This is a genomic window from Citrobacter sp. RHB36-C18 (assembly GCF_013814485.1).
Taxonomy (GTDB): domain Bacteria; phylum Pseudomonadota; class Gammaproteobacteria; order Enterobacterales; family Enterobacteriaceae; genus Citrobacter; species Citrobacter braakii.
In genome coordinates this window covers 4,318,045-4,779,417 of the sequence record NZ_CP057125.1, presented here as the reverse complement: position 1 = coordinate 4,779,417, position 461,373 = coordinate 4,318,045, and the positions used below count along the sequence as shown (strand labels likewise).

397 protein-coding genes, 17 tRNA genes, 12 rRNA genes, 3 pseudogenes and 2 riboswitches (2 of these 431 cut by a window edge) are annotated in these 461,373 nt (G+C 53.0%); of the genes and pseudogenes, 256 read left to right on the top strand and 173 right to left on the bottom strand.

Annotated features, from left to right (window positions below):
- Both ilvD and ilvA read left to right on the top strand, forming a co-directional pair.
- Nucleotides 1-127: the 3' portion of a dihydroxy-acid dehydratase gene (gene ilvD / locus HVZ52_RS22610; RefSeq protein WP_016157832.1), read on the top strand. Its footprint begins 1,724 nt before the window's first position; only the last 127 of its 1,851 coding nucleotides appear in the window; its start codon lies beyond the left edge, outside the window; it ends in the stop codon at nt 125-127.
- A 5-nt stretch (nt 128-132) separates the two neighbouring features.
- Entirely contained in the window at nt 133-1,677 is a 1,545-nt protein-coding gene (gene ilvA, locus HVZ52_RS22605) for a threonine ammonia-lyase, biosynthetic (protein WP_016157833.1), read from the top strand.
- A 63-nt stretch (nt 1,678-1,740) separates the two neighbouring features.
- Here ilvA and fabV read toward each other — a convergent pair whose 3' ends face one another.
- Both fabV and ilvY read right to left on the bottom strand, forming a co-directional pair.
- Nucleotides 1,741-2,934 (bottom strand): enoyl-ACP reductase FabV, encoded by a 1,194-nt coding sequence (gene fabV, locus HVZ52_RS22600; protein ID WP_016155101.1) that lies wholly within the window; start codon nt 2,932-2,934, stop codon nt 1,741-1,743.
- Nucleotides 2,935-3,109: 175 nt separating this feature from the next.
- Complete coding sequence (gene ilvY, locus HVZ52_RS22595; protein WP_016155102.1) at nt 3,110-4,012, bottom strand: HTH-type transcriptional activator IlvY; 903 nt, start codon at nt 4,010-4,012, stop codon at nt 3,110-3,112.
- Between the two features lie 152 nt (nt 4,013-4,164).
- Here ilvY and ilvC point away from each other — a divergent pair, with 152 nt between their 5' ends.
- Nucleotides 4,165-5,640, top strand: a complete 1,476-nt coding sequence (ilvC, locus tag HVZ52_RS22590) for a ketol-acid reductoisomerase (RefSeq protein WP_003844614.1) — start codon at nt 4,165-4,167, stop codon at nt 5,638-5,640.
- Between the two features lie 53 nt (nt 5,641-5,693).
- Here the strand turns inward: ilvC and ppiC are convergent, their stop codons facing one another.
- Nucleotides 5,694-5,975: a peptidylprolyl isomerase PpiC gene (gene ppiC / locus HVZ52_RS22585; protein WP_016155104.1), complete on the bottom strand. Its 282-nt coding sequence runs from the start codon at nt 5,973-5,975 to the stop codon at nt 5,694-5,696.
- A 145-nt stretch (nt 5,976-6,120) separates the two neighbouring features.
- On the opposite strand from ppiC, the gene rep reads away from it, so the two are divergent.
- Nucleotides 6,121-8,142 (top strand): DNA helicase Rep, encoded by a 2,022-nt coding sequence (gene rep, locus HVZ52_RS22580; protein ID WP_049270478.1) that lies wholly within the window; start codon nt 6,121-6,123, stop codon nt 8,140-8,142.
- Between the two features lie 47 nt (nt 8,143-8,189).
- On the opposite strand, the gene gppA is transcribed toward rep, so the two are convergent.
- Entirely contained in the window at nt 8,190-9,674 is a 1,485-nt protein-coding gene (gppA, locus tag HVZ52_RS22575) for a guanosine-5'-triphosphate,3'-diphosphate diphosphatase (protein WP_016157837.1), read from the bottom strand.
- Nucleotides 9,675-9,682: 8 nt separating this feature from the next.
- Nucleotides 9,683-10,951 (bottom strand): ATP-dependent RNA helicase RhlB, encoded by a 1,269-nt coding sequence (rhlB, locus tag HVZ52_RS22570; RefSeq protein WP_003829013.1) that lies wholly within the window; start codon nt 10,949-10,951, stop codon nt 9,683-9,685.
- A gap of 143 nt (nt 10,952-11,094) precedes the next feature.
- On the opposite strand from rhlB, the gene trxA reads away from it, so the two are divergent.
- From trxA to HVZ52_RS22480, 18 genes are all read left to right on the top strand, one after another.
- On the top strand, nt 11,095-11,424 hold the full coding sequence (trxA, locus tag HVZ52_RS22565) for a thioredoxin TrxA (protein ID WP_001280776.1): 330 nt from the start codon (nt 11,095-11,097) through the stop codon (nt 11,422-11,424).
- A gap of 130 nt (nt 11,425-11,554) precedes the next feature.
- Nucleotides 11,555-11,674, top strand: coding sequence for a rho operon leader peptide (locus HVZ52_RS22560; RefSeq protein WP_049259789.1), 120 nt, complete (start codon nt 11,555-11,557; stop codon nt 11,672-11,674).
- An 87-nt stretch (nt 11,675-11,761) separates the two neighbouring features.
- Nucleotides 11,762-13,021, top strand: a complete 1,260-nt coding sequence (rho, locus tag HVZ52_RS22555; RefSeq protein WP_002437993.1) for a transcription termination factor Rho — start codon at nt 11,762-11,764, stop codon at nt 13,019-13,021.
- A 239-nt stretch (nt 13,022-13,260) separates the two neighbouring features.
- Nucleotides 13,261-14,364 carry a UDP-N-acetylglucosamine--undecaprenyl-phosphate N-acetylglucosaminephosphotransferase gene (wecA, locus tag HVZ52_RS22550; protein ID WP_016155107.1) on the top strand — a complete coding sequence of 368 codons (1,104 nt, stop codon included), beginning with the start codon at nt 13,261-13,263 and terminating at the stop codon, nt 14,362-14,364.
- A 12-nt stretch (nt 14,365-14,376) separates the two neighbouring features.
- The gene (gene wzzE, locus HVZ52_RS22545; protein ID WP_016155108.1) at nt 14,377-15,423 is read left to right on the top strand and encodes an ECA polysaccharide chain length modulation protein; all 1,047 of its coding nucleotides are present in this window, start codon (nt 14,377-14,379) and stop codon (nt 15,421-15,423) included.
- 55 nt (nt 15,424-15,478) lie between these two features.
- Entirely contained in the window at nt 15,479-16,609 is a 1,131-nt protein-coding gene (wecB, locus tag HVZ52_RS22540) for a UDP-N-acetylglucosamine 2-epimerase (non-hydrolyzing) (protein WP_181598712.1), read from the top strand.
- A complete protein-coding gene (gene wecC / locus HVZ52_RS22535) occupies nt 16,606-17,868 on the top strand; it encodes a UDP-N-acetyl-D-mannosamine dehydrogenase (RefSeq protein WP_181221004.1) in 1,263 nt (420 codons plus the stop codon). Before wecB ends, wecC begins: the two co-directional genes overlap by 4 nt.
- Nucleotides 17,865-18,542, top strand: a complete 678-nt coding sequence (rffC, locus tag HVZ52_RS22530) for a dTDP-4-amino-4,6-dideoxy-D-galactose acyltransferase (protein WP_181598711.1) — start codon at nt 17,865-17,867, stop codon at nt 18,540-18,542. The genes wecC and rffC overlap by 4 nt, the downstream gene beginning before the upstream one ends.
- A 4-nt stretch (nt 18,543-18,546) precedes the next feature.
- The gene (gene rffA, locus HVZ52_RS22525) at nt 18,547-19,677 is read left to right on the top strand and encodes a dTDP-4-amino-4,6-dideoxygalactose transaminase (protein ID WP_016155114.1); all 1,131 of its coding nucleotides are present in this window, start codon (nt 18,547-18,549) and stop codon (nt 19,675-19,677) included.
- A gap of 1 nt (nt 19,678) precedes the next feature.
- Nucleotides 19,679-20,929, top strand: coding sequence for a lipid III flippase WzxE (gene wzxE, locus HVZ52_RS22520; RefSeq protein ID WP_019078442.1), 1,251 nt, complete (start codon nt 19,679-19,681; stop codon nt 20,927-20,929).
- Nucleotides 20,926-22,005: a TDP-N-acetylfucosamine:lipid II N-acetylfucosaminyltransferase gene (locus HVZ52_RS22515; protein WP_181598710.1), complete on the top strand. Its 1,080-nt coding sequence runs from the start codon at nt 20,926-20,928 to the stop codon at nt 22,003-22,005. The genes wzxE and HVZ52_RS22515 overlap by 4 nt, the downstream gene beginning before the upstream one ends.
- Complete coding sequence (gene wzyE, locus HVZ52_RS22510) at nt 22,002-23,357, top strand: ECA oligosaccharide polymerase (protein ID WP_016155117.1); 1,356 nt, start codon at nt 22,002-22,004, stop codon at nt 23,355-23,357. Before HVZ52_RS22515 ends, wzyE begins: the two co-directional genes overlap by 4 nt.
- The gene (wecG, locus tag HVZ52_RS22505) at nt 23,357-24,097 is read left to right on the top strand and encodes a lipopolysaccharide N-acetylmannosaminouronosyltransferase (RefSeq protein WP_181598709.1); all 741 of its coding nucleotides are present in this window, start codon (nt 23,357-23,359) and stop codon (nt 24,095-24,097) included. Before wzyE ends, wecG begins: the two co-directional genes overlap by 1 nt.
- A gap of 278 nt (nt 24,098-24,375) precedes the next feature.
- Nucleotides 24,376-25,761, top strand: a complete 1,386-nt coding sequence (locus tag HVZ52_RS22500) for an amino acid permease (RefSeq protein WP_137352353.1) — start codon at nt 24,376-24,378, stop codon at nt 25,759-25,761.
- A 102-nt stretch (nt 25,762-25,863) separates the two neighbouring features.
- A tRNA-Arg gene (locus HVZ52_RS22495) sits at nt 25,864-25,940 on the top strand.
- A 56-nt stretch (nt 25,941-25,996) separates the two neighbouring features.
- Nucleotides 25,997-26,072, top strand: a tRNA-His gene (locus HVZ52_RS22490).
- Between the two features lie 20 nt (nt 26,073-26,092).
- Nucleotides 26,093-26,178 (top strand) — tRNA-Leu (locus tag HVZ52_RS22485).
- Between the two features lie 41 nt (nt 26,179-26,219).
- Nucleotides 26,220-26,296 (top strand) — tRNA-Pro (locus HVZ52_RS22480).
- A gap of 459 nt (nt 26,297-26,755) precedes the next feature.
- On the opposite strand, the gene hemY is transcribed toward HVZ52_RS22480, so the two are convergent.
- Genes hemY through hemC form a run of 4 tightly spaced genes read right to left on the bottom strand, consistent with a single transcriptional unit; the run spans nt 26,756 to nt 30,833 of the window.
- The gene (hemY, locus tag HVZ52_RS22475) at nt 26,756-27,955 is read right to left on the bottom strand and encodes a protoheme IX biogenesis protein HemY (RefSeq protein WP_181599313.1); all 1,200 of its coding nucleotides are present in this window, start codon (nt 27,953-27,955) and stop codon (nt 26,756-26,758) included.
- A 2-nt stretch (nt 27,956-27,957) separates the two neighbouring features.
- Nucleotides 27,958-29,133, bottom strand: coding sequence for a uroporphyrinogen-III C-methyltransferase (gene hemX, locus HVZ52_RS22470; protein ID WP_080860387.1), 1,176 nt, complete (start codon nt 29,131-29,133; stop codon nt 27,958-27,960).
- Between the two features lie 21 nt (nt 29,134-29,154).
- Nucleotides 29,155-29,895 carry a uroporphyrinogen-III synthase gene (gene hemD, locus HVZ52_RS22465; protein WP_075849027.1) on the bottom strand — a complete coding sequence of 247 codons (741 nt, stop codon included), beginning with the start codon at nt 29,893-29,895 and terminating at the stop codon, nt 29,155-29,157.
- Nucleotides 29,892-30,833, bottom strand: a complete 942-nt coding sequence (gene hemC / locus HVZ52_RS22460; RefSeq protein WP_016157846.1) for a hydroxymethylbilane synthase — start codon at nt 30,831-30,833, stop codon at nt 29,892-29,894. Before hemC ends, hemD begins: the two co-directional genes overlap by 4 nt.
- 395 nt (nt 30,834-31,228) lie before the next feature.
- Between hemC and cyaA the strand changes: the two genes are divergently transcribed.
- Nucleotides 31,229-33,775: a class I adenylate cyclase gene (cyaA, locus tag HVZ52_RS22455; RefSeq protein ID WP_019078435.1), complete on the top strand. Its 2,547-nt coding sequence runs from the start codon at nt 31,229-31,231 to the stop codon at nt 33,773-33,775.
- Between the two features lie 40 nt (nt 33,776-33,815).
- Here the strand turns inward: cyaA and cyaY are convergent, their stop codons facing one another.
- A complete protein-coding gene (gene cyaY / locus HVZ52_RS22450; protein WP_003828967.1) occupies nt 33,816-34,136 on the bottom strand; it encodes an iron donor protein CyaY in 321 nt (106 codons plus the stop codon).
- 138 nt (nt 34,137-34,274) lie between these two features.
- On the opposite strand from cyaY, the gene HVZ52_RS22445 reads away from it, so the two are divergent.
- The 8 genes from HVZ52_RS22445 to corA all read left to right on the top strand — a co-directional run bounded on the left by HVZ52_RS22445 (nt 34,275) and on the right by corA (nt 41,348).
- Nucleotides 34,275-34,478 carry a lipoprotein gene (locus HVZ52_RS22445; protein ID WP_003017937.1) on the top strand — a complete coding sequence of 68 codons (204 nt, stop codon included), beginning with the start codon at nt 34,275-34,277 and terminating at the stop codon, nt 34,476-34,478.
- A gap of 48 nt (nt 34,479-34,526) precedes the next feature.
- Nucleotides 34,527-35,351 carry a diaminopimelate epimerase gene (gene dapF / locus HVZ52_RS22440; RefSeq protein WP_016155126.1) on the top strand — a complete coding sequence of 275 codons (825 nt, stop codon included), beginning with the start codon at nt 34,527-34,529 and terminating at the stop codon, nt 35,349-35,351.
- Nucleotides 35,348-36,055 carry a DUF484 domain-containing protein gene (locus HVZ52_RS22435; RefSeq protein ID WP_032932189.1) on the top strand — a complete coding sequence of 236 codons (708 nt, stop codon included), beginning with the start codon at nt 35,348-35,350 and terminating at the stop codon, nt 36,053-36,055. The genes dapF and HVZ52_RS22435 overlap by 4 nt, the downstream gene beginning before the upstream one ends.
- Nucleotides 36,052-36,954 (top strand): tyrosine recombinase XerC, encoded by a 903-nt coding sequence (gene xerC, locus HVZ52_RS22430; RefSeq protein WP_046274891.1) that lies wholly within the window; start codon nt 36,052-36,054, stop codon nt 36,952-36,954. The genes HVZ52_RS22435 and xerC overlap by 4 nt, the downstream gene beginning before the upstream one ends.
- Complete coding sequence (yigB, locus tag HVZ52_RS22425) at nt 36,954-37,670, top strand: 5-amino-6-(5-phospho-D-ribitylamino)uracil phosphatase YigB (RefSeq protein ID WP_016155129.1); 717 nt, start codon at nt 36,954-36,956, stop codon at nt 37,668-37,670. The genes xerC and yigB overlap by 1 nt, the downstream gene beginning before the upstream one ends.
- 88 nt (nt 37,671-37,758) lie before the next feature.
- Nucleotides 37,759-39,921 carry a DNA helicase II gene (gene uvrD / locus HVZ52_RS22420; protein WP_016155130.1) on the top strand — a complete coding sequence of 721 codons (2,163 nt, stop codon included), beginning with the start codon at nt 37,759-37,761 and terminating at the stop codon, nt 39,919-39,921.
- 265 nt (nt 39,922-40,186) lie between these two features.
- Nucleotides 40,187-40,243: a YsgD/CorL family protein gene (gene ysgD / locus HVZ52_RS22980; protein ID WP_212723238.1), complete on the top strand. Its 57-nt coding sequence runs from the start codon at nt 40,187-40,189 to the stop codon at nt 40,241-40,243.
- 154 nt (nt 40,244-40,397) lie between these two features.
- Entirely contained in the window at nt 40,398-41,348 is a 951-nt protein-coding gene (corA, locus tag HVZ52_RS22415) for a magnesium/cobalt transporter CorA (RefSeq protein WP_003017920.1), read from the top strand.
- A gap of 41 nt (nt 41,349-41,389) precedes the next feature.
- On the opposite strand, the gene rarD is transcribed toward corA, so the two are convergent.
- Both rarD and yigI read right to left on the bottom strand, forming a co-directional pair.
- Entirely contained in the window at nt 41,390-42,283 is an 894-nt protein-coding gene (gene rarD / locus HVZ52_RS22410) for an EamA family transporter RarD (RefSeq protein WP_016155131.1), read from the bottom strand.
- Between the two features lie 51 nt (nt 42,284-42,334).
- Nucleotides 42,335-42,802 carry an acyl-CoA thioesterase YigI gene (gene yigI, locus HVZ52_RS22405; protein ID WP_003017917.1) on the bottom strand — a complete coding sequence of 156 codons (468 nt, stop codon included), beginning with the start codon at nt 42,800-42,802 and terminating at the stop codon, nt 42,335-42,337.
- 165 nt (nt 42,803-42,967) lie between these two features.
- Between yigI and pldA the strand changes: the two genes are divergently transcribed.
- The 3 genes from pldA to rhtC all read left to right on the top strand — a co-directional run bounded on the left by pldA (nt 42,968) and on the right by rhtC (nt 46,440).
- Entirely contained in the window at nt 42,968-43,837 is an 870-nt protein-coding gene (gene pldA, locus HVZ52_RS22400) for a phospholipase A (protein ID WP_016157849.1), read from the top strand.
- An 88-nt stretch (nt 43,838-43,925) separates the two neighbouring features.
- Complete coding sequence (gene recQ / locus HVZ52_RS22395; protein ID WP_019078429.1) at nt 43,926-45,755, top strand: ATP-dependent DNA helicase RecQ; 1,830 nt, start codon at nt 43,926-43,928, stop codon at nt 45,753-45,755.
- Nucleotides 45,756-45,819: 64 nt separating this feature from the next.
- Nucleotides 45,820-46,440: a threonine export protein RhtC gene (rhtC, locus tag HVZ52_RS22390; protein ID WP_016155134.1), complete on the top strand. Its 621-nt coding sequence runs from the start codon at nt 45,820-45,822 to the stop codon at nt 46,438-46,440.
- Nucleotides 46,441-46,484: 44 nt separating this feature from the next.
- Here rhtC and rhtB read toward each other — a convergent pair whose 3' ends face one another.
- Nucleotides 46,485-47,105 (bottom strand): homoserine/homoserine lactone efflux protein, encoded by a 621-nt coding sequence (gene rhtB / locus HVZ52_RS22385; protein ID WP_003828938.1) that lies wholly within the window; start codon nt 47,103-47,105, stop codon nt 46,485-46,487.
- Between the two features lie 110 nt (nt 47,106-47,215).
- On the opposite strand from rhtB, the gene pldB reads away from it, so the two are divergent.
- The 3 genes from pldB to HVZ52_RS22370 all read left to right on the top strand — a co-directional run bounded on the left by pldB (nt 47,216) and on the right by HVZ52_RS22370 (nt 50,028).
- On the top strand, nt 47,216-48,232 hold the full coding sequence (pldB, locus tag HVZ52_RS22380) for a lysophospholipase L2 (RefSeq protein WP_142418351.1): 1,017 nt from the start codon (nt 47,216-47,218) through the stop codon (nt 48,230-48,232).
- Nucleotides 48,233-48,247: 15 nt separating this feature from the next.
- Nucleotides 48,248-49,048 (top strand): sugar/pyridoxal phosphate phosphatase YigL, encoded by an 801-nt coding sequence (yigL, locus tag HVZ52_RS22375; RefSeq protein WP_008787091.1) that lies wholly within the window; start codon nt 48,248-48,250, stop codon nt 49,046-49,048.
- An 80-nt stretch (nt 49,049-49,128) separates the two neighbouring features.
- Nucleotides 49,129-50,028 (top strand): carboxylate/amino acid/amine transporter, encoded by a 900-nt coding sequence (locus HVZ52_RS22370; RefSeq protein WP_016157852.1) that lies wholly within the window; start codon nt 49,129-49,131, stop codon nt 50,026-50,028.
- Here HVZ52_RS22370 and metR read toward each other — a convergent pair.
- Entirely contained in the window at nt 49,916-50,869 is a 954-nt protein-coding gene (gene metR / locus HVZ52_RS22365; RefSeq protein ID WP_003017908.1) for an HTH-type transcriptional regulator MetR, read from the bottom strand. The two genes, HVZ52_RS22370 and metR, sit on opposite strands and share 113 nt — an antisense overlap.
- A gap of 234 nt (nt 50,870-51,103) precedes the next feature.
- On the opposite strand from metR, the gene metE reads away from it, so the two are divergent.
- Nucleotides 51,104-53,365: a 5-methyltetrahydropteroyltriglutamate--homocysteine S-methyltransferase gene (metE, locus tag HVZ52_RS22360; RefSeq protein ID WP_131380406.1), complete on the top strand. Its 2,262-nt coding sequence runs from the start codon at nt 51,104-51,106 to the stop codon at nt 53,363-53,365.
- 102 nt (nt 53,366-53,467) lie between these two features.
- Here metE and HVZ52_RS22355 read toward each other — a convergent pair whose 3' ends face one another.
- Entirely contained in the window at nt 53,468-54,274 is an 807-nt protein-coding gene (locus tag HVZ52_RS22355) for a dienelactone hydrolase family protein (protein ID WP_016155137.1), read from the bottom strand.
- A 265-nt stretch (nt 54,275-54,539) separates the two neighbouring features.
- Between HVZ52_RS22355 and udp the strand changes: the two genes are divergently transcribed.
- The 9 genes from udp (at nt 54,540) to tatD (ending at nt 62,481) form a co-directional block, all read left to right on the top strand.
- Nucleotides 54,540-55,301, top strand: a complete 762-nt coding sequence (gene udp, locus HVZ52_RS22350) for a uridine phosphorylase (RefSeq protein WP_006686084.1) — start codon at nt 54,540-54,542, stop codon at nt 55,299-55,301.
- 140 nt (nt 55,302-55,441) lie between these two features.
- Entirely contained in the window at nt 55,442-56,872 is a 1,431-nt protein-coding gene (gene rmuC / locus HVZ52_RS22345; RefSeq protein ID WP_019078423.1) for a DNA recombination protein RmuC, read from the top strand.
- A gap of 94 nt (nt 56,873-56,966) precedes the next feature.
- Nucleotides 56,967-57,722 (top strand): bifunctional demethylmenaquinone methyltransferase/2-methoxy-6-polyprenyl-1,4-benzoquinol methylase UbiE, encoded by a 756-nt coding sequence (gene ubiE / locus HVZ52_RS22340; protein WP_003017897.1) that lies wholly within the window; start codon nt 56,967-56,969, stop codon nt 57,720-57,722.
- 13 nt (nt 57,723-57,735) lie between these two features.
- The gene (gene ubiJ / locus HVZ52_RS22335; protein WP_016155139.1) at nt 57,736-58,341 is read left to right on the top strand and encodes a ubiquinone biosynthesis protein UbiJ; all 606 of its coding nucleotides are present in this window, start codon (nt 57,736-57,738) and stop codon (nt 58,339-58,341) included.
- Complete coding sequence (gene ubiB / locus HVZ52_RS22330) at nt 58,338-59,978, top strand: ubiquinone biosynthesis regulatory protein kinase UbiB (protein WP_016155140.1); 1,641 nt, start codon at nt 58,338-58,340, stop codon at nt 59,976-59,978. Before ubiJ ends, ubiB begins: the two co-directional genes overlap by 4 nt.
- Before the next feature lie 78 nt (nt 59,979-60,056).
- The gene (gene tatA, locus HVZ52_RS22325; RefSeq protein ID WP_003017888.1) at nt 60,057-60,311 is read left to right on the top strand and encodes a Sec-independent protein translocase subunit TatA; all 255 of its coding nucleotides are present in this window, start codon (nt 60,057-60,059) and stop codon (nt 60,309-60,311) included.
- A 3-nt stretch (nt 60,312-60,314) separates the two neighbouring features.
- Entirely contained in the window at nt 60,315-60,863 is a 549-nt protein-coding gene (tatB, locus tag HVZ52_RS22320; RefSeq protein ID WP_016155141.1) for a Sec-independent protein translocase protein TatB, read from the top strand.
- Nucleotides 60,864-60,865: 2 nt separating this feature from the next.
- Nucleotides 60,866-61,657: a Sec-independent protein translocase subunit TatC gene (tatC, locus tag HVZ52_RS22315; RefSeq protein WP_016155142.1), complete on the top strand. Its 792-nt coding sequence runs from the start codon at nt 60,866-60,868 to the stop codon at nt 61,655-61,657.
- 41 nt (nt 61,658-61,698) lie between these two features.
- Nucleotides 61,699-62,481, top strand: coding sequence for a 3'-5' ssDNA/RNA exonuclease TatD (gene tatD, locus HVZ52_RS22310; protein ID WP_047358741.1), 783 nt, complete (start codon nt 61,699-61,701; stop codon nt 62,479-62,481).
- Between the two features lie 5 nt (nt 62,482-62,486).
- On the opposite strand, the gene rfaH is transcribed toward tatD, so the two are convergent.
- Entirely contained in the window at nt 62,487-62,975 is a 489-nt protein-coding gene (gene rfaH, locus HVZ52_RS22305) for a transcription/translation regulatory transformer protein RfaH (RefSeq protein ID WP_016155144.1), read from the bottom strand.
- A gap of 204 nt (nt 62,976-63,179) precedes the next feature.
- Between rfaH and ubiD the strand changes: the two genes are divergently transcribed.
- From ubiD to HVZ52_RS22285, 4 genes are all read left to right on the top strand, one after another.
- Nucleotides 63,180-64,673, top strand: coding sequence for a 4-hydroxy-3-polyprenylbenzoate decarboxylase (ubiD, locus tag HVZ52_RS22300; RefSeq protein WP_016155145.1), 1,494 nt, complete (start codon nt 63,180-63,182; stop codon nt 64,671-64,673).
- A gap of 40 nt (nt 64,674-64,713) precedes the next feature.
- Nucleotides 64,714-65,415: an NAD(P)H-flavin reductase gene (fre, locus tag HVZ52_RS22295; protein ID WP_003828903.1), complete on the top strand. Its 702-nt coding sequence runs from the start codon at nt 64,714-64,716 to the stop codon at nt 65,413-65,415.
- Nucleotides 65,416-65,648: 233 nt separating this feature from the next.
- Complete coding sequence (locus tag HVZ52_RS22290; protein WP_049269825.1) at nt 65,649-66,563, top strand: ROK family protein; 915 nt, start codon at nt 65,649-65,651, stop codon at nt 66,561-66,563.
- A 7-nt stretch (nt 66,564-66,570) separates the two neighbouring features.
- A complete protein-coding gene (locus HVZ52_RS22285) occupies nt 66,571-67,551 on the top strand; it encodes a LacI family DNA-binding transcriptional regulator (RefSeq protein WP_049281628.1) in 981 nt (326 codons plus the stop codon).
- Nucleotides 67,552-67,764: 213 nt separating this feature from the next.
- On the opposite strand, the gene fadA is transcribed toward HVZ52_RS22285, so the two are convergent.
- Both fadA and fadB read right to left on the bottom strand, forming a co-directional pair.
- Complete coding sequence (fadA, locus tag HVZ52_RS22280) at nt 67,765-68,928, bottom strand: acetyl-CoA C-acyltransferase FadA (RefSeq protein ID WP_016155148.1); 1,164 nt, start codon at nt 68,926-68,928, stop codon at nt 67,765-67,767.
- A gap of 9 nt (nt 68,929-68,937) precedes the next feature.
- On the bottom strand, nt 68,938-71,127 hold the full coding sequence (fadB, locus tag HVZ52_RS22275) for a fatty acid oxidation complex subunit alpha FadB (protein ID WP_131347287.1): 2,190 nt from the start codon (nt 71,125-71,127) through the stop codon (nt 68,938-68,940).
- A 189-nt stretch (nt 71,128-71,316) separates the two neighbouring features.
- Here fadB and pepQ point away from each other — a divergent pair, with 189 nt between their 5' ends.
- The 9 genes from pepQ to rrf (HVZ52_RS22230) all read left to right on the top strand — a co-directional run bounded on the left by pepQ (nt 71,317) and on the right by rrf (HVZ52_RS22230) (nt 80,863).
- Nucleotides 71,317-72,648, top strand: a complete 1,332-nt coding sequence (pepQ, locus tag HVZ52_RS22270; protein WP_016155150.1) for a Xaa-Pro dipeptidase — start codon at nt 71,317-71,319, stop codon at nt 72,646-72,648.
- Complete coding sequence (locus HVZ52_RS22265) at nt 72,648-73,262, top strand: IMPACT family protein (RefSeq protein WP_047499555.1); 615 nt, start codon at nt 72,648-72,650, stop codon at nt 73,260-73,262. The genes pepQ and HVZ52_RS22265 overlap by 1 nt, the downstream gene beginning before the upstream one ends.
- 38 nt (nt 73,263-73,300) lie before the next feature.
- Nucleotides 73,301-74,752, top strand: coding sequence for a Trk system potassium transporter TrkH (gene trkH, locus HVZ52_RS22260; protein WP_003017848.1), 1,452 nt, complete (start codon nt 73,301-73,303; stop codon nt 74,750-74,752).
- An 11-nt stretch (nt 74,753-74,763) separates the two neighbouring features.
- Nucleotides 74,764-75,309 (top strand): menaquinone-dependent protoporphyrinogen IX dehydrogenase, encoded by a 546-nt coding sequence (gene hemG / locus HVZ52_RS22255; RefSeq protein ID WP_016157860.1) that lies wholly within the window; start codon nt 74,764-74,766, stop codon nt 75,307-75,309.
- 351 nt (nt 75,310-75,660) lie between these two features.
- A 16S ribosomal RNA gene (locus tag HVZ52_RS22250) occupies nt 75,661-77,202 on the top strand.
- Nucleotides 77,203-77,273: 71 nt separating this feature from the next.
- Nucleotides 77,274-77,350: transfer RNA gene (locus tag HVZ52_RS22245), tRNA-Ile, on the top strand.
- A gap of 108 nt (nt 77,351-77,458) precedes the next feature.
- Nucleotides 77,459-77,534 (top strand) — tRNA-Ala (locus tag HVZ52_RS22240).
- Nucleotides 77,535-77,742: 208 nt separating this feature from the next.
- Nucleotides 77,743-80,649: ribosomal RNA gene (locus HVZ52_RS22235) — 23S ribosomal RNA — on the top strand.
- Between the two features lie 98 nt (nt 80,650-80,747).
- Nucleotides 80,748-80,863, top strand: a 5S ribosomal RNA gene (gene rrf, locus HVZ52_RS22230).
- The 16S, 23S and 5S rRNA genes sit together here with 2 tRNA genes alongside, the layout of an rRNA operon.
- Before the next feature lie 121 nt (nt 80,864-80,984).
- On the opposite strand, the gene mobB is transcribed toward rrf (HVZ52_RS22230), so the two are convergent.
- Together mobB and mobA are read right to left on the bottom strand one after the other, a co-directional pair.
- Nucleotides 80,985-81,503 carry a molybdopterin-guanine dinucleotide biosynthesis protein MobB gene (gene mobB, locus HVZ52_RS22225; protein ID WP_181598708.1) on the bottom strand — a complete coding sequence of 173 codons (519 nt, stop codon included), beginning with the start codon at nt 81,501-81,503 and terminating at the stop codon, nt 80,985-80,987.
- Nucleotides 81,485-82,069, bottom strand: a complete 585-nt coding sequence (gene mobA / locus HVZ52_RS22220) for a molybdenum cofactor guanylyltransferase MobA (protein ID WP_016157861.1) — start codon at nt 82,067-82,069, stop codon at nt 81,485-81,487. Before mobA ends, mobB begins: the two co-directional genes overlap by 19 nt.
- A 69-nt stretch (nt 82,070-82,138) precedes the next feature.
- On the opposite strand from mobA, the gene HVZ52_RS22215 reads away from it, so the two are divergent.
- The 3 genes from HVZ52_RS22215 to dsbA all read left to right on the top strand — a co-directional run bounded on the left by HVZ52_RS22215 (nt 82,139) and on the right by dsbA (nt 84,111).
- Nucleotides 82,139-82,408: a YihD family protein gene (locus HVZ52_RS22215; RefSeq protein ID WP_003028616.1), complete on the top strand. Its 270-nt coding sequence runs from the start codon at nt 82,139-82,141 to the stop codon at nt 82,406-82,408.
- Between the two features lie 76 nt (nt 82,409-82,484).
- Nucleotides 82,485-83,471 carry a serine/threonine protein kinase gene (locus tag HVZ52_RS22210; RefSeq protein WP_181598707.1) on the top strand — a complete coding sequence of 329 codons (987 nt, stop codon included), beginning with the start codon at nt 82,485-82,487 and terminating at the stop codon, nt 83,469-83,471.
- Nucleotides 83,472-83,487: 16 nt separating this feature from the next.
- Nucleotides 83,488-84,111, top strand: a complete 624-nt coding sequence (gene dsbA / locus HVZ52_RS22205; RefSeq protein ID WP_016155156.1) for a thiol:disulfide interchange protein DsbA — start codon at nt 83,488-83,490, stop codon at nt 84,109-84,111.
- A gap of 13 nt (nt 84,112-84,124) precedes the next feature.
- Here the strand turns inward: dsbA and HVZ52_RS22200 are convergent, their stop codons facing one another.
- The gene (locus HVZ52_RS22200; protein WP_249417964.1) at nt 84,125-84,985 is read right to left on the bottom strand and encodes an acyltransferase; all 861 of its coding nucleotides are present in this window, start codon (nt 84,983-84,985) and stop codon (nt 84,125-84,127) included.
- Here HVZ52_RS22200 and HVZ52_RS23110 point away from each other — a divergent pair.
- Together HVZ52_RS23110 and polA are read left to right on the top strand one after the other, a co-directional pair.
- The gene (locus HVZ52_RS23110) at nt 84,879-85,214 is read left to right on the top strand and encodes a hypothetical protein (RefSeq protein ID WP_239006939.1); all 336 of its coding nucleotides are present in this window, start codon (nt 84,879-84,881) and stop codon (nt 85,212-85,214) included. The two genes, HVZ52_RS22200 and HVZ52_RS23110, sit on opposite strands and share 107 nt — an antisense overlap.
- Before the next feature lie 215 nt (nt 85,215-85,429).
- On the top strand, nt 85,430-88,216 hold the full coding sequence (polA, locus tag HVZ52_RS22195; protein WP_181598705.1) for a DNA polymerase I: 2,787 nt from the start codon (nt 85,430-85,432) through the stop codon (nt 88,214-88,216).
- A gap of 333 nt (nt 88,217-88,549) precedes the next feature.
- Here the strand turns inward: polA and yihA are convergent, their stop codons facing one another.
- Nucleotides 88,550-89,182, bottom strand: coding sequence for a ribosome biogenesis GTP-binding protein YihA/YsxC (yihA, locus tag HVZ52_RS22190; RefSeq protein WP_005121851.1), 633 nt, complete (start codon nt 89,180-89,182; stop codon nt 88,550-88,552).
- 209 nt (nt 89,183-89,391) lie between these two features.
- On the opposite strand from yihA, the pseudogene HVZ52_RS22185 reads away from it, so the two are divergent.
- The 3 genes and pseudogenes from HVZ52_RS22185 to hemN all read left to right on the top strand — a co-directional run bounded on the left by HVZ52_RS22185 (nt 89,392) and on the right by hemN (nt 91,817).
- Nucleotides 89,392-89,640: pseudogene (locus HVZ52_RS22185) on the top strand (hypothetical protein).
- Between the two features lie 105 nt (nt 89,641-89,745).
- Nucleotides 89,746-90,255, top strand: coding sequence for a Der GTPase-activating protein YihI (yihI, locus tag HVZ52_RS22180; protein ID WP_019077947.1), 510 nt, complete (start codon nt 89,746-89,748; stop codon nt 90,253-90,255).
- Nucleotides 90,256-90,443: 188 nt separating this feature from the next.
- Nucleotides 90,444-91,817 (top strand): oxygen-independent coproporphyrinogen III oxidase, encoded by a 1,374-nt coding sequence (hemN, locus tag HVZ52_RS22175; RefSeq protein ID WP_016157864.1) that lies wholly within the window; start codon nt 90,444-90,446, stop codon nt 91,815-91,817.
- Nucleotides 91,818-91,904: 87 nt separating this feature from the next.
- On the opposite strand, the gene HVZ52_RS22170 is transcribed toward hemN, so the two are convergent.
- The 4 genes from HVZ52_RS22170 to glnA form a co-directional block, all read right to left on the bottom strand.
- Nucleotides 91,905-92,015: a YshB family small membrane protein gene (locus HVZ52_RS22170; protein WP_003028631.1), complete on the bottom strand. Its 111-nt coding sequence runs from the start codon at nt 92,013-92,015 to the stop codon at nt 91,905-91,907.
- 112 nt (nt 92,016-92,127) lie between these two features.
- Entirely contained in the window at nt 92,128-93,537 is a 1,410-nt protein-coding gene (glnG, locus tag HVZ52_RS22165) for a nitrogen regulation protein NR(I) (RefSeq protein WP_047357802.1), read from the bottom strand.
- Nucleotides 93,538-93,548: 11 nt separating this feature from the next.
- Entirely contained in the window at nt 93,549-94,598 is a 1,050-nt protein-coding gene (gene glnL, locus HVZ52_RS22160; protein WP_016155163.1) for a nitrogen regulation protein NR(II), read from the bottom strand.
- A gap of 203 nt (nt 94,599-94,801) precedes the next feature.
- Complete coding sequence (glnA, locus tag HVZ52_RS22155; RefSeq protein WP_003028638.1) at nt 94,802-96,211, bottom strand: glutamate--ammonia ligase; 1,410 nt, start codon at nt 96,209-96,211, stop codon at nt 94,802-94,804.
- 380 nt (nt 96,212-96,591) lie between these two features.
- Here glnA and typA point away from each other — a divergent pair, with 380 nt between their 5' ends.
- The gene (gene typA / locus HVZ52_RS22150) at nt 96,592-98,415 is read left to right on the top strand and encodes a ribosome-dependent GTPase TypA (protein ID WP_008786988.1); all 1,824 of its coding nucleotides are present in this window, start codon (nt 96,592-96,594) and stop codon (nt 98,413-98,415) included.
- A 66-nt stretch (nt 98,416-98,481) separates the two neighbouring features.
- On the opposite strand, the gene HVZ52_RS22145 is transcribed toward typA, so the two are convergent.
- Nucleotides 98,482-99,270, bottom strand: coding sequence for a DeoR/GlpR family DNA-binding transcription regulator (locus HVZ52_RS22145; protein ID WP_181598704.1), 789 nt, complete (start codon nt 99,268-99,270; stop codon nt 98,482-98,484).
- A 39-nt stretch (nt 99,271-99,309) separates the two neighbouring features.
- Complete coding sequence (locus HVZ52_RS22140) at nt 99,310-100,206, bottom strand: sugar kinase (RefSeq protein ID WP_016157866.1); 897 nt, start codon at nt 100,204-100,206, stop codon at nt 99,310-99,312.
- 172 nt (nt 100,207-100,378) lie between these two features.
- On the opposite strand from HVZ52_RS22140, the gene yihU reads away from it, so the two are divergent.
- The 10 genes from yihU (at nt 100,379) to fabY (ending at nt 110,052) form a co-directional block, all read left to right on the top strand.
- Entirely contained in the window at nt 100,379-101,269 is an 891-nt protein-coding gene (gene yihU, locus HVZ52_RS22135) for a sulfolactaldehyde 3-reductase (protein ID WP_131405483.1), read from the top strand.
- Nucleotides 101,270-101,294: 25 nt separating this feature from the next.
- Nucleotides 101,295-102,182, top strand: coding sequence for an aldolase (locus HVZ52_RS22130; protein WP_181598703.1), 888 nt, complete (start codon nt 101,295-101,297; stop codon nt 102,180-102,182).
- Nucleotides 102,183-102,213: 31 nt separating this feature from the next.
- Nucleotides 102,214-103,224, top strand: a complete 1,011-nt coding sequence (locus tag HVZ52_RS22125) for an alcohol dehydrogenase catalytic domain-containing protein (protein ID WP_016157869.1) — start codon at nt 102,214-102,216, stop codon at nt 103,222-103,224.
- Between the two features lie 69 nt (nt 103,225-103,293).
- Nucleotides 103,294-104,727 (top strand): MFS transporter, encoded by a 1,434-nt coding sequence (locus HVZ52_RS22120; RefSeq protein ID WP_049041375.1) that lies wholly within the window; start codon nt 103,294-103,296, stop codon nt 104,725-104,727.
- A 102-nt stretch (nt 104,728-104,829) separates the two neighbouring features.
- Nucleotides 104,830-106,155: an MFS transporter gene (locus tag HVZ52_RS22115; RefSeq protein WP_016157871.1), complete on the top strand. Its 1,326-nt coding sequence runs from the start codon at nt 104,830-104,832 to the stop codon at nt 106,153-106,155.
- A 30-nt stretch (nt 106,156-106,185) separates the two neighbouring features.
- Nucleotides 106,186-107,076, top strand: coding sequence for an aldose 1-epimerase (locus HVZ52_RS22110; RefSeq protein ID WP_181546578.1), 891 nt, complete (start codon nt 106,186-106,188; stop codon nt 107,074-107,076).
- A gap of 90 nt (nt 107,077-107,166) precedes the next feature.
- Nucleotides 107,167-107,766, top strand: a complete 600-nt coding sequence (gene yihX / locus HVZ52_RS22105; protein WP_016155174.1) for a glucose-1-phosphatase — start codon at nt 107,167-107,169, stop codon at nt 107,764-107,766.
- The gene (locus tag HVZ52_RS22100; protein WP_019077938.1) at nt 107,760-108,632 is read left to right on the top strand and encodes a virulence factor BrkB family protein; all 873 of its coding nucleotides are present in this window, start codon (nt 107,760-107,762) and stop codon (nt 108,630-108,632) included. The genes yihX and HVZ52_RS22100 overlap by 7 nt, the downstream gene beginning before the upstream one ends.
- On the top strand, nt 108,629-109,066 hold the full coding sequence (gene dtd / locus HVZ52_RS22095) for a D-aminoacyl-tRNA deacylase (RefSeq protein WP_149382140.1): 438 nt from the start codon (nt 108,629-108,631) through the stop codon (nt 109,064-109,066). The genes HVZ52_RS22100 and dtd overlap by 4 nt, the downstream gene beginning before the upstream one ends.
- Nucleotides 109,067-109,110: 44 nt before the next feature.
- The gene (gene fabY, locus HVZ52_RS22090; RefSeq protein ID WP_003825286.1) at nt 109,111-110,052 is read left to right on the top strand and encodes a fatty acid biosynthesis protein FabY; all 942 of its coding nucleotides are present in this window, start codon (nt 109,111-109,113) and stop codon (nt 110,050-110,052) included.
- Nucleotides 110,053-110,057: 5 nt separating this feature from the next.
- Here fabY and HVZ52_RS22085 read toward each other — a convergent pair whose 3' ends face one another.
- From HVZ52_RS22085 to HVZ52_RS22075, 3 genes are all read right to left on the bottom strand, one after another.
- Nucleotides 110,058-110,345 (bottom strand): type II toxin-antitoxin system RelE/ParE family toxin, encoded by a 288-nt coding sequence (locus HVZ52_RS22085; RefSeq protein ID WP_181598702.1) that lies wholly within the window; start codon nt 110,343-110,345, stop codon nt 110,058-110,060.
- On the bottom strand, nt 110,338-110,580 hold the full coding sequence (locus tag HVZ52_RS22080) for a type II toxin-antitoxin system ParD family antitoxin (protein ID WP_016155179.1): 243 nt from the start codon (nt 110,578-110,580) through the stop codon (nt 110,338-110,340). Before HVZ52_RS22080 ends, HVZ52_RS22085 begins: the two co-directional genes overlap by 8 nt.
- Nucleotides 110,581-110,644: 64 nt before the next feature.
- Entirely contained in the window at nt 110,645-111,553 is a 909-nt protein-coding gene (locus HVZ52_RS22075; RefSeq protein WP_181598701.1) for an alpha/beta hydrolase, read from the bottom strand.
- 204 nt (nt 111,554-111,757) lie between these two features.
- Between HVZ52_RS22075 and HVZ52_RS22070 the strand changes: the two genes are divergently transcribed.
- The gene (locus HVZ52_RS22070; RefSeq protein WP_016155181.1) at nt 111,758-112,000 is read left to right on the top strand and encodes a CopG family transcriptional regulator; all 243 of its coding nucleotides are present in this window, start codon (nt 111,758-111,760) and stop codon (nt 111,998-112,000) included.
- A complete protein-coding gene (locus HVZ52_RS22065; RefSeq protein WP_016155182.1) occupies nt 112,000-112,374 on the top strand; it encodes a type II toxin-antitoxin system VapC family toxin in 375 nt (124 codons plus the stop codon). The genes HVZ52_RS22070 and HVZ52_RS22065 overlap by 1 nt, the downstream gene beginning before the upstream one ends.
- A gap of 36 nt (nt 112,375-112,410) precedes the next feature.
- On the opposite strand, the gene fdhE is transcribed toward HVZ52_RS22065, so the two are convergent.
- The 4 genes from fdhE to fdnG are packed head-to-tail and all read right to left on the bottom strand — an operon-like array spanning nt 112,411 to nt 117,934.
- Nucleotides 112,411-113,340, bottom strand: coding sequence for a formate dehydrogenase accessory protein FdhE (gene fdhE / locus HVZ52_RS22060; protein ID WP_003028685.1), 930 nt, complete (start codon nt 113,338-113,340; stop codon nt 112,411-112,413).
- Nucleotides 113,337-113,972 carry a formate dehydrogenase cytochrome b556 subunit gene (fdoI, locus tag HVZ52_RS22055; protein ID WP_003028686.1) on the bottom strand — a complete coding sequence of 212 codons (636 nt, stop codon included), beginning with the start codon at nt 113,970-113,972 and terminating at the stop codon, nt 113,337-113,339. Before fdoI ends, fdhE begins: the two co-directional genes overlap by 4 nt.
- Nucleotides 113,969-114,871 carry a formate dehydrogenase O subunit beta gene (gene fdoH / locus HVZ52_RS22050; protein ID WP_003028691.1) on the bottom strand — a complete coding sequence of 301 codons (903 nt, stop codon included), beginning with the start codon at nt 114,869-114,871 and terminating at the stop codon, nt 113,969-113,971. Before fdoH ends, fdoI begins: the two co-directional genes overlap by 4 nt.
- A gap of 12 nt (nt 114,872-114,883) precedes the next feature.
- A complete protein-coding gene (gene fdnG, locus HVZ52_RS22045) occupies nt 114,884-117,934 on the bottom strand; it encodes a formate dehydrogenase-N subunit alpha (RefSeq protein ID WP_088583081.1) in 3,051 nt (1,016 codons plus the stop codon).
- 194 nt (nt 117,935-118,128) lie between these two features.
- On the opposite strand from fdnG, the gene fdhD reads away from it, so the two are divergent.
- Together fdhD and HVZ52_RS22035 are read left to right on the top strand one after the other, a co-directional pair.
- Nucleotides 118,129-118,965 carry a formate dehydrogenase accessory sulfurtransferase FdhD gene (gene fdhD, locus HVZ52_RS22040; RefSeq protein WP_094761753.1) on the top strand — a complete coding sequence of 279 codons (837 nt, stop codon included), beginning with the start codon at nt 118,129-118,131 and terminating at the stop codon, nt 118,963-118,965.
- 128 nt (nt 118,966-119,093) lie between these two features.
- A complete protein-coding gene (locus HVZ52_RS22035; protein WP_003825262.1) occupies nt 119,094-119,306 on the top strand; it encodes a DUF1471 domain-containing protein in 213 nt (70 codons plus the stop codon).
- 56 nt (nt 119,307-119,362) lie between these two features.
- On the opposite strand, the gene HVZ52_RS22030 is transcribed toward HVZ52_RS22035, so the two are convergent.
- From HVZ52_RS22030 to HVZ52_RS22005, 6 genes are all read right to left on the bottom strand, one after another.
- Entirely contained in the window at nt 119,363-121,108 is a 1,746-nt protein-coding gene (locus HVZ52_RS22030) for a putative frv operon regulatory protein (RefSeq protein WP_181598700.1), read from the bottom strand.
- Nucleotides 121,108-122,178, bottom strand: a complete 1,071-nt coding sequence (locus HVZ52_RS22025) for an aminopeptidase (protein ID WP_181598699.1) — start codon at nt 122,176-122,178, stop codon at nt 121,108-121,110. The genes HVZ52_RS22030 and HVZ52_RS22025 overlap by 1 nt, the downstream gene beginning before the upstream one ends.
- A complete protein-coding gene (locus HVZ52_RS22020) occupies nt 122,168-123,613 on the bottom strand; it encodes a PTS fructose-like transporter subunit IIBC (protein WP_047357775.1) in 1,446 nt (481 codons plus the stop codon). Before HVZ52_RS22020 ends, HVZ52_RS22025 begins: the two co-directional genes overlap by 11 nt.
- A 10-nt stretch (nt 123,614-123,623) precedes the next feature.
- The gene (locus HVZ52_RS22015; protein ID WP_181598698.1) at nt 123,624-124,070 is read right to left on the bottom strand and encodes a PTS fructose transporter subunit IIA; all 447 of its coding nucleotides are present in this window, start codon (nt 124,068-124,070) and stop codon (nt 123,624-123,626) included.
- A 182-nt stretch (nt 124,071-124,252) separates the two neighbouring features.
- Entirely contained in the window at nt 124,253-124,576 is a 324-nt protein-coding gene (locus tag HVZ52_RS22010; protein ID WP_181598697.1) for an AzlD domain-containing protein, read from the bottom strand.
- On the bottom strand, nt 124,576-125,235 hold the full coding sequence (locus HVZ52_RS22005; RefSeq protein WP_016155191.1) for an AzlC family ABC transporter permease: 660 nt from the start codon (nt 125,233-125,235) through the stop codon (nt 124,576-124,578). Before HVZ52_RS22005 ends, HVZ52_RS22010 begins: the two co-directional genes overlap by 1 nt.
- Before the next feature lie 101 nt (nt 125,236-125,336).
- Between HVZ52_RS22005 and HVZ52_RS22000 the strand changes: the two genes are divergently transcribed.
- Together HVZ52_RS22000 and HVZ52_RS21995 are read left to right on the top strand one after the other, a co-directional pair.
- The gene (locus tag HVZ52_RS22000; protein ID WP_016155192.1) at nt 125,337-125,885 is read left to right on the top strand and encodes an XRE family transcriptional regulator; all 549 of its coding nucleotides are present in this window, start codon (nt 125,337-125,339) and stop codon (nt 125,883-125,885) included.
- Between the two features lie 336 nt (nt 125,886-126,221).
- The gene (locus tag HVZ52_RS21995; RefSeq protein ID WP_181598696.1) at nt 126,222-127,622 is read left to right on the top strand and encodes a carbohydrate porin; all 1,401 of its coding nucleotides are present in this window, start codon (nt 126,222-126,224) and stop codon (nt 127,620-127,622) included.
- Nucleotides 127,623-127,913: 291 nt separating this feature from the next.
- Here HVZ52_RS21995 and rhaM read toward each other — a convergent pair whose 3' ends face one another.
- The 5 genes from rhaM to rhaB form a co-directional block, all read right to left on the bottom strand.
- Nucleotides 127,914-128,228 (bottom strand): L-rhamnose mutarotase, encoded by a 315-nt coding sequence (gene rhaM / locus HVZ52_RS21990; protein WP_181598695.1) that lies wholly within the window; start codon nt 128,226-128,228, stop codon nt 127,914-127,916.
- Nucleotides 128,225-129,373: a lactaldehyde reductase gene (gene fucO / locus HVZ52_RS21985; protein ID WP_181598694.1), complete on the bottom strand. Its 1,149-nt coding sequence runs from the start codon at nt 129,371-129,373 to the stop codon at nt 128,225-128,227. Before fucO ends, rhaM begins: the two co-directional genes overlap by 4 nt.
- Before the next feature lie 126 nt (nt 129,374-129,499).
- The gene (rhaD, locus tag HVZ52_RS21980; RefSeq protein ID WP_016155197.1) at nt 129,500-130,327 is read right to left on the bottom strand and encodes a rhamnulose-1-phosphate aldolase; all 828 of its coding nucleotides are present in this window, start codon (nt 130,325-130,327) and stop codon (nt 129,500-129,502) included.
- 142 nt (nt 130,328-130,469) lie between these two features.
- Nucleotides 130,470-131,729, bottom strand: coding sequence for an L-rhamnose isomerase (rhaA, locus tag HVZ52_RS21975; protein ID WP_019077926.1), 1,260 nt, complete (start codon nt 131,727-131,729; stop codon nt 130,470-130,472).
- Nucleotides 131,726-133,195, bottom strand: a complete 1,470-nt coding sequence (rhaB, locus tag HVZ52_RS21970; protein WP_016155199.1) for a rhamnulokinase — start codon at nt 133,193-133,195, stop codon at nt 131,726-131,728. Before rhaB ends, rhaA begins: the two co-directional genes overlap by 4 nt.
- A gap of 300 nt (nt 133,196-133,495) precedes the next feature.
- Between rhaB and rhaS the strand changes: the two genes are divergently transcribed.
- The 8 genes from rhaS to HVZ52_RS21930 all read left to right on the top strand — a co-directional run bounded on the left by rhaS (nt 133,496) and on the right by HVZ52_RS21930 (nt 143,689).
- Complete coding sequence (gene rhaS, locus HVZ52_RS21965; protein WP_016157890.1) at nt 133,496-134,344, top strand: HTH-type transcriptional activator RhaS; 849 nt, start codon at nt 133,496-133,498, stop codon at nt 134,342-134,344.
- A gap of 105 nt (nt 134,345-134,449) precedes the next feature.
- Complete coding sequence (gene rhaR, locus HVZ52_RS21960; protein WP_049282355.1) at nt 134,450-135,298, top strand: HTH-type transcriptional activator RhaR; 849 nt, start codon at nt 134,450-134,452, stop codon at nt 135,296-135,298.
- Between the two features lie 222 nt (nt 135,299-135,520).
- Entirely contained in the window at nt 135,521-135,982 is a 462-nt protein-coding gene (locus tag HVZ52_RS21955) for a hypothetical protein (RefSeq protein ID WP_152607070.1), read from the top strand.
- The gene (locus tag HVZ52_RS21950) at nt 135,912-136,226 is read left to right on the top strand and encodes a PTS fructose transporter subunit IIB (protein ID WP_181598693.1); all 315 of its coding nucleotides are present in this window, start codon (nt 135,912-135,914) and stop codon (nt 136,224-136,226) included. The genes HVZ52_RS21955 and HVZ52_RS21950 overlap by 71 nt, the downstream gene beginning before the upstream one ends.
- Entirely contained in the window at nt 136,219-137,334 is a 1,116-nt protein-coding gene (locus tag HVZ52_RS21945) for a PTS fructose transporter subunit IIC (protein ID WP_047415600.1), read from the top strand. Before HVZ52_RS21950 ends, HVZ52_RS21945 begins: the two co-directional genes overlap by 8 nt.
- Before the next feature lie 87 nt (nt 137,335-137,421).
- A complete protein-coding gene (locus HVZ52_RS21940) occupies nt 137,422-140,013 on the top strand; it encodes a glycoside hydrolase family 38 C-terminal domain-containing protein (RefSeq protein ID WP_181598692.1) in 2,592 nt (863 codons plus the stop codon).
- Between the two features lie 4 nt (nt 140,014-140,017).
- Complete coding sequence (ptsP, locus tag HVZ52_RS21935; RefSeq protein ID WP_181598691.1) at nt 140,018-142,507, top strand: phosphoenolpyruvate--protein phosphotransferase; 2,490 nt, start codon at nt 140,018-140,020, stop codon at nt 142,505-142,507.
- A 3-nt stretch (nt 142,508-142,510) separates the two neighbouring features.
- On the top strand, nt 142,511-143,689 hold the full coding sequence (locus HVZ52_RS21930; RefSeq protein ID WP_181598690.1) for an MFS transporter: 1,179 nt from the start codon (nt 142,511-142,513) through the stop codon (nt 143,687-143,689).
- Between the two features lie 119 nt (nt 143,690-143,808).
- On the opposite strand, the gene rhaT is transcribed toward HVZ52_RS21930, so the two are convergent.
- Both rhaT and HVZ52_RS21920 read right to left on the bottom strand, forming a co-directional pair.
- Complete coding sequence (gene rhaT, locus HVZ52_RS21925) at nt 143,809-144,843, bottom strand: L-rhamnose/proton symporter RhaT (protein WP_016157897.1); 1,035 nt, start codon at nt 144,841-144,843, stop codon at nt 143,809-143,811.
- Nucleotides 144,844-145,044: 201 nt separating this feature from the next.
- Nucleotides 145,045-146,466 carry an L-fucose/L-arabinose isomerase family protein gene (locus HVZ52_RS21920; RefSeq protein WP_137351785.1) on the bottom strand — a complete coding sequence of 474 codons (1,422 nt, stop codon included), beginning with the start codon at nt 146,464-146,466 and terminating at the stop codon, nt 145,045-145,047.
- 255 nt (nt 146,467-146,721) lie between these two features.
- On the opposite strand from HVZ52_RS21920, the gene sodA reads away from it, so the two are divergent.
- Together sodA and kdgT (HVZ52_RS21910) are read left to right on the top strand one after the other, a co-directional pair.
- The gene (gene sodA / locus HVZ52_RS21915) at nt 146,722-147,342 is read left to right on the top strand and encodes a superoxide dismutase [Mn] (protein ID WP_016155203.1); all 621 of its coding nucleotides are present in this window, start codon (nt 146,722-146,724) and stop codon (nt 147,340-147,342) included.
- 235 nt (nt 147,343-147,577) lie between these two features.
- Nucleotides 147,578-148,561: a 2-keto-3-deoxygluconate transporter gene (gene kdgT / locus HVZ52_RS21910; RefSeq protein ID WP_016155204.1), complete on the top strand. Its 984-nt coding sequence runs from the start codon at nt 147,578-147,580 to the stop codon at nt 148,559-148,561.
- A 41-nt stretch (nt 148,562-148,602) separates the two neighbouring features.
- Here the strand turns inward: kdgT (HVZ52_RS21910) and HVZ52_RS21905 are convergent, their stop codons facing one another.
- Entirely contained in the window at nt 148,603-149,499 is an 897-nt protein-coding gene (locus HVZ52_RS21905) for a dihydrodipicolinate synthase family protein (protein WP_016155205.1), read from the bottom strand.
- A gap of 152 nt (nt 149,500-149,651) precedes the next feature.
- Between HVZ52_RS21905 and yiiM the strand changes: the two genes are divergently transcribed.
- The 4 genes from yiiM to HVZ52_RS21885 all read left to right on the top strand — a co-directional run bounded on the left by yiiM (nt 149,652) and on the right by HVZ52_RS21885 (nt 153,592).
- Entirely contained in the window at nt 149,652-150,326 is a 675-nt protein-coding gene (gene yiiM / locus HVZ52_RS21900; RefSeq protein WP_115191155.1) for a 6-hydroxyaminopurine reductase, read from the top strand.
- A 227-nt stretch (nt 150,327-150,553) separates the two neighbouring features.
- Nucleotides 150,554-151,258, top strand: coding sequence for a GntR family transcriptional regulator (locus tag HVZ52_RS21895; protein ID WP_019077919.1), 705 nt, complete (start codon nt 150,554-150,556; stop codon nt 151,256-151,258).
- A gap of 8 nt (nt 151,259-151,266) precedes the next feature.
- Nucleotides 151,267-152,223, top strand: coding sequence for a TIM barrel protein (locus HVZ52_RS21890; protein WP_053388909.1), 957 nt, complete (start codon nt 151,267-151,269; stop codon nt 152,221-152,223).
- A gap of 118 nt (nt 152,224-152,341) precedes the next feature.
- Nucleotides 152,342-153,592 (top strand): MFS transporter, encoded by a 1,251-nt coding sequence (locus HVZ52_RS21885; protein ID WP_094761768.1) that lies wholly within the window; start codon nt 152,342-152,344, stop codon nt 153,590-153,592.
- A 40-nt stretch (nt 153,593-153,632) separates the two neighbouring features.
- Here the strand turns inward: HVZ52_RS21885 and cpxA are convergent, their stop codons facing one another.
- Entirely contained in the window at nt 153,633-155,006 is a 1,374-nt protein-coding gene (gene cpxA, locus HVZ52_RS21880; protein WP_016155210.1) for an envelope stress sensor histidine kinase CpxA, read from the bottom strand.
- Complete coding sequence (gene cpxR / locus HVZ52_RS21875) at nt 155,003-155,701, bottom strand: envelope stress response regulator transcription factor CpxR (protein WP_006686193.1); 699 nt, start codon at nt 155,699-155,701, stop codon at nt 155,003-155,005. Before cpxR ends, cpxA begins: the two co-directional genes overlap by 4 nt.
- A gap of 150 nt (nt 155,702-155,851) precedes the next feature.
- Here cpxR and cpxP point away from each other — a divergent pair, with 150 nt between their 5' ends.
- The 6 genes from cpxP (at nt 155,852) to HVZ52_RS21845 (ending at nt 161,978) form a co-directional block, all read left to right on the top strand.
- Nucleotides 155,852-156,352, top strand: coding sequence for a cell-envelope stress modulator CpxP (cpxP, locus tag HVZ52_RS21870; protein ID WP_016155211.1), 501 nt, complete (start codon nt 155,852-155,854; stop codon nt 156,350-156,352).
- A 147-nt stretch (nt 156,353-156,499) separates the two neighbouring features.
- Nucleotides 156,500-157,402: a CDF family cation-efflux transporter FieF gene (fieF, locus tag HVZ52_RS21865; protein WP_016155246.1), complete on the top strand. Its 903-nt coding sequence runs from the start codon at nt 156,500-156,502 to the stop codon at nt 157,400-157,402.
- A gap of 185 nt (nt 157,403-157,587) precedes the next feature.
- Nucleotides 157,588-158,550, top strand: a complete 963-nt coding sequence (pfkA, locus tag HVZ52_RS21860; RefSeq protein WP_003028778.1) for a 6-phosphofructokinase — start codon at nt 157,588-157,590, stop codon at nt 158,548-158,550.
- Nucleotides 158,551-158,756: 206 nt separating this feature from the next.
- Entirely contained in the window at nt 158,757-159,746 is a 990-nt protein-coding gene (gene sbp, locus HVZ52_RS21855; RefSeq protein WP_181598689.1) for a sulfate/thiosulfate ABC transporter substrate-binding protein Sbp, read from the top strand.
- 104 nt (nt 159,747-159,850) lie between these two features.
- Nucleotides 159,851-160,600 (top strand): CDP-diacylglycerol diphosphatase, encoded by a 750-nt coding sequence (locus HVZ52_RS21850; protein WP_019077918.1) that lies wholly within the window; start codon nt 159,851-159,853, stop codon nt 160,598-160,600.
- Between the two features lie 73 nt (nt 160,601-160,673).
- A complete protein-coding gene (locus HVZ52_RS21845; RefSeq protein ID WP_053388908.1) occupies nt 160,674-161,978 on the top strand; it encodes an SLC13 family permease in 1,305 nt (434 codons plus the stop codon).
- A gap of 82 nt (nt 161,979-162,060) precedes the next feature.
- On the opposite strand, the gene tpiA is transcribed toward HVZ52_RS21845, so the two are convergent.
- Both tpiA and HVZ52_RS21835 read right to left on the bottom strand, forming a co-directional pair.
- Nucleotides 162,061-162,828, bottom strand: coding sequence for a triose-phosphate isomerase (tpiA, locus tag HVZ52_RS21840; protein WP_003028783.1), 768 nt, complete (start codon nt 162,826-162,828; stop codon nt 162,061-162,063).
- Nucleotides 162,829-162,939: 111 nt separating this feature from the next.
- Nucleotides 162,940-163,536, bottom strand: a complete 597-nt coding sequence (locus HVZ52_RS21835; protein WP_049282363.1) for a YiiQ family protein — start codon at nt 163,534-163,536, stop codon at nt 162,940-162,942.
- 100 nt (nt 163,537-163,636) lie between these two features.
- Here HVZ52_RS21835 and HVZ52_RS21830 point away from each other — a divergent pair, with 100 nt between their 5' ends.
- Nucleotides 163,637-164,068 (top strand): DUF805 domain-containing protein, encoded by a 432-nt coding sequence (locus HVZ52_RS21830; protein ID WP_047357763.1) that lies wholly within the window; start codon nt 163,637-163,639, stop codon nt 164,066-164,068.
- Between the two features lie 38 nt (nt 164,069-164,106).
- On the opposite strand, the gene fpr is transcribed toward HVZ52_RS21830, so the two are convergent.
- From fpr to HVZ52_RS21810, 4 genes are all read right to left on the bottom strand, one after another.
- Nucleotides 164,107-164,853 carry a ferredoxin--NADP(+) reductase gene (gene fpr / locus HVZ52_RS21825; protein ID WP_049040560.1) on the bottom strand — a complete coding sequence of 249 codons (747 nt, stop codon included), beginning with the start codon at nt 164,851-164,853 and terminating at the stop codon, nt 164,107-164,109.
- Nucleotides 164,854-164,948: 95 nt separating this feature from the next.
- On the bottom strand, nt 164,949-165,959 hold the full coding sequence (glpX, locus tag HVZ52_RS21820) for a class II fructose-bisphosphatase (RefSeq protein ID WP_016155253.1): 1,011 nt from the start codon (nt 165,957-165,959) through the stop codon (nt 164,949-164,951).
- A 135-nt stretch (nt 165,960-166,094) separates the two neighbouring features.
- Entirely contained in the window at nt 166,095-167,603 is a 1,509-nt protein-coding gene (glpK, locus tag HVZ52_RS21815) for a glycerol kinase GlpK (protein ID WP_016155254.1), read from the bottom strand.
- A 22-nt stretch (nt 167,604-167,625) separates the two neighbouring features.
- Nucleotides 167,626-168,471, bottom strand: coding sequence for an MIP/aquaporin family protein (locus HVZ52_RS21810; protein ID WP_016155255.1), 846 nt, complete (start codon nt 168,469-168,471; stop codon nt 167,626-167,628).
- A gap of 428 nt (nt 168,472-168,899) precedes the next feature.
- Between HVZ52_RS21810 and zapB the strand changes: the two genes are divergently transcribed.
- Entirely contained in the window at nt 168,900-169,145 is a 246-nt protein-coding gene (gene zapB, locus HVZ52_RS21805) for a septal ring assembly protein ZapB (RefSeq protein ID WP_019077914.1), read from the top strand.
- 221 nt (nt 169,146-169,366) lie between these two features.
- On the opposite strand, the gene rraA is transcribed toward zapB, so the two are convergent.
- The 7 genes from rraA to priA all read right to left on the bottom strand — a co-directional run bounded on the left by rraA (nt 169,367) and on the right by priA (nt 177,353).
- Nucleotides 169,367-169,852 carry a ribonuclease E activity regulator RraA gene (rraA, locus tag HVZ52_RS21800; protein ID WP_008787034.1) on the bottom strand — a complete coding sequence of 162 codons (486 nt, stop codon included), beginning with the start codon at nt 169,850-169,852 and terminating at the stop codon, nt 169,367-169,369.
- 92 nt (nt 169,853-169,944) lie between these two features.
- Complete coding sequence (gene menA, locus HVZ52_RS21795) at nt 169,945-170,874, bottom strand: 1,4-dihydroxy-2-naphthoate polyprenyltransferase (RefSeq protein WP_016157915.1); 930 nt, start codon at nt 170,872-170,874, stop codon at nt 169,945-169,947.
- Between the two features lie 67 nt (nt 170,875-170,941).
- Nucleotides 170,942-172,273, bottom strand: coding sequence for an HslU--HslV peptidase ATPase subunit (gene hslU / locus HVZ52_RS21790; RefSeq protein ID WP_003028803.1), 1,332 nt, complete (start codon nt 172,271-172,273; stop codon nt 170,942-170,944).
- A gap of 9 nt (nt 172,274-172,282) precedes the next feature.
- A complete protein-coding gene (gene hslV / locus HVZ52_RS21785; RefSeq protein WP_003028805.1) occupies nt 172,283-172,813 on the bottom strand; it encodes an ATP-dependent protease subunit HslV in 531 nt (176 codons plus the stop codon).
- A gap of 91 nt (nt 172,814-172,904) precedes the next feature.
- Nucleotides 172,905-173,879, bottom strand: coding sequence for a cell division protein FtsN (gene ftsN, locus HVZ52_RS21780; RefSeq protein WP_181598688.1), 975 nt, complete (start codon nt 173,877-173,879; stop codon nt 172,905-172,907).
- 93 nt (nt 173,880-173,972) lie between these two features.
- A complete protein-coding gene (gene cytR / locus HVZ52_RS21775; RefSeq protein WP_016157916.1) occupies nt 173,973-174,998 on the bottom strand; it encodes a DNA-binding transcriptional regulator CytR in 1,026 nt (341 codons plus the stop codon).
- Nucleotides 174,999-175,154: 156 nt separating this feature from the next.
- Nucleotides 175,155-177,353 carry a primosomal protein N' gene (gene priA, locus HVZ52_RS21770; protein ID WP_181598687.1) on the bottom strand — a complete coding sequence of 733 codons (2,199 nt, stop codon included), beginning with the start codon at nt 177,351-177,353 and terminating at the stop codon, nt 175,155-175,157.
- 257 nt (nt 177,354-177,610) lie between these two features.
- Here priA and rpmE point away from each other — a divergent pair, with 257 nt between their 5' ends.
- The 3 genes from rpmE (at nt 177,611) to HVZ52_RS21755 (ending at nt 180,355) form a co-directional block, all read left to right on the top strand.
- Entirely contained in the window at nt 177,611-177,823 is a 213-nt protein-coding gene (gene rpmE / locus HVZ52_RS21765) for a 50S ribosomal protein L31 (RefSeq protein WP_008787040.1), read from the top strand.
- 339 nt (nt 177,824-178,162) lie between these two features.
- Nucleotides 178,163-178,843 carry an oligogalacturonate-specific porin KdgM family protein gene (locus HVZ52_RS21760; RefSeq protein WP_115191123.1) on the top strand — a complete coding sequence of 227 codons (681 nt, stop codon included), beginning with the start codon at nt 178,163-178,165 and terminating at the stop codon, nt 178,841-178,843.
- An 87-nt stretch (nt 178,844-178,930) separates the two neighbouring features.
- A complete protein-coding gene (locus tag HVZ52_RS21755) occupies nt 178,931-180,355 on the top strand; it encodes a glycoside-pentoside-hexuronide (GPH):cation symporter (protein ID WP_053388904.1) in 1,425 nt (474 codons plus the stop codon).
- Between the two features lie 53 nt (nt 180,356-180,408).
- Here HVZ52_RS21755 and metJ read toward each other — a convergent pair whose 3' ends face one another.
- Nucleotides 180,409-180,726: a met regulon transcriptional regulator MetJ gene (metJ, locus tag HVZ52_RS21750; protein WP_003825168.1), complete on the bottom strand. Its 318-nt coding sequence runs from the start codon at nt 180,724-180,726 to the stop codon at nt 180,409-180,411.
- 265 nt (nt 180,727-180,991) lie between these two features.
- Here metJ and metB point away from each other — a divergent pair, with 265 nt between their 5' ends.
- Both metB and metL read left to right on the top strand, forming a co-directional pair.
- Nucleotides 180,992-182,152 (top strand): cystathionine gamma-synthase, encoded by a 1,161-nt coding sequence (metB, locus tag HVZ52_RS21745; protein WP_046276403.1) that lies wholly within the window; start codon nt 180,992-180,994, stop codon nt 182,150-182,152.
- Between the two features lie 2 nt (nt 182,153-182,154).
- Nucleotides 182,155-184,587, top strand: coding sequence for a bifunctional aspartate kinase/homoserine dehydrogenase II (metL, locus tag HVZ52_RS21740; protein ID WP_181598686.1), 2,433 nt, complete (start codon nt 182,155-182,157; stop codon nt 184,585-184,587).
- Here the strand turns inward: metL and HVZ52_RS21735 are convergent, their stop codons facing one another.
- The gene (locus HVZ52_RS21735; RefSeq protein ID WP_181221065.1) at nt 184,588-184,968 is read right to left on the bottom strand and encodes a carboxymuconolactone decarboxylase family protein; all 381 of its coding nucleotides are present in this window, start codon (nt 184,966-184,968) and stop codon (nt 184,588-184,590) included.
- A gap of 88 nt (nt 184,969-185,056) precedes the next feature.
- On the opposite strand from HVZ52_RS21735, the gene HVZ52_RS21730 reads away from it, so the two are divergent.
- From HVZ52_RS21730 to katG, 3 genes are all read left to right on the top strand, one after another.
- The gene (locus HVZ52_RS21730) at nt 185,057-185,965 is read left to right on the top strand and encodes a LysR family transcriptional regulator (protein WP_181598685.1); all 909 of its coding nucleotides are present in this window, start codon (nt 185,057-185,059) and stop codon (nt 185,963-185,965) included.
- A 157-nt stretch (nt 185,966-186,122) separates the two neighbouring features.
- Nucleotides 186,123-187,010 carry a methylenetetrahydrofolate reductase gene (gene metF / locus HVZ52_RS21725; protein ID WP_016155273.1) on the top strand — a complete coding sequence of 296 codons (888 nt, stop codon included), beginning with the start codon at nt 186,123-186,125 and terminating at the stop codon, nt 187,008-187,010.
- A 168-nt stretch (nt 187,011-187,178) separates the two neighbouring features.
- Entirely contained in the window at nt 187,179-189,359 is a 2,181-nt protein-coding gene (gene katG, locus HVZ52_RS21720) for a catalase/peroxidase HPI (protein WP_016155274.1), read from the top strand.
- Between the two features lie 85 nt (nt 189,360-189,444).
- Here katG and HVZ52_RS21715 read toward each other — a convergent pair whose 3' ends face one another.
- The 3 genes from HVZ52_RS21715 to ptsP (HVZ52_RS21705) are packed head-to-tail and all read right to left on the bottom strand — an operon-like array spanning nt 189,445 to nt 193,740.
- A complete protein-coding gene (locus tag HVZ52_RS21715) occupies nt 189,445-190,548 on the bottom strand; it encodes a glycerol dehydrogenase (RefSeq protein WP_016155275.1) in 1,104 nt (367 codons plus the stop codon).
- A 12-nt stretch (nt 190,549-190,560) separates the two neighbouring features.
- Nucleotides 190,561-191,223: a fructose-6-phosphate aldolase gene (fsa, locus tag HVZ52_RS21710; protein WP_016155276.1), complete on the bottom strand. Its 663-nt coding sequence runs from the start codon at nt 191,221-191,223 to the stop codon at nt 190,561-190,563.
- A 15-nt stretch (nt 191,224-191,238) separates the two neighbouring features.
- Nucleotides 191,239-193,740: a phosphoenolpyruvate--protein phosphotransferase gene (gene ptsP, locus HVZ52_RS21705; RefSeq protein WP_181599312.1), complete on the bottom strand. Its 2,502-nt coding sequence runs from the start codon at nt 193,738-193,740 to the stop codon at nt 191,239-191,241.
- 308 nt (nt 193,741-194,048) lie between these two features.
- Between ptsP (HVZ52_RS21705) and HVZ52_RS21700 the strand changes: the two genes are divergently transcribed.
- From HVZ52_RS21700 to HVZ52_RS21680, 5 genes are all read left to right on the top strand, one after another.
- The gene (locus HVZ52_RS21700; protein ID WP_003825153.1) at nt 194,049-195,128 is read left to right on the top strand and encodes a PTS fructose transporter subunit EIIC; all 1,080 of its coding nucleotides are present in this window, start codon (nt 194,049-194,051) and stop codon (nt 195,126-195,128) included.
- Nucleotides 195,129-195,142: 14 nt separating this feature from the next.
- Complete coding sequence (locus HVZ52_RS21695) at nt 195,143-195,463, top strand: PTS fructose-like transporter subunit IIB (RefSeq protein WP_016155279.1); 321 nt, start codon at nt 195,143-195,145, stop codon at nt 195,461-195,463.
- A 101-nt stretch (nt 195,464-195,564) separates the two neighbouring features.
- Nucleotides 195,565-197,862 (top strand): formate C-acetyltransferase, encoded by a 2,298-nt coding sequence (locus tag HVZ52_RS21690; protein ID WP_181598684.1) that lies wholly within the window; start codon nt 195,565-195,567, stop codon nt 197,860-197,862.
- The gene (locus HVZ52_RS21685; RefSeq protein ID WP_016155281.1) at nt 197,828-198,706 is read left to right on the top strand and encodes a [formate-C-acetyltransferase]-activating enzyme; all 879 of its coding nucleotides are present in this window, start codon (nt 197,828-197,830) and stop codon (nt 198,704-198,706) included. The genes HVZ52_RS21690 and HVZ52_RS21685 overlap by 35 nt, the downstream gene beginning before the upstream one ends.
- A 1-nt stretch (nt 198,707) precedes the next feature.
- Nucleotides 198,708-199,064, top strand: coding sequence for a PTS fructose-like transporter subunit IIB (locus HVZ52_RS21680; RefSeq protein ID WP_181598683.1), 357 nt, complete (start codon nt 198,708-198,710; stop codon nt 199,062-199,064).
- Here the strand turns inward: HVZ52_RS21680 and HVZ52_RS21675 are convergent.
- From HVZ52_RS21675 to argE, 4 genes are all read right to left on the bottom strand, one after another.
- Nucleotides 199,051-199,911, bottom strand: coding sequence for an AraC family transcriptional regulator (locus HVZ52_RS21675; RefSeq protein WP_181599311.1), 861 nt, complete (start codon nt 199,909-199,911; stop codon nt 199,051-199,053). The genes HVZ52_RS21680 and HVZ52_RS21675 overlap by 14 nt on opposite strands.
- 86 nt (nt 199,912-199,997) lie before the next feature.
- Nucleotides 199,998-201,731: a phosphoethanolamine transferase CptA gene (locus HVZ52_RS21670; protein ID WP_101700763.1), complete on the bottom strand. Its 1,734-nt coding sequence runs from the start codon at nt 201,729-201,731 to the stop codon at nt 199,998-200,000.
- 209 nt (nt 201,732-201,940) lie between these two features.
- Nucleotides 201,941-204,592, bottom strand: a complete 2,652-nt coding sequence (gene ppc / locus HVZ52_RS21665) for a phosphoenolpyruvate carboxylase (protein ID WP_016157932.1) — start codon at nt 204,590-204,592, stop codon at nt 201,941-201,943.
- A 343-nt stretch (nt 204,593-204,935) separates the two neighbouring features.
- Nucleotides 204,936-206,087 (bottom strand): acetylornithine deacetylase, encoded by a 1,152-nt coding sequence (gene argE, locus HVZ52_RS21660; protein ID WP_016155286.1) that lies wholly within the window; start codon nt 206,085-206,087, stop codon nt 204,936-204,938.
- Nucleotides 206,088-206,242: 155 nt separating this feature from the next.
- Between argE and argC the strand changes: the two genes are divergently transcribed.
- The 3 genes from argC to argH all read left to right on the top strand — a co-directional run bounded on the left by argC (nt 206,243) and on the right by argH (nt 209,521).
- Complete coding sequence (argC, locus tag HVZ52_RS21655) at nt 206,243-207,247, top strand: N-acetyl-gamma-glutamyl-phosphate reductase (protein WP_016155287.1); 1,005 nt, start codon at nt 206,243-206,245, stop codon at nt 207,245-207,247.
- Nucleotides 207,248-207,257: 10 nt separating this feature from the next.
- The gene (gene argB, locus HVZ52_RS21650) at nt 207,258-208,031 is read left to right on the top strand and encodes an acetylglutamate kinase (RefSeq protein WP_016155288.1); all 774 of its coding nucleotides are present in this window, start codon (nt 207,258-207,260) and stop codon (nt 208,029-208,031) included.
- 116 nt (nt 208,032-208,147) lie between these two features.
- A complete protein-coding gene (gene argH, locus HVZ52_RS21645; protein ID WP_181598682.1) occupies nt 208,148-209,521 on the top strand; it encodes an argininosuccinate lyase in 1,374 nt (457 codons plus the stop codon).
- A 55-nt stretch (nt 209,522-209,576) separates the two neighbouring features.
- Here the strand turns inward: argH and HVZ52_RS21640 are convergent, their stop codons facing one another.
- Nucleotides 209,577-212,021, bottom strand: a complete 2,445-nt coding sequence (locus HVZ52_RS21640; protein WP_181598681.1) for a glycosyl hydrolase family 18 protein — start codon at nt 212,019-212,021, stop codon at nt 209,577-209,579.
- Nucleotides 212,022-212,503: 482 nt separating this feature from the next.
- Between HVZ52_RS21640 and oxyR the strand changes: the two genes are divergently transcribed.
- Nucleotides 212,504-213,421: a DNA-binding transcriptional regulator OxyR gene (gene oxyR, locus HVZ52_RS21635; protein ID WP_003028858.1), complete on the top strand. Its 918-nt coding sequence runs from the start codon at nt 212,504-212,506 to the stop codon at nt 213,419-213,421.
- On the opposite strand, the gene sthA is transcribed toward oxyR, so the two are convergent.
- Complete coding sequence (sthA, locus tag HVZ52_RS21630) at nt 213,404-214,804, bottom strand: Si-specific NAD(P)(+) transhydrogenase (RefSeq protein WP_016155291.1); 1,401 nt, start codon at nt 214,802-214,804, stop codon at nt 213,404-213,406. The genes oxyR and sthA overlap by 18 nt on opposite strands.
- A 191-nt stretch (nt 214,805-214,995) precedes the next feature.
- On the opposite strand from sthA, the gene fabR reads away from it, so the two are divergent.
- Nucleotides 214,996-215,631, top strand: coding sequence for an HTH-type transcriptional repressor FabR (gene fabR / locus HVZ52_RS21625; RefSeq protein WP_003028862.1), 636 nt, complete (start codon nt 214,996-214,998; stop codon nt 215,629-215,631).
- 15 nt (nt 215,632-215,646) lie between these two features.
- Nucleotides 215,647-216,006 (top strand): YijD family membrane protein, encoded by a 360-nt coding sequence (locus HVZ52_RS21620; RefSeq protein ID WP_016155292.1) that lies wholly within the window; start codon nt 215,647-215,649, stop codon nt 216,004-216,006.
- A gap of 45 nt (nt 216,007-216,051) precedes the next feature.
- Here the strand turns inward: HVZ52_RS21620 and trmA are convergent, their stop codons facing one another.
- A complete protein-coding gene (gene trmA, locus HVZ52_RS21615) occupies nt 216,052-217,152 on the bottom strand; it encodes a tRNA (uridine(54)-C5)-methyltransferase TrmA (RefSeq protein WP_019077891.1) in 1,101 nt (366 codons plus the stop codon).
- Nucleotides 217,153-217,267: 115 nt separating this feature from the next.
- A riboswitch (cobalamin riboswitch) is annotated at nt 217,268-217,455 on the top strand.
- Between the two features lie 64 nt (nt 217,456-217,519).
- On the opposite strand from trmA, the gene btuB reads away from it, so the two are divergent.
- The 9 genes from btuB to birA all read left to right on the top strand — a co-directional run bounded on the left by btuB (nt 217,520) and on the right by birA (nt 227,948).
- A complete protein-coding gene (gene btuB, locus HVZ52_RS21610) occupies nt 217,520-219,358 on the top strand; it encodes a TonB-dependent vitamin B12 receptor BtuB (RefSeq protein WP_047497611.1) in 1,839 nt (612 codons plus the stop codon).
- On the top strand, nt 219,303-220,154 hold the full coding sequence (gene murI / locus HVZ52_RS21605) for a glutamate racemase (protein WP_016157938.1): 852 nt from the start codon (nt 219,303-219,305) through the stop codon (nt 220,152-220,154). The genes btuB and murI overlap by 56 nt, the downstream gene beginning before the upstream one ends.
- A gap of 352 nt (nt 220,155-220,506) precedes the next feature.
- Nucleotides 220,507-222,048: ribosomal RNA gene (locus HVZ52_RS21600) — 16S ribosomal RNA — on the top strand.
- Between the two features lie 71 nt (nt 222,049-222,119).
- Nucleotides 222,120-222,196 (top strand) — tRNA-Ile (locus HVZ52_RS21595).
- Nucleotides 222,197-222,304: 108 nt separating this feature from the next.
- A tRNA-Ala gene (locus tag HVZ52_RS21590) sits at nt 222,305-222,380 on the top strand.
- A 208-nt stretch (nt 222,381-222,588) separates the two neighbouring features.
- A 23S ribosomal RNA gene (locus tag HVZ52_RS21585) occupies nt 222,589-225,495 on the top strand.
- Between the two features lie 98 nt (nt 225,496-225,593).
- Nucleotides 225,594-225,709: ribosomal RNA gene (gene rrf, locus HVZ52_RS21580) — 5S ribosomal RNA — on the top strand.
- A gap of 251 nt (nt 225,710-225,960) precedes the next feature.
- On the top strand, nt 225,961-226,989 hold the full coding sequence (gene murB, locus HVZ52_RS21575) for a UDP-N-acetylmuramate dehydrogenase (RefSeq protein WP_181598680.1): 1,029 nt from the start codon (nt 225,961-225,963) through the stop codon (nt 226,987-226,989).
- Nucleotides 226,986-227,948 carry a bifunctional biotin--[acetyl-CoA-carboxylase] ligase/biotin operon repressor BirA gene (birA, locus tag HVZ52_RS21570; protein WP_181598679.1) on the top strand — a complete coding sequence of 321 codons (963 nt, stop codon included), beginning with the start codon at nt 226,986-226,988 and terminating at the stop codon, nt 227,946-227,948. Before murB ends, birA begins: the two co-directional genes overlap by 4 nt.
- A gap of 33 nt (nt 227,949-227,981) precedes the next feature.
- On the opposite strand, the gene coaA is transcribed toward birA, so the two are convergent.
- Together coaA and HVZ52_RS23105 are read right to left on the bottom strand one after the other, a co-directional pair.
- Nucleotides 227,982-228,932 (bottom strand): type I pantothenate kinase, encoded by a 951-nt coding sequence (gene coaA, locus HVZ52_RS21565; protein ID WP_003031107.1) that lies wholly within the window; start codon nt 228,930-228,932, stop codon nt 227,982-227,984.
- Nucleotides 228,933-229,233: 301 nt separating this feature from the next.
- Nucleotides 229,234-229,302, bottom strand: a pseudogene (locus HVZ52_RS23105) (hypothetical protein); the annotation flags it as partial.
- Nucleotides 229,303-229,321: 19 nt separating this feature from the next.
- Between HVZ52_RS23105 and HVZ52_RS21560 the strand changes: the two are divergent.
- From HVZ52_RS21560 to rpoC, 13 genes are all read left to right on the top strand, one after another.
- Nucleotides 229,322-229,397, top strand: a tRNA-Thr gene (locus HVZ52_RS21560).
- 8 nt (nt 229,398-229,405) lie between these two features.
- Nucleotides 229,406-229,490, top strand: a tRNA-Tyr gene (locus HVZ52_RS21555).
- A 114-nt stretch (nt 229,491-229,604) separates the two neighbouring features.
- Nucleotides 229,605-229,679 (top strand) — tRNA-Gly (locus tag HVZ52_RS21550).
- 5 nt (nt 229,680-229,684) lie between these two features.
- Nucleotides 229,685-229,760 (top strand) — tRNA-Thr (locus HVZ52_RS21545).
- A 118-nt stretch (nt 229,761-229,878) separates the two neighbouring features.
- The gene (gene tuf, locus HVZ52_RS21540; RefSeq protein WP_003031109.1) at nt 229,879-231,063 is read left to right on the top strand and encodes an elongation factor Tu; all 1,185 of its coding nucleotides are present in this window, start codon (nt 229,879-229,881) and stop codon (nt 231,061-231,063) included.
- A gap of 230 nt (nt 231,064-231,293) precedes the next feature.
- Complete coding sequence (gene secE / locus HVZ52_RS21535; protein ID WP_003033128.1) at nt 231,294-231,677, top strand: preprotein translocase subunit SecE; 384 nt, start codon at nt 231,294-231,296, stop codon at nt 231,675-231,677.
- Between the two features lies 1 nt (nt 231,678).
- On the top strand, nt 231,679-232,224 hold the full coding sequence (gene nusG, locus HVZ52_RS21530) for a transcription termination/antitermination protein NusG (protein WP_003033125.1): 546 nt from the start codon (nt 231,679-231,681) through the stop codon (nt 232,222-232,224).
- Nucleotides 232,225-232,379: 155 nt separating this feature from the next.
- Entirely contained in the window at nt 232,380-232,808 is a 429-nt protein-coding gene (rplK, locus tag HVZ52_RS21525) for a 50S ribosomal protein L11 (protein WP_003033122.1), read from the top strand.
- Nucleotides 232,809-232,811: 3 nt separating this feature from the next.
- The gene (gene rplA / locus HVZ52_RS21520) at nt 232,812-233,519 is read left to right on the top strand and encodes a 50S ribosomal protein L1 (protein ID WP_016155300.1); all 708 of its coding nucleotides are present in this window, start codon (nt 232,812-232,814) and stop codon (nt 233,517-233,519) included.
- A 358-nt stretch (nt 233,520-233,877) separates the two neighbouring features.
- Nucleotides 233,878-234,375: a 50S ribosomal protein L10 gene (gene rplJ / locus HVZ52_RS21515; protein ID WP_005132895.1), complete on the top strand. Its 498-nt coding sequence runs from the start codon at nt 233,878-233,880 to the stop codon at nt 234,373-234,375.
- Nucleotides 234,376-234,441: 66 nt separating this feature from the next.
- Nucleotides 234,442-234,807 carry a 50S ribosomal protein L7/L12 gene (rplL, locus tag HVZ52_RS21510; RefSeq protein WP_000028882.1) on the top strand — a complete coding sequence of 122 codons (366 nt, stop codon included), beginning with the start codon at nt 234,442-234,444 and terminating at the stop codon, nt 234,805-234,807.
- 320 nt (nt 234,808-235,127) lie between these two features.
- Nucleotides 235,128-239,156: a DNA-directed RNA polymerase subunit beta gene (gene rpoB / locus HVZ52_RS21505; RefSeq protein WP_003033111.1), complete on the top strand. Its 4,029-nt coding sequence runs from the start codon at nt 235,128-235,130 to the stop codon at nt 239,154-239,156.
- Between the two features lie 76 nt (nt 239,157-239,232).
- Nucleotides 239,233-243,456 carry a DNA-directed RNA polymerase subunit beta' gene (gene rpoC / locus HVZ52_RS21500; protein WP_181598678.1) on the top strand — a complete coding sequence of 1,408 codons (4,224 nt, stop codon included), beginning with the start codon at nt 239,233-239,235 and terminating at the stop codon, nt 243,454-243,456.
- A 131-nt stretch (nt 243,457-243,587) separates the two neighbouring features.
- Here rpoC and HVZ52_RS21495 read toward each other — a convergent pair whose 3' ends face one another.
- Both HVZ52_RS21495 and HVZ52_RS21490 read right to left on the bottom strand, forming a co-directional pair.
- Nucleotides 243,588-243,905 (bottom strand): PTS lactose/cellobiose transporter subunit IIA, encoded by a 318-nt coding sequence (locus HVZ52_RS21495; RefSeq protein WP_016155302.1) that lies wholly within the window; start codon nt 243,903-243,905, stop codon nt 243,588-243,590.
- Between the two features lie 4 nt (nt 243,906-243,909).
- Nucleotides 243,910-244,215: a PTS sugar transporter subunit IIB gene (locus HVZ52_RS21490; protein ID WP_181598677.1), complete on the bottom strand. Its 306-nt coding sequence runs from the start codon at nt 244,213-244,215 to the stop codon at nt 243,910-243,912.
- Nucleotides 244,216-245,304: 1,089 nt separating this feature from the next.
- Between HVZ52_RS21490 and HVZ52_RS21485 the strand changes: the two genes are divergently transcribed.
- Nucleotides 245,305-245,517, top strand: coding sequence for an RNA chaperone/antiterminator CspA (locus tag HVZ52_RS21485; protein ID WP_016155304.1), 213 nt, complete (start codon nt 245,305-245,307; stop codon nt 245,515-245,517).
- Between the two features lie 120 nt (nt 245,518-245,637).
- Here HVZ52_RS21485 and thiH read toward each other — a convergent pair whose 3' ends face one another.
- The 7 genes from thiH to HVZ52_RS21450 form a co-directional block, all read right to left on the bottom strand.
- Complete coding sequence (gene thiH, locus HVZ52_RS21480) at nt 245,638-246,771, bottom strand: 2-iminoacetate synthase ThiH (RefSeq protein ID WP_016157943.1); 1,134 nt, start codon at nt 246,769-246,771, stop codon at nt 245,638-245,640.
- Complete coding sequence (gene thiG / locus HVZ52_RS21475) at nt 246,768-247,538, bottom strand: thiazole synthase (RefSeq protein WP_016157944.1); 771 nt, start codon at nt 247,536-247,538, stop codon at nt 246,768-246,770. The genes thiH and thiG overlap by 4 nt, the downstream gene beginning before the upstream one ends.
- Nucleotide 247,539: 1 nt before the next feature.
- Entirely contained in the window at nt 247,540-247,740 is a 201-nt protein-coding gene (gene thiS, locus HVZ52_RS21470; RefSeq protein WP_016155307.1) for a sulfur carrier protein ThiS, read from the bottom strand.
- On the bottom strand, nt 247,721-248,479 hold the full coding sequence (locus tag HVZ52_RS21465) for a HesA/MoeB/ThiF family protein (protein WP_103928819.1): 759 nt from the start codon (nt 248,477-248,479) through the stop codon (nt 247,721-247,723). The genes thiS and HVZ52_RS21465 overlap by 20 nt, the downstream gene beginning before the upstream one ends.
- Nucleotides 248,472-249,107 carry a thiamine phosphate synthase gene (gene thiE / locus HVZ52_RS21460; RefSeq protein WP_131347369.1) on the bottom strand — a complete coding sequence of 212 codons (636 nt, stop codon included), beginning with the start codon at nt 249,105-249,107 and terminating at the stop codon, nt 248,472-248,474. The genes HVZ52_RS21465 and thiE overlap by 8 nt, the downstream gene beginning before the upstream one ends.
- Entirely contained in the window at nt 249,107-251,005 is a 1,899-nt protein-coding gene (gene thiC / locus HVZ52_RS21455; RefSeq protein WP_181598676.1) for a phosphomethylpyrimidine synthase ThiC, read from the bottom strand. The genes thiE and thiC overlap by 1 nt, the downstream gene beginning before the upstream one ends.
- 83 nt (nt 251,006-251,088) lie before the next feature.
- Nucleotides 251,089-251,211: riboswitch (TPP riboswitch) on the bottom strand.
- A gap of 49 nt (nt 251,212-251,260) precedes the next feature.
- Complete coding sequence (locus HVZ52_RS21450; protein WP_016155311.1) at nt 251,261-251,749, bottom strand: Rsd/AlgQ family anti-sigma factor; 489 nt, start codon at nt 251,747-251,749, stop codon at nt 251,261-251,263.
- A 96-nt stretch (nt 251,750-251,845) separates the two neighbouring features.
- On the opposite strand from HVZ52_RS21450, the gene nudC reads away from it, so the two are divergent.
- The 6 genes from nudC (at nt 251,846) to HVZ52_RS21420 (ending at nt 256,204) form a co-directional block, all read left to right on the top strand.
- Nucleotides 251,846-252,619, top strand: a complete 774-nt coding sequence (gene nudC, locus HVZ52_RS21445; protein WP_016155312.1) for an NAD(+) diphosphatase — start codon at nt 251,846-251,848, stop codon at nt 252,617-252,619.
- A gap of 43 nt (nt 252,620-252,662) precedes the next feature.
- Nucleotides 252,663-253,727, top strand: a complete 1,065-nt coding sequence (hemE, locus tag HVZ52_RS21440; RefSeq protein ID WP_016155313.1) for a uroporphyrinogen decarboxylase — start codon at nt 252,663-252,665, stop codon at nt 253,725-253,727.
- 9 nt (nt 253,728-253,736) lie between these two features.
- Nucleotides 253,737-254,417, top strand: a complete 681-nt coding sequence (gene nfi / locus HVZ52_RS21435) for a deoxyribonuclease V (protein ID WP_181598675.1) — start codon at nt 253,737-253,739, stop codon at nt 254,415-254,417.
- A gap of 33 nt (nt 254,418-254,450) precedes the next feature.
- A complete protein-coding gene (locus HVZ52_RS21430) occupies nt 254,451-255,041 on the top strand; it encodes a YjaG family protein (protein WP_003842015.1) in 591 nt (196 codons plus the stop codon).
- A 186-nt stretch (nt 255,042-255,227) separates the two neighbouring features.
- Nucleotides 255,228-255,500: a nucleoid-associated protein HU-alpha gene (hupA, locus tag HVZ52_RS21425; protein WP_001044509.1), complete on the top strand. Its 273-nt coding sequence runs from the start codon at nt 255,228-255,230 to the stop codon at nt 255,498-255,500.
- A gap of 11 nt (nt 255,501-255,511) precedes the next feature.
- Nucleotides 255,512-256,204 carry a DUF1481 domain-containing protein gene (locus HVZ52_RS21420; RefSeq protein WP_047359007.1) on the top strand — a complete coding sequence of 231 codons (693 nt, stop codon included), beginning with the start codon at nt 255,512-255,514 and terminating at the stop codon, nt 256,202-256,204.
- Nucleotides 256,205-256,263: 59 nt separating this feature from the next.
- Here HVZ52_RS21420 and zraP read toward each other — a convergent pair whose 3' ends face one another.
- The gene (gene zraP, locus HVZ52_RS21415; protein WP_101701278.1) at nt 256,264-256,704 is read right to left on the bottom strand and encodes a zinc resistance sensor/chaperone ZraP; all 441 of its coding nucleotides are present in this window, start codon (nt 256,702-256,704) and stop codon (nt 256,264-256,266) included.
- Between the two features lie 264 nt (nt 256,705-256,968).
- Between zraP and zraS the strand changes: the two genes are divergently transcribed.
- Both zraS and zraR read left to right on the top strand, forming a co-directional pair.
- Complete coding sequence (gene zraS, locus HVZ52_RS21410; protein ID WP_181598674.1) at nt 256,969-258,354, top strand: two-component system sensor histidine kinase ZraS; 1,386 nt, start codon at nt 256,969-256,971, stop codon at nt 258,352-258,354.
- A gap of 5 nt (nt 258,355-258,359) precedes the next feature.
- A complete protein-coding gene (gene zraR / locus HVZ52_RS21405) occupies nt 258,360-259,685 on the top strand; it encodes a sigma-54-dependent response regulator transcription factor ZraR (RefSeq protein WP_181598673.1) in 1,326 nt (441 codons plus the stop codon).
- Here zraR and purD read toward each other — a convergent pair.
- Together purD and purH are read right to left on the bottom strand one after the other, a co-directional pair.
- Complete coding sequence (purD, locus tag HVZ52_RS21400; RefSeq protein WP_181598672.1) at nt 259,682-260,971, bottom strand: phosphoribosylamine--glycine ligase; 1,290 nt, start codon at nt 260,969-260,971, stop codon at nt 259,682-259,684. The two genes, zraR and purD, sit on opposite strands and share 4 nt — an antisense overlap.
- Nucleotides 260,972-260,986: 15 nt before the next feature.
- Nucleotides 260,987-262,576, bottom strand: coding sequence for a bifunctional phosphoribosylaminoimidazolecarboxamide formyltransferase/IMP cyclohydrolase (purH, locus tag HVZ52_RS21395; protein ID WP_181598671.1), 1,590 nt, complete (start codon nt 262,574-262,576; stop codon nt 260,987-260,989).
- A gap of 619 nt (nt 262,577-263,195) precedes the next feature.
- Between purH and HVZ52_RS21390 the strand changes: the two genes are divergently transcribed.
- The 7 genes from HVZ52_RS21390 (at nt 263,196) to aceK (ending at nt 274,400) form a co-directional block, all read left to right on the top strand.
- Nucleotides 263,196-264,737: ribosomal RNA gene (locus tag HVZ52_RS21390) — 16S ribosomal RNA — on the top strand.
- Nucleotides 264,738-264,971: 234 nt separating this feature from the next.
- Nucleotides 264,972-267,878, top strand: a 23S ribosomal RNA gene (locus tag HVZ52_RS21385).
- Nucleotides 267,879-267,975: 97 nt separating this feature from the next.
- A 5S ribosomal RNA gene (gene rrf / locus HVZ52_RS21380) occupies nt 267,976-268,091 on the top strand.
- 339 nt (nt 268,092-268,430) lie between these two features.
- Complete coding sequence (metA, locus tag HVZ52_RS21375; RefSeq protein WP_016155321.1) at nt 268,431-269,360, top strand: homoserine O-succinyltransferase; 930 nt, start codon at nt 268,431-268,433, stop codon at nt 269,358-269,360.
- Between the two features lie 268 nt (nt 269,361-269,628).
- Nucleotides 269,629-271,230, top strand: a complete 1,602-nt coding sequence (gene aceB / locus HVZ52_RS21370; protein ID WP_016155322.1) for a malate synthase A — start codon at nt 269,629-269,631, stop codon at nt 271,228-271,230.
- A gap of 35 nt (nt 271,231-271,265) precedes the next feature.
- Nucleotides 271,266-272,570 carry an isocitrate lyase gene (gene aceA, locus HVZ52_RS21365; protein WP_016155323.1) on the top strand — a complete coding sequence of 435 codons (1,305 nt, stop codon included), beginning with the start codon at nt 271,266-271,268 and terminating at the stop codon, nt 272,568-272,570.
- Nucleotides 272,571-272,672: 102 nt separating this feature from the next.
- The gene (gene aceK, locus HVZ52_RS21360) at nt 272,673-274,400 is read left to right on the top strand and encodes a bifunctional isocitrate dehydrogenase kinase/phosphatase (protein WP_016155324.1); all 1,728 of its coding nucleotides are present in this window, start codon (nt 272,673-272,675) and stop codon (nt 274,398-274,400) included.
- Between the two features lie 17 nt (nt 274,401-274,417).
- On the opposite strand, the gene iclR is transcribed toward aceK, so the two are convergent.
- Nucleotides 274,418-275,242, bottom strand: a complete 825-nt coding sequence (gene iclR, locus HVZ52_RS21355; RefSeq protein ID WP_047357748.1) for a glyoxylate bypass operon transcriptional repressor IclR — start codon at nt 275,240-275,242, stop codon at nt 274,418-274,420.
- Nucleotides 275,243-275,437: 195 nt separating this feature from the next.
- On the opposite strand from iclR, the gene metH reads away from it, so the two are divergent.
- Entirely contained in the window at nt 275,438-279,121 is a 3,684-nt protein-coding gene (gene metH, locus HVZ52_RS21350) for a methionine synthase (RefSeq protein WP_181598670.1), read from the top strand.
- A 213-nt stretch (nt 279,122-279,334) separates the two neighbouring features.
- Nucleotides 279,335-280,966, top strand: coding sequence for a Na/Pi cotransporter family protein (locus HVZ52_RS21345; RefSeq protein WP_016155327.1), 1,632 nt, complete (start codon nt 279,335-279,337; stop codon nt 280,964-280,966).
- Nucleotides 280,967-281,022: 56 nt separating this feature from the next.
- Here HVZ52_RS21345 and pepE read toward each other — a convergent pair whose 3' ends face one another.
- Nucleotides 281,023-281,712 (bottom strand): dipeptidase PepE, encoded by a 690-nt coding sequence (pepE, locus tag HVZ52_RS21340; RefSeq protein WP_016155430.1) that lies wholly within the window; start codon nt 281,710-281,712, stop codon nt 281,023-281,025.
- Between the two features lie 156 nt (nt 281,713-281,868).
- Nucleotides 281,869-282,288 carry a rhodanese-like domain-containing protein gene (locus tag HVZ52_RS21335; RefSeq protein ID WP_047357746.1) on the bottom strand — a complete coding sequence of 140 codons (420 nt, stop codon included), beginning with the start codon at nt 282,286-282,288 and terminating at the stop codon, nt 281,869-281,871.
- A gap of 84 nt (nt 282,289-282,372) precedes the next feature.
- Here HVZ52_RS21335 and ftrA point away from each other — a divergent pair, with 84 nt between their 5' ends.
- Nucleotides 282,373-283,353 (top strand): transcriptional regulator FtrA, encoded by a 981-nt coding sequence (gene ftrA, locus HVZ52_RS21330; protein WP_137380578.1) that lies wholly within the window; start codon nt 282,373-282,375, stop codon nt 283,351-283,353.
- Nucleotides 283,354-283,421: 68 nt separating this feature from the next.
- Nucleotides 283,422-284,297 (top strand): 23S rRNA pseudouridine(2604) synthase RluF, encoded by an 876-nt coding sequence (gene rluF / locus HVZ52_RS21325; RefSeq protein ID WP_016155331.1) that lies wholly within the window; start codon nt 283,422-283,424, stop codon nt 284,295-284,297.
- Here rluF and HVZ52_RS21320 read toward each other — a convergent pair.
- The 3 genes from HVZ52_RS21320 to lysC all read right to left on the bottom strand — a co-directional run bounded on the left by HVZ52_RS21320 (nt 284,294) and on the right by lysC (nt 287,036).
- Nucleotides 284,294-284,566, bottom strand: coding sequence for a DUF3811 domain-containing protein (locus tag HVZ52_RS21320; RefSeq protein ID WP_003826541.1), 273 nt, complete (start codon nt 284,564-284,566; stop codon nt 284,294-284,296). The genes rluF and HVZ52_RS21320 overlap by 4 nt on opposite strands.
- 101 nt (nt 284,567-284,667) lie before the next feature.
- Nucleotides 284,668-285,594, bottom strand: coding sequence for a ketopantoate/pantoate/pantothenate transporter PanS (panS, locus tag HVZ52_RS21315; RefSeq protein WP_016155433.1), 927 nt, complete (start codon nt 285,592-285,594; stop codon nt 284,668-284,670).
- A gap of 92 nt (nt 285,595-285,686) precedes the next feature.
- The gene (gene lysC / locus HVZ52_RS21310) at nt 285,687-287,036 is read right to left on the bottom strand and encodes a lysine-sensitive aspartokinase 3 (RefSeq protein ID WP_181598669.1); all 1,350 of its coding nucleotides are present in this window, start codon (nt 287,034-287,036) and stop codon (nt 285,687-285,689) included.
- Nucleotides 287,037-287,338: 302 nt separating this feature from the next.
- On the opposite strand from lysC, the gene pgi reads away from it, so the two are divergent.
- The 5 genes from pgi (at nt 287,339) to HVZ52_RS21285 (ending at nt 293,230) form a co-directional block, all read left to right on the top strand.
- Entirely contained in the window at nt 287,339-288,985 is a 1,647-nt protein-coding gene (pgi, locus tag HVZ52_RS21305; RefSeq protein ID WP_016155434.1) for a glucose-6-phosphate isomerase, read from the top strand.
- A gap of 470 nt (nt 288,986-289,455) precedes the next feature.
- A complete protein-coding gene (gene yjbE / locus HVZ52_RS21300) occupies nt 289,456-289,698 on the top strand; it encodes an exopolysaccharide production protein YjbE (RefSeq protein ID WP_003826562.1) in 243 nt (80 codons plus the stop codon).
- Between the two features lie 63 nt (nt 289,699-289,761).
- A complete protein-coding gene (locus HVZ52_RS21295; RefSeq protein ID WP_016155436.1) occupies nt 289,762-290,400 on the top strand; it encodes a YjbF family lipoprotein in 639 nt (212 codons plus the stop codon).
- Nucleotides 290,397-291,134, top strand: coding sequence for a capsule biosynthesis GfcC family protein (locus HVZ52_RS21290; RefSeq protein WP_065554815.1), 738 nt, complete (start codon nt 290,397-290,399; stop codon nt 291,132-291,134). The genes HVZ52_RS21295 and HVZ52_RS21290 overlap by 4 nt, the downstream gene beginning before the upstream one ends.
- Nucleotides 291,134-293,230: a YjbH domain-containing protein gene (locus tag HVZ52_RS21285; RefSeq protein ID WP_181598668.1), complete on the top strand. Its 2,097-nt coding sequence runs from the start codon at nt 291,134-291,136 to the stop codon at nt 293,228-293,230. The genes HVZ52_RS21290 and HVZ52_RS21285 overlap by 1 nt, the downstream gene beginning before the upstream one ends.
- 34 nt (nt 293,231-293,264) lie before the next feature.
- On the opposite strand, the gene HVZ52_RS21280 is transcribed toward HVZ52_RS21285, so the two are convergent.
- On the bottom strand, nt 293,265-293,720 hold the full coding sequence (locus tag HVZ52_RS21280) for an acyltransferase (RefSeq protein WP_161784581.1): 456 nt from the start codon (nt 293,718-293,720) through the stop codon (nt 293,265-293,267).
- Between the two features lie 135 nt (nt 293,721-293,855).
- Here HVZ52_RS21280 and psiE point away from each other — a divergent pair, with 135 nt between their 5' ends.
- Complete coding sequence (gene psiE / locus HVZ52_RS21275; protein WP_003031674.1) at nt 293,856-294,266, top strand: phosphate-starvation-inducible protein PsiE; 411 nt, start codon at nt 293,856-293,858, stop codon at nt 294,264-294,266.
- 45 nt (nt 294,267-294,311) lie between these two features.
- On the opposite strand, the gene HVZ52_RS21270 is transcribed toward psiE, so the two are convergent.
- The 4 genes from HVZ52_RS21270 to malE all read right to left on the bottom strand — a co-directional run bounded on the left by HVZ52_RS21270 (nt 294,312) and on the right by malE (nt 298,476).
- The gene (locus tag HVZ52_RS21270; protein WP_175392775.1) at nt 294,312-294,503 is read right to left on the bottom strand and encodes a hypothetical protein; all 192 of its coding nucleotides are present in this window, start codon (nt 294,501-294,503) and stop codon (nt 294,312-294,314) included.
- 145 nt (nt 294,504-294,648) lie between these two features.
- On the bottom strand, nt 294,649-295,539 hold the full coding sequence (gene malG / locus HVZ52_RS21265) for a maltose ABC transporter permease MalG (RefSeq protein ID WP_016155340.1): 891 nt from the start codon (nt 295,537-295,539) through the stop codon (nt 294,649-294,651).
- Nucleotides 295,540-295,553: 14 nt separating this feature from the next.
- On the bottom strand, nt 295,554-297,098 hold the full coding sequence (gene malF / locus HVZ52_RS21260; RefSeq protein WP_131380484.1) for a maltose ABC transporter permease MalF: 1,545 nt from the start codon (nt 297,096-297,098) through the stop codon (nt 295,554-295,556).
- 187 nt (nt 297,099-297,285) lie between these two features.
- Nucleotides 297,286-298,476 (bottom strand): maltose/maltodextrin ABC transporter substrate-binding protein MalE, encoded by a 1,191-nt coding sequence (gene malE, locus HVZ52_RS21255; protein ID WP_016155342.1) that lies wholly within the window; start codon nt 298,474-298,476, stop codon nt 297,286-297,288.
- 359 nt (nt 298,477-298,835) lie between these two features.
- Here malE and malK point away from each other — a divergent pair, with 359 nt between their 5' ends.
- From malK to ubiA, 5 genes are all read left to right on the top strand, one after another.
- A complete protein-coding gene (gene malK / locus HVZ52_RS21250; protein ID WP_016155343.1) occupies nt 298,836-299,945 on the top strand; it encodes a maltose/maltodextrin ABC transporter ATP-binding protein MalK in 1,110 nt (369 codons plus the stop codon).
- Nucleotides 299,946-300,121: 176 nt separating this feature from the next.
- Nucleotides 300,122-301,480, top strand: a complete 1,359-nt coding sequence (locus HVZ52_RS21245) for a maltoporin (RefSeq protein WP_016155344.1) — start codon at nt 300,122-300,124, stop codon at nt 301,478-301,480.
- 113 nt (nt 301,481-301,593) lie between these two features.
- Nucleotides 301,594-302,541 (top strand): maltose operon protein MalM, encoded by a 948-nt coding sequence (gene malM, locus HVZ52_RS21240; protein WP_181598667.1) that lies wholly within the window; start codon nt 301,594-301,596, stop codon nt 302,539-302,541.
- A gap of 180 nt (nt 302,542-302,721) precedes the next feature.
- Nucleotides 302,722-303,219 carry a chorismate lyase gene (ubiC, locus tag HVZ52_RS21235; protein ID WP_016155346.1) on the top strand — a complete coding sequence of 166 codons (498 nt, stop codon included), beginning with the start codon at nt 302,722-302,724 and terminating at the stop codon, nt 303,217-303,219.
- Nucleotides 303,220-303,232: 13 nt separating this feature from the next.
- Nucleotides 303,233-304,105, top strand: coding sequence for a 4-hydroxybenzoate octaprenyltransferase (gene ubiA / locus HVZ52_RS21230; RefSeq protein WP_181598666.1), 873 nt, complete (start codon nt 303,233-303,235; stop codon nt 304,103-304,105).
- 60 nt (nt 304,106-304,165) lie between these two features.
- Here the strand turns inward: ubiA and plsB are convergent, their stop codons facing one another.
- Nucleotides 304,166-306,586, bottom strand: coding sequence for a glycerol-3-phosphate 1-O-acyltransferase PlsB (gene plsB, locus HVZ52_RS21225; RefSeq protein ID WP_181598665.1), 2,421 nt, complete (start codon nt 306,584-306,586; stop codon nt 304,166-304,168).
- 171 nt (nt 306,587-306,757) lie between these two features.
- Here plsB and HVZ52_RS21220 point away from each other — a divergent pair, with 171 nt between their 5' ends.
- The 4 genes from HVZ52_RS21220 to HVZ52_RS21205 all read left to right on the top strand — a co-directional run bounded on the left by HVZ52_RS21220 (nt 306,758) and on the right by HVZ52_RS21205 (nt 309,643).
- Complete coding sequence (locus HVZ52_RS21220; protein ID WP_003826594.1) at nt 306,758-307,126, top strand: diacylglycerol kinase; 369 nt, start codon at nt 306,758-306,760, stop codon at nt 307,124-307,126.
- 109 nt (nt 307,127-307,235) lie between these two features.
- Nucleotides 307,236-307,844, top strand: coding sequence for a transcriptional repressor LexA (gene lexA, locus HVZ52_RS21215; protein WP_003826596.1), 609 nt, complete (start codon nt 307,236-307,238; stop codon nt 307,842-307,844).
- Nucleotides 307,845-307,978: 134 nt separating this feature from the next.
- The gene (gene dinF / locus HVZ52_RS21210; protein ID WP_181598664.1) at nt 307,979-309,298 is read left to right on the top strand and encodes an MATE family efflux transporter DinF; all 1,320 of its coding nucleotides are present in this window, start codon (nt 307,979-307,981) and stop codon (nt 309,296-309,298) included.
- Between the two features lie 135 nt (nt 309,299-309,433).
- Nucleotides 309,434-309,643 (top strand): CsbD family protein, encoded by a 210-nt coding sequence (locus HVZ52_RS21205; protein WP_019077869.1) that lies wholly within the window; start codon nt 309,434-309,436, stop codon nt 309,641-309,643.
- A 48-nt stretch (nt 309,644-309,691) separates the two neighbouring features.
- On the opposite strand, the gene zur is transcribed toward HVZ52_RS21205, so the two are convergent.
- The gene (gene zur / locus HVZ52_RS21200) at nt 309,692-310,210 is read right to left on the bottom strand and encodes a zinc uptake transcriptional repressor Zur (protein WP_065554812.1); all 519 of its coding nucleotides are present in this window, start codon (nt 310,208-310,210) and stop codon (nt 309,692-309,694) included.
- A 115-nt stretch (nt 310,211-310,325) separates the two neighbouring features.
- Between zur and HVZ52_RS21195 the strand changes: the two genes are divergently transcribed.
- The 3 genes from HVZ52_RS21195 to pspG all read left to right on the top strand — a co-directional run bounded on the left by HVZ52_RS21195 (nt 310,326) and on the right by pspG (nt 312,296).
- Entirely contained in the window at nt 310,326-310,814 is a 489-nt protein-coding gene (locus tag HVZ52_RS21195) for a cupin domain-containing protein (RefSeq protein WP_016155350.1), read from the top strand.
- 107 nt (nt 310,815-310,921) lie between these two features.
- The gene (dusA, locus tag HVZ52_RS21190; protein ID WP_181598663.1) at nt 310,922-311,920 is read left to right on the top strand and encodes a tRNA dihydrouridine(20/20a) synthase DusA; all 999 of its coding nucleotides are present in this window, start codon (nt 310,922-310,924) and stop codon (nt 311,918-311,920) included.
- Nucleotides 311,921-312,053: 133 nt separating this feature from the next.
- A complete protein-coding gene (pspG, locus tag HVZ52_RS21185) occupies nt 312,054-312,296 on the top strand; it encodes an envelope stress response protein PspG (RefSeq protein WP_181598662.1) in 243 nt (80 codons plus the stop codon).
- Nucleotides 312,297-312,528: 232 nt separating this feature from the next.
- Here the strand turns inward: pspG and HVZ52_RS21180 are convergent, their stop codons facing one another.
- Entirely contained in the window at nt 312,529-313,512 is a 984-nt protein-coding gene (locus tag HVZ52_RS21180) for a quinone oxidoreductase (RefSeq protein WP_016155445.1), read from the bottom strand.
- A 64-nt stretch (nt 313,513-313,576) separates the two neighbouring features.
- Between HVZ52_RS21180 and dnaB the strand changes: the two genes are divergently transcribed.
- The 5 genes from dnaB (at nt 313,577) to HVZ52_RS21155 (ending at nt 318,889) form a co-directional block, all read left to right on the top strand.
- Nucleotides 313,577-314,992 carry a replicative DNA helicase gene (gene dnaB / locus HVZ52_RS21175; RefSeq protein WP_003826610.1) on the top strand — a complete coding sequence of 472 codons (1,416 nt, stop codon included), beginning with the start codon at nt 313,577-313,579 and terminating at the stop codon, nt 314,990-314,992.
- A 47-nt stretch (nt 314,993-315,039) separates the two neighbouring features.
- Nucleotides 315,040-316,119 carry an alanine racemase gene (alr, locus tag HVZ52_RS21170; RefSeq protein ID WP_016155354.1) on the top strand — a complete coding sequence of 360 codons (1,080 nt, stop codon included), beginning with the start codon at nt 315,040-315,042 and terminating at the stop codon, nt 316,117-316,119.
- Between the two features lie 129 nt (nt 316,120-316,248).
- Nucleotides 316,249-317,442 carry an aromatic amino acid transaminase gene (gene tyrB, locus HVZ52_RS21165; protein ID WP_181598661.1) on the top strand — a complete coding sequence of 398 codons (1,194 nt, stop codon included), beginning with the start codon at nt 316,249-316,251 and terminating at the stop codon, nt 317,440-317,442.
- A 250-nt stretch (nt 317,443-317,692) separates the two neighbouring features.
- Nucleotides 317,693-318,406 (top strand): acid phosphatase AphA, encoded by a 714-nt coding sequence (gene aphA, locus HVZ52_RS21160; protein WP_181598660.1) that lies wholly within the window; start codon nt 317,693-317,695, stop codon nt 318,404-318,406.
- Between the two features lie 126 nt (nt 318,407-318,532).
- A complete protein-coding gene (locus HVZ52_RS21155; protein WP_016155357.1) occupies nt 318,533-318,889 on the top strand; it encodes an MmcQ/YjbR family DNA-binding protein in 357 nt (118 codons plus the stop codon).
- 94 nt (nt 318,890-318,983) lie between these two features.
- Here HVZ52_RS21155 and uvrA read toward each other — a convergent pair whose 3' ends face one another.
- On the bottom strand, nt 318,984-321,806 hold the full coding sequence (gene uvrA, locus HVZ52_RS21150; protein WP_181598659.1) for an excinuclease ABC subunit UvrA: 2,823 nt from the start codon (nt 321,804-321,806) through the stop codon (nt 318,984-318,986).
- 251 nt (nt 321,807-322,057) lie between these two features.
- Between uvrA and ssb1 the strand changes: the two genes are divergently transcribed.
- Entirely contained in the window at nt 322,058-322,585 is a 528-nt protein-coding gene (gene ssb1 / locus HVZ52_RS21145; RefSeq protein ID WP_016155359.1) for a single-stranded DNA-binding protein SSB1, read from the top strand.
- A gap of 66 nt (nt 322,586-322,651) precedes the next feature.
- Here the strand turns inward: ssb1 and HVZ52_RS21140 are convergent, their stop codons facing one another.
- The gene (locus HVZ52_RS21140; protein WP_016155360.1) at nt 322,652-322,933 is read right to left on the bottom strand and encodes a YjcB family protein; all 282 of its coding nucleotides are present in this window, start codon (nt 322,931-322,933) and stop codon (nt 322,652-322,654) included.
- A gap of 551 nt (nt 322,934-323,484) precedes the next feature.
- Between HVZ52_RS21140 and HVZ52_RS21135 the strand changes: the two genes are divergently transcribed.
- Nucleotides 323,485-325,071 carry an EAL domain-containing protein gene (locus tag HVZ52_RS21135; protein ID WP_181598658.1) on the top strand — a complete coding sequence of 529 codons (1,587 nt, stop codon included), beginning with the start codon at nt 323,485-323,487 and terminating at the stop codon, nt 325,069-325,071.
- 2 nt (nt 325,072-325,073) lie between these two features.
- Here the strand turns inward: HVZ52_RS21135 and soxS are convergent, their stop codons facing one another.
- Nucleotides 325,074-325,397 (bottom strand): superoxide response transcriptional regulator SoxS, encoded by a 324-nt coding sequence (gene soxS, locus HVZ52_RS21130; RefSeq protein WP_016155362.1) that lies wholly within the window; start codon nt 325,395-325,397, stop codon nt 325,074-325,076.
- Nucleotides 325,398-325,483: 86 nt separating this feature from the next.
- On the opposite strand from soxS, the gene soxR reads away from it, so the two are divergent.
- The 3 genes from soxR (at nt 325,484) to HVZ52_RS21115 (ending at nt 329,700) form a co-directional block, all read left to right on the top strand.
- Nucleotides 325,484-325,942 carry a redox-sensitive transcriptional activator SoxR gene (gene soxR, locus HVZ52_RS21125; protein WP_016155363.1) on the top strand — a complete coding sequence of 153 codons (459 nt, stop codon included), beginning with the start codon at nt 325,484-325,486 and terminating at the stop codon, nt 325,940-325,942.
- Nucleotides 325,943-326,546: 604 nt separating this feature from the next.
- Complete coding sequence (ghxP, locus tag HVZ52_RS21120; protein WP_016155449.1) at nt 326,547-327,896, top strand: guanine/hypoxanthine transporter GhxP; 1,350 nt, start codon at nt 326,547-326,549, stop codon at nt 327,894-327,896.
- 157 nt (nt 327,897-328,053) lie between these two features.
- A complete protein-coding gene (locus HVZ52_RS21115) occupies nt 328,054-329,700 on the top strand; it encodes a Na+/H+ antiporter (RefSeq protein ID WP_016155450.1) in 1,647 nt (548 codons plus the stop codon).
- An 84-nt stretch (nt 329,701-329,784) separates the two neighbouring features.
- On the opposite strand, the gene HVZ52_RS21110 is transcribed toward HVZ52_RS21115, so the two are convergent.
- Entirely contained in the window at nt 329,785-330,675 is an 891-nt protein-coding gene (locus HVZ52_RS21110; protein WP_016155366.1) for a LysR family transcriptional regulator, read from the bottom strand.
- Between the two features lie 101 nt (nt 330,676-330,776).
- Here HVZ52_RS21110 and HVZ52_RS21105 point away from each other — a divergent pair, with 101 nt between their 5' ends.
- Together HVZ52_RS21105 and HVZ52_RS21100 are read left to right on the top strand one after the other, a co-directional pair.
- Entirely contained in the window at nt 330,777-331,187 is a 411-nt protein-coding gene (locus HVZ52_RS21105; RefSeq protein WP_016155367.1) for a CidA/LrgA family protein, read from the top strand.
- Nucleotides 331,180-331,869, top strand: a complete 690-nt coding sequence (locus HVZ52_RS21100; RefSeq protein ID WP_016155368.1) for an LrgB family protein — start codon at nt 331,180-331,182, stop codon at nt 331,867-331,869. The genes HVZ52_RS21105 and HVZ52_RS21100 overlap by 8 nt, the downstream gene beginning before the upstream one ends.
- A gap of 42 nt (nt 331,870-331,911) precedes the next feature.
- On the opposite strand, the gene actP is transcribed toward HVZ52_RS21100, so the two are convergent.
- The 3 genes from actP to acs all read right to left on the bottom strand — a co-directional run bounded on the left by actP (nt 331,912) and on the right by acs (nt 336,067).
- Nucleotides 331,912-333,561: a cation/acetate symporter ActP gene (actP, locus tag HVZ52_RS21095; protein ID WP_016155369.1), complete on the bottom strand. Its 1,650-nt coding sequence runs from the start codon at nt 333,559-333,561 to the stop codon at nt 331,912-331,914.
- Nucleotides 333,558-333,872, bottom strand: coding sequence for a DUF485 domain-containing protein (locus HVZ52_RS21090; protein WP_016155370.1), 315 nt, complete (start codon nt 333,870-333,872; stop codon nt 333,558-333,560). The genes actP and HVZ52_RS21090 overlap by 4 nt, the downstream gene beginning before the upstream one ends.
- A gap of 236 nt (nt 333,873-334,108) precedes the next feature.
- On the bottom strand, nt 334,109-336,067 hold the full coding sequence (gene acs / locus HVZ52_RS21085) for an acetate--CoA ligase (protein ID WP_016155371.1): 1,959 nt from the start codon (nt 336,065-336,067) through the stop codon (nt 334,109-334,111).
- Between the two features lie 434 nt (nt 336,068-336,501).
- On the opposite strand from acs, the gene nrfA reads away from it, so the two are divergent.
- The 7 genes and pseudogenes from nrfA to gltP all read left to right on the top strand — a co-directional run bounded on the left by nrfA (nt 336,502) and on the right by gltP (nt 344,665).
- Nucleotides 336,502-337,938 (top strand): ammonia-forming nitrite reductase cytochrome c552 subunit, encoded by a 1,437-nt coding sequence (gene nrfA, locus HVZ52_RS21080; RefSeq protein ID WP_016155372.1) that lies wholly within the window; start codon nt 336,502-336,504, stop codon nt 337,936-337,938.
- Nucleotides 337,939-337,982: 44 nt separating this feature from the next.
- Nucleotides 337,983-338,549 (top strand): cytochrome c nitrite reductase pentaheme subunit, encoded by a 567-nt coding sequence (gene nrfB / locus HVZ52_RS21075; RefSeq protein WP_005132587.1) that lies wholly within the window; start codon nt 337,983-337,985, stop codon nt 338,547-338,549.
- A complete protein-coding gene (nrfC, locus tag HVZ52_RS21070; protein WP_016155373.1) occupies nt 338,546-339,217 on the top strand; it encodes a cytochrome c nitrite reductase Fe-S protein in 672 nt (223 codons plus the stop codon). Before nrfB ends, nrfC begins: the two co-directional genes overlap by 4 nt.
- Nucleotides 339,214-340,170, top strand: coding sequence for a cytochrome c nitrite reductase subunit NrfD (gene nrfD / locus HVZ52_RS21065; protein WP_181598657.1), 957 nt, complete (start codon nt 339,214-339,216; stop codon nt 340,168-340,170). The genes nrfC and nrfD overlap by 4 nt, the downstream gene beginning before the upstream one ends.
- 8 nt (nt 340,171-340,178) lie before the next feature.
- A pseudogene (nrfF, locus tag HVZ52_RS21060) lies at nt 340,179-342,390 on the top strand (heme lyase NrfEFG subunit NrfF).
- Entirely contained in the window at nt 342,387-343,007 is a 621-nt protein-coding gene (gene nrfG / locus HVZ52_RS21050) for a heme lyase NrfEFG subunit NrfG (protein WP_047357723.1), read from the top strand. Before nrfF ends, nrfG begins: the two are co-directional and overlap by 4 nt.
- Before the next feature lie 344 nt (nt 343,008-343,351).
- Entirely contained in the window at nt 343,352-344,665 is a 1,314-nt protein-coding gene (gene gltP, locus HVZ52_RS21045; protein ID WP_016155378.1) for a glutamate/aspartate:proton symporter GltP, read from the top strand.
- 50 nt (nt 344,666-344,715) lie between these two features.
- Here gltP and yjcO read toward each other — a convergent pair whose 3' ends face one another.
- Nucleotides 344,716-345,405: a Sel1 family TPR-like repeat protein YjcO gene (gene yjcO / locus HVZ52_RS21040; protein WP_016155379.1), complete on the bottom strand. Its 690-nt coding sequence runs from the start codon at nt 345,403-345,405 to the stop codon at nt 344,716-344,718.
- Nucleotides 345,406-345,508: 103 nt separating this feature from the next.
- A complete protein-coding gene (gene fdhF, locus HVZ52_RS21035; protein ID WP_153689814.1) occupies nt 345,509-347,656 on the bottom strand; it encodes a formate dehydrogenase subunit alpha in 2,148 nt (715 codons plus the stop codon).
- 288 nt (nt 347,657-347,944) lie between these two features.
- Between fdhF and HVZ52_RS21030 the strand changes: the two genes are divergently transcribed.
- On the top strand, nt 347,945-348,676 hold the full coding sequence (locus HVZ52_RS21030; RefSeq protein ID WP_016155458.1) for a response regulator transcription factor: 732 nt from the start codon (nt 347,945-347,947) through the stop codon (nt 348,674-348,676).
- Between the two features lie 14 nt (nt 348,677-348,690).
- Here HVZ52_RS21030 and HVZ52_RS21025 read toward each other — a convergent pair whose 3' ends face one another.
- From HVZ52_RS21025 to HVZ52_RS21000, 6 genes are all read right to left on the bottom strand, one after another.
- Complete coding sequence (locus HVZ52_RS21025; protein ID WP_181599309.1) at nt 348,691-349,695, bottom strand: carbohydrate kinase family protein; 1,005 nt, start codon at nt 349,693-349,695, stop codon at nt 348,691-348,693.
- Nucleotides 349,692-350,552, bottom strand: coding sequence for a ketose 1,6-bisphosphate aldolase (locus HVZ52_RS21020; protein ID WP_016155383.1), 861 nt, complete (start codon nt 350,550-350,552; stop codon nt 349,692-349,694). The genes HVZ52_RS21025 and HVZ52_RS21020 overlap by 4 nt, the downstream gene beginning before the upstream one ends.
- 14 nt (nt 350,553-350,566) lie before the next feature.
- The gene (locus HVZ52_RS21015) at nt 350,567-351,250 is read right to left on the bottom strand and encodes a D-lyxose/D-mannose family sugar isomerase (RefSeq protein ID WP_169330435.1); all 684 of its coding nucleotides are present in this window, start codon (nt 351,248-351,250) and stop codon (nt 350,567-350,569) included.
- Nucleotides 351,251-351,370: 120 nt separating this feature from the next.
- The gene (locus HVZ52_RS21010; RefSeq protein ID WP_019077849.1) at nt 351,371-352,312 is read right to left on the bottom strand and encodes an ABC transporter substrate-binding protein; all 942 of its coding nucleotides are present in this window, start codon (nt 352,310-352,312) and stop codon (nt 351,371-351,373) included.
- A gap of 29 nt (nt 352,313-352,341) precedes the next feature.
- Nucleotides 352,342-353,337 (bottom strand): hypothetical protein, encoded by a 996-nt coding sequence (locus tag HVZ52_RS21005; RefSeq protein ID WP_016155386.1) that lies wholly within the window; start codon nt 353,335-353,337, stop codon nt 352,342-352,344.
- Nucleotides 353,330-354,853 (bottom strand): sugar ABC transporter ATP-binding protein, encoded by a 1,524-nt coding sequence (locus HVZ52_RS21000; RefSeq protein ID WP_016155468.1) that lies wholly within the window; start codon nt 354,851-354,853, stop codon nt 353,330-353,332. Before HVZ52_RS21000 ends, HVZ52_RS21005 begins: the two co-directional genes overlap by 8 nt.
- 114 nt (nt 354,854-354,967) lie before the next feature.
- Between HVZ52_RS21000 and HVZ52_RS20995 the strand changes: the two genes are divergently transcribed.
- Together HVZ52_RS20995 and yjdP are read left to right on the top strand one after the other, a co-directional pair.
- Entirely contained in the window at nt 354,968-357,232 is a 2,265-nt protein-coding gene (locus HVZ52_RS20995) for a hybrid sensor histidine kinase/response regulator (RefSeq protein ID WP_181598656.1), read from the top strand.
- A gap of 69 nt (nt 357,233-357,301) precedes the next feature.
- Entirely contained in the window at nt 357,302-357,631 is a 330-nt protein-coding gene (gene yjdP / locus HVZ52_RS20990) for a DDRRRQL repeat protein YjdP (RefSeq protein WP_181598655.1), read from the top strand.
- A gap of 69 nt (nt 357,632-357,700) precedes the next feature.
- Here yjdP and phnP read toward each other — a convergent pair whose 3' ends face one another.
- From phnP to HVZ52_RS20910, 16 genes are all read right to left on the bottom strand, one after another.
- Complete coding sequence (gene phnP / locus HVZ52_RS20985; protein ID WP_016155390.1) at nt 357,701-358,459, bottom strand: phosphonate metabolism protein PhnP; 759 nt, start codon at nt 358,457-358,459, stop codon at nt 357,701-357,703.
- A 9-nt stretch (nt 358,460-358,468) separates the two neighbouring features.
- Nucleotides 358,469-358,903, bottom strand: a complete 435-nt coding sequence (phnO, locus tag HVZ52_RS20980) for an aminoalkylphosphonate N-acetyltransferase (RefSeq protein WP_046274567.1) — start codon at nt 358,901-358,903, stop codon at nt 358,469-358,471.
- Entirely contained in the window at nt 358,890-359,444 is a 555-nt protein-coding gene (gene phnN / locus HVZ52_RS20975) for a ribose 1,5-bisphosphokinase (RefSeq protein WP_016155392.1), read from the bottom strand. The genes phnO and phnN overlap by 14 nt, the downstream gene beginning before the upstream one ends.
- A gap of 2 nt (nt 359,445-359,446) precedes the next feature.
- Complete coding sequence (phnM, locus tag HVZ52_RS20970) at nt 359,447-360,583, bottom strand: alpha-D-ribose 1-methylphosphonate 5-triphosphate diphosphatase (protein ID WP_016155393.1); 1,137 nt, start codon at nt 360,581-360,583, stop codon at nt 359,447-359,449.
- Nucleotides 360,580-361,266 carry a phosphonate C-P lyase system protein PhnL gene (gene phnL / locus HVZ52_RS20965; RefSeq protein ID WP_016155474.1) on the bottom strand — a complete coding sequence of 229 codons (687 nt, stop codon included), beginning with the start codon at nt 361,264-361,266 and terminating at the stop codon, nt 360,580-360,582. The genes phnM and phnL overlap by 4 nt, the downstream gene beginning before the upstream one ends.
- A 116-nt stretch (nt 361,267-361,382) precedes the next feature.
- Complete coding sequence (gene phnK, locus HVZ52_RS20960; protein WP_003844769.1) at nt 361,383-362,141, bottom strand: phosphonate C-P lyase system protein PhnK; 759 nt, start codon at nt 362,139-362,141, stop codon at nt 361,383-361,385.
- Nucleotides 362,138-362,929 (bottom strand): alpha-D-ribose 1-methylphosphonate 5-phosphate C-P-lyase PhnJ, encoded by a 792-nt coding sequence (gene phnJ, locus HVZ52_RS20955; protein WP_249417963.1) that lies wholly within the window; start codon nt 362,927-362,929, stop codon nt 362,138-362,140. The genes phnK and phnJ overlap by 4 nt, the downstream gene beginning before the upstream one ends.
- 46 nt (nt 362,930-362,975) lie before the next feature.
- A complete protein-coding gene (locus HVZ52_RS20950) occupies nt 362,976-364,043 on the bottom strand; it encodes a carbon-phosphorus lyase complex subunit PhnI (RefSeq protein ID WP_065554800.1) in 1,068 nt (355 codons plus the stop codon).
- Nucleotides 364,043-364,627, bottom strand: a complete 585-nt coding sequence (gene phnH, locus HVZ52_RS20945; RefSeq protein WP_003031824.1) for a phosphonate C-P lyase system protein PhnH — start codon at nt 364,625-364,627, stop codon at nt 364,043-364,045. The genes HVZ52_RS20950 and phnH overlap by 1 nt, the downstream gene beginning before the upstream one ends.
- Nucleotides 364,624-365,076: a phosphonate C-P lyase system protein PhnG gene (gene phnG / locus HVZ52_RS20940; protein WP_019077841.1), complete on the bottom strand. Its 453-nt coding sequence runs from the start codon at nt 365,074-365,076 to the stop codon at nt 364,624-364,626. The genes phnH and phnG overlap by 4 nt, the downstream gene beginning before the upstream one ends.
- On the bottom strand, nt 365,077-365,802 hold the full coding sequence (gene phnF / locus HVZ52_RS20935; RefSeq protein ID WP_016155477.1) for a phosphonate metabolism transcriptional regulator PhnF: 726 nt from the start codon (nt 365,800-365,802) through the stop codon (nt 365,077-365,079).
- Nucleotides 365,803-365,822: 20 nt separating this feature from the next.
- Complete coding sequence (gene phnE, locus HVZ52_RS20930) at nt 365,823-366,602, bottom strand: phosphonate ABC transporter, permease protein PhnE (RefSeq protein ID WP_016155398.1); 780 nt, start codon at nt 366,600-366,602, stop codon at nt 365,823-365,825.
- Nucleotides 366,603-366,707: 105 nt separating this feature from the next.
- Nucleotides 366,708-367,724: a phosphonate ABC transporter substrate-binding protein gene (gene phnD / locus HVZ52_RS20925; RefSeq protein ID WP_016155399.1), complete on the bottom strand. Its 1,017-nt coding sequence runs from the start codon at nt 367,722-367,724 to the stop codon at nt 366,708-366,710.
- Between the two features lie 80 nt (nt 367,725-367,804).
- Nucleotides 367,805-368,593: a phosphonate ABC transporter ATP-binding protein gene (phnC, locus tag HVZ52_RS20920; RefSeq protein WP_181598653.1), complete on the bottom strand. Its 789-nt coding sequence runs from the start codon at nt 368,591-368,593 to the stop codon at nt 367,805-367,807.
- 132 nt (nt 368,594-368,725) lie between these two features.
- Nucleotides 368,726-369,172 carry a VOC family metalloprotein YjdN gene (gene yjdN / locus HVZ52_RS20915; RefSeq protein WP_016155401.1) on the bottom strand — a complete coding sequence of 149 codons (447 nt, stop codon included), beginning with the start codon at nt 369,170-369,172 and terminating at the stop codon, nt 368,726-368,728.
- Nucleotides 369,173-369,311: 139 nt separating this feature from the next.
- On the bottom strand, nt 369,312-369,647 hold the full coding sequence (locus tag HVZ52_RS20910; RefSeq protein WP_003031835.1) for a zinc ribbon domain-containing protein YjdM: 336 nt from the start codon (nt 369,645-369,647) through the stop codon (nt 369,312-369,314).
- Between the two features lie 539 nt (nt 369,648-370,186).
- Here HVZ52_RS20910 and crfC point away from each other — a divergent pair.
- Together crfC and HVZ52_RS20900 are read left to right on the top strand one after the other, a co-directional pair.
- On the top strand, nt 370,187-372,544 hold the full coding sequence (crfC, locus tag HVZ52_RS20905; protein ID WP_181598652.1) for a clamp-binding protein CrfC: 2,358 nt from the start codon (nt 370,187-370,189) through the stop codon (nt 372,542-372,544).
- Nucleotides 372,541-373,434 (top strand): diguanylate cyclase regulator RdcB family protein, encoded by an 894-nt coding sequence (locus tag HVZ52_RS20900; protein WP_103284309.1) that lies wholly within the window; start codon nt 372,541-372,543, stop codon nt 373,432-373,434. Before crfC ends, HVZ52_RS20900 begins: the two co-directional genes overlap by 4 nt.
- A 30-nt stretch (nt 373,435-373,464) precedes the next feature.
- On the opposite strand, the gene kdgT (HVZ52_RS20895) is transcribed toward HVZ52_RS20900, so the two are convergent.
- On the bottom strand, nt 373,465-374,463 hold the full coding sequence (kdgT, locus tag HVZ52_RS20895; protein ID WP_016155482.1) for a 2-keto-3-deoxygluconate transporter: 999 nt from the start codon (nt 374,461-374,463) through the stop codon (nt 373,465-373,467).
- A gap of 699 nt (nt 374,464-375,162) precedes the next feature.
- On the opposite strand from kdgT (HVZ52_RS20895), the gene proP reads away from it, so the two are divergent.
- A complete protein-coding gene (gene proP / locus HVZ52_RS20890) occupies nt 375,163-376,665 on the top strand; it encodes a glycine betaine/L-proline transporter ProP (RefSeq protein ID WP_016155405.1) in 1,503 nt (500 codons plus the stop codon).
- An 82-nt stretch (nt 376,666-376,747) separates the two neighbouring features.
- The gene (gene pmrR, locus HVZ52_RS20885; protein ID WP_016155406.1) at nt 376,748-376,837 is read left to right on the top strand and encodes an LpxT activity modulator PmrR; all 90 of its coding nucleotides are present in this window, start codon (nt 376,748-376,750) and stop codon (nt 376,835-376,837) included.
- Here pmrR and pmrB read toward each other — a convergent pair.
- From pmrB to melR, 7 genes are all read right to left on the bottom strand, one after another.
- Nucleotides 376,831-377,913, bottom strand: a complete 1,083-nt coding sequence (gene pmrB, locus HVZ52_RS20880) for a two-component system sensor histidine kinase PmrB (protein ID WP_016155484.1) — start codon at nt 377,911-377,913, stop codon at nt 376,831-376,833. The genes pmrR and pmrB overlap by 7 nt on opposite strands.
- Entirely contained in the window at nt 377,914-378,582 is a 669-nt protein-coding gene (gene pmrA, locus HVZ52_RS20875; RefSeq protein WP_047499584.1) for a two-component system response regulator PmrA, read from the bottom strand.
- A 4-nt stretch (nt 378,583-378,586) separates the two neighbouring features.
- A complete protein-coding gene (gene eptA, locus HVZ52_RS20870; protein ID WP_047357714.1) occupies nt 378,587-380,224 on the bottom strand; it encodes a phosphoethanolamine transferase EptA in 1,638 nt (545 codons plus the stop codon).
- Nucleotides 380,225-380,368: 144 nt separating this feature from the next.
- Nucleotides 380,369-381,706 (bottom strand): arginine/agmatine antiporter, encoded by a 1,338-nt coding sequence (adiC, locus tag HVZ52_RS20865; protein WP_016155410.1) that lies wholly within the window; start codon nt 381,704-381,706, stop codon nt 380,369-380,371.
- Between the two features lie 127 nt (nt 381,707-381,833).
- A complete protein-coding gene (locus HVZ52_RS20860; RefSeq protein ID WP_016155411.1) occupies nt 381,834-382,595 on the bottom strand; it encodes an AraC family transcriptional regulator in 762 nt (253 codons plus the stop codon).
- Nucleotides 382,596-382,910: 315 nt separating this feature from the next.
- Entirely contained in the window at nt 382,911-385,178 is a 2,268-nt protein-coding gene (adiA, locus tag HVZ52_RS20855) for an arginine decarboxylase (RefSeq protein ID WP_016155412.1), read from the bottom strand.
- A 277-nt stretch (nt 385,179-385,455) separates the two neighbouring features.
- Nucleotides 385,456-386,388, bottom strand: coding sequence for a transcriptional regulator MelR (melR, locus tag HVZ52_RS20850; RefSeq protein ID WP_047499581.1), 933 nt, complete (start codon nt 386,386-386,388; stop codon nt 385,456-385,458).
- 269 nt (nt 386,389-386,657) lie between these two features.
- Here melR and melA point away from each other — a divergent pair, with 269 nt between their 5' ends.
- From melA to HVZ52_RS20835, 3 genes are all read left to right on the top strand, one after another.
- Nucleotides 386,658-388,013 carry an alpha-galactosidase gene (gene melA, locus HVZ52_RS20845; RefSeq protein WP_181598651.1) on the top strand — a complete coding sequence of 452 codons (1,356 nt, stop codon included), beginning with the start codon at nt 386,658-386,660 and terminating at the stop codon, nt 388,011-388,013.
- Nucleotides 388,014-388,105: 92 nt separating this feature from the next.
- Nucleotides 388,106-389,536 carry a melibiose:sodium transporter MelB gene (gene melB / locus HVZ52_RS20840; protein ID WP_049282259.1) on the top strand — a complete coding sequence of 477 codons (1,431 nt, stop codon included), beginning with the start codon at nt 388,106-388,108 and terminating at the stop codon, nt 389,534-389,536.
- Between the two features lie 2 nt (nt 389,537-389,538).
- Complete coding sequence (locus tag HVZ52_RS20835; RefSeq protein ID WP_181598650.1) at nt 389,539-389,793, top strand: SemiSWEET transporter; 255 nt, start codon at nt 389,539-389,541, stop codon at nt 389,791-389,793.
- A gap of 26 nt (nt 389,794-389,819) precedes the next feature.
- Here the strand turns inward: HVZ52_RS20835 and HVZ52_RS20830 are convergent, their stop codons facing one another.
- The 6 genes from HVZ52_RS20830 to HVZ52_RS20805 all read right to left on the bottom strand — a co-directional run bounded on the left by HVZ52_RS20830 (nt 389,820) and on the right by HVZ52_RS20805 (nt 396,734).
- Complete coding sequence (locus tag HVZ52_RS20830; RefSeq protein ID WP_046275083.1) at nt 389,820-390,437, bottom strand: DUF2238 domain-containing protein; 618 nt, start codon at nt 390,435-390,437, stop codon at nt 389,820-389,822.
- 147 nt (nt 390,438-390,584) lie between these two features.
- Nucleotides 390,585-392,231, bottom strand: a complete 1,647-nt coding sequence (fumA, locus tag HVZ52_RS20825) for a class I fumarate hydratase FumA (RefSeq protein ID WP_016155418.1) — start codon at nt 392,229-392,231, stop codon at nt 390,585-390,587.
- 96 nt (nt 392,232-392,327) lie between these two features.
- Nucleotides 392,328-393,668: an anaerobic C4-dicarboxylate transporter DcuB gene (gene dcuB / locus HVZ52_RS20820; protein ID WP_003031873.1), complete on the bottom strand. Its 1,341-nt coding sequence runs from the start codon at nt 393,666-393,668 to the stop codon at nt 392,328-392,330.
- 118 nt (nt 393,669-393,786) lie between these two features.
- Nucleotides 393,787-394,089, bottom strand: a complete 303-nt coding sequence (locus HVZ52_RS20815; RefSeq protein WP_131341598.1) for a hypothetical protein — start codon at nt 394,087-394,089, stop codon at nt 393,787-393,789.
- Between the two features lie 297 nt (nt 394,090-394,386).
- The gene (gene dcuR, locus HVZ52_RS20810; protein ID WP_016155419.1) at nt 394,387-395,106 is read right to left on the bottom strand and encodes a two-component system response regulator DcuR; all 720 of its coding nucleotides are present in this window, start codon (nt 395,104-395,106) and stop codon (nt 394,387-394,389) included.
- Nucleotides 395,103-396,734: a sensor histidine kinase gene (locus HVZ52_RS20805; protein WP_016155492.1), complete on the bottom strand. Its 1,632-nt coding sequence runs from the start codon at nt 396,732-396,734 to the stop codon at nt 395,103-395,105. The genes dcuR and HVZ52_RS20805 overlap by 4 nt, the downstream gene beginning before the upstream one ends.
- A gap of 597 nt (nt 396,735-397,331) precedes the next feature.
- On the opposite strand from HVZ52_RS20805, the gene HVZ52_RS20800 reads away from it, so the two are divergent.
- The 4 genes from HVZ52_RS20800 (at nt 397,332) to rrf (HVZ52_RS20785) (ending at nt 402,373) form a co-directional block, all read left to right on the top strand.
- A 16S ribosomal RNA gene (locus HVZ52_RS20800) occupies nt 397,332-398,873 on the top strand.
- A gap of 85 nt (nt 398,874-398,958) precedes the next feature.
- Nucleotides 398,959-399,034: transfer RNA gene (locus tag HVZ52_RS20795), tRNA-Glu, on the top strand.
- A gap of 219 nt (nt 399,035-399,253) precedes the next feature.
- A 23S ribosomal RNA gene (locus HVZ52_RS20790) occupies nt 399,254-402,160 on the top strand.
- A 97-nt stretch (nt 402,161-402,257) separates the two neighbouring features.
- Nucleotides 402,258-402,373: ribosomal RNA gene (gene rrf / locus HVZ52_RS20785) — 5S ribosomal RNA — on the top strand.
- 523 nt (nt 402,374-402,896) lie between these two features.
- Here the strand turns inward: rrf (HVZ52_RS20785) and HVZ52_RS20780 are convergent.
- From HVZ52_RS20780 to aspA, 6 genes are all read right to left on the bottom strand, one after another.
- A tRNA-Phe gene (locus tag HVZ52_RS20780) sits at nt 402,897-402,972 on the bottom strand.
- A gap of 308 nt (nt 402,973-403,280) precedes the next feature.
- Nucleotides 403,281-403,856: a transcriptional regulator gene (locus HVZ52_RS20775; RefSeq protein ID WP_016151385.1), complete on the bottom strand. Its 576-nt coding sequence runs from the start codon at nt 403,854-403,856 to the stop codon at nt 403,281-403,283.
- A gap of 36 nt (nt 403,857-403,892) precedes the next feature.
- Nucleotides 403,893-405,602: a protein-disulfide reductase DsbD gene (locus HVZ52_RS20770; protein ID WP_181598649.1), complete on the bottom strand. Its 1,710-nt coding sequence runs from the start codon at nt 405,600-405,602 to the stop codon at nt 403,893-403,895.
- Nucleotides 405,578-405,925: a divalent cation tolerance protein CutA gene (cutA, locus tag HVZ52_RS20765; RefSeq protein ID WP_003025447.1), complete on the bottom strand. Its 348-nt coding sequence runs from the start codon at nt 405,923-405,925 to the stop codon at nt 405,578-405,580. Before cutA ends, HVZ52_RS20770 begins: the two co-directional genes overlap by 25 nt.
- 131 nt (nt 405,926-406,056) lie before the next feature.
- Nucleotides 406,057-407,358 (bottom strand): anaerobic C4-dicarboxylate transporter DcuA, encoded by a 1,302-nt coding sequence (gene dcuA / locus HVZ52_RS20760; protein WP_016151387.1) that lies wholly within the window; start codon nt 407,356-407,358, stop codon nt 406,057-406,059.
- A gap of 115 nt (nt 407,359-407,473) precedes the next feature.
- Nucleotides 407,474-408,910, bottom strand: a complete 1,437-nt coding sequence (gene aspA / locus HVZ52_RS20755; RefSeq protein ID WP_016151388.1) for an aspartate ammonia-lyase — start codon at nt 408,908-408,910, stop codon at nt 407,474-407,476.
- Nucleotides 408,911-409,248: 338 nt separating this feature from the next.
- On the opposite strand from aspA, the gene HVZ52_RS20750 reads away from it, so the two are divergent.
- Nucleotides 409,249-409,725 carry an FxsA family protein gene (locus HVZ52_RS20750; RefSeq protein WP_016151389.1) on the top strand — a complete coding sequence of 159 codons (477 nt, stop codon included), beginning with the start codon at nt 409,249-409,251 and terminating at the stop codon, nt 409,723-409,725.
- A 48-nt stretch (nt 409,726-409,773) separates the two neighbouring features.
- Here the strand turns inward: HVZ52_RS20750 and yjeH are convergent, their stop codons facing one another.
- A complete protein-coding gene (gene yjeH / locus HVZ52_RS20745; protein WP_181598648.1) occupies nt 409,774-411,039 on the bottom strand; it encodes an L-methionine/branched-chain amino acid transporter in 1,266 nt (421 codons plus the stop codon).
- Nucleotides 411,040-411,314: 275 nt separating this feature from the next.
- Between yjeH and HVZ52_RS20740 the strand changes: the two genes are divergently transcribed.
- From HVZ52_RS20740 to HVZ52_RS20730, 3 genes are all read left to right on the top strand, one after another.
- The gene (locus HVZ52_RS20740) at nt 411,315-411,608 is read left to right on the top strand and encodes a co-chaperone GroES (RefSeq protein ID WP_000027827.1); all 294 of its coding nucleotides are present in this window, start codon (nt 411,315-411,317) and stop codon (nt 411,606-411,608) included.
- 43 nt (nt 411,609-411,651) lie between these two features.
- Nucleotides 411,652-413,298 (top strand): chaperonin GroEL, encoded by a 1,647-nt coding sequence (gene groL, locus HVZ52_RS20735; RefSeq protein WP_003025464.1) that lies wholly within the window; start codon nt 411,652-411,654, stop codon nt 413,296-413,298.
- A gap of 252 nt (nt 413,299-413,550) precedes the next feature.
- Nucleotides 413,551-413,904, top strand: a complete 354-nt coding sequence (locus HVZ52_RS20730; RefSeq protein WP_016151391.1) for a DUF4156 domain-containing protein — start codon at nt 413,551-413,553, stop codon at nt 413,902-413,904.
- 86 nt (nt 413,905-413,990) lie between these two features.
- On the opposite strand, the gene yjeJ is transcribed toward HVZ52_RS20730, so the two are convergent.
- Both yjeJ and epmB read right to left on the bottom strand, forming a co-directional pair.
- Nucleotides 413,991-414,854, bottom strand: a complete 864-nt coding sequence (gene yjeJ / locus HVZ52_RS20725; protein ID WP_181598647.1) for a YjeJ family protein — start codon at nt 414,852-414,854, stop codon at nt 413,991-413,993.
- A gap of 183 nt (nt 414,855-415,037) precedes the next feature.
- Nucleotides 415,038-416,066: an EF-P beta-lysylation protein EpmB gene (epmB, locus tag HVZ52_RS20720; protein WP_103766923.1), complete on the bottom strand. Its 1,029-nt coding sequence runs from the start codon at nt 416,064-416,066 to the stop codon at nt 415,038-415,040.
- 41 nt (nt 416,067-416,107) lie between these two features.
- On the opposite strand from epmB, the gene efp reads away from it, so the two are divergent.
- The 3 genes from efp to ecnB all read left to right on the top strand — a co-directional run bounded on the left by efp (nt 416,108) and on the right by ecnB (nt 417,120).
- Nucleotides 416,108-416,674, top strand: coding sequence for an elongation factor P (gene efp / locus HVZ52_RS20715; RefSeq protein WP_003025478.1), 567 nt, complete (start codon nt 416,108-416,110; stop codon nt 416,672-416,674).
- A 57-nt stretch (nt 416,675-416,731) separates the two neighbouring features.
- Nucleotides 416,732-416,866 carry a lipoprotein antitoxin entericidin A gene (gene ecnA, locus HVZ52_RS20710; RefSeq protein WP_016151394.1) on the top strand — a complete coding sequence of 45 codons (135 nt, stop codon included), beginning with the start codon at nt 416,732-416,734 and terminating at the stop codon, nt 416,864-416,866.
- A 107-nt stretch (nt 416,867-416,973) separates the two neighbouring features.
- On the top strand, nt 416,974-417,120 hold the full coding sequence (gene ecnB / locus HVZ52_RS20705) for a lipoprotein toxin entericidin B (RefSeq protein ID WP_016151395.1): 147 nt from the start codon (nt 416,974-416,976) through the stop codon (nt 417,118-417,120).
- A gap of 30 nt (nt 417,121-417,150) precedes the next feature.
- Here ecnB and HVZ52_RS20700 read toward each other — a convergent pair whose 3' ends face one another.
- Nucleotides 417,151-417,750, bottom strand: coding sequence for a LuxR C-terminal-related transcriptional regulator (locus HVZ52_RS20700; RefSeq protein WP_046275848.1), 600 nt, complete (start codon nt 417,748-417,750; stop codon nt 417,151-417,153).
- A gap of 256 nt (nt 417,751-418,006) precedes the next feature.
- On the opposite strand from HVZ52_RS20700, the gene sugE reads away from it, so the two are divergent.
- Nucleotides 418,007-418,324: a quaternary ammonium compound efflux SMR transporter SugE gene (gene sugE, locus HVZ52_RS20695; RefSeq protein WP_046275847.1), complete on the top strand. Its 318-nt coding sequence runs from the start codon at nt 418,007-418,009 to the stop codon at nt 418,322-418,324.
- Here sugE and HVZ52_RS20690 read toward each other — a convergent pair.
- Nucleotides 418,321-418,854: a lipocalin family protein gene (locus HVZ52_RS20690; protein WP_016151398.1), complete on the bottom strand. Its 534-nt coding sequence runs from the start codon at nt 418,852-418,854 to the stop codon at nt 418,321-418,323. The two genes, sugE and HVZ52_RS20690, sit on opposite strands and share 4 nt — an antisense overlap.
- Before the next feature lie 93 nt (nt 418,855-418,947).
- Nucleotides 418,948-420,093, bottom strand: coding sequence for a CMY-2 family class C beta-lactamase (blaCMY, locus tag HVZ52_RS20685; protein WP_181598646.1), 1,146 nt, complete (start codon nt 420,091-420,093; stop codon nt 418,948-418,950).
- Nucleotides 420,094-420,224: 131 nt separating this feature from the next.
- Here blaCMY and ampR point away from each other — a divergent pair, with 131 nt between their 5' ends.
- Complete coding sequence (gene ampR, locus HVZ52_RS20680) at nt 420,225-421,097, top strand: LysR family transcriptional regulator AmpR (RefSeq protein ID WP_016155499.1); 873 nt, start codon at nt 420,225-420,227, stop codon at nt 421,095-421,097.
- Nucleotides 421,098-421,141: 44 nt separating this feature from the next.
- On the opposite strand, the gene frdD is transcribed toward ampR, so the two are convergent.
- The 4 genes from frdD to frdA are packed head-to-tail and all read right to left on the bottom strand — an operon-like array spanning nt 421,142 to nt 424,432.
- Nucleotides 421,142-421,498 (bottom strand): fumarate reductase subunit FrdD, encoded by a 357-nt coding sequence (frdD, locus tag HVZ52_RS20675; protein WP_003025535.1) that lies wholly within the window; start codon nt 421,496-421,498, stop codon nt 421,142-421,144.
- Nucleotides 421,499-421,508: 10 nt separating this feature from the next.
- Nucleotides 421,509-421,904, bottom strand: a complete 396-nt coding sequence (gene frdC / locus HVZ52_RS20670; RefSeq protein ID WP_016151401.1) for a fumarate reductase subunit FrdC — start codon at nt 421,902-421,904, stop codon at nt 421,509-421,511.
- 10 nt (nt 421,905-421,914) lie between these two features.
- Nucleotides 421,915-422,649: a fumarate reductase iron-sulfur protein gene (gene frdB / locus HVZ52_RS20665; RefSeq protein ID WP_006686291.1), complete on the bottom strand. Its 735-nt coding sequence runs from the start codon at nt 422,647-422,649 to the stop codon at nt 421,915-421,917.
- Nucleotides 422,642-424,432 (bottom strand): fumarate reductase (quinol) flavoprotein subunit, encoded by a 1,791-nt coding sequence (gene frdA / locus HVZ52_RS20660; protein WP_016151402.1) that lies wholly within the window; start codon nt 424,430-424,432, stop codon nt 422,642-422,644. The genes frdB and frdA overlap by 8 nt, the downstream gene beginning before the upstream one ends.
- 324 nt (nt 424,433-424,756) lie before the next feature.
- Between frdA and epmA the strand changes: the two genes are divergently transcribed.
- Together epmA and yjeM are read left to right on the top strand one after the other, a co-directional pair.
- A complete protein-coding gene (gene epmA / locus HVZ52_RS20655) occupies nt 424,757-425,734 on the top strand; it encodes an elongation factor P--(R)-beta-lysine ligase (protein ID WP_181598645.1) in 978 nt (325 codons plus the stop codon).
- Between the two features lie 214 nt (nt 425,735-425,948).
- Nucleotides 425,949-427,451, top strand: coding sequence for a glutamate/gamma-aminobutyrate family transporter YjeM (yjeM, locus tag HVZ52_RS20650; RefSeq protein ID WP_181598644.1), 1,503 nt, complete (start codon nt 425,949-425,951; stop codon nt 427,449-427,451).
- Nucleotides 427,452-427,531: 80 nt separating this feature from the next.
- Here the strand turns inward: yjeM and mscM are convergent, their stop codons facing one another.
- From mscM to rsgA, 3 genes are all read right to left on the bottom strand, one after another.
- A complete protein-coding gene (gene mscM / locus HVZ52_RS20645) occupies nt 427,532-430,846 on the bottom strand; it encodes a miniconductance mechanosensitive channel MscM (protein ID WP_016151404.1) in 3,315 nt (1,104 codons plus the stop codon).
- Nucleotides 430,847-430,863: 17 nt separating this feature from the next.
- Nucleotides 430,864-431,832 (bottom strand): archaetidylserine decarboxylase, encoded by a 969-nt coding sequence (asd, locus tag HVZ52_RS20640; RefSeq protein WP_181598643.1) that lies wholly within the window; start codon nt 431,830-431,832, stop codon nt 430,864-430,866.
- A gap of 92 nt (nt 431,833-431,924) precedes the next feature.
- Nucleotides 431,925-432,977, bottom strand: a complete 1,053-nt coding sequence (rsgA, locus tag HVZ52_RS20635; protein WP_019078196.1) for a small ribosomal subunit biogenesis GTPase RsgA — start codon at nt 432,975-432,977, stop codon at nt 431,925-431,927.
- Between the two features lie 105 nt (nt 432,978-433,082).
- On the opposite strand from rsgA, the gene orn reads away from it, so the two are divergent.
- From orn to HVZ52_RS20615, 4 genes are all read left to right on the top strand, one after another.
- Nucleotides 433,083-433,628, top strand: coding sequence for an oligoribonuclease (gene orn, locus HVZ52_RS20630; protein ID WP_016151407.1), 546 nt, complete (start codon nt 433,083-433,085; stop codon nt 433,626-433,628).
- Nucleotides 433,629-433,868: 240 nt separating this feature from the next.
- Nucleotides 433,869-433,944 (top strand) — tRNA-Gly (locus HVZ52_RS20625).
- A 156-nt stretch (nt 433,945-434,100) separates the two neighbouring features.
- A tRNA-Gly gene (locus HVZ52_RS20620) sits at nt 434,101-434,176 on the top strand.
- A gap of 43 nt (nt 434,177-434,219) precedes the next feature.
- Nucleotides 434,220-434,295: transfer RNA gene (locus tag HVZ52_RS20615), tRNA-Gly, on the top strand.
- 269 nt (nt 434,296-434,564) lie between these two features.
- On the opposite strand, the gene queG is transcribed toward HVZ52_RS20615, so the two are convergent.
- A complete protein-coding gene (queG, locus tag HVZ52_RS20610; protein ID WP_137380230.1) occupies nt 434,565-435,704 on the bottom strand; it encodes a tRNA epoxyqueuosine(34) reductase QueG in 1,140 nt (379 codons plus the stop codon).
- Between queG and nnr the strand changes: the two genes are divergently transcribed.
- The 15 genes from nnr (at nt 435,703) to HVZ52_RS20535 (ending at nt 453,422) form a co-directional block, all read left to right on the top strand.
- Entirely contained in the window at nt 435,703-437,250 is a 1,548-nt protein-coding gene (nnr, locus tag HVZ52_RS20605; RefSeq protein WP_094761028.1) for a bifunctional ADP-dependent NAD(P)H-hydrate dehydratase/NAD(P)H-hydrate epimerase, read from the top strand. The two genes, queG and nnr, sit on opposite strands and share 2 nt — an antisense overlap.
- On the top strand, nt 437,222-437,683 hold the full coding sequence (gene tsaE / locus HVZ52_RS20600) for a tRNA (adenosine(37)-N6)-threonylcarbamoyltransferase complex ATPase subunit type 1 TsaE (RefSeq protein ID WP_016151410.1): 462 nt from the start codon (nt 437,222-437,224) through the stop codon (nt 437,681-437,683). The genes nnr and tsaE overlap by 29 nt, the downstream gene beginning before the upstream one ends.
- 16 nt (nt 437,684-437,699) lie before the next feature.
- Nucleotides 437,700-439,031, top strand: coding sequence for an N-acetylmuramoyl-L-alanine amidase AmiB (gene amiB, locus HVZ52_RS20595; protein ID WP_065554875.1), 1,332 nt, complete (start codon nt 437,700-437,702; stop codon nt 439,029-439,031).
- A gap of 9 nt (nt 439,032-439,040) precedes the next feature.
- Nucleotides 439,041-440,903, top strand: a complete 1,863-nt coding sequence (gene mutL / locus HVZ52_RS20590) for a DNA mismatch repair endonuclease MutL (protein WP_095715632.1) — start codon at nt 439,041-439,043, stop codon at nt 440,901-440,903.
- A complete protein-coding gene (miaA, locus tag HVZ52_RS20585; protein ID WP_016151413.1) occupies nt 440,896-441,846 on the top strand; it encodes a tRNA (adenosine(37)-N6)-dimethylallyltransferase MiaA in 951 nt (316 codons plus the stop codon). The genes mutL and miaA overlap by 8 nt, the downstream gene beginning before the upstream one ends.
- An 84-nt stretch (nt 441,847-441,930) precedes the next feature.
- The gene (gene hfq, locus HVZ52_RS20580) at nt 441,931-442,239 is read left to right on the top strand and encodes an RNA chaperone Hfq (protein ID WP_003025584.1); all 309 of its coding nucleotides are present in this window, start codon (nt 441,931-441,933) and stop codon (nt 442,237-442,239) included.
- A gap of 74 nt (nt 442,240-442,313) precedes the next feature.
- Nucleotides 442,314-443,594: a ribosome rescue GTPase HflX gene (gene hflX, locus HVZ52_RS20575; RefSeq protein WP_016151415.1), complete on the top strand. Its 1,281-nt coding sequence runs from the start codon at nt 442,314-442,316 to the stop codon at nt 443,592-443,594.
- 189 nt (nt 443,595-443,783) lie between these two features.
- Nucleotides 443,784-445,037 (top strand): FtsH protease activity modulator HflK, encoded by a 1,254-nt coding sequence (gene hflK, locus HVZ52_RS20570; protein ID WP_016151416.1) that lies wholly within the window; start codon nt 443,784-443,786, stop codon nt 445,035-445,037.
- A 2-nt stretch (nt 445,038-445,039) separates the two neighbouring features.
- The gene (gene hflC, locus HVZ52_RS20565; RefSeq protein ID WP_016155510.1) at nt 445,040-446,044 is read left to right on the top strand and encodes a protease modulator HflC; all 1,005 of its coding nucleotides are present in this window, start codon (nt 445,040-445,042) and stop codon (nt 446,042-446,044) included.
- Nucleotides 446,045-446,126: 82 nt separating this feature from the next.
- Nucleotides 446,127-446,324, top strand: coding sequence for a DUF2065 family protein (locus HVZ52_RS20560; RefSeq protein WP_019078201.1), 198 nt, complete (start codon nt 446,127-446,129; stop codon nt 446,322-446,324).
- A 102-nt stretch (nt 446,325-446,426) separates the two neighbouring features.
- Nucleotides 446,427-447,725 carry an adenylosuccinate synthase gene (gene purA / locus HVZ52_RS20555; protein ID WP_003025606.1) on the top strand — a complete coding sequence of 433 codons (1,299 nt, stop codon included), beginning with the start codon at nt 446,427-446,429 and terminating at the stop codon, nt 447,723-447,725.
- Nucleotides 447,726-447,941: 216 nt separating this feature from the next.
- A complete protein-coding gene (gene nsrR, locus HVZ52_RS20550; protein ID WP_003025609.1) occupies nt 447,942-448,367 on the top strand; it encodes a nitric oxide-sensing transcriptional repressor NsrR in 426 nt (141 codons plus the stop codon).
- Nucleotides 448,368-448,405: 38 nt separating this feature from the next.
- Nucleotides 448,406-450,868: a ribonuclease R gene (gene rnr / locus HVZ52_RS20545; RefSeq protein WP_047500007.1), complete on the top strand. Its 2,463-nt coding sequence runs from the start codon at nt 448,406-448,408 to the stop codon at nt 450,866-450,868.
- Nucleotides 450,869-450,938: 70 nt separating this feature from the next.
- On the top strand, nt 450,939-451,670 hold the full coding sequence (gene rlmB, locus HVZ52_RS20540; protein WP_003830482.1) for a 23S rRNA (guanosine(2251)-2'-O)-methyltransferase RlmB: 732 nt from the start codon (nt 450,939-450,941) through the stop codon (nt 451,668-451,670).
- Between the two features lie 129 nt (nt 451,671-451,799).
- Nucleotides 451,800-453,422, top strand: a complete 1,623-nt coding sequence (locus HVZ52_RS20535; protein WP_181598642.1) for an isovaleryl-CoA dehydrogenase — start codon at nt 451,800-451,802, stop codon at nt 453,420-453,422.
- Nucleotides 453,423-453,507: 85 nt separating this feature from the next.
- Here HVZ52_RS20535 and yjfN read toward each other — a convergent pair whose 3' ends face one another.
- The gene (gene yjfN / locus HVZ52_RS20530; protein ID WP_016155512.1) at nt 453,508-453,783 is read right to left on the bottom strand and encodes a DUF1471 family protease activator YjfN; all 276 of its coding nucleotides are present in this window, start codon (nt 453,781-453,783) and stop codon (nt 453,508-453,510) included.
- Nucleotides 453,784-453,930: 147 nt separating this feature from the next.
- A complete protein-coding gene (gene bsmA, locus HVZ52_RS20525) occupies nt 453,931-454,260 on the bottom strand; it encodes a biofilm peroxide resistance protein BsmA (protein WP_029139740.1) in 330 nt (109 codons plus the stop codon).
- Nucleotides 454,261-454,441: 181 nt separating this feature from the next.
- Here bsmA and yjfP point away from each other — a divergent pair, with 181 nt between their 5' ends.
- Nucleotides 454,442-455,191 carry an esterase gene (yjfP, locus tag HVZ52_RS20520; RefSeq protein ID WP_016151422.1) on the top strand — a complete coding sequence of 250 codons (750 nt, stop codon included), beginning with the start codon at nt 454,442-454,444 and terminating at the stop codon, nt 455,189-455,191.
- Here the strand turns inward: yjfP and ulaR are convergent.
- Entirely contained in the window at nt 455,188-455,943 is a 756-nt protein-coding gene (ulaR, locus tag HVZ52_RS20515; protein WP_016151423.1) for an HTH-type transcriptional regulator UlaR, read from the bottom strand. The two genes, yjfP and ulaR, sit on opposite strands and share 4 nt — an antisense overlap.
- Nucleotides 455,944-456,048: 105 nt before the next feature.
- On the bottom strand, nt 456,049-457,113 hold the full coding sequence (gene ulaG / locus HVZ52_RS20510) for an L-ascorbate 6-phosphate lactonase (RefSeq protein ID WP_016151424.1): 1,065 nt from the start codon (nt 457,111-457,113) through the stop codon (nt 456,049-456,051).
- Between the two features lie 367 nt (nt 457,114-457,480).
- Here ulaG and ulaA point away from each other — a divergent pair, with 367 nt between their 5' ends.
- The 6 genes in view from ulaA to HVZ52_RS20480 are tightly spaced (at most 15 nt apart) and all read left to right on the top strand, a layout consistent with a single transcriptional unit that may run on beyond the window.
- On the top strand, nt 457,481-458,878 hold the full coding sequence (gene ulaA / locus HVZ52_RS20505; RefSeq protein ID WP_016155515.1) for a PTS ascorbate transporter subunit IIC: 1,398 nt from the start codon (nt 457,481-457,483) through the stop codon (nt 458,876-458,878).
- Nucleotides 458,879-458,893: 15 nt separating this feature from the next.
- On the top strand, nt 458,894-459,199 hold the full coding sequence (ulaB, locus tag HVZ52_RS20500; protein WP_016151426.1) for a PTS ascorbate transporter subunit IIB: 306 nt from the start codon (nt 458,894-458,896) through the stop codon (nt 459,197-459,199).
- An 11-nt stretch (nt 459,200-459,210) separates the two neighbouring features.
- Nucleotides 459,211-459,678: a PTS ascorbate transporter subunit IIA gene (gene ulaC, locus HVZ52_RS20495; protein WP_016155516.1), complete on the top strand. Its 468-nt coding sequence runs from the start codon at nt 459,211-459,213 to the stop codon at nt 459,676-459,678.
- 12 nt (nt 459,679-459,690) lie between these two features.
- Nucleotides 459,691-460,341 carry a 3-keto-L-gulonate-6-phosphate decarboxylase UlaD gene (locus HVZ52_RS20490; protein WP_053389338.1) on the top strand — a complete coding sequence of 217 codons (651 nt, stop codon included), beginning with the start codon at nt 459,691-459,693 and terminating at the stop codon, nt 460,339-460,341.
- Between the two features lie 9 nt (nt 460,342-460,350).
- Nucleotides 460,351-461,205 carry an L-ribulose-5-phosphate 3-epimerase gene (locus tag HVZ52_RS20485; RefSeq protein WP_016151429.1) on the top strand — a complete coding sequence of 285 codons (855 nt, stop codon included), beginning with the start codon at nt 460,351-460,353 and terminating at the stop codon, nt 461,203-461,205.
- On the top strand, nt 461,205-461,373 hold the start of the coding sequence (locus tag HVZ52_RS20480; protein ID WP_047358892.1) for an L-ribulose-5-phosphate 4-epimerase. It continues 518 nt past the right edge of the window; the window shows 169 of its 687 coding nt (coding positions 1-169); the start codon lies at nt 461,205-461,207; the stop codon falls past the right edge of the window. Before HVZ52_RS20485 ends, HVZ52_RS20480 begins: the two co-directional genes overlap by 1 nt.

The following is a 461,373-nucleotide window of genomic DNA, read 5'->3' as shown; positions in this document are numbered from 1 at the left end:
TGGTGACAAAGCCTGGACGCCAAAAGATCGTCAGCGTCAGGTCTCCTTTGCGCTGCGCGCTTACGCCAGCCTGGCAACCAGCGCCGACAAAGGTGCGGTGCGCGATAAGTCGAAACTAGGGGGATAATGACCATGGCGGATTCTCAACCCCTCTCCGGCGCTCCAGAAGGCGCCGAGTATCTCAGAGCAGTGCTGCGTGCGCCGGTATACGAAGCGGCGCAGGTCACACCGCTACAAAAAATGGAAAAACTCTCTTCGCGCCTCGATAACGTGATCTTGGTGAAGCGCGAAGACCGTCAACCCGTTCACAGCTTCAAGCTGCGCGGTGCCTATGCCATGATGGCCGGTCTGACCGAAGAGCAAAAAGCGCATGGCGTAATCACCGCATCGGCGGGTAATCATGCTCAGGGTGTAGCTTTCTCTTCTGCGCGATTAGGCGTGAAGGCGCTGATTGTCATGCCTACGGCTACCGCCGATATCAAAGTCGATGCCGTTCGCGGTTTCGGTGGTGAAGTACTGCTACACGGCGCGAATTTTGATGAAGCCAAAGCCAAAGCGATTGAGCTGTCGCAGCAGCAGGGTTTTACCTGGGTTCCTCCGTTCGACCATCCGATGGTGATTGCCGGGCAGGGCACGCTGGCACTGGAGTTATTGCAGCAGGATGCCCACCTTGATCGTGTATTCGTGCCGGTGGGCGGTGGCGGATTAGCGGCAGGCGTGGCGGTGCTGATCAAGCAGTTGATGCCGCAGATCAAAGTGATTGCCGTTGAAGCTGAAGACTCAGCCTGCCTGAAAGCGGCGCTGGATGCCGGTCAACCGGTCGATCTTCCGCGTGTTGGCCTCTTTGCTGAAGGCGTGGCGGTGAAACGTATCGGCGACGAAACCTTCCGTTTGTGCCAGGAGTATCTCGACGACATCATCACTGTCGATAGCGACGCTATCTGTGCGGCAATGAAAGATCTGTTCGAGGATGTGCGCGCGGTGGCGGAACCATCCGGTGCGCTGGCGCTGGCGGGGATGAAAAAGTACATTGCCCAGCACAACATTCGCGGCGAACGTCTGGCGCATATCCTTTCCGGCGCTAACGTTAACTTCCATGGCCTACGTTATGTTTCCGAACGTTGCGAGCTGGGCGAACAGCGCGAAGCGTTGCTGGCCGTAACTATTCCGGAAGAAAAGGGCAGCTTCCTGAAGTTTTGCCAGCTGTTGGGAGGACGCTCGGTTACCGAGTTTAACTACCGATTTGCTGATGCGAAAGACGCCTGTATTTTTGTTGGCGTCCGTCTGAGCCGTGGGCTGGAAGAGCGTAAGGAAATCCTCCAGTTGCTTAACGAGGGCGGCTACAGCGTAGTGGATTTGTCCGACGACGAAATGGCGAAGCTGCACGTGCGCTACATGGTCGGCGGGCGCCCGTCGAAACCCTTGCAGGAGCGGCTGTACAGCTTCGAATTCCCGGAATCTCCGGGGGCGTTGCTCAAATTCCTGCATACCCTGGGGACGCACTGGAATATTTCGTTGTTCCACTATCGTAGTCACGGAACCGATTATGGTCGCGTACTGGCGGCGTTTGAGTTGGGTGAGCACGAGCCTGATTTCGAAACGCGACTGAACGAACTGGGTTATGACTGTCATGATGAAACGCATAACCCGGCGTTCAGGTTCTTCCTGGCGGGTTAGCGGCAGCCATTAAAAAAGGGTTCATGTAAAGACATGAACCCTTTTTGCAACGGTATCAGCAGATTACAGCGTGATGACTTCGAATTCGACTTCGGTGTTTACATCCGCATCGTAATCCACTTCGTCGAGACCAAAACCGAACAGATTCAGGAATTCCTGCTTATATCCTGCATAGTCCGTTTTTTGCGCCAGGTTTTCGGTGGTGATCAGCGGCCACAGATCGCGGCATGCCTGCTGAATGTCTTCACGCAGTTCCCAGTCATCCATACGGATACGCTGGTTGTCATCAAGCGCCACTTTATCGCCGTACAGGCTGGTGGTCATCAGACGGTTGATCTGCTCGATGCAGCCTTCATGAATGCCTTGTTCTTTCATCAGCTTGAAGACCATGGAGATGTACAGCGGCATCACCGGAATAGCAGAAGAAGCCTGCGTGATAACGGATTTCAGTACAGCAACGTTAGCGGAACCGTTCAGCGGAGCCAGTTGATTACGCAGCGCGCCTGCCGCGCGGTCGAGATCTTCTTTTGCTTTGCCCAGCGCGCCGTGCCAGTAGATTGGCCAGGTCAGGTCAGTACCGATGTAGGAGTAGGCAACGGTTTTCACGCCGTCAGCCAGCACGCCTGCTTCGCTCAGCGCGCCCATCCACAGTTCCCAGTCTTCGCCGCCCATAACGGTGACGGTGTTCTGAACTTCTTCTTCGGTTGCCGGCTCAATGCTGGCGGTTATGATCTGATCTTTGTTGGTATCGATCGCTTTAGAGGTATAAACCTCACCGATTGGCTTCAGCGCAGAACGGACGATTTCACCGGTTTTCGGCATTTTACGTACCGGAGATGCCAGTGAGTAAACCACCAGGTCAATCTGACCCAGGTCTTCTTTGATCAGTTTGATAACTTCGTCGCGACACTCGTCGGAGAACGCGTCGCCGTTGATGCTTTTGGAATACAGACCTTCACGTTTTGCTGCCTCATCGAAGGCTGCAGAGTTATACCAGCCCGCGGAACCTGGCTTGGTTTCCGTGCCTGGTTTTTCGAAAAATACGCCGATAGTGGCGGCTCCGCTGCCAAACGCGGCGGAAATTCTGGAAGCAAGGCCGTAACCGGTGGAAGCACCGATGACCAGCACGCGGGAAGGGCCGTTAGCGATTTTCCCGTTTTTCTTCACATAATCGATCTGTTTTTCCACATTGACTTTGCAGCCAGTCGGATGGGTCGTTGTACAGATGAATCCACGAATTTTTGGTTTGATTATCATAATGATGGCTAATTAAGTTTGTATTTTCGCTGTCAAGTGCGCAATGACACCGTCTGTTCTGGCTTGCTAAACGTGATGGTTAACAAGCCCCCCACATCTATTATGGCACGGGACATTATACAGAAAAGGAGTGCCAATACTGAATCTACCACTGATTTTAGGCCTGACGCTGGCGCTACTCGGCGGATTTGCGCTCCAGAACAATCTTCCAGAACGCGTCGATCAGCGGCTCATGCAGCCGTTTTTTCGGCGCGCAAACGCCTAGCTCGAACGGTGTTTTTTCGTCGCTGCGTTCTAAAATCATCACGCGATTACGTACCGGCTCCGGGCTGTTTTCCAGTACCACTTCCGGCAGCAGCGCCACGCCGCAGCCCAGCGCCACCATCGAGACCATCGCTTCGTGCCCCCCGACCGTGGCGTAAATCGATGGGTTGCTGATTTTGTGACGGCGGAACCACAGTTCGATGCGGCGGCGTACCGGCCCCTGGTCGGCCATGATAAACGGCACCGTCGACCAGTCCGGCTTATCGACCGAAACCTGATTCCGTACCGGGCAAGGCAATGCTGGTGCGATCAACACTACCGTTAAATTCTCCAGCATCGAGAATGCTACTGCGCCGGGCAGCGTCTCCGGCTTACCTGCTATTGCCAGATCGGCCTCTCCGGTGACCACTTTGTCCATTGCGTCAGCGGCATCGCCGGTGGTGAGCTTAATTTCAACCGAGGGGTGCTCGGCGCGAAAGCGGTCGAGAATTGGCGGCAGGTGGCTGTAGGCGGCGGTAACCGAGCAGAAGATATGCAGCTCACCCGACAGCGACGGTCCCTGTTGATCGAGGGTGTGGCGCAATTGTTGATACTGCAACAGCGTCTGCTGGGCAAACACTCGCAGCTCTTCGCCTGCTTCGGTCAGCGTGACCGTACGGTTATCGCGCACAAACAGCGCCTGGCCGAGATCTTCTTCCAGCCGTTGGATCTGGCGTGAGAGTGTGGAGGGGCTGACGTGCATTGCCCGCGCACTGCGGCCAAAGTGGCGGCTTTCCGCCAGATGCAGGAACATTTTCAGATCGCGTAAATCCACGGACGAGCCTCCGATTTTCTACGTTGCAGATATTGCAATGTGATGTTGTGAATATATCAATTTCCGCAATAAATTTCCTGTTGTAATGTGGGTTCATTCTCGCTGAAACGCGAACCGAACAATAAGACAGTACAACATCACGAGGTATCACCATGGCTAACTACTTTAATACACTGAACCTGCGCCAGCAGCTGGCGCAGCTGGGCAAATGTCGCTTTATGGGGCGCGACGAATTCGCCGATGGCGCAAGCTACCTTCAGGGTAAAAAAGTGGTCATCGTCGGGTGCGGTGCTCAGGGGCTGAACCAAGGCCTGAACATGCGCGACTCCGGCCTGGATATCTCCTACGCCCTGCGTAAAGAAGCGATTGCTGAGAAGCGCGCTTCCTGGCGCAAAGCGACCGAAAATGGCTTCAAAGTAGGTACTTATGAAGAACTGATCCCGCAGGCGGATCTGGTGGTTAACCTGACCCCGGACAAACAGCACTCCGACGTTGTACGTTCCGTACAGCCGCTGATGAAAGATGGCGCGGCGCTGGGCTACTCCCACGGTTTCAACATCGTCGAAGTGGGCGAGCAGATCCGTAAAGATATCACTGTGGTGATGGTTGCGCCGAAGTGTCCGGGTACCGAAGTGCGTGAAGAGTACAAACGTGGTTTTGGTGTTCCAACCCTGATCGCCGTTCACCCGGAAAACGATCCGAAAGGCGAAGGCATGGCGATTGCCAAAGCATGGGCTGCGGCCACTGGCGGTCACCGTGCAGGCGTGCTGGAATCGTCCTTCGTTGCGGAAGTGAAATCTGACCTGATGGGCGAGCAGACAATTCTGTGCGGTATGCTGCAGGCAGGCTCTCTGCTGTGCTTCGACAAGCTGGTGGAAGAAGGTACTGACCCGGCTTACGCCGAAAAACTGATTCAGTTCGGCTGGGAAACCATCACCGAAGCGCTGAAGCAGGGCGGTATCACCCTGATGATGGATCGTCTGTCTAACCCAGCGAAACTGCGTGCTTATGCGCTGTCCGAACAGCTGAAAGAGATCATGGCGCCATTGTTCCAGAAACACATGGATGACATCATCTCCGGCGAATTCTCTTCAGGCATGATGGCTGACTGGGCCAACGACGATAAGAAACTGCTGACCTGGCGTGAAGAGACCGGCAAAACCGCGTTCGAAACCGCGCCGCAGTTTGAAGGTAAAATTGGCGAGCAGGAGTACTTCGATAAAGGCGTACTGATGATCGCGATGGTGAAAGCGGGCGTTGAACTGGCGTTTGAAACGATGGTGGATTCCGGCATCATCGAAGAGTCCGCCTATTACGAATCGCTGCACGAGCTGCCGCTGATTGCTAACACCATCGCCCGTAAGCGTCTGTATGAAATGAACGTGGTTATCTCTGACACTGCCGAATACGGTAACTACCTGTTCTCTTACGCGTGCGTACCGCTGCTGAAAGAGTTCATGACCACCCTGCAAACCGGAGATCTGGGCAAAGCGATTGCCGAAGGTGCTGTAGACAACGCGCAGCTGCGCGACGTGAACGATGCTATTCGCAGCCATGCTATCGAGAAAGTGGGCCAGAAACTGCGTGGCTATATGACTGATATGAAACGTATTGCTGTAGCTGGCTAAGAGGCTGCCATTCGGCAAAAAAAGCCCGGTGTTTGAACACACCGGGCTTTCTATTAGTTACGGTACAGCACTTTAATGATGTGGTAACCGAACTGAGTGTGCAGTGGGCCGGTTGGCTCCAGCACCGGGCAGGAGAACACCACTTTATCAAACGCCGGAACCATCTGGCCCTGACGGAATTCGCCTAAATCGCCGCCGCGTTTGCCCGACGGGCAGATAGAGTGTTTCTTCGCCAGTTTACCAAAATCGGCGCCATTTTTGATTTGTTCCAGAAGATCGAGAGCCAGTTTCTCTTCTTTAACAAGGATATGCACTGCTGATGCTGTTTTTGCCATGGTTTGTGCTCTGAGTTGAGTGATAAATCAGGGCGCAATAGTAGCATGTAATTCATGGTCTTCGGCGATGGGCTATGACCGATCCCCCTGGCGTCACTTTCTGCTACAATCCACATCCCCGTGTTTACAGATTGAGCAATCCTCTATGCGTTTGAACCCCGGACAACAACAAGCCGTCGAATTCGTCACCGGACCTTGCCTGGTGCTGGCGGGAGCGGGTTCCGGTAAGACGCGTGTTATCACTAACAAAATCGCACATCTGATCCGTGAATGTGGCTATCAGGCACGACATATTGCGGCAGTAACCTTTACCAATAAGGCTGCGCGCGAGATGAAAGAGCGTGTGGCGCAAACGTTGGGTCGTAAAGAAGCGCGCGGGTTGATGATCTCTACTTTCCACACTCTGGGACTGGATGTCATTAAGCGTGAATACGCCGCGCTAGGGATGAAGTCGAACTTCTCGTTATTTGATGATACTGACCAGGTGGCCCTGCTTAAGGAATTAACCGAAGGGCTAATTGAAGACGATAAGCTTATCCTTCAACAGTTGATTTCAACGATCTCTAACTGGAAAAACGATCTGATGACCCCAGCGCAGGCGGCAGCCAGTGCAAAGGGTGAACGCGATCGTATTTTTGCCCACTGCTATGGTCTGTATGACGCGCATATGAAGGCGTGTAACGTCCTCGATTTTGACGATCTGATCCTGCTCCCCACGCTGCTGTTGCAGCGCAATGAAGAGGTGCGCGAGCGCTGGCAGAACAAAATCCGCTACCTGCTGGTGGATGAATATCAGGATACCAACACCAGCCAGTACGAGTTGGTGAAGTTGCTGGTGGGGAAACGCGCGCGCTTTACCGTCGTGGGTGATGACGATCAGTCGATCTACTCCTGGCGCGGTGCACGTCCGCAGAACCTGGTACTGTTAAGCAAAGATTTTCCGGCGCTGCAGGTGGTGAAGCTGGAGCAAAACTATCGTTCATCAGGGCGTATCCTGAAGGCGGCGAACATCCTTATTGCTAACAACCCACACGTCTTTGAAAAACGGCTCTTTTCTGAGCTGGGCTACGGCGCTGAGCTGAAGGTTTTGAGTGCGAATAATGAAGAGCACGAAGCAGAACGCGTGACCGGGGAACTGATTGCCCATCACTTTGTGAACAAGACGCAGTATAAAGACTACGCCATCCTGTATCGCGGTAATCATCAGTCGCGAGTGTTCGAAAAGTTTCTGATGCAAAACCGCATCCCGTACAAAATTTCCGGCGGGACGTCGTTCTTCTCACGTCCGGAGATTAAAGATCTGCTGGCCTATCTGCGCGTGCTCAGCAACCCGGATGATGACAGTGCATTTTTGCGCATCGTAAATACGCCAAAGCGTGAAATCGGTCCGGCCACGCTGCAAAAGTTGGGGGAATGGGCGATGACGCGTAATAAAAGCCTGTTTACCGCCAGCTTTGATATGGGACTTAGCCAGACGCTAACCGGGCGTGGATATGATTCTCTGACCCGCTTTACGCACTGGCTGGGTGAAATTCAACGTCTGGCGGAGCGCGAGCCGGTTGCCGCCGTGCGCGATCTGATCCACGGCATTGATTACGAATCCTGGCTGTATGAAACCTCGCCGAGCCCGAAAGCGGCCGAAATGCGCATGAAAAACGTCAACACGCTGTTCAGCTGGATGACGGAGATGCTGGAAGGTAGTGAGCTGGAAGAGCCAATGACCCTGACTCAGGTCGTTACCCGCTTTACCCTGCGCGACATGATGGAGCGCGGAGAGAGCGAAGAGGAGTTGGATCAGGTGCAGTTGATGACGCTGCATGCTTCAAAAGGACTGGAGTTCCCGTACGTATTTATGGTGGGAATGGAAGAAGGATTTTTGCCGCACCAGAGCAGCATCGATGAAGATAACATCGACGAAGAGCGTCGTCTGGCTTACGTCGGGATTACGCGTGCGCAGAAAGAACTTATCTTCACGCTGTGTAAAGAGCGCCGTCAGTACGGTGAACTGGTACGACCTGAACCGAGCCGTTTCCTGTTGGAACTACCACAAGATGACGTTATCTGGGAACAGGAGCGTAAAGTGGTGAGTGCCGAGGAGCGGATGCAAAAAGGGCAGGCCAGCATTGCTAACATTCGGGCAATGATGGCGAAAGCCAAAGAGAAATAGGTATTTTGTAGGCCGGATAAGCGTAAGCGCTATCCGGCAGCCAGCATCTAATGCACTTCCAGCGGCCAGTGGACATAGCTTTGCCACTGTATTTCCTGATCGATTAACTCTGTACCTAATGGATGATGTTCCAGCCAGCCTTCCGGTAGCGTTAACGTCAGATTCTCATCCTGAGCTTGCAGGGTGATATGTGGCACTAAATCGTCGCGACGGCGAGCGGCGAAAATGATCGCCAGGCGTAGCAAACGGCAAAGGTGCTCTGCGATGCGTGGTGGCACAGCGTTTTGCTGGTGGAGTGAAGAGAGATCGACCGGATTAGTTTGGTTGAGCAACAGCGTGGCTAACAGTTTTTTCTGCGCGGGAGTAAAGCCCGGGAGATCGAGATTACGTACCAGCCAGGCGGCATGCAGCGGCGCCTGCTTATACTCTACGCTCAGTCCTATTTCATGCAACTGACAGGCACTTTGCAGCAGTTCACGACTAATGGCTTCAAGATGCCACTCATCTTTCACCTGTTCGAGTAAATGTACAGCCAATTGCGTGACGCGATTCGCCTGATCGGTGTCGACCATAAATCGACGCTGAATATTACGCAGCGTACGGCTGCGAATGTCCTGATCAACTGGCAAGTGCAGCATGCCGTAGACCAGACCTTCGCGTAGTGCGCCGCCGGCCAGAGTCATGCATTGAATATTCAGTTCGGTGAAAATGGCGATTAGAATGGCCAGTCCGCTGGGAAAAACCAGTGCGCGTTCCAGCGTTAACCCTTCTATTTCCAGCTCTTCCAGACGACCACAATGAATGGCGCGCTGTTTAAGCTGCTGAAGCTTGGCCAACGTAATGCGCTCATCCATGCCTTGCGCCATCATGATTTCCTGTAACGCCTGGACGGTGCCAGAGGCACCAACGCAAACTTTCCAGCCATGAAAACGCAGTTTGTCGGCGACTGGGCGCAGAACTTCGCGAGCCGCTTTCTCTGCTTCGTCAAAGTTTTCCTGTGCCAGATTACGATTGGTGAAATACCTTTCGAGCCAGGTGACGCAGCCCATTGACAGGCTGAACAGAGAGGTGGTTTGCGCGCCGGAGCCGGTAACCAGTTCAGTGCTGGCACCGCCAATATCAACGACAAGACGCTGATCGGCACCGCCGGTGGTGTGGGCAACACCTTGATAAATCAGCCGCGCTTCTTCTTCGCCGCTGATGACCTGGACAGGACAGCCGAGGATCTCTTGCGCTTTGGCGATAAACTCATCGGCGTTTACCGCGATGCGTAATGTTGCCGTGGCGACCACGCGGATTTGCGGCTGAGGGATATCCTGCAGGCGTTCAGCAAACAGGCGCAGGCATTGCCAGCCGCGCTCCATAGCTTCAGCGGAAAGAACGTTGTCGCTGTTGAGGCCAGCGGCCAGACGCACCTTGCGTTTAATACGCGTGAGCGTCTGAATGCTTCCCGCCACCTCGCGTACAACCAGCATATGAAAACTATTCGAGCCTAAATCAATTGCGGCGTACAGCGAAGTGGTTGTGAGCATATCTAACGTTAACCTGAACGACGACGATTACGCGGAGCACCACCGGTACGGCGTGGGCCATTGCCTGTGCGCGGACGCGTTAAGCGTAACGGCTTCGGCAGATCGGTCATCAGCGCATCCGGGTTGTACTTGCTGACCGGGATCGAGTGACCGATATAGGTCTCGATTGCTGGTAAATTCAGCGCGTATTCTTCACAGGCCAGGCTGATAGAGTGACCGCTTGCTCCGGCGCGACCGGTACGACCGATACGGTGAACGTAATCTTCACAGTCATCCGGCAGGTCATAGTTAAATACGTGCGTTACGGCTGGGATATGCAGACCACGCGCGGCGACATCCGTCGCAACGAGAATGTCGAGATCGCCACGGGTGAACTCATCAAGGATACGCAGACGTTTTTTCTGCGCCACGTCACCGGTCAACAGACCGACGCGATGACCGTCAGCGGCAAGGCTACCCCAGATATCTTCACAACGATGCTTGGTGTTAGCAAAGACGATGGCGCGATCTGGCCACTCTTCTTCAATCAGCGTTTGCAGTAAACGCATTTTCTCTTCGTTGGAAGGATAGAAGAGCTCTTCTTTAATACGGTGACCTGTCTTCTGTTCCGGTTCGACTTCAACGTACTCGGCGTTATTCATCTGTTCGAACGCCAGTTCGCGAACGCGGTAAGAGAGGGTTGCAGAAAACAGCATGTTCAGACGTTGGGTGGTTGGCGGCATACGACGGAACAGCCAACGGATATCTTTGATAAAACCCAGATCGTACATACGATCGGCTTCATCCAGCACCACGACCTGAATCGCGCCCAGGTTAATGTGGTTCTGTTTTGCATAGTCGATGAGACGACCGGTCGTGCCGATAAGAATATCGACGCCGCTTTCCAGCACTTTCAGCTGTTTGTCATAACCGTCGCCGCCATAAGCCAGGCCTAATTTCAAACCGGTGGTCTGTGCCAGCGGCTCGGCGTCAGCGTGGATCTGCACGGCTAACTCACGCGTTGGCGCCATAATTAACGCACGCGGTTGGTTCACCTTGCGATCGGCAATCGCGGGATGAGAGAGAAGATAATGAAACGTTGACGTCAGGAACGCCATCGTTTTTCCGGTACCGGTTTGCGCCTGCCCTGCAACATCACGACCTGCCAGCGTTAGCGGCAGCGCGAGGGCCTGAATGGGCGTGCAGTTATGAAAGCCTTTATTTTCAAGGGCTTCTATCACCTTTGGGTGCAGGGCGAAGTCGGAAAACTTCTGTTCTGTTAAATGTGTTTTGCTCATAGTGTGGTAGAATATCAGCTTACTATTGCTTTACGAAAGCGTATCCGGTGAAATAAAGTCAACCTTTAGTTGGTTAATGCTACATCAACACGTCGTTGATTAAGAGTACACCAACGCACCAGGCTTATTCCTGTGGAGTTAATATGAGCGATAAAATTATTCACCTGACTGACGACAGTTTTGACACGGATGTACTCAAAGCGGACGGAGCTATCCTCGTTGATTTCTGGGCAGAGTGGTGCGGTCCGTGCAAAATGATCGCTCCAATTCTGGATGAAATCGCTGACGAATATCAGGGCAAATTGACGGTTGCTAAACTGAACATTGACCAAAACCCAGGCACCGCGCCGAAGTATGGTATCCGTGGCATCCCGACCCTGCTGCTGTTTAAAAACGGCGAAGTTGCGGCGACTAAAGTCGGCGCACTATCCAAAGGTCAGTTGAAAGAATTCCTCGACGCTAATTTAGCGTAAGGAAGTCTCATGATCGGGCGACCATACTTCGAAATGATTCGGATGACTGGACGCCCGACTTGAGTCGTGCTAAGTTAGTGTTGACTTCGTATTAAACATACCTTATTAAGTTTGAATCTAGTTATATCCAATACTTCCCGTTGTTTCTCGCGCGAGAAGTGGACAGATTCCTGGCTTGTCACTCAATCCGTCTTGTCGTTTCAGTTCTGCGTACTTTCCTGTGACCAGACAGCGAACAGACATGAGTTGATGGCCGTAAACAGGCATGGATGACCCTGCCATACCATTCACAACATTAAGTTCGAGATTTACCCCAAGTTTAAGAACTCACACCATTATGAATCTTACCGAATTAAAGAATACGCCGGTTTCTGAGCTGATCACTCTCGGCGAAAATATGGGCCTTGAAAACCTGGCTCGTATGCGCAAGCAGGACATTATTTTTGCCATCCTGAAGCAGCACGCAAAGAGTGGCGAAGATATCTTTGGTGACGGTGTGCTGGAGATATTGCAGGATGGATTTGGTTTCCTCCGCTCTGCAGACAGCTCCTACCTCGCCGGTCCTGATGACATCTACGTTTCTCCCAGCCAAATCCGCCGTTTCAACCTCCGCACTGGTGATACCATCTCTGGTAAGATTCGCCCGCCGAAAGAAGGTGAACGCTACTTTGCGCTGTTGAAAGTTAACGAAGTTAACTACGACAAACCAGAAAACGCCCGTAACAAAATCCTCTTTGAGAACTTAACACCGCTGCACGCAAACTCTCGTCTGCGTATGGAACGTGGTAACGGTTCTACTGAAGACTTAACGGCGCGTGTACTGGATCTGGCATCACCGATCGGTCGTGGCCAACGTGGTCTGATTGTTGCTCCGCCGAAAGCAGGTAAAACCATGCTGCTGCAGAACATCGCGCAGAGCATTGCTTACAACCATCCGGACTGCGTGCTGATGGTGCTGCTGATTGACGAACGTCCGGAAGAAGTTACCGAGATGCAGCGTCTGGTGAAAGGTGAAGTGGTTGCGTCTACCTTTGACGAACCAGCCTCCCGCCACGTTCAGGTTGCGGAAATGGTTATCGAGAAGGCGAAACGTCTGGTTGAACACAAGAAAGACGTTATCATTCTGCTCGATTCCATCACCCGTCTGGCGCGTGCTTACAACACCGTGGTTCCGGCTTCCGGTAAAGTTTTGACCGGTGGTGTTGATGCCAACGCTTTGCATCGTCCGAAGCGTTTCTTCGGTGCGGCGCGTAACGTGGAAGAGGGCGGTAGCCTGACCATCATCGCGACTGCGCTGATCGATACTGGCTCTAAAATGGATGAAGTTATCTACGAAGAGTTTAAAGGTACCGGCAACATGGAACTGCATCTCTCTCGTAAGATTGCTGAAAAACGCGTCTTCCCGGCTATCGACTACAACCGTTCCGGTACCCGTAAAGAAGAGCTGCTCACCACCCAGGAAGAGCTGCAGAAAATGTGGATCCTGCGCAAAATCATCCATCCGATGGGTGAGATTGATGCCATGGAATTCCTCATTAACAAGCTGGCGATGACTAAGACTAACGACGACTTCTTCGACATGATGAAGCGTTCGTAATTCAGGTCTCATCCGAAAACGCCACGTTTTTACGTGGCGTTTTGCTTTTGTGGCTGTAATCTTAACGACACAATAACGATAATACGGTATGAAGTACCAACAAGTAGAAAAAGATTCGTAATCTGTTTCTTGTGGTTGATAATTATACAAAACCATTGGGTATGAAGTCGGGTTTCCCTTCTGAATATAGGTCTTCGTGGTTATACTTCTGCTATTAATATTCTCTGAGAGCATGCATTGTGAATTTACTGACAGTAAGCACTGATCTCATCAGTATTTTCTTATTCACAACACTGTTTCTTTTCTTTGCCCGCAAGGTCGCAAAAAAGATTGGTTTAGTGGATAAACCCAACTTCCGTAAACGGCATCAGGGATTGATTCCGTTGGTTGGAGGGATTTCGGCTTACGCAGGTGTATGTTTTACGTTTGCCATTGCTGACTACTACATCCCGCATGCTTCTCTCTTTCTGGCCTGTGCTGGTGTATTAGTTTTGGTCGGCGCGTTAGACGATCGCTTTGATATCAGTGTAAAAATCCGTGCGATTATCCAGGCCGCGATCGGCATTATTATGATGTCGGTTGGCAAACTCTATCTTCTTAGCCTTGGGTATATTTTTGGCCCCTGGGAGATGGTGCTCGGTCCGTTCGGCTATTTACTCACGCTGTTTGCCGTCTGGGCGGCAATAAACGCCTTCAATATGGTGGATGGGATTGATGGTCTGCTAGGTGGGTTGTCCAGCGTTTCATTTGCGGCGATGGGATTCATTTTGTGGTTTGATGGTCAGACGAGTCTGGCTATCTGGTGTTTTGCCATGATCGCCGCCATTCTGCCTTATATCCTGCTAAATCTGGGCATCCTTGGACGTCGCTATAAAGTTTTTATGGGTGACGCGGGCAGTACACTGATTGGCTTCACCATTATTTGGATCCTGCTGGAGACTACGCAGGGCAAAACTCACCCCATTAGCCCGGTAACTGCACTGTGGATTATTGCCATTCCATTGATGGATATGGTGGCAATCATGTACCGACGTTTGCGAAAAGGCATGAGCCCTTTCTCCGCGGATCGTCAACACATACATCATTTGGTGATGCGGGCAGGGTTTACTTCCCGACAAGCATTTGTTCTGATTACGCTGGCTGCGGCGGTACTGGCGTCTATCGGCGTGTTGGCTGAATATTTTCGCTTAGTCCCTGAATGGGCCATGTTGTTGCTTTTTTTACTGGCCTTTGGCCTCTACGGTTACTGTATCAAGCGTGCCTGGAAGGTAGCGAGATTTATCAAGCGAGTGAAGCGCAGATTGCGAAGAATTCGTGAAGGCAAACCAAACTTAACCAAGTAAATTGAGGATGCGATGAGACAACCATTACCGGGGGAAGACGCCGTGAGCGCTGAAAATGAACTGGATATCCGTGGGTTGTTTCGTACCTTGTGGTCAGGGAAGGTGTGGATCGTCGGTATGGCTCTCGCCTTCGCGATAGCGGCCCTCGCCTATACGTTTTTTGCGCGTCAGGAGTGGAGCGCCACGGCGATTACTGACAGGCCAACGGTCAATATGTTGGGTGGCTTTTACTCTCAACAACAGTTTTTACGCAACCTGGATATTAAGGCCAGTCTTGCGTCCACGGACCAACCGTCAGTAATGGATGAGGCCTATAAAGAATTCATTATGCAGCTTGCCTCCTGGGATACACGCCGAGAATTCTGGCAGCAGACTGATTACTATAAGCAGCGTATGGTCGGTAATAGCAAAGCCGATGCGGCGATGCTGGATGAACTGATCAATAACATTCAGTTTTTGCCTGGCGATGCGCTGCGTAATACCAATGACAGCGTGAAGCTGATTGCCGAGACGGCTCCTGATGCCAACAATTTGCTGCGCCAGTACGTCGCGTTTGCCAGCCAACGCGCGGCACGTCATCTGAATGATGAGTTAAAAGGCGCATGGGCTGCACGCACTGTGCAGATGAAAGCGCAGGTCAAACGTCAGGAAGAAGTGGCAAAATCCATTTTCTCTCGCCGCGTCCACAGCATTGAACAAGCGCTTAAAATTGCTGAGCAGCATAATATTTCGCGTACTTCCACAGATGTTCCAGCTGATGAATTACCGGATTCAGAATTGTTCTTACTCGGACGTCCTATGTTGCAGGCGCGACTTGAGAATCTGCAGTCAATTGGTCCGGATTTCGATCTGGACTATTTCCAGAACAGGGCAATGCTGAACACCCTGAACGTTGGACCAACTTTAGATCCGCGTTTTCAGACCTATCGTTATTTGAGAACGCCGGAAGAGCCGGTAAAACGTGACAGCCCTCGTCGCGCCTTCCTGATGATTATGTGGGGTATCGTTGGGGCTCTGATCGGTGCTGGTGTCGCGTTAACCCGTCGCCGTACGATTTAGCAATGCCGTTGCAGTGAGGGGCTGGGCCCTCACTGCCAATCCGAAGAGAATCGATGTGAAAGTACTGACTGTATTTGGTACGCGACCGGAGGCCATTAAGATGGCTCCTCTGGTTCATGCGCTGGAAAAAGATCCTGATTTTGAGGCGAAAGTTTGCGTTACGGCGCAGCATCGGGAGATGCTCGATCAGGTGTTGAATCTTTTTTCCATTGTACCTGACTACGATCTCAATATTATGCAGCCAGGTCAGGGACTAACAGAAATAACCTGCCGCATCCTGGAAGGGTTAAAGCCTATTTTGGCTGAATTCAAACCCGATGTGGTGTTGGTTCATGGTGATACCACAACCACGATTGCTACCAGTCTGGCCGCGTTCTATCAGCGCATCCCGGTGGGGCATGTCGAGGCTGGTTTACGTACAGGCGATCTCTATTCACCATGGCCGGAAGAGGCTAATCGTACGCTGACCGGGCGTCTGGCAATGTATCATTTTGCCCCAACAGAAAACTCGCGCCAAAATCTGTTACGAGAAGCTATCCCTGATGATCGTATTTTCGTCACGGGTAATACGGTTATTGACGCGTTGATCTGGGTTCGGGATCGCGTACTGGGAAATGAGACGCTGCGTGCGGATCTGGCCGAACGTTATCCTTTCCTGGATGCTGATAAAAAGATGATCCTGGTGACCGGTCATCGTCGGGAAAGCTTCGGTCGCGGTTTTGAGCAAATCTGTCATGCCCTGGCGGAAATAGCCGCGTCTAACCAAAATGTGCAGATTGTCTATCCGGTACACCTGAACCCTAACGTCAGTGAGCCGGTCAATCGCATCCTGGGTCACGTTGAAAATGTGGTGTTGATTGAACCGCAGGACTACCTGCCATTCGTATGGCTGATGAATCACGCCTGGCTGATCCTTACTGATTCCGGCGGGATTCAGGAAGAAGCGCCGTCTCTGGGGAAACCTGTGCTGGTGATGCGTGAAACAACGGAGCGCCCGGAAGCTATTACCGCAGGGACTGTACGCCTGGTAGGTACAGACCCACAGCGGATTGTTGAAGAAGTCACGCGTTTGCTGCATGACGACAATGAATATCAGATCATGAGCCGCGCCCATAATCCGTATGGAGACGGGCTGGCATGTGACCGCATTTTAGAAGCATTAAAAAATAATCGGATATCGCTATGAGTTTTACGACCATTTCTGTCATTGGGCTGGGTTATATCGGACTGCCAACGGCGGCTGCCTTTGCTTCCCGTCAAAAACACGTAATTGGCGTAGATATAAATCAACATGCGGTGGATACCATTAATCGCGGTGAAATTCACATCGTTGAGCCCGATCTGGGTGCGGTGGTGAAAACGGCGGTCGAAAATGGGTTTTTACGTGCGAGCGCGACACCCGTAGATGCTGATGCGTATCTGATTGCGGTGCCTACCCCGTTCAAGGGAGATCATGAACCCGATATGGTCTACGTAGAAGCCGCGGCGAAATCTATTGCGCCAGTTTTGAAAAAAGGCGCATTGGTGATTCTGGAATCCACTTCACCTGTCGGGGCAACTGAACAGATGGCCGCATGGCTTGCAGAAATGCGGGCTGACCTGACTTTCCCGCAGCAGGTCGGTGAACAGGCGGACGTTAACATTGCTTATTGCCCAGAGCGCGTACTGCCGGGTCAGGTAATGGTCGAACTGATTAAAAACGATCGGGTGATTGGAGGAATGACCTCCGTCTGTTCCGCGCGCGCCAGCGAGCTGTACAACATCTTTCTCGAAGGCGAATGTGTGGTAACCAACGCCCGCACCGCAGAAATGTGTAAGCTGACGGAAAATAGCTTTCGCGATGTCAATATCGCCTTCGCCAATGAACTGTCGCTGATTTGCGCCGATCAGGGGATCAACGTCTGGGAACTGATTCGCCTAGCAAACCGGCATCCACGCGTGAATATTTTGCAGCCCGGCCCTGGCGTAGGTGGACACTGTATCGCGGTCGATCCGTGGTTTATCGTGGCGCAGAACCCGCAGCAGGCGAAATTGATCCGTACTGCACGTGAGGTAAACGATGGTAAACCGCATTGGGTGGTCGATCGGGTAAAGGCTGCCGTAGCCGACTGTCTGGCGGATACCAACAAACGGGCTAGCGAAGTGAAAATTGCCTGTTTTGGTCTGGCATTCAAACCCAATATTGACGATTTGCGTGAAAGCCCGGCGATGGGAATTGCGCAGAATATTGCGCAATGGCACAAAGGCGAAATGCTGGTGGTGGAACCGAACATCCATCAACTGCCGAAAAAACTGGATGGTCTTTGCCAACTGGCGACGCTGGACGATGCTCTGGCACGTGCTGATGTGTTGGTCATGTTGGTTGACCATAATGAATTTAAAGCCATCAAAGGCGATGCGGTTCAACAGCAGTACATCGTTGATACCAAAGGGGTCTGGCGGTGAAAATCCGCGCCAGTATTGAGCCGCTTAGCTGGGAAAATACGTTCTTTGGCGTGAATAGCGCCATTGTCCGTTTTGACCAACGCGCGCCGGTTCTAACTGCGGATGCGTTGCTGCCCTGGTCGCGTGTACAAGCAAAAATACTTGCCGCAAATAGCCATGAATTAGATGCTCTGCAGCATTTGGGGTTCTCACTGGTAGAAGGTGAAGTCGATTTTGTACTGCCGGTAACGTGTGCCAGCGGCGACCCCGGTGCGCAGGTCGCGCAAACTACGGATATCCCGGTATTACGCCATCTGGCAGGACAGGCATTTGCGCAAAGTCGTTTTCGCGCCCCGTGGTATGCCGAAGATGCCAGCGCGCGTTTCTACGCACAGTGGATTGAAAACGCGGTGCTGGGGACGTTTGATCATCAATGCCTCATTTTTCGTAAACCGACTGGTGAGATTCGTGGCTATGTCTCGCTGCGTGAACTGAATGCGACCGAGGCGAGAATTGGCCTGCTGGCCGGGCGTGGTGCGGGTGCAGAACTGATGCAGGCCGCGCTTTGTTGGGCACAGGCCCGCGGTAAAACAACATTGCGCGTGGCGACCCAAATGGGTAACACCGCCGCGCTTAAACGTTATATACACAGTGGTGCGAATGTGGAAAGCACCGCGTATTGGTTATACAGGTGACACGATGATTCCATTTAATGCACCGCCGGTGGTGGGAACTGAACTCGATTACATGCAGTCTGCGATGAATAGCGGCAAACTGTGTGGTGACGGTGGCTTTACCCGTCGCTGTCAGCAGTGGCTGGAGCAGCATTTTGGCAGTGAGAAAGTGCTGCTGACGCCTTCCTGCACCGCATCGCTTGAGATGGCGGCATTGCTGCTGGACATCCAGCCTGGCGATGAAGTCATTATGCCGAGCTACACGTTTGTCTCTACGGCCAATGCCTTCGTGTTGCGCGGCGCGAAAATCGTCTTTGTTGATATTCGCCCGGATACCATGAACATTGACGAAACGCTGATTGAAGCGGCGATCACCGATAAAACCCGCGCTATTGTGCCGGTACATTACGCGGGCGTGGCCTGCGAAATGGATACCATCATGGGGCTGGCCACTAAACATAACCTGTATGTGGTGGAAGATGCCGCCCAGGGCGTCATGTCGACCTACAAGGGGCGTGCGCTGGGTACGATTGGTCACATCGGCTGCTTTAGCTTCCATGAGACCAAAAACTATACCGCAGGCGGGGAAGGTGGAGCGACGCTGATTAATGATAAAAAATTAGTCGAGCGCGCAGAGATCATCCGTGAAAAAGGGACTAACCGTAGTCAGTTTTTCCGCGGCCAGGTAGATAAGTATACCTGGCGTGATATCGGTTCCAGCTATTTGATGTCCGATCTGCAGGCGGCTTATCTGTGGGCGCAGTTGGAAGCGGCTGATCGTATTAACCAGCAGCGTCTGGCGCTGTGGCAAAAGTATTACGATGCCCTGGAACCGCTGGCGCGTGCCGGGCGTATTGAGCTGCCTTCGATACCGGAGGGTTGCGTACAGAATGCCCATATGTTTTACATCAAGCTGCGCGATATCGACGATCGCACGGCGTTGATTAACTTCCTGAAAGAAGCTGAAATTATGGCGGTGTTCCACTATATCCCGCTGCATGATTGCCCGGCTGGCGATAAATTCGGCGTGTTTGCCGGTGTTGATCGTTACACCACCAAAGAGAGCGAACGCCTGCTGCGTTTACCGCTGTTCTACAATCTGTCGCCGGTGAACCAGCGAACAGTCATTACGACCTTACTCAACTACTTTGCCTGATATGTCGCTTGCAAAAGCGTCCTTATGGACGGCGGCCAGTACGCTGGTAAAAATTGGCGCAGGTTTGCTGGTTGTGAAGTTGCTGGCGGTGTCGTTTGGCCCGGCAGGCGTGGGGCAGGCGGGTAACTTCCGCCAGATGGTCACCGTGCTTGGCGTGTTGGCGGGGGCCGGCATTTTCAATGGCGTCACGAAATACGTTGCGCAGCATCATGACGATCCGGCCCGGCTCCGTAAGGTGGTCGGTACATCTTCCGCGATGGTGCTGGGATTCTCTACGCTGATGGCGGTGATTTTTTTGCTGGCGGCCGCACCTATCAGTCAGGGATTATTTGGTCATACTCATTATCAGGGGCTGGTTCGACTGGTTGCGCTGGTGCAGATGGGCATTGCCTGGGCGAACCTGCTGCTGGCGCTGATGAAGGGCTTCCGCGATGCGGCGGGTAACGCGCTGTCGTTGATTGTGGGGAGCCTGGTGGGTGTAGCGGCTTATTATGGCTGTTATCGCCTGGGAGGGTATGAAGGCGCCTTGCTGGGCCTGGCGCTGGTACCTGCGCTGGTCGTTATCCCTGCCGCTATAATGCTGATTAAGCGTGGGACTATCCCCCTGCATTACCTGAAACCCTCGTGGGATAACGGTCTGGCAGGGCAGTTAAGCAAGTTTACGCTGATGGCGCTGATTACCTCCGTAACGCTGCCAGTGGCATACGTGATGATGCGAAACCTGTTGGCGGCGCAGTACAGCTGGGATGATGTGGGGATCTGGCAGGGGGTGAGCAGTATCTCCGATGCTTATCTGCAATTCATCACCGCCTCATTCAGCGTTTACTTGCTGCCGACGTTGTCGCGTTTGACTGAAAAGCGCGACATCACACGCGAAGTGATCAAGTCGTTGAAATTCGTGCTGCCGGCGGTTGCTGCCGCAAGCTTTACCGTCTGGCTACTGCGCGATTTTGCTATCTGGCTGCTTTTCTCCGCTAAATTCACCGCCATGCGCGACCTGTTCGCCTGGCAACTGGTCGGTGATGTGCTGAAAGTCGGCGCCTATGTTTTCGGTTATCTGGTGATCGCGAAAGCGTCGCTGCGGTTTTATATCTTGGCAGAAATTAGCCAGTTCATGTTATTGACGGCGTTTGCACATTGGCTGATCCCTGCACATGGTGCGCTGGGCGCGGCACAGGCTTACATGGCAACGTACATTGTCTATTTCTCTCTTTGTTGTGGCGTGTTTTTACTCTGGCGTAGGCGGGTATGACTGTACTGATTCACGTTCTGGGATCGGATATCCCTCACCATAACCAAACCGTGCTGCGGTTTTTCAACGACTCGCTGGCCGCGATGAGCGAGCACGCGCGCACGTTTATGGTTGCAGGTCAGGATGCCGGATTCAGAGAGAACTGCCCGGCGTTATCGCTAAGCTTCTATGGTGGGAAAAAGGCGCTGGCTGAAGCGGTTATCGCGAAAGCAAAAGCGGATCGCCAACAGCGTTTTTTCTTCCACGGTCAGTTCAACACCAGCCTGTGGTTAGCGCTGCTGAGCGGGGGAATTAAACCGGAGCAGTTTTACTGGCATATCTGGGGCGCGGATTTATATGAAGTCTCCAGTGGACTGAAATTTCGCCTGTTTTACCCCATTCGCCGTATGGCGCAGAACCGCGTGGGCTGCGTATTTGCCACGCGGGGTGATTTGAGCTATTTCGCCGAACAGCATCCGCGCGTGCGTGGCGAGTTGCTCTATTTCCCAACGCGGATGGATCCCTCGCTCAATAATATGAGCAACGCGTGTCAGCGCAGCGGCAAGATGACGGTGCTGGTTGGCAACTCTGGCGATCGCAGCAATGAGCATATTGCCGCGCTACGCGCCGTCCATCAGCAGTTCGGCGACACGGTGAATGTGATTGTACCGATGGGGTACCCCGCCAATAATGCGGCTTATATCGACGAGGTTCGTCAGGCCGGCCTGGCATTGTTTAGCGCTGAGAATCTGCAAATTTTAAGTGAAAAGCTGGAATTTGATGCCTATCTGACATTATTACGTCAGTGTGATTTGGGTTACTTTATTTTTGCCCGTCAGCAGGGGATCGGTACCCTGTGTTTACTGATTCAGGCCGGTATCCCGTGCGTGCTCAACCGTGAAAATCCCTTCTGGCAGGATATGGTGGAACAGAATCTCCCGGTGTTATTTACCACTGATGAGCTCAATGAAGGCGTCGTACGCGAAGCGCAGCGCCAGTTGGCATCGGTAGATAAAAATTCAATCACCTTCTTTAGCCCGAATTATCTGCAGCCGTGGCACAACGCGTTGCGTATTGCTTCAGGAGAAACCGTATGAGCCTGATGCAATTTAGCGGTCTGCTGGTGGTATGGCTGCTCTCCACCTTGTTTATCGCCACGCTGACCTGGTTTGAATTCCGCCGCGTGCGTTTTAACTTCAATGTTTTCTTCTCACTGCTGTTTTTGCTGACGTTCTTCTTCGGGTTCCCGTTGACCAGCATACTGGTGTTCCGTTTTGATGTGGCAGTTGCTCCGCCGGAGATCCTGCTGCAGGCCTTGCTGTCAGCCGCCTGTTTCTATGCCGTCTACTACGTGACGTATAAAACACGCCTTCGCAAGCGAGTCGAGGATAAGCCACGCAGGCCGCTATTTACCATCAATCGCGTTGAAGCGCATTTGACCTGGGTTATCCTGATGGCGATTGCATTGGTGAGCGTGGGCGTCTTCTTTATGCACAACGGATTCCTGCTGTTCAGACTGCAATCCTACAGCCAAATTTTTTCCAGTGAAGTCTCTGGCGTCGCTCTGAAGCGTTTCTTCTACTTCTTCATTCCGGCAATGCTGGTGGTCTATTTCCTGCGTCAGGACAGCAAAGCGTGGTTATTCTTCCTGGTGAGTACCGTCGCGTTTGGTTTGCTGACCTATATGATTGTTGGCGGGACGCGCGCCAATATCATCATTGCGTTTGCCATCTTCTTGTTTATCGGCATCATTCGCGGCTGGATTTCGCTGTGGATGCTGGCCGCCGCGGGCGTGCTGGGTATCGTCGGGATGTTCTGGCTGGCGCTGAAGCGTTATGGGATGAACGTTAGCGGCGACGAGGCGTTTTATACTTTCCTGTACCTCACGCGGGACACCTTCTCGCCGTGGGAGAATCTGGCGCTGTTGCTGCAAAATTACCACAATATTGAGTTTCAGGGGCTGGCGCCGATTGTCCGTGACTTCTACGTCTTTATCCCTTCCTGGCTTTGGCCTGGGCGGCCGAGTATTGTCCTCAACTCAGCGAACTACTTTACCTGGGAAGTGTTGAACAACCACTCAGGTCTGGCGATTTCGCCGACGTTAATTGGTTCACTGGTGGTGATGGGCGGGGCACTGTTTATCCCGTTAGGCGCGATTGTCGTTGGACTTATCATCAAATGGTTTGACTGGCTGTATGAGTTAGGCAACCGCGAAACCAATCGCTACAAGGCGGCGATTCTGCACAGTTTCTGTTTTGGCGCTATTTTCAATATGATCGTGTTGGCACGTGAAGGGCTGGATTCGTTTGTCTCGCGAGTGGTCTTTTTCCTCGTGATTTTCGGCGTGTGTCTGCTGGTGGCAAAACTGCTGTTTTGGCTATTCGATAGTGCGGGACTCATCCATAAACGAATCAAATCGCTGCCCCGGACACAGATTGAAGGATCGTAATGACAGATAACACAACTGCGCCACTCTACTCGCTGCGCGGGCTACAATTGATTGGCTGGCGCGATATGCAGCATGCGCTAAATTACCTGTTTGCCGAGGGACATCTCAGGTCAGGAACGCTGGTGGCAATCAACGCTGAGAAGATGCTGACGGCAGAAGATAACCCTGAAGTGCGGGATCTGATCAACGCCGCTGACTTCAAATATGCGGATGGGATTAGTGTGGTGCGCTCAGTGCGCAAAAAATTCCCGCAGGCGCAGGTTTCACGCGTGGCAGGGGCTGATCTTTGGGAAGCGCTTATGGCGCGAGCTGGGCAGGAAGGAACGCCTGTTTTCCTGATTGGTGGCAAGCCTGAAGTTCTGGCGCAAACGGAAGCCAAACTGCGTGCCCAGTGGCGCGTGAACATTGTAGGCAGTCAGGACGGTTATTTTACCCCGGACCAGCGGCAGGCATTGTTTGAACGTATCCACGCCAGCGGTGCGCAGATTGTGACGGTGGCGATGGGCTCGCCGAAACAAGAGATCTTTATGCGTGACTGCCGGAAGACTCACCCTGAAGCGCTGTATATGGGCGTCGGTGGGACCTACGACGTCTTTACCGGTCACGTTAAGCGTGCGCCGCGAATCTGGCAGACTCTGGGGCTGGAGTGGCTGTATCGCTTATTGTCGCAGCCAAGCCGTATCACTCGTCAACTTCGCTTATTACGCTATCTCCGCTGGCACTATACCGGCAACCTCTGACGCCCTCTCTCCTCTGATAAGTAGCGTGATCTGCTAATTACGCTACTTATTCACAACATAATCGCTGCTTTCTCGCACAATCTATTTATTTTTTGAATGCTTTAATTGCCATTTAAGCGATTTTAGGAAACCATTCGCAACAATCATTGCAGTGCCGTGATGTTTTTGACGCCAACCGTTAAGCGGTCGGTGCCGTATGGCCTGTTATGGCATAACAAGATGTACCCATAACGAGAACCGGTAATACCGGACAGTATGCAAACACAACAAGAGGATTTATGGCCGAGAACAAACCTGAGCTACAGCGTGGGCTGGAGGCTCGTCACATCGAATTAATTGCCCTTGGGGGGACAATTGGCGTCGGGCTATTTATGGGGGCCGCTAGTACCCTGAAATGGGCGGGACCTTCGGTTCTGCTGGCATACATCGTCGCCGGGCTGTTCGTCTTTTTCATTATGCGTTCTATGGGGGAGATGTTATTCCTCGAGCCGGTTGCCGGTTCATTTGCTGTTTACGCCCATCGTTACATGAGCCCCTTCTTTGGTTATCTCACCGCCTGGTCATACTGGTTTATGTGGATGGCGGTGGGGATATCAGAGATTACCGCCATCGGGGTGTACGTCCAGTTCTGGTTCCCGGAAATGGCACAATGGATACCCGCACTGATTGCTGTCGGACTGGTTGCGTTGGCAAATCTCGCCGCGGTTCGCCTGTATGGTGAAATTGAGTTCTGGTTTGCCATGATTAAAGTGACCACCATCATTGTGATGATCGTCATTGGATTAGGGGTGATTTTCTTCGGTTTTGGCAATGGCGGTCAGGCGATCGGCTTTGGCAACCTGACCGAGCACGGCGGCTTCTTTGCTGGTGGTTGGAAGGGCTTCCTGACGGCATTGTGTATTGTCGTGGCTTCTTACCAGGGCGTGGAGCTGATCGGCATTACTGCGGGTGAAGCGAAGAATCCGCAGGTCACGCTGCGTAGTGCAGTAGGGAAAGTGCTGTGGCGTATTCTGATTTTCTACGTCGGTGCGATTTTTGTTATCGTCACTATTTTCCCGTGGAATGAGATTGGCAGTAACGGTAGCCCGTTTGTTCTCACCTTTGCCAAGATTGGTATTACCGCCGCGGCAGGGATTATTAACTTTGTGGTCCTGACGGCGGCGCTGTCGGGCTGTAACAGTGGGATGTACAGTTGTGGGCGTATGCTTTACGCGCTGGCAAAGAATCGCCAGCTACCTGCCGCTGCTGGAAAAGTTTCGCGCCAGGGCGTGCCGGTTGCCGGCGTGGCTATTTCTATCGCGATCCTGCTGGTTGGTTCGTGCCTGAACTACATCATTCCCAACCCGCAGCGTGTGTTCGTTTATGTCTATAGCGCCAGCGTGCTGCCGGGGATGGTGCCGTGGTTTGTGATCCTGATAAGCCAGATACGTTTCCGTCAGGCGCATAAAGCGGCGATCGCCAGTCATCCCTTTCGCTCAATTCTGTTCCCGTGGGCGAACTATTTGACGATGGCGTTCCTGATTTGCGTATTAATCGGCATGTACTTTAATGAAGATACCCGAATGTCGCTGTTTGTTGGCATTATCTTCTTACTGGCCGTGACGCTCATTTATAAGGTTTTTGGCTTGAATCGTCATGGCACAGCCCAAAAATTGCAGGAATAAGCGACAAAACGCACAAACCATGACCAAACGATAATTTATTTTAAAAAAGCACTAGACAGCAGACCGAGACCTCCGTAATATCCAGCCCCGCAACGGCGCTAAGCGCCCGTAGCTCAGCTGGATAGAGCGCTGCCCTCCGGAGGCAGAGGTCTCAGGTTCGAATCCTGTCGGGCGCACCATTTAGTAAGGTGCCGGAGCTGCGGTGGTTTTAATACCGCGTAAAAGATTTGCAGTGGTGGCTATAGCTCAGTTGGTAGAGCCCTGGATTGTGATTCCAGTTGTCGTGGGTTCGAATCCCATTAGCCACCCCATTAATTTAAAGTTGTGAAATGCGAAGGTGGCGGAATTGGTAGACGCGCTAGCTTCAGGTGTTAGTGTCCTTAGGATGTGGGGGTTCGAGTCCCCCCCCTCGCACCACGACTTAAAGAATTGAACTAAAAATTCAAAAAGCAGTAAAACGGCGAGTAGCGCAGCTTGGTAGCGCAACTGGTTTGGGACCAGTGGGTCGGAGGTTCGAATCCTCTCTCGCCGACCAATTTTGAACCCCGCTTCGGCGGGGTTTTTTGTTTTCTGATTTTCCCTTCTCAGCCTTTATTTCCCCGAATTTCCTGATTTCTTAAAAAGTCCGGTTCCATTGTTTTTGCAGTGCAATCGTGGCATGCCTTGTGCAATAATATACGGGTAGATGCTCATTCCATCTCTTATGTTCGCCATCTGGCCTCATAAACTCAGGAATGATGCAGAGCCGTTTACGGTGCTTATCGTCCACAGACAGATGTCGCTCTGGCCTCATCAAACACCATGGACATAACGTTGAGTGAAGCACCCATTTATGTTGTCATACAGACCTGTTTAACGCCTGCTCCAAAAGAGCGGGCGTTTTTTTATGCATATACACCTCATCCTTCAAGTCGCCTCGAAGCATCTCGAATGATTTGGTGTATATGAAATAACGGTAGGCCCGGTAAGCGAAACGTCACCGGGCAAGAGGGAATTACTGCGGGGGATTGTTGTTCTGCAGCGTCAACATCAGGCCATCACGACGCATGGTGGCGGCTTCTTCCGGCTGATGCAGTCTGTCCAGCGCGTCAGCAATCCAGGCGTAGTCATAGGCATCTGGACGCTGTTTGAGAGCGGCACGGAAGGCGAACGTGGCTTCCTGCCATTCGCCGTGCTTCATTAGCGACTGGCCCAGCGTGCTCCACAGTAATGGGCGATCGCCGACGGCTTTAATCTGCTGGCGCAACACTTTCTCTATCTGTTCCGGGTTGCTGGTTTTCAGACGCGGGATCGGCAGCACCAGGCGGTCGTCATACTGGCGTTTAAGACCATCAATGATGACCTGCTGTGCCGTATCGTGATCGTCACACTCAATCAGATGTTCAGCCATTGCCACCTGCAGGGCAACCTGGTGACGGGTTTTACGGTTCTGGTTTTTCCACCATGCACGTAGACCCTCGCTGCCCTGATCGGCGCGAACCTGATCCATCAGACCAACCCATGCCTGCTGTTCCAGCATCGCGCGGTGCTCGTCATCACCCACGTGCGCTTTTGCCATGGATGGAATGATATCCAGTAACGAACTCCATGCACCGGTACGAATGTAGGCCTGTTCAGCCAGACGCAGCACTTCCGGATGACGTGGCGTCACTTCCAGCAGTTTATCTACGCTGTGGCGTGCGGCGTGATTTTCATTACGTGCCAGCTGCAGGCGAACGCGAGTGATTTCTACCGGGATCGTATCATTTCCGGCCAGTTCGGCAGCACGCTCAAGGTGTTGGTTGGCACGAGCTTCGTCACCGCGCTGTTGAGCAGCTTCTGCCGCCAGCAGGTAATTCACTACCGGCTGTTCTGCATGATCGGCGTTTTTCGACATCAGCTTTTCAACCTGCTGATAATCGCCTTCTGCCAGCTTGAGCAGCGCCTGCTCGGTCTGCTTACGGGCGCGACGACGCTTCCGACCGACAAACCATCCGCGGGTATGCGCGCCAGTGCGGAAAATTCGGCGCAGCAGCCATTCAATCGCAAACAGGACGACCATTGCGACGATCAGAATGATCACCAGACCCGTCACGCTGGTTTCGATATTGTAATTATCCGTCTGGATCAGTACGTAGCCCTGATGACCGGCAATCATTGGACCGACAACGATCCCGGCGATCAACAGCACAAAGAGCAATAATACTTTTAGCATCATTATTCTCCTTGCGGCGCAGTTGCCGGAGTTTCAGCTGAAGGCGCAGGAGTTGCTGCAACCGGCGCTGTGGCAGGCTGTGCCAGTAAATTACGTACGCGGGTCTGCATGAGCTTGTCGAGAAGCGCCTGGCTCTGCAGCGTTTCCGGTACGTCCATGCTGATGCTTTGTTGGCTCAGTTGGTCTACCTCTTCAAGGAAAGCTTTGGTGGCTGCATCGTCGGTGTCGTAGTAGGCGCGCACCCAGGTGGAGACGTTTTCCAGCGCCTGGCGATATGTTTCCTCCTGATGACGCGGCACGGCCTGTGCGGCCACTAACAGGCGAGAACGGATATTTTCACGTAAGTAAACGTCCTGGTTCGGTGCCAGCAGCGGGACGGCGGTTTCATCGCGACGGCGAACGGTGATAAAGCTGTCCATAAAGTTCTGCCAGCTTTTTTGCAGATTGACGCGCCATTCGCTGATCGAGCTGGAAAGCTCGCTGCTGTCGGAATCCATCGGCGAATCGTCGGTGTCGTTGTCGGCCAGACGCAGGTTATCAATCTGGTTAGAGAGCTGATTCACTTTCAGGATAATGCCGTCATAGTCGACCTGAGTCACCGCAGAGAGGCTCGCGATATCGTCGGTAATCGCGCGACGGGCGGTAATCAGGCTTGGGTCATTCATATCCGCCAGGCTGGCGTCAGCGCTTTTCAGCAGCGCCGCGGCGGTAGTAACGTCCTGATCGCTCCATAATTTGCGACCGGCCAGTTTCACCAGAAAATCAGCCTGCGCCAGCAGCCATGTCCCGGCATCGCTGCCGGAGATAGTGGCGACTTTTTGCTGGACTTCGTCAAGCTGTTTGACCAGCGCGGCCTGCTGGCGAGCGGCTTCATCCAGCTGCGTTGCCTGCTGTTTAATAATGCCTTCCAGCTCAGCTTTTTGGCTTTCTTGCGCTTTTTGCAACGCCGTAAGCTGGTTCGCCAGCGCATCGCTGGTTGCTGTCTGCGTTGTTGCCTGCTGTTTCCCCCAACCGTACAGCCCAACGCCTGCAGCCAGCGCAATAGCAATCGCCACTGCGCTCAGAATCAGCGCCGTGCTGTTCTTACTCTTTTTTTCAGTATTGACTGGCTGTGACGTGGTTTCCACGGCCTCCCTGGTCTCTTCAACCACGGCGGAGGATTTTTCTTGTTCCGTCATTATGGCATCCCATTATGAGAGTTATTGTAATGCGCGTAGTAGCGCATCGTTGTCGGCGTTATCAGCGACCTTAATATCTTGCCAGCCCAGTTCCCGGGCGAGGTGCGCCAGACGCTCACTGACGACCAGCAGCCGACAGCGTAGTAACCAGTGCTCACGATACCACTGCGGAATGAGCGACCAGAGCTGTTGTAGCATCTCTCCGCTGGTGACAACCACCGTGGTCACACCACGAGATTGCCAGCGCATCGCTTCTTCTGCACCATCGTAATATTTTGCACTGCGTTGATAACATTCACAAAAATCGACATCAGCTCCGCGTGCTGTCAGGGTTTCACCTATCAGCTCACGGCCACCATTGCCGCGTAATATAAGCGCGCGTTTTCCCGCAATATTTTGTAATTCAGGTAATTGTAGCAAGACTTCGCTAATTTCCCGATCCAGAGGGTAGTGAATATTGAAACCGCTAACGGTATGCAGCGCCAGCGCCGTTGTGCGACCAATGGCAAAATAACGCGGAAGGGAGGGCCAGCTTTTCCCCAGTTGCTGAAGCTCGGCATCTGCAAAGGTGACGGCGTGCTGCGAGAGGGCGAAGACCAGATCGTTTTCCGTTAGCGCCGACAGCCGGGAAGCAAGCGTTGCCAACTCCCGACCGGGCGAAAACTCGATGAGCGGAAAGCTCCAGGCCACCTGCCCCAGTGTGCGCAGACGGCTCACTAACTCTTCCCCTGCGGGAGACGGGCGGGTGACCAGAATACTCATGCGGGGGCTTCTCCGTTGTAAACTTCAGCCAGAATGGTGCGCGCGCCGTTCTCCAGCAGCTCTTCAGCCAGAGAGATGCCCATCTGTTCAGCTTCCTGCGCGGCGCCGCGACGTTCTCCGCATACCATCTGCGAACCGTCAGGCGCGCCGACCAGCGCCCGCAGCCAAATCTCACCGTTAATGAGTTCTGCATAACTGCCGATAGGGACCTGACATCCCCCTTCCAGGCGGGTATTCATGGCGCGTTCGGCTTTGACGCGCAGCGCCGTCTCTTCATGGTTGAGCGGCGCTAACAGCGCCTGAGTGCGCATATCATCCAGTCGACATTCTATGCCAACTGCGCCTTGCCCGACAGCGGGTAGGGAGACTTCCGGCGGCAGAGCGGTGCGGACTCGCGACTCAAGACCTAAACGTTTTAATCCGGCGACCGCCAGAATAATGGCGTCATAATCGCCGTTATCCAGTTTGCTCAGACGCGTACCTACGTTACCGCGCAGTGAACGGATGACGAGATCCGGGCGACGCTTTGCCAACTGGCACTGGCGACGCAAACTGGATGTCCCGACGATACTGCCTGCCGGGAGTTCATCCAGCGTGTTGTACTTATTTGAGACGAAAGCATCACGCGGATCCTCTCGCTCGCAAATGGTGACCAGTCCAAGACCGTCAGGGAATTCAACCGGCACATCCTTCATGGAATGCACGGCGATATCGGCGCGTTTTTCCAGCAGCGCGACTTCCAGCTCTTTAACAAACAACCCTTTCCCCCCGACTTTCGCCAGCGGGGTATCAAGGATCACATCGCCACGGGTTACCATCGGAACCAGTTCCACGATCAGACCGGGGTGGTTTGCCATTAAGGCGTCTTTGACATAATGTGCCTGCCAGAGCGCAAGGGGGCTTTGGCGTGTGGCAATTCTCAAAACATTGTCTAACATGCTTGTTACCGTCATTATCAATCTTTGACCATCCTAACATCCTTATCAAAGGGATGTCAGCGTTACGCTCAAACGTGAGTGAGAGGAAAAGGCGCTGCATCATCACTGGCAGTGAATAATGACGAGAAACCTCCCGACCGTATGAAGGAATTTACACGTAACGAACGGTGCTACACTTGTATGTAGCGCATCTTTCTTTACGGTCAATGAGCAAGGTGTTAAATTGATCACGTTTTAGACCATTTTTTCGGCTGTACAGCATAAAAAAATATGGGCGAAAAAACAGGTAACGGTTATTTTTGACATACGGTTTATCCGAATTGATGACGATTATTGTGAGCGCTTGTGCCGCAGCAATCGACAACATGACGGATAGCAACATCAGGCGATACGTCTTGTACCTCTATATTGAGACTCTGAAACAGAGACTGGATGCCATAAATCAACTGCGTGTGGATCGCGCGCTTGCTGCCATGGGACCTGCCTTCCAGCAGGTATACAGTCTGCTGCCGACATTATTGCACTACCACCATCCGCTGATGCCGGGTTACCTTGATGGTAACGTTCCCAAAGGCATATGCCTTTACACGCCTGATGAAACCCAACGCCACTACCTGAACGAACTGGAACTGTACCGCGGTATGTCACCGCAGGATCCTCCCAAGGGCGAACTGCCTATCACCGGCGTTTACTCAATGGGCAGCACCTCTTCGGTAGGGCAAAGCTGTTCCTCTGACCTTGATATTTGGGTCTGCCATCAATCCTGGCTGGATAGCGAAGAGCGCCAACTGCTGCAGCGTAAATGTAGCCTGCTGGAAAGCTGGGCCGCCTCGCTGGGCGTGGAAGTCAGCTTCTTCCTGATTGATGAAAACCGTTTCCGCCACAATGAAAGCGGCAGTTTGGGTGGTGAAGACTGTGGCTCGACGCAGCATATCCTGTTGCTTGATGAATTCTATCGCACCGCTGTGCGTCTCGCGGGTAAACGTATTCTGTGGAATATGGTGCCGGGCGACGAAGAAGAGCATTACGACGATTACGTCATGACGCTTTACGCACAGGGGGTGTTAACGCCAAACGAATGGCTGGATCTCGGCGGACTCAGTTCGCTCTCCGCCGAAGAGTACTTTGGCGCCAGCCTCTGGCAGCTGTACAAGAGTATCGACTCCCCGTACAAAGCGGTATTGAAAACGCTGCTGCTGGAAGCTTATTCCTGGGAATACCCCAATCCACGCCTGTTGGCGAAAGATATTAAACAGCGCCTGCACGATGGCGAGATCGTCTCTTTTGGTCTCGACCCTTACTGCATGATGCTGGAGCGCGTTACCGAGTACCTCACGGCGATCGAAGACCCGACTCGTCTGGATTTAGTGCGTCGATGTTTCTACTTAAAAGTGTGTGAGAAACTGAGCCGCGAGCGCGCCTGCGTGGGCTGGCGTCGTGAAGTATTAAGTCAGTTAGTGAAAGAGTGGGGCTGGGATGACGCCCGTCTGACCATGCTGGATAACCGCGCTAACTGGAAGATTGACCAGGTACGCGAAGCGCATAACGAACTGCTCGATGCGATGATGCAGAGCTATCGTAACCTGATCCGTTTTGCCCGCCGAAATAACCTCAGCGTGAGCGCCAGCCCGCAGGATATCGGCGTGCTGACCCGTAAGTTGTATGCCGCGTTTGAAGCATTACCAGGTAAAGTAACGCTGGTGAACCCGCAGATATCTCCGGATCTCTCGGAACCGAATCTGACCTTTATCCATGTGCCGCCGGGCCGTGCCAACCGTTCGGGTTGGTATCTCTATAACCGCGCGCCTAACATGGACTCGATCATCAGCCATCAGCCGCTGGAATATAACCGCTACCTCAATAAACTGGTGGCGTGGGCCTGGTTCAACGGCCTGCTGACCTCGCGTACGCATTTATTTATTAAGGGCAACGGCATTGTTGATTTGCCGAAGCTGCAAGAAATGGTCGCCGACGTGTCGCATCACTTCCCGCTGCGACTGCCAGCGCCAACGCCGAAAGCGCTCTATAGCCCGTGCGAGATTCGCCACCTGGCGATTATTGTTAACCTTGAATATGACCCGACGGCAGCATTTCGCAATCAGGTGGTACATTTTGATTTCCGTAAGCTGGACGTCTTCAGCTTTGGCGAAGAACAAAATTGCCTGGTGGGTAGCGTCGACCTGCTGTACCGCAACTCGTGGAATGAAGTGCGTACGCTGCACTTCAACGGTGAGCAGGCGATGATTGAAGCGTTAAAAACGATTCTGGGCAAAATGCACCAGGATGCCGCGCCGCCGGATAGCGTCGAGGTTTTCTGCTATAGCCAGCATCTGCGCGGTTTAATTCGCACCCGCGTGCAGCAACTGGTGTCTGAGTGCATCGAGTTGCGCCTCTCCAGCACCCGTCAGGAAACCGGACGCTTCAAAGCGCTGCGCGTTTCCGGTCAGACGTGGGGTCTGTTCTTCGAGCGCCTGAACGTCTCGGTACAGAAGCTGGAAAACGCGATTGAATTTTATGGCGCGATTTCACATAACAAACTGCACGGGCTTTCCGTTCAGGTTGAGACCAATCATGTGAAACTCCCGTCAGTGGTTGACGGTTTTGCCAGCGAAGGGATCATTCAGTTCTTTTTCGAAGAAACGGGTGATGAGCAGGGCTTTAATATCTACATTCTGGATGAGAGTAATCGGGCTGAGGTGTATCACCACTGCGAAGGTAGCAAAGAGGAGTTGGTACGCGATGTCAGCCGTTTCTACTCGTCGTCGCACGATCGCTTTACCTACGGCTCCAGCTTCATCAACTTTAACCTGCCGCAGTTCTATCAGATTGTGAAAACCGACGGGCGCGCGCAGGTGATCCCGTTCCGTACCCAGCCGATTAGCGCCGTGCCGCCCGTCAGTCAGGAAAACGACACTCCGCTGTTGCAGCAGTATTTCTCGTGAGCATGATGCCGGATAAGCGAAGCGTATCCGGCAATAAAACTTAACGGAAGCTCACCTCTTCACCCGCCTGCTGTGTCGCCGCCTGTTCTAGCAGATCCCAGAACGTTTCGCCGCTACGATCGCAGATCCACTCGTCGCCTTTCAGGTCAAAGTGGTAGCCGCCCTGTTTGGTTGCCAGCCACACCTGATGCAGCGGCTCCTGACGGTTAATAATAATTTTGCTGCCGTTTTCGAAGCTGATGGTCAGCACGCCGCCGTTGATCTCACAATCGATATCGCTGTCGCCGTCCCAGTCATCCAGACGCTCTTCAATGGTCATCCACAGGGTGTCAGCAAGGCGATGAAATTCACTGTCGTTCATTTTCTTATCCTGTTTTTCGTGATGACGGCAGTATAACCTGAAACAAAACGCGTTGCAGATTACAGGCTAACTCTTGCTTTTACGCCTTCTCCTGCGATGATAGAAAACAGAAAGCATGAACTTTACAGGCAATCGATAATGAAAAACGTGTTAAAGCCACTCGCTGTCATTTTTACTCTGTTCAGCCTGACGGGCTGTGGGCTAAAAGGCCCGCTCTATTTCCCGCCAGCAGATAAAACCGCGCCGCCTCCGACCAAGAGCGTTCAGCCGCAATCACAATCCACCACGCCAGAGAAAAACGATCGTGGGATTAGTGACGGGCCTTCTCAGGTGAATTACTGACGGCAGGAATAGATGTATATTTCTGTACCCGCGTGAACGGAGTGAATGATGCAATTCTCTAAAATGCATGGCCTTGGCAACGATTTTATGGTCGTCGACGCGGTAACGCAGAATGTCTTTTTCTCACCAGAGCTGATCCGCCGCTTGTCCGACAGGCATCTCGGCGTTGGATTTGATCAACTGCTGGTGGTTGAACCTCCGTATGATCCGGAGCTGGATTTCCACTACCGTATTTTTAATGCCGACGGTAGTGAAGTGTCACAGTGTGGCAATGGCGCCCGCTGTTTTGCCCGCTTTGTTCGCCTGAAAGGGCTGACCAATAAGCGTGATATTCGCGTCAGTACCGCTAATGGTCGTATGGTATTAACCGTAACCGACGACGAGCTGGTACGGGTGAATATGGGTGAACCCAATTTTGAACCCGCGCAGGTTCCGTTTCGCGCCAACAAAGCAGAGAAGACCTATATTATGCGCGTGGCTGAACAGACAGTATTGTGCGGCGTGGTTTCAATGGGGAACCCGCACTGCGTAATTCAGGTTGATGATGTTGATACGGCCACGGTAGAAACGTTGGGGCCGGTTCTGGAAAGTCACGAACGCTTTCCTGAACGCGCCAATATCGGATTTATGCAGGTGGTAAAGCGCGAGCACATCCGGCTGCGCGTCTATGAGCGCGGCGCGGGTGAAACGCAGGCCTGCGGCAGCGGTGCGTGCGCCGCTGTTGCGGTTGGTATCCAGCAGGGCCTGCTGGCAGAAGAAGTGAGGGTGGAATTACCGGGCGGTCGACTTGATATCGCCTGGAAAGGTCCGGGTCATCCGCTGTATATGACTGGCCCGGCGGCACATGTCTACGACGGATTTATTCACTTATGAAGCAACCAGGGGAAGAACTACAGGAAACGCTCATGGAGCTGGACGACCGGGCGGTCGTCGATTACCTGCAACGTAATCCTGAGTTTTTTATCCGTAATGCCCAGGCAGTTGAAGCGATGCGTGTTCCGCACCCGGTGCGGGGTACGGTCTCTTTAGTGGAATGGCATATGGCGCGGGCACGTAATCATATCAACGTGCTGGAAGAGAATATGGCGTTGTTGATGGAACAAGCCAACGCCAATGAAAGCCTGTTCTATCGACTGTTAAATCTGCAAGCACGGCTGGTATCGGCCAGCAGTCTTGACGACATGCTGATGCGATTTCATCGCTGGGCGCGTGAGTTAGGGCTGGCTGGGGCGACGGTTCGTCTGTTCCCGGATCGCTGGCGACTTGGTGCGCCATCAAAATTCACTCATCTGGCATTAAGCCGTCAGGCTTTTGAACCGCTGCGTATTCAGCGTCTGGGCCAGTCACTGCACTATCTTGGACCGCTCAATGGCCCGGAACTTCTGGTCATGATGCCCGAGGCGAAAGCGGTAGGCTCGGTGGCGATGTCGATGTTGGGGCAAGATGGATCCCTGGGCGTGATGCTGTTCAGCAGTCGCGACGTTAATCATTACCAGCAGGGGCAAGGTACGCAATTACTGCAGGAAATCTCGCTGATGTTGCCGGAGCTGCTGGAGCGCTGGATTGAACGCGTATGACCGATTCACCCCTTTCTCAGGATGTGGCGCGCTTTTTACGCTATCTGGGCGTTGAGCGCCAGCTTAGCCCGATCACATTGCTGAATTATCAGCGTCAGCTTGATGCCATCATTGCGTTAGCCGGAGAGACCGGTCTGCAAAGCTGGCAACAATGTGACGCTTCGATGGTACGCAGTTTTGCCGTGCGCAGCCGTCGTAAAGGGCTGGGGCCAGCGAGCCTGGCGCTGCGTCTCTCCGCATTGCGCAGTTTCTTTGACTGGCTGGTTAATCAGGGCGAGCTGAAAGCCAATCCCGCAAAAAGTGTTTCCGCGCCGAAAGCACCGCGTCATCTACCTAAAAATATCGATGTCGACGACGTTAATCGTCTGCTGGATATCGACCTCAACGATCCCCTCGCCGTGCGCGACCGGGCAATGTTAGAAGTGATGTACGGCGCAGGGCTGCGTTTGTCTGAACTGGTTGGGCTGGATATTAAACATCTCGATCTCGACACCGGCGAAGTATGGGTGATGGGGAAGGGCAGTAAAGAACGTCGCCTGCCAATTGGCCGCAATGCAGTGGCGTGGATTGAGCACTGGCTGGACCTGCGGGGGCTATTTGGCAGCGATGACGATGCGTTATTCCTGTCAAAACTGGGCAAACGCATTTCTGCGCGTAATGTGCAAAAACGCTTTGCGGAATGGGGGATCAAACAGGGGCTGAACAGCCACGTACATCCCCACAAATTGCGCCACTCTTTTGCGACGCATATGCTGGAGTCGAGCGGCGATCTGCGCGGGGTACAGGAGTTATTGGGGCATGCTAATCTCTCCACTACCCAAATCTATACCCATCTTGATTTTCAACACCTGGCTTCAGTGTACGATGCGGCGCATCCACGCGCCAAACGGGGGAAATAATGCGTTTTTACCGGCCTTTGGGGCGCATTTCTGCGCTCACCTTTGACCTTGATGACACCCTTTACGATAACCGTCCCGTTATCACACGCACCGAGCAGGAAGCGCTCGCGTTTGTACAGAATTACCATCCGGCGTTGAATTCGTTGCAAAATAGCGACCTACAGCGCTTACGTCAGGCCGTTCGCGACGCTGAGCCGGAAATCTACCACGACGTTACCCAATGGCGTCACCGCGCCGTAGAGCGCGCTATGCTGGAGGCGGGATTGTCAGAAGCAGAAGCCAGAATGGGGGCAAATGCGGCGATGATGAATTTCGCCAAATGGCGTAGCCGCATTGACGTCCCGCAGGCGACGCATGACACGCTGAAGGCGCTGGCCCGCAAATGGCCGCTGGTGGCGATCACCAACGGTAACGCACAGCCAGAACTGTTCGGCCTGGGCGATTACTTTGAGTTTGTGCTGCGCGCCGGTCCCGACGGGCGATCAAAACCGTTCAGCGACATGTATGCGCTGGCGGCGGATAAACTGAAAATGCCTGTGGCTGAGATTCTGCATGTGGGCGATGACCTGACGACAGACGTGGCGGGGGCCATCCGTTGCGGTATGCAGGCCTGCTGGATCAAACCGGAAAATGCCGACCTGATGCAAACCGCAGACAGCCGTTTGCTGCCGCATATCGAAATTTCACAGTTGGCATCTCTGACCTCGCTGATATAATCACCAGCAGAACTCTGTATATATACCCAGCTTTTTGGCGGATGGCGCTACGCTTATCCGCCTTACCTACTTTTACGCGGCGGTGCCAATGGACGTTTCTTACCTGCTCGACAGCCTTAATGATAAACAGCGTGAAGCGGTGGCCGCGCCACGCAGCAACATGCTGGTTTTGGCCGGCGCGGGGAGTGGTAAAACTCGCGTGCTGGTGCACCGTATCGCCTGGTTACTGACGGTAGAGAACAACTCGCCATACTCCATTATGGCGGTGACCTTTACCAACAAAGCGGCGGCGGAAATGCGCCACCGTATTGGCCAGATCATGGGAACCAGCCAGGGCGGTATGTGGGTGGGTACATTCCACGGTCTGGCGCACCGCCTGCTGCGCGCGCACCATATGGATGCGAACCTGCCGCAGGATTTCCAGATCCTCGACAGCGAAGACCAGTTGCGTTTGCTCAAGCGTTTGATCAAGGCGATGAATCTTGATGAGAAGCAGTGGCCGCCGCGTCAGGCGATGTGGTTTATCAATAGCCAGAAAGACGAAGGGCTGCGCCCGCACCATCTGCAGAGCTATGGCAACCCGGTTGAGCAAACCTGGCAGAAGGTGTATCAGGCCTATCAGGAAGCGTGTGACCGCGCGGGGCTGGTGGATTTCGCCGAGCTGTTGCTGCGCGCCCATGAACTGTGGCTCAACAAGCCGCATATCCTGCAGCACTACCGCGAACGCTTTACCAATATCCTGGTGGACGAATTCCAGGATACCAACAACATTCAGTACGCCTGGATCCGCCTGCTGGCGGGCGATACCGGCAAAGTGATGATCGTTGGCGATGATGACCAGTCGATCTACGGCTGGCGCGGAGCGCAGGTGGAAAACATCCAGCGCTTCCTCACGGATTTCCCGGGCGCAGAAACTATTCGCCTGGAGCAGAACTACCGCTCGACCAACAACATCCTCAGCGCGGCCAACGCCCTGATTGAAAACAACAACGGGCGTTTGGGTAAAAAGCTGTGGACCGATGGCATCGACGGCGAACCAATCTCACTGTACTGCGCGTTCAACGAACTCGATGAAGCGCGTTTTGTGGTCAATCGTATCAAAACCTGGCAGGACAACGGCGGTGCGCTGGAACAGTGCGCCATTCTTTATCGCAGCAACGCCCAGTCGCGCGTGCTGGAAGAGGCGTTGTTACAAGCCAGCATGCCGTACCGTATCTATGGTGGGATGCGCTTCTTCGAACGCCAGGAAATCAAAGATGCGCTCTCCTACCTGCGCCTGATCGCTAACCGTAATGACGACGCCGCATTTGAACGCGTGGTGAATACGCCAACCCGCGGGATTGGTGATCGTACTTTAGATGTCGTGCGTCAGACCTCCCGTGACCGCCAGCTTACGTTGTGGCAGGCCTGTCGTGAGCTGTTGCAGGAAAAAGCCCTCGCGGGTCGCGCCGCCAGCGCCTTACAGCGTTTTATGGAGCTGATCGATGCGCTGGCGCAGGAGACCGCCGATATGCCGCTGCACGTGCAGACTGACCGGGTGATTAAAGACTCCGGCCTGCGCATGATGTACGAGCAGGAAAAAGGCGAGAAGGGTCAGACGCGTATCGAAAACTTAGACGAACTGGTGACGGCAACGCGCCAGTTCAGCTACAACGAAGAAGACGAAGACTTAATGCCGCTACAGGCGTTCCTGTCTCACGCCGCGCTGGAAGCAGGCGAAGGGCAGGCGGATACCTGGCAGGATGCGGTACAACTGATGACGCTGCACTCGGCGAAAGGTCTGGAGTTCCCCCAGGTATTTATCGTGGGTATGGAAGAAGGCATGTTCCCCAGCCAGATGTCGCTGGACGAAGGTGGGCGCCTCGAAGAAGAGCGCCGCCTGGCTTACGTAGGCGTGACCCGCGCGATGCAAAAGCTGACGCTGACCTACGCCGAAACGCGTCGTCTGTACGGCAAAGAGGTTTACCACCGTCCGTCGCGCTTTATCGGCGAACTGCCGGAAGCGTGCGTTGAAGAGGTTCGCCTGCGCGCCACGGTTAGCCGACCGGTGAGCCATCAGCGGATGGGCACGCCAATGGCGGAAAATGATACCGGCTACAAGCTCGGCCAGCGCGTGCGCCACGCTAAGTTTGGTGAGGGCACCATCGTCAATCTGGAAGGAAGCGGTGAGCACAGTCGTTTGCAGGTCGCGTTCCAGGGGCAAGGGATCAAATGGCTGGTGGCAGCCTACGCCAGACTGGAAACGGTTTGATCGGTTTGGCTTTGCCGGATGGCGACGCTGGCGCGTCTTATCCGGCCTACAGACCGGGTAACATTTTGATTTCCAGGCCGGACGAGGCGAAGCCGCCATCCCGCTATCTGTCGGTTAATATTCTGAAATCATAGATAAATAATTCCCCTCTGCTAACCTTTTTGTATAAGGGGAAATTATTACTTTTTCGCCATCTGTTGCGTGTTGACGTCAAAATTTTGCTGGCGTAACATGCGCGCACGATTACGCTAAGAGGACATTCGCCTTGGACACACCCAGTAGATACTGGCTCATTATCCTGTCATCCAGGATCAACTCCTAAGGCTATCCCTTTTTGCTGATAGCCTTCGCGGTTGTCAGCGACCTTCTGTTTTTTCCCGTCGCGCTGAGTCAGGCTGTTTAATGGTCTGAAACCCAATTTGTTTCTGTGTGCCCTCCGAACTGTCCGATAATTTTTTGCATTGGGAGTCCCGGTCATGCTGAGCGCATTTCAACTGGAAAACAATCGTTTAACTCGCCTTGAGGCAGACGAGATCGAGCACCTGGCCAGTTCGGTTTGGGTCGATTTAGTCGAGCCGGATGACGAAGAACGAAACCGTGTGCAAAAGGACTTGGGCCAGAATCTGGCTACGCGCCCTGAACTGGAAGACATCGAAGCATCTGCGCGTTTTTTTGAAGACGAAGACGGTCTGCACATTCACTCCTTCTTCTTCTATGAAGATGCCGACGATCACGCGGGTAACTCAACCGTCGCATTTACCATTCGCGAAGGTCGCCTGTTTACTCTGCGCGAGCGCGAGCTGCCGGCATTCCGCCTGTACCGCATGCGTGCGCGTAATCAGGCGATGGTGGATGGCAATGCCTACGAGCTGCTGCTCGACCTGTTTGAAACTAAAATTGAACAGTTGGCGGATGAGATCGAAAATATCTACAGCGACCTGGAAAAACTCAGCCGTGTGATCATGGAAGGGCGTCAGGGCGATGAATATGACGAAGCGCTTTCGACGCTGGCGGAACTGGAAGATATTGGCTGGAAGGTCCGCCTGTGTCTGATGGATACCCAGCGCGCACTGAACTTCCTGGTGCGTAAAGCGCGTTTGCCGGGGAGTCAGCTGGAACAGGCGCGCGAGATTCTGCGCGATATCGAGTCCCTGCTGCCGCACAACGAATCACTGTTCCAGAAGGTTAACTTCCTGATGCAGGCGGCGATGGGCTTTATCAATATCGAGCAGAACCGCATCATCAAGATCTTCTCGGTGGTCTCTGTGGTGTTCCTGCCGCCGACGCTGGTGGCTTCCAGCTACGGGATGAACTTTGAGTTCATGCCGGAACTGCACTGGAGCTTCGGTTACCCAGGGGCGATTGTCTTTATGATGCTCGCGGGTCTGGCGCCGTATCTGTACTTTAAGCGCAAGAACTGGCTGTAATGGCTGTGCCGGATGGCGGTTACGCCTTATCCGGCACTTCTTCAGCTCCGACGTACCCGTCGTTGCGTATAAATCGCATCCATCACGAAAACTGCCAGCGCCACCCAGATAAACGCAAACGTGACCATTTTATCCGCTCCCGGAACTTCACCGTAGAAAGTGACGGCCAGCAGGAACATTAGCGTGGGTCCGATATACTGGAAGAAACCCAGCGTGGACAGACGCAGGCGGGTCGCCGCGCCGGTAAAGCACAGCAGCGGAATGGTGGTCACGACACCTGCAGCAATCAGCAGAAGATTGAGTGACATGGGGTTTTGACCCATATGGCTGGTTGGGCTGTCCGCGATGCCAAACAGATAGATAGCCGCAACAGGTAAAAGCCACAGGGTTTCGATCAGCATGCCGGTTTGTGCTTCGACGGCAATCTTCTTGCGTACCAGACCATAGAAAGCAAAGCTGAACGCCAGGCCCAACGCGATGATTGGCAGCGATCCGAAGGTCCACAGCTGTACCAGTACGCCGCAGGCGGCTAACAGTACCGCCAGCCACTGCATGCGACGAAAGCGCTCGCCGAGGAAAAGCATTCCCAGCACAATATTCACCAGCGGGTTAATAAAATAGCCCAGGCTGGCTTCCAGCATATGATGATTATTGACCGCCCAAATGAACAGCAGCCAGTTTCCACCGATGAGCACTGCAGAGAGCGCCAGCAGGAAGATCTTCTTTGGCGTTTGTAGCAGCGTTTTGATGCCCGACCACTGGCGGCTGATGCTCATCAGTACCACCATAAAGAAAAATGACCAGATGACGCGATGCGTCAGGATCTCATCCGCCGGGACATAGTAAATCAGCTTGAAGTAGGCAGGAGCGATACCCCAAATAAAATAAGCAGCAAGAGCGAGTAACACGCCCTGCCGCGTTTGTTTAGCATCCATCGGGAAAACTCATTTCAGAAATGTAACAGCAGTTTACCTTTTTTTGAGCACTTACCCCACCATATAAGTGGCGGTTGCGCTGGCAATATAAAGCTGTTCTTCGTTATGCAGTTCCACGCGCGCAACGGCGACTTTATTCCCCGCCCGCAGCAGGCTACTGGTGGCGGTAAAGCGATTTCCTCTCCCCGGGCGCAGGTAATCAACGCGCAAATCGATTGTCCCCATACGTGACATTCGCTGACGCAGTTCGTCCTCGCTGATCGTCTCATGGCGGGTCAGCGTACTGCCAACGCACACCAGCCCGGCGGCAACGTCCAGCGCCGACGCGATCACGCCGCCATGCAGAATGCTTTGCGCCCAGTTGCCGACCATCATCGGTTGATTATTAAAGGCTAATTGAGCAAATTCTTTCTCATAGCGTTCAAGCTCCAGACCCAGCGCCCGGTTAAACGGCATATGATAGACAAACATTTCACCCACTAACTTCAGCGCTTCCTCAGCAGTAAGTACGGCAGACATACGATCCCTACATCTCAATGGTTAATGAAATGTTGATATTATGCTTATTATTTGTTGTTTTCTACTTTAGGACGGGATAACTAACGAGGAACTCGCTAAGTATGTAGAATACTTGCCAGATAATTATACAATTCATCAATATTTTGGTTCAGGAGAACATTACCGATGCGGGCGATTCTGGGATGGTTACTACCAGCAGTCATGCTGCCGTTGACCGCGTATGCGCAGGAAGCGACAGTGAAAGAGATTCATGATGCACCGGCGGTTCGCGGCAGTATCATCGCCAACATGCTGCAGGAGCATGACAACCCTTTCACGCTTTATCCTTATGAGACCAACTATCTCATCTACACCAATACCAGCGACATGAACAAAGAGGCGATCAGCAGCTATAGCTGGTCCGAAAATGCGCGCAAAGATGAGGTTAAGTTTCAGCTAAGCCTGGCGTTTCCGCTCTGGCGCGGAATATTAGGCCCGAACTCGGTACTCGGCGGTTCCTATACCCAGAAGTCCTGGTGGCAGCTTTCGAACAGTGAAGAGTCTGCGCCGTTTCGCGAAACCAACTATGAACCGCAATTGTTCCTCGGTTTCGCCACCGACTATCGCTTTGCCGGTTGGACGCTCCGCGATGTTGAAATGGGCTATAACCATGACTCCAATGGTCGATCCGACCCCACCTCACGTAGCTGGAACCGCCTTTACACCCGGCTGATGGCTGAAAACGGTAACTGGCTGGTGGAAGTTAAGCCGTGGTACGTTATCGGCAGCACTGACGATAACCCTGATATCACCAAATATATGGGCTACTATCAGTTAAAAATGGGTTATCACCTGGGTGACGCGGTGATCAGTGTGAAAGGCCAGTACAACTGGAATACCGGCTACGGCGGCGCAGAGCTGGGGGCCAGTTATCCCATTACCAAGCATGTGCGTCTTTATACCCAGGTCTACAGCGGCTACGGCGAATCACTGATTGACTACAACTTCAATCAGACCCGTGTTGGCGTGGGTGTAATGCTTAACGATATCTTCTGACAGGTATTGAGAGTATTTTAATCATTGCAGTTTCTCTCTCAGGCGCTGAAAATAGCGCCTGTTTTTATTTCAGGCTAATGGGGTTAATGTGGCGCAGGCGGAAGTGTTGAATCTGGAAATGGGCGCTAAACAGGTTTTGCAGGAAACCTTTGGCTACCAACAGTTTCGCCCTGGTCAGGAAGAAATCATTGATACCGTGATCGCTGGTCGCGACTGCCTGGTCGTTATGCCGACCGGTGGCGGAAAATCCCTGTGCTATCAAATTCCCGCATTATTGCTTAACGGCCTCACCGTTGTTGTTTCTCCGCTGATTTCTCTGATGAAAGATCAGGTCGATCAACTGCTTGCCAACGGCGTGGCGGCCGCGTGTCTGAACTCCACCCAAAGTCGTGAGCAGCAGCTTGAGGTGATGGCAGGCTGTCGTAGCGGGCAGATTCGCTTACTGTACATTGCGCCCGAACGCCTGATGCTGGATAACTTCCTTGAAAATCTGGCGCACTGGAACCCGGTACTGCTGGCAGTTGATGAAGCGCACTGTATTTCGCAGTGGGGGCATGATTTCCGCCCGGAATACGCCGCGCTGGGGCAGTTGCGTCAGCGTTTCCCAACTCTGCCGTTTGTCGCGCTGACCGCGACCGCGGACGAGACAACCCGGCTGGATATTGTGCGTCTGCTGGGGCTCAACGACCCGTTAATTCAGATCAGCAGCTTTGATCGCCCGAATATTCGCTACATGTTGATGGAGAAGTTTAAGCCGCTCGATCAACTGATGCGCTACGTGCAAGAGCAGCGCGGTAAGTCCGGTATTATCTACTGTAACAGTCGCGCTAAAGTAGAAGACACCGCCGCGCGTCTGCAAAGCCGAGGCATTAGCGCCGGGGCTTATCATGCCGGGCTGGAAAACGCTGTACGTGCAGAAGTGCAGGAGAAATTTCAGCGTGATGACCTGCAAATCGTCGTAGCGACCGTGGCGTTTGGCATGGGAATCAACAAACCCAACGTACGCTTCGTGGTGCATTTCGATATTCCGCGCAACATCGAGTCCTATTACCAGGAAACCGGCCGCGCCGGGCGTGACGGCCTGCCTGCGGAAGCAATGCTGTTTTACGATCCGGCTGATATGGCATGGCTGCGCCGTTGCCTCGAAGAGAAACCCGCCGGACAACTGCTGGATATCGAACGGCATAAGCTCAATGCGATGGGGGCGTTTGCCGAGGCGCAAACCTGTCGTCGTCTGGTGCTGTTGAACTATTTTGGCGAGGGGCGTCAGGAGCCGTGTGGTAACTGCGACATCTGTCTCGACCCGCCAAAACAGTACGACGGACTCATGGATGCGCGCAAAGCGCTGTCGACTATCTACCGTGTTAATCAACGCTTTGGTATGGGTTATGTCGTGGAGGTTCTGCGCGGAGCGAATAACCAGCGAATTCGCGAGCTGGCCCATGACAAGCTGCCTGTCTATGGCATTGGTCGTGAGCAAAGCCACGAACATTGGGTAAGCGTTATCCGCCAGCTTATTCATCTTGGGCTGGTGACGCAGAATATTGCTCATCACTCCGCGTTACAGCTAACCGAAGCCGCGCGTCCGGTACTGCGTGGTGATGTTGCGCTACAGCTTGCGGTACCGCGTATTGTGGCGCTGAAACCGCGAGCGATGCAGAAATCCTTCGGTGGCAATTACGATCGCAAACTGTTCGCCAAATTGCGGAAGCTGCGTAAAGCCATTGCTGATGAAGAAAATATCCCGCCGTATGTAGTGTTCAACGATGCCACGCTGATTGAAATGGCTGAGCAGATGCCAGTTTCACCGAGCGAAATGCTGAGCGTTAATGGCGTGGGGATGCGTAAACTTGAGCGTTTTGGCAAAGAGTTTATGGCGCTTATTCGCGCGCACGTTGATGGTGACGACGAAGAGTAGTCAGCCAGGCAAAAAAGTGCCAGGATGGTGACTCACTGAACTATTTCCCCCGCGAGTCATTTTTATGTTAACGCTATTTTTCACCGTTGCGTTGGTGCATATCGTTGCGCTGATGAGCCCTGGTCCCGACTTTTTCTTTGTTTCTCAAACAGCGGTTAGCCGTTCGCGCAAAGAAGCCATGATGGGCGTGCTGGGTATTACCTGTGGCGTCATGGTCTGGGCTGGCGTAGCGCTGCTCGGCCTACATCTGATTATCGAAAAAATGGCCTGGCTGCACACCATTATTATGGTGGGCGGGGGGCTGTATCTGTGCTGGATGGGTTATCAGATGCTACGCGGCGCGTTTAAAAAACAGGATGTTGCGACTCCCACTCCGCAAGTTGAGCTGGCACAGAGCGGACGCAGCTTTTTGAAGGGGCTGCTGACCAACCTGGCGAACCCTAAAGCCATTATCTATTTTGGCTCCGTGTTCTCATTGTTCGTTGGCGATAACGTGGGAACGGGCGCACGCTGGGGGATCTTTGCCCTGATCATCGTGGAAACGCTGGCGTGGTTTACCGTAGTCGCCAGCCTGTTTGCACTGCCGAAAATGCGTCGTGGCTATCAGCGTCTGGCGAAGTGGATTGATGGTTTTGCCGGTGCGCTGTTTGCGGGCTTCGGTATCCACCTGATTATTTCGCGTTAAGTTCCTTCCGGGCCGGATAAGCGCAAGCGCCTCCGGCACCTTCATCAGGCATGCCGTGCCGAGGCTAACAAGGCGCCTATCAGCATAAACAGCGAGCCAAACACTTTGTTTAACGCTTTCATTTGCTTTGGCCCTTTAATCCAGCCAGCAATGCGCGTGGCCAGCGTCGCGTAACCGATCATCACAATGATATCGACCACGATGGTCGTGACGCCAAGCACCACGTACTGCATTAACTGCGGTTCCTGTGGCAGGATAAACTGCGGGAACAGGGCTGCAAGGAAAACGATGCTCTTGGGGTTGGTCAGATTAACAAAGACTGCGCGTTTGAACAGGCGGCTGCGCGATTGCGTATTCGCCATGGTGTTCAGATCGATAGCACCCGCCGCCCGCCATTGCTGAATACCCAGCCAAATCAGATAGGCCGCCCCCGCCCATTTCAGCACCTCAAATGCGATAACCGAACGTGAAAATAGCGTTCCCAGTCCTACACCAACCAGAACGATATGAATGCCAAGTCCTGTCTGCAAACCAGCAATCGACGCGCTGGCACCGCGATAACCGTGACTGATGGCGGTGGTCATGGTGTTGATTGCGCCAGAGCCTGGAGACAAGCTCAAAATAATAGAGGTCAACAGGTAGGCGAACCACCATTCAAAGGTCATGAGAAACTCCCGGATTGTCTATTTTTATGCCACAATACGCTACTGCCGTTAGGTTGTGTCAGCGACGGCGAAAAAAACGATTTTACTTGGTCAGCGAGGCTGGATACCCGATGTTTCAGCAGCAAAAAGACTGGGAAACAAGAGAAAACGCGTTTGCTGCTTTTTCCATGGGGCCACTGACAGATTTCTGGCGTCAGCGGGAAGAAGCGGAATTTACGGGCGTGGATGATATCCCCGTCCATTTTGTGCGTTTTCACGCAGAAAAAAACGATCGCGTCATCGTCGTCTGTCCTGGACGCATTGAAAGCTACGTGAAATACGCTGAACTGGCGTATGACCTGTTTCATTCTGGTTTTGACGTCCTCATTATCGATCACCGTGGCCAGGGGCGTTCCGGGCGTATGCTTTCGGACCCGCATCGCGGTCATGTCGATAACTTTAATGACTATGTCGACGATTTAACCGCCTTCTGGCAGCAGGAAGTGCTACCCGGTCCGTGGAGAAAGCGCTATATACTGGCGCATTCAATGGGCGGTGCGATTGCCACGTTATTCTTGCAGCGCCACCCGAATCAGTGTGATGCCATCGCGCTTTGCGCGCCGATGTTTGGTATTGTGATGCGCTTTCCCGACTGGATGGTACGCCACATTTTGGACTGGGCTGAAGGGCATCCGCGGATCCGCGAAGGTTATGCGATGGGTACCGGGCGCTGGCGGGCGCTGCCATTCGGTATGAATGCGTTAACCCATAGTCGACAGCGCTATCGGCGCAATCTACGCTTCTATGCGGATGAGCCACGGCTGCGCGTTGGCGGCCCCACCTACCACTGGGTACGTGAAGGTATTCTGGCAGGCGAACAGGTTCTGGCTGGAGCAGGAGACGACGCGACGCCGACGCTGCTGATTCAGGCCGAAGAAGAGCGTGTGGTAGATAACCGCATGCACGATCGTTTTTGTGAACTCCGCGCCGCAGCGGGCCATCCCGTAGAAGGGGGGCAGCCGCTGGTCATCAAAGGCGCGTACCATGAGATCCTTTTTGAAAAGGACGCAATGCGCTCAGTCGCGCTTAACGCTATTGTCGAATTTTTCGACGAGCATAACTCATCCAGCGGAACCCGCTTTGCCTAGAGGTTGAATTTTCTTATGTATCAGGTTGTTGCGTCTGATTTAGACGGTACGCTGCTTTCTCCCGACCATACCCTGTCCCCTTATGCCAAAGAGACGCTGAAGTTATTGACCGCTCGTGGCGTTAACTTCGTGTTTGCGACTGGCCGTCATCATGTTGATGTGGGGCAAATTCGCGATAACCTCGGCATTAAAACCTACATGATCACGTCCAACGGCGCGCGGGTGCATGATTCTGACGGGAATCTGGTGTTTTCGCATAACCTGGATCGCGACATTGCCAGCGACCTGTTTGGCGTAGTGAATGCAAACCCGGACATCGTGACCAACGTTTATCGTGATGATGAGTGGTTTATGAACCGCCATCGCCCGGACGAAATGCGCTTCTTCAAAGAAGCAGTGTTTAACTATTCACTGTTTGAACCTGCGCTACTGGAGCCGGAAGGCGTGAGTAAGGTGTTTTTCACCACTGATTCTCACGAAAGGCTGCTGCCGCTGGAACAGGCGATTAACGCCCGCTGGGGCGACCGCGTCAACGTCAGTTTCTCTACGCTTACCTGCCTGGAAGTCATGGCTGGCGGCGTATCGAAAGGCCATGCGCTGGAAGCGGTGGCGAAAGCTATGGGCTATAGCCTGAAAGATTGTATCGCTTTTGGCGACGGGATGAACGACGCGGAAATGCTCTCCATGGCGGGCAAAGGCTGCATTATGGGCAACGCTCACCAGCGCCTGAAGGATCTGCATCCGGAACTGGAAGTCATTGGTCTTAATGCCGACGATGCCGTGCCGCATTATCTGCGTGAGCTGTTTTTGCAGTAATGTTTTTGTTCGTTAGTTGACCAGATGTCAACTTAAAACTTCGCTACAATGGGCGTACCTTTTGTTAAGAGACATCCATTGTGGCGTTACTCATCATTACCACAATTCTGTGGGCCTTTTCCTTTAGCCTGTTTGGCGAGTACCTTGCCGGTCATGTCGATAGCTATTTTGCGGTGCTGGTGCGCGTTGGGCTGGCGGCGCTGGTGTTCCTGCCGTTTTTACGTACCCGTGGGCATAGCGTAAAAACCATCGCGCTGTATATGCTGGTGGGCGCCATGCAGCTTGGCATTATGTATATGCTGAGTTTTCACGCCTATCTGTACCTGACGGTATCAGAACTGCTGCTCTTTACCGTGCTGACGCCGCTCTACATTACGCTGATTTATGACCTGATGAGCGGACGTCGTCTGCGCTGGAGCTACGCCTTCAGTGCGTTGCTGGCGGTGATTGGTGCGGGGATCATTCGTTACGATCAGGTGACCAGCCACTTCTGGACCGGCCTGCTGCTGGTGCAGTTGTCCAATATCAGCTTTGCCATTGGCATGGTGGGCTACAAGCGTCTGATGGAAACGCGGCCAATGCCGCAGCACAACGCCTTTGCCTGGTTTTACATGGGGGCCTTTATGGTGGCGGTCGTTGCCTGGTTCATGCTGGGGAATGCGCAGAAAATGCCTGCAACCACGCTACAGTGGGGAATTCTGGTCTTTCTTGGCGTGGCAGCGTCCGGCATTGGTTACTTTATGTGGAACTACGGCGCGACCCAGGTGGATGCGGGGACGCTGGGCATCATGAACAATATGCATGTGCCGGCCGGGCTGCTGGTTAACCTGGCTATCTGGCATCAACAGCCTCACTGGCCAAGCTTCATTATTGGTGCGGCTGTGATAGTGGCTTCACTGTGGGTACATCGAAAGTGGGTCGTTCCGCACTCCGTACAAACGGCAGGTGATCGCAGGCGTGATTCCGCGCTGAGCGAATAAACGCTTCCGTGACCGGCTGTCGCTGCTCGCCATCGCGCACGGCGGCGTACAGCCGACTCCACAATCCATCACCCAGGGTTTTGGTCACCACCAGGCCCTGGCGTTCAAAACTCTCCACCACCCAGTGCGGTAAAGCTGCAATACCCATTCTGGCTGCAACCATCTGAATCAGCAGCAGGGTGTTATCCACGCTCTTCAGCGACGGACTAACGCCCGCAGGCTGCAAGAAATGCCGCCAGACATCCAGTCGACTCCGTTGCACTGGGTAAATAAGCAGCGTCTCACTGGCTAAATCCTCCGGCGTGATCTGCGTCTTGCTGGCCAGCGGATGGTCCGGCGCCAGTACCAGGCGGACTTCAAAATCGAACATCGGCGAGTAGTGCAGTCCGCTACGCGGCAGAATGTCGGATGTCAGCACCAGATCCAGCTCATCCTGCTGTAGCGCTGGTTGCGGATCGAACGTCACGCCGGATTTAAAGTCCATCTCCACCTGCGGCCAGTTGGCACGAAAATTCTCCAGCGCGGGCGTCAGCCATTGAATACAGCTATGGCATTCAATAGCGATCCGCAGCCGGGTTTGCTGCGGTTCGTTGCAGGCCTGCAGCGCACGACCAATTTGCGGCAACACCTGATTTGCTAACTGCAGCAAAATTTCGCCTTGCGGCGTAAAGCGCAGAGGCTGGCTTTTACGGATAAAAAGTCGAAAGCCAAGGCGCTGTTCCAGATCGCTGAATTGGTGAGAGAGGGCGGATTGGGTCTGATGCAACGTCGCCGCTGCGGCCGCCAGCGAACCACTATTCCGCAACGCCTGGAGCGTTTTCAGGTGTTTAATCTCGATCATGAAAGTCCTTCACTTCGGCATGAACAAATTGCGCTTGAGGAATATACAGTAACTGTCAATTATGGATGTGTAAACATCTGGATGGCTAAAATCCTTCGTCTTTTAAATTTATGGTGCGTTGGCTGCGTTTTTCCACCCCGGTCACTTACTTCAGTAAGCTCCTGGGATGAATAAACTTGCCACCTTCCCTAAATTAAAAATCAATAGGATTTACATATAATTAGAGGAAGAAAAATGACAATACTTAATCACACCCTCGGTTTCCCTCGCGTTGGCCTGCGTCGCGAGCTGAAAAAAGCGCAAGAAAGCTACTGGGCGGGAAATTCTTCCCGTGAAGATTTGCTAACCGTTGGCCGCGAGCTGCGTGCCCGTCACTGGGATCAGCAGAAGCAGGCGGGCGTTGACCTGCTGCCAGTGGGCGATTTTGCCTGGTACGATCACGTGCTGACCACCAGCCTGCTGCTCGGCAACGTTCCGGCTCGTCATCAAAATAAAGACGGCTCGGTCGATATCGATACCTTATTCCGCATTGGCCGTGGCCGCGCACCAACCGGGGAGCCCGCGGCGGCGGCAGAAATGACCAAATGGTTTAACACCAACTATCACTACATGGTGCCAGAGTTCACCAAAGGTCAGCAGTTCAAACTGACCTGGACCCAACTGTTGGATGAAGTGGATGAAGCGTTGGCGCTCGGTCACAAGGTGAAACCTGTGCTGCTGGGACCGGTAACTTACCTGTGGCTGGGGAAAGTGAAGGGCGAACAGTTTGACCGCCTGAGCCTGTTGAACGATATTCTGCCGGTTTACCAGCAGGTGCTGGCTGAGCTGGCGAAACGCGGTATTGAGTGGGTGCAGATTGATGAACCGGCTCTGGTGCTGGAGCTGCCTCAGGTTTGGCTGAACGCCTTCAAACCGGCGTATGACGCGCTGACGGGTCAGGTGAAGCTGCTGCTGACCACCTACTTCGAAGGCGTAACGCCAAACCTGGATACCATTACCGCGCTGCCGGTGCAGGGGCTGCACGTTGACTTCGTGCACGGTAAAGATGATGTGGCCGAGCTGCACAAGCGTCTGCCTGCCGACTGGTTGCTGTCAGCGGGGCTGGTGAACGGTCGCAACGTCTGGCGTGCCGATCTCAGCGAAAAATACGCGCAAATTAAAGATATCGTCGGTAAACGTGACCTGTGGGTAGCTTCTTCCTGCTCCTTGCTGCACAGCCCAATCGATCTCAGCGTGGAAACCCGCCTTGATGCAGAAGTGAAGAGCTGGTTTGCCTTCGCCCTACAAAAATGCGGCGAGCTGGCGCTGCTGCGTGATGCGTTGAACAGCGGTGATACGGCGGCAATTGTGGCGTGGAGCGCACCGATCCAGGCTCGTCGTCACTCTACCCGCGTACACAACGCCGCAGTGGAAAAACGTCTGGCGGCGATCACCGCCCAGGACAGCCAACGTGCCAACGCTTACCCGGTTCGCGCCGAAGCGCAGCGTGCCCGCTTTAATCTGCCGGCATGGCCGACCACCACTATCGGCTCATTCCCGCAAACCACGGAAATTCGCGGCCTGCGTCTGGACTTCAAAAAGGGCAACCTGGATGCAAGTAACTACCGCACCGGTATCGCGGAACATATCAAACAGGCGATTGTTGAACAGGAACGTCTGGGGCTCGACGTGCTGGTGCACGGTGAAGCCGAACGTAACGACATGGTGGAATATTTTGGCGAGCACCTGGACGGTTTCGTCTTTACCCAGAACGGTTGGGTGCAGAGCTATGGCTCTCGCTGCGTGAAGCCGCCGGTGGTTATTGGCGATGTCAGCCGCCCGGAAGCGATCACCGTGGAGTGGGCGAAGTATGCCCAGTCGCTGACCGACAAACCGGTAAAAGGCATGTTGACCGGTCCGGTGACCATTCTCTGCTGGTCATTCCCGCGTGAAGACGTGACGCGTGAAACCATCGCTAAGCAGATTGCGCTGGCGCTGCGTGATGAGGTAGCGGATCTGGAAGCGGCGGGTATTGGCATCATCCAGATTGATGAACCGGCACTGCGCGAAGGTCTGCCACTGCGCCGCAGCGACTGGGCGGCGTATCTGGAGTGGGGCGTGGAAGCCTTCCGCATTAACGCGGCGGTGGCGAAGGATGAAACCCAGATCCACACCCACATGTGTTACTGCGAGTTCAACGACATTATGGACTCCATTGCGGCGCTGGACGCGGACGTGATCACCATTGAGACTTCACGCTCTGATATGGAGTTGCTGGAATCGTTTGAAGAGTTCGACTATCCGAACGAAATCGGGCCGGGCGTATACGATATTCACTCGCCGAACGTCCCGAGCGTGGAGTGGATTGAAGCCCTGCTGAAGAAAGCCGAGCAGCGTATTCCGGCCGAGCGTCTGTGGGTCAACCCGGACTGCGGCCTGAAAACGCGCGGTTGGCCGGAAACCCGCGCCGCGCTGGCGAACATGGTCAAAGCTGCGCAGAACCTGCGTCAGGCGTAATTCAGAGCCGGTGGCCGGGAAGCGCAAGCGCTTACCCGGCTTACAGGAAATAGCAAGAGTTGTAGGCCCGGTAAGGTGTAGTCGCCGCCGGGCAATTAACGTTTATTTCTTCCCGCCGTATTGTGTGAACCACTCCAGCATTCTCAGCCAGCCATCTTTTGCGGACTCTTCGTGATAGCTCGGACGATAATCGGCGTTAAACGCATGTCCGGCATCGGGATAGACCACGATTTCCGCTTTTGCATTGGCGGCGCGCAGCGCCTGACGCATTGTTTCAACGGTATCTTGCGGAATACTGGTGTCCTGGCCGCCATAAAGTCCCAGAACGGGGGCGTTAAGATCGGTTGCGATATCAACAGGATGTTTCGGCGAGTTGAGAGTTTTATCGCCCACCAGTTTGCCATACCACGCTACCGCCGCTTTTAACTGCGGATTATGAGCTGCATACAGCCAGGTGATGCGTCCACCCCAGCAAAATCCGGTGATCATCAACTGGTGGGCATCTCCTCCGTTACGAGAAGCCCAACTGGCGACATGATCCAGATCGGCCAATACCTGAGAGTCAGGCACTTTGGCGACAAGGCTGCTGAGCAACGTAGGGATATCGGCAAAGTCATTGGGATCGCCTTCACGAAAATAGAGCTCTGGTGCGATAGCCAGATACCCTTCCAGAGCCAGACGGCGGCAAACGTCACGAATGTGTTCATGAATGCCAAAAATCTCCTGCACGACAATGACCACAGGCAGCGGGCCATCGGACTGTTTTGGTCGTGCGTGATACGCTGGCATATCATCGCCTTGTGAAGGTATGGACGTTACACCGGCGATAATGGCGTTATCCGGAGTGTGAACCGTGGTAGACGTCGGTGGAGATACAGCAGGTGCAAAGCCAGATTGTCGTGTTGTCATGGTATTCTCCGTACCCTTAAATATTCAGCCAAAAAGCGCATTGTTAACTATAGACACATGCAACGAACCACATTGCCTTAAACGGTCTATCTTTTGTGCAGGGCTTCCTTACATCGCATCATTTATGTGATTCAGGTCACTATTTTATGGTAATGAAATGCAATTGATTTACATCATAGTGATGACTGTCACGAAAATATGTTCATGCCTTCGGTAAAGTGTGTTTTTGCTTCTTCTGACAAAACCGATTCACAGAGGAGTTTTTATGTCTAAGTCTGATGTTTTTCATCTCGGCCTCACTAAGAACGATTTACAAGGGGCTCAGCTCGCTATCGTCCCTGGCGACCCGGAGCGTGTGGAAAAGATCGCCGCGCTGATGGATAAGCCGGTTAAGCTGGCATCTCATCGCGAGTTCACTACCTGGCGTGCTGAGCTGGATGGTAAAGCCGTGATCGTTTGCTCTACCGGTATCGGCGGTCCGTCAACCTCTATTGCCGTAGAAGAACTGGCACAGTTGGGCATTCGTACCTTCCTGCGTATCGGTACGACTGGCGCCATCCAGCCACATATCAACGTAGGAGATGTACTGGTCACCACGGCGTCTGTCCGTCTGGACGGTGCAAGTCTGCACTTCGCGCCAATGGAATTCCCGGCCGTCGCGGACTTCGAGTGCACCACCGCGCTGGTGGAAGCGGCGAAATCTATCGGCGCCACCACCCACGTAGGCGTTACCGCGTCTTCTGATACCTTCTATCCGGGCCAGGAGCGTTATGACACCTTCTCTGGTCGCGTAGTGAGCCGTTTCAAAGGCTCAATGGAAGAGTGGCAGTCTATGGGCGTCATGAACTACGAAATGGAATCTGCTACGCTGCTCACCATGTGCGCAAGCCAGGGTCTGCGTGCCGGTATGGTCGCGGGTGTTATCGTGAACCGTACTCAGCAAGAGATCCCTAATGCGGAAACGATGAAACAAACAGAAAGCCACGCGGTGAAAATCGTGGTGGAAGCTGCGCGTCGTTTACTGTAATTCTCCCGTCTATTCAAAAAGGCCGACGCGTTCGGCCTTTTTATTTTGCGTAGTGCCTCGCAGGAAATTCCTTTTAAACTGGACGTTTATACAGCACAATTCTATTTTGTGCGGGTAAGTCGTTGCTGTAAGGGGGCGTTGTGGATATTTCAATTATGATGAGTGCCGTGCTGGCGTTAGCCGCAGGGCTGCTGGTGGGGTGGCTGGCAACAAAAGCGCATGCCGATCGGATCCGTGCCGACCTCATCGAAGAACGACGCGAACTGGATATTGCGCTAAGCGCCGCCCGCCAGCAGCTCTCACAGGAAGCCCACTGGCGCGATGAGTGCGAATTACTCAATAACGAATTGCGCAGCCTGCACAGCATCAACACCTCTCTGGAAGCCGATCTTCGAGAAGTCACTACCCGTCTGGAAGCGACGCAGCAGCATGCGGAAGATAAAATCCGCCAGATGATCAACAGCGAACAGCGTCTGAGCGAACAGTTTGAAAATCTGGCGAACCGTATTTTCGAGCACAGCAACCGTCGTGTAGATGAGCAAAATCGCCAAAGCCTGAACAGCCTGCTTACACCGCTTCGCGAACAACTGGACGGTTTTCGACGCCAGGTTCAGGATAGCTTTGGTAAAGAGGCGCAAGAACGCCATACTCTGGCGCACGAAATTCGTAATCTGCAGCAACTGAACGCGCAGATGGCGCAGGAAGCGGTAAACCTGACGCGGGCATTAAAAGGCGATAACAAAACGCAGGGCAACTGGGGCGAGGTCGTACTCACGCGGGTGCTTGAGGCTTCCGGTCTGCGCGAAGGCTATGAATACGAAACCCAGGTCAGCATTGAGAACGACGCCCGTTCGCGGATGCAGCCAGATGTCATCGTCCGGTTACCGCAGGGCAAAGATGTGGTGATCGACGCGAAAATGACGCTGGTCGCCTATGAACGCTATTTTAATGCTGAAGATGAATACACCCGCGAGAGCGCGTTGCAGGAGCACATCGCCTCGGTACGAAACCATATCCGTCTGCTGGGGCGCAAAGACTATCAGCAGCTTCCTGGGCTGCGCACACTTGACTATGTGCTGATGTTTATCCCCGTTGAGCCTGCTTTTTTACTGGCGCTCGATAGACAGCCTGAACTGATTACCGAAGCCCTTAAAAATAACATTATGCTGGTTAGCCCTACCACGTTGTTGGTGGCATTGCGCACGATTGCCAACTTGTGGCGCTACGAGCATCAGAGTCGTAATGCGCAACAGATTGCCGATCGGGCCAGCAAACTTTATGACAAGATGCGATTGTTTGTGGATGATATGTCGGCAATTGGCCAAAGCCTGGATAAAGCTCAGGATAACTACCGACAGGCGATGAAAAAACTCTCTTCAGGTCGTGGAAACGTCCTGTCGCAGGCAGAAGCGTTTCGCAGTTTAGGCGTGGAAATTAAGCGCGAGATTAATCCTGAACTGGCTGAACAAGCCACTACGCAGGATGAAGAGTACCGCTTGCGTTCGGTCCCTGAAACGCAGCAGGATGAACCTTACCCTGATGATGAAGCAGTAAACCAGCAATCAAACTAGTCCGTTTGGGGTAGTTGAACCGGGCAGAAGGGTAGGGCAAATTGGCCCAATCTGTTACACTTCTTGAACATTTTTTGGATGAGCAGGCACTGAGATGGTGGATAATTCACAAGAAACGACGCACTTTGGCTTTCAGACCGTCGCTAAAGAGCAGAAAGCTGACATGGTGGCCCACGTTTTTCATTCTGTGGCGTCTAAATATGACGTTATGAATGACTTAATGTCATTTGGCATTCATCGTTTGTGGAAGCGCTTCACCATTGACTGCAGTGGCGTGCGTCGCGGGCAAACCGTTCTCGATTTAGCGGGCGGTACGGGCGATCTAACGGCGAAATTCTCTCGCATGGTAGGCGAAACTGGCAAAGTTGTGCTGGCGGATATCAACGACTCAATGCTCAAAATGGGTCGCGAAAAGCTGCGTAATATCGGCGTCGTGGGTAACGTTGAGTACGTTCAGGCGAATGCGGAAGCATTACCTTTCCCAGACAACACGTTTGACTGCATCACCATCTCTTTCGGTCTGCGCAACGTAACGGATAAAGACAAAGCATTACGATCTATGTATCGCGTGTTGAAGCCGGGCGGACGTCTACTGGTGCTGGAGTTCTCCAAGCCGATTATCGAACCGCTGAGCAAAGCCTACGACGCATACTCTTTCCACGTTTTGCCGCGCATTGGTTCTATGGTGGCAAGCGATGCAGACAGTTATCGCTATTTGGCGGAGTCCATCCGCATGCATCCCGATCAGGACACTTTAAAAGCAATGATGCAAGATGCCGGGTTCGAAAGCGTTGATTACTACAACCTGACGGCAGGTGTCGTTGCGCTGCATCGTGGTTACAAGTTCTGACAGGAGATTGGGGATGCCTTTAAAACCCTTAGTGACCGCCGGCGTTGAAAATTTGCTTAACACCTTTCTGTATCGTTCTCCTGCGCTCAAGTCAGCCAGAACGCGTTTACAGGGCAAAGTGCTGCGTGTTGAGCTAAAAGGATTTTCAACACCGTTAGTGCTGGTGTTTAGTGAGCGCCAGGTCGATGTGCTGGGGGCATGGGAAGGCGAAGCCGATTGCACCGTAATCACACATGCCAGCGTGTTACCGAAATTACGCGACCGGCAGCAACTCACCACGCTTATCCGCAGTGGTGAGCTGGAGGTTCAGGGCGATATCCAGGTGGTACAGAACTTTGTCGCGTTGGCCGATCTGGCGGAGTTTGATCCCGCAGAACTGTTAGCACCTTATACCGGCGATATCGTCGCGGAAGGGGTCAGCAAAGTTTTGCGTGGTGGAGCGAAGTTCCTGTGCCACAACATTCAACGCCAGCAGCGCTATGTTGCCGAAGCGATCACCGAAGAGTGGCGTATGGCTCCAGGTCCGCTTGAGGTTGCATGGTTTGCAGAAGAAACGGCAGCCGTTGAGCGTGCGGTCGAATCTCTGGCCAAACGGCTGGAAAAACTGGAGGCCAAATGACGCCAGGTGAAGTACGGCGCCTTTATTTCATCATTCGCACTTTTTTAAGCTACGGTCTTGATGAACTCATCCCCAAAATGCGTATCACGCTGCCGCTCCGGTTGTGGCGTTACACGCTGTTCTGGATGCCCAACCGACATAAAGACAAACCGCTGGGAGAACGGCTGAGACTGGCTTTACAGGAGCTCGGCCCAGTGTGGATTAAGTTCGGGCAAATGCTCTCTACCCGTCGTGATCTTTTCCCGCCGCACATCGCCGATCAGCTAGCGTTATTGCAGGATCGGGTAGCCCCATTCGATGGGCAAAGAGCGAAAGAACAAATCGAAGAGGCGATGGGTGGGCTGCCCGTCGAGGAATGGTTTGATGATTTTGAGATCACACCGCTGGCATCCGCGTCTATTGCTCAGGTTCACACCGCGCGACTGAAATCGAATGGGAAAGAGGTGGTGATCAAAGTTATCCGCCCGGACATACTGCCGGTAATCAAGGCGGATTTAAAACTAATCTACCGCCTTGCTCGCTGGGTACCTCGCCTGATGCCAGACGGCCGCCGCCTGCGACCAACAGAAGTGGTCCGTGAATATGAAAAAACGTTGATTGATGAGCTGAATCTGCTGCGCGAGTCGGCGAACGCGATTCAGCTGCGACGTAATTTTGAAGACAGCCCAATGCTGTACATCCCGGAAGTGTACTCTGACTATTGCAGTCAGAACATGATGGTGATGGAGCGCATTTACGGTATTCCCGTTTCAGATGTCACCTCGCTTGAGAAGAACGGCACCAATATGAAGCTGCTGGCTGAACGCGGTGTTCAGGTCTTCTTTACTCAGGTATTCCGCGACAGCTTTTTCCATGCGGATATGCACCCTGGGAACATTTTCGTGAGTTATGAGCATCCTGAAAACCCGAAATACATTGGTATTGATTGTGGGATTGTGGGTTCTTTAAACAAAGAAGATAAGCGTTATCTGGCTGAAAACTTCATCGCGTTCTTTAACCGCGACTACCGCAAAGTTGCTGAACTGCATGTGGATTCTGGCTGGGTTCCGCCGGATACCAACGTAGAAGAGTTTGAATTTGCCATTCGTACCGTGTGCGAGCCGATTTTCGAAAAACCGCTGGCGGAGATTTCCTTTGGTCATGTGCTGTTAAATCTGTTCAACACAGCGCGCCGATTCAATATGGAAGTTCAGCCTCAACTGGTATTGCTACAGAAGACGCTGCTGTACGTTGAAGGTGTCGGACGTCAGCTCTACCCGCAGTTAGATTTGTGGAAAACGGCCAAGCCTTTCCTCGAATCCTGGATCAAAGATCAGGTCGGTATTCCGGCGCTTGTTAGAGCATTTAAAGAAAAAGCACCGTTCTGGGTCGAAAAAATGCCAGAAATACCTGAACTGGTGTATGACAGTTTGCGCCAGGGCAAATATTTACAGCACAGTGTTGATAAGATTGCCCGCGAGCTTCACGCGAATCATGTACGTCAGGGACAATCCCGTTATTTATTGGGCATTGGTGCAACATTGTTGCTCAGTGGAACATTCCTGCTGGTAAGCCGTCCTGAGTGGGGGCTTATGCCGGGCTGGTTAATGGCCGGCGGTGTCTTAGCCTGGTTGATCGGCTGGCGCAAAATGCGCTGAATTTTTCATCGCCCTAGGCAGGTCGTGTAACGTATACTACGGCCTTATTAATTCATCATCTATGACAGAGGAACATGTATGGGTGGTATCAGTATTTGGCAGTTGTTGATCATTGCCGTCATCGTTGTACTGCTATTTGGCACCAAGAAACTCGGCTCCATCGGTTCCGATCTTGGCGCGTCGATTAAAGGCTTCAAAAAAGCAATGGGTGATGATGAGCCAAAGCAAGATAAAACCAGCCAGGATGCTGATTTTACTGCTAAATCCATTACCGATAAGCAGGGCGAAGTGAAAAAAGAAGACGCCAAAAGCCAAGATAAAGAGCAGGTATAATCCGTGTTTGATATCGGTTTTAGCGAACTGTTATTGGTGTTCGTGATCGGCCTCATCGTCCTGGGGCCGCAACGTTTACCTGTAGCGGTAAAAACGGTTGCTGGCTGGGTTCGTGCTTTGCGTTCCCTGGCAACTACTGTTCAGAATGAACTGACCCAGGAGCTTAAGCTTCAGGAGTTTCAGGACAGCCTGAAGAAAGTAGAGAAAGCGAGCCTGACAAATCTGACCCCGGAGTTGAAAGCCTCAATGGATGAGCTGCGTGAAGCGGCAGAGTCGATGAAGCGTTCTTACAGTGTGCACGATCCTGAGAAAGAGAGCGATGAAGCGCACACTATCCATAATCCGGTGGTGAAAGAAGCTGAAGCGCAGCGAGAAGGGGTCACCCCTGCTGCCGCTGAAAACCAGGCCAGTTCGCCGGAGCAAAAACCGGAATCCACGGGTGCTAAAACGCCAGAGCCAACGGAAAACACTTCCGCTACGTTAATGGATGCAGAAAAGAAAGCTGTCGCACCTGTTGCCGAATCCTCCCCCTCGTCGAGTGATAAACCGTAAACATGGCTGTAGAAGATACCCAACCGCTCATCACGCATCTTATTGAGCTGCGTAAGCGACTCCTGAACTGCATCATTGCGGTAATCGTGATCTTTCTGGCGTTGGTTTACTTTGCCAACGACATTTACCATATGGTCGCGGCACCGTTGATTAAACAGATGCCGCAGGGTGCAACAATGATCGCCACCGATGTGGCTTCGCCGTTCTTTACCCCAATCAAGTTGACCTTCATGGTATCGCTGATCCTGTCAGCGCCAGTGATCCTCTACCAGGTGTGGGCATTTATAGCGCCAGCGTTGTATAAACATGAACGCCGTCTGGTTGTTCCGCTGCTGGTCTCCAGTTCGTTGTTGTTCTACATCGGCATGGCATTCGCCTATTTTGTTGTCTTCCCGTTAGCGTTTGGTTTTCTGGCCAACACGGCTCCGCAAGGCGTGCAGGTATCAACGGACATTGCCAGCTATCTCAGCTTTGTAATGGCGCTATTTATGGCTTTCGGTGTCTCTTTTGAGGTGCCTGTCGCCATCGTGCTGCTATGCTGGATGGGCATTACGACGCCAGATGATTTACGTAAAAAACGTCCTTATGTTGTGGTGGGTGCTTTTGTCGTCGGGATGCTACTGACTCCGCCAGATGTCTTCTCGCAAACGTTGTTGGCGATACCGATGTACTGCCTGTTCGAGGTGGGTGTTTTCTTCTCTCGTTTCTATGTCGGTAAGCGACGTACGAGAGATGAGGACAACGAGGCTGAAGAAGCAAAAGAAGCCGAAGCCACCGAGAAAACTGAAGAATAAATTCAACCGCCCGTCAGGGCGGTTGTCATATGGGAGGAAGCATGTTTGATATTGGCGTTAATTTAACCAGTTCACAATTTGCGAAAGACCGGGATGAGGTCGTGGCGCGCGCCTTTGCTGCGGGCGTAAACGGTATGCTTCTGACCGGAACAAGCCTTCACGAAAGCCAGCAGGCGTTAAAGCTGGCGCAGCATTATCCGCATTGCTGGTCCACGGCTGGCGTGCACCCGCATGACAGCAGCCAATGGCAATCCTCAACGGAAGACGAGATTATCACGCTGGCAAACCAGTCGAAGGTAGTCGCTATTGGTGAGTGCGGCCTGGATTTCAATCGCAATTTCTCCACGCCGCAGGAACAGGAACGTGCTTTTGAAGCGCAACTGCGCATTGCTGCTGAACTGCAGATGCCGATTTTCATGCATTGTCGGGATGCGCATGAGCGTTTTCTGACGTTGCTGGAGCCGTGGCTGGACAGCCTCCCAGGCGCGGTGCTGCACTGTTTCACCGGTTCGCGCCAGGAGATGCAGGACTGCGTGGACCGAGGGCTTTATATCGGTATCACCGGGTGGGTCTGTGATGAACGCCGGGGGATGGAACTGCGGGAGCTGCTGCCGTTTATTCCGGTGGAAAGACTGCTGATAGAAACCGATGCACCTTACCTGCTCCCTCGCGACTTAACGCCTAAACCGACGTCACGTCGCAATGAACCGGCGCACCTGCCGCATATTCTTGAGCGAATTGCTCACTGGCGTGGGGAAGACCCTCAATGGCTGTCAGCAACCATTGATGCCAACGTCAGAACGCTGTTCGAAGTGACCTTCTAAACGACTTATATTTTTCGAAAACCGGTATTTTTAACGCTCTGCTTAATCTCTTTATTCAAGAGGTTAAGCAGCAGCATGGAACGCGCTTCGCCATCCGGTTCGGTGAAGATCGCTTTCAGTCCCTCAAACGCCCCTTCAGTAATAATCACGCTGTCCCCTGGCTGAGGGGTTTGCGGGTCAACAATACCTTCAGGCTTGTAGATAGAAAGCTGGTGAATTACGGGGGATGGGACGGTCGCAGGCGTCGCTCCAAAACGAACGAAATGGCTGACACCACGCGTGGCGTTGATCGTGGTGGTGTGGATCACTTCCGGGTCGAACTCGACAAACATGTAATTAGGGAATAGTGGTTCACAGACTGTGGTACGTTTACCGCGCACCATTTTTTCCAGGGTGATCATAGGCGTCAGGCAGTTCACCGCCTGTCTTTCCAGGTGTTCCTGGGCTCGCTGAAGTTGCCCACGTTTGCAGTACAGTAAATACCAGGATTGCATAATAACTCTTATTCGCTTGTTCTGAGCGCTAGCATAGCAAAAGCCATGAGTTAAGTTAATTATACCCGCCTCAAAGCAGGCTGAAACCCAACGGGTATATACTCCCAGGGCTTATATGTATCGCCAGAGTTCACGCTAATTTAACAAAAATACAGCATCACAATGATGAACGCCGTATAATGAAGCGCTTACGAAGAGGCCACAATGGACGCCATGAAATATCACGATTTACGCGACTTCCTGACGCTGCTTGAACAGCAGGGCGAGCTCAAACGCATTTCGCTTGAGGTGGATCCCCACCTGGAAATTACTGAAATTGCCGATCGCACCCTGCGTGCTGGTGGGCCTGCGTTACTGTTTGAGAATCCTAAAGGCTATTCAATGCCGGTGCTGTGTAACCTGTTTGGCACACCGAAGCGTGTTGCGATGGGGATGGGGCAGGAAGATGTCTCGGCACTACGGGAAGTCGGTAAACTGTTGGCGTTTTTGAAAGAGCCGGAGCCACCGAAAGGATTCCGCGATCTGTTTGATAAGCTGCCGCAGTTTAAGCAGGTGCTGAACATGCCGACTAAGCGGTTGCGCGGTGCGCCTTGTCAGCAAAAAATCTACTCCGGTGATGACGTCGATTTAAACCGTATTCCGATTATGACCTGTTGGCCGGAAGATGCCGCACCGCTGATTACCTGGGGGCTAACCGTAACGCGTGGTCCGCATAAAGAGCGGCAGAATCTGGGCATTTATCGCCAGCAGCTGATTGGCAAAAACAAGCTTATTATGCGCTGGCTGTCCCACCGCGGCGGCGCGCTCGATTACCAGGAGTGGTGTGCGGCGCATCCTGGCGAACGCTTCCCGGTTTCGGTGGCGTTGGGGGCAGATCCTGCGACCATTCTGGGGGCCGTGACGCCCGTCCCTGATACATTATCCGAGTACGCATTTGCCGGGCTGTTACGTGGCACCAAAACCGAAGTGGTAAAATGTATTTCCAACGATCTGGAAGTGCCCGCCAGTGCTGAAATCGTGCTGGAAGGGTATATCGAACCGGGTGAGCTGGCCCCGGAAGGACCGTATGGCGATCATACCGGCTACTACAACGAAGTAGATAGCTTTCCGGTCTTTACCGTCACGCACATTACCCAGCGTGAAGAGGCGATTTATCACTCTACTTATACCGGACGTCCGCCTGATGAGCCCGCGGTGCTTGGCGTGGCGCTGAACGAAGTTTTCGTTCCTATTCTGCAAAAGCAGTTCCCGGAAATCGTCGATTTTTACCTGCCTCCGGAAGGCTGTTCATATCGTCTGGCCGTGGTGACGATGAAAAAACAGTACGCTGGTCATGCCAAACGCGTCATGATGGGTGTTTGGTCGTTTTTGCGCCAGTTTATGTACACCAAATTTGTTATTGTCTGCGATGATGATGTCAATGCACGCGACTGGAATGATGTGATTTGGGCAATTACTACCCGTATGGACCCGGCTCGGGATACGGTACTGGTAGAGAATACGCCAATTGATTACCTGGACTTTGCCTCGCCGGTTTCCGGCCTGGGTTCAAAAATGGGGCTGGATGCCACAAATAAATGGCCGGGCGAAACCCAACGCGAATGGGGACGCCCGATTAAAAAAGATCCTGAAGTAACTGCGCGTATTGACGCAATTTGGGATGAACTGGCCATCTTTAATGACGGCAAAAGCGCCTGAGGCGCGATCATTTTGCCTATTGATCCGACAGAGAGAGCGCATGACAACCTTAAGCTGTAAAGTGACCTCGGTAGAAGCTATCACTGATACCGTATATCGCGTTCGTTTAGTGCCAGACGCGGCGTTTTCCTTTCGTGCTGGCCAGTATTTAATGGTCGTGATGGACGAAAGGGATAAGCGTCCGTTCTCCATGGCATCCACGCCGGACGAGCAAGGATTCATTGAGCTGCACGTTGGCGCCTCTGAGCTAAATCTTTATGCCATGGCTGTGATGGACCGCATTCTGAAAGACCGGGAAATCAAGGTCGACATTCCGCATGGCGAAGCCTGGCTGCGTGATGAAGACGAGCGCCCGCTGATCCTGATTGCCGGTGGTACAGGGTTCTCTTACGTGCGTTCCATTCTGCTTACTGCGCTGGCGCGTAATCCAAACCGCGATATCACCATTTACTGGGGTGGGCGTGAAGAGAAGCATCTCTACGATCTCTCCGAACTGGAAGCGTTGTCTGTTAATCACCCGAATCTGCGCGTTGAGCCAGTGGTGGAACAGCCAGAAGACGGCTGGCGTGGTCGTACGGGAACCGTGTTAACGGCGGTATTGCAGGATTACGGTACCCTGGCTGAGCACGATATCTACATTGCCGGTCGTTTTGAAATGGCCAAAATCGCGCGCGATCTGTTCTGTAATGAACGCAGTGCGCGTGAAGATCGCCTGTTTGGCGACGCTTTCGCGTTCATTTAAGCGCTGTGCGCCGGAGCCCTTCCGGCGCATCCATCAATCATCTGTCTTCCAACTAGCAGGGCGCAGGCCCGGCGTCATTGCCTCTCTTTCTCATCATAATTATTTTTTAGTAAACATAATATGTCCGTCACTCAAACATAAATTGAGTTTTTGTGACAGCTCTCCATGTGTTTAGTAAACAAAATAGGCAAGCTAAACCGCATCACATTGTGAGAGGCAAATGAGGAAAAACCATGAGGCTCGGACTGGATATCGGCGGGACTAAAATCGAAGCGGTGGTGATTGATAACGCGGGTGAAATTGTTTACCGCGAACGATGCGCGACACCAAAGCAGCGTTACGGTGATTTTTTCCAGGCCGTGACGGAGATGATAGCCAGGGCTATGCAGGCCATTAATAAGCCTTTATCGGTTGGCGTCGGGGTGCCAGGTGCGGTGGATAGCGAAGGTTTGATTAAGAATTCCAACATTCTGGTGCTGAATCAGCAGGCCTTTGCGCAAGATCTCGAGCGTGCATTAGGAATGCCAGTGCCCGTTACCAATGATGCCAACTGCTTTACCCTGTCAGAAGCGATGGACGGTAGTGGGCGTGGGCATAGCGTGGTATTTGGCGTGATCCTCGGTACCGGATGCGGCGGTGGTCTATGCATCGAGAACCGGTTGATCTCCGGCCCTAACGCCTGTGCCGGAGAGTGGGGGCATAATGCCTTGCCGCGCTACCACGGATCTCGGGACGGGGCTGAAGTGACATGCTATTGCGGACAGTTGAACTGTATTGAGAGCTTTATTTCCGGTAGTGGCCTGGAGCGTCAGTATATGAATCACACCGCGCAACATATGGGGGTGCCACAAATTATGCAACGGGTAGCATCGGGTGATGCAGACGCCTGTTTGTTGTGGGAACGCTATTGCGATCAACTGGCTCGCGCGCTGGCGAGTGTGGTGAATATGCTCGATCCCGATGTTATCGTGCTGGGGGGCGGGGTATCCAATATCGATTTACTGTACTCAGGCTTACAGGCGCGAGTGGCGCAGTACGTGTTTGGTAAACAGTGCCGCACACCGATCGTTCAGGCCCGCCACGGCGACAGCAGCGGCGTACGCGGCGCAGCCTGGCTGGGGGCGCAACAAGCCACAGTAAATCCATGAGACTGAAATGACGAAACCTGTACGTATCAGAGACATTGCCGACGCTTGTGGCGTCTCGGTTGGCGCTGTTTCCCGCGCGCTAAAAGGGCAACCGGGGCTGCGTGAAGAGACCCGGCAGCGCATTATTTCAGTGGCGCAGCAGCAGGGTTATGATTTTTCTCGCCTGCGCGCAGACAAAATCAAACGTGTCCTGTTTTTACTGCATCGCCAGCACAATATCAGCCGGGCTTTACCGTTTTACTCTCAACTGCTGCTGGGGATAGAAGATCTGTGTCGCGAAAAGGGGGTTGCGCTGAGCTTTCTCTCTATAGGTCCAGGCGATGCAGTAAGTGAGCAGGTGATGCTGCACCAGCCTGATGCGCTGATCTGCGCGGGATTTTTTGAACCTGAGTTGCTTGGGCTGCTACAACAGATGAAATTGCCGCTGGTGCTGGTGGATCTCTGGGCGCCAGGACTGCCTTGCGTGAATCCTGACAATACCCTGGGCGGCTATCTGGCCACGCAACATCTGATTGCGCAAGGCCGCAGCCGCATTGCTTTTCTTGCCAGTACGCTCGCGCACTACAGCATCCGTCAGCGTGAAAAGGGCTACCGTCAGGCATTGTATGAAGCCCGTTTGCTAATGCCGCCAGAGTACGATGTTGTTGCGCCGCCGCTGCTGGATACCGAGCAATCTCTGGTGGATGCGGTTAATGAGCTACTCAGACTGCCAGAGCCGCCCGATGCCATTTTTGCCTATAACGACGCGGCAGCGATGGTTGTTCAGCAGGTGTGTGCGCAGCAGGGTATACGTATCCCGGAAGATCTTGCGCTGGTGGGATTTGATGATATCGATGCTGCGTCCTGGTCACATCCGCCGCTGACTACCGTTGCGGTTGATAAAAAACAGCTGGGGCGTGAAGCGCTGCGTTTACTGCTGGAAGAAAATCAGGAAGAGAATCTGCTGCTGCCGGTGCAGTTAGTGGTGCGTGGTAGTTCAGGGAAATAAAAAACCCGCCCCTGACAGGCGGGAAGAACGGCAACTAAACTTTCTCTCTTCGCCATTGGCACCATAACTGTGTTGGCTTCGCTCATTCACCCGAATCACTTACTATACGTAAGCTCATCGGGATTCATTCGCTTGCCGCCTTGTTCTGGCACCAATGGCTTTGAGATAACATTTCGTAGGCCGGGCAAGCGAAGCGCCCCCGGCATGCTTTGATTAAACTCGCTCAAATACCGTTGCGATACCCTGACCTAACCCGATACACATCGTCGCCAGACCAAACTGCACGTCTTTGCGTTCCATCAGGTTGAGCAGGGTGGTGCTGATACGCGCCCCAGAACAACCCAGCGGGTGACCCAAGGCGATCGCCCCGCCGTTGAGGTTGATCTTCTCATCGATCTGCTCCATCAGCCCCAGATCTTTAATACACGGCAGGATCTGAGCGGCAAAGGCTTCGTTCATCTCAAACAAGCCGATGTCGCTGGTGGAGAGTCCCGCTTTTTTCAGCGCCAGCTTTGAGGCCGGAACCGGGCCGTAACCCATGATTGACGGATCGCAACCGACAACAGCCATCGAACGAATACGGGCACGCGGCGTCAGACCCAGTTGACGGGCGCGGCTTTCGCTCATTACCAGCATCGCCGCTGCGCCGTCGGAGAGCGCAGAAGAGGTACCGGCAGTCACCGTTCCGTTCACCGGATCGAACGCCGGGCGCAGGGTGGAGAGCGCTTCAACGGTCGTTTCCGGACGGATAACCTCATCGTAGTTAAACTGCTTCAGCACGCCGTCGGCATCATGACCGCCGGTCGGGATGATTTCGTTTTTAAAAGCGCCAGACTGTGTTGCAGCCCAGGCGCGAGCGTGTGAACGTGCGGCGAAAGCGTCCTGCATTTCACGGCTGATGCCGTGCATGCGGGAGAGCATTTCCGCGGTCAGGCCCATCATCCCGGCGGCTTTCGCCACGTTGCGGCTCATACCCGGGTGGAAATCAACGCCGTGGCTCATTGGCACATGGCCCATATGCTCAACGCCGCCAATCAGGCACGCCTGAGCATCACCAGTCATGATCATGCGTGCCGCATCGTGCAGCGCCTGCATGGACGAACCGCACAGGCGATTGACCGTGACGGCCGGAACGGAGTGCGGAACTTCCGCTAGCAGCGCGGCATTACGGGCGATATTGAAACCCTGCTCCAGCGTTTGTTGCACACAGCCCCAGTAAATGTCATCAAGCGCGGTTGGCTCCAGCGCCGGATTACGCGCCAGCAGGCTACGCATTAAATGTGCAGAGAGATCTTCTGCCCGCACGTTCCGAAACGCGCCCCCTTTCGAACGGCCCATCGGGGTACGGATCGCATCAACAATTACAACCTGTTCCATTGTGACTCCTTAAGCCGTTTTCAGGCTGCCAACCGGGCGGGCTGGCTCAACCTGGGGATAATACGGTTCGTTATGGCGCGCTTTATCACGCAGACCGGCCGGAACTTCATACAGCGGACCAAGGTGCTGATACTGCTGAGCCATATCGAGATACTTCGCGCTGCCGAGCGTATCCAGCCAGCGGAACGCACCGCCGTGGAACGGAGGGAAGCCCAGACCGTATACCAGCGCCATATCGGCTTCTGCCGGGCTGGCGATAATGCCTTCTTCCAGGCAACGCACTACTTCGTTGACCATAGGGATCATCATGCGGGCGATAATCTCTTCATCGCTGAAGTCGCGTTTCGGCTGGCTGACCTCTGCCAGCAGAGCGTCAACGGTGGCATCTTCTTCTTTCTTCGGTTTGCCCTTGTTGTCTTCTTTATAACGCCAGAATCCGAGACCGTTTTTCTGCCCGAAACGGTTAGCATCAAACAGGGCGTCTATCGCATCGCGATAATCTTTCTGCATACGCTGAGGGAAGCCTGCGGACATCACCGCCTGCGCGTGGTGCGCGGTATCAATACCTACCACGTCCAGCAGATAAGCCGGGCCCATCGGCCAACCAAACTGTTTTTCCATCACTTTGTCGACTTTGCGGAAATCCGCCCCGTCGCGCAGTAACTGACTGAAACCGGCAAAATAGGGGAACAGCACGCGGTTAACGAAGAAACCAGGGCAGTCATTAACCACAATCGGCGTTTTGCCCATCTGGCTTGCCCAAGCGACAACCTTAGCGATGGTTTCATCCGAGCTTTTCTCGCCGCGAATGATCTCAACCAGCGGCATACGGTGCACCGGGTTAAAGAAGTGCATCCCACAGAAGTTTTCCGGACGCTTAAGCGCGCTGGCCAGTTCGTTGATTGGGATGGTGGAAGTATTCGAAGCCAGTACGGTGTCCGGGCGAACCTGATCTTCGGTTTCCGCCAGTACCGCTTTTTTCACTTTTGGGTTTTCTACGACCGCTTCAACTACCACGTCCACGCGTTCGAAACCGCTATAGTCGAGGGTGGGGTGAATGGTGGAAATAACGCCCGCCATTTTCAGACCGTCAATTTTGCCGCGCTCAAGCTGTTTGTTCAGTAGCTTGGCCGCTTCGGTCATACCCAGCGTTAATGATTTGTCGTTGATATCTTTCATGACAACCGGCACGCCTTTCCAGGCCGACTGGTAAGCTATGCCGCCGCCCATAATGCCTGCGCCCAGCACAGCAGCTTGCTTTGGCGCTTCAACATTTTTGGTGAGCTTTTTGGCTTTGGCTTTCACGAACTGATCGTTAAGGAAAATTCCAACCAGTGCGCGGGCTTCATTGGTGTGCGCCAGTGGAACAAAGCTTTTATTTTCCAGATTCAGCGCTTCTTCACGACCAAAACGGGCCGCTGCTTCAATGGTTTTTACCGCGGTAATCGGTGCGGGATAATGCTTACCTGCCGTCTGCGCCACCATACCTTTGGCGATGGTAAAGCTCATTGCCGCTTCAATTTTGCTGAGTTTCAACGGCTCCAGCTTCGGCTGACGTTTGGCTTTCCAGTCGAGGTCGCCGTTAATCGCCTGACGTAATACCGCGATCGCGCCATCAAGCAGTTTGTCTTGCTTCACTACGCCATCGACCAGACCGATTTTTAGCGCCTGCTCAGCACCCACATCTTTACCCGCAGCAATAATTTCCAGCGCGCTGTCCGCACCCAGCATACGTGGCATACGCACGGAGCCGCCAAAGCCTGGCATAATGCCCAGCTTGGTTTCTGGCAGGCCGATGCGCAGGTCCGGCGTAGCCAGACGATAATCGGTCGCCAGGACACACTCACAGCCGCCGCCCAGCGCATAGCCGTTAACTGCTGAGAGAGTCGGAACAGGCAGATCTTCCAGGCGATTAAACACGCTGTTGGCAAAATGCAGCCACTGGCTCAGTTGCTCTTCAGGCACGAGGAACAGTGAAAGGAATTCGGTGATGTCGGCACCAACAATAAAGGCTGCTTTGTTAGAACGCAGCAGCAGCCCTTTTAAATTCGGTTGTTTTTCCAGCACGTCAAGCGCATGGCCCAGGCTGGCAACGGTGGCCGTGTCGAGTTTATTGACTGAGCCTGGGGCATCGAACACCAGTTCGGCGATGCCATCTTCCAGCCAGTCGAGGTACAGGGTGTCGCCTTTGTAAAGCATGTCAGTCTCCTGAATCCGCAAGGTGATCTGGTCATACCAGATGAATCGAAGTGTGTGTTTTGTGTTAATAAAATGCAAATGAATGATTAAAGAAATGACGATTTGATCACGCTCGGCAGAAATCACGCACTCGCAAAACGATGTGCTAAGATGCGGACACTTGAGGTCAAAAAAACAGAAGGATAGAAAATGGAATCACTGGCCGCACTCTATAAAAATCATATCGTTACCCTACAAGAACGGACGCGCGACGCGCTGGAGCGCTTCAAGCTGGATGCGTTACTTATTCACTCAGGAGAACTTGTTAACGTCTTTCTCGACGATCATCCCTACCCGTTTAAGGTCAATCCGCAATTCAAAGCCTGGGTGCCTGTAACGCAGGTTCCTAACTGCTGGTTGCTGGTGGATGGCGTGAATAAGCCGAAATTGTGGTTCTACCTGCCGGTCGATTACTGGCACAACGTTGAGCCGCTGCCGACCTCCTTCTGGACGGAAGAAATTGAGATCATCGCGCTGCCAAAAGCTGATGGTATCGGTAGCCAACTGCCTGCTGCTCGCGGCAATATCGGTTACATCGGTCCGGTTCCGGAACGCGCGCTGCAGCTGGACATCGCGGCCAGTAATATCAACCCGAAAGGGGTTATCGACTACCTGCATTATTATCGTGCTTACAAAACAGATTACGAACTGGCCTGTATGCGCGAAGCACAGAAAATGGCGGTGAATGGACACCGTGCCGCGGAAGAAGCGTTCCGTTCCGGGATGAGCGAGTTTGACATCAACCTCGCTTACCTGACTGCTACCGGTCATCGCGACACCGACGTGCCGTACAGCAACATTGTTGCGCTTAACGAGCATGCTTCGGTTCTGCATTACACCAGGCTGGATCATCAGGCTCCGTCTGAAATCCGCAGTTTCCTGCTGGACGCCGGTGCGGAATACAACGGCTATGCAGCAGACCTGACGCGTACGTGGTCGGCGAAAAGCGACAACGACTATGCGCATCTGGTGAAGGATGTGAATGACGAGCAACTGGCGCTGATTGCCACTATGAAAGCGGGCACCAGCTACGTGGATTATCACATTCAGTTCCATCAGCGCATCGCGAAGCTGCTGCGTAAGCATCAAATCATCACCGATATGAGTGAAGAGGCGATGGTGGAAAACGATCTTACCGGGCCGTTTATGCCGCATGGCATTGGTCACCCGCTGGGCCTGCAGGTACACGATGTCGCTGGCTTTATGCAAGATGACAGCGGTACGCATCTGGCCGCACCGTCGAAGTATCCTTACCTGCGTTGCACCCGCGTGCTGCAACCGGGCATGGTCCTGACCATCGAACCGGGCATCTACTTCATTGAATCGCTGTTGGCGCCGTGGCGTGAAGGGCAGTTCAGCAAACACTTCAACTGGCAGAAAATTGAAGCCCTGAAACCGTTCGGCGGTATTCGTATTGAAGATAACGTGGTGGTCCACGAGAACAATATCGAAAACATGACACGGGATTTAAAACTGGCGTAATGGACAGTTGGTTAATCCCTGCGGCGCCGGTAAGCGTCGTTGAAGAGATCAAAAAAAGCCGCTTCATTACGCTGCTCGCCCATACGGACGGCGTAGAAGCGGCGAAAGCGTTTGTTGAGTCAGTCAAAATGGAACACCCGGACGCCCGCCACCATTGTGTGGCGTGGGTGGCGGGCGCGCCCAATGACTCGCAGCAGTTGGGATTTTCAGACGATGGCGAACCGGCTGGTACGGCAGGCAAACCGATGCTCGCGCAGCTGATGGGGAGTGGCATCGGTGAGATTACCGCGGTGGTGGTGCGCTACTACGGCGGTATCCTTCTGGGTACGGGTGGGCTAGTGAAAGCCTACGGTGGCGGCGTGAATCAGGCGTTGCGTCAGTTAACGACGCAGCGCAAGACGCCATTAACCGAATATACTTTGCAGTGTGAGTACGGTCAGCTGGCAGGCATTGAAGCTTTGCTGGGGCAGTTTGACGGTAAAGTTGTTGCCAGTGATTACCAGGCTTTTGTTCGGCTCAGGGTGGCGCTTCCTTATGCCAAAGTGGATGAATTTTCGGCAAAACTGGCGGATTTTAGTCGTGGTTCATTGCAATTGTTAGCGATTGAAGAATAATCCCCACCTCATTTTAAAGAACTAAGGAAGCGGCAGAGATGCATTTTCGCGCCATCACCCGAATCGTTGGACTACTGGTCATCTTATTCTCGGGGACAATGATTATCCCCGGACTGGTAGCGCTCATCTACCGCGATGGGGCAGGGCGTGCGTTTACTCAAACTTTCTTCGTTGCTCTGGCGATCGGCTCCATGCTGTGGTGGCCAAACCGTAAAGAGAAGGGCGAGCTGAAATCGCGCGAAGGGTTTCTGATTGTCGTTTTGTTCTGGACCGTGCTGGGTAGCGTGGGTGCGCTACCGTTCATCTTTGCGGAAAGCCCTAACCTCACGATAACCGACGCTTTTTTTGAATCCTTCTCCGGATTAACCACCACGGGGGCGACAACGCTGGTGGGGCTGGATTCATTGCCACACGCTATCCTCTTTTATCGACAGATGCTGCAATGGTTCGGCGGGATGGGGATCATCGTGCTGGCGGTGGCTATTCTGCCTATTCTTGGCGTCGGTGGGATGCAGCTCTACCGGGCAGAAATGCCGGGCCCGCTGAAAGATAACAAAATGCGTCCGCGTATTGCCGAAACGGCGAAAACGCTGTGGCTTATCTATGTATTACTGACGGTGGCGTGTGCGCTGGCGCTATGGTTTGCCGGGATGCCCGCGTTTGACGCTATTGGGCACAGCTTTGCTACGATAGCCATCGGCGGCTTTTCCACACACGATGCCAGCGTGGGGTATTTCGACAGTCCCACGATTAACACCATTATTGCTATCTTCTTGCTGATCTCCGGTTGTAACTATGGTCTGCACTTCTCTTTACTCAGCGGTCGCAGCCTGAAGGTCTACTGGCGCGATCCAGAATTCCGCATGTTCATTGGGGTGCAGCTGACGCTGGTGGCTGTCTGTACGCTGGTGCTGTGGATACACAATACCTACGGTTCGGCACTCACGACCATCAACCAGGCTTTTTTTCAGGTGGTATCGATGGCGACGACCGCCGGATTTACTACGGACAGTATTGCCCGCTGGCCGCTGTTCCTGCCGGTGCTGTTGCTATGTTCTGCTTTTATTGGCGGCTGTGCCGGGTCGACGGGCGGTGGCTTGAAGGTGATTCGAATCCTGTTGCTGTTTAAGCAGGGTAACCGCGAATTGAAACGACTGGTCCACCCGAATGCGGTTTACAGTATCAAGCTGGGTAACCGTGCTTTGCCGGAGCGAATCCTTGAAGCTGTGTGGGGATTCTTCTCTGCCTATGCGCTGGTCTTTATTATCAGTATGCTGGCGATTATTGCGACCGGTGTTGATGACTTCTCCGCGTTTGCCTCTGTTGTGGCGACGCTGAATAACCTGGGGCCAGGGCTGGGGGTTGTCGCCGACAACTTTGCCAGTATGAACCCCGTGGCGAAGTGGATCCTGATTGCCAATATGCTGTTTGGTCGTCTGGAGGTCTTTACCCTGCTGGTACTCTTTACCCCTACTTTCTGGCGTGAATAATGGAGTAACACGTGAAAACACTGATTCTTTTTTCTTCCCGGGACGGACAAACGCGTGAAATCGCCGAGTATCTGGCTTCTGAACTCAAAGAGCTGGGCGTTTGGGCGGATGTCGTTAATTTGCATCGTACCGCGGAGCCTGACTGGCAACATTATGACAGCGTGGTGATTGGCGCCTCGATTCGCTATGGTCATTACCATGCAGCTTTTCAGGAGTTTGTGAAAAAGCATGCCACGCGGCTGAACGCGATGCCGAGTGCCTTCTACTCCGTAAACCTGGTTGCCCGTAAACCGGAGAAACGCACGCCGCAAACTAACAGCTATGCGCGTAAGTTCCTGATGAGTTCGCCGTGGCGGCCTGATCGCAGTGCGGTTATTGCTGGCGCTTTGCTGTATCCCCGCTATCGCTGGTATGACCGCGTTATGATCCAACTGATAATGAAGATGTCAGGCGGTGAAACTGATACCAATAAAGAAGTGGTGTATACCGATTGGGAACAGGTCGCGGATTTTGCGCGGGAAATCGCCCAATTAACCCACAAAACGTTGTCAAAATAAGCACAAAGAATAAAAAATACGCACTCGGAAGATTATTTTAAATTTCCCCTTGTCAGCCTGAAATAACTCCCTATAATGCGCCTCCACTGACACGGAACAACGGATTACAAGCTGCCGGGTCAGCGGAGAAAAGCGAAAATAAACGCTTGACTCTGCAGCGGGATGGCGTAATATGCACACCCCGCGCCGCTGAGAAAAAGCGAAGCGGCACTGCTCTTTAACAATTTATCAGACAATCTGTGTGGGCACTCGAAGATACGGATTCTTAACGTCGCAAGACGAAAAATGAATACCAAGTCTCTGAGTGAACACGTAATTCATTACGAAGTTTAATTCACGAGCATCAAACTTAAATTGAAGAGTTTGATCATGGCTCAGATTGAACGCTGGCGGCAGGCCTAACACATGCAAGTCGAACGGTAGCACAGAGGAGCTTGCTCCTTGGGTGACGAGTGGCGGACGGGTGAGTAATGTCTGGGAAACTGCCCGATGGAGGGGGATAACTACTGGAAACGGTAGCTAATACCGCATAACGTCGCAAGACCAAAGAGGGGGACCTTCGGGCCTCTTGCCATCGGATGTGCCCAGATGGGATTAGCTAGTAGGTGGGGTAACGGCTCACCTAGGCGACGATCCCTAGCTGGTCTGAGAGGATGACCAGCCACACTGGAACTGAGACACGGTCCAGACTCCTACGGGAGGCAGCAGTGGGGAATATTGCACAATGGGCGCAAGCCTGATGCAGCCATGCCGCGTGTATGAAGAAGGCCTTCGGGTTGTAAAGTACTTTCAGCGAGGAGGAAGGCATTGTGGTTAATAACCGCAGTGATTGACGTTACTCGCAGAAGAAGCACCGGCTAACTCCGTGCCAGCAGCCGCGGTAATACGGAGGGTGCAAGCGTTAATCGGAATTACTGGGCGTAAAGCGCACGCAGGCGGTCTGTCAAGTCGGATGTGAAATCCCCGGGCTCAACCTGGGAACTGCATCCGAAACTGGCAGGCTAGAGTCTTGTAGAGGGGGGTAGAATTCCAGGTGTAGCGGTGAAATGCGTAGAGATCTGGAGGAATACCGGTGGCGAAGGCGGCCCCCTGGACAAAGACTGACGCTCAGGTGCGAAAGCGTGGGGAGCAAACAGGATTAGATACCCTGGTAGTCCACGCCGTAAACGATGTCGACTTGGAGGTTGTGCCCTTGAGGCGTGGCTTCCGGAGCTAACGCGTTAAGTCGACCGCCTGGGGAGTACGGCCGCAAGGTTAAAACTCAAATGAATTGACGGGGGCCCGCACAAGCGGTGGAGCATGTGGTTTAATTCGATGCAACGCGAAGAACCTTACCTACTCTTGACATCCAGAGAACTTAGCAGAGATGCTTTGGTGCCTTCGGGAACTCTGAGACAGGTGCTGCATGGCTGTCGTCAGCTCGTGTTGTGAAATGTTGGGTTAAGTCCCGCAACGAGCGCAACCCTTATCCTTTGTTGCCAGCGGTCCGGCCGGGAACTCAAAGGAGACTGCCAGTGATAAACTGGAGGAAGGTGGGGATGACGTCAAGTCATCATGGCCCTTACGAGTAGGGCTACACACGTGCTACAATGGCATATACAAAGAGAAGCGACCTCGCGAGAGCAAGCGGACCTCATAAAGTATGTCGTAGTCCGGATTGGAGTCTGCAACTCGACTCCATGAAGTCGGAATCGCTAGTAATCGTGGATCAGAATGCCACGGTGAATACGTTCCCGGGCCTTGTACACACCGCCCGTCACACCATGGGAGTGGGTTGCAAAAGAAGTAGGTAGCTTAACCTTCGGGAGGGCGCTTACCACTTTGTGATTCATGACTGGGGTGAAGTCGTAACAAGGTAACCGTAGGGGAACCTGCGGTTGGATCACCTCCTTACCTTAAAGAAACGTTCTTTGTAGTGCTCACACAGATTGTCTGATGAAAATTAGCAGTAAGAAAATCTCTGCAGGCTTGTAGCTCAGGTGGTTAGAGCGCACCCCTGATAAGGGTGAGGTCGGTGGTTCAAGTCCACTCAGGCCTACCAAATTTCTGCTGATGCTGCGTTGCGGCGACGCTCACATACTTCAGTATGCTTCGCGTCACCACGCCTTGCCTCAACAGAAATTAAGGTTAAACGAGATTTAACTACGATGGGGCTATAGCTCAGCTGGGAGAGCGCCTGCCTTGCACGCAGGAGGTCTGCGGTTCGATCCCGCATAGCTCCACCATTCCTTACTGCAAAAACACAAGAAAACTTCAGAGTGTACCTGAAAAGGTTCACTGCGAAGTTTTGCTCTTTAAAAATCTGGATCAAGCTGAAAATTGAAACGACACACTGTTTCATTTCTCCGTAAACAAGAAATGAAAAGCGGTGTGTTCGAGTCTCTCAAATTTTCGCAACACTGAAGTGTTTTACGAAACATCTTCGGGTTGTGAGGTTAAGCGACTAAGCGTACACGGTGGATGCCCTGGCAGTCAGAGGCGATGAAGGACGTGCTAATCTGCGATAAGCGTCGGTAAGGTGATATGAACCGTTATAACCGGCGATTTCCGAATGGGGAAACCCAGTGTGATTCGTCACACTATCATTACGTGAATACATAGCGTAATGAAGCGAACCGGGGGAACTGAAACATCTAAGTACCCCGAGGAAAAGAAATCAACCGAGATTCCCCCAGTAGCGGCGAGCGAACGGGGAGCAGCCCAGAGTCTGAATCAGCATGTGTGGTAGTGGAACGGTCTGGAAAGTCCGACGGTACAGGGTGATAGTCCCGTACACAAAAGTGCATGTGTTGTGAACTCGAAGAGTAGGGCGGGACACGTGGTATCCTGTCTGAATATGGGGGGACCATCCTCCAAGGCTAAATACTCCTGACTGACCGATAGTGAACCAGTACCGTGAGGGAAAGGCGAAAAGAACCCCGGCGAGGGGAGTGAAAAAGAACCTGAAACCGTGTACGTACAAGCAGTGGGAGCCTCTTTATGGGGTGACTGCGTACCTTTTGTATAATGGGTCAGCGACTTATATTCTGTAGCAAGGTTAACCGAATAGGGGAGCCGAAGGGAAACCGAGTCTTAACTGGGCGTTAAGTTGCAGGGTATAGACCCGAAACCCGGTGATCTAGCCATGGGCAGGTTGAAGGTTGGGTAACACTAACTGGAGGACCGAACCGACTAATGTTGAAAAATTAGCGGATGACTTGTGGCTGGGGGTGAAAGGCCAATCAAACCGGGAGATAGCTGGTTCTCCCCGAAAGCTATTTAGGTAGCGCCTCGTGAACTCATCTTCGGGGGTAGAGCACTGTTTCGGCTAGGGGGTCATCCCGACTTACCAACCCGATGCAAACTGCGAATACCGAAGAATGTTATCACGGGAGACACACGGCGGGTGCTAACGTCCGTCGTGAAGAGGGAAACAACCCAGACCGCCAGCTAAGGTCCCAAAGTCATGGTTAAGTGGGAAACGATGTGGGAAGGCACAGACAGCCAGGATGTTGGCTTAGAAGCAGCCATCATTTAAAGAAAGCGTAATAGCTCACTGGTCGAGTCGGCCTGCGCGGAAGATGTAACGGGGCTAAACCATGCACCGAAGCTGCGGCAGCGACACTATGTGTTGTTGGGTAGGGGAGCGTTCTGTAAGCCGTTGAAGGTGTGCTGTGAGGCATGCTGGAGGTATCAGAAGTGCGAATGCTGACATAAGTAACGATAATGCGGGTGAAAAACCCGCACGCCGGAAGACCAAGGGTTCCTGTCCAACGTTAATCGGGGCAGGGTGAGTCGACCCCTAAGGCGAGGCCGAAAGGCGTAGTCGATGGGAAACAGGTTAATATTCCTGTACTTGGTGTTACTGCGAAGGGGGGACGGAGAAGGCTATGTTAGCCGGGCGACGGTTGTCCCGGTTTAAGCATGTAGGCGGAGATTCCAGGTAAATCCGGAGTCTTGTTAACGCTGAGGTGTGATGACGAGGCACTACGGTGCTGAAGTAACAAATGCCCTGCTTCCAGGAAAAGCCTCTAAGCATCAGGTAACACAAAATCGTACCCCAAACCGACACAGGTGGTCAGGTAGAGAATACCAAGGCGCTTGAGAGAACTCGGGTGAAGGAACTAGGCAAAATGGTGCCGTAACTTCGGGAGAAGGCACGCTGATATGTAGGTGAAGTGATTTACTCATGGAGCTGAAATCAGTCGAAGATACCAGCTGGCTGCAACTGTTTATTAAAAACACAGCACTGTGCAAACACGAAAGTGGACGTATACGGTGTGACGCCTGCCCGGTGCCGGAAGGTTAATTGATGGGGTTATCCGTAAGGAGAAGCTCTTGATCGAAGCCCCGGTAAACGGCGGCCGTAACTATAACGGTCCTAAGGTAGCGAAATTCCTTGTCGGGTAAGTTCCGACCTGCACGAATGGCGTAATGATGGCCAGGCTGTCTCCACCCGAGACTCAGTGAAATTGAACTCGCTGTGAAGATGCAGTGTACCCGCGGCAAGACGGAAAGACCCCGTGAACCTTTACTATAGCTTGACACTGAACACTGGTCCTTGATGTGTAGGATAGGTGGGAGGCTTTGAAGTGTGGACGCCAGTCTGCATGGAGCCAACCTTGAAATACCACCCTTTAATGGCTGGTGTTCTAACGTAGACCCGTAATCCGGGTTGCGGACAGTGTCTGGTGGGTAGTTTGACTGGGGCGGTCTCCTCCTAAAGAGTAACGGAGGAGCACGAAGGTTAGCTAATCCTGGTCGGACATCAGGAGGTTAGTGCAAAGGCATAAGCTAGCTTGACTGCGAGAGTGACGGCTCGAGCAGGTGCGAAAGCAGGTCTTAGTGATCCGGTGGTTCTGAATGGAAGGGCCATCGCTCAACGGATAAAAGGTACTCCGGGGATAACAGGCTGATACCGCCCAAGAGTTCATATCGACGGCGGTGTTTGGCACCTCGATGTCGGCTCATCACATCCTGGGGCTGAAGTAGGTCCCAAGGGTATGGCTGTTCGCCATTTAAAGTGGTACGCGAGCTGGGTTTAGAACGTCGTGAGACAGTTCGGTCCCTATCTGCCGTGGGCGCTGGAGAATTGAGGGGGGCTGCTCCTAGTACGAGAGGACCGGAGTGGACGCATCACTGGTGTTCGGGTTGTCATGCCAATGGCATTGCCCGGTAGCTAAATGCGGAAGAGATAAGTGCTGAAAGCATCTAAGCACGAAACTTGCCCCGAGATGAGTTCTCCCTGACCCTTTAAGGGTCCTGAAGGAACGTTGAAGACGACGACGTTGATAGGTCGGGTGTGTAAGCGTAGCGATACGTTGAGCTAACCGATACTAATGAACCGTGAGGCTTAACCTTACAACGCCGAAGATGTTTTGGCGAAAGAGACATCGAAATTCAGCTTGATTACAGATTACATCGACAGGCCCGAGAGGTGTGTTGATAAACAGAATTTGCCTGGCGGCTGTAGCGCGGTGGTCCCACCTGACCCCATGCCGAACTCAGAAGTGAAACGCCGTAGCGCCGATGGTAGTGTGGGGTCTCCCCATGCGAGAGTAGGGAACTGCCAGGCATCAAACAAGTGAAGAAGCCCATCCTGCCGGATGGGCTTTTTTGCGTCTGCAGGGAGTGAGAACTGCCGGAGGTGACCTCCCGCCTTATCCGGCCTACAAAGGCGTATCACGACACAGCAGCTATCTACTTATCCATTGCGTAACAAAATCGGCAACTTGCTGTATATCGTTGATATCTAACAATGGAACATCCACCGCAAGCGGAATATCACTGGCAACCGCGATAACATAGTTGTCTATCGCCAGGTCCTCTGGACTGTGCCCGCAACCGTCGCGAAAAAGAACGATCTTAGCAACAGGTTCATGCTTAAAGCCCTCAACCAACACCATATCCAGTGTAGAACCATCCATCCTGCTTACCAGGTACGCTAAATCCAGTTCAGGCTCTTCCGGGGTTTCTACCATTAATGCCCAACGCTGCTGGCTGGCGACCAGGGTTTGCGCTGCACCGGCTTTGCGTAGCTCATAGCTATCTTTGCCGAGCTTATCAACATCCATATTGTGATGAGTATGCTTAATCAATCCGGGACGAATGCCTCTGGCACGTAGCTCCGGGATCAATTTTTTAAGCAGCGTAGTTTTTCCCGTTCCACTCCATGCTGCTATAGCGAGTAATGGGATCATGATTTGTCCTGCCATTTTGCAAGTTCTTCAGGGGTGTTCACGTTCACGAACGCATCTTTATGATCGCTGAAATCGACAGCATGACCGCCAGCCTGGCGCATAAAGACCATGACGCGTCTTTCACCGGACTGAAGATAATCCTGTAGCAAGGGTTGCATGGTGCGGTGCATTAGCGCAATGGTCGGATGATCTCTTTCCCCATCATGCACCCAGACAACCGGTGCAGCTTTGCGCTGTTCCTTCAAACGTTTGACCAGATCGTGAGGAATATAGGGCATATCGCACGGGCAGAACAGAAACCACTCCCCCGCTTGCTGCAGGAATACCGATAGCATCCCGGCCAGTGGGCCAGGGAAATCGGCCAATGAATCAGGGATAACTTTCAGGCCGCTTTGTTGGTAAATATCCCGGTGGCGATTGGCATTAACCACCACGGTTTCGACCTGTAAAGCGAGGGTATCGGCTACGTGCCGCCAAAGAGGTTTACCGTCCAGCTCAAGCAGACCTTTATCGGTTCCGCCCATCCGTCTGGCCTTACCGCCTGCCAGCACAACCCCTGTTATTGCACTATCCAGAATCACTGATATCGCCTCTTTTAATGTGGGATTGACCCTGCTAACGTATCTGTATTGAGCCTAAGGAGCACAACCATGAAATGTAAACGTCTGAATGAAGTTATTGAACTCCTCCAGCCGGCCTGGCAGAAGGAACCCGATCTTAACCTGATGCAATTTTTACAGAAACTGGCGCAAGAGTCAGGTTTTGACGGCGAACTGGCGGATTTAACTGATGACATTCTGATCTATCACCTGAAAATGCGTGACTCGGCGAAAGACGCCGTCATCCCAGGTATTCAGAAAGATTATGAAGAAGATTTTAAAACCGCACTACTCCGCGCACGTGGCGTAATTAAAGAGTAAAAGCTTGTAATCGCCACCACCGAAAGCGCTGCGAAATGATATCCTGAATCATTCGTAGTATTTTCCGGATGATGGGATGAACGACAACGCTTTTAATTTCCAGACGCTACACCCGGATACCATCATGGATGCACTGTTTGAGCAGGGGATCCGGGTGGACTCCGGGCTTACCCCGCTTAACAGCTATGAAAACCGTGTCTATCAATTCCAGGACGAAGACCGTCGACGCTTTGTCGTTAAGTTTTATCGCCCTGAACGTTGGTCTGTCGAGCAGATCCAGGAAGAGCACCAGTTTGCTCTGGAACTGGTAAGCGATGAAGTCCCGGTAGCTGCACCGCTGGTACTAAGCGGCCAAACGCTGTTAAGCCATCAGGGTTTCCATTATGCGATCTTCCCCAGCGTCGGCGGGCGGCAGTTTGAGGCCGACAATATCGATCAGATGGAGGCGGTGGGGCGCTATCTGGGGCGTATGCATCAGACCGGATGCAAGCGTACTTTTGCCTTTCGCCCGACGATTGGCCTTGAAGAATACCTGACTGAGCCGCGTAAGCTTTTTGAACACGCACAGTTGATCCCATCAGGGCAAAAAGCGGCTTTCCTGAAGGCAACGGATGCGCTTATCGCGGTCGTTACCGAACGCTGGCATGCACGTTTTACCACGTTACGTCTGCACGGTGATTGTCATGCCGGTAATATTCTGTGGCGCGATGGTCCGATGTTTGTCGATTTAGATGATGCCCGCAATGGCCCGGCTGTTCAGGATTTATGGATGCTCCTCAATGGCGATAAAGCTGAACAACGCATGCAGCTTGAAACCATTATCGAGGCTTATGAAGAGTTTAGTGAGTTCGACACCTCTGAAATCGGACTGATAGAACCTTTACGCGCTATGCGTTTAGTTTATTATCTTGCCTGGCTAATTCGACGTTGGGCTGACCCTGCGTTTCCAAAAAACTTCCCGTGGTTAACCGGGGAAGATTACTGGCATCGTCAGACCGCGACCTTTATTGAGCAGGTAAAAATTCTGCAAGAGCCCCCCTTACAATTAACGCCAATGTATTAATCGGAGAAATTTGAACATGAAAAAATTATGGCTGGCGCTGGCTGGTATGGTTTTAGCTTTTAGCGCATCTGCAGCGCAGTTCCAGGATGGCAAACAATACATCACTCTGGAAAAGCCTGTTGCGGGAGAACCGCAAGTGTTGGAGTTCTTCTCCTTCTACTGCCCGCACTGCTATCAGTTTGAAGAAGTTCTTCACGTCTCTGATAACGTGAAGAAAAAACTGCCTGAAGGCACCAAGATGACCAAGTACCACGTCGAGTTTCTGGGGCCGTTGGGCAAAGATCTGACGCAAGCTTGGGCCGTTGCTATGGCGCTGGGCGTTGAAGATCAAGTAACCGTTCCGTTGTTTGAAGGGGTTCAGAAAACCCAGACCGTTCAGTCTGTAGCTGATATCCGTAAAGTGTTTGTCGACGCGGGTATTAAAGGTGAAGACTATGATGCGGCATGGAACAGCTTCGTGGTGAAATCACTCGTGGCGCAGCAGGAAAAAGCGGCGGCTGATTTACAGCTGCAGGGCGTTCCGGCAATGTTCGTGAATGGCAAATATCAGGTAAATCCGCAGGGCATGGATACCAGCAGCATGGATATCTTTGTACAACAGTATGCGGATACTGTGAAGTATCTGGTTGGTCAGAAGTAAAAGCAAAAGCCGGTCACTTGTGCTGACCGGCTTTTTCATATGAGGCTTTAATCGCGTCGAGCTGCGCGTCTTTCTCACTCCACAGCGTATTAAGCCATAGCTGAAACCGACGCTTGAATCCCTTATCGTTCACGTAATCACCGTGCAACTCTTCATGAATTGGCTCCAGATTTACCCGCACGACAATACGCGTTAGCTTACCGCTCAGCATATCGTAGAACGGTCGGCTGCTGTTTTCCGGATAGCACAACGTGACGTTCAACATTTTATCGAACTGTGACCCCAGTACGTTCAATGCCATCGCAATACCGGCCGCCTTTGGAGGGAGCAAGTTTTGATAAGGAGAGCGGGTTTGCTCACATTTCTCTTTGGTAAAACGTGAACCTTCGACAAAATTCACAATAGTTGTCGGGTGTACGCGAAACTTCTCGCAGGAACGACGCGTTGTTTCGACATCTTTACCGCGCCGTTCTGGATGACGGAGCAGGTAGCCTCGCGAATAGCGTTTCATAAACGGCATATCCAGCGCCCAGCAGGCCAGGCCAATAAAGGGCACCCAGGCCAGTTGTTGCTTGAGGAAATATTTATTCATGGGGATGTGCTTACGGAACAGCACGCAAAGCACAACGATGTCAGCCCAGCTGTAATGGTTACAAATGAGCAGATACCAGTTTTTCTTGCTAAGACCTTCCTGCCCCTCGACATCCCACTTCAGTCGCGGATTGAGGTGTAGCAATAGCGCCAGACCTTCACACCAGCAGTACATCATGAAATTACAGAAGACAGAAACCTTGCGCCAGACAACGGAAACGGGCAAAAGGAGTTTTACAACTCCGGCAAGGATGATCGGCACAGAACAAAAAATCGTGACCAATATGGTCAATACGATACTCAGCAACAGCGTTATCGCAGCGAGTATTCTCGTCATAATTAAATTATTCAAAAGGTTAGCCATAGATAGTGCGCTAAAGAGGCGCAAGGGGCTGATTTTATCAGAAAACGAACCAAATGATGGATCTTCCCTGAATAGAAAAAAAGGGAATATCTATCCACATCAGGATATAAGCTGTATAAATGGAATAAAATGCTACGCATTTATTTAAGCTTCTGAAATATATGTACAAAATAAGTGATGTGTTAATTTTATTGCTATATTTAAAGAGCTGAAAATTATTTATTCACAAAGTTATCCACAGTCTTCTTTGCGAGCAAAGCAGAAGATCTACAAAAGTTTTTCGACAAATGCGGCGAAAAACTCATGTTTTCATCCTGTCTGTGGCATCCTTTACCCATAATCTGATAAACAGGCACGGACATTATGGTTCAGATCCCAGAAAACCCACTTATCCTTGTAGATGGCTCCTCTTACCTGTATCGCGCATACCATGCGTTCCCGCCGCTGACTAACAGTGCAGGAGAACCTACTGGCGCGATGTATGGTGTCCTCAACATGCTGCGTAGCTTGATTCTGCAATATCAGCCGACCCATGCTGCGGTGGTATTCGACGCTAAGGGTAAAACCTTCCGTGATGAGTTATTCGAACACTACAAGTCACACCGCCCACCCATGCCGGACGATCTGCGTGCGCAGATTGAGCCTCTGCATGCGATGGTAAAAGCGATGGGGTTGCCACTGCTGGCCGTTTCGGGCGTGGAAGCAGACGATGTCATTGGTACGCTGGCGCGGGAAGCAGAGAAGGTGGGTCGTCCGGTGCTGATTAGTACCGGTGATAAAGATATGGCTCAGTTGGTGACGCCGAATATCACCCTGATCAACACCATGACCAATACGATCCTCGGCCCGGATGAAGTGGTGAATAAATATGGTGTTCCACCAGAACTGATCATCGATTTCCTGGCGCTGATGGGGGATTCCTCAGATAACATCCCTGGCGTTCCTGGCGTAGGTGAAAAAACAGCGCAGGCTCTGCTGCAGGGGCTGGGGGGGCTGGATACCCTCTATGCTGAATCAGACAAAATCGCGGGGCTGACTTTCCGTGGTGCGAAAACTATGGCGGGCAAACTTGAGCAGAATAAAGAGGTAGCGTACCTCTCTTATCAATTAGCTACCATTAAAACGGATGTTGAACTGGAGTTGACCTGCGAGCAGTTGGAAGTACGTCAGCCGGCAGCGGATGAACTGCTTGGCCTGTTTAAACAGTACGAATTCAAGCGTTGGGTTACTGACGTTGAAGCGGGTAAATGGCTACAGGCGAAAGGAACGAAGCCGGCGGCAAAACCACAGGAAACTATCGGCGTCGATGAAACGCCTGAGGGGCCGGCCACGGTTCTCTCGTATGATAACTATGTGACAATTCTGGATGAAGCGACGCTGGAAGAGTGGATTGCGAAGCTGAAAAAAGCGCCTGTCTTTGCCTTCGATACTGAAACTGACAGCCTGGACAACATCTCCGCGAATCTGGTTGGCCTGTCTTTTGCCATTGAACCGGGTGTGGCTGCATATGTTCCTGTTGCCCACGATTACCTGGACGCCCCCGATCAGATCGCTCGCGACCGCGCGCTGGCATTGCTGAAGCCGCTGCTGGAAGATGAGAACGCGCATAAAGTCGGGCAAAACCTGAAGTACGATCGCGGTATCCTGGCGAACTATGGCATCGAACTGCGTGGTATCACCTTTGACACCATGCTCGAATCCTACATTCTTAACAGCGTCGCTGGCCGACACGATATGGACAGCCTGTCGGACCGCTGGCTGAAACATAAAACCATCACCTTTGAAGAGATCGCCGGAAAGGGCAAAAACCAGCTGACCTTTAACCAGATAGCGCTGGAAGAAGCCGGACGTTATGCTGCGGAAGACGCCGACGTTACGCTACAGCTCCATCTCAAAATGTGGCCAGAATTGCAGCAGCATAAAGGACCGCTGAACGTCTTTGAAAATATCGATATGCCGCTGGTTCCTGTTTTGTCTCGCGTTGAGCGCAATGGTGTGAAAATCGATCCGGCTGTTCTGCACAAACATTCAGAAGAGCTGACGCTGCGTTTGAACGAGCTGGAGCAAAAAGCGCACGAGATCGCCGGAGAAGCGTTTAACCTCTCTTCCACCAAACAATTGCAAACTATCCTGTTTGAAAAGCAGGGTATTAAGCCGCTGAAGAAAACCCCTGGCGGCGCGCCATCAACGTCGGAAGAGGTACTGGAAGAGCTCGCGCTCGATTACCCATTGCCGAAAGTGATCCTGGAATATCGCGGCTTAGCAAAACTGAAGTCGACCTATACGGATAAGCTTCCGTTGATGATTAACAAGAAAACCGGGCGCGTTCACACCTCCTATCACCAGGCGGTGACCGCTACCGGGCGCTTATCATCTACGGATCCAAACCTGCAGAACATCCCGGTACGTAATGACGAAGGTCGTCGTATTCGTCAGGCGTTTATTGCGCCAGAAGACTACGTGATTGTCTCTGCAGACTACTCACAGATTGAACTGCGTATCATGGCGCATCTCTCGCGTGATAAAGGTCTGCTTACCGCATTTGCCGAAGGGAAAGATATTCACCGCGCAACGGCGGCGGAAGTCTTTGGCTTACCGCTGGATTCCGTGACTGGTGAACAACGCCGCAGCGCGAAAGCCATCAACTTCGGTCTGATCTACGGGATGAGTGCCTTTGGTTTGGCGCGCCAGTTGAATATTCCACGTAAAGAAGCACAGAAATACATGGACCTCTACTTCGAACGCTACCCTGGCGTGCTGGAATATATGGAACGCACCCGTGCACAGGCAAAAGAGCAAGGTTATGTCGAAACGCTGGAAGGGCGTCGTCTCTATTTACCGGATATTAAATCCAGTAATGGCGCTCGTCGCGCTGGTGCAGAGCGCGCGGCAATTAACGCCCCGATGCAGGGTACTGCCGCAGACATTATCAAACGCGCCATGATTGCGGTGGACGGATGGCTGCAAACCGAGCAACCACGTGTGCGCATGATCATGCAGGTACACGATGAACTGGTGTTTGAAGTGCATAAAGATGACCTCGAAAGCGTCTCTAAAAAGATCCATCAACTGATGGAAAACGAGACCCAGATTGATGTGCCGTTGCTGGTGGAAGTCGGTAGTGGCGAAAACTGGGATCAGGCGCATTAAGGGTTTACTGAATAACGCCCCTTTTTCGTAACTAAGCAACATAAGATAGAACTTTTTGTGATGTCCATTAGAATTCCCTATGTAAGGAATGAAAAAAAATTACAAAAAGTGCTTTCTGAGCTGCTCAAAAAAGAGTAAAGTTATTCACGTAGGGTACAGAGGTAAGATGTTCTATCTTTCAGACCTTTTACTTCACGTAATCGGATTTGGCTGAATATTTTAGCCGCCCCAGTCAGTAATGACTGGGGCGTTTTTTATTGTGCGAAAGAAAAGTTTCGTACAGGCTGTAGGCCGGATAAGACGCGCAACGGCGCTATCCGGCATATCGGTGAGTTATTCCCCGTCCTGCATCTCTTCAATCGGCGCCAGTTCACTAAACCAGCTATCCAGCTTCTGCCGAAGTTTGTCCACGCCCAGTTTTTTCAGTGATGAAAATGCTTCTACCTGTACATCACCGTTAAATGCCAGTACGGCTTCACGTACCATATTCAACTGGGCTTTGCGCGCACCGCTGGCCAGCTTGTCTGCTTTAGTCAGCAGTACCAGAACCTGCACGTTGCTCTCAACCGCCCACAAGATCATCTGCTGGTCGAGGTCTTTTAGCGGGTGACGAATATCCATCAATACCACCAGACCTTGCAGGCTCTGACGTTTTTCCAGATATTCAGCCAGCGCGCGCTGCCATTTGCGCTTCATCTCTTCCGGAACTTCGGCATAACCGTATCCTGGCAAATCGACCAGGCGTTTGCCGTCAACGACTTCAAACAAGTTGATGAGCTGAGTACGACCCGGCGTTTTAGATGTACGCGCCAGACTCTTTTGATTCGTCAGGGTATTTAGCGCACTGGATTTGCCTGCGTTGGAACGGCCAGCAAAAGCCACTTCGATACCGGTATCGGAAGGTAAGTGGCGAATATCAGGCGCACTCATCACAAAGTGCGTCTGTTGATAATTCAAGTTAGTCAAAGCAGTCCTCTCCATCAATCAGGGCTTTGCAGCGATTATACCTGAACCCCAGCAAAAGGCTGGTTTTTCGACGCGTAGGCTATGTAAGTAAAAACCTCGCACTTTGTGAGACATTGCCGATAGTTTCTATACGAGATGACAGAGTAAAAAATGACGTAACTAAAATAAATCATATAGTTAAGATAAGGCACTATTCTTAAAGTCCGAAATTGTTACCCAGGTTACTTGTACGTTTAAGCCAAAGCGGTAAAGTAGCGCCCATAGCGAGGAAGCTGACAGGATAGTCGACTCAGGATGAGGGTCAGGAGCGCCAGGAGGCGAAGACACAGGATTGTCAGGGAGACAAACGTCTGGAGACGTTAGTAAAAGGAAATGGAAACAACACGGAATGTTTCAGGCTAAGGGAAAAACAGGGTGTGTTGATAGCCAACAGGGATTGTAGAGCCCGTAAGGGTTGAGAGTCAGGAAAAAAGGCGACAGATTACTCTGTCGCCTTTTTTCTTTATTTCTGCTAGATTCCGGCGCAATTATATACTGAATAAAACAGCCAAAGACGAATCATGATGAAACCAACTTCTACACCACGCGGTAAAGGTCCTGCAAAAGCGCGTCGTAAAACACGCGAAGAAATTAATCAGGAAGCTCGCGACCGTAAGCGCCAGAAAAAACACCGTGGTCATGCGGCGGGTAGCCGTGCGTCCGGTAGCGAAGGCGCATCTGGTGGCGGAAACCAAAATAAGCAAAAAGATCCTCGTATTGGCAGCAAAAACCCCATTCCATTGGGCGTGACCGAAAAAGTCACCAAACAGCACAAACCGAAGAGTGAGAAACCTATGCTTTCACCACAGGCTGAGTTGGATTTACTGGAAACGGATGAGCGCCTGGATGCGCTGCTGGAGCGTCTTGAAGCAGGAGAAACCCTGAGCGCGGAAGATCAGACCTGGGTTGATGCCAAGCTGGACCGCATCGATGAGCTGATGCAAAAGCTGGGTCTTTCTTACGATGACGAGGAAGAAGAGGAAGAGGAAGAAAAGCAGGAAGACATGATGCGTCTGCTGAAAGGCGGCAACTAACGGTTTTACACCGTGGGTCTTCCCGTCCTGCTTATAACCCTTCCGGTTATATGTTATCTGGTGTGGTTATTCGTTAAACTACAGCGGTTGTCGCGGCGACAGAAGTGGCTGCGCAACCGGCTTATCACCCGCACTGGGGTTAAGCCGGTACGCCGTACCCGCCAGAGACGCCATCGGAAGGAGTGAGCATGTCAGAGCAGTTAATAGACTGGGACCTGGCCCTGATCCAGAAATATAACTATTCCGGGCCACGATATACCTCGTACCCGACCGCGCTGGAGTTTTCTGAAGACTACGGCACAGAAGCATTTCTAAAGGCCGTGGCGCGTTATCCTGAGCGTCCGCTCTCGCTGTACGTTCACATCCCGTTCTGCCACAAACTGTGCTACTTCTGTGGCTGCAACAAGATTGTGACTCGCCAGCAGCATAAAGCAGATCAATATCTCGATGCCCTGGAACAAGAAATTATCCATCGCGCACCGCTGTTCGCCGGACGCCATGTCAGCCAGCTGCACTGGGGCGGCGGCACGCCAACGTATCTGAATAAAGCGCAAATCAGCCGTTTGATGTCACTGCTGCGTGGCAATTTCAACTTTAACGACGATGCCGAAATCTCGATCGAAGTGGATCCGCGTGAAATCGAGCTGGATGTCCTTGATCATTTACGCGCTGAAGGTTTTAACCGTTTGAGCATGGGAGTGCAGGACTTCAACAAAGAAGTCCAGCGCCTGGTGAACCGTGAGCAGGATGAGGAGTTTATCTTTGCGCTGCTGAATCATGCGCGGGAGATTGGCTTTACCTCAACGAATATCGATCTGATTTATGGCCTGCCAAAACAGACGCCAGAGAGCTTCGCCTTTACCCTGAAACGCGTGGCTGAGCTGAATCCAGACCGTCTGAGCGTCTTTAACTACGCGCACCTGCCGACGCTGTTTGCTGCCCAGCGCAAGATTAAAGATGCCGACCTGCCCAGCGCGCAGCAGAAGCTGGATATCCTGCAGGAGACCATCTCTTCACTGACCGAAACTGGCTATCAGTTCATTGGCATGGATCACTTTGCCCGCCCGGATGACGAACTGGCCATTGCTCAACGCGAGGGCGTTTTGCATCGCAATTTCCAGGGCTATACCACCCAGGGGGATACCGATCTGCTGGGGATGGGCGTATCGGCCATCAGTATGATTGGCGACAACTACGCGCAGAATCAGAAAGAGTTGAAGCACTATTACCAGCAGGTAGACGAGCAGGGGAATGCGCTGTGGCGCGGAATTGCCCTGACCCGCGACGACTGCATTCGTCGGGATGTTATTAAGCTCCTGATCTGCAATTTCCGCCTCGACTATGCCGCCGTGGAACAACAATGGGATCTGAACTTCGCTGACTATTTTGCCGAAGACCTGAAGCTGCTGGCACCGCTGGCGAAAGATGGGCTGGTGGATGTGGATGAGAAGGGGATTCAGGTTACGCCGAAGGGGCGTCTGCTGATTCGTAATATTTGCATGTGCTTCGATGCATATCTGCGCCAGAAAGCGCGTTTGCAGCAGTTCTCGCGCGTTATTTAGCCGGGTTGCCCGGTGGCGCTTCGCTTACCGGGCCTACGAAATCTCAATACGTAGGTCGGGTAAGCGAAGCGCCACCCGACAAACCCGCTAGCTGAACAGCCCAACCAGCGCCGCACACAGCACGGCGGCAACCGCAGTTTGTGGCGTATGGCTTTCAACCGCACCGCTCGATAGCAGATTTATCATTGATTCCAGCATGATGACTTCCCCCCGTTTGCCGGGCACGATCATACTTAACTCATCGGAACAGTAAAGCGCAAAATAGCAGCAATTTGCGCTCAATTATCAATCTTTACACAGTGACCGATCGTCACTCCATTCCGAGTTCTTTTAACTTACGCGTCAAGGTATTACGGCCCCAACCGAGCAGCCGTGCCGCTTCCTGTTTATGCCCCTGGGTATGACGTAGCGCGGTGGTCAGCAGCGTGCGCTCCATCTCCGGTTGAGCCTCTGAAAGCAGGTTTTGATGACCGGAACGTAATGCCCGATCCGCCCACTGTGCCAACAGGGTTGCCCAACTGTCTGGCTGCATATGGGACGGTGCGTCAGGCACGGTGGTTTCAAACAGTTCGGTCGGTAAGTCCTGAATGAGTACTTCCTGTCCGGCGGCCATTACGGTTAACCAGCGACAGGTATTCTCAAGCTGACGCACGTTTCCCGGCCATGACAGACGGGTGAGCGCCGCCTCGGTTTCAGTGTGTAATTGCTTGGCTTCTACTCCCAGTTCGCGGGCGGCCTCTTGCAGGAAATGACGCGCCAGGCGTGGGATATCTTCCCGACGTTCGCGCAGTGGCGGCAGATGCACCCGGATGACGTTCAGGCGATGGAATAAGTCCTCACGGAATTTGCCTTCCTGCACCCGCAGTTCCAGGTTCTGGTGCGTAGCGGCGATAATACGTACGTCCACCTTCACAGGCGCATAACCGCCAACGCGGTAAAACTGTCCATCGGCTAATACGCGCAATAAACGCGTCTGCACGTCCAGCGGCATATCGCCAATTTCATCGAGGAACAGCGTGCCGCCGTCTGCCTGTTCAAAGCGCCCCTGACGAATCGTATTCGCCCCGGTAAACGCCCCTTTTTCATGGCCAAACAGCTCAGACTCGATCAAATCTTTCGGAATAGCAGCCATGTTCAGCGCGATAAACGGTGCTTTGACGCGCGGACTATGACGGTGCAACGCATGGGCGACCAGCTCTTTACCGGTCCCGGACTCTCCGTTAATCAATACGCTGATTGAAGAACGGGACAGGCGACCAATAATGCGAAAGACGTCTTGCATTGCCGGTGCTTCGCCGATGATGTCGGTTGTTGGGCCGTTGATTTGAATATTACGCGGCTGCTGCTGTTCCTGATAATGGCTGATGGCGCGTTCGACCAGCGCCACGGCTTCATCAATATCAAAAGGTTTGGGCAGATAATCAAACGCCCCTTGCTGGTAGGCGCTGACGGCAGCATCCAGATCGGAGTGTGCGGTCATTATGATGACCGGAAGCATCGGATGCCGTTGTTTGATCTGTTTTAACAGCGTCAGGCCGTCCATGCCCGGCATGCGGATATCCGACAGCAGTACGTCCGGCGTTTTGCTGGCCAGCGCGTCCAGTACCTCTTTACCACTCTCAAATGTAGTGCAGCTTAGTCCTGCCCCTGCGAGCGCACGTTCAAGCACCCAACGGATGGAACTATCGTCATCAACTACCCAGACTATTCCTCGTTGCATAAACGTCACCTTTATTTCCTGATAGGCAGGTAAACCGAGAACTCGGTATGACCCGGCCAACTGGTAAATTCAATTTTGCCGGAATGTTGATCAATCAAATTACGGGCGATGGATAATCCAAGGCCGGTACCGCCTTCGCGACCGCTGACCATTGGGTAGAACAGCGTGTCCTGCAAATGCGAGGGAATTCCCGGACCGTTATCCTCAACATCAATCCGCGCCGCCAGACGATAACGCATACCGTGCAGCGTGAGCTGAAACGCGGTGCGGGTACGCAGAATAATCTCGCCGCCTTCCGGTCCCAGCGCCTGCAAAGCATTGCGCACGATGTTCAGCAAAACCTGCTCGATCTGGTCCGGGTCGTGCAGTAATTCAGGCAGACTTGGGTCGTAATCACGAATCAGCGTGACGTTTTCCGGCAGCTCCATCGAGACCAGCGCCACCACGCGCTCCGCCACTTTGTGGATACTTTCTGTGACGTGCATTCCCGGCTGTTGTGGTCCCAGCAGACGGTCGACCAGATTACGCAGGCGGTCGGCCTGCTCAATAATGACTTTGGTATATTCGGTCAGCGCCGGGTCCGGAAGCGCTTTACTGAGCAGTTGCGCCGCGCCGCGTAATCCACCCAGCGGGTTTTTAATTTCGTGCGCCAGGCCGCGCACCAGATCGCGGGCAGCAATCTGCTGGGCGTGCTGGAGCTGTTCCTGGCTCAGACGGCGCTGGTTATCCATTGGCGCCATCTCCAGCAGGATAAGGCCATCAGGCAGCCTCTGAGCGGTCACAGAGAGGATGTGTGAGTGGCTATCTATCACCAGCGTCACTTCGTTATCCGTAAAGCCCTGGCCTGCTTCCAGGCTCTCTCGCATCAGCCCGATGTTTAAGGAGAAATAACTCAACAGATCCGGAAGTGGGGTACCAAACAGTTTGCGGGAGCTTTGGGCGAGAAGCTGTTGTGCCGCCGGGTTGGCGTAATGTACCGCCAGCTCATCGTCGACGAGTAAGATGCTGTTGATTAAAGAATTGAGGATCTGCCCAGCATCGGGCAGCGTGCCGGTTGCCATTCAGCAGTCTCCTGAAAAGTGTTGCACCAATTTAGTGCATTATAGCTTTTTACATCAAAAAAGCGCGAGGAAGCAGGTTGTTAGTGGAGAAAAAAGCCCATCCTGGGATGGGCTAAAAGTTCCACGGCAACTTAAAGACTCTATATTTTTCTTGCTACAGCCGCGTGGGTCGCAACAAGAAATCTACGGAGTATTGGTACTAATTAAACGCTGTAGTACAGCTCAAACTCTACCGGGTGCGGAGTCATGCGCACGCGGTCATCTTCTTCGCGACGCAGCGTAATGTACGCATCGATCGCTTCATTGGTGAACACGCCGCCTGCAGTCAGGAACTCACGGTCCAGATCCAGTTCTTTCAGTGCTTCTTCCAGAGAACCTGCAACCTGTGGGATCTCTTTCGCTTCTTCCGGCGGCAGGTCGTACAGGTTTTTGTCCATGGCTTCGCCTGGGTGGATCTTGTTCTTAATACCGTCAAGGCCAGCCATCAGCAGTGCTGCGAAGCACAGGTACGGGTTAGCAGCCGGGTCCGGGAAACGCACTTCGATACGACGCGCTTTCGGAGAAGCCACTACCGGAATACGGATAGAAGCAGAACGGTTACGGGCAGAGTAAGCCAGCATTACCGGCGCTTCGTAGCCTGGGACCAGACGCTTGTAAGAGTTGGTGGTTGGGTTAGCCAGGGCGTTGATCGCTTTAGCGTGTTTGATTACGCCGCCGATGTAGAACAGCGCCTGCTCAGACAGACCCGCATATTTGTCGCCAGAGAACAGGTTTACGCCGTTCTTGGACAGAGACATGTGGCAGTGCATACCGGAACCGTTATCGCCAAACATAGGTTTTGGCATAAAGGTCGCGGTTTTACCGAAACGGTGAGCGACGTTGTGAACCACATATTTGTAGATCTGAATTTCGTCCGCTTTTTTGGTCATGGTGTTAAAGCGGGTCGCGATTTCGTTCTGACCTGCGGTCGCCACTTCGTGGTGATGCGCTTCAACAACCAGGCCCATTTCTTCCATGATCAGACACATGGTAGAACGGATGTCCTGAGAAGAATCTACCGGAGGAACTGGGAAGTAACCGCCTTTCACGCCAGGACGGTGACCTTTGTTACCACCTTCGTATTTGGTGGAGGAGTTCCATGCGCCTTCGATGTCATCGATAGCCACGTGGGAACCGGAAATGGACGCGCCGAAACGGATGTCGTCAAACAGGAAAAACTCTGGCTCAGGCCCGAACAGAACGGTGTCTGCGATGCCGGTAGAACGCAGATACTCTTCAGCGCGTTTAGCGATGGAGCGCGGGTCGCGGTCGTAGCCCTGCAGCGTACCTGGTTCCAGGATATCGCAACGGATGATCAGGGTGGACTCTTCATAGAACGGGTCGATAAGTGCAGTAGACGCATCTGGCATCAGAACCATGTCTGATTCGTTAATGCCTTTCCAGCCACCGATTGAGGAGCCGTCAAACATTTTGCCTTCTTCAAAGAATTCGGCATTTACCTGATGAGCAGGAATAGTGACGTGCTGTTCTTTACCTTTGGTATCAGTGAAGCGTAAATCAACAAACTTCACTTCGTGTTCGTTCAGCATCGTCAAAACGTGTTCAGCGGACATACTTACTCTCCCGGATTGGTCATGGTCGTCGTGGTAACGAAGTCTTCAATTCTGCAAAAAATTGGCCGTGTCGCCGTAAAAAATATAAAGCGAAATCTGTGCCAACTTTTAAATTGCCCCTAAAAGGCGTTATCATGCGCACTATCGTGCAAAGGGGCTGCACCATGAAGGTTGTATTGCACCATTATAGTGCTTTAATGTGAACATTAAGCACCATATTGGTGCAAAGCATGTCAGATTACCCCTTTTAACGCTCCGTGAATGTGATCACAAAGAAACTCTGCAATACTTGTTTGCGGAGGATGTTTGTGATCCTGTTTTGTACTGCGATTAATCCGTGTACAATAACGCGCTATTTCTAAAATGCCTGAGGCAAAGTTGTGATCGAAAATTTGCGTAACATCGCCATCATCGCGCACGTAGACCATGGTAAAACGACCCTGGTAGACAAGCTGCTCCAACAATCCGGTACGTTCGATGCACGTGCTGAAACCCAAGAGCGCGTGATGGACTCCAACGATTTGGAGAAAGAGCGTGGGATTACCATCCTCGCTAAAAACACCGCTATCAAATGGAATGACTACCGTATCAACATCGTTGATACCCCAGGGCACGCCGACTTCGGTGGTGAAGTTGAACGTGTAATGTCCATGGTCGACTCCGTGCTGCTGGTGGTGGATGCAATGGATGGTCCGATGCCGCAGACGCGCTTCGTGACCAAAAAAGCCTTTGCCCATGGCCTGAAGCCAATTGTTGTTATCAACAAAGTTGACCGCCCTGGCGCGCGTCCTGACTGGGTTGTTGATCAGGTATTTGACCTGTTCGTTAACCTCGACGCTACCGACGAGCAGCTGGACTTCCCGATCGTTTACGCTTCCGCGCTGAACGGTATCGCAGGTCTGGATCACGAAGATATGGCTGAAGACATGACTCCGCTGTATCAGACCATCGTTGATCGTGTTCCGGCTCCAAGCGTAGACCTTGATGGCCCGCTGCAGATGCAAATCTCTCAGCTGGACTACAACAACTACGTTGGCGTAATCGGCATCGGCCGTATCAAACGCGGTAAAGTTAAACCGAACCAGCAGATCACTATCATTGATAGCGAAGGCAAAACCCGTAACGGTAAAGTCGGTAAAGTTCTGACCCATCTGGGTCTGGAACGTATCGAGAGTGATATTGCCGAAGCGGGCGATATCATCGCGATCACCGGTCTGGGTGAACTGAACATCTCCGACACCATCTGCGACCCGCAGAACGTCGAAGCGCTGCCGGCTCTGTCCGTTGATGAACCGACCGTAACCATGTTCTTCTGCGTAAACACCTCCCCGTTCTGTGGTAAAGAAGGTAAATATGTTACCTCTCGTCAGATCCTTGACCGCCTGAACAAAGAGCTGGTGCACAACGTTGCGCTGCGCGTCGAAGAAACCGAAGATGCGGATGCGTTCCGTGTATCTGGTCGTGGTGAGCTGCACCTGTCTGTTCTGATCGAGAACATGCGTCGTGAAGGTTTCGAAATGGCGGTTTCCCGTCCGAAAGTAATCTTCCGCGAAATCGACGGCCGTAAACAAGAGCCGTTCGAAAACGTAACGCTGGACGTCGAAGAGCAACATCAGGGTTCTGTCATGCAGGCTCTGGGTGAGCGTAAAGGCGACCTGAAAAACATGAATCCAGATGGCAAAGGCCGCGTACGTCTTGACTACGTGATCCCAAGCCGTGGTCTGATCGGCTTCCGTTCAGAATTCATGACCATGACTTCCGGTACCGGTCTGCTGTACTCCACCTTCAGCCACTACGACGATGTTCGTGCGGGTGATGTGGGTCAGCGTCAGAACGGCGTACTGATCTCCAACGGCCAGGGTAAAGCAGTTGCGTTCGCACTGTTCAGCCTGCAGGACCGCGGTAAGCTGTTCCTGGGTCACGGTGCTGAAGTTTACGAAGGCCAGATCATCGGTATTCACAGCCGCTCTAACGACCTGACTGTAAACTGCCTGACCGGTAAGAAACTGACCAACATGCGTGCGTCCGGTACTGACGAAGCAACGGTTCTGGTTCCGCCGGTTAAGATGACTCTGGAGCAGGCTCTGGAATTCATCGATGACGACGAACTGGTAGAAGTTACCCCAACCTCTATCCGTATCCGTAAGCGTCACCTGACTGAAAACGATCGTCGCCGTGCAATGCGTGGCGCGAAAGAAGAGTAATTAACGCTCTTTCTCAGGTAAGCATAAAAAAGCCGCTGATTTCAGCGGCTTTTTTTATCTAAAAGATCAGGTTGTTTCCTGCTCTGCAATGACTAGCTCAATATTTTCTAAATCAAGCAATTGCTTGAATGAATTTGGTGGTTGGGAATCGGTAAAAAATGCCCGAATTTTACGCATATTACCGATGGATACAGCGGCTGAGGCGGTAAACTTAGTATGATCAGCAACTAACAGCGTATTACGTGCATGCTTAATCATCGTTTTGGCGACAAGCGCTTCGTTAACGTCAAATTCCAATAGTGTGCCGTCTTCCTCAATGGCACCAATACTGGTAATCAAATAGTCGGCTCTGAATCCTTCAATAAAGTTCACTGCTCCTGGACCAACAATACCGCCATTATGAGCACGTAACGTTCCACCGGGCACCATGACCTCAAGATCATGATTCTTATATAAGATCTGCGCAACACGAAGACTGTTAGTAATTATGCGTAGGTCCCGGCGGTTCAGCAAAGCTCGTGCGACGGCTTCTACCGTAGTACCAATGGTAATAAAAACCGTGCAGCGTTCAGGAAGATAATCAGCAACAGCCTCCGCTATCGCTTCTTTTTCCTGAATGAGGGACAACTCTCGCTGTTCGAAGGCGGTATTCATGATGCTGGATACACGTCCGGCTCCACCATGGTGTCGGGTGATCAGACCCTGTTCACTCAACTTACGAATATCTCGGCGCACGGTTTGTGTGGAAACATCCAGCAATTGTGCGAGCTCTTCAATATTCATATAGCCGCGTTCTGAAATGTAATGAACAAGTTGATCGTGACGCGGATTACCGGTGACTTCAATGATGCTCATGAATACTCCTGGACCTCTTCCCCGTAATTGTCGGCTATTTTACGCATAAAGTGACAAAAATGATTCGGTTTGCGCACGATTAGGAATTCCGGCTCGTCCGCCTGCCTGAGTGCATTTCATCGCCGCCACAGCACTTGCGAAACGGATAGCTTGATCAGTAGACATTTTCTCTGCGAGAGCTGCCGCCATAGCACCGTGGAAAACATCGCCTGCCCCAGTTGTATCCACAACATTGACAGAAAATGCAGTTTGTTGGCACGTTTGCCCATTTTCAATCCATAGTGATCCTTCACTACCAAGCGTAACGTACACTTTACCATTGGTATGCTTAGAGGCCAGTTTAAGTGCCAGTTGTGCATCATTCTGCCCTGTCATTCTCTTCAGACCTGGGGTTGAAAAAACTGCATGGTCGGCAAGTGCTACCAATGGGGTTATGTCTTGTGGAGTCATATCGGCATCCAGCAGTGTTGGGACACCTGCGGCACGTGCCAGCTCGAAGGATTTCAACGTCCCTTCATGCCAACGTACATCGGCCAGAACGATGTCATATCGAGAAAAATCAATCGACTCCAACCACTGAGCATCTGTACCAAGATCTGGGCTTGGATAGTTCACGATGATGCGTTCTCCGTGCTGATCGACCAATATTGCGGACTGAGATGAACGGGAATTCGGGTATTGCCGACAAAACTCGGTATTAACCCCCCAGACCTGAAGTTCGTTAAGCAAAGTATTCCCGCAACTGTCATCGCCTACGCGACCTATAAAATCAACGTCAATACCGAGCCGGGCAATGGCGACAGCCGCTGTTGCGGCTGGGCCGCCACCTGTTTCAAGGTATTGATTAGATTGATATTTACCCCCGCCATTGGGCAGGTCGTTTAAAGAATAAATACGGTCCTGAACGGTGATTCCAATACAAGCAATTCTGGTCATATTTGTTTATTCCTGTGTGATCTTGTCTTCTTTTGTTCATTTTAATGACATAAATGATCAAATTAGTGACATGTGTCTTGTTTTTAGTCATAAATTACAAATATGCTCAAAAACAGACGAAAACGAATTTTTAATTGTAATTATTTTGTCAACCTGAGACAGGAGAGCATTCATGACAACCGTTGCATTTTTGGGCTTGGGCCAGATGGGCAGCCCAATGGCTAATAATCTATTGCAAAAGGGACATGCTTTGCGTGTGTTCGACGTAAACCAACAGGCAGTCAATGAATTAGTACAAAAAGGTGCGACTGCTGCTCAAACCCCTGCTGAAGCCGCTAAAGATGCTGAATTCATTATCACTATGCTGCCAAATGGCGACATCGTTCGGCAAGTTCTGCTGGGTAAAGATGGCGTCAGCGAAGGCCTGTCCCCCAATGCATTGGTTATTGACATGTCCACGATTCATCCATTGCAGACCGATGCATTGATTCATGAGATGAGAGAGAAAGGCATCAGCATGATGGATGCCCCCGTGGGCAGAACGTCAGTTAACGCGATTGACGGCACGCTGCTGATTCTTGCTGGTGGAACGCCTGAACAGGTTGAACGCGCTCGCCCTGTGCTGATGTGTATGGGAAATGAACTGGTGGAAGCTGGCGGTCCCGGTATGGGGATCCGTGTAAAGCTCATCAATAACTATATGAGTATTGCGCTGAACGCCTTGTCAGCGGAAGCCGCTGTACTTTGCGAATCATTGGGTTTGAGCCTTGATGTGGCCATTAAGGTCATGAGCGGTACTGCCGCAGGTAAGGGGCACTTTACGACAACCTGGCCTGGCAAGGTACTTAAAGGAGATCTTTCTCCGGCATTCATGGTGGACCTCGCGTTGAAAGACCTGCGTATTGCCGTCGATGTCGCTAGTCAGATCGGTGCGCCGCTCAATATGGGCATTGCAGCAGAAACCTATTACACCCGTGCCAGCGAGAACGGTCGAGGCCGTCAGGACTGGAGTGCGTTGTTATCTCAGGTTCGTCAGCAGGCTGGCCGACCAGATTCATTATAAATTTTAAATAGTTACAGGAGTTATTATGTCTTCCCACAATACCTCATACACGCTGAAAGATATTTCTCGCCCTGGCGGTGGATTTGCCATGCTGGCCGTTGATCAGCGTGAAGCAATGCGCCTGATGTTTGCAGCGTCTGGATATCCTAAACCGGTTGCCGACAGCGTATTGACTGATTTTAAAGTTGCAGCAACACAAATTCTGTCTCCCTACGCTTCAGCGGTTCTGGCAGATAAACAATTTTGTCTCGATCAGATTGTCTCTCAAGGTGCAGTCGCTGATTCATGTGGACTGATTGTGGCGGCTGACCATTTTGTTCCGGGTAATGGTATTCCAGTTGATAGTGTCGAAATTGATAGAGCGATTGATCCGCATAAAGCCCGCGAAATGGGTGCGAAAGCCATGAAGTTGTTGGTGCTGTGGCGTGAAGATGAACCTGCAGAAGAACGTTTGGCTATGGTGGCTGAGTTTGTTCAACGCTGCCGTAGCGCAGGGTTGGTCAGCATCATTGAGCCGGTTGTCCGACCTCCTCGTCGTGGTTGGGAATTTGACCGGGAAAGCGCCATCGTTGCCGCAGCGGCTGAACTCGGCTGCACCGATGCTGACCTCTATAAAGCTGAAATGCCATTAGGCGGCAAAGGTGATGAACAGACCCTACTTGCTGCGTGTCAAAAGTTGCATGAACAAATGAAAATGCCGTGGGTCATTCTCTCTTCTGGTGTTGATGCGGATATTTTTGGCCGCGCGGTCCGTATCGCCATGAAGGGGGGAGCTTCCGGATTCCTGGCAGGGCGTGCCGTTTGGGCATCGGTTGTTGGTGCTCAAGATCCGCAAACAATGTTGCGTGATGTGTCGGTTCCACGCTTACAACGCCTGGCAGAAATCGTCGATGAAGGGATTTCTCAGCGTTAATCACCCATTTTAACGAATCTGGAGAAGAACCATGGATAAGATTACCCAAGTTCTATTTTCTGATATTGGGAAGGTGACCACCCAATATGTTGAGCTGCCGCACCAGGAACTTAAACCGCAAGAAGTCCGCATTGCTCCGGTGTTTTACGGAATATGTGGCTCTGATCTGCATGTACTGAAGGGAGGGCACCCATTTGCAAAACCTCCGGTTGTGCCTGGACATGAAATTGCGGCACGCGTAACTGAAGTGGGCAGTGAAGTGACGAATGTTAAGCTGGGCGATCATGTCGTAGTCGACCCAATAATGGCCTGCATGGAGTGCCGTGCTTGTAAAGCGGGTCGCTTTAATCTGTGTGAGCCGCCACAGGTTGCTGGCTTTCGGGCGCCGGGTTTTGCCCGCTCGCAGCACATTGTACCTGCACGAAACTGCCATGTTGCACCTGCTTCGTTACCACTAAAAGCACTGGCTTTCGCTGAGCCCGCAGCCTGCGCGCGTCATTGCGTGAGCCGTATGCCGAAAGCGTCATTGGAAAGTGTACTAGTGATTGGTGCAGGGACAATTGGCTTATCCATCGTTCAAGCATTGCGCATCATGGGCGCGGGAAAGATCACCGTCATCGAACCTGATGCCGCTAAGCGCGCGTTGTCGTTAAAGCTAGGTGCCACGGAAGTCTGGGCTCCGGGGGAATTGGATGCACAGGTCCGTTTTACGGGGGCAATTGATGTTGTTGCTGCCCAGACCACGCTGAATGATGCATTTACCCACGTTTATGCTGGCGGAACGGTAGTGTGCATGGGGGTACCGAGTGGCCCACGTGAAATTCCTCTTCCGATGATGCAGCGCTTCGAACGCGATTTGTTGAATTCCGGCATGTATATTCCGGAAGACTTCGATGCCGTGATTGAATGGCTTGCGGATGGGCGGTTTGACACCAGCGAACTGGTGACCGATCTCTTCCCTGTCGAAGATGCGGATAAGGCGTTTGAACGTGCGCAGCAAAATGACTCTATAAAAGTCATGCTGCAATTTGCTGAGGTTTGATGCTGTAACCCTCTGTCTGGCGCTGCTTAAGGGTAGCGCCATCCTACAACAATGAAAAAGGATGCTGCGATGAGTCACATCACCAGTCCTACACCTTACTCGATCGGTCGTCCCCAGGACGTGATTGATATTGTTAATAAACATTCAGCAGTAAACACCAGTGTCGGCGTCATTTTTATCGCTCTTGGCGGCATTCTAATTGATGCCTATCAGGCGGCGATGGTGGGGTTTGGTAATAAATATATTGCATTGCAATTTGGTATTTCGCCGGGGCTAGCGGCGACGGTTAACGCCTCTGTTTTAGTTGCCGCTCTGATTGGTGGATTGCTGGCGAACCGTGTGATTAACCGCTTTGGTCAAAAGCGTGCATTTATCATCGGAATGGGCCTGTGCACAATAGGTGCCGCAGCTGTCGCGATAGCCCCGAACATCTGGTGGGTGCTGGTGTGTCGCGTAATCATGGGATTTGGCTTGGGTATTGATTTCCCGCTGGCAACAAATGCGGTGGCAGAACTACGCGGCTCAACATCTAAGAAAACCGGTTCATCGGTTAATCTCTGGCAAATGGCCTGGTATGTATCAACTACGGTCGTCTATCTTGTGCTGCTTCCACTGCTGTTGTCGGGTATCGCAGAAGAGCAATTATGGCGCTATGGTATTTTCATTGGTGCTATTTTTGCCATCATTATCATGATCCTACGCTATTTCTTCATTGGCGAATCCGCAATGTGGGCCGCACGAGTCGGACGTTATGATAAAGCCTGCGATATTCTGGCTAAACGCTATGGTGTTCATGCTCGCGTTGCTGCCAAGTCAAAAAGCGATGATATTTCTGCTGAAAAAACAGAAAGTAAGTTTCATGGCGGGTATGGGATTTTATTTAACTCACGTTATCGCAAACGTACCATTCTCGGCTGCGTTGTGGCGACGATGCAAGCCTGGCAATACAACGCCGTGGGCGTTTATTTACCGCTGACTTTGGCGGGAATACTGAGCGGTGGATTAACCGGGGCACTTAGCGGTTCTGCGGTAGTGAATGCCCTGTGTGGCATTACAGGTGGATTGATTGGTTCACTTATCCTCCAGCGTTTGGGAACTCGCCTTCAGTCGATGTATGGTTTCGCCGTCGTAACGGTTGCATTACTTGCTTTAGGTGCATTAGCAACCACCAACCCATGGCTTTCTTTAGGTTTGTTGGGCGCGATCATTTTCTTCCATTCAGCGGGCCCGGGCGGCCTGGGAATGACCATTGCCACACTTTCTTATCCGCCATCTATTCGCCCGACAGGCGTAGGATTTGCTCGTGCAATTATGCGTACTGGGGCGATTGCCGGACTTATTTTCTGGCCAATGTTGTGGGGTGCATTAAAGACAGAAGCGTTCTATTGGCTGGCAATTGTTCCTTTTCTCGGCTTCTTGACATGCGTGTTGATTAAGTGGGAACCACTTGGTGCAAACGTTGACGCTGAAGACGCTGAGGTACTGGCTGAGCTGGATAAATAACAAGCAAGCGCGTCGCAACATGTCGACGCGCTTTTTCGTATATCCGCTGCTTTTTTAGTGATTTTATTGCGCAGATTTCTCGCCGACCCGGAGAGGAAAAGTATGGCTGAAATAGAACATGTACCAGGGAAAGAGCTATCCGGCAAAGCCATGAGACGCGTTGTCATGGGCAGTTTCGCTGGCGCGTTGATGGAATGGTACGATTTTTTTATTTTCGGAACGGCAGCAGGGCTAGTCTTTGCTCCCCTGTTTTTCCCTGATAGCGATCCTTTTATTGGTTTAATCGCCGCATTCGCGACCTTTGGTGTGGGTTTTCTATCACGTCCGCTAGGGGGCATTGTTTTTGGCCATTTTGGCGATAAAGTCGGTCGCAAAATAACGTTGATTTGGACGTTAGCGATAGTTGGTTCCTCAACGTTTTTAATCGGCTTCATACCAACATACAAGGACATTGGTATCTGGGCCCCGATTATATTGATGGTTCTTCGTCTGGTGCAGGGGTTCGGTCTGGGTGGGGAATATGGCGGGGCTGCATTGATGACTATTGAATCTGCGCCTGAGGCGAAGCGCGGGTTTTTAGGTTCGCTCCCACAAACTGCAGCCTCGGTTGGGATTATGCTGGCGACAGGGGTGTTTGCATTATGCAATCACTTCCTGACCCAGGAAGAGTTTCTGGCCTGGGGATGGCGTATCCCTTTTTGGCTCTCTGCCATCATGTTAATTGTTGGGATGTTCATACGGTTACATACTGAAGAAACACTGGATTTTAAAAAACAAAAAACGGCTGTCTCACAGGAACAATCAGCACCACCGTTGATTGAACTTTTCCGTAAGCATCCGCGTAACATTCTGTTGGCGCTAGGGGCCAGGCTGGCAGAGAGCGTTTCGTCAAACATCATTAATGCCTTTGGTATTGTCTATATTTCCAGCCAGTTGGCATTATCAAGGGATATTCCACTCAACGGCATGCTAATCGCCTCAGCAATTGGCATTGTATGTTGTCCATTAATTGGTTGGATCTCTGACCGCGTTGGGCAACGGAAGATGTATTTATTTGGCGCTGGTTTTTGCATCCTTTTTGCATTCCCATTCTTCCTGCTGCTGGATACGAAAAGCACACTTATCATCTGGTGCTGCATGATTCTTGGCTATAACCTGGGGCCAACGATGATGTTTGCAGTACAGCCCACCTTATTTACTCGTATGTTCGGAACACGAGTGCGTTATACGGGTCTTTCATTTGCCTATCAGTTCTCCGCAATTCTGGGTGGGTTAAGCCCGCTAATTGCCTCCAGCTTGTTGGCGCTGGGAGGCGGGAAACCGTGGTATGTAGCACTGTTTCTGTTTGTTATCTCAATACTTTCATTCATTTGCGTCTGGCTTATTGAGCCACATTCAGACAATAAAAATGACGCTAATAACATTTAACTTCTTACCGAAATATCAGAGAGCAATAACATGAACAATGAATTGAATACTGAGCATTATCAAGCATTACAGCGTGCTTTTGATGCCGCCTGGCCGGGACCGATCGGTCAACCTATTTTGCTGGAAAAAGGACATTTACGTCTGCAAGTTTTTCCGCGTGATGGTGCCAGAATCACCTCGCTACAGGCATTTGGTTTTGAAGTGTTACGTCAATGGGAGCCACAGCGTAAAGCATTTCAGTATGGCTGCTTTCCTATGGTTCCTTGGGCAGGCCGCCTTGGCGATGCAACGTTGACAGTGGGGGAGAAACAGTACGTATTACCTGCTAACAAACCGCCTCATGCTCTACATGGTATGGCCTGTTATTCATCATGGGAAATTGTCGAACATAAAGCGGATACCTTGAAACTGCGCATGACACTGGGCGCTCCATGGCCATGGCAAGGAGAGGTCCTGCAAACGCTGACCATTGAAGACGATGCGCTAATTCTACGCTTAGAAATTCATACTTTGTCTGAAACATTCCCTGCATCAGCTGGATGGCACCCTTGGTTTGCAAAACGACTCGACCAGCAGAATGAACAAGAACAATTACAGGTACTTTTTGATGCTGATTGGCAGGAAGAGGCTGGAAACAATGAGCTACCAACCGGTAAAAAAATCCCTCCACAATCAGGTCCGTGGGATGACTGCTTTGGTTTTAATAACGGTCTCAATGTCAGATTACAGTGGCCTGGTAAGCTGAGTATGACAATGACATCGAGTGCGCAAAGTCTGGTTGTCTTTGATAAACAGCCCGATGCAACTTGTGCCAATCCGCTTACTCAGGCGCCAAATGCGATAAATAGGACACCGCAGTTTGTCAGTGCAGGTCTTCCGTTGGTGATTGAGTCACGCTGGCAATTTGCACAGGAATTCTGATGGCTTAGCCAATAATCCCAACAGGGACGCATAGTCAAACCTCTCCTTTCCCGCTACAGTTATTCATCCACGGCGATTAAGGAGAAGATCATGCTCTATATCTTTGATTTAGGTAATGTGATTGTCGATATCGACTTCAACCGCGTGTTGGGCACATGGAGCGATCTGAGCCGTGTACCGCTGGCCTCGCTGAAGCAAAGTTTCACCATGGGGGAGGCTTTTCACCAGCACGAGCGAGGTGAAATAACGGATGAAGCCTTTGCCGAGGCACTATGTCATGACATGGCGCTGCCGCTAAGTTACGAGCAGTTCTCTCACGGCTGGCAGGCCGTTTTTGTGGCATTGCGCCCTGAAGTCATCGACATCATGCATAAACTGCGTGAGCAGGGGCATCGGGTGGTCGTTTTGTCGAATACTAACCGTCTGCACACAACATTTTGGCCGGATGAATATCCTGAAATTCGTCAGGCTGCTGACCATATTTATCTTTCCCAGGATCTGGGCATGCGAAAACCGGAAGCGCGGATTTACCAGCATGTCCTGCAGTCTGAAGGTTTTTCTGCGGAAGATGCGGTCTTTTTTGACGACAACGCCGATAATATTGAAGGAGCTAACCGGTTAGGGATTACCAGTATCCAGGTCGTCGATAAAACGACCATTCCTGACTATTTCGCGAAGTTGTTATGTTAAAAAATGTTCAGCAACAAGCCAGGCATCATACGCGTCCTGTACGGGCCTGGCTGAAGCTACTATGGCAGCGGATTGATGAGGACAACATGACGACGCTGGCAGGGAATCTTGCCTACGTTTCACTGCTCTCATTAGTGCCGCTTATCGCCGTTGTGTTTGCTCTTTTCGCCGCATTTCCGATGTTTTCCGACGTCAGTGCCCAGCTACGTCATTTTATTTTTGCAAACTTTATCCCGGCGACGGGAGACGTCATCCAGCGTTATATCGAACAGTTTGTCGCCAACTCGAACAAAATGACGGCCGTTGGGGCATGTGGGCTGATTGTCACGGCGTTATTGCTGATGTATGCCATTGATAATGCTCTGAATACTATCTGGCGCAGTAAGCGCACTCGTCCCAAAGTTTACTCTTTCGCCGTTTACTGGATGATTTTAACGCTGGGGCCGCTGCTGGCGGGGGCCAGTCTGGCGATCAGCTCTTATTTGTTGTCATTGCGCTGGGCCAGCGATCTCAACTCGGTGATTGATGACGTCTTGCGTATTTTCCCTCTGGTGCTTTCCTGGCTCTCGTTCTGGCTGCTTTACAGCATTGTACCGACTACGCGTGTGCCCAATCGTGATGCGGTTATTGGCGCCTTTGTGGCCGCCGTGTTGTTCGAGGCCGGAAAGAAAGGATTTGCGCTCTACATCACGATGTTCCCGTCGTATCAGCTCATTTACGGTGTCCTGGCGGTGATCCCCATTTTATTTGTCTGGGTATACTGGACGTGGTGTATCGTCTTGCTTGGCGCGGAAATAACTGTCACTCTCGGGGAATACCGCAAACTTAAACAAGCCGCAGAACAAGAAGAAGCAGATCAACCATGATTGCATTAATTCAGCGCGTAACCCGTGCCAGCGTCACCGTGGAGGGCGAGGTGACGGGTGAAATTGGCCCAGGACTTTTGGTCTTGTTAGGTGTCGAAAGGGATGATGACGAACAGAAAGCGAACCGTCTGTGCGAGCGCGTACTCGGCTATCGAATCTTTAGCGATGCCGAAGGGAAAATGAACCTCAACGTGCAGCAATCAGGTGGCAGTGTGCTGGTGGTTTCACAGTTCACGTTGGCGGCAGATACCGAACGCGGCATGCGCCCGGGGTTTTCGAAAGGCGCTGCGCCCGAGCGGGCAGAAGCGCTGTATGAATACTTTGTTGAGCGTTGCCGCCAACAGGAAATGAATACGCAAACCGGTCGATTCGCTGCGGATATGCAGATTTCACTGGTTAATGATGGCCCCGTGACGTTCTGGTTACAAGTATGAACCAGCTACCGGTGTGGCCGCGGGCAACAAGAGAGAATACGACTATGTATCACCTTCGAGTACCGCAAACAGAAGAAGAGTTGGAGCGTTACTACCAGTTTCGCTGGGAGATGTTGCGTAAACCGTTGCACCAGCCAAAAGGCTCCGAACGGGATGCCTGGGACGCGATGGCGCATCACCAGATGGTGGTGGACGAAGAGGGAAATCTGGTCGCGGTCGGGCGTCTGTATATCAATGCGGATAACGAAGCCTCAATACGCTTTATGGCCGTTGACCCCTCTGTGCAGGAGAAAGGGCTGGGCACGCTGATGGCGATGACCCTGGAGTCTGTGGCGCGTCAGGAAGGGGTAAAGCGCGTAACCTGTAGCGCTCGTGAAGATGCGGTCGAATTTTTCGCCAAACTGGGGTTTGTGAGTCAGGGCGAAATTACCACGCCGCAAACCACGCCGGTGCGCCATTTTTTGATGATTAAGCCCATCGCAACGCTGGACGACATTCTCCATCGCGGGGACTGGTGCGGACAGCTACAGCAAGCCTGGTACGAACATATTCCATTGAGTGAGAAAATGGGCGTGCGCATTCAGCAGTACACCGGGCAGAAATTTATTACGACGATGCCAGAGACTGGCAATCAGAACCCGCACCATACGCTGTTTGCCGGAAGCCTGTTTTCACTGGCGACGTTAACGGGCTGGGGGCTTATCTGGCTGATGCTGCGCGAGCGTCATCTGGGGGGGACGATAATCCTCGCCGACGCGCATATCCGATATAGCAGGCCAATTACCGGGAAACCTACCGCTATTGCCGATCTGGGCTCGCTGAGCGGTGACCTGGACCGTCTGGCAAGAGGCCGCAAGGCGCGCGTTCAGATGCAGGTCGGGGTGTTTGGCGATGACACGCCGGGCGTCGTATTTGAAGGTACCTACATTGTGCTACCCGCGAAACCGTTTGGCGCATATGAAGAGGGCGGGAATGAGGAAGAGTAGTTTCTCTAGTTAATATGCAATATTGGGTTCATTTGCTGATGTAAAATGCGGATTATGAAAATGCCATAATCCGCATTTTGATAAAAAATTGCATGTTGGCGGTGGTTGTATTGACGGGTACCTTCCTTAATTTCAGAGCTGTTGCGACCCATCAAAGGGTTTTTCTCTAATAGTAATAAAAGCTGCTCCAACTCAGTCGTGTATTTATCTGCATGTTGATAACTGAATTTTCTCCAGGTGTATTCATAGATAGATTCAAAGTCTTCGACTGCCCGATTAGAGAGTTTATACATTCAGACTGCGCTTCTTCCTGAGCGCGACCTCCTGTAGAGTCAGGTCGCTTGTGCCACTGTGTATCCCATCCTCCAGCGCGTCGCGTAATGCATTATTTCGCAATTCTTGTTCCTCCAGCAAACGCAATGCCGAACGAACAACTTCGCTGGTGGAGCCATAGCGCCCACTTTCAATCATTTCGTTAATAAAACGATCGAGATGCTCGCCGATTGTAATGCTGGTAGTTCTGGGCATAAGTTTGTCCTTTGTGTTATCTATTCACACAAGATAGCACCCGTGGACGAAAACATAAACAACCCTAACGGCCAAGCCGCCAGGCCACATCTCGCATAACATTTCGTGCCGCTTGGCTCACTCCTGCCAGCTGGAAAAATCCGTGGATAACGCCAAGATAGCGTTGGCAGGTGCACTCCACGCCCTGCTCCAGGAACCGTTGATACAGGGCCTCGCCCTCATCGCGCAGTGGGTCGAATTCGGCTGTAATGATGTGCGTGGGCGGCAGACCGTTGAAGTCTTCACGCCAGACTGGGCTGGCTTCGGGATGCCGCAGGTCGGTTTGCGGCAAATACATCTCGTAGCCCGAAAGCAACGTGTCACGTGTGATAATGTAATCCTGCCCATTTCGGTCGTAGCTCTCAAACCTGGCGGTTGCGTCCAGCATCGGGTAAATCAGCATTAGCTGCGCAGGTTGCCATTGATTGGCAGCTTTCAGGCGCAGTGCGGTGACCAGCGCCAGATGCCCGCCCGCGCTGTCGCCAGCAAGCGTAATCCTGCCGCGGTCGACACCCAGTTTCTGGGCATACTTCCAGATAATATTGGCTCCCGTTTCAGCGTCGTTATGTGCAGCCGGGAAAGTATGCTCTGGTGCGAGGCGATAATGCACCGCAATGACTCGACAGCCGCTGTACCAGGCGAGCTGCCTTAGCTGGTTATCATGCGTCGCGAATCCGCCACTGACAAAGCAGCCACCGTGATAATAGATAACGCAGGGTCGATTTCCCGTGGCGTCTCGCGGCGAAACAACGCGAAATGTCATTGCATCGAGTTCAATATCTTCAACCTGTACGCGGGTTTCAGTTTCTCCTGCCAGTACCGTGCTGGCAATGTAGCCAGCTCTCCGGTCATCAATATTTTGCTCGCGCGAAGAAGGGCGTCCCGCCGCGATAAATGCCTCAACCAGCTGTGCAATCCCGCTTTCCAGTGCCATTTATTATTTTCCTTATCTGTATGGATATACAGTTTTATAACCTGGATAGCCACGAATGAGAATGGGAAAAGTGACGGGTGTACGATTCTGGAAAGCGGCTCGCAAAAGTAAAAATCGTTCGCGTGAAGGCTATTTTCTCGCTTTTCTCGGGTGTATGTTGTGTGGAAATTAATCGCCAATGATATACTGGAGATATATGTGAGTATGATGGCTGGGATGGATATGGGCAGAATTTTACTCGATTTATCAGACGAAGTGATCAAACGTCTTGATGATCTCAAGGTGCAGCGTAATCTGCCGCGGGCCGAGCTTTTGCGGGAGGCTGTTGAACAGTATCTTGAGAGGCAGGATCAAGCTGAAACGACAATTTCACGTGCTCTTGGGCTATGGCAAGGTTGTGAGGAAGATGGCGTTGATTATCAGCGTAAACTCCGTGAGGAATGGTAATGGTCACAGGATCTGCGCTTTTTGATACCAACATCCTCATCGACCTGTTTAGCGGGCGAAGTGAAGCAAAACTAGCGATAGAAACATGGCCGCCGCAGAACGCAATCAGCCTCATTACATGGATGGAGTTGATGGTGGGCGCAAAAAAATATCATCAGGAATCTCGCACACGCGTTGCGCTAGGCGCTTTTAATGTGATCGGTGTTTCACAGGATATTGCTGAACGAAGCGTGAGTATCAGGCAGGAATATGGGATGAAATTGCCGGATGCCATCATTTTGGCCACTGCGCAGATTCATCGTCTTACACTGGTTACGCGTAATACCAGGGATTTTGCAGGCATATCCGGCGTGGTCACACCGTATACGTTATAACCCGGGCGACCTGCGCCGCCCGGTAGTGCGAAGAACTTACTCCCCTTCACCCGGGAACAGGAACGGGTTGATGGAGCTGCGGGCAAAGCCCTCTTGCTCCATGTGTGCGTCCAGCATCAGTGAAGCGAGATCGTCGGCTACGGCCTCGACTTTCGGGTCTTTTTCCTGATAGAGAATCTTCAGGTAAGTCCCGCAATCGCCGCAGCTTTCAGCTTTAATTGCCGCCTGTTCGTTATCCAGCGACCAGTAGTTCAAATCACGGCTCTGCTCACAGTTGCTGCACTTCACGCGCACCACGTGCCACTCGGTTTCGCACAGGTTGCAGTGCAAATAGCGCAGCCCCTGAGTGGTACCGATTTGCACCATGCTGGATACCGGCATTGAACCACACACCGGGCAGTACTGACGCTGTTCGCCGTATTCCGCACGGGCTTTGCCGGGGATCAGGCTCGCCATCTGCGCCCAGTAGAGCGACAGGGCAGCCCAAATGAACGGTGCTTTGTCGCTGCTGACGGAGGCGAAATCGGAGGCAAACAGCGCGCTGGCCATCAGTTCCAGCTCCTGCTCCGAGGCTTTTTCCAGATTCTCGATCACGGCCAGCGCAGGGCCGCTCATTTCCGGCTTCAGCTCAGCAATTAGCGATTGCAGCAGTTTTTGCCAGTGCTTGTCGCGTGGCAGAACGTGGATATCCAGTGGCGGTTTGCCCTGATCGTTCGCTTCTTTGATGCGAGCGGTCAGATCCATCTGCAGCGGATGGTCGTACAACACCACTTCCTGCGCGTGAGCGATCAGCGCGGCAAAACGCAGGTAATCACCCAGCGGGTTGTTCTCGGCCAGCTCGCGCAGACGTTCAGCGCGGCGGTTATACAAATTTTTGAGTCTGGGGAATAATAACGGCGGAATCATATCCGCCGTGCGTTTCTCGCTCTTCTCCAGCTCATCTTGCGGGATTATGCGAATACTCATTCAGATGACTTTTCCTGTTTCTGGCGGACTTCACGGTACCAGCGCGGGTGATGTTTCTTCGCCCATGAGCTGGTAACCCATCCTTCCACCATCGCGGTAATGGTGCCTTTCACCCAAAGGGCGGCGTAAATGTGCACCATGATAACCACAATTAACGCTACTGCGGCAAATGAATGCAGCATTAACGCGAATCGGATCACCGGGATTGAGAAAGCAGGCGCAAAATACGGACGCCAGATGACCACTCCGCTCACCAGCAACAGGACCAGGAAGATAATCGCCGCCCAGAATACGCATTTCTGGCCGAAGTTATAACGTCCCGTGTCACCTACTTCCTCGTTGACGACAATCTTACGAATATTCTTCGCCCAAAAGATATCATCCCGATTGATTAGATTGTGGTGCCAGTAACGGAAAAACATGATGATAAACGAGGCAAACATGATCACGCCGACAAACGGGTGCACAATTCGCGCCAGTTGCGGCGTACCCATGATGTGCATCAGCCAGTTAAAAGACGGGAAGAGAAAACCCATCCCGCTCACTGCCGCCAGAATGAAGCAGAAGGCGGTGATCCAGTGGTTGATGCGTTCCGGCGCTGTGTAGCGCACGATGGTGTCACGTCGTTTCATTTGCGCACCTCGTCTTTTTCTTCATGCAGATTGTCTTCTTCCTCTTCCGCACGGTTCGGGCCTACGCCGACGTAGTGGAAGATACTGGCCGCAAATGTCGCTGCAAAGCCGACGGCTGCGAGAGGTTTCCAGATGCCTTTCCAGAACTTCACGGTGGCGCTGATTTCCGGGTTCTCCGGCAGACCGTGGTACAAATTCGGCTTGTCCGCATGGTGCAATACGTACATCACGTGCGTACCGCCAACGCCTGCCGGATCGTACAGACCCGCGTTTTCGTAACCACGCGTTTTCAGCTCCGCCACGCGCTCACCGGCCAGCGTTTTCATCGACTCTTTAGTGCCGAAATGAATTGCGCCGGTTGGACACGTTTTCACGCAGGCTGGTTCTTGTCCGACCACTACACGGTCAACGCACAGCGTACATTTGTAAACGCGGTTGTCTTCCGGGTTGAGGCGCGGCACGTCGAACGGGCAGCCCGCGATACAGTAGCCACAGCCGATGCACTGCTCGGACTGGAAGTCGACGATACCGTTGGCATACTGAATGATTGCTCCTTCGGCCGGACACGCCTTCAGGCAGCCCGGATCGGCGCAGTGCATACAGCCATCCTTGCGGATTAGCCACTCCAGTTTGTCGTTTTGTTCCACTTCCGAGAAGCGCATTACCGTCCAGGATTTAGCGGTCAAATCAGCCGGGTTGTCGTACACCCCAACGTTGTTGCCCACTTCATCACGGATGTCGTTCCATTCTGAACACGCCACCTGACACGCTTTACAGCCGATACAGGTGGTGACGTCGATAAGCTTCGCCACCTCTTCCTGATGGTCCCGCGCCTGAGGCGCGGGGGTGAAACCGTTAGTGGCGGAACGACGAATGATGTCTTGCGATTGATAAGCCATAGGTCGTCTCCGTTACACCTTTTCCACGTTCACGAGGAAGGACTTAAATTCCGGCGTCTGCGTGTTCGCATCACCGACGAATGGCGTTAACGTGTTAGCGATAAAGCCTTTTTTCGCCACACCTTCGTAGCCCCAGTGAATCGGGATTCCGATAGTGTCGATATCCTGACCGTTGGCCTTCAACGTGCGAATACGTTTGGTCACCACCGCTTTGGCTTTAATGTAGCCACGGTTAGAGGAGACTTTGACGGTATCGCCATGAGAGATACCGAGCTTATTCGCCAGCTTCTCGCCAATTTCCACAAACTGCTCCGGCTGGGCGATAGCGTTAAGCAGCGCATGCTTAGTCCAGTAGTGGAAGTGCTCGGTCAGACGGTAGGTCGTACCGACGTACGGGAACTTATCCGCTTTACCCAGTGCTTCCGCGTCACCTTTAAAGATACGTGCGGCAGGGTTAGAGATAACGTTCGGGTGCAGCGGGTTAGTCCCCAGCGGCGTTTCAAACGGCTCGTAGTGTTCCGGGAACGGACCTTCTGCCATCTTATCGATAGCAAACAGGCGTCCCATCCCTTCCGGCTGCATGATGAACGGCCCAACGTTGCTGCCCGGCGCGGCGGCACTGTAGTCAGGAATATCCATCCCGCTCCATTTCGCCCCGTCCCATTTCAGGATCTGACGTTTTGGATCCCACGGATTCCCCTGCGGGTCAGCGGAGGCGCGGTTATACAGAATGCGGCGGTTGAGCGGCCACGCCCATGCCCAGCCCAGCGTATTGCCAAGGCCTGACGGATCGGCGTTATCGCGACGTGCCATCTGGTTGCCTTCCGGCGTCCAGCTACCGGCAAAAATCCAGCAGCCGCTGGAGGTGGTACCGTCGTCACGCAGTTGGGCGAACGAGCTAAGCTGTTGGCCTTTCTTGACGATAACGGCACCGGTGGCCGGGTCGATAATGTCGGCCAGGGCTTTACCGTTGCTCTCCATCGCCACTTCTTCCGAAGCCGGTTCGTGTGGGGTGGAGTAGTTCCAGGTCATGCTCAGTACCTGTTCCGGGTTCGCGCCACCCTGCTCGGCATACATCTTGCGCAGACGCAGGAAGATACCGGCGAGGATTTCACCATCGGTAACGGCAATCCCCGGGGCATCCGCACCTTTCCAGTGCCACTGCAGCCAGCGACCGGAGTTGACGATAGAACCGTTCTCTTCGGCGAAGCAGGTGGACGGCAGACGGAATACTTCAGTCTGGATTTTCGACGGGTCAACATCGTTCGACTCACCGTGGTTCTGCCAGAAGGTGGAGGTCTCTGTGTTGAGCGGGTCGATGGTGACCAGGAACTTCAGTTTGGACAGTGAAGCCACAACCTTGTTTTTATTCGGGAATGATGCGACCGGGTTAAAGCCCTGGCAGATATAGCCATTCACTTTGCCCTGGTTCATCATCTCGAAGTACTGCAGGACGTCGTACCCTTTATCCCACTTCGGCAGCCAGTCGAAGCCCCAGCTGTTTTCCGCTGTCGCTTTATCGCCAAAGAAGGCTTTCATCATCGAAACGAAGAATTTCGGGTAGTTGCCCCAGTAGTTCACCTGGCCTTCCAGCAACGGTTTTGGCGTGTTGGCGGCAAGGTAAGTTTGCAGGTCAGTTTGCTTCTCGCTTGGCAGCGTCATGTAGCCCGGCAGGCTTTGTGACAGCAGACCTAAGTCGGTCAGACCCTGAATGTTAGAGTGTCCGCGCAGAGCGTTAACGCCGCCGCCTGCCATCCCCATATTGCCCAGCAGCAACTGGATCATCGCCATGGTACGGATGTTCTGCGCACCAACGGAGTGTTGCGTCCAGCCCAGTGCGTACAGGAACGACGCGGTTTTATCTGGGCGGCTTGTTTCTGCGATGTACTCACAGACCTTCAGGAAGTCGGCCTTTGGCGTACCGCAGATATTTTCTACGACGTCCGGCGTGTAGCGGGAGACGTGCTGTTTCAGCAGGTTCCATACGCAGCGCGGGTGTTGCAGGGTGACATCGCGTTTGGCGAAGCCTTTTTCATCCAGTTCGTAGTTCCAACTGGTTTTGTCATACTTGCGTTTGTCCGCGTCGTAGCCGGTAAACAGGCCATCTTCGAAACCGTAATCCTCACGCACGATCAGGCTGGCGTTGGTATAGGCTTCAGTGTATTCGCGGTTGAATTTTTCGTTGTTCAGCAGGTACAGCAAAACGCCTGACAGGAAAGCAATGTCAGTACCGGAACGAATCGGAGCATAGAAATCAGCCACCGCCGCGGTTCGCGTAAAGCGCGGATCGATAACAATCAGCTTCGCGCCGTTGTGAATTTTGGCTTCCATCGCCCAGCGGAACCCGACCGGGTGAGCTTCAGCGGCGTTACCGCCCATCACCACAACGAGGTTGGCGTTTTTAATGTCGACCCAGTGGTTGGTCATCGCACCGCGACCAAATGTTGGAGCAAGACTTGCTACCGTTGGTCCGTGTCAGACGCGTGCCTGGTTGTCGACCGCGAGCATACCAAGCGCGCGGGAGAATTTTTGTGTTAAATAGCCGGTTTCGTTACTGGAAGCGGAAGCACACAGCATCCCGGTGGAAAGCCAGCGGTTAACGGTTACGCCTTCGGCGTTTTGTGCAACGTAGTTAGCGTCGCGATCTTCTTTCATCAGCTTAGCGATGCGGTCAAATGCCTCATCCCAGCTAATCTGTTGCCACTTATCAGAGCCAGGTGCGCGGTATTCCGGGAATTTCAGGCGGCTTTCAGAGTGGATGAAGTCCACAAGTCCTGCCCCTTTCGGGCACAGTGCGCCACGGTTCACCGGGTGATCCGGGTCCCCTTCGATATGGAAGATGGATGCTTTGGCGTTTTTTGCTCCGTCACCGAGACTGTACATTAACAGTCCACAGCCAACGGAACAGTAAGTGCAGGTGTTACGGGTTTCGCGGGTGCGCAGCAATTTATATTGCCGTGTTTCCGCTAGCGCTACGCCGGGTGCAAAGCCCAGTGCCGCTGCCGTGGTGCCTGCCATACCGCCAGCGCAGATCTTAAAGAACTGCCTTCTGCTGACCTGCATGGTTCGCTCCTTGTTTCGACATTGTCACGTTCCCTTCGTTTTCCTATAACGCGAACGCGAGGGAAGTGGTTGTTATTTTTCTTTGCGGACGGGACCGCAAAGGTCCAGAATTGGGTGAATTTCCCTCCGTCCAGGAGGGGTTTGTAAAGAATACCACAATGTTGGTATGCGTGTTCCAATACGGTTAAAAGAAAGTGAATAAGATTATTCAAGAAAACATCAAGAATGTGACATCTCCGACAGGATCTCGTCAGTTGACCCTCTGGAAGCGCGAGGACTTGCAACATCCTCAGCCAGATGAGGTAGCTGAGGAAGTGCCTGTGGCACTGGTATACAACGGGATTTCACACGTGGTGATGATGGCATCACCGAAAGATCTTGAGCACTTCGCGATGGGTTTTTCACTTTCTGAAGGCATTATTGAGTCCTCGCAAGATATTTACGGGATGGACGTGGTGCCTTCCTGCAGCGGATTAGAAGTGCAGGTTGAGCTGTCCAGCCGACGCTTTATGGGGCTGAAAGAGCGTCGTCGCGCACTGGCCGGTCGGACTGGCTGTGGTGTTTGTGGCGTGGAGCAACTTAATGATATTGGCAAACCGGTCCAGCCGCTGCCGTATACCCAGACATTCAATCTGGCGCATCTCGATAACGCCTTAAGGCATCTCCCTGATTTCCAGCCTGTTGGGCAACTGACAGGCTGCACGCACGCGGCTGCCTGGGTACAGCCGTCAGGTCATCTGGCGGGCGGACATGAAGATGTTGGACGTCATGTTGCGCTGGATAAACTGCTGGGGCGACGTGCGATCGAAGGGGAAACCTGGCAGCAGGGCGCGGTATTAGTCTCCAGCCGCGCCAGCTACGAGATGGTGCAGAAGTCGGCAATGTGCGGCGTGGAAATCCTGTTTGCTGTTTCTGCGGCGACAACGCTCGCTGTGGAAGTTGCCGAACGCTGTAACCTGACGCTGGTGGGTTTTTGCAAACCGGGCAGGGCGACGATTTATACACATCCCGAGCGTCTGATAACTGAGTAACCAGTATTCAATTAATTTGAATAATACTGGCAAATCCTTCCGCTTTTAGTTGTGCGATGAGATGGCTATTATTTATCACATCAAGGCACGGTGCCTTAATCAAACAACTAAGTTAAAGGGTTTATATCATGAAAAGCATCAAAACTTTTGTCGCAGTTATCGCTCTGGCTACTTCTTTCGGTTCTTTCGCTGCTCAGACAGTTACCGCAACTGGTTCTACACTGGAAAGCGCTGAAGCAAAAATTGCCGCTCAGGCTGAACGTGCAGGTGCCAGCGATTATAAAATCACTCAGGCATACACCGGCAACCGCGTGCACATGACCGCTGAACTGCTGAAATAAGATACCTCAGTACTGTCGAAAGAGCGCCCTTGAGGCGCTTTTTTCATTTCCGGCATTCACTGCCTGAGCAATGCGATAAACGCGTTATAGTCTTTCAATCTCGCAATAGTTTCTGCCGGATGGCTGCTCAGCACGCTGGATAAATAACTGAAGATTTTTAGCTCATGCCGCGCCTCGGCGGCGGCACAGGCGATCAGGACATGGCTGACCGGTTCGTTATTCACCAGAATAGGGTGTGCGAGGGTAATAAAGAAACCACGAAAGCGGCGCTCCTGTTCGCTCCAGCAATGAGGAATCGCCAGGCGATTCACGATCAGGTTTTCACCTTCATGCTCCCGGGCGCAAATGCGCAGCGCTTCGTCCTCGGTGATATGGCTCTGTGCCACAAGCTGGCCGCAGATCCGGCCGATGATACTCTGCCAGCTTTCGGCCTTCATATTGGCGTAATGGAAGCTGCCCGGCTGTAAAAAGAAACGTTCGGGCTGCTGGCGGATAAAGGCCGTCGCGAGGAAGTGTTTAATCTGCTCGGTACCCGCAGAGGTGATGATATTCTTGATGGTTAAGGTGTTTTTTATAGATTCATCAAGTAAATAGTGACTATTGTTGATGATTAACACTGGGGTGATTTCTTCACTGATGGCGCTGACTTCACTCGTATTTCGCGCAATGATCACCCGACAATTCAGAACATCTCGCTCAATGGCCTGTTGGTTGATGGTGGCGATAGCATTCTGGTCGGATAACAAAATGACCGGCTGGCGCTCGTTTTGATGGCGCTCTAGGGCGCAGGCGAAGTAAAGCCCGATGAGGTCGCTATCGAACAGTGGGATATCCAGTTTTTCACGCAACAGGGCAATAAAACGCAGACTCAAATCGAAGGCGGCAGGCCAGGTCGACTTCAGGTTGTGCATACTGCTCTGGCGATGTTCCGGTACCCAAACCGGGGCAGACACGCATCTCAGCAGGTGGCCGGTAATATTATCAACCAGTTGGGTATCGATAACGTTCAACGCAGCGATGCCGGGAACGCTTTTTAACAACAAGGTCACCGCATCGGCAGAAATTGTCATTGCCTGCTGTTGTCTGATTTCCAGAAGGCCGATCAGTGTTCTGAAGGCGTTCTCGCCCAGGTAGACTCCTCCTTGTTCCACCGCATTTTTCAGTGAAACATACCGACACTCCGGCCATGATCCGGAGAGCTGGTTACGCAGGGCATAGACGGCCAGCACCAGACTTGCCAGGTACTCTCCCGAGATGAGCGGGAATTCATTAAGTTTTTCACATGCTGCATTGAGCCTGTCGATGTTGTCTCGGGTAATACCCGGCAGTGGAATTAAGAGGGGATCTTTTTTAAGCAGATTCGCCAACAGGATAATGCGCTTTTCTTCCGGTTCATCAATGAAATGACCGACGCCCGGGCGGCTGGCAAGACAAAAGGCGCGCTCATAGCGCTGCTTCAACCGTGGGAGACGATCGGCCACCCAGGTTTCAGGTAAATTGAGCGCCGAAGCCAGCTGTACACGCGGTGTAAAGGTATTGAGCAGAAGAAAGGCCAGCAACCGGTCATCATTATCATGGCGTTGCAGAAGCTGAAAATAACCGCGTCTGTCGACAATTTCCAACTGATAGCCCGCACTGCCGCCGGGCTGAATGCGGGCCTTACCGCTGAGGGTAAAATTGAGGTAGTCAATATCGCGCAGGATGGTTCTGCCTGAAACGCCAGTTTGCCGCGCCAGGTCGCCCAGCAAACACGGCTGCTGTTCAAGAAGATCCACCAATTTTAACTGGCGTTCCGAAAGCATTAACTCTCCCGGCGAAAGTCAGTAAACGCGCGGACCTTTTCGGTCGACAGCGAGGTGAGCAGTTCGTGCACCAGCGTAAACAGCGCGTCGTAATCCGATGCGGAAATCATGCCGCTGTTGGCGTGGAGATAGCGAGTCGGCAGGCATAGTGCCGCCACCGGACGACCGCCGCCCATAACGTTATAGCGTCCACCGTCCGTCGCCCCGGTTTTCATGGTGCAAAACTGCAATGACGCACCGCTGTTTTCTGCACACGCTTTTAATGTGGCAACCAACTGCTGATTAGGGAAATAGCGCTTATCGAACAGCATCAGCCCTGGGCCCTCGCCAAGCTTGAGTGGGTATTTAATGCTGTCGATTCCGGGCACATCGCCCGCAACCGCAGTATCCAGCACGATAACCACATCGGGCTTGATATGCTCCGCTGAGGTTTGCGCCCCGCGTAGACCCACTTCTTCTTCCACGCTGCCCACGCCGTACAGGGTAATTTCAGGGTTATTCACGGTTTGTAAAAGCTCGGCCATCAGGGCGCAGCCGACGCGATTATCCAGCGCTTTGCCGACGATCTTATCTTCGCCCCAGCGAGCGAAATTGGCTTCCGGGCTAACGAAATCACCGATCGCAATTCCGCGGTTTTCTACTTCTTCGCGGCTGTTGGCACCAATATCGATGAACATTTCGTCAAATGTCAGAGGTTGCTGTTTCTGCTTTTCCGTTAAGGCGTGCGGTGCTACGGAGCCGATTATGCCAGGGATTTTAACGCCCTTGCGGGTACGGATGGCGACCCGGTGGTTCAGCATCGACTGGCTCCACCAACCGCCAATGGTGGTGAAGCGCAAAAAGCCGCTTTCGTCGATATGCGTGACCATAAAGCCCACTTCATCCATGTGACCGACGATGGCAACCTTCGGCCCACGGTTACCCTTGCGTGCGACAAAGCTGCCGAGGCCGTCAAAAGTGATTTCATCGACGCTGGAATCCAGCGCATTAATGAGAAGAGTGCGAACTTCCTGCTCATCACCGCTGACGGCGCTGGCTTCGCATAACTGCTGAAGTAACTCAATGTTCATGGGCAAGCTCCTGCTGTGCGGCTTTACGTTTCAGCCACAATCCTTTCAGGATGATAATTAACGAAATATTCAGCGCCAGACCGATAGCCAGCACCAGGTAAAATGACCCCACCGGAGACATCAGGCCAATCAGCGGATCAAAGATACCTAAACCCGGCGCGAGACGTTTGATTCCAAAGGCGATGACCAGCATGCCGGTAATACCACCGGAGAGCGTATTGGCGGTAATCATCGGCAGCGGCGCGGCCAGCGCATAGGGGATTGCCGGTTCGGTGGCGACGGTGGCACCCACCACAATCGCACTGCTGGCGGCGGCCTTCTCCTGCTGGGTAAACAGTTTTGGCGCTAAATAGGTAGCGATACCTGCCGCGACGGGCGGCATCAGCGCCACCACGCCGACGATGGCGTACCAGTCATAGATATGTTTTTCCAGCAGTGAGAAGCAGAAGAACCAGGCCGTTTTATTGATTGGCCCGCCCATATCAAATGCCAGCATTGCGCCAACGAGGAAGGCTGCGCCCATTTTCATTGATGGTGGAATGGTGTTCAGGAAGTGCAGCAGCCCCCCCATGATGTCGGACATCACCGGGCCGATGACGTAATAAGTCAGGACGCCAAACACCAACAAAGTGACAAACGGGATCAGCATGGAGCCGAGCAGCGGCTGCAACGCTTTGCCGAGTCGAACCTTGCGAAACCAAAGCACAAAGTAGCCAATTGCCAGCCCGAGTACGACCGCGCCGAGAAACCCCGCGCCGGACTGGGTGCCGAGAAGACCTTTATCGTTCGCCAGGTAACACACCAGAAACGCCGGGGCAAAAGCGGGCTTATCGGCAATCGACCACGCGATGTATGCCCCCATAATGGGGATCATAAAGGTGAAACCCAGATAGCCGATGGATTCAACAACCCAGGTGAACGACGGCGCACCTTTCGACATATCGGCATAGGGCAAACCGAACTGTACCAGCATATTAGCGATGGCAACCAGAATACCGCCGCCAATAACAAACGGCAGCGCGGCGGAAACGCCAGCCATCAGGTGGCTCATCACGCTACCGTGCTGGACCTCCTGTTTTCCCAGCTTCACGCTGCTATCAGTGGCAAAAAGTTGTGAATGAGTCGGTAACTGCGTAAAAATCAGATCGATATTTTTCAGCGCCTGGGAAATGGCTATTTCATAGACTTTTTTCCCGGCGAAACGCGCCCGGTCTTCACCGCTCAGGCCACGACCTGTAGCCAGAATAACGTAATCGGCAGCGGCAATTTCTTCACTGGTCAGTCGGTTTTCGACGCCGCTTGAGCCCTGGGTTTCGACTTTAATCGTATGGCCGAGCGAGCGCGCTTTTTGCTCCAGCGCTTCTGCCACCATATAAGTGTGGGCGATACCCGCCGGACAGTTGGTAATCGCCACTAAACGCAAGGATGACTCCATAGCCGCTTCCTTATGAGGTTAAGGTCAGATTGAGCAGGGCGAGCACCTGGTTGGTGTCGCCTTGCTTCAGTTGGTTGATGAAATCTTGATGGATAATTTTGCGGCACAGGGTGCCGATAATTTTGACCTGATCGTCCTCGCCCGTTTGTGGCACGCCGAGGCAGATCCAGCAGTTAACGTCCTCGCCGTCGCTGGCTTTCCAGTCCACTTTTTCTGATTTGCGCGCGAACAAGACGAAGGGGCGTGTGATACAGGCGCTTTTACCGTGTGGGACGGCAATGCCCGAACCAAAGCCGGTGGAATGCAGCTTTTCGCGTATCAGCAGCGTTTGCAGGAAGGCGCTGCGGTCAGAGACGTAGCCATTTTGAAGCGCCATATTCGCCAGTTGCTTGAGGATGGCATAAACGCTATTCCCCTGAATATTCAGGTCAATGCAGTTAGCTGTAAGGGCTGTCATGGTGGTACTCCGTTAAAAACTGTTTGATTTGATTTTAACGGTGAGATGGTGAAGAGATGAGCAGCAATATGTCAGCGGGAAGTGACAATTTGAGGCAGAGTTAGCGCCTGGTTTTGTGGGGTAAAACACATAACGCTACAGGTGATTACCCTGATGAATATTTCGCCAGGGTAATTATATAGTTAGTGTATGCCCACCATTCGTAACAGCGCGGTTACCACTGCGGCGGCAACGATCACCACGATCAGCGGCATCTTACGCCAGGCGAGAAATACCGCAAAAGCCACGCCGAGTACGCGCGCCATTCCGGCAAAGTGTTCGCCCTCGTAAAAGGTGGTCGCCAGCGCAACGGAGAACAGTAATACCGTTGCGGCGTCGGAAAGCAGCGCCTGCGAGCGTTCTGAGAACGCTAAACGGTTTCCAAGCTTGGCTCCCCCTAAACGCATTAAATACGTTCCCACAGATAACATGGCGATACCGACGATAAACAGCGTCATGTTGCCCATTATTTTTTCCTCGTCAGTAAGCCAAAGAGTGAGAGCAAAACCGGTAAACCGACCGGCGCAAAGGGAATGGCGGCAAGCGACAACGTGGCGCCGCTACAGGCACGAATCAGCGTAGTGCGGTTTTTGAATGCCGGGACGACCAGAGCCAGCAGAATGGCAGGGAAGACGGCATCCAGACCGATGGTTTCCGGGGCAGGGAGCAGTTTGCCGACGCCTGCGCCGATCAGGGTGCCAACAGGCCAGAAAATTGCGACGCCCAGACCGCACAGCCAGTAGGCGGCTTTACGCTGCTCTGGCGTTTTTTGCGACAGACCGAACACCACGCTTTCGTCGTTCATAATATGACAGCCGAGGAAACTGGCAGCTCGGGTGCCCACCAGATCGCGCACGGTGACGCCGAACGGCACGTGTCGGGCGTTAACCAGTAAACCGGCAGCCGCAGCCGCCAGTGGATTACCACCGCTGGCGATAATGCCGATAAACATAAACTCGGACGCGCCCGCCAGCACAGTAATAGAGAGTACAAACGGTACCCACAGCGGGAAGCCGTAGGCCATCGCCAGCGAGCCGTATGACATGCCGACTACACCGACGGCCAGACAGACTAAAAATATTGCTTTTATCGTGTCGCCTTTGAGACTGGAAAAATAATGTTTCATACCGTTTTAGCCATATCGAACGAGTTTCCATTATAATGAACGCGACCAATTGGCTTTACAAGTCGAACAATTCGTTCGATATAAAAAACATGGAGTCGTGAATGACCCAGCCCATCAGTATGATCGCGAAAAGTCTGGTGCGTGAACGTCAGCGCACCGGTTTGTCGCTGGCGGAGATTGCCCGTCGCGCGGGGATTGCAAAATCGACACTCTCGCAATTGGAAGCGGGCAATGGAAATCCTAGCCTGGAAACGCTCTGGTCGCTGTGTGTGGCGTTAGATATTCCCTTTGCGCGCTTGCTGGAACCGCAGGAGCAAAAAACGCAGGTGATTCGCCGCGGCGAAGGGACAAAAGTCGTGGCTGAGCAGGCCCACTATCAGGCCATTTTACTGGCCGCCTGTCCACCGGGCGCGCGGCGGGATATCTATCTGCTGCTGACGCAGCCGGGCGCGGATCGTATTTCACAACCGCATCCACCGGGATCGGTTGAACATATTATCGTAACGCAGGGTAAGGCGATGGTGGGATTGACGGAAGCGCCGGAGGAGTTAGGTGAGGGCGATTATATTTGTTACCCCGCCGATCAAGCGCATATCTTTAAAGCACTGGAGCCTGACACTCAGGCGATTCTGGTTTCTGAGCAGAGTTAATTGAACGCATATTAAATAAAGGCGCGGCGATTATTGTTCGCGCTTTTATTATTTTTAATTATATTTTGTTGTTATTCATATAAAATTGTTTTTATTATTTTTCGTTAATTTCAGCACTATTGTTATATCCCTCACATTCTTAATTATATCTACGTTACACATAATAAAATCAGTATGATAATAAATATTAACCTGCACTGGTGCCACGTTTTAATGTTCTGAATTTATTTCAGTCATCGGTATCGTATTACCTATAAAAATATTTTTTGGATTTGCATGTTGCGCGTCTTCCGGTCGGAAGACGTTGGACGATCTTTATTTCAAGGAAAGCAAATAATGAAGAAATCGACATTAGCTTTAGCAATAGGTCTATTATTAGTGGCAAATAATGGCTTTGCTAAAACGCAAAAAATGACTCTGGAACAGCGGCTCGAACAACTGGAGGCTCGGCTGGAAGCTGCGGAAAACCGCGCGGCAAAAGCGGAAAATCAGGTGCAGCAATTGCAGGTACAGCAGGCTGCGGAGATCCAGGAAATTAAAGTTGCTCAGGGAAATACGCCAGTCAACGGCACTACGCCCGCGCAAGAGACCAAAAAGAACGCCACCACCCCTAACCTGGTGCTCTCCGGCTATGGCGATCTGAAAATCTACGGCGACGTGGAATTCAACATGGATGCGGAAAGCAACAAAGGCGTGCTGGCGGCAACCAATTCGAATGTGGGCGACCCAACCAATGAACGCTGGGATCTGAACGGACGTATCCTGCTGGGCTTTGACGGTATGCGTAAGCTGGATAACGGCTATTTCGCCGGTTTTTCAGCGCAACCGCTGGCTGACATGACGGGTTCGGTCAATCTTGATGACGCCGCTTTCTTCTTCGGTCAGGAAAATGACTGGAAAGTAAAAGTCGGTCGTTTCGAAGCTTACGATATGTTCCCGCTGAATCAGGATACCTTTGTTGAGCATTCAGGGCATACCGCCAACGATTTGTATGATGACGGTAGCGGCTATATCTACATGATGAAAGAAGGTCGTGGCCGTTCAGATTCCGGCGGCAGCTTCCTGATGAGCAAACAGCTCGATAACTGGTATTTCGAGTTAAATACCCTGCTGGAAGATGGTACCTCGCTTTATCAGGATAGCCGCTATCATGGTCGTGAAATGTCGCAGGAGAAAAACGTGGCTTATCTGCGCCCGGTCGTAGCCTGGACGCCGGTGGATGCGCTGACGATTTCTGCGGCCATGGAATCGAACGTTATCAATAACGCCTATGGATATACCGATCCGCTATCAGGCAAGTTTGTCGATCAGTCCGATCGTACCGGTTACGGTATGACGATGACCTGGAACGGTATGAAAGCCGATCCGGAAAATGGCCTGGTGTTTAACCTGAACACCGCTTATCTCGATGCGGATAACGAAAAAGATTTTACGGCGGCGGCCAACGCTCTGTGGAAGCGCTTTGAACTGGGCTATATCTATGCTCATAACAAGATCGACGAATTTAACGGTCTGATCGATCACGATGATAATGACTGGTTCTACAATGAGGGCACTTACGATATTCATACCATTCACGCGTCTTATTTAATTCCGAACGTGATGGATATGCAGAACTTTAATATTTATCTCGGCGCTTATTATTCGATGATTAACAGCGATAACAGCAATCCGGAGAATTATACCGACGACGACGACCGTTACGGCGCGCGTCTCCGTTTCAAATACTTCTTCTGATTTTCCGTTCTCAGGCGCCTGGATTCAGGCGCTTTTTTCTTAGAGCCTGGTCATCAGGCTTTTATTTCCCCACCCAGTTATTTTTGATTTTGAACTTGTCGGCGCGGTTGTAGCTACACGAGTAGTTAAATGCCGTCCCATCTTCCAGTTTGGTGACGCCGGAGACTTTCAGCATTGGCAAGCCTGAGCAGGTGCCGGGTCGTGGGGAAATGGCGTGGATGACAAAACGAACGCAATGCTGCTGACGGGAGAAAAAGGTTTCCTCCCCCGTCAGGGGAGGAAACAGAGCGGTTAAGGCAGATAAAACACTTCTTTTAGCTCAGCGCTGACCGGGCTGTTGTCCGGGTTTGCCGGCATTACATCACGCATATGCTTCCACCAACGCTGGCAAACATCGGTGCTGGCAACGACGTTCCAGCGCTCTTCTGACTCAATCTCGACGGTGGCGAACAGCAGGTTGCGTTCCTGGTCGAGATAAATCGCGTAGTGATGGGCACCGTGTTCTTTCAGCACCGCTTCCAGTTCTGGCCAGATGGGATTGTGCCGACGTTGATACTCAACGTGCGCGTCGGCATTCACCTGCATCACAAAGGCCTTGCGGATCATAACGCCTCCAGATACAGCTCGCGGACCTCGTCGCGGCTGGCGGTGCGTGGGTTACACGGCGCGCACGGATCGGCCAACGCTTTATCCAGCCAGCCTTCAATATCCTCTTTCGTCACGCCAAGGGAACTAAAGCCAGCCGGAATACCTACACGTTTGCTCAGGGCACGAATCGCGGTGATGGCCTCCATGCTTGCCGCTTCGTCGCTCATCCCGCGGGTGTCCACTCCCATCGCCTGCGCCACTCGGGCAAAACGCGCCACGGCGTTCGGGCGGTTAAAGTTTTCGATGATCGGCAGCAGGATGGCGTTGCAGACGCCGTGCGGCAGATTATGGGTCGCGCCTGGCTGGTGTGCCAGCGCATGCACCAGACCCAGACCTGCGCTGTTGAATGCCATACCCGCCAGATACTGACCAAACGCCATTTGCTCACGGGCCTCGAGGTTATGACCATCGTCGACCGCTTTCGGTAGCCACAGGTTGATCAGGCGAATTGCTTCCAGGGCGTTGGCGTCGGTGAGCGGATGCGCGCCAACGGAAACATAGGCTTCCACCGCGTGAGTCAGGGCGTCCATGCCGGTTGCGGCGGTAACGGAGGCTGGGATTTCCAGCATCACGCTGGCGTCATCCACGGCGATATCCGGGATGATGTTCGGGTCGATGATCACCTCTTTGACCTTGCGGGCAGAGTCGATAATCACCGCGTTGCTGGTCATCTCTGCTGCTGTACCAGCAGTGGTATTGATGGCAACCAGCGGCACGCCTGCATTTTTCACTTTGCCCACGCCGGAGTAAGCGGTAGAAGGGCCAGGGTTGGCGGTCAGGATCTTCACCGCTTTGGCGGTATCGATCGGGCTACCTCCGCCGAAGGCGATAATATAGTCACATTCTGCCCCCTGATATGCCGTAAAACCTTTCTGTACCAGCTCTTCTGTCGGATTCGGGAACACCTCATCAAACAGGTGGTAAGACATTTGATGTTCATCCAGTGCGGCAAACAGGCTATCCAGCAGGCCCAGCTTCATCAGCTGACCATCGGTGACGATCAGTGCTTTGCCCCATTGTTTATTCGCCACGAGATTCACCATATCGGCAATCGCGCCGGCGCCATGCAGGCTAATTTTTGGCAGTGCCAACATAAAGCTCATCACTATTCTCCTTAAAAAAAATCCCTGGTGCCCGATGGCATTACGCTTATCGGGCCGACGGTGAAACGTGCATCGTCATGTAGGCCGGATAAAGCGAAGCCGCATCCGGCGTTGAGTTGGCAGGTATCAGTACAGCTCTACGGCACTTGCCAGCGGAGTCACGCCAAAGCGTTTAGCCAGTGCTACCAGCTCTTCACGCGTGATGGTCTGCTTCATACCGCCCATCGAATAGATTTTGACTAAAACTTCGGCGGATTTTTCTGCGGTATCTATCAAGCCAAATGCTTCGTCGAGGGAGGGACCGCTGCCGAACACGCCGTGGAACGGCCACAGTACCAGCGAGTGTTTCTGCATTTCCTCGGCGGTTGCCTGGCCGATTTCATCCGTACCCGGCACCATCCACGGCAGAATGCCGACGCCATCCGGGAACACCACCAGACACTCGGTGCTGCCTTCCCACAGTTTGCGGGTAATCAGCGGGGTATTGTTTTCCAGCACGTAGGTCAGGGCGATCAGGTTGGTAGCATGGCAGTGCATGATCACGCGGTCTTTGCCGTTCGTCGCTTTAATACGCTCGCAATGGGAGAGGAAGTGAGCCGGCAACTCAGAGGTTGGCACCGCTTCGTGGGTCAGGCCCCAGAGGATGTGGTAGCCCGCGCCGTCGCTGTCTACTTTCACCACGCCCAAATTTGCCGCGGGATCGAGCTGAACGTTACGGAAAAATTTACCGGAACCGGTGACGATAAACGGCGTGTTAGCCAGCAAAGGCATTGGCTGACTTAGCGCGATATAGCGCGGTTTTTCGTGGAAATCGGCGCTAAATGGCGCAATATCAGCCTCATCCAGACGCAGCGTCAGATTGCCGCCGTTACGTTCGTCCCAGCCTTTCAGCCACGCGTCGGAAGTGGCTTTGATCATCCCCTGGACGAACCAGGAATTAGTCATGTTTTGCATATTCGGTGATCCTGTTGATTGCCCGATCGTTATCGGGTCTTACGTAAGCCGGATAAGTGAAGATCCATCCGGCTTCGTGTTTCATTCATTGCCGGATAGCGACGTGGGGCGTCTTATCCGGCCTGTAAGCCTGGTGTCACGGTTAGCTACGTTTGCTCAAAATCTCTTTCTCATAGGCGCGCACGCTGTCCAGCCACTGGCTTCCTGCTGGCGTGTCGTGACGCTGGCAATACATCTCCCAGACGGCCTGCCACGGCAGCGATTTTTGCTCTTCCAGCAGGGCCAGACGAGCGGTGTAGTCGCCGCTGGCTTCAAGCTGACGCAGTTGCTCGGTCGGTTCTAACAGCGCGCGCAGCAGGGCTTTTTTCATATTGCGAGTGCCGATAACCCACGCGGCGATGCGGTTAATAGAGGCGTCGAAGAAGTCGAGGCCGATGTGTACGCGGTCGAACAGGTTGTGGCGGACGATCTCGCTGGCAATCGCCTGTGTTTCATCATCCAGCAGCACCACGTGATCGCTGTCCCAGCGCACCGGACGGCTGACGTGCAGCAGCAGACGCGGTACGTACAGCATGGCGGCGGAGATTTTGTCGGAAATCACTTCAGTCGGATGGAAGTGACCCGCATCCAGGCACAGCGCAGTCTGACGGCTGGTGGCGTAACCCATATAGAACTCGTTGGAGCCCACGGTGTAGCTTTCGGCGCCGATGCCAAACAGCTTGCTCTCGACGGCGTCGATATGGTGCGCCGGGTCGAGTTTTTCGCTGATCACTTCATCCAGTGCTTCAAGCAGACGTTGGCGCGGCGCTAACCGGTCAACGGTGATGTCTTTCATGCCATCCGGGATCCAGATATTCATCACCGATGGCGTACCCAACTGCTCGCCAAAATACGCTGAGACGCGACGGCTGGCTTTGCAGTGGTCAATCCAAAACTGGCGAATGGTGTCATCGGCGTGGGCCAGCGTGAAGCCGTCGGCGCTCAGCGGGTGAGAGAAGCAGGAGGGGTTGAAATCCAGCCCTAACTGGTTTGCTTTCGCCCACTCGACCCAGTTTTTAAAATGTTCAGGTTTGATTTGGTCGCGGGCAACCGGCGTATCGGACTCCAGATAGATCGCGTGCAAATTCAGACGTTTTGGACCTGGGATCAGGCTCAGCGCCTGCTCCAGATCGGCGCGCAGTTCGGTGGCGTTACGCGCTTTGCCCGGATAGTTGCCGGTGGCCTGAATACCGCCTGTGAGCGAGCCTTCCGGATTCTCGAAACCGGCGACATCATCGCCCTGCCAGCAGTGCATGGAGACCGGCAGACGATCGAGCTGGCGTAAGGCCGCCTCGACATCAATGCCTACCGCGGCGAAACGCAGTTTTGCCAGTTCCCAGGCTTGTTCAAGTTGAGTGGTCATGCGCAAAGCTCCTTTGTCTGTCGTAGTGATGGAAACTGCGCCTGGTAGCGGGCAATTTCACTTTCAGGATTTGGAATGAAGGTGGTCAGGTCGTAGTTGGCACGCACCACCTGACGGAAATCATCGACGTTGTTAAGCTCGTCCAGCGTCATCAACTGGATGCCAATATTGCCGAGCGTGGAGGCCTCAATCGGCCCGGACATCACGCGAATACCGCAGGCATCCGCGCATAGCTGGTTCAGTAGGGCGTTCTGGCAGCCGCCGCCAACGATGTGCAGTTGGCTAAATGCTGCACCACGCAGTTGTGCCAGCTCTTGCAGAATGTCAGCGTATAGCAATGCCAGGCTGTCGAAGATACAGCGCGCCAGTTCGGCGTTTTGCTGGGGAACGGGTTGACCCGATTCACGGCAGGCCGCCTGAATTTCCGCGCTCATATCGTCGGGGTTGATAAAGCGATCGTCGTTCGGGTTTATCAGGAATTGGCAGGCCGGCAGCGCTTGCGTTTGGGCAATAAGCGTTGGCAGGTCGGTAATCTGGCGCTCTTTTAAAACGCGCTGGAGCAGCCACAGTCCCATGATGTTTTTCAGGACGCGGTAGCGCCCTTCCGCGCCCCCTTCGTTGGTGATGTTCGCCGCCAGCGCCGCATCGTTGGTATACGGCGTTCTGCTCTCAAAGCCCATCAGCGACCAGGTACCGGAAGAGAGATACGCACTATTTTTATCGGCCAGCGGTGAAGCGATGACCGCGCTGGCGGTGTCGTGACTGGCGACGGCCACAACCGGAATTTGGTTTTTCTGCGGGCAAATCCAGTGGCCAATGACGTTCCCCGGATGCGTCGGGCGACCAAACCAGGCTTTGTCTGCCCCGGTCCACGCCAGCAGCGTGTCATCCCAGTCGTCGGTGTTGATATTGACTAACTGGGTGGTGGTGGCGTTGGTGTATTCCCAGTTCAATTTGCCGGTCAGGCGAAAGCTGAAGTAGTCGGGGATCAGCAGAGCATGTGCCACCTGCGCAAGCAGTTCTGGCTGCTGTTCAACCAGCGCACGTAGCTGATACAAGGTGTTAAACGGCAGAAACTGAATGCCGCTACGGCGGTAGATTTCACCTTTACCTGGCTGCGCCATCGCCTGTGACATAATGCCGGTCGTGCGGCTGTCACGGTAAGAGACCGGCAGACCAACACGTTGGCCGGCGTTATCGATCAATACGTAATCCACGCCCCAGGTATCAATGCCAATGCTGTCTATCCGAATGCCTTCATCACAGACTTTTTTCAGGCCAAGGCGAATATCGTTTTCCAGGCTGTCGATGTCCCAGGTGTCAAAACCGTCCGTTTTTTGCAGACAGTTAACGAAGCGGTGGATTTCACGCAGCGTCAGGGTGCGGTGTTTACTGTCGTAACGTGCGAGCATTACGCGCCCACTGGATGCGCCGAGATCGACAGCGACACAATGGCGAAAAGTCATGGCGAGGTCCTTCTGAGTTTTATTGCACTCAGTCTAAGAACCCCGAATAAAGCGTACCTTCTTGACAGTGACAGCCCCAATTAGCGGCTGGCAACATGGCAAAGGTGAACGTGATGTTGTTCACAGTTTCCACTAATAGCGCGGATTTTGGCGGATGTGACGCCTTCCGCATTTCCCGATCTTTCCTGTCATTTCTTGAAGAATTAACCGTGTTTACGCACTTTGGCGTCAAAAAATTAAGGTGAGGGTAGGAACCCTTAATTACTATTCAGCCATATTCGTTAATCAGGGGGAGCCGTCATGACCGTACTGCATTGCGTGGATTTTTTTCCGACAGGTAAAGCGCCTGTGGCTATTGAACCGCGGCTTCCTCAGCCCGCGTTTCCTGAACATCATCATGATTTTCATGAAATTGTGGTGGTCGAACATGGAACGGGGATCCATGTGTTCAACGGACAGCCTTACACCATCAGCGGTGGTACGGTGTGTTTCGTCCGCGATCATGACAGGCATTTATATGAACATACTGACAATCTGTGTCTGACCAATGTTTTGTATCGCTCTCCGGATGCGTTTCAATTTCTGGCCGGGCTGAATCAGCTTTTGCCTCAGGAACAAAATGGGCAGTATCCCTCCCACTGGCGCGTAAACCAGGGCGTACTGCAGCAGGTTCGTCACCTGGTGGGGCAGATGGAGACGCTCGGCGAGGAGATGGATACGCCCACGGCGGCAAATCGCGAGATCTTGTTTATGCAGTTGCTGGTACTGCTACGTAAAAGCAGCCTGATGGAAGCGGCGACCGATAACGATGCGCGGCTTAACCTTTTGATGGCATGGCTGGAGGATAACTTTGCCGAAGAGGTGTGTTGGGAGGCGCTGGCCGAGAAGTTTTCGCTCTCTTTACGCACTCTGCATCGCCAGCTTAAACAGCAAACAGGATTGACGCCGCAGCGCTACCTTAACCGTCTGCGACTGATTAAAGCCCGACATCTGCTCCGCCACAGTGATGACAGCGTGACTGATATCGCTTATCTCTGCGGTTTCGGTGACAGTAACCACTTTTCGACGCTTTTTCGCCGTGAGTTCGAGTGGTCGCCACGCGATATTCGTCAGGGGCGTGACCTTATAGCGGGAAGCAGCCTTCAGTAACGCGAAAGCTATCAACGTTTTTTACCGTCCGTTTGCTGATAATCATACCCTTTCATGCCGGATGCGCTGCGCTTATCCGGCAAGCGTACAGGTTGAGGTGATGTGATGGCGAATCATCTGGTTCTTTTGAAATCAGACTTTTTTGCGCATGAGCAGCAGGCTGTCGCCGTGGCCGATCGTTATCCGCAGGATGTCTTTGCTGAGCATACCCACGAGTTTTGCGAGCTGGTTCTGGTTTGGCGCGGCAATGGACTGCATGTCCTTAACGATCGTCCGTACCGGATAACCCGTGGCGATCTGTTTTACATTCGCGCCGAAGATAAACACTCCTACACCTCCGTTAACGACCTTGTGTTGCAAAATATCATCTACTGCCCGGAGCGGTTAACGCTGAATGTTGACTGGCAAGGGGCGATCCCCGGATTTGACGGTACGCCAAGGCAGCCGCACTGGCGACTTGGCAGCGTTGGCATGACCCAGGCCAGACAGGTGATAAGCCAGCTTGAGCATGAAAGTAATCAGCGCGATGCGCAGGCCTTTACCATGGCTGAGCTGCTGTTTGGTCAACTGATAACTCACCTTAAACGTCATCGTTATGCCACGGATACGCTCCCGGCGACGTCAAGTGAAACGCTGCTGGATAAACTGATCACCGCGTTAGCCGGTAGCCATGAGCATGCGTTCGAACTGGATACGTTTTGCGAGCGTGAACGGTGCAGCGAACGCGTTTTGCGCCAGCAGTTTCGCAGCCAGACCGGGATGACTATCAACCATTACCTGCGGCAACTGCGCATTTGCCATGCTCAGTATCTGTTATCGCATACTGAAAAGCTGATTGGTGAAGTTGCTATGCAGTGCGGTTTTGAAGACAGTAACTATTTTTCGGTGGTATTTAACCGCGAAGTCGGGATGACGCCAGGGCAATGGCGCCATCGTAGTCGGGTGACACCATAATATATAAATGTGGTTTATATATTGCAGTGGCGTTTTGATACATATTCAGACTAAATTAGACATAATTAGTGAATGCTCTGTGCAATAAATCACAGTTGCTCTTTTATTTTTGTTTTATTCTCAACAAACTTATTTATCGGAGTAACGTTTGTGTTGACCAACTCAATAATCATCAAAAGTCTGCTTTTAATTTTGCTATCTTGCGATCGCAAAATTAAACGTATGCTTGATTATTTTTGCTGGTTTAATTCCGTTAACGATCTGGCTGAAAATGATATCGCCGAGCAGGAGTGTATGGATACGCAAATGGCGCGCGAATGGTCCAGCCTGTGGGACTGCGCCAGCGAAGCTATCGGCGCGAGCGTACGTCAACGCTGTCATCGTCCTGCCCGTTTTGGCCTGCATTTCCCGCAGGCGCTGCTGTGCCGTCGCAAACGTGATGAGCTGGCCTTCAGTTTCCGTAACTCCAGCCTGCACCAACTGTTAGTTTGCCGCCATGCCAGCGGCGCTGACGGTGAAAGCCAGGTTTATCAATTTGTTAGTCCTACACAAAGCACAATGCGCACTTTCGCCATTGTGCTTTTTTTATTGCCTGAATCTATGAGGAATCATTATGTACATTGTTTGTGTTGCAGCTTGTCCGACCGGCGTTGCTCATACCTACATGGCTGCGGAATCGCTTGAAATCATGGGGAAAAACCGTGGGCATGAAGTTAAAGTGGAAACGCAGGGGAGCATTGGCGCTGAGAATGAAATTACGCCAGAGGATCTGGCGCGCGCTGACGCGGTCATCATTGCTGCCGACGTTGCGATTAGCGGGAAAGAGCGTTTCGATGGCATGGTGAAGCTCGAATGCAGCGTCTCTGATCCCATCAAATTTGGCGATGCGGTGTTTGAAGCAGTAGAGCAGGAGGTTGCAAATGGCTAAGTTTCAGGGGGGAGACAAACCGTCTACCGGGATAGAGGTCAAGAACGCCATTATGACCGGCGTTTCATGGATGCTGCCGTTTGTCATTGCTGGAGCGGTGCTAATGGGGATCGCCCGTATCGGCGCTTCTCTCTACGGTATTGATAACATCTGGGATGCCAGCTACGAGCAGGCCGGCATGGTGGTGCAGTTGCTGCACAAATTTGATGGTTTCGGCGGGCTGGCGCTGTCCCTGATGTTGCCGGTGGTGGCCGGCTATATCAGCTTTGCGCTGGCGAACAAACCGGGTCTTGCGCCGGGGATGATTGGCGGACTGCTGGCAAGTAACCTGGGAACGGGTTTTCTCGGCGCGCTGGCGGCCGGTTTTGTCGCGGGCTATATCGTTCGCGCCCTGAACCGCTACATCAAATTGCCGAAGGCGCTCTCCTCTGCTGTGCCTATTTTCATTCTGCCAGTCGGCGGTACGCTGCTGACCTGCGTGGTGATGGCATTTATTATCGGTACGCCGCTGGCGGCGTTGAATCACGGCATGGAAAGCTGGCTGTTATCAATGTCCGGCACGAACAAAGTGCTGCTGGCGGCGGTCATTGGCGGCATGGTTGGGTTTGATCTCGGCGGCCCGATTAACAAGGCGGCGGTGACGACGGCAATGGCGTTACTGGCCTCCGGTATTTATGACCCAAACACCGCCGCGCAGGTGGCGATTATCGTGCCACCAATTGGTCTGGGTGTCGCTACGCTGCTGTGGTCGTCACGCTTCCCGGAATCCTTGCGTGAGGCGGGTAAAGCCTCTACGTTGATGGGGCTGATTGGTGTTTCTGAAGGCGCCATTCCGTTTGCGCTGTCAAATCCAAGAATTATTGTCGTCAACGTGATTGGCTCGGCGGTGGGGGCGGCGATGGCGGTAGGATTAGGGGCGGTAAACCATGCGCCGATCTCCGGTTTTTACGGCTGGCTGGCGGTAGAAAAATGGCCGATTTATGTGCTCTCAATTGTCTGCGGCTCGGCGATTATCGCCTGCGGCTCACTGTTGATATTCCGTGGCCCGACAGCCACGCCTGAGGTGAGAAAAGAGACGGTGGCGCCGAAATTTAAAGCCAGCCGTTAGACGTACTACTGAATTAATATTTCCCTATGTTTAGCGCGGGTAAATATCCGTGCGGGTTACCTACGCCTTAAAACAGGAATAAACGAAATGAAAACGGTTCATTTAATTCAGCATACGCACTGGGATCGTGAATGGTATTTTACGGAGAATGATTCCCAGGCTCTGCTTTATTATTTTATGGCAGATCTTATCCAACATCTTGAAGCGGATGAATCATTAGGTCCATTTATGCTTGATGGCCAAACGGTGGTGCTGGAAGATTATTTCCAACTGGCACCAGAAAACCGCGAACGCGTGCAGGCGCTGGTGAAAGCCGGACGTTTGTTAATCGGTCCCTGGTATACACAGACCGATTTTTTGGTGGTTGGCGCTGAGTCCATCACCCGCAATCTGCTGCTGGGGCAGGCAGACTGTGACGAGATAGGGCCGAGAATGGCGGTCGGTTATGTACCGGACTCCTTTGGCCAGAGCGCACAGTTGCCCATGTTCCTTAATCAGTTTGCCATCGACCACGCGGTTATCTGGCGCGGCTGGAGCGAGTACGACACGCCGTTTACCGAGTTCCGCTGGCGAAGCCAGGGGGGCAGCGTGGTGACGACGGCAGTATTACCGCAGGGTTATGGGTGCGCTAAGTGGTTGCCGACGGATGCCAACCAGGCCTGGCCGCGCCTCTCTGCGGTTATGGAAAAGCAGGCGGCATTTAGCCGCAGTACGCAGCTACTACTGCCGAACGGTAACGATCAGTCACCGTTTGAGTACGGCGTTCCGGCAATGCTCGACACGCTGAACCAGGAACAAACGGCGTACCGCTTTATTCGCAGCGACTTTAGCCGTTACTTTGCCGCGCTGGCGGATACGCCGCTGGCGATCTTTGAGGGCGAACTGCTAAGCCCGAAATATATGCGTATCCATCGCGGTATTTTTTCTACCCGCATGGATATTAAACAGGCCAACGTCCGGCTGGAGAACTTCGTCAGCCGTCAGCTAGAACCGTTGCTGAGTATGGCCTGGACGCTGGGGTTGCCCTATCCGCAGCGTGCCATTGAGACAATATGGCGCGAGGCGATGAAATCCCACGCTCACGATAGTATCGGTGGGTGTAACGCCGATCGCGTGAATGCAATGGTTAAGGCGCGTTTGCTCTCGGGTCAGGAAAAAGCCGAGCGCCTGTACGAGCTGAATATGCAGATGTTGGCAAACGGCATTACGGCGCAGCAACAGGGTAAAAAAATCATCGTCTTTAACGCGCTGCCGTCGGTGCGCGATGGCCTGGTGGCGCTGACGCTCTACCTACCCGGTGAGGCGTTCCGCATTGTTGACGAGCAGGGACAACCCTGTCGCTGGCAGATTATGCGTGAGACATCGCAAGATATGTCCGTCATTGTTCAGGAACTGTCCAATAGCCCCGATCCCGTCTTCTATCGGCGGTGCGATATTTTACTGGAGGTCGCATCGCTCCCCGCCTGCGGCTATACCACCCTGTATCTGCAAGATGAGTGCGCCCCCGGATTTGCTGTGCCGTCCTCGACAGAAGAGGCGCTGGAGAACCCGTGGTTACGCCTGACGCTGGAAGGCGAACAGGTTGTTCTGGTCGATAAGCGCAGCGGTAAGCGCTGGGAGAACCTTATTCAACTGGTGGACGGCGGCGATGCCGGTGACACCTATAACTATTCTCCACCAGAGGATGACTGGCGCGTTACCGGCGCAGGGGCGCTGCTTCACGCCGACTGGCAGCGCGGCGCGCTGGTGGACACGTTGTCGCTAAGCTGGTCTATCGCAGCACCGCACACGCTGGCCGACAGGCAGGAGCACCGTTGTAATGCACGACTGGATGTCAGCATGGTGGTCATGCTGGATCACCAGCGCCCGACGCTGGACCTCCAGGTTAGCGTCAACAACACCTTGCACGATCATCGTTTACAGGTGGAAATTCCTGCTGATGTCTTTACCGATGTCCATTTTGCCGATCAACCGTTTGGTCTCATTCGTCGCGCCAACCGACCGGCCACGCTGGATGTCTGGCAGCAGGAAAATTGGGGTGAAGCCCCGGCATCGCTGTGGCCAATGCAAAGTCTGGTAATGATGCATGATGGCAAGCAGGGCATCAGTGTGGTGACGGAGGGGCTGCGAGAATATGAAATTCCCGCAGAACGCCCATCGGTTATCGCCATTACGCTACTGCGTAGCGTGGGTTGGCTGGGACGTGCCGGTATGCCGTGGCGTCCGGGACGCGCATCCGGTATGGCGTTGCCTTCCCCAGACTCACAGATCCCAGGCGAATTTAGCGCCCGCTTCGCGCTCATCCCGTTGTGCGATGGTGAAAGCCCGAACTTCTGGCGTGAAGTCGAAGCCTGGCGCACACCGCCAGTTGGCTGGCTGGATTGCGGCTGGGCGCGTTTTAAAACTAATCCACACGCGCTGACATTCCCGACAGCCTACAGCCTGCTGCACTGGGAGGCACCACTCCATTTCAGCACCTTGAAAAAAGCGCAACGTGAAGATGCGCTGATTTTACGCGGCTGGAACCCCGGCTCGCAGCCGCAGATCAGCTCAACGCCGGTCGCTGATGCGACAGTGTGCGAAGTTACGCTGGCGGAAAAATCGCTGAACTCATCGCATGAAACGATACCGGCCTGCACGCCGATCTCATGGCGTATTACGCCCGCAGCCAGAGGATAATATTGTGTTAAACATTCGTTTTACCTGCCCGTTGCCAAATGGTCTACATGCTCGCCCCGCCAGTGCGTTAGAGCAGCGCGTCAGCGCATTTCAGGCTCGCGTTCAAATAGGCAATCTGCGTAACCAGCGTCAGGCCGATGCCCGTAGCGTGTTGGCGATGATTGGGACCGATATTTTGTATCAGGACCCGTGTGAACTGGTGATTGAGGGCGAGGATGAATCTGCCGCGCATCAGGCGCTGACTCAGTTTGTGAGGCAAGAGTTTGCCGCGTGTGATGAACCCGTTGCCCGGACGCCGGAACGGGTGGAGCAACCTCTGCCGGTTTTTCTGGCGCAGACCCGTGCGGAGTGGGTGCGCGGTAACGGCGTGAGCGCTGGGCTGGCGCAAGGGATGGCAATGCATCTGGGCGTGCCGGATCTGTATCAATTGGCAGAACAAGAGGCGGTGGCGGCGCCGGCTGTACAGCGAGCCGCGCTGACGGCGGCACTTGAGCAAGTACGCCGCGAGCTTCACGACGCATTACCGCATACGCAGGGAGAAGCCGCGTCGGTGCTACAGGCTCATGTCAAACTGCTGGACGATGCGCTCTTCGAAACCTCGCTACTTACCGACCGTACAGCGCGCAATGCGCTGGCAGCACTGGCGCTGGCGCTGGATGAACTGAGCGCGCCGCTGCGCGAAAGTCGCAGCGTCTACCTACAACAGCGGGTGCTGGATGTACAGGATTTGGGCCTGCGTCTGGCGGCGCATCTCACCGCGCAGCCGCTGATGCCGCAAACGGCATTGTCGCAAGACACCATCGTTATCAGTCCGGTTCCCATAACGCCAGGCCAGTTTCTGGCGCTGCGCGGTCCGCATCTGAAAGGTGTGGTGATGGGCGCGGGCGGGGAAACATCACATACCGTCATTCTGGCGCGATCGTTTGGGGTTCCGCTGCTGAGCGTAGAGGCGGCGGAAGCGGGGCGTATTCGCGGTGGTGAAGCGCTGCTGCTCGACACTCGCCACGGGGTGGTGGTGGTGTCGCCGGATGAGCAGGCTCTGCGGTGGTATCAACTGGAAGAGGACAAACGTCAGCGCCTTGAGGCGCGTTTACAGCCGCTTATTCAACGCCCTGGGGCGACGCAAGAGGGCGAACGGGTGACGGTGCTGGCGAATATCGCGCTGGCTGCGGAAGTGGAAACGGCATTTGCCGCCGGGGCGGAGGGGATTGGTCTGTTCCGCACTGAAATGCTGTTCTGCGAACGAGCCGCGCCGCCTGACGAGGAGGAGCAGTACCAGGCCTATCGTCACGTGCTGGAACAGGCGCGGGGGCGTAAAGTGGTGATCCGTACGCTGGATATTGGTGGTGATAAACCCTGTGACTATCTGGCGATGCCGCCGGAGGAAAACCCCTTTCTTGGCTGGCGCGGCATCCGCCTGTATCCCGAATTTATGTCGATTTTCCGTCCTCAGATACGTGCGCTACTGCGTGCCAGCGCCGCCGGACCGTTGCACATTATGGCGCCGATGGTGACTACGCTTGCTGAGGTGAAGTGGCTGCGTGAACAGTTCCAGCAAACAGCGGCGCAACTGCTGGCCGAGGGGGCGGCGGTTGGGCAGTGGTCGCTGGGTATTATGGCGGAAGTGCCATCAGTGCTTTATCTGCTGGAGAAAGCCGCTGCGTATATCGACTTTGTTTCGATTGGCAGCAACGACCTGACGCAATACTTCCTGGCCTGCGACCGGGGCAACGCGCAGGTTCGACATCTCTACAATTATTTTGATCCCGCGTTTTTACAGTTACTGAAGGAGATGACGGCGCGCGCGCAGCGGGCCGGTATTGAGATCAGCCTGTGCGGCGAGATGGGCGGCGACCCGTCGGCGCTGGCGCTACTGTTGGGCGTTGGTTTACGACAGATCAGCATGTCCTCAAGCCGTATTGCGCCAGCAAAGGCGCGCTTAATGACCTTAACCCTCGCGCACAGCGAGCAGACGCTGGAACGGGCATTAGCCTGTGAAAGTGGTCAGGACGTGGCGGTACTACTTTCGCAACAGGTGGCGGCGCAAGCAAAACCCGTGTTTGATCCCGCCCTGATCCTGCTCGATCGGGCGATTACCCGTAAAGCGGAAGCGATTAAGGTGCTCACCGATAATCTGGAGGTCGAACAGCGGGTCTTTTCCGGCTCAGCCGTTGAAGAGGCTATTTGGCAGCGTGAAGCGATTTTCTCTACCGCATTAGGATTTGCAATTGCGCTTCCGCACTGCAAATCGGCGGCGGTCGCGCACAGTAGCGTGTCGGTGATGCGTTTGAGTGAGCCGCTGGCGTGGAGCGACGAGGTGGATGTCTCGCTGGTTATCATGCTGACGGTGAGTGAGCAGGAGAAGGGCGATCATATGAAAATCTTCTCCCGTCTGGCGCGTAAGTTGATGCATGTGGAGTTCCGTGAGCAGTTGCTTGGCAGCATGTCGCCGCAGGATGTCGCCGTGCATCTGGCACAGGAAATGGCGGGATAAATCATGGTACAGAATCCTCGCCGGGCGTTCATTCTGCTGTCGGCTGTCTTTTTTTACTGGGGCGTCCTGACGGCAATTAATAGCGCCACGATTCCCTTTTTCCGGCAAGTTTTTTCGCTTTCATGGCGAGACTCGATGTTGGTAAATGTGGCGTTTTATCTCGCACCGTTTGTGATTTGTTTACCGTGTTCAGGCTGGATGGCGCGTTTAGGGTATCGCAGCGCACTCTTACTGGCGTTGATACTTGCCGCAAGTGGTTCGGTGGTGATTGCCGTATCGCTCTGGCTGGCATCATTTGCCGGTTGCCTGGTGGGGATTTTCATTGTGGCGATGGGGGTTGCGGCGATGCAGGTGGTCGCAAACCCTTATGTTAATCGGCTTGGCGAGGCGCAAAGTGCGGCTGGACGCCTCAGTCTGGCGTCGTCCATCAACTCCCTCGGGGCGGCGCTGGCGCCTGTCGTCCTGGCGGTTGTTCTGGCTGGCTCTGTCATTTCAGTTCCGGGGATGTATCTCGGTTTGATGCTGGTGGGAGGCATACTGCTGGTTGCGTTTTACCGTTTTTCAATTGCTGATTTTCGTGACGCGCACGAGAATATTTTTTCTGCGATTCGTGCGCTCAGGCGCTATGCGCAGTTTCGTACTGGGGTGAGTGGCATTCTTGTTTACGTTGGCGTTGAAGTCAGCATGGGTACTACGGCTCTCAGCTATCTTCACGACCCATCTTTGGGCGGGTTTTCGCTTGCACAAGCGACCTCCTTTATCGCGTTGTACTGGGGCGGTGCATTAGCGGGTCGGTTTTTGTATGGCTTGCTGGCTCACTGTTGCCGACCTCAGTTGTTGTTTTGCCTGTGTTCTTCGGGAGCGGTACTACTAACCGTTGCCGCGATAGTTTTCGCTAACCGTTTTGGCGGCTATTGCCTGCTGGCGACGGGGCTCATGAACTCGGTGATGTATCCCATTATTTTCTCTCGCACGCTCTCCGGCCTTGATCGCTATGCGGCATCTATTTCTGCTTGCTTGATTATGGCGGGCATTGGCGGCGGGGTGCTGCCCTTTATCCAGGGGATGGTTATTGATGCTATTGGCCTGCGTTTGAGCTTTTGGGTGCCGGTTATCGGGTATCTGTTTTTATTGCTGAACGGATTTAAGCTATACGCTCGAACGGAGGTATTTTGTGAGTAACGCCATCATTATTTGGTTAATTTAAGGTAATACAACGGAAACTGATTTTCGGTGGTATTTAACCGTAAAATTGGGATGACGCCAGCGCAGTGGCGTCATCGTCGTCGGGGGTTGTGTCGTTAGCTGGCCATTCCCAGACCAACAATGTTTGCCGCGACAATGATCACTACGCAGCCAAGACTTAGCACGCTGACCGGACGTCTCCCTGCATTGCTCCACTCTTTCATGATCAGGCCCACGATACCGCCGCACAGGACGTAGAAGCTCATGTGCAGCATCCAGCTCATGTAGTCATACTGTGCTGGAATTTTGGCATGGCCCCAGGCGTAAAAGAAGAACTGGAGATACCACATCAGGCCAGCAAGCGCAGAAAACAGGATATTGCTGATAATTAGCGGTTTTGCTAAAGAGAAGTCGGCCTTTACTGACAGGTTTTTCATTTTTGCCAGACGAATGAAGCAGTATCCCAGATTGATCACCGCACCACCGCCCATGATGACTACGTAGCTTGGCAGGGCGACATACAGCGGATCGATACCGAGTGTTGCAGCGGCTTCGTGCATTGGTTTAGCCGCATCCATGGCAAAGGACATCCCCGCGGAGAAAAAGCCGCACATCACCGCCAGTATCAGACCTTTTTTCAGATTGAACTCTTCGGCTTTGATGCCCATCTTGCGCTCTTTTAACTGTCCGGCGCGGGTGACAATCGCCACTCCGATCAGGGCAACCAGCACGCCGAGCAGGGTCATACGCCCGCCTGGTGTGCCAATGAGCACGTCAAATTTACCGGCAATGATTGGCGTCATTAAGGTACCAACAATTAGCGTAATGCCGATAGCGATCCCGATCCCCATCGACATACCGAGATAGCGCATAGTCAGGCCATAGTTGATATTACCAATCCCCCACATGGCACCGAATAAAAATACCGGCAGCAGGGTGGACGCACTGAATGAACTGTAATAGGCCCAGAAGTCCGGCAGAAGGATCGCGCTGACGAGCCAGGGAAGGATCAGCCATGAAACAAAACCACCTATAGACCACATGGTTTCCCAGGACCAGTGTTGTACCTTTTTAAAAGGGGCATAGAAACAAGCGGCACTAGCGGCACCGATTAGATGCCATATTATCCCCATCGTAATTGCGTTACCCATTCTGTTTCCTTTTGAATTATCGATTTGGCAGGATGAAAACACCCGTTTTGATGTTCAAAAGTCTAAAGAGTGAGCAATAGATTAACCTTCAGCATGCTGCCGTGTGATCAGTAATGCTGGCAAAATTCAGGGGATGAAAGGGATATTGATCACAAATGCGGCCCCGCCCCTCTTTTTTGAGAAGGGCGGAAATATAGAGGATTAGCAAATTCTTACTGCCTGAATACCCAGTAGCCAGGCGAGTTTTTCCAGTGCCTCGCCATGGTGCCCCAGGCCAATGCTGCAATGATGAGCTGGGCCGCCCATACACCATTGCGTGGTGAACTCGCGAGCTGATAACGGGAAGCGATAGCGGCTATTGGTGTTGCCAATATCCAGGACTTCACCTGGCACAGCTTCACCTTCGGCATACTGTAAACGCACCCCGTTTTCGGCATCTTCAATTACCGAAAGAAAGGTCACCGGACCTGATTTTACGGTCATCTGGATAGATACACCTTTACCGGGTTTACCATGATAAACCGGCAGCGGCACCAGACTCACCGTACCATCCGCCATCAGCGGGTGTGCCGGACCGTCATGTCCCCACAAAACAGCATCATCATTAAATTCAATGCCATATGGTTCTGAGAATGAACCGCCAGCCCCCAGAAGTTGCTGAATTTTCATCGCCAGCACATTTTTGATTTCATATTCTCCCGCTACGGGAATACCACGGTGGGTAAGCAGCGTGTTGCCGAGAATGATTGAGGTGATGATGTTCTCGTAAGCGTTGCCGTTACGGCCTTCATAATAATAGGCTAGTGCACCGAGTTTATTCTGGGCAATCAGTTTATCCATGGCGCAGGCAGTGGTGAGTGCGCGGTTGAGCTCTGCAGGTTCGCATGCCGCATCCAACTGAAGTACACGGTGCATTTCCTGTCGTTTGGCATTGAGGTCTGCCTCGCTGACCTGCTCGCGATATTCCGCCAACTCACACATTTCCAATGGCTTAAAGCGTACGCCCATTTTGGCGGACAAGTTCGTCATATTGCTGTAAACGTCTACCATGCCGTCATAATAGTGCCCGAGGACGCCGACCTGACAATTTGCCAGCATTTGACGAGCGTTAAGTGCCTGTAGCCACTGCGCCGTTTGTTGCCAGACATACTCATCGCCCTGTAATGCGCCAACAATTAACTGAAAGCGGATATTCGCACGGTTAAACACGTTTGCCAGTTCGGGGGCGCTGCAGGCCTGACAGTGCGCCAGCCACTCTCCAGTACGACCTCCCCGATCGGGAATTTGACGGATTGTTGAATAAGGCAGCCCTGGCTCTGGCTGTAGGGCCAGAATAATGACCGGTTTATTGATACTCTGCACAAGCGGTAGCACCGTTGAGCTGAGCGCGTAGGTGCTGATGTAAAGACAGACAGCATCGACCGGCTGTTGCTGCAACCGTCTGATAAGGGCATCGGCTTTATCGACGTTATCAATCAGGCCGCCATTAATCACGCTGGCTTGTTGCGCCGTCAGGCGCTCATCAATTGATTGCAGATAGCCCTGAAGACGTGACTCAAGGCCTGTAAACTGGGGCCAGTATGTGTCGAGGCCGATACCAAAAAGGGCGATGTTGACAGACATAGCAATATTTCCTTGTGAGATAATCTTCAGACTATGTCGTGATTTATCTCCCATGTCCTTCATGTCGCTGCCTATTTTCTACTCAGGTTGGCAAAATCAGCCTGATTTTCCCAGTGATGCTCACACTTTTACCTCATAATATCCATGTAAAAAGTACGGCATTGATAATCATTTTCAATATCATTTAATTAACTATAATGACCCAACTGCTTACGCGGCGTTAACACTGGCCGCCCGACAATACTGGAGATGATTATGAGTTATACACTGCCATCCCTGCCGTACGCTTATGATGCCCTTGAACCGCACTTTGATAAGCAGACGATGGAAATCCACCATACCAAACACCACCAGGCTTACGTAAACAACGCGAACGCTGCGCTGGAAAGCTTGCCTGAATTCGCGAGCCTGCCTGTTGAAGAGCTGATCACCAAACTGGATCAACTGCCAGCAGACAAGAAAACCGTACTGCGTAACAACGCGGGCGGCCACGCTAACCACAGCCTGTTCTGGAAAGGCCTGAAAACCGGTACTACGCTGCAGGGCGACCTGAAAGCGGCTATCGAACGTGACTTCGGCTCCGTGGACAACTTCAAAGCTGAATTTGAAAAAGCTGCAGCAACCCGTTTTGGTTCCGGCTGGGCGTGGCTGGTTCTGAAAGGTGACAAACTGGCTGTTGTTTCCACTGCTAACCAGGATTCCCCGCTGATGGGTGAAGCTATCTCTGGCGCTTCCGGCTTCCCGATCGTGGGCCTGGACGTTTGGGAACACGCTTACTACCTGAAATTCCAGAACCGCCGCCCGGACTACATCAAAGAGTTCTGGAACGTGGTGAACTGGGACGAAGCTGCCGCGCGTTTCGCAGCGAAAAAATAAGTTCTACGCTTTGATAAGCCCCTGCAAGCGATGCTTGTGGGGGTTTTTTTGTGATCAAAATCAATATAAAAACAATGATCCACTTAAATTGAAACAAGGTTTTATTATGCGAGTGGGATCACTTTTATAGTCTCTATGAATGTCTATCTTCGTTTCATCAAGACGGGCGCATCTCATAAGCAAGATGCAATCGCCCATAAAAATTGCCCCATTTTTATGTCTACAGGTGATGGAAATGCAGATCAAACGAACGATAGAGAAAATCCCAGGCGGCATGATGCTCGTGCCGCTTTTTCTGGGCGCGTTGTGTCACACCTTTTCTCCCGGCGCCGGGAAATACTTCGGCTCCTTTACCAACGGTATGATCACCGGTACGGTGCCTATTCTGGCGGTCTGGTTCTTTTGTATGGGGGCGTCGATCAAGCTAAGCGCCACCGGTACCGTACTGCGTAAATCAGGCACGCTGGTCATAACCAAGATCCTGGTAGCGTGGGTGGTCGCGGCGATTGCTTCACGTATTCTGCCGGAACATGGTGTAGAAGTTGGTTTCTTCGCCGGGTTGTCTACGCTGGCGCTGGTGGCCGCCATGGATATGACCAACGGCGGGCTGTATGCCTCGATTATGCAGCAGTACGGCACCAAAGAAGAGGCCGGGGCGTTTGTCCTGATGTCGCTGGAGTCTGGCCCGCTGATGACTATGGTGATTCTGGGAACCGCCGGGATCGCTTCGTTTGAACCACACGTGTTTGTGGGGGCCGTATTACCGTTCCTGATTGGCTTTGCGCTGGGAAATCTGGACCCTGAGCTGCGGGAGTTCTTCAGCAAAGCGGTGCAGACGTTGATTCCTTTCTTTGCCTTCGCGCTTGGTAACACCATTGATTTGAGCGTGATTGCGCAGACCGGTGTACTGGGTATTTTGCTGGGCGTGGCGGTAATTATTATTACCGGTATTCCATTGATTATCGCCGATAAACTGATTGGCGGCGGCGATGGCACAGCGGGGATTGCGGCCTCCAGCTCAGCTGGTGCGGCGGTCGCTACGCCAGTGCTGATTGCTGAAATGGTTCCGGCATTTAAACCGATGGCGCCGGCAGCAACTTCCCTTGTCGCCACGTCGGTGATTGTGACCTCCATTCTGGTGCCGATTATCACTTCCATCTGGTCGAAAAGAGTAAAAGCTAGGGCGGCGGAAATTGATATTCGTAGCGCCGTGAAGTAAGTCTCTTTTGCCGGATGGTCTGTTCCATCCGGCTTAACGATTTACGCTTTGACGACAAATACCTCATCGATGGTCCGACACTCACCCTCGTTCAACTCTCCGCCGGCATTTCGTGACACGCCGGTGCAATAGCCAAACTTACGCGATACCACGGTTTTGATGGTGGTGACGAAATCTTCGCCAATGGCGTAGATGGACATGTAGGTGCCAATCTGGTCCTGAATGTCGCGAAGTGCTGTCAGGTCGCCCTGTTTAAATGCTTCCCGTGCGCTGACAAACAGTTCAGGCATGACGTTGTTTAATCCTGAAATCACCCCCGCGCCGCCTGCCAGCAGGTTAGGAATGTAGTATTCGTCATAGCCGGACAACACGGCAAAATCCTCCCGTACGGCGCGGGTGGTCTGGATCATACTGCGAGTATGGGACTGGCAGTCGACGGTATCTTTAATGCCTGCGAAGTTGGGGAACTCGGCGGCGAGGGTGGCAACCAGTTCAGGCGTTAAATCGCAGCCAGTGCGCGCCGGAAAGTTATAGGCAAACCATTTACCGCTGAGCTTCTGCCCCAACTGACGGAAGTAGCTCAGCAGCTGTTTTGCCGTTTGCCCATAGTAGTAAGGCGGCAGGATCATCACGGCGTCGTAATCGGCGCGATACGCTTCCTGCGCCATCAACAGCACATCATTCTGGCAGGTGGATGAGACGTTGGCGACCATCTTCAGCGAGCTCATAGCGCGGGCCTCGCGGATTAGTAACAGCTTTTCTTCGAGCGTAAAGGAGGCAAATTCCCCGATGCTACCCATCAGCAAAATCACGTCGATTTTGGCCTCGGTAAGGCGTTTGAGATGCTGGCTTAGACCGTTAAGATCGATCTTGCCGTCATTATCCATTGGCGTAATGGAAGGACACCAGACGCCAGCAAATTGCGATTGACCAGTCACGTTGTTGACTCCTTATTTGAAATGATGTTTCAAAACCAGATTACATTGATAGCATGTGTCCCTAAGTTTCATGTGAACCGTGCTCTCATTTTGAGCGACTGGGGTAAAATAAATGTGGTGTAATGGGGGAAATTTATCGGGAGAGGGAACAGATGCGATATCCGGTCGATGTTTTTACAGGCAAGGTTCGGGACTACACGGGAAGCCGTCCCAGCGCGATTGCTAAGGTCCAGGTTGACGGCGAGCTGATGCTGACCGAACTGGGGCTGACGGGTGATGAACAGGCGGAAACGAAAATTCACGGTGGGCCGGATCGCGCGCTGTGCCACTATCCGCGTGAACACTATCAGCACTGGAGACAAGAGTTTCCGGAGCAGGCAGAGCTCTTTGTCGCGCCCGCGTTTGGCGAGAATCTCTCTACTCAGGGGCTAACGGAAGAGAATGTATTTATTGGCGACATTTTCCAGTGGGGAGATGCGCTGATTCAGGTCACGCAGCCGCGCTCGCCGTGCTTTAAGCTGAATTTCCATTTTGGCATCAGCGATATGGCTAGCCAGATGCAGGATGCAGGCAAGACGGGCTGGTTGTGCAGCGTCATCGCTCCAGGCCAGGTGTCGGCGGACGCGCCGTTGATCCTGGCTTCACGCGTCAGCGACGTCAGCGTGCGGGAGGCGATTGCCATTGCCTGGCATATGCCGTTTGATGACTCACAATATCACCGTTTACTCTCGGCTGCCGGGTTATCGAAAAGCTGGACCCGAACGATGCAAAAGCGTCGTTTAAGCGGCAAGATCGAAGACAATTCCCGCCGTTTGTGGGGAAAATAAAGCCATTCTGGCCATGCAATTAAATCAGGTGGTAACACCTGATTTGCCTCTCTCGTGGTTCTTATCTCTGCATACTAAAGCGGGTAAAAAACCTGCTTGTCACGCCATGTTTTCAGTCCATTCTTGATACCTGGCCCACAAAAAGAAACTCTGCGTTGAAAAAAAACTTGAGTATTTCCTGCACTCAAATATCTTAGCTTCAAATTGGTTTAAACCAGATGAGCAAGATGAAAAAGAAAAACAATGTTGATGTGCTTAGAGAGCGCTTTGAAAGCTGGTTAAACGAGAATAATTTGCCAGCGGGCTCTAAATTGCCTTCGGAGAGAGAGTTATGTGAGTTGCTGGATGCGAAGCGCATGACCTTACGTCAGGTTCTGATTGAGCTTGAGATCGATGCGCGTATCTTCCGAAAGAACCGCAGTGGTTGGTTTATTTCATCGAAGCGATTTATTTATAATCCCAAATCACTTTCCAGCTTTAATGCTGAAGCCTGTGCTCAGGGGCGCAAGCCTTTTTGGGGTTATTTAACTAAAGAAACGATTGCGACGGTTCCGCACCATGTTGATGATGTTTTTCTCTCCTCCGGTGATCGCTATTTAGTTACCGGTTGGTGTGGTCTTGATTCGCATAAAGTGTTTTACCATGAGTCCTATATTGATGCTGATGTTGCGCCCGGATTCATTAACAAATTGGGCAATCAGTCTTTTGCCAGCGTCTGGGAAGATGCGTTTGGTCATGCTTTAAATATCAAAGAAATGATTTTTAAACCGGTCAATATGCCAGAAGTGGCCTGCAAAGAGTTGGGCGTTGCGCCTAATACTTATGGAATTTTAGTAGAAAAACATCGGGCTACCCGAGATAAAAAAGTGGTTCAGGTTGATTTTGAATACTGGCGACTTGAATCTGTGGAACTTGTTATTCGTGATGAATGAGAAAAATAATGGGAAAATGCAACCAAGAACTTCTCGCTGAACGTGCGAGAAATATACCACTGTACCTACATGCTTATGCCTTTCATCTGAATATGCGCTATGAGAGAGTCCTTCCGGGCGATCTTCTGGATATTGCGCATCAGCAACAATTAAAGGGAGTGAAAATACATGTTGAGGATGGTGAGTCCCAATCACTGCAGAAACTAAACGATCGGCAGTTGCACGATTTTAAAGAAAAGGCCAAAAAATATAACCTCGATGTACATATTGAAACGAGCGCATCGGACAAGGCGACATTGACGGATGCGATCCGTATTGCTGTGACAACTGGCGCAACTTCAGTACGTTTCTACCCGCGCTATGAAGGACATCTCAACGATGTCATGGCAAAGATTGCCAATGATATTGCGTGGTTGTCTCAGTATGACGATTGCGGACTAAGCTTTACTATCGAACAGCATGAAGATCTGCAAGGCCATGAACTGGTGACGCTGGTTAATAATAGTGGAATGAAGAATCTCTCTATTCTTTTTGATTTTGGCAACATGATTAACGCCAATGAGCAGCCGCTTTCTGCGTTAGAGGTCATGTCCCCTCTAATCACTCAGGTGCATATCAAAGACGCAAAAATTATTAAAGAAGGTAAAGGCTGGGGGCATGAGGCTTGTCGTTCAGGATACGGTGACTTACCAATGGAAGAGATGCTTAAGGCATTATTACTTTTAGGTGAGGATAAACCGCAAGTAAATGCTTTCGGTCTGGAAGAGGAAGTTGAATATTATGCTCCGGCATTTCGTTTTGATGATGAAGGTGATAATCCCTGGATCCCATGGCGCGATGCAAGCTATACGCCGCTGCCCGACAGTAACATGATTGATGCGCGACTGGCGCAGGAAAAAGAACATGCTCTTGCTCAAATAAAGTATATCCGTGATTTATGCGATAAGTTTACAAGTAATAAATAAACTTCTTTAAATATTATTAAATACGAAAAGGGTTATGAAAATAACTCTCTTAATTTATTAGTTATATGATTTAATTTAAATATTTCTCTCAACAAGCAATGAGGGTTTAACTATGTTCATGAATAAATGGGCAAGGCTCTGTTTTTTAATTTTAGGCGGCGGCACAATATTCAAACTTTCAAGTATGAAAGACGTTTTCTATGTGCCAATGCAAAGTGACTGGGGTTTAACCAATACGCAAATTGGTTTAAGTTTTACCGTTTATACGATTGTTCAGACAACCGGGCTTTTTCTGTCGCTCTATATCGCAGACCGTTATTCCAAGAAAATATTATTACCATTTGGTCTGATTGGCGTTGGGCTATGCGGTTTATATTTGGCGACGCTACCGTCATTTACCGGTTATCTTATTTGCTTTGCCGCAATGGCGTTCTTTGCCGATGTGGTTTATTGGCCGGTGTTACTGAAAGCTGTGCGTCTGCTAGGTACGCAAGAAGAACAAGGGCGCATGTTTGGCTTTTTAGAAGCAGGACGCGGCGTGGTGGATGTTATCGTCGCTTCTGGCGCTCTGTTTGTTTTCGTCCAGTTTGGTGAAGGTAAAGCGGGGATGCAGGCGGGTCTGTTGTTTTATACGGTCATTACGCTTGCGGCAGGTATTGTGACGTACTTTATTGTCGATGATGACAAAGTGAAAGGCGGCGAGAAAACCAGTGCCAACATGGAAGTCTTAAAGGGTATCAAACATGTGTTGTCCTGCCCTAACGTCTGGCTGGCTTCTTTAGGGATTTTCTTTGTTTACGCCGCGTACTGTGGCCTGACTTACTTCATCCCATTCTTAAAAGATATCTACATGCTGCCGGTAGCGCTCGTCGGCGCGTACGGCATCATCAACCAGTATGCATTGAAAATGGTGGGAGGGCCGATTGGTGGGCTGCTGGCGGATAAGGTTGCTAAATCACCTACGGTTTACCTGAAGTGGACGTTTCTGATCTCTGCTGCTGCTATGGTTGTTTTTATGCTGTTGCCACATCAAACGATGAATGTGTATATCGGTATGGCGGCGACGCTAGGATTTGGGGCGATTATTTTCTCACAGCGCGCCATTTTCTTTGCACCAATGGATGAGATTGGTACCCCGCGTGAATATGCCGGTTCGGCGATGGCATTTGGCTGTATCATCGGTTATATGCCCGCCATGTTTGCGTATACGTTATACGGCTATTTACTGGATACCAATAGCGGCATTACGGGCTATAACTATGTCTTTAGCGTGATGATTGCGTTCAGCTTAATGGGCTTTATCTGTTCGACCATTCTGGTGAAGCGGATTAAAAAGCAAAAGCTAGCGGCTGCGACTGTGGCAGCATAATGTGAGAACTTCCCCGGTACGATGTTACCGGGGAAGCCTGTTAAGCGCGTTTATACAGCGGCAACCAAATTACCAGCCGCAAACCACCCAGCGGGCTGTCTTCGGCCTTCACCCAGCCACGATGCTGTTGGATTGCGGTTTCAACAATCGCCAGACCCAGACCTGTTCCGCCAGACTCGCGATCGCGCGCCTCATCGGTACGATAGAACGGACGGAAAATCTGTTCTCGGTCTTCAGGGCTAACGCCCGGGCCATCGTCGTCGACGGTGATGGTAATCCCATCGATATCAACCGCGAAGCCAACTTCAATCTGCGTGTGTGAATAACGCAGGGCATTGCGCACAATGTTTTCCAGCGCGCTTTCCAGCGCATTTGGGTTGCCGTACAGTGGCCACGGACCCGGCGGGAAATTCACCGTGAGTGATTTACCCATCTGCTCGGCTTCAAAGGCGGCGTTATCCAGCACTTCGCCCCACAGCTGATTGGCTTTCACCGTTTCACTGACCAGCGCGTTTTTCTGCTGATTGCGTGACATCACCAGCAGGTCGTTGATCATGCTGTCCAGTCGATGAGCTTCTGTTTCAATACGCTCCAGCTCTTTGCTTTCACCGCTACGACGGCGCAGCAGCGCGGTGCCCAACTGCAGACGCGTCAACGGCGTTCTCAACTCGTGAGAGATGTCCGACAGCAGGCGTTGCTGCGAGGTCATCATTCGCTCCAGCGCCGTCACCATCTGGTTAAAGCTGGCGCCTGCCGCCAGAAATTCCTGCGGACCGGCTTCCAGTTCCGGATGCTGGCGCAGGTTGCCCTGGGCCACCTCATCCGCCGCGTTTTTCAACTTACGCGCCGGTTTCGCCAGACTCCAGGCAAGCCAGAGCAATAGCGGAGAGCTGACTAACATGGTGACAATCAGCAACAACAGCGGTCGGTCGAACAGCAGATTGATAAAGTCAGATTGTGAGCTGCTGGCAGGTCGAATGAGATACAGCTGGTAGTTATCTTCGCCGTCTCTGACGGAGAAAGGCCCGACCATCTCAACGCGACCGTATTTTTTCTTTTGCGGATGGTCGGCGTTATCGGCCTGACCAATAAAGTTACGAATGATCTGCATTTCGTTGCGTTCTGCGCCGATCACGCGTCCTTCCGTCGTAACAAGCAATAACCGCTGTCCTGGCGGCGCCCACTTGTCTATCGCCCGAAACAAGCGACGCCACCACATCAAATCGTTGGGTGGATCGTTCGCCAGTTCAGCTTCAACGTGTTGCTCAATCATCAACCCCTGGCGCTGCTCGCTGTCCAGTAGCTCGGTCATCTGGCGTGAATCAAGCTTGGGTAACATCAGTACCAACATCAACACCAGTGCCAGCGTCAACCAGAAGATGGCAAAGATGCGTGCGGTTAAGCTCCCTATCATGAAGCGGAGACCATCAGGTAGCCACGACCGCGCAGGGTTTTAAACCACGGGTGTCCGTCTTTACGTTCTGGCAGCTTACGACGCAGGTTCGAGATATGCATGTCGATAGCGCGATCAAAAGGCGTCAGGCGTTTGCCCAGCACTTCCTGGCTCAGGTGTTCACGCGAAACCACCTGACCGAGATGCTGTGCCAGCAAATAGAGCAGGGTGAATTCGGTGCCGGTTAACTCCAGGGTTTGCCCGTCAAAGCTGGCTTCCTGGCGACCCGGATTAAGGCTTAACGCATCCACTTCCAGAGTCGGCGAACCGTTGTCGCTGTTCTGCTGCTGTTCGCTCCAGTGTGAGCGACGCAAAATAGCGCGGATGCGCGCGACCAGTTCACGGTCGTTAAACGGTTTGGGTAAATAGTCGTCCGCGCCCAGCTCAAGGCCAAGTACGCGATCCAATTCGCTGCCGCGAGCGGTCAGCATGATTACGGGTGTCTGGTGTGTCTGACGAAGTGCTTTCAGCGTATCAATGCCATTTTTCTTCGGCATCATGACGTCGAGCAAAAGTAAATCGATGCTGTCATCCAGAAGCTCAAGCGCCTGTTCCCCATCATAGGCAACCAGCACATCGAAACCTTCCATTTCGAGCAACTCCTTTAACAGGGAAGTCAGCTCTCGGTCATCATCAACTAACAGGATTTTATTCATTGTTTACGTACCTCCGAGGCAGAAATTACGTCATCAGGCGTCGCTAATCTATGACTTTACGTTGTTTTACACCCCCTGACGCATGTTTGCAGCCCGAATCGTAAACTGTCTCTCGTTGAATCGCGACAGAAAAGATTTTGGGAGCAAGTGATGGGCAAAGTTACCGCTGCCGTCATGGCCTCAACGCTGGCACTGAGTACTTTAAGCCATGCAGCTGAAGTCGTCACAGGCGATCACTGGCACCTGGGTGAAGGCTCCGCGCAACGCAGCGTTCAGAGCCACATGTTCGACGGTATCAGTTTAACCGAACATCAACGTCAACAGATGCGAGATTTAATGCAGCAGGCAAGACACGAACAGCCTCCTGTTAATGTTAGCGAAATGGAGACAATGCATCGCCTTGTCACCGCAGAGAAATTTGATGAACGCGCTGTGCGCGCTCAGGCAGAAAGAATGGCGCAAGAACAGGTTGCCCGCCAGGTTGAAATAGCCAAGGTTCGCAACCAGATGTATCGCCTGTTAACGCCCGAGCAGCAAGCGGTTTTAAATGAGAGACATGAACAACGAATGGAGCAACTGCGCGACGTAGCGCACTGGAAAAAAAGCTCATCGTTGAATTTATTGAGTAGTAGCAACTCACGTTCCCAGTAGTAACCCTGTTTTCCTTGCCATAGACACCATCCCTGTCTTCCCCCACATGATGTGGGGGTTTTTTTTGCCCAAAATTTGTCACTCGGTTATTGCCTGACTGTTTTACTTCATCCGTTATACTAGCGGCATATCCTGGCAGGAGTGTTTATGAATCAAACCTATGGGCGGCTGGTTAGCCGGGCGGCAATCGCGGCGACCGTGATGGCATCGCTGTTACTTTTGATCAAAATTTTTGCGTGGTGGTACACCGGATCGGTCAGTATTCTGGCAGCGCTGGTGGATTCTTTGGTGGACATCGCCGCGTCGTTAACCAACCTGTTGGTGGTGCGCTATTCTTTGCAACCGGCCGATGATGAACATACGTTCGGACACGGAAAAGCGGAATCGCTGGCGGCGCTGGCGCAAAGCATGTTTATTTCCGGTTCGGCGCTGTTTTTATTCCTGACCGGGATTCAGCATCTCATCCAACCCACGCCAATGAAAGATCCTGGCGTCGGGGTGGTTGTCACCATCATTGCGTTAGTGTGTACAATCATTCTGGTCTCGTTTCAGCGCTGGGTGGTGAAGCGCACGCAAAGTCAGGCCGTTAGGGCGGATATGCTTCATTATCAGTCTGATGTTATGATGAACGGTGCGATTCTCGTGGCGCTTGGGCTGGCATGGTACGGCTGGCATCGCGCAGATGCCTTGTTTGCGCTCGGGATTGGCATCTATATTTTATATAGTGCATTACGCATGGGTTATGAGGCGGTACAGTCTTTGCTGGATCGCGCTTTACCCGATGAAGAACGTCAGGAAATTATTGATATTGTGACGTCATGGCCTGGAGTCAGCGGCGCTCACGATCTTCGCACGCGGCAGTCAGGGCCGACCCGCTTTATTCAGATTCATTTGGAAATGGAAGATAATCTGCCGCTCGTTCAGGCGCATTTAGTGGCTGAACAGGTAGAGCAGGCAATTTTACGGCGTTTCCCGGGATCGGATGTCATCATTCATCAGGATCCCTGTTCGGTCGTACCCAAGGAAGGCAAGATGTTTGAGCTTTTATAATTCGTTGTAAAAAAAGTGAACCGGGCCAGCATTTTGTGTATAAATTACCACCATTTGGCCTGACCTGAATCAATTCAGCAGGAAGTGATTGTTATACTATCTGCATATTCGTTGGATCGTTTCGATATGCGGAATCGACTTCCGGCAGCAGATTTCATTTTGCATTCCAAAGTTCAGAGGTAGTCATGATTAAGAAAATCGGTGTGTTGACAAGCGGCGGTGATGCGCCGGGCATGAACGCAGCAATCCGTGGTGTTGTACGTGCAGCGTTGACGGAAGGGCTGGAAGTCATGGGGATCCATGATGGCTACCTGGGTTTGTATGAAGACCGTATGGTTCAACTTGACCGCTACAGCGTGTCCGACATGATCAACCGTGGCGGTACATTCCTCGGTTCTGCCCGCTTCCCGGAATTCCGCGACGAAAACGTGCGTGCCGTGGCTATCGAAAACCTGAAAAAGCGTGGCATTGACGCACTGGTTGTTATCGGTGGTGACGGTTCATACATGGGGGCAAAACGCCTGACTGAAATGGGCTTCCCATGCATCGGTCTGCCAGGCACTATCGACAACGATATTAAAGGCACCGACTACACCATCGGTTATTTCACCGCTCTGGGTACCGTAGTCGAAGCGATTGACCGTCTGCGTGATACCTCTTCTTCTCACCAGCGTATTTCCATCGTTGAAGTGATGGGCCGCTACTGTGGCGATCTGACTCTGGCGGCTGCCATTGCTGGCGGCTGTGAGTTCGTGGTGGTTCCGGAAGTGGAATTCAGCCGTGACGATCTGGTTGCTGAAATCAAAGCAGGCATCGCGAAAGGTAAAAAACACGCGATTGTGGCGATCACTGAGCACATGTGTGACGTTGACGAACTGGCGCATTACATCGAGAAAGAAACGGGTCGTGAAACGCGCTCAACCGTACTGGGTCACATCCAGCGTGGTGGTTCTCCGGTGCCTTACGACCGTATCCTGGCGTCCCGTATGGGCGCATATGCCATTGAACTGCTGTTGGCAGGTCACGGCGGTCGCTGTGTAGGTATTCAGAACGAGCAACTGGTTCACCACGACATCATCGACGCGATTGAAAACATGAAGCGTCCGTTCAAAGGTGACTGGCTGGACTGCGCGAAAAAACTGTACTGATTGTTTTTTCCGCGCCTGATGGCGCTAAGCGCATCAGGCCTACAGGTTGTAAAGACTTGTAGGCCTGATGAGCCGCTAACCACCATTCGGCACAATTCCCCGCATTTATTCCCCCAAGTTATAGCAAATCTTTTTTTATTCTTTAATGTTTGGATACCTTTCTGGCACGCTTTGCTCATCACAACACCACATAAGAGAGCTGGGCGATGAACAAATGGGGCGTAGGGTTAACATTATTGCTGGCATCGACCAGCGTTCTGGCAAAGGATATTCAGTTACTTAACGTATCGTACGATCCAACGCGTGAACTGTACGAGCAGTACAATAAGGCCTTTAGCGCGCACTGGAAGCAGAAAACGGGCGACAACGTCGTGATCCGCCAGTCGCACGGCGGTTCGGGTAAACAAGCGACCTCCGTCATTAACGGCATTGAAGCCGATGTCGTGACGCTGGCGCTGGCTTACGATGTGGATGCCATTGCTGAACGTGGTCGTATCGATAAAAACTGGATTAAGCGTCTGCCGGATAACTCCGCGCCATACACCTCCACCATCGTTTTCCTGGTCCGCAAAGGCAACCCCAAGCAAATTCATGACTGGAACGATCTGATCAAACCAGGCGTGTCGGTCATTACACCAAACCCGAAAAGCTCAGGCGGCGCACGCTGGAACTATCTGGCGGCATGGGGCTACGCCTTGCACCACAACAACAACGATCAGGCCAAGGCACAAGACTTCGTGAAGGCCCTGTATAAGAATGTTGAAGTGCTGGACTCTGGGGCGCGTGGCTCAACCAATACCTTCGTTGAACGCGGTATCGGTGATGTGCTGATCGCCTGGGAAAACGAAGCCCTGCTGGCGACAAACGAGCTGGGCAAAGACAAATTCGAGATAGTGACGCCGAGTGAATCTATCCTCGCGGAACCGACCGTTTCCGTGGTCGACAAAGTCGTGGAAAAGAAAGACACCAAAACGGTGGCGGAAGCCTACCTGAAATATCTCTACTCTCCGGAAGGTCAGGAAATTGCAGCGAAAAACTACTATCGTCCGCGTGATGCAGACGTTGCGAAGAAATACGAAAATGCATTTCCGAAGCTGAAACTGTTCACCATCGACGAAGAGTTTGGCGGCTGGACGAAAGCACAGAAAGAGCACTTCTCTAACGGTGGTACGTTTGACCAGATCAGCAAGCGCTAAATAAGTCTGTGATTTACCGACCCGGTGGCATAACGCGACCGGGTTTTTTATTTGTCATGGTTTTGCGTTACTCTTGCCCTTCAATGAGATACAGGGAACGCGTAATGAAAAAAGCAGGCTATCTTTTACTGGCGGTGATTGTAGTCGCCGCTGCTGCAGGTATCGGGTACTGGAAATTCACCGGTAACCCGGACGCATTACGCCAGATTGTTCTTCAGCAATGCCTGCCGCACCAGTTGCAGCAGCAGGATCCCACGCCGTGCGCCGAAGTGAAGCCGGATGCCGGATATGTGGTGTTCAAAGATCGTAACGGCCCACTGCAATACCTGTTGATGCCGACCTGGCGCATCAACGGAACGGAAAGCCCGTTGCTGCTGAAATCAGGGACGCCGAACTTTTTCTGGCTGGCCTGGCAGGCGCGCAGCTTTATGAGCCAAAAATACGGTCAGGAAATCCCTGACAAAGCGGTATCGCTGACCATTAACTCGCGTAGCGGGCGTACGCAAAATCATCTGCATATTCATATTTCCTGCCTGCGAACCGATGTCAGAAAACAGCTGGATGACAATCTGGCGAAAATCAGCACCCGTTGGCTGCCATTACCGGGTGGGCTACGCGGTCATGAATATCTGGCGCGTCGCGTCACGGAAAATGAATTGGCGCAACGCAGCCCGTTTATGATGCTGGCAGAAGAGGTGCCGGATGCGCGTGAGCACATGGGCAGCTATGCGCTGGCGATGGTGCGTCAGAGCGATGAGTCCTTTGTCCTGCTGGCGACCCAGCGCAATCTGTTGTCGCTCAATCTCGCCTCCGCTGAGGAAATTCAGGATCATCAATGTGATATTCTGCGTTAACCCCACCTAATCTGGCATTTACTCCGCATGTCTGTCCCCGTATTCTTGTTGAAAAAAACAACAGGAGACAGGCATGTCGCTCTGGCTTACACACCCTCTGTTTATCCCCTCTCTGGTGGTTGGCATTACTATCCTGCTCTGGGCGACGTCGCTACTGCCGGAGTTTATAACGGCGCTGCTGTTCTTTGCCGTGGCAATGGTTGCCAAAATCGCACCTGCGGATGTGATCTTTGGCGGATTTGCGTCTTCGGCATTCTGGCTGGTCTTTAGTGGTTTTGTGCTGGGTATCGCGATTCGCAAAACGGGGCTGGCGGACAGGGCGGCGAGAGCGCTGTCATCGCGATTGACCGATTCCTGGCCGTTAATGGTGGCGAGCGTGGTGCTGCTCAGTTACGCGCTGGCGTTTGTGATGCCGTCCAATATGGGGCGTATTGCGCTGCTGATGCCGATTGTTGCCGCAATGGCGAAGCGTGCCGGAATTAACGAGGGTACGCGCGCCTGGTATGGTCTGGCGCTGGCCGTCGGGTTTGGGACGTTCCAGCTTTCCGCGACCATTTTACCCGCTAACGTGCCCAATCTGGTAATGAGCGGCGCGGCGGAAGGCTCTTACGGCATCCACCTCAATTATCTTCCCTATTTGCTGCTGCATACGCCGGTTCTGGGCTGGCTTAAAGGCGCGGTGCTCATCATGCTTATCTGCTGGCTGTTCCCTGGCAAGCCCCACGCACCGCGCGATCTCACGCCAGCGGAACCAATGAGCCGGGATGAAAAACGCCTGGCCTGGATGCTAGCAGTGGTGCTGCTGCTGTGGGTAAGTGAAAGCTGGCACGGTATAGGGCCTGCGTGGACCGGGTTGGCGGCAGCGGTTATCACGCTGCTACCACGGGTTGGCTTTATCAATGGCGACGAGTTTTCCTCCGGGGTAAATATCAGGACCTGCATTTACGTGGCGGGGATTCTGGGGTTGGCAATTACCGTTACCCAGACCGGCATTGGCAATGCAGTGGGCGAGGCGCTGTTACAGGTGATGCCGCTGGATGAGGAAAAACCATTTACCAGCTTTCTCGCGCTGACCGGCATTACCACCGCACTCAATTTTATTATGACGGCGAACGGCGTTCCGGCGCTGTATACCACTCTGGCGCAAAGTTTTGCCGATGCGACTGGGTTCCCGCTGCTGTCGGTAATTATGATTCAGGTATTGGGGTATTCCACACCGCTACTGCCGTATCAGGCTTCGCCGATTGTGGTGGCGATGGCGCTTGGGAAAGTGCCTGCGAGGGCGGGGATGCTGCTGTGTATCGCGCTGGCGACGGCAACATATCTGGTTCTTCTGCCGCTGGATTATCTGTGGTTTAGCGTGTTGGGTAAGTTGTAAAAAAAAGCCCGGTAGCGCTAACGCTTACCGGGCCTACAGTCTTGGAGGGCGGGTCAGCGAAGCGCTACCCGCCTCAACAGCATTACGCCTGTTTAGCCGCTTCTGCTGCTTTAACGATGACCGCGAAGGCATCTGCTTTCAGAGAAGCACCGCCAACCAGCGCGCCATCGATATCCGGCTGAGCGAACAGTTCTGCTGCATTAGCTGCGTTTACGGAACCGCCGTACTGGATGATAACTTGTTCAGCGATTTTCGCGTCAGCTTTAGCAATGTGGTCACGAATGAATTTGTGAACAGCCTGAGCTTGAGCAGGAGTTGCAGATTTACCGGTACCGATAGCCCATACTGGTTCGTAAGCGATAACGACGCCTTCGAATGCTGCCGCGCCCTGAGTTTTCAGAACGGCGTCGATCTGACGTGCACAGACTTCTTCAGTTTTGCCCGCTTCGTTTTCTGCTTCGGTTTCACCGATGCACAGAACCGGAGTCAGACCTTGTTCTTTCAGCACGGCGAATTTTTTAGCGATCAGCTCGTCAGACTCTTTGTGGTAAGTACGACGCTCAGAGTGACCGATAATGATGTACTGCGCGCCGATATCTTTCAGCATTTCAGCGCTTGTTTCACCGGTAAATGCGCCAGACAGGTTCAGGTCAACGTTCTGCGCGCCCAGGATAATGTGGCTACCGGCAGCGGCGTGTTTCGCCAGGTCGATATACATTTCCGGCGGAGCGATTGCTACTGCACAGCCAGCAACGCCAGCCAGTTCTTTACGCAGATTAGCAACCAGTTCGTTTACCATGTGGCGGCTGCCGTTCAGTTTCCAGTTACCCATCACTAAAGGATGTCGCATTTCATTTCTCCACGCTTGTCAGCGAATTAAGGAATATGGCCGCCCGTCAGGGCAGCATGGTCTGTGAAACAGTATAGAGATTCGTCTGCGGAAAGGCTTTGCTTTTTGTCATCAATTCGCCTTCTCAAGACTATCTGATAGTGCCAGCTTAATCGGTTCAACAGCGAAGGTCAGCCCTTTTTCACCGTTATCTGCCACAACATAGCGAATTGCGCCTTCTGTTTCGGCGTAATAGTGTTTACCTTTGCCGGCAGCGAGCAGTTTTTGCAGCTTTTTCTGGCTCTGCTCTTTCGTCAGTAGCGGGGCGACGGTACGAATGACGGCGGTCATGTATTCCAGCGCTTTCGCTTTGGCCGCCTTTTGTTCTGGTCCCTGAATCGGCAACCAGGTTATCTGCATACTTTTGATTTTTAGCGTGCCGCGCTCAAGGGCGGAGGACGCATACAGGTTTTCATTGATTTTACTGGCCGCGCGGGTGAGGTTTGCCCGATCGCGGCTGCTGTCGATGGCGCGGAACTCATTCAGGATAAGCTTCGGATTCTGCGTATTAAAGTTTTCGCGAAACTGGCTAATCGACAGGTCAAAGGTCGGCGCACCCGCCAGTAAATAGGGGGCCGTGGTTGCCGTCGATGGCTCTTCCGCCCGTGCCGCAACGCTCGCGGTGAAGGCTGAAAACAATAATAAAAACAGTGTAAATCCTTGCTTCATCAATCGTACCTTTCGTTATGACTGCTCACGATTAAAACGGTAACTGTCGGGCTTGTCAAAAGGGTAAACTGTTCTGGAAGGTAATAATAAAGGAACTTACATGACCATACAGCAGTGGTTATTCTCATTTAAAGGGCGCATCGGGCGCCGTGATTTCTGGATTTGGATAGGTCTGTGGATCGTCGGAATGCTGGTTTTGTTCTCGCTGGCGAGCAAGCAATTACTCGATATTCAGACTGCGGCATTTTGTCTGGTTTGTCTGCTATGGCCGACGGCGGCAGTGACGGTAAAACGCCTGCACGATCGGGGACGTTCTGGAGTGTGGGCGCTGCTGATGATTTTGGCGTGGATGCTGCTGGCCGGAAATTGGACGATGTTACCCGGCGTCTGGCAATGGGCGGTTGGTCGCTTTGTTCCGACGCTCATTCTGGTCGGCATGCTCATCGATCTGGGCGCGTTCATTGGCACCCAGGACGAAAATAAATATGGTAAGGATACGCAGGACGTAAAGTACAAAGCCGAGCGCCAGTAGTTGTCGACCGGAGAAGCGCAAGCGCCTCCCGGCAACCCTCACCAGTAGTGCTCAGCAGTCATATGGCCCGGTCGACGGCGCAGGTGTTTGGTCATCTGCCGGGTCTCTTTCAGCAGTTGCTGCGTGTCGCGTACCATTTGTGGATTTCCGCACAGCATCACATGGCTGGTTTCTTTATCCATTGGCAGCCCTACCGCCTTTTCCAGTTCACCGCTTTCAATCAGCGCCGGTACACGCCCGGTCAGCGAATCTACGGCTGTCTCACGGCTAACAACCGTCTGGATGCGTAATTTACCTTCGTAGCGCTTTTCCAGCGCCTGCATCAATGGCAGGTAGCTCAAATCGGCGGCATAGCGTGCGGCGTGGACCAGCACCAGATTTTTAAAGCGATCCAGGTCTTTGCCTAATTGAAGAATCGACAAATACGGGCCGATAGCCGTGCCGGTTGCCAGCATCCATAGCGTTTCGCAATCAGGGACTTCATCCAGCACGAAGAAACCAGCGGCCTCACTCACCACCTGAACTTCATCGCCAGGCTTTAGCGCCGCCAGTTGAGGGCTGAGTTTGCCGTCGGGAACCGTCACCAGATAAAATTCTAAGTCGGGGTTATCGGGCGCATTCACGTAGGAATAGGCGCGCTGGACGCGCTCACCGTCGATCTCAAGGCCAAGCTTGGTGAACTGACCTGCAGTGAAAGGAAGAACCGGAGCTCGCACGGTCAAACTAAACAGGGCATCGGTCCAGTTCTGCACCTTTGTGACTTTGCCTGTTACCCAATCTGCCATGGTTTTCTCCTGTCTGCTTTGATTGCCTTATCTTCGTTCGTTGGACGAAAGATTTCCAGCCCGGATGGGCTGGAAGGCTCTATTGATCAAATCAATTACAGGATGTGCGCCTGCACATCGGGATCTTTGCGATCGAGGTAGTGAATCGACTGAATGCGGCGGATCGTGCGTGATTTGCCGCGGATCAACAGCGTTTCGGTGGTTGCGATATTGCCTTTACGGCTGATCCCTTCCAGCAGATCGCCTTTGGTGATGCCGGTAGCGGAGAAAATGACGTTGTCGCTGCGCGCCATTTCATCCAGACGCAGCGCTTTGCCCGCTTCAATGCCCATCGCGGTGCAGCGGGCCAGTTCCTGTTCGCCAATACGACGGTTCTCTTCGCTGTCGCCTTTGACGTCATGGCGCGCCAGCAGGCGGCCCTGCATGTCGCCGTCCAGCGCGCGGATGACGGCCGCGGAAACCACGCCTTCCGGTGCGCCGCCAATACCGTACAGCACGTCAACTTCGCTGTCAGGCATACAGGTCAGAATCGAGGCCGCAACGTCGCCGTCAGGAATGGCGAAGACGCGCACGCCCAGTTTCGCCATCTCTGCAATAACCTCGTCATGGCGTGGTTTTGCCAGGATGGTGACGGTCAGGTCACTCAGTGGTTTGTTCAGCGCGGCTGCAATGTTTCGCAGGTTGGTTTCCAGCGACAGATTCAGGTCGATGGACCCTTTTGCGCCAGGACCGACAATCAGCTTTTCCATGTACATGTCTGGCGCGTTCAGGAAACAGCCTTTATCGCCTACAGCCAGCACCGCCAGCGCATTCGCCTGGCCCATTGCCGTCATACGCGTGCCTTCGATAGGATCGACGGCGATGTCGACCGCATCACCGTGGCCGGTTCCGACTTTCTCGCCGATAAACAGCATCGGCGCTTCATCAATCTCACCCTCGCCAATCACGATGGTGCCGTCGATGTTGACCTGGTTGAGCATAATACGCATGGCGTTCACCGCCGCGCCATCAGCGGTATTTTTATCGCCGCGGCCCAGCCATTTATAGCCAGCCAGCGCGGCCGCTTCGGTCACGCGTGAAAATTCAATGGCAAGTTCTCGTCTCATTGCAAACTCGTAGCTGAAAGGAATGGCGCGAAGTGTAGCACAGGGGAGGGGACTAGATTATTGATGTGTGTGCGGGGTTGCCCCCGCACGAAGATATTGCCGGACAAGGTAACGTCGCTATCCGGCAATGACGAATTACTCGTCGTGATCTTCCCACGCCATGGCGCGTTTGACCGCTTTTTTCCAGCCGCTGTAACGGAAATTACGCTCGGTGGTTTCGATGCCCGGGCGGAATTCACGCTCGATGACCGCTTTCTCCTGCAGTTCATCCAGATTCTGCCAGAAACCTACTGCCAGACCGGCAAGGTACGCCGCACCCAATGCGGTGACTTCGCGGACTTCCGGGCGCTCAACGCGCGTGCCGAGAATATCGGACTGGAACTGCATCAGGAAGTTGTTGGCGACCGCACCGCCATCGACGCGCAGGGCGTGCAGGCGAATACCGGAATCAGCCTGCATCGCTTCCAGTACGTCACGGGTCTGGTAAGCGATAGACTCAAGCGTTGCGCGGATGATGTGGTTGGAGTTTACGCCACGGGTCAGGCCGAAGATGGCTCCGCGTGCATACGGGTCCCAGTACGGTGCGCCAAGGCCTGTGAATGCCGGAACGACGTATACGCCGTTGGTGTCTTTCACTTTGGTGGCGAAATATTCAGAGTCGAATGCATCGCTGATGAGTTTCATTTCATCGCGCAGCCACTGGATGGATGCGCCAGCCATAAATACCGCACCTTCCAGCGCGTAGTTCACTTCCCCGGTCGGTCCACAGGCGATGGTGGTCAGTAGTCCATTTTCGGACTTAACGGCTTTCTCGCCAGTGTTCATCAGCATGAAGCAGCCGGTACCGTAAGTGTTTTTCGCCATCCCTTCCTTCACGCACAGCTGGCCAAACAGAGCGGCCTGCTGGTCACCGGCAATACCGGAGATAGGAATACGAATGCCGCCTTTACCACCGATGTTGGTCTGGCCGTACACTTCAGAAGAACGACGCACTTCTGGCAGCATTGCACGCGGAATATCCAGCGCATCCAGCATCGTGTCATCCCAGTCCAGGGAGTGGATGTTGAACAGCATGGTACGAGAGGCGTTGGTGTAATCCGTTACGTGTACGCGTCCCTGCGTCATTTTCCAGATAAGCCAGGTGTCTACCGTACCGAACAGCAGTTCGCCGCGACGAGCGCGCTCACGTGAGCCTTCCACGTGGTCGAGGATCCACTTCACTTTAGTGCCGGAAAAGTACGGGTCAATTACCAGACCCGTGTTATTACGGATGTACTCTTCCATTCCGTCGCGCTTGAGCTTTTCGCAGATATCCGCGGTACGACGACACTGCCACACAATTGCGTTATAGATAGGTTTACCGGTCTCACGCTCCCAGACGATGGTGGTTTCACGCTGGTTGGTAATACCGATCGCTGCAATTTCATCGGAACTGATATCGGCTTTCGCCAGAACTTCTACCAGCGTGGAGCTTTGGGTCGCCCAAATTTCCATTGGGTCATGTTCTACCCAACCTGCTTTCGGGTAGATTTGCTCGAATTCGCGCTGTGAAACGCTAACGATATTCGCATCGTGGTCCATTACGACCGCGCGGGAGCTGGTGGTGCCCTGGTCGAGCGCAACGATATATTTTTTTTCAGTCATGATTATTTGTCCCGTAGTCACATTACTGCGAAGCTTTTTGTTGAGTGTTGGTCGCAACGTCTTTCTCTTCAATCGCGCAGACATCGCACGGTAAATGGCGACCAATCAGTTTGCGATATGCCCATGCGCCTAAAATCGCGCCGGTAATCGGGCCAAACACCGGGACCAGGAAGTAAGGGATATCACGACCACCCGTGAAGGCAATCTCACCCCATCCGGCCATCCAGGCGAAGAGTTTCGGTCCGAAGTCACGTGCCGGGTTCATCGCAAAACCTGTCAGCGGACCCATGGAAGCACCAATAACGGCGATCAACAAGCCGATCAGCAGTGGTGCCAGCGGACCACGAGGTACACCGTTACCATCGTCGGTCAGAGCCAGAATCAGCCCCATTAGAATAGCGGTAATGACCATTTCAACCGCGAAGGCCTGCACAAAATTGATATGCGGGTTCGGATAGGTCGAGAAAGTACCTGCCAGACCCAGGCTCTCGGTACTGCCGCGCACGATATGGTTAGTTTGTTCGAAATCGATGAAAAGATTGTAATAAAGCCCGTAAACCAGTGCCGCTGCGCAAAAGGCGCCGGCAATTTGCGAAATAATAAAAGGAGCAACTTTGCGTTTATCAAAACAGGCGAACAGCCAGAGTGCGATGGTTACCGCTGGATTCAGGTGTGCACCAGAAACGCCTGCAGTCAGATAGATAGCCATCGCTACCCCCAGACCCCAGATGATACTGATTTCCCACTGACCAAAAGTAGCCCCAGCAACTTTGAGTGCAGCGACACATCCCACACCGAAGAAAATCAACAACCCGGTACCGAGGAATTCAGCAATGCACTGGCCTTTTAAGGTTGATGTTTGACTCATAATCGGATCCTGAAGAGAGTTTAATGTTTATTGTATGCGAGAAGGTCACTGACATCCCCGGAGCCGGTAGGCACACTGTTAATTTATCGTTAACGCTCAAAAACGAGAAATATCGAAATTGAAATGTGTGTACTCCATCAACAAAATGAGCGTTATCGCGCCATTTCGCGGTATTTGTTATACAAAAATAGTGTGAGCTGAATCATTTCAATGATCAATTCGTTAACACTTAAGAGTTATGATAGTAATGTCACCAGGAGAAAGATGAAAAGTGTTGCAAACCGCAATCTGCGCGGGATGCCGCTGGACAGGGATGACGCGGCTTCATACAATCGGTGTTAAGTAGAGTGCGCTCGTTTTTATTAAGGCGTCGCCGGTTATCGGGACGAGGATTTTTATCCATCAACGCCTTGCAATTCAGGAGAGGTATGACGATGTCATTAGAAGTGTTTGAGAAACTGGAAGCAAAAGTACAGCAGGCGATTGATACCATCACGCTGTTGCAGATGGAAATCGAAGAGCTGAAAGAAAAGAACAACTCACTGTCGCAGGAAGTTCAGTCTGCACAGCAGCAGCGTGAAGAGCTGGAGCGTGAGAACAACAACCTGAAAGAACAGCAGAATGGCTGGCAGGATCGTCTGCATGCCCTGTTGGGGCGTATGGAAGAAGTCTAATCCTCGTCATATTTCACGTTATGGCGGCGTTGGCTGCGTACATTCACCCCAGTCACATAGTGGCCTATGCTCCTGGGGATTCACTTACTTGCCGCCTTGCCCTGACGCGAAATCTATAGAGGATGTAGACTGCGAGTGCCTGTAGGCCGGATAAGGCGTAAGCCGCCAACTGGCAATCAGTGACAACGCATAAAAAAGGCACCTTGCGGTGCCTTTTTCACTTACTCGATATCGAGCGGGTCTTCGGAGAGGATTATCCCGGTGTTGTCGGCGTACAGGTGGTCGCCCGAGAAGAATGTCACGCCGCCAAAGTTGACGCGCACATCGCTTTCCCCAATCCCCTCTCCTGAAGCACCTACCGGAATTGCGGCAATCGCCTGAATGCCGATATCCAGTTCTTCCAGATCGTCTACCTGGCGGACTGAGCCGTAGATGACCAGACCTTCCCATTCATTCTGTACGGCCAGTCGTGCCAGTTCGGCATCGACCAGCGCACGACGGACAGAACCGCCGCCATCGACCAGCAGAATGCGACCACGGCCATTTTGTTCGAGCAGATCGTACAGCAACCCGTTGTCCTCGAAACATTTTACCGTGATGATTTGTCCGCCAAACGACGACCGTCCTCCAAAGTTAGAGAACAGCGGTTCCACGACGTTGACATCTTCCTGATAGATGTCACAAAGCTCGGATGTATCGTATTTCATAGGCTTAACGTTCAGTTGCTGCGAGAATTTTCAGTATATCGCGCTATGTGTACTGTTGGCAAAATCATCAATTGTTAATTGATATTTGTCAGTTAAAGAGACCACTGACTTAAGAAAATTCCAACGACAAACAGCAAGTTAGTTAATAGCGCCGCTTTTACGGTGCGTTCCAGCATCGGACGCATTGCCGCAGGATCCATTTCGCGCATCACGTAACGCGCCTGTTTGAAAAGCAGCGGAGCGGCAAGGATAAACAGCCATCCCCACAGACTTTGTAGCGAAAACAGGTTAAACAGCGCCAGACAAACCAGCGTCCCCATCAGCAGGCAGGCATGGTAGCGGCGGGCATTGACGGCACCTAAACGTACTACCAGCGTGTTCTTGCCGTTCTCTCTGTCGCTGTTGATATCGCGCAGGTTGTTAACGTTGAGCACGGCAGTTGCCAGCAGGCCACAGGCGGTGGCAGGCAGAATCAGCGCCGGAATCAGCGTATGCGCCTGCAGATACCAGCTTCCCATCACGCTAAGCCAGCCAAAGAATACCAGCACGGAAATATCGCCCAGACCGATATATCCGTAAGGGCGATTACCCACGGTGTAGGTGATCGCCGCGATAATCGACAGGCCCCCAAGTACCAGGAAACCGACAAAATCCGCCAGCGTGTGACAGGCCACAGCAACCAGGGCCAGACCCGACAGACAGATCAACACCACGGTGACGATCAGCGCACGCTTCATCTGCTGTTGGGTGATAACCCCTTTTTGCATACCGCGCAGCGGTCCAATGCGGTCGGGCTTGTCGCTGCCTTTGACGGCATCGCCATAGTCGTTAGCGAGGTTGGACAGAATTTGCAGCAGTCCTGCTGTAATCAATGCCAACAGAGCAACCAGCGGATCGAAGTATCCTTGCCACCATGCTAATGCCGTACCGACGATGATCGCCGCGAAGGCGAGCGGCAAGGTCTTAGGTCGTAAACTTTCCAGCCAGGCTTGTGAGCGGCTAATTTTTTGTTGTTCAGTCATATTTAGCGCCAATAAAAATGGGGCTTTATCAGCCCCATCAACAGTGATGAAAATGCATTGAACGCGATTATAGGATAAAACGGCTCAGATCTTCATCTGCGACCAGCGCATCCAGATGTTTGCTCACATATTCGGCATCAATTGTGATGCTTTGGCCGTTTAAATCGCTCGCATCATAGGAAATATCTTCCATCAGACGCTCGAGAACGGTATGCAGACGACGTGCACCGATGTTTTCGGTGGTTTCATTGACCTGCCAGGCCGCTTCGGCAATGCGTTTAATGCCCGATTCGGTGAAGTTGATGTCCACACCTTCGGTCGCCATCAGCGCTTTGTACTGGACGGTGATGGAGGCATTCGGTTCGGTAAGGATACGCTCAAAATCGCTGGTGGTCAGCGCCTGCAGCTCGACACGAATCGGCAGACGCCCCTGCAGTTCCGGGATCAGGTCAGACGGTTTCGCTACCTGGAATGCGCCAGAGGCGATAAACAGAATGTGGTCTGTTTTCACCATACCGTGTTTAGTGGAGACCGTGCAGCCTTCAACCAGCGGCAGCAGGTCGCGCTGTACGCCTTCACGGGACACGTCCGGGCCGGAGGATTCGCCGCGCTTACAGATTTTGTCGATTTCGTCGATAAACACGATTCCGTGTTGCTCAACGGCGTCGATAGCTTCCTGTTTCAGCTCTTCCGGATTCACCAGTTTGGCCGCTTCTTCTTCAATCAGCAGCTTCATCGCGTCTTTGATTTTCAGCTTACGCGGTTTTTGTTTCTGACCGCCCAGGTTCTGGAACATGGACTGTAGCTGGCTGGTCATCTCTTCCATTCCCGGAGGCGCCATGATTTCAACGCCCATCGGTGCGGCCGCGAGATCGATTTCGATCTCTTTATCATCCAGCTGGCCTTCACGCAGTTTTTTACGGAACGCCTGACGCGCTGCAGAAGGTTCCTGCGGCTGCTCTGACTGTCCCCAGTTATTTTTAGCCGGTGGGATCAGCACGTCGAGAATGCGCTCTTCCGCCATCTCTTCGGCACGGAAGCGGTTTTTCTCGATGGCCTGAACGCGGACCATTTTGATGGCAGCATCGGTCAGATCGCGGATGATAGAGTCAACTTCTTTACCAACATAGCCGACTTCGGTGAATTTCGTTGCTTCAACTTTGATGAACGGCGCGTTGGCCAGTTTTGCCAGACGACGGGCGATTTCGGTTTTACCGACGCCGGTTGGGCCAATCATCAGAATGTTTTTCGGCGTAACTTCATGGCGCAGCTCTTCGTTGAGCTGCATGCGGCGCCAGCGGTTACGCAGGGCAATCGCCACGGAACGCTTAGCGTTGTCCTGGCCGATGATGTGTTTGTTCAGTTCGCTGACAATTTCGCGTGGGGTCATTTCAGACATGGGGGATCCTTACGCTTTGGAGTTCAATTCTTCGATGGTATGGAAGTGGTTGGTATAAATGCAGATATCCCCTGCAATATCCAACGCTTTCTCAGCAATCTCGCGTGCGCCAAGCTCGGTGTTTTCCAGCAGAGCGCGTGCAGCAGCTTGGGCGTAGGGACCGCCGGAGCCGATGGCAATCAGATCGTTTTCTGGCTGGATGACGTCGCCGTTACCGGTGATGATGAGTGATGCAGTTTCATCCGCAACGGCCAGCAGCGCTTCGAGTTTGCGCAGCATACGGTCGGTACGCCAGTCTTTTGCCAGTTCAACGGCAGCTTTCACCAGGTGACCCTGGTGCATTTCCAGCTTGCGTTCAAACAGTTCAAACAGCGTGAATGCATCCGCAGTACCGCCCGCAAAGCCCGCGATGACTTTGTCGTTGTACAGACGGCGGACTTTCTTCACGTTGCCTTTCATTACGGTGTTACCCAGTGTGGCCTGACCATCACCGGCGATTACCACATGGCCGTTACGGCGTACGCTTACTATTGTTGTCACGAGCAGACCCCTTGGTTACAAATGCAAAACACAGGCCCCGCGCAGTATGCGGGGCGTAATGCAAGTATAGATGGGGGGGATTTTGGGGGTTTCAACCCCCAGTGGCGAGTCGAATGCAGTTTGTGTGACCAGCAACTTTCAGGCGGCTGATGGTGTTGTCGGCATTCTCTTTGCCTTTGACCGGACCAATGACCACGCGATTCCAGCCGTTATTGGTGGTAATACGTGAGTTGAAGCCTTCAAAAGCCAACTGCGCGCGCACGGTTTCTGCCTGCTCAGCGCCTTTAAATGAGCCGCACTGTACCATCCAGCGGCGTTCATCTTTTTTCTCCGCCGTCTGTTTTGGCGGCTGCGTTTCATTCGCTATCGGCGCGGCCGGCTGCGTTTTCGGCTGAGCGGCGGTGGTATGCGCAGGTGTTTGCAGTAGATCCTGATACGGCTGTTGGGCCGCCGGTTTTGGCTGCGCCTTCGGCTGCTGTACCGGTGCGGCTTGCGCAGTACGCGTTTGCTGCTGCTGGTTCGGCTGTTCCGTTACCCGTTGGCGCGGCTGTTGAGCCTGCTGTTGGGTGTTATTCCACTGCTGCTGTTGCACCTGACGCTGACGCTGCAGCGTTTGCTGGCGTTGTTCAGCAGTTTGTTCGTTCCACGGTACTTCGTTGAGCTGCGTTGGCTGTTGGCGCATATCGGCCTGCATTTGCGCCAACAACTGGCGCTGCTCATTGGTAAGCTGATCGGCGTTCAGTACCTCGCCGCCTGCAGACGGTTCGGTAGGCGCACGTACGCCAGGCTGACGGCTTTCCAGCTCTTTGATGTATCGCCAGCGCTCTTCCGGTTTTGGTGGGATGCCATTACCGGTGACTTTCTGGTTTTGCAGCGTTTCGGACTCTTCTTTCTTGTGATGCGTAATGAAGTACAGACCACCGATAAAGGTCACGAGTACGGCTGCAGCAATAGCAACCATAGCGGGCGATACCGCAGGCGTATTGCGTTGTTTTTTCCGTGATGTGCTCTTCTTGCGCCGCGAAGGTGCCGGTTGGCCGCGACGTACATAATCTCGTTGTGCCACTATCGTTTCGCTGTATTTATTCGTTCGTCAGCCCGCCATGTTACTTAAGCGGCGGGCCTTTGACCAGACAGGGGAGTCCGAAAGCACTTTACTTTACGTCAGTGCCCGGGTAGTGCCCCGAATAATAAGCTCGCAGTCCAGTAAACGTGAGCCACTGCTGACGTTCTGACCTTGTAGTTGATCGAGCAGTAACAGCATAGCTTCACGTCCGATATCGAAACGCGGCTGTGCGACGGTTGTCAGGGGTGGATCACAAAATTCCGTGAGCGAAATATTATCAAAGCCAATGATGGATAAATCGTCAGGTACCTTCAGACCCTGACGTTTGGCGTAAGAGAGTGCCCCCAGCGCCATGACATCGCTGTGGCAAAAGACCGCAGTAGGTGGCTGTGGAAGCTCAAGGAGTTGCTTAAGCGCATTGGCTCCCGCTTCATAGGTAAAGTCACCACGCGCGATGAAATGCGGATCGACCGTAATTCCACTGCGGCGCAATGCCTGAACGTAACCTTGCAGACGGTAATGGCACAGCGGCATATCCTCTGGTCCGGCGATACAGCCAATGCGTTTATGCCCCAGTTCCAGCAGATAGTTCATCGCGTTGAAGGCGGCGGTGAGATTATCAATGTGCACGGTGGGGAGTTCCAGCTCTGGCGCGAACTCGTTGGACATGACCATCGGCGGCAAGTTGCGCTGCTCTTCCACGCTGGCATCAAACGGCAGGCGCGAACTGAGCAGCACCATGCCATCGATCTGCTTGGTGATAATGAGGTTGAGGAAGGTCTTTTCCTGCTGATTCTGGTGGGCGCAGTCGCCGATAAGCACCAGATATCCCTGCTCAGCGGCGGTCACTTCTATGCCGCGAATCACTTCACTAAAAAACGGATCGCAGATATCCGGCACAATCACCAGAATGGTACGTGATTCATTACGCTTAACGTTGCGTCCCATTGATTGGGGTAAATATCCCACTTCCAGCGCAGCCTGTTCAACCTTGTTACGGGTTGACTGCGAGACTTTGTCCGGGTTCATTAATGCGCGGGATACGGTTGCCGTTGAGACTTTCGCCTTCAGAGCAACATCTTTCATCGTAGCGGCGGCAACCTGCTTATTCGGTTTCACTCTTTCTCCTCGCCAGAGAGCTGCTGGCACAGACTCGTCCTTGAATAGCCTTCATCTGAAACATTTTTATCAGATAGTTAATGGAAGCGGTTACAGAATTTTCATAAAAAGTGTGATGGATCTTTAATTTTACGATCCGCCTCGCATCGTGAGGGATTATCCCTCGATGGGATCGACATCCAGCACCCATTTAACCTTACGTGCATCGGGTAACGTATTGATCAGCGCCAGTGTGCCGCTGACGATATGCTGCAGGCGAATTCGCGACGGATGTTGCAACAAAATTTGCCAGCGATAGCGACCGCCGCGCTTGGGGGCCAGGGCGGGAACTGGGCCGAGCACCCACAGTTTGTCATCGGCAAGCGGACTGGCTTGGATCAGATTTCGCAACTGTTGTAAGAACATAGGCGCATGCTGGTTGTTATGATCTTCTGCCCGCACGATCACATGGCTGGTCCACGGTGGAAGCTGGAGCGTTTGTCGCTCGGCCAGCGCCTGCTCGGCAAACGCGTCATAACCTTTGTACAGCAAAGTTTGCAGCAGCGGATGTTCAGGATGGTGCGTTTGTAGCACCACTTCGCCCTGTTTCCCGGCGCGTCCTGCTCGCCCGGAGACCTGCGTGTAAAGCTGGGCGAAGCGTTCTGCCGACCGGAAATCTGCAGAGAACAGCGCGCCGTCAACGTCCAGAAGCGCCACCAGGGTGACGTCCGGGAAGTGGTGGCCTTTGGCCAGCATTTGCGTGCCGATCAGAATTCGTGCGCCGCCGCGATGTACTTCCGCCAGATGCTGCTCCAGCGACCCTTTACGGCTGGTGGTGTCGCGATCGATGCGTGAGATTGGCACGCCGGGGAAAAAAGGGGTCAGAGCCTGCTCAAGCTGTTCGGTGCCGAGTCCAACCGGAACCATATGCGTTGAGCCGCAGGAAGGGCACTGACGTGGTATTGGGCGCTGGCTGTCGCAGTGGTGGCAGCGTAAATGGTGCAGTGCCTGATGCAGCGTGTAGTAGTGATCGCAGCGCGGACATTCTGCAATCCAGCCGCAGTCATGGCACAGCAGCGCAGGAGCAAAGCCCCGGCGGTTCAAAAACAGAATCACCTGGTTATCCGCCTGCAGGTGCTGACGCATACGGGTGATAAGCGCAGGGGCGAGTCCGGCCTGCACCTGCTGACCTTTGAGATCCAGCACGTGCTGAGTGGCAGGGCGCGCATTTCCGGCACGGCGCGTCAGGCGCAGCATGCGATATTTTTTCTGTCGCACGTTGCACAGCGTTTCCAGAGCCGGAGTGGCTGAGCCGAGAATAATCGGGATCTGCTCGCTGTGGGCGCGATAAACCGCGAGATCGCGCGCATGATAGCGCCAGCCTTCCTGCTGTTTATAAGAGCTGTCGTGCTCTTCGTCGATGACAATCACGCCGAGATTTTTAAACGGTGTAAACAGTGACGAGCGCGTGCCGATAACAATCGCCGCTTCGCCATTTTTTGCTTTCAACCAGGCCGAAAGACGTTCGCTGTCGTTCAAACCGGAGTGCAGGACTTCGACTGGCGCATTGAAGCGTTCTCGAAAACGGGCAATAGTTTGCGGCGTCAGGCCAATCTCCGGCACCATCACCAGCGCCTGTTTGCCCTGGGCCAGGACATTTTCCAGTACGCTTAGATAGACCTCTGTTTTGCCTGAGCCCGTCACGCCCGCTAATAGCCAGGCGCTAAAACTGTCCGCGGCGCTGTGAATCGCCCCGACGGCGGTGGCTTGCTCGGTGTTCAGTCGAAGACGCTCACCGGAAACCGCGTAGTGGGTACGCCAGTCGCTAAAGCCTGGCGTTTCACTCGCCAGATCGCACAGCCCTTTTTTCCGCAGCGTTTGTAATGCGGCGTCATTAAATTCGAGTTCAGCCACCAGGTCGCGCCAGATTTTTCCCTGGCGTAGCGCAGCCAGCGCCTGCTGTTGCTTGGGAGAGCGCTTCAGGCTGTTGAGATCAATAACCTGACCTTCTTCAGTGGCAAACCAGTACCATATAGGCGCGTTTGTCGCCGGGCGTCCCTGGCGCAGCAGAATCGGCAGGGCATGAAACAGTACGTCGCCGATAGGATGGTGATAATAGTCAGCCGCCCACAACAGCAGACGCCAGACGGAGGTCGAATAAACCGGCTCGCTGTCCAGCACTTCGAGAACGGCTTTCAATTCGCTCAGCGGCAGTTCGCTGTGCTCGCTGACGGATAGAACGATGCCCACGCGCTCCTGTTGCTTGCCAAAGGGCACGCGTACACGACACCCAGCTTTGGCGCTCATGCCTTCCGGCAGCAGGTAGTCAAAGGTGCGAGGTAGCGGAACGGGTAAGGCAACGTGCGCAACGGGCATTGAATCATCCTGACTTGAAATCTGGCGGGTTAGTATACACATTAGTGAAGGGTAGAATGCGGATCAGTTTGCATGAGCAGGTTAATTTCTGTATGATTCGCCGCCTTTGATGCAAATTGATTGCGTCAAACAATGACCATTACCCGAGAGTTTCAGGCTGTTGATGCAGCGTGAAAGGTGACGGGGAATAATTAACATCGCGTGGTGTCTGGCGTTAGGGCTGGAAGAGCGACGCGGCCTTAAACCGAGGTTTTCCCATGAAAAAAGATATTCACCCGAAATACGAAGAAATTACTGCAAACTGCTCTTGCGGTAACGTCATGAAAATCCGCTCTACCGTCGGTCACGATCTGAACCTGGACGTGTGCGGTCAGTGCCACCCGTTCTATACTGGCAAGCAGCGTGATGTTGCTACCGGTGGCCGTGTTGATCGCTTCAACAAGCGTTTCAGCATCCCAGGCAGCAAGTAAGTTTCAGCTGTCAGAAAAAAGCGCCTTATGGCGCTTTTTTTGTATCTGCGCCTGCAGACTAAAATTCGTATTGATGTATTGAATGATGTCTTTTATTTAATAAATAAAACAGTGTTTTTATTTTTACGATAAAATGTTTCAACTGGTGATCTGCGTCCTTTTTATCTTCTTGTTTTTGCCACTTATGCCAATCTTTGGCAAAATACCAAAGGTTTCTTCCTTCTTTCTAAAATACACTTTCGTGGAAATATAAAATTATTCTTATTCCTTCATCGTTTCCTCATTTATGGACGGAGCGAGATGGGCAATTTCCTAGATTTAGTGTGAAGAGGGATGGTCATGAAATTTAAATCCGCGTTATTACTGATTTCATTATTCTCTGCGGCCGCGCAAGCGGGTTATGTTGATTATCGACATGAATATTATGATGATGGTCGTAATTACGACCGTGTTTATATGTCGCATCGTTTTGCTACGGGTTTTGGTGTGGCAGTCGAGGCCATTTCACGTTCCGAAAATACGCAATCTAATGATGCGTGGAATAATATGGAAAGTAATGGCAACGAGTATACGGCAAGCTACCAGTTCACCTGGAAGGACCTTATCTGGCAGCCGGGTATTGCGATCGAAACGGGCGATAACATCGCGATTTATAAGCCTTATATTCGCGTGCAGTATAACATCAATGACCATTGGTGGACTGCGTTCCGCTATCGTCAGGAGTACATGCGCAGAAACACTGACGGCAAGGATGACCGCATGGTCTATCGTCCGGAAGCATGGCTCGGTTACAACATCAATGACTGGATGTTTGAGCTGAACGGTATTTATAAAATTGCCGATAGCGAAGATTTATATAACAACCGAAAAGACGATTACGAATATAACTTCCGTGTGGCGTATAAAATAGGTTCATGGGTTCCATTTGTTGAGGTAGGTAACGTTTCCTCGGGGTATAACACCACAACCACAGACGATCGTCAGACCCGCTATCGCGTTGGTCTCGGTTATAACTTCTGACCGTTAATACACTTCGTATCGATTTATTACGCTGAGCATCGGTATACGCATAGTTTGCGTGAATAATGTGTCTAAGGAGTTAACATCATGTCTAATGATGGAACAATGATCGGAAGCAATCAAAATATTGCTGTCAGGCCTTTCGGATTAAGAGATAAATTCGGTTATTTATGTGGTGACCTCGGAACCTGTTTTATTCTTGGACTGGTAAATAGTTTTTTAATGATTTATTACACCAACGTACTCGGTATTTCCGGTGTTATTGTTGGTTCACTCTATTTTGTGACCAAACTCTTTGATGCGTTTGTCGACGTTGGCGTAGGGCGCTTATGTGATACCTCTAAACTGACGGTACATGGGCGATTTAACCCCTGGGTGCGCCGCATGAAGTACCCATTTTGCATCATTGCGGTCGTTCTGTTCCTGCCGTTTGTGCATGATTTTTCTTATACGGCGAAAATTATCTACATCTGCTGTTCCTATTTTATTTACGGTTCGCTGTTATCGACAGTGAGTATTCCGTATGGCGCCATGTCTGCGGCGATTAGCTCGAATCCGGAAGATCGCGTATCGCTGTCAACCTGGCGCAGCGTTGGGTCCGCCATCGGCGGCGGGACAACCGGCTTTTTTATTCCGATCCTGATGTACACCACTCTGGTGGACGGGAGCCAGGTGATCTCTGGGCAGCATTTCTTCTGGATTGCCATTGGTTGTTCTGTGCTGGGGTTTATCTTTTTAACGTTGACCTGTCAGTTAACGACGGAACGCGTGCGGGTGGAAAGAAAAGAGAGCATGCCGGTTTCTGTGCTGCTGAAGGGGCTGATACGCAATAAAGCGCTAATTGTTTTAGTGGTTGTGGATCTGCTGATTGTGATTAATCAGGGGTTGTCTGGTACCAACATGACTTACCTGTTTAATGACTATTTCCATAACAAAGAGGCCATGTCCGTTGCATTGCTCTTCACCTTTGGCTCTCTGGTTTTGCTGGCCCCCTCGGCATCCTGGCTCACGAAGCGCTTTGGTAAGAAAGAAGCCAGTGTAGGCGCGCTGCTCTTTGCGGTAGCCATGTATGTGATTATGTACTTCACTCACATTACCGACGCGAAGGTTTATTTGGTTTTCCTGTTCCTGGCAACGCTGGGAGCCGGGTTATTCAACCTGATGATTTGGGCGTTTATGACCGATGTGTGTGATTATCACCAGTATGTCACCGGCGATCGTGAAGATGGGACCGTCTATGGCGTGAACTTCTTCGCCCGCAAGGTTGGCCAGGCGTGCGCAGGGGCTATTGGCGGCTTTATGCTGGCCATCATTGGTTATCAATCTTCGTCAACGGGTGGCGCTGTGCAAACCAGCATTGTGCAGGAAAACATCTATACGATGGCAAATCTGTTACCGGCTTTATGCCTGTTTTTGGCAGCAGTCATTCTGATTTATTTCTATCCATTGAACCGTAAAGAGACGCTCAAAATGGAAGAAACATTGAATAAGCTTAATGGTATCAGTAAGTAACGTAGTGAGAAGCGGCGGGAGTAATCCCGCCTTTTCTCATCTGTCTTGAAAAATCAGTATTCCCACGTTTCCGGGTTGATACCCAGTTCACGCATGATTACCTTTGCTTCTTCCGGGATTTCATCGCTGCGCTCTTTACGCAGGTCGTCATCGTTGGGTAATGGTTGCCCGGTAAAAGCATGCAGAAACGCTTCACACAGCAGTTCGCTGTTGGTGGCGTGACGCAGGTTGTTAACCTGACGACGCGTGCGTTCATCGGTAAGGATTTTTAACACCTTCAGAGGAATGGAAACCGTAATTTTTTTGACTTGCTCACTCTTCTTACCGTGCTCAGCGTATGGGCTGATATATTCGCCGCTCCATTCAGCCATGAGATACCTAATCCTCTTTGTCATTAATATTGAGGCCAGAACCTGAGCCCGGACCATAATTGCGCGTAGTTTATCGTAGTGGCGTGGCCCTGACACGAAGTAAGCCGACGCAGATGTACGCTAATGCATATAATTTTAACGGCTATTTCCGGTTTGCTCAATCTATACGCAAAGAAGTTTAGATGTCCAGATGTATTGACGGCTATCGTAACTATGATTACTCTGGTGTCTGACTTTTCACCGACTCAGCCAGGATCTCCTCAATATGACGCGTAAACAGGCCACCATCGCAGTGCGTAGCGGGTTAAATGACGACGAACAGTACGGTTGCGTTGTCCCGCCGATCCACCTCTCCAGCACCTATAACTTTACCGGTTTTAATGAGCCTCGCGCCCATGACTATTCGCGTCGCGGTAACCCAACGCGTGATGTCGTTCAGCGTGCGCTGGCGGAACTGGAAGGTGGGGCGGGGGCAGTACTGACCAATACCGGCATGTCGGCGATTCATCTGGTGACCACGGTATTCCTCAAGCCTGGCGATCTGCTGGTCGCACCGCACGACTGCTACGGCGGGAGTTATCGTCTGTTTGACAGCCTGGCAAAGCGTGGCTGTTATCGCGTACTGTTTGTCGATCAAGGAGATGAGCAGGCGTTGCAGGCGGCACTGGCGGAAAAACCGAAGCTGGTGCTGGTAGAAAGCCCAAGCAACCCTCTGCTGCGCGTGGTGGATATCGCGAAAATCTGCCAGCTGGCGCGCGAAGCTGGAGCGGTCAGCGTGGTGGACAACACTTTTTTAAGCCCGGCACTGCAAAATCCACTGGCATTAGGCGCCGATCTGGTGTTGCATTCATGCACGAAATATTTAAACGGTCACTCCGACGTAGTGGCTGGTGTGGTGATAGCAAAAGATCCGGAAATGGTCACTGAACTGGCATGGTGGGCGAATAATATTGGTGTGACCGGCGGCGCGTTTGATAGTTATCTGCTGTTGCGCGGCCTGCGTACTCTGTCACCTCGTATGGAGGTGGCGCAACGTAATGCTCAGGCGATTGTGGATTATCTGCAAACTCAGCCGCTGGTGAAAAAATTGTATCACCCGTCATTGCCGGATAATCAGGGCCATGAGATTGCCGCGCGTCAGCAAAAAGGGTTTGGCGCGATGTTGAGTTTTGAGCTGGGTGGCGATGAGCAAACGCTGCGTCGCTTCCTCGGCGGGTTGTCATTGTTTACGCTGGCGGAATCGTTAGGGGGCGTTGAAAGTCTGATCTCCCATGCCGCAACCATGACACACGCGGGAATGGCGCCAGAAGCGCGCGCTGCTGCCGGAATTTCGGAAACGCTGTTGCGTATCTCCACCGGTATTGAAGATGGCGAAGATTTAATTGCCGACCTGGAAAATGGCTTCCGGGCTGCAAACAAGGGGTAAACATGAGTGTGATTGCGCAGGCAGGGACGAAGGGTCGTCAACTGCACAAATTTGGTGGTAGTAGTCTGGCTGATGTGAAATGTTATCTGCGTGTCGCAGGCATTATGGCGGAGTACTCGCAGCCTGATGACATGATGGTTGTTTCAGCCGCAGGCAGTACCACTAACCAGTTGATTAGCTGGCTAAAATTAAGCCAGACCGATCGTCTTTCTGCGCATCAGGTTCAACAGGCGTTACGTCGCTATCAGAGTGAGCTTATCAGCGGTTTGTTACCTCCTGAGGTGGCGGATGGGCTGATCGGCGCGTTTATTCACGATCTGGAGCGTCTGGCCGGGTTACTCGACAGCGGCGTGAATGATGCCGTCTATGCTGAAGTCGTCGGGCATGGCGAGGTGTGGTCGGCGCGTTTGATGTCTGCCGTCCTTAACCAACAGGGGCTGGAGTCAGCCTGGCTGGATGCGCGCGATTTTTTACGTGCCGAGCGCGGCGCTCAGCCGCAGGTGGATGAAGGTCTTTCTTACCCATTGCTGCAGCAACTGCTGGCGCAGCATCCGGGCAAACGCCTGGTCGTTACCGGTTTCATTAGCCGTAGCAACGCCGGTGAGACGGTACTGCTGGGGCGTAACGGCTCCGACTACTCGGCGACGCAGGTTGGCGCGTTGGCGGGGGTTTCCCGCGTAACCATCTGGAGCGATGTGGCCGGGGTTTACAGCGCGGATCCGCGTAAAGTAAAAGATGCCTGTCTGCTGCCGCTGCTGCGTCTGGATGAAGCCAGCGAGCTGGCGCGTCTGGCGGCTCCGGTTCTTCATGCCCGCACCCTCCAGCCGGTTTCCGGCAGCGATATCGATCTCCAGTTGCGTTGTAGCTATACGCCGGAGCAGGGATCGACGCGTATTGAACGCGTGCTGGCTTCCGGTACCGGGGCACGTATTGTGACCAGCCATGACGACGTTTGCCTGATTGAGTTTCAGGTTCCCACTGGCCAGGACTTTAAACTGGCCTATAAAGAGATTGATCAGATTTTAAAACGCAACCAGGTGCGTCCGCTGGCAGTGGGTGTGCATCCTGACCGCCAGTTGCTGCAATTTTGCTATACCTCCGAAGTCGCTGATGGCGCACTGAAAATTCTGGATGAAGCTGGCCTGCCGGGCGAACTGCGTCTGCGCCAGGGGCTGGCGCTGGTGGCGATGGTTGGGGCGGGCGTCACCCGTAACCCGCTGCACTGCCATCGCTTTTGGCAACAGCTGAAAGGTCAGCCGGTCGAATTCACCTGGCAGTCGGAAGAGGGCATTAGCCTGGTCGCCGTCTTGCGTACCGGGCCAACGGAGAGCCTGATTCAGGGTCTGCACCAGTCAATCTTCCGCGCGGAAAAACGCATTGGTCTGGTGCTGTTCGGCAAAGGCAACATTGGGTCGCGCTGGCTGGAGCTGTTTGCCCGCGAGCAGAGCACGCTCTCGGCGCGTACCGGATTAGAGTTCGTGCTGGCAGGAGTGGTTGATAGTCGCCGTAGTCTGCTGAATTACGAAGGGCTGGATGCCAGCCGCGCGTTGGCCTTCTTCGATGACGAGGCGCTAGAACAGGATGAAGAGTCATTGTTCCTGTGGATGCGCGCCCACCCGTATGATGATTTAGTGGTGCTGGACGTCACTGCCAGCGAGCAGTTGGCGGAGCAGTATCTGGATTTCGCCAGTCATGGCTTCCACGTTATCAGCGCCAACAAGCTGGCGGGGGCGAGCAGCAGTAATAATTACCGCCAGATTCATGACGCCTTTGAAAAAACCGGTCGCCACTGGCTGTATAACGCCACCGTCGGCGCAGGTTTGCCGATCAACCATACCGTGCGCGATCTGATTGATAGCGGAGATACTATTCTGTCGATCAGCGGGATCTTCTCCGGCACGTTGTCGTGGTTGTTCCTGCAATTTGATGGCACGGTCCCGTTCACCGATCTGGTGGATCAGGCGTGGCAGCAGGGTCTGACTGAACCTGATCCGCGCGTGGATCTTTCCGGCAAAGATGTGATGCGCAAGCTGGTGATTCTGGCGCGTGAAGCGGGTTACGACATCGAACCGGACCAGGTGCGCGTAGAGTCGCTGGTGCCTGCGCACTGTGAAGCAGGTTCTATTGACCATTTCTTTGAAAATGGCGATGAGCTGAACGAGCAGATGGTGCAACGCCTGGAAGCGGCACGTGAAATGGGACTGGTGCTACGCTATGTGGCGCGTTTTGACGCTAACGGTAAGGCACGCGTTGGCGTTGAAGCGGTACGCCCTGAGCACCCGCTGGCGGCACTACTGCCGTGCGATAACGTCTTCGCCATTGAAAGCCGTTGGTATCGTGATAACCCGCTGGTCATTCGCGGACCGGGGGCGGGCCGCGATGTGACCGCTGGGGCGATTCAGTCTGATATCAACCGCCTGGCGCAACTGCTGTAGTTAGCGCTTACTGTTCGCCGCAAACACCTCTTTTGCGGCGAACAGGCCGTTTAGTGCTGCCGGGAATCCCGCATAAACTGCCATCTGCATCATCACTTCAATAATCTCTTCCTGCGTTAAGCCAACGTGCAGCGCGGCGGCGATGTGTACCTTAAGCTGTGGTGCGGCGTTACCCATGGCGGTGAGCGCCGCTACGGTGGCAATTTCTCTACTGCGTAAATCCAGCCCCGGCCTTGAATAGATGTCGCCAAAAGGAAATTCAATCAGGTATTGGGCGAAGTCCGGCGCGATATCCTTCAGGCTATCGACGACCGCATCTCCCCCTTTTCCATCAACCTGTTGCAGCATTCTCTGACCGGTTAAATAGCGTTCTGAATCCATGATAATCACCTCGTGAGTTAGTGTATGGCATGAGGATAGAGCGTGCGGAATGATTGGGGTAATACCGTTTCCGTGATACCTTTTCGGTATGACAACTTCGCCTTTGCATTCTCTGGATATCCGCCTCCTACGCTATTTTTCCGTGGTGGCGGAAGAGAACAACATGAGTCGAGCGGCGCTGCGTTTATTTATGTCGCAGCCGCCGCTGAGTCGCCACATTCGCCAGCTTGAAGAGCGCCTGGCGGTGACGCTTTTTGTCCGTCATACCCGTGGACTTACGCTGACGGAGGACGGCCAACGCGTACTTGAAATCGTGCGCCCGCTATTGGCGCTACAGGATAAAACCTGGGCGGCGTTGAGTCAGATAGCGAAAACGGGAGAGCAATCTCTGCGCTTAGGGCTAAGTACAGCGTTTGAGCAGGGCGTTTTTGCGGCGCTTGAGTCGCAGCTTGCTACGCGTGTACAGAAGCTACATATTGTCCGTCATGGTTCGCCTGAACTGGCGCGTCAGGTGCGTCGAGGAAAACTGGATGCAGCGCTGGTGGCGCTACCGCTTGAGAATTTGGGTCTTAGCGTCACGCCGCTCGGCTGGCAAGAATCGATGATTGCCGCCTTACCCGCGCTCTGGCCAGAGGCGGCTCTGCCTGCGCTCTCGTTAACGTCGCTGAACCACCGACCGCTGTTCTGGTTCAAACGTGAACGTAACCCTGCTTTTTTTGATTACACTCGACACATTTTTCGTCGTGCCGGTTACTCTCCTGCCCTTATTGAGGAGCCGATGGAACATGACGTGTTGCTGGCACGGATCGCTCAGGGTGACGGTCTGAGCCTGGTTCCGGCCTCCTTTTCCGCTATCCAGCGTCAGGGCGTGATCTTCCTTCCGCTTACTGATACAGAATTGCGTCTTAGCATGGGGTTAGCGACACTGCCTGAGAACGTAACAAAAGTAGAGTGGCTACAGACGGTCGTGACGCAATCTCTCACCATTTCAAGCTGATGTGAATTTTTTTCACGTTGGCTGAGTATTCCTCACCTTTAACGATGATTTTTGTGTTGACGCCAGCATGCTTTTCCGTCATTTTTACATCTAGACGTCTAAACGTATAGCAGTTCACAACACAACATATAACGACAAAAGATTGATGAGGTAAGGTATGAGCTTTTTTCACGCCAACCAGCGGGAAGCCCTGAATCAGAGCCTGGCAGAAGTGCAGGGTCAGATTAACGTTTCGTTTGAGTTTTTCCCGCCGCGCACCAGTGAAATGGAGCAAACCCTGTGGAACTCCATCGATCGCCTGAGCAGCCTGAAGCCGAAGTTTGTTTCAGTGACTTACGGTGCAAACTCTGGTGAGCGCGACCGTACGCATAGCATTATTAAAGGCATTAAGGATCGCACAGGTCTTGAAGCGGTCCCGCACCTGACATGCATTGATGCGACCCGCGATGAGCTGCGTACCATTGCTCAGGACTACTGGCATAACGGTATTCGTCATATTGTTGCCCTGCGCGGTGATCTGCCGCCGGGAAGCGGTAAACCGGATATGTATGCTTCCGACCTGGTGACTCTGCTGAAAGACGTTGCAGACTTCGATATCTCCGTTGCGGCTTACCCGGAAGTGCACCCGGAAGCGAAAAGCGCTCAGGCGGATTTGCTGAACCTGAAGCGTAAGGTTGATGCCGGTGCAAACCGCGCGATCACCCAGTTTTTCTTCGATGTAGAAAGCTATCTGCGCTTTCGCGATCGCTGTGTGTCTGCGGGAATCGATGTGGAAATTATTCCGGGCATCCTGCCGGTATCTAACTTTAAGCAGGCGAAAAAATTTGCTGACATGACCAACGTCCGCATTCCTGCGTGGATGTCGACCATGTTTGATGGTCTTGATGATGACGCGGAAACCCGCAAGCTGGTGGGCGCGAATATCGCCATGGATATGGTAAAAATTCTCAGTCGCGAAGGGGTGAAGGATTTTCACTTCTATACCCTCAACCGTGCCGAGATGAGCTACGCTATTTGTCACACACTGGGTGTAAGACCTAACTAAACAGATGCCCCAGCCCTCTACGGAGGGCTTTTTGTTGATCATTTTGATCTACATCTCTGCAACTTAAAATATAAAAGGAATTAGCTATCGAATCTGTGGGTTATTTCGACTATATCTTATCTCTGGTGGTGTATATCGTAGTCAGAACACTGTAAAGGGAGCATATAGATGAGCATGTCCGACGATAGCCAAAACGCATCAACTGCCGGTAAGTGTCCTTTTCATCAAGGCGGTCACGATCAGAGCGCGGGAGCAGGAACGAATAACCGCGACTGGTGGCCAAATCAACTCCGCGTTGATCTTTTAAACCAACATTCCAACCGTTCGAACCCGCTGGGTGAGGACTTCGACTACCGCAAAGAGTTTAGTAAACTCGACTATTCTGCCCTGAAAGGGGATCTCAGAGCCCTTCTGTCCGAATCTCAACCGTGGTGGCCCGCTGACTGGGGAACCTATGCCGGATTGTTTATCCGCATGGCATGGCACGGCGCGGGAACCTATCGCTCTATCGATGGACGCGGTGGAGCGGGTCGCGGACAGCAGCGTTTTGCACCACTGAACTCCTGGCCGGACAACGTCAGCCTTGATAAAGCACGTCGTCTGCTGTGGCCAATCAAGCAGAAATATGGTCAGAAAATTTCCTGGGCCGACCTGTTTATCCTCGCGGGTAACGTGGCGCTGGAAAACTCAGGTTTCCGTACCTTTGGCTTTGGTGCCGGTCGTGAAGATGTCTGGGAACCGGATCTCGACGTAAACTGGGGTGATGAAAAAGCCTGGCTGACTCACCGTCACCCGGAAGAGCTGGCAAAAGCGCCGCTGGGCGCCACCGAAATGGGCCTTATTTATGTGAACCCGGAAGGGCCGGACCATAGCGGCGAACCGCTTTCTGCGGCAGCGGCTATTCGCGCGACCTTCGGTAACATGGGGATGAACGACGAAGAAACCGTGGCGCTGATTGGCGGCGGTCATACGTTGGGCAAAACCCACGGCGCAGCAGCGGCATCGCACGTTGGCGCCGATCCAGAATCCGCACCGATTGAAGCGCAGGGCCTGGGTTGGGCCAGCAGCTACGGTAGTGGCGCGGGCGCGGATGCAATTACTTCTGGTCTGGAAGTGGTGTGGACGCAGACGCCTACCCAATGGAGCAATTATTTCTTCGAGAACCTGTTCAAATATGAGTGGGTGCAGACTCGCAGTCCGGCAGGCGCGATTCAGTTTGAAGCGGTTGACGCGCCAGAAATTATTCCCGATCCGTTTGATCCGTCGAAAAAACGCAAGCCGACGATGCTGGTTACCGACCTGACGCTGCGTTTCGATCCTGAGTTCGAGAAGATCTCTCGCCGTTTCCTGAACGATCCGCAAGCGTTCAACGAAGCGTTTGCCCGTGCGTGGTTTAAACTGACGCACCGCGATATGGGGCCAAAATCGCGTTACATTGGACCGGAAGTGCCAAAAGAAGATCTGATCTGGCAAGACCCGCTGCCGCATGCGTTCTTCAACCCAAGCGAAGAAGATATCCTGAAGCTGAAGGCGACCATCGCTGCTTCCGGACTGTCCGTGGGCGAACTGGTATCGGTAGCGTGGGCTTCGGCATCGACTTTCCGTGGCGGGGATAAACGTGGCGGCGCTAACGGTGCGCGTCTGGCGCTGGACCCACAACGCGGCTGGGATGTGAATGCCACCGCAGCACGCGTTCTGCCTGTGCTGGAAGGTATTTATAAGTCTGCCCATACTGCCTCGTTGGCCGATATTATCGTGCTGGCCGGTGTTGTCGGTATCGAGCAGGCGGCTAGCGCTGCGGGCGTCAGCATCAAGGTACCTTTTGCGCCGGGTCGTGTGGATGCGCGTCAGGATCAAACGGATATTGAGATGTTTGAACTGCTTGAGCCGATTGCCGATGGTTTCCGTAACTACCGCGCTCGTCCTGACGTGTCGACCACCGAGTCGCTGCTGATCGACAAAGCGCAGCAGTTGACGCTAACCGCACCGGAAATGACCGTGCTGGTGGGCGGTATGCGCGTACTGGGCACCAACTTTGATGGTAGCCAGCACGGCGTCTTTACCGATCGCCCTGGCGTACTCAGCACTGACTTCTTCGTCAATCTGCTGGATATGCGTCATGAGTGGAAGGCGGTTGATGAGTCACAAGAGCTGTTTGAAGGTCGTGACCGTTCGAGCGGCGAGGTAAAATACACCGCAACTCGCGCCGATCTGGTGTTTGGTTCTAACTCTGTACTGCGCGCAGTGGCTGAAGTTTATGCCTGCAGCGATGCTCACGAAAAGTTCGTGAGAGATTTCGTTGCCGCATGGGTGAAAGTGATGAACCTGGATCGTTTCGATCTGCTGTAACAGACCATGCCGGATGTCGCTTGCGCGGGTCCGGCATAGTATGAACAAAAAAATCCCCGCAATTGCGGGGATTTTTATTGGCCGGTTATTCCCACTCTTGCAGGTAACGTTGACCGTACTGGTCAGCCACCAGCAGGGCGGCATACACCTGGTCCGGCGTTGCGCCGCCAGGCATGTTGTGGATGGTTTCGCCTTCGGCACAGGCAGCTTCAGCTACAATGCGCATTTTCGCCGGAATATCCTGTTTGATGTCCAGTTGCGCCAGGGTAATCGGCAGGCCAACGGAATGACACAGCGCCGCAACGGTTTCAATTTCATCGACCGGCGCGTTTTCCAGGACCAGTTGCGTCAGCGTGCCGAAAGCCACTTTCTCGCCGTGGTAATAGTGATGCGCATCCGGGATTGCTGTCAGGCCGTTATGGATGGCGTGCGCCGCTGCCAGACCGCCGCTTTCAAAACCGACGCCGCTCAGATAGGTGTTGGCTTCAATAACGCGCTCCAGCGCAGGCGTTACCACGTGCTGCTCGGCAGCCAGCATCGCTTTTTCACCTTCTTCTATCAGCGTATTAAAGCACAGCTCAGCCAGCGCCAGAGCCGCCTGAGTGCACTGACCGCCCGCCATGGTGGTTGCGCCGCTGCGTGAACAGGCGCGTGCTTCGAACCAGGTCGCCAACGCATCGCCAATGCCCGCGGCTAACAGACGCGCCGGTGCGCCTGCGACAATTTTGGTATCAACAATGACCCTGTCCGGGTTATTGGGCAGCAGCAAATAGCGATCGAATTCACCGGCATCGGTGTAAATAACGGACAGCGCGCTGCACGGTGCATCGGTAGAGGCGATGGTTGGCGCAATGGCGACAGGCACGCCCATAAAGTGCGCCAGCGCTTTGGCAGTATCCAGCGTTTTACCGCCGCCAATACCAAGTACTGCGCCACATTGCGCTTTTTCTGCCACGCCGCGCAGACGGTCGATTTCGTTTTGTGAACACTCGCCGCCAAACGGTGCAATCTCCAGCGCCAGTCCGGCATCCTGGAAGCTTTTTTCCAGTGCGCCCTGGGCAAAGCCTAAGACAAACTTGTCCCCAACGACCAGCCAGCGCTCTGCCAGTGGTTTGAGGTAGTTGCCAAGACGGGTAATAACATCGGCACCCTGGATGTACTTACCAGGTGATTGAATAATGCGATCCATACTTTATTTCCCTCACAGGTTGATGTGACCAAATGTATTGTTCCAGTCATGTTCAAACTTCTCTATTGCTGACTCTACCGCAGGGGTATTGAGCATTTGTTGCGCTACGTCTAATGGCAGGGTGATTGCTTCGCATCCAGCCAGTAAGCAATCCAGCGCCTGACGAGGGGTTTTAAAGCTGGCTGCCAGTACCATGCTGTTTGGCGCATGCAGTTCCAGTAACGTTTGCAGTTCTTGTACCGTGCGAATTCCGTCGCCGCCCTGCGCGTCAATACGGTTAACGTAAGGTGCGATATATTTCGCCCCCGCCAGCGCTGCCAGCAGCCCCTGAGAGGCACTGTACACGGCGGTTCCCAGCGTGGTGATACCCTCTTTTTTCAGCATCTTGATCGCGGCCAGACCTTCGGATGTCACCGGGATTTTTACCACCAGACCGGGGACCGCGTTGCTCAGACGTTTGGCTTCCTCCACCATGCCTTGTGCGTCTCGGCTCATGGTTTGGGCAAACAGAATGCCCTCTTCGCCAATGGCGTTTTGCAGGCGCGGCAGCACATCCCAGATGGATTCTTTGCTTGCTGCCACAATGCTTGGGTTGGTGGTGACACCCGCGATAGGGAAGATGCGTGCCAGACGTTCGACTTCCGCGACGTTGGCGGTATCAAGGTAAAGTTCCATACAAAAACACCCTCTTTAAAGTTCAAGTTCATGTTGCAGCAGGCTGGCGATAGCGTCGGCAGAGGCGGCGTTAACCAGCGCGTTACGGAATTCTTCATGCATAATGCGCCGTGCCAGACGCGAGAAAATACGCATATGCTGGTCGCCAGCGGCGTGTTTGTTGAGCGTCAGCATAATAATGAACTGCGCATCATCATCACCCCAACGTACCGGCGCTTGCAGGCGCGCTACGCTAATAGTGGACTGCTCAATATGTTCTGATTTGCTGTGTGGAATGGCGAAGCTAAAACCTAATCCGGTAGAGAAGACCGCTTCGCGCGCCCACAGATCGGCTTCCAGTTTACGCGGATAGCGGCAACGACCTGCCAGCAGGAGGTTGTCGGTCATCCCTTTGATGACCTCCTCTTTACTACGCCAGTCGCTATCCAGCGTGATGCACTCGGCGGTAACCAGAGGGGTATCCTGTTGAGTCATGCGGAACTGAGCCAGCAGATGTTCGACCTCCAGCGACGTTCGACACGCCATTGCTTGATTCAGCAACTGACGGCAGGCGCGGCTGTCAAGTTGCGCCATCCGCGCTTTGGCGGCGGGAATGGAGGGAGCGCTCATGCTGATCTCGTCCAGACCCAGTCCCACAAGCAGCGGTAGCACTGAACCTTTAGCGCCAAGTTCGCCGCACAGGCCAATCCATTTCCCCTGACGATGTACCGCCTGTACGGCGTAATCCAGTGCACGCAAGAAGGCCGGATTCAGGCTGTTGTAATGGCGGGTAACTTTGGCGTTGTCGCGGTCGACCGCCAGCAGGTATTGCGTCAGGTCATTACTGCCAATACTAAAGAAATCAATTTCTTCGCAGCATTGATCGATGATGAACATCACTGACGGAACCTCCAGCATGATACCGAGCGGGATCTTCTCATCAAACGGGATGTGTTCAGTACGCAGTTGCTGTTTGGCTTCGGCCAGCTTCTCTTTGACCCACAGGATCTCTTCCATAGAGGAGATCATTGGGATCATGATTTTCAGGCTACCGTGCGCTGATGCGCGCAGGATCGATCGCAGTTGTGTGGTAAACAAAGCGGCGTATTCTTCATAGATACGCACCGCGCGATAACCGAGGAACGGGTTGGCTTCGGCAGGAATATTCAGGTAATCAACGGGTTTATCACCGCCGATATCCATGGTGCGCACAATGATGCTGCGTCCCTGCGCGGGCTCCAGCGCCTGGCAGAAAATGTTGTATAGCTCGTTCTCATCCGGGGCGCAGGTACGGTCCATATACAGCATTTCCGTGCGGAACAGGCCAACCGCTTCCGCACCGTTGCCAAAGGCTGCTTGCGCTTCCACGGAATGGGCGATGTTGGCGGCGACTTCCATGCGGATGCCATCACCCGTGCGCGCCTCCTGGGTCAGCCAGATATGTTGTTGTTCTCGAATGGCATCCTGGATACGGGCTTCCTGCTGGTAGTAACGTACGACGGATTCATCAGGGGCAACAATGACCGCTCCTGCGTTACCATCGATATAAACCGTTTGCTGCAGCCATGGCATCAAGGATTCAATATCCACGCCAACCAGCGTAGGAATGTTGAATGACCGGGCGAGAATCACCGTGTGTGAAGTGGTACCGCCGCTTTTTAACAGCAAGCCTTTCAGCAATGTTTTGTCCAGTTCGAGGAACTGGCTCGGTGTGAGCTCGTCCGCCATACAGACCGTAGGCTGGGTTAGTTTTCCCGGCGCAGGGAAACGCTGCTCTCCATAAATTTGCTGCAGAAGCTGGAAGCAGACATCGCGCACATCCAGCGCACGTTCCTGTAAATAACTGCTGCTGGAGCGGGCGAATTCATCACAAAAATGTCCGGCACTTTCGACAATCGCCTGGGCGCAGCTTAACCCGCGAGATACTCCAGCGAGCAGGCGCTGACGCAGTGAGGGGTCGCTTGCCAGCGAGCGGTGTGCTTCCAGAATCGCACTGGTTGCGCCGTCGCTGTCGAGTAACCGAAACGCAATATTCTTCATCAGCAGCGTTAAGCCGTTATCCAGTGCCGCCTGCTCGGTTTCAATATCTTTAGCGGATGGGAGATTGTTAAGGGCGTTGAGATCCAGCGAAGAGAGCAGACTAAGTACGCCTCCCGCACTGCCGCTGCAGACGGTGCGAGCGCGAAAAAGCTGTGGGTTTAGATTGGTGAGGGATGCAGGAAGTGGCTCCAGCTCGTTGCTTTTGGCTTCCGCTAGCGGTGCATCGCAGTGTGGAAATTCATTACGTAACCATTGGGTTAAATGCTGGTGGGCTGCCTGTTCATCTGCACCGGAAATCAGCAACTGGCAGCTATCACCCGCCAGAGTATCGGTGCCAATCAGTGCCAATGCGCTCTTGGCGTTACCCCTACGTTCGGTACGCAGGTTGTGCCACTCAATGTGCGAAGTAAAGGTGTTGCACTGCGTTTCTATGTGACTTGCCGGGCGCGCATGTACGCCATTGGGCAGCTCACAGGTAAATTCCACAATCAGGGCCATAGCCTCATCTCCCATAACGATTTCTCGCTACAGGATAAAAGGGCAACGCCTGAACCTGCCATCTGACAAATCTGCCAAAAACTGGATAAATGTAATGTAACCATCAAAGTGAGATATCCCTCACAAGTCAGCATGTCCTCTATAAATTCCGAGAAACTACAAGTTATGAGGCGGATCGCATTTTTGCGCTGACATTACAAAAGTCCAGCAAATGGCCTTTTTATCCACTGTTTGCGCCGCGTCGGATTGCCTATTGTTTTCCGCAACAAGTTTATGGATATGGGCTTTAGGCAGCCTGGGAGCGACTTATGAAAGAGTTGGTACAAATCCTGAAAAATACCCGTCAGCACCTGATGACAGGTGTTTCGCATATGATCCCCTTCGTAGTCGCGGGTGGAATTTTGCTGGCGGTCTCCGTCATGTTGTATGGCAAGGGCGCGGTACCGGATGCGGCGACCGATCCTAATCTCAAGAAACTGTTTGATATTGGCGTCGCAGGGCTGACGTTGATGGTGCCATTCCTTGCCGCTTACATTGGTTATTCCATTGCTGAACGTTCTGCTCTCGCCCCTTGTGCGATTGGCGCATGGGTGGGAAACAGCTTCGGCGCAGGTTTTTTCGGCGCGCTAATTGCCGGGATTATTGGCGGTATCGTCGTCCATTATCTGAAGAAGATCCCCGTACATAAGGTGTTGCGATCGGTAATGCCTATCTTCGTTATTCCTATTGTCGGCACCTTTATCACCGCAGGCATCATGATGTGGGGCCTGGGAGAACCCGTTGGCGCGTTAACCACTAGCCTGACCGAGTGGCTGCAGGGTATGCAGCAGGGCAGCATCGTGCTGCTGGCGGTAATTATGGGACTGATGTTGGCCTTCGATATGGGTGGGCCGATTAACAAAGTTGCCTACGCCTTCATGCTGATTTGCGTGGCGCAGGGTGTTTATACCGTGGTGGCAATCGCCGCGGTAGGGATCTGCGTGCCGCCGCTGGGCTTAGGTTTGGCGACGCTGATTGGCCGTAAGAATTTCTCTTCTGAAGAACGTGAAGCCGGTAAAGCCGCGCTGGTGATGGGCTGCGTTGGCGTAACGGAAGGCGCAATTCCTTTTGCTGCCGCCGATCCGCTACGCGTTATCCCATCCATTATGGTGGGTTCCGCCTGCGGCACGGTAACCGCCGCGCTGTTTGGTGCGCAGTGTTATGCCGGCTGGGGCGGGCTGATTGTTCTGCCGGTCGTGGAAGGAAAATTGGGTTATATCGCGGCGGTTGCCGTGGGAGCTGTAGTGACCGCAGTGTGCGTTAACGTACTGAAAAGTCTGGCGCGGAAAAAAGTGTCTCAGGTCGACCAGAAAGAAGACGACCTGGATTTAGATTTTGAAATGAATTAAGCGAGGAATGAGTCATGACCAAGATTATCGCAGTAACTGCATGTCCTTCTGGCGTTGCCCACACCTATATGGCCGCCGAAGCGCTGGAAAGCGCCGCTAAAGCCAAGGGGTGGGAAGTAAAGGTTGAGACTCAGGGGTCGATCGGTCTGGAAAACGAACTGACCGCGGCGGATGTGGCAGAAGCCGACATGGTGATTCTGACCAAAGACATTGGTATTAAGTTTGAAGAGCGTTTTGCGGGCAAAACTATCGTTCGTGTCAACATCAGCGATGCAGTGAAACGTGCCGACGCCATCATGAACAAGATTGGCGCACACCTTGCGCAAACCGCATAACGGTTTGTTTGCCGGAGGGGGGGAGACTTATCCGGCCTACTGATACGTAGGCCAGATAAGCACAGCGCCATCTGGCATCAGTTTTTCTACAGGAGTTCCTCATGACTAACCGTATCCAACGTTTAAAAAACGCTCTGTTTCAGAATAACCGCGAAATTTCGCTTGAGCGTGCGCTGCTATATACCACCAGCCACCAGCAGACGGAGGGAGAGCCGGTTATTCTGCGGCGGGCGAAAGCCACCGCATATATTCTTGAGCACGTTGAAATATCGATTCGTGATGAGGAACTGATAGCCGGGAACCGTACCGTTAAACCGCGGGCGGGCATAATGTCGCCGGAAATGGATCCTTACTGGCTGCTCAACGAGCTGGAGCAGTTTCCAACCCGTCCGCAGGACCGTTTTGACATCAGCGAAGAGGATAAACATCTCTATCGCGATGTGCTGTATCCGTACTGGGAAAAGCGGTCGATGAAAGATTTCATCAACGGTCAGATGACCGATGAGGTAAAAGCCGCTGTCCGTACGCAGATTTTTAGCGTTAACCAGACGGATAAAGGTCAGGGGCATATCATTATTGATTATCCACGCCTGTTGAATCTCGGGCTTGGCGAACTGGTAGCGCAGATGCGGGCGCATTGTCTGCAGCAGCCGGATAACCACTTTTATCAGGCTGCTCTGTTGCTGCTTGAGGCTTCGCAAAGCCACATTCTGCGTTACGCCCTGCTGGCAGAACAAATGGCGGAAAACTGCCCGGATGCACAGCGATGTCAGGAATTGCTGACGATTGCGGAAAACTCCCGGCATAACGCCCAGCATAAACCGCAAACCTTCTGGCAAGCATGTCAGCTGTTCTGGTACATGAACATTATTTTGCAATATGAGTCCAACGCCAGTTCGCTCTCACTCGGACGCTTCGACCAGTATATGCTGCCGTTTTATCAAACCTCGCTGACGCAGGGGGAAGATCCTGCATTCTTAAAAGAAATCCTCGAATCGCTATGGGTGAAATGCAATGACATTGTACTGCTGCGATCCACCAGCAGCGCGCGCTATTTCGCTGGCTTTCCAACGGGTTACACCGCACTGCTTGGGGGATTGACGGAGAATGGTCGTAGTGCGGTAAACGTACTGTCGTTTCTCTGCCTTGATGCTTATCAGAGCGTACAACTGCCGCAACCAAATCTCGGTGTGCGCACGAACGCGTTGATCGATACGCCGTTCCTGATGAAAACGGCACAGACCATTCGCCTCGGGACCGGCATCCCGCAAATCTTTAATGATGAAGTGGTGGTGCCCGCATTTCTTAACCGTGGCGTCTCGCTGGAAGATGCGCGAGATTACGCGGTAGTCGGCTGTGTCGAGCTGTCTATTCCAGGCAGAACATACGGTTTGCACGACATCGCCATGTTTAATCTGCTGAAAGTAATGGAAATCTGCCTGCATGAGAACGAAGGCAATCGCGCGCTGACGTACGAAGACCTGTTGAAGCATATTCGTGCCAAAATCAGCCACTACATTACGTTGATGGTCGAAGGCAGTAATATCTGCGATATCGGTCATCGCGACTGGGCGCCGGTGCCGCTGCTCTCCTCGTTTATTAGCGATTGCCTGGATAAAGGGTGTGATATTACCGACGGCGGCGCGCGTTATAACTTCTCCGGCGTACAGGGGATCGGCATTGCGAACCTGAGCGATTCGCTGCATGCGCTCAATGGACTGGTATTTGAACAACAGCGCTTAACTTTTGACGAACTTTTGTCGGTGCTAAAAGACAACTTTGCTACCGCGGAAGGCGAGAAAATTCGCGCCAGGCTGATTAACCGCTTCGAAAAATACGGCAACGATATTGATGATGTAGATAACATCAGCGCCGAACTGCTGCGTCATTACTGCAAAGAGGTAGAGAAATACCAGAATCCACGCGGCGGGCAATTTACGCCGGGTTCATATACTGTCTCTGCGCACGTGCCGCTGGGTTCGGTCGTCGGAGCGACACCGGATGGTCGCTTCGCCGGGGAACAGTTGGCGGACGGAGGGCTGTCGCCGATGCTGGGGCAGGATATGCAAGGGCCGACGGCGGTATTGAAATCGGTCAGCAAGCTGGATAACACGTTGCTTTCCAATGGGACTTTGCTGAACGTGAAGTTTACGCCAGCCACACTGGAAGGTGAGGCTGGTTTACGCAAGCTGGCGGATTTTCTGCGGGCATTTACCCAGCTCAAGCTCCAGCACATCCAGTTTAACGTGGTGAATGCCGACACATTGCGAGAAGCGCAGCTGCGCCCACAAGATTTCGCCGGGCTGGTGGTGCGCGTGGCGGGTTACAGCGCCTTCTTTGTCGAGCTGTCGAAGGAGATCCAGGATGACATCATTCGCCGCACCGCGCATCAGCTGTGAGGTTATTGACCCACGTGGCGAGGATGTCGCGCGTATATTTAATATTCAGCGTTACTCACTGAATGATGGACAAGGTATTCGTACGGTAGTCTTTTTTAAAGGTTGTCCGCATACCTGCCCGTGGTGCGCCAACCCTGAATCTCTCTCCCCACGTATTGAAACAGTTCGGCGGGAGAGTAAATGCCTGCACTGTACACCCTGTCTACGTGATGCTGATGAGTGTCCCTCCGGTGCGTTTGAACGTATCGGTCGTGATATCTCGCTGGACGAGCTGGAACGTGAAGTGATGAAAGATGATATTTTCTTTCGCACCTCTGGCGGGGGGGTGACGCTTTCCGGTGGTGAAGTGCTGATGCAAGCGCCCTTTGCCGTACGATTCCTGCAACGTCTACGGCGCTGGGATGTTCGCTGCGCGATTGAAACGGCTGGCGATGCGCCAGCCAGTCGTTTGTTATCGCTGGCAAGAGAGTGCGATGAGGTGCTGTTTGACCTCAAAATTATGGATGTCCATCTGGCGCGTGAGACCATTAATATGAACCTGCCGCGCGTGCTGGCGAATTTACGACTAATGGTCGCTGAAGGAATTAATGTCATACCTCGCCTGCCGCTGATTCCGGGCTTTACGATGAATGTAGAGAACACGCAGCAGGCGTTGACGCTGTTGTCATCATTGGGCATAAAGCAGGTGCACCTGCTACCGTTTCATCAATATGGCGAACCGAAATACAACCTGCTCGGATTACCCTGGTCGATGAAAGAAGTGCCCGTCCCGTCGGCGCAAGAGATAGGTTTTATACGTAAGATGGCAGAATGCGCCGGATTTCAGGTAACAGTAGGAGGATAGTATGGCCATCGCACCTGTACGATATCTGGTTGCTGTCACCGCGTGCGTAAGCGGCGTGGCCCATACTTATATGGCTGCTGAACGGCTGGAGAAACTCTGCCAGCAGGAGAAATGGAGCATCAAGATTGAAACTCAGGGCGCGTTGGGTACCGAAAATCGCCTGACGGAAGAGGATATTAACCGCGCTGATGCGGTGTTGCTCATTTCCGATATTGAACTGGCAGGAGCAGAGCGATTTACGCAGAGCCGATACGTCCAGTCGGGCATTAGCGCATTTCTGCGTGAGCCGCAGCGGGTGATGAGCGCCGTGCGAAAGCTGCTTTCTGCACCACAGCACACACATCTTACTTTGGATTAGCTTTTATCTCCGTCAGCTGGCTGTGGTATTGCCGACGATATTCTGACGGCGAACGTTCGGTATTTTTGCGAAACAGGCGGCAGAAATAGTTGCTGTCAACAAACCCACAGGTATGCGCCACTTCTTTGATCTTCAGCTCATAACCCTTCAGCAGCGTTTTCGCGTGTTCCAGTCGCGTGTGATTCAGGTATTCGTTAAACCCGATAGCGCCCGTTTTTTGAAACAGGTGGGAGAGGTAATTAGGTGAGATGTAAAACGCCTGCGCGACGGATTCTCGGGTGAGCGGCGAAGCGTAGCGTTCATCAATATAGTCGCGAATGGCTTCGAAAAGCGCCTGACTACGTGATGCGGTCTGGATCTGGCTGCCCAGCAGATCGCGGCAGTGGCTCAGTAAGCTCGCAACGATTAGCCTGGCGGTTTGTTGCTCCTGCGGTTGCATCTGCATTTCATTGAGCGTTTGCAGCAGGAAAGAGCCAATTCGTGGCCCACGCCGCGCGACGTGCTGGCGGGTAAGATTATGATATTGCTTGCCGTCCCACTGGACGATGCTGAAACCAAGTTGCTGTTTGCCGAACAGAATGCTGAGCGTGGTGACCGGTGTGAGCCACTGCGGAAAGTTCCAGCTGCCAGCCGGAACGAATAGCACATCGCAAGGCAGTAACGTCGCGGATGCGCCAGTAACTCCGTTATCGATGAACTCACCTTCCAGCACAATTTCCAGCCGGGGAAAATCGACCTGATACGCCAGCTCCGGCGTTGAACTACTGCTGCTGGCAAAATAAACCTGGCGCAGCGGCGTGGGGCCGTTAATCAGGCGGGAGAGAAGATGGCTGACGTCGTGATACATGTTAATCCCTTGCAGGCAGCAGACAGGGGAAACAGTAACCGCCATCATAAAAAAAGGCCACTCTTTAAGAGTGGCCGATACGAGTATTACTGATTACCGATTTGATCGCCGTACGGCAGGCTATCGTAATCAATCAGGGCATTCTTTTTGTACGGATTGCCAATCCAGCGGGTCGTCTCTTTGAACTGCGGGCTGGTAATGGATCGGGTCGGATCGAAACCGTCGTAGGTGAATCCCGCTAAATCAGACCAGGTGTGGATAAGCTCTGAGCTGCTGTATTTACGATTCACATCCTGTGAGAAGTCACGCGGGTGTGCAGCCTGCCATTTTTCAGAGGTCCACAGCAGGAACGGTACCGTATACATATGGCGCGTCGGGTTGTCTTCATTACGACCCTGCGTTTTATGCGGTGGCGTATCGTATACCTCCTCCCCGTGATCGGAGAAGTAGAGCAGGAAGCCGTTCGGATCTGTCGCTTTATAGTCTTTGATCAGACTGGCAATGATATGGTCATTGTAGACATTCGCGCTGTCGTAATCGTTGTATGCTTCCAGCTCATCATCATCCAGGCCGGGGGGAACATGGTCGACATTGTTATCGAATTTACCCTGACCATCCGGATAGCGGAATTTGTACTTAATATGCGTACCCAGCAAGTGCACTATGATGAACTTTTTCGGTGCCGGGTCGGCCAGTACTTCTTTAAATGGCGCCAGCACATTGCTGTCATATTCGCGCGCACTTTGCGTACGCTGCTGATTCATATAGAACTGCTTATCCGTCTGCTTAGAGAACACGGTCAGCATGGTGTTGCGAGCCGTCATCGTCTGCTGATTGGTGATCCAGAAGGTTTTATAACCTGCCTGTTTCATCATATTCATCAGAGACGGTTGAGTCAGGTACAGGTCCGGATTCTTCTCGTTGGCGAAGGTCAGCGCCTGCTGCAGGATTTCAATGGTGTACGGACGTGAGGTCACGACATTATTGAATACGGTGAAGTTAGGATCGGATTTATGCAAGGCATCCAGTTCTGGCGTCGTTTCGCGCGGGTAACCATACAGGCTCATGCGACCACGCTGCGTTGACTCGCCAATGACCAGCACCAGCGTACGTGGGGCATCGCCGGAGTTATCTCTGAAGTTAGCCAGCGGCGGCAGGGCATTGTTCTCATTCAGCAGGCTATTGAGTGAGGTCAACTGCTGACGGTACTGATAATACCCGGAGATGAATTGCCACGGTGCGGCGGGCTCCATACGTGAGGCGAGACCATTCAACGTTTTTTCAAACGGCTTGTGTTTGATGAAAGTGTTAACGGCTATCGGATGCAGAATCAAACCGTATAACAACGCAAATGACACCAGATAGCGCCAGGGCGATGGAATATGAACAGGGCGCAGACGCGTCCACAGCAGAATAGCGATAGCTGTATAGGCCAGGGCGATAAGAACAATTTTTAGGCTGAAATACTGGCTGAGATATTCGCTGGCTTCGTTCGCATTGGTTTCAAACATCACGTACAGAACGCTTTGCGAGAACTCTTGTCCGTAGATGACGTAATAGCTCAGAGCAGCCAGCGAGGCCGCCCATAGCACCATGCCAATGACGGCAGCAATAATACGGATACGGTTTGGAAATAAAAATACCGGGATCAACCACAGCGAACTGAATAGCAAGGAGTCGCGTAATCCATTAGTTCCGCTATATCCGGTTAAACAAATAACGACCTGGAGTAAAGTGGAAAAAAACCAAAAATAGAGGAGCGCCCAACCCAGGGCTTTCCAGCTAAATTTAGGTTTAGACTGGAGTTGTAAGGATTGCATAATGTGAGCCTGTCTTTAATCGTAGCGCCAAGAGTAGCGACTTAATATTAAGAGGAACTTAAGCATCACGATCTTAGGATCGTGTTTTGCTGTTGATATATTCACAATGTGAATATATTCAGGCGGGAATATATTGAAAAAGAAGCGGTTATGACAGCAGTTTTTGTTGTCGCCTTCGTACAATAGCACGAAGGCGACGAGGGGGGACGTTAGCCTGTATTACGCATGCCGGCTGCGACACCAGCGATTGTCACCATCAGCGCTTGTTCAACGCGCGGATCCGGTGCATTGCCTTGCTCTTCCGCCAGGCGTGAGCGGTGTAACAGCTCAGCCTGTAAGACATTCAGCGGGTCAGTATAAATATTTCTTAACTGAATGGACTCGGCAATCCACGGCAGGTCGGCCATCAAATGTGAGTCGTTGGCAATCGCCAGCACGACATCGATATCGGCTTCCAGGCGCTGACGCAGCTCTTCACCCAGCGGCCACAGTTCTTTTTTGACCAGGCGCTGATCGTAGTATTCTGCCAGCCACAGGTCTGCTTTGGCGAAAACCATTTCCAACATGCCAAGACGTGTGGAGAAGAATGGCCAGTCGCGGCACATTGCTTCGAGTTCGCTTTGCTTACCGTCTTCAACCACTTTTTGCAGTGCGGTGCCTGCACCCAGCCACGCCGGGAGCATCAGGCGGTTCTGCGTCCAGGCAAAGATCCACGGAATGGCGCGCAGAGACTCTACCCCGCCGGTTGGGCGACGTTTTGCCGGACGTGAACCGAGCGGTAATTTGCCCAGTTCCTGCTCTGGCGTTGCGGAGCGGAAGTAAGGGACGAAGTCTTTGTTTTCACGCACATATCCACGATAGAGCTCACAGGAAATATCGGAAAGCTCATCCATGATATGACGCCAGTTATCTTTCGGCTCTGGCGGCGGTAACAGGTTGGCCTCCAGAATTGCTGCGGTATACAGCGACAGGCTGCTGATGGTCACTTCCGGCAGGCCGTACTTAAAGCGGATCATCTCCCCTTGTTCTGTCACGCGCAGACCGCCTTTCAGGCTGCCGGGTGGTTGAGAGAGCAACGCCGCATGCGCAGGCGCGCCACCGCGACCAATGGAGCCACCGCGACCGTGGAACAGCGTCAGTTCGATACCGGCTTTTTCGCAGGTTTTGATCAACGCGTCCTGCGCCTGATATTGCGCCCAGGAGGCCGCCATCACGCCTGCATCTTTTGCGGAGTCAGAGTAGCCAATCATGACCATCTGTTTGCCCTGAATAAAGCCACGGTACCAGTCAATGTTCAGGAGTTGGGACATGACGTCATCGGCGTTGTTGAGGTCGTCCAGCGTTTCAAACAGCGGGGCAACCGGCATAGCAAAACCGATACCGGCTTCTTTCAGTAGCAGATGTACGGCCAGTACATCCGATGGCGTTTTCGCCATTGAGATAACATAGGCGGCAATGGAGCCATATGGGGCTTCGGCAATGACCCGGCAGGTGTCGAGCACTTCGCGGGTGTCGTTGCTCGGCTCCCAGTTACGCGGGAGCAGCGGACGCTTGGAGTTCAGCTCGCGGATCAGGAAAGCCTGTTTATCCGCTTCCGACCAGTTTTCGTAGTCGCCAATGCCGAGATAACGGGTCAGTTCGCCAAGGGCTTCAGTGTGACGGGTGCTTTCCTGACGAATATCAATACGTACCAGCGGTACGCCGAAACATTTCACGCGGCGTAGGGTGTCGAGCAATTCGCCATTGGCGATAATGCCCATGCCACAGGCCTGCAGAGACTGATAGCACGCATATAGCGGGTCCCAGAGCTGTTCGTTTTGGGTGAGAAGTCCCGCAGGTTTCGGTAATTTCTCGCCTTTCAGACGGGCTTCCAGCCAGGCCTGGGTTGCCATCAGACGTGAACGCAGGGTTTTCATCAGATAACGATAAGGTTCTGCTGCGCCTTCTTCGCCCACCAGCGCCAACAGTTCCGGTGTGGCATCCACCATCGACAGCTCAGAAATCAGAAACTGAATGTCTTTCAGGAACAGATCGGTCGCTTTCCAGCGGCTGAGTAGCAGCACGTGACGGGTGATATCCGCCGTTACGTTCGGGTTGCCATCGCGGTCGCCGCCCATCCAGGAGGTAAAGCGAACCGGGACAAAATCAACGGGCAGCTTATAGCCTAGATGCTCTTCCAGTTGTTCGTTCAGCTCGCGCAGATAATTTGGTACGCCTTCCCACAGGCTATTTTCAACCACCGCGAAGCCCCATTTGGCTTCATCAACCGGGCTTGGGCGCAGCTTGCGGATTTCATCCGTATGCCAGGACTGGGCAATCAACTGGCGCAGACGGCGCATCAGCTGATGGCGCTCGTAATCGACGAGGTCTTTGTTATCAAGTTGCTTGAGACAGGCGTTCACTTCACCCATTTTATGGATCAGAGTACGGCGGGTGATCTCGGTTGGGTGGGCGGTGAGAACCAGCTCCAGGGAGAGAGATTCGACGGCTTTTTTGATGGTGGCTTCATCGAGGTTGGGCTGCTCTTTCAGTTTACGCAGAGTGCGAGCAATCACTTCCGGGTTGCTGGCTGCTTCGCCTTTTGGCGAAATGCTGTGGTACTGCTCGGCGGTGTTGGCCAGGTTCAGAAACTGGCTAAACGCGCGGGCAACCGGCAGCAGCTCGTCGTTAGACAGGTTTTGCAGCGTAGTGAGCAGCTCCTGGCGATTGACTTCATTGCCGGCGCGGGATGATTTGGACAACTTACGGATTGTTTCTACGCGGTCAAGAATGTTCTCTCCCAGCGCATCCTTGATGGTCTCCCCCAGCACTTTGCCGAGCATACTGACATTACTACGCAACGCGGAATATTGTTCGTTCATATTAACCCAGACACCCCATCTTTAATTTATGCGTCCTGTATCTTTCGCGTGACATCGGCGTTGGCTGCGCTTGCCCATCTGGTCACTTACTTATGTAAGCTCCTTGTATGAGCTCGCTTGCCGCCTTGCTGTGACACGAAATCTCTCGGACTTTGTATGTTAGCCGTCTTTTATAAAGCCACGTAAAAGTCGTGACGTCAATTGCTGCGAAATCGGTTCAGCAAACGAAAAAATGGCGGGAATTTACGTTATTTAATTCACATCGAATCAAATAAGCTTTGCTTATGGAAATGTTAATAAATCGCCTCGCTTACCACTAAAGGGTTGGCGAGGCGATAAGCGGTTAATGCCAGCAGAAATGATGCACAACTTGGGTGATCAATTCGCGGGTTGGCTTAATAAAACGAGTTTCCAGATACTCATCCGGCTGATGCGCCTGATTAATGGAGCCAGGCCCTAACACCAGCGTCGGGCAAAGCGTCTGGATAAACGGCGCTTCGGTGCAGTAGTTCACCACTTCTGTCTGTGCGCCCAGCAGTTTCTCAACCACTTGTACCAGTTGATGATCCGGTGGGCACTCATAGCCTGGAATTGGCGGATGCAGCTCCGACACCGTCAGGCGGCCCGGCCAGCGCTCGCTGACCGGGGCCAGCGCGTCGTTAAGTAAGCCATTGAGATCGTTAAGCGTCATGCCGGGCAGTGGGCGAATATCCATATGCAGCTCGCAGCAGGCGCAGATTCGGTTAGCAGCGTCGCCGCCGTGGATGTGACCCAAATTTAACGTCGGATACGGGACGGTAAAAGCATCATGGTGATAGCGCTCTTTCAGGTCATCGCGCAGATTCATGATATGGCCGATGGCATCATGCATCAGTTCAATGGCATTCACGCCACGAGCCGGATCGCTCGAGTGACCCGATTGTCCCAAAATGCGAATCGCATTAGAGATATGACCTTTGTGCGCGCGGACAGGTTGCAAAGAAGTGGGTTCGCCAATGATCGCGCAGTCCGGGCGTAAAGCGGTGGTTTCAGAGAAATAACGCGCTCCCGCCATGCTGGTCTCTTCATCGGCAGTGGCCAGAATGTACAGGGGCTTTTTCAGTTGAGTGACGTCGACGTCACGCAGCGCGTCGAGGATAAAGGCGAAGAAGCCTTTCATATCTGCCGTACCCAAACCGTAGAGCTTATTGTCATGCTCGGTCAGGGTGAACGGATCGCGCGTCCAGCGTCCGTCGTCAAAGGGGACGGTATCGGTATGGCCCGCCAACAACAAACCACCGGCTCCCTGTCCAATGCTTGCCAGCATATTGAATTTATTGCGCGTGTCGGGAACCGGCTGGACCTCCACATTAAAGCCTAAATCTTTGAACCAGCCCGCCAGCAGAGTGATTAAACCTGCATTACTTTGGTCGAGCGCTTCTTCGGTGGCGCTAATCGACGGCATGGCAATCAGAGCGCGGTATATCTCGATAAATGGCGGTAAATTGTTTTTCATTGTTGACACACCTCGGGTCATGATAGTATCAATATTCATGCAGTATTTGTGAATAAAAATACATTAACGTTGAGCGTAATAAAACCCACCAAGTGTAAGGTGAGGTGATAAAGGCTTATATCTGGCAACAGAATCTAAGAAGGTGAGCAGCCCCGATGTTGAATACGCTGATTGTGGGCGCCAGTGGCTATGCCGGCGCAGAGCTTGTGACCTATGTAAATCGCCATCCTGATATGACCATAACCGCTTTGACCGTCTCAGCGCAAAGCAATGATGCAGGAAAATTAATCTCCGATTTGCATCCGCAGTTGAAAGGCATTGTCGATTTACCGTTACAGCCAATGTCAGATATCAGCGAGTTTAGCGCAGGGGTGGACGTTGTGTTCCTCGCAACGGCACATGAGGTGAGCCATGACCTGGCCCCGCAGTTTTTGCAGGCCGGATGCGTGGTGTTTGACCTCTCGGGCGCGTTTCGCGTAAACGACGGCGCGTTCTATGAAAAATATTACGGCTTTACCCATCAGCATCCCGACCTGCTGGAGCAGGCGGTTTATGGACTGGCGGAGTGGAGCGCAGACCAACTGAAAGACGCGAATCTGATTGCCGTGCCGGGTTGCTACCCGACGGCGGCACAGCTGTCGCTGAAACCACTGATTGATGCCGGGCTGCTGGATCTCAGCCAGTGGCCGGTAATTAACGCCACCAGCGGCGTGAGCGGCGCGGGACGTAAGGCGGCTATTTCCAACAGCTTTTGTGAGGTGAGCCTGCAGCCGTATGGCGTGTTTACCCATCGCCATCAGCCGGAAATCGCTACTCACCTTGGTGCGGAGGTGATCTTCACCCCGCATCTGGGCAACTTCCCGCGCGGAATTCTGGAAACCATCACCTGCCGTTTGCAAGCGGGCGTAACCCATGCGCAAGTGGCTCAAACGTTGCAACAGGCGTATGGCGATAAGCCACTGGTGCGTCTGTATGACAAAGGCGTTCCGGCGCTGAAGAACGTGGTTGGCTTACCGTTCTGTGATATCGGGTTTGCCGTACAGGGTGAGCACCTGATCGTGGTGGCAACTGAAGACAACTTATTGAAAGGCGCGGCGGCACAGGCGATGCAGTGCGCAAATATTCGTTTTGGCTTTGCTGAAACGCAGTCTCTTATTTAAGGGTGCAACGATGAATCCATTAATTATCAAGCTGGGCGGCGTTTTACTGGATAGCGAAGAGGCGCTGGAGCGTCTGTTTACCGCACTGGTGAATTATCGTGAGTCGCACCAGCGACCGCTGGTCATTGTGCACGGTGGTGGCTGCGTGGTTGACGATCTGATGAAGCAGCTGAACCTGCCGGTGAAAAAGAAAAATGGTCTGCGCGTCACGCCAGCCGATCAAATTGACATTATTACCGGCGCCCTGGCGGGAACAGCGAATAAAACCTTACTGGCCTGGGCGAAAAAGCATCACATCGCATCCGTGGGTCTGTATCTTGGTGATGGCGATAGCGTAAAAGTGACGCCGCTCGATAAAGCGCTGGGTCATGTTGGACTGGCGCAGCCGGGTTCGCCTAAGCTGATTAACACACTGCTGGAAGGCGGTTTTCTGCCGGTAGTTAGCTCCATTGGCGTTACTGAAGACGGACTGCTGATGAACGTTAATGCCGATCAGGCGGCAACGGCGCTGGCGGCAACGCTGGGTGCGGATCTGATCCTGCTCTCTGACGTAAGCGGTATTCTGGATGGTAAAGGCCAGCGTATTGCCGAAATGACCGCCGCGAAAGCGGAACAACTGATTGAACAAGGTATTATTACTGACGGCATGATCGTGAAGGTCAATGCGGCGCTGGATGCCGCGCGCACGCTGGGCCGTCCTGTGGATATTGCCTCCTGGCGTCATGCCGAGCAACTGCCGGCGCTGTTTAACGGCATGCCAATTGGCACGCGGATTTTAGCGTAAACTATTTTGTACCCGATGACGGTTACGCCTTATCGGGCCTACGTGAACCGAACCTGTACGCCGGATAAGCTAAGCGCCATCCGGCGTTGAAATTCAAGATATTAAGGAAGCAAGTTATGGCACTTTGGGGTGGGCGTTTTACACAGGCAGCAGATCAGCGGTTCAAACAGTTCAACGACTCGTTGCGTTTTGACTACCGCCTGGCAGAACAGGATATTGTCGGCTCTGTGGCCTGGTCTAAAGCGCTGGTAACGGTCGGCGTACTGAATGCCGATGAACAACTGCAATTGGAAGAGGCGCTGAACACTCTGTTGGAAGAGGTTCGCGTTAATCCGCAGCAGATCCTGCAAAGCGATGCCGAAGATATTCATAGCTGGGTGGAAGGTAAGCTGATTGATAAAGTCGGCCAGCTTGGTAAAAAACTGCATACCGGACGTAGCCGTAATGACCAGGTCGCGACCGATCTTAAACTGTGGTGTAAAGACACGGTTATTGAATTACTGTCGGCCAACCGTCAGTTGCAAAGTGCGCTGGTGGTGACGGCAGAGAATAACCAGGACGCCGTTATGCCGGGTTACACCCACCTGCAACGTGCGCAGCCGGTGACGTTTGCTCATTGGTGTCTGGCCTATGTCGAAATGTTGGCGCGTGATGAGAGCCGTCTGCAGGATTCGCTCAAGCGTCTGGACGTCAGTCCACTGGGCTGCGGCGCGCTGGCGGGTACGGCGTATGAAATCGATCGCGAGCAGTTGGCCGGTTGGCTGGGCTTTGCCTCGGCGACGCGTAACAGTCTGGACAGTGTTTCTGACCGTGACCACGTGTTGGAGTTACTCTCCAACGCTTCTATCGGCATGGTGCACCTGTCGCGTTTTGCTGAAGACCTGATTTTCTTTAATACCGGCGAAGCGGGCTTTGTCGAGCTGTCCGATCGTGTAACTTCGGGTTCATCTCTGATGCCGCAGAAGAAAAACCCGGATGCGCTGGAGCTGATCCGTGGCAAATGCGGTCGCGTGCAGGGTGCGCTGACCGGCATGATGATGACCTTAAAAGGTCTCCCGTTGGCATACAATAAAGATATGCAGGAAGACAAAGAAGGGCTGTTCGATGCGCTCGACACTTGGCTGGACTGTCTGCATATGGCTGCGCTGGTGCTGGATGGCATTCAGGTGAAACGTCCGCGTTGTCAGGAAGCGGCGCAGCAGGGTTATGCTAACGCCACCGAGTTGGCGGATTATCTGGTAGCAAAAGGCGTCCCGTTCCGCGAAGCACACCATATTGTGGGTGAGACGGTGGTCGAGGCGATTCGTCAGGGCAAACCGCTGGAAGCGCTGTCGCTTGCTGACTTACAAAAGTTCAGTCAGGTGATTGGCGATGACGTTTATCCGATCCTCTCGTTGCAATCGTGCCTGGATAAACGTGCGGCGAAAGGCGGCGTGTCGCCACAGCAGGTGGCGCAGGCGATCGACTACGCGAAGGCGCGGCTGGTGTAAAAAAAAGAACCCCGTCGCTGTGAGCTGACGGGGTTCTGACTTTATGCGAAAAGGATTATTTCAGCATATCTTTCGTAACAACCAGTTTGGCGACGGTTGCCGGATTCGGTGTAACACGTTCAACGACAATGGTTTCACCTTCGGAGATGTCTCTTTCATCAGACGTTACCGTGGTGATATCTCCTGCTGCTTTGACAGAGCTGTAATAGCATTTACCGTTGTCACAACTGAAGATATAGTTACCGTTTTTCGCGTCACCCATCACTTTCACGACCCACGCAGAACCGTTCGCTGCTTTCCAGCCCAGCGCTTTGGCGTCAAAATCAACAACCACATTCGGTACGCCGTTGATTTTTTTAACCGTCAACGATTTCACTTCACCGGCATCCTTGACCGGATTGTTACCTTCCTGCATATCCCTCGTCACAGTGAGCTGTGCCAGGATTTCAGGATTCGGATTGGTACGTTTAACGGTGATCACTTTTCCTGGCGCTAACATGTAGGACATGCCACCGGTCCGTACCGTGCTTTGCGTGCCGTAGTTAGAACGGTAGCTGTAGTAGACACTGTTGCCGGAGGTAGAGAAGGCATATTTACCATCCACATCTACCGAGTAACTGTTACTGCCGCTCAGCTTGCTGGTATCGAAATTTACATTGATGCGCTGCTGACCATCAAAAACATCGATATAAACCGCTTTCACATCACCGGCAAGATCGGTAGACGCTTCATCTGCGGAATTGTCATGCGTAAACGGCGCAAATACCTGGCTGTATGCGTACATCGGTGCCTGCTGTGCGGTCATGCCGCTGTGCTCCGGGCTGACCTGCTTCGCCACGCCCGGCTGATCGCGCGTCATCGACCACGCGCCAATCATGCCGAGGTTGCGTTTTTTCGCGTCGTCCATCACCAGTTTCGCATCGGACAGATAGAACACTTCGCCCTGTACATCGTTGTAACCGATCATCGGGGTGGTGCCCATCATGGCGTTGATCTCTTTGTCAGATTTCTCTGGCCAGATTTTCTTCAACTGGGTGAACATGTTGTCGATGGCGGACGTGGCGCATTTACCGTGGATGTTCTGCCCTTCGGTACCGTCTGACTGGCAGACGGCGTTACCGTAGTCCATGGTCATTACGTTAATACCAGCCAGCTCAACGCCGACATGGCGCGCATTTTCCAGCACATACAGACCTTCAGCCGTCAGACCGGTCGGCAGAATCGGCAGGGTGTACCAGATACCGACTTTGCGACCTTCCTCTTTCCACTGAGCCTGAACCTCTTTTACTGCCTGGTTGCGGCGATCGATGGAATCCTGATCGGCCACCCATGTGCCTTCGATGTCAAAATCCAGCACGTTCAGGTTCAGGTTATCAACAATGTCGTAGTAGAGTTTTTGCAGATCTTTCACATTCTTACAGGCAGCCGCCAGCGGGGAGTTATTTGCACCGCCAATGGAAACCATCACATCGCCACCGGCTTCACGCAGCGCTTTTATTTTACTGTACTGTGAGTAATCCTGCAGATTATAGGCCGTACCCCAGGTTGGGATGCACTGCTCGCCACTTTTCGCGACGACAAACGCCATGGTGAAGTGGGTAATGTTTTGCTCTTTCGCCAGTTTCGCCAGATCCGGAATGCTGTTCAGGCTAAAGTCGACGTATGGTGCATAAACGTGGGCAGGCCATGGATTCTTCGGCGTCCCTACGCGCTCTTTGGTGCCAGTCCAGTTGGTATAAATCGCCCATGGGTTTTTATCAGACGGCATAACGCCTTTGACTTTCGTCTGAGCGACAAAAGGCATTCCCTTGTAGTACACCAGTTTGCCGGGTTCGTAAAGCGCAATGGAGTTGAGCTGAGGGGCATTCCTAAATTGTTCCTGGGTGAATTCGACCGTTGGGCCTAACGGTTTCCACGGGCGGCCATTGGTGCCGGTCGGGTTCTGGTTACCTGCAATGGAAGGATTTTCGCCAACGGTATAGTACAGTGCTTCATAAGACTGGCCGTCAACTTTGACCTCATCCCCTTTGTTGTAAACCTGGCTGGAACGCCAGTCGGGGACTGGCGTATAGAGTTTCCACGGATTGTCGGCACCTGGGGTAAAGGAATAAGCCGGAACAGGGATTGCCGCTTCATATGTCACATCCTTATAAACGACAATATCATCTTCGGCATAATCTTTTTCGGCGCTGAAGGCGTCGTGGGCGACCGGCGTGGCGCTACCCGCATCACAGGTCGTTGGGTTGCCGTATTGGTCTATTTCCGCTTTTGTGGCATCGCGCACATAACCCCACGGATTATCCCAGTTTTCAGCGGACGCGCCCTGTGGGCAATTATCGGCATTTACATACCAGCGGTTACTATAAACTTTACTGTCAAAAATAACTTCAATGGTGTTTCCACCTGCCTGACCGCTCCAGGCTTCCAGAGCGAATGCGTTTGCGGCGCACGACATCAGGCCTGCCGCGAGAAAATATCGCGAAATAGTATTGAGTTTCATAAAAGATTCCATTCGATAAATATTAGAAAAATATGGGTGAATGTACTCTAAATAATTAGAGTGGCGAAGAAACGAGTGTTCTTGCGATTTGCCATATATTGAATATCGCGCGGTTATTATTTATGAACCTGACAGGGCGTCAAATATATAAATGATACAAAATGTTTTTGATTATTTTAATTTAATATGGTTTTAATTTAAATAATCGGATGGGAATATGTAATTTATATTTTGTATATATTTTTTTGAATGTATTCGCGCCGGGCGCAAAAAAAATGCGGACTCAAGGTCCGCAAAAGTTCACGTTGGCTTTAGTTATTTCGAGTATGAGAGAAACTCTCAAAACGGACAGTAGCTTCAAGGGTTAAAGAGGTACCGTTCCGTTTCTGTGGTGCATTATTAAACAGAAAGCTTGATAGGGATAATCGTTCGTTGCTATTCTACCTATCGCTACGAACTATCGTGGCGATGGAGGATGAATAATGAATATTCGTGATCTTGAATACCTGGTGGCGCTAGCCGAACATCGTCACTTCCGACGAGCGGCAGACTCCTGTCACGTTAGTCAGCCAACGCTGAGCGGACAGATCCGCAAGCTGGAAGATGAGCTTGGCGTCATGCTGCTGGAGCGTACGAGTCGCAAAGTGCTGTTCACTCAGGCAGGTTTACTGCTGGTGGATCAGGCGCGCACCGTGCTGCGCGAGGTCAAAGTGCTCAAGGAGATGGCAAGCCAACAAGGCGAGACAATGTCTGGACCGCTGCATATTGGTTTGATCCCAACGGTAGGCCCATACCTGCTGCCGCATATTATTCCTATGTTGCACCAGACCTTCCCAAAACTGGAAATGTATCTCCATGAGGCGCAGACGCATCAGCTGTTGGCGCAACTGGATAGCGGTAAGCTCGACTGCGTCATTCTGGCGCTGGTGAAAGAGAGTGAGGCGTTCATCGAAGTACCGTTATTTGATGAGCCTATGCTGCTGGCGATCTATGAAGATCACCCATGGGCAAACCGCGACTGTGTGCCGATGTCCGATCTGGCGGGTGAGAAACTGCTGATGCTAGAGGATGGCCACTGCCTGCGCGATCAGGCGATGGGCTTCTGCTTTGAAGCGGGTGCTGATGAGGATACCCATTTCCGGGCGACCAGTCTGGAAACGCTGCGTAACATGGTGGCGGCAGGCAGCGGTATTACCTTACTGCCTGCGCTGGCCGTGCCGCCGGAGCGTAAGCGTGATGGCGTTGTCTATCTGCCCTGCATCAAGCCTGAACCGCGCCGTACGATTGGCCTGGTGTATCGTCCAGGTTCGCCGCTGCGCAGCCGTTATGAACAGCTGGCAGAGGCCATCCGTGGGTCAATGGATGGCCATTTCGACAGTGCGTTAAAACAGGCGGTTTAAGCCATTTAGCGCTGCTACCCGATAGGCTTCCGCCATGGTTGGGTAGTTAAAGGTGGTGTTAACGAAGTATTCGATGGTGTTACCACCACCTTTTTGCTCCATTATCGCCTGACCGATGTGAATAATTTCGGCCGCGCGTTCCCCAAAGCAGTGGATCCCCAGAATCTCTTTCGTTTCGCGATGGAACAGGATCTTCAGCGTTCCGACACTCATACCCACGATTTGCGCACGTGCCAGATGTTTAAACTGGGCGCGGCCAACCTCGTATGGAACTTTCATGGCCGTGAGCTGCTGCTCGGTTTTCCCGACGGAGCTGATTTCCGGAATGGTATAAATCCCGGTCGGGATATCTTCGATCAGATGCGCGGTAGCTTCGCCTTTTACCAATGCCTGGGCGGCAATGCGTCCCTGATCGTAGGCCGCCGATGCCAGACTCGGATAGCCGATCACATCTCCTACGGCATACACGTGCGGCAGCGCCGTCTGGTACATGCTGTTGACCTTCAACTGCCCGCGGCTGTCGGTTTTCAGCCCAATATTTTCCAGCGCCAGCGAATCGGTATTACCGGTACGGCCATTGGCGTACAACAGGCAGTCGGCTTTCAGTTTCTTACCGGATTTCAGATGCATGATGACGCCGTCATCGCAACCTTCAATCTTCTCGTACTCTTCGTTGTGGCGAATGACCACACCGCTGTTCCAGAAGTGGTAAGAGAGCGAGTCGGACATCTCTTGATCGAGGAACGCAAGCAGACGATCGCGGGTGTTGATTAAATCGACTTTGACGTCCATTCCACGGAAGATCGACGCATATTCGCAGCCAATTACTCCCGCGCCATAAATCAAAACATGGCGGGGTTCATGGTGCAGGCTCAGGATAGAGTCGCTGTCATAAACCCGGGGATGGGAAAAGTCGACATCCACCGGATGATAGGGGCGTGAACCACAGGCGATGATGAACTTATCCGCGGTCAGCGTTTCCACCGTGCCGTCGTGGCATTCAAGGGCGAGTGTGTGTTCATCAACAAAACGGGCATTTCCCTGCAAAATTTCACAGTGGTTGCGCTCGTAAAATCCTTGCCGCATACGCGTTTGCTGATTAATAACGTTATCAGCGTGGTTGAGAATATCGGCGAAAGAAGAACGAAGGAGTCGGGAGTGGTCGCTGTAAAGTGGGTTCTGATTGAATTCAATAATACGGCTGACGGCGTGGCGGAGGGCTTTCGACGGGATGGTCCCCCAGTGGGTACAGCCTCCGCCGACGTTATGATAGCGCTCAATCACCGCGACGCGCGCTCCTTGCTTAACCAGACCCATTGCAGCGCCTTCGCCGCCGGGACCGGAACCTATTACTATTGCATCGTAATCGTAGGAATGTGACATGGTCAGGCTTACCTGTTCTTATACATAAAAGCAACAGAATAGTAACATCGTTGTCGGGATAACCCAATTATCGTTGTGCTTTTTTGCGAACTCGAAGCACAAACTGCGCGTAAACAATCATTCACAAAGCCATGCCAACCGCCTAATCTCTGGTATAGTGCCAGCAAGGTATGTGGAAGGATTCAGACATCGTGATGGGCGTTAGAGCGCAACAAAAAGAAAAAACCCGGCGTTCGCTGGTAGAAGCCGCATTTAGTCAACTCAGCGCTGAGCGTAGTTTTGCCAGCCTCAGTTTACGCGAAGTCGCTCGTGAAGCGGGCATTGCGCCAACCTCGTTTTATCGCCATTTCCGCGATGTGGATGAACTCGGCCTGACGATGGTGGATGAGAGTGGTTTGATGCTGCGTCAGTTGATGCGTCAGGCGCGTCAGCGTATCGCGAAGGGCGGGAGTGTGATCCGCACCTCGGTCTCAACATTTATGGAGTTCATCGGCAACAATCCCAACGCCTTCCGTTTATTATTGCGCGAGCGTTCGGGAACCTCCGCAGCGTTTCGCGCAGCGGTCGCTCGTGAAATTCAGCACTTCATTGCGGAACTTGCGGACTATCTCGAACTCGAAAACCATATGCCTCGTGCGTTTACTGAAGCGCAGGCCGAAGCCATGGTCACCATTGTGTTCAGCGCCGGGGCAGAAGCACTGGATGTTGGCGCCGAGCAGCGTCGACAACTGGAAGAACGGCTGGTATTGCAACTGCGCATGATCGCGAAGGGCGCATTTTATTGGTACCGCCGTGAACAAGAGAAGATGACGCATCACTCCGAGTAACGAGAAGGACGAGCAATGAAACAGTCAGGTCAAGATAAAGGTACGCTGCTGCTGGCGCTGGTTGCTGGCTTATCGATCAATGGCACATTTGCGGCGCTGTTTAGCTCCATTGTGCCATTCTCAGTATTCCCAATTATTTCGCTGGTGCTGACGGTTTATTGTCTGCATCAACGCTATCAAAACCGCACCATGCCTGTGGGGTTACCGGGCCTGGCCGCCGCCTGTTTTATTCTCGGCGTTCTGTTGTACAGCACTGTGGTACGCGCTGAATATCCGGATATTGGCTCTAACTTCTTCCCGGCGGTTCTGTCAGTGATTCTGGTGTTCTGGATCGGCTTTAAAGTGCGTAACCGTAGACAGGAAATCGTGGAGTAATATTTGTAGGCCGGGCAAGCGAAGCGCCCCCGGCCAGGACATCATTTACTTGGCGGTCAGTAATACTCCGCACTCCATATGGTGCGTATACGGGAACTGATCGAACAGAGCCAGGCGTGAAACATTGTGCGTCTGGCTTAACGTTTCCAGGTTCTTACACAATGTCTCCGGGTTACAGGAGATGTACAGAATTCGCGGGTACGCCTGCACCATTTTCTCTGTTTCGCTGTCCAGACCGCTGCGCGGTGGGTCAACGAAAATGGTTTCACACTGGTAACTCTTCAGATCGATTCCCTGCAAACGGTTGAACTCACGAACCCCGTTCATCGCCTGAGTAAACTCTTCGGCCGCCATGCGGATAATTTGTACGTTATCAATATGGTTAGCCGCTATGTTGTATTGCGCAGCAGCCACGGACGGCTTAGCGATTTCAGTGGCCAGCACGCGGTTGAAGTTTTGTGCGAGGGCTAACGAGAAATTGCCATTGCCGCAGTACAGCTCAAGCAGGTCGCCTTTTGATCCCCTGGTGACATCAATCGCCCATTCCAGCATCTGAATATTCATGGCGGCATTCGGCTGGGTGAAGCTGTTCTCAACCTGGCGGTAGATAATCTCTTTACCCGCAACCGGCAAGCGTTCGTCAATGTAATCCTGGTCCAGCTCGATTTTGGTTTTGGTTGCCCGGCCAATCAGATGCACGTTCAGGTTTTGCGCCCGTAACGCATCCCGCAGCGCTTCAGCTTCCTGACGCCATTCATCATCCAGCTTTTTATGGTACAGCATCGATACCACCGCCTGATCGCTCAGGGTAGTGAGGTAATCAATCTGGAACAGTTTGTGGCGCAGGACGTGGTTGTTGCGAACGCCGTCGATCATTGCCGTCATCAGCGTGTTGATAAGCTCGCTGGCCGCCGGGAAACTGTCGACGCGGATACGGCTTTTGGTCTGGCTGTCGAACATGATGTGGTACAGATCATCCCCGTCATGCCACAGACGAAATTCCGCGCGCATACGGTAGTGGCTGACCGGCGAGCGAAACACTTCCGGAGCCTGTGCATAAAATGGCGTCATTAAGCTCTGCAGACGCACTACTTTTTCAGCTAACTGGGCGTCGTACTGTTCTGTCGGAAGGTGTTCGGGGGTCATGATGCGTCCTGAAAAATAAAAGTACGCGGGGATTGTAGGGATTGCTCAACAGATGTCCAGTCATTGATGATTTCCGATATTGTGATGCACGGTCTGGACACCAGGTTGTAACAAACTGTAGCATCCGTTTTCCGGTCCTGTGAGTTAAAAGGGAATCCAGTGTGAATCTGGAGCTGACGCGCAGCGGTAAGGAAGGTAGGAGATGATCGCACCTGGTGCAGACACTGCGGCTTGCCGTGGGAAGTCATCATCTCTTTAAGTTGCCTCCAAGCCCGAAGACCTGCCGGCTAACGTCGCATCTGGTTTTCATCATCGCGTACTATCGGTGGGACCTGCGGCATCCTTCTTATATTGTGGATGCTTTACAATGATTAAAAAATCGTTGCTGTGCACGGCGCTGTCCGTCACAGCATTTTCGGGTTGGGCGCAGGACACTAGCCCAGATACTCTCGTCGTCACTGCCAACCGTTTTCAGCAGCCTCGTAGCGCTGTGCTTGCCCCTATCACCGTTGTTACGCGTCAGGATATCGATCGCTGGCAATCCACTTCCGTCAATGATGTGCTTCGTCGCCTGCCGGGCGTGGATATCGCCCAATACGGTGGTATGGGACAAAATTCGTCTATTTCTATTCGCGGTACCAACGCCAGCCATGTGCTGGTGTTGATTGACGGCGTGCGTCTGAACCTGGCAGGGGTTAGCGGCGCAGCCGATCTTAGCCAGTTCCCAGTCTCGTTAGTGCAACGTATCGAATACATTCGTGGGCCGCGTTCGGCGGTTTATGGTTCTGATGCGATTGGCGGTGTGGTGAATATCATTACCACGCGTGAAAAGCCGGGGACGGAACTCACTGCCGGTGTGGGGAGCAATGGGTATCAGAATTATGATGTCTCAACCCAACAACAGCTTGGCGAAAATACGCGCGTCACATTAATGGGCGATTATGCCTATACCAAAGGTTTTGATGTTGTCGCATACGGTAGCACTGGCTCTCAGGCTCAGCCCGACAAAGACGGTTTCTTAAGTAAGACGCTGTATGGCGCGCTGGAACATAACTTTTCCGATACATGGAGCGGGTTTGTTCGCGGCTACGGCTATGATAACCGAACAGATTATGACGCGTATTATTATCCTGGGACGCCGTTAGTGGATACCCGTCAGCTCTATAGCCAAAGCTGGGATGCTGGGCTGCGCTTTAATGGCGAGCTTATCCAGTCACAACTGGTTTCCAGCTATAGCCATAGTAAAGATTACAACTATGATCCGGATTATGGCCGCTATGACTCCTCGGCCACACTGGATGATATGAAGCAATATAATGTTCAGTGGTCCAACAGTATGGTGCTTGGTCACGGTAATGTAGGCGCAGGCGTTGACTGGCAAAAGCAAACCACGACGCCTGGCACCGGGTATGTCACGGACGGTTACGATCAGCGTAATACGGGTCTCTACCTGACCGGGTTGCAGCAACTGGGCGACTTTACCTTTGAAGGTGCGGCGCGCAGTGATGATAACTCCGAGTTTGGCCGTCATGGCACATGGCAAACCAGCGCCGGATGGGAGTTTATTGAAGGCTATCGCTTTATTGCGTCCTACGGTACATCTTACAAAGCGCCTAATCTCGGACAGTTGCATGGTTATTACGGCAATTCGAACCTGGATCCTGAACAAAGTAAGCAATGGGAAGGGGCGTTTGAAGGCTTAACGGCGGGCGTGAACTGGCGTGTATCCGGATATCGTAATGATATCGATGACATGATCGATTACGACCCGCATACCGAGAAATACTTTAACGAAGGTAAAGTTCGTATTAAAGGTGTGGAAGCGACCGCAAACTTTGATACCGGGCCGTTGGCACATACGCTGAGCTACGATTATGTCGATTCGCGCAATGCGATTACGGACAAGCCGCTCGCACGCCGTTCTAAAAACCAGGTGAAGTACCAGCTCGACTGGCAGGTTTATGATTTTGACTGGGGCCTGACGTATCATTACCTGGGAACTCGTTATGACACTGACTACGTAACCTACCAGCCGGTAAAAATGGGTGGGGTTAGCCTGTGGGATCTTGGCGTGTCATATCCAATCACCTCACAGCTGACAGTTCGTGGTAAAATCGCCAACCTGTTCGATAAAGATTACGAGACAGTTTATGGCTACGCAACTGCAGGACGGGAATACACCTTGTCTGGCAGCTACACTTTCTGATCCGCGTCCCACCGTGCTGGTGTTTGATTCCGGCGTCGGTGGGTTGTCGGTCTATGACGAGATCCGGCGTCTTCTGCCGGATCTCCACTATATATACGCTTTCGACAACGTCGCCTTTCCTTATGGAGAGAAGAGCGAGGAGTTTATCGTCGAACGTGTTGTTGAGATTGTGACTGCGGTCCAGCAGCGCTATCCCCTCTCTCTTGCGGTCATCGCGTGTAATACAGCAAGTACGGTATCGCTCCCTGCATTACGTGAGAAATTTGCCTTTCCGGTTGTGGGCGTGGTGCCTGCTATTAAACCGGCGGCGCGACTCACGGCGAATGGTGTGGTGGGACTGCTGGCTACGCGTGCAACGGTGAAGCGTTCATATACCCATGAGTTGATTGCACGGTTTGCTAACGAATGTCAGATAGCGATGCTGGGTTCCGCTGAGCTGGTGGAACTGGCGGAAGCGAAGCTGCACGGTGAAACCGTTTCTCTGGAAGAACTGCGTCGTGTCCTGCGCCCTTGGCTGCGGATGTCGGAACCACCTGACACGGTGGTGCTCGGATGCACCCATTTCCCTCTATTACGGGAAGAACTTTTACAGGTCCTGCCCGAGGGGACGCGGCTGGTGGATTCTGGTGCCGCGATTGCGCGTCGTACGGCCTGGTTATTAGAACATGAAGCGCCAGACGCGAAATCAACTGATGAGAATGTCGCATTCTGCATGGCAATGACGGCAGAAGCCGAACAATTATTGCCCGTGCTGCAGCGTTATGGCTTTAAGACGCTCGAAAAACTGGCTGTTTAGGCTGTTTTGGTGGAAAAATGAGCACTCGGAAGATTATTTTAAATTTCCCCTTGTCAGCCTGAAATAACTCCCTATAATGCGCCTCCACTGACACGGAACAACGGATTACAAGCTGCCGGGTCAGCGGAGAAAAGCGAAAATAAACGCTTGACTCTGCAGCGGGATGGCGTAATATGCACACCCCGCGCCGCTGAGAAAAAGCGAAGCGGCACTGCTCTTTAACAATTTATCAGACAATCTGTGTGGGCACTCGAAGATACGGATTCTTAACGTCGCAAGACGAAAAATGAATACCAAGTCTCTGAGTGAACACGTAATTCATTACGAAGTTTAATTCACGAGCATCAAACTTAAATTGAAGAGTTTGATCATGGCTCAGATTGAACGCTGGCGGCAGGCCTAACACATGCAAGTCGAACGGTAGCACAGAGGAGCTTGCTCCTTGGGTGACGAGTGGCGGACGGGTGAGTAATGTCTGGGAAACTGCCCGATGGAGGGGGATAACTACTGGAAACGGTAGCTAATACCGCATAACGTCGCAAGACCAAAGAGGGGGACCTTCGGGCCTCTTGCCATCGGATGTGCCCAGATGGGATTAGCTAGTAGGTGGGGTAACGGCTCACCTAGGCGACGATCCCTAGCTGGTCTGAGAGGATGACCAGCCACACTGGAACTGAGACACGGTCCAGACTCCTACGGGAGGCAGCAGTGGGGAATATTGCACAATGGGCGCAAGCCTGATGCAGCCATGCCGCGTGTATGAAGAAGGCCTTCGGGTTGTAAAGTACTTTCAGCGAGGAGGAAGGCATTGTGGTTAATAACCGCAGTGATTGACGTTACTCGCAGAAGAAGCACCGGCTAACTCCGTGCCAGCAGCCGCGGTAATACGGAGGGTGCAAGCGTTAATCGGAATTACTGGGCGTAAAGCGCACGCAGGCGGTCTGTCAAGTCGGATGTGAAATCCCCGGGCTCAACCTGGGAACTGCATCCGAAACTGGCAGGCTAGAGTCTTGTAGAGGGGGGTAGAATTCCAGGTGTAGCGGTGAAATGCGTAGAGATCTGGAGGAATACCGGTGGCGAAGGCGGCCCCCTGGACAAAGACTGACGCTCAGGTGCGAAAGCGTGGGGAGCAAACAGGATTAGATACCCTGGTAGTCCACGCCGTAAACGATGTCGACTTGGAGGTTGTGCCCTTGAGGCGTGGCTTCCGGAGCTAACGCGTTAAGTCGACCGCCTGGGGAGTACGGCCGCAAGGTTAAAACTCAAATGAATTGACGGGGGCCCGCACAAGCGGTGGAGCATGTGGTTTAATTCGATGCAACGCGAAGAACCTTACCTACTCTTGACATCCAGAGAACTTAGCAGAGATGCTTTGGTGCCTTCGGGAACTCTGAGACAGGTGCTGCATGGCTGTCGTCAGCTCGTGTTGTGAAATGTTGGGTTAAGTCCCGCAACGAGCGCAACCCTTATCCTTTGTTGCCAGCGGTCCGGCCGGGAACTCAAAGGAGACTGCCAGTGATAAACTGGAGGAAGGTGGGGATGACGTCAAGTCATCATGGCCCTTACGAGTAGGGCTACACACGTGCTACAATGGCATATACAAAGAGAAGCGACCTCGCGAGAGCAAGCGGACCTCATAAAGTATGTCGTAGTCCGGATTGGAGTCTGCAACTCGACTCCATGAAGTCGGAATCGCTAGTAATCGTGGATCAGAATGCCACGGTGAATACGTTCCCGGGCCTTGTACACACCGCCCGTCACACCATGGGAGTGGGTTGCAAAAGAAGTAGGTAGCTTAACCTTCGGGAGGGCGCTTACCACTTTGTGATTCATGACTGGGGTGAAGTCGTAACAAGGTAACCGTAGGGGAACCTGCGGTTGGATCACCTCCTTACCTTAAAGAAACGTTCTTTGTAGTGCTCACACAGATTGTCTGATGAAAATTAGCAGTAAGAAAATCTCTGCAGGCTTGTAGCTCAGGTGGTTAGAGCGCACCCCTGATAAGGGTGAGGTCGGTGGTTCAAGTCCACTCAGGCCTACCAAATTTCTGCTGATGCTGCGTTGCGGCGACGCTCACATACTTCAGTATGCTTCGCGTCACCACGCCTTGCCTCAACAGAAATTAAGGTTAAACGAGATTTAACTACGATGGGGCTATAGCTCAGCTGGGAGAGCGCCTGCCTTGCACGCAGGAGGTCTGCGGTTCGATCCCGCATAGCTCCACCATTCCTTACTGCAAAAACACAAGAAAACTTCAGAGTGTACCTGAAAAGGTTCACTGCGAAGTTTTGCTCTTTAAAAATCTGGATCAAGCTGAAAATTGAAACGACACACTGTTTCATTTCTCCGTAAACAAGAAATGAAAAGCGGTGTGTTCGAGTCTCTCAAATTTTCGCAACACTGAAGTGTTTTACGAAACATCTTCGGGTTGTGAGGTTAAGCGACTAAGCGTACACGGTGGATGCCCTGGCAGTCAGAGGCGATGAAGGACGTGCTAATCTGCGATAAGCGTCGGTAAGGTGATATGAACCGTTATAACCGGCGATTTCCGAATGGGGAAACCCAGTGTGATTCGTCACACTATCATTACGTGAATACATAGCGTAATGAAGCGAACCGGGGGAACTGAAACATCTAAGTACCCCGAGGAAAAGAAATCAACCGAGATTCCCCCAGTAGCGGCGAGCGAACGGGGAGCAGCCCAGAGTCTGAATCAGCATGTGTGGTAGTGGAACGGTCTGGAAAGTCCGACGGTACAGGGTGATAGTCCCGTACACAAAAGTGCATGTGTTGTGAACTCGAAGAGTAGGGCGGGACACGTGGTATCCTGTCTGAATATGGGGGGACCATCCTCCAAGGCTAAATACTCCTGACTGACCGATAGTGAACCAGTACCGTGAGGGAAAGGCGAAAAGAACCCCGGCGAGGGGAGTGAAAAAGAACCTGAAACCGTGTACGTACAAGCAGTGGGAGCCTCTTTATGGGGTGACTGCGTACCTTTTGTATAATGGGTCAGCGACTTATATTCTGTAGCAAGGTTAACCGAATAGGGGAGCCGAAGGGAAACCGAGTCTTAACTGGGCGTTAAGTTGCAGGGTATAGACCCGAAACCCGGTGATCTAGCCATGGGCAGGTTGAAGGTTGGGTAACACTAACTGGAGGACCGAACCGACTAATGTTGAAAAATTAGCGGATGACTTGTGGCTGGGGGTGAAAGGCCAATCAAACCGGGAGATAGCTGGTTCTCCCCGAAAGCTATTTAGGTAGCGCCTCGTGAACTCATCTTCGGGGGTAGAGCACTGTTTCGGCTAGGGGGTCATCCCGACTTACCAACCCGATGCAAACTGCGAATACCGAAGAATGTTATCACGGGAGACACACGGCGGGTGCTAACGTCCGTCGTGAAGAGGGAAACAACCCAGACCGCCAGCTAAGGTCCCAAAGTCATGGTTAAGTGGGAAACGATGTGGGAAGGCACAGACAGCCAGGATGTTGGCTTAGAAGCAGCCATCATTTAAAGAAAGCGTAATAGCTCACTGGTCGAGTCGGCCTGCGCGGAAGATGTAACGGGGCTAAACCATGCACCGAAGCTGCGGCAGCGACACTATGTGTTGTTGGGTAGGGGAGCGTTCTGTAAGCCGTTGAAGGTGTGCTGTGAGGCATGCTGGAGGTATCAGAAGTGCGAATGCTGACATAAGTAACGATAATGCGGGTGAAAAACCCGCACGCCGGAAGACCAAGGGTTCCTGTCCAACGTTAATCGGGGCAGGGTGAGTCGACCCCTAAGGCGAGGCCGAAAGGCGTAGTCGATGGGAAACAGGTTAATATTCCTGTACTTGGTGTTACTGCGAAGGGGGGACGGAGAAGGCTATGTTAGCCGGGCGACGGTTGTCCCGGTTTAAGCATGTAGGCGGAGATTCCAGGTAAATCCGGAGTCTTGTTAACGCTGAGGTGTGATGACGAGGCACTACGGTGCTGAAGTAACAAATGCCCTGCTTCCAGGAAAAGCCTCTAAGCATCAGGTAACACAAAATCGTACCCCAAACCGACACAGGTGGTCAGGTAGAGAATACCAAGGCGCTTGAGAGAACTCGGGTGAAGGAACTAGGCAAAATGGTGCCGTAACTTCGGGAGAAGGCACGCTGATATGTAGGTGAAGTGATTTACTCATGGAGCTGAAATCAGTCGAAGATACCAGCTGGCTGCAACTGTTTATTAAAAACACAGCACTGTGCAAACACGAAAGTGGACGTATACGGTGTGACGCCTGCCCGGTGCCGGAAGGTTAATTGATGGGGTTATCCGTAAGGAGAAGCTCTTGATCGAAGCCCCGGTAAACGGCGGCCGTAACTATAACGGTCCTAAGGTAGCGAAATTCCTTGTCGGGTAAGTTCCGACCTGCACGAATGGCGTAATGATGGCCAGGCTGTCTCCACCCGAGACTCAGTGAAATTGAACTCGCTGTGAAGATGCAGTGTACCCGCGGCAAGACGGAAAGACCCCGTGAACCTTTACTATAGCTTGACACTGAACACTGGTCCTTGATGTGTAGGATAGGTGGGAGGCTTTGAAGTGTGGACGCCAGTCTGCATGGAGCCAACCTTGAAATACCACCCTTTAATGGCTGGTGTTCTAACGTAGACCCGTAATCCGGGTTGCGGACAGTGTCTGGTGGGTAGTTTGACTGGGGCGGTCTCCTCCTAAAGAGTAACGGAGGAGCACGAAGGTTAGCTAATCCTGGTCGGACATCAGGAGGTTAGTGCAAAGGCATAAGCTAGCTTGACTGCGAGAGTGACGGCTCGAGCAGGTGCGAAAGCAGGTCTTAGTGATCCGGTGGTTCTGAATGGAAGGGCCATCGCTCAACGGATAAAAGGTACTCCGGGGATAACAGGCTGATACCGCCCAAGAGTTCATATCGACGGCGGTGTTTGGCACCTCGATGTCGGCTCATCACATCCTGGGGCTGAAGTAGGTCCCAAGGGTATGGCTGTTCGCCATTTAAAGTGGTACGCGAGCTGGGTTTAGAACGTCGTGAGACAGTTCGGTCCCTATCTGCCGTGGGCGCTGGAGAATTGAGGGGGGCTGCTCCTAGTACGAGAGGACCGGAGTGGACGCATCACTGGTGTTCGGGTTGTCATGCCAATGGCATTGCCCGGTAGCTAAATGCGGAAGAGATAAGTGCTGAAAGCATCTAAGCACGAAACTTGCCCCGAGATGAGTTCTCCCTGACCCTTTAAGGGTCCTGAAGGAACGTTGAAGACGACGACGTTGATAGGTCGGGTGTGTAAGCGTAGCGATACGTTGAGCTAACCGATACTAATGAACCGTGAGGCTTAACCTTACAACGCCGAAGATGTTTTGGCGAAAGAGACATCGAAATTCAGCTTGATTACAGATTACATCGACAGGCCCGAGAGGTGTGTTGATAAACAGAATTTGCCTGGCGGCTGTAGCGCGGTGGTCCCACCTGACCCCATGCCGAACTCAGAAGTGAAACGCCGTAGCGCCGATGGTAGTGTGGGGTCTCCCCATGCGAGAGTAGGGAACTGCCAGGCATTAAATAAGTGAAGAAGCCCATCCTGCCGGATGGGCTTTTTTGCGTCTGCAGGGAGTGAAAACTGCCGGATGTGGCCTTCCGCCTTATCCGGCCAGCGTCTGTTATTACCGGATACGGTGCCTGTAAACCTTATTCTGCCTGTGATTGCAGCCTCATCGGTTGCAAAGCAACATCCTAAGCTTCCATAACACAAGCCATCCTGCAGCATATACGGTAAACTAAGCGCGATTTTGCATCAGGAAAGCGTCTATGAATCACTCCCTTAAAGCCTGGAACACCTTCGGTATCGATCAACAAGCTAATGTGCTTGTCTGTGCTGAAAATGAGCAACAACTACTAAATGCCTGGCAATCAGCCAATGCATCACATCATCCAGTGCTAATCCTGGGCGAAGGGAGTAACGTCCTGTTTCTTGATGCCTTCCATGGAACGGTGATCGTCAACCGTATCAAGGGAATAGCGATTACAGAACAACCTGATGCGTGGCATTTGCACGTAGGCGCGGGTGAAAACTGGCATCATCTGGTAGAGCATACGCTGCAGCAAAGCATGCCCGGGCTGGAAAATCTGGCGCTGATCCCCGGCTGCGTGGGTTCATCGCCAATCCAGAATATTGGTGCCTATGGCGTAGAACTGCGGCGCGTCTGCGAATATGTGGACTGCGTAGAGCTTTCGACCGGCAAACATCTGCGCGTCAGCGCCGCAGAATGCCGATTTGGTTACCGTGACAGTATCTTCAAACATGAGTACCAGTATCGTTTCGCGATTGTAGCTGTTGGTCTGCGCTTACCTAAACAGTGGCAACCCGTTCTCACTTACGGTGACCTGACGCGTCTTGATCCTGCCACGGTAACGCCTCGGCAGGTTTTTGATTCTGTTTGCCATATGCGCACCACAAAACTGCCCGATCCAAAAGTAAACGGTAATGCGGGGAGCTTCTTTAAAAACCCGGTAGTCACCGCGGATATTGCACAGGAGCTCCTGGCGAAATTCCCGACAGCACCTCAATACCCACAGGCTGATGGCTCTGTGAAACTGGCTGCTGGCTGGCTTATCGATCAATGTCAGCTAAAAGGCATGCGCATTGGTGGCGCAGTGGTACATCAGCAGCAGGCACTGGTGCTGATCAATGCAGGCCATGCTACGAGTCAGGATGTGGTGCAACTGGCGCATCACGTACGCCAAAAAGTCGGTGAGAAATTCAATGTCTGGCTTGAACCGGAAGTCCGGTTTATTGGCCCACTGGGTGAAGTAAATGCCGTGGAGATCGTTGCATGAAGGATAATACCGTCCCCCTGACGCTTATTTCATTATTATCCGATGGTGAATTTCACTCTGGTGAGCAACTCGGTGAAAAGCTGGGAATGAGCCGTGCGGCAATCAATAAACATGTCCAGACGCTACGTGACTGGGGTGTTGATGTATTTACTGTCCCTGGTAAAGGATACAGCTTACCTGAACCTATCCAGCTATTAGATTCATCACTTATTTATTCTCAGCTGGATGGCGGGAATATAACGGTCCTGCCGGTTATCGACTCAACCAATCAGTACCTGATGGATCGAATTGGTCAACTGGAGTCAGGGGACGCCTGCGTCGCTGAGTATCAGCAGGCCGGTCGTGGTCGTCGTGGACGTAAATGGTTCTCTCCCTTTGGCGCCAATCTGTACCTTTCAATGTTCTGGCGACTGGAACAAGGACCGGCAGCCGCGATTGGCCTGAGCCTGGTGATTGGTATTGTCATGGCTGAGGTTTTACGCGATCTGGGCGCGGATAAAGTACGTGTTAAATGGCCGAACGACCTCTATTTGCTCGACCGTAAACTGGCAGGGATCCTGGTTGAACTCACCGGAAAAACGGGCGATGCCGCACAGATTGTTATTGGGGCGGGTATAAACATGTCCATGCGTCGGGTTGAGGAGAATGTGGTTAATCAAGGCTGGATTAATCTGCAGGAGGCGGGTATTACCATTGACCGCAATACTCTGGCTGCCCGACTGATCCGCGAGCTGCGCGCTGCCCTGGTACTGTTTGAGCATGAGGGCCTGGCGCCGTATTTGTCCCGCTGGAGGGTGCTGGATAACTTTATCGACCGCTCTGTTAAACTCATTATTGGTGATAAAGAAATATTTGGCGTATCTCGTGGAATAGATGCGCAAGGTGCATTACTACTCGAACAAAATGGCGTGATAAAACCCTGGATGGGTGGGGAAATATCGCTTAGAAGCGCTGAATAATAAGAAGGGGAGCTATGACTCCCCTTTATTTTTTTATTTTCGTAATCTGACTTGCTCAACGGCATGATTAGCGCTTTTCGTCATGATTAAGCTGGCTCGCTCACGCGTTGGTAAAATATTCTGTTTTAAATTCAACCAGTTGATTTCTTTCCACAGCGATGTGGCCGTGTTGATTGCCTCGTCTTCCGACAATTTCGCATAGTTATGGAAATAAGAGTCTGGGTTGGTAAATGCCCCTTCGCGGAATTTCAGGAAGCGGTTGATATACCACGTCTGGAGTAATTCTTCTGGCGCATCCACATAAATAGAAAAGTCGACAAAGTCAGAAACAAATACATGATGTGGATCGTGAGGATAGTCCATCCCGCTTTGTAACACATTGAGCCCTTCGAGGATTAATATGTCGGGCTGGGCAACGGTTTTGTCGCCATCAGGGATCACATCATAAATCAGATGAGAATAGACCGGTGCCGTAACGTTGGGGACGCCAGACTTTAGATCGGAAACGAATTTAACCAGACGGTGCATATCATAGGACTGAGGAAAGCCTTTCTTCTTCATGAGCCCACGATCTTTCAACACCTGGTTAGGATGAAGAAAACCGTCAGTAGTGATCAGCTCAACCTTACGATGCTCGGGCCAGCGACTCAGTAACGCTTGCAACACACGTGCAGTCGTACTTTTGCCGACGGCGACGCTGCCAGCAATGCTAATAATATAAGGAATACGCTCGCCGTTGGTGCCTAAAAATTGCTCCAGCACAGCCTGACGCCGCAGGTTCGAACTGATGTAAAAATTTAGCAAACGCGATAATGGTAAATAAATCTCAGCAACTTCTTCCAGCGATAAGTCTTCGTTAATGCCTTTCAGACGAGCAATCTCTTCCTCGGTCAGAGTCATCGGCACGGAATCACGAAGCGCAGCCCACTGGTTGCGATCAAACTGTAGGTAAGGCGACGTTAACGCTTGCTCTTTTATACTCATACGCATGGTCTGGCTGTCATTGCTATATCAGGTCTGCGGTAAAAAACGAAATCATCCCCGGTACGCAATGGCACGCACATTTCAGTTAATTTGGACAATGGGCAGGAGGGTAACACCAGATGGGAGGGAATAATAAGAAAAAATCGTCCCCTGAAACGCAATGTGACGGCTATTCCAGATGTATAAAGATGCACTTTCTCTCTATTGATAACGGCATGCTGGAGCAAAATGCCTTCTGGGAGCGCGGCTGACGTTGGAAATTTGTTCAATTCGAAGAAGAAATAGATTATTTATCGGTCGTATAGCGCAAAATGTGAGCGATAGAACATTTTATGCAATTTTTTAGTTGCATGAGTGCGCATGTCTCCATAAAATGCGCGCTACTTGATGCCGACTTAGCTCAGTAGGTAGAGCAACTGACTTGTAATCAGTAGGTCACCAGTTCGATTCCGGTAGTCGGCACCATCAAGTCCGGTGGGGTTCCCGAGCGGCCAAAGGGAGCAGACTGTAAATCTGCCGTCACAGACTTCGAAGGTTCGAATCCTTCCCCCACCACCACTTTCTGGCAGCGTTATCGCCGCCTGAGTTGGTTAAAAAATTAATCAGCTCGAATAAAAAAGAGAGAAATCTCTTTTTTATTACAGAAAGAACTGGGTAGCCGAGTTTCAGGATGCGGGCATCGTATAATGGCTATTACCTCAGCCTTCCAAGCTGATGATGCGGGTTCGATTCCCGCTGCCCGCTCCAGACGTGCTGATATGGCTCAGTTGGTAGAGCGCACCCTTGGTAAGGGTGAGGTCCCCAGTTCGACTCTGGGTATCAGCACCACTTCACTTCTCCTTCCCGTTTCTCTCTGTTTACTTTTAAAAGCATTCAACAGCTCAGGCATATGGCCTGGTTGATGTGGTGATATCACCGATTTATCCGTGTCTTAGAGGGACAATCGATGTCTAAAGAAAAATTTGAACGTACAAAACCGCACGTTAACGTCGGTACTATCGGCCACGTTGACCATGGTAAAACAACGCTGACCGCTGCAATCACTACCGTACTGGCTAAAACCTACGGCGGTGCTGCTCGTGCATTCGACCAGATCGATAACGCGCCGGAAGAAAAAGCTCGTGGTATCACCATCAACACTTCTCACGTTGAATATGACACCCCGACTCGCCACTACGCACACGTAGACTGCCCGGGCCACGCCGACTATGTTAAAAACATGATCACCGGTGCTGCGCAGATGGACGGCGCGATCCTGGTTGTTGCTGCGACTGACGGCCCGATGCCGCAGACTCGTGAGCACATCCTGCTGGGTCGTCAGGTAGGCGTTCCGTACATCATCGTGTTCCTGAACAAATGCGACATGGTTGATGACGAAGAGCTGCTGGAACTGGTAGAAATGGAAGTTCGTGAACTTCTGTCTCAGTACGATTTCCCGGGCGACGACACTCCGATCGTTCGTGGTTCTGCTCTGAAAGCGCTGGAAGGCGAAGCAGAGTGGGAAGCGAAAATCATCGAACTGGCTGGCTTCCTGGATTCTTATATCCCAGAACCAGAGCGTGCGATTGACAAGCCGTTCCTGCTGCCTATCGAAGACGTATTCTCCATCTCCGGTCGTGGTACCGTTGTTACCGGTCGTGTAGAGCGCGGTATCATCAAAGTTGGTGAAGAAGTTGAAATCGTTGGTATCAAAGAGACTGCTAAGTCTACCTGTACTGGCGTTGAAATGTTCCGCAAACTGCTGGACGAAGGCCGTGCTGGTGAGAACGTTGGTGTTCTGCTGCGTGGTATCAAACGTGAAGAAATCGAACGTGGTCAGGTACTGGCTAAGCCGGGCTCTATCAAGCCGCACACCAAGTTCGAATCTGAAGTGTACATTCTGTCCAAAGACGAAGGCGGCCGTCATACTCCGTTCTTCAAAGGCTACCGTCCGCAGTTCTACTTCCGTACTACTGACGTGACTGGTACCATCGAACTGCCGGAAGGCGTTGAGATGGTAATGCCGGGCGACAACATCAAAATGGTTGTTACCCTGATCCACCCAATCGCGATGGACGACGGTCTGCGTTTCGCAATCCGTGAAGGCGGCCGTACTGTTGGTGCGGGCGTTGTTGCCAAAGTAATGAGCTAATTGCCGAATAACATTTGACGCAATGCGCAATAAAAGGGCATCATTTGATGCCCTTTTTGCACGCTTTCACACCAGAACCTGGCTCATCAGTGATTTTATTTGTCATAATCATTGCTGAGACAGGCTCTGAAGAGGGCGTTTAGTCCGAAACGCACCAGAGCATTTCGGTTTGGATCGCCTCGCTTACGCGGGGTGAAAATGTTTGTAGAATACTTCTGACAGGTTGGTTTATGAGTGCGAATACCGAAGCTCAAGGAAGCGGGCGCGGCCTGGAAGCGATGAAGTGGGTTGTTGTCGCTGTATTGCTGCTTGTAGCTATCGTTGGCAACTACCTCTATCGTGACATGATGCTGCCGCTGCGTGCGCTGGCCGTAGTGATTCTGATTGCCGCAGCGGGTGGTGTCGCGCTGTTGACAACAAAAGGTAAAGCGACCGTTGCTTTTGCCCGTGAAGCGAGAACCGAAGTCCGTAAGGTCATTTGGCCAACTCGCCAGGAAACATTGCACACCACATTAATTGTGGCTGCGGTTACCGCAGTAATGTCACTGATCCTGTGGGGACTGGATGGTATTCTGGTTCGCCTGGTATCCTTTATCACTGGCCTGAGGTTCTAAGATGTCTGAAGCCCCTAAAAAGCGCTGGTACGTCGTTCAGGCGTTTTCCGGTTTTGAAGGCCGCGTAGCTACATCGTTGCGCGAATATATCAAGTTACAAAATATGGAAGAGTTGTTTGGCGAAGTCATGGTGCCGACCGAAGAAGTGGTCGAAATCCGTGGCGGTCAGCGTCGCAAGAGCGAACGTAAATTCTTCCCGGGCTATGTATTGGTCCAGATGGTGATGAATGACGCAAGCTGGCACCTGGTGCGCAGCGTGCCGCGTGTGATGGGCTTTATCGGCGGTACATCTGACCGTCCGGCGCCGATCAGCGACAAAGAAGTTGATGCGATCATGAACCGTCTGCAGCAGGTTGGCGACAAGCCGCGTCCGAAAACGATGTTTGAGCCAGGTGAAATGGTTCGCGTTAGCGACGGTCCGTTCGCTGACTTTAACGGCGTGGTTGAAGAAGTGGACTACGAGAAGTCTCGTCTGAAAGTTTCCGTATCTATCTTCGGTCGTGCGACTCCGGTTGAACTGGACTTCGCACAGGTTGAAAAAGCCTAACACCCCGATCAAAAAAGCGACGATTTAATCGTTGCACAAGGCGCGAGATTGGAATACAATTTCGCGCCTTTTGTTTTTATGGATCCTATCCGTAAAACGAATTTAATCACGGGGAGCCTCCTTGAGGCGTTATAACCCAACTAGAGGAATTTAGAATGGCTAAGAAAGTCCAAGCCTATGTCAAGCTGCAGGTTGCAGCTGGTATGGCTAACCCGAGTCCGCCGGTAGGTCCTGCACTGGGTCAACAAGGCGTGAACATCATGGAATTCTGCAAAGCGTTCAACGCTAAAACTGATTCCATGGAAAAAGGTCTGCCAATCCCGGTTGTTATCACCGTTTACGCTGACCGTTCTTTCACTTTCGTTACCAAAACGCCTCCGGCAGCAGTTCTGCTGAAGAAAGCGGCTGGTATCAAGTCTGGTTCCGGCAAGCCGAACAAAGACAAAGTGGGTAAAATTTCCCGCGCTCAGCTGCAGGAAATCGCGCAGACCAAAGCTGCCGACATGACTGGTTCCGACATTGAAGCGATGACTCGCTCCATTGAAGGTACTGCACGTTCCATGGGCCTGGTAGTGGAGGACTAAGAAATGGCTAAACTGACCAAGCGCATGTCCGTGATCCGTGACAAAGTTGATGCTACTAAGCAGTATGACATCAACGAAGCTATCGCTCTGCTGAAAGAGCTGGCCACTGCTAAATTCGTAGAAAGCGTGGACGTTGCTGTTAACCTCGGCATCGATGCTCGTAAATCTGACCAGAACGTACGTGGTGCAACTGTACTGCCGCACGGTACTGGCCGTTCCGTTCGCGTAGCCGTATTTACCCAGGGTGCAAACGCTGAAGCTGCTAAAGCTGCAGGCGCTGAGCTGGTAGGTATGGAAGATCTGGCTGAACAGATCAAGAAAGGCGAAATGAACTTTGACGTTGTTATTGCTTCCCCGGATGCAATGCGCGTTGTTGGCCAGCTGGGTCAGGTTCTGGGTCCGCGCGGCCTGATGCCAAACCCGAAAGTTGGTACTGTAACTCCTAACGTTGCTGAAGCTGTTAAGAATGCTAAAGCTGGTCAGGTTCGTTACCGTAACGACAAAAACGGCATCATCCACACCACCATCGGTAAAGTGGATTTTGACGCTGACAAACTGAAAGAAAACCTGGAAGCTCTGCTGGTTGCGCTGAAAAAAGCAAAACCGACTCAGGCAAAAGGCGTGTACATCAAGAAAGTTAGCATCTCCACCACCATGGGTGCTGGCGTTGCCGTTGATCAGTCCGGTCTGACTGCGACTGTGGCGAACTAATATTCGCCTTTACGTGGGCGGTGATTTTGTCTACAATCTTACCCCCACGTATTCTGCTAATTGCAGACGTATATCTGAGATATTCAGGCTGTGGCAAGGCAGTCAACGCCACTACAGATTGAATAGCGACAGATAGAAAAGATTTGTTCGTTGGAGCCTGGCCTAATCCAGGCCTCCGTCGAAGACCGCAGGTGTTTCGTAAGAAACTTAATGCCCTGCGTAGACGGTGACAGAACGCTAAGATTATTTCTGATACTCTGGCTTGTTTCTGCTCACCGTATTTAGACGCTCTCTCCGTTGGGGGGAGTGAAGTGAGTTCCGGAACATGAGTTCCGGCAAACATCCAGGAGCAAAGCTAATGGCTTTAAATCTTCAAGACAAACAAGCGATTGTTGCTGAAGTCAGCGAAGTAGCCAAAGGCGCGCTGTCTGCAGTAGTTGCGGATTCCCGTGGCGTAACTGTAGATAAAATGACTGAACTGCGTAAAGCAGGTCGTGAAGCTGGCGTATACATGCGTGTTGTTCGTAACACCCTGCTGCGCCGCGTCGTTGAAGGTACTCAGTTCGAGTGCCTGAAAGACACGTTTGTTGGTCCGACCCTGATTGCATACTCTATGGAACACCCGGGCGCTGCTGCTCGTCTGTTCAAAGAGTTCGCGAAAGCGAATGCAAAATTTGAGGTCAAAGCCGCAGCCTTTGAAGGTGAGTTGATTACGGCATCGAATATCGATCGCCTGGCAACTCTGCCGACCTACGAAGAAGCAATTGCACGCCTGATGGCAACCATGAAAGAAGCTTCGGCTGGCAAACTGGTTCGTACTCTGGCTGCTGTACGCGATGCGAAAGAAGCTGCTTAATCGCAGTTATCTTTGTAAAGCATCTGCTTACGTATAAACTTATTCTGATTTTCAGGAACAATTTAAATGTCTATCACTAAAGATCAAATCATTGAAGCAGTATCCGCTATGTCCGTAATGGACGTTGTAGAACTGATTTCTGCAATGGAAGAAAAATTCGGTGTTTCTGCTGCTGCTGCTGTAGCTGTAGCTGCTGGCCCGGCTGAAGCTGCTGAAGAAAAAACTGAATTCGACGTAATTCTGAAAGCTGCTGGCGCTAACAAAGTTGCTGTTATCAAAGCAGTACGTGGCGCAACTGGCCTGGGTCTGAAAGAAGCTAAAGACCTGGTAGAATCTGCACCGGCTGCGCTGAAAGAAGGCGTGAGCAAAGACGACGCAGAAGCACTGAAAAAATCTCTGGAAGAAGCTGGCGCTGAAGTTGAAGTTAAATAAGCCAACTTTTCTGGTTGCAGCCTAAGAAATTAGGCTGATGGCTGGTGACTTTTTAGTCACCAGCCTTTTTGCGCTGTAAGGCGCCAGTAGCATTTCACACTGTTTGACTACTGCTGTGCCTTTCAATGCTTGTTTCTATCGACGTCTTAATATACTGCGACAGAACGTCAGTTCTGTGTAAATCGCAATGAAATGGTTTAAGCGTGATAGCAACAGGCATTGCGGAAAGTATTCGATTTTCCGGTCAACAAAATAGTGTTGCACAAACTGTCCCTTCGTCGGACAGATGGGTCGACTTGTCAGCGAGCTGAGGAACCCTAATGGTTTACTCCTATACCGAGAAAAAACGTATTCGTAAGGATTTTGGTAAACGTCCGCAAGTGTTGGACATACCTTATCTCCTTTCTATCCAGCTTGACTCGTTTCAGAAGTTCATCGAGCAAGATCCTGAAGGGCAGTATGGTCTGGAAGCAGCTTTCCGTTCCGTTTTCCCGATTCAGAGCTACAGCGGTAATTCCGAGCTGCAATACGTCAGCTACCGCCTTGGCGAACCGGTGTTTGACGTTCAGGAATGTCAGATCCGTGGCGTGACCTATTCCGCACCGCTGCGCGTAAAACTGCGCCTGGTGATCTACGAGCGCGAAGCGCCGGAAGGCACCGTAAAAGACATTAAAGAACAAGAAGTCTACATGGGCGAAATTCCGCTCATGACAGACAACGGTACCTTTGTTATCAACGGTACTGAGCGTGTTATCGTTTCTCAGCTGCACCGTAGTCCTGGCGTCTTTTTTGACTCCGACAAAGGTAAAACCCACTCTTCGGGTAAAGTGCTGTATAACGCGCGTATTATCCCTTACCGTGGTTCCTGGCTGGACTTCGAATTCGATCCGAAGGACAACCTGTTCGTACGTATTGACCGTCGCCGTAAACTGCCTGCGACCATTATTCTGCGTGCACTGAACTACACTACTGAGCAGATCCTTGACCTATTCTTTGAGAAAGTTGTTTTCGAAATTCGTGACAACAAGCTGCAGATGGAACTGGTGCCGGAACGCCTGCGTGGTGAAACCGCCTCCTTTGACATCGAAGCTAACGGCAAAGTCTACGTCGAAAAAGGCCGTCGCATCACTGCGCGCCACATTCGCCAGCTGGAAAAAGACGATATCAAACATATCGAAGTTCCGGTTGAATACATTGCTGGTAAAGTTGCGGCTAAAGACTACGTTGACGAATCTACTGGCGAGCTGATCTGCGCAGCTAACATGGAGCTGAGTCTGGATCTGCTGGCTAAGCTGAGCCAGTCTGGCCACAAGCGTATCGAAACGCTGTTCACCAACGATCTGGACCACGGTCCGTACATTTCTGAAACTGTACGTGTCGACCCAACCAACGATCGTCTGAGCGCGCTGGTAGAAATCTACCGCATGATGCGCCCTGGTGAGCCGCCGACGCGTGAAGCTGCTGAAAGCCTGTTCGAGAACCTGTTCTTCTCCGAAGACCGCTATGACCTGTCTGCGGTTGGTCGTATGAAGTTCAACCGTTCTCTGCTGCGCGACGAAATCGAAGGTTCCGGTATCCTGAGCAAAGATGACATCATCGAAGTGATGAAGAAGCTCATCGATATCCGTAACGGTAAAGGCGAAGTCGATGATATCGACCACCTCGGTAACCGTCGTATCCGTTCCGTAGGCGAAATGGCGGAAAACCAGTTCCGCGTTGGCCTGGTACGTGTTGAGCGTGCGGTGAAAGAGCGTCTGTCTCTGGGCGATCTGGATACCCTGATGCCTCAGGATATGATCAACGCTAAGCCGATTTCTGCAGCAGTGAAAGAGTTCTTTGGTTCCAGCCAGCTGTCTCAGTTTATGGACCAGAACAACCCGCTGTCTGAGATTACGCACAAACGTCGTATCTCTGCACTCGGCCCAGGCGGTTTGACCCGTGAACGCGCAGGCTTCGAAGTTCGAGACGTACACCCGACTCACTACGGTCGCGTATGTCCAATCGAAACGCCTGAAGGTCCGAACATCGGTCTGATCAACTCCTTGTCTGTGTACGCACAGACTAACGAATACGGCTTCCTCGAGACTCCGTACCGTAAAGTGACCGACGGTGTTGTAACTGACGAAATTCATTACCTGTCTGCTATCGAAGAAGGCAACTACGTTATCGCTCAGGCGAACTCCAACCTGGATGACGAAGGCCACTTTGTAGAAGATCTGGTTACCTGCCGTAGCAAAGGCGAATCCAGCTTGTTCAGCCGTGACCAGGTTGACTACATGGACGTATCCACCCAGCAGGTGGTATCCGTCGGTGCGTCCCTGATCCCGTTCCTGGAACACGATGACGCCAACCGTGCATTGATGGGTGCGAACATGCAACGTCAGGCGGTTCCGACTCTGCGTGCTGATAAGCCGCTGGTTGGTACCGGTATGGAACGTGCTGTTGCCGTCGACTCCGGTGTTACCGCAGTTGCTAAACGTGGCGGTACCGTCCAGTACGTGGATGCTTCCCGTATCGTTATCAAAGTTAACGAAGACGAGATGTACCCGGGCGAAGCAGGTATCGACATTTATAACCTGACCAAATACACCCGTTCTAACCAGAACACCTGTATCAACCAGATGCCTTGCGTATCTCTGGGCGAGCCGGTTGAACGTGGTGATGTGCTGGCAGACGGTCCGTCCACCGATCTCGGTGAACTGGCGCTCGGTCAGAACATGCGCGTGGCATTCATGCCATGGAATGGTTACAACTTCGAAGACTCCATCCTCGTATCTGAGCGTGTTGTCCAGGAAGACCGTTTCACCACCATCCACATTCAGGAACTGGCATGTGTGTCCCGTGACACCAAGCTGGGGCCGGAAGAGATCACCGCTGACATCCCGAACGTGGGTGAAGCTGCGCTCTCCAAACTGGATGAATCCGGTATCGTTTATATCGGCGCGGAAGTAACCGGTGGCGACATTCTGGTTGGTAAGGTAACGCCGAAAGGTGAAACCCAGCTGACGCCAGAAGAGAAGCTGCTGCGTGCGATCTTCGGTGAGAAAGCGTCTGACGTTAAAGACTCTTCTCTGCGCGTGCCAAACGGTGTTTCCGGTACGATTATCGACGTTCAGGTCTTTACTCGCGATGGCGTAGAAAAAGACAAACGTGCGCTGGAAATCGAAGAGATGCAGCTGAAGCAGGCGAAAAAAGACCTGTCTGAAGAACTGCAAATCCTCGAAGCTGGCCTGTTCAGCCGTATCTACGCTGTGCTGGTTTCCGGTGGTGTTGAAGCTGAGAAGCTCGACAAACTGCCGCGCGATCGCTGGTTAGAACTCGGCCTGACCGACGAAGAGAAACAAAATCAGCTGGAACAACTGGCTGAGCAGTACGACGAACTGAAACACGAGTTCGAGAAAAAACTCGAAGCGAAACGCCGTAAAATCACTCAGGGCGACGATCTGGCACCGGGCGTGCTGAAGATTGTTAAGGTTTATCTGGCGGTTAAACGTCGGATCCAGCCTGGTGATAAGATGGCAGGTCGTCACGGTAACAAGGGTGTAATCTCTAAGATCAACCCGATCGAAGATATGCCACACGATGCTAACGGTACGCCGGTAGATATCGTGCTGAACCCGCTGGGCGTACCATCGCGTATGAACATCGGTCAGATCCTTGAAACCCACCTGGGTATGGCTGCGAAAGGTATCGGCGATAAGATCAACGCCATGCTGAAACAGCAGCAGGAAGTCGCGAAACTGCGCGAATTCATCCAGCGTGCTTACGATCTGGGTTCAGATGTTCGTCAGAAAGTTGACCTGAATACCTTCAGCGATGAAGAAGTTCTGCGTCTGGCTGAAAACCTGAAAAAAGGTATGCCGATCGCAACGCCGGTGTTCGACGGTGCGAAAGAGTCTGAAATCAAGGAACTGTTACAGCTGGGTGGCCTGCCGACTTCCGGTCAGATCACACTGTTCGACGGTCGTACCGGTGAGCAGTTCGAGCGCCAGGTTACCGTTGGCTACATGTACATGCTGAAACTGAACCACCTGGTTGATGACAAGATGCATGCGCGTTCTACCGGTTCTTACAGCCTGGTTACTCAGCAGCCGCTGGGTGGTAAGGCTCAGTTCGGTGGTCAGCGCTTCGGGGAGATGGAAGTGTGGGCGCTTGAAGCATACGGCGCGGCATACACCCTGCAGGAAATGCTCACCGTTAAGTCTGATGACGTGAACGGTCGTACTAAGATGTATAAAAACATCGTGGACGGCAACCATCAGATGGAACCAGGCATGCCGGAATCCTTCAACGTACTGTTGAAAGAGATTCGTTCGCTGGGTATCAACATCGAGCTGGAAGACGAGTAACTCTCGATCAAACAGGTCACTGGTGCTGGCGTAACAGCCAGCGCCAGATTGTGCTAACTCCGACGGGAGCAAATCCGTGAAAGATTTATTAAAGTTTCTGAAAGCGCAGACTAAAACCGAAGAGTTTGATGCGATCAAAATTGCTCTGGCCTCGCCAGACATGATCCGTTCATGGTCTTTCGGTGAAGTTAAGAAGCCGGAAACCATCAACTACCGTACGTTCAAACCTGAACGTGACGGCCTTTTCTGCGCCCGTATCTTTGGGCCGGTAAAAGACTATGAGTGCCTGTGCGGTAAGTACAAGCGCCTGAAACACCGTGGTGTGATCTGTGAGAAGTGCGGCGTTGAAGTGACCCAGACTAAAGTACGCCGTGAGCGTATGGGCCACATCGAGCTGGCCTCTCCGACCGCTCACATCTGGTTCCTGAAATCTCTGCCGTCCCGTATCGGTCTGCTGCTCGATATGCCGCTGCGCGATATCGAACGCGTACTGTACTTCGAATCTTATGTGGTTATCGAAGGCGGTATGACTAACCTGGAACGTCAACAGATCCTGACTGAAGAGCAGTATCTGGACGCGCTGGAAGAGTTCGGTGACGAATTCGACGCGAAGATGGGTGCGGAAGCAATCCAGGCCCTGCTGAAGAGCATGGATCTGGAGCAAGAGTGCGAAACTCTGCGCGAAGAGCTGAACGAAACCAACTCCGAAACCAAGCGTAAGAAGCTGACCAAACGTATCAAACTGCTGGAAGCATTCGTACAGTCTGGCAACAAGCCAGAGTGGATGATCCTGACCGTTCTGCCGGTTCTGCCGCCAGATCTGCGTCCGCTGGTTCCGCTGGATGGTGGTCGTTTCGCAACATCAGATCTGAACGATCTGTACCGTCGCGTGATCAACCGTAACAACCGTCTGAAACGTCTGCTGGATCTGGCTGCGCCGGACATCATCGTACGTAACGAAAAACGTATGCTGCAGGAAGCGGTTGACGCCCTGCTGGATAACGGTCGTCGTGGTCGTGCGATCACCGGTTCTAACAAACGTCCTCTGAAATCTTTGGCCGATATGATCAAAGGTAAACAGGGTCGTTTCCGTCAGAACCTGCTCGGTAAGCGTGTTGACTACTCCGGTCGTTCTGTAATCACCGTAGGTCCATACCTGCGTCTGCATCAGTGCGGTCTGCCGAAGAAAATGGCACTGGAACTGTTCAAACCGTTCATTTACGGCAAGCTGGAATTGCGTGGCCTGGCCACCACCATCAAAGCCGCTAAGAAAATGGTTGAACGTGAAGAAGCTGTCGTTTGGGATATCCTGGACGAAGTTATCCGCGAACACCCGGTACTGCTGAACCGTGCACCAACCCTGCACCGTCTGGGTATCCAGGCATTTGAACCGGTACTGATCGAAGGTAAAGCTATCCAGCTGCACCCACTGGTTTGTGCGGCATATAACGCCGACTTCGATGGTGACCAGATGGCTGTTCACGTACCGCTGACGCTGGAAGCCCAGCTCGAAGCGCGTGCGCTGATGATGTCTACCAACAACATCCTGTCTCCGGCGAACGGCGAACCTATCATCGTTCCGTCTCAGGACGTTGTATTGGGTCTGTACTACATGACCCGTGACTGTGTTAACGCCAAAGGCGAAGGCATGGTGCTGACTGGCCCGAAAGAAGCTGAGCGTATCTATCGCGCAGGTCTGGCCTCTCTGCATGCGCGTGTTAAAGTGCGTATCACTGAATACGAAAAAGATGAAAACGGCGAATTCGTTGCGCACACCAGCCTGAAAGACACGACCGTTGGTCGCGCCATTCTGTGGATGATCGTACCGAAAGGTCTGCCTTTCTCCATCGTCAACCAGGCGCTGGGCAAGAAAGCAATCTCCAAAATGCTGAACACCTGTTACCGCATTCTGGGCCTGAAGCCGACCGTTATCTTCGCTGACCAGACAATGTACACCGGCTTTGCTTATGCAGCGCGTTCAGGTGCATCTGTTGGTATTGATGACATGGTTATCCCAGAGAAGAAACACGAGATCATCTCTGAAGCGGAAGCTGAAGTTGCTGAGATCCAGGAGCAGTTCCAGTCTGGTCTGGTAACCGCGGGCGAACGCTATAACAAAGTTATCGATATCTGGGCTGCGGCGAACGATCGTGTATCCAAAGCGATGATGGATAACCTGCAAACCGAAACCGTGATTAACCGTGACGGCGTAGAAGAGCAGCAGGTTTCCTTCAACAGCATCTACATGATGGCCGACTCCGGTGCGCGTGGTTCTGCAGCACAGATTCGTCAGCTGGCCGGTATGCGTGGTCTGATGGCTAAGCCAGATGGCTCCATCATCGAAACGCCAATCACCGCGAACTTCCGTGAAGGTCTGAACGTACTCCAGTACTTCATCTCTACTCACGGTGCTCGTAAAGGTCTGGCGGATACCGCACTGAAAACAGCGAACTCCGGTTATCTGACTCGTCGTCTGGTTGACGTTGCGCAGGACTTGGTTGTTACTGAAGACGATTGCGGCACGCTTGAAGGCATCACCATGACCCCGGTTATCGAGGGTGGTGACGTTAAAGAACCGCTGCGCGATCGCGTTCTGGGTCGTGTGACTGCTGAAGACGTTCTGAAGCCGGGTACGGCGGATATTCTGGTTCCACGCAACACGCTGCTGCACGAACAGTGGTGTGACCTGCTGGAAGAGAACTCCGTTGACTCCGTCAAAGTCCGTTCCGTTGTATCCTGTGACACCGACTTTGGTGTATGTGCGCACTGCTACGGTCGTGACCTGGCGCGTGGCCACATCATCAATAAAGGTGAAGCAATCGGCGTTATCGCGGCGCAGTCCATCGGTGAACCGGGTACACAGCTGACGATGCGTACGTTCCACATCGGTGGTGCGGCATCTCGTGCGGCTGCTGAATCCAGCATCCAGGTGAAAAACAAAGGTAGCATCCGTCTGAGCAATGCGAAGTCGGTTGTTAACTCCAGCGGTAAACTGGTTATCACCTCACGTAACACCGAACTGAAACTGATCGACGAATTTGGCCGTACCAAAGAAAGCTATAAAGTGCCTTACGGCTCCGTTATGGCGAAAGGTGATGGCGAACAGGTTGCTGGCGGCGAAACCGTAGCGAACTGGGATCCGCACACCATGCCGGTTATCACCGAAGTGAGTGGTTTCGTCCGCTTCACTGACATGATCGACGGCCAGACCATTACTCGTCAGACCGACGAGCTGACCGGTCTGTCTTCTCTGGTGGTTCTGGATTCTGCAGAACGTACTGCGGGTGGTAAAGACCTGCGTCCGGCACTGAAAATTGTTGATGCTCAGGGCAACGACGTTCTGATCCCAGGCACCGATATGCCTGCTCAGTACTTCCTGCCGGGTAAAGCGATTGTTCAGCTGGAAGATGGCGTACAGATCAGTTCTGGTGACACCCTAGCGCGTGTACCGCAGGAATCCGGCGGTACCAAGGATATCACCGGTGGTCTGCCGCGCGTTGCGGACCTGTTCGAAGCACGTCGTCCGAAAGAGCCGGCAATCCTGGCTGAAATCAGCGGCATCATTTCCTTCGGTAAAGAAACCAAAGGTAAACGTCGTCTGGTTATCACCCCGGTAGACGGTAGCGAGCCGTACGAAGAGATGATTCCGAAATGGCGTCAGCTCAACGTGTTCGAAGGTGAACGTGTAGAACGTGGTGACGTTGTTTCCGACGGTCCGGAAGCGCCGCACGACATCCTGCGTCTGCGTGGTGTGCATGCTGTAACTCGTTATATCGTTAACGAAGTTCAGGACGTATACCGTCTGCAGGGCGTTAAGATTAACGATAAGCACATCGAAGTTATCGTTCGTCAGATGCTGCGTAAAGCCACCATCGAAAGCGCTGGTAGCTCCGACTTCCTGGAAGGCGAGCAGGTTGAATACTCCCGCGTCAAGATTGCTAACCGCGATCTGGAAGCGAACGGCAAAGTGGGTGCAACATTCTCCCGCGATCTGCTGGGTATCACCAAAGCGTCTCTGGCGACCGAGTCCTTCATCTCTGCAGCATCGTTCCAGGAAACCACGCGTGTCCTGACCGAAGCCGCTGTTGCAGGTAAACGTGATGAACTGCGCGGTCTGAAAGAGAACGTTATCGTGGGTCGTCTGATCCCGGCGGGTACCGGTTATGCGTACCACCAGGATCGTATGCGCCGCCGCGCAGCGGGCGAACTGCCAGTTGCTCCGCAGGTGACTGCTGAAGATGCGTCTGCCAGCCTGGCAGAACTGCTGAACGCAGGCCTGGGTGGTTCTGACAACGATTAATCGTTGCTGACGCTAATAAAAAACCCGCTTCGGCGGGTTTTTTTATGTCGATGGATTTAAGATGTATTATGTTGGCCGGATAAGGCATCAGCTGCCATCCGGCATGATGACGCCAGGCTTACGCCTTCCGATCAGTTTACTGGTGGTAAGCGTCGATACAGTTCAATCATATCGCCTGCCAGATCCTGAATCACCATGGCATTCATCAGGTGGTCCTGCGAATGGACGGTGATGAGATTAACCGGTAGTTTGCCGGTACCTTCGTCAATTCCGATCAGTTGGGTCTGGATTTTATGCGCTTGTTTAACATACTCGCGAGATTCCATCATCGCGTGTTCTGCCCCGGCGAAATCACCTTTACGCGCCAGTTGCAACGCCGTCAGGGCTTGACTGCGCGCAGCTCCGGCGTTTACCAATAATTCCATGATGATCGTTTCTAACTCTTCCATGCCATCACTCCAGTAGTTTCAGCGCTTTGTCCAGTACCGCATCGCCTTTCATCATGCCGTAATCCATCATATCGATAACGGCGACTTTTTTTCCTAGCGGGTCGGCGAGCGCCTGCAGCTTGGCCTGTTCATACTTAACCTGTGGGCCGAGCAATATGATATCCGCAGTGGCGATATTCTCTTCAAACTCAGCCACCGGGACCGCTTTGATAGTGACGTCGACACCTTTTTTCTGGGCGGCATCTTTCATCTTTTGCACCAGCATGCTGGTGGACATTCCGGCGGCACAGCATAAAACGATGTTTTTCATAAGCAGTCTCGATCAACATGTGTGGGTTGATAATTATCGCGAGCCAGCCGCAGCAACAACTGCTTTGCAACGATTGTGTGCAAGGCATCACAAAGAAAGTCACTTTTTCTGAAACCGGTTACAAAAAGAGGTTCAACCCTACGATCTGGCCCTGATTTGGCGATTGTTGACCCATTTATCATATGCAGGAATATATAATCACTGTTAATAAAGACATGTTATAAAAAACAGTATTGACAGCGTTTTTTAAACCCGTATGTTAATACTTAACAGCGGAGAAATTGTAGTTTGCTGTTAACGTAGTAAGCGTTAGTAGAGCTTGATTGGGGTTGCGATAAAGGCCACGAAGTATTTTTGTATGGGATAGTCGATGCTGAAAACGCTATTTATTCACCTCGGCAATGCTTTCAGGCCACGTAGTTGATATATCTAATCGCAAATAGTTAGTAAAACGCGACGATGTAACGCCATGATTTAATAGTAAATGTTTGCGGTTTCTGTTTTCTGGTTATCGCAAGGGAAATAAGGCAACGCATCAAAGAGTATATGTCGCGAGGGGAAGTGTACTTGTTTAGGTCACCAGCCTTGAGTTCTATTATCAAGCGGGTGGAATGTGTTTAACGGTAAATAGAGGACGGTTTTAGTTAGTATCAATATCCAATATTATCTGTAGTAAACGTGTACATTTTAAAGTAGTACCATCAGCAGTATTAAATCGTTAAGTTTATTAATGTTAAATTTGAAGTGTGTAGTAACTTAAAGCCCTGACTGCAATGGTCAGGGCTTTTGTTCATTTTAGATCACGTTGTTACCTGAAATGCTCAACCGCGATGGTGTAACATTTCGGCGCTAATCGATTATTAAATAAATTAATGCTTGCTTATTGATTAGAAGTAAGTCTACTATAGCGACATCGGTTTGATATACAGACCTTATGAAAGCAGTTTTAGTAAAGCAGTTCTCAGTTCAAGCGTTATCCTCAGATACTCTTCTTCATGAGCCTCCTCCCTAAGTGCCCCATAAGTTAATTTCTGCAAAACAGGCCATCTTCGCTGCTTAAGCGGCTCAAAAATATGAAAGGAAGTATCTATGTCTAACAAAATGACTGGTTTAGTAAAATGGTTTAACTCTGAGAAAGGCTTCGGCTTTATCACTCCTCAGGACGGTAGCAAGGACGTGTTTGTGCATTTCTCTGCTATCCAGAGTAACGATTTTAAAACATTAGACGAAGGTCAAAAAGTGGAGTTCTCTGTGGAGAATGGCGCTAAAGGCCCGTCTGCTGTTAATGTTGTCGCGCTGTAATCGCCGATAATTTCACTAATGCTTACGATAGCGATGAAGGCCAGAGCCTGAGCAGTTAAGTGACAGTGAAGAAAAAACCCGCGAAAGCGGGTTTTTTCGTTTTATGCGATTGCTCCGGACTTACGGCATCTGCGAAGCGCGTCCCAGATAGCTGTCCCAGTCCTTCCACACGGGCTGTAACCCCTGCGCCATTAGTGCTTCAGCAACGGCTTCTGGGCGACGGGCGTCGTGTGGGGAGAACTGTTCCAGTTCAGGATGGTTATCGGCATAACCGCCGGGCTGTGTTTTTGAGAAGGCGCTGACGTTGTTGATCGCCAGCGGGATCACATGATCACGGAACCATGGCGATTCGCGGGTGGAGAGCGACAGCTCAATTTCTGGCGCCAGTAAACGAAACGCGCAAATGGTTTGGACCAACTGTCGCTCGTCCATGATCGATGCGGGTTCAACGCCACCGGTGCATGGGCGCAGGCGAGGGAAGGAGATGGAGTAGCGGCTCTGCCAGTAATGCTGCTGCATCCACAGCAGATGTTCAGCCACCATATAGCAATCGACCCGCCAGCTGTCGGACAAACCAATCAACGCGCCAAGACCGATTTTGTCGATCCCTGCGCGGCCCAGCCTGTCTGGCGTTTCCAGTCGCCAGAAGAAATCCTGCTTTTTCCCCTTCAGATGGTGGCGAGCGTAAATCGCCTCATGATAGCTCTCCTGATACACCATCACGCCATCCAGTCCCAGCGTCTTCAGCTCCGCATATTCAGCCTCTGACAGCGGCTGAACTTCCATCTGCAATGAGGCAAACTGGCGGCGAATGGTGGGCAAATGGCGACGAAAGTAATCCATTCCGACTTTTGCCTGATGTTCACCGGTGACCAACAACAGATGCTCAAAACCCAGCTCACGGATAGCGGTACACTCTCGTTTTATCTCATCTTCGTCCAGCGTTTTGCGTTTGATACGGTTGCTCATGGAAAAGCCGCAGTAGGTGCAGTCGTTGGCGCAAAGATTCGAGAGATACAGCGGAACATAAAAGCTGACCGTGTTGCCGAAGCGCTGCCGGGTCAGGCGCTGCGCTCGCTGTGCCAACGGCTCCAGAAAGTCGGCGGCGGCAGGGGAGAGCAACGCCATCAGATCGTCGCGACTAAGCTGTGAAGCGTTGAGGGCGTGCTCCACGTCAGCGGCGGTTTTACCGTTGATACGCAGGCGGATGTCATCCCAGTCAAGCTGGCGCCAGCGGTCGCTGAACGTTTTCATACGAAGGCCTCCAGGAATCCGGTTAACGGGCTGGTGGCGCTTGCCTGCGAACTTTTGCTTCCTGGTACCGCCTGGCGCGCCAGAAGGCCCGCTTCAACCGCCAGACGGAAGGCGGTAGCCATCGTGACCGGGCAGTCGGCCACGGCGATTGCCGTGTTGACCAGCACTGCGTCGGCACCCATTTCCAGCGCCTGTGTGGCGTGGCTGGGGACGCCGATACCCGCATCAACCACCACCGGTACGGTTGCCTGTTGGATAATAATCTCCAGCATCGCTTTCGTTTCCAGTCCCTGATTAGAACCGATGGGCGCGCCGAGCGGCATTACCGCCGCGCAGCCGACCTCTTCCAGCCGCTTACACAGCACCGGATCCGCGCCGCAGTAGGGCAGCACCACAAAGCCCTGTTTCACCAATGCTTCCGCGGCTTTTAACGTTTCAATCGGATCCGGCAATAGCCAGCGGGCGTCCGGGTGGATTTCTAATTTTAGCCAGTTTGTGCCCAGCGCTTCACGTGCCAGCTGGGCGGCGAAAATAGCCTCTTCCGCGGTTTTCGCCCCAGAGGTGTTAGGCAGTAGCGTCACCCCCGCGTCGATAAGTGGGGCTAGAATGGCATCGTTGTGCTGGCGCAAATCCACGCGCTTCATCGCCAGCGTCACCAGTTGGCTGCCGGAGGCGCGAATCGCCTCGACCATCAGTTGCGACGAAGCAAATTTTCCGGTGCCGGTGAACAGATGTGAATCAAACGTTTTGTCGGCAATACGTAACATATCAACCCCCTGCAATAACCTGAAAAAGCAGGATCTGGTCGCCTTCCTGCACGATTTGCTGCTCCCACTGCTCGCGCGGCAGGATCTGCTGATTGAGCGCCAGCGCCGCTCCCGGTTTAAGTTGATTTAGCGCAGTGAGCAGCCCGCTGACGGTTTGTCCCTCGGCGCACTGCATCGGCTCATCATTGAACTGAATCTGCATGTTGTCCTCCGCAGACCGGGCAGCCGCTGGCACGACGCAGCGCGAGGCTGCGCCACTGGCTGGTTTTACCGTCGAACAGGCGTAGCTCCCCACTGGGAGTTTCAATGCCGCTGAGTAATTTAATCGCCTCCAGCGCCTGCAAGGTGCCCATCACGCCCACAACCGGGCCGACGATGCCGGCGGTGCGGCAGTTGCGTTCCGGCTCTACATCATCCGGCCACAGGCAACGGTAACAGCCTTGTTCCCACGGTGGCGTCAGTACCATTAGCTGGCCGCCAAAGCCCACAGCGCTGGCGGTGATGAGCGGAGTGTTGAGCATCACGCAGGCGGCGTTAATTTCCTGGCGCGTCGCCATGTTGTCGGTACAGTCGAGCACCACGTCGGCACGCGCTACCGCATGCCGGAGCGCCTCACCGGTCAGCCGCTGCTCAAGGACGACCAGCTCGCTGTCCGGATTAAGGCGTGCCAGATGTCGCTTTGCCGCCTGTGCTTTCGGCCGGGCGATATCATCGGTGGTGAACAATATTTGCCGCTGCAGGTTGCTCAGATGAACGTCATCATCGTCCGCCAACGTCAGCGTGCCGACGCCCGCTCCCGCCAGATACAGTGCCGCAGGCGAGCCGAGCCCACCTAAGCCGACGATCAGCACATGGCTATCGAGCAGCTTTTGTTGGCCCTCAATGGCAATGTCGCCGAGCAGGATCTGGCGGCTGTAGCGCATAAAATCGCGGTCATTCATCGCCGACTCCCGCAATGTCCAGTAGCTGCGCCGTGGCTGCCTGCCAGTCTGCGGCGTGGGTTATGGCGCTGACCACGGCAATGCTGCCAACGCCGGTCGCCAGCACCGCTGGGGCGCGCTCAAGGCTGATGCCGCCGATAGCGACAGTGGGGTAATCCGCCAGTCGTTTACTATGGCTTGCCAGCTGCGTGAGACCCTGCGGGGCCGACGGCATCTGCTTGGTTTGCGTCGGGAAGACATGGCCCAGCGCGATATAAGAAGGCTTAGCAGCCAGCGCTACGTCTATCTCCATATCATCGTGAGTGGAAACACCCAGGCGTAGCCCCGCCGCCTGAATCGCCTTCAGGTCGGTGGTTTCGAGGTCTTCCTGGCCCAGATGCACGCCGTACGCGTTGTGCTTAATTGCCAGGCTCCAGTAGTCGTTGATAAACAGGCGAGCATCATAGCGACGCCCCAACTCTATGGCGGCAATGACGTCGGTTTCGACCTCTTCATCACGTTTATCTTTAATGCGCAGTTGGATCGTGCGCACACCTGCCTGCAGCAAGCGTTCAATCCATTCAACGCTGTCTACCACCGGGTACAGCCCGAGGCGGAACGGCACGGTCGGGAAATCAGGCTGGTACATCACGCCTCCTCTTTTTTGAGGTAGATTTCGCCGCCTTTGGCGCGGAAGTTCTCCGACATATCCGCCATTCCGATTTCAATGGTTTGTGCGGCGGCGTAGTCGCGGACCTCCTGGCTGATTTTCATCGAGCAGAACTTCGGCCCGCACATGGAGCAGAAGTGGGCAACCTTGCCGGACTCCTGTGGCAGGGTTTCATCGTGATAGGCGCGGGCGGTGAATGGGTCGAGTGCGAGGTTAAACTGGTCTTCCCAGCGGAATTCGAAGCGCGCTTTCGACATGGCGTTATCGCGGATCTGCGCACCCGGATGGCCTTTGGCTAAATCAGCGGCATGGGCGGCAATCTTGTAGGTAATCAGCCCTTGCTTCACGTCTTCTTTGTTCGGCAGGCCAAGGTGCTCTTTTGGCGTGACGTAGCACAGCATTGCACAGCCAAACCAGCCGATCATCGCCGCACCAATGCCGGAGGTGAAGTGGTCATAGCCCGGCGCGATATCTGTCGTCAACGGCCCTAAGGTGTAGAACGGCGCTTCATGGCAGTGCTCCAGCTCTTCGGTCATGTTGCGCTGGATCATATGCATCGGCACATGACCCGGGCCTTCAATCATCACCTGCACGTCGTATTCCCAGGCGATTTTGGTCAGTTCGCCCAGCGTATGCAGCTCGGAGAACTGCGCCTCGTCGTTGGCATCCTGAATCGAGCCTGGACGCAGGCCGTCGCCGAGAGAGAGCGAAACGTCATAGGCGGCACAGATTTCGCAAATCTCGCGGAAATGTTCAAACAGGAAGTTCTCTTTGTGATGAGAGAGACACCATTTCGCCATGATCGAACCGCCGCGCGAGACAATACCTGTCAGGCGTTTGGCGGTCATCGGCACGTAGCGCAGCAGTACACCCGCGTGAATGGTGAAGTAGTCGACGCCCTGTTCGGCTTGTTCGAGCAGCGTGTCGCGGAAGGCTTCCCAGGTGAGATCTTCGGCGATCCCGTTAACCTTCTCCAGCGCCTGGTAGATCGGTACGGTACCGATCGGCACCGGGCTGTTACGCAGGATCCACTCGCGGGTTTCGTGAATATAGCGGCCGGTAGAGAGGTCCATCACCGTATCTGCGCCCCAGCGGGTTGACCACACCAGCTTCTCCACCTCTTCTTCAATGGAGGAGGTTACCGCCGAGTTACCGATGTTGGCGTTCACCTTCACCAGGAAGTTGCGGCCGATGATCATCGGCTCGGATTCCGGGTGGTTGATGTTGGCAGGAATAATCGCGCGGCCCGCAGCGACTTCATCACGCACGAATTCCGGGGTGATGTTTTCCGGCAGGCGAGCGCCAAAGTTCATCCCTGGATGCTGATGGCGCAGCACTTCACTACGAATGCGCTCGCGGCCCATGTTTTCACGGATAGCGATAAATTCCATCTCCGGGGTAACCATCCCCTGACGGGCATAGTGCAACTGGGTAACGCGCTTGCCGGCTTTGGCGCGTTTTGGCGTCAGTAGGCCGCTGAAACGCAGCTCGTCCAGGCCATCGTCGGCCAGACGTTCTTTGGTATAAGCGGAGCTACGGTCGTCTAATTCTTCGCTATCGTTACGCGCCGCAATCCACGGCTGGCGCAGTTTCGCCAGACCCTGCTGAACGTTAATCGTCACATCAGGATCGCCGTACGGCCCGGAGGTGTCGTACACCGGCACGGCTTCGTTCTCTTCAAACTGCGGGTTGTCTTTCGTACCACCAATCAGCGTAGGACTTAGCTGGATTTCGCGCATCGGGATGCGAATATCCGCCTGCGAACCGGTGATGTAGATACGTTTTGAGTTAGGAAAGGCGGTACCTTCCAGCGTGTCGATAAAGTGTTGGGCTTGGGCGCGCTGTTCGCGGCGTGATGGTTTAGTAGTGGCAGACATAGCTCATTCCAAATAAAAGTAAGGATATGGCTTGCCAGACGACGGATGAAGCAAGAGAGACGAACGCCAAAGGGCGATACGGTTGTAGATTGACTCTTGTTCCCTTCGCAGGTTTTAACCTGATCAGGTTCCGCGGATCCCGAATTAACGGTCTCAGCCTTTTCCACTCATGCTGCTGTGGAAAATAAGCACTCCGACAAGAAGTAACCTCAAAAAGAGGTAATGAATGTAAATTACGCGTTAATGTCGCAAATCTCAAGCAGGACGTTTGATCATGCCACTCTCGTGCATCGCATCAAAAACCAGCATGATCAGCTTATCTTCCAGCACGAACCGGGCTTCCAGCGCCTCGCCGATATCCGATAAGGCCTGTTGAAATTCAAGGAAGTTATCGTGATCAATGGCGGTCTCCAGACTGGAATCATAGTAGTCCATGATCAGTTGCGTATTGGCTTCCAGGAGCGGCCAAATTTTTGTGGCTTTTAAAAGCTGCCCGTTCCCTTCCAATTTATGGAGAATACGTTCATAAATACTGAAGTGTCCGGTGGAAAGGTAATCGACCAGGCTCTGGCAAAAATCATCCAGCGCCTTTTCATTGAGCCGCATGTACGATTCTTTGCCAGGCTTAATGCCAACCAGATTGTAGTAAGCCACGAGCAGGTGCTTACGTACATGTAGCCAGCGATCAACCAGTTTGTTACTTCCTCCGACGTGCTCCGTCAGGCTTTCCAGCTGGTTTAGCATGATTGACTCCGCAAGATGGTGTTTAGGAACGGCTCACCCGTAAATGTAAAAATAATGTAAACAACATGCCTGTGAAGCAAAGGTTGCGCAAGAGATATGGATCGTATAATTGAAAAATTAGATAGCGGCTGGTGGATTGTCAGTCATGAGCAAAAGTTATGGTTGCCTCATGGCGAACTGCCTTACGGCGACGCAGCAAGTTTTGATCTGACCGGGCAGCGTGCACTTCCTATAGGCGAATGGGAAGGGGAGACGGTCTGGCTGGTGCAGCAGCAGCGTCGGCACGATATGGGGTCTGTGCGCCAGGTCATTGACCAGGATGTTGGCCTGTTTCAACTGGCCGGACGCGGCGTACAACTGGCTGAGTTCTACCGCTCACATAAATTCTGCGGTTACTGCGGTCATCCCATGCACCCGAGTAAAACGGAATGGGCGATGCTGTGTAGCCACTGTCGAGAACGCTACTACCCGCAAATTGCCCCCTGCATTATCGTCGCTATTCGCCGTGACGACGCTATCCTGCTTGCCCAACATGTTCGCCATCGTAACGGCGTGCATACCGTGCTGGCGGGTTTTGTCGAAGTGGGCGAGACCCTCGAGCAGGCGGTGGCGCGCGAAGTCATGGAAGAGAGCGGCATTAAGGTGAAAAACCTGCGCTACGTCACTTCTCAGCCGTGGCCGTTCCCACAGTCTTTGATGACCGCATTTATGGCAGAGTATGATAGCGGCGAAATTGTTATTGACCCGAAGGAACTGCTGGAAGCGAACTGGTATCGCTACGACGATTTACCGCTCCTGCCCCCGCCGGGCACCGTCGCGCGTCGATTGATTGAAGATACTGTCGCCCTCTGTCGGGCAGAGTATGAGTGACACACATGTTACACTGGCGTGAAATAGCTCAAGGAATGGAAAAATGACCGAACTGAAGAACGATCGTTATCTGCGTGCGCTGCTGCGCCAGCCCGTTGATGTCACTCCGGTATGGATGATGCGCCAGGCGGGCCGCTATCTACCGGAATATAAAGCCACGCGCGCCGAAGCGGGCGATTTTATGGCGCTGTGCAAAAATGCCGAGCTGGCCTGCGAAGTCACGCTGCAGCCGCTGCGTCGCTATAAGCTTGATGCGGCGATCCTCTTTTCGGATATCCTGACGATTCCCGATGCGATGGGACTTGGGCTGTATTTTGAAGCCGGAGAGGGCCCACGCTTTACCTCACCGATCGCCAGCAAGGCTGACGTCGACAAACTGCCGATCCCGGACCCGGAAGATGGACTGGGTTATGTGATGAATGCGGTGCGCACTATCCGCCGTGAACTGAAAGGCGAAGTGCCGCTGATCGGCTTCTCCGGTAGCCCGTGGACACTGGCGACCTATATGGTCGAAGGCGGCAGTAGTAAGGCCTTCACCGTGATTAAAAAGATGATGTACGCCGATCCAAAGGCGCTGCATCTGCTGCTTGATAAGCTGGCGAAGAGCGTCACTCTGTACCTGAACGCGCAGATCAAAGCGGGCGCGCAGTCGGTAATGATTTTCGACACCTGGGGCGGTGTGCTGACCGGTCGCGACTATCAGCAGTTCTCCCTGTACTACATGCACAAAATCGTCGACGGCCTGATGCGCGAGAACGAAGGTCGTCGCGTACCGGTGACGCTGTTCACTAAAGGCGGTGGTCAGTGGCTGGAAGCGATGGCGGAAACCGGCTGTGATGCGTTAGGTCTGGACTGGACCACTGACATTGCCGATGCGCGTCGTCGTGTAGGTCATAAAGTGGCACTGCAGGGCAATATGGATCCGTCCATGCTGTATGCGCCGCCAGCCCGCATCGAAGAAGAGGTGGCGACGATTCTGGCCGGTTTTGGTCAGGGTGAAGGCCATGTCTTTAACCTGGGCCACGGCATTCATCAGGATGTCCCGCCAGAGCATGCGGGTGTCTTCGTGGAGGCGGTACATCGGTTGTCTGAACAGTATCACCGCTAAGGAGTCATTATGGATCTTGCGTCATTACGCGCACAGCAGCTTGAACTGGCCTCTTCAGTGATCCGCGAGGATCGCCTGAGGAGCGATCCGCCGGATCTGATCGGCGGGGCGGACGTTGGGTTCGAGCAGGGGGGCGAAGTGACGCGAGCCGCGGTGGTCTTACTGAAGTACCCCTCGCTGGAACTGGTTGAATACAAGGTGGCGCGAATCGCCACCACCATGCCCTACATTCCTGGCTTTCTCTCCTTTCGCGAAACACCCGCGCTGATGGCCGCCTGGCAGCAGCTTTCGCACAAGCCTGATCTGCTGTTCGTTGACGGTCATGGGATTTCTCACCCTCGCCGTCTGGGCGTGGCCAGCCATTTTGGCCTGCTGGTGGATGTCCCGACGATTGGCGTGGCGAAAAAACGGTTGTGCGGCAAGTTTGAGCCGCTCGCCGCCGAACCCGGAGCGTTAGCGCCGTTGTTGGATAAAGGCGAACAGCTGGCATGGGTTTGGCGCAGCAAAGCACGCTGTAACCCGCTGTTTATCTCTACGGGTCATCGCGTGAACCAGGACAGCGCGTTAGCGTGGGTACAACGCTGTATGAACGGCTATCGTCTGCCGGAACCAACACGCTGGGCAGATGCGGTGGCATCCGAACGCCCTGCTTTTACGCGGCTTGCAGCAAAAACGCCCCATATCGGGTAAACTGCCGCTAATTTCCGTATTTGAGAACTCATCATGTTACAAAATCCGATTCACCTGCGTCTGGAGAAGCTGGAAAGCTGGCAGCACGTCACGTTTATGGCCTGTCTGTGCGAACGCATGTACCCCAACTACGCCATGTTCTGTAAGCAAACCGAATTTGGCGATGGACAAATTTACCGCCGAATTCTGGATTTGATTTGGGAAGCGCTGACGGTTAAAGACGCGAAAATCAATTTCGATAGCCAGTTGGAAAAATTTGAAGAGGCTATTCCTTCAGCAGACGATTACGATTTGTACGGCGTTTATCCGGCGATTGATGCCTGTGTGGCATTAAGCGAACTGATGCATTCGCGTCTTAGCGGTGAAACGCTGGAACATGCAATTGAGGTTAGTAAGGCTTCGATTACGACGGTTGCGATGCTGGAAATGACCCAGGCTGGTCGCGAAATGACCGATGAAGAGCTCAAAGAGAACCCGGCCGTTGAGCAAGAATGGGATATTCAGTGGGAAATTTTCCGACTTTTAGCCGACTGTGAAGAACGCGATATTGAGCTGATAAAAGGGCTTCGTGCAGACCTGCGCGAGGCTGGCGAGAGCAATATTGGTATAAATTTTCAGCAATGACACCATAAAACGTGATTTAACGCCTGATTTGTCGTGCCTGAAGGCTTCCCATCCGCCCCCGGTCTGGTCTACATTTGGGGGGCGAAAAAAAGTGGCTATCGGTGCGTGTATGCAGGAGAGTGCTTTTCTGGCATTTCCGTCGCACTCGATGCTTAGCAAGCGATAAACACATTGTAAGGATAACTTATGAACAAGACTCAACTGATTGATGTAATTGCAGACAAAGCAGAACTGTCTAAAACACAGGCTAAAGCTGCTCTGGAATCCACTCTGGCTGCTATTACTGAGTCTCTGAAAGAAGGCGATGCTGTACAACTGGTTGGTTTCGGTACCTTCAAAGTGAACCACCGTGCTGAGCGCACTGGCCGCAACCCGCAGACCGGTAAAGAAATCAAAATTGCCGCAGCTAACGTACCGGCATTTGTTTCTGGTAAAGCACTGAAAGACGCGGTTAAGTAATTCGCGTGGCAGTGAACAGTTTTATCGAAGGGGCGGTTTCGCCCCTTTTGTCTATCTGGCGTCATTCGCTTTGGCTTTCAGGTGTGCTGTTACTGTCTGCCTGTAGTCGCCACTCTGAGCTTCCTCCGTTCACGGCCAGCGGCTATGTTGGCGATCAGGGGGCGGTACGCATTTGGCGTAAAGATTCCAGCGACGATGTTCACTTGCTCTCGGTATTTAGTCCGTGGCGTAAAGGCGATACCACCACCAGTGAATACCGCTGGCAGGGTGATTCGCTCTCGCTGATAGAACTCAACACTTACAGTAAACCACCGGAACATGTCCGTATACGCTTCGATGACCGGGGCGAACTGAGTTTCATGCAGCGTGAAGTCGATGGGCAAAAGCAGCAGCTTTCCAGCGATCAAATTGCGCTTTACCGCTATCGTGCCGATCAAATCCGCCAGACCAGCGATGCGTTGCGTCAGGGACGGGTGATATTGCGTCAGGGACGCTGGCATGCGAATAACACAGTCACGACCTGTGAAGGTGAAACACTGAAGCCCGATCTGGAATCGTGGGCGATAAACCACATTGAGCGCCGCCAGAGCCATTCATCTGTAGAAGTGAGTGTAGCATGGCTGGAAGCGCCCGAAGGGTCGCAGCTACTGCTGGTCGCTAATGAAGATTTTTGTCACTGGCAGCCTACTGCCAAAACCTTCTGAAAACCTGATGCCAGGACATCGGGCCAGATAAGGTGAGGCCGCCATCCGGCAAAAACCGTTTACCAGTGGCCCATTCCCATATGGCCGCCGCGATGGTTGCCGCCACCGCCGCACCCGCCGTAGCCCATTCCCGCTCCGCGAGGTACGCCTGCCTGGGCCATTGCGACATCGCGTTTAACGCGCTGCTCATCCAGTGACTGATTCAACGCCTCCATCTCCTTTGCCACGGCATTAATTTTTGCTGTGTCTGGCGAGCTGGCTGTTAGCAACGCGTTGTACTCATAACGTTTAGAGGTCAACTGTTGGCGCAAAGCGCTGGTCTGCGAGTAGTAATCATCATAGATTTTCTGCGCGGTAGCCTGCTGCTCAGTGGTCATTGGCGTACCGCCTCGTTGCTGCATTCCATCACCATATCCCCAGTGATTCTGCGCCAGCGCCGGGGTAGAGCCCAACGCGATAAGAGAGAGTGCAATCAGCGCCAGTTTGTTGTTCCGTTTCATGGGTCGTTCTCCTGTTGGTTAGATTACATTTCCTATTGCATCTTCCGTGCCAAAGCGGCAATCCCGGTCCCGCGGGCGTTGTACTCGTGGTCTTTACAGGGCGGCGAGTAAAAATGACTCGCCAGAACGCGCCGGCGGGTCATTTTTACCCGCTACTTTCAGCGGTTTGTGTCTGAGGGCAGGGTTATCACGGAGAAAAAATGGCATGATTTCTGCTGTATACCTGCAACGATGAAAGGAACAGGTGGGATAAAGGGAGAGCGTATGCGTCTTTATAAGGACACGGCGGCCAAGTGGTTGAGCCGACTCTTGCTGGCGGCAATCCTGATTTTGGTCGGTTGGTTTTCGATTATGACCATTCGGGACTATGGGCGGGAAAGCGGCGCCGCGCGGCAAACGCTACTGGAAAAAGGCAGCGTGCTCATCCGCGCTCTGGAGTCTGGTACGCGCGTAGGTATGGGGATGCGCATGCATCATGCTCAACAGCAGACGCTGCTGGAGGAAATGGCCGTACAACCAGGCGTGCTATGGTTTGCCGTCGTTGACGATCATGGCGTCATTATTACTCACAGCAATTCCGCGATGGTCGGTAAAACGCTCTATTCACCGGATGTCCTGCGACAACTAAGCCCCGGGGAACAAGAAAGCTGGCGGAATATTGACATGCCTACGGGGGACGGTGAAAAAACACCGGTCCTGGAAATTTATCGTCAGTTTCAGCCGATGTATGGTCCAGGACGTCATGGTATGGCGCGCTGTGCCAGCAATGACGGACAGCTTATCCCCCCCGCACAAACCATATTTATCGCTTTTGATGCCAGCGATCTGGCTGCGACTCAGGCAAGAGAGTGGCGTAACACCCTGATCGTCCTGTCTGCGCTGGCGGCCGTGCTGCTGGCCACTGTGCTGACGTTCTTCTGGTATCAGCGCTATCAGCGCTCGTACAAAGAACTGCAGGATGCGATGAAGCGTAAAGAAAAACTGATGGCGCTCGGGCATTTGGCGGCCGGGGTCGCGCATGAGATTCGAAACCCGCTTTCATCGATCAAAGGTTTAGCGAAGTATTTTGCTGAACGAACTCCGGCTGGTGGTGAGTCGCATGAGCTGGCGCAGGTGATGGCGAAAGAGGCGGACCGTTTAAATCGGGTGGTGAGCGAGCTGCTGGAGCTGGTGAAACCTGCGCATCTGACGCTGCAACAGGTGGATCTCAATGAGGTCATCGCCCACTCATTAAACCTGGTGAGTCAGGATGCGGCAAGCCGGGAAATCCAGCTACGTTTTTCGGCCAGTTCCACGCTGCCCGCTATTCAGGCCGATCCCGACCGACTGACTCAGGTTCTGTTGAATCTGTATCTGAACGCCATTCATGCGATTGGTCGTCAGGGCACGATTACGGTTGAAGCGAGTGAAAGCAGCGGCGATCGCGTTAAAATCGTGGTTACTGATAGCGGGAAAGGGATTGCAGCGGAACAGCTGGAGGCCATTTTTACGCCTTACTTCACGACTAAAGCGGATGGAACCGGCCTTGGGCTGGCGGTAGTGCAGAACATAATTGAACAGCACGGTGGTACCATTCATGTGGCAAGCGTTGAGGGCAAAGGCGCAACCTTTACCCTCTGGCTGCCGACCAACGCGAAACAACAGGATTAACAAGGATGACGCGCGGAAAAATCAATATTCTGGTGGTAGATGACGATATCAGCCACTGCACCATTTTACAGGCGCTGCTGCGCGGCTGGGGTTATGAGGTCGCGCTGGCCTATAGCGGGCAAGCGGCACTGGAACAGGTGCGTGAACGCGTATTTGATTTAGTGCTGTGCGATGTGCGTATGGCGGAGATGGACGGCATCGCAACGCTGAAAGAGATTAAAGCGTTGAATTCGGCGATTCCGGTATTGATCATGACGGCGTTCTCCAGCGTGGAGACCGCCGTTGAGGCGCTGAAAACCGGGGCACTGGACTACTTAATCAAGCCGCTGGATTTTGATCGCCTGCAGGAGACGCTGGAAAAGGCGCTGGCGCATACGCGGGAAACGGGCGCTGAACTGCCGTCGGGGTCGGCTGCGCAGTTTGGCATGATTGGCAGCAGTCCGGCGATGCAGCAGTTGATCAATGAAATCGCGATGGTTGCACCCTCGGATGCAACGGTGCTCATTCACGGAGACTCCGGTACGGGGAAAGAGCTGGTGGCCCGGGCGCTGCATGCCAGCAGTACCCGCTGTGATAAACCGCTGGTGACGCTGAACTGTGCGTCGCTTAATGAGTCGCTGCTGGAGTCCGAACTTTTTGGACATGAGAAAGGCGCGTTTACTGGCGCGGATAAGCGGCGGGAAGGGCGCTTTGTGGAAGCCGAAGGCGGCACGTTATTTCTTGATGAAATTGGCGATATCTCACCGCTAATGCAGGTGCGTCTGCTGCGGGCTATCCAGGAGCGGGAAGTGCAACGGGTTGGCAGCAACCAGACTATTGCGGTTGATGTCCGGCTGATCGCCGCCACACATCGCGATCTGGCGGAGGAAGTGAACGCCGGGCGCTTTCGTCAGGATCTCTACTATCGCCTGAACGTCATCACTATTGAAATGCCTGCGCTGTGCCAGCGCCGGGAAGATATTCCGCTGCTGGCCGAACATTTTCTCCAGCGTTTTGCCACACGTAACCGAAAAGCGGTGAAGGGCTTTACTCCGCAGGCGATGGATCTGCTGATCCACTATGACTGGCCGGGTAATATCCGTGAGCTGGAAAATGCGATTGAGCGTTCGGTGGTGCTGCTAACGGGGGAATATATTTCCGAACGCGAGCTGCCGATGGCGATTGCCGCGACACCGATAAAAACGGAATACAGTGGCGAGATCCAACCGCTGGTGGATGTCGAAAAAGAAGTGATTCTGGCGGCGCTGGAAAAAACGGGCGGCAATAAAACCGAAGCCGCCCGTCAGTTAGGTATTACGCGCAAAACGCTGCTGGCTAAGCTCAGCCGTTAGTTTTGCTCACGTTCGATGGCGCGCCAGCCGATGTCGTTACGGCTGAAGCTGCCGTCCCAACGGATGTCGGTCATCAGGGCGTAGGCACGCTGCTGCGCCTCGGCAACGGTGTTGCCCAGCGCGGTGGCGCACAGGACGCGACCGCCGTTGGTCAGCACGCGATCGTCAGCAGACAGTTTGGTGCCCGCGTGGAACACTTTACCGTCAGCGACTTCTTCCAGCGGCAGGCCGTGGATCTCATCGCCAGTATTGTAGTTGCCCGGATAACCGCCCGCGGCAATCACTACGCCCAAAGAGGCGCGTTCGTCCCACTCAGAGGTTTTCTCATCCAGCTTGCCGTCACAGGCGGCAAGGCACAGCTCCACCAGATCCGATTTCATACGCAGCATAATCGGCTGGGTTTCCGGATCGCCGAAGCGGCAGTTGAACTCGATAACCTTCGGGTTGCCCTGTTTGTCGATCATCAGACCCGCGTACAGGAAACCGGTGTAAGTGTTCCCTTCCGCCGCCATGCCTTTTACGGTTGGCCAGATGATGCGTTCCATGGTGCGCTGATGAACGTTATCAGTCACCACCGGTGCAGGTGAGTAAGCGCCCATACCGCCGGTATTCGGACCGGTATCGCCGTTGCCCACGCGTTTGTGGTCCTGGCTGGTGGCCATTGGCAGCACGTGCTCGCCGTCAACCATCACGATAAAGCTCGCTTCTTCACCGTCGAGGAACTCTTCGATCACGATACGGTGGCCCGCATCGCCAAAAGCGTTACCTGCCAGCATGTCATGAACAGCGGCTTCGGCTTCCTCCAGCGTCATCGCGACGATAACGCCTTTACCGGCGGCCAAGCCGTCGGCCTTGATAACGATCGGCGCGCCTTTCTCACGCAGATAGGCCAGCGCAGGCTCAATCTCGGTGAAGTTCTGATACTCCGCCGTTGGAATGTTATGACGGGCAAGGAAATCTTTGGTGAAGGCTTTGGAGCCTTCCAACTGCGCTGCACCTTCGGTTGGGCCGAAGATTTTCAGACCGGCGGCGCGAAACGCATCGACCACGCCAATTACCAGAGGCGCTTCTGGGCCAACGATGGTCAGATCGATCTTCTCATTCTGGGCAAAGCTCAGCAGCGCCGGAATATCGGTCACGCCGATTGCCACGTTTTGCAGCGCAGGTTCCAGCGCGGTGCCCGCGTTGCCTGGTGCAACAAATACCGTTTCGACTTTTGGCGACTGCGCCGCTTTCCAGGCCAGCGCGTGTTCGCGCCCGCCGTTGCCAATCACTAATACTTTCATCGTCTGCTCCGTGGATTAATGGCGGAAGTGGCGCATGTCGGTGAACACCATCGCTATGCCGTGCTCGTCGGCGGCAGCAATGACTTCATCATCACGGATAGAACCGCCCGGCTGGATCACGCAGGTCACACCAGCGGCGGCGGCGGCATCAATCCCATCGCGGAACGGGAAGAAGGCGTCGGATGCCATAGAGGAACCTTGAACTTCCAGACCTTCGTCGGCGGCTTTAATTCCGGCGATTTTTGCGGAATATACGCGGCTCATCTGGCCTGCTCCTATGCCGATAGTCATGTTCTCTTTGGCGTAAACAATGGCGTTGGATTTTACAAATTTAGCTACTTTCCAGCAGAACAGCGCATCGCGCAGTTCCTGTTCGGTCGGCTGACGTTTGGAAACTACGCGCAGTTCACCTTCGCTCACCATACCCAGGTCACGATCCTGAACCAGCAGACCGCCGTTAACGCGTTTGAAGTCCAGGCCCGGCACACGTTGTGCCCACTGACCGCAGGTCAGCACGCGGACGTTCTGTTTGGCGGCGGTGATTTTCAGTGCATCTTCGGTTGCGGATGGCGCGATGATCACTTCCACGAACTGACGGGAAATGATGGCTTGAGCAGTTTCGGCATCCAGTTCGCGGTTGAAGGCGATGATGCCGCCGAACGCGGAGGTCGGGTCGGTTTTATAGGCGCGGTCGTAAGCATCGAGAATAGAGGTACTGACTGCCACGCCGCACGGGTTAGCGTGTTTGACGATCACACAGGCTGGCTCGTTGAATTCTTTTACGCACTCCAGCGCCGCATCGGTATCGGCGATGTTGTTGTAGGAAAGTGCTTTGCCCTGTACCTGCTGCGCGGTGGCAACGGACGCTTCTTTAACATTTTCTTCTATATAGAAGGCAGCCTGTTGGTGGCTGTTCTCGCCGTAGCGCATATCCTGCTTCTTAATGAAGTTCAGGTTCAGTGTACGTGGAAAGCGACCGGCGGCTTCTTTGCTTTCGCCGTGGTAGGCCGGAACCATGCTACCGAAGTAGTTGGCGATCATGCTGTCGTAAGCGGCGGTGTGTTCAAAGGCTTTAATCGCGAGATCGAAACGTGTGTTGAGGGTCAGAGAACCGTCGTTGGCATCCATCTCTTTAATAATGGCGACGTAGTCGCTGCTCTTCACAACGATAGCCACATCTTTATGGTTCTTGGCAGCGGAACGCACCATCGTCGGGCCGCCGATATCAATGTTTTCTACCGCATCTTCCAGCGAGCAGCCTTCACGGGCAACGGTCTCGGCGAACGGGTACAGGTTAACAACCACCATGTCGATAGGTGCGATGCCGTGCTGTTCCATAATCCCGTCGTCCTGACCGCGACGACCAAGAATGCCGCCGTGGACTTTCGGATGCAGGGTCTTTACGCGTCCATCCATCATTTCCGGGAAGCCGGTGTAATCGGAAACTTCGGTCACTGGCAGACCTTTCTCAGCTAACAGGCGCGCAGTGCCACCTGTAGACAGCAGCTCCACACCGCGTGCGGAAAGTGCCTGAGCGAATTCGATGATACCGGCCTTGTCAGAAACACTGAGCAGAGCGCGGCGGACTGGACGACGTTGTTGCATGGTAAATCCCCTGGATTTGACTATTACAGAGAGCGTTAGGTGAATTCTTGGCTAAAAACTCAGCTAACGCCCCTTACGGGGCATCCTTGTTGTGCGGGGGCATTGTAACGAAAACGTTTGCGCAACGCTCGCGAATTTTTAATTTTCGATTTTGACCTCTTCTTTTTCCGTTGAAGGATGCTCATATAAACAGAGAAGTGCACAAACGATCGCGTGGTTTGTGGATAACTCTGTGTGTAAATGGGTATAAGGCGGGGTTTTGCTGTGGAATGCAGCGGTCAGTCATTTTTCTGCAATTTAAGGGTTGCGGGCCGCGGGAAACTCCCTATAATGCGCCTCCATCGACACGGCGGATGTGAATCACTTCACACAAACAGCCGGTTCGGTTGAAGAGAAAAACCTGAAAATGAGGGTTGACTCTGAAAGAGGAAAGCGTAATATACGCCACCTCGCGACAGAGCGCTAAAGCGCGTCGCAACTGCTCTTTAACAATTTATCAGACAATCTGTGTGGGCACTCGAAGATACGGATTCTTAACGTCGCAAGACGAAAAATGAATACCAAGTCTCTGAGTGAACACGTAATTCATTACGAAGTTTAATTCACGAGCATCAAACTTAAATTGAAGAGTTTGATCATGGCTCAGATTGAACGCTGGCGGCAGGCCTAACACATGCAAGTCGAACGGTAGCACAGAGGAGCTTGCTCCTTGGGTGACGAGTGGCGGACGGGTGAGTAATGTCTGGGAAACTGCCCGATGGAGGGGGATAACTACTGGAAACGGTAGCTAATACCGCATAACGTCGCAAGACCAAAGAGGGGGACCTTCGGGCCTCTTGCCATCGGATGTGCCCAGATGGGATTAGCTAGTAGGTGGGGTAACGGCTCACCTAGGCGACGATCCCTAGCTGGTCTGAGAGGATGACCAGCCACACTGGAACTGAGACACGGTCCAGACTCCTACGGGAGGCAGCAGTGGGGAATATTGCACAATGGGCGCAAGCCTGATGCAGCCATGCCGCGTGTATGAAGAAGGCCTTCGGGTTGTAAAGTACTTTCAGCGAGGAGGAAGGCATTGTGGTTAATAACCGCAGTGATTGACGTTACTCGCAGAAGAAGCACCGGCTAACTCCGTGCCAGCAGCCGCGGTAATACGGAGGGTGCAAGCGTTAATCGGAATTACTGGGCGTAAAGCGCACGCAGGCGGTCTGTCAAGTCGGATGTGAAATCCCCGGGCTCAACCTGGGAACTGCATCCGAAACTGGCAGGCTAGAGTCTTGTAGAGGGGGGTAGAATTCCAGGTGTAGCGGTGAAATGCGTAGAGATCTGGAGGAATACCGGTGGCGAAGGCGGCCCCCTGGACAAAGACTGACGCTCAGGTGCGAAAGCGTGGGGAGCAAACAGGATTAGATACCCTGGTAGTCCACGCCGTAAACGATGTCGACTTGGAGGTTGTGCCCTTGAGGCGTGGCTTCCGGAGCTAACGCGTTAAGTCGACCGCCTGGGGAGTACGGCCGCAAGGTTAAAACTCAAATGAATTGACGGGGGCCCGCACAAGCGGTGGAGCATGTGGTTTAATTCGATGCAACGCGAAGAACCTTACCTACTCTTGACATCCAGAGAACTTAGCAGAGATGCTTTGGTGCCTTCGGGAACTCTGAGACAGGTGCTGCATGGCTGTCGTCAGCTCGTGTTGTGAAATGTTGGGTTAAGTCCCGCAACGAGCGCAACCCTTATCCTTTGTTGCCAGCGGTCCGGCCGGGAACTCAAAGGAGACTGCCAGTGATAAACTGGAGGAAGGTGGGGATGACGTCAAGTCATCATGGCCCTTACGAGTAGGGCTACACACGTGCTACAATGGCATATACAAAGAGAAGCGACCTCGCGAGAGCAAGCGGACCTCATAAAGTATGTCGTAGTCCGGATTGGAGTCTGCAACTCGACTCCATGAAGTCGGAATCGCTAGTAATCGTGGATCAGAATGCCACGGTGAATACGTTCCCGGGCCTTGTACACACCGCCCGTCACACCATGGGAGTGGGTTGCAAAAGAAGTAGGTAGCTTAACCTTCGGGAGGGCGCTTACCACTTTGTGATTCATGACTGGGGTGAAGTCGTAACAAGGTAACCGTAGGGGAACCTGCGGTTGGATCACCTCCTTACCTTAAAGAAACGTTCTTTGTAGTGCTCACACAGATTGTCTGATGAATGATGAACTTCTGAATGTACTTTCGAGTGCATTAAGAAGTTTTGCTCTTTAAAAATCTGGATCAAGCTGAAAATTGAAACGACACACTGTTTCATTTCTCCGTAAACAAGAAATGAAAAGCGGTGTGTCCGAGTCTCTCAAATTTTCGCAACACTGAAGTGTTTTACGAAACATCTTCGGGTTGTGAGGTTAAGCGACTAAGCGTACACGGTGGATGCCCTGGCAGTCAGAGGCGATGAAGGACGTGCTAATCTGCGATAAGCGTCGGTAAGGTGATATGAACCGTTATAACCGGCGATTTCCGAATGGGGAAACCCAGTGTGATTCGTCACACTATCATTACGTGAATACATAGCGTAATGAAGCGAACCGGGGGAACTGAAACATCTAAGTACCCCGAGGAAAAGAAATCAACCGAGATTCCCCCAGTAGCGGCGAGCGAACGGGGAGCAGCCCAGAGTCTGAATCAGCATGTGTGGTAGTGGAACGGTCTGGAAAGTCCGACGGTACAGGGTGATAGTCCCGTACACAAAAGTGCATGTGTTGTGAACTCGAAGAGTAGGGCGGGACACGTGGTATCCTGTCTGAATATGGGGGGACCATCCTCCAAGGCTAAATACTCCTGACTGACCGATAGTGAACCAGTACCGTGAGGGAAAGGCGAAAAGAACCCCGGCGAGGGGAGTGAAAAAGAACCTGAAACCGTGTACGTACAAGCAGTGGGAGCCTCTTTATGGGGTGACTGCGTACCTTTTGTATAATGGGTCAGCGACTTATATTCTGTAGCAAGGTTAACCGAATAGGGGAGCCGAAGGGAAACCGAGTCTTAACTGGGCGTTAAGTTGCAGGGTATAGACCCGAAACCCGGTGATCTAGCCATGGGCAGGTTGAAGGTTGGGTAACACTAACTGGAGGACCGAACCGACTAATGTTGAAAAATTAGCGGATGACTTGTGGCTGGGGGTGAAAGGCCAATCAAACCGGGAGATAGCTGGTTCTCCCCGAAAGCTATTTAGGTAGCGCCTCGTGAACTCATCTTCGGGGGTAGAGCACTGTTTCGGCTAGGGGGTCATCCCGACTTACCAACCCGATGCAAACTGCGAATACCGAAGAATGTTATCACGGGAGACACACGGCGGGTGCTAACGTCCGTCGTGAAGAGGGAAACAACCCAGACCGCCAGCTAAGGTCCCAAAGTCATGGTTAAGTGGGAAACGATGTGGGAAGGCACAGACAGCCAGGATGTTGGCTTAGAAGCAGCCATCATTTAAAGAAAGCGTAATAGCTCACTGGTCGAGTCGGCCTGCGCGGAAGATGTAACGGGGCTAAACCATGCACCGAAGCTGCGGCAGCGACACTATGTGTTGTTGGGTAGGGGAGCGTTCTGTAAGCCGTTGAAGGTGTGCTGTGAGGCATGCTGGAGGTATCAGAAGTGCGAATGCTGACATAAGTAACGATAATGCGGGTGAAAAACCCGCACGCCGGAAGACCAAGGGTTCCTGTCCAACGTTAATCGGGGCAGGGTGAGTCGACCCCTAAGGCGAGGCCGAAAGGCGTAGTCGATGGGAAACAGGTTAATATTCCTGTACTTGGTGTTACTGCGAAGGGGGGACGGAGAAGGCTATGTTAGCCGGGCGACGGTTGTCCCGGTTTAAGCATGTAGGCGGAGATTCCAGGTAAATCCGGAGTCTTGTTAACGCTGAGGTGTGATGACGAGGCACTACGGTGCTGAAGTAACAAATGCCCTGCTTCCAGGAAAAGCCTCTAAGCATCAGGTAACACAAAATCGTACCCCAAACCGACACAGGTGGTCAGGTAGAGAATACCAAGGCGCTTGAGAGAACTCGGGTGAAGGAACTAGGCAAAATGGTGCCGTAACTTCGGGAGAAGGCACGCTGATATGTAGGTGAAGTGATTTACTCATGGAGCTGAAATCAGTCGAAGATACCAGCTGGCTGCAACTGTTTATTAAAAACACAGCACTGTGCAAACACGAAAGTGGACGTATACGGTGTGACGCCTGCCCGGTGCCGGAAGGTTAATTGATGGGGTTATCCGTAAGGAGAAGCTCTTGATCGAAGCCCCGGTAAACGGCGGCCGTAACTATAACGGTCCTAAGGTAGCGAAATTCCTTGTCGGGTAAGTTCCGACCTGCACGAATGGCGTAATGATGGCCAGGCTGTCTCCACCCGAGACTCAGTGAAATTGAACTCGCTGTGAAGATGCAGTGTACCCGCGGCAAGACGGAAAGACCCCGTGAACCTTTACTATAGCTTGACACTGAACACTGGTCCTTGATGTGTAGGATAGGTGGGAGGCTTTGAAGTGTGGACGCCAGTCTGCATGGAGCCAACCTTGAAATACCACCCTTTAATGGCTGGTGTTCTAACGTAGACCCGTAATCCGGGTTGCGGACAGTGTCTGGTGGGTAGTTTGACTGGGGCGGTCTCCTCCTAAAGAGTAACGGAGGAGCACGAAGGTTAGCTAATCCTGGTCGGACATCAGGAGGTTAGTGCAAAGGCATAAGCTAGCTTGACTGCGAGAGTGACGGCTCGAGCAGGTGCGAAAGCAGGTCTTAGTGATCCGGTGGTTCTGAATGGAAGGGCCATCGCTCAACGGATAAAAGGTACTCCGGGGATAACAGGCTGATACCGCCCAAGAGTTCATATCGACGGCGGTGTTTGGCACCTCGATGTCGGCTCATCACATCCTGGGGCTGAAGTAGGTCCCAAGGGTATGGCTGTTCGCCATTTAAAGTGGTACGCGAGCTGGGTTTAGAACGTCGTGAGACAGTTCGGTCCCTATCTGCCGTGGGCGCTGGAGAATTGAGGGGGGCTGCTCCTAGTACGAGAGGACCGGAGTGGACGCATCACTGGTGTTCGGGTTGTCATGCCAATGGCATTGCCCGGTAGCTAAATGCGGAAGAGATAAGTGCTGAAAGCATCTAAGCACGAAACTTGCCCCGAGATGAGTTCTCCCTGACCCTTTAAGGGTCCTGAAGGAACGTTGAAGACGACGACGTTGATAGGTCGGGTGTGTAAGCGTAGCGATACGTTGAGCTAACCGATACTAATGAACCGTGAGGCTTAACCTTACAACGCCGAAGGTGTTTTGGCGAAAGAGACACGAAATTCAGCTTGATTACAGATTACATCGACAGGCCCGAGAGGTGTGTTGATAAACAGAATTTGCCTGGCGGCTGTAGCGCGGTGGTCCCACCTGACCCCATGCCGAACTCAGAAGTGAAACGCCGTAGCGCCGATGGTAGTGTGGGGTCTCCCCATGCGAGAGTAGGGAACTGCCAGGCATCAAACAAGTGAAGAAGCCCATCCTGCCGGATGGGCTTTTTTGCGTCTGCAGGGAATGAAGACTGCCGATGAAGCGTACCGTTTTATCCAGCCCATCATGTTGTAACCGGTGTGCAGGCCTGAGAAGCGCAGCACACCAGGCTCTCCCGGCAGCACATTGCCTGTTACGCGAACGACGAATAGCATTCTCCTTTTTTCTTTACTGCACTAATCTACAGCAAGGAGCCGTGAAACTTTCTCAACTTGAGGATGCAGGCTCGACATTCGCATGATTCCTGGGTATCTTCAGCTATCTGGATGTCTAAACGTTTAAACGTATGTAGTGAGGTTATCAGGTTATGCCAATTCGCGTGCAGGACGAGCTACCCGCCGTCAATTTCTTGCGTGAGGAAAACGTCTTTGTGATGACGTCATCTCGCGCTTCTGGACAGGAAATTCGTCCACTGAAGGTGCTCATCCTCAACCTGATGCCCAAGAAGATTGAAACGGAAAACCAGTTCCTGCGTTTACTCTCTAACTCACCGCTGCAGGTAGATGTTCAGCTATTGCGCATTGATGCCCGCGAGTCACGCAACACCCCTACGGAGCATCTGAATAACTTTTACTGTAATTTCGAGGATATCTGCGATCAGAACTTTGACGGACTGATCGTGACCGGCGCGCCGTTGGGTCTGGTTGAATTTAATGACGTGGCTTACTGGCCGCAGATTAAACAAGTGCTTGAATGGGCGAAAGATCATGTTACATCGACGCTCTTTGTCTGTTGGGCGGTGCAAGCCGCATTGAATATCCTGTACGGAATTCCCAAGCAAACCCGTACGGATAAACTCTCAGGCGTCTATGAGCACCATATTCTTCATCCTCATGCGCTGCTGACGCGTGGATTTGATGATGCGTTCCTGGCCCCGCATTCGCGCTATGCCGATTTTCCTGCTGCCCTTATCAGGGACTACACCGATCTCGAGATTTTTGCCGAAACAGAAGAGGGAGATGCCTACCTGTTTGCCAGCAAAGATAAACGTATCGCCTTCGTAACGGGCCATCCTGAATATGACGCCCATACACTCGGCAGTGAATATTTTCGTGACGTCGAAGCGGGCTTAACGCCGGAAGTGCCCTATAACTACTTCCCAAAAGATGACCCGCAAAATAAACCGCGGGCAACCTGGCGTAGCCACGGCAATCTGTTGTTTACCAACTGGCTCAACTATTACGTTTACCAGATCACGCCATATGATCTGCGTCACATGAATCCAACGCTGGATTAATCTTCTGTAACAGACGATCCTTAAGCGTTTCAGCATGTTGAATCAGGCACCTTCGGGTGCCTTTTTTATTTCCGAAACGCACCTCAATGTGTAATTAAATTTTATTTATATTGTTATCAATAGGTTAATTGATAATTGAATTAAAAATGGAAATTGTTTTTGATTTTGAAATTTAAATGAGTAGTCTTAGTTGTGCTGAACGAAAACCGCACAACGATCCTTCGTTCGCATTGGGGATGTGTTTGGATCAATGACGAGGAACTACGCAATGAATCAACAGGCAACGACAACCGATGAACTGATCTTCACCAGGCCGCGTGGCGAACAGGAACAGCAGATTCTGACCGCTGAAGCGGTGGAGTTTCTGACCGAGCTGGTGACAAGATTTACGCCAAAGCGGAATAAACTTCTGGCTGCACGTATCCAGCAGCAGCAGGATATTGATGACGGTAAGTTGCCTGACTTTATTTCGGAAACAGCTTCCATTCGCGAAGGTAACTGGAAAATTCGCGGTATTCCTGATGATTTACTGGATCGCCGTGTAGAGATTACCGGACCGGTTGAGCGCAAGATGGTTATCAACGCGCTGAACGCGAACGTCAAAGTCTTTATGGCTGATTTTGAAGATTCGCTGGCTCCTGAGTGGAGCAAAGTTATCGACGGGCAGATCAACTTGCGCGATGCAGTCAATGGCACCATTAGCTACACCAACGAAGCCGGTAAAATTTATCAACTCAAACCCAATCCGGCCCTGTTAGTGTGCCGCGTTCGCGGTCTGCACCTGCCGGAAAAACACGTCACCTGGCGTGGCGAATCGATCCCGGGCAGCCTGTTCGACTTTGCCCTCTATTTCTTCCACAACTACAAAACGTTGCTGGCAAAAGGCAGTGGCCCTTATTTCTATCTACCCAAAACGCAGGCCTGGCAAGAAGCGGCATGGTGGAGTGAAGTGTTCAGCTATGCAGAGGATCGCTTTAATCTGCCGCGCGGCACAATTAAAGCGACCCTGCTGATTGAAACGCTGCCAGCCGTTTTCCAGATGGACGAAATTCTGCACGCGCTGCGTGACCACATTGTGGGCCTGAACTGCGGTCGCTGGGACTACATTTTCAGTTATATCAAAACCCTGAAGAACCACCCGGATCGCGTGTTGCCGGACCGTCAGGTGGTGACGATGGATAAGCCATTCCTCAGTGCGTATTCGCGTCTGCTGATTAAAACCTGTCATAAACGCGGCGCGTTCGCGATGGGCGGCATGGCCGCGTTCATTCCCAGCAAAGATGCGGAACGTAACAACCAGGTTCTGACCAAGGTAAAAGCGGACAAAGCGCTGGAAGCCAATAACGGTCATGACGGCACATGGATTGCCCATCCAGGACTGGCAGATACCGCAATGGCGGTGTTCAACGACGTACTCGGTGAAAACAAAAATCAGCTGTTCGTGACCCGTGAAGAAGATGCGCCGATTACCGCAGAACAATTGCTGGCACCCTGTGAAGGTGAGCGTACTGAAGAAGGTATGCGTGCCAACATTCGTGTCGCGGTGCAGTACATCGAAGCGTGGATCTCCGGTAATGGCTGCGTACCGATTTATGGTCTGATGGAAGATGCGGCCACCGCCGAAATCTCTCGTACTTCCATCTGGCAGTGGATCCACCACCAGAAAACGCTCAGCAACGGCAAACCGGTTACCAAACCGTTGTTCCGCCAGATGCTGGCCGAAGAGATGTTGGTGATTCAGGACGAACTGGGGGAACACCGCTACAGCAGCGGGCGTTTTGACGATGCCGCGCGCCTGATGGAGCAAATCACCACTTCCGACGAGTTAATTGACTTCCTGACGTTACCGGGCTACCGCCTGTTGGCCTAATTTACCCACAATTTATCCTAATGGAGCATCTGCACATGAAAACCCGTACTCAACAAATCGAAGAATTACAGAAAGAATGGACTCAACCGCGCTGGGAAGGCATCACCCGCCCCTATAGCGCGGAGGAAGTGGTGAAATTACGTGGCTCGGTCAACCCGGAATGCACGCTGGCGCAGCTTGGCGCGGCGAAAATGTGGCGTCTGCTACACGGCGAATCGAAGAAAGGTTATATCAACAGCCTCGGCGCGCTGACTGGTGGTCAGGCGCTGCAGCAAGCTAAAGCTGGTATTGAAGCGGTCTACCTTTCAGGCTGGCAGGTGGCGGCAGATGCCAACCTGGCGTCCAGCATGTATCCGGATCAATCGTTGTATCCAGCGAACTCCGTTCCGGCGGTGGTGGACAGGATCAACAACACATTCCGTCGTGCCGATCAGATCCAATGGTCAACCGGTATTGAGCCGAACGATCCGCGCTATGTGGATTACTTCCTGCCGATCGTTGCCGATGCGGAAGCGGGTTTCGGCGGGGTACTGAACGCGTTTGAACTGATGAAATCGATGATTGAGGCTGGTGCAGCGGCCGTTCACTTCGAAGATCAGCTCGCATCGGTGAAAAAATGTGGTCACATGGGCGGCAAAGTCCTGGTGCCGACTCAGGAAGCTATCCAGAAACTGGTGGCAGCCCGTCTGGCTGCAGACGTTATGGGCGTTCCGACGCTGGTGATTGCGCGTACCGATGCTGACGCAGCCGATCTGATTACGTCTGATTGTGACCCATACGATAGCGAGTTCATCACTGGCGAACGTACCAGCGAAGGGTTCTACCGTACGCATGCGGGCATTGAGCAGGCGATCAGCCGTGGCCTGGCCTACGCACCGTATGCGGATCTGGTGTGGTGTGAAACCTCCACGCCGGACCTCGAACTGGCGAAGCGCTTTGCCGATGCTATTCATGCGAAATTCCCAGGCAAACTGCTGGCCTACAACTGTTCGCCATCGTTTAACTGGCAGAAAAACCTGGATGACAAAACCATTGCCAGCTTCCAGCAACAGCTGTCCGATATGGGTTACAAATACCAGTTCATTACGCTGGCGGGTATTCACAGCATGTGGTTCAACATGTTCGACCTCGCGCATTCCTATGCGCAGGGTGAGGGCATGCGCCACTACGTTGAGAAGGTTCAGCAGCCGGAATTTGCGGCGGCTAAAGACGGTTACACCTTCGTGTCCCATCAGCAGGAAGTAGGGACAGGCTACTTCGACAAAGTAACCACCATCATTCAGGGCGGCACTTCTTCAGTGACCGCGCTGACCGGCTCGACTGAAGAATCGCAGTTTTGATCAATGCCCGGTGGCACTGCGCTTACCGGGCCTACGAAGGGATGTAGGCCGGATAAGCGAACGCGCCATCCGGCATGACATTGTGCCGGATGGGAGAAATTGATGACGCGTGGCCTGGAATTACTGATTGCTCAGACGATTTTGCAAGGTTTCGACGCCCAGTACGGGCGTTTTCTGGAAGTGACCTCCGGCGCGCAGCAGCGTTTTGAACATGCCGACTGGCACGCGGTTCAGCAGGCGATGAAAAGCCGTATCCACCTTTACGATCATCATGTGGGTCTGGTGGTGGAGCAACTGCGCTGCATTACTGATGGCAAAAGTACCGACGCGGATTTTTTACTTCGCGTGAAAGAGCATTACACCCGGCTATTGCCAGATTACCCGCGCTTCGAGATTGCGGAGAGTTTCTTTAACTCCGTCTATTGCCGGTTATTTGACCACCGCTCGCTGACTCCCGAGCGACTGTTTATTTTCAGCTCTCAGCCAGAGCGTCGTTTTCGCACGATCCCACGCCCGTTGGCGAAAGACTTTTTTCCCGATACCGGCTGGGAGTGGCTGCTTACGCGCGTCCTCAGCGATCTGCCCTTGCGTCTGCCATGGCAGAACAGACATCGGGATATCCACTACATCATCGAACACCTGACCGAAACGCTGGGGGCGGATGTGTTGCAGCGCAGTCATTTGCAGGTGGCGAACGAACTGTTTTATCGCAACAAGGCCGCCTGGCTGGTCGGTAAGTTGAATACCCCTTCCGGGACGCTGCCGTTTTTACTGCCAATTCACCGTACTGACGAAGGCGAACTGTTTGTCGATACCTGCCTGACCACGACGGCGGAAGCCAGTATCGTGTTTGGCTTCGCCCGCTCGTATTTTATGGTATACGCCCCGCTGCCCGCCGCGTTAGTGGAGTGGCTGCGCGAGATCCTGCCCGGTAAAACCACCGCTGAATTGTATATGGCGATCGGCTGTCAGAAACACGCGAAGACCGAAAGTTACCGCGAATATCTGCTCTATCTTGCCCATTGCGATGAGCAATTTATCGAAGCGCCGGGGATCCGCGGCATGGTGATGCTGGTGTTTACCCTGCCGGGCTTCGACCGCGTCTTTAAAGTCATCAAAGACAAATTTGCGCCGCAAAAAGAGATGTCGGCTGCCCACGTCCGCGCCTGTTATCAACTGGTCAAGGAGCACGATCGTGTCGGGCGGATGGCTGACACCCAGGAGTTCGAGAACTTTGTGCTGGATAAACGGCAAATCGATCCGTCGCTGATGGCGCTGTTGCTACAGGAAGCCCCGGAAAAAATTACCGATCTCGGCGAGCAGATTGTCATTCGCCATTTGTATATCGAACGACGGATGGTGCCGCTCAATATCTGGCTGGAGCAGGTCGAAGGCCAGCAACTGCGCGATGCAATTGAAGAGTACGGCAATGCCATTCGTCAGCTGGCCGCCGCCAATATTTTCCCCGGCGATATGCTGTTTAAGAACTTCGGCGTGACTCGCCACGGGCGCGTGGTGTTCTACGACTACGATGAAATTTGCTACATGACGGAGGTGAATTTCCGTCATATCCCGCCGCCGCGTTACCCGGAAGATGAGATGAGCGCTGAACCGTGGTATAGCGTATCGCCGGGGGATGTCTTCCCGGAAGAGTTTCGTCACTGGCTATGCGCTGACCCGCGTATCGGGCCGCTATTTGAAGAGATGCATGCTGACCTGTTCAGCGCCGACTACTGGCGAGGTCTGCAAACGCGGATCCGTGAAGGACACGTGGAAGATGTTTACGCCTACCGGCGCAAACAGCGGTTTTGCATCAGATTTGCGGCTTGATGTCCGGCAAGCCTTTCTTAACGAAATCCGCCGTATGCCAGCGTGACTTCTTTCGCCGCTTTGATCGCCATAGCACCAAACTCGGTCACTCGATCGTCGGTAATGCGCGAAATGGGTCCGGAGATGGAAATAGCGGCAAACGGCTCGCGGTGTTCATCATAAATGCACGACGCCACGCAGCGCAGACCCAGCGCATGCTCCTCATCATCAAAGGAGTAGCCGCGCTTGCGCGTCTGGGCTAAATCCTCTTTCAGATGCACCGGCGACACCAGCGTGGCGTGGGTGTATGCGTGCAGCCCTTTACGGTGCAGCAGGCCAGTCACCTGTTCTTCACTCAGTTGGGATAAAAACGCCTTACCCGCACCGGAGGCGTGCATCGGCAGTTTGCCGCCGATAGGCGCGGACATGCGCATCAGCTGGGTACACTGCACCTGGTCGATAATAATGGCCTGATGGTCGCTTTGATCCAGCACGGCCAGGTTTACCGTCTCACCGGAGTCTTCCATCAGCTTGCGCAGGATCGGGTGGACAATCGCCAGCAAATTACGGCTTTGTAAAAAGCTGCTGCCGACGATAAACGCATGCGCACCCACGGCCCAGTGGCCTAATTCACCCACCTGACGGACAAATCCTTGCTGCTGCATGGTGGTCAACAAACGGTGAGTCGTGGAGTTTGGCAAGCCGGCCTGCTGTGCCAGCTCGGTTAGCGCCACGCTGCCGTTGGATTCCGCAATCCACTCCAGTAGCTTCAGGCCGCGGGTCAGAGACTGAACCTGCCCGGTTGCAGGCGTGGTAGCAGCGGCGGGTTTTCTACCGCGTTTCGCGGGGATTGTGGCAACCATGGCGGACTCCTTTTCTGTATCGTGGAAATCATTTTCGTTTTATTCAATTATAATGCAAGAATTCCTGTACTGATCGGATGAGTGAAGCTGAACATGTCTCATGTTGGCCGTTGTTCTCTTTTCCACCTCTCAGGTTTGTGCCAGTATGGTCTGTTGAGTTTTTTTCGGTCTGGTTGAGCGTTGTCGGGAGCGAGTGTGAGCAGCAAAGTTGAACAATTACGTCAGCAGTTAAATGAACGTATTCTGGTGCTGGACGGCGGTATGGGCACCATGATCCAGGGATATCGTCTGAGCGAAGAGGATTTCCGCGGCGAACGCTTTGCCGACTGGCCGTGCGATCTGAAAGGCAACAACGACCTGTTGGTGCTCAGCAAACCTGAGGTGATCGCCGCCATCCATAACGCCTATTTTGAGGCGGGCGCGGATATCATCGAAACCAACACCTTTAACTCCACGACGATCGCCATGGCGGATTACCAGATGGAATCCCTGTCGGCGGAAATCAACTTTGCGGCAGCCAAACTGGCGCGCGCAGCGGCAGACGAATGGACGGCACGCACACCAGAAAAACCGCGCTATGTCGCGGGCGTGCTTGGCCCAACCAACCGTACGGCGTCTATCTCGCCTGACGTCAACGACCCGGCTTACCGCAATATTACCTTTGATCAGCTGGTGGCCGCCTACCGTGAATCCACCAAAGCGCTGGTGGAAGGTGGCAGCGACCTGATCCTGATTGAAACCGTCTTCGATACCCTGAACGCCAAAGCCGCTATTTTCGCGGTTAAAACCGAGTTCGAAGCGCTGGGCGTTGAGTTGCCGATTATGCTCTCCGGCACTATCACCGATGCTTCCGGGCGTACGCTCTCCGGTCAGACAACCGAAGCGTTCTATAACTCACTGCGCCACGCCGATGCGCTGACCTTCGGTCTGAACTGCGCCTTAGGTCCGGACGAATTGCGCCAGTACGTGCAGGAGCTGTCGCGCATTGCCGAATGCTACGTTACCGCGCACCCGAACGCCGGGTTGCCGAACGCCTTTGGCGAATACGATCTCGATGCCGACACCATGGCGGCGCAAATACGCGAGTGGGCGCAAGCGGGCTTCCTCAACGTGGTCGGCGGCTGCTGCGGCACCACGCCGGAACACATCGCCGCGATGAGCCGCGCAGTGGAAGGCTTGCCGCCGCGCCGCTTGCCGGAAATCCCGGTAGCCTGCCGTCTGTCTGGCCTTGAACCGTTGAATATTGGCGACGATAGCCTGTTTGTGAACGTCGGCGAGCGTACCAACGTCACCGGTTCGGCGAAATTTAAGCGACTGATCAAAGAAGAGAAATACAACGAAGCGCTGGATGTCGCCCGTCAGCAGGTGGAAAGCGGCGCACAGATTATCGATATCAACATGGATGAGGGGATGCTCGACGCCGAAGCGGCGATGGTGCGTTTTCTCAACCTTATCGCCGGTGAGCCGGATATCGCCCGCGTGCCGATTATGATCGACTCCTCAAAATGGGACGTCATCGAAAAAGGGCTGAAGTGCATTCAGGGTAAAGGCATCGTTAACTCCATCTCGATGAAAGAGGGGGTTGAGACCTTTATCCACCACGCGAAGTTGCTGCGACGCTACGGTGCCGCAGTGGTGGTGATGGCCTTTGACGAGCAGGGGCAGGCCGACACCCGAGCGCGTAAAATTGAGATTTGCCGGCGGGCGTACAAAATTCTTACCGAAGAGGTAGGCTTCCCGCCGGAAGACATTATCTTCGACCCGAACATCTTTGCGGTCGCGACCGGGATTGATGAGCACAACAACTACGCCCAGGACTTTATCGGCGCCTGTGAGGACATCAAACGCGAACTACCGCACGCGCTGATCTCCGGCGGCGTCTCCAACGTGTCGTTCTCCTTCCGTGGTAACGACCCGGTTCGTGAAGCCATTCACGCGGTATTCCTTTACTACGCCATTCGCAACGGCATGGACATGGGGATCGTCAACGCCGGACAACTGGCGATCTACGACGACCTGCCCGCCGAGCTGCGCGATGCGGTTGAAGATGTGATCCTCAACCGTCGTGACGATGGCACCGAGCGTCTGCTGGAGCTGGCTGAGAAATATCGCGGTAGCAAAACTGATGACACTGCCAATGCCCAGATGGCGGAATGGCGCAGTTGGGACGTGAAAAAGCGCCTCGAATATTCGCTGGTGAAAGGCATTACCGAATTTATTGAGCAGGATACTGAAGAAGCTCGCCAGCAGGCCGCGCGTCCGATCGAGGTGATTGAAGGGCCGCTGATGGACGGGATGAACGTGGTTGGCGATCTGTTTGGCGAGGGCAAAATGTTCCTGCCGCAGGTGGTGAAATCCGCCCGCGTGATGAAGCAGGCGGTGGCCTACCTCGAACCGTACATTGAGGCCAGCAAAGAGAAAGGCTCCAGCAACGGCAAGATGGTCATTGCTACCGTGAAAGGCGATGTGCACGATATCGGCAAAAACATCGTTGGTGTGGTGCTGCAATGTAACAACTACGAAATCGTCGATCTTGGCGTGATGGTGCCAGCGGAGAAAATCCTCAGAACGGCACGTGAAGTGAATGCCGATCTGATTGGTCTTTCCGGGCTGATTACCCCGTCGCTGGACGAAATGGTCAACGTGGCGAAAGAGATGGAGCGTCAGGGGTTCACTATTCCATTGCTGATTGGCGGCGCGACCACCTCAAAAGCGCACACGGCGGTGAAAATCGAGCAGAACTACAGTGGCCCGACGGTTTATGTGCAGAACGCCTCGCGTACCGTTGGCGTAGTCGCCGCACTCCTCTCTGACACTCAGCGCGATGACTTTGTCGCCCGTACGCGTAAAGAGTACGAAACCGTGCGTATCCAGCATGCGCGTAAGAAACCGCGGACCCCACCAGTAACGTTACAGGCTGCCCGCGACAACGATCTGGCCTTCGACTGGGAAAACTATACGCCGCCGGTGGCGCACCGCCTCGGCGTACAGAGCGTTGAAGCCAGCATCGAAACGCTGCGCAACTACATCGACTGGACGCCGTTCTTTATGACCTGGTCGCTGGCCGGGAAATACCCGCGCATCCTCGAAGATGAGGTGGTGGGAGAAGAGGCGAAACGTCTGTTCAAAGACGCCAATGATATGCTGGATAAACTCAGCGCTGAGAAGACCCTGAATCCGCGCGGCGTGGTGGGCTTGTTCCCGGCTAACCGCGTGGTGGACGACATCGAGATTTACCGTGACGAGACGCGTACGCACGTCATCAACGTCAGTCATCACCTGCGCCAGCAGACGGAAAAAGTCGGTTTCGCCAACTACTGCCTGTCTGACTTTGTTGCGCCGAAACTGAGCGGCAAAGCGGATTACATCGGTGCTTTCGCAGTTACCGGCGGTCTGGAGGAAGATGCACTGGCGGACGCTTTCGAAGCCCAGCATGACGACTACAACAAGATCATGGTGAAAGCGATCGCCGACCGCCTGGCGGAAGCGTTCGCGGAATATCTGCACGAGCGCGTGCGTAAAGTCTACTGGGGCTATGCGGCGAATGAGAACCTCAGTAACGAGGAGCTGATCCGTGAAAACTACCAGGGAATTCGCCCGGCACCGGGCTATCCGGCGTGTCCGGAACACACCGAAAAGGCCACCATCTGGGAACTGCTGGATGTAGAAGCGCACACCGGGATGAAGCTCACCGAATCCTTCGCGATGTGGCCAGGTGCGTCGGTTTCCGGCTGGTATTTCAGTCATCCAGACAGCAAGTACTACGCCGTGGCGCAAATCCAGCGCGATCAGGTTGAAGATTACGCCTTCCGTAAAGGCATGAGCGTGGCGGAAGTCGAACGTTGGTTAGCGCCTAATCTGGGCTATGACGCTGACTGATTCACAAAACTGTCATCTTTATTTACAACAAACAGGGCACTCAATGAGTGCCTTGTCTCTTTATTACGTTTAAACCCTTATACTGAAAGAACGTTCATCGGTACTGCTTGCCGGATGGCACATTTTTGTCGGCCTGATAAGCGTGGCGTCATCAGGTGTTATGTCATCGCTATGAACCTCAGGAACATATAACGATAAGGAGAACCTGATTCCGTGCTAACTCTGTTACACCTGCTTTCTGCTGTCTCTATGCTGGTTTGGGGTACGCATATTGTGCGCACCGGCGTGATGCGCGTCTTCGGCGCCCGTTTGCGTACCGTACTCAGCCGTAGTGTTGAAAAGAAGCCGCTCGCCTTTTGTGCGGGTATCGGCGTGACGGCGCTGGTACAAAGCAGCAACGCCACCACCATGCTGGTGACCTCGTTTGTCGCGCAGGACCTCGTCGCGCTCACCCCTGCGCTGGTGATTGTACTCGGCGCCGACGTCGGGACCGCGCTGATGGCGCGTATCCTGACCTTCGATCTCTCCTGGCTGTCGCCACTGCTGATTTTTATCGGCGTGATCTTCTTTCTCGGACGTAAGCAGTCCCGTGTGGGGCAACTGGGGCGGGTTGGTATTGGACTGGGGTTGATTTTACTGGCGCTGGAACTGATTGTGCAGGCGGTAACACCGATCACCCAGGCTAACGGCGTACAGGTTATTTTCGCCTCGCTCACCGGCGATATCATGCTGGATGCGCTGATTGGCGCTATGTTCGCGATTATCAGTTACTCCAGCCTTGCGGCGGTGCTGCTGACGGCAACGCTGACCGCGGCAGGCATTATCTCGTTCCCGGTGGCGTTGTGTCTGGTGATTGGCGCCAACCTCGGCTCTGGCCTGCTGGCGATGCTTAATAACAGCGCCGCTAACGCCGCCGCCCGCCGTGTGGCGCTCGGTAGCCTGCTGTTTAAGCTGGTGGGAAGCCTGATTATCCTGCCGTTTGTTCATCCGTTGGCAAATCTGATGGATGAACTGCCGCTGCCGAAATCTGAACTGGTTATTTACTTCCATGTCTTCTACAACCTGGTGCGCTGCGTGGCGATGGTGCCGTTTGCAGAACCGATGGCGCGTTTTTGTAAGCGCATCATCCGCGATGAGCCGGAGTTGGATGCGCATCTGAAGCCCAAGCATCTGGACGTCAGCGCGCTGGATACGCCGACGCTGGCCCTGGCCAATGCCGCTCGTGAAGCTCTGCGCATCGGCGACGCGATGGAGCAGATGATGGACGGGCTGAAGAAGGTGATGCACGGCGAGCCGCGTGAAGAGAAAGAGCTGCGCAGGATGGCGGACGACATTAACGTGCTATACACGGCAATTAAGCTCTATCTGGCCCGGATGCCAAAGGATGAACTGGCGGAAGAGGAATCACGCCGTTGGGCGGAGATTATCGAAATGTCGCTTAACCTCGAGCAGGCTTCCGATATTGTCGAACGTATGGGCAGTGAGATAGCGGATAAGTCGCTGGCTGCTCGTCGCGCATTCTCCGTGGAAGGATTGAAAGAGCTGGATGCGCTCTTCGATCAACTGCTCAGCAATCTGCAGCTGGCGATGTCGGTGTTCTTCTCAGGTGACGTGACCAGCGCCCGTCGTCTGCGCCGTAGCAAGCACCGTTTCCGTATTCTCAACCGTCGGTATTCGCATGCGCACGTTGACCGTCTGCATCAGCAGAACGTGCAGAGCATCGAGACCAGCTCCTTGCACCTGGCGCTGCTGGGCGATATGCAGCGTCTGAACTCGCTGTTTTGTTCCGTGGCCTATAGCGTGCTGGAACAGCCGGATGAGGACGATGAGCGCGACGATTATTGAGTGAGGTGGACCGGTTGGCCGGATAAGGCATTTATGCCGTTATCCGGCAACGTCGGTTAGAAGCAGTGACCTGCTTCGAGGGCAACCGCGTCTTCACCCGCTTTAAAGACGTAAGTGGTGTTCGGACCGCCAAGAACCGCCTGGCCGTTACTCACCTTAATCCAGTTTCCTTCCGGCAAACCAATCACCGTCAGCTCTGGTGCCACAACCAGCAGCTCGCGAATACGCTGTTCACGCGTTTCGCCTTTGTGGCCTTCCGGAAGCGCATTGGTGAAATGTGGGTTAATCTGCAGCGGGAACAGACCCAGGGCATCAAAACCTTTTGGATCGACAATCGGCATGTCGTTGGTGGTGCGGATGGTCTGGCAGGCGAGGTTAGAACCTGCGCTCCAGCCGATGTACAGCGCACCGCGTTTGACGACATCCACAATCGGCGCCAGCAGTCCGCGCTCGCGGCTCTCTTTCAGTAACTGGAAGGTGTTACCCCCGCCGACAATCACCAGCTCTGCGTTTTCAATGGCAGCGATCGGATCGGCAACGGTATGAATGCCAGTAACGTTGACGCCCATTGGCGCAAAGATGGCTGCCGTTTTCGCCGTGTATTCATCCCAGGTTTGAGTCACGCCAGCGAACGGAATAAACACCGCCGTACGGCGACCATTCAGCTGCTCAGCAATCAGTGGTAGCGCATGTTCCATCCAGCCTTTGCCCGGCAGCGTCGAGTTACTCAATAAAAGCAGTTCCATCATTTCTCCATGTAATCAGAAAATTACAAACCGCGCTAATGCTACCACTATCAGCGTAACGCCTTACTGATATGGCTCACGATGTTGGAAGGGGGGAAAGCCGAACGGGTTAACCACAACCTCCTGTTGGAAAAACCCGTTCAGACTTAACAACGATCAATCTATTGAAACAGCGTCCTTTTGCGTAGTGGCAAACGCCAGGCCTTCGTCCTCCCAGCCCTTAATACCACCAATCATTATTTTCACCGGTCGACCTAGCTGCGCCAACTTCAGCGCCGCGCGATCGGCCCCGTTACAGTGTGGGCCAGCGCAATAGACGACAAACAGTGTGTCCTGTGGCCATTTTTTCAAGGATTCCGTATTTATCAGTCTATGGGGAAGATGAATCGCGCCAGGGATATGACAACGGGAAAAACTCTCTGCACTCCCCACTACATGTAAAAGCACAAAATCTTTGTCGTCAGCAGCAATCGCGGAATGAACGTCAGAACAATCCGTCTCCATATTCAGACGTTGCTGGAAATGGGCGATAGCTTGTGCAGATGAAGCGGCTGGAATATCAGTTACGGTACTCATATTGTTGTTTTCTCTTGTGGTGAAATCAGCTGTTGTGTTACCTCTTATCTCATCAAAAAATTAACCTCGAAACACCCTCTGACCATGACAGATTCCGCCAGGATCATGACAACATCTTCTCGCCCGTTGGTCGTTGCACTCGCTTATGACGGGCTATGTACTTTCGAGTTTGGCGTCGCAGTGGAAGTTTTTGGGCTTCCGCGACCTGAGCTGGGAGAGGGCTGGTATCGTTTTGCCGTGGCTTCGGTTGATCAAGGTGAATTAAGGGCAACTGGCGGGGTTCGTATCGTTGTGGACGGTGGATATGAATTGCTGCAAGAAGCAGACACTATTGTCATTCCTGGCTGGCGTGACGTGAGCTCACCGGTCCCGGAAGCATTATGCGATGCGCTTCGTGAAGCACATCAACGCGGTTGTCGAGTCATCTCTATCTGTTCTGGTGTATTTGTTCTGGCTGCGGCAGGTTTGCTGGATGACCGTAAGGCGACGACGCACTGGCGTTACGTCAGTGAACTCCAGCGACGCTTTCCCGCCATCAACGTCGTGGAAGATGTCCTGTATGTCGGTCACCACGACGTGCTCACTTCGGCAGGTAGTGCGGCAGGGATTGATTTATGTTTGCATGTGGTGCGCACTGATTTTGGACTTGAGGTTGCCAATAATGTGGCCCGTCGCCTGGTGCTGCAGCCCCACAGGGATGGCAGCCAGACTCAGCAACACCTGCGTCCTGTTGCCCGCAGTCGGGAAAGCCAGCGTTTTGGTCTTTTGCTTGACTGGTTACATAACAATATCGCGCAGAAGCATACCCTTGACGCTCTGGCCAGCCAGGTCGGTATGAGTCCCCGAACGTTGATGCGGCGATTTCAGGAGTCAACGGGGCTTACTCCCGCACGTTGGCTGATGAATGAACGGCTAAACCGTGCGCAGCAGGCGCTCAATACATCCCATATCAGTATTGAGCAGATCGCGCAGCAAACCGGGTTCGGCAGCGCAAACTCTTTGCGTTACCACTTTCAAAAACGATTTGGTATCAGCCCGCAGGCATTACGTAATCAGATGCGATAGCACATTTTCACACTCTGCTTTTTTATCCCCCGCAAGGTAGGGTATATTTCGCTGTCAAAGGAGAAATTATGCTGCCCGACTCATCCATCCGATTAAATAAATACATCAGTGAAAGCGGAATCTGCTCGCGCCGCGAGGCGGATCGCTTTATCGAACAAGGGAATGTCTTCCTGAATGGTAAACGCGCCACCATTGGCGATCAGGTGATGCCTGGCGACGTCGTAAAAGTGAATGGTCGGTTGATTGAGCCGCGTGAAGCGGAAGATCTGGTTTTTATCGCGCTGAACAAGCCGGTAGGGATTGTCAGCACCACTGAAGACAGCGAACGCGACAACATTGTTGATTTTGTTAACCACAGCAAGCGCGTGTTCCCAATCGGTCGTCTGGACAAAGATTCCCAGGGGCTTATCTTTCTGACCAACCACGGCGACCTGGTGAATAAAATCCTGCGTGCCGGTAACGATCACGAAAAAGAGTATCTGGTGACGGTAGATAAGCCGGTCACTGATGACTTTATCCGTGGGATGAGTGCCGGTGTGCCAATCCTTGGCACCGTCACCAAGAAATGTAAGGTCAAGAAAGAAGCGCCATTTGTGTTTCGCATCACGCTGATTCAGGGGCTGAACCGCCAGATCCGTCGTATGTGCGAGCACTTTGGCTATGAAGTTACTAAGCTTGAGCGTACACGTATCATGAACGTTGGTCTGTCCGGCCTGCCGCTGGGTGAATGGCGCGACCTGACGGATGACGAACTGATCGACCTGTTCAAGCTGATTGAGAACTCGTCCTCAGAAGCCAAACCGAAGGCGAAAGCGAAGCCAAAAACCGCAGGCATTAAGCGCCCGGTGGTGAAAATCGAAAAATCGGCTGAGAAAGAGAAATCGCGCCCGGCGGCAAACGGGAAGCGTTTTACCTCGCCGGGGCGTAAGAAGAAAGGGCGTTAACGTCTGCCGCGCGTTGGCGTATTCGCTGACCAGGAAAATGATGCTTCCGCATCCGGTTTATAAGCCTGCTTTTTCTTCAACTGGCGGGCTTTTTTAGCTTCTGCTTCGCGCAAGGCCATCAGTTTATCGATGTACTCTTTCTTGATGCTGTTGGTCTCAGCGTTGGTCAGCAGCCGACCATGCGCAATGCGCGCGCGGTCGAGCAGCGTTTTCAGTTCACGCTGTTCGCGCTCGGTCATCTCTTTTTGGGTAATGCGGGGGAGTGCCATAAGGGTGCCCTCTGTTAGCCGATATCCGCAGTGTACGGCAAAGTGCAGAGGCTGGGTAGGCCGGATAAGGTGTTAGCTGCTATCCGGCCTGCCGCCGTCAATTAGCAGCGTTCTTTTTCTTTAATCGGTTTACCGGACCAGTAACCTGCCAGCAGCGAACCGGAAAGGTTATGCCAGACGGAGAACAACGCGCCGGGCAGCGCCGCGAGCGGGCCAAAGTAGATTTTGCCCAGCGCAGCGGCAAGGCCTGAATTCTGCATGCCCACTTCAATAGCCAACGTACGACAGGTTGACTCGTCGAAACCAAACAGTTTTCCGCCCCAGTAGCCGCCGAGCAAGCCAATGGTGTTATGCAGGATCACGGCGATAATCACCACAAAGCCGACAGACGCAATGTGCGAGGCGGACCCCGCCACGACGGCGCTGATGATCGCCAGGATACACACCATAGAAAACGCCGGTAGATACGGTTCCACGGCTTTTACGACGCGTGGGAACAGATGGTGAATGACCAGTCCCAAAGCAATCGGAATGACCACGATCTGCAGAATACTCAGCAGCATACCCATCACATCCACCTGGATATGCGCGTCGACATACAGCCGTGTCAGCAGCGGCGTGGCGACAACGCCGACCAGCGTTGAAACCGATGAAATAGTCACGGAGAGTGCCACATCACCTTTTGCCAGATAGATCATGACGTTCGATGCCGTTCCGCTGGCGACGCTACCGACCAGCACCATCCCTGCCGACAGTTCCGGCGGCATATTAAATGCCAGCGCCAAAATCCATGCGGCGAGCGGCATCACCAGATAGTGCAGGAAAATACCCGCTGCGACCGGTGCGGGGCGTGAAAGTACGCGTTTAAAGTCGTCCACCTTCAGGTGAACGCCCATGCCGAACATGATCAGCATCAGCAACGACGGTACGAATGGCCCGACAGGCGTAAAGGTGGAGGGGGTGTAATACGCAATAACAGAGAGCAGCAGCGCCCATAACGGGAACAGCCGCGTGAGAGTAGCGAGCATGTTATCTTCCTTGCGATTGAAATGTGTTGTGTTGTTATAAAAAAGCCGGGTTCGAGCCCGGCTATAGTTATTGTTTATCGCGTGATGAAATATTATTCAAACAAATTATGATGCAGCTTCTGTACCACCTGTTCGGCTTCGCTACCGGGCACCAGGAAGCACAAGTTATGGCTGGACGCGCCGTAGCAAATCATGCGGATGTTGAACGGCTCCAGTACACCAAACACCTCTTTACCCACGCCGCAGGCTTTGGACAGGTCGTTGCCAATCAACGCCACCAGCGCCAGTCCTTCTTCGACTTCAACCCGGCACAGGGCAGACAGTTCCATCAGCAGAGACTGCGTTAACAGCGTATCGCCGGTGGAGGTTGAACCGGTGGTATCCAGCGTCAGCGCTACGCTGACTTCAGATGTGGTAATTAAATCTACCGAGATATTGTAGCGTGCAAGGATGCCGAACACTTCTGCTAAAAAGCCGCGAGAGTGCAGCATATTCAGGCTATGCAGCGTCAGCAGCGTCTGCTTACGGCGTAGCGCCAGCGCACGGAACAGCGGTGGATTCGCGGTTTTATTGCAGACCAGCGTACCGCCTGCTTTTGGATCCTTGCTGGAGCCAACAAATACCGGGATATCGCTACGTACGGCCGGCAACAGGGTTGCCGGGTGCAGCACTTTCGCGCCAAAGGTCGCCATTTCCGCGGCCTCTTCAAAGGCGATTTCATCAATACGCTGCGCTGCAGGAACAACGCGCGGATCGGTAGTGTAAATGCCTGGAACATCGGTCCAGATATCGACGCGCGTTGCGTGCAGCGCTTCGGCCAGCAGGGCGGCTGTATAATCGCTACCGCCGCGCCCCAACGTGGTGGTGCGGCCTTTGCCTTCGCTGCCGATAAAACCCTGAGTGATTACCAGACCTTCGCTCAGACGCGGGGCCAACTGAAGCGTTGCCAGTTCAGCCAGCGCCGCGACGTCGGGTTCTGCGCGACCAAAACGATCGTTGGTGCGCATCACTTTACGCACGTCAAACCACTGTGCTTGCACGTTGCGTTCACGCAGGATTTCGACGAACAACAGGGTAGACATCAGTTCACCGTGGCTGACCAGTTCGTCGGTCAGGGCGGTTGAGGTCGCCAGTGACGCCGCTTCTGCCAGCGTGGTGATGTTTTCCAGCAGACGTTCAATCTCTTCACGAATTACGTTTGGATAACGCAGGCGTTCCAGAATATTGAACTGAATTTGACGAATGGCGTCGAGTTTTTCGAAGCGCTCGGTTGGCTCCAGCCCTTCAGCCAGTGCGACCAGCAGGTTGGTAATTCCAGCGGAAGCGGAAAGTACCACTACACGGACGTTAGCATCAGAAAGTACCACATCAGCGCTGCGATTCATGGCATCAAAATCCGCCACGCTGGTACCGCCAAACTTGGAGACAACTACATCAGTCATAACTACCTCGTGTCAGGGAATGAATAGAGCGACCATGGCACATAAGGCAGAACGAAAACCGGTGCAGGCGCAAATGCAAATACCGTATTTATAAATAAAATGTGTAGCTTGCACTGTCAACGCTGGGATTATGCGGATTTTTCATGCTGCGTTTCCGTTCAGTAACAGCGCTTATAACATCTATACTTTTTACCCTGGTTCGATGGATACAAGGGCGATGGCATTAAAACAATCACACTTTTCTGTGACTGGCGTTACAATCGATCTCAGTCACAATTCTCAAAATCAGAAGAGTATTGCTAATGAAAAACATCAATCCAACGCAGACCTCAGCCTGGCAGGCACTACAAAAACACTTTGAAGAGATGAAAGACGTTACTATCGCGGATTTGTTCGCGAAAGATAGCGATCGTTTCGCTAAATTTTCCGCGACGTTTGACGATCTGATGCTGGTGGATTTCTCCAAAAACCGCATCACTGAAGAGACGCTGGCTAAACTGCAGGATCTGGCGAAAGAGACCGATTTGGCAGGCGCCATCAAGTCCATGTTCTCCGGTGAGAAAATTAACCGCACTGAAGACCGTGCCGTGCTGCACGTGGCGCTGCGCAACCGTAGCAACACTCCAATCATCGTTGACGGCAAAGATGTGATGCCGGAAGTGAACGCGGTGCTTGAGAAGATGAAATCCTTCTCTGAAGCGATAATCTCCGGAAGCTGGAAAGGCTATACCGGTAAAGCCATTACTGATGTCGTGAACATCGGTATCGGCGGTTCAGACCTCGGCCCGTTCATGGTGACCGAAGCGCTGCGCCCGTACAAAAATCACCTGAACATGCACTTTGTGTCTAACGTCGATGGTACGCACATTGCCGAAGTGCTGAAGAAAGTGAATCCGGAGACTACGCTGTTCCTGGTCGCTTCCAAAACCTTCACCACTCAGGAAACCATGACTAACGCCCACAGCGCGCGCGACTGGTTCCTGGCGACCGCTGGCGACAACAAGCACGTTGCCAAACACTTCGCAGCGCTCTCCACTAACGGTAAAGCGGTTGGCGAGTTCGGTATTGATACCGCCAATATGTTCGAGTTCTGGGACTGGGTTGGCGGTCGTTACTCCCTGTGGTCTGCAATCGGTCTGTCCATCATCCTTTCTGTGGGCTTCGACAACTTTGTTGAGCTGCTTTCTGGCGCGCACGCCATGGACAAACACTTCTCCACCACTCCGGCGGAGAAAAACTTGCCGGTGCTGCTGGCGCTGATCGGTATCTGGTACAACAATTTCTTCGGTGCTGAAACCGAAGCGATTCTGCCGTACGACCAGTATATGCACCGTTTCGCGGCCTACTTCCAGCAGGGCAATATGGAATCCAACGGTAAATACGTTGACCGTAACGGCAATGCGGTGGATTACCAGACAGGCCCAATCATCTGGGGTGAGCCGGGTACTAACGGTCAGCATGCGTTCTACCAGCTGATTCATCAGGGTACCAAAATGGTACCGTGCGATTTCATCGCTCCGGCAATCACCCACAACCCGCTGTCGGATCACCATCCGAAACTGCTGTCTAACTTCTTCGCTCAGACCGAAGCGCTGGCTTTTGGTAAATCTCGTGAAGTGGTTGAGCAGGAATACCGCGACCAGGGTAAAGATCCGGCAACGCTTGACCACGTTGTGCCGTTCAAAGTGTTCGAAGGTAACCGTCCAACTAACTCCATCCTGCTGCGCGAAATCACACCGTTCAGCCTGGGTGCGCTGATTGCGCTGTACGAGCACAAAATCTTCACTCAGGGCGCGATCCTGAATATCTTCACCTTTGACCAGTGGGGCGTTGAGCTGGGCAAACAGCTGGCGAATCGCATTCTGCCAGAGCTGAATGATGATAAAGAAATCACCAGCCATGATTGCTCAACTAACGGTTTGATTAACCGTTATAAGTCCTGGCGTTAATCTGCTTCTTCCTTCGAGCCGCAGCGCTGTTGGCTGCGTTCGTTAACCCCGGTCGCATAGCTATCTATGCTCCCGGGGATTAACGATCTTGCCGCCTTGCTGCAATTCGAATGAATTTGCAGATTACTTATAAAAAAAGCCGATATTAATATCGGCTTTTTTTATAATCTGGCGCCCGAATATCTACGTTTTTGCTTTACACCTTTATTGAGCTTAATCCTAAAATAATTCATTCAACGTTATCGTGTTTCTGGTTTTTTCAGAATTACCGGATGTTGTGTTTTTGTTTTTATATTTTAACTTTTTGATTGTATTGATTTAATTATCTATCGTTAATCATTTTATTTCTTGCTATCTAATTATCCTAAATTCCCGCCTGGCGTAATTTGCACACTTTGGCTTGTGTATACTCGATCTCGCCCGAAATTCTTTTGGGTAAATCTCCATTCATACAATGAAGGGAATTTGTGATGAAAAAAGTTCTGTATGGCCTTTGGGCTATATCTGCGCTTGCGGCGACTTCTGTCTATGCTGCCCCCGTTCAGGTGGGTGAGGCTGCAGGGTCGGCTGCCGCGTCGGTTTCGGCAGGAAGTTCCTCCGCAACCAGCGTGAGCACCGTAAGTTCTGCGGTGGGGGTTGCCCTTGCGGCAACCGGTGGCGGCGATGGTTCTAACACCGGAACCACAACCACCACAACTACCAGTACCCAGTAATACCGGTACGTTTAATTCTAACCACACTTCGGTGTGGTTATTTTGCCGCTGCGGAGAAATGTCGTGAAGCGACCAGCGCTGATAATGGTTTGCCTGTTATTACAGGCGTGCTCAGCCACCACCGAAGGGCTGGGTCATTCGCTATGGGATAGCGTGTTTGGTACTCCCGGCGTACAGATGACGGACGATGAAATCAAAAACATGCCCTACGCCAGCCAGTACATGCAGCTCAACGGCGGCCCACAACTGTTTGTGGTACTCGCGTTCGCGGAAAACGGACAGCAGAAATGGGTGACTCAGGATCGGGCCATTCTCGTCACGCAGTCTGGGCGCATGGTGAAAACGCATCTCGGCGGGGATAACCTGATCGAGGTGAATAATCTCGCGGCAGATCCGCTCATCAAACCAAACCAGATAGTCGATGGGGCAACGTGGACCCGCACGATGGGCTGGACCGAACATCAGCAGGTGCGCTATGCCACCGCCCGCTCGGTTTTCGAATGGGATGGCACTGACACCATTAAGGTTGGTAACGAAGATACGCCAGTACGAATCCTTGACGAAGAAGTCACCACCGATCAAACGCGCTGGCATAACCGCTACTGGATCGACAGTGAAGGGCAGATTCGCCAATCGGAACAGTATCTTGGCGCACGTTACTTCCCGGTGAAAACCACGCTGATTAAGGCGGCAAAATCATGATGAAACGAGCCGTTGTGGCGCTGCTATTGAGCCTGAGCGCAGCGTCTGTTTTTGCTGCGGGTAGCATTAAGGTCTTTACCTCCGCCAGCGAAGAGCCAAAAACGTTGACCGGGGCCGAACATCTGCTCGACCTGGTTGGGCAGCCGCGATTGAGTAATAGCTGGTGGCCAGGAGCGGTTATCAGCGAAGAGCGGGCAACGACGGAAGCAGAGCGTCAGCAGCAGGCATTACTGGCTCGTCTGGCGATGCTCAGCGCTGAAGAAAGCGGTGACGATGCCGCGGCTATCAACGCATTGCGCCAGCAAATTCAGGCGCTGAAGGTGACCGGCAGACAGAAGATTAATCTCGACCCGGATGTTGTGCGCGTCAGTGAGCGAGGCAACCCGCCGTTGCAGGGCAATTACACGCTGTGGGTCGGACCGCAGCCAACGGATATAACGCTGTTTGGCCTGCTAAGTCATCCGGGTAAACAACCGTTTATGCCCGGGCGCGATATCGCCAGCTATCTCGATGGGCAACGTCGGCTCAGCGGCGCAGATCGTAGCTACGCCTGGGTCATCTATCCCGACGGACGCACGCAAAAAGTCCCGGTCGCCTACTGGAACAAACGTCACGTTGAGCCGATGCCCGGCAGCATCATTTTTGTCGGGCTCTCTGATGCTGTCTGGCGCAGCACCCCGGATGAAATCAATGCCGACATTCTTCGCACCCTGACCCAGCGGATACCCGAATAATGAGAAAAACTTATCTGCTCAGCTTACTGGCGCTGGGCGTAAGCGTTGCCTGCCACGGTGAAACCTGGCCCGCGCCCATTGGACCTTCCCAGTCCGATTTTGGCGGCGTGGGACTGCTGCAAACCCCAACCGCACGCATGGCGCGTGAAGGCGAAATGAGCCTTAACTACCGCGATAACGATCAATACCGTTACTACTCTGCGTCGGTACAACTCTTCCCCTGGCTGGAAACTACCCTGCGCTATACCGATGTGCGTACCAAAAAATACAGCGGCGTGGAGTCGTTTTCTGGCGATCAGACTTATAAAGATAAGGCTTTTGATCTCAAACTTCGCCTGTGGGAAGAGAGCTACTGGATGCCGCAGGTGGCGGTTGGCGCGCGGGATATCGGCGGAACCGGCCTGTTTGATGCGGAGTATGTGGTGGCGAACAAAGCCTGGGGCCCGTTTGATTTCTCTCTCGGCCTTGGCTGGGGATATCTCGGGACCAGCGGCAACGTTAGCAATCCGTTTTGCTCATACAGTGATAAATTTTGCCATCGCGATAACAGCTACAAGCAGGCCGGTTCTATTGACGGTAGCCAGATGTTCCACGGCCCGGCGTCGCTGTTTGGCGGCGTAGAGTATCAGACTCCCTGGCAGCCGCTGCGCCTGAAACTGGAGTATGAAGGTAATAATTACCAGCAGGATTTTGCCGGCAAGTTGGATCAGAAGAGCAAGTTTAACGTCGGCGCTATTTATCGCGTCACCGATTGGGCCGACGTTAACCTCAGCTATGAGCGCGGGAACACCTTGATGTTTGGGGTCACGCTGCGGACTAACTTTAACGATCTGCGACCAAACTATAACGACAATACCCGCCCGAAATATCAACCACAGCCGCAGGATGCCATCCTGCAACATTCGGTGGTGGCGAATCAGTTAACGCTGCTGAAATATAATGCCGGGCTGGCGGATCCTAAAATTCAGGTGCAGGGCGATACGCTGTATGTGACGGGTGAACAGGTGAAATACCGTGATTCGCGCGAAGGGATCGAGCGTGCTAACCGGATCGTGATGAACGATCTTCCCGATGGGATTCGCACGATCCGCATTACGGAAAACCGCCTTAACTTGCCGCAGGTGACGACCGAAACGGAGGTTTCCAGCCTCAAGCGCCATCTGGAAGGCGAGCCGTTGGGCCATGAAACTCAACTGGCACAAAAACGCGTCGAGCCCGTGGTACCGAAAACGACCGAGCAGGGCTGGTATATTGATAAGTCACGCTTCAATTTCCATATCGATCCGGTGCTAAATCAGTCGGTGGGCGGCCCGGAAAACTTCTATATGTATCAGTTGGGCGTGATGGGAACGGCGGATTTGTGGGTTACCGATCATCTGCTGACCACCGGGAGTTTGTTCGCCAACCTCGCCAATAACTATGACAAGTTTAACTACACCAACCCGCCGCAGGATTCGCATTTACCACGCGTGCGTACCCATGTGCGTGAGTATGTGCAAAACGATGTCTACGTGAATAACCTGCAGGCCAACTACTTCCAGTCACTCGGAAACGGGTTCTACGGACAGGTTTACGGGGGCTATCTGGAAACTATGTACGGCGGAGCGGGGGCAGAAGTGCTGTATCGCCCGCTGGACAGCAACTGGGCGTTTGGTGTTGATGCCAACTACGTGAAACAGCGTGACTGGCGCAGCGCGCAGGACATGATGAAGTTCACCGACTACAGCGTGAAGACCGGGCATTTGACGGCTTACTGGAATCCTTCGTTCGCCCAGGATGTACTGGTGAAAGCCAGCGTGGGGCAGTATCTGGCGGGGGATAAGGGCGGAGCGCTGGAAGTGGCGAAACGCTTTGACAGCGGCGTAGTGGTGGGGGGCTATGCGACCATCACCGACGCCTCGCCGGATGAGTACGGAGAGGGTGATTTTACCAAAGGGGTGTACGTTTCTGTGCCGCTGGATCTGTTCTCGTCAGGCCCAACCCGCAGTCGTGCGGCGATTGGCTGGACGCCGTTAACACGCGATGGCGGCCAGCAGCTTGGACGTAAGTTTGGTCTGTACGACATGACCAGCGACAGGAGTGAAAACTTCCGCTGATAGATGGCCGGATGGGACCTGCGCTTATCCGGCTCTATAAACGACGTAATAATTTTGCCGGATTTCCCGCATACACGCCTTTCTCGGTGATCGATTTGGTCACCACGCTCCCCGCGCCGACGACCACGCCATCACAGATAGTGACCGCCAGAATGGTCGCTCCGCTGCCGATCGAGACATCGTCGCCAATCGTAATACGTCCCCAACTGTTGCGGTCGGCATTGGGTTTTCCTTCGCGAAACATATCGTTGGCGAACATCACGCCGTGACCGATAAAACAGCGAGCGCCGAGGGTGACATATTCGCAGATGAAGGTGTGCGACTGAATTTTGCTGTCTGCGCCAATCTGCGTATTACCCTGGATTTCAACAAATGGTCCGACAAAAACGTTGTCCCCTAATGTGCAGTCGTAGAGATTTGCGGGTTCATAGATCACCACGTTCTCACCGCAGGTAACGTTGCGAACAGCGGATTGTCTGAGCTGCATAATTCATCCTGTGAAATGTGTCGTGAAATACATCATTCCCTGCTGACCTTTCTTGCACAAAATATAAACAAAAAATGTAGATCTCTGTCACATTTTTGCGTTATACAGGAACCTTGCCACTGAGTAAGAGGTGCTGTTATGACGTCGCTATCTCGTCCGCGCGTGGAGTTTATCTCCACTATTTTACAGACCGTGTTGAATCTGGGGTTGCTGAGTCTGGGCCTGATTCTGGTCGTATTCCTCGGGAAAGAAACGCTGCATCTGGCGGATGTGCTGTTCGCGCCGGAACAAACCAGCAAGTATGAACTGGTGGAAGGGCTGGTGGTTTACTTTCTCTACTTTGAATTTATCGCGCTGATTGTGAAGTACTTTCAGTCAGGTTTTCACTTTCCGCTGCGCTACTTTGTCTATATCGGGATCACTGCGATTGTGCGGCTGATCATTGTCGATCATAAAGCGCCGATGGATGTGCTGATCTATTCTGCGGCGATCCTGCTGCTGGTGATCACCCTGTGGCTGTGTAATTCCAAACGGCTGAAGCGAGAGTAAAAGACAACACGCCGCAATTGGGCTGCGGCGTGTTTTGGGTAAAAATTACTGCGCAGAGGCCGGCTGGGTTTTCTCCGCCGCGGGTTCCCACAGTTCTTCAAATTTATCCACCGTCATGATCGCCAATACGGTAAAGCTAAGGTTGATCACGCCGATGACGATAACGCCTGCGCCAAACTCATTCTGTTTAATTTGTCGAGTTTCAGGCGAAAAATTGAATTGCAGTGATGGGGGCACGAAAGGAAATAATCGTAAGCGTAATGCAAAATAACATAAAAAAAGGGCGCTCCGTAGAGCGCCGAATAACAGTCACAGGTTGGGATAACATAAGTTGAGGGTTGCAGTGGCATTGCCCGTTGCCGGGCAGTTACTTCGGTAAAACTTAACCTTTCACACCACCCGCCGTCAGTCCGTTGACCAACCAGCGCTGTGCCAGCAGGAACACCAGAGTGATAGGAATGGCTGAAAGTACAGCTGCGGCGGCAAAGTCGCCCCACAAATAGTTCTGTGGATTGAGGTACTGCTGCATACCTACCGCAAGGGTATAGCTGTTCACATCACGCAGCAGCAGTGATGCGACCGGTACTTCGGTAATCGCGGCAATGAAAGACAGAATAAACACGACCGCCAGAATCGGAACGGAAAGCGGCAGCAACACCAGGCGGAATGCCTGCCATGGCGTTGCGCCATCCAGCGCGGCCGCTTCTTCCAGCGAACCGTCGATGGTTTCGAAATAGCCCTTAATCGTCCACACATGCAGCGCAATACCGCCGAGATAGGCGAAGATCACGCCGCCGTGAGTGTTCAGACCAATAAACGGAATGTACTGGCCCAGGCGGTCAAACAAAGCATACAACGCGACCAGAGACAGCACCGCCGGGAACATCTGGAATATCAGCATCCCTTTCAGCAGGGTTGCTTTGCCCGGGAAGCGCATACGGGCAAAGGCGTAAGCGCAGGTGGTGGAAAGCGTCACGATACCGATCGCGGTAATGGTGGCTACTTTCACCGAGTTCCACAGCCATAACAGCACCGGGAACGGCGGCGGCGTCACGCGGCCATCCGCATGCTCAACGCTAAAGCCCAGCGCCAGTTTCCAGTGTTCCCAGGAGATGTTTTCCGGGATCAGGCTGCCGGTGGCAAAGTTACCTTCACGCAGCGAGATAGCGATAACCATCAGCAGCGGGAACATGATCGCTGCAATGAAAATCAGCAGCAGCAAGTGCGTTGTTAAGAGACGCAGTTTCTGAGATTTGGGTTGTACCATAGCCATGTTCGTTGTCTCCCTTAATCAAACTTCATACGCGTGGCTTTCAGGTTCACGATGGCCAGCGCACCGACCAGCAGGAAGATCAGCGTGGCAATCGCCGCCGCCAGACCGAAGTCCTGACCACCGCCGCCTTCGAAGGCGATACGGTAGGTGTAGCTCACGAGCAGGTCGGTATAGCCTGCTGGCGTGGTGGTACCAAGACGGTCTGGACCACCGTTGGTCAACAGTTGAATCAGCACGAAGTTGTTAAAGTTAAAGGCGAAGCTGGCGATCATCAGCGGCGTCAGCGGCTTAATCAGCAGCGGCAACGTAATCTTAAAGAAGTTCTGGAACGGACCTGCACCATCCATCGCCGACGCTTCATACAGGTCGTCAGGGATCGCTTTAAGCAGACCCATGCACAGGATCATCATGTACGGGTAACCAAGCCAGGTGTTGACGATAATAATCATCGAACGCGCGGTGGTTGGGTCGCTGAACCAGGCCGGTTTGATGCCAAACAGTGCGCTCAGCATCATGTTGATTTCACCGAAGCTCTGGTTGAACAGCCCTTTGAAAATCAGAATTGAAATAAACGACGGTACGGCATACGGCAGAATCAGCAGGACACGGTAAATCGCTTTGCCTTTGAGAGACTCCCACTGTACGAGACAGGCCAGTACCATCCCCACGGCCACGGTGAGGATCACGGTCAGAACGGAGAAGACCACCGTCCAGACAAAGATGGCGAAGAACGGTTTCTGAATGCCTTCGTCGGTAAATACGCGGGTGAAGTTGTCCCAACCGATGGCAACGGTATAGCCTGGGCTGAGTTTTTCGTTACCCCAGCTACCGTCAGCGTTAATTGCCTGATAATAACCAATATCGTTGTTGGCGCGGTATTTTACGCCGCTTTGGCTGTTGGTAAGCGTGCCGTCATCAGCGAGCGTATAGAGTGGCTGCGTGCCGGAAAACTGGCGCAGTGAACTCATAATCACTTTGCTTTCATCCGGCAGGATGGCGGTGAGTTGGGTTAACGCCTGGCGATTTTGCGTAATGACACGCAGCGTCGCACGTTCGCCCGCTGGCAGCGCCTCGGCTTCTTTCAACTGCAGTTTCTGTTCGCCGCCAAATTTAAAGGCGTCGGAGAGATAATTCTTGCCGGTTTCTCCGTCGGTGAGGGCCAGTTGCCACTGCGTACCCGTCGGATACAGGCCGAAGTTGTAGGTTTTCCCCGCCTGATAAGAACGGTCCATCAGGACTTCCTGAGCACGTTCAAAGGTCAGTTGGTTGGTGCTGCTGTAGTTGGTAAAGGCAATTGCGATAGTACAAATTAGCGGAAACAGGACAAACAGCCCCATCCCTGCAACGCCTGGGTAAACATAGCGCCAGGCGTAGGCTTTACGGTTAGCAAAAATATACAGGCCAGCAGAGCTTAAAATCAGCGTCATGATGGCAAACAGGTACTCCCCCTGAGCATACATCAAAACAACAAGGTAACCGACCAGCAGCCCAAGCAGACCCATCACTGACCATTTCAGCCGGTCGCTTTGCCACCAGTGTTTCTTTTTAATGACATCCATGGGGATCAATCCTCTTTACGCTTTATCCTTCGCACTACCTCTTTGTTGGCTGCGGAAGCTCACCCCAGTCACTTACTTATGTAAGCTCCTGGGGATTTGCCTCCTTGCCGCCTCGATGTAGCGCGAGTGATTTCGCGTAACAACGTATTCAATAAACCTGATTCCCTAAGAAATAAGGGAAACCGTATTACTTGGTGATACGACCTTGTGCATCTTTCAGCGCGGCATCGACGGTCTGACGGCCGCTGGCTGCGTTGATCACTGCGGTACGAACGGCATACCAGAATGCGGACATCTGCGGGATGTTCGGCATGATCTCGCCTTTCTGGGCGTTATCCATGGTGGCCGCGATACGCGGGTCTTTTGCTAACTGATCCTGGAAGGATTTCAGCGCAACCGCGCCCAGCGGTTTGTCCTTATTCACTTCATCCAGACCCTGATCGGTCAGCAGGTAGTTTTCGAGGAACTCTTTTGCCAGTTCTTTGTTCGGGCTGGCAGCGTTGATACCTGCGCTCAGAACGCCCACGAACGGTTTGGACGGTTTACCCTTGAAGGTTGGCAGCAGGGCAACGCCGTAATTCACCTTGCTCTTATCGATGTTGGACCACGCCCACGGACCGTTGATGGTCATCGCGGTGTCACCTTTGTTAAAGGCCGCTTCGGCGATGGAGTAATCGGTATCCGCGTTCATGTGTTTGTTCTTGATCAGATCAACCAGGAAGGTCAGACCCGCTTTTGCGCCCGCGTTGTCCACGCCCACGTCTTTCACGTCGTACTTGCCGTTTTCAAACTTGAACGCGTAACCGCCGTCGGCGGCAATCAGCGGCCAGGTGAAGTACGGTTCTTGCAGGTTGAACATCAGCGCGGATTTTCCTTTCGCCTTCAGCTCTTTATCCAGCGCAGGAATTTCTTCCCAGGTTTTTGGCGGGTTTGGAACGAGGTCTTTGTTATAAATCAACGACAGCGCTTCAACCGCAATCGGGTAGGCAATCAGTTTGCCGTTATAGCGTACGGCATCCCAGGTGAACGGATAGAGTTTGTCCTGGAACGCTTTATCTGGGGTGATTTCAGCCAGCAGGCCAGACTGAGCGTAGCCGCCAAAACGGTCATGTGCCCAGAAGATGATGTCCGGGCCGTCGCCAGTCGCGGCAACCTGTGGGAACTTCTCTTCCAGTTTGTCCGGGTGCTCAATGGTGACTTTGATACCGGTGTCTTTCTCGAATTTTTTGCCCACTTCAGCGAGGCCGTTATAGCCTTTGTCGCCGTTAATCCAGATAACCAGCTTACCTTCTTCAATCTTGGCGAGAGCCGAGGCGGAAAACATCATCGTCGTTAATGCAGACAATGCGAGGATGCGTGCGCCAGTTTTGATTTTCATAGTTCCCATCCTGTTTGGTGATTTTGCAGAGGTGGCTTAACGGTTACTAGTTTCTTTATACGACAACCTCTTTCCATCCTCCTTACCCCTACGCCCCACCCGCTCTTTATGTGATCTGTGTTACATAAATGTGAGTATTGCGTACTGGCGCACATAAAAACCCACTGATTTTTGCAGGCTGCATCACGAAATTCCTCCGCGGCGTACGGCCCGGGTCTCAGACGCTGTTCTCTCATCCTCCCGCCTCCTCCCCCATAAAAAAGCCGGGGGTGGAGGATTCACGCAGTCAAGGGATCACGCATAGTCAGCCCATCATGAATGTTGCTGTCGATGACAGGTTGTAACGAAGGGAGAAGGGCATGGCGAGCGTACAGCTGCGAAATGTAACGAAAGCCTGGGGTGACGTGGTGGTATCGAAAGATATCAATCTCGACATTCACGAAGGGGAATTCGTGGTGTTTGTCGGACCGTCAGGCTGCGGTAAGTCGACCTTGCTGCGTATGATCGCCGGACTTGAAACCATCACCAGTGGCGACCTGTTTATCGGGGAGACCCGGATGAACGACATTCCCCCCGCCGAACGCGGCGTGGGCATGGTCTTTCAGTCCTACGCGTTGTATCCCCATTTATCCGTCGCAGAAAACATGTCGTTTGGCCTCAAACTGGCTGGCGCAAAAAAAGAGGTGATGAATCAGCGCGTGAATCAGGTCGCGGAAGTTCTGCAACTGGCGCACCTGCTGGAGCGTAAACCGAAAGCGCTTTCCGGCGGGCAACGTCAGCGTGTGGCGATTGGCCGAACGCTGGTTGCCGAGCCACGCGTATTCCTGCTGGATGAACCGCTGTCGAACCTCGACGCCGCTCTGCGTGTGCAAATGCGTATTGAAATCTCCCGCCTGCATAAACGTCTGGGCCGCACGATGATTTACGTCACCCACGATCAGGTCGAAGCGATGACGCTGGCCGACAAAATTGTGGTGCTGGATGCTGGTCGCGTGGCGCAGGTCGGCAAACCGCTGGAGCTATACCACTATCCGGCTGACCGCTTTGTGGCGGGCTTTATTGGCTCGCCGAAGATGAACTTCCTGCCGGTGAAAGTCACCGGGACGGCCATCGATCAAGTGCAGGTTGAACTGCCAAACCGCCAGCAAATATGGCTACCGGTGGACAGCCATGCGGTACAGGTTGGTGCCAACATGTCTTTAGGTATCCGCCCGGAACATCTGCTGCCCAGCGATATCGCCGATGTCACCCTCGAAGGTGAAGTGCAGGTGGTCGAGCAGCTTGGTCACGAAACTCAAATTCATATCCAGATCCCCGCCATCCGTCAAAACCTGGTTTACCGCCAGAACGACGTGGTGTTGGTAGAAGAGGGTGCCACATTCGCCATCGGCCTGCCGCCAGAGCGTTGCCATCTGTTCCGTGAGGATGGCACTGCATGTCGTCGGTTGCATCAAGAGCCGGGCGTTTAAGGTCCCCATAAAAAACGAAACGCAAAGCCATTCGAAGCTACATCGAGGCGGCAAGTAAATGAATCCCCGGGAGTGTACAAAGAGTACGCGACTGGGGTGAAAGAACGCAGCCAACAAAGAGGCAGCCCGAAGGGGGACGCGTTTAAAGAAAAGCAATGATCTCAGGAGATAGAACGATGATTACTCTGCGCAAACTCCCTCTGGCGGTTGCTGTAGCAGCAGGCATTATGTCTGTTCAGGCAATGGCTGTAGATTTCCACGGTTACGCTCGTTCCGGTATTGGCTGGACAGGGAGTGGCGGTGAACAACAGTGTTTCCAGGCAACCGGTGCACAAAGTAAATACCGTCTTGGTAACGAATGTGAAACCTATGCGGAAATCAAATTAGGTCAGGAAGTGTGGAAAGAAGGCGATAAGAGCTTCTACTTCGACACCAACGTTGCTTACTCCGTCGCACAGCAGAATGACTGGGAAGGCACAGACCCGGCATTCCGTGAAGCAAACGTGCAGGGTAAAAACCTGATCGAATGGCTGCCAGGCTCCACTATCTGGGCCGGTAAGCGCTTCTACCAGCGTCATGACGTACACATGATCGACTTCTACTACTGGGATATTTCAGGTCCTGGCGCCGGTATTGAAAACATCGATCTGGGCTTCGGTAAACTGTCTTTGGCGGCGAGCCGTTCACAGGAAGCGGGTGGTTCATACGCTTTCAGCAGCCAGAATATCTATGATCGTACCAAAGACACCGCGAACGATGTATTTGACGTTCGTTTAGCGCAGTTGGCAACTAACCCGGATGGGATGTTGGAACTGGGCGTTGACTATGGTCGCGCGAATACCACCGATGATTACAGGCTGGCGGACGGCGCATCTAAAGATGGTTGGATGTTCACCGCTGAACATACCCAGAGCATGCTGAAGGGCTACAACAAGTTTGTCGTTCAGTACGCCACAGATTCCATGACCACCCAGGGCAAAGGCCTGAACCAGGGTTCTTATGGTTCTTCCACTACGACCATTGAAGATCCCGTTACTGGCGTTAAAACCAACTATGCCAACAATGTTGTGAATAACAACGGTAGCCTGTTCCGCGTGCTGGACCACGGTGCAATCTCCCTGGGCGACAAGTGGGACCTGATGTACGTCGGTATGTACCAGAACCTCGACATGGATAACGACCTGGGGACCGAATGGTACACCGTCGGTATTCGCCCGATGTATAAATGGACGCCAATCATGAGCACCCTGCTGGAAGTCGGTTACGACAACGTCAAATCTCAGCAGACCAGCGATCGCAACAGCCAGTACAAAATCACCCTGGCCCAACAATGGCAGGCGGGTGACAGCATCTGGTCTCGTCCGGCAATCCGCGTCTTCGCAACCTATGCAAAATGGGATGAAGAGTGGGGTTACATCAAAAATGGTAACGACGTAACCAAATTCGCAGCGGCAACGAACTCAGGTCTCAGCACAACCAGCCGTGGCGACAACGATGAGTGGTCCTTCGGTGCCCAGATGGAAATCTGGTGGTAATTCAGCACTAACCTGACGTAAAGACCGAAAGAGGGGCGCAAGCCCCTCTTGATTACGGTTTAGCGCGCTATTGCCTGGCCACCGCTGAACCCATGCTATCTGAGGTGATAACAATGAAAATGAAGAAAAGTCTCGTTGCCCTTTGTTTATCTGCAGGGTTATTTGCCAGCGTACCTGGCATCAGCCTGGCCGATGTGAATATTGTTCCGCAGAACACCACCGCGGCCCCATCTATTCCCACTGCTGCGCTGCAGCAGTTAACCTGGACGCCTGTTGATCAATCCAAAACCCAGTCTTCGCCGCTTGCGACAGCGGGTCAGCGTCTGGATGTCGCCGGTATTACTGGCCCGGTCGCTGCGTATAGCGTCCCGGCGAATATTGGCGAGCTCACTCTGACGCTGTCCAGTGAAGTGAATAAACAAACCAGCGTATTTGCGCCAAACGTATTAATTCTTGACCAAAACATGACGCCATCTGCGTTCTTCCCCAGCAGCTATTTTACCTACCAGGAGCCCGGCGTGATGAGTGCCGATCGTCTGGAAGGGGTAATGCGTCTGACGCCAGCGCTGGGTCAGCAAAAACTCTATGTTTTGGTCTTTACCACTGATAAAGATCTCCAGCAGACCACAACCCTGCTTGACCCGGCAAAAGCCTATGCCAAGGGCGTAGGTAACGCTATTCCGGATATTCCAGACCCGATCGCCCGTCATACCACCGACGGTTTACTGAAACTGAAAGTCAAAACCAGCTCCTCCTCCAGTGTTCTGGTCGGGCCGCTGTTTGGCTCATCCGGCCCTGGTCCTGTCACGGTGGGCAATACCGCCGCGCCTGCGGTGACCTATGCGGCTCCGGCAGCAGCCGTTGCTGCTCCAGCGCCACAACCGGTGAAGAAAAGTGAGCCGATGCTGAACGACACGGAAAGTTATTTTAACCAGGGCATTAAGGATGCCGTTGCGAAAGGCGATGTCGATAAAGCGCTGAAGCTGCTTGATGAAGCTGAGCGTCTGGGATCCAAATCTGCCCGATCCACCTTTATCAGCAGTGTAAAAGGCAAGGGGTAAACATCGCCCCGCATTGTTGATTTTGCAACAACTGGTGCGTCTCCTGGCGCACCTTTTTTTATCCTTCGGTGCTAATTGTTACACTTATGTTGCTCTGGCGATCACTTAATTGTGTTTGCTCACCCCGTAATGCATTTTCTGCGATACAATGCCTTCAAGTTATAAATCGGAGAGTAAGGCATGCCACACCCTGCGTTAACGCAACTGCGTGCGCTGCGTTATTTTGATGCGATCCCGGCGCTGGACGCCCAACTGCTCGACTGGTTGTTACTGGAAGATTCCATGACTAAACGTTTTGAGCAGCAGGGAAAACAGGTCACCGTAACGTTGATTCGCGAAGCATTCGTTGGGCAAAATGAGGTGCCTGAAGAGCTGCCGCTGCTGCCTAAAGAGTCCCGTTATTGGTTACGTGAGATCCTGTTATGCGCGGATGGTGAACCCTGGCTTGCCGGGCGGACCGTGGTGCCTGAATCAACCTTGTGCGGCCCTGAGCTGGCCTTACAAAATCTGGGGAAAACCCCGCTCGGACGTTACCTGTTTACATCATCGACATTGACCCGAGATTTTATTGAGATTGGCCGCGATGCAGCGCTGTGGGGGCGCCGTTCCCGCCTGCGGCTGAGCGGTAAGCCGCTGATGCTTACCGAGCTTTTTCTACCTGCATCGCCGTTGTACTGAGAGGAAGATAAAGATGGAGTGGAGTCTGACGCAGAATAAGCTGCTGGCATTTCACCGCTTGATGCGTACGGATAAGCCAATCGGTGCCTTACTGCTGCTCTGGCCTACGCTGTGGGCATTGTGGGTGGCAACCCCAGGCATGCCGCAAATGTGGATCCTGGCGGTGTTTGTCGCTGGCGTTTGGTTAATGCGCGCCGCCGGCTGCGTGGTGAATGATTATGCCGACAGGAAATTTGACGGACACGTTAAGCGCACCGCAAATCGCCCGTTGCCGAGCGGGGCCGTCACTGAAAAAGAGGCCCGAACGCTGTTCGTCGTATTGGTACTGCTGGCCTTCCTGCTGGTTTTGACGCTCAACACGATGACCATTTTGTTGTCCGTTGCGGCGTTAGCGCTGGCGTGGGTTTACCCGTTCATGAAACGCTATACGCACCTGCCGCAGGTGGTGCTGGGGGCGGCGTTTGGCTGGTCGATCCCGATGGCGTTCGCCGCCGTGAGCGAGTCCGTACCGCTGAGCTGCTGGCTGATGTTCCTCGCCAATATTCTCTGGGCGGTGGCCTACGACACCCAATATGCGATGGTTGACCGCGATGATGACCTGAAGATCGGCATTAAATCGACCGCGATTCTGTTCGGTCAAAACGACAAGCTGATCATTGGTATCCTGCAGGTGGGCGTACTGGTGCTGATGGCGCTGGTGGGTTGGCTAAACGGGCTGGGACTGGGTTATTACTGGTCTCTGCTGGTGGCTGGCGCGCTATTTGTATATCAGCAAAAACTGATCGTCAATCGCGAGCGTGGTGCCTGTTTTAAAGCGTTTATGAACAATAACTACGTCGGTCTGGTGCTGTTCTTAGGGCTGGCGATGAGCTACTGGCATTTTTGAGTTTGGCTTAGCCTGCAAAATAAAAAACCGGTCATTTCATTTCGACCGGTTTTTTTATGCTTACTCGCCCTGTGTGGCGCTCTCGATGGTCAGACGCACATCTGACGTGACCAGTTCGGCCAACATCTGATAGATCTTCATTGTCTCTTCCGGTTCGGCATCTCCGGTATCGCTGATGAATCCCTCGTCACGCAGCGTCAGCACCAGAGAGCTGAACACGGCTTTATCGAAGAATTCCGGCGCGTTAATGCCGTGCAGTACGGAGAGGCGTTGCGCCACGGTGCGGCTCTCTTTCTCCAGCGTGCCACGGTTGATAGACGGGTTCGCGCTCAGTAGCCAGAAGGTAATGGCGTAGCGTTGCAACGTCTCGCGAGCACCCGCCGCCAACAGCTGTAGCGTACGAGAGCGGGCCGGATTGATATGCAGTTCGTCATCGTTCAGGGCGATCAGTCCCTGGCGCTGCATTTCGCTGGCCAGTTCGTCAATCACTCCGGTGAGTTCATCACGCTCCCAACGTAAGAACAGCTCTGCTTTCAGCATCGGATACAGCGCATCAATATGCTGTTGTAGCGCGGCGCGTGAAATACGACGATGCTGAGTCACAATGGCTGCCATTAACGAAGGCAGAACCAGCATATGCGCAATGTTGTTGCGGTAATACGTCATCAATACCGCCTGCTCGCGCGGCAGAATGATGATGTCACCGATGGTGTCTTTCTCGACCTCAAACTTATTCATCTGTAAGGCATGGTCGATCAATTCACTGGCGCTCTGCGCAGGAACCGTAGCATCCGCCGCGTACGGCACGTTGCGCAGCAGACTCAGATAGCAGTCGAGCTGTTCAGTCAGTTGCTCACGGGTCAGAGAGCGCTGGCGGGAGGCCAACAGCGCGGTACAGCACAGGTTCATGGCATTGGCCGCGCCTGCATTGTTAATGCGTACCATCAGATCGGCGGCAATGTTATTCACTGTCGGCGTCAGCCAGGCCGGGCGGATGGACTCGATAGGATCGATCGATTCACGCCACTCCGGTACATGCTGGTTGAGGTAAGTCATCAATGGCATCGGTTCGCCAAAGTTGACATAACCCTGACCCAGATTACGCAGCTTGCTCAAGCCACGCAGCATTTGCGGCAAACTCTCTTTCTCTTTCGTCGCGCCACGCAGCTCTTTCGCGTACGTGCCCACTTCCATTACGTGCTCATAGCCGATGTAGATGGGTACGAGGGTAATCGGACGCGTACCGCCGCGCAGCATCGCCTGAATGGTCATCGACAGCGTGCCGGTTTTCGGGTCGAGCAGACGCCCGGTACGTGAACGGCCTCCTTCGACAAAGTATTCAACCGAGTAGCCGCGGCTGAACAGCTCGCCCAGGTATTCGCGGAAAACGGTGGAATAGAGCTTGTTGCCCTTGAAGGTACGACGAATAAAGAACGCGCCCAGACGACGGAAAATCGGACCTGCTGGCCAGAAGTTCAGGTTGATACCGGCAGCGATGTGCGGCGGAACCAGCCCCTGGTGGTACAGAACGTACGACAGCAGCATATAGTCCATATGGCTGCGGTGGCACGGAACATAGACGATTTCGTGCCCATCGTGCGCCAACTGACGTACACGCTCCGCATTGTGAACGTTAATCCCCTGATACAGACGGTTCCAGGTAAAGCCCAGAATACGGTCTGTCAGACGAATCATCTCGTAGGAGAAGTTGGCGGCAATCTCTTCCATCAGCGCAATGGCATTTTGCTGCGCTTTTTCGTGGGAGATTTTTTTACTGCGCGCTTCATCTTCTACCGCGCGAGCGATAGCTTTTGAGGCCAGCAGTTTATTGAACAGGTCCTGGCGGGCAGGGAGGCGCGGGCCGACTGCGGCCAGACGCTGACGAGCAAAGTGCATGCGCGCCACGCGAGCCAGCTTCTGAGCGATGATTTTATCCGTACCGTGTTCGTCCGCCATGCGACGCAGGGAGACCGACGGGGAGAAGCGGACAAAACTGTCGCGACCCAGCCAGGACACAGCAAAGAATTTCTGTACGCCGTTCAGCATGCGCAGCGGCGGATTGACCTCGCCTTTTTCACGCCCAGGCGCACGGCCAAACATCACCGAAACTGGCACCATTTGCACATCCAGGTCTGGATTGCTGCGATGCAAGTCGAGATAGTTATGGAACAGCTTAATGGACTCTTCTTTCGGCGTGTAATAGGTGAACACGCGCGGGCCGCCGTGAATAAACACGTAGCGCGGCAGCAGAGTTCCGTCTATCTCCAGCGGTTCCAGGGGATCCGGGAGATCGTGCACCAGACATTGGGCACGCAGCGTCAGCAAGTCTGCTTTTGAATTGTACGGTAGGACGTACATAATGGGACGCGAAGTATCGAGCCCCAATTCCGGGGCAGGTTCTGCCGGAATAGACTTGCTTTTTACCAGGACGCTTAATGGTAAATTCAGTAATTTGTAGTAAATTCGTGGCCAGCCGGACATAAACGATGTAAAGCCTCTGGTTAATAATGCAAATGCGCTGCAAGGATATCAGAAAGTTTAGTGAATTTCTGGTGTATCCGGTCATACTTCGCGCTGCTTTGCCACACCCTGAAACAAACGGGGTAACGTTACAATGACATTGACGCTAATAATGTAAAAAGGTTCTTTTTGATGGCCAATAATACCACTGGATTCACCCGAATTATCAAAGCTGCAGGCTATTCCTGGAAAGGTTTTCGCGCCGCATGGATCAATGAGGCGGCATTCCGCCAGGAAAGCGTTGCCGTACTGTTGGGCGTAGCCATCGCCTGCTGGCTGGACGTTGACGCCATTACCCGCGTGCTGTTGATTGGTTCCGTGATGCTGGTGATGATCGTTGAAATCCTCAACAGTGCGATTGAGGCGGTGGTTGACCGTATTGGCTCTGAGTATCACGAACTTTCCGGTCGGGCGAAAGATATGGGCTCGGCAGCGGTATTGCTGTCTATTTTTGTCGCTCTGATCACCTGGGGCATCCTGTTGTGGTCGCATTTGCGATAAAGATTCCACAACTGCATAAATCTCCTGTTTTTTGTGCAGTTTGCGGTTCCAAAATCACCTTTAGCTGTATATACTCACAGCATAACTGTATATACACCCAGGGGGCGGAATGAAAGCGTTAACGGCCAGGCAGCAAGAGGTGTTTGATCTCATTAGGGATCACATCAGCCAGACAGGTATGCCACCGACGCGTGCGGAGATCGCGCAGCGTTTGGGGTTCCGTTCCCCAAACGCCGCTGAAGAACACCTGAAAGCGCTTGCGCGTAAAGGCGTCCTTGAAATTGTATCCGGCGCATCGCGCGGTATTCGACTGCTGCAGGAAGAAGAAGAAGGGTTACCGCTTGTCGGACGCGTAGCGGCAGGCGAGCCACTGCTGGCGCAGCAGCACATCGAAGGCCACTATCAGGTCGATCCTTCACTGTTCAAACCGAACGCCGATTTTCTGCTGCGCGTCAGCGGTATGTCGATGAAAGACATCGGTATTATGGACGGTGATTTACTGGCTGTGCATAAAACTCAGGATGTGCGTAACGGTCAGGTTGTTGTTGCCCGTATCGACGACGAAGTCACCGTTAAGCGCCTGAAAAAGCAGGGCAACAAGGTTGAACTCCTGCCTGAAAACAGCGAATTTAAACCTATTGTTGTCGACCTGCGCGAGCAAAACTTCACTATTGAAGGGTTGGCGGTAGGCGTCATTCGTAACGGTGAATGGCTGTAATTTTCTGTTGATTCCCTGTAGCCCGGGTAAGACGTTTACGTCGCTATCCGGCAACTTGCCCGGGGGCGCTACGCTTACCGGGCCTACACAGCATCTTTTTTCAGTACATCTAACTTCTTCTCAGGCTCTCCTGTATGCCTTTCTTTACCTCTTCTGATAAAGCACTCTGGCACCTCGCCTTACCGATGATCTTCTCCAATATCACCGTTCCCCTGTTGGGACTGGTGGATACCGCGGTGATTGGTCATCTGGATAGTCCGGTCTATCTTGGCGGCGTTGCTGTTGGCGCCACGGCGACCAGCTTTCTCTTTATGGTGCTACTTTTTTTGCGCATGAGTACCACCGGCCTTACCGCGCAGGCATTTGGCGCGAAAAATCCGCAGGCGCTGGCGCGCGCGTTGGTGCAGCCGCTATTGCTGGCGCTGGGCGTGGGGCTGCTTATCGCACTGTTTCGTACGCCGATTATCGATCTGGTTCTGCACATTGTCGGCGGAAGTGAGGCGGTACTGGAGCAGGCCCGACGCTTCCTGGAAATCCGCTGGTTAAGCGCACCTGCGTCGCTGGCGAATCTGGTGCTGCTCGGCTGGTTGCTTGGCGTTCAGTATGCGCGCGCGCCAGTTATCCTGTTGATTGTCGGCAATATTCTCAACATTGTGCTCGATTTATGGCTGGTAATGGGCCTGCATATGAACGTGCAGGGGGCGGCGTTGGCGACGGTGATTGCCGAATATGCCACGCTGCTGATTGGCCTGATGATGGTACGCAAAGTCCTGCATATGCGTGGAATTTCGCTGGCAATGTTGAAGCTGGCGTGGCGTGGCAACTTCCGTCGTTTGCTGGCGCTCAACCGCGACATCATGCTGCGTTCTCTGCTGCTACAGCTCTGCTTTGGGGCCATTACGGTTCTTGGCGCGCGTTTGGGAGGCGATATCATCGCGGTTAACGCCGTTCTGATGACTCTGCTGACGTTTACCGCCTACGCGCTGGATGGATTTGCCTATGCTGTGGAAGCGCATTCGGGTCAGGCCTATGGGGCGAGGGATGGCAGCCAGTTGCTTGATGTCTGGCGGGCGGCCTGTCGACAGTCCGGTATTGTGGCTATTCTTTTTTCGCTGGTTTATGCCCTGTTTGGCGAGCAGATTGTTGCGCTGCTGACCTCGCTGCCGCAAATCCAACTTTTGGCCGATCGCTATCTTTTCTGGCAGGTGGTTTTGCCGCTAGTGGGAGTGTGGTGTTATCTGCTCGACGGTATGTTTATTGGAGCGACACGGGCTGCAGAAATGCGCAACAGTATGGCCGTTGCCGCAGCAGGATTCGCATTAACGCTACTGGCTTTACCGTTGCTGGGAAATCATGGTTTGTGGCTGGCGTTAACCGTTTTTCTCGCACTGCGTGGGCTTTCCCTGGCCTTTATCTGGCGGCGTCACTGGCGTAATGGAACCTGGTTTGCCTGAGCGGATGGTTAAAAATTCCGAATAGTAAATAAAACCCAGAATCCCTGACTACACTTATTCTCACGTCCAGCAAAAACAGCATGTGTCTGGACATGGCACTCTCGCTATTCACAACCTAACGATGAGGACTTGATGATGAATAAAGACGAAGTCGGCGGCAACTGGAAGCAGTTTAAAGGTAAAGTGAAAGAGCAATGGGGCAAACTGACCGATGATGATATGACGGTCATTGAAGGTAAACGTGACCAACTGGTCGGTAAAGTCCAGGAGCGTTACGGTTACGCGAAAGATCAGGCGGAGAAAGAAGTGACCGATTGGGAAAAACGTAATGATTACCGCTGGTAATTAACCCTTCCCTCCTGAGAGTACAAGGATGTACGCTCTCCCACCCGCTTAACGCCCAACTTTCTTCTTCACCTGAATCGTATGGTCATGCTGGCATTCGCCAGGGTGACGACATGACTCAACCTCCACACAGGCCGGGCACAGTCCATGGGCTTCAATAACGTTATGTCGCAGGGCAAAGCCCATTTTTGCTGCCAGCGTATGCATGATGTCTTCCACGCCTTCCGCGCACTCTTCTTTTACCACACCACAGCGGTCGCAAATGAACATTGCGGAACTGTGGGTTGGCTGATCGAACAGATGGCAAAGCACATAGCTGTTGGTGGATTCCACCTTGTGCACAAACCCTTGTTCCAGCAGAAAATCGAGCGCACGATACACGGTCGGCGGCTTGGCCTGCGGCTCGGTTTCCCGCAACAGGTCAAGTAGGTCGTAAGCGCTGATTGCGCCTTCCTGCAGGCTCATCAGGCGCAGCACTTCGAGGCGTTGTGGCGTAAGCCGTACGTTGCGTTGCGCACAGAGTTTTTCAGCTTGAGCCAATAAGTCCTGCGTGGTGGTTTTGTCCATTTGGCGCCTCGATTTGCGTGCAAGGTTAATCCCTTACTTTAACATGTTCTGTTTAAAACACCGAGATCCACCACGGTGTGCTATACCTGACCCATCGCAATACTGGAAAATAATCATGAAAAGACCCGATTGTATTCGTCACTGGCGTGAAGTTGAGGGGGCTGATGACTCCACCTATCCCGACAGCGATGAGCTGTTTTCCATAGGTGCGCCGCTTGCCCGCAAGCTGGGGTTAGGGCGACTCGGCATTCATCATGAGCGCCTGCCGCCGGGCCGGCGCACCTCGTATCCGCACGCTGAAAGCGATGAGGAAGAGTTTATCTATGTGCTGGAAGGATATCCTGAAGCCTGGATTAACGGTTATTTATGGAAGCTGGAACCGGGCGACAGCGTCGGTTTCCCGGCGGGCACCGGCGTGTGTCACACCTTTATCAATAACACCAGTGAAGAGGTACGTCTGCTGGTCGTGGGTGAGGCAAACAAAAAATACAATCGTATTTATTATCCGCTTAATCCGGTTTATGCCGCCACGCGTGAGGACCGTTGGGTCGACCATCCGCCGCAGTTTTTTGGATCTCACGACGGAAAACCGGGGCGTAAATAGCGCTTGTCGGGGAGCAGGGAGGGGGAACTGCGAGGATGTGGCTCACTATCGTAACGGTCTATGCTATAGTAGCGCCCCTTTTTTAACCGGATGCTTGAATATTCGCCATGCTGCCTGAATCTCAGTCTATCGCTTTTCCCGCTCATCGTTTTTCTATCGCGCCGATGCTCGACTGGACGGACAGACATTGCCGCTACTTTTTGCGCTTACTGTCCCGCCAGACGCTGCTCTATACGGAGATGGTAACCACCGGCGCGATCATTCATGGTAAAGGCGATTATCTGGCGTATAGCGAAGAAGAACATCCGGTCGCTTTGCAACTGGGCGGGAGCGATCCGGCTGCGCTGGCGCAGTGCGCAAAGCTTGCTGAACAACGGGGCTATGACGAAATTAACCTCAACGTGGGTTGCCCTTCCGATCGTGTACAGAATGGAATGTTTGGTGCCTGTCTGATGGGAAATGCGCAACTGGTCGCTGATTGCGTCAAAGCGATGCGCGATGTGGTATCGATTCCGGTAACGGTGAAAACCCGTATCGGTATTGATGACCAGGACAGCTACGAATTCCTGTGCGATTTCATCAACACGGTCTCCGGTAACGGTGAATGTGAGATGTTTATCATCCACGCCCGTAAGGCTTGGTTGTCCGGGTTAAGCCCGAAAGAAAACCGCGAAATCCCACCGCTGGATTATGACCGTGTTTACCAGCTAAAGCGCGATTTTCCGCATCTGACGATGTCGATTAACGGTGGCATAAAATCGCTGGAAGAAGCGAAAATCCATCTGCAACATATGGATGGCGTGATGGTGGGGCGCGAAGCTTATCAAAACCCAGGCATTCTGGCGTCCGTTGACCGCGAGATTTTTGCTGTCACCAGCGAAGATGCCGATCCGGTCGCCGTAGTGCGTGCGATGTATCCGTATATTGAGCGTGAACTGAGTAAAGGAACCTATTTGGGGCATGTCACGCGCCATATGCTGGGACTGTTTCAGGGGATTCCAGGGGCACGGCAGTGGCGTCGCTATCTGAGCGAAAATGCGCATAAAGCCGGGGCAGATATTGAGGTTCTGGAACATGCGCTGAAGCTGGTGGCAGACAAACGTTAAGTTTTCGCCAAAAGTTAGTGAATTTCACCACGCCCTGCGCTTCGTCGCGGGGCGTTTGCTTTATAAATCAATATATTAATTTTGGCATGTTTCTTGTAAAGCTGTGGAGAGTATTTCATTTCGGGAGAGAGCCATGCTGGAACTACTTTTTGTGATTGGATTTTTTATCATGTTGATGGTCACCGGCGTATCTTTGCTGGGAGTGCTGGCCGCATTGGTGGTAGCCACTGCGGTGATGTTTTTGGGCGGACTATTTGCGTTGATGATTAAACTGTTGCCCTGGCTGTTATTAGCCGTTGCCGTGGTGTGGGTTATCAAGGCGATAAAAACGCCAAAAGTCCCACAGTATCAGCGCAATAACCGTCGATTTTACTAAGGTATTGAGCGGTGTGTCACAACCTGCAACATTGCCTTTAGAAGCAAATAGGAATTGATTATCAAATCTGTCACTATTGCCAGGTTAACGAATTCATCGAGCTGTACCCTACATACAGCCGAACTAAAAAAAGAAAGGGCTTCCTACGGGAAGCCCTAATTCTTTCTTCCCCCTTCATAATTCAAACCGCAGGTTTGTTGGCGGCTTGAATTATTTAGCGGAAATGAGGGCGTTACGGGATCAACAAACTCGACCCCTGTGTGGCCCGGCTTTCCAGCACTTCATGAGCACGCTGCGCGTCGTGCAGTGCGAACGTCTGGCCCGGTGCGACATCCACTTTGATCACTCCGCTGGCAATCAGCGAGAAAAGCTCATTGCTGGCTTCGGTTAATTCATGGTGGTTGGTGATGTAACCCTGGAGTGAAGGGCGAGTCACGTACAGCGAACCTTTCTGATTCAGAATGCCTAAGTTAACGCCAGTCACCGGTCCGGAAGCATTACCAAAGCTGACCATGAGCCCCCGGCGCTGCAGGCAATCCAGTGAGGCTTCCCAGGTATCTTTCCCCACCGAGTCATACACCACCCGCACTTTTTTACCGCCAGTGATCTCTTTTACACGTTCTACAATGCTCTCTTCACGATAGTTAATGACCTGCCATGCGCCGGCCTGCAGCGCAATTTGCGCTTTTTGCGCATTACCGACGGTGCCAATCAGCTTCGCACCCAATGCTTTTGCCCACTGGCAGGCAATCATACCGACGCCGCCTGCTGCCGCATGGAATAAAAATGGTTCATCGGGCTGAATTTCATAGGTCTTACGCAACAGATAAAAAACGGTGAGCCCTTTAAGAAATGAGGCGGCAGCTTGTTCAAACGAGATAGCGTTGGGCAAAATAGCGGTTTTATCCGCCGGGACGTTATGCACTGAGCTGTAGGCGCCCAGGGGAGACTGAGCGTAAACCACGCGATCGCCGGCTTTAATGTGCGTCACTTTGCTACCGACTTTACTGACCACGCCTGCGGCTTCGGTACCCAGACCGCTGGGCAGAGAAGGCGGCGGATAAAGACCACTGCGGATATAGGTGTCGATATAGTTGATCCCAATCGCTTTGTTCTCGACCTGGATTTCATTTTCCGCCGGGTCTACGGGCGTAAACTCCACTGCCTTGAGTACATCAGGGCCACCATGCTTGTGAAATTCAATACGTGTTGCCATGCTTCCTCCAAAAGAAATGTGGTAATCTTTCGACCCAATCATTATCTCGGTAACTCCATTCACTATGGCAGGAAATAAACCCTTCAACAAACAACAGACTGATGCTCGTGAGCGCGATCCCCAGGTCGCCGGGCTGAAAGTACCGCCGCACTCGATTGAAGCGGAACAGTCGGTGTTGGGCGGTTTAATGCTGGATAACGAGCGCTGGGACGATGTGGCTGAGCGTGTGGTGGCGGAAGATTTTTATACCCGACCGCACCGGCACATCTTCACCGAAATGCATCGCCTGCAGGAGATGGGAAAACCCATCGATCTGATCACGCTTGCAGAATCGCTGGAAGTTCAGGGGCAACTGGACAGCGTCGGCGGTTTTGCTTACCTGGCTGAGTTATCTAAAAATACGCCAAGTGCAGCGAACATTAGTGCCTATGCGGATATTGTCCGCGAACGTGCCGTTGTTCGTGACATGATTTCGGTGGCGAACGAGATCGCGGAAGCCGGGTTTGATCCGCAAGGCCGTTCCAGTGAAGATCTGCTGGACCTCGCGGAATCCCGCGTCTTTAAAATTGCTGAAAGTCGCGCCAATAAAGACGAAGGTCCGAAAAATATTACCGATGTGCTCGACGCTACCGTCGCGCGTATCGAACAGCTGTTCCAGCAGCCCCACGATGGTGTCACCGGGGTCAACACCGGTTATGACGACCTCAATAAAAAGACTGCTGGTTTGCAGCCGTCAGACTTAATTATCGTCGCCGCGCGTCCGTCGATGGGTAAAACGACATTTGCAATGAACCTCGTCGAAAATGCGGCGATGTTGCAAGATAAGCCGGTTCTTATCTTTAGTCTTGAAATGCCCTCAGAACAGATCATGATGCGTTCCCTGGCCTCACTCTCACGTGTAGACCAAACCAAAATCCGTACCGGTCAACTGGATGATGAAGACTGGGCGCGAATTTCCGGAACAATGGGTATTTTGCTGGAGAAACGAAACATCTATATTGATGACTCCTCCGGCCTGACGCCAACGGAAGTGCGCTCACGTGCCCGTCGTATCGCCCGCGAACACGGTGGTATCGGACTTATCATGATCGACTACCTGCAGCTGATGCGCGTGCCGTCGCTCTCCGACAACCGTACGCTGGAAATTGCTGAAATTTCCCGCTCGCTGAAAGCGTTAGCGAAAGAACTGCATGTGCCGGTGGTGGCGCTGTCGCAGCTTAACCGCTCTCTGGAACAACGCGCCGATAAGCGTCCGGTCAACTCGGATCTGCGTGAGTCCGGCTCCATCGAGCAGGATGCCGACTTAATCATGTTTATCTATCGTGATGAGGTTTATCACGAAAACAGCGACTTGAAAGGCATCGCCGAGATCATTATCGGTAAACAGCGTAACGGCCCGATCGGTACGGTGCGCCTGACGTTTAACGGTCAGTGGTCGCGCTTCGATAACTATGCTGGCCCGCAGTACGACGACGAATAACAACACTGAATCAGGTTACTCAAGCAAATACTTATCAAGGAATACAAATGCAAGCGGCAACTGTAGTCATTAACCGCCGCGCTCTGCGACACAACCTGCAACGTCTGCGTGAACTGGCTCCAGCCAGTAAACTGGTTGCGGTCGTGAAAGCGAACGCTTACGGCCATGGTCTGTTAGAGACCGCGCGAACGCTCCCCGATGCGGACGCTTTTGGTGTCGCTCGTCTTGAAGAAGCCCTGCGGTTGCGAGCGGGAGGGATCACGCAGCCCATCCTGCTGCTGGAAGGATTTTTTGATGCTTCCGATCTGCCGACTATCTCCGCGCAGCGTCTGCATACTGCCGTCCACAACCAGGAGCAGCTTGAAGCTCTGGAAGCCGCGGTACTGGCTGAACCGGTCACCGTCTGGATGAAGCTCGACACGGGAATGCACCGCCTGGGCGTGCGTCCGGAGCAGGCCGAGGCGTTTTATCAGCGCTTGACGCAATGCGAAAACGTCCGCCAGCCGGTCAATATCGTCAGCCACTTTGCGCGTGCGGACGAGCCTGAGTGCGGTGCGACCGAAAAGCAGCTCGATATCTTCAATAGCTTTTGCGCAGGTAAACCGGGTCAGCGTTCGATCGCCGCGTCGGGTGGTATTCTGCTGTGGCCGCAGTCTCACTTCGACTGGGCGCGTCCGGGGCTGATTCTGTATGGCGTATCGCCGTTGGAAAACCACTCTATCGGTGCCGATTTTGGCTGCCAGCCGGTGATGTCGCTCACTTCCAGCCTGATTGCGGTGCGTGAACACAAAGCGGGCGAGCCGGTTGGCTATGGTGGAACCTGGCTGAGCGAGCGCGACACGCGTCTGGGCGTGGTGGCGATGGGCTATGGCGATGGTTATCCGCGCGCTGCGCCGTCTGGGACACCGGTACTGGTCAATGGCCGTGAAGTGCCGATCGTCGGTCGCGTCGCGATGGATATGATTTGCGTCGATTTAGGTCCCGAGGCGCAGGATAAAGCCGGCGATTCGGTTATCCTGTGGGGTGAAGGCCTGCCCGTTGAACGCATTGCTGAAATGACGAAAGTAAGTGCTTACGAACTTATCACGCGCCTGACCTCAAGGGTGGCAATGAAGTACATCGATTAAGTTCATGATGTGCCGGATAAGGCGGTTACGCCGCCATCCGGCAATATTCCTCTCAACATCCTCTCGATCTTCTCCCGCTTCCGGTTTATTGTGTTCTTAACCCCTGCCTGTAAACCTGGAGAACCACACGTGTTTCAAAAAGTTGACGCCTACGCCGGCGACCCGATTTTATCGCTCATGGAGCGTTTCAAAGACGATTCACGTAGCGACAAAGTGAACCTCAGCATCGGTCTGTACTACAACGAAGACGGCATTATTCCTCAGCTTAAAGCGGTGGCAGAAGCGGAAGCCCGACTGAATGCCAAACCGCATGGCGCTTCGCTGTATCTGCCGATGGAAGGTCTGAACACTTATCGCCATACTATTGCGCCGCTGCTGTTTGGCGCAGAGCATCCGGTTCTCCAGCAGCAGCGCGTCGCAACGATTCAGACGCTGGGCGGCTCCGGTGCGCTAAAGGTTGGCGCAGACTTCCTGAAACGCTATTTTCCTGATTCTGGCGTGTGGGTCAGCGATCCGACCTGGGAAAACCACATCGCGATTTTTGAAGGTGCTGGATTCGAAGTAAGTACTTACCCCTGGTATGACAACACCACCAATGGCGTGCGTTTCAACGACCTGCTGGCCACGCTGAACACCTTACCGGCGCGCAGCATCGTACTGCTGCATCCGTGCTGCCATAACCCGACGGGTGCGGATTTAACCCCCGCGCAATGGGATGGTGTAATTGAGATCCTGAAAGCTCGCGATCTGATCCCGTTCCTGGATATTGCTTACCAGGGTTTCGGCGGTGGAATGGAAGACGATGCCTATGCGATCCGCGCCATTGCCAGCGCCGGATTACCTGCACTGGTCAGCAACTCATTCTCGAAGATTTTCTCTTTGTACGGCGAACGTGTCGGCGGACTTTCAGTGGTCTGTGAAGACGCTGATGCCGCCAGCCGCGTTCTGGGGCAGCTAAAAGCGACGGTGCGTCGTAACTATTCCAGCCCGCCAAACTTTGGTGCGCAGGTCGTGGCCGCAGTGTTGGGTGATGACGCGCTGAAAGCCAGCTGGCTGGCGGAAGTCGAAGAGATGCGTACCCGTATTCTGGCGATGCGCCAGGCGCTGGTTAACGTATTGAATGCGGAGATCCCAGGTCGTAACTTTGATTACCTGCTGCAACAGCGCGGGATGTTCAGCTATACCGGGCTCAGCGCTGCTCAGGTCGATCGCCTGCGCGATGAGTTCGGTGTGTACCTGATAGCCAGTGGTCGTATGTGCGTGGCCGGGTTGAATCACGGTAACGTGCAGCGGGTGGCGAAGGCATTTGCCGCCGTCATGTAACCGGGTTTTTAGGCCTGATAAGCGTCGCGCCATCAGGCATTGTGTTGCCGGATGGCGGTGTAATCACCTTATCCGGCCTACTTTCTTTCACCGTGCTATTGGTCTGTTTTCCAATGTGATCATGCTCTTTTTCCAGGACAAAACCAGAGAAAATCCTTCCTTTCCCTCCCCCTAAGGGGTAAGGTCAGATAGTTTTTTGACCAGTTGTTAATAAAAAAATGATAACTAACTGACTACTTAGGGAAAAAATATGCGCAAGTTTACGTTGGCACTGAGTGCCGTTTGTTTATTGTTCACGCTAAATCAGCCGGCCCAGGCGTTAGTTTCTTCTCCCTCTCAGCTTAATCCAGGCACCAACGTTGCAAAACTCGCTGAGCAGGCACCCATTCACTGGGTCTCCGTGGCACAAATTGAAAACAGCCTGACCGGACGCCCGCCGATGGCCGTCGGGTTTGATATCGATGACACCGTCCTCTTTTCCAGCCCAGGCTTCTGGCGCGGTCAAAAAACGTATTCTCCGAACAGTGAGGATTACCTGAAAAATCCGGCCTTCTGGGAAAAAATGAACAATGGCTGGGACGAATTCAGCATTCCGAAAGAAGTGGCGCGTCAGCTGATTGATATGCACGTGCGTCGCGGCGACAGCATCTTTTTCGTAACCGGGCGTAGCCAGACGAAGACCGAAACGGTGTCGAAAACGCTGTCCGATAACTTTCACATCCCGGCCGGCAATATGAACCCGGTCATTTTTGCCGGTGATAAGCCGGGCCAGAATACGAAAACGCAGTGGCTGCAGGATAAAAATATCCGTATGTTCTACGGCGACTCTGATAATGACATTACCGCCGCCCGAGATGTGGGTATTCGCGGTATTCGTATTTTACGCGCTTCTAACTCCACTTATAAACCGTTGCCACAGGCCGGCGCGTTTGGTGAAGAGGTGATCGTCAACTCGGAGTATTGAGGACGTTGCTTGCGGTTGTTGTTTTTTTAAACAAATTTGCGTTACCTGCTTTTACCTTTTGCGGACTTGCTGCACACTGAATAAAAGATGTTCTCATTAGGCAATATGCTGGTAAGGGGAATTAAGATGACGAATTCGGAGTTGCTGCAATACTGCATGGCAAAAATGGGCGCCGAGCAGAGCGTACACAGTGACTGGAAGGCCACACAAATCAAAGTCGAAGATGTGCTTTTTGCCATGGTAAAAGAGGTGGAAGAACGCCCGGCGGTGTCACTGAAAACCAGCCCGGAACTGGCAGAGTTGTTACGTCAGCAGCATAGCGATGTACGGCCAAGCCGGCATCTCAATAAGGCGCACTGGAGTACGGTGTATCTGGACGGCTCGCTGCCGGATTCGCAAATCTACTACCTGGTAGACGCCTCTTATCAGCAGGCCGTAAACACGCTGCCGGAAGATAAACGCCGGATACTGGCGCAGTCCTGATCTGTTTTCCGCAATGAGGCGCCAGCGCCTTATCCGGCCTACAAGCAATTATGCATATTTTGTAGGCCTGATAAGCGTAGCGCCATCGGCATGATTACAACAGTGGTTTGAGGAAACGGGCCGTGTGTGAGGCTCCACACTCAGCGACTGTTTCTGGTGTGCCTGAAACCAGAATTTCCCCGCCGCCGCTGCCGCCTTCCGGACCGAGATCGACAATCCAGTCAGCGGTTTTTATCACGTCCAGATTGTGCTCAATCACTACGATGGTGTTGCCCTGATCCCGGAGCTGATGCAGCACGTCCAGCAGTTGCTGAATATCCGCAAAATGCAGACCGGTGGTCGGTTCGTCGAGAATATACAGCGTTTGACCGGTACCGCGTTTGGACAGTTCACGCGCCAGCTTCACGCGCTGCGCTTCACCGCCCGAGAGCGTGGTGGCGGACTGACCCAGTCGAATGTACGTCAGACCCACGTCCATCAGCGTTTGCAGCTTACGCGCCAGCGCCGGAACGGCATCGAAGAACTCACGCGCTTCTTCAATCGTCATATCCAGCACTTCGTGGATAGTCTTGCCCTTGTACTTAATCTCCAGTGTTTCGCGGTTATAGCGCTTGCCCTTACACTGATCGCACGGCACGTAGATATCCGGCAGGAAGTGCATTTCGACTTTGATCACGCCGTCGCCCTGACAGGCTTCACAGCGTCCGCCGCGGACGTTAAAGCTGAAACGACCCGGAGTATAACCGCGCGCACGCGACTCCGGCACGCCGGCAAACAGTTCGCGCACTGGCGTAAACACGCCGGTGTAGGTTGCCGGGTTAGAGCGCGGCGTACGGCCAATCGGGCTTTGGTCAATGTCGATCACTTTGTCGAAATGTTCCAGACCCTGAACATCACGATATGGCGCGGGTTCAGCCAGCGTGGCGCCGTTCAGCGCCGTCTGCGCAATCGGGAACAGCGTGTCGTTAATTAGCGTCGATTTACCCGAACCGGAAACACCGGTAATGCAGGTAAATAAACCAACCGGCAGCGTCAGCGTGACATCTTTCAGGTTGTTACCGCGCGCGCCGGTCAGCTTCAACACTTTTTCCGGGTCTGCCGCCACGCGCTGTTTCGGCACTTCAATCTTGCGCTTACCGCTCATGTACTGGCCGGTCAGCGACTCAGGCACGGCCATGATATCTTTTAGCGTACCTTCGGCAACCACCTGGCCACCGTGAACGCCCGCGCCGGGGCCGATGTCGATGACGTGGTCAGCGGCGCGAATCGCGTCTTCATCGTGCTCAACCACAATGACGGTATTGCCCAGATTACGCAGGTGGATAAGCGTGCCTAACAGACGCTCGTTATCGCGCTGATGCAGACCGATAGACGGTTCATCCAACACGTACATTACGCCGACCAGACCTGCGCCGATCTGGCTTGCCAGACGAATACGCTGGGCTTCGCCGCCGGAGAGCGTTTCTGCTGAACGCGACAGCGTCAGATAGTTGAGGCCGACGTTGACCAGGAACTTCAGACGATCGCCAATCTCTTTGAGAATTTTCTCTGCAATCTTCGCTCGCTGACCCGCAAGCTTCAGGTTGTTGAAGAAATCCATGGCGTGACCGATGCTCATGTCGGAAATCGCGGGCAGCGGCGTATTTTCGACAAATACGTGGCGGGCTTCCCGGCGTAAACGCGTCCCCTCACAGCTGGCGCACGGTCGGTTGCTAATGAACTTGGCTAATTCTTCACGTACCGCGCTGGATTCCGTCTCTTTATAACGGCGCTCCATATTGTGCAATACGCCTTCGAACGGATGGCGGCGTACGGACGTATCGCCGCGATCGTTCATGTATTTAAATTCGATATTCTCTTTACCGGAACCGTACAGCACCACTTTATGCACGGCAGGGTTCAGGCTGGCCCATGGGGCTTCGACGTCGAATTTATAGTGTTCCGCCAGTGACTTAAGCATCTGGAAGTAATAGAAGTTACGGCGATCCCAGCCGCGGATAGCACCACCGGCCAGCGACAGTTCCGGATTTTGGATCACCCGGTCAGGATCGAAATACTGCTGCACGCCGAGACCGTCACAGGTCGGGCATGCACCCGCTGGGTTATTGAACGAGAACAGGCGTGGTTCCAGCTCGCGCATGCTGTAGCCGCAGATCGGGCAGGCGAAGTTGGCGGAGAACAGCAACTCTTCCGCTTTCGGATCGTCCATATCGGCGACCACCGCCGTACCACCGGACAGTTCCAGCGCGGTTTCAAAGGATTCTGCCAGTCGCTGGGTGAGATCGTCGCGGACTTTAAAGCGGTCAATCACCACTTCAATAGTGTGTTTCTTTTGCAGTTCAAGCTTGGGCGGATCGGAAAGGTCGCACACTTCACCGTCGATACGGGCGCGGATATAGCCCTGGCCTGCCAGGTTTTCCAGCGTTTTAGTATGCTCGCCTTTACGCTCTTTAATCACCGGCGCCAGCAGCATCAGACGTTTGCCTTCCGGCTGCGACAGAACGTTGTCCACCATCTGGCTAACGGTCTGGGCCGCCAGGGGAACGTCGTGATCCGGGCAGCGCGGTTCGCCAACGCGGGCAAACAGCAGACGCAGATAGTCGTGAATTTCGGTAATCGTACCTACCGTGGATCGCGGGTTGTGGGATGTCGATTTTTGTTCAATTGAGATGGCGGGAGACAGCCCCTCAATGTGGTCGACATCCGGCTTTTCCATCAGCGACAGAAACTGACGCGCGTACGCGGAAAGGGATTCAACGTAACGACGCTGCCCTTCGGCATACAAGGTGTCGAAAGCGAGCGAAGATTTGCCTGAGCCCGAAAGCCCGGTGACGACAATCAGCTTGTCGCGCGGGATGACGAGGTTGATGTTCTTGAGATTATGGGTGCGGGCGCCCCGAACTTCGATCTTATCCATTCATCTTTCCCGGATTAAACGCTTTTTTGCCTGGCTGCATGGTGCTACCGGCGATCACAAACGGTTAATTATGACACAACCTGACCTGAATGGATATACAGTATTGGAATGCAAAACGCAGATGCCTGTGCAACAATGTCTGTCTGGGGTTGTTTACTGGAATCGATCTCGCAACGTAGTAAAAGCGCTATTGGAAATGCTACAATCCCGCGCTTACACTTATTCAGTAACGTTTTTCAGGAGACACGATCATGGCCAGCAGAGGCGTAAACAAGGTGATTCTCGTCGGTAATCTGGGCCAGGACCCGGAAGTACGCTATATGCCGAATGGTGGCGCAGTTGCCAACATTACGCTGGCTACTTCCGAATCCTGGCGTGATAAAGCGACCGGCGAAATGAAAGAGCAGACTGAATGGCACCGTGTGGTGCTGTTTGGCAAACTGGCGGAAGTTGCCAGCGAATATCTGCGTAAAGGTTCCCAGGTCTATATCGAAGGTCAGCTGCGTACCCGCAAATGGACCGATCAATCCGGCGTAGAAAAGTACACCACTGAAGTTGTGGTTAACGTTGGCGGCACCATGCAAATGCTGGGCGGTCGTCAGGGTGGTGGGGCTCCGGCAGGTGGCGGCCAGCAGCAGGGTGGTTGGGGTCAGCCTCAGCAGCCGCAAGGTGGCAATCAGTTCAGCGGCGGCGCGCAGTCTCGCCCGCAGCAGCAGTCGGCTCCGGCAGCGCCGTCTAATGAGCCGCCGATGGATTTCGACGACGATATTCCGTTCTAATCCTTCTGCTTTTCGCTGAAAATTATGGCTACCTCAGAACTGGGGTAGCCATATGCAATTCTGTTATCAGTTCAACACCATCGGCCAGTCTGGCGGTGTATGACTCATCACTTCAACCATTACGGTTTCAATGTTCTTCCAGATTGCGGACATATCCACCAGGGTTATGCCGAGTAATCCGGTCGCAAACCAGCAGGCAAATACCAGCCCTAAACCGCTGCTAATGACGGCCAGGCCAATATAATCTGATTTACGAAAACGGATATTGAGCGTACTGGCTAAAAACATCAGCACTGCACTGAGTAATTGCCACCGCAGAAGAACCACGCCAGTTGTTATCGTTGCCATGAAAAACGTCCTCAGAAAGTCTGGATGCCCAGGACAGCGCGGGGGTGTTCACCGAGGGTGTAGTACTCTGGCTATCGACGGGCAATAACATGAATGAAACATCGTTTCTGTTACATGATTTTTGTGAACTATATCACATATGCTCGTTTGTTCACCAGTGTTGGGCGTATTTTTTGCAGGATGATAACCATGTTAAATATGTGGTTATATTTAAGGAAGCAATGATACTAAATAATCAATCTTAAAGATGCATTTTTGTTACCTGTTTTATTTATCCTAAATTCATCGTTAAAAAAATCTAATGAATTTCTTAAATAAAGCCAGGATAGTGCTTATAAAAAATTACTCCTTGAGGATAATAACGTTATGAAATAAGCATAACTTTAAGTTTGCCTTACGGAAAAATAATATCATCATCAACTATTATCAGACTTTTACATAGAGAAGTCTGTTGCTAATACTGATAGATTCATGCAACTTAATCAGTCGGTGTTTATAGCATCTTGCCTTAATGGGTTCTGGCATATACGAAACAGGGAAACAGGGCTGACATGAATCACAGTGCGCGACGCAAGATACTGAAGTTCCTCGGAACATTCATGGTGGTATTGCTCCCCGTGGTGCTGGCGTTATGGTTTGCTCAAATCCGGGCAATGTCCGAAACCCGTAATCAACTTCGCTCTTTTGCGCAACTGGTGTTAAATAAAACTGAATTGGTGATCCAACAAGCCGATTTAGCGCGAGATATGGCCCTGTTGTATCAAGGTAAGATGTGTACCCCGGCACATCAGAAAAATATGCTAGATATTATTCGTGGTCGTTTATATATCAGCGAGCTAATTTATGCGCAGGGCGATCATTTTTTGTGCTCTACGTCGATGGCGCCGCCAGTCGCCTATATTATGCCGACCGCCGACTATAAACGTACGCCGGACATCTCCATCTATTACTATCGCGATACCCCCTTTTTCGCTGGCTACAGAATGACGTATATGCAACGTGGAAACTACGTTGTCGTCATCAACCCATTATCTTACAGCGAAGTTATGTCAGATGACCCGGACCTGTCCTGGGGCGTGTATGACACGGTAACGGGTACTTTTTTCTCTGCCAGCGAAGGGGCGCCTATTGCGCAGTTATTGCCGTTGGTGCACGGTGAAGCCTCAACCTTCCAGTTGGACGATCGCTTCTACACCAAAGTGCATTCAGAAAAACGCCCGATTGCGATTATTGTGTCGACCTCGGATAAACGCATACATTCGATTTTCTATCATGAGGCTGCGTTAACGATTCCTTTCGGGATTATCTGCAGCATCCTGATGCTGTTAATGTGGTGGCGCACGCGTCAGGAATACTTATCTCCTCGCCGCTTGTTAAAACGCGCAATCAAAAAACGTCAACTGTGTCTGCACTACCAGCCGATCATTGATATCGAAAACGGTCAGTGCGTAGGGGCTGAGGCTCTGCTGCGCTGGCCGAGCTGTGATGGTGAAGTAATGAGCCCAACCGAGTTTATTCCGCTGGCTGAAAAAGAGGGAATGATTGAGCGGATCACGGATTACGTGATTGAAGAGGTATTCAACGATTTAGGATATTTTCTTTCGGCGCATCCTCAGCTTTATATCTCGATAAACCTCTCTGCTTCTGACTTTCATTCATCCCGACTTATTGCCCTGATTACCGACAAAAACCGTGAGTACTCTGTGGCGGCGCAGCAAATTAAAGTCGAGGTGACGGAACGCGGGTTTATTGATGTAGATAAAATGACCGCGGTAATCCAGGCGTTTCGTCAGGCGGGTTATGAAGTGGCGTTTGATGATTTTGGGACGGGATATTCCAATCTACACAATTTATCCGCGTTGAATATCGATATCCTGAAGATCGACAAATCATTTATTAGTACGTTGTCCACCAACAGCACCAGTCACCTGATTGCCGAACATATCATCGAAATGGCGCAAAGCTTACACCTGAAGATGATTGCGGAAGGGGTAGAGACGGTTGAGCAAATCGAGTGGCTGCGCGAACGTGGCGTACAGTATTGTCAGGGCTGGTATTTTGCGAAGGCGCTGCCGCCACAGGAGTTCATGCACTGGATACAACGGTCGCCCGCCATACTGACGCAGAGCGGGCAATAATCTTACAGGCGGTGGCGGTAATCGCTGGGGGTACGATCAAACTCGCGGCGAAACACGCGTGAGAAGGTTTGTTGTGATACATAACCAAGATCCATCGCGATATCGAAAATAGGTCGCTCGGTCGTCCGCAGTTCAACAGCAGCCAGCAGGAGTCGACGCTGGCGGATATAGTCACCCAACGTCTGGCGCATCACCGTGCGGAACATTCTCTGTAAATACCACTTCGAGTAACCTGATTTTTTCGCCACCGCCTCAATGTTCAGCGGCTGATCGATATGGTCGTCAATCCATTCAATAAGGGTCTGAATAATCTGCTGATGGGACATAGGGCTGCCTCTTTTTCAGTATTCGATTCGTCGTTTTGTCTGTGGGCGAGTATAATTCCTCAAGTTAACTTGAGGTAAAGCGATTTATGGAAAAGAAATTACCCCGAATAAAAGCGCTGCTCACGCCAGGTGAAGTCGCAAAGCGTAGCGGCGTAGCGGTATCAACCCTGCATTTCTATGAAAGCAAAGGGTTAATCAGCAGTATGCGCAACAGCGGCAATCAGCGCCGATACAGACGTGATGTGTTGCGTTATGTGGCGATTATCAAGATTGCTCAACGCATCGGGATCCCGTTGGCAACGATCGGTGACGCGCTCGGCGTATTACCTGAAGGACATTCGCTCAGTGCTAAAGAGTGGAAGCAGCTCTCTTCGCAATGGCGTGAAGAGCTGGATCGACGCATTCATACTTTAGTGGCGCTACGCGATGAACTGGATGGGTGTATTGGTTGCGGTTGTTTGTCGCGCAGCGATTGCCCGTTGCGTAACCCAGGCGATCAGCTTGGCGAGAAGGGGACCGGGGCGCGTCTGCTGGAAGATGATTGATGTGAAATATCTGATGGATTGACGGATATAAAACTAAAGCGCCACAGAGGGCGCTTTAGTTTGGTTCCGGTCTTTGTCTTTCACTCTATCCCGCTGGTTCACGGGAGGGTTTCCCCCGACATCAACACCCCTCAGTCGAGCACATTAGGTGAGGTTCCGGTCTGTGTTGATAATGTAATTGTAAGCCACCTCTCTCCATTTACCAGTGAAATGGTGATTTTTTAGCCAAAAAATTTTCCGCATCTTCACCGGTTTTCTTGCGCAAGTTTGCGTGAAAAAGGCACACCGATGTTGTAATAACTCCGCAAAATTTGTTGCCAGACTGCGCATTGACGATAACGTTTGCGCATCGACTGATTATTTATTGCGCGTTATAAGAAGAAATGAGTAAAAAGCGGCAAAGTTCAGTTGAAAACCAGCGTATGATCGCTGGATAATCGTTTGCTTTTTTTTACCACCCGTTTTTTATGCGCGGAGCTAAACGTTTGCTTTTTTGCGACACCCCTATTGACGCAAACCTGGCACATGGAGAAAACGTTTAGCAGGCAGTGGATTGTCCAGCACGCATAATGACGAAAAAATAAACTCTCAGGGGATGTTTTCTATGTCTACGCCTTCAGCGCGTACCGGCGGTTCACTCGACGCCTGGTTTAAAATTTCGCTCCGCGGCAGTACCGTTCGTCAGGAAGTCGTTGCCGGATTAACGACGTTCCTGGCCATGGTCTACTCCGTTATCGTGGTTCCGGGGATGCTGGGTAAAGCCGGATTCCCGCCTGCCGCTGTATTTGTGGCAACCTGTCTGGTCGCGGGCGTCGGTTCTATTGTGATGGGCCTGTGGGCAAACCTGCCGCTGGCGATTGGCTGCGCCATTTCTTTGACGGCGTTTACCGCGTTCAGCCTGGTACTGGGACAACATATCAGCGTGCCTGTTGCGTTGGGTGCGGTGTTCCTGATGGGTGTCCTGTTTACCATCATTTCCGCGACCGGTATTCGTAGCTGGATCCTGCGCAATCTACCGCAGGGTGTTGCGCACGGTACGGGGATTGGTATCGGCCTGTTCCTGCTGCTGATTGCGGCAAACGGCGTGGGTCTGGTTATTAAAAACCCGCTGGACGGCCTGCCGGTTGCGCTGGGCGATTTCGATACCTTCCCGGTGATTATGTCGCTGGTAGGTCTGGCGGTGATTATTGGCCTCGAAAAACTGAAAGTACCGGGCGGTATCCTGCTGACTATTATCGGTATTTCCGTAGTGGGTCTGATTTTCGACCCAGCCGTACATTTCTCCGGTATTTTTGCCATGCCTTCTCTGAGCGACGAAAACGGCAACTCGCTGATCGGTAGCCTGGATATTATGGGCGCACTAAACCCGATCGTACTGCCGAGCGTGCTGGCGCTGGTCATGACCGCTGTCTTCGATGCGACCGGAACCATCCGTGCGGTAGCCGGACAGGCGAATCTGCTGGATAAAGACGGACAGATTATTGACGGCGGCAAAGCGCTGACCACCGACTCCCTGAGCAGCGTGTTCTCTGGCCTGGTGGGCGCTGCACCGGCGGCGGTTTATATTGAATCTGCAGCGGGTACGGCGGCAGGCGGCAAAACTGGCCTGACGGCGATCACCGTTGGCGTACTGTTCCTGCTGATCCTGTTCCTCTCTCCGCTCTCTTATCTTGTACCAGTATATGCAACGGCGCCTGCGCTGATGTATGTGGGTCTGTTGATGTTGAGCAACGTAGCGAAAATCGACTTTGCTGACTTTGTCGACGCTATGGCGGGGCTGGTAACGGCCGTATTTATCGTGCTGACCTGTAACATCGTGACCGGCATTATGATTGGCTTTGCTACCCTGGTGATTGGCCGTATCGTCTCTGGCGAATGGCGCAAACTGAACATCGGCACAGTGGTCATCGCCATCGCGCTGGTGGCCTTCTACGCTGGTGGTTGGGCTATCTAATCCTCATTTGATGAAGATTCTGAAAACGGGTGGCTTTGGCCGCCCGTTTTTATTTTCACAACACTCTCGTTGTCTTTTGCGTTACTCTCAAGTAGATAGAATTGAGGCACGACGCCTCTCATCACTGATCATAAGAAACATCGCAAACAGGGAACGCATGGAAATCTTTTTCACCATACTCATCATGACCCTTGTGGTCTCGCTGTCGGGGGTTTTTACTCGCGTATTGCCATTCCAACTCCCTTTACCCCTTATGCAGATCGCCATCGGCGCCTTGCTGGCGTGGCCGACGTTTGGTTTGCATGTGGAATTCGATCCTGAGCTTTTTCTGGTTCTGTTCATCCCGCCGCTGCTTTTCGCCGATGGCTGGAAGACGCCAACCCGTGAGTTTCTGGAGCACGGGCGAGAGATCTTCGGCCTTGCGCTGGCGCTGGTTCTGGTCACGGTGGTCGGGATTGGCTTTATGATTTACTGGCTGGTGCCGGGGATCCCTCTCATCCCAGCCTTTGCGCTGGCCGCTGTCCTGTCGCCAACCGATGCCGTGGCCCTTTCCGGCATAGTGGGCGAGGGACGCATACCGAAGAAAATCATGGGTATCCTGCAGGGTGAAGCGTTGATGAACGACGCCTCCGGTCTGGTATCACTGAAATTTGCCGTCGCCGTGGCGATGGGCACGATGGTGTTTACGGTTGGTGGCGCAACGCTTGAGTTCTTCAAGGTAGCGATTGGCGGTATCCTGGCCGGTTTTGTCGTCAGTTGGCTGTACGGGCGCTCCCTGCGTTTTCTCAGCCGCTGGGGTGGTGATGAACCGGCAACGCAAATCGTTCTGCTGTTCCTGCTGCCGTTTGCGTCTTACCTGATTGCGGAACACATCGGTGTTTCCGGCATCCTCGCGGCGGTCGCAGCCGGGATGACCATCACCCGTTCCGGGGTAATGCGCCGGGCGCCGCTGGCGATGCGTTTACGTGCTAACAGCACCTGGGCGATGCTGGAGTTTGTGTTTAACGGCATGGTTTTCTTGCTGTTAGGACTGCAGTTGCCGGGGATTCTGGAGTCTTCTTTGGCGGCGGCAGAAGCCGATCCGAATGTAGAAATCTGGATGCTGTTTACCGATATCGTGCTGATTTACGTGGCGCTGATGCTGGTACGTTTTGGCTGGCTGTGGACGATGAAGAAGTTTAGCCTGCGCTTCCTGAAGAAAAAGCCGATGGAGTTTGGTTCCTGGACGACGCGTGAAATCATGATCGCCTCCTTTGCGGGCGTGCGTGGGGCCATTACCCTCGCCGGTGTGCTCTCCATTCCGCTGCTGTTACCGGATGGTAGCGGCTTCCCGGCGCGATATGAGCTGATCTTCCTTGCCGCGGGCGTGATTCTGTTCTCGCTGTTTGTTGGCGTGGTGATGCTGCCGCTTCTGCTGCAACACCTGGAAGTGGCAGACCACTCGCAGCAGCAGAAAGAGGAACGAATTGCCCGCGCTGCCACGGCCGAAGTGGCGATTGTCGCCATCCAGAAAATGGAGGAACGTCTGGCCGCAGACACCGAAGAGAACATCGACAATCAGTTGCTCACCGAGGTGAGTTCACGCGTCATCGGTAACCTGCGTCGACGCGCCGACGGACGCAACGACGTAGAAAGCTCGATGCAGGAAGAAAACCTCGAGCGGCGTTTCCGTCTGGCGGCCCTGCGCTCCGAGCGCGCGGAACTTTATCACCTGCGCGCCACGCGGGAAATCAGCAATGAGACGCTGCAAAAACTGCTGCACGATCTGGATTTGCTGGAAGCGCTGTTGATCGAGAACGAATAAACGGTTGTGCCTGATGGCGCTACGCTTATCAGGCCTACGGAATCCAATTGTAGGTCTGATAAGCGTTAAGCCGCACCCGGCATGTTACGACTCTTGCGTTAGCCAGAACCCTTCACAGCATTTGAGCCACGCCTGGGCGCTGTGCGACAGATACACACCTTCGCGCCAAATCATGCCCAACTGCCAGCGTAAATCACTCTCCAAAGGGATCCAGCGCAGCGTCTGCTTATCCAATCGCTGGCAAATCGGCTCCGGTAAAATGGCGATCCCGACTCCGGCTTGCACCATCGCCGCCAGAAAATCCCACTGCCCACTGCGTACCGCGATGCGGGGTTTGACGTTGTGCTGGTTAAACAGCTCAAGCAACTGACGGCTCAACGCGAAATCTTCGTTATAGATAAGCAGGGGATGCTCCGCTAACGCCTCGGGGGAAATGGATTCACACGTTGTCCACTGACCGGAGCGGGGGACCAGCACGCAGAGCGGATGGCTAAAAAGCGGTAAGGTCGCCAGGCCGCTCTCTTCTTCAACCGGCAGCGCGGTCATCGCGACATCCAGATCGCCATTCATCACCGCCTGCTGGACGGTTAAGCCTCCAAATTCAGACACCTTCAGTTCAACGCCGGGATAGCGCTGGCGAAACAGGCTGATAGGCCCGGCCATCAACATACCGACCATGGGGGGGATGCCGAGGCGCAGCACTCCCTTGTTGAGGTGATTAATGTCGCTGAGTTCTGCTTCGAGCTGGCGAAACTCGGCGAGGATCGCCAGGCCGCGTTCGAAAACAACCTGTCCGGTGTCGGTTAACAGGAGTCGCCGACCGTCGCGGATTAACAGCGTGCAGTTAAGCTCGTCTTCAAGGTTCTTCAACATCTTGCTGATGGTGGGCTGGGTGACAAAAAGCTTCTCCGCTGCGCGGGTAAAGCTCTGCTGACGAACCACCTCAACAAAATAGCGCAGCGTTCTGATATCCATGATTATTCCTTAAGACTATGCCTGCAATGAGTTTAATTCATTTCAGTCCTGGACGGGGGCTCTCTATACTGGCGCTCTCTATTTTTTAAGGACATACCCTCATGGCTGTGGCGATAAGCCGCGTGACGCCTGCCGTTATTCATCGACTCCAGATCCCCGTTCAGGTTCTGTTGTACGCAGGTCTATTTGTATTTGCTCAATATCTTGTCTCCTGGCTGCATCTGCCGCTTCCTGCCAACCTGGTTGGGATGGTGCTGATGTTGGCGCTGATTGTCTGCCGGGTTATCCCGCTGAACTGGATTCGCGCAGGCGCTCGCTGGTTACTGGCTGAAATGTTGCTGTTTTTTGTTCCGGCGGTGGTGGCTGTCGTCAACTATACGCAGCTGTTGTTGGTCGATGGTTGGCGCATATTTGCCGTCATTGCGCTAAGTACGTTGATGGTGCTTGGCGCAACGGCGTGGGTCGTGGATAAAGTGTATCGCTATGAAATGAGCAGGCTAAACCGTGAGTAATTTCCAGCTAAGCGTGCTGTGTCTGGTGATTACGCTGGGCATCTATTTTGCCAACAAGCGCCTGTATCGCCGTTTTCGTAAATTACCGCTGATGCCGTTAGTGTTCACTCCGGCTCTGCTGGTCCTGATGCTGGTCTTTGGGCATATCTCCTGGCAAAACTATATTGGTGAATCGCACTGGCTACTGTGGCTGTTAGGCCCTGCGACCATCGCCTTTGCCGTTCCGGTTTATGACAACCTTGCCGTGATTAAGCGGCACTGGATGTCACTGACGGCGGGCGTGGTGACGGCAACGCTGGTGGCCGTTACCAGTTCCGTGTGGCTGGCGCGTCTGTTTATGTTGCCTGATGAAATCCAGCGTAGCCTGGCGGTGCGCTCCGTCACCACGCCGTTTGCGCTGGCAGCAGCAGAGCCGTTGGGCGGGCAACCAGACCTGGTGGCATTGTTCGTGGTAGTGACCGGTGTATTCGGTATGGCGGTTGGCGATGTACTGTTTTTACGGCTTTCTATTCGGGAGGGGATGGCGAAAGGCGCAGGATTTGGCGCAGCCTCGCATGGTGCGGGCACGGCGCGCTCTTATGAGCTCGGCCAGCAGGAGGGCGTGGTCGCCAGCCTGGTGATGATGCTTTCCGGCGTGGTGATGGTGCTGGTAGCGCCGCTGGTCGCGATGGTGATGTTCTGAAAAAATGCCCCGGTCGTTCAGACCGGGGATGAGTAGGTGTGGTTAGTGCGCGCGACCTTGTTCTACGCCGTACCCGGTCTGGGAACGGATGAACTGGGCACGGAACTGCTCGCGTTCGCGATTACCTTCTTCTGAGTTATCGGTAGCAGAGAAGAACCAGATCCCAAGGAACGCTACGCTGATGGAGAACAGCGCCGGATATTCATACGGGAAAATGGCTTTTTCGTGACCAAGGATCTGGACCCAAATCGTCGGGCCAAGCACCATCAGCACCACCGCCGTCAGCAGACCTAACCAGCCGCCCAACATCGCGCCACGCGTGGTCAGTCTTGACCAGTACATGGAGAGCAGAATGATCGGGAAGTTGCAGCTGGCTGCGATAGCAAACGCCAGACCTACCATGAAGGCGATATTCTGGTTCTCAAACAGCACGCCGAGCAGGATGGCAATCACCCCCAGCACCAGTACGGTGATTTTCGACACCTTCAGTTCTTCACGTTCGGTTGCGCCTTTACGGAACACGTTGGCATACAGGTCGTGAGAAACGGCCGATGCGCCCGCCAGCGTCAGGCCTGCAACCACCGCCAGGATGGTGGCAAACGCCACGGCTGAGATGAAGCCCAGGAACAGGTTGCCGCCCACTGCATTCGCCAGGTGAACCGCCGCCATGTTGTTACCGCCGATCAGCGCGCCAGCAGCGTCTTTATACGCCGGGTTAGCGCCCACCAGCATGATCGCGCCAAAGCCGATGATAAAGGTCAGGATGTAGAAATAACCCATAAAACCGGTGGCATAGAACACGCTCTTACGTGCTTCGCGGGCATCGCTGACCGTGAAGAAGCGCATCAGGATGTGCGGCAAGCCTGCCGTACCAAACATCAGGCCGAGACCTAACGACAGGGCGGAGATCGGATCTTTTACCAGTCCGCCCGGGCTCATAATGGCTGAACCTTTCGGGTGTACCGCCATTGCTTCGGTGAACAGGTTGTTGAAGCTAAAGCCGACGTGCTTCATCACCATAAAGGCCATAAAGCTGGCGCCGAACAGCAGCAGAACGGCTTTGATGATCTGTACCCAGGTGGTCGCCAGCATGCCGCCAAACAGGACGTACATCATCATCAGCACGCCAACCAGTACGACGGCGATGTGATAGTTCAGACCAAACAGCAGCTCAATCAGCTTACCTGCGCCCACCATCTGGGCGATCAGATACAGCGCGACCACCACCAGAGAACCACAGGCCGACAGAATACGGATTGGTCCTTGCTTCAGACGATAAGAAGCAACATCTGCAAAGGTGTAACGACCCAGGTTACGCAGACGCTCAGCAATCAGGAACAGGATAATTGGCCAGCCGACCAGGAAGCCGAGTGAATAGATCAGCCCGTCATAACCGGAGGTAAACACCAGCGCGGAAATCCCGAGAAACGATGCCGCCGACATATAGTCGCCCGCAATCGCCAGCCCGTTCTGGAAACCAGTGATGTTACCGCCGGCGGTGTAGTAGTCATTACGCGAACGTACGCGCTTAGACGCCCAGTAAGTAATACCGAGCGTAAAGATGACGAAAATCAGGAACATGACAATCGCCTGCCAGTTGGTTGGCTGGCGTTGGACTGCACCGCTAATAGCATCCGCCGCGTTTGCGGCGAAGGGCAGCGTGGCGGCAAGCGCCGTCAGGACTCTCTTCATGATGCTTTAACCTCGTGCAGAACCGCATTGTTCAGGCGGTCGAATTCACCGTTTGCCCGCCAGATATAGATCCCGGTCAGGATGAAGGAGATAAGGATCACACCGACCCCAATCGGAATACCCCGGGTGACGCTGGTTCCCGCGTGTAGCGGCGTACCCAGCCAGCCAGGCGCAAAGGCAATCAGTAAAATAAAGCTGATGTAAACTGCCAGCATGATGATGGACAGAATGGTGGCAAACCGTTGCCTTTTTTCAACTAACTCCCTGAAACGCGCACTGTCTTCTATCCGCTGATAAATAGAGTCATTCATCACAGAGTTCTCCAGAGGCCCCCTTCGTCTTTCACGTTGCAAGTGTGTTGGCCGCACTCGCCCACCTCAGTCACATAGTGAACTATGCTCCTGGGGATGCGCTCGCTTGCCGCCTTCCTGCAACGCGAAATCCTTTGGGGTGGGTTATTATATTTTCCCTCCCGGTCAGGGGAGGGGTAGGGGTAGGATTTGTAGGCCCGATAAGCTGTGCACCATCGGGCATTTCACGGTTATGGTTATGATGGCATCGCGATGGCCTGCTTCTCTTCGAGCAGTTTCTCTACCACGCCAGGATCGGCGAGGGTCGAGGTATCGCCCAGATTGCTGGTATCGCCCGCCGCGATTTTACGCAGAATACGGCGCATGATTTTGCCGGAGCGGGTTTTCGGCAGTGAGTCGGTCCAGTGCAGCACGTCTGGCGTTGCCAGCGGACCAATTTCTTTACGTACCCAGTTGCGCACTTCGGCGTACAGCTCAGGTGACGGCTCTTCGCCGTGATTCAGCGTGACGTAGGCGTAGATCGCCTGGCCTTTAATATTATGCGGAATACCCACCACCGCGGCCTCGGCGATCTTCGGATGCGACACCAGCGCCGATTCGATTTCTGCCGTTCCCAGACGGTGGCCAGAAACGTTCAGCACATCGTCCACACGACCGGTGATCCAGTAATAGCCATCTTCGTCACGACGCGCGCCATCGCCGCTGAAGTACATATTCTTGAAGGTAGAAAAGTAGGTCTGCTCAAAGCGTTCGTGATCGCCAAACAGCGTTCTCGCCTGGCCCGGCCACGAGTCGGTAATCACCAGGTTGCCTTCGGTCGCGCCTTCCAGCGGATTACCCTCGTTATCGACAATCGCAGGCTGTACGCCAAAGAACGGACGGGTTGCGGAACCCGCTTTCAGCTCGGTGGCGCCCGGCAGCGGGGTGATCATGAATCCACCGGTTTCGGTCTGCCACCAGGTATCGACGACCGGGCATTTTTCGTTGCCGATCTTCTTCCAGTACCACTCCCATGCTTCCGGGTTAATCGGCTCGCCAACGGAACCCAGGATACGCAGCGAGGAGCGGTCAGTGCCTTCAATCGCTTTATCACCTTCTGCCATCAGGGCGCGGATGGCGGTCGGCGCGGTATACAGAATATTGACCTGGTGCTTGTCCACAACCTGCGACATACGCGCCGGGGTTGGCCAGTTTGGCACGCCTTCGAACATCAGCGTGGTTGCGCCGCAGGCCAACGGACCATACAGCAGGTAGCTGTGCCCGGTTACCCAACCCACGTCAGCGGTACACCAATAAATATCGCCCTGATGGTAGTCAAACACGTACTTAAAGGTGGTTGCGGCGTAGACCAGATATCCGCCGGTGGTATGCAGTACGCCTTTTGGCTTGCCGGTTGAACCGGAGGTATAGAGGATAAACAGCGGATCTTCCGCGTTCATTTCTTCCGGCTGATGTTCCGGGCTGGCTTTCTCGATAAGATCGGACCACCACAAGTCACGGCCTTCCTGCCATTCCGTTTTTCCACCGGTACGTTTGAGGACGACCACATGTTCAACGGTTTTCACGTTCGGGTTTTTCAGCGCATCATCGACGTTCTTTTTCAGCGGGATGGCGCGGCCGGCGCGCACGCCTTCGTCGGCGGTGATCACCAGACGTGAATTGGAGTCGATGATACGTCCGGCGACCGCCTCTGGTGAAAAACCACCGAAGATGACCGAATGCACCGCGCCAATGCGGGCGCAAGCCAGCATAGCAACCGCCGCTTCCGGCACCATCGGCATATAAATGGCCACCACGTCGCCTTTTTTAATGCCTAAATCCAGTAGCGTATTGGCGAAACGGCAAACATCGCGATGCAGTTCGCGATAAGTAATGTTTTTGCTTTGGGTGGCGTCATCGCCTTCCCAGATGATGGCGGTGCGATCGCCATTTGCCTGTAAATGACGGTCAAGGCAGTTTGCGGCCAGGTTCAGGGTGCCGTCTTCGTACCATTTAATCGACACGTTGCCTGGTGCGAAGGAGGTGTTCTTCACCTGGCTGTACGGCTTGATCCAATCAAGTATCTTTCCCTGCTCGCCCCAAAATGTGTCGGGTTCGTTAACGGATTGCTGGTATTTCTCTTCGTACTGCTCCGGGTTTATCAGGCAACGATCCGCAATGTTTGCGGGAATAGCGTGTTTATGTATTTGGCTCATGGCTTTTGTTCTCCTTGTAGGATGTTAATAATATGTCTCATAAACGTTAAATGTAGGGGCTTTGAGAGTTTTGTTTAGTATTTGCGCGGCAGATCACGCAATAAACGAATTGTGCAAATTAGCGGCAAACTTAATTTTGAAGGGAACTAGCAAAAATTGATTAAATCTCGCGATAACATGTAGTTATCTAAAGGATTATTGAAAAGGTGATCTATCTCTGAATTAGACAAAAGAGTGAGGAGTTAGAGGGGGTTTATAACTCTAAAGTGGTATTTTACATACACTTACAATTGATTAAAGACAACATTTTCAGTGTGGTTTCTTGTTACAAATAGGGTGGAGCAATGTCATGACAGTATTCGTGTGGTTGCTGTTATGGAAAACAATAAAAGAACCGCCATTGCAGATAATGGCGTCATCTGGATGAGACCCCTATGGCAAGGATAAAATCACGCGTACGCCGTTTCTTCAGCCTGTTATTACCTTTATTATTTATTTCTGCTGTTCACGCTGAACAAACTCCTGTACCCGCAAAAACCGTCACCGTTGAAGCGAAGAATGAAACCTTCGCTCCTCAGCATCCCGATCAATATCTCTCCTGGAAAGCCACGTCTGAGCAATCAGCCCGTGAAGATGCGCTGGCAGAAGATCCGCGTCTGGTGATCCTGTGGGCGGGATATCCATTCTCGCGCGATTACAACAAACCGCGTGGACACGCCTATGCCGTGACCGATGTACGTGAAACCTTACGTACCGGCGCACCAAAAACGGCTGAAGACGGTCCGCTGCCGATGGCCTGCTGGAGCTGTAAAAGCCCGGACGTAGCGCGTCTGATCCAGAAAGATGGTGAAGATGGCTACTTCCACGGTAAATGGGCGCGCGGCGGTCCAGAAATTGTTAACAATCTCGGCTGTGCAGATTGCCATAACACTGCGTCACCAGACTTCGCCAAAGGCAAGCCAGAGCTGACGCTGTCGCGTCCTTATGCAGAACGCGCGATGGAAGCAATCGGCAAACCGTTTGAGAAAGCCGGTCGCTTTGATCAGCAATCCATGGTCTGCGGTCAGTGCCACGTGGAATACTACTTCGACGGTAAAAACAAAGCCGTTAAGTTCCCGTGGGACGAGGGCATGAAAGTCGAGAACATGGAGAAATACTACGACACCATCGCCTTCTCTGACTGGACCAACTCCCTGTCGAAAACGCCGATGCTGAAAGCGCAGCACCCGGAATATGAAACCTGGAGCGCGGGCATTCACGGCAAGAACAACGTGACCTGTATCGACTGTCACATGCCGAAAGTGCAAAACGCGGAAGGCAAGATCTACACCGACCATAAGATTGGTAACCCGTTCGATAACTTTGCTCAGACCTGTGCGAACTGCCACACCCAGGATAAAGCGTCTCTGCAAAAAGTGGTCGCCGAGCGTAAACAGGCTATTCATGACCTGAAAATCAAGGTCGAAGATCAGCTGGTTCATGCGCACTTCGAAGCGAAAGCTGCATGGGATGCGGGTGCGACTGAAGCGGAAATGAAGCCGATTCTGGAAGATATCCGTCACGCACAATGGCGCTGGGACCTGTCTATCGCCTCACACGGTATTCACATGCACGCTCCGGAAGAGGGTCTGCGGATGCTGGGTAGCGCCATGGATAAAGCCGCCGATGCGCGTACCAAACTGGTCCGTCTGCTGGCGACTAAAGGCATCACCCATGAAATCCCGTTACCGGATATCTCTACCAAAGAGAAAGCCCAGGCGGCGATTGGTCTGAACATGCAGCAAATCAATGCTGAGAAGCAGGACTTCATCAAAACGGTGATTCCGCAGTGGGAAGATCAGGCGCGTAAAAACGGTCTGTTAAGCCAATAACCCCATTTCGCCCCGTCAGGGGCGGATAACTCAACGGAGTGAATATGAGCGTATTACGTTCGTTATTAACTGCTGGGGTGCTGGCGTCAGGCTTGTTCTGGAGCCTGAGTGGAATCACTGCCACGCCAACGCCGCAGGAGTCGGATCAACGCTGGACGGTTACCCAACAGCGTAATCCGGATGCCGCCTGTCTGGATTGTCACAAGCCAGATACCGAAGGTATGCATGGTAAGCATGCAGAAGTCATCAACCCGAATAACAAACTGCCGGTCACCTGCACCAACTGTCACGGCCAGCCGTCACCGAACCACCGTGAAGGGGTGAAGGATGTGATGCGCTTTAATGAGCCGATGTACAACGTTGAACAGCAGAACAGCGTCTGTATGTCCTGCCACCTGCCTGAGCAGCTACAAAAAGCGTTCTGGCCACACGATGTCCACGTAACCAAAGTGGCGTGTGCCAGCTGTCACTCACTGCATCCGAAGCAAGACACGATGCAGACGCTAAGTGATAAAGGACGGATCAAGATTTGCGTCGATTGCCACAGCGATCAGCGTAACAATCCGAACTTTAACCCGGCGTCGGTTCCGTTGCTTAAGGAGCATCCATGAGTTGCTCTCGTCGCCAGTTTATCACCCGCGTCGGCGCGCTGGTGGCAGTGAGCGGGACGGCGGGACGCGTTGTGGCGAAGACGCTGAACATCAACGGCGTACGTTACGGTATGGTACATGATGAGTCACTATGCATCGGCTGTACGGCCTGCATGGATGCTTGTCGGGAAGTAAACAACGTGCCGGAAGGGGTATCGCGTCTGACGATTATTCGCAGCGAGCCGCAGGGGACGTTTCCTGATGTGAAGTATCGTTTTTTCCGTCATTCGTGCCAGCATTGCGACCATGCCCCCTGCGTTGACGTCTGCCCGACGGGGGCATCGTATCGCGATGCCGCCAGCGGTATTGTGGATGTGAACCCGGACCTTTGCGTTGGCTGCCAGTACTGTATCGCCGCGTGTCCTTATCGCGTGCGCTTTATCCATCCGGTTAGCAAAACGGCGGATAAATGCGATTTCTGTCGGAAAACCAATCTGAAAGCGGGCAAGCAGCCCGCCTGCGTTGAGTCGTGTCCGACGAAGGCGCTGACGTTTGGTAATCTGGACGATCCCAACAGCGATATCTCCCGCTTGTTGCTGCAGAAAACCACCTACCGTTACAAGCTGGCGTTGGGCACAAAACCGAAGGTCTACCGCGTTCCCTTTAAATTTGGGGAGGTGAGCCAATGACATCCGCTTCTGCATTTCATTTTGAATCACTGGTGTGGGACTGGCCCATTGCCATCTATCTGTTCCTGATTGGCATCTCCGCCGGACTGGTCACGCTGGCGATTCTGCTGCGTCGTTTCCATCCGGAGGCGGGCGGTTCTGACAGCACGCTGCTACGCACTACGCTGGTGTTAGGGCCGGGGGCGATTATCTTCGGTCTGCTGATTCTGGTGTTCCACCTGACGCGTCCATGGACCTTCTGGAAACTGATGTTCCACTACAGCTTCACTTCGGTGATGTCGATGGGGGTCATGTTGTTCCAGTTGTATATGGTGGTGTTGGTGCTGTGGCTGGCAAAAATCTTTGAAAAAGAGGTGATTGCTCTGCAACAGCGCTGGTTGCCGCGATTAGGGATCGTACAGAAAATGCTGACGTTGATTGCGCCATTTCATCGCGCGCTGGAGACGTTAATGCTGGTGCTGGCGGTCCTGCTCGGGGCGTACACCGGTTTTCTGCTGTCGGCGCTGAAATCCTACCCGTTCCTGAATAACCCGATCCTGCCGGTGCTGTTCCTGTTCTCCGGGATCTCCTCCGGCGCGGCGGTGGCGCTGATCGCCATGGCGTTACGTCATCGTAGCAATCCGCACAGTACCGAAGCGCACTTTGTGCATCGCATGGAAGCCCCGGTGGTATGGCTGGAGATCTTCCTGCTGGCGGCGTTTTTCGTCGGCCTGGCGCTGGGCGATGACGGCAAAATGCGCGCGCTGGCGGCGGCACTGGGCGGCGGATTCTGGACCTGGTGGTTCTGGCTGGGCGTGGCCGGGCTTGGGCTGATACTGCCGATGCTGCTAAAACCTTGGGCCAACCGCAGTTCGACGTTTCATGGCGTGCTGGCAGTGTGCGGCGCCAGCCTGACCGGCGTACTGCTGCTGCGCTTTTTTATTCTCTATGCGGGTCAGCTAACCGTTGCGTAAGGTGATATCTGGACGTTCTCCTTCCTGAAGCCGGTTTTCTGGCACTGTTGTTAAGCCTCGGGGTCAACGTGTTGACCCCGCTTGCCGTGTTGGTGGGTGTCCGCCAGCGCTGGCAAGGCGTAATGCGCCTGGCAAGCGTGGGCATGTGGACGCAATTTTCGCTGCTGCTGCTGGCCTTTGCCATTCTGATATTCTGCTTTCTGACCAGCGACTTTTCGGTGGTCTACGTTGCTCAGCATAGCTACAGCCTGCTGCCGTGGGGATTAAAACTGGCAGCTGTGTGGGGCGGGCATGAAGGATCGCTGCTGCTGTGGGTGCTGTTTCTTTCCGGCTGGAGCGCGCTGTTCGCCTTGCGCTATCGGCGTGATTCCGACCTGCTGTTTCCGTTAACGCTCAGCGTCCTCGCACTGATAACGGCCCTGCTGCTGCTGTTTGTGGTGGTATGGTCCGATCCGTTCGTGCGTATCTTCCCGCCAGCCATTGAAGGGCGCGATCTTAATCCGATGCTGCAACATCTCGGGTTAATCCTCCATCCGCCGCTGCTGTACCTGGGTTACGGTGGCTTGATGGTGGCGGCAGGCGTGGCGCTGGCCTCACTGCTGCGCGGTAACTTTAATGCGCAGAGCGCCGGGGTGTGCTGGCGCTGGGCGCTGCCTGGCTGGTGTGCGCTGACGCTGGGGATTATCCTTGGCTCCTGGTGGGCCTACTGTGAGTTGGGCTGGGGCGGCTGGTGGTTCTGGGACCCGGTAGAAAATGCCTCCTTATTACCCTGGCTTTCCGCCAGTGCGCTGCTGCATAGTCTGTTCATCACGCGCCAACGTGGGATCTTCCGCCACTGGTCGCTGCTGCTGGCGATCGTCACGCTGATTTTATCGCTGCTGGGGACGCTGATTGTGCGTTCCGGCATTCTCGTTTCCGTGCACGCTTTTGCGCTGGATAACGTCCGCGCCACGCCGCTGTTCGCGCTGTTTACCGTATTGAGCCTGGCATCGCTCGGGCTGTACGCCTGGCGGGGACAGCAAGTCCGCCAGAATGCGCGTTTTGGCGGCTGGTCGCGCGAGATGCTGATTCTGGTCGCGCTATTACTTTTTTGCGCGGTGCTGCTGATTGTGCTGATTGGCACCCTTTACCCGATGATTTACGGGTTGTTCGGCTGGGGGCGGCTCTCCGTGGGCGCACCGTACTTTAACCGTGCTACGCTGCCCTTTGGCCTGCTGATGCTGCTGGTTATCGTGCTGGCGACGATCAGAAGCCGCAAAGTGTCTGTGCGTTGCCAGCTTCCGGCACTGCTGGCGCATGCCGGGGTGCTGGTGTTTGCGGCTGGGATCGTCTTTTCCAGCGGTAGTCGCCAGGAGATAAGCCTGAATCTGAGCCCCGGGCAGCAGGTGGAACTGGCGGGCTATATTTTTCGTTTTGAGCGTCTCGACCTGGAAGCAAAAGGTAACTACACCAGTGAAAAAGCGCAGATCACGCTGTGGCAAAATGAGAAACGCATTGGCAGCCTGCAGCCTGAAAGACGCTTCTATGCCGCGCGCCGTCAACAGATGATGGAGCCGGGGATCCGCTGGAATCTGATACATGACTGGTATGCGGTAATCGGCGAAAAAACCGGACCGGACCGTTATGCCATGCGCTTGTACGTACAGACCGGCGTGCGCTGGATTTGGGGCGGGGGACTGTTAATGGTCTTTGGTGCGCTGCTGAGCGGATGGCGAGGGAGAAAGCGCGATGCATAAACTAATCAACGCGTTGCCAGATGGCGGCGAACGGGGTGTGAAAACGGTAGGTCGGATAAGCGCAGCGCCATCCGGCAGAACATGTTTACTCTTAGCTATCATTTTGTTTTTCATCGCCTTCGCGACACATGCCCAGGTTGTGGACACATGGACTTTTGCCAACCCGCAACAACAGGAAAAAGCGTTGTCTATTGCCAGCCAACTGCGCTGTCCACAGTGTCAAAACCAAAACTTGCTGGAATCCAATGCGCCGGTAGCGGTCAGTATGCGCCACCAGGTTTATAGCATGGTGGCGGAAGGGAAAAGTGAAGCCGAGATAACGACGTGGATGACCGATCGCTACGGTGATTTTGTGCGCTACAACCCGCCGTTGAATGAGCAAACGCTGCTGCTGTGGGCGTTGCCGTGCCTGTTGTTATTGCTGGTGGGCGTGGTGGTCTGGCGGGTGAGAAGGCGTCAGCGCGTAGAGGAGGATGTGCAATGAGCCAGTCCACCCATTCCCCTGCGCCGTTACGCCCACTCCCCGTGAAGTGGCTGACCGCTGCGACGGTGCTGATGGTTGTGGCCTGCATCGGAGGTTACCTGTTGACACCCAAATGGCAGGCGGTGCGTCAGGAACAGACGCGGCTGGCGGACCCATTACATGCGTTCACCGATGAAAATGTTCAGGAAAAACAGCTGCTTTTGCTGCAATCGCAAATTCGTGCTAATCCACAGGACGGTGTGAAATGGGCGCAACTTGGTGAGTACTATCTTTGGCAAAACGCGTATCATAATGCGCTGCTGGCCTACGAGCAGGCGCTACGTGTAGGGGGTGAAAATGCTGAGATCTATTCAGCGCTGGCAACGGTATTGTATTACCAGGCCGGGCAGCATATGACACCGCCCACTCGCGAGATGATTGATAAGGCTCTGGCGCTGGACCCGACAGAGGTCACTGCGCTGATGCTGTTAGCCTCAGATGCGTTTATGCAGGCAGACTACGCCCAGGCCATTTCAGTGTGGCAAAAAGTTATGGATTTAAACTCGCCGAGGGTGAACCGGGCACAGCTCATTGACTCTATTAATATGGCGAAGCTGTTGCAGAATCGGCAAAAATAAATTTGTTTCTTTTGTGATTTGTATCATTTGGCCTGTTTAAAAAACAGGCGAACGAACAAATGAGCAAAAAAAACTCACGCCATGACTTCTTCATTTTTGAACATATTAAAATTCTTTTATAACAAAAAGTTATTCATCAATACCCCGATAAAATTGCATTTTTATGCATAAATTCAGCTGAAGGCTCTGTTCCTGGAGGGTTGCGCGAGACAGTACGCAAATGATAATGATAATAAGCGTTAAAAAACTCCATAAACGAACGCAACACAATTCATACCCTTTCAGTATGTACTATTACCACACACCGCATGTGGAATAGCGCTCCATCGAGGAAGTCCGTTGTTATGAAAAATTTGAAAGTCAGCCTGGCATGGCAGATTCTGATCGCTATGGTGCTGGGCATTCTGCTGGGGAGTTACCTGCATTATCATAGTGACAGCCGTGAATGGCTGGTTGTAAACCTGCTGTCACCGGCGGGCGATATCTTTATCCATCTGATCAAAATGATTGTGGTGCCCATTGTTATCTCTACGCTGGTTGTCGGTATCGCCGGGGTCGGTGATGCAAAACAGCTGGGCCGTATTGGCGCCAAAACTATTATCTATTTCGAAGTAATCACCACCGTGGCGATTATCCTGGGTATCACGCTGGCTAATGTGTTCCAGCCAGGTACCGGGGTGGATATGTCGCAACTGGCGACCGTGGATATTTCGAAATATCAAAGCACGACCGCAGAAGTACAGAGCCACGCGCATGGCCTGATGGGGACAATTTTGTCACTGGTGCCAACCAACATCGTCGCATCGATGGCAAAAGGCGATATGCTGCCGATTATCTTCTTCTCGGTGCTGTTCGGTTTAGGTCTGTCTTCACTGCCGGCAACTCACCGCGAGCCGTTGGTTACCGTATTCCGCTCTATTTCCGAAACCATGTTTAAAGTCACTCACATGGTTATGCGCTACGCGCCAGTCGGCGTTTTCGCGCTGATTGCCGTTACCGTCGCGAACTTCGGTTTTGCCTCCTTGTGGCCGCTGGCGAAGCTGGTGCTGTTGGTGCATTTCGCCATTCTGTTCTTCGCGCTGGTGGTGCTGGGGATCGTGGCGCGCATCTGCGGTCTGAGCATCTGGATCCTGATCCGCATTCTGAAAGACGAGCTGATTCTGGCCTACTCTACCGCCAGCTCCGAGAGCGTACTGCCGCGTATTATTGAGAAGATGGAAGCCTATGGCGCGCCAGCTTCAATCACCAGCTTTGTGGTGCCGACCGGCTACTCATTCAACCTTGATGGTTCAACTCTGTACCAGAGTATCGCCGCTATCTTTATCGCGCAGCTGTACGGTATTGACCTGTCGCTGTGGCAGGAAATCGTGCTGGTGTTGACGCTGATGGTGACCTCGAAAGGGATTGCGGGTGTGCCGGGCGTATCATTCGTGGTGCTGCTGGCTACGCTGGGCAGCGTGGGGATCCCACTGGAAGGCCTGGCGTTTATCGCCGGTGTTGACCGTATCCTCGACATGGCGCGTACCGCGCTGAACGTGGTGGGTAATGCGCTGGCGGTACTGGTTATCGCCAAGTGGGAACACAAATTTGACCGCAAGAAAGCGCTGGCCTATGAGCGCGACGTGCTGGGTAGATTTGATAAGACCGCTAATCAGTAATTCATGACAGCTTGCCGGATAAGCGTAGCGCCATCCGGCAATGCAAATCATTACCCGTTTGTTAACTTATCAAACTCTTCGCAGCCGGTATCGAATCCTTCCATACAGCTCAGATTCAGCCAGTGTAGCGCCTTCTGTTTATTCTTCACGATAAAACCCTGTTCACCGTTTAAGAACATCATCCCTGCCCAGTATTCGGAATAACCGGTGCGGGAAATGGCTGAGCTTCGTTTGAAATACCATGTCGCTTTCTCATCATCAGCGGGTATGCCCACACCGTTGGCGTAAATCAGGCCGAGCAGCATTTGCGCGTCGACGGCGGAGTCATTTTCCAGGTCTTCGGAGGCGTTTTGCAGCAAGGTAATGGCTTTAGGGTAATCGGTACGTCCAGCCTGGGTGTTGACCAGAATCCGCGCCAGGGTAAGTTCTCCCGCTTTACTGCCTGCTTTGGCTGCTTTTTCCGCCAGCGTTTTAGCCTGGGGGTAATCCAGACTGACCGGATTCGTAATTTTGATTTGCGCCAGTAGCGCGCAGGCGTCGGCATCGCCATTGTCGGCGGCTTTTTGCGCCCAATACTCGGCTTTGCTCAAATCGCCCGAACTGAACCAGGTATCGGCAAGAAAGTACTGTGCGCGACGATCCCCTGCCTCAGCGGCCTGCAAGTACTGGCTTCCTGGCTCAGTATCACTGGCATGGGCAAAGAATGTCATAAAGAACATCAATGCAATGAGTTGTTTCATTTTGAGTTTTATTTAGGGTACGGAATGAACAGTATAAAGAGATCGTATGGATAAAAAAACAGCCTCCGGGCGGAGGCTGTTGCAGAACAGTTACGTAAACGGACTAACCCATCGCGCTTTCGCGCAGGCTGGCTTTCAGCTTGGTGTACTCATCAATGACATACTGCTCGGCAGCGCGCTGATCGGCAATGCGTTCAACGTTAACGGCACAGTACTTGTACTCCGGCGTTTTGGTAATCGGGCTTAAGTTCTCGGTTACCAGCTCATTACATGCGCCAATCCACCACTGGTAGGTCATGTAAATCGCGCCTTTGTTTGGACGATCGCTGACTGCTGCACGGGTAATGACCCGGCCTTTACGCGAGTTAACCCACACCAGCTCTTCATCCTGGATGCCCAGGCGTTCTGCGTCGGCGGTGTTGATCTGGGCATAGCCCGGTTCATCCGCCAGCGCGGCCAGCGCCGCACAGTTACCGGTCATCGAACGGCAAGAGTAGTGGCCGACTTCACGCACCGTAGACAGCACCATCGGGTACTCCTCAGTGAGTTTGTCGATTGGCGCTACCCAGTCGCAGGTAAAGAACTGCGCCAGACCGTTCGGGGTATCGAACTTCTCTTTGAAGAGATAAGACGTACCCTGGTCGGCTTCTGAGGTGTCGCGGCAAGGCCACTGGATATAACCCAGTTCGCCCATTTTCTCGTAAGTGGCACCGTAGAAATCCGGGCACAGATGACGCAACTCATCCCAGATTTCCTGGGTGTTGTTGTAGTGCATCGGGTAGCCCATACGGGTGGCGATTTCACTGATAATCTGCCAGTCCGTTTTCAGATCCCACTTCGGCTCAACGGCTTTAAAGAAGCGCTGGAAGCCACGGTCAGCCGCGGAGAAGACGCCTTCATGCTCGCCCCATGACGTAGACGGTAAAATAACGTCTGCGGCAGCGGCAGTTTTGGTCATGAAGATATCCTGCACGATGACCAGTTCCAGATCCTCAAAGCCTTTGCGCACTGCGGAGAGTTCAGCATCAGTCTGTAATGGATCTTCACCCATAATGTACGCCGCGCGGACTTCGCCATGCGCCGCACGGTGCGGCAGTTCACTGATGCGATAGCCGGTATGTGCAGGCAGACTTTCCACGCCCCAGGCTTTAGCGAACTTCTCGCGGTTAGCCGGATCTTTCACATACTGATAGCCCGGATAAGTATCCGGTAGCGCGCCCATGTCGCATGCGCCCTGAACGTTGTTCTGGCCACGAACCGGGTTAACGCCCACGCTTGGCTTACCGAGGTTGCCGGTCAGCATTGCGAGGCTGGTCAGTGAACGCACGGTTTCCACACCCTGATAGAACTGGGTAACACCCATGCCCCACAGGATGGCCGCGCTTTTTGCCGTGGCGTACATACGAGCAGCCTGACGAATATCCTGTGCGCTAACGCCAGTGATATCTTCGACGGACTCCGGCGTGTAGCCTTCGACAATCTTGCTGTACTCTTCGAATCCTTCGGTACGGGAGGCGACGAACGCCTGATCGTACAGTTTTTCTTCGATGATGACATGACCCATAGCGTTGAGCAGCGCGATGTTCGAGCCGTTTTTCAACGCGATGTGCATATCGGCAATACGCGCGGTTTCAATTTTGCGCGGATCGCAGACGATAATTTTCGCCCCGTTACGTTTAGCGTTAATCACGTGATTCGCCACGATCGGGTGGGAATCCGCCGGGTTGTACCCGAAGATGAACACTAAATCTGTGTTATCAATTTCATTGATAGCATTACTCATTGCGCCGTTACCGACCGATTGGTGCAGACCTGCAACCGAAGGGCCGTGTCAGACGCGAGCGCAGCAGTCAACGTTATTGGTACCAATAACGGCGCGCGCGAATTTTTGCATTACATAGTTGGTTTCGTTACCCGTACCGCGAGATGAACCGGTCGTCTGAATAGCGTCCGGGCCATACTTCGCTTTGATGGCGCTCAGACGAGTGGCGACGTAATCAAGCGCTTCATCCCAGGAAACGGATTCCAGTTTGCCGCCACGCTGGCGACGGATCATTGGGGTTTTCAGACGAGGGGTCAGGATCTGGGTATCATTGATAAAATCCCAGCCATAGTAGCCCTTCAGACACAAGGTACCCTGGTTGGTTTTCCCCTGCGCCGCTTCAGCCCGGACGATTTTGCCGTTATCGACCACCAGGTTGATTTTGCAACCTGATGCGCAATATGGGCAAACCGTGACGACTTTTTTCATCGGTCTCGCTCCAGTTAATCAAATCACGCATACGCGCTTGTCGCTTGAGTTATGCATCTTTTATGCCATGTTTTTATCAGGGGCATTAGTCGATATTACGGGCGAATTTTGCGCAAAACCCTGACGAAAAACAGGCTGTCGTCATATTTGACGTGACGAATCTCCAATACGTGACGGCCCGGCAGTGTGACCGAGGTTATGTTTCCCACACATCCTTGTGCCTTATCGCTGTCACTCTGTGCAGAATCAATCACACTCATTTAAGTTGGCCAGAAATGGGGAAAAACAATGAAGCCAGCCATACTGGTTGTGGATGATGACATCGCTGTCTGCACGCTTTTACAGGATGTGCTGAGCGAACACGTCTTTGCAGTGACCGCATGTCACACCGGGCAGGAGGCGCTGCGCTGCATTGAGACTCAGCCGGAAATCGCTCTGGTATTGCTGGACATGATGTTGCCTGATATTAACGGTCTGATGGTGCTGCAGCAGGTGCAAAAGATCAGACCCGGATTACCGGTGGTGATGCTGACCGGGCTTGGCAGCGAGTCGGATGTGGTTGTCGGGTTGGAAATGGGCGCTGACGACTACATCGGTAAACCGTTCAATGCGCGGGTGCTGGTGGCGCGGGTAAAGGCGGTACTCAGACGCGTCGGCGTGTTAACGGCAGAAAGCGGCAGCCCGCAAACCACGGGGCTTTCTTTTAACGGTTGGCATCTCGATACCGCCGGTTGCCAGTTACATAATCCTCAGCAACTGAAGGTGGAGTTGACGCAGGGGGAATACAGCCTGCTGCTGGCGCTGGCCCAAAACGCCCGCCGGGTACTTAGCAGAGAACAGCTGCTGGAACTGACGCGCAGCGACAGCGTTGAGGTATTTGACCGCACCATTGACGTGCTAATCATGCGGTTACGGCGAAAAATAGAGAACAACCCGCATCAGCCGATGCTGATCAAAACCCTGCGCGGGCTGGGCTATGTGTTTGCCGCCGACGTTCAGCATCATGATAAGGCGGCGTAAACGTCTTATCCGGCTTACAAGGACGCTATATCGGCTTTTAACTCTGCCAACGTTTTCGCGCCGTCTATCGCGTTGGCGCACAGCAAACTGGCCCGTGCGCAGGCGTGTGCCAGCCTGACGCTGTCCGTCAGCGACCAGCGTTCATGACAGCCATACAAAAATCCGGCGCAAAACGCATCTCCCGCCCCGACGCTGCCAACGATCTCCTCCGGCGCCAGATACTGTGACGGGATCCAGACGCCCGGCAGATCCGGCGCTTCACCCCAGGCGCCTTCCGGACAGTGGATAACCACCCGCAGGCGAACGCCCGCATTCAGCAGTTCGCGCGCAGCGGTGGCGATGTGCGCAATATGCAACTCCCCGTTGGGCAGGCGGATCTCCAGCCCGCTGAATTCCCCGGCTTCCAGCTCGTTAATTACCAGATAGTCGAGATGGCGCAGGGCTGGCATCACCAACGGCTGATAGCGCGGGTCGCCCTTGCGTGAAACCAGATCCAGTGATGTTTCAAAGCCGTTGTCGCGCATTTGCGCCAGCAGCCGTGCGCTACGTGTGCCGTACTCCTCATCCGGCATGTCCAGACTGTCGAGCAGCAGCAGATAGCCAAGATGGAAGATTTTCATCGAGGTATCCAGTTGCTCAAAAGCGGGCAGATCCAGCAGCCGGTTGGCGCCGGGCGAGTGGAAAAAGGTGCGCTGACCGCTGGGATCGGTCATCACCTGTGACATCGACGTGGGGGCGAAAGTCGTGCGCTGCACATGTTGGCGATTAACATGATACTGCTCCAGCATCGCCATGATGTAGTCGCCGTCGCTATCCTGACCGATTAACCCCACTGCCTGCAGCGGCAGTCCGGTGTGCATTTTCGCCAGCGTCAGCAGTACGTTCAGCGGCGCACCGCCCGTCGCGCGTTCGCTACGGATGATTTCCGCCAGCCAGCCGCGTTCCGGCCACTGCACAATTTGATGCACATGATCGACCAGCATGTTGCCTGCGGCGATAACGCCTCTGCGTTCCATCAGACCCGTCCCGCGCTGCCAAAAATACGCATCTGTTCTGAAACGGTATCGGTAATGGCCTCTTCAATGGCGAGCAGCAGTTCGGCGAATTCGTCGTACAGGGGCTGACGATTCGCTATTCTTGTCTCTACCGCTGACAGCGCCGCCTGCGACATGCCGGTATAGAAGTTGATTTTGTGAATGCCGAGTTCAATTGCGCGCTTGAAATCGTCGTTGCTGATGCCGGAACCGCCGTGCAGTACCAGCGGGATCGCCGCCTGCTGGCGAAGGGCGTCAAGACGCGGAAAGTCGAGCACCGGTTCGCCTTTATATTTGCCGTGTGCATTACCAATGGCGACCGCCAGCGCGTCAATCCCGGTTCTGTCGACGAAATCACGCGCCATCATCGGGTCGGTAAATAGCGACTCGTCGGCATGACCATACAACGCGCCGCCCTCATCGCCTCCCACCGCGCCCAGTTCGGCTTCCACCGATACGCCGACGGCGTGACACATCTTCACCACTTCGCGGGTTTGACGAATATTTTCTTCATACTCCAGCGTGGAGCCATCAAACATCACTGAACTGAAACCTAAGCGCAGTGCCCGAACCACCGACTCAAAGTGCAGGCCGTGGTCAAGGTTCAGCACTACCGGAATGTCATGCCGCGCGGCTTCGAACTTGACCGCTTCGACCAGAGAATCCAACGAGATATATTTAAAATGCACCTCGGCGATGTTGATGATAAACGGCGAACGTTCCTGCTTTGCTGCGGCAAACAGCGCGCGCAGGAAGTGTGAGTCCAGAACGTTAAACGCCCCTAAGGCATAGCGGTGCTCGCGGGCATGGGCAAGGCCATCGGCGAGAGATATCAACGGCATAATGCGCTCCTTGGTTAGCGGAACAGGCGATACTCATTACACAGCACCAGCTGCGCCGGTTCGTCTTCTTCAATGTCGTTATAGCGGGCGATCGGTTGCAGAAAGTGGTTATCGTGGTCGTCGTCATTAACAGAAGAAACCTCGCCGACCAGCACGTCGCCAAAACCTTCTTCCGCCCAGAAGCTGTGATACAGGCCCGGTGGCAGGCAGATGCTTTCACCCGGCGTCAGGCGCAGTTGACTGCCTGCCGCATGGGTTTGCCGACAGCCGTCAATCACCACGCTCACGTCGCTGTCCTCCGTTTGTTCTCGGATCCCCGCATTCCACAGTTCCACAATTAAATTACCGCCGCCGCGATTGATAATGTCTTCGCGTTTGCGCCAGTGAAAATGCATCGGCGTCACCTGCGCATCGCGAACATGCATGATTTTCTCGGCGTAGCATTTCTCGTAAGGCATTCCTTTCGGCGAGCCATTACGCAGGGTAAACAGCGTTAACCCTTGCGCGGCGAAATTGTTGCCGCCAAACGCGGTGACATCCCAACCGAGCTTAAGGTCGAAAACTTCTCTCCAGGCGGCGGGATCAAGCTTGCGCCATTGGGTCGGCGGGAAACTGGCGAAAGGGGGGAGATGCACGTCGTGCAGAGAGAAAAACTGGCGCGTGTGGCCAAGGATTTCGTTTATTGCTGAGCGTTTCATCGGCAGAATCCTCCTTAATATCATGCCGGATGGCGCTGCGCTTATCCGGTCTACAAAATCATACCGATCTTGTAGGTCGGATAAGGCATTTTTGCCGCCATCCGGCGTTGTTGTGGCGGGTTATTTCACCGTCCAACCCTTATAGCTGCCGACGTTGTTTTTATCGATCATCGTCACCGGGATCAGTACGGGCTCTTTCGGGGCGGGTTTCCCCTGCAATATGTCATAGCCGATTTCGACCGCTTTGGCAGCCATCACCTGCGGATCTTGTGCAGGCGTCGCCACAAATAGTGAGTTTTCCCGCTTCAACGCTTCTTCAGCGTCTGGCGATCCGTCTACGCCGACAATAAAGAATTCGCTACGTTGTGCCTGTTTTGCTGCCAGATCGGCACCGATCGCCGTAGGATCGTTAATGGCGAATACGCCGTCGATCTTCGGATTCGCCGCCAGCAGCGCGGTCATGATCTCCAGTCCGCCTTCGCGACTGCCTTTGGCGTTTTGGTTATACGACAGCACTTTGATATCCGGGTGACGTTTAAACTCGGTCTGGCAGCCTTCCACGCGGTTCTGGACGGCGGAAACCGGCGGCCCGTTGATAATGACGACGTTGCCTTTCCCTTTCAGACGGTCGGTAATGTATTTACAGGCCATTTCACCCGCCTGGGTGTTATCGGAGGTAATGGTCGCATCTGCGCCTTCCGCCGCTACGTCAACGGCAACCACCACAATCCCTGCGTCTTTCGCGCGTTTTACCGCTGGGCCGATGCCTTTGGAGTCGGCGGCGTTAAGAATAATCATGTCGACCTTGGCGGCAATAAAGTTGTCGATTTGCGACACCTGTTGTCCCAGATCGTAGCCGCTGGAAACCAGCGTCACTTTAACGCTATCACCCGCCAGTTTGCGTGCTTCCAGCTCCGCGCCTTTGGTGATCTGCACGAAGAACGGGTTGGCCAGATCGCCCACCGTAACGCCGATCGATTTCAGTTCTTTTGCCTGCACAAACGGAGCTGCAGCAAGCAGTGCGCCAGCACAGAGCGCGGTGACTAAGGGCTTCAATCTCATGCTGTATTCCTCGAAGTAAGATGTTGTTGTTATGCACTTTGATGGTGTCGGGTACGGTATTTGTCGATCAGTACCGCTATGATGATCACCGCCCCTTTGATCACCAGTTGCCAGAAATAGGAGACGCCCATCAGCGTCATGCCGTTATTGAGCGTGGCGATAATCAACGCCCCTACCAGCGTGCCGGTGATGGTACCGATCCCCCCAACAAAGCTGGTACCGCCGAGGATCACCGCCGCGATGGCGTCCAGCTCGTAACCCATGCCTAAGTTGCCGTTGGCGCTGTATAGCCGCGAGGCGCTCATCACCCCGCCAAGACCTGAGAGCACACCGCTCATGCCGTAGACGAACAGCAGCACCAGCCACACTTTGATACCGGTTAAACGAGCGGCCTGCATATTGCCGCCGACCGCATAAATATGAACGCCGAGTGTGGTGCGCCTAAGAATGAACCAGCACATCACCACCACCGCCAGTGCAATGACCACTAGCCACGGAACCGGACCAAGATAGTTGTTACCGATCCACTCAAAGCTGATATTGGAATTGATCACCGTCGTGCCGTCGGCCAGCAGATAGGCCGCGCCGCGCAGCGCCGTATACGTTCCAAGCGTGACGATAAACGGTGGCAGTCCGGCAAAAGCAACCAGCGCGCCGTTAAACAACCCCAGCACCAGACCGAGCATCAACGCCGCCGGAATCGACAGCATGGCAAATTCAGGGATCAGCGAAACGACCATAGCCGCGACGGCGGTGGTGCCGAGAATCGAGCCAACCGAGAGGTCGATCCCGCCGGTCAAAATAATGAAAGTCATGCCAGCCGCCAGCACGATGTTGATCGACGCCTGGCGGGTTATATTCAACAGGTTGCTTTCGGTAAAAAAGTTTGGCGCGATAAAGCCAAATACCGCCACTATCAGGATGAGAATCGGCAAGATGCCGACCGTTTGCATCAGATCGCTCATCAGCAATTTTTTCGCGGAGGCGGATTTCGCCACCTGCTGGGGAGTGGTTGGATTATTCATGGGACACCGCCTGATGATGGGAGTCGTTCACGCCGGTTGCCAGCGTCATAATATTTTCCTGGGTAATACTTTGCCCGTTCAGCTCACCGGCAATGCTGCCTTCCCGCATGACGTACACGCGATCGCTCATACCGACAACTTCCGGCAATTCGCTGGAGATCATCAGGATCGCCACGCCTTTGCGCGCCATGTCGTTCATGATCCGGTAGATCTCGCTTTTGGCGCCAACGTCTACGCCGCGCGTGGGTTCATCGAGGATCAAAATGCGTGGGCCGATCGCGACCCAGCGTGAAATCAGCAGCTTTTGCTGATTACCGCCGGACAGCCCGCCCGCGCGTACCTGGGCGTGCGGAACGCGGATGTTGAGCAATTGGATGGCGTCATCGGAAATAGCCTGCGCCTTTTTGCGATCGAGCATGCCCCAGTTGGCGTCACGTTCCAGCGTCGCCATGGTGATGTTCTCTGCTGCCGCCAACTCTAAAAACAATCCCTGCTCTTTGCGGTTTTCCGTCAGAAAGCCAATGCCGTGGTCAATCGCCTCGCGAGGGGAGTGGATCACCACCGGTTCACCGTCTACTTCAATCATGCCGCCGATGGCTTTACGCACGCCAAAAATCAGTTGAGCCAGTTCAGAACGCCCGGCGCCGACTAACCCGGCAAGGCCGACGATCTCCCCGGAGCGCACCAGCAAACTGCACGGCTGGACTTTATGGCCGTCGGTCAGGTGGTGGACGTTGAGGCGCGCTTTACCTAAGGGAATATCGCGCTCTTTGTTGAACAAATCGCTTAACGGTCGGCCCACCATCATGCGCACCAGCTCAGAGGCGTTGAGTTTGTCTCGGGTCAGGCTGCCTACATATTGCCCGTCGCGCAGAACGCTGACGCGGTCCGAGAGTTCATACACCTCCGCCATGCGGTGGCTAATGTAGATAATCGCCATCCCCTCATCGCGCAGGCGCATGATCAGTTCAAACAAGCGGTGGGTTTCACGTGAGGAGAGGGCGGCAGTGGGTTCATCCATCACCAGAATGCGGCTGTTACGGTGCAGGGCGCGGGCGATTTCCACCTGCTGCTGTTCGGCGATGGTCAACGTCATCACGCGATCGCTGGCCTTAAACTGGGCGCCGAGCCGGTCGATGACTTTTTGCGACTGCATCACCATCTCTTTACGCTGGACCAGACCGCCGCGCGACAGCTCGCTGCCAAGAAAGATATTTTCCGCCACCGTCAGGTTCGGCGCGAGCTGCATCTCCTGGTAAATCAGCGTGATGCCTGCGCTGAGCGCGTCTTTTGGCCCGCGAATGTGAAACGGCTGACCGTCGATCAGGATCTCACCGCTGGTGGCGGTATACGCGCCCGCAAGGATCTTCATCAGGGTGCTTTTCCCCGCGCCGTTCTCACCCATCAGGGCATGAATCTCACCCGGCCAGACCGTTAAATCGACCCCTTTCAGCGCGTAAAATTTACCAAACGCTTTGGCAATGTTGCGCATCTCCAGAACCGGTGTCCTGCTCATAGCGGATCTCCTGTGGGGTGGCCGATATCAGCAGTCCATCACAGGAATGTAAATGCAAAATGTCAGAAGCCGTTCATATTTGTCATATTGCGATTTTTCTTCACGGAGCGTGATATGCCGCAACCAGGACGTCACTTTTTCGCCAGTGCGCGCGGACGATTGCTGTTCTTCAATCTGCTGGTGGTGACGGTCACGCTGATGGTAAGCGGTGTGGCGGTGCTGGGGTTTCAGCATGCCAGTCAAATCCAGGAACAGGTGCAGCAGCAAACCGTTGACGACATGACCGGCAGCATGAACCTGGCCCGGGATACGGCGAACGTGGCGACGGCGGCGGTACGGCTGTCGCAGGTGGTCGGCGCGCTGGAATACAAAGGTGAAGCGGAGCGGCTGCAGGAGACGCAACGGGCGCTGAAGCATTCGCTGGAACAGTTGGCCACCGCGCCGTTGGCGCAGCAGGAGCCGGCGCTGGTCGAGCGTATTATTCAGCGCAGCCAGGAGCTACAAAGCAGCGTGGAAGGTATGCTGCAGCGCGGGCAACGGCGACATCTGGAACGTAACGCCCTGCTCAGTTCGCTGTATCAGAATCAAAGTTATTTACGTCATCTGCAAAAGCTGACCGGCGCGCAGGATTACGTGCTGCTGGGGCAGATAGACCGCTTAATTGTTGCCGCCATTGAAACACCCACGCCGCGTTCGGTGGTGAAACAACTGGACGGCGTGATGCCCGCGCTGCCTGTGCAAAATAGCAGTCCGCTGATTACCAACATCCTCACCGACTTCAACCAGGAGTTGCATAAGCTGGAGCCGCTCTCTTCTGCGCTTGAGCAGAGCGATTTGGCGATCAACTGGTATATGTTTCATATCAAAGCGCTGGTGGCGATCCTCAACAGCGATATCAACCGGTATGCTTCGCAGGTGGCGCTGATCTCCGAACAGCGGGTAGCGCAAAGCCATCAGGAACTGCAATCTGGCGCGTTGTTTATTTTGGTATTTGCGCTGTTGGCGGTGGTGATCACCGGTTTTGCCGGCTGGTATATCTACCGTAACCTCGGTTCTAACCTGACGGCCATTTCGCGGGCGATGACCCGGCTGGCGCACGGTGAATCGGACGTTAGCGTCCCGGCCCTGCAGCGGCGCGATGAGCTGGGCGAGCTGGCCCGCGCCTTTAGCGTCTTCGCCCGTAATACGGCATCGCTGGAGCACACCACCCGACTGCTAAAAGAAAAAACCAGCCAGATGGAAATCGACCGCACCGAGCGCCAGGGGCTGGAGGAAGCGCTGTTGCACAGTCAGAAACTGAAGGCGGTAGGGCAACTGACGGGCGGATTAGCGCATGATTTCAATAACCTGCTGGCGGTCATTATTGGCAGCCTGGATCTGGTGAACCCAGACTCTCCTGACGCGCCACGGGTCAATCGGGCGCTAAAAGCCGCCGAGCGCGGGGCGCTCCTTACCCAGCGGCTGCTGGCCTTTTCGCGCAAACAGTCGTTGCATCCCCATGCGGTGGAGCTGAAAACGCTGCTGGAAAATTTGGGCGAACTGATGCGCCACTCTCTTCCGGCTACGTTGACGCTGGAGATTGAAGCCCAGTCTCCCGCCTGGCCCGCGTGGATTGATGTCAGCCAACTGGAGAACGCCATTATCAATCTGGTGATGAATGCCCGTGACGCCATGGACGGGCAGGCGGGCACCATTAAAATCCGTACCTGGAATCAGCGGGTCACGCGCAGCGATGGGCGTAAGCAGGATATGGTGATGCTGGAAGTTGCCGACCAGGGAAGCGGGATGTCGCAGGAGGTGAAAGCTCAGGTCTTCGAGCCGTTTTTCACCACCAAACAGACCGGCAGCGGCAGCGGGCTGGGGCTGTCTATGGTCTACGGTTTTGTGCGCCAGTCCGGTGGCCGCGTGGAGATTGAAAGCGCTCCTGGGCAGGGAACGACGGTCAGATTGCAGCTTCCTCGCGCGGTTGTACCGGTGCAGACACCGGTGGAGACAATCGCACAGCACACTCCGACTCGCGGTGAAAAACTGGTGCTGGTTCTCGAAGATGAAGCCGATGTGCGCCAGACGTTATGTGAGCAATTACACCTGCTGGGCTACCTGACGTTAGAGGCTGCCAACGGCGAACAGGCTATGCATATGCTGGCGGCTTCATCCGAGATTGATATTTTTATCAGCGACTTAATGCTGCCCGGCGGTTTAAGCGGTGTGGATGTGATTAATCATGCGCTGGCACATTATCCACAACTGAACATCCTGCTGATTAGCGGCCAGGATTTACGTCCGGCGCATAACCCGGCGCTGCCGGATGTGGCGTTATTGCGTAAGCCCTTCACCCGGGGAGAACTGGCGCAGGCGCTGCGGCATTCGCGTAATTGAGATTCCTCCGCTACCCGCGCAAATACGCTTTGATTACCGTGGGGCGAGTTTCTTGATGAGGCTAGTTTTATGCAACGCTCCGCGACATTCTTACTTTTCACTCTGCTGATGATGACCACCGTATCGGTGCAGGCCGATATTATCGATGACGCCATCGGCAATATTCAGCAGGCAATTAACGACGCATACAAACCGGACAGCGGGCGGGATTATGACGACTCTCGTGATGAAAGCTGGCAGCGACAGATGAGTGACGATCGTCGCAGGCAGTATGATAATCGCCGCCGCCAGTTTGAAGACCGCCGCCGCCAACTGGATGACCGCCAGCGCCAGCTCGATCAGGAACGGCGTCAGTTAGAAGACGAAGAGCGCAGAATGGAAGAAGATTATGATCGTTAGCGCAATTTTTCGCTGGCAAGGTTATAGGGGGCAGAGACCTGTTAACAAGCCTTTAAGTGCGATGTAAACCTACCTCAGCACAATCTCCATTCCGTCATACCCGGCTTCGAGCCCTGTCGGTAGCGGATTCTCCATCATCCACAAATCAAACTGATGACTGATATGCGTCAGGATCACCCGTGGGCAGCGGATAACCTCGTTCAAGGCGATAACGGTATTTACATCGCTGTGATTGCGCGGCGGCTCGGCGCGCGGGGCGTGGCTGCAGTCGATGATAATCACCTGAGGCTGGTTATTGTGGAGAAACTTCAGCGTCTTGTCGGGAAGTCCGGCGGTATCGGAGAGCCACGCTACGCGGCTGTGCGCGGTCTCCAGCAGATAGCCAAACGTCAGCTTTGAATGGTTGAGCGGGAGTGGCGTCACCTGCAACCCTTGCAGGTTAAACACCACGAATGGCGCGACGGTATGGCTAAAATCGAGGATGCCAGGGTGCTTAAACAGATCGTCGCATCCCTGTTCATCCGGCGGACCGTACACCGGGATAGTCGCCCCCACGCCCCAGCGCAGCGGAAACAGCCCCTGCACGTGATCCATATGGTAGTGGGTGAGCAGAAACTGCTGGAAGCTGCCTGCTGGCCAGTCGTCCATCAGATGCGGGATCCCCGCATCCAGCAGCGTCACCGCATTGTTAAATTTGACCACCCCGCTACAAGGGCGTCGACGGTATTGCGCCTGTAAGCGTGCTCGTTGGCAAGCCGCACAGTCACAGCCAAATGCCGGCACCAGTTGCGCGCCGCCGGTTCCCGTCAGCGTAATGGTCAGACTCATGGCTCCCCCCTACAACGGTTTGGTGAAGCGAAAATGGCTCATGGTATAGCCTTCGCGCTGGTAAAAGCGGTGCGCGTCAAGGCGTTGGGTACTGGTAGAAAGCTCGGTTATTTCTGCGCCCGCTTCGCGCGCGGTGGCTTCGGCCCAGGCCAGTAACTGACTACCCACTTTTAGTCCTCGCGCCTGTGGCATCACCACCAGTTCCTGGATCTCGCCAATCCAGTTGGCGTGGTGCAGATGAAACTGCAGGTGCAGACCGATCAAGCCGACGACCTGTCCGTCGAGCAGCGCCAGCTGGTAGTGCATATTGGGATCTTGCAGATTTGCGGCGTAGCCGGCGCTAAAGGCCTGCAGGTCGAATTGGCCCTGTTTCAACTCACAGATAAGCGCGTAAACCGCATCGGTATCGTATAGTGTGGCGCGGCGTAATTCACAGACAGACATGTTTCTTCTCCTTGCGTCCCATCAGGGTGAGCAGTGTATCGACAGACTGTAGCAAACTTCCATCATTGTTCAGGACGTGGCAGTCATACGGCGTGTAGCGCGCCGCGCGTTCAAGGCGGGCAGCGATTTCCGTTTCGCTCTCCCGTCCACGTGCCTGCAGGCGCTGGCGTAAAATGGCCGGGGAAACCTGTAAGCAAATGGGAAGTAAAGAAGCGCCGTAACGGGCCTGCGCCTGGGGCAGATGCGCGCGCGAGCCGTTGACCACCACATCAAAACCGGCGTGCAGCCAGAGGTCAATCTCTACGCCGACGCCGTAATAGAAGCCGTTGGCGTGCCAGCTCAGCGCCAGCAGGTTCTGCCCGGCGCGGGTAAAAAACTCTGGTTCGCTGAGGGCAATATGGTTTTCATTCCCTGCGTTGGCGGCGCGGGTGATGTAACGGTGCGCCACCAGCAGTTGCGCAGGTTCCTGCTGGCGAAGTTCTGCCAGTAGACTGTCCTTACCGGAGCCGGACGGCCCCATCAGCCAGATCAGTTTCCCCATAGTCAGAATACCCTTTTGCCCTGACGCCAGACGTGGTCGATATGGATGTGATCGCCTTTGCGATGCGCCAGCACCAGATCCGCGCGTTTACCTTCGGCTACAACGCCACGATCGTCGAGATTTAATGCCCGCGCCGGATTGCGGGTCACCAGACGAATGGCCTGCGGCAGCGTAAAGCGGTTGGCGTCATCGTCTGCCACGCGGAATGCCGCATCGAGCAGGCTGGCGGGGTAGTAGTCGGAGGAGAGAATATCCAGCAGCCCCAGCTCAGCAAGCTTATGCGCCGCAACGTTGCCGGAGTGAGAACCGCCGCGCACGATGTTGGGCGCGCCCATCAGCACGTTCATGCCATGCTGGCGCGAGGCCTCTGCGGCGGCAAAGGTAGTAGGAAATTCGGCGATCACGCTGCCAAGTTGATGCGATTCCAGCACATGATCGCAGGTGGCATCGTCATGGCTCGCCAGCGCTATCTGGCGCTCACGACACATCTGAGCAATCGCCGTGCGGTTGGGTTGCGACCAACGTGCAGCCAGAGCTAACTGTTCTTCTTCGTAGCGGGCCATTTGCTCGTCGGTAAGTGAATACTTGCCCTGATAGTACTCGCGGTACTTCTCGCGATTGGCAAACTGACGCTGGCCGGGGGAGTGGTCCATCAGCGATACCAGCGTCACCGGCTCACGACTGACCAGTTTTTCAAACAGCGGTAGGGTGGTGTGATGCGGCAGCTCGCAGCGCAAATGCAGGCGGTGCTCGGCGCGATTGACCCCGCGCTTTTGCGTCTCTTCCACCGCGTTGATCATCTTCTCGAGATTTTCCAGGCGGTCGCCACCGTCGCGCACATCGCCAATCGCCACCGCGTCCAGCACGGTGGTAATGCCGCTGGCGACCATCAGCGCGTCGTGGCTGCTCATCGCCGAGTGGGCGGGCCAGTCTACCTTCGGGCGCGGGGTGAAAAACTTGTCGAGATTGTCGGTATGCAGCTCGATAAGCCCTGGCAGCAGCCAGCCGCCTTCTCCGTCCATCGCTTGGGCCAGTTGGCTCTGACTTTCGGCAAAGGCGCGGATCGTTCCGCCCTCAATTTCCAGCGATCCTTGCACCACTTCATCTTCCAGCACCAGCTTTACATTATTGATAATCATGCTGTTGTTCCCATCAGGTGCAGGCGATCCGCGACGCGGTCGCGCACGGTTTGATCGTGAAAAATGCCGACAATTGCCGCGCCGCGGGCTTTCGCTTCTTCAATCAATGCGACGACGGCGGCGCTGTTTTTGGCGTCCAGCGAGGCGGTGGGCTCATCGAGGAGTAGAATCGGGTAATCGACGATAAACCCTCGGGCGATATTGACGCGCTGCTGTTCGCCCCCGGAAAACGTCGACGGCGCCAGATGCCACAGCCGCTCCGGCACGTTCAGGCGGGTAAGCAGGTTAGCCGCTTTGGCTGCGCACTCCTCGCGTGACACGCCGAGATCCAGCAGCGGCTGCATCACCACATCCAGCGCAGAAATCCTTGGGATCACGCGCAAGAACTGGCTGACCCAGCCGATGGTTGAACGGCGAACTTCCAGCACTTTACGCGCCGGAGCCTGCACCAGATCGACCCATTCGTCGCTGTGGCGGATGTGGATGTGTCCTTCATCCGGCAGGTAGTTGGCGTACAGCGAACGCAGCAACGTGGATTTGCCGCTGCCAGAGTGACCGTGCAGCACCACGCATTCGCCGTTTTTAACTTCCAGCGTGGCGTCTTGCAGCACCGGCAGACGCACGCCGTTTTGCTGATGCAGTACAAAGGTTTTACTGACGTTTTCAACGCGGATCGCGTTCATTTTTAGCCTCTTTAAGCATTTTTGCGTTCGATTGCCTGATGGCGTTTCGCTTATCAGGCCTACAACCGATGCCGATCCGTAGGCCGGGTCGCGAAGCGCCACCCGGCAAGACAAAATCAGTTTTGCAAAACAGATGACACCAGCAACTGGGTATACGGATGATGCGGATCGTCGAGTACGCGGTCGGTTAACCCACTTTCCACCACCTGACCCTGCTTCATCACCAGCAAACGGTCGGCCAGCAGGCGCGCTACGCCCAGATCGTGGGTGACAATAACCACTGCCAGATCCAGTTCCACCACCAGGCCGCGCAGCAGGTCCAGCAGTTTGGCCTGTACGGAAACGTCCAGACCGCCGGTGGGCTCGTCCATAAACACCAGTTTGGGATGGGTGACGAGGTTGCGGGCGATCTGCAGTCGCTGCTGCATGCCGCCGGAAAAGGTGGTTGGCAGGTCGTCGATACGCGAGGCCGGGATCTCCACTTCCTCCAGCCAACGCTGCGCGGTGGCACGAATGTCGCCGTAGTGGCGCGCCCCGGTGGCCATCAGGCGTTCGCCGATATTGCCGCCAGCGGAGACCTGACGGCGCAGGCCATCCAGCGGATGCTGATGCACCACGCCCCATTCGGTGCGCAGCAGACGGCGACGGTCGGCCTCGTTCATGCCGTACAGCGAACGGTTCTGATACAAAATCTCACCGCTCTGCGGCGTCAGCCGTGAAGAGATCGATTTCAGCAGCGTGGTTTTGCCGGAACCGGACTCGCCGACGATACCCAGCACTTCGCCAGGCCACAGGTCAAAAGAGACATCGCTGAAGCCCTTGCCCGGCGCGTAGAGATGGGTCAGGTTGTTGACTGAAAGCAGCGGTTGCGTCATTTGCTGAGGGCCTCATTCTGTTGGCGGCAGTAGTCGGTGTCGGAGCAGACAAACATGCGTTTGCCGGTGTCATCGAGCACCACTTCATCGAGATAGCTGTGGGTTGAGCCACAGATGGCGCAAGGCTCATCCCAGCTCTGCACGGTAAACGGGTGATCGTCGAAATCGAGGCTTTCCACGTGGGTATAAGGTGGAACGGCATAGATGCGTTTTTCGCGGCCTGCGCCAAACAGTTGCAGGGCCGGCATCATGTCCATCTTCGGATTGTCGAATTTTGGAATTGGCGACGGGTCCATGACGTAGCGGTCGTTAACCTTCACCGGATAGGCGTAAGTGGTGGCGATATGGCCGAAGCGGGCGATATCTTCATACAGTTTCACCTGCATGATGCCGTACTCTTCCAGCGCGTGCATGGTGCGGGTTTCCGTTTCGCGCGGCTCGATAAAGCGTAACGGCTCGGGGATCGGGACCTGGAAGATAATGATCTGGTCTTCCACCAGCGGCGTTTCCGGGATGCGGTGGCGGGTCTGGATCAGCGTCGCGTCTTCCGTGCGCTCGGTGGTGTTCACCCCGGTCACGCGTTTAAAGAAGTTGCGAATCGACACGGCGTTAGTGGTGTCATCCGCGCCCTGGTCAATTACCTTCAGCACGTCCGGCTCGCCAATCACGCTGGCGGTGAGCTGAATACCGCCGGTTCCCCAGCCGTAGGGCATCGGCATTTCACGTCCGCCAAACGGCACCTGGTAACCGGGGATCGCCACCGCTTTCAGAATCGCGCGGCGGATCATGCGTTTGGTCTGCTCATCAAGATACGCAAAGTTGTAGCCGGAGAGGTTAGTGGTCACGGGTGGCCTCCTGTTGCAGGCGTTTGAGCAGTTCCAGCTCGGCCTGGAAATCGACGTAATGGGGAAGTTTGAGGTGCGAAACAAAACCCGCCGCCTCGACGTTATCCGCATGCGCCAGCACGAACTCTTCGTCCTGCGCCGGTCCCGTGACCGATTCATCGTATTCGGCTGCCTGTAGGGCGCGGTCCACCAGCGCCATCGCCATCGCTTTACGTTCGCTCATGCCGAACACCAGCCCGTAGCCGCGGGTAAAATGGGGGGATTCGTTTTCTGGCGCGACAAAACCGTTGACCATTTCACACTCGGTCATCAGCAGTTCACCGACGTTCACCGCAAATCCCAGCTCTTCCGGTACGGTTTCCAGTGCCACATAGCCGCTGCGGATTTCGGCGGCAAACGGGTGATTGCGCCCGTAGCCGCGTTGGGTGGAGTAGGCCAGCGCCAGCAGATATCCCTCATCGCCGCGCATCAGCTGTTGCAGACGTGAGGCTCGTGAACAGGGGTAAACCGGTGGCGTGCGGGTAATGTCGTCGGGCGTGGCACCATCATCCTCTTCACGCTTTGCCAGTCCCTGGTTGGCCAGCAGGGAAAAGACGTGCGGAGAGGCGTCCTGCGCGTCGTCTGCGCTGCGCAGGGGGGGCGTTTCGCCATTGGCCAGCAGGGTAAAATCCAGCAGGCGATGGGTGTAGTCATAAGTGGGACCTAACAACTGCCCGCCGGGAATATCCTTGTAGACCGCAGAGATTCGGCGCTCAAGGCGCATTTCTGCACTGTTAACCGGTTCGCTGACCGCCACCTTTGCCAGCGTAGTGCGGTAGGCGCGAAGCAAAAAGATGGCTTCGACGTTATCGCCGCTGGCCTGCTTCAGCGCCAGCGCGGCCAGTTCGCGGTCGGCGATGCCGCCTTCGGTCATCACCCGGTCGACGGCCAGGTTCATCTGTTGTTCGATTTGCGCCACGCTCAGTTCAGCAATGGTCTCATCGCCCCGGCGTCGGTTTTCCTGCAGGGCGTGGGCGTTGGCTATCGCCTTTTCGCCCCCTTTGACGGCGACGTACATCAGCACACCTCCACATGGGTAGTTCGCGGAATAGCCAGCAGGCGTTCGCCGCAGGTGAGGATCAGGTCGACCCCCAGCGGGAACGGATGCGGGCGTTCGGTGAGTTCGTGAATCAGGCATTCCGGTAGCTGTGGCGCGATCATGCGCTCTTCAGCGATACCGGCGCCGGTCAGACGCAGCATGCGTCCACCGCTTAAGCCAGAGACCTGCACAATCAGCGTGGCGCTGGTTTCTGGCGCGACGGCGGAACCGGCGGAGAGGGCGTTAAGCTGTTCGCTGCTGATGCGTTCGTCGGCGACGGCAAAGGCCGCCAACTGCGGCTGATCCACCAGCGGCGCGTTGGTGTGAAAACGCAGATTCTGCCGGGCGATATCGTTATCCATCGACGGCGCAAGCCAGACCGGCGTGTCGCCATCGACCAGGGTCAGTAGCACGCTGGTGGTTGCCAGGCCCAGTGGCTGCCAGCCGTGTTTCAGTTGATGCAGGGCGACGATCACGCCCGGCTCACTCATGGCCTTCAGCAGGCGACGAAAGCTCTGCTGAGCATCCTGAACAGGTAAATTAAAAGCGGTTTGTAAGGTCATGCGTTATCTCCGCGTACCAGCGTGAAGAAGTCGACCCGGCTGGCGTTGACTTCGGCACGGCGTGCGCTAATCAGCGCATCGCGTTCCGCTTCCAGCGGGGCAATTAAGGTTTCCATTAGGCTCTGGAAATGCGTTTGTTCCTGCAGCAGCGCGTCAATGACCGCGCACTGCTCGGCGTGTTGTTTGTTGCGTCCCAGCAGGTAGCTGTAGCCCAGCGTGCCGCTCTTCAGGCGTACCACTGCGCGGGTAAGCGTGGTATCACCGGCAAAGAAGCGGTTGCCGGTGCCGCCCATGCGAGCCTGGAGCTGCATCAGTCCGCTTTCCGGTGCGCGGATAAGTTCATAGTCTGGCGTCAGTTTGAGCGCGTGGATGCGGGCGTTCAGGGCATCGGCATTGCTGTAAGCCAGCGCGCGCATCCAGCGCTGGCGGGTAGCGGTATCGAAATGCATTCAGTGCTCCATAGTGAATTCAATCATGTCGGCGCGGGTCAGGCTGACGGAGTATTCCGCCGCGTGTTCTTCGCCTTCACGGTGGTTCAGGGTGCGCACGCACAGCAGCGGCGCCATATTGGGGATTTCCAGCACTTTGCTCTCTTTAGCCTGTGCGCGGCGGGCGCTGATGCGCGTTTGTGTGCGCAGGAGCGTCAGACCGGACTGTTCGCGCAGGTAGTCGTGCAGTGAGCCGTTGTTAAAGCCCTGCAGCAGCGGCCATAGCGTGAGGTCGGAAAAATAGTGGTCGATCTGGCACAATGCGATACCGTTTACCCGGCGCAGGGTGCGCAGATGAATCACGTTATCGCCCTCGTTAATGCTGAGCGCATCGGCAATGTGGCTGGAGGCCGGGCGCAGCACCGCCAGCAGTTTTTCGCTGGTGGGGTGGCTGCCCTGGTCCAGCAGGTTCTGGCTAAAGCGCGCCTGGGCATTAAGCGGGTAATCGAATGGGCGCATCAGCACCAGTACGCCGACGCCCTGGCGACGCTGGACCCAACCACGCTCAACCAACTGGTCAATAGCGCGGCGCAGGGTGTGGCGGTTTACCTCGTAGCGCGCGGCAAGCTGATGCTCGGCGGGCAGATAGTCACCGCAGCGATAATGATGACGAAGCTCCTGCTCAAGTCTCGCGGCAATTTCCTGATAACGCGTTGGATAACTGGTCGGATGTGTAGACAAGTGCATAGCAATCAATGCCTCGCTAATCAGATAAAGTGCTTACGCAAACGCTGGGAAAGGAAATCCAGCAGGCTGACGGTGACGATGATTAACACCATCAGGGCGCAGGTTTGCTGGAACTGAAAGCCGCGAATCGCCTCCCATAAAGTCACGCCAATACCGCCCGCCCCCACCATTCCGACCACCGTGGCCGAGCGAACGTTGGATTCAAAGCGATACAGCGAGTAGGAGATAAGCAGCGGCATGACCTGTGGCAGAACGCCGTACAGAATCTCTTCAATTTTGTTGGCCCCGGTGGCGCGAATGCCTTCTACCGGACCCGGCTCAATGGCTTCTACCGCTTCGGAAAGCAGCTTGGAGAGCACCCCGGTGGTGTGGATAAACAGCGCCATTACCCCGGCGAACGGACCTAAACCCACGGCGACCACGAACAGCATGGCGAAGACCATTTCATTGATGGCGCGGCAGGCGTCCATCAGGCGACGCATCGGCTGGTAAATCCACCACGGTACGAGGTTATCGGCGCACATCAGGCCAAAGGGAATCGACAGCACAACGGCGAGGGCGGTACCCCAGACGGCAATTTGCAGGGTGACGGCCATTTCACCGAGATAGTCCTGCCACTGACTGAAGTCTGGCGGAAAGAAGTCGGCAGCGAAGGTCGCCATATTGCCGGAATCCTGGATCAGCGTGAGCGGAGCCATTTCGGCACCTTTCCACGAGACCACCAGCACGGCGAGAAGAATGGCCCAGCTCAGCAGTGAGAACCAGCTACGTTTGGGCGGGGCGACGGTGATGGTTTGCATGTTTAGCTCCGTGCGTAGGTTTATCGCCGGATGGCAGCGCTTGCGCCTTATCCGGCCTACAGAACATCGTCTGCCCGGTAAGCGAAACGCCACCGGGCATCAGGTTTACTGCACCGCTTTAGTCACGCTGGTCATGGCGCCCAGGGCGGCGGTCAAACGGTCAAGGTCGTCGAGCTGCGCTTTCAGCGCCGAGGTTTTGCTGGTTTTCTCTTCCTCGTTCAACCCTTTGTTGCCCTTCACGCCCTGCATCTCTTTAAACAGCGCCAGTTGGCGAATCGGTACCAGTTGCAGGTCGCTGGAGGCACGGAACGGTGCCCATCCCAGGCGTTCCAGTACGGTTTTCTGTTCCGGCGTTTTGCCGTAATTCATAAAGAAGTCGTACACCTTGTCCTTGGTGGTTTCGGAGAGGTTTTTGCGCCAGACGATCGGATCGCCCGGGATCAGCGGTGACTTCCAGATAACCTTCAGCTCTTTCAGTTTTTCCGGCGCGGAGGTTTTCAGCTTGTCGAGGTTTTCGGTGTTGTTGGTGGCGACATCGACCTGTTTGTTGGCGACGGCCAGCGCGTTGGTTTCGTGTCCGGCGTTAACGGTGCGTTTGAAGTCGCTGGCGGAGATGTTGTTTTTGGCGAAGACGTAGTAACCGGGGACGAGGAAGCCTGACGTTGAGTTGGGATCGCCGTTGCCGAATGTCAGATCCTTACGCTTGGCGATCAGATCGTTCAGGTTGTTGATCGGACTGTCTTTGTTAACGATCAACACGCTCCAGTATCCCGGGGAGCCGTCGGCAGCGACGGTTTGGGCAAACACTTGTCCGTTAGCGCGATCCACTGCTTCCATTGCCGAGAGGTTGCCGTACCAGGCGATATCAACTTTGTTAAAACGCATTCCCTGAATGATCCCGGCGTAGTCCGGGGCGAAGAAGGCGTTCACTTTCACGCCCAACGATTTTTCCATGTCCTTCAGGAACGGTTCCCACTGTGGCTTCAGGTTTTGCTGTGATTCGGTCGAAATAATGCCAAAGTTCAGCGCTTTTTCTTGCTCTTCGGCCTGCGCCGGGCTGAACAAGGTGCTGATGCTGAACATGCTGGTAAAGGCCAGCGCGGCAACGGTCTTATAGCTCATGTTGTTTCCTTAATTAGTCTTTGTTCCAGGCTATTTCACTTGCCAGCCTGGCTGCGCCAATAACGCCTGGTTTTTTAGAACTATGCAGCCTGCGCGTTCTGTTCGACGCGGTTCATGCTGCGGTAGAGATGGTCAAAACGATCGTTATCAAAATGCTGGCTGCTGCCATCAAAGAAGACGTTGCCCTGACGAAGCGCGACAATGCGTTCGCAGTAGCGCAGGGCGTAATCCACCTGATGCAGCGTGACGACCACGGTGATGCCGTCGGTCTGGTTAATGTCGCGTAGGGTGTCCATCACGATGCGTGCGGATTCCGGGTCCAGCGAGGCTATCGGCTCGTCGGCAAGGATCACTTTGGCTTGCTGCATCAGCGCGCGGGCAATCGCCACGCGCTGCTGTTGCCCGCCCGAAAGCGTGGAAACGCGCTGGTATGCAAAGTGCGCCATGCCAACGCGGGTCAGCGCCTGTAATGCACGCTGTTTCTGTTCCTGGCTAAACCAGCTAAAACAGGTGCGCCAAAACGGCGTGCTGCCGAGTGCGCCAATCAGGACGTTTTCCAGTACCGTCAGGCGGTTAACCAGATTGAACTGCTGGAAGATGTAGCCGGTGTGGGTGCGGCTTTTGCGGATATCGCGCGCCAGGCGGCCTTCATGTTGAACGGTGCGACCCAGCAGTTCGACGTGGCTACCCGGGGATTTATCACCGACGATCAAACCGCTTAAATGACGTAAAAGGGTGGATTTGCCAGAGCCAGATGGCCCAAGCAGAGCCACCATCTCACCGGAACAGATGTTCAGATCAACCGCATTGAGCGCCTGATGTTGATTGAAGGACTTGGAGAGTTTTTCGACGCGAATAATCGTTTGCATGATGCGGCCTCCCTTAAAAAGTGGCCCCATCGTGGCGGATCAATGTGACGTTTTCGTTAAGGGATGGTTACTTGGTGATGAAGAGTTGAGCGATTTTTGATGACAGTACGGGAGGGCTGGCCTCCCGTTGGATTACTCTGTAGGTTGCTGCTGTTTGACTACGTTGATCATCCACGGTACGCCATACCGATCGCTCACTTTACCGAAACCATGAGCCCAGAAGGTTTCCTGCCAGTCCATTTCGATTTTTCCGTTTGCTGCCAGGTTATCAAACCAGCGTTTGCCTTCGTCGACGTTTTGCGTGTCGAGTACCAGCGTAAAGCCAGAGTAGTGGGCATTTCCGTCGGGGGCGCTATCGCTCATCATGATGTCGCTGCCCGCAACGCGCAGGTTGGCGTGGGCAATGGCGGTATCGGGGAATTTCATGCCTGAAGGGCAACCCTCTTCGCTGTTCTGCGCCGGTTTGGGCATTTCACCGAAGTTGATTTTGTAGAGTAGCTCAGCGCCTAATGTTTTTTGGTAGTAGGCGATAGCATCAGCGCAGTTGCCTGCGAAGGAGATATAGGGACTTAACGGCATAATCTTTACCTCAGGTAAAAGAAACCAGTTAAGTGTAGTTATCGTCTGCAAAAATAAGCCAGGCGGGAAGTATGAGCTTCCCGCCTGGCAGATGAGCTGGCGTCGGCCTGATTGACGTAGCGCCATCAGGCAATTTGCATCAGTTCTTTTTCACAAACTCAGATTTCAGCTTCATAGGGCCAAAGCCATCGATTTTGCAATCGATGTTGTGGTCGCCTTCAACCAGACGGATGTTCTTCACTTTGGTCCCGATCTTCAACATGGAAGAGCTACCTTTTACCTTCAGGTCTTTCACTACGGTAACGCTGTCGCCGTCAGCCAGCAGGTTGCCGTTGGCATCTTTAACGATCAGTTCGTCGCTGTCCTGAGCCGGTTCAGCATCGTTCCATTCGTGAGCGCATTCCGGGCAGATGAACATGCCGTTATCTTCGTAAGTGTATTCGGAGTTGCATTGTGGGCAGTGTGGTAATGACATGTGGATTTCCTCAAAAGTCAGCAGGGGCAAATGCGCCCAAAAATGGCAGATTGCCGAAAAAGGCCGCAATTATACATAAAATCCCTGCTTTTGTCGGGACTACTGCGTGATTATGCAAAATGATCTGCTGTAAAGACCCTTTGCTTTTACCTCAATGAAAGTATGGCGGAATATTTTTTAAGGGAAATTGCTACGCTTAGGTATTTAAGATAAGGTGAGGCGAAATATCTGATATTCATAGGTAACGTTGCTTACGGATGCCTAAGCCATTGTGATTGAATATCATTGACCCCCTTAATTTTAGTAGGGGGATTACGCGGGTATTTTTTAAAACTGAACTACGCTGTTTATCTTTCTTACTTATTACATAAGTGAGAGGCATCCGGCCAGCGGTTATACGCCAAATTTATTTTAATAATATCAGTTGGTTGTTTTGATTTTAATTATTTCTACACGTAATTATAAAAGCCAAAAAATCTATAAATAAAACGATTGGGCTAAATAAAAGTAATGCCATTTGCGTTAAGGAAGAATTTTCCATGCACACACAGACAATATATGAATTAAGTCAGGAAGCGGAACGCTTGCTGATGCTCTCGCTTGAACATCTCAGGCAATTGCAAAAATTGCCTATGACGTCGTTGGATGATGTCGCGCTAAAACAAGGAGAGCATAGCAGACAGGTGGTTCAGCCCCTGCATTTCAGCGCGCGTGGCATGGATGTCCAGCAGGCAACGCTCAATAATGAACTGCGTAAGATTACGCGTCTGGAAATGGTGCTGGCGATTGTCGGTACCATGAAAGCGGGAAAATCGACGACGATTAACGCGATTGTGGGGACCGAAGTTTTACCTAATCGTAATCGTCCCATGACGGCGCTACCAACGTTAATTCGCCATACGCCGGGGCAGAAAGAGCCGGTGTTGCATTTTTCACATGTCACGCCTATCGATGCCTTAATGAAGGTTTTACAGCAGCGCGTGCGCGAGTGCGATCGCCAGCGTCTTACGCAGACCCTGGAAATTGATAAGGATATGAATGTCCTGCTGCAGCATATTGAAAACGGCGTGGCATTTGAGCGGTATTATCTTGGCGCACAGCCTATTTTCCATTGCCTTAAAAGTCTGAATGACCTGGTGCGTTTGTCAAAAGCACTGGAAGTGGATTTTCCTTTTGCCGCCTATGCCGCGATTGAGCATATTCCGGTTATCGAGGTCGAATTTGTCCATTTGGCCGGTCAGGCGAGCTATCCGGGGCAATTAACCCTGCTGGATACGCCGGGGCCGAATGAGGCCGGGCAACCTCATCTACAAAAGATGCTGAATGAACAGCTGGCGCGGGCTTCTGCGGTACTGGTGGTGATGGATTACACCCAACTGAAATCGATTTCCGATGAAGAAGTGCGCCACGCTGTCATGGCGGTCGGCAAGTCAGTGCCGCTGTATGCGCTGGTGAACAAATTCGATCAGAAAGACCGCAACAGTGACGATGAAGAGCAGGTGCGGGCGTTAATTTCCGGCACGCTGATGCAAGGCGGGATTGCCCCGGAGCGAATCTATCCGGTTTCTTCGATGTGGGGGTATCTGGCGAACAGGGCGCGTCATGAGCTGATGGCTCGCGGGCGGCTGCCGGATCACCAGGTGCAACGTTGGGTACAGGATTTTGCCGAAGCGGCGCTTGGCCGACGCTGGTGCACCAACGATCTTGAGGATACGGAGCACATTCGCCATGCAGCCGATCTGTTGTGGGAGGATTCGCTGTTTGAGCAGCCGATCCAGAAAGTGATTCATGCCGCTTATGCCAATGCTTCGCTGTATGCGCTACGCTCAGCGTCGCATAAGTTATTGAACTATGCGCAAAGCGCGCACGAATATCTGGAGTTTCGCGCCCATGGGTTAACGGTTGCCTATGAAAAACTGCGGCTGAACATCACGCATATTGAAGAGGATATGCAGCAGTTAGAAGTGAGTCAGGGGCGGGTGAGTGATGAAGTCAGTCATGAGGTCGAGCTGGCGCTGGAGGCTGCCGCGGCCTATCTCAATGAGCAACAGACTGAGATTCTGTGCGGCATCAACACGTTCTTTATCAAAGAAAACGTCCTGATGATGTCACAACATGGCCAGGGGGCTGGCGTTTCCTCGGCAGAAATGGCCGGAGAAATGCTGGTGTTGCACGATGAAGGTCAGGCGAAAATCGTGCTGGATAAAATGCGCTCGTCCTGTGAAGTTGTCTTGCTGGCAGCGCAGAAAAGCATCAGTCGGGATTTAGCTCTGCGCTTTGAACAGCTTGAGTCGACGCTGTCCCGGGCGCTAAATGACGCCATGCGCCCCATTGAGCAGCGGGTGAAAGAGGAGCTGAACCACGCTGGTTTTCGTGCGCGGATCCGTTTTCCGGCGTTTCATGCGGCGATGTTTAACTTCAACACCCGCCAGTTGTTTAACGAGGCCATTGAGCAGGATATTCCGGCGGAAAATGCGCCGTCAACTGGCGGTGTGGTGCGTGATACCTTCTCTCGCTGGTTGAATCAGCCCAACTGGGGATGGAATGAGTACGTCGAAACAAAAACGCGTTATCTCATTGATATGGGTGCACTGCATAAGAACCTTGTGCACTATGTCACCCAGTTTTGCCAACAAATTCGTAAAGCTTTAGCTGCGCAGGTCGATATTTCCGTTACGGCAGGCATGGCCACGTTTTTTGCTGATTTTTCACTGTGTTTGACGCAATTACAGGCGAGCCTGCGTGAGAGTCTGACCCTGCGCCAGCAAAATGAATCTGCGGTGAATTCCTTGAACGAACAACTGCAGCATCGCATTACGACTGCGGCATGGCTTTATGAAGATTCCCGCTTGCTGCGCGACGATATCAATACCCTTTTTGCAACCGAGCACACATGACTAACGTGTTACTGGAAGGCCCCGGGCGGACGCTGGAGTGTGTCTACCCGAAGTTTATGGTCGATCTGGTTCAGGGAGATGAAACCAAACGTTCCGGCGGTTTTCTGCAACAGCAGCAGCGGCTGCGTGCGCGTCTGACGCAGGAGGTGCTATCCCAGACGCAACTGCGAGCATGGGTGTTGGCAGGCGTGTCCAGCGAGCATCTGGTGATGCGTCTAAAACTGGTGGAAAAACTGGCGGGCATGATCGATCCGGGCCATCTGGCGCTGGTACGGATCGCCGAAGGGTTGATGTTTTTACAACAAACCGAACACCCGCGTGGACTCTCCACGCCTGGTCTTCTGCAGCAGATAAATTCACTCGCTGACTGGTTTACCCAGCGCGGCGCTTATAAAGAGAAGGCGGTGACGCAACGCGGCCTGACGGTGCAAGCGGGCGAACATAGCGAGCAAATTTTTACCCGCTGGCGGGCTGGCGCGTATGACGGCTGGTCGTTACCTGGACGCTGTTTTGTGGCGTTAGAGGAGCTGCGCTGGGGAGCCTTTGGTGACGCCTGCCGGTTAGCAAATGCCGATGTGGTGTCAATGCTAAAAGACAACCTGCGAACGATGGCTGCTCAGGCGCTGGCAGACAGCGTGAATGCGGCCCCCGCCACGCGTCATTACTATCATCATTGGCTCAGCACGCCGGTTGTTGGCGGCTCGGCTGAGCACAACGATATGTTGAGCTGGCTCGGGGACTGGTGCGATGCGCAGCGTCATCCGGTGAGTTGGTCGGTGACGCAGCGTTGGCAAAATGTGGCGTTGGGCATGCCGAGATTGTGTTCGGCGAAGCGGCTGGTTGATGCGATGGTTGAGGAGATTTTTGCACCGTCCCCGCTCATCAATTGAGCAGGAACGGTGAGTGGGATAAAGGCAGGTTTAGTGGTGCAGTGAGTCTGCCGGGGTAGCCGCCGTCTCATTGACGACCGGGTTTTTATTAAAACGTTTGGCATACAGCGCGGTGATAATCGGCACCAGAATCGCGGTGACTATCACGCTGGCGGCAACCAGCGCCGTAGCGGATGCGGCAACCGGTTCAAATGCCGGGTTAATCTGGGCGATAATCACCGGGTTTGCCACTGCAGCGCCTGCTGCAGAAGAGGCTGCTACGCCTGCCGTACCGTTCCCGCCACCAATAACGCGGTCAGCAATAATCAGCGGAATACCGGTGATGACGATAACCGCGACGCCCAGCAGGATGCCCAGCAGACCCGTATCAACGATGACGCTCAGGTTAATCGTGTTGCCCAGCGCGAAGCCGAAGAACGGGATCAGCACCGGCGTGGCTTTGCTGAAGAAGGAACGCAGATCGTGATCCAGGTTACCCAACGCAAAACCAATCAGGAACGGTAATACCGCGCCGACAAAATGGTGTGGTTCGAAGGAAGCCAGACCCGCGGAGCCGAGGATCACCATGGTCATTAACGGACCGGATTCCAGAGACATCAACACAAATGCGCCAGACTCTTCTTTGGTTCCGTACTGGTTCATCAGGCTGGCGTACAAACCGCCGTTGGTCATGTCCATCGCTGAAACAATTGCCAGTACCGAAAGACCGGCAAAGAACCCGGTTTGAATACCGGTATCAGGAATAAATGAAGCAGCAATCATTGCCACTACCCATGCCACGGCTATTTTAGTTAATACCAGTGTGCCGGATTTGCGTAATACCGTGCCGGTTGCCCGTAAATCAATAGATGCACCGATACAAAAAAACCACACTGCCAGAATCGGCACCGTTCCGCTGATCATTCCTTTGGTAAACGAACCGAAATACGCTCCGGTATCCGGAGCTAACGTATTTAACACTGCGCCTAATAACAGAGGAATCAACATCATTCCGCCAGGGATGCGTTCAATCGTGGCTTTAATTTTCATAAGCGTCCTCATCTCTTGTCGCAGGTAATACACGCGCAAGGAAATAAAAATTAATAAATTCAAGTGTTTACTGGTGTTTCTTAACAAGGAAAACAGCTATCTCTTTGTTTTATAAAATCTAACGCGGCATACGTTGAGCGTGTTGCTGCTCCCAGGGATATTGCGTCTGGAATTAGTTTGCATTCATGGGAACATTGATTCAATCAAAATAAAACGATGTTTTAGTTATCTTCATCACATATTCCGAGCAAAAGTTCCTGAGTGCTCTGATAATTAAAAAAGCTGTGATCTTTTTGTGAAGAGATTAGGTGGTTTTTTGCCTAGCAGAATAATAGTGACTGTTGTGATTGTTGGTGCAACAAAGCGATTTATTCTTGTATTTAATTGCCAGAAAATCGCAAGCATTACATGTAAAAAAGTTGACTAAGAATGACCTGATTTACGCATGTTGACGAAATGGAAATCTATATGTGAAGTTGATCACAAATTTAAACACTGTTAGGGTAAAGAGGTCATTAACCGCCCAATCAGGCGTCAACAGGTTCGGTTGTACTGCTCGTTTCTCGTCAGTGTAAGTAAACCTGCTACGCTTGTTACAGGGAATGCGTCTGTGCATTCCCCGCTCGGTGATGACCTTGACGCAGGGGCGTTGAGGGACTCGATCTGTAGCGTGACAGGGCTAAGTCTATGAGGACGAGTATGCTAAAAAGGAAAAAAATAAAACCAATTACGCTGCGCGACGTTACCATCATTGATGACGGTAAACTGCGAAAAGCCATTACCGCGGCGTCGTTAGGTAATGCGATGGAGTGGTTTGATTTTGGTGTTTATGGGTTTGTTGCTTACGCATTAGGTAAAGTGTTCTTCCCGGGGGCTGACCCCAGCGTACAGATGGTTGCTGCTCTTGCCACCTTCTCTGTTCCCTTTCTGATTCGACCGCTTGGCGGATTGTTCTTCGGTATGCTTGGCGATAAATACGGTCGTCAGAAGATCCTCGCTATCACCATTGTGATTATGTCGATAAGTACCTTCTGTATCGGTCTCATTCCCTCGTATGCCTCGATTGGTATCTGGGCGCCGATTCTGCTGTTGCTGTGTAAAATGGCGCAGGGGTTCTCGGTCGGCGGAGAGTATACCGGGGCGTCGATTTTTGTCGCAGAGTACTCGCCAGACCGTAAGCGCGGATTTATGGGCAGCTGGCTGGACTTCGGCTCGATTGCCGGGTTTGTGCTGGGTGCGGGCGTGGTAGTCCTGATCTCAACTATCGTCGGCGAAGAAAACTTCCTTGAGTGGGGCTGGCGTATTCCGTTCTTCCTGGCGCTACCGTTAGGGCTTATTGGCCTGTACCTGCGTCATGCACTGGAAGAGACTCCGGCGTTCCAGCAGCACGTGGATAAACTGGAGCAGGGCGATCGTCAGGGACTGCAGGACGGTCCGAAGGTGTCGTTTAAAGAGATTGCGACCAGGCACTGGCGCAGCCTGCTGGCATGTATTGGTCTGGTGATTGCCACCAACGTCACCTACTACATGCTGCTCACCTATATGCCGAGCTACCTGTCGCATAACCTGCATTACTCTGAAGACCACGGCGTGCTGATTATTATCGCCATCATGATTGGTATGCTGTTTGTGCAGCCGGTGATGGGTCTGCTCAGCGACCGCTTCGGGCGCCGTCCGTTTGTGATTATGGGTAGTATTGCGCTGTTTGTGCTGGCTATTCCGGCATTTATTCTGATTAACAGTAACGTCATCGGCCTGATTTTCGCCGGGTTGCTGATGCTGGCGGTGATCCTCAACTGCTTTACCGGGGTGATGGCGTCAACGTTACCAGCGATGTTCCCGACGCATATTCGCTACAGTGCCCTGGCCGCAGCGTTTAATATCTCGGTATTGGTCGCCGGTCTGACACCGACGTTGGCCGCATGGCTGGTGGAAAGCTCGCAGAATCTGATGATGCCTGCTTATTATCTGATGGTGATTGCGGTGATAGGTTTAATTACCGGCGTGACCATGAAAGAGACGGCTAATCAGCCGCTGAAGGGGGCTACGCCTGCCGCTTCGGATATTCATGAAGCGAAAGAGCTCCTCGGCGAGCACTACGATAATATTGAGCATAAAATCGAAGATATCGATCAGGAAATTGCTGAGCTGCAGCTTAAGCGTACGCGCCTGGTGCAGCAGCATCCGCGGATTGATGAGTAATCATGTGATTTATCATATCCACTTAAGGTTGGCTTAATCTGTGTCAGGCAAACTCTCCTCCAGAGTATCGGAGGAGAGTGTCATGAAAAACCGCATTTATGAAAGTTTGACCACCGTGTGCAGCGTGCTGATCGTTAGCAGCTTTTTGTACGTTTGGGTGAGTTCTTACTGACCTTTCTCTAATTCCACCCAAGCGCGAGTGCCGGTGGTTCCCTGACGATTTTGCAAATAGAAATGCCCGTGATGTAATTGGGTGATACGACTGACAATGCTCAGCCCCAGCCCAATCCCGCCAAAACGGCTGTCCATACGCACAAACGCTTTACTCAGCTCCCCGCATTTACTCTCATCAATGCCAGGGCCTTCATCTTCGACGGCGATAACGGCATCATGCTCTGTATTCAGGCTAATCGTAATATGGGTGCCTTCCGGGCTGTAACGATGCGCGTTCTCCACCAGATTTCGCAGCAGCATTCGTAATAGCGTCGCATCGCCACGTACGACAACGTCCGCCGTGCTTTGCGGTAGGAGCAGCGTCTGCTGACGCTGGTCCAGCATGGTGCTGAGTTCATCGTAGGAGGGCAAAATCACGTCCTCCAGCAGTTTGACATGCTGGTAGCTCCCGGCCGAGAACGACTGTCCAACGCGGGCGAGTTGCAGCAGTTGCGACACGCTGTCCATCATTTGGTCAAGGCGGGCAATTAACGGTGAAACGTCGACCTTATGGGTTTTGGACAGTAATTCCAGATGCAGGCGAACGCCTGACAGTGGGGTGCGCAGTTCGTGGGCGACATCGGCGGTAAATAAGCGTTCGTTTTCAATGGTGCTCGTCAGCCGCGTCACCAGCTCGTTGAGCGCTGAGACGACCGCCTGGATCTCAACGGTTGAACTGTGAACTTCAATCGGAGCAAGGTTATCGGCTGCCCGCGTTTCTAACTCTTTTTGCAGATCCGCCAGCGGGCGAGTAATACGTCGTACTGCCTGGTAGCAAATCAGCAGCGTCAGGCTGACCATAAAGATACCGGGGACGATCAGGCTGGCGATGGCCTCGCGGATTTCATGCAGGATGTGGCGATCGTTGTTACGATTTTCGCGTAACGCCTGCTCAAATAGCTGTATTTGTTCGGTGCTTTCGTGCCACAACCAGAAGGTGCTAATCAACTGGAAGACCAGCAGAATAAGACCGATGGTCAGCATCAGGCGATGACGCAGCGGGAGCGGTTTTTTTAGATATTGCAGTAGCTTCACTTAGCTTTCCTCAGTGGCAACCAGCATATAGCCAAATCCCCTGACTGTGCGGATACGTGCTTTACCCACTTTGTCCCGCAGGTTGTGAATGTGCACTTCCAGCGTATTGGTCGACGGTTCGTTATCCCAGCTGTAGATGTCGTTATACAGGATCTCCCGGTGTACCGGGCTGCCCGCCTTAAGCATCAGGCGCGACAGGAGTGCGTATTCTTTCGGCGTTAAGATAACTTCTTGTCCATCCATCCACACCTGGCGACGACCGATATTCAGCGTCAGGTTACTGACAATGAGTTCACTTTCACCCTGATTGTTATGACGACGCAGCAGCGCCCGGATGCGGGCATGCAGTTCTTCCAGTGCGAACGGTTTGACCAGATAGTCATCGGCGCCAACGTCCAGCCCGCTGACCCGGTCTTTCACCGTATCGCGGGCGGTGAGGATAAGCACTGGCACGGTGTATTTTTTCTGTCTGATGCGGTTCAGGAAGTGCAGGCCGTCTTCATCCGGTAAGCCCAGGTCCAGAACCACCAGACTGTAATGGCCGGTCTCCAGACACTGCTCCGCGGCACGGGCCGTTGATACGCCGTCGCAGGCATAGCCTTCTGTTTGCGCGGCGAGTATCAGTCCCTGTAATAACAACGTATCGTCTTCAACAATCAGAATTTTCATTCGTTTAGCCTCCCCGGCAGGGTTGCAGAATATCATCTGCCGCCTGATATTTCTGTGTTTGCACGCCTGTTAATCCCAGCAGGGTTGAGAAGAAATTATCCTGTGAGAAGTCCTCTGAGCCTGCCCGTTTTTGCAAACATGTCTGAGAGACTTGATAGCGTTGCTGATAATCTTCTGAGAGCCACAGCAGCATCGGCACATGTTTTTGCGTATCTGGCGCAATCGAATACGGCAGGCCGTGTAAATAGATGCCATTTTCCCCTAAGGATTCACCGTGATCGGAAAGGTAGACCAGGCTGGTGGTGAAATTATCCTGATGCTCTTTCAGTATATTGATTGCTTTATCAACAATATAGTCGACGTAAAGAATGGTGTTGTCATAGGTATTGACCAACTGTTGCTGTGAACAAGTCTGGATTTCGTTGGTGTCACAGGTTGGCGTAAATTTCTTGAACTGCGCAGGATAGCGGTTGTAATAGGTCGGACCGTGGCTGCCGATGGTGTGCAGCACAATCACGCCGTCGCCTTGCAGGTTATTAATGTACTCTTCCAGCCCGTGGAACAGCACGTCATCGTAGCATTCCCCGTCAATACACTGCCCTGGCAGGTTCAGCTTAGTCATATTCTGGTGCGGTACCCGGTCGCATGCCCCTTTGCAGCCGCCGTCGTTATCGTTCCACAGAACGTTAATTCCCGCCCGCTGAATAATGTCGAGCACGCCTTCCTGATGCTGCGCCAGTTCTTCATCGTAGTGCGCGCGTGGCATACCCGAGAACATGCAGGGGACAGATACTGCCGTTGCCGTTCCGCAGGATGTGGTGCGGGGGAAATAGACCACATCATCTTTTTCCAGCAACGGGTTGGTCTGGCGCGAATAGCCTGACAGCGAGAAGTTATCGCCGCGTGAGGTCTCGCCGAGAACCACAATCGTCAGGTTCTTACGCTTTTCTTTCACCATCAACGGATTGCGATGGGCGTCTTCGCCAATGCGTACCAGCGGCAGGTGGGCCAGCCTCTGGTGTGAATACCAGGAAGAGGTCGCCACAATGCTGTTGGATGGGCTGAGGGATTTCACCAGTTCTTTATTGTTGCGAAACAGTGAGGCGTAATCTTTGTAGAAGAACGCGGCGACCAGCACGATCAGCAGCGCGGAGATCAGAATATTCGCGCCACGGAACAGTACGCTGCGCATGGCCGGGGAGATCGGTTTGATTCTTACCCAGCAGGCAATGAGCGCGGCGAGAATGCCGCTTACTCCGAGCGTGATGAGCATTTGCGGCGTCAGTAAAGCAAAGGTTTCGGCGGGTGTGGTGTCCATCATATTGGCGATCATCGAGCGGTCAATGATGATGCCGTAGGTCATGATGAAATATTGGGCCGATGCGCCAACCAGAATGAAAACGCAGGCCACCAGGCGATTAAGCCACAGGAATGAGGCCAGCGTCAGCACAATGTTCATGACGCTGAAAGCGACGACCGGCATCGACAAAAACACCAGCACGTTACGCACGGAATCCAGGGGCAGTTCTTGCAGCACTTGTTTATAGAACGCAATGTTCAGGAAAGTCGCAAGATAAAATGAGATCAGGAGAAGCCAGCTGATTAGCCCGAGAGTGGGTCTTTTAAACAGGTGCTTTAACATTAAGGGGGTTCCATCGACTAAGTGCTACAAATCCTCTCAAAGTAAAATTAAGCCAACCTTAAGTTCTTAATGTTGATTTCAGGAATCGCGGGGGCGGCGTTGGCCCGATGGCCTTACACCATCGGGCAACGACGACTGTTTGTGTTAGTTATTGTTTACCGGAGCATCCAGTGGATATGGGTTTTTATGGATCCGATTGTAGTTTAGTGCATACAGCGCGGTGATGATCATCAGTGTGACGAATGACCACATCACCTCTTTGGCACCGGAACCGACAACGGCCCAAATGCAGTAAACAAAAGCGATAAAGGTCACCAGTAAGTACATCGGACGCGCTTTACCAAAGTGACCATGGCCGAGCAGCAGCAGCGCGGCGCAGGTGTACAGATACGGCACCAGCGTGAAGATAACGGAGACCGAAGAGACCAGACCAAACTCTTTCGCAGCGTTTGGCGACATGCTGCTGAACTGGAAGATGGTCATCAGAACGCCGACGATAATTAACCCGGCTACCGGCGTACCGGCTTTGTTAACGCGGGCAAAAATCGGTGGGAACAGGCCGTCATCGGCTGCCGCTTTGGCGGTTTGCCCGGCCAGCAGCGTCCAGCCGCCCAAGGAACCAAGGCACCCGGCCGCGGCACAGAAGGAGACAATCGCCCCAGCGGTGTCACCCAGCGCCATGCGTGCGGCATCACCGAACGGGGAGGCTGAAACACGCAGCGCCGCGTTAGGGATCATACCCATAATCGCCGTGGTGGAGAGCACATAGCAAACGGCGGCAATCAGCACGCCGCCCATGGTGGCGATAGGCACGTTACGTTTGGGATTTTTAACCACACCTGCCGCGACGGAGGCGCTTTCCACGCCGATAAATGACCACAAGGTTACGTTCAGAGTGCTTTGAATCGCACCGAAGGTGTTCATACCGCTGACGTTCCATGCCGCCATATAGGTTTCACCCCGGAACCAGAACCAGCCGAAGACGGCAATACCGACAATTGGCACCAGCGCCAGTACCGTTGCGACGGCCTGTACACGGGTGATCATTTTTGGTCCGACAATGTTCAGCAATACGAAGATCCACAGTACCACGACGCAGGTCAACGTCAGGACCAGCGGATCTTTTAAGATGGGGAAGAAGTAGCTCAGGTAACCGACGCCAATAACCACCATGGCGATGTTACCAATCCAGCAAGCCAGCCAGTACAGGACGTTGGTCTGGTAGCCCAAAAAAGGACCGAAACAGCGGCGGGCATAAGCGTAAGAACCACCGGGACTGGAGTCTAAGGACGACATTTTCGCGTACACCATCGACAGCGCCAAAGCACCGATAATAGTGACCAACCATCCGTAGATTGCAATCCCGCCAGTTGACGCAAGGTTTGCGGGTAGCAGGAATACACCGGAACCCATAATATTCCCCGACACCATAAGGGTGACGGGGATTAAGCCCACTTTGTGAGCATCAGCATCCGTCGACATATTTAGTAACTCCTGATAAGGATAAATGACGTCTTATCATACCTCTTCAGAAGACTATTTTATGATGGCGGACTGGGGGTATCGCTAATGCTGATATTATTATGGCTTATCGCTAACTGATTAAAAATCAGGCAGCGGATGGCTCCCTATGTTGACTGACATAATGCAGAGGCGTCATCCCATAGAACTCTTTGAATACGGAAATAAAGTACGAGGTACTGTTATATCCGCACAGTTGAGAGACCTGGGAAATGTTTTTGCCATCCATCAATAATTGATTGACGGCATAACGCATGCGACACGTGGTAATTATTTGGCTGTAACTTGTATTTTCACTTTTGAGCTTTTTCTTTAACAAACTGGGGCTCAGGCATAAGCAACTGGCAACCATGCTTAAATTCCAGTCTTTATGTATATCGCTCTCAATAATGTGATAAACGCTGTCGCTGATACGACTGCGTAGTATATGCATGAGCAGAGAAATAAACTTTTTGCTGCCGAGAAAGCGTGATAACACCGTGAACAGTAGCGAGCGCGTGCGCACACTTTCACCTTCGTCCATTGTGTCCATTACGCTATATTGGGCAGCCACCCGGAAGACATCCGGCGTCAGACAGACGGCGGTCATCACTGGGTTGGCACTGCGTTGCCAGAGTGGGATCTGTGAAAGGTCTTTATTTAAAAAACGTAGATAGTCTTTAATGATATCACGGCTGATATGTACGACCAGTGCGTTATTAAGTGATGAGAAATCGATAATATTATTATCGCATGCTACCAGCGCCATATGATTAGCTTTTAAGCTGATGGCTTCTTTACCGTTAATCCTTAACCAAACATCCTTCTCCGTTAATACAACAACACAAGCTGCTCTGCTGCAAACCCTCATACCCAAACTCCAGGAATATGAACATAAAACACCGTAGCTCACCATCAGATGAACCATATCGGCTAAATTGAAATTGTATGATGAATCCAGGACCGCATTAAAATAACGTGTCTGGAATTAATTACAATGTTTGGTGGGATTTTTCTTATGTACACTTTTTTTTACGCAAGTGGAAACGTGATATTTGCGTATAAAAAAAGCGCGGGGTGGTCCCGCGCAAAAAGGTATGACAATGTTATTGTTTTGCAGCAATACTCAGGAATTACTCAAGCATGACATGTCTACCTTAAAAATCGGACTATCTATAAAGTGACATTATGCTTTCACGCACATGACGTGATATACACCGTCAATAATTTCCGTTCCTTCGGTTTCATGTTCAAATCCAGGGAAGTGGTGGTCCCAGGACTGCAACGAACGTAGATAACTAATCTGCGGGCTATTGGCGTCGCCAAAGTTTTCCCCGGACAGCAGCATTGGAATTCCCGGTGGGTAAGGAATCACGGAATTCGCAGCTATACGACCCGGCAGATTTTCAATGGCCACCATCTCAACGTTATCGCTGACTATTGCGTTATAGGCTTCACGCGGGGTGATTTCAGCAACGGGCAGGCCAGAGTAGGCCGCGTTGAGTCGGCTGCCAGGGTTATTCTCTTTCAGCCAGGCAAACATGGTGTCGCCCAGATCGTGAATGCCCATGTTGGCGTAAGTGTCAGGATGTTCCTCAACCAGTTCTGGCATCACCTGCGCCAGCGGTGTATTGGCATCGTAATGGTGTTTGAATGAGCACAGGGTGTTGATCAGCGTGCCCCATTTCCCACGGGTAATCCCCATTGAGAACAGGAACATAATCTGGAAATCGGTGGTACGGGTCGGCACGATACCGTGGCGGCCAAGCCAGGCGGTGACCAGCGCTGCCGGTACGCCGCTCTCTTCCAGTTCGCCATCATCGCCCATCCCCGGCGCCAGAATACTGACTTTGATTGGGTCCAGCATGCTCCAGTTATCCGGCAGGTCTTTAAACCCGTGCCAGGATTCACCCGGACGCATCACCCAGCAGTTCTGGTCAGTGGTCAGGAGTTGAGTTGGCGCATCGGCAAAGTCATAGGTTTTGCCGGTTTGCGGGTCAGTCACCACTTCTTTGTTCCACGGTTTGAAGAACCAGTCGCCTTCGGCGGAAAATTCTTTGTACAAACGCGCCATGGCCTGACGGAAATCGACCGCTTCGTCGATCACTTCCTGGGTGAGCGACAGACCGCTGTTGCCGTCCATCATGGAGACCGCCACGTCGTTTGATGCGCAGATGGCATACAGCGGGGAGGTGGTGGCGTGCATCATGTACGCCTGGTTAAAGCGGGAGAAGTTCACGGCCCCACGACCTTCACGGACGTGAATGTAAGACGCCTGAGAGAGCGCGTTCAGCAGTTTGTGGGTCGAGTGGGTCGCAAAAACGGTAGGACCGTTATGATCGCCCGGCGCGCCACGCATAGCGTAGTGATCGGCATAAATTGGGTTAAAGCGGGCATAGCCGTACCAGGCCTCATCGAAGTGGATGCGATCGCTGGTTTGCGCGAGCAGGTCCTGGGCCTCTTTGGCGTTGTAGCAAACACCGTCATAAGTACAGTTGGTCACAACGCTGTAAGACGGTTTTTGCCCGGCCTTGCCCTTGGTCAGCGGGCTTTCGCTGATTTTTTTCTGCAATGTTTCAGGTTGCATTTCTTGCGGGTAGATAGGGCCGATAATGCCGTACCGGTTGCGACTTGGCACCATGTACACCGGTTTTGCGCCGGTGAGGATCAACCCCTGCTCGATAGATTTGTGGCAGTTACGATCCAGCACCACGACGTCGTTGTCGGTCATACAAGCCTGCATGATGGTGCGGTTAGAGCCGGAAGTCCCGACCACTACGGACCAGGAGCGGTCAGCGCCAAACACGCGGGCGGCATATTTTTCGCTCTCGCCAAATGCGCCGGTATGATCCAGCAGTGAGCCGAGCGATGCGCGTTCAATACCCATGTCGCTACGGAATAAGTTTTCACCGTAGTAATCATGGTAAAAACGACCCGCCGGCGTTTTGGTAAATCCGACACCGCCCTGGTGACCAGGCGCCGCCCAGGAGTATTCATGGATGTCGCCGTACTTCATCAGCGCGCTGAACAGTGGCGGCAGAAGCTGCTGGCGGTAACGGGTCATCGCCGCAACGGCTCGTCCGGCGATAAAGTCTGCGGTATCTTCCATAATCCAGGCGAATTCATCGACAAGCTCCAGCAGGTCGCGATCCAGCGATGCGGTGGCTTTTTCGCGATCGCCCAGCAGGAAAACGGGAACGTTTTGCTGGCGCTCGTGGAGCTTGCCGATCAATTGCCTGACGTTCAGGTGCTCGTCTTGTTGTTCCATTTGATAGCTGAACATCAGGCAATCAATGGCTTCATTAGCGGCGAGGATTGCGTAACCATCGTCGAATGAGGTGGACTTAATGACGGTAACATTTTGGCGGCTTAATGCGTCAGCCAGACGTTCGACAGCGCTACCGACCCAGGTGTCCTGATGCAGAAACTCACTTTCAACAATTAATACTTTCATCATCTTTTACCCGGTTGTGGAAAGGTTGCAATTTATGGATTGCAGACACACCGTATGAATGTGACGCAGGCAAGTATTATCCTGACAAAATGGGCTGTAAAGCGGGTGATAAATAGTCTGATTTGTGTTTAATTTGTTTTTAAACAAATGCTTATGTTTGCTTATTGGCGATTTTTCACCGCTGTTTATCGACAGGGGGAATATTTTTTTGGCTGATACTGATATCGGCGAACGATAGGGATCGTAGGCTGGAGTAACGCCGGTGGTTTCTGGCTGCTCAGCCAGCCATTGTTTGCCGGCGCTGCTGGCTCAGTTTGCGGTACTGCTGCGGCGACATGCCGACAAACTTGCTGAAGGTGTCATAAAAACGGCTGCTGGATCGGAATCCGGCGGTCAACGCGACGTCAAGAATGGTTTTATCGGTATCGCTAAGCAATGCACGGACGTGATTGATCCGCATTGCGGTAATGTACTGCTTCATGGTGAGTTGCATCACGCGCTGGAAAATCCCCATCGCGTAGTTGGCGTTGAGCTTCACGTGTTCCGCGACGTCGTTGATAGTGAGCACCTGATCGTAGTTATCGGCAATAAAACTCAGCATCTGGCTTACGTAAAACTGGGCGTGCCGCGAAACGCTGTTTTTGTGCGTCCGCGAAGTTTTATTGACCAGGATTGGCTGCCAGCCGGAAAGGCTAAACCGCTTGAGCATCAGACCAATTTCATCAATGGCGAGCTGGCGAATTTGCTCGTTCGGGTTGCTCAGCTCCTGTTGCCAGCGCTGAACTTCAAAGGTACTTAGCTGCTGCGATGCCAGCGATTTGATGACCATGCCATGGGTAACGTGGTTGATCAGTTCGCGATCCAGCGGCCAGGAAAGGAAAAGGTGCATCGGTAAATTGAAGATAGCCATGCTTTGGCAACGGCCCGGACGCGTGAGCTGATGCGGCGTACAGGCCCAGAAAAGCGTAATGTGTCCCTGTTTTATCTGCACCACTTCGTTGTTGATGAGGTACTCAACGTCGCCATCAAACGGCACATTAATCTCCACCTGCCCATGCCAGTGGCTGGCAGGCATAGCATGCGGTGAGCGCAGCTCAATATCCATCCGTTGATATTCTGAGTACAACGACAATGGGCTGCGGGTTTGCTCTTCATCGCTGCTGCACATGTGCGGATCGGGGGGAAGAGGCGATGTCGGTAATGTACTCATGGTTGCTCCATTTCCTGAATTATCAGAATCATGTCATTTGCTGCGCATTAAGGCTGAGAATCAGGACACAAATCGGACCGATATCATTGAGCATAGTGAGATTTTGGGGCCGCATACTCTGCTTTTTGTGCAATTTTGTCCCATAAACTCAGATCCAGTATGGGACAAAGAGGCGATCTGAGTTTATGGGAATGCTCGCCAGGGAAGTCGGAAGTTTTCATCTATGCGCTGTGCCACCATGACTGTGTTCACTAATGTTCTGGAGAGTCATGATGTCTGCACCCAAAATTACCTTTATCGGCGCCGGTTCCACGATTTTCGTCAAAAATATCCTCGGGGACGTCTTTCATCGCGATGCGCTGAAATCTGCGCATATCGCCTTGATGGACGTCAATCCTACTCGGCTGGAAGAGTCACACATTGTGGTGCGTAAGTTGATGGACTCAGCGGGCGCGTCCGGGCGTATCACCTGCTATACCGATCAAAAAGCGGCATTGCAGGATGCTGATTTTGTGGTGGTCGCTTTCCAGATTGGTGGCTATGAACCTTGTACCGTTACCGATTTTGCGGTGTGTAAACGTCATGGTCTGGAGCAGACGATTGCCGATACGTTGGGGCCAGGCGGCATTATGCGCGCGCTGCGCACTATCCCGCATTTATGGCAGATTTGTGAGGATATGACCGAAGTCTGCCCGCAGGCCACTATGCTTAACTACGTTAACCCGATGGCGATGAACACCTGGGCAATGTATGCGCGCTATCCGCATATTAAGCAGGTTGGATTGTGTCACTCGGTGCAAGGGACTGCGGAGGAGCTGGCCCGCGATTTGAATATCGACCCGGCCTCTTTGCGCTATCGCTGCGCCGGGATCAACCATATGGCGTTTTATCTGGAACTTGAGCGTAAAACGGCTGACGGTGCTTATGTAAATCTCTATCCGGAGCTGCTGGCGGCCTATGAATCTGGTCAGGCGCCGAAACCGAATCTTCACGGTAATACCCGTTGTCAGAACATTGTGCGCTATGAAATGTTCAAAAAGCTGGGCTATTTCGTCACTGAGTCGTCGGAGCATTTCGCGGAATATACGCCGTGGTTTATCAAACCAGGGCGTGAGGATCTGATTGAGCGCTATAAGGTTCCACTGGATGAGTATCCAAAACGCTGTGTGGAACAACTGGCGAACTGGAACAAAGAGCTGGAAGAGTACAAAACGGCGGCGCGGATCGAGATTAAACCGTCACGTGAATATGCCAGCACTATCATGAACGCTATCTGGACCGGTGAACCGAGCGTGGTGTATGGCAACGTTCGCAATGACCATCTGATCGATAACCTGCCGCAAGGCTGTTGCGTGGAGGTGGCTTGCCTGGTCGATGCGAATGGTATCCAGCCAACGAAGGTGGGTACTCTCCCGTCACATTTGGCGGCCATGATGCAAACCAATATCAATGTTCAGACCCTGCTAACGGAAGCCATTCTGACGGAAAATCGCGATCGTGTTTATCACGCGGCGATGATGGATCCGCATACCGCTGCGGTATTGGGGATTGAGGAGATTTATGCGCTGGTGGACGATCTGATCGTGTCTCATGGCGACTGGTTGCCGGCCTGGTTACACCGTTAACACACCATTACGCCGGACAGAGCATCCGGCGTTTAACCTCTGACGTTTCCTCTAACAGAAGGCGGGCGCTGGTAACGGCGACCCGATACCCTATGAGCATCTCTCTGAAAACAAAACTCAGTTACGGATTTGGAGCGTTTGGTAAGGATTTCGCCATCGGTATTGTGTACATGTACCTGATGTATTACTACACCGACGTGGTGGGATTATCGGTGGGGCTGGTCGGAACGTTGTTCCTGGCGGCAAGGGTCTGGGATGCGGTAAACGATCCCATCATGGGCTGGATTGTGAACGCCACCCGGTCGCGGTGGGGAAAATTTAAACCCTGGATCTTACTCGGTACGCTGGCGAACTCATTGGTGCTGTTTTTGCTTTTTAGCGCACATCTGTTTGAGGGCACTGCGCAAGTCGTATTTGTCTGCGTGACGTATATATTATGGGGAATGACCTACACCATTATGGATATTCCATTCTGGTCGCTGGTGCCAACTATTACGCTGGATAAACGCGAGCGTGAACAACTGGTGCCGTTCCCTCGTTTCTTCGCAAGCCTTGCTGGGTTTGTCACCGCGGGTGTGACGCTGCCCTTTGTGAGCTATGTTGGCGGGGCCGATCGCGGCTTTGGTTTCCAGATGTTTACGCTGGTGCTGATTGCATTCTTTATCGTTTCTACCGTTGTTACGCTGCGTAATGTGCATGAGGTTTATTCGTCAGATAGTGAGGCAACGGCGGACAGCAGTCGTCTTGGGCTGAAAGCGATCGTTGGGCTCATCTATAAAAACGACCAGTTATCCTGCCTGCTAGGCATGGCGCTGGCTTACAATATTGCCGCCAATATCATTGCAGGCTTTGCCATTTACTATTTTACTTATGTGATTGGCGATGCAAGCCTCTTCCCGTACTACATGTCTTACGCAGGAGCGGCAAACCTGCTGACGCTGATTTTCTTTCCTCGATTGGTAAAAGCGTTGTCACGACGAATCTTGTGGGCTGGGGCATCAGTGCTGCCGGTGCTCAGCTGTATCGTGCTGCTGGTGATGGCGTTAGCCGGTTTCCATAACATCTTACTCATTGTTATTGCTGGTATTTTACTGAATATTGGTTCAGCGCTTTTCTGGGTGTTGCAGGTCATTATGGTGGCGGATACCGTTGATTACGGCGAATACAAACTGAATGTACGTTGTGAAAGTATCGCTTATTCAGTGCAGACGATGGTGGTAAAAGGAGGGTCTGCATTTGCCGCTTTCTTTATCGCAGTGATACTTGGGGTGATTAATTACGCGCCGAATGTCGCGCAGTCTGCAGAAACCATTGTTGGTATGCAATTCATTATGATCGCGCTACCAGCACTCTTTTTTGTGGTGACCTTAGTCCTTTACTTCCGCTTTTACCGACTGAACGGCGACACGCTGCGCAGGGTCCAGATTCATTTGTTGGATAAGTACCGTAAGGTGCCGCAGCAGCATGAACAACCGGATATCCCGGCTATTGCGATAGTCACCCCAGGTGATGTGAAGGCGTAGCTATGGAATGGCATTCGTGGATTGGGTATTTGGCAGCTAGCCTGACGACGCTCTCATTCTTACCGCAAGCGATTAAGGTCATTACCACCCGCAACACGCAGGGTATCTCCGGTTTAATGTATGTAATGTTTGTGTGTGGGCTGGTGTTGTGGCTGATTTATGGATTATTGATTGAAGATACTGCCGTCAGCATGGCGAACTTTCTGACACTCCTGTTCGCCTTGCCGATTCTGGTTATCAAGTTTCGCAATGGGTAGGGCAGATTGCCGGATAAGCGTCAGCGCTATCCGGCAGTTTTTAACTGTCTGTTATGCCAGCCCGCCAACACGAGCACCGTGGTTAGCGCACCGAGCAGGGCGCAGAACATATCCGACTGGGTATCCCACGGGTCGCCCTGCGTCCCGAGAAAATCATCCGCTCCCTGACCCATCGCCAGCGCCGCCCACCATTCGATCAGCTCATACATCGCGCTAATCGCCAGCGCCACGCAGCAGACCAAAAATGCCAGCATTTTGCGGCCACGAACTATATTACCGCGCACTAAAATCTCTCTTGCCGTCAGGGCGGGCACCAGACCCTGGAAGAAGTGACCCAGCTTGTCATAGGGGTTACGACTGAGATCCAGCCACTCCTGAACCTGAAAACCGACAGGGACTTTAGCGTAAGTATACATACCACCGACCATCAGAATGATGGCGTGCAAGAAAATGAGCGTGTAGAGCAATGGCGTCAGCGGGTAGCGTTTCACGGTCGCCAGCAACAGTGGGACGACAATAATGACCGGAGTAACTTCCATCAGCCAGGTGAGTTTCTCCGTGGCAGAGACACCGGTGTAGATAAGTATTAGCGCCAGGAGCAGCGCGCCAGAGTGCAAGATTGTGGAGTTCAGTGTGCGGAGCATGGCGAATTCACAAGTAATGGAAAAGGTTACTATTCCCTGTGAGCGGCAAAAATTCAACGCCAGTAAATGGGGGGATAAAGTTGGCCCGGGGGGATCACGGGACTGACGCCAAAAATCTGTTGTCAGTCCAGTGCCGGGCCGAATGGGTTACTTCGCGCAGTTAGCGCATTGTTTGCTGACGATTTGCTGGAAGAAATCGTTGCCTTTGTCATCGACCAGAATGAAAGCCGGGAAATCTTCGACTTCGATTTTCCAGATAGCTTCCATACCCAGCTCCGGGTATTCCACGCATTCCAGATGTTTAATACTCTGCTGCGCAAGTACCGCTGCCGGGCCACCAATGCTACCTAAATAGAAGCCGCCGTGTTTATGGCAGGCGTCTGTCACCTGCTGGCTACGGTTACCTTTTGCCAGCATGATCATGCTGCCGCCGTGAGACTGTAGCAGGTCAACATAGGAGTCCATACGACCCGCAGTGGTTGGCCCTAAAGAGCCGGACGGATAACCTGCAGGTGTTTTGGCCGGGCCCGCGTAGTAGATAGGGTGATCTTTCACGTACTGCGGCAGACCTTCGCCGGACTCAATACGTTCTTTTAGCTTCGCGTGGGCAATATCGCGACCGACAATGATGGTGCCGCTCAGCGACAGACGGGTAGAAACCGGATACTGAGAGAGCTGAGCGAGGATCTCTTTCATTGGGCGGTTAAGGTCAACTTTAACCACTTCACCTTCGCCTGCCTGGCGCAGCGACTCCGGAATGTACTGGGCTGGGTTATGTTCCAGTTTTTCGATCCAGATCCCTTCGCGGTTAATCTTGGCCTTGATGTTACGGTCTGCGGAGCAAGACACACCCATACCAACCGGGCAGGATGCGCCGTGGCGAGGCAGGCGGATCACGCGGATATCGTGCGCGAAGTATTTCCCGCCAAACTGGGCGCCGAGGCCGAGTTTCTGCGCTTCTTCCAGCAGTTCCTGTTCCAGTTGCAGATCGCGGAACGCCTGGCCGTGCGCATTACCTTCAGTCGGCAGTGCGTCATAGTAGTGTGTGCTGGCCAGCTTCACCGTTTTCAGGGTGCTTTCCGCTGACGTGCCGCCAATGACGAATGCAATGTGGTACGGCGGGCATGCTGCGGTACCCAGCGTGCGCATTTTCTCAACCAGGAAGTTTTTCAGTTTGCCGGGGGTGAGCAGCGCTTTGGTTTCCTGATACAGATAGGTTTTGTTCGCTGAACCGCCGCCTTTGGCCACGCACAGGAATTTGTATTCGTCACCATCCACGCTGTACAGGTCGATTTGTGCGGGCAGGTTGGTGCCGGTATTCACTTCTTTGTACATATCCAGCGCCGCGTTTTGCGAGTAGCGCAGGTTATCTTCAATATAGGTATTAAATACGCCCTTGGAGAGTGCCGCTTCGTCGCCGCCACCGGTCCAGACGCGCTGACCTTTTTTACCCATGATAATTGCCGTACCGGTGTCCTGGCAGGTTGGCAATACGCCTTTAGCAGCGATTTCGGAGTTTCTCAGGAACTGCAGCGCTACGTATTTATCGTTTTCGCTGGCTTCGGGATCATGGAGAATTGAGGCGACTTGCTGTTGGTGTTCAGGGCGGAGCATGAAGGAGGCATCGTGGAAGGCTTGTTGGGCCAGTAGCGTAAGTGCTTCAGGGGCTACTTTCAGGATTGTTTCGCCTTCAAACTCGCCGACGCTGACGTGATCGGAGGTCAGCAGGTAGTACTCAGTTTTGTCTTCCCCCAGTGGGAAAGCCGCCTGATAAGTGAATTCAACTTTTGACATTTGCTTCCAGCCTTTTCATTTTTCTCAGGAATTTTAAAATTCTCTGTGTCTTGACGGTGGCGTGCCGTACCAAAGCGGACAGCACGCGCACTGTAATTACAGGAAACCGTACATTGCGGCGAAGATCCAACCAAAGACACAGGATACGCTCACGCCGATCAACCCAGGTAGAATGAAGCTGTGGTTGATAACGAAACGGCCAATGTGGGTGGTGCCGGAACGGTCAAACTGAATAGCCGCCAGATCGCTCGGGTAAGTCGGCAGAATGTAGTAACCGTAACATGCCGGAGCGGAAGCAACGATGTACGCTGGATCAACCCCAATTGCCAGTGCGACCGGAACAATCGCCGCCAGCGCCGCAGCCTGGGAGTTTACAAATTTGGAAACCAACAGCAGAACAATTGCATAGGCCCACGGATACTCTTTCACCATATTGCCCAGCACACCTTCGATTTCCGTCATGTGCGCGCCGAACATTGTTTCGGCCATCCAGGCAATACCGTACACCGCCACAATCGCGATCATACCGGAACGGAAGACTTCGTTTTTAGATATTGAAGCGGGATTGGTCTTCGTCAGGATAATAATCAGCGCACCGGTCAGCAGCATGAACATCTGGATAACCAGTACCATTGACAGCGGTTTGCCGCTGAAGGTAGGGCGCAGCTCAGAGAACGCGCCGAGCACGGCAACAACGGCGATAGCGGCAAGGAAGATCCACATGGCCAGCCAGTTGCTTTTCGGCAGCTTTTTGTCTAACAGTGTGGCGGTATCGCCATAAACGTAGTTGTGGTTTTCAGGGACGGAAATAAACTTCTGGAACTCTTCATCTTTATCCAGATCTTTACCGCGGAACCAACTGAAGATACCGATCGCCAGGATACCCAACAGGGTAGACGGGATAGTGATGCTGAGCAGGTCGAGGAATTCAAGATGCTTGCCTTCAAACGTTACGTTACCCAGCATTGCGACCAGTGATACAACGGCCACGGACACCGGGCTGGCGATAATCCCCATCTGCGCACCGATAGAACTCGCCGCCATCGGACGTTCCGGGCGAATATTGTTCTTAATGGCAACGTCATAAATGATTGGCAGGATGGTGTAGACCACGTGGCCTGTACCGCAGAGAATCGTCAGGGTGCAGGTAACGAACGGGGCGACGATGGAAACGTATTTTGGGTTACGGCGCAGCAGCTTTTCAGCGATTTGCAGCATAACGTCAAGGCCGCCGGAGGCTTGCAAGGTTGCCGATGCGGCCACCACGGCAATAATAACCAGCATTACATCTACAGGTGGTTTACCCGGCTGGAGATGGAAAACGAAAACCAGAATGACCAGGCCGATACCGCCTAATAAACCCAGCGCGATACCGCCCTTTCTGGCACCATAAAACAAACATATTAATATTATAAGAAGTTGTATACTAAATAACATTTTATTTACCCTCGCGAAAAAACCAGTCAATTTTTTGAAAAATGGATCTGTGCCACATTCTTTTTTGCCGGAATAGGCATCAAAAAATGGTCAGTATTCGATATGTCCGTATTTGCGATTAATGTTCAAATGTCTTGCTAGAATGTTTTTTTAACGTTATGGCGATATTTAGCTTTTTTCTGTGGCTTTGATCAGAGGAGAGAATCCTCAGGCGATGGGAAGCAGAGCTGGACATGGAGAGCTGCGGTTGACGCTGTAATTTATCTGTTTTGCGTTTTCCGCTATTTCGTGAACCACCGACAGAATGGGTGAGTAGGTTATTTGTGTGATCACGCTCACGCCATTTCATAATGTGATGAGGTTGGCGTGCGGATACTTTTATTTGCTCACAAAAATGTACGGTGTCCATGGTACGTAGCATGGTCTCCATTGCTACCAGTCCAGATTTTGTATGTCTGGTTAATTTCAGACTAATCCTTTATGGGTAAAAATACACACTCTGCGAGCTAGATAATACTTAATTAACTTTTGTTAGCGATTTTGAAATTAAAAACAGTGTGACGTTAATCAATATTAAAATAATACATTTAACATGCTGGATACAAATATATTTGATCTAACGCAAATTTATAATTCTGCAGCATGATTCAGAAAAGTAGGGATTTTTCATTATTTTAATAATTGTTACTTTCAAATAACAAATAATCCCAAATTGTTTTTATTGGCAATATTGTTTTAGTAATGAGTAATGTTCAGCCTGAACGCGGTAACGATAGACCGGTCTACCGGTTACGCCATAATGGATGCTGGTAAATAGGATGTGACAATTGACGAGCCAGATAAGATATTTACGGCAAGAAACGCGCGAGATATTGACCTCGTTGGCCAGTTCATCGGTGGAGAATTCCTGATCCTGATGCTCATCAATCCACTGGCACAGCGTGCGTAACGTTTGTGGCGTTAATCCTTTAGGTAAGCGCCGCGCTTCCTGTTCATTGGAGGAACTGCCGTGAATCAACTGGTCAAGTTCAGACTGTTCATAGTACTGATGCTTTTCCATCTCGGTTTTCTTCTGTAGCCAGCCGGTCAGCGCCTCTTCAAAACGGGACGCCTGGAACGGTTTGATCAGGTAGTCAACGACACCATAGTGGAGAGAGTCTTTGATGGTGGTCGCGTCAGCGGCGGAAGAGATGACAATGACATCACACTTGCAACCTTCGCTGTGCAATACAGGCAACAGATCCAGACCGTTCTCTTTTTGCATATAAATATCAAGCAAAATCAAATCGATATGATTACCGCTATGAAAGATTATCTCTTTTGCTTTCTCCAGCGTGGAGGCTGTGCCGCAGCAATGAAAACCGGAGAGTTGCGCGACATAACGGCGGTTTAATTCCGCTACCATTGCATCGTCATCGACAATTAAGACATTGATCATCTGCTGGCCCTCTCACCATTCCACGGTAACTGTACAAAAAATTGGGTGAAGATCCCAGGTTCAGACTCGACGGAAATATTGCCGCCAACGTTTTCAACCTGTTGTTTAACAAGCGCTAAACCAACGCCCCGTTCGGTTCCTTTTGACGAAACGCCTTTCTCAAAGATGTGCTCAATGTGTTCGGGAGCAATCCCCGGACCATCGTCATTCACTTCGCAATGCAACCAGCCGTGTCGATAATGCAAGGATACGCTGATCTCGCCACCAGGTTCTTGACCTAGCGCCTCCAGGGCGTTTTCAATCAAATTCCCCAGAACGGTAATCAGCACAGCCACCTGATCTTCGTTGCTGTTTTCCGGTAACTGACTTTCATTGCTGATCACCAGGCTATGGCCTAAATCAGATGTGCGATTAATCTTACTGAGTAAAAATCCTGCGATCACCGGGGATTTTATTTTTCCTAACAGTGAGCCAATCTCTTCCTGATAACTGTTCGCGGTCTTCAGGATGTAATTTTCAAGCTGCTTATAACTTTTCAGATGCAATAATCCCAGAATCACGTGCAATTTATTCATGAATTCGTGGGATCGTTCACGAAGTGCGTCGGCATAGTTGACCATGCCGTCCAGTCGTTGCATTAATTTTCGGACTTCAGTCTTATCTCTGAATGTTGAAATGGCCCCGATGATTTTACCGTTGCTGAGTACCGGAACCGTGTTAATTAAGAGTAGCCGATCCTTCACCATGATCTCTTCATCGCGACGCGGCGTTCCGTCATGCAGTACCTGTGAAAAATCGACCACTTTTGACCATGCGTGGCTGAGCGTGGAGAGCTGGGCATCGTCTTGCGATTTGTGGTAATCCAGCAGCTCTTGTGCCGCCTGGTTTATCAGCGTCACTTCACCGCACTCGTCAACGGCAATGACGCCTTCCTTTATAGAGTGCAGCATCGCCTGGCGTTGTTCGAACAGATTGGAGATTTCATACGGCTCCAGACCAAACAGAATACGCTTGAGGACTTTGACAAATACCCATGTGCCGAGCAGCCCAACCAGCACGCCAAATAAGATGGACCAAAAGATGCTGCCACGGCTGTTATTGATCTGCTCAGTCACCCTGCTTAGCTCAAGGCCGATCGACACGACGCCTATCTGCCGGTGATGCTCGTCATAAATAGGGGTAAATACGCGCAGGGCTTGCGCCAGAAATCCGCGATTAATGGCGACATTCTCTTTCCCTTGCAGGGCCAGCAAAATGTCATCGCCTTTAAACGGCTGACCGATTCGCTGCGCTTCGGGATGGGAGTAACGAATGCTTTGCATATCGGTGACGACGATGAACAAAAAATCGTTGCTCTTATTCACCGCCTGGGCAATCGCCTGAATACCGCTTTCCTCGGGCTTTTTCATTAGCCCCTGGCGGATCTCCGGGGAGTTTGCCAGCGTTCGTGCGACCGCAAGCGCTTTACCCGCTAATGCATCGCGCGTCATGTTGCTGATTTGCGAGAAATAAATCAGATGAACGACAAGCAGCACGGAGAAGAGTACCGCACTGACCATGAGGATCACGGTAGTGCCGAGCTTCATCGGGCGTTTGCGTATAGCAGTACGTTGCAGAGAGTGTCTCATCACGGTCCTGGAATCACGGTTTGTATGGGTATTATCGCCTGATGGGATGCGTAATTCAAAGGTGGTAGGGATGATGGGGCATGGGCTGCCTGGGCTTTTCTTCTATATATAACGTAGAGCGAGTCTCTTTTTATATAGAGATTTCCTTATCTGCTTTCACTTCTTTCAGGGAGGCTGACCACTATTTTGCTTACGATTGTGGATAACTCTGTGTGTAAATGGGTATAAGGCGGGGTTTTGCTGTGGAATGCAGCGGTCAGTCATTTTTCTGCAATTTAAGGGTTGCGGGCCGCGGGAAACTCCCTATAATGCGCCTCCATCGACACGGCGGATGTGAATCACTTCACACAAACAGCCGGTTCGGTTGAAGAGAAAAACCTGAAAATGAGGGTTGACTCTGAAAGAGGAAAGCGTAATATACGCCACCTCGCGACAGAGCGCTAAAGCGCGTCGCAACTGCTCTTTAACAATTTATCAGACAATCTGTGTGGGCACTCGAAGATACGGATTCTTAACGTCGCAAGACGAAAAATGAATACCAAGTCTCTGAGTGAACACGTAATTCATTACGAAGTTTAATTCACGAGCATCAAACTTAAATTGAAGAGTTTGATCATGGCTCAGATTGAACGCTGGCGGCAGGCCTAACACATGCAAGTCGAACGGTAGCACAGAGGAGCTTGCTCCTTGGGTGACGAGTGGCGGACGGGTGAGTAATGTCTGGGAAACTGCCCGATGGAGGGGGATAACTACTGGAAACGGTAGCTAATACCGCATAACGTCGCAAGACCAAAGAGGGGGACCTTCGGGCCTCTTGCCATCGGATGTGCCCAGATGGGATTAGCTAGTAGGTGGGGTAACGGCTCACCTAGGCGACGATCCCTAGCTGGTCTGAGAGGATGACCAGCCACACTGGAACTGAGACACGGTCCAGACTCCTACGGGAGGCAGCAGTGGGGAATATTGCACAATGGGCGCAAGCCTGATGCAGCCATGCCGCGTGTATGAAGAAGGCCTTCGGGTTGTAAAGTACTTTCAGCGAGGAGGAAGGCATTGTGGTTAATAACCGCAGTGATTGACGTTACTCGCAGAAGAAGCACCGGCTAACTCCGTGCCAGCAGCCGCGGTAATACGGAGGGTGCAAGCGTTAATCGGAATTACTGGGCGTAAAGCGCACGCAGGCGGTCTGTCAAGTCGGATGTGAAATCCCCGGGCTCAACCTGGGAACTGCATCCGAAACTGGCAGGCTAGAGTCTTGTAGAGGGGGGTAGAATTCCAGGTGTAGCGGTGAAATGCGTAGAGATCTGGAGGAATACCGGTGGCGAAGGCGGCCCCCTGGACAAAGACTGACGCTCAGGTGCGAAAGCGTGGGGAGCAAACAGGATTAGATACCCTGGTAGTCCACGCCGTAAACGATGTCGACTTGGAGGTTGTGCCCTTGAGGCGTGGCTTCCGGAGCTAACGCGTTAAGTCGACCGCCTGGGGAGTACGGCCGCAAGGTTAAAACTCAAATGAATTGACGGGGGCCCGCACAAGCGGTGGAGCATGTGGTTTAATTCGATGCAACGCGAAGAACCTTACCTACTCTTGACATCCAGAGAACTTAGCAGAGATGCTTTGGTGCCTTCGGGAACTCTGAGACAGGTGCTGCATGGCTGTCGTCAGCTCGTGTTGTGAAATGTTGGGTTAAGTCCCGCAACGAGCGCAACCCTTATCCTTTGTTGCCAGCGGTCCGGCCGGGAACTCAAAGGAGACTGCCAGTGATAAACTGGAGGAAGGTGGGGATGACGTCAAGTCATCATGGCCCTTACGAGTAGGGCTACACACGTGCTACAATGGCATATACAAAGAGAAGCGACCTCGCGAGAGCAAGCGGACCTCATAAAGTATGTCGTAGTCCGGATTGGAGTCTGCAACTCGACTCCATGAAGTCGGAATCGCTAGTAATCGTGGATCAGAATGCCACGGTGAATACGTTCCCGGGCCTTGTACACACCGCCCGTCACACCATGGGAGTGGGTTGCAAAAGAAGTAGGTAGCTTAACCTTCGGGAGGGCGCTTACCACTTTGTGATTCATGACTGGGGTGAAGTCGTAACAAGGTAACCGTAGGGGAACCTGCGGTTGGATCACCTCCTTACCTTAAAGAACCGACCTTTGTAGTGCTCACACAGATTGTCTGATGAAAAGTAAATAGCAAGGCGTCTTGCGATTGAGACTTCAGTGTCCCCTTCGTCTAGAGGCCCAGGACACCGCCCTTTCACGGCGGTAACAGGGGTTCGAATCCCCTAGGGGACGCCACTTGCTGGTATGTGTGAGTGAAAGTCGCCGACCGAAGTATCTCAAAACAGACTTTCGAGTCTCGTTTGAGATATTTGCTCTTTAAAAATCTGGATCAAGCTGAAAATTGAAACGACACACTGTTTCATTTCTCCGTAATAAGAAATGAAAAGCGGTGTGTTCGAGTCTCTCAAATTTTCGCAACACTGAAGTGTTTTACGAAACATCTTCGGGTTGTGAGGTTAAGCGACTAAGCGTACACGGTGGATGCCCTGGCAGTCAGAGGCGATGAAGGACGTGCTAATCTGCGATAAGCGTCGGTAAGGTGATATGAACCGTTATAACCGGCGATTTCCGAATGGGGAAACCCAGTGTGATTCGTCACACTATCATTACGTGAATACATAGCGTAATGAAGCGAACCGGGGGAACTGAAACATCTAAGTACCCCGAGGAAAAGAAATCAACCGAGATTCCCCCAGTAGCGGCGAGCGAACGGGGAGCAGCCCAGAGTCTGAATCAGCATGTGTGGTAGTGGAACGGTCTGGAAAGTCCGACGGTACAGGGTGATAGTCCCGTACACAAAAGTGCATGTGTTGTGAACTCGAAGAGTAGGGCGGGACACGTGGTATCCTGTCTGAATATGGGGGGACCATCCTCCAAGGCTAAATACTCCTGACTGACCGATAGTGAACCAGTACCGTGAGGGAAAGGCGAAAAGAACCCCGGCGAGGGGAGTGAAAAAGAACCTGAAACCGTGTACGTACAAGCAGTGGGAGCCTCTTTATGGGGTGACTGCGTACCTTTTGTATAATGGGTCAGCGACTTATATTCTGTAGCAAGGTTAACCGAATAGGGGAGCCGAAGGGAAACCGAGTCTTAACTGGGCGTTAAGTTGCAGGGTATAGACCCGAAACCCGGTGATCTAGCCATGGGCAGGTTGAAGGTTGGGTAACACTAACTGGAGGACCGAACCGACTAATGTTGAAAAATTAGCGGATGACTTGTGGCTGGGGGTGAAAGGCCAATCAAACCGGGAGATAGCTGGTTCTCCCCGAAAGCTATTTAGGTAGCGCCTCGTGAACTCATCTTCGGGGGTAGAGCACTGTTTCGGCTAGGGGGTCATCCCGACTTACCAACCCGATGCAAACTGCGAATACCGAAGAATGTTATCACGGGAGACACACGGCGGGTGCTAACGTCCGTCGTGAAGAGGGAAACAACCCAGACCGCCAGCTAAGGTCCCAAAGTCATGGTTAAGTGGGAAACGATGTGGGAAGGCACAGACAGCCAGGATGTTGGCTTAGAAGCAGCCATCATTTAAAGAAAGCGTAATAGCTCACTGGTCGAGTCGGCCTGCGCGGAAGATGTAACGGGGCTAAACCATGCACCGAAGCTGCGGCAGCGACACTATGTGTTGTTGGGTAGGGGAGCGTTCTGTAAGCCGTTGAAGGTGTGCTGTGAGGCATGCTGGAGGTATCAGAAGTGCGAATGCTGACATAAGTAACGATAATGCGGGTGAAAAACCCGCACGCCGGAAGACCAAGGGTTCCTGTCCAACGTTAATCGGGGCAGGGTGAGTCGACCCCTAAGGCGAGGCCGAAAGGCGTAGTCGATGGGAAACAGGTTAATATTCCTGTACTTGGTGTTACTGCGAAGGGGGGACGGAGAAGGCTATGTTAGCCGGGCGACGGTTGTCCCGGTTTAAGCATGTAGGCGGAGATTCCAGGTAAATCCGGAGTCTTGTTAACGCTGAGGTGTGATGACGAGGCACTACGGTGCTGAAGTAACAAATGCCCTGCTTCCAGGAAAAGCCTCTAAGCATCAGGTAACACAAAATCGTACCCCAAACCGACACAGGTGGTCAGGTAGAGAATACCAAGGCGCTTGAGAGAACTCGGGTGAAGGAACTAGGCAAAATGGTGCCGTAACTTCGGGAGAAGGCACGCTGATATGTAGGTGAAGTGATTTACTCATGGAGCTGAAATCAGTCGAAGATACCAGCTGGCTGCAACTGTTTATTAAAAACACAGCACTGTGCAAACACGAAAGTGGACGTATACGGTGTGACGCCTGCCCGGTGCCGGAAGGTTAATTGATGGGGTTATCCGTAAGGAGAAGCTCTTGATCGAAGCCCCGGTAAACGGCGGCCGTAACTATAACGGTCCTAAGGTAGCGAAATTCCTTGTCGGGTAAGTTCCGACCTGCACGAATGGCGTAATGATGGCCAGGCTGTCTCCACCCGAGACTCAGTGAAATTGAACTCGCTGTGAAGATGCAGTGTACCCGCGGCAAGACGGAAAGACCCCGTGAACCTTTACTATAGCTTGACACTGAACACTGGTCCTTGATGTGTAGGATAGGTGGGAGGCTTTGAAGTGTGGACGCCAGTCTGCATGGAGCCAACCTTGAAATACCACCCTTTAATGGCTGGTGTTCTAACGTAGACCCGTAATCCGGGTTGCGGACAGTGTCTGGTGGGTAGTTTGACTGGGGCGGTCTCCTCCTAAAGAGTAACGGAGGAGCACGAAGGTTAGCTAATCCTGGTCGGACATCAGGAGGTTAGTGCAAAGGCATAAGCTAGCTTGACTGCGAGAGTGACGGCTCGAGCAGGTGCGAAAGCAGGTCTTAGTGATCCGGTGGTTCTGAATGGAAGGGCCATCGCTCAACGGATAAAAGGTACTCCGGGGATAACAGGCTGATACCGCCCAAGAGTTCATATCGACGGCGGTGTTTGGCACCTCGATGTCGGCTCATCACATCCTGGGGCTGAAGTAGGTCCCAAGGGTATGGCTGTTCGCCATTTAAAGTGGTACGCGAGCTGGGTTTAGAACGTCGTGAGACAGTTCGGTCCCTATCTGCCGTGGGCGCTGGAGAATTGAGGGGGGCTGCTCCTAGTACGAGAGGACCGGAGTGGACGCATCACTGGTGTTCGGGTTGTCATGCCAATGGCATTGCCCGGTAGCTAAATGCGGAAGAGATAAGTGCTGAAAGCATCTAAGCACGAAACTTGCCCCGAGATGAGTTCTCCCTGACCCTTTAAGGGTCCTGAAGGAACGTTGAAGACGACGACGTTGATAGGTCGGGTGTGTAAGCGTAGCGATACGTTGAGCTAACCGATACTAATGAACCGTGAGGCTTAACCTTACAACGCCGAAGGTGTTTTGGCGAAAGAGACACGAAATTCAGCTTGATTACAGATTACATCGACAGGCCCGAGAGGTGTGTTGATAAACAGAATTTGCCTGGCGGCTGTAGCGCGGTGGTCCCACCTGACCCCATGCCGAACTCAGAAGTGAAACGCCGTAGCGCCGATGGTAGTGTGGGGTCTCCCCATGCGAGAGTAGGGAACTGCCAGGCATCAAATAAAAACAAAAGGCCCGGTCGAAAGACCGGGCCTTTTGTTTTATCTGTGGTCTGTCGGTGAGTGCTCTCCTGAGGAGGACAAATCCGCCGGGAGCGGATTTGAACGTTGCGCAGCAACGGCCCGGAGGGTGGCGGGCAGGACGACCGCCATAAACTGCCAGGCATCAAACAAGTGAAGAAGCCCATCCTGCCGGATGGGCTTTTTTGCCTCTGCAGGGAATGAGAACTGCCGGATGCAGCGTACCGTTTTATCCAGCCCATCATGTTGTAACCGGTGTGCAGGCCTGAGAAGCGCAGCGCACCAGGCTCTCCCGGCAGCACATTGCCTGTTATCCGTGCGCGGGGTTGAGTAACAGGTACTGTCGCTCAGGATCGCGGACCTCTGTACAAGGCACGACTAATCTTACGTATGGATTTTGTGGGGGTAGAGCAGTAAAGATATTGAGAGATGATCGGTTGGAAAGTATCAGAAACTACAAAAGCAAAAACCCGCCTCTAGGGCGGGTTCTTTAAATAGTGGTGCCCGGACTCGGAATCGAACCAAGGACACGGGGATTTTCAATCCCCTGCTCTACCGACTGAGCTATCCGGGCAACGGGGCGCATTAAACCGTATTCACGTCTGCCAGTCAATCAAATTTCGGGAAAAGATGTTCAACCGCTTAATATTGCGGCAATCTGTGCGATTATGCCTGAAGTTTGCACAAAACTTCCAGGCAATTTACCTATCTGACCTTCTATATGAGCAAAGGCTGACGAAAACGTTACGCGGCCTGTATTACTCCCGCACACTACCGCAAGTGTGCACAAGCCTTTCCGACGTTTCCAGTAACTAACGGTGCAATTGCTGCGGCAGGACCCGCTGGTGTGTTGACTCATTTCGGCCTGGCGGGCATGCTTGCTTAAGTCAGCGCACCGCCCATACGGCACTGAGCAAAGCGCAGGATATCTTCAGCCAGACGGTGTGCCGTTTCGACATCAGCATGGCTACGATTCACCAGCATGCGGCTCAGACAGCCCTCCAGCACCAGTTCCATCTGTTTGGCAACCATTGCAGGGTCGTCAACTTCCAGCGTCGTCAGCAGCTCATGGGTGAAGTCATGTGCCGCCTTTTTTTGCTGATCGGCTAACTGATGGATCGGATGCCCGGGATCGGGGTAAAACGTACAGGCGGCGATAAACAGGCAGCCTGGGTAGCGATTATTGCTCACGCATTCGGACAGCGCGGTGTAGCGTGCCAGTAATTTCTGTTCAGCGCTCAGGGTGTCATCCAGCAAAAGTTGACGCCGCCAGATATCCACCCGCTGGCTGAGGTAACGTAACGCATCGTACAGAATGGCCTCTTTGTCGGGCCAAAAGCGTTGTAGTTCATCAAGAGGATAATCGATACGATCGGCCACCATTTCCAGTGTGGTATTGGCTATCCCTTGAACCTCAAGTAATTTCAGGGCTTCTCCCAGGACATCTTCACGTTGCACGGTATTCTCCTCCGTATTTCCTGTTGCAAGTGTCGCTCACGGTTGGCGATCGCGCAAATGTGCGCTGAAGGTCGCGGCATCCATAAAGCCGGTTACCCGAGCCTCCGGATGCTCTTTCCCCTCGGCGTCAAAGAACAAAATAGTCGGCAAACCTAAAACCTGTAGATGTTTCAGCAGAGCGACATCCTGGGCATTATTTGCAGTCACATCCGCCTGCAAAAGCACCGTGTCGCCTAGCGCTTGCTGAACCTGCTGATTGCTAAACGTATACTTCTCAAACTCCTTACAGGCCACGCACCAGTCAGCATACAGATCCAACATCACGGGCTTGCCTTTAGCTTGTGCCAGCGCCTGATTTAGCGCATCCACCGAAGCCACAGGCGTGAAGTTAAGGTGTGTCTGGGTTTGAGCTTGCGGCACGCCGAACGCCCAGTCCTGCAATGGCCGTACGCTTACCAGCGCAGCAGCTAACAGGATAATCTGCACGATGCGCATCCAGGCGTGCTTTGCCTCCAGGCTGGTGATAAATGCCCAGCTAAAGAATGCGACACCCAACAGCGACCACAGGCGAACGCCCCAGTCGTCGCCAATGATGCGTTCGAGTAAGAAGACGGGGAGCGCCAGAATGACAAAGCCAAAAGCGGTTTTGACATGTTCCATCCATGGGCCGCTTTTAGGCAACAGACGATTACCGAATACGGTAATTAGCATCAGAGGTAATCCCATCCCCAGCGCGTACAGATACAGCGTGCCGCCTCCCAGCCACATGTTCCCGCTCTGAGCGATATACAGCAAAATCGCGCTTAGCGGGGCCGTTGTACAAGGAGAACAGATGAGGCCGGCAATCGCCCCCATCGCAAAGACGCTACCGGGGGAACCGCCTTGCTGACGGTTACTCATCAATGTAAGGCGTGTTTGCAGCGATGAAGGGAGCTGCAGCGTGAACAAGCCAAACATCGAAAGGGCCAGCAGCGTAAAGACGACGGCAAGGCCAATCAGGACGTAAGGATGCTGTAGCGCAGCCTGGAACTGCAATCCGGCGGCCGCAACAACCAGACCCAGCGCGGTATAAGTGAGCGCCATTCCCTGGACGTAGATAAACGTCAGCAGCAGCGCGCGTCCGGTTGATAAGCGTTGTTTGCCGCCCAGCACGATACCGGAAATCAGCGGATACATCGGCAATACGCAAGGTGTAAACGCGATGCCAATTCCGATTAGCAATGCCCACAGCGCAGAGAAGGGAAGCTGGGTTGCGGGTTGCGGTCTCTCTTGCAAAGTATCGGTGGCAGGCACTGGCACAGGTGTCGCCCTGGTATTGGCAGATACTTCACTTAATGGCACCGTTTTAGTTTCAGGCGGATAGCAAAAACCGGCGTCGGCACAACCCTGGTATGTGACCGTTAATGTTGCGCCAGATTTAGCCTGATTGACCGTGACCGGGATAGTCAATTGTTTACGGTAAATCTCACTTTTGCCATAAAACTCATCTTCATGCCAGACGCCTGGCGGTAGTTTTACCTCGGCGATATCGGCCTGAGATGGCGTAATGCTTATCTGTTTGCGATACAGATAGTAGCCATCTTTAACCTGCCATGAGAGGTTCAGATCGTGTTGGTTTTGCTGAAAATCAAAAGCAAACGCCCGATCGGCAGGAACAAACTGCGAGCGGCCAGGCGCGTCAAATAATCCGGCAAAGGTAGATGTGCTGCACAGCAGCAGGATCAGCGTAAGGATGCGTTGAGCCATGAGCGGTAATCAAAGTCTCCGTGAGTGACGGGTAAAACCAGAAGTTCAGGCGTTTGGTATGGATGATGTGACTTCAGGCAATCGAGAAGGGCTTGCTGGTGTGTGACGGTGGTTTTTAAAATCATCTGGACTTCATATTCCTGCTCCAGCTTACCTTCCCAATAATAGAGGGAGGTCGCGCCAGGCAGCAGCGTCACGCAGGCAGCCAGCTTTTCCGCCAGCACTTTGGCGGCCAGATCCTGGGCGGTTGCTTCATCCGGGGCGGTACAGAGCACCACAACGGTATCGGGGATGGAAATATCCTGACTCTTTACATCAAGCATAAACACCTCGAAAGAACAGAGTAACCAGCTAAAGAGTGGTCACTATACAACGGACGAGGGAAGGATGTTAGTTAAAGCGGGATGATGAGGAGGAGGAACTGCAGGGCGCGAAGGCACCCTGCAGTAAAGTCTTACAGCATGAAGCTGCCCAGCAAGAAGCCGAAGCAGACAGCCAAAAGCACGCCCAGAGTACCCGGGATGAAGAACGGATGGTTAAAGACGAATTTACCGATGCGGGTTGTACCGGTGTCATCCATCTGCACCGCCGCAACCAGAGTTGGGTAGGTTGGCAGAATGAACAGGCCAGAAACAGCTGCGAAAGACGCAACAGCAGTCAGTGGGGAAACGTTCAGAGCCAGAGCCATCGGCATCAGTGCTTTAGCGGTTGCAGCCTGAGAGTACAGCAGCGCAGAAGCAAAGAAGAAGATGACAGCCAGCAACCACGGATGACCCTGAATTACGCTACCTGCAGTATCTTTGATCCAGTCAATGTTGTGAGATACGAAGGTATCACCCAGCCATGCAACACCCAGGATACAAATACAGGCGCTCATACCCGCTTTAAAGGTGCTGGAGTTCAGGATGGAGTCAGTTTCAACGCGGCAGACGATCGTAGTCAGCGTCGCGACGCTCAGCATGATGATCAGGATTGCGTTGGTGGTGTTCATCAGCGGTTTAGCGACCAGGCCGAGGCTTGGGCTGTTGATGATGGCGTATACAACTACGCAAATCACGCCCAGCAGGAACAACCAAACGGAGGTTTTCGCGCCAGCTTTGATTTCAACTTGTCTTTCACCACGTAGTTCAACCAAACCTTCTTCCAGACGCTTACGATAAATCGGGTCGTCAGACAGTTTGGAGTTGAACAGCATCGTTACCAGGAAGGACATCACCAGAACGGCCAGCAGAGTGGACGGAATGACCACGGACAGCAGGTGAATGTAGCTGATGCCATGACCTTCCATTACGGAAGACATGTAAACCACGGCTGCGGAGATTGGCGACGCCGTAATCGCAATCTGTGCAGAAACCACTGCGGTAGAGAGCGGACGGCAAGGTTTGATACCTTGTTCCTTCGCGACTTCAGCGATAACCGGCAGAGTTGCCAGAGAGATGTTGCCGGTACCGGCAAAGATAGTCAGGAAATAGGTCACGATTGGTGCAAGGATCGTGATGTATTTCGGGTTTTTACGCAGCAGTTTTTCAGTTTGATGAACCAGATAGTCCAGACCACCGGCAATCTGCATGGCAGAGATGGCAGCGATAACCGCCATGATAATGGAAATAACATCGAACGGAATATTACCCGGTTTTACGCCAATAGCGGCAAGAACCAGAACACCCAGCCCACCTGCAAATCCAATACCGATACCCCCAAGTCTGGCACCTAAAAAGATTGCCAGCAAAACGATGATAAGTTCTAAAACTATCATATTAGCCTTCCTTGTTGTTTAACAAGTTGATATTAAATTGTTGTTTTTAAGTAACTTCGAGTAAGAAAAAAGGCACGTCATCATGACGTGCCTTCTCCGGTACTACCCTACACGATTACTGTTCGCTTTCATCAGTATAACGTTTTGCTTTATAAGCAGGGTGCATCAGGTTCTGTGCAGAGAAGATATCGTCCAGTTCAGACTCGGTCAACAGACCGCGTTCCAGGACAACTTCACGTACGCTCTTACCGGTTTCGGCACAAATTTTACCGACGATGTCGCCGTTGTGGTGACCGATGAACGGGTTAAGGTAAGTAACGATGCCGATGGAGTTGAATACAAACGCTTCACAGACTTCTTTGTTAGCAGTGATACCACTAACGCATTTTTCCAGCAGGTTGTAGCAAGCATTGCTCAGAATGTGAATGGATTCAAACATTGCCTGGCCAATGACCGGCTCCATTACGTTCAGCTGCAGCTGACCAGCTTCAGATGCCATAGTAACGGTGATGTCGTTACCGATGACTTTAAAGCAAACCTGGTTTACGACTTCTGGAACAACTGGGTTCACTTTTGCTGGCATGATAGAAGAACCAGCCTGCAGTTCCGGCAGGTTGATCTCGTTCAGACCAGCACGTGGGCCAGAGGAGAGCAAACGCAGGTCGTTACAGATTTTGGACATCTTAACAGCCAGACGTTTCAGTGCGCCGTGAACCATAACGTATGCGCCGCAGTCAGAAGTTGCTTCAATCAGGTCTTCTGCCGGAACACAGGCGAAGCCAGTGACTTCAGCCAGTTTCTGTACTGCCAGCGGGGAGTATTCTTTCGGCGTGTTCAGACCCGTACCGATTGCAGTTGCACCGAGGTTAACTTCCAGCAGCAGCTCAGCGGTACGACTAATGTTTTTCACTTCTTCTTTCAACAGTACGCTGAAAGCATGGAATTCCTGACCGAGGGTCATCGGTACAGCATCCTGCAACTGGGTACGGCCCATTTTCAGGATGTCCTGGAATTCAACAGCTTTTTGTTCGAAGCCTTCACGCAGCTGGTTCAGGGCATCGATCAGTTTGATGATGGATGCGTATACCGCGATACGGAAGCCAGTTGGGTAAGCGTCGTTGGTAGACTGACATTTGTTAACGTGGTCGTTCGGGTTCAGGTACTGATATTCACCTTTCTGGTGACCCATCAGTTCCAGACCGATATTGGCCAGCACTTCGTTGGTGTTCATGTTGACGGAGGTACCCGCACCACCCTGGTAAACATCTACCGGGAATTGATCCATGCATTTTCCGTTATTCAGGACTTCATCACACGCCGCGATGATGGCATTTGCCACACTCTTAGGAATGGTTTGCAGCTCTTTGTTGGCCATTGCCGCTGCCTTTTTAACCATTACCATACCGCGAACAAATTCAGGAATGTCGCTGATTTTGTTGTTGCTAATGTAGAAGTTTTCAATCGCTCTCAGAGTGTGAACACCGTAGTAGGCGTCCGCTGGAACTTCCCTGGTACCCAACAAGTCTTCTTCGATACGAATGTTGTTTAACATGTGAACCTTCTTTTTCAAGCTGCCAATGATTTGACTAAACACACAGGATATATGTGATTTCGATTGTTTCTCGACCGACGATTATCCCCTGCATCGGTCTGATACTCGAGATCATATGCTGGTTCAGGATTTCTACCGTAATCTGGATCACTTAAAGCGTGGAATTTACCCCTTATTTATTATTCTGTGAAATGGATCACCCCTTTAGGATTAATACTAAAAATAAGTGTACAAGCGACTTGAAATTTTGCTAACCACCTCAACATCTAATTGATGCGAGTCACATAATTCATCGGACAGGCGTTGAAAAAAACGACTGTTATTGACAGGAGAACCCTTTGCGCTGGATACCATTACTTGCCATTTTTCTCTATGTTTACATAGAGATATCTATTTTTATTCAGGTTGCCCATGTCCTGGGTGTCCTGATGACGCTGATTTTGGTTATTTTTACGTCGGTTATCGGTATGTCTCTGGTTCGTAACCAGGGATTTAAAAACTTTTTACTGATGCAACAAAAAATGGCGGCTGGTGAAAGTCCGGCAGCAGAAATGATCAAGAGCGTGTCGCTGATCATTGCTGGTCTGCTGTTGGTACTGCCCGGCTTTTTCACCGATTTCCTCGGTCTTCTTCTTTTATTACCCCCGGTGCAAAAACATCTGACGATGAAACTACTGCCGCATTTGCGTTTTTCGCGTATGCCGGGCGGTGGTTTCAGCGCCGGAACCGGTGGCGGTGAGACCTTTGATGGCGAATTTCAGCGCAAAGACGACGATCGCAACCGTATTGATCATAAAGACGATCCTCGGGATTAAGCATCAGTATGCGGGCCGGATAAGCGTGAGCACCATCCGGCAAAATGCTTATCTGCCGGATGATGGCGTCAACGTCACCTTATCCGGCCTGCGGGGTAAAAACAGCCACAGCCCTGCCAGCATAATCAGCGCATACAGGCTCTTCCAGCCAACCATTGCCAACAGCAGCAGACACAGTAGACCGCCAATGATCGCCAGCATGCGATAATGCCCTTTCAGTAATCGACATCCCGCCAGCATGCACAGCAAATAAATCATAATAAAGATGCCGTTAGCATAGACGATTAACGCATCGAGATTGATTTTCAGCATATAGATGCACAACGTACTGATCACGCAGCAGCCCAATACGGCGTTTAGCGCATTGCGCGGAAGGTGACGGGGAGACAGACGCGCCAGATGGCTCTCCGGCTTATATTGCGCTTGCGACCAGACCAGCCGGGCGAAGCTTTGAATATAAATGTTGAGACTGGCAAAACAGGCCAGATAACCAATGATGCAGGCGACCCACAGTGCCTGTACGCCAAATAACTGCACGACGATCTCTGGCAGTGAGGCCGCCGCCGCCATTTGCTCACCGTAGGCGCCAAAATGAAGCACGACGACGGTGCATGCCCAATAAACAGAGCCCGCAAGCAGCAGGCCGATCATCAGCGCGCGCGGGAAATCCCGCTCCGGGTTTTTGAATTCAGATGCCAGATGGGCAAACGCTTCAAGGCCAACAAAACACCAGAACATCACCGACAGTGCGGCGAACAGTCCGGGGAGCTCAATCTCGGTTATCGCAGGGAAGGGGATTTCGCCAGGTTTCACATCGCCCGCCCACCAGATGGCGACAATGAGGGCAACAATCAATCCGGCAATGACCGTTTGCAGATTAGCGCTAGAGCTGGCACCGTGGGAGCCGATATACCAAACCAATGCCAGCGTACCGAGCTCTGCCAACAGAAGCTGTTCGTCATGCCAGCCAAACATTGCCTGACCAAATCCGGCGGCAATATGTAATGCCGCAGGCAAGCCGACGGGAATCACCGACAAAAATAGCCATCCGGTGACGCGCTCCAGGCGTGGGCCAAAGGCCATACCAACAAAATGCGCCACGCCACCCGCGCTGGGAAAATGACGACCCAGTACGGCAAAGACAATCGCCACGGGAAAGACTAAAACAATCAGCACCGGCCAGGCCCACAGGCTGTTGTTGCCAGCCACCAGCGCGGCTAGCGCAGGGACGGCGAAAACGCCTGTACCTAGCAATGATGTCGACAACAGGCCAATGCCCTGAGCCAGTCCCAGCTCTTGTTTCAGTCCGCTCATAAGTTGTTATCCGGTTATGCCCATTGACCGGGCTACAGCGCAGATTTTTGATGGTATCACAATCGTATTTGCTTATGACGACGTGACTGAAATCGTTATAAAATGTGATGCGCGTCGGCGTTTTGCCGGAATTTTCTGCTGATATAAATTTTTTTTCGCTTGCCCCCTTGAAGGTACAAAGCCCCATCCCCATTTCTCTGGTCACTAGCCGGGAAACCGTTCACGGGCCGGCGTCACCCATAACTGATAAAGACTTTCTCAAAGGAGAGCTATCAATGAGTATTCGTCCGTTACATGATCGTGTGATCGTCAAACGTAAAGAAGTTGAATCTAAATCTGCTGGCGGCATCGTACTGACCGGTTCTGCAGCAGGTAAGTCAACTCGTGGCGAAATCATCGCTGTCGGTAAGGGCCGCATCCTGGACAACGGTACCGTACAGCCGCTGGACGTTAAAGTCGGCGATATCGTTATTTTCAACGATGGCTACGGTGTTAAATCTGAGAAGATCGACAATGAAGAAGTGTTGATCATGTCTGAAAGTGACATCCTGGCAATTGTTGAAGCCTAATCCGCGAACGACACTGAACATACGAATTTAAGGGAAAGAGAAAATGGCAGCTAAAGACGTAAAATTCGGTAACGACGCTCGTGTGAAAATGCTGCGCGGCGTAAACGTACTGGCAGATGCAGTGAAAGTTACCCTCGGTCCAAAAGGCCGTAACGTAGTTCTGGATAAATCTTTCGGTGCACCGACCATCACTAAAGATGGTGTTTCCGTAGCCCGTGAAATCGAACTGGAAGACAAGTTCGAAAACATGGGGGCGCAGATGGTGAAAGAAGTTGCCTCTAAAGCGAACGACGCTGCAGGCGACGGTACCACCACCGCAACCGTACTGGCGCAGTCCATCATCACTGAAGGTCTGAAAGCCGTTGCTGCAGGCATGAACCCGATGGATCTGAAACGTGGTATCGACAAAGCTGTCGCTGCTGCCGTTGAAGAACTGAAAGCACTGTCCGTACCGTGCTCTGACTCTAAAGCTATTGCTCAGGTTGGTACTATCTCCGCTAACTCCGACGAAACCGTAGGTAAACTGATCGCTGAAGCGATGGACAAAGTCGGTAAAGAAGGCGTGATCACCGTTGAAGACGGTACCGGTCTGCAGGACGAACTGGACGTGGTTGAAGGTATGCAGTTCGACCGTGGTTACCTGTCTCCTTACTTCATCAACAAGCCGGAAACTGGCGCAGTAGAACTGGAAAGCCCGTTCATCCTGCTGGCTGACAAGAAAATCTCCAACATCCGCGAAATGCTGCCGGTGCTGGAAGCAGTTGCAAAAGCCGGTAAACCACTGCTGATCATCGCTGAAGATGTTGAAGGCGAAGCGCTGGCAACTCTGGTTGTTAACACCATGCGTGGTATCGTGAAAGTCGCGGCGGTTAAAGCGCCTGGCTTCGGCGACCGTCGTAAAGCGATGCTGCAGGATATCGCTACCCTGACCGGTGGTACCGTTATCTCTGAAGAGATCGGTATGGAGCTGGAAAAAGCAACTCTGGAAGATCTGGGTCAGGCGAAACGCGTTGTTATCAACAAAGACACCACCACCATCATTGATGGCGTGGGTGACGAAGCTGCAATCCAGGGTCGCGTGACTCAGATTCGTCAGCAGATCGAAGAAGCAACTTCCGACTACGACCGTGAAAAACTGCAGGAGCGCGTAGCGAAACTGGCAGGCGGCGTTGCGGTTATCAAAGTTGGTGCTGCGACTGAAGTTGAAATGAAAGAGAAGAAAGCCCGCGTTGAAGATGCCCTGCACGCGACCCGTGCTGCGGTAGAAGAAGGTGTGGTTGCTGGTGGTGGTGTTGCGCTGATTCGCGTAGCGTCTAAGATTGCCGGTCTGAAAGGTCAGAACGAAGACCAGAACGTAGGTATCAAAGTTGCGCTGCGCGCAATGGAATCTCCGCTGCGTCAAATCGTACTGAACTGCGGCGAAGAGCCGTCTGTAGTGGCTAACACCGTGAAAGCGGGTGACGGTAACTATGGTTACAACGCTGCAACTGAAGAATACGGTAACATGATCGACATGGGTATCCTGGATCCAACCAAAGTAACGCGTTCAGCTCTGCAGTACGCGGCTTCTGTTGCGGGTCTGATGATCACCACCGAGTGCATGGTTACTGACCTGCCGAAAGGCGATGCGCCTGACTTAGGTGCTGCTGGTGGTATGGGCGGCATGGGTGGAATGGGCGGCATGATGTAATTTAATCTTCATACTTCAAGCCGCAGGTTCATTGGCTGCGTTCGTTTACCCCAGTCACTTACTCATGTAAGCACTGGGGGATTCATGAACCTGCCGCCTGCCTGCAACTTGAATTATTTGATTAAATACGTATCTCGCGAAAAATGAGAAACCCTCGGGCAGAAATGTCCGGGGGTTTTTCTTTTGGTCATCTTTTTAGTATATGATTCAGCTACGGACATAACGTCCAGCTCATTGATTATGGGGAATGACATGCACGTGAAATATTTAGCAGGGATCGTTGGTGCCGCGCTACTGATGGCGGGTTGTAGCTCCAGCAACGAACTGAGTTCAGCCGGGCAAAGCGTACGCTTCGTCGAAGAGAAGCCTGGCGCAGAGTGTCAACTGATTGGCACTGCAACCGGTACGCAAAGCAACTGGCTTTCTGGCCAGCACGGCGAAGAGGGTGGCTCTATGCGTGGCGCAGCAAACGATCTGCGTAACCAGGCTGCGGCAATGGGTGGTAACGTGATTTATGGCGTCAGCAGCCCATCACAGGGAATGCTGTCCAGCTTTGTTCCTACTGCCAGTGAAATGACTGGGCAGGTTTATAAGTGCCCAAATTGATAAATGCTGTTGATGCCTGATGGAGACGCTACAACGTCTTATCAGGCCTACGATACAAATTCGTCGGCCTGATAAGCGCAGAAACATCAGGCATTTTGAGCGTTATGCACAGACTGAGCGCGTAAATGATGCAGCGCGCGCAGGCACTGATCCTGATTGAGCTTTTGCGCCTTATCACCCGTCAACGTTCTGACAAACACCTGGCACGGTACACCAGCAAGCTTTTTCAGCCGTGGGCTGAAATCGAGAAGACGGCGAGTAATGGCTTCGGCCTCTTTGCTGCCGGAAGTGGCGCGAGTTTTTACTACCGAACCACAGAACTGGGCTTTTCCTTGATCATCTGTATAGCGGTAAATAATCGCCAGATAATGATTAAACAGGCTTTGTTTCCATTCGGGGTGCGTATAAGAGTCGTATTCCAGATTGTCGTTTGCCTGGCAATCAACATCGTACAGCGGCAGGAAATCCAGCAGCGATGTAATTCGTAGCGCTAATTCCCGCATGCCAGCATTATTTATTGCATGAATAACAGCATGGACCAGCACCCGAATCTGTAGTTCATTAATCAGTAATTCACACGTTTGTCCATCATGCAGTGTCAGAGAAAATGTTAAGTTTTCGCCTTTGTCATCCACTAATATCAGCGAATTTATGCGACGATTAATGTCGGCATTTTTTAGCTCATCTTCCTGAATCAAAGGAATATTTTCGTGCATCTTTTTGCTGACTTTATCGCATTCCTTCTCATATTGCGCATGTTCGTCTTCGCTAAGCTGATGTTTGGCGGATAGCCTGCTTTCCAGGGCGATAAGCAGATCTCTTAGCCCAAGCGGAGAAAGAAAAAATAACGACGTTTTATTCCTTGGTTCTTTTATCTTTAATGCTAAAGCAATAAATTCATTCTTTTGACGGATAACACCGGTATTAATGCCCTTAATACTTATAGCCATAAAAGGTTCTCCCTAACCATATATTTATTAATATTCTGAATTTGGTTCTACTGATACAAATTATGAATTAATGATTTTATAGCGCTAATTAAAATAGCACAGATTAAAAGCGTGGCTCCACTTGTGAGGATTTAAATAATAAGTAATCGTGGTGAGTGTCCGAAATCGGACACTCAATAATGGTTATTGTTGGCGTAGTTGCAGATCCAACGGCGTTTTACTTGGCTCTCCGCCAATTTCACGCGCCAGTTTGGGGACCATATAGCCGGAAACCAACGTCAGCAGTTCACGCATAATGTGACGTGCCTCATCGTCGCTGACCATAAAGTGGGCGGCACCTTGCACTTTGTCCAGTACGTGCAGGTAATAGGGCATCACCCCCGCATCAAACAGAGTGTTGCTCAGGTTCGCCAGCGTTTGTGCGTTATCGTTCACGCCACGCAGCAAAACGCTTTGGTTGAGTAGGGTGACGCCAGCGGTACGCAGTCGGACCATCGCCTGGTGAAACGCCTCATCGACCTCATTGGCGTGGTTAATGTGGTTGACCAGCAGAATCTGCAGGGAGGAACGCGCAAAGCGCTGGGCCAGTCCTTCAGTAATGCGCGCGGGGATCACAATCGGCAAACGGCTGTGAATGCGCAGACGCTTAATGTGCGGGATGGCTTCCAGTTGCGTGAGTAACCAGTCCAGTTCATGGTCCTTGGCCATTAGCGGATCACCACCGGAGAAGATAATCTCATCCAGCTCAGGATGCGCGCTAATGTAGTCCAGGGCGACCTGCCAGTTGCGCTTATTGCCCTGGTTTTCGGCATACGGGAAGTGTCGGCGGAAGCAATAGCGACAATTTACCGCGCAACCGCCTTTAACCAACAACAGCGCCCGATTGCGATATTTATGCAGCAAACCGGGGACCACGCTGTGCTGTTCTTCCAGCGGATCGGTCGAGTAGCCAGGTGCAGCAACAAACTCTTCCTGGGAAGTAAGTACCTGACGCAAAAGCGGATCGTCCGGATTGCCTTTTTCCATACGAGCAATAAAGGCGCGCGGTACGCGCAGGGCGAAAAGTCGTCTCGCGTCGCGTCCGGCCAACAGTTTTTCATCTGCGTCTATATTCAAAAGATGCAGAAGTTCATCAGGATCGGTCACAACATCGGCAAGTTGCGATAACCAATCTTCTCTGGATGGGGTATTTAGGGTTACAATATGCGCCATTTTGTGGCTTAGCTACCAGTTAACAATTTTCAGAGGGCCTTATGGCAACGTACTATAGCAACGATTTTCGTGCTGGTCTTAAAATCATGTTGGACGGCGAACCTTATGCGGTTGAAGCCAGCGAATTCGTTAAACCAGGTAAAGGCCAGGCATTTGCGCGCGTTAAGCTGCGTCGCCTGCTGACCGGTACTCGCGTAGAGAAAACCTTCAAGTCTACCGACTCCGCTGAAGGCGCAGACGTAGCCGACATGAACCTGACCTTCCTGTATAGCGACGGTGAGTTCTGGCACTTTATGAATAACACCACTTTCGAACAGCTGGCTGCAGACGAGAAAGCGGTAGGCGATAACGCTAAATGGCTGCTGGACCAGGCTGAATGCATCGTGACCCTGTGGAACGGTCAGCCGATCTCCGTGACTCCGCCAAACTTCGTTGAGCTGGAAGTCGTTGAAACTGACCCAGGTCTGAAAGGCGATACCGCTGGTACTGGCGGCAAACCGGCTACTCTGTCTACTGGCGCAGTCGTTAAAGTTCCGCTGTTCGTACAGATCGGTGAAGTGATCAAAGTGGATACTCGCTCCGGCGAATACGTTTCTCGCGTAAAATAAGATATCTATTTGATCTTATGGCGCAGGTTGCTGCGCCATACTTTTTCCAGGGCAGGAATGATGAAACGTCTTCTCAGTCTTGTAATGCTCATCCTTTTCACCAGCACTCTCCTGGCGGGTTGTAATACCGCGCGCGGCTTCGGTGAAGACATCAAACATCTTGGCAATTCAATCTCTCACGCCGCCAGCTAACACTCTCTCATAGTCTTAAAAACGGTTGTTTATCCATCACACTTCCGGATCTTGTCTATTATTAATGAGCTATACACAAACAATATTGGCTAGAAAAGGAAGACGTTATGGTTAAAAAGACAATTGCTGCGATCTTTTCTGTGTTGGTTCTTTCTTCAGTGTTGACTGCGTGCAATACCACGAAAGGTGTTGGGCAGGATATCTCTGAGGGCGGTAGCGCAATCTCTGGTGCAGCGACAAAAGCTCAACAATAATCATGAACGGTACGACGTCACGTCGTACCGTTAATTCCCCTTCCCGGGGAGTGAGAGAAACGGCGAGAAGCGGTTCCCCATGTGCAGTTTCATGCGGATATTCCGTTTATAGGTGTAGACCGTCTTGCCATGAATGCTGAGTGCGGCGGCTATCGCATTGTTACTCACTCCATCCATCCACATCGACAATACTTTCTCCTCCTGCGGCGTAAGCAGCGGAGTCGCGTTTTCGGCTATTTCTAACGTGGGGCGAAGCTGTAGCGCCTCCTGAATCGTGTGTGAGAGCGCGTTCAGCGTGGTGTGCTTGGTTAAGACCGAATAGGCGACGGATTGAGAGGAAGCCATTGAAGTGTGCTGTCTTTCAACTGATTGCAGTAAAATCAGCGGGATGACGCCGCAGCTCATGAAAAAGGGTTTAATTGGCGGACTGGTATGCGTCTCGCTAATAAAACTGTATAAATCCGCGATCACCAGATGCGGCTTCCACTGCAAAATATGCTCTTTTGCTAACAGGAGATTATTGATCCCTGACACAAGAAATGAGGAGCTGAACCTGCCAGAATGATTAAGCAAGGCCTCAATCCCTGTGCGGGTAAAGTGGCACCGGTCAATCACTAAAATTTTAAGCATAACCTTTTCGCATTCAGAAGAGAGGCAATCGACTTTCCGGATTCAGAAAGCCCTTCATCATAGAGAACTCCGATGAGTGCCAAATGCGGGAACTACGCCGCTAATTATGCTTAATTCTTGCTTTTAGCGGGCAGCGAATAAAAAGGTTGAAATTCATTTTCTCTCGGGCAAAAATGCCATTTCACACATCAGCTTTGCAGGACGACCTGCAAACGCTTCTTTCACCGGGGACGGCCCCATTGTTCTGGAGCCTGATATGTCCTGGATCGTTTTATTAATTGCAGGTCTGCTCGAAGTTGTCTGGGCGATTGGCCTGAAATATACCCACGGTTTTACGCGTTTGACGCCAAGCATTATCACTATTGTGGCAATGATCGTCAGTATCGCCATGCTCTCCTGGGCAATGCGTACGTTGCCTGTAGGAACCGCCTATGCCATATGGACGGGTATCGGCGCAGTCGGGGCGGCCATTACAGGGATTCTGCTGCTGGGTGAATCTGCCAGCCCGGCGCGGTTACTGAGCCTCGGGCTGATTGTGGCCGGTATTATTGGCCTCAAGCTGAGCACCCACTAAGCACCAGGCTGTTTTACCCAAATCAGCTTATTCACCTCAAACCCTTCCCGGGTCGCGATGGCCAGCATTTGCTGTTTCATTTCATCTGAAATAGTAGGGGTCCGTGAAAGGATCCACAGGTAGTCGCGATCCGGCCCGCAAACCAGCGCGTGACGATATTCCCTGTCGAGGGCAATCACGTTATACCCGCCATAGAAGGGGCCAAAAAACGAGACCTTGAGCGCAGCGCGGTTTGGGTCGCCAGTGAAGTAGGCTTTCCCCTCCGTTTTCTGCCACATTCCTCTGTCCGGGTTATAGCCCTTGTTAATAACATTGATACCGCCGTCGTCGCGCAGGCTGTAGGTAGCAGTCACTTTTTCCAGTCCGCGTTCGAATCGATGGTCGAAACGCGCAATTTCATACCAGGTGCCCAGATAGCGTGTGGCATCAAAGTTATTTACTACGGTAACACCTTTCGGGGGGGTTGGGGTGCTGCAAGCGACAACCAGAAATGCAGCCGTAACTGCAGCAACGACGGGCAGAATGCGCATGGGATTTTCCTTGCTGGATTTTTGTTAAGTGTAGATGACAGCAGGAAAAAAAGAGAAAGAAAGGAAGCCCAATATCCAGGGCCTCCTTGTCCGTTACTGCAGTTTTTCAAGAATGCGCCAGGCGGCCTCGACGCGAACAGGGTTTGGGTAGCTCTTGTTTGCCAGCATCACGATGCCAAGGTTTTTTTCTGGAACGAAAGCAACGTAGCTGCCGAATCCGCCAGTGGAGCCCGTTTTATGCACCCATGAGGCTTTCACGGCAGGCGCGGGCGGGTTTACCTCAACGGTAGGAAGCGCTGCCAGTGCCACTTTGCTGTCGCTACCGCTAATTATCGAGTCGGCTTTCACCGGCCAGTTCAGCATCTCCCAGCCCAGGCCCTGGTACATATCGCCAACACGCCAGTAACGTGACTGCGCAAGCTCGATGCCCTGCTGGAGCGTTTTCTCCTGAACCTGGCTGGCGTCCATGTTGGCCTGAACCCAACGGGTCATATCGATAACGCTCGATTTCACCCCGTAGGCTTCGGCATCAAGTTGGCCAGGGGATACATGCACTGGCTTTCCTTCGCGATAACCCCAGGCATAATCTTTTTGTTCGCTCTGCGGAACCGTAATCCAGGTATGCGCCAGTTTTAAGGGGCGCAGGACGCGTTTGGTCATCGCCTCTTCGTAGCTCATGCCTGAGGGTTTGACCGCCAGGGCACCAAACAGACCAATGCTGGAGTTAGCATAAAGACGTTTAGCGCCTGGGGCCCATTGCGGCTGCCAGTTTTGATAAAAGCGTAGTAACGCGGCTTTATCCGTAACGTCGTCCGGAACCTGAAGCGGCAGGCCGCCTGCCGTGTAGGTGGCTAAGTGCAGCAGGCTGATACCCTGCCACTGCTTACCAGTCAGTTCAGGCCAGTAATGCGTGACCGGATCGCTGAGCTTAATTTCGCCGCGGGCGATAGCATCGCCGCCCAGCACGCCGTTGAACGTTTTACTGACCGATCCGAGTTCAAACAGCGTTTGTTGAGTGACTGGACGGTTATTGGCGATATCGGCTTTACCCCAGGTAAAGTAATAAGGTTTCCCCTGATAGATAATCGCAACGGCCATACCCGGAATAGCCTGCTCCTGCATCAGCGGTGTGATGGTGCGGTTAACGATATCGGCAATTTGTTGTTCTGTTTTTGCGGCGGCAAACGTGGAGAAAGAAGCTGTCAGCAGCAGCGCGCAGCAGATCGATTTTTTCATCATGAAATCAGTTCCGTAATTAAAAGCGAAAGGGTGTCCGGGCCCGTCAGACGTAATCAGTGTGTTTGATTTGCACCGTGTTGACAAACGGTTAAATTTAGCAGCAGATATAAGTTTTTCTAACAGGCCAGATAATGACACGTAGCTATATCCCCCTTAACTCGCTGCGGGCTTTTGAAGCAGCGGCCAGACATCTCAGCTTTACCCGCGCTGCGATTGAGCTCAACGTGACGCATTCTGCAATAAGCCAGCATGTGAAAGCGCTGGAGCAACAGCTGAATTGTCAGCTTTTTGTACGTGGTTCTCGAGGGTTAATGTTGACGACTGAAGGGGAAAGTCTGTTACCTGTACTTAATGACTCTTTCGATCGTATGGCGGGGATGCTGGATCGTTTTGCCACTAAACAGACTCAGGAAAAACTAAAAATTGGCGTGGTGGGGACCTTTGCGGTCGGTTGTCTTTTCCCTCTGTTGAGCGACTTTAAGCGCCACTGTCCGCATATTGATTTGCATATTTCCACCCACAATAACCGTGTGGATCCCGCCGCCGAAGGGCTGGATTATACTATTCGCTACGGAGGAGGAGCCTGGCACGATACCGATGCGCAATATTTGTGTAGCGCGCTGATGTCCCCGCTGTGTTCACCGACATTGGCCTCGCAGATTAAAGCACCTGTGGATATCCTGAAATTTCCGTTATTACGATCGTATCGGCGTGATGAATGGACGCTTTGGATGCAGGCCGCCGGAGAAGCGCCTCCGTCACCGACGCACAACGTGGTGGTGTTTGACTCGTCCGTCTCAATGCTGGAAGCCGCGCAGGCGGGGATTGGTGTGGCAATTGCACCGGTAAGAATGTTCACGCATTTGCTCAGTAGTGAACGTATCGTGCAGCCTTTTCTAACGCAGATTGATCTGGGGAGTTACTGGATAACGCGTTTACAATCTCGTCCGGAGACGCCCGCGATGCGTGAGTTTTCCCGCTGGTTGACCGGGATGCTGCACTAATAAAAAGGCCCGCCATTGGCGGGCCTGATAATTAACGCATGCGATTAGATGGTCAGGATCCCAATAGCCGTTACAACGGTCAGGATAGCTGCCAGTCCGTAGAATACCCATTTGCCCGCAGGCACGTGGATTTTCAGGTCATGCATCGCGTGGTGCATACGGTGTAAACCACACCACAGCGGCAGAACGATCATCAGGAACAGAAACGCACGTCCGATGAAGCTCTGAGCGAATGCCAGTACGCGTTCATAGCTGAAAGCATCAGGAACAAAGCCCAGCGGCAGCATAATGCCGACCAGCAGGATCATCACCGGCGCAATGATTGCGCTCCACATACCGCCTGCACCAAACAGGCCCCAGAATACGGGTTCGTCAGAGCGTTTTGGATTTGGATTAATCATTCCGGACTCCTTACCAGAACAGGGCAACAAACAGTATTACTACTGTCGCAACCACAGTAACTGCCCAGAGACCTTTGATGATCGGCTCTGGCCCCATTTTTTCGTCTTTTACGATGATGTTGGCAGCTTTTGGCGCCAGCTCAAACCAGGTTTTGGTATGCAGCAGCGCTGCTGCCAGGGCGATAATATTCAGGATCACCACCACCGGGTTTTGCAAAAAGGCGACAAAGCCCATCCAGGACTCTGCACCATGCTTGAGTGCAAACAGGCCGATAATCAGTTCAATGCTGAACCAGACTGCCGGAACCGCCGTGCCTTCGCGCAGCATGTAAAAACGATAAAATGGCAGCTTTTTCCACCAGGTGGACGTCATTGGTCGCACATAGGGTTTGCGTTTAGTCGTCATCGTGCACTCCTTAGCGTGGTTTCAGGGTAGCGATAAGAAAGTCTTTTGAACTTTCAACTTTACCCTGCTGAATGGCCGCAGCCGGATCGACGTGTTTCGGGCAGACTTCGGAGCAGTAGCCCACAAAAGTACAGGACCAGACGCCGTTCGGGCTGTTCAACTGAGCCATACGCTCCTTCTTACCGTGGTCGCGGCTATCTTCGTTGTAACGATGCGCCAGCGTAATCGCAGCCGGTCCAATGAACTCTGGGTTCAGGCCGAACTGCGGGCACGCGGCGTAGCACAGACCACAGTTGATGCAACCGGAGAACTGATGATACTTCGCCATCTGCGCCGGAGTCTGGGTGTTTGGACCCTGATCCGGTGTACGCGGGTTACCGATGATGTACGGTTTGATCGCTTCCAGGCTTTCGATAAAGTGCGTCATGTCGACGACCAGATCGCGCTCAATCGGGAAGTTGCCCAGCGCTTCAACCTTCATGCCGTTGGTGTAATCACGCAGGAAGGTTTTGCACGCCAGTTTAGGTACATTGTTGACCATCATGCCGCAGGAGCCGCAGATCGCCATACGGCAGGACCAGCGGTAGCTCAGGTCCGGTGCCAGGTTATCCTTGATGTAGCCCAACGCATCCAGCAGTGACGTGGTTTCATCATAAGGAACTTCGTAGAAAGCACTGTGCGGCGCGGTATCGGTTTCCGGGTTATAGCGCACCACCTCAACTTTCAGGTTTTTCATCTCAGCCATTCGCCTTCTCCTTCTTATCGGCTGCTTCCGCTTCGCCACCGTAAACACGTTTAGCCGGTGGCAGAGTGGTGATTTTCACGTCGCTGTATTCCAGGCGAGTCGTGCCGTCAGCATCGCGGAAGGCGAGGGTGTGTTTGAGGAAGTTCACATCGTCACGCTCGGTGCAGCCTTCATCCAGACGCTGATGCGCGCCGCGGGATTCTTTACGCGCCAGAGCAGAGTGCGCCATACATTCAGCAACGTTCAGACCGTGACCCAGTTCGATGGTGTACAGCAGGTCGGTGTTGAAGACGCTGGAGGTATCAGTGATACGGACGCGCTTGAAGCGTTCCTGCAGCTCCGCCAGTTTATCAACGGTTTTCTGCATGAGTTCCGGTGTACGGTAGATACCGCAACCTTCTTCCATGGACAGGCCCATTTCGTCACGGATCTTAGACCAGTTTTCGTTACCTTCCTGGTTAACCAGATCTTTCAGACGTTTTTCAACGCCAGCAACCTGCGCATCGAGCGCGGCACTGTTTGCAGCGCCAGCCGTTGCAGCACGTTCTGCAGCCTGTTCACCGGCCATACGACCGAAGACCACCAGTTCCGCCAGGGAGTTAGAACCCAGACGGTTAGCGCCATGCAGACCAACAGAGGAACATTCGCCCACAGCGAACAGACCTTTAATGCGGGTTTCACAGTGCTGATCGGTTTCGATACCGCCCATGGTGTAGTGCGCGGTAGGACGTACCGGGATCGGCTCTTTAACCGGATCGACACCCACGTAGGCTTTCGCCAGTTCGCAGATGAACGGTAAACGTTCGAGCAGTTTTTTCTCGCCGAGGTGACGCAGGTCGAGGTGAACCACATCGCCACGCGGGGTGGAAATGGTGTTGCCTTTACGCCATTCGTGCCAGAACGCCTGAGAAACTTTGTCGCGCGGACCGAGTTCCATGTATTTGTTTTTCGGTTCGCCCAGCGGGGTTTCCGGACCCATGCCGTAATCTTGCAGATAACGGTAGCCGTTTTTGTTGACCAGGATACCGCCTTCACCACGGCAGCCTTCGGTCATCAGGATACCAGAGCCTGGCAGACCCGTCGGGTGATACTGAACGAATTCCATATCACGCAGCGGAACGCCGTGGCTCAGCGCCATGCCCATACCGTCGCCAGTTACGATGCCGCCGTTGGTGTTGTAACGGTAAACACGACCTGCGCCGCCCGTTGCCATCACAACAGCATTAGCACGGATCTGCATCAGCGTGCCTTCCATCATGTTCATGGCAACCAGGCCGCGAGCATGGCCATCATCAACCAGGATATCCAGAACGAAGTGTTCGTCAAAGCGCTGAATCTGCGGGAACTGCAAAGATGTTTGGAACAGCGTATGCAACATGTGGAAGCCGGTTTTATCCGCGGCAAACCAGGTACGCTCGATTTTCATACCGCCGAAGCGACGTACGTTGACGCTACCGTCTTCACGGCGGCTCCATGGGCAGCCCCATTGTTCCAGTTGCGTCATTTCAGTTGGGCAGTGGTGGACAAAGTAATCCACGACATCCTGCTCACACAGCCAGTCTCCGCCTGCTACCGTATCGTGAAAATGGTAGTCAAAGCTGTCATGATCCTGCGCGACAGCAGCAGAGCCGCCTTCGGCAGCAACGGTATGGCTGCGCATTGGGTACACTTTTGAGATCAGTGCGATTTTAGCGTTGGGATTTGCTTGTGCGGCAGCAATTGCAGCACGTAATCCCGCGCCACCGGCGCCTATAATGGCAAGATCGGCTTGAAAGGTTTGCACGACATTCCTCCAGATTGTTGTTATTTCATTCCTGCCTGAAATCAGATGCTTCATCGGCTTCAAACAGGTTATGAACGCGTTTCCACTGCTCCTTTATAGGTACAATAGTATAGTCTCAGGGATGTGCGGGAAATTTGACGTGTTCGATTTTTTTAGCGTGTCAAAGGGGGGAATTATCATTGAATTTGATTAATTTAATTACTAAACCACCCCATGTCGCTTTTTTTATCCAATTGCCAGTGTGGATTATTGGCGCGCGAAATTTGTCTCGTTAACGCGATACGAGTAGACTTCGTGCCCTTGTCTTAAATCGGAGAAACAACCATGAGCGAAACGGCAACCTGGCAGCCGAGCGCGTCCATCCCCAATCTGTTAAAACGTGCAGCAATTATAGCGGAGATTCGCCGCTTTTTTGCCGATCGTGGCGTGCTTGAGGTTGAGACCCCTTGTATGAGTCAGGCAACGGTAACGGACATCCATCTGTTCCCGTTCGAAACGCGTTTCGTCGGCCCTGGACACTCCCAGGGAATAAATCTCTATTTAATGACCAGCCCGGAATACCATATGAAGCGCCTGCTGGTGGCAGGATGCGGCCCGGTGTATCAACTGTGCCGTAGCTTCCGTAATGAAGAGATGGGGCGTCATCATAACCCTGAATTCACTATGCTCGAGTGGTATCGTCCGCACTACGATATGTATCGCCTGATGAATGAAGTGGATGATTTGCTCCAGCAGGTGCTGGACTGCTCACCTGCGGAAAGTCTCTCTTACCAGCAAGCCTTCCAGCGCCATCTGGAGATAGACCCGCTGTCTGCGGATAAAACCCAACTGCGGGAAGTGGCGGCGAAATTGGATCTCAGTAATATCGCCGATACCGAAGAAGACCGGGACACCTTACTGCAGTTGCTGTTTACGATGGGCGTTGAGCCGCATATTGGCAAAGACAAACCGACGTTTGTGTATCATTTCCCGGCCAGCCAGGCATCACTGGCGCAAATCAGTACCGAAGATCACCGCGTGGCTGAACGTTTCGAGGTTTACTACAAAGGTATTGAGCTGGCGAATGGTTTCCATGAATTGACCGACGCGCGCGAACAGCAGCAGCGGTTTGAGCAGGATAACCGCAAACGTGCCGCACGTGGCTTGCCGCAGCAACCTATCGACACCAACCTGCTTGAAGCGTTAAAAGTGGGTATGCCGGATTGCTCTGGCGTGGCGCTGGGCGTTGACCGTCTTGTGATGCTGGCATTGGGCGCAGAGAGCCTGGCCGAGGTTATCGCATTTACCGTCGATCGCGCGTAACGTACTCTCCTTCAATGCAAAGTGGCGGTGAAATAGCCACTTTGTAGCATATTTTTTCATTTACCCTCTAATAGCCACAATTTACTCCTGGATATTTGATATCGTTCAGGTATCAATTCTGTGTTGATTTTTCTATCGCTGAACTCTGAAAAGAGGGCAGTGCCAACCGGTGAGTGGCGTTTGTTAAACGCTTGCCAGAGTAAGGGATGGTTTAATGACCCAAACAATAAAAAAGATGAGCCTAATAGGTCTCATCCTCATGATATTTACGTCTGTTTTCGGTTTTGCGAATAGCCCCTCCGCATTCTATTTAATGGGGTATAGCGCGATTCCGTGGTATATATTTTCTGCATTATTATTCTTTATCCCATTTGCTTTAATGATGGCGGAAATGGGGGCTGCCTATCGGAAAGAAGAGGGCGGAATCTATTCGTGGATGAATAATAGCGTTGGGCCACGCTATGCGTTTATCGGCACGTTTATGTGGTTTTCTTCCTATGTGATATGGATGGTAAGTACCGCAGCGAAAGTCTGGGTACCTTTTTCAACCTTCTTATTTGGCGCAGACATGACGCAGCATTGGCGTTTTGCGGGGCTTGAGCCTACGCAGGTCGTCGGGTTGCTCGCCGTCGGTTGGATGATTCTGGTAACCTGCGTGGCCTCCCGGGGTATTAATAAGATTGCTCGTATTACGGCTGTAGGCGGAATTGCCGTAATGTGTCTTAATTTAGTTCTGTTGTTAGTGAGTTTCGCTATTTTGTTATTAACTGGTGGTCACTTTGCGCAGGATATTAATTTCATCTCCTCGCCTAATCCGGGATATCAGTCCGGTCTGGCCATGTTGTCATTTGTTGTATTTGCTATTTTTGCTTACGGCGGAATAGAAGCCGTGGGGGGATTAGTTGATAAAACAGAAAAGCCAGAAAAGAACTTTGCGAAAGGCATTGTCTTTGCCGCGATTGTCATTTCTGTCGGTTATTCACTGGCCATATTTTTATGGGGCGTTAGCACCAACTGGCAGCAAGTATTAAGCAATAGCTCGGTCAACCTCGGCAATATAACGTATATCCTGATGAAAAGCCTCGGGATGACGTTAGGTAACGCGCTGCATGTTTCTCCTGAAACCGCGATGGCGACGGGGGTGTGGTTCGCGCGTATCACCGGGCTTTCTATGTTTCTCGCTTATACCGGCGCTTTTTTCACGCTCAGCTATTCGCCACTGAAAGCGATTATTCAAGGAACGCCGAAGGCGCTGTGGCCAGCGCCGATGACCAAACTAAATGCCGTGGGGATGCCGACGACGGCAATGTGGTTGCAGTGCCTGCTGGTGAGCCTGTTTATCCTGCTGGTTTCGTTTGGCGGCGATACGGCTTCAGCGTTCTATAACAAACTGACGCTGATGGCGAACGTCTCGATGACGCTGCCGTATCTGTTCCTCGCGCTGGCGTTTCCGTTCTTTAAAGCCCGTACGGGCCTGGAAAGACCGTTTGTTGTCTTTAAAACCCGAGCGGCGACGTTACTGGCCACATCGGTGGTTGTGCTGGTGGTGACGTTTGCCAATGTGTTCACCATCATCCAGCCGGTGATTGAAGCTGGGGACTGGAACAGCGCATTGTGGATGACCGGAGGCCCGATCTTCTTCTCGCTGTTGGCAATGGCGATTTATCAGAACTACAGCCGCCGCACGGCCAACGAGCCTGAGTGGGCGGTGGAGTAAACTTCCTGCTGAATCCGGCCTACAAAAATGATTCTTCGTAGGCCGGATTCGGCGAAGCTGCCATCCGGCATCATTGTTGTTTACAAACTCCCCGCCGGGCGACTGCTTCTGCCCGCAGAACTTAAGGTTCTTCCCGTTTGCTTACCGCCGAGGCTCTCCAGACGCATCTGGAACGGTGGGAACGGCATATCGATACCGTGCTCGCGGAAGCCTGCCAGAATCAGCTGGTGGATTTCGTGGCGCAGCGGCATACGATGCCCCATCTCAGCGGCATAAATACGCAGTTCGAAGATTTGAATCCCTTGCTGCAGGTCAACCAGGAAGACTTCTGGCGCCGGGTTATCGATAACCAGTGAGCAGCGTTGTGCGGCAGTAAGCAGGATCTGCGTAACCTCCTCGCTGTTAGCCTCCGACGGTGCCGGGATGGTTAATACCACACGGGTGACCGAATCCGATAACGACCAGTTGATAAACTGCTCGGTGATAAAGGCTTTGTTGGGCACGATGATCTCTTTGCGGTCCCAGTCGCTGATGGTCGTGGCGCGGGTATTAATTTTCGTCACGCTACCGGTAAGATCGCGAATCGTCACTGTGTCGCCAATGCGGATTGGTTTTTCAAACAGGATAATCAGGCCGGAAATAAAGTTGGCGAAGATCTCCTGCAAACCAAAGCCCAGACCGACACCGAGAGCCGCTACCAGCCATTGCAGTTTGGACCACTCAATACCGATCATTGAGAAGCCAACCAGACCGCCAATCAGCATCAGCAGGTACTTGGTGATGGTGGTGATGGCGTAACCGGTGCCGGGGGTTAAATCGAGATGTTGCAGCAGCGCCAGCTCCAGCAGCGCGGGCAGGTTGCGCACTAACTGGGTAGTGATGATAAACACCAGGATTGCGATAAGCACCGCGCCCAGCGTTATCGGCTCTAAACTTTCCACACCCTGCACCGTGGAGGTGACATCCCACAACGAGATGTTTTCCAGGAAGCCGAAAGCAGAATGAATTTCTGACCACAGCACAATGACCGAGAGCAGGGCGATAAGCATCAGGATAGAGCGCACCAGGCGCAGCGATTGCGCGCTGATAGCATCCAGATCCACTTCGCTTTCATCAACATCAATCGTGCCTTCAAGGCTGGTGGAATGCGCTGGTTCTTCTTCACCCCGTGCACGCTGCGCCAACATTTCGGCACGTCGATGCTTGGCGCGGTCAAACGCCAGCCGGCGGCGCTGGATCAGCATCCAGCGGCGGATAACGTGATACACCACCAGTAACAAGAACCAGATAGCTACGGACGTTTCCAGACGCGCCAGTAAAGCTTGCGACGTGGCGAGATAGCCCACTGCCGCAGCGAGAATGGCAATCAGCGGTGCGCCCATCAGCATATTCCACAGCATGCTGTTGACCATGTTATCGCTGTTGCCCTCTTTATCGAGGTACAGCGGTATCCCGGCGCGTTTCAAGCTCAGGGTCACGACCGCCAGCGCACCGCAAATCAGAATAAAGCACAGACGCCCCAGTGAGGCGGAGAATTCCCGGTCATTGAGATTATCAAACATAATCACCGCCATGATCAGCGGCACAATCAGCCCGATACTCATCAGGTAATAGTGCATGGCTTTCGCGACGCGGTTACGCGGCCAGCCAAAGTGGGCAATGAACAGACCGTTGGGGCGCGCAAAGGTGGCGCAAATCATTACTGCCCACAGCATGGGCACCGTGGCGGTAACGCCATCCCCGATAGCGACAGCTAATGGATAAGGCCAGGCTTCCTGCAATCCGTAACCGAGCGTTGCCCACAGCACCGGCAACGGAGAAGCGACGAGTATCGACCAGAACACCGTGCGTATCGTCAGCCAGAAGTGGTCCTGGGTGACTTTCCCGACCCGCGCAGATGAACGCTCCAGAAAACGGGTGAAGTGTTTGCGCGAAGAGAGGCTAAAGCCAACCAGCACCAATGCCGCGAAAAGCGGCAGCAGCGTTTCTTTGCTGGTCAGCATCATGATGCTGGCTTTGCCCAACTGATTAAACGTATCTAATGAGATCAGACGCCGCAGATCCTGGACGATGTCGACAGGCCAGGAGAGGGAGATGGGGCTAACGTCCGAGGTCCAGAACAGATAGCGGTGCGTTGCTTCGTTGACCTCTTTTAGCGCATCTTCCAGTTGGCTATTAGAGACTTTGAGCTTGGTCAGCTCAAGGATCAGCGTATCGCCACCCTGTAACAAAGAGTTCAGCAGCTCACGTTGGGTGCGTAACTGGGCGTTGAGAATGCTGCTCTGTTCAGCGGTCAGCGGTTGTCCATCGGCCTGATGAATCTGACGCAACTGCGGCTGTTTGTTGAGGAGATCCTCATAGCGCATACGGTGCACGCGAAGCTGCGCCATTTCGGTATCCAACTGCTGAGGCTTGGGCATTTCCGGTAAACGGGATACCTGCGCGCGCAGCGCTTCTCCCAGCATATTTGAGACCCCAAGCCACTGAGACTGCTCTCTCAGCGTATTCAATGCCTGGCGCACCTGTAGCGTTTGGCTGGCGGCTTGACGCTGTTGCGAGGCGACCAGGTCCATACGTTGCGCCTGCTGGTTTAATGCCTGAGACAGTTCGCGGTTAACCTTGAACTGGTCGACAATACCTTCCGGCAGTCCCGCGCTGTTTTCCGCCAACAGTTCGGTGCTTTCCAGCGCTCGCTCTGCCTCACGCTGACGTTGACTGTTGAGCTGGTTGCGCAAAGCCTGCAAGTAAGTATCGAGCTGCTGGCTCTGTTTTTCCGCCAGCTCTGAGCGCATACGCGCCAGTTCCTGGCGGTTATTAGCGGAAAGCTGCGCCAGCTCCAGTTCATCGACCAGGGCTTTGAGTTTGGCGGATTCAGCCTGCATCGCCTGATTCTGCGCGGGATTAGAGTTGGCGGTACCGATACGTCGCTCAAGCTCATTTAGCTGGCGGCGAGCATCGGTTTGCTGTTGAGGAAGCTGGCTTAACGAGTCGGCGATTTCCCGGGCGCGATCCTGCTCCTGCTGGGCCTGACGACTCTTTTCCAACAGTTGGCTGCTGACCTGGAGGATCTCCTGGTTTAACGCATCGGTGGTGAGTCCGGTTGGCACATTGCGCGGTTCGTCGCGCAGGTTGCTAAGCTGCGCGCGTAATGTTGCGGACAGCTTGGGGAAGTTATCAATAACCTGCTGATATTGCTGGGCACGCTCGAGAGAACCTTTACGCTCCTCGAGGGCATTCAGCGCGGACTGGAGCGCCTCAACGGTTTCTGGCTGAGCAGGTTTCGCCGCTTTTGCCTGCTCCAGTTCCTGGGTGAGTTGTTTGGCATCGGGGGCCGTCGCAGCGTACGCCCCCAGGCTGAGGCACCAGGCCATCAGAAAAGTGATAATCAGGCGCACAGCAGCGATTCCTATGTTTAACTTTCGTCTTTTTTGTCGTCAACCAGCGGGCTGGCGTCGTGTTCTGCTTCGATCTCTTCTTTCGCAAGCGGGGCTGGTTCTGCCTCTGGCGTCACGAATGTCTCGGTCGAGATGGCCATTGGCTGGCCGATTTTGGTCACTGAAAGGTCCTGCAACTGCTCAACCAGGTTAACTTTGCCAGGCGCGAACAGGTTGATAACGGTGGAACCGAGCTTAAAGCGGCCCATTTCCTGACCTTTCAGCAGCGCCACCGACCCTTCGCTTTCACCTTCCGGCCAGATCCAGCGTTTGATGACGCCTTCACGCGGTGGGGTAATGGTGCCAGCCCATGCGGTTTCAATACTGCCGACGATGGTCGCGCCGACCAGAATCTGCACCATCGGGCCAAATTCGGTATCAAACAGACAGATTACGCGTTCGTTGCGTGCAAACAGGTTTGGAACGTTTTGCGCAGTCAGGATATTTACAGAGAAGAGATCGCCTGGCACGTACATCATTTCACGCAGGATACCGTTACACGGCATATGTACACGGTGGTAATCGCGTGGAGATAAGTAAGTGGTCACAAACGTACCGTTGCGGAATTTGTCCGCCATCTGGTAGTTGCCGGCCAGCAGTGCTTCAAGGGTATAGCTGTGCCCTTTGGCCTGCAGTAGTTTGTCTTCTTCGATGTTTCCTAACTGGTTAATCACGCCGTCAGCAGGCATGACCAGTACGTTTGGATCGGTGTTAATCGGGCGAACGTCGTCGCGCAGTGGGCGAACAAAGAAGTCGTTAAAGGTGCGATAGCTGGCGGTATCCGGCTTTTGCGCCTCTTTCATATCGACCTTGTAATATTTCACGAACAGATCGATAACCAGTTTAGTCAGCCATCCTGCTCGTTTGCTCGCACCCCAACCCGCCAGGCGAGTGAGCCATAGTTTCGGCAGAATGTATTGTAGCGAAAGCTTAAATGAGTTTAACAAGGTAGCCTCCAGGCCATAATTTGTTCCCGATCCGGCATACGGGCCGGATCCTGAAAAAAGGGGGACGATTCTAGCGATGCTTAGCTTAGTTGTCAGTTGTCTGTATCAGAAAAGTTTTTACGTGTTTTTACCTGCGCCATGCTTTCCAGGATGCGGTGATAATTTTCAAACCGAGTTTCGGCTATTGCCCCTTTTTCTACGGCCTCACGGATAGCGCAGCCTGGGTCGGTATCATGCTTGCAGTCGCGGTATTTGCAGTGGCCCAGGTAGTCATGGAATTCGACAAAACCATGTGTGATTTGTTCCGGCTCCAGATGCCACAACCCGAACTCACGTACGCCAGGAGAGTCGATAACGTCGCCACCGTGCGGGAAATGATACAGGCGAGAGGCAGTGGTGGTGTGCTGTCCAAGGCCGGAGTTGTCGGAGACATCGTTGGTCAGGATCTCTTCCTGCAGACCGAGAAGATTATTGAGCAGGCTAGATTTACCAACGCCCGACTGACCGGCAAAAATGCTGATGCGATCGGTTAATGCTTCTTCAAGCGGTTTCAGGCCGTCTTTCGTGCGGCTTGATACCATCAACACGCGATAGCCAATGTGGCGATAAATATCCATCTGTTCGTTAACAAAGGCCATGCCTTCGTCATCCAGCAGATCGATCTTATTCAATACGATAATCGGTTCAACGTGTAGCGTTTCACAGGCTACCAGATACCGGTCGATAATATTGAGTGACAGCTCGGGTAAGATGGCTGAGACAATAACGATCTGGTTGATGTTGGCGGCAATGGGTTTCACCCCGTCGTAAAAGTCGGGACGTGTCAGTACCGAGGTACGCTCGTGTACCGCTTCAACGATGCCTTTGACATTCACGCCTTCTGCTGCTGCTTTTCCTGGGCGCCAGACAACGCGATCGCCGGTCACCAGCGAGCGAATTGTACGGCGGATGTTGCAGCGGTGAATCTCACCGTCAGCAGATTCCACGTCGGCATGCATGCCAAAACGGCTGATAACGATGCCTTCAGCGGTTTCGCCAAACAGGTTGTCGTCGTAGTCTGGCTTCTCCGTGGACGTTTTCAGACGACGCTGGTGATTGGCGTTCACACGGCGCTGTTGGCCTTTGGAGAGTTTATTCTTACTCAATCGGACTGACTCCTGGTCGCCCATAATGGGCAAAACATTTATGATACACGCAATTTTAGATGAATATAGTCACACTGAATGTGACGCTGAAGGGTGGAAAATAGCATGAGTGCCAATGAAAACAACCTGATTTGGATCGATCTGGAGATGACAGGTCTGGATCCCGAGCGCGATCGCATAATTGAGATAGCCACGCTGGTGACGGATGCCAACCTGAATATTCTGGCTGAAGGACCGACAATTGCGGTGCACCAGTCCGACGAACAACTGGCATTAATGGATGACTGGAACGTACGTACGCATACCGGTAGTGGGCTAGTGGATCGCGTGAAGGCGAGCACCATGGGGGATCGTGAAGCTGAACTGGCTACGCTGGCTTTTTTGAAAGAGTGGGTTCCAGAAGGGAAATCACCTATCTGCGGCAACAGCATCGGTCAGGATCGTCGTTTCCTGTTTAAATACATGCCGGAGCTGGAGGCGTATTTCCATTATCGCTATCTTGACGTCAGTACGCTGAAAGAACTGGCGCGTCGTTGGAAGCCGGAAATTCTTGCAGGCTTCACCAAGCAGGGAACGCATCAGGCGATGGACGATATTCGTGAATCTGTTGCTGAGCTTGCTTACTATCGCGAACATTTTATTAAGCTTTGATTTTGTGGATGGCCGGACGGCGCTGTGGCTTACCCGGCCTGCGAATATCGTTCCTGTGCGCTTGCACTGAGGCTGGATTGTCGCTAAATTAGACGACTTGCCGATAAATTCAGCACTTAAACAGAAAAACGAAAAAATCGCTTTTAGGGGGGTTGCAGCTAAACGGATTTCTCGTATAATGCGCCTCCCGTAACGACAGAGAATTACACGTTACGGCAGCAGCAAAAGCAGTACAAATTTGCGGGAATAGCTCAGTTGGTAGAGCACGACCTTGCCAAGGTCGGGGTCGCGAGTTCGAGTCTCGTTTCCCGCTCCAAAATTTGAAAGTGCTTGTAAAGCACAGACCACCAATCGCAGAATTTCGAATTGCGACAAGGCGGCAACTGAATGAGTCCTTAGGAGCTTACTAAAGTAAGTAACTTAGGCGAATGAAGGCAGCCAACGCAGTAGTGGTTCGAAAGACGAAGATTAAGCGGGAATAGCTCAGTTGGTAGAGCACGACCTTGCCAAGGTCGGGGTCGCGAGTTCGAGTCTCGTTTCCCGCTCCAAAATTTGAAAGTGCTTATGTCTACAAAGCACAGACACACCCAAGCGGGAATAGCTCAGTTGGTAGAGCACGACCTTGCCAAGGTCGGGGTCGCGAGTTCGAGTCTCGTTTCCCGCTCCAAATTCTTACCCCAATAAAAATATCCACAGCGAATAAATACGTTGGGGACGTTTTGTTTCGTCATTGACATACTCTTGTAAACAGACTTATCCACAGGTTCGGGTATTATTCCTGGATTGCAAAAAACTTAGTCGGGTGAATAGTATCATTTTAACCATTTGAAAATATTGAATTAATTATCATTTCAAATTGTTAATGCGATCACTTGACGATTTTTTCCCTCTTGAATATCAATGTGTTTTTATTTTTATACACAAGCTGTGGATGACTTAAGCGTCACGCGGCAGACCCTTTTCAATGACCCTGACCAAACGTTGTTTCTTCGGTAACTGCACTTCAACTACGCAGGCATTTCGCTTCTCGATTTGCTGAGCAACCGCCCATTCTATGTGTTCGTCGAGAAGTGGGTGCTCACCTCTGCGACTTTCCAGCGCGTGAATAATGGCTTCATCCCATGGGGCATTACCCAGCGCAACGGCGATATTTCGCAGCCAGCGCAGGTGGCCAATACGACGAATAGCAGACCCCTCCGTGACTTTTAAAAACCACGCTTCGCTCCAGCTAAACAGCTCTATTAACTCTGGAGCATGAAGTTGTTTGCGTGGGTTGAAGTCATCCTCTGTCGTCAACTGCGAGTATCGGTTCCACGGGCAAATGAGTTGGCAATCATCGCAGCCGTAAATTCGATTCCCCAACAGGGGACGAAACTCTTCCGGGATCGCACCTTCCAGTTCGATAGTGAGATAAGAGATACAGCGGCGCGCATCTACCGTGTAGGGTTCAACGATGGCTCCGGTGGGACAGATGGTCATACAGGCGACGCATTTCCCGCATCCTTCTTCTACTGGGTTGTCGACCGGCAGGGGCAAATCGATCAGTAATTCCCCGAGAAAGAAAAATGAACCAGCTTCGCGATTGAGGATAAGTGAGTGCTTACCTGTCCAGCCAAGCCCGGCTTTTTCCGCTAATGGACGCTCAAGAATGGGCGCAGAATCGACAAAAGGTCTAAAATTCAGCGAAACGCAGTGCTGTTGAATCCTCTCCCCCAGCTTTTTTAAGCGGTTACGCAGCAGTTTATGGTAGTCGCGCCCAAGCGCGTAACGGCTGACGTAACCCAGAGAGGGGTTTTTCAACGTGCTGGCAAAGGCCGCATTGGCAGGAAGATAGTTCATACGTACGCTGATGACACGTAACGTACCGGGTAATAATTCGTGAGGTCGGGCGCGCATCATGCCGTGACGGGCCATCCAGTCCATCTCGCCGTGATAGTGTTTATCCAGCCAGGCCTGCAGTTTGGGCTCCGCTTCGCTGAGGTCGGTATCGGCAATACCGACCTGCTGAAAGCCAAGCTCCAGCCCCCACTGCTTAATATTTTGCGCTAACTGATTGAGATCGAGGGGCTCTGACATGACGGACCATACAATGAAGAAAAACCCCGCAAGTATACCACACTCCATTTGGCACGCCGATGACATCAGGCGGATGGAGCGAGAGGCGGCAGACAGTTTAGGACTGACGTTGTACGAGCTGATGCAACGGGCGGGAGAGGCGGCGTTTCAGGTCACCCGCGAGACATATCCAAACGCTCAGCACTGGCTGGTGCTATGTGGTCATGGCAACAACGGTGGTGATGGTTACGTGGTGGCAAGGCTTGCCAAAGCTCAGGGGCTTGATATTACGTTGCTGGCGCAGGAGAGTGATAAAGCGCTCCCCGAGGAAGCACAGCAGGCGCGCGACGCCTGGCTTAACGCCGGTGGCGTCATTCATGCTGCGGATATCAATTGGCCAGATCGCGTGGACGTCATTATTGATGCGCTGTCAGGCACAGGCTTAAAACACGCGCCGCGTGAGCCTCTCTCGGCATTGATCGAACGTGCCAATCACCATCCTGCCCCTGTCGTGGCGATAGACATTCCATCCGGCCTGCTGGCGCAGACGGGCGCGGCGCCGGGCGCGGTTATCAATGCGGCGCACACCGTGACCTTTATTGCGTTGAAGCCTGGTCTGCTAACCGGTAAAGCGCGCGATGTCACCGGACGCCTGCATGTTAACGCACTCGGACTGGACGACTGGCTGGCGGGGCAGAACGCGCCGCTGCAACGGTTTGATGCTCAACAGCTTGTACACTGGTTAACGCCGCGTCGACCCACCTCGCACAAAGGCTCCCACGGTCGGCTGGTGATCATCGGTGGTGACCACGGCACGGCTGGCGCAATACGCATGGCCGGTGAAGCGGCGCTGCGTGCAGGAGCCGGGCTGGTTAAAGTGCTGACCCGTAGTGAAAATATTGCGCCTATTCTGACTGCCAGACCGGAACTGATGGTCGATGCGCTGACGCCGCAGACTCTGGAGGAGAGCCTGGCGTGGGCGGATGTTGTGGTGATAGGACCAGGGCTTGGTCAGCAGGAATGGGGTAAAAAAGCGCTGCAAAAGGTAGAGAATTTTCGCAAACCGATGCTCTGGGATGCGGATGCGCTGAACCTGCTGGCAATCAACCCCGATAAACGTCACAATCGCGTGATCACGCCGCATCCTGGTGAAGCCGCGCGACTTCTGGGCTGTTCCATTGCAGAAATTGAAGACGATCGCTTACTTTGTGCACAACGTCTGGTAAAACGGTACGGAGGCGTCGTCGTGCTGAAAGGCGCGGGTACGGTTGTTGCTGCCGAACAGGCCGAATTGGGTATTATTGATACCGGCAATGCTGGAATGGCCAGCGGCGGAATGGGTGATGTGCTTTCCGGTATTATTGGCGCATTGCTCGGACAGAAGCTAACCCCGTATGATGCGGCATGTGCGGGATGTGTCGCGCACGGTGCGGCGGCGGATGTGCTGGCGGCGCGTTTTGGTACGCGCGGCATGCTGGCAACAGATCTCTTTACCACGCTACAGCGTATTGTTAACCCTGATGTGATTGACGTTTATCATGATGAATCGAGTAATTCCACTACCTGATGAGCAGGCGACTTTAGACCTGGGACTGCGGGTAGCCAAAGCCTGTGATGGCGCGACGGTAATTTATTTGTACGGCGACCTGGGGGCGGGTAAAACCACTTTCAGCCGGGGATTCCTGCAGGCGTTAGGTCACAAAGGAAATGTAAAAAGCCCTACCTATACGCTGGTTGAACCCTATTCGCTCGATAATTTGATGGTATATCACTTCGATCTGTACCGACTTGCGGACCCAGAGGAGCTGGAATTTATGGGGATCCGCGATTATTTTGCCAATGACGCCATCTGCCTGGTGGAATGGCCGCAACAAGGTAAAGGTGTACTGCCAGACCCGGACGTCGAAATACACATTGAATATCAGGCGCAAGGTCGAGAGGCGCGCATAAGCGCAGTCTCCTCATCGGGTGATTTATTGCTGGCGCGTTTAGCCGATTAACCTTAAGGGTGGCGGGATGATTTATCGCATCAGAAACTGGCTGATGGCAACACTGGTCCTGCTGTGCGCGCAGGCAGGGGCCGCCAGCCTCTCCGATCTTCAGGTGTCCAATGGCGATCAACAAGCGCGGATTACGCTGAGCTTTATTGGCGATCCTGAATACGCAGTTTCGCAGGACGGGAAACGAACCGTCGCGTTGGATATTAAACAAACCGGTGTGATTCAGGGGTTACCGCTGCTGTTTAGCGGCAATAATCTGGTGAAATCTATCCGTTCCGGCACGCCAAAAGATGCGCAGTCTCTGCGCCTGGTGGTGGATTTAACCGAGAACGGCAAAGCCGAAGCCGTAAAACGCCAGAACGGCGGCAATTATACCGTCGTGTTTACCATCAAAGCTGATGCGCCTCCGCCGCCTCCACCACCTCCAGTGGTTGCGAAGCGTGTTGAAGCGCCGGTTATCGCCCCGCGCCCTGCCGAGCCTGCGCGTAATCCGTTTAAAGCGGAAAACGATCGCACCACGATGGTAACCAACAGTAATACCTCCACACGACCTGCGGCGCGCGCCAGTACCAGTAACGGCGAAAAAGTAGTTATCGCCATTGATGCCGGACACGGCGGGCAGGATCCTGGCGCTATTGGTCCCGGTGGCACACGTGAGAAAAACGTCACGATTGCCGTGGCGCGCAAACTGCGCAGTTTGCTCAATGATGACCCGATGTTTAAAGGCGTACTCACCCGTGATGGCGATTACTTTATCTCGGTGATGGGGCGTTCAGACGTTGCGCGTAAACAAAACGCCAACTTCCTGGTCTCTATTCATGCGGATGCCGCGCCAAACCGGGATGCCACTGGTGCTTCCGTCTGGGTACTGTCAAACCGTCGGGCAAACAGTGAGATGGCCGGCTGGCTGGAACAGCACGAAAAGCAATCGGAACTGTTGGGTGGGGCGGGCGATGTGCTGGCAAACAGCCAGTCCGATCCTTATCTCAGCCAGGCCGTGTTGGATCTGCAGTTCGGTCATTCGCAACGCGTTGGGTATGATGTAGCGACCAGCATGATCGGCCAGTTAGAACGTATTGGCTCGATGCATAAGCGTCGTCCGGAACACGCCAGCCTTGGGGTATTACGTTCGCCTGATATCCCGTCAGTGCTGGTTGAAACTGGCTTTATCAGTAACAACAGCGAAGAGCGTCTGTTGGCGAGTGATGACTACCAGCAGCAGCTGGCCGAGGCAATTTACAAAGGATTGCGTAACTATTTCCAGGCGCACCCGATGCAAACCGGGCCTCAGGGCACACAGGCGCAAACCGCCAGTGCGGTATCGCCTGGTAACACGTTAACAAATTAAGGATTAGCCATGCCGATTCAGGTTCTACCGCCACAGCTGGCGAACCAGATTGCCGCAGGCGAGGTGGTAGAACGGCCTGCGTCAGTGGTGAAGGAGCTGGTGGAAAACAGTATCGATGCCGGTGCGACGCGCATTGATATTGATATTGAGCGCGGCGGCGCGAAGCTTATCCGTATTCGTGACAACGGCTGCGGGATTAAAAAAGACGAGCTGGCGCTGGCGCTGGCGCGTCATGCCACCAGTAAAATTTCCTCGCTTGACGATCTCGAAGCCATCGTGAGCCTCGGGTTTCGCGGCGAAGCGCTGGCCAGTATCAGCTCCGTTTCTCGTTTAACCCTGACGTCGCGTACGCAAGAACAACCTGAAGCCTGGCAAGCCTATGCCGAAGGGCGCGACATGGATGTGACGGTTAAACCCGCTGCGCATCCGGTGGGAACCACGCTGGAGGTGTTAGATCTGTTCTACAACACCCCGGCGCGGCGCAAGTTTATGCGCACCGAGAAAACTGAATTTAATCATATCGACGAAATAATCCGCCGCATTGCGCTGGCACGTTTTGATGTGACGATTAATTTGTCGCACAACGGCAAAGTGGTGCGTCAGTACCGGGCAGTGGCTGCGGATGGGCAGCAAGAGCGCCGACTGGGCGCGATTTGCGGCACGCCGTTTCTGGAACATGCGCTGGCGATTGAATGGCAGCATGGCGATTTAACGCTGCGCGGCTGGGTGGCCGATCCTAACCACACAACGGCGGCGCTGGCGGAAATCCAGTACTGCTATGTGAATGGCCGGATGATGCGCGACCGGTTGATCAACCATGCTATTCGTCAGGCCTGTGAAGATAAGCTGGGAGCCGATCAGCAGCCCGCTTTTGTGTTGTATCTGGAAATCGACCCGCATCAGGTGGATGTTAACGTACATCCCGCCAAACATGAGGTCCGTTTTCATCAGTCCCGCCTGGTGCATGATTTTATTTACCAGGGCGTGTTGAGCGTCCTGCAACAGCAGCTTGAAACGCCGCTGCCGTTGGCTGATGACGACGAGCCCGCCCCAAGGCACATCCCGGAAAACCGCGTCGCGGCCGGGCGTAACCATTTTGCCGAACCGGCCCCGGCGCGTGAACCTGCGACGCCGCGTTACTCAGCATCTGCTGGCGCTGGCAGTAGTGGTGGCCGTCAGACGGGGGCCAGCTGGCCTCATGCCCAACCTGGATATCAAAAGCAGCAGGGTGAGATTTATCAGCAACTGCTACAGACGCCGGTTCCGCCGCGTAAAACGCCGGTTTCTGAAACGCCATCAGCACCTCTGACCGGCAACGGTCAGGGCTTTGGGCGGGTGCTAACCATTGTCGGTACGGACTGCGCATTACTCGAATGCGATGGTCATATTCGGTTGCTGGCATTGCCGGTGGCGGAACGTTGGCTACGTCAGGCGCAGTTAACGCCGGACCAGGGCGTCGTTTGTGCTCAGCCGTTACTGATCCCTTTACGTCTAAAAGTGACCGCTGATGAAAAAGCGGCGCTGCAAAAAGGGCAGAGCCAACTGGCTGAGTTGGGTATTGAATTTCAACTGGATGCACAGCATGTGACCATCCGGGCGGTGCCTTTACCCTTACGCCAACAAAATTTACAAATCTTGATTCCTGAACTGATAGGCTACCTGGCGCAGCAGTCCGAATTCGAACCGGGCAATATTGCACAGTGGATTGCACGTAATCTGATTAGCGAGCATCCGCAGTGGAGCATGGCTCAGGCGATTACGCTGTTAGCGGATGTTGAGCGGCTTTGCCCACAACTCGTGAAGGCGCCGCCGGGTGGTTTGTTACAACCTGTTGATTTACATTCGGTAATGAATGCCCTGAAACATGAGTGATACCCGTAAGGCGAGCCTGCCAAAGGCGATTTTTTTGATGGGGCCGACGGCCTCCGGTAAAACGGCACTGGCAATTGAATTGCGTAAAGTTTTGCCTGTAGAGTTGATAAGCGTTGATTCCGCCCTTATTTACAAGGGGATGGATATCGGTACAGCGAAGCCTGATGCAGATGAATTACAGGCCGCGCCGCACCGGTTGCTGGATATCCGCGATCCGTCCCAGGCGTACTCTGCTGCGGATTTTCGCCGCGATGCGTTAGCCGAGATGGCCGATATCACCGCCGCGGGGCGTATTCCGCTGCTGGTGGGCGGCACAATGTTATATTTCAAAGCCTTGCTTGAAGGGCTGTCGCCGTTACCGTCGGCAGATCCGGAAGTCAGGGCCAGAATTGAGCAGCAGGCGGCAGAGCATGGGTGGGACGCGTTACACCGACAGCTTCAGGAAATAGATCCGGTGGCTGCGGCGCGTATTCATCCAAATGATCCGCAAAGACTTTCCCGGGCACTGGAAGTTTTTTTCATTTCGGGTAAAACTTTAACGGAGCTGACGCAAACGTCAGGAGATGCTTTGCCGTATCAGGTGCATCAGTTTGCTATCGCCCCGGCGAGCCGTGAACTGCTCCATCAGCGAATTGAGCAGCGTTTTCATCAGATGTTGGCTTCAGGTTTTGAAGCAGAAGTCCGGGCGCTATTTGCCCGTGGAGATTTGCATACGGATTTGCCTTCCATTCGTTGTGTAGGGTATCGCCAGATGTGGTCATACATTGAAGGCGAAATTTCATACGATGAAATGGTTTATAGAGGTGTTTGCGCCACGAGGCAGTTGGCGAAGCGACAGGTAACCTGGTTGCGTGGTTGGGAAGGGGTGCACTGGCTTGACAGTGAAAAGCCTGACCAGGCGCGAAACGAAGTATTACAGGTTGTTGGTGCTATCGCGAACTGAATGTGTACAATTGAAACGTATCGTGCGCAATTTTTCAGAATCGAAAGGTTCAAAGTACAAATAAGCATATAAGGAAAAGAGAGAATGGCTAAGGGGCAATCTTTACAAGATCCGTTCCTGAACGCATTGCGTCGGGAACGTGTTCCAGTTTCTATTTATTTGGTGAATGGTATTAAACTGCAAGGTCAAATCGAGTCTTTTGATCAGTTCGTGATCCTGTTGAAAAACACGGTCAGCCAGATGGTTTATAAGCACGCGATTTCTACTGTTGTCCCGTCTCGCCCGGTTTCTCATCACAGCAATAATGCCACCGGCGGTACTGGCAGCAACTACCATCACGGTAGCAACGCGCAAGGTTCATCTGCGCAACAGGACAGCGAAGAAACCGAATAAGGTTGTTAGCTGTTTTACACACGGGGAGCCAGCGATCCTGCGTTCCCCGTTGATATATATTAAGGGGTTGACGCTTGTTTGACCGTTATGATGCCGGTGAGCAGGCGGTACTGGTACACATCTATTTTTCGCAAGACAAAGATATGGAAGACCTCCAGGAGTTTGAATCTCTGGTTTCTTCCGCCGGTGTCGAAGCAATGCAGGTGATTACCGGGAGCCGTAAAGCACCGCACCCGAAGTATTTTGTTGGTGAAGGTAAGGCAATCGAAATTGCGGAAGCCGTAAAAGCGACTGGCGCTGCGGTGGTGATTTTTGATCATGCTCTAAGCCCCGCCCAGGAACGTAACCTGGAACAGTTGTGCCAGTGTCTTGTTATCGACAGGACAGGTCTTATTTTAGATATTTTTGCCCAGCGTGCGCGCACCCATGAGGGTAAGTTGCAGGTTGAGCTGGCGCAGTTGCGCCATATGGCTACTCGTCTGGTCCGTGGCTGGACCCACCTTGAAAGGCAAAAGGGCGGGATTGGTTTGCGCGGTCCGGGTGAAACCCAGCTCGAAACCGACCGTCGTTTGCTGCGTAATCGCATTTTGCAAATACAGTCGCGCCTGGAAAAAGTTGAAAAGCAACGTGAGCAGGGGCGACAGTCGCGCAAGAAAGCGGATGTCCCAACCGTATCACTGGTGGGATATACCAACGCCGGAAAATCCACCCTGTTCAACCAGATCACCGAAGCCCGGGTTTACGCAGCGGATCAGCTGTTTGCGACCCTGGACCCAACGCTGCGCCGTATAGACGTAGCGGACGTCGGTGAAACCGTGCTGGCGGATACCGTAGGGTTTATCCGTCATTTGCCGCACGACCTGGTGGCGGCGTTTAAAGCCACCCTGCAGGAAACGCGTCAGGCGACATTGCTGCTGCATGTTATTGATGCTGCAGATTTTCGTGTGCAGGAAAACATCGAGGCCGTCGACACGGTGCTCGAAGAGATCGATGCGCATGAGATCCCGACTCTGCTGGTGATGAATAAAATCGATATGCTGGATGATTTTGAACCACGTATCGACAGAGATGAAGAGAATAAACCCATTCGCGTTTGGGTTTCAGCGCAAACGGGAATAGGTATACCACAGCTTTTTCAGGCTTTGACTGAGCGACTTTCCGGTGAGGTGGCGCAGCATACGTTGCGTTTGCCGCCGCAGGAAGGGCGTCTGAGAAGCCGGTTTTACCAACTTCAGGCAATAGAAAGAGAGTGGATGGAGGAGGACGGCAGCGTGGGTCTGCAGGTTCGTATGCCGATCGTAGACTGGCGTCGCCTCTGTAAACAAGAACCGGCACTGGAAGACTATATTGTCTGACCTGACGGATATGGCCTGAAGATTTTTTCGCCTCTATACCTTGTGGGTTTTGTGCAGCATGAAGGTGGCAAGTCCTGAAATCTTCAGGAGCATAGTCAACTATGTGACTGAGATTAAGGGGCGTAGCCAACGCATCGGCAGCGCAAAATACGCAGGTATAGCATCGCATAACAAATATGGAGCACAAAAATGGCGTGGAATCAGCCCGGTAATAACGGACAAGACCGCGACCCGTGGGGAAGCAGCAAACCTGGCGGCAACCCTGAGGGAAATGGAAACAAAGGTGGTCGCGATCAGGGACCTCCCGATCTGGATGATATCTTCCGCAAACTGAGTAAAAAGCTCGGTGGTCTGGGTGGCGGTAAAGGTGCTGGTTCTGGCGGCGGTAGCTCATCGCAAGGCCCGCGTCCGCAATTGGGTGGTCGAGTTTTTACTATCGCAGCGGCAGCTATCGTCATTATCTGGGCGGCCAGCGGTTTCTACACCATTAAAGAAGCGGAACGCGGCGTGGTGACACGCTTCGGTAAATTCAGCCATTTGGTTGAACCGGGTCTGAACTGGAAACCGACCTTTGTCGACGAAGTGACCCCGGTCAACGTGGAAGCCGTGCGTGAACTTGCCGCATCCGGCGTGATGCTGACCTCTGACGAAAACGTCGTACGCGTTGAAATGAACGTGCAGTACCGCGTGACCGATCCGCAGCGTTACCTGTTTAGCGTAACCAGCGCGGATGACAGTCTGCGTCAGGCAACCGACAGCGCCCTGCGTGGGGTTATCGGTAAATACACCATGGACCGTATCCTGACCGAAGGGCGTACCGTTATTCGTAGCGATACCCAGCGTGAACTGGAAGAAACGATCCGTCCGTACAACATGGGTATCACCCTGCTGGACGTCAACTTCCAGGCAGCACGTCCGCCGGAAGAAGTAAAAGCCGCGTTTGACGATGCCATTGCAGCACGTGAAAACGAGCAGCAGTACATCCGTGAAGCAGAAGCGTACACCAACGAAGTTCAGCCACGTGCTAACGGTCAGGCGCAGCGTATTCTGGAAGAAGCGCGTGCTTACAAAACGCGAACCATCCTGGAAGCACAGGGTGAAGTGGCTCGTTTCGCAAAAATTCTGCCGGAATATAAAGCCGCACCGCAAATTACTCGCGAGCGTCTGTATATCGAAACCATGGAAAAAGTGCTGAGCAATACCCGCAAAGTCCTGGTTAACGATAAGGGCAGCAATCTGATGGTTCTGCCGCTGGATCAAATGCTGAAAGGCGGTAGTGCGCCAGCAGCAAAGAGTGACAGCAGTTCAAACCTGCTGCGTCTGCCGCCAGCAACGACGTCCGGCACTGGAGCAAGCAATACCTCGTCCACCAGTCAGGGCGATATTATGGACCAACGCCGCGCGAACGCGCAGCGTAACGACTACCAGCGTCAGGGGGAATAACGATGCGTAAGTCAGTTATTGCGATTATCATCATCGTTCTGGTAGTTCTGTTCATGTCTGTCTTTGTGGTTAAAGAAGGCGAGCGCGGGATTACTCTGCGCTTTGGTAAAGTTCTGCGTGACGATGAAAACAAGCCGCTGGTTGTTGCACCAGGCCTGCACTTCAAGATTCCGTTTATTGAATCTGTGAAGATGCTGGATGCGCGTATTCAGACCATGGACAACCAGGCCGATCGCTTTGTTACCAAAGAGAAGAAAGACCTGATCGTTGACTCCTACATTAAGTGGCGCATCAGTGACTTTAGCCGTTACTACCTGGCAACGGGCGGTGGCGATGTTTCTCAGGCAGAAGTCCTGCTGAAACGTAAGTTCTCTGACCGTCTGCGTTCTGAAATTGGTCGTCTGGACGTGAAAGACATCGTTACCGATTCCCGCGGTCGTCTGACGCTGGAAGTTCGTGATGCGCTGAACTCCGGTTCTGCTGGCACGGAAGATGAAGTCGCGACTCCGGCGGCAGATAGCGCGATTGCCGAAGCGGCTGAGCGTGTTCAGGCTGAAACAAACGGTAAAGTTCCGGTCATCAACCCGAACAGTATGGCGGCATTGGGCATCGAAGTGGTTGACGTGCGTATCAAGCAAATCAACCTGCCTGCTGAAGTGTCTGAGGCTATCTACAACCGTATGCGCGCTGAGCGTGAAGCGGTAGCGCGTCGCCATCGTTCACAAGGTCAGGAAGAAGCGGAAAAACTGCGTGCCACGGCGGATTATGAAGTGACTAAAACGCTGGCAGAATCTGAGCGTCAAGGCCGCATCATGCGCGGTGAAGGCGATGCAGAAGCCGCTAAACTGTTTGCCGATGCGTTCAGCCAGGATCCTGACTTCTACGCCTTCATCCGTAGCCTGCGTGCTTACGAGAAGAGCTTCGAAGGCAACCAGGACGTGATGGTCATGAGCCCGGACAGCGATTTCTTCCGCTACATGAAGACACCGAGCACTACGACACGCTAATAAAGTTCCAGCGGTTTTAAACCAGCAAAACCACCGGCATCCCCAGGGATGCGGTGGTTTTCTTTTTATAAAAGGACGATGGATGAATTCAACAATTTTGCTGGCGCTCGCGCTGGTTTTGGTGCTGGAAGGCCTGGGCCCTATGCTTTATCCCCGCGCGTGGAAGAAAATGATTTCCGCAATGGCGCAACTTCCCGAAAATACTTTGCGTCGTTTTGGTGGAGGTCTTGTGGTTGCGGGCGTTGTGGTCTACTACATGTTGAGGAAAACGATTGGCTGATCAATAAGTAGCCTATTTTGCGGATTTTCGCATGCAAAAAGTGCTGTATATCTGAAAAAGCGGTGGTAGAATCCATTTTTAAGCAAACGGTGATTTTGAAAAATGGGTAACAACGTCGTCGTACTGGGCACCCAATGGGGTGACGAAGGTAAAGGGAAGATCGTCGATCTTCTGACTGAACGGGCTAAATATGTTGTGCGCTACCAGGGTGGTCACAACGCAGGCCATACTCTCGTAATCAACGGTGAAAAAACCGTCCTCCATCTTATTCCATCAGGTATTCTTCGCGAGAATGTCATCAGCATCATCGGTAACGGTGTTGTACTGTCTCCGTCCGCGCTGATGAAAGAAATGAAAGGACTGGAAGATCGTGGCATCCCGGTTCGCGAGCGCCTGCTGTTGTCTGAAGCTTGTCCGCTGATCCTTGATTATCACGTTGCGTTGGATAATGCTCGTGAGAAAGCGCGTGGCGAGAAAGCGATCGGTACTACCGGTCGTGGCATCGGTCCGGCTTATGAAGACAAAGTAGCTCGTCGCGGTCTGCGCGTTGGCGATCTGTTTGATAAAGCAACCTTCGCTGAAAAACTGAAAGAAGTGATGGAATATCACAACTTCCAGCTGGTGAATTTCTATAAAGTTGAAGCAGTTGACTACCAGAAAGTGCTGGATGATGTGATGGCGATTGCCGACATCCTGACCTCTATGGTTGTTGATGTTTCCGATCTGCTGGACCAGGCGCGTAAGCGTGGCGATTTCGTCATGTTCGAAGGCGCACAGGGTACCCTGCTGGATATCGACCACGGTACCTATCCGTACGTAACGTCTTCCAACACCACCGCAGGTGGCGTGGCGACCGGCTCCGGCCTGGGTCCACGTTATGTGGATTACGTTCTGGGTATCATCAAAGCTTACTCTACACGTGTAGGCGCGGGTCCGTTCCCGACTGAGCTGTTTGATGACGTTGGCGAGTTCCTGTGCAAACAAGGTAACGAGTATGGCGCGACCACCGGTCGTCGTCGTCGCACCGGTTGGCTGGACTCCGTTGCGGTACGCCGTGCAGTACAGATTAACTCCCTGTCTGGCTTCTGCCTGACCAAACTGGACGTACTGGACGGTTTGAAAGAGGTGAAAATCTGTGTTGCTTATCGTATGCCGGATGGCCGTGAAGTAACGACTACCCCGCTGGCTGCGGACGACTGGAAAGGTATCGAGCCGATCTACGAAACCATGCCAGGCTGGTCTGAATCCACCTTCGGTGTGAAGGAACGTAGCGGTCTGCCGCAGGCAGCACTGAACTACATCAAGCGTATTGAAGAACTGACCGGTGTGCCGATTGATATTATCTCAACTGGCCCAGACCGTACTGAAACCATGATCCTGCGCGACCCGTTCGACGCATAATTCTGGTTATAGCGTGGCGTCGAATGGCGCTGCGCTTGCACTATCTTAGGCCGGATGAGGCGCTTTGCATCATAATCCGGCTTAAAATCACGTAAGTTCCTCGCTTTTTTCCTTCCTGAACTGAAATAAATTAGCGACCTGGCTGGTGGCTGGTTTATCATCAATGTAATTAATACCACCAGGTTTATCCGTTTTATCCCTTTTCCTGAGGTTGATGTGCAGTTAACAAGTTTCACCGATTACGGATTACGTGCGCTAATCTACATGGCGTCACTTCCCGAAGGACGTATGACCAGTATTTCTGAGGTGACAGAAGTCTACGGCGTGTCCCGTAATCATATGGTCAAAATAATCAATCAACTTAGCCGTGCGGGCTTCGTTACTGCTATTCGAGGAAAAAATGGCGGTATCCGCCTGGGTAAACCAGCTAAGGATATTGGTATTGGTGATGTGGTTCGCGAGCTGGAACCACTATCGTTGGTCAATTGTAGCAGCGAGTTTTGCCACATTACCCCAGCCTGTCGACTTAAACAGGCGCTTTCTAAGGCAGTGCAAAGTTTTCTCACGGAACTGGACAACTACACACTTGCTGATTTGGTTGAAGAGAATCAACCGCTTTATAAATTATTGCTGGTGGAGTGACGAAAATCTTCATCAGAGCTGACAATGGAGGAACCTCGATGTCACAAGATCCTTTCCAGGAACGCGAAGCAGAAAAATACGCGAATCCTATCCCGAGCCGGGAATTTATCCTCGAACATTTAACTAAACGTGAAAAACCGGCCAACCGCGATGAGCTGGCCGCTGAACTCAACATTGAAGGTGAAGAGCAGCAAGAAGCGCTGCGTCGCCGCCTGCGCGCCATGGAGCGTGACGGGCAACTGGTCTTCACTCGTCGTCAGTGCTATGCGCTGCCGGAGCGTCTTGACCTGCTGAAAGGTACCGTTATTGGCCACCGTGATGGCTACGGCTTTCTGCGCGTTGAAGGCCGCAAAGATGACCTGTACCTGTCCAGCGAGCAGATGAAAACCTGTATTCATGGCGATCAGGTGTTGGCACAGCCGCTGGGCGCGGACCGTAAAGGTCGTCGCGAAGCGCGTATTGTGCGCGTACTGGTGCCGAAAACCAGCCAGATTGTCGGTCGCTACTTCACCGACGCTGGCGTTGGGTTTGTCGTCCCTGACGACAGCCGCCTGAGCTTTGATATCCTGATCCCGCCGGAAGAGGTGATGGGTGCTCGTATGGGCTTTGTGGTCGTGGTTGAGCTGACCCAGCGTCCGACGCGTCGCACTAAAGCGGTGGGTAAAATTGTTGAAGTCCTGGGCGACAACATGGGAACCAGCATGGCCGTTGATATGGCGCTGCGTACTCATGAAATCCCGTATATCTGGCCTCAGGCGGTCGAAAAACAGGTCGCTGGACTGAAAGAAGAAGTGCCGGAAGAAGCGAAAGCCGGACGTGTCGATCTGCGCTCCCTGCCGCTGGTCACTATCGATGGCGAAGATGCGCGTGACTTCGACGATGCGGTTTACTGCGAGAAGAAGCGCGGCGGCGGCTGGCGTTTATGGGTGGCGATTGCTGACGTAAGCTATTACGTTCGCCCGCCGACTCCGCTGGACCAGGAAGCGCGCAGCCGTGGCACATCCGTCTACTTCCCATCGCAGGTTGTTCCGATGCTACCGGAAGTGCTGTCTAACGGATTGTGTTCGCTCAACCCGCAGGTGGACAGGCTGTGTATGGTCTGTGAAATGACCATTTCGTCGAAAGGCCGCTTAACAGGCTTTAAATTCTACGAAGCGGTTATGAGCTCCCATGCGCGTCTGACCTACACCAAGGTCTGGCACATGCTGCAGGGCGATCAGGAACTGCGTGAGCAGTACGCGCCGTTGGTTAAACACATCGAAGAGCTGCATAACCTCTACAAAGTGCTGGATAAAGCGCGTGAAGAGCGTGGCGGTATCTCGTTTGAAAGTGAAGAAGCGAAGTTTATCTTCAATGCTGAACGCCGTATTGAGCGTATTGAGCAGACGCAGCGTAATGACGCGCACAAACTGATTGAAGAGTGCATGATCATGGCGAACATCTCAGCGGCGCGATTCGTTGAGAAAGCCAAAGAGCCGGCACTGTTCCGCATTCACGATAAGCCGACGACCGAAGCGATTAATTCGTTCCGTTCGGTGTTGGCGGAGCTGGGGCTGGAGCTGCCCGGCGGTAATAAACCCGAGCCGCGTGATTACGCTGAACTGCTGGAGTCGATTGCTGACCGTCCTGACGCAGAAATGCTGCAAACTATGCTGCTGCGTTCAATGAAGCAGGCGATTTACGATCCGGAAAACCGCGGTCACTTTGGTCTTGCGTTGCAGTCTTATGCACACTTTACCTCGCCGATCCGTCGTTACCCGGATCTCTCCTTGCACCGGGCGATTAAGTATCTGCTGGCGCAGGAGCAGGGCCATAAAGGCAACACCACGGAAACGGGTGGCTACCATTATTCGATGGAAGAGATGCTGCAGCTGGGTCAACACTGTTCGATGGCCGAGCGCCGTGCTGACGAAGCTACGCGCGACGTCTCTGACTGGCTGAAGTGCGACTTCATGCTGGATCAGGTAGGTAATGTCTTCAAAGGCGTGATCGCCAGCGTGACCGGGTTTGGTTTCTTCGTCCGTCTTGATGAGCTGTTTATCGACGGTCTGGTGCATGTCTCCTCCCTGGATAACGACTACTATCGTTTTGACCAGGTTGGGCAGCGTCTGACGGGGGAATCCAGCGGTCAAATGTATCGCCTGGGCGATCGCGTGGAAGTTCGCGTGGAAGCGGTCAACATGGACGAGCGTAAAATCGACTTCAGTTTGATCTCCAGCGAACGTGCACCGCGCAATGAAGGTAAAACCGCGCGTGAAAAAGCGAAAAAAAGCGATGCGGGTAAAAATACCGGTAAGCGTCGTCAGATGGGCAAAAAAGTGAATTTCGAGCCGGATAGCGCTTTCCGCGGCGAGAAGAAAGGCAGAGCCAAACCTCAGGCGGATAAAAAAACGGCTGAGAAGAAAGGCGATAAAAAAGCGAAAAAGCCATCGGCAAAAACGCTTAAAATCGCTGCCGCCACCAAAGCTAAACGCGCGACGAAAAAGAAAGTCGCGCAATAACAGCCATAAACAGTAAGTCGGGCAACCTCGCGTTGCCCGCGTTACGCATAAACTATTAACGAGTACATTCATGAGTGAAATGATTTACGGCATCCATGCGGTGCAGGCTCTGCTGGAACGTGCGCCTGAGCGCTTCCAGGACGTCTTTATTCTCAAAGGTCGTGAAGATAAACGCCTGCTGCCGCTGATCCACGCACTGGAAGCACAGGGTGTTGTCATTCAGTTGGCTAACCGCCAGTTCCTGGATGAGAAAAGCGAGGGTGCGGTACATCAGGGAATTATTGCTCGCGTGAAGCCGGGTCGTCAGTATCAGGAAAACGATCTGCCGGATCTGATTGCTACGCTCGATCAGCCGTTCTTTTTGATCCTCGATGGTGTTACCGATCCGCATAACCTGGGGGCATGCCTGCGTAGCGCCGATGCTGCTGGCGTCCATGCTGTTATCGTACCGAAGGATCGTTCTGCGCAGTTGAATGCAACGGCGAAAAAAGTGGCCTGCGGCGCGGCAGAAAGCGTACCGCTGATCCGTGTGACCAACCTGGCGCGCACTATGCGTATGCTGCAGGAAGAGAATATCTGGATCGTCGGAACCGCAGGTGAAGCTGACCATACTCTCTACCAGAGCAAAATGACCGGACGTCTGGCGCTGGTGATGGGCGCAGAGGGTGAAGGTATGCGTCGTTTGACCCGCGAACACTGTGACGAACTGATCAGCATCCCGATGGCTGGGAGCGTTTCGTCGCTGAACGTTTCAGTTGCGACGGGCATCTGCCTGTTTGAGGCTGTACGCCAGCGCGGCTAAACTATCTCCCTCATTTCTCTCTTCTCTCAAGCCATCCTTCGGGATGGCTTTTTTGTGACCGTTGTCCCATGCGTGCTCCTCTCTGTCTGACCATACTTAAGGTGACGGCCATTGACGGAGGGAGACACAATGCACTGGCAAACGCATACCGTTTTTAACCAACCTGTACCGCTCAATAACAGCAACTTATATCTGTCCGATGGCGCGCTGTGTGAAGCGGTTATCCGTGAAGGCGCTGGCTGGGACAGCGATCTTCTCGCCAGTATTGGTCAGCAGCTAGGGACTGCCGAGTCGCTCGAGCTTGGCCGTCTGGCCAATGCTTTTCCACCCGAGTTGTTGCGCTACGACTCGCAGGGTCAGCGGCTGGATGATGTGCGTTTTCATCCTGCCTGGCATTTACTGATGCAGGGATTGTGCGCCAATCGCGTACATAATCTGGCCTGGGAAGAAGATGCGAGGCAGGGAACATTTGTTGCCCGGGCGGCCCGTTTCATGCTGCATGCGCAGGTGGAAGCGGGCACGTTGTGTCCGGTTACCATGACTTTTGCCGCCACGCCGTTGTTACTTCAGATGTTACCTGCACCCTTTCACGACTGGTTTACGCCGCTGCTAAGCGACCGTTATGACTCGCATTTACTGCCAGGAGGGCAAAAGCGTGGGTTATTGATCGGCATGGGAATGACCGAGAAGCAGGGGGGGTCAGATGTGCTGAGCAATACCACTCAGGCAGAACGTCTTACAGACGGCTCGTATCGACTGGTGGGACATAAGTGGTTTTTCTCCGTGCCACAAAGCGATGCCCATTTGGTACTGGCCCAGGTAAAGGGAGGCTTATCCTGCTTTTTTGTACCGCGATTTTTACCCGACGGGCAGCGTAATGCTATCCGTCTGGAGCGGCTGAAAGATAAGTTAGGCAATCGCTCCAACGCCAGCTGCGAGGTTGAATTCCACGATGCGATTGGCTGGCTATTGGGTGAAGAAGGGGAAGGGATACGTCATATCCTGAAAATGGGTGGGATGACGCGTTTTGACTGTGCGCTCGGCAGTCATGGCATGATGCGACGTGCTTTTTCTGTCGCGATTTACCATGCGCACCAGCGACAGGTTTTTGGCAAACCATTGATCGAACAACCGATGATGCGCCAGGTATTAGGTCGGATGGCGCTCCACCTGGAAGGTCAGACGGCGTTACTGTTCCGACTGGCACGGGCCTGGGACCGTCGCGCTGATGCCAAAGAATCTCTGTGGGCCAGGTTGTTCACGCCAGCAGCGAAATTCTCTGTTTGCAAAGCCGGTATGCCGTTTGTTGCAGAGGCGATGGAAGTGCTCGGCGGGATTGGCTACTGCGAGGAGAGTGAGTTGCCGCGCCTGTATCGTGAGATGCCGGTAAACAGTATCTGGGAGGGCTCTGGCAACATTATGTGCCTCGATGTATTGCGGGTGCTGACAAAACAACCCGGCATATACGATATGCTCAGCGAAGCCTTTGCTGAGGTAAAAGGGCAAGACCGACATTACGATCGAATGGTACGTCAACTACAGCAGCGTTTACGTAAACCCAGTGAGGAGTTGGGACGGGAGATTACACAGCAGCTTTTCCTGCTCGGTTGCGGGGCGCAGATGTTGCGCTATGCCTCTCCGCCAGTGGCGCAGGCCTGGTGTCAAATGATGCTCGATACGCGTGGTGGACTACGATTGTCCGAGCAGGTGCTGAACGACTTGCTCCTGCGGGCAACGGGGGGATTACGGTAATAATATGCCTGATGGCGACGCTGGCGCGCCTTATCATGCCTACATTCAATGTAGGCCGGAAAAGTTTACGCCATCCGGCAATCTGTTAAGCATAGAGTATGGCCTGTACGCGCCAGTTGTCGGGCTGCTGGTCTTCGTACATCTGAATGATCCGATACCATGAGGCACCCTGTTCATCCGCTTTTAACGCGATTACTCGTTCTACATCCTGCGGATTCCCTGCAATGTTACTGACAGATATCAGGCCAATTTCGTTCAGGCCTGTAACGCAGTCAGCACTGGCGAACTCGGCAGACTGCGCCGTAGTACCTACCAGTCCGGCAGAAAGCAGCAGTGAGGATAAGGCAAGTGATTGTTTCATCGTCAGCTCCATTATTCGTACCCCTACACACGGCAGGGCATTCCATCGCGATCATAAACCTCAAGCTTCCTGCTGTTGGTTTATTGTGCACAGGTAAACGCATAGCGGCGCAAAGCAATGTAAAGCTGACTAAATTCCTACCCAATGTTATTTACGATACAAAATAGCCTGTGAATACCATTGGCCTGTCACGATGGTTTCATCCACTAATAAAACCACGTAGTAATCAGCTTTAGCCGCGACGGCTTTGTCACGGATCTCTGCCAGCGCATCATCCGGAGAGCCTCTTACCAGCGCGCTGACCGTTCCTATTCGCTGTAACCCATTACTCTGGTCACGGCGGATCTCCTGCGGGTGGTCGGCAACGGGCGGTGCGGGTTGCGGCGTTCCCTGTAGCACGCTACAGGCGCTTAAAAGCATCACCAGCAATAAAGAGGCAAACCGACGCATAACTCTATCTCGTTTCCTGATAGCCATAGTGTAGTGCCTTATCAATTTCCCTTTAGGGGAATGTTCCCGAAGTGTTATCTCTCACGCGATTTTCGAATGAAAATGTTGCGAAAGCGTAACCCAGTTCTCAACATTATGAATCATTGCCGAACACATTCGCTTGCGTTAAGTATTGCTGCATGGCATACCAGAAAAAAAGAGGCGAAAAATGATCGAAATTGAAACACGACAGTTGGCTGGTATCCCTGTCCTGCACGCCGTTCCGGCTGGCAAACGCGAGTGTTCACTCCCTTGCATTATTTTCTATCACGGGTTTACATCTTCAAGTCTGGTCTATAGCTATTTTGCCGTTGCTCTGGCTCAGGCCGGATTCCGGGTTGTCATGCCCGATGCGCCCGACCATGGTGCCCGCTTCAACGGTGATGCTCAGGAGCGAATGTTTCGCTTCTGGCATATATTGCAGCAAAACATGCAGGAGTTTACGACGTTACGTGCGGCGCTGGTGGCGGAAAATTGGCTATCAGATGAAAGACTTGCTGTTGCGGGGGCGTCGATGGGAGGCATGACGGCGTTGGGCATTATGGCCCGCCATCCCGAGGTTAAATGTGTAGCCAGCCTGATGGGTTCGGGCTATTTTACCCGTCTTGCACAGACGCTTTTTCCCCCTTTACGGGTCCAGACGCCAGAGCAGCAGGCAGAGTTCGATGCCATTATCGCACCGCTCGCCGAATGGGATGTTACGCATCAACTACAACGGCTGGCCGACCGACCGTTGCTGTTGTGGCATGGACAGGAGGACGATGTGGTGCCCGCGGTTGAAACCTTCCGCTTACAGCAGGCGCTGATTCAGGCAGGGCTGGATAACAATTTAACCTGCCTGTGGGAAGCGGGCGTACGCCACCGCATCACGCCAGAGGCGCTGGCAGCGACGGTAACGTTTTTTCGCCAGCACCTTTAAACGCGCACGATGCTTACGCCCTGAGCTTCAAGTTGTTGCAGAATCTCAGGGTTAGCGTTTTTGCCGGTAATCAGCATATCGATTTGATCGGCGCGACTGAACAGCATCCCCGCGCGTTCACCGACCTTACTGCTATCGACCAGCACCACCAGTTTACCCACTACGTTAAGCATCTTCTGCTCAGCCATCGCGGTTAGCATATCGGTTTTATACAGTCCGTCCGCGGTCAACCCTTTACCGCTGGTAAACATCCAGTGTCCGGCATACAGGCTATTTTCGCTGCCTTGCGGACTAAGCGTGATGGACTGGCTTTTGTTGTATTGCCCTCCCATGATGATCACGCTGTCATGCTCCTGGTCGATCAGATAGTTCGCCAGCGGCAGATAATTGGTGATGATCTGCACCGGCTTGCCGCACATTTCACGACCAAGCAGGAAGGCGGTTGATCCGCAGTTGATCACCACGCTTTCACCCGCATTTACAAGCTGGGATGCGGCCTTGGCAATGCGAACTTTTTCATCGTGGTTCTGCGCCTGATGCAGATTCATAGGTGTCCAGCGCGGACGTTGCTGGGTGATGGCTTCTGCGCCATTGCGGACTTTCTTGAGTTTGCCGCTTTCGTCGAGTTTATTGATGTCCCGGCGTGCTGTGGCTGGTGAAATCCCCAGACGCTCAATCACGTTCTCAACGGTAACAAAGCCCAACTGCGCCAGCATATCCAGCAATATTTGATGTCTTTGTGCTTCAGTCATGAGCTATTCCGATACAAATTGATTTGAAAAGATGATATTTGAAATAGCCTGGAAATACTAAAGTAAATGGGAAAAATGCCGGAATGGCCCGGCATTTTGTAGGGGTCACAAGAAGGATTTAAACGGCAGATCCGGTTCAATCGTGAAGCAGTCATCAAAGCCGCGCGGGTAGTGATATTCAAAGTTATCTTTGTCCAACGGCCAGGTGAACTTACCGCCCACCTGCCAGATAAACGGCTTAAAGCCATACTTCAGTCGATCTTTTTTCATCTCCCACAGTACGCGGATCTCCTGAGGGTCGGCCTGGAAGTTTGACCAGATGTCATGATGGAAAGGGATCACCACTTTCGTATTCAACGCTTCCGCCATGCGCAGCATGTCGGAGCTGGTCATTTTGTCCGTAATCCCGCGCGGATTCTCACCATAGGAGCCGAGCGCAACGTCGATCTGGTGCTCGTTGCCATGCTTTGCGTAGTAGTTAGAGTAGTGCGAGTCTCCGCTGTGGTACAGCGTACCGCCCGGTGTTTTGAACAGGTAGTTTACCGCACGTGCATCCATACCATCCGGTAGCACACCTGCCGCTTTTTGATCGGCAGGTAGCGTGATTAATGCCGTACGATCAAACGCGTCAAGCGCATGAATTTCAATATCTTTCACTTTCACCACATCGCCTGGTTTTACCACGATGCAGCGCTCTTTTGGCACACCCCAACCGATCCACAGATCCACACAGGTTTGCGGCCCGATAAATGGCACGTCATCAGCGCAGTTTTGCATGACGGCGGCCGCGACATTCACGTCGATGTGATCGTTATGATCGTGTGTCGCCAGCACCGCATCGATCTGTCGAATTGCAAACGGATCAAGAACAAACGGCGTGGTGCGCAGGTTTGGCTGCAGTTTCTTCACCCCAGCCATGCGCTGCATCTGGTGGCCGGTTTTCATTAGCGGGTTACCGTGACTCTGTTTACCCGTTCCGCACCAGAAATCGACGCAGATGTTCGTCCCGCCTTCCGACTTCAGCCAGATGCCGGTACAGCCAAGCCACCACATAGCGAATGTGCCCGGGGCGACCTGCTCCTGTTCGATCTCTTCATTCAGCCAACTTCCCCACTCCGGGAATGTGCTCAGGATCCATGATTCACGCGTGATGCTTTTTACTTTACTCATCGCATTTACCTTCATATTCATTCAGATTAAGTCAATTTGTGATTTGTTTTGATTAATATTGACATCATTTTTTCAAGAAGGCAATGCGTTGATTTTCGCTGTTCAACGGGGAAATGTGATCAAATCACAGCGTGACAGGATGGTTTGCATGAGTGTTGGTTTTGTATTTTATTGTTTTAATAGAATTTATTTTGTCGTCGATGAATTGGAAGTAAAGCCACTCTGCAAGTGTGTGAATTATTTGCGTACTGCATCACATTTAATCAAATTCAATCTTGTTGTGATTACTTTTGAAAATTAGAGTGAGGGCACAACATCCTGGGCATCTGTAATGAATGTTCAGCAACTTCGTCTACTGGAGATCGTTATGGAGATCCTCTACAACATCTTTACCGTCTTTTTTAATCAGGTTATGACCAACGCGCCCTTGCTGTTGGGTATTGTGACCTGTCTTGGTTACATCCTGCTGCGTAAAAGCGTCAGCGTTATTATCAAAGGCACGATCAAAACGATTATCGGTTTTATGTTGCTGCAAGCGGGATCGGGCATTCTGACCAGCACGTTTAAACCGGTGGTGGCGAAGATGTCCGAAGTTTACGGTATCAATGGTGCGATTTCCGATACCTATGCCTCCATGATGGCAACCATCGAACGTATGGGCGATGCCTATAGTTGGGTGGGTTATGCGGTGTTGTTGGCGCTGGCGCTGAATATTTGTTACGTACTGCTACGGCGTATTACCGGCATTCGCACCATCATGCTGACCGGCCACATAATGTTCCAGCAGGCGGGCCTGATTGCCGTCTCTCTCTACATCTTCGGTTACCCGATGTGGACCACCATCATCTGCACCGCGGTGCTGGTGTCCCTCTACTGGGGCATTACTTCCAATATGATGTACAAGCCGACGCAGGAAGTGACCGACGGCTGCGGTTTCTCCATCGGTCACCAGCAGCAGTTCGCTTCATGGATTGCCTACAAAGTCGCGCCTTATCTTGGTAAGAAAGAGGAGAGTGTTGAAGATCTGAAGCTGCCGGGCTGGCTGAATATCTTCCATGACAACATCGTTTCTACCGCGATTGTTATGACCCTCTTCTTCGGCGCGATCCTGCTCTCTTTCGGTATTGATGTGGTTCAGGCGATGGCGGGTAAAACCCACTGGACGGTCTATATCCTGCAGACCGGTTTTTCGTTTGCCGTCGCTATTTTCATCATCACTCAGGGCGTTCGTATGTTCGTTGCTGAGCTTTCAGAAGCGTTCAACGGTATCTCTCAACGTCTGATCCCGGGTGCAGTGCTGGCTATCGACTGCGCGGCGATTTATAGCTTTGCGCCCAACGCGGTGGTCTGGGGCTTTATGTGGGGCACCATCGGCCAACTGATTGCGGTGGGCATCCTGGTGGGTTGCGGCTCTTCTATTCTGATTATCCCTGGCTTTATTCCGATGTTCTTCTCGAACGCGACTATCGGCGTGTTTGCTAACCACTTTGGCGGCTGGCGCGCGGCGCTCAAGATTTGCCTGGTGATGGGGATGATCGAAATCTTCGGCTGCGTCTGGGCGGTGAAGCTCACCGGGATGAGCGCCTGGATGGGCATGGCGGACTGGTCAATTCTGGCGCCGCCGATGATGCAGGGCTTTGCCTCCATCGGCATCGTGTTTATGGCCGTCATTATTCTGATTGCACTGGCTTATATGTTTTTCGCAGGACGCACCTTGCGCGCTGAGGAAGACGCAGAAAAACAACTGGCAGAACACTCTGCTTAATAAGGAGTTCCGATTATGACCGTACGTATTTTGGCTGTATGTGGCAATGGGCAGGGGAGTTCCATGATCATGAAGATGAAGGTGGATCAGTTTTTAACCCAGTCAAATATTGACCATACGGTAAACAGTTGCGCAGTAGGCGAATACAAAAGTGAACTGAGCGGCGCGGATATCATCATCGCTTCTACCCATATCGCCGGTGAGATTACCGTATCAGGCAATAAATATGTTGTTGGCGTACGCAACATGCTGTCTCCCGCCGATTTTGGACCAAAACTGCTGGAAGTGATCAACGCGCATTTCCCTCAGGACGTGAAGTAAGGAGGCGGCCTATGAAATTACGTGATTCGCTGGCAGACAATAACACCATCCTTTTACAGGCTGAGGCCAGCTCCTGGCAGGAAGCGGTAAAGCTGAGCGTGGATCTGCTGGTTAAGGCTGATGTGGTTGAACCACGCTACTACCAGGCCATCCTCGACGGAGTCGAACAGTTCGGCCCGTATTTCGTGATTGCGCCCGGCCTGGCAATGCCGCACGGCCGTCCGGAGGAAGGGGTCAAGAAAACCGGTTTTGCGCTGGTGACGCTGAAAACACCGCTGGTGTTTAACCACGAAGATAACGACCCGGTCGATATCCTGATCACTATGGCGGCAGTAGACGCCAACACACATCAGGAAGTCGGCATCATGCAGATCGTGAATCTCTTTGACGACGAAGCCAATTTCGACCGTTTACGTGCCTGCCGTACCGCGCAGGAAGTGCTGGATTTAATTGATAACGCCACTGCGGCGGCTGTTTAAAAGGATACCAAAATGTCATTACCTATGTTGCAGGTTGCGCTGGATAACCAATCAATGTCTTCCGCCTATGAAACGACGCGTCTGATTGCCGAAGAGGTCGATATCATTGAAGTGGGCACGATTCTTTGCGTGGCAGAGGGGGTGCGCGCCGTACGCGATCTGAAGGCGCTTTATCCGCATAAAATTGTGCTGGCAGACGCCAAAATCGCTGACGCGGGTAAAATCCTCTCGCGCATGTGTTTCGAAGCCAACGCTGACTGGGTTACCGTCATCTGCTGTGCGGATATCAACACCACCAGGGGGGCGCTGGAGGTGGCGAAAGAATTTAACGGCGACGTGCAGATTGAACTGACTGGTTACTGGACCTGGGAGCTGGCGCAGGAGTGGCGTGACGCGGGCATTGGGCAAGTGGTATATCACCGCAGCCGTGACGCGCAGGCGGCGGGTGTGGCGTGGGGAGAGGCAGATATTAGCGCCATCAAACGCCTTTCTGATATGGGCTTTAAGGTCACCGTCACCGGCGGCCTGGCGCTGGAGGATCTGCCGCTGTTCCAGGGGATCCCTATCCACGTCTTTATTGCCGGACGTAGTATTCGCGATGCCGCCTCTCCGGTAGACGCTGCGCGTCAGTTCAAACGTTCCATCGCCCAACTGTGGGGATAAGGAGCGACTATGTTGTCGAAACAGGTCCCGCTCGGTATCTATGAAAAAGCGCTCCCCGGCGGGGAGTGCTGGCTGGAACGCTTGCAGCTGGCGAAGGAACTGGGCTTTGATTTTGTCGAAATATCGGTTGATGAAACCGACGATCGCCTGGCGCGTCTTGACTGGCGCCGCGAGCAGCGACTGGCGCTGGTGGCCGCTATCGCTGAGACAGGGATACGCGTACCGTCCATGTGCCTGAGCGCTCATCGTCGTTTCCCGCTTGGCAGTGAAGATGATGCGGTGCGCGAACAGGGGCTGGAGATCATGCGTAAAGCCATTCAGTTTGCGCAGGATATCGGTATTCGCGTTATTCAACTGGCGGGTTACGACGTCTATTACCAGCAGGCCAATAACGAAACGCGTCGTCGGTTTCGCGATGGGCTGAAAGAGAGCGTGGAGATGGCGAGCCGCGCGCAGGTGACGCTGGCGATGGAAATCATGGATTATCCGCTGATGAATTCGATCAGCAAGGCACTGGGTTATGCCCACTATCTCAACAATCCGTGGTTCCAGCTGTATCCCGATATTGGCAATTTGTCGGCGTGGGATAACGACGTGCAGATGGAGCTGCAGGCTGGGATGGGTCATATCGTTGCCGTACACGTGAAGGATACCAAACCCGGTGTATTCAAAAATGTGCCGTTTGGTGAAGGGGTTGTTGAGTTCGAACGTTGTTTTGCGACGCTCAAACAGAGTGGGTACTGCGGACCATACCTGATTGAGATGTGGAGTGAAACGTCGGACGACCCGGCACGTGAAGTCGCGAAGGCGCGCGACTGGGTGAAGGCGCGAATGGCCAGCGCAGGTCTGGTGGAGGCGGTGTAATGCAAAAACTTAAACAGCAGGTTTTTGAGGCCAATATGGATTTGCCGCGCTACGGGCTGGTGACGTTCACCTGGGGGAACGTCAGCGCCATTGACCGCGAGCGCGGTCTGGTGGTGATTAAGCCTAGCGGCGTCGACTACCAAACGATGCAGGTAGATGACATGGTGG

Coding starts and splice junctions, on each gene's coding strand:
- katG (WP_016155274.1), top strand. CDS start 187,179: ATGAGCATGTCCGACGATAGCCAAAACGCATCAACTGCCGGTAAGTGT.
- metJ (WP_003825168.1), bottom strand. CDS start 180,726: ATGGCTGAATGGAGCGGCGAATATATCAGCCCATACGCTGAGCACGGT.
- mobB (WP_181598708.1), bottom strand. CDS start 81,503: ATGGCAGGACAAATCATGATCCCATTACTCGCTATAGCAGCATGGAGT.
- bsmA (WP_029139740.1), bottom strand. CDS start 454,260: ATGGCTATCAGGAAACGAGATAGAGTTATGCGTCGGTTTGCCTCTTTA.
- fumA (WP_016155418.1), bottom strand. CDS start 392,231: ATGTCAAAAGTTGAATTCACTTATCAGGCGGCTTTCCCACTGGGGGAA.
- HVZ52_RS21945 (WP_047415600.1), top strand. CDS start 136,219: ATGGCTAAGTTTCAGGGGGGAGACAAACCGTCTACCGGGATAGAGGTC.
- dtd (WP_149382140.1), top strand. CDS start 108,629: ATGATTGCATTAATTCAGCGCGTAACCCGTGCCAGCGTCACCGTGGAG.
- ppiC (WP_016155104.1), bottom strand. CDS start 5,975: ATGGCAAAAACAGCATCAGCAGTGCATATCCTTGTTAAAGAAGAGAAA.
- HVZ52_RS20770 (WP_181598649.1), bottom strand. CDS start 405,602: ATGGCTCAACGCATCCTTACGCTGATCCTGCTGCTGTGCAGCACATCT.
- thiS (WP_016155307.1), bottom strand. CDS start 247,740: ATGCAGATTCAGTTCAATGATGAGCCGATGCAGTGCGCCGAGGGACAA.
- HVZ52_RS22065 (WP_016155182.1), top strand. CDS start 112,000: ATGGTCACAGGATCTGCGCTTTTTGATACCAACATCCTCATCGACCTG.
- glnA (WP_003028638.1), bottom strand. CDS start 96,211: ATGTCCGCTGAACACGTTTTGACGATGCTGAACGAACACGAAGTGAAG.
- rarD (WP_016155131.1), bottom strand. CDS start 42,283: ATGGATGCTAAACAAACGCGGCAGGGCGTGTTACTCGCTCTTGCTGCT.
- birA (WP_181598679.1), top strand. CDS start 226,986: ATGAAGGATAATACCGTCCCCCTGACGCTTATTTCATTATTATCCGAT.
- hflC (WP_016155510.1), top strand. CDS start 445,040: ATGCGTAAGTCAGTTATTGCGATTATCATCATCGTTCTGGTAGTTCTG.
- crfC (WP_181598652.1), top strand. CDS start 370,187: ATGCACACACAGACAATATATGAATTAAGTCAGGAAGCGGAACGCTTG.
- zraR (WP_181598673.1), top strand. CDS start 258,360: ATGACGCGCGGAAAAATCAATATTCTGGTGGTAGATGACGATATCAGC.
- yjfN (WP_016155512.1), bottom strand. CDS start 453,783: ATGAAACAATCACTTGCCTTATCCTCACTGCTGCTTTCTGCCGGACTG.
- nudC (WP_016155312.1), top strand. CDS start 251,846: ATGGATCGTATAATTGAAAAATTAGATAGCGGCTGGTGGATTGTCAGT.
- HVZ52_RS21895 (WP_019077919.1), top strand. CDS start 150,554: ATGAAAAAGAAAAACAATGTTGATGTGCTTAGAGAGCGCTTTGAAAGC.
- HVZ52_RS21465 (WP_103928819.1), bottom strand. CDS start 248,479: ATGAATGACCGCGATTTTATGCGCTACAGCCGCCAGATCCTGCTCGGC.
- zraS (WP_181598674.1), top strand. CDS start 256,969: ATGCGTCTTTATAAGGACACGGCGGCCAAGTGGTTGAGCCGACTCTTG.
- aphA (WP_181598660.1), top strand. CDS start 317,693: ATGCGCAAGTTTACGTTGGCACTGAGTGCCGTTTGTTTATTGTTCACG.
- HVZ52_RS21670 (WP_101700763.1), bottom strand. CDS start 201,731: ATGCAATCCTTACAACTCCAGTCTAAACCTAAATTTAGCTGGAAAGCC.
- rhaT (WP_016157897.1), bottom strand. CDS start 144,843: ATGGGTAACGCAATTACGATGGGGATAATATGGCATCTAATCGGTGCC.
- dcuB (WP_003031873.1), bottom strand. CDS start 393,668: ATGTTATTTAGTATACAACTTCTTATAATATTAATATGTTTGTTTTAT.
- epmA (WP_181598645.1), top strand. CDS start 424,757: ATGAGCGAAACGGCAACCTGGCAGCCGAGCGCGTCCATCCCCAATCTG.
- fieF (WP_016155246.1), top strand. CDS start 156,500: ATGAATCAAACCTATGGGCGGCTGGTTAGCCGGGCGGCAATCGCGGCG.
- hemX (WP_080860387.1), bottom strand. CDS start 29,133: ATGACGGAACAAGAAAAATCCTCCGCCGTGGTTGAAGAGACCAGGGAG.
- iclR (WP_047357748.1), bottom strand. CDS start 275,242: ATGGTTGCCACAATCCCCGCGAAACGCGGTAGAAAACCCGCCGCTGCT.
- proP (WP_016155405.1), top strand. CDS start 375,163: ATGCTAAAAAGGAAAAAAATAAAACCAATTACGCTGCGCGACGTTACC.
- wzxE (WP_019078442.1), top strand. CDS start 19,679: ATGTCGCTTGCAAAAGCGTCCTTATGGACGGCGGCCAGTACGCTGGTA.
- glnG (WP_047357802.1), bottom strand. CDS start 93,537: ATGCAACGAGGAATAGTCTGGGTAGTTGATGACGATAGTTCCATCCGT.
- malK (WP_016155343.1), top strand. CDS start 298,836: ATGGCGAGCGTACAGCTGCGAAATGTAACGAAAGCCTGGGGTGACGTG.
- rhaD (WP_016155197.1), bottom strand. CDS start 130,327: ATGCAAAACATGACTAATTCCTGGTTCGTCCAGGGGATGATCAAAGCC.
- HVZ52_RS22070 (WP_016155181.1), top strand. CDS start 111,758: ATGATGGCTGGGATGGATATGGGCAGAATTTTACTCGATTTATCAGAC.
- HVZ52_RS22265 (WP_047499555.1), top strand. CDS start 72,648: ATGGACAGTTGGTTAATCCCTGCGGCGCCGGTAAGCGTCGTTGAAGAG.
- HVZ52_RS21495 (WP_016155302.1), bottom strand. CDS start 243,905: ATGGAAGAGTTAGAAACGATCATCATGGAATTATTGGTAAACGCCGGA.
- argH (WP_181598682.1), top strand. CDS start 208,148: ATGGCACTTTGGGGTGGGCGTTTTACACAGGCAGCAGATCAGCGGTTC.
- blaCMY (WP_181598646.1), bottom strand. CDS start 420,093: ATGATGAAAAAATCGATCTGCTGCGCGCTGCTGCTGACAGCTTCTTTC.
- HVZ52_RS21675 (WP_181599311.1), bottom strand. CDS start 199,911: ATGTATCACGACGTCAGCCATCTTCTCTCCCGCCTGATTAACGGCCCC.
- HVZ52_RS21920 (WP_137351785.1), bottom strand. CDS start 146,466: ATGTCTGTCAACATCGCCCTTTTTGGTATCGGCCTCGACACATACTGG.
- polA (WP_181598705.1), top strand. CDS start 85,430: ATGGTTCAGATCCCAGAAAACCCACTTATCCTTGTAGATGGCTCCTCT.
- HVZ52_RS20485 (WP_016151429.1), top strand. CDS start 460,351: ATGTTGTCGAAACAGGTCCCGCTCGGTATCTATGAAAAAGCGCTCCCC.
- purD (WP_181598672.1), bottom strand. CDS start 260,971: ATGAAAGTATTAGTGATTGGCAACGGCGGGCGCGAACACGCGCTGGCC.
- HVZ52_RS23110 (WP_239006939.1), top strand. CDS start 84,879: ATGAAATTACAGAAGACAGAAACCTTGCGCCAGACAACGGAAACGGGC.
- nfi (WP_181598675.1), top strand. CDS start 253,737: ATGGATCTTGCGTCATTACGCGCACAGCAGCTTGAACTGGCCTCTTCA.
- hemD (WP_075849027.1), bottom strand. CDS start 29,895: ATGAGTATTCTGGTCACCCGCCCGTCTCCCGCAGGGGAAGAGTTAGTG.
- ulaG (WP_016151424.1), bottom strand. CDS start 457,113: ATGAGTAAAGTAAAAAGCATCACGCGTGAATCATGGATCCTGAGCACA.
- nrfC (WP_016155373.1), top strand. CDS start 338,546: ATGAGTTGCTCTCGTCGCCAGTTTATCACCCGCGTCGGCGCGCTGGTG.
- HVZ52_RS21135 (WP_181598658.1), top strand. CDS start 323,485: ATGAATCACAGTGCGCGACGCAAGATACTGAAGTTCCTCGGAACATTC.
- rluF (WP_016155331.1), top strand. CDS start 283,422: ATGCTGCCCGACTCATCCATCCGATTAAATAAATACATCAGTGAAAGC.
- sugE (WP_046275847.1), top strand. CDS start 418,007: ATGTCCTGGATCGTTTTATTAATTGCAGGTCTGCTCGAAGTTGTCTGG.
- HVZ52_RS20690 (WP_016151398.1), bottom strand. CDS start 418,854: ATGCGCATTCTGCCCGTCGTTGCTGCAGTTACGGCTGCATTTCTGGTT.
- wecG (WP_181598709.1), top strand. CDS start 23,357: ATGACAGATAACACAACTGCGCCACTCTACTCGCTGCGCGGGCTACAA.
- thiC (WP_181598676.1), bottom strand. CDS start 251,005: ATGTCTGCCACTACTAAACCATCACGCCGCGAACAGCGCGCCCAAGCC.
- HVZ52_RS20830 (WP_046275083.1), bottom strand. CDS start 390,437: ATGCTCCGCACACTGAACTCCACAATCTTGCACTCTGGCGCGCTGCTC.
- phnF (WP_016155477.1), bottom strand. CDS start 365,802: ATGCACTTGTCTACACATCCGACCAGTTATCCAACGCGTTATCAGGAA.
- ulaR (WP_016151423.1), bottom strand. CDS start 455,943: ATGACTGAAGCACAAAGACATCAAATATTGCTGGATATGCTGGCGCAG.
- HVZ52_RS21285 (WP_181598668.1), top strand. CDS start 291,134: ATGAGAAAAACTTATCTGCTCAGCTTACTGGCGCTGGGCGTAAGCGTT.
- hemC (WP_016157846.1), bottom strand. CDS start 30,833: ATGTTAGACAATGTTTTGAGAATTGCCACACGCCAAAGCCCCCTTGCG.
- HVZ52_RS22285 (WP_049281628.1), top strand. CDS start 66,571: ATGACGAAACCTGTACGTATCAGAGACATTGCCGACGCTTGTGGCGTC.
- murI (WP_016157938.1), top strand. CDS start 219,303: ATGGCTACGCAACTGCAGGACGGGAATACACCTTGTCTGGCAGCTACA.
- thiH (WP_016157943.1), bottom strand. CDS start 246,771: ATGAAAACGTTCAGCGACCGCTGGCGCCAGCTTGACTGGGATGACATC.
- HVZ52_RS22005 (WP_016155191.1), bottom strand. CDS start 125,235: ATGAAACATTATTTTTCCAGTCTCAAAGGCGACACGATAAAAGCAATA.
- uvrA (WP_181598659.1), bottom strand. CDS start 321,806: ATGGATAAGATCGAAGTTCGGGGCGCCCGCACCCATAATCTCAAGAAC.
- HVZ52_RS22020 (WP_047357775.1), bottom strand. CDS start 123,613: ATGGAGTCATCCTTGCGTTTAGTGGCGATTACCAACTGTCCGGCGGGT.
- yihU (WP_131405483.1), top strand. CDS start 100,379: ATGACAACCGTTGCATTTTTGGGCTTGGGCCAGATGGGCAGCCCAATG.
- sthA (WP_016155291.1), bottom strand. CDS start 214,804: ATGTCACATTCCTACGATTACGATGCAATAGTAATAGGTTCCGGTCCC.
- rplK (WP_003033122.1), top strand. CDS start 232,380: ATGGCTAAGAAAGTCCAAGCCTATGTCAAGCTGCAGGTTGCAGCTGGT.
- trkH (WP_003017848.1), top strand. CDS start 73,301: ATGCATTTTCGCGCCATCACCCGAATCGTTGGACTACTGGTCATCTTA.
- pldB (WP_142418351.1), top strand. CDS start 47,216: ATGTTTCAGCAGCAAAAAGACTGGGAAACAAGAGAAAACGCGTTTGCT.
- metA (WP_016155321.1), top strand. CDS start 268,431: ATGCCAATTCGCGTGCAGGACGAGCTACCCGCCGTCAATTTCTTGCGT.
- amiB (WP_065554875.1), top strand. CDS start 437,700: ATGATTTATCGCATCAGAAACTGGCTGATGGCAACACTGGTCCTGCTG.
- HVZ52_RS21430 (WP_003842015.1), top strand. CDS start 254,451: ATGTTACAAAATCCGATTCACCTGCGTCTGGAGAAGCTGGAAAGCTGG.
- HVZ52_RS21730 (WP_181598685.1), top strand. CDS start 185,057: ATGACAACTTCGCCTTTGCATTCTCTGGATATCCGCCTCCTACGCTAT.
- ecnB (WP_016151395.1), top strand. CDS start 416,974: ATGGTTAAAAAGACAATTGCTGCGATCTTTTCTGTGTTGGTTCTTTCT.
- rep (WP_049270478.1), top strand. CDS start 6,121: ATGCGTTTGAACCCCGGACAACAACAAGCCGTCGAATTCGTCACCGGA.
- HVZ52_RS21885 (WP_094761768.1), top strand. CDS start 152,342: ATGAATAAATGGGCAAGGCTCTGTTTTTTAATTTTAGGCGGCGGCACA.
- HVZ52_RS20805 (WP_016155492.1), bottom strand. CDS start 396,734: ATGAGACACTCTCTGCAACGTACTGCTATACGCAAACGCCCGATGAAG.
- yjcO (WP_016155379.1), bottom strand. CDS start 345,405: ATGAAACAACTCATTGCATTGATGTTCTTTATGACATTCTTTGCCCAT.
- metL (WP_181598686.1), top strand. CDS start 182,155: ATGAGTGTGATTGCGCAGGCAGGGACGAAGGGTCGTCAACTGCACAAA.
- pmrR (WP_016155406.1), top strand. CDS start 376,748: ATGAAAAACCGCATTTATGAAAGTTTGACCACCGTGTGCAGCGTGCTG.
- yigB (WP_016155129.1), top strand. CDS start 36,954: ATGCGTTTTTACCGGCCTTTGGGGCGCATTTCTGCGCTCACCTTTGAC.
- lysC (WP_181598669.1), bottom strand. CDS start 287,036: ATGACTGATGTAGTTGTCTCCAAGTTTGGCGGTACCAGCGTGGCGGAT.
- phnJ (WP_249417963.1), bottom strand. CDS start 362,929: ATGATCCGCCGCGCGATTCTGAAAGCGGTGGCGATCCCCGGTTACCAG.
- HVZ52_RS21450 (WP_016155311.1), bottom strand. CDS start 251,749: ATGCTAAACCAGCTGGAAAGCCTGACGGAGCACGTCGGAGGAAGTAAC.
- yjeH (WP_181598648.1), bottom strand. CDS start 411,039: ATGAGCGGACTGAAACAAGAGCTGGGACTGGCTCAGGGCATTGGCCTG.
- yjeJ (WP_181598647.1), bottom strand. CDS start 414,854: ATGGCTATAAGTATTAAGGGCATTAATACCGGTGTTATCCGTCAAAAG.
- orn (WP_016151407.1), top strand. CDS start 433,083: ATGAGTGCCAATGAAAACAACCTGATTTGGATCGATCTGGAGATGACA.
- ubiE (WP_003017897.1), top strand. CDS start 56,967: ATGGTGGATAATTCACAAGAAACGACGCACTTTGGCTTTCAGACCGTC.
- ulaA (WP_016155515.1), top strand. CDS start 457,481: ATGGAGATCCTCTACAACATCTTTACCGTCTTTTTTAATCAGGTTATG.
- HVZ52_RS22085 (WP_181598702.1), bottom strand. CDS start 110,345: ATGTATAAACTCTCTAATCGGGCAGTCGAAGACTTTGAATCTATCTAT.
- HVZ52_RS21220 (WP_003826594.1), top strand. CDS start 306,758: ATGGCCAATAATACCACTGGATTCACCCGAATTATCAAAGCTGCAGGC.
- yjdP (WP_181598655.1), top strand. CDS start 357,302: ATGCAACGCTCCGCGACATTCTTACTTTTCACTCTGCTGATGATGACC.
- rraA (WP_008787034.1), bottom strand. CDS start 169,852: ATGAAATACGATACATCCGAGCTTTGTGACATCTATCAGGAAGATGTC.
- frdD (WP_003025535.1), bottom strand. CDS start 421,498: ATGATTAATCCAAATCCAAAACGCTCTGACGAACCCGTATTCTGGGGC.
- HVZ52_RS22030 (WP_181598700.1), bottom strand. CDS start 121,108: ATGCTTTCGGAACGCCAGTTAAAATTGGTGGATCTTCTTGAACAGCAG.
- pepE (WP_016155430.1), bottom strand. CDS start 281,712: ATGGAACTGCTTTTATTGAGTAACTCGACGCTGCCGGGCAAAGGCTGG.
- kdgT (WP_016155204.1), top strand. CDS start 147,578: ATGCAGATCAAACGAACGATAGAGAAAATCCCAGGCGGCATGATGCTC.
- coaA (WP_003031107.1), bottom strand. CDS start 228,932: ATGAGTATAAAAGAGCAAGCGTTAACGTCGCCTTACCTACAGTTTGAT.
- phnE (WP_016155398.1), bottom strand. CDS start 366,602: ATGCAAACCATCACCGTCGCCCCGCCCAAACGTAGCTGGTTCTCACTG.
- nrfA (WP_016155372.1), top strand. CDS start 336,502: ATGGCAAGGATAAAATCACGCGTACGCCGTTTCTTCAGCCTGTTATTA.
- ulaB (WP_016151426.1), top strand. CDS start 458,894: ATGACCGTACGTATTTTGGCTGTATGTGGCAATGGGCAGGGGAGTTCC.
- zur (WP_065554812.1), bottom strand. CDS start 310,210: ATGGACAAAACCACCACGCAGGACTTATTGGCTCAAGCTGAAAAACTC.
- yjdN (WP_016155401.1), bottom strand. CDS start 369,172: ATGCCGTTAAGTCCCTATATCTCCTTCGCAGGCAACTGCGCTGATGCT.
- malG (WP_016155340.1), bottom strand. CDS start 295,539: ATGGCTATGGTACAACCCAAATCTCAGAAACTGCGTCTCTTAACAACG.
- lexA (WP_003826596.1), top strand. CDS start 307,236: ATGAAAGCGTTAACGGCCAGGCAGCAAGAGGTGTTTGATCTCATTAGG.
- dcuA (WP_016151387.1), bottom strand. CDS start 407,358: ATGATAGTTTTAGAACTTATCATCGTTTTGCTGGCAATCTTTTTAGGT.
- mutL (WP_095715632.1), top strand. CDS start 439,041: ATGCCGATTCAGGTTCTACCGCCACAGCTGGCGAACCAGATTGCCGCA.
- pfkA (WP_003028778.1), top strand. CDS start 157,588: ATGATTAAGAAAATCGGTGTGTTGACAAGCGGCGGTGATGCGCCGGGC.
- metE (WP_131380406.1), top strand. CDS start 51,104: ATGACAATACTTAATCACACCCTCGGTTTCCCTCGCGTTGGCCTGCGT.
- phnN (WP_016155392.1), bottom strand. CDS start 359,444: ATGGGGAAACTGATCTGGCTGATGGGGCCGTCCGGCTCCGGTAAGGAC.
- HVZ52_RS22500 (WP_137352353.1), top strand. CDS start 24,376: ATGGCCGAGAACAAACCTGAGCTACAGCGTGGGCTGGAGGCTCGTCAC.
- fsa (WP_016155276.1), bottom strand. CDS start 191,223: ATGGAACTTTACCTTGATACCGCCAACGTCGCGGAAGTCGAACGTCTG.
- HVZ52_RS21105 (WP_016155367.1), top strand. CDS start 330,777: ATGGCTGTGGCGATAAGCCGCGTGACGCCTGCCGTTATTCATCGACTC.
- secE (WP_003033128.1), top strand. CDS start 231,294: ATGAGTGCGAATACCGAAGCTCAAGGAAGCGGGCGCGGCCTGGAAGCG.
- miaA (WP_016151413.1), top strand. CDS start 440,896: ATGAGTGATACCCGTAAGGCGAGCCTGCCAAAGGCGATTTTTTTGATG.
- fre (WP_003828903.1), top strand. CDS start 64,714: ATGACAACCTTAAGCTGTAAAGTGACCTCGGTAGAAGCTATCACTGAT.
- tatA (WP_003017888.1), top strand. CDS start 60,057: ATGGGTGGTATCAGTATTTGGCAGTTGTTGATCATTGCCGTCATCGTT.
- fabV (WP_016155101.1), bottom strand. CDS start 2,934: ATGATAATCAAACCAAAAATTCGTGGATTCATCTGTACAACGACCCAT.
- phnH (WP_003031824.1), bottom strand. CDS start 364,627: ATGACCTTACAAACCGCTTTTAATTTACCTGTTCAGGATGCTCAGCAG.
- glpX (WP_016155253.1), bottom strand. CDS start 165,959: ATGAGACGAGAACTTGCCATTGAATTTTCACGCGTGACCGAAGCGGCC.
- sodA (WP_016155203.1), top strand. CDS start 146,722: ATGAGTTATACACTGCCATCCCTGCCGTACGCTTATGATGCCCTTGAA.
- HVZ52_RS22125 (WP_016157869.1), top strand. CDS start 102,214: ATGGATAAGATTACCCAAGTTCTATTTTCTGATATTGGGAAGGTGACC.
- rhaB (WP_016155199.1), bottom strand. CDS start 133,195: ATGACTTTTCGCCATTGTGTCGCTGTCGATCTCGGCGCATCCAGTGGG.
- rhaM (WP_181598695.1), bottom strand. CDS start 128,228: ATGATCCGCAAGGCCTTTGTGATGCAGGTGAATGCCGACGCGCACGTT.
- HVZ52_RS21760 (WP_115191123.1), top strand. CDS start 178,163: ATGAAATTTAAATCCGCGTTATTACTGATTTCATTATTCTCTGCGGCC.
- HVZ52_RS22445 (WP_003017937.1), top strand. CDS start 34,275: ATGAAAAACGTGTTAAAGCCACTCGCTGTCATTTTTACTCTGTTCAGC.
- HVZ52_RS21245 (WP_016155344.1), top strand. CDS start 300,122: ATGATTACTCTGCGCAAACTCCCTCTGGCGGTTGCTGTAGCAGCAGGC.
- ubiJ (WP_016155139.1), top strand. CDS start 57,736: ATGCCTTTAAAACCCTTAGTGACCGCCGGCGTTGAAAATTTGCTTAAC.
- ghxP (WP_016155449.1), top strand. CDS start 326,547: ATGTCTACGCCTTCAGCGCGTACCGGCGGTTCACTCGACGCCTGGTTT.
- adiA (WP_016155412.1), bottom strand. CDS start 385,178: ATGAAAGTATTAATTGTTGAAAGTGAGTTTCTGCATCAGGACACCTGG.
- hemY (WP_181599313.1), bottom strand. CDS start 27,955: ATGCTAAAAGTATTATTGCTCTTTGTGCTGTTGATCGCCGGGATCGTT.
- phnD (WP_016155399.1), bottom strand. CDS start 367,724: ATGAGCTATAAGACCGTTGCCGCGCTGGCCTTTACCAGCATGTTCAGC.
- ppc (WP_016157932.1), bottom strand. CDS start 204,592: ATGAACGAACAATATTCCGCGTTGCGTAGTAATGTCAGTATGCTCGGC.
- corA (WP_003017920.1), top strand. CDS start 40,398: ATGCTGAGCGCATTTCAACTGGAAAACAATCGTTTAACTCGCCTTGAG.
- HVZ52_RS21930 (WP_181598690.1), top strand. CDS start 142,511: ATGGTACAGAATCCTCGCCGGGCGTTCATTCTGCTGTCGGCTGTCTTT.
- yihI (WP_019077947.1), top strand. CDS start 89,746: ATGAAACCAACTTCTACACCACGCGGTAAAGGTCCTGCAAAAGCGCGT.
- ubiD (WP_016155145.1), top strand. CDS start 63,180: ATGGACGCCATGAAATATCACGATTTACGCGACTTCCTGACGCTGCTT.
- nusG (WP_003033125.1), top strand. CDS start 231,679: ATGTCTGAAGCCCCTAAAAAGCGCTGGTACGTCGTTCAGGCGTTTTCC.
- HVZ52_RS21140 (WP_016155360.1), bottom strand. CDS start 322,933: ATGGCAACGATAACAACTGGCGTGGTTCTTCTGCGGTGGCAATTACTC.
- HVZ52_RS21700 (WP_003825153.1), top strand. CDS start 194,049: ATGAAAGAGTTGGTACAAATCCTGAAAAATACCCGTCAGCACCTGATG.
- HVZ52_RS21695 (WP_016155279.1), top strand. CDS start 195,143: ATGACCAAGATTATCGCAGTAACTGCATGTCCTTCTGGCGTTGCCCAC.
- rnr (WP_047500007.1), top strand. CDS start 448,406: ATGTCACAAGATCCTTTCCAGGAACGCGAAGCAGAAAAATACGCGAAT.
- udp (WP_006686084.1), top strand. CDS start 54,540: ATGTCTAAGTCTGATGTTTTTCATCTCGGCCTCACTAAGAACGATTTA.
- nrfG (WP_047357723.1), top strand. CDS start 342,387: ATGAGCCAGTCCACCCATTCCCCTGCGCCGTTACGCCCACTCCCCGTG.
- HVZ52_RS20490 (WP_053389338.1), top strand. CDS start 459,691: ATGTCATTACCTATGTTGCAGGTTGCGCTGGATAACCAATCAATGTCT.
- efp (WP_003025478.1), top strand. CDS start 416,108: ATGGCAACGTACTATAGCAACGATTTTCGTGCTGGTCTTAAAATCATG.
- HVZ52_RS22170 (WP_003028631.1), bottom strand. CDS start 92,015: ATGCTGGAATCAATGATAAATCTGCTATCGAGCGGTGCGGTTGAAAGC.
- HVZ52_RS21205 (WP_019077869.1), top strand. CDS start 309,434: ATGAATAAAGACGAAGTCGGCGGCAACTGGAAGCAGTTTAAAGGTAAA.
- soxS (WP_016155362.1), bottom strand. CDS start 325,397: ATGTCCCATCAGCAGATTATTCAGACCCTTATTGAATGGATTGACGAC.
- dusA (WP_181598663.1), top strand. CDS start 310,922: ATGCTGCCTGAATCTCAGTCTATCGCTTTTCCCGCTCATCGTTTTTCT.
- ilvC (WP_003844614.1), top strand. CDS start 4,165: ATGGCTAACTACTTTAATACACTGAACCTGCGCCAGCAGCTGGCGCAG.
- fadA (WP_016155148.1), bottom strand. CDS start 68,928: ATGGAACAGGTTGTAATTGTTGATGCGATCCGTACCCCGATGGGCCGT.
- rfaH (WP_016155144.1), bottom strand. CDS start 62,975: ATGCAATCCTGGTATTTACTGTACTGCAAACGTGGGCAACTTCAGCGA.
- malF (WP_131380484.1), bottom strand. CDS start 297,098: ATGGATGTCATTAAAAAGAAACACTGGTGGCAAAGCGACCGGCTGAAA.
- panS (WP_016155433.1), bottom strand. CDS start 285,594: ATGCTCGCTACTCTCACGCGGCTGTTCCCGTTATGGGCGCTGCTGCTC.
- rplA (WP_016155300.1), top strand. CDS start 232,812: ATGGCTAAACTGACCAAGCGCATGTCCGTGATCCGTGACAAAGTTGAT.
- pepQ (WP_016155150.1), top strand. CDS start 71,317: ATGGAATCACTGGCCGCACTCTATAAAAATCATATCGTTACCCTACAA.
- HVZ52_RS21020 (WP_016155383.1), bottom strand. CDS start 350,552: ATGCCGTTGATATCTCTCGCCGATGGCCTTGCCCATGCCCGCGAGCAC.
- btuB (WP_047497611.1), top strand. CDS start 217,520: ATGATTAAAAAATCGTTGCTGTGCACGGCGCTGTCCGTCACAGCATTT.
- HVZ52_RS21890 (WP_053388909.1), top strand. CDS start 151,267: ATGGGAAAATGCAACCAAGAACTTCTCGCTGAACGTGCGAGAAATATA.
- HVZ52_RS21835 (WP_049282363.1), bottom strand. CDS start 163,536: ATGAAGCAAGGATTTACACTGTTTTTATTATTGTTTTCAGCCTTCACC.
- rhlB (WP_003829013.1), bottom strand. CDS start 10,951: ATGAGCAAAACACATTTAACAGAACAGAAGTTTTCCGACTTCGCCCTG.
- hflK (WP_016151416.1), top strand. CDS start 443,784: ATGGCGTGGAATCAGCCCGGTAATAACGGACAAGACCGCGACCCGTGG.
- HVZ52_RS20740 (WP_000027827.1), top strand. CDS start 411,315: ATGAGTATTCGTCCGTTACATGATCGTGTGATCGTCAAACGTAAAGAA.
- rplL (WP_000028882.1), top strand. CDS start 234,442: ATGTCTATCACTAAAGATCAAATCATTGAAGCAGTATCCGCTATGTCC.
- HVZ52_RS21030 (WP_016155458.1), top strand. CDS start 347,945: ATGAAGCCAGCCATACTGGTTGTGGATGATGACATCGCTGTCTGCACG.
- melR (WP_047499581.1), bottom strand. CDS start 386,388: ATGAGTACATTACCGACATCGCCTCTTCCCCCCGATCCGCACATGTGC.
- yigI (WP_003017917.1), bottom strand. CDS start 42,802: ATGTCTGCCGTACTTACTGCTGAGGAAGCGCTGAAGTTAGTGGGTGAA.
- HVZ52_RS20995 (WP_181598656.1), top strand. CDS start 354,968: ATGCCGCAACCAGGACGTCACTTTTTCGCCAGTGCGCGCGGACGATTG.
- adiC (WP_016155410.1), bottom strand. CDS start 381,706: ATGTCGACGGATGCTGATGCTCACAAAGTGGGCTTAATCCCCGTCACC.
- HVZ52_RS21005 (WP_016155386.1), bottom strand. CDS start 353,337: ATGAATAATCCAACCACTCCCCAGCAGGTGGCGAAATCCGCCTCCGCG.
- HVZ52_RS22355 (WP_016155137.1), bottom strand. CDS start 54,274: ATGACAACACGACAATCTGGCTTTGCACCTGCTGTATCTCCACCGACG.
- dapF (WP_016155126.1), top strand. CDS start 34,527: ATGCAATTCTCTAAAATGCATGGCCTTGGCAACGATTTTATGGTCGTC.
- HVZ52_RS21755 (WP_053388904.1), top strand. CDS start 178,931: ATGTCTAATGATGGAACAATGATCGGAAGCAATCAAAATATTGCTGTC.
- tatD (WP_047358741.1), top strand. CDS start 61,699: ATGTTTGATATTGGCGTTAATTTAACCAGTTCACAATTTGCGAAAGAC.
- metR (WP_003017908.1), bottom strand. CDS start 50,869: ATGATCGAGATTAAACACCTGAAAACGCTCCAGGCGTTGCGGAATAGT.
- HVZ52_RS22010 (WP_181598697.1), bottom strand. CDS start 124,576: ATGGGCAACATGACGCTGTTTATCGTCGGTATCGCCATGTTATCTGTG.
- phnC (WP_181598653.1), bottom strand. CDS start 368,593: ATGCAAACGATTATTCGCGTCGAAAAACTCTCCAAGTCCTTCAATCAA.
- metF (WP_016155273.1), top strand. CDS start 186,123: ATGAGCTTTTTTCACGCCAACCAGCGGGAAGCCCTGAATCAGAGCCTG.
- nrfB (WP_005132587.1), top strand. CDS start 337,983: ATGAGCGTATTACGTTCGTTATTAACTGCTGGGGTGCTGGCGTCAGGC.
- argB (WP_016155288.1), top strand. CDS start 207,258: ATGAATCCATTAATTATCAAGCTGGGCGGCGTTTTACTGGATAGCGAA.
- hemN (WP_016157864.1), top strand. CDS start 90,444: ATGTCAGAGCAGTTAATAGACTGGGACCTGGCCCTGATCCAGAAATAT.
- menA (WP_016157915.1), bottom strand. CDS start 170,874: ATGACTGAACAACAAAAAATTAGCCGCTCACAAGCCTGGCTGGAAAGT.
- queG (WP_137380230.1), bottom strand. CDS start 435,704: ATGTCAGAGCCCCTCGATCTCAATCAGTTAGCGCAAAATATTAAGCAG.
- HVZ52_RS21015 (WP_169330435.1), bottom strand. CDS start 351,250: ATGAAACGCTCAGCAATAAACGAAATCCTTGGCCACACGCGCCAGTTT.
- tpiA (WP_003028783.1), bottom strand. CDS start 162,828: ATGCGACATCCTTTAGTGATGGGTAACTGGAAACTGAACGGCAGCCGC.
- glpK (WP_016155254.1), bottom strand. CDS start 167,603: ATGACTGAAAAAAAATATATCGTTGCGCTCGACCAGGGCACCACCAGC.
- HVZ52_RS21485 (WP_016155304.1), top strand. CDS start 245,305: ATGTCTAACAAAATGACTGGTTTAGTAAAATGGTTTAACTCTGAGAAA.
- nrfD (WP_181598657.1), top strand. CDS start 339,214: ATGACATCCGCTTCTGCATTTCATTTTGAATCACTGGTGTGGGACTGG.
- rho (WP_002437993.1), top strand. CDS start 11,762: ATGAATCTTACCGAATTAAAGAATACGCCGGTTTCTGAGCTGATCACT.
- HVZ52_RS22035 (WP_003825262.1), top strand. CDS start 119,094: ATGAAAAGCATCAAAACTTTTGTCGCAGTTATCGCTCTGGCTACTTCT.
- dcuR (WP_016155419.1), bottom strand. CDS start 395,106: ATGATCAATGTCTTAATTGTCGATGACGATGCAATGGTAGCGGAATTA.
- purA (WP_003025606.1), top strand. CDS start 446,427: ATGGGTAACAACGTCGTCGTACTGGGCACCCAATGGGGTGACGAAGGT.
- HVZ52_RS22120 (WP_049041375.1), top strand. CDS start 103,294: ATGAGTCACATCACCAGTCCTACACCTTACTCGATCGGTCGTCCCCAG.
- tsaE (WP_016151410.1), top strand. CDS start 437,222: ATGATGAATCGAGTAATTCCACTACCTGATGAGCAGGCGACTTTAGAC.
- yjfP (WP_016151422.1), top strand. CDS start 454,442: ATGATCGAAATTGAAACACGACAGTTGGCTGGTATCCCTGTCCTGCAC.
- HVZ52_RS22435 (WP_032932189.1), top strand. CDS start 35,348: ATGAAGCAACCAGGGGAAGAACTACAGGAAACGCTCATGGAGCTGGAC.
- HVZ52_RS21735 (WP_181221065.1), bottom strand. CDS start 184,968: ATGGATTCAGAACGCTATTTAACCGGTCAGAGAATGCTGCAACAGGTT.
- ulaC (WP_016155516.1), top strand. CDS start 459,211: ATGAAATTACGTGATTCGCTGGCAGACAATAACACCATCCTTTTACAG.
- argC (WP_016155287.1), top strand. CDS start 206,243: ATGTTGAATACGCTGATTGTGGGCGCCAGTGGCTATGCCGGCGCAGAG.
- phnP (WP_016155390.1), bottom strand. CDS start 358,459: ATGAGTCTGACCATTACGCTGACGGGAACCGGCGGCGCGCAACTGGTG.
- fabY (WP_003825286.1), top strand. CDS start 109,111: ATGTATCACCTTCGAGTACCGCAAACAGAAGAAGAGTTGGAGCGTTAC.
- murB (WP_181598680.1), top strand. CDS start 225,961: ATGAATCACTCCCTTAAAGCCTGGAACACCTTCGGTATCGATCAACAA.
- frdB (WP_006686291.1), bottom strand. CDS start 422,649: ATGGCTGAGATGAAAAACCTGAAAGTTGAGGTGGTGCGCTATAACCCG.
- HVZ52_RS21810 (WP_016155255.1), bottom strand. CDS start 168,471: ATGAGTCAAACATCAACCTTAAAAGGCCAGTGCATTGCTGAATTCCTC.
- kdgT (WP_016155482.1), bottom strand. CDS start 374,463: ATGAAAATTAAAGCCACGATTGAACGCATCCCTGGCGGAATGATGTTG.
- HVZ52_RS22075 (WP_181598701.1), bottom strand. CDS start 111,553: ATGGCACTGGAAAGCGGGATTGCACAGCTGGTTGAGGCATTTATCGCG.
- HVZ52_RS22290 (WP_049269825.1), top strand. CDS start 65,649: ATGAGGCTCGGACTGGATATCGGCGGGACTAAAATCGAAGCGGTGGTG.
- metB (WP_046276403.1), top strand. CDS start 180,992: ATGACGCGTAAACAGGCCACCATCGCAGTGCGTAGCGGGTTAAATGAC.
- HVZ52_RS21950 (WP_181598693.1), top strand. CDS start 135,912: ATGTACATTGTTTGTGTTGCAGCTTGTCCGACCGGCGTTGCTCATACC.
- ilvA (WP_016157833.1), top strand. CDS start 133: ATGGCGGATTCTCAACCCCTCTCCGGCGCTCCAGAAGGCGCCGAGTAT.
- ampR (WP_016155499.1), top strand. CDS start 420,225: ATGACACGTAGCTATATCCCCCTTAACTCGCTGCGGGCTTTTGAAGCA.
- phnM (WP_016155393.1), bottom strand. CDS start 360,583: ATGATTATCAATAATGTAAAGCTGGTGCTGGAAGATGAAGTGGTGCAA.
- HVZ52_RS21090 (WP_016155370.1), bottom strand. CDS start 333,872: ATGAATGACTCTATTTATCAGCGGATAGAAGACAGTGCGCGTTTCAGG.
- wzyE (WP_016155117.1), top strand. CDS start 22,002: ATGAGCCTGATGCAATTTAGCGGTCTGCTGGTGGTATGGCTGCTCTCC.
- HVZ52_RS20860 (WP_016155411.1), bottom strand. CDS start 382,595: ATGAGGGTTTGCAGCAGAGCAGCTTGTGTTGTTGTATTAACGGAGAAG.
- aceA (WP_016155323.1), top strand. CDS start 271,266: ATGAAAACCCGTACTCAACAAATCGAAGAATTACAGAAAGAATGGACT.
- phnK (WP_003844769.1), bottom strand. CDS start 362,141: ATGACGCAACCGCTGCTTTCAGTCAACAACCTGACCCATCTCTACGCG.
- HVZ52_RS22515 (WP_181598710.1), top strand. CDS start 20,926: ATGACTGTACTGATTCACGTTCTGGGATCGGATATCCCTCACCATAAC.
- HVZ52_RS20910 (WP_003031835.1), bottom strand. CDS start 369,647: ATGTCATTACCACACTGCCCACAATGCAACTCCGAATACACTTACGAA.
- HVZ52_RS20815 (WP_131341598.1), bottom strand. CDS start 394,089: ATGCTACGTACCATGGACACCGTACATTTTTGTGAGCAAATAAAAGTA.
- fpr (WP_049040560.1), bottom strand. CDS start 164,853: ATGGCAGATTGGGTAACAGGCAAAGTCACAAAGGTGCAGAACTGGACC.
- yigL (WP_008787091.1), top strand. CDS start 48,248: ATGTATCAGGTTGTTGCGTCTGATTTAGACGGTACGCTGCTTTCTCCC.
- rlmB (WP_003830482.1), top strand. CDS start 450,939: ATGAGTGAAATGATTTACGGCATCCATGCGGTGCAGGCTCTGCTGGAA.
- epmB (WP_103766923.1), bottom strand. CDS start 416,066: ATGGCGCATATTGTAACCCTAAATACCCCATCCAGAGAAGATTGGTTA.
- HVZ52_RS22215 (WP_003028616.1), top strand. CDS start 82,139: ATGAAATGTAAACGTCTGAATGAAGTTATTGAACTCCTCCAGCCGGCC.
- aspA (WP_016151388.1), bottom strand. CDS start 408,910: ATGTTAAACAACATTCGTATCGAAGAAGACTTGTTGGGTACCAGGGAA.
- thiE (WP_131347369.1), bottom strand. CDS start 249,107: ATGTACCAGCCTGATTTCCCGACCGTGCCGTTCCGCCTCGGGCTGTAC.
- rhtB (WP_003828938.1), bottom strand. CDS start 47,105: ATGACCTTTGAATGGTGGTTCGCCTACCTGTTGACCTCTATTATTTTG.
- phnO (WP_046274567.1), bottom strand. CDS start 358,903: ATGTCTGTCTGTGAATTACGCCGCGCCACACTATACGATACCGATGCG.
- fdoI (WP_003028686.1), bottom strand. CDS start 113,972: ATGAAACGACGTGACACCATCGTGCGCTACACAGCGCCGGAACGCATC.
- HVZ52_RS22115 (WP_016157871.1), top strand. CDS start 104,830: ATGGCTGAAATAGAACATGTACCAGGGAAAGAGCTATCCGGCAAAGCC.
- HVZ52_RS22140 (WP_016157866.1), bottom strand. CDS start 100,206: ATGACCAGAATTGCTTGTATTGGAATCACCGTTCAGGACCGTATTTAT.
- tatC (WP_016155142.1), top strand. CDS start 60,866: ATGGCTGTAGAAGATACCCAACCGCTCATCACGCATCTTATTGAGCTG.
- HVZ52_RS21010 (WP_019077849.1), bottom strand. CDS start 352,312: ATGAGATTGAAGCCCTTAGTCACCGCGCTCTGTGCTGGCGCACTGCTT.
- fdoH (WP_003028691.1), bottom strand. CDS start 114,871: ATGGCTTATCAATCGCAAGACATCATTCGTCGTTCCGCCACTAACGGT.
- HVZ52_RS21115 (WP_016155450.1), top strand. CDS start 328,054: ATGGAAATCTTTTTCACCATACTCATCATGACCCTTGTGGTCTCGCTG.
- HVZ52_RS21685 (WP_016155281.1), top strand. CDS start 197,828: ATGACATCATTCGCCGCACCGCGCATCAGCTGTGAGGTTATTGACCCA.
- HVZ52_RS20535 (WP_181598642.1), top strand. CDS start 451,800: ATGCACTGGCAAACGCATACCGTTTTTAACCAACCTGTACCGCTCAAT.
- cpxP (WP_016155211.1), top strand. CDS start 155,852: ATGGGCAAAGTTACCGCTGCCGTCATGGCCTCAACGCTGGCACTGAGT.
- hemE (WP_016155313.1), top strand. CDS start 252,663: ATGACCGAACTGAAGAACGATCGTTATCTGCGTGCGCTGCTGCGCCAG.
- ubiB (WP_016155140.1), top strand. CDS start 58,338: ATGACGCCAGGTGAAGTACGGCGCCTTTATTTCATCATTCGCACTTTT.
- sbp (WP_181598689.1), top strand. CDS start 158,757: ATGAACAAATGGGGCGTAGGGTTAACATTATTGCTGGCATCGACCAGC.
- HVZ52_RS21680 (WP_181598683.1), top strand. CDS start 198,708: ATGGCCATCGCACCTGTACGATATCTGGTTGCTGTCACCGCGTGCGTA.
- trxA (WP_001280776.1), top strand. CDS start 11,095: ATGAGCGATAAAATTATTCACCTGACTGACGACAGTTTTGACACGGAT.
- HVZ52_RS21155 (WP_016155357.1), top strand. CDS start 318,533: ATGACGAATTCGGAGTTGCTGCAATACTGCATGGCAAAAATGGGCGCC.
- dnaB (WP_003826610.1), top strand. CDS start 313,577: ATGGCAGGAAATAAACCCTTCAACAAACAACAGACTGATGCTCGTGAG.
- frdC (WP_016151401.1), bottom strand. CDS start 421,904: ATGACGACTAAACGCAAACCCTATGTGCGACCAATGACGTCCACCTGG.
- dsbA (WP_016155156.1), top strand. CDS start 83,488: ATGAAAAAATTATGGCTGGCGCTGGCTGGTATGGTTTTAGCTTTTAGC.
- ftrA (WP_137380578.1), top strand. CDS start 282,373: ATGACAGATTCCGCCAGGATCATGACAACATCTTCTCGCCCGTTGGTC.
- melB (WP_049282259.1), top strand. CDS start 388,106: ATGAGCATCTCTCTGAAAACAAAACTCAGTTACGGATTTGGAGCGTTT.
- fdhE (WP_003028685.1), bottom strand. CDS start 113,340: ATGAGTATTCGCATAATCCCGCAAGATGAGCTGGAGAAGAGCGAGAAA.
- pmrA (WP_047499584.1), bottom strand. CDS start 378,582: ATGAAAATTCTGATTGTTGAAGACGATACGTTGTTATTACAGGGACTG.
- HVZ52_RS21830 (WP_047357763.1), top strand. CDS start 163,637: ATGACCATACAGCAGTGGTTATTCTCATTTAAAGGGCGCATCGGGCGC.
- rplJ (WP_005132895.1), top strand. CDS start 233,878: ATGGCTTTAAATCTTCAAGACAAACAAGCGATTGTTGCTGAAGTCAGC.
- rhtC (WP_016155134.1), top strand. CDS start 45,820: ATGTTAACGCTATTTTTCACCGTTGCGTTGGTGCATATCGTTGCGCTG.
- HVZ52_RS21715 (WP_016155275.1), bottom strand. CDS start 190,548: ATGGATCGCATTATTCAATCACCTGGTAAGTACATCCAGGGTGCCGAT.
- HVZ52_RS21180 (WP_016155445.1), bottom strand. CDS start 313,512: ATGGCAACACGTATTGAATTTCACAAGCATGGTGGCCCTGATGTACTC.
- hslU (WP_003028803.1), bottom strand. CDS start 172,273: ATGTCTGAAATGACCCCACGCGAAATTGTCAGCGAACTGAACAAACAC.
- pgi (WP_016155434.1), top strand. CDS start 287,339: ATGAAAAACATCAATCCAACGCAGACCTCAGCCTGGCAGGCACTACAA.
- fucO (WP_181598694.1), bottom strand. CDS start 129,373: ATGAGCTTTATGTTGGCACTGCCAAAAATTAGCCTGCATGGCGCCGGC.
- rhaS (WP_016157890.1), top strand. CDS start 133,496: ATGACCGTACTGCATTGCGTGGATTTTTTTCCGACAGGTAAAGCGCCT.
- HVZ52_RS21690 (WP_181598684.1), top strand. CDS start 195,565: ATGACTAACCGTATCCAACGTTTAAAAAACGCTCTGTTTCAGAATAAC.
- phnG (WP_019077841.1), bottom strand. CDS start 365,076: ATGCATTTCGATACCGCTACCCGCCAGCGCTGGATGCGCGCGCTGGCT.
- HVZ52_RS21335 (WP_047357746.1), bottom strand. CDS start 282,288: ATGAGTACCGTAACTGATATTCCAGCCGCTTCATCTGCACAAGCTATC.
- malE (WP_016155342.1), bottom strand. CDS start 298,476: ATGAAAATCAAAACTGGCGCACGCATCCTCGCATTGTCTGCATTAACG.
- xerC (WP_046274891.1), top strand. CDS start 36,052: ATGACCGATTCACCCCTTTCTCAGGATGTGGCGCGCTTTTTACGCTAT.
- HVZ52_RS22130 (WP_181598703.1), top strand. CDS start 101,295: ATGTCTTCCCACAATACCTCATACACGCTGAAAGATATTTCTCGCCCT.
- HVZ52_RS22110 (WP_181546578.1), top strand. CDS start 106,186: ATGAACAATGAATTGAATACTGAGCATTATCAAGCATTACAGCGTGCT.
- HVZ52_RS21955 (WP_152607070.1), top strand. CDS start 135,521: ATGCTTGATTATTTTTGCTGGTTTAATTCCGTTAACGATCTGGCTGAA.
- ptsP (WP_181599312.1), bottom strand. CDS start 193,740: ATGGCCCTGATTGTGGAATTTACCTGTGAGCTGCCCAATGGCGTACAT.
- HVZ52_RS21110 (WP_016155366.1), bottom strand. CDS start 330,675: ATGGATATCAGAACGCTGCGCTATTTTGTTGAGGTGGTTCGTCAGCAG.
- HVZ52_RS22000 (WP_016155192.1), top strand. CDS start 125,337: ATGACCCAGCCCATCAGTATGATCGCGAAAAGTCTGGTGCGTGAACGT.
- tuf (WP_003031109.1), top strand. CDS start 229,879: ATGTCTAAAGAAAAATTTGAACGTACAAAACCGCACGTTAACGTCGGT.
- thiG (WP_016157944.1), bottom strand. CDS start 247,538: ATGTTACGTATTGCCGACAAAACGTTTGATTCACATCTGTTCACCGGC.
- wzzE (WP_016155108.1), top strand. CDS start 14,377: ATGAGACAACCATTACCGGGGGAAGACGCCGTGAGCGCTGAAAATGAA.
- HVZ52_RS21620 (WP_016155292.1), top strand. CDS start 215,647: ATGAAACAGTCAGGTCAAGATAAAGGTACGCTGCTGCTGGCGCTGGTT.
- ssb1 (WP_016155359.1), top strand. CDS start 322,058: ATGGCCAGCAGAGGCGTAAACAAGGTGATTCTCGTCGGTAATCTGGGC.
- ecnA (WP_016151394.1), top strand. CDS start 416,732: ATGATGAAACGTCTTCTCAGTCTTGTAATGCTCATCCTTTTCACCAGC.
- HVZ52_RS21290 (WP_065554815.1), top strand. CDS start 290,397: ATGATGAAACGAGCCGTTGTGGCGCTGCTATTGAGCCTGAGCGCAGCG.
- HVZ52_RS21940 (WP_181598692.1), top strand. CDS start 137,422: ATGAAAACGGTTCATTTAATTCAGCATACGCACTGGGATCGTGAATGG.
- rpmE (WP_008787040.1), top strand. CDS start 177,611: ATGAAAAAAGATATTCACCCGAAATACGAAGAAATTACTGCAAACTGC.
- HVZ52_RS21995 (WP_181598696.1), top strand. CDS start 126,222: ATGAAGAAATCGACATTAGCTTTAGCAATAGGTCTATTATTAGTGGCA.
- cyaY (WP_003828967.1), bottom strand. CDS start 34,136: ATGAACGACAGTGAATTTCATCGCCTTGCTGACACCCTGTGGATGACC.
- cpxA (WP_016155210.1), bottom strand. CDS start 155,006: ATGATAGGGAGCTTAACCGCACGCATCTTTGCCATCTTCTGGTTGACG.
- HVZ52_RS22015 (WP_181598698.1), bottom strand. CDS start 124,070: ATGACAGCCCTTACAGCTAACTGCATTGACCTGAATATTCAGGGGAAT.
- malM (WP_181598667.1), top strand. CDS start 301,594: ATGAAAATGAAGAAAAGTCTCGTTGCCCTTTGTTTATCTGCAGGGTTA.
- pldA (WP_016157849.1), top strand. CDS start 42,968: ATGCGGGCGATTCTGGGATGGTTACTACCAGCAGTCATGCTGCCGTTG.
- melA (WP_181598651.1), top strand. CDS start 386,658: ATGATGTCTGCACCCAAAATTACCTTTATCGGCGCCGGTTCCACGATT.
- zapB (WP_019077914.1), top strand. CDS start 168,900: ATGACGATGTCATTAGAAGTGTTTGAGAAACTGGAAGCAAAAGTACAG.
- rffA (WP_016155114.1), top strand. CDS start 18,547: ATGATTCCATTTAATGCACCGCCGGTGGTGGGAACTGAACTCGATTAC.
- uvrD (WP_016155130.1), top strand. CDS start 37,759: ATGGACGTTTCTTACCTGCTCGACAGCCTTAATGATAAACAGCGTGAA.
- HVZ52_RS21320 (WP_003826541.1), bottom strand. CDS start 284,566: ATGGCACTCCCCCGCATTACCCAAAAAGAGATGACCGAGCGCGAACAG.
- cpxR (WP_006686193.1), bottom strand. CDS start 155,701: ATGAATAAAATCCTGTTAGTTGATGATGACCGAGAGCTGACTTCCCTG.
- HVZ52_RS22210 (WP_181598707.1), top strand. CDS start 82,485: ATGAACGACAACGCTTTTAATTTCCAGACGCTACACCCGGATACCATC.
- phnL (WP_016155474.1), bottom strand. CDS start 361,266: ATGAACGCGATCCGCGTTGAAAACGTCAGTAAAACCTTTGTACTGCAT.
- HVZ52_RS22145 (WP_181598704.1), bottom strand. CDS start 99,270: ATGAGCATCATTGAAGTCACCGGTAATCCGCGTCACGATCAACTTGTT.
- eptA (WP_047357714.1), bottom strand. CDS start 380,224: ATGTTAAAGCACCTGTTTAAAAGACCCACTCTCGGGCTAATCAGCTGG.
- pspG (WP_181598662.1), top strand. CDS start 312,054: ATGCTGGAACTACTTTTTGTGATTGGATTTTTTATCATGTTGATGGTC.
- fadB (WP_131347287.1), bottom strand. CDS start 71,127: ATGCTTTACAAAGGCGACACCCTGTACCTCGACTGGCTGGAAGATGGC.
- gltP (WP_016155378.1), top strand. CDS start 343,352: ATGAAAAATTTGAAAGTCAGCCTGGCATGGCAGATTCTGATCGCTATG.
- yiiM (WP_115191155.1), top strand. CDS start 149,652: ATGCGATATCCGGTCGATGTTTTTACAGGCAAGGTTCGGGACTACACG.
- yjeM (WP_181598644.1), top strand. CDS start 425,949: ATGACCCAAACAATAAAAAAGATGAGCCTAATAGGTCTCATCCTCATG.
- ubiC (WP_016155346.1), top strand. CDS start 302,722: ATGCCACACCCTGCGTTAACGCAACTGCGTGCGCTGCGTTATTTTGAT.
- hupA (WP_001044509.1), top strand. CDS start 255,228: ATGAACAAGACTCAACTGATTGATGTAATTGCAGACAAAGCAGAACTG.
- hfq (WP_003025584.1), top strand. CDS start 441,931: ATGGCTAAGGGGCAATCTTTACAAGATCCGTTCCTGAACGCATTGCGT.
- zraP (WP_101701278.1), bottom strand. CDS start 256,704: ATGAAACGGAACAACAAACTGGCGCTGATTGCACTCTCTCTTATCGCG.
- rhaR (WP_049282355.1), top strand. CDS start 134,450: ATGGCGAATCATCTGGTTCTTTTGAAATCAGACTTTTTTGCGCATGAG.
- nnr (WP_094761028.1), top strand. CDS start 435,703: ATGACGGACCATACAATGAAGAAAAACCCCGCAAGTATACCACACTCC.
- priA (WP_181598687.1), bottom strand. CDS start 177,353: ATGCCCGTTGCGCACGTTGCCTTACCCGTTCCGCTACCTCGCACCTTT.
- HVZ52_RS20835 (WP_181598650.1), top strand. CDS start 389,539: ATGGAATGGCATTCGTGGATTGGGTATTTGGCAGCTAGCCTGACGACG.
- alr (WP_016155354.1), top strand. CDS start 315,040: ATGCAAGCGGCAACTGTAGTCATTAACCGCCGCGCTCTGCGACACAAC.
- purH (WP_181598671.1), bottom strand. CDS start 262,576: ATGCAACAACGTCGTCCAGTCCGCCGCGCTCTGCTCAGTGTTTCTGAC.
- HVZ52_RS21490 (WP_181598677.1), bottom strand. CDS start 244,215: ATGAAAAACATCGTTTTATGCTGTGCCGCCGGAATGTCCACCAGCATG.
- HVZ52_RS20700 (WP_046275848.1), bottom strand. CDS start 417,750: ATGCTTAAAATTTTAGTGATTGACCGGTGCCACTTTACCCGCACAGGG.
- HVZ52_RS21850 (WP_019077918.1), top strand. CDS start 159,851: ATGAAAAAAGCAGGCTATCTTTTACTGGCGGTGATTGTAGTCGCCGCT.
- HVZ52_RS21000 (WP_016155468.1), bottom strand. CDS start 354,853: ATGAGCAGGACACCGGTTCTGGAGATGCGCAACATTGCCAAAGCGTTT.
- soxR (WP_016155363.1), top strand. CDS start 325,484: ATGGAAAAGAAATTACCCCGAATAAAAGCGCTGCTCACGCCAGGTGAA.
- HVZ52_RS20900 (WP_103284309.1), top strand. CDS start 372,541: ATGACTAACGTGTTACTGGAAGGCCCCGGGCGGACGCTGGAGTGTGTC.
- HVZ52_RS21195 (WP_016155350.1), top strand. CDS start 310,326: ATGAAAAGACCCGATTGTATTCGTCACTGGCGTGAAGTTGAGGGGGCT.
- groL (WP_003025464.1), top strand. CDS start 411,652: ATGGCAGCTAAAGACGTAAAATTCGGTAACGACGCTCGTGTGAAAATG.
- HVZ52_RS21845 (WP_053388908.1), top strand. CDS start 160,674: ATGTCGCTCTGGCTTACACACCCTCTGTTTATCCCCTCTCTGGTGGTT.
- cutA (WP_003025447.1), bottom strand. CDS start 405,925: ATGCTTGATGTAAAGAGTCAGGATATTTCCATCCCCGATACCGTTGTG.
- rhaA (WP_019077926.1), bottom strand. CDS start 131,729: ATGACCACTCAACTTGAACAAGCCTGGGAACTGGCAAAACTGCGTTTC.
- glnL (WP_016155163.1), bottom strand. CDS start 94,598: ATGGCAACCGGCACGCTGCCCGATGCTGGGCAGATCCTCAATTCTTTA.
- trmA (WP_019077891.1), bottom strand. CDS start 217,152: ATGACCCCCGAACACCTTCCGACAGAACAGTACGACGCCCAGTTAGCT.
- HVZ52_RS20730 (WP_016151391.1), top strand. CDS start 413,551: ATGCACGTGAAATATTTAGCAGGGATCGTTGGTGCCGCGCTACTGATG.
- HVZ52_RS20950 (WP_065554800.1), bottom strand. CDS start 364,043: ATGTACGTCGCCGTCAAAGGGGGCGAAAAGGCGATAGCCAACGCCCAC.
- gppA (WP_016157837.1), bottom strand. CDS start 9,674: ATGCTCACAACCACTTCGCTGTACGCCGCAATTGATTTAGGCTCGAAT.
- ubiA (WP_181598666.1), top strand. CDS start 303,233: ATGGAGTGGAGTCTGACGCAGAATAAGCTGCTGGCATTTCACCGCTTG.
- acs (WP_016155371.1), bottom strand. CDS start 336,067: ATGAGCCAAATACATAAACACGCTATTCCCGCAAACATTGCGGATCGT.
- aceB (WP_016155322.1), top strand. CDS start 269,629: ATGAATCAACAGGCAACGACAACCGATGAACTGATCTTCACCAGGCCG.
- yihX (WP_016155174.1), top strand. CDS start 107,167: ATGCTCTATATCTTTGATTTAGGTAATGTGATTGTCGATATCGACTTC.
- plsB (WP_181598665.1), bottom strand. CDS start 306,586: ATGTCCGGCTGGCCACGAATTTACTACAAATTACTGAATTTACCATTA.
- actP (WP_016155369.1), bottom strand. CDS start 333,561: ATGAAGAGAGTCCTGACGGCGCTTGCCGCCACGCTGCCCTTCGCCGCA.
- wecC (WP_181221004.1), top strand. CDS start 16,606: ATGAGTTTTACGACCATTTCTGTCATTGGGCTGGGTTATATCGGACTG.
- HVZ52_RS22080 (WP_016155179.1), bottom strand. CDS start 110,580: ATGCCCAGAACTACCAGCATTACAATCGGCGAGCATCTCGATCGTTTT.
- HVZ52_RS22025 (WP_181598699.1), bottom strand. CDS start 122,178: ATGAACATTGAGTTACTTCAGCAGTTATGCGAAGCCAGCGCCGTCAGC.
- HVZ52_RS20560 (WP_019078201.1), top strand. CDS start 446,127: ATGAATTCAACAATTTTGCTGGCGCTCGCGCTGGTTTTGGTGCTGGAA.
- yjbE (WP_003826562.1), top strand. CDS start 289,456: ATGAAAAAAGTTCTGTATGGCCTTTGGGCTATATCTGCGCTTGCGGCG.
- argE (WP_016155286.1), bottom strand. CDS start 206,087: ATGAAAAACAATTTACCGCCATTTATCGAGATATACCGCGCTCTGATT.
- dinF (WP_181598664.1), top strand. CDS start 307,979: ATGCCTTTCTTTACCTCTTCTGATAAAGCACTCTGGCACCTCGCCTTA.
- rpoB (WP_003033111.1), top strand. CDS start 235,128: ATGGTTTACTCCTATACCGAGAAAAAACGTATTCGTAAGGATTTTGGT.
- HVZ52_RS22100 (WP_019077938.1), top strand. CDS start 107,760: ATGTTAAAAAATGTTCAGCAACAAGCCAGGCATCATACGCGTCCTGTA.
- oxyR (WP_003028858.1), top strand. CDS start 212,504: ATGAATATTCGTGATCTTGAATACCTGGTGGCGCTAGCCGAACATCGT.
- HVZ52_RS21640 (WP_181598681.1), bottom strand. CDS start 212,021: ATGAAACTCAATACTATTTCGCGATATTTTCTCGCGGCAGGCCTGATG.
- aceK (WP_016155324.1), top strand. CDS start 272,673: ATGACGCGTGGCCTGGAATTACTGATTGCTCAGACGATTTTGCAAGGT.
- psiE (WP_003031674.1), top strand. CDS start 293,856: ATGACGTCGCTATCTCGTCCGCGCGTGGAGTTTATCTCCACTATTTTA.